Annotated in this window: 439 protein-coding genes, 3 tRNA genes and 3 pseudogenes (2 of these 445 only partly in view); 177 read left to right on the forward strand and 268 right to left on the reverse strand. The window is 68.0% G+C overall.

The genetic code is table 11. The features are described 5' to 3' along the window. A protein-coding gene (locus H0264_RS25855) for an NAD(P)-dependent oxidoreductase (RefSeq protein ID WP_231087355.1) crosses the window boundary here: on the forward strand, positions 1-515 show its 3' portion. Its footprint begins 379 nt before the window's first position; the window shows 515 of its 894 coding nt (coding positions 380-894); its start codon lies beyond the left edge, outside the window; its stop codon occupies positions 513-515. Between the two features lie 27 nt (positions 516-542). Here H0264_RS25855 and H0264_RS25860 read toward each other — a convergent pair whose 3' ends face one another. Further along, positions 543-1,229 (reverse strand): TetR/AcrR family transcriptional regulator, encoded by a 687-nt coding sequence (locus H0264_RS25860; RefSeq protein ID WP_181579946.1) that lies wholly within the window; start codon positions 1,227-1,229, stop codon positions 543-545. Positions 1,230-1,324: 95 nt separating this feature from the next. On the opposite strand from H0264_RS25860, the gene H0264_RS25865 reads away from it, so the two are divergent. From H0264_RS25865 to H0264_RS25875, 3 genes are all read left to right on the forward strand, one after another. After that, positions 1,325-3,157, forward strand: a complete 1,833-nt coding sequence (locus H0264_RS25865) for an ABC transporter ATP-binding protein (RefSeq protein ID WP_181579947.1) — start codon at positions 1,325-1,327, stop codon at positions 3,155-3,157. Beyond that, the gene (locus H0264_RS25870; protein ID WP_181579948.1) at positions 3,154-4,899 is read left to right on the forward strand and encodes an ABC transporter ATP-binding protein; all 1,746 of its coding nucleotides are present in this window, start codon (positions 3,154-3,156) and stop codon (positions 4,897-4,899) included. The genes H0264_RS25865 and H0264_RS25870 overlap by 4 nt, the downstream gene beginning before the upstream one ends. Positions 4,900-5,018: 119 nt before the next feature. Continuing rightward, positions 5,019-7,067: an AMP-binding protein gene (locus H0264_RS25875; protein ID WP_181579949.1), complete on the forward strand. Its 2,049-nt coding sequence runs from the start codon at positions 5,019-5,021 to the stop codon at positions 7,065-7,067. A gap of 63 nt (positions 7,068-7,130) precedes the next feature. Here the strand turns inward: H0264_RS25875 and H0264_RS25880 are convergent, their stop codons facing one another. After that, positions 7,131-8,138: a glycerophosphodiester phosphodiesterase gene (locus tag H0264_RS25880; protein ID WP_181579950.1), complete on the reverse strand. Its 1,008-nt coding sequence runs from the start codon at positions 8,136-8,138 to the stop codon at positions 7,131-7,133. Between the two features lie 151 nt (positions 8,139-8,289). On the opposite strand from H0264_RS25880, the gene H0264_RS25885 reads away from it, so the two are divergent. The 4 genes from H0264_RS25885 (at position 8,290) to H0264_RS25900 (ending at position 11,487) form a co-directional block, all read left to right on the forward strand. Then, positions 8,290-8,877 (forward strand): TetR/AcrR family transcriptional regulator, encoded by a 588-nt coding sequence (locus H0264_RS25885; RefSeq protein WP_181579951.1) that lies wholly within the window; start codon positions 8,290-8,292, stop codon positions 8,875-8,877. 22 nt (positions 8,878-8,899) lie between these two features. Then, entirely contained in the window at positions 8,900-9,718 is an 819-nt protein-coding gene (locus H0264_RS25890; RefSeq protein WP_181579952.1) for an alpha/beta fold hydrolase, read from the forward strand. Between the two features lie 50 nt (positions 9,719-9,768). Continuing rightward, entirely contained in the window at positions 9,769-10,869 is a 1,101-nt protein-coding gene (locus H0264_RS25895; protein WP_181579953.1) for an amidohydrolase family protein, read from the forward strand. A 261-nt stretch (positions 10,870-11,130) separates the two neighbouring features. Further along, positions 11,131-11,487 (forward strand): hypothetical protein, encoded by a 357-nt coding sequence (locus H0264_RS25900; protein ID WP_181579954.1) that lies wholly within the window; start codon positions 11,131-11,133, stop codon positions 11,485-11,487. Positions 11,488-11,490: 3 nt separating this feature from the next. Here H0264_RS25900 and H0264_RS25905 read toward each other — a convergent pair whose 3' ends face one another. Continuing rightward, entirely contained in the window at positions 11,491-12,084 is a 594-nt protein-coding gene (locus H0264_RS25905; protein ID WP_231085258.1) for a TetR/AcrR family transcriptional regulator, read from the reverse strand. A 123-nt stretch (positions 12,085-12,207) separates the two neighbouring features. Here H0264_RS25905 and H0264_RS25910 point away from each other — a divergent pair, with 123 nt between their 5' ends. From H0264_RS25910 to H0264_RS25935, 6 genes and pseudogenes are all read left to right on the forward strand, one after another. Next, the gene (locus H0264_RS25910) at positions 12,208-13,101 is read left to right on the forward strand and encodes a metal-dependent hydrolase (protein WP_181579956.1); all 894 of its coding nucleotides are present in this window, start codon (positions 12,208-12,210) and stop codon (positions 13,099-13,101) included. Further along, positions 13,101-14,141 (forward strand): PDR/VanB family oxidoreductase, encoded by a 1,041-nt coding sequence (locus tag H0264_RS25915; RefSeq protein ID WP_181579957.1) that lies wholly within the window; start codon positions 13,101-13,103, stop codon positions 14,139-14,141. The genes H0264_RS25910 and H0264_RS25915 overlap by 1 nt, the downstream gene beginning before the upstream one ends. Positions 14,142-14,158: 17 nt before the next feature. Then, positions 14,159-15,613: a flavin-containing monooxygenase gene (locus tag H0264_RS25920; protein WP_181579958.1), complete on the forward strand. Its 1,455-nt coding sequence runs from the start codon at positions 14,159-14,161 to the stop codon at positions 15,611-15,613. Next, positions 15,610-16,491, forward strand: a complete 882-nt coding sequence (locus H0264_RS25925; protein ID WP_181579959.1) for a short-chain dehydrogenase/reductase — start codon at positions 15,610-15,612, stop codon at positions 16,489-16,491. Before H0264_RS25920 ends, H0264_RS25925 begins: the two co-directional genes overlap by 4 nt. A gap of 206 nt (positions 16,492-16,697) precedes the next feature. Further along, positions 16,698-17,885: a glycosyltransferase family 4 protein gene (locus H0264_RS25930; RefSeq protein ID WP_420832110.1), complete on the forward strand. Its 1,188-nt coding sequence runs from the start codon at positions 16,698-16,700 to the stop codon at positions 17,883-17,885. Next, positions 17,882-19,981: pseudogene (locus H0264_RS25935) on the forward strand (amylo-alpha-1,6-glucosidase). The gene H0264_RS25930 and the pseudogene H0264_RS25935 overlap by 4 nt, the downstream one beginning before the upstream one ends. 3 nt (positions 19,982-19,984) lie before the next feature. Here H0264_RS25935 and H0264_RS25940 read toward each other — a convergent pair. From H0264_RS25940 to H0264_RS25955, 4 genes are all read right to left on the reverse strand, one after another. Beyond that, positions 19,985-20,788, reverse strand: a complete 804-nt coding sequence (locus H0264_RS25940; RefSeq protein WP_181579961.1) for an SGNH/GDSL hydrolase family protein — start codon at positions 20,786-20,788, stop codon at positions 19,985-19,987. Positions 20,789-20,912: 124 nt separating this feature from the next. Continuing rightward, the gene (locus tag H0264_RS25945; protein ID WP_181579962.1) at positions 20,913-21,722 is read right to left on the reverse strand and encodes an enoyl-CoA hydratase/isomerase family protein; all 810 of its coding nucleotides are present in this window, start codon (positions 21,720-21,722) and stop codon (positions 20,913-20,915) included. Beyond that, positions 21,719-22,735, reverse strand: a complete 1,017-nt coding sequence (locus tag H0264_RS25950) for a TIGR03617 family F420-dependent LLM class oxidoreductase (protein ID WP_181579963.1) — start codon at positions 22,733-22,735, stop codon at positions 21,719-21,721. The genes H0264_RS25945 and H0264_RS25950 overlap by 4 nt, the downstream gene beginning before the upstream one ends. Beyond that, positions 22,732-23,994: a cytochrome P450 gene (locus tag H0264_RS25955; protein WP_181579964.1), complete on the reverse strand. Its 1,263-nt coding sequence runs from the start codon at positions 23,992-23,994 to the stop codon at positions 22,732-22,734. The genes H0264_RS25950 and H0264_RS25955 overlap by 4 nt, the downstream gene beginning before the upstream one ends. Positions 23,995-24,176: 182 nt before the next feature. Between H0264_RS25955 and H0264_RS39070 the strand changes: the two genes are divergently transcribed. Further along, positions 24,177-24,767, forward strand: a complete 591-nt coding sequence (locus tag H0264_RS39070) for a TetR/AcrR family transcriptional regulator (RefSeq protein WP_231085251.1) — start codon at positions 24,177-24,179, stop codon at positions 24,765-24,767. Here H0264_RS39070 and H0264_RS25965 read toward each other — a convergent pair. The 3 genes from H0264_RS25965 to H0264_RS25975 all read right to left on the reverse strand — a co-directional run bounded on the left by H0264_RS25965 (position 24,712) and on the right by H0264_RS25975 (position 26,905). Beyond that, on the reverse strand, positions 24,712-25,608 hold the full coding sequence (locus H0264_RS25965; protein WP_220139842.1) for an ADP-ribosylglycohydrolase family protein: 897 nt from the start codon (positions 25,606-25,608) through the stop codon (positions 24,712-24,714). The two genes, H0264_RS39070 and H0264_RS25965, sit on opposite strands and share 56 nt — an antisense overlap. Before the next feature lie 106 nt (positions 25,609-25,714). Beyond that, on the reverse strand, positions 25,715-26,158 hold the full coding sequence (locus H0264_RS25970) for a PPOX class F420-dependent oxidoreductase (RefSeq protein ID WP_181579967.1): 444 nt from the start codon (positions 26,156-26,158) through the stop codon (positions 25,715-25,717). A 309-nt stretch (positions 26,159-26,467) separates the two neighbouring features. Continuing rightward, positions 26,468-26,905, reverse strand: a complete 438-nt coding sequence (locus tag H0264_RS25975) for an Hsp20/alpha crystallin family protein (protein ID WP_276314022.1) — start codon at positions 26,903-26,905, stop codon at positions 26,468-26,470. A gap of 129 nt (positions 26,906-27,034) precedes the next feature. Between H0264_RS25975 and H0264_RS25980 the strand changes: the two genes are divergently transcribed. Next, the gene (locus tag H0264_RS25980) at positions 27,035-27,385 is read left to right on the forward strand and encodes a MerR family transcriptional regulator (RefSeq protein ID WP_181579969.1); all 351 of its coding nucleotides are present in this window, start codon (positions 27,035-27,037) and stop codon (positions 27,383-27,385) included. 58 nt (positions 27,386-27,443) lie between these two features. Next, a complete protein-coding gene (locus H0264_RS25985) occupies positions 27,444-27,797 on the forward strand; it encodes a hypothetical protein (protein WP_181579970.1) in 354 nt (117 codons plus the stop codon). A 73-nt stretch (positions 27,798-27,870) separates the two neighbouring features. On the opposite strand, the gene H0264_RS39075 is transcribed toward H0264_RS25985, so the two are convergent. Further along, a complete protein-coding gene (locus tag H0264_RS39075; protein ID WP_276514513.1) occupies positions 27,871-27,999 on the reverse strand; it encodes a hypothetical protein in 129 nt (42 codons plus the stop codon). Here H0264_RS39075 and H0264_RS25990 point away from each other — a divergent pair. The 5 genes from H0264_RS25990 (at position 27,998) to H0264_RS26010 (ending at position 30,017) form a co-directional block, all read left to right on the forward strand. Beyond that, positions 27,998-28,207, forward strand: coding sequence for a class I SAM-dependent methyltransferase (locus H0264_RS25990; RefSeq protein ID WP_181579971.1), 210 nt, complete (start codon positions 27,998-28,000; stop codon positions 28,205-28,207). The genes H0264_RS39075 and H0264_RS25990 overlap by 2 nt on opposite strands. A gap of 10 nt (positions 28,208-28,217) precedes the next feature. Then, the gene (locus H0264_RS25995) at positions 28,218-28,340 is read left to right on the forward strand and encodes a CDGSH iron-sulfur domain-containing protein (RefSeq protein ID WP_420832111.1); all 123 of its coding nucleotides are present in this window, start codon (positions 28,218-28,220) and stop codon (positions 28,338-28,340) included. A 123-nt stretch (positions 28,341-28,463) separates the two neighbouring features. Beyond that, on the forward strand, positions 28,464-28,847 hold the full coding sequence (locus H0264_RS26000; protein WP_181579973.1) for an acyl-CoA thioesterase: 384 nt from the start codon (positions 28,464-28,466) through the stop codon (positions 28,845-28,847). Next, entirely contained in the window at positions 28,847-29,233 is a 387-nt protein-coding gene (locus tag H0264_RS26005; RefSeq protein ID WP_181579974.1) for an acyl-CoA thioesterase, read from the forward strand. Before H0264_RS26000 ends, H0264_RS26005 begins: the two co-directional genes overlap by 1 nt. A 91-nt stretch (positions 29,234-29,324) precedes the next feature. After that, entirely contained in the window at positions 29,325-30,017 is a 693-nt protein-coding gene (locus tag H0264_RS26010; protein WP_181579975.1) for a hypothetical protein, read from the forward strand. Between the two features lie 702 nt (positions 30,018-30,719). On the opposite strand, the gene H0264_RS26015 is transcribed toward H0264_RS26010, so the two are convergent. The 3 genes from H0264_RS26015 to H0264_RS26025 form a co-directional block, all read right to left on the reverse strand. After that, on the reverse strand, positions 30,720-31,544 hold the full coding sequence (locus H0264_RS26015) for an HpcH/HpaI aldolase/citrate lyase family protein (RefSeq protein ID WP_181579976.1): 825 nt from the start codon (positions 31,542-31,544) through the stop codon (positions 30,720-30,722). Positions 31,545-31,629: 85 nt separating this feature from the next. Continuing rightward, positions 31,630-32,373, reverse strand: a complete 744-nt coding sequence (locus H0264_RS26020; RefSeq protein WP_181579977.1) for a maleate cis-trans isomerase family protein — start codon at positions 32,371-32,373, stop codon at positions 31,630-31,632. 28 nt (positions 32,374-32,401) lie between these two features. After that, entirely contained in the window at positions 32,402-32,971 is a 570-nt protein-coding gene (locus H0264_RS26025) for a TetR/AcrR family transcriptional regulator (protein ID WP_181579978.1), read from the reverse strand. 79 nt (positions 32,972-33,050) lie between these two features. Between H0264_RS26025 and H0264_RS26030 the strand changes: the two genes are divergently transcribed. Further along, entirely contained in the window at positions 33,051-33,944 is an 894-nt protein-coding gene (locus tag H0264_RS26030; RefSeq protein ID WP_181579979.1) for a DUF4437 domain-containing protein, read from the forward strand. 42 nt (positions 33,945-33,986) lie between these two features. Here H0264_RS26030 and H0264_RS26035 read toward each other — a convergent pair whose 3' ends face one another. Then, entirely contained in the window at positions 33,987-34,652 is a 666-nt protein-coding gene (locus H0264_RS26035) for a hypothetical protein (protein WP_181579980.1), read from the reverse strand. A gap of 30 nt (positions 34,653-34,682) precedes the next feature. Continuing rightward, complete coding sequence (locus tag H0264_RS26040; protein ID WP_181579981.1) at positions 34,683-36,170, reverse strand: dihydroorotase; 1,488 nt, start codon at positions 36,168-36,170, stop codon at positions 34,683-34,685. A gap of 140 nt (positions 36,171-36,310) precedes the next feature. Here H0264_RS26040 and H0264_RS26045 point away from each other — a divergent pair, with 140 nt between their 5' ends. The 4 genes from H0264_RS26045 to H0264_RS26060 all read left to right on the forward strand — a co-directional run bounded on the left by H0264_RS26045 (position 36,311) and on the right by H0264_RS26060 (position 40,900). Continuing rightward, entirely contained in the window at positions 36,311-37,498 is a 1,188-nt protein-coding gene (locus H0264_RS26045) for a CaiB/BaiF CoA transferase family protein (RefSeq protein WP_181579982.1), read from the forward strand. Beyond that, positions 37,495-38,313, forward strand: a complete 819-nt coding sequence (locus tag H0264_RS26050) for a cyclase family protein (protein ID WP_181579983.1) — start codon at positions 37,495-37,497, stop codon at positions 38,311-38,313. The genes H0264_RS26045 and H0264_RS26050 overlap by 4 nt, the downstream gene beginning before the upstream one ends. Next, positions 38,310-39,737 carry an MmgE/PrpD family protein gene (locus tag H0264_RS26055; protein WP_181579984.1) on the forward strand — a complete coding sequence of 476 codons (1,428 nt, stop codon included), beginning with the start codon at positions 38,310-38,312 and terminating at the stop codon, positions 39,735-39,737. Before H0264_RS26050 ends, H0264_RS26055 begins: the two co-directional genes overlap by 4 nt. A gap of 149 nt (positions 39,738-39,886) precedes the next feature. After that, complete coding sequence (locus H0264_RS26060) at positions 39,887-40,900, forward strand: alpha/beta fold hydrolase (RefSeq protein ID WP_181579985.1); 1,014 nt, start codon at positions 39,887-39,889, stop codon at positions 40,898-40,900. Between the two features lie 96 nt (positions 40,901-40,996). Here H0264_RS26060 and H0264_RS26065 read toward each other — a convergent pair whose 3' ends face one another. Continuing rightward, on the reverse strand, positions 40,997-41,896 hold the full coding sequence (locus H0264_RS26065) for a hydroxymethylglutaryl-CoA lyase (protein WP_181579986.1): 900 nt from the start codon (positions 41,894-41,896) through the stop codon (positions 40,997-40,999). Between the two features lie 119 nt (positions 41,897-42,015). On the opposite strand from H0264_RS26065, the gene H0264_RS26070 reads away from it, so the two are divergent. Then, positions 42,016-43,230, forward strand: a complete 1,215-nt coding sequence (locus H0264_RS26070) for a CaiB/BaiF CoA transferase family protein (RefSeq protein WP_181579987.1) — start codon at positions 42,016-42,018, stop codon at positions 43,228-43,230. A gap of 10 nt (positions 43,231-43,240) precedes the next feature. After that, positions 43,241-43,858 (forward strand): isochorismatase family protein, encoded by a 618-nt coding sequence (locus H0264_RS26075; RefSeq protein ID WP_181579988.1) that lies wholly within the window; start codon positions 43,241-43,243, stop codon positions 43,856-43,858. A gap of 13 nt (positions 43,859-43,871) precedes the next feature. Here H0264_RS26075 and H0264_RS26080 read toward each other — a convergent pair whose 3' ends face one another. Continuing rightward, a complete protein-coding gene (locus H0264_RS26080) occupies positions 43,872-44,762 on the reverse strand; it encodes an alpha/beta hydrolase family protein (protein ID WP_181579989.1) in 891 nt (296 codons plus the stop codon). 100 nt (positions 44,763-44,862) lie between these two features. On the opposite strand from H0264_RS26080, the gene H0264_RS26085 reads away from it, so the two are divergent. Next, a complete protein-coding gene (locus H0264_RS26085) occupies positions 44,863-45,576 on the forward strand; it encodes a hypothetical protein (protein ID WP_181579990.1) in 714 nt (237 codons plus the stop codon). Here H0264_RS26085 and H0264_RS26090 read toward each other — a convergent pair. Continuing rightward, positions 45,573-46,358 (reverse strand): IclR family transcriptional regulator, encoded by a 786-nt coding sequence (locus tag H0264_RS26090; RefSeq protein ID WP_220139843.1) that lies wholly within the window; start codon positions 46,356-46,358, stop codon positions 45,573-45,575. The genes H0264_RS26085 and H0264_RS26090 overlap by 4 nt on opposite strands. A 166-nt stretch (positions 46,359-46,524) precedes the next feature. Here H0264_RS26090 and H0264_RS26095 point away from each other — a divergent pair, with 166 nt between their 5' ends. The 6 genes from H0264_RS26095 to H0264_RS26120 are packed head-to-tail and all read left to right on the forward strand — an operon-like array spanning position 46,525 to position 53,672. Then, complete coding sequence (locus tag H0264_RS26095) at positions 46,525-47,007, forward strand: flavin reductase family protein (protein WP_181579991.1); 483 nt, start codon at positions 46,525-46,527, stop codon at positions 47,005-47,007. Continuing rightward, on the forward strand, positions 47,004-48,320 hold the full coding sequence (locus tag H0264_RS26100; RefSeq protein WP_231085240.1) for an acyl-CoA dehydrogenase family protein: 1,317 nt from the start codon (positions 47,004-47,006) through the stop codon (positions 48,318-48,320). The genes H0264_RS26095 and H0264_RS26100 overlap by 4 nt, the downstream gene beginning before the upstream one ends. After that, positions 48,317-49,705: an aldehyde dehydrogenase family protein gene (locus H0264_RS26105; RefSeq protein ID WP_181579992.1), complete on the forward strand. Its 1,389-nt coding sequence runs from the start codon at positions 48,317-48,319 to the stop codon at positions 49,703-49,705. The genes H0264_RS26100 and H0264_RS26105 overlap by 4 nt, the downstream gene beginning before the upstream one ends. Next, complete coding sequence (locus H0264_RS26110) at positions 49,702-50,844, forward strand: FAD-dependent oxidoreductase (RefSeq protein ID WP_181579993.1); 1,143 nt, start codon at positions 49,702-49,704, stop codon at positions 50,842-50,844. The genes H0264_RS26105 and H0264_RS26110 overlap by 4 nt, the downstream gene beginning before the upstream one ends. After that, on the forward strand, positions 50,841-52,277 hold the full coding sequence (locus H0264_RS26115; RefSeq protein WP_231085239.1) for an aldehyde dehydrogenase family protein: 1,437 nt from the start codon (positions 50,841-50,843) through the stop codon (positions 52,275-52,277). The genes H0264_RS26110 and H0264_RS26115 overlap by 4 nt, the downstream gene beginning before the upstream one ends. A gap of 48 nt (positions 52,278-52,325) precedes the next feature. Continuing rightward, positions 52,326-53,672: a TIGR01777 family oxidoreductase gene (locus tag H0264_RS26120; RefSeq protein WP_181579994.1), complete on the forward strand. Its 1,347-nt coding sequence runs from the start codon at positions 52,326-52,328 to the stop codon at positions 53,670-53,672. Here the strand turns inward: H0264_RS26120 and H0264_RS26125 are convergent. The 3 genes from H0264_RS26125 to H0264_RS26135 are packed head-to-tail and all read right to left on the reverse strand — an operon-like array spanning position 53,669 to position 55,996. After that, a complete protein-coding gene (locus H0264_RS26125) occupies positions 53,669-54,253 on the reverse strand; it encodes a neocarzinostatin apoprotein domain-containing protein (protein ID WP_181579995.1) in 585 nt (194 codons plus the stop codon). The genes H0264_RS26120 and H0264_RS26125 overlap by 4 nt on opposite strands. Before the next feature lie 16 nt (positions 54,254-54,269). Continuing rightward, positions 54,270-54,854, reverse strand: coding sequence for a GPS-CTERM domain-containing protein (locus H0264_RS26130; protein ID WP_181579996.1), 585 nt, complete (start codon positions 54,852-54,854; stop codon positions 54,270-54,272). Then, the gene (locus tag H0264_RS26135; protein WP_181579997.1) at positions 54,851-55,996 is read right to left on the reverse strand and encodes a hypothetical protein; all 1,146 of its coding nucleotides are present in this window, start codon (positions 55,994-55,996) and stop codon (positions 54,851-54,853) included. The genes H0264_RS26130 and H0264_RS26135 overlap by 4 nt, the downstream gene beginning before the upstream one ends. 341 nt (positions 55,997-56,337) lie before the next feature. On the opposite strand from H0264_RS26135, the gene H0264_RS26140 reads away from it, so the two are divergent. The 12 genes from H0264_RS26140 to H0264_RS26195 all read left to right on the forward strand — a co-directional run bounded on the left by H0264_RS26140 (position 56,338) and on the right by H0264_RS26195 (position 67,112). Continuing rightward, positions 56,338-57,984: a carbon-nitrogen hydrolase family protein gene (locus H0264_RS26140; protein ID WP_181579998.1), complete on the forward strand. Its 1,647-nt coding sequence runs from the start codon at positions 56,338-56,340 to the stop codon at positions 57,982-57,984. Beyond that, complete coding sequence (locus H0264_RS26145) at positions 57,981-58,790, forward strand: oxidoreductase (protein ID WP_181579999.1); 810 nt, start codon at positions 57,981-57,983, stop codon at positions 58,788-58,790. The genes H0264_RS26140 and H0264_RS26145 overlap by 4 nt, the downstream gene beginning before the upstream one ends. Beyond that, entirely contained in the window at positions 58,787-59,731 is a 945-nt protein-coding gene (locus tag H0264_RS26150) for an alpha/beta hydrolase family protein (RefSeq protein ID WP_181580000.1), read from the forward strand. The genes H0264_RS26145 and H0264_RS26150 overlap by 4 nt, the downstream gene beginning before the upstream one ends. 10 nt (positions 59,732-59,741) lie before the next feature. Then, complete coding sequence (locus H0264_RS26155; RefSeq protein WP_181580001.1) at positions 59,742-60,863, forward strand: aromatic ring-hydroxylating dioxygenase subunit alpha; 1,122 nt, start codon at positions 59,742-59,744, stop codon at positions 60,861-60,863. Then, positions 60,860-61,549 (forward strand): hypothetical protein, encoded by a 690-nt coding sequence (locus tag H0264_RS26160; protein ID WP_181580002.1) that lies wholly within the window; start codon positions 60,860-60,862, stop codon positions 61,547-61,549. The genes H0264_RS26155 and H0264_RS26160 overlap by 4 nt, the downstream gene beginning before the upstream one ends. Beyond that, positions 61,546-62,454 (forward strand): hypothetical protein, encoded by a 909-nt coding sequence (locus H0264_RS26165; RefSeq protein WP_181580003.1) that lies wholly within the window; start codon positions 61,546-61,548, stop codon positions 62,452-62,454. The genes H0264_RS26160 and H0264_RS26165 overlap by 4 nt, the downstream gene beginning before the upstream one ends. After that, a complete protein-coding gene (locus tag H0264_RS26170) occupies positions 62,451-63,221 on the forward strand; it encodes an SDR family oxidoreductase (protein ID WP_181580004.1) in 771 nt (256 codons plus the stop codon). Before H0264_RS26165 ends, H0264_RS26170 begins: the two co-directional genes overlap by 4 nt. Beyond that, entirely contained in the window at positions 63,218-63,871 is a 654-nt protein-coding gene (locus tag H0264_RS26175) for a hypothetical protein (protein WP_181580005.1), read from the forward strand. Before H0264_RS26170 ends, H0264_RS26175 begins: the two co-directional genes overlap by 4 nt. Further along, positions 63,868-64,611, forward strand: coding sequence for a maleate cis-trans isomerase family protein (locus tag H0264_RS26180; protein WP_181580006.1), 744 nt, complete (start codon positions 63,868-63,870; stop codon positions 64,609-64,611). Before H0264_RS26175 ends, H0264_RS26180 begins: the two co-directional genes overlap by 4 nt. Positions 64,612-64,625: 14 nt before the next feature. Next, on the forward strand, positions 64,626-65,576 hold the full coding sequence (locus tag H0264_RS26185; protein ID WP_181580007.1) for an alpha/beta hydrolase: 951 nt from the start codon (positions 64,626-64,628) through the stop codon (positions 65,574-65,576). Between the two features lie 48 nt (positions 65,577-65,624). Further along, on the forward strand, positions 65,625-66,335 hold the full coding sequence (locus H0264_RS26190; RefSeq protein ID WP_181580008.1) for a hypothetical protein: 711 nt from the start codon (positions 65,625-65,627) through the stop codon (positions 66,333-66,335). A gap of 153 nt (positions 66,336-66,488) precedes the next feature. Continuing rightward, positions 66,489-67,112 (forward strand): carbonic anhydrase, encoded by a 624-nt coding sequence (locus H0264_RS26195; protein ID WP_181580009.1) that lies wholly within the window; start codon positions 66,489-66,491, stop codon positions 67,110-67,112. Between the two features lie 28 nt (positions 67,113-67,140). Here the strand turns inward: H0264_RS26195 and H0264_RS26200 are convergent, their stop codons facing one another. Next, complete coding sequence (locus H0264_RS26200) at positions 67,141-68,475, reverse strand: NsdA family TPR-like regulatory protein (RefSeq protein WP_181580010.1); 1,335 nt, start codon at positions 68,473-68,475, stop codon at positions 67,141-67,143. A 230-nt stretch (positions 68,476-68,705) separates the two neighbouring features. On the opposite strand from H0264_RS26200, the gene H0264_RS26205 reads away from it, so the two are divergent. Next, positions 68,706-69,155 carry a hypothetical protein gene (locus H0264_RS26205; protein WP_181580011.1) on the forward strand — a complete coding sequence of 150 codons (450 nt, stop codon included), beginning with the start codon at positions 68,706-68,708 and terminating at the stop codon, positions 69,153-69,155. A gap of 119 nt (positions 69,156-69,274) precedes the next feature. Further along, entirely contained in the window at positions 69,275-70,690 is a 1,416-nt protein-coding gene (locus H0264_RS26210; protein WP_181580012.1) for a DUF1254 domain-containing protein, read from the forward strand. A gap of 76 nt (positions 70,691-70,766) precedes the next feature. Here H0264_RS26210 and H0264_RS26215 read toward each other — a convergent pair whose 3' ends face one another. Then, a complete protein-coding gene (locus tag H0264_RS26215) occupies positions 70,767-71,327 on the reverse strand; it encodes a TetR/AcrR family transcriptional regulator (protein ID WP_181580013.1) in 561 nt (186 codons plus the stop codon). 112 nt (positions 71,328-71,439) lie between these two features. Here H0264_RS26215 and H0264_RS26220 point away from each other — a divergent pair, with 112 nt between their 5' ends. Together H0264_RS26220 and H0264_RS26225 are read left to right on the forward strand one after the other, a co-directional pair. Further along, positions 71,440-71,874, forward strand: a complete 435-nt coding sequence (locus H0264_RS26220) for a tautomerase family protein (protein WP_181580014.1) — start codon at positions 71,440-71,442, stop codon at positions 71,872-71,874. A gap of 157 nt (positions 71,875-72,031) precedes the next feature. Further along, positions 72,032-72,523: a DJ-1/PfpI family protein gene (locus tag H0264_RS26225; RefSeq protein ID WP_244975948.1), complete on the forward strand. Its 492-nt coding sequence runs from the start codon at positions 72,032-72,034 to the stop codon at positions 72,521-72,523. Here H0264_RS26225 and H0264_RS26230 read toward each other — a convergent pair. Then, on the reverse strand, positions 72,520-73,122 hold the full coding sequence (locus tag H0264_RS26230) for a TetR/AcrR family transcriptional regulator (RefSeq protein ID WP_181580015.1): 603 nt from the start codon (positions 73,120-73,122) through the stop codon (positions 72,520-72,522). The genes H0264_RS26225 and H0264_RS26230 overlap by 4 nt on opposite strands. Before the next feature lie 95 nt (positions 73,123-73,217). Here H0264_RS26230 and H0264_RS26235 point away from each other — a divergent pair, with 95 nt between their 5' ends. The 3 genes from H0264_RS26235 (at position 73,218) to H0264_RS26245 (ending at position 75,447) form a co-directional block, all read left to right on the forward strand. Continuing rightward, positions 73,218-73,703, forward strand: a complete 486-nt coding sequence (locus H0264_RS26235; RefSeq protein ID WP_181580016.1) for a nitroreductase family deazaflavin-dependent oxidoreductase — start codon at positions 73,218-73,220, stop codon at positions 73,701-73,703. A 299-nt stretch (positions 73,704-74,002) separates the two neighbouring features. Further along, positions 74,003-74,326: a hypothetical protein gene (locus H0264_RS26240; protein WP_181580017.1), complete on the forward strand. Its 324-nt coding sequence runs from the start codon at positions 74,003-74,005 to the stop codon at positions 74,324-74,326. Further along, positions 74,323-75,447, forward strand: coding sequence for a tyrosine-type recombinase/integrase (locus H0264_RS26245; protein ID WP_181580018.1), 1,125 nt, complete (start codon positions 74,323-74,325; stop codon positions 75,445-75,447). The genes H0264_RS26240 and H0264_RS26245 overlap by 4 nt, the downstream gene beginning before the upstream one ends. Positions 75,448-75,908: 461 nt before the next feature. On the opposite strand, the gene H0264_RS26250 is transcribed toward H0264_RS26245, so the two are convergent. The 10 genes from H0264_RS26250 to H0264_RS26295 form a co-directional block, all read right to left on the reverse strand. Continuing rightward, positions 75,909-76,526 carry a DUF1345 domain-containing protein gene (locus H0264_RS26250; RefSeq protein WP_181580019.1) on the reverse strand — a complete coding sequence of 206 codons (618 nt, stop codon included), beginning with the start codon at positions 76,524-76,526 and terminating at the stop codon, positions 75,909-75,911. Between the two features lie 85 nt (positions 76,527-76,611). Beyond that, the gene (locus tag H0264_RS26255; protein ID WP_181580020.1) at positions 76,612-77,967 is read right to left on the reverse strand and encodes a flavin monoamine oxidase family protein; all 1,356 of its coding nucleotides are present in this window, start codon (positions 77,965-77,967) and stop codon (positions 76,612-76,614) included. Between the two features lie 39 nt (positions 77,968-78,006). Further along, a complete protein-coding gene (locus H0264_RS26260) occupies positions 78,007-78,699 on the reverse strand; it encodes a transporter (RefSeq protein ID WP_181580021.1) in 693 nt (230 codons plus the stop codon). 75 nt (positions 78,700-78,774) lie between these two features. Beyond that, positions 78,775-80,073, reverse strand: coding sequence for an NAD(P)/FAD-dependent oxidoreductase (locus tag H0264_RS26265; RefSeq protein ID WP_181580022.1), 1,299 nt, complete (start codon positions 80,071-80,073; stop codon positions 78,775-78,777). After that, entirely contained in the window at positions 80,070-80,450 is a 381-nt protein-coding gene (locus tag H0264_RS26270; RefSeq protein ID WP_181580023.1) for a hotdog domain-containing protein, read from the reverse strand. Before H0264_RS26270 ends, H0264_RS26265 begins: the two co-directional genes overlap by 4 nt. Next, a complete protein-coding gene (locus H0264_RS26275) occupies positions 80,447-82,111 on the reverse strand; it encodes a flavin-containing monooxygenase (protein ID WP_181580024.1) in 1,665 nt (554 codons plus the stop codon). The genes H0264_RS26270 and H0264_RS26275 overlap by 4 nt, the downstream gene beginning before the upstream one ends. Positions 82,112-82,140: 29 nt before the next feature. Then, on the reverse strand, positions 82,141-83,598 hold the full coding sequence (locus H0264_RS26280) for an aldehyde dehydrogenase family protein (protein WP_181580025.1): 1,458 nt from the start codon (positions 83,596-83,598) through the stop codon (positions 82,141-82,143). Between the two features lie 38 nt (positions 83,599-83,636). Next, positions 83,637-84,731: a Zn-dependent alcohol dehydrogenase gene (locus H0264_RS26285; protein ID WP_181580026.1), complete on the reverse strand. Its 1,095-nt coding sequence runs from the start codon at positions 84,729-84,731 to the stop codon at positions 83,637-83,639. Then, complete coding sequence (locus H0264_RS26290) at positions 84,728-85,525, reverse strand: enoyl-CoA hydratase/isomerase family protein (RefSeq protein WP_181580027.1); 798 nt, start codon at positions 85,523-85,525, stop codon at positions 84,728-84,730. Before H0264_RS26290 ends, H0264_RS26285 begins: the two co-directional genes overlap by 4 nt. A 10-nt stretch (positions 85,526-85,535) precedes the next feature. Then, a complete protein-coding gene (locus tag H0264_RS26295) occupies positions 85,536-87,149 on the reverse strand; it encodes a class I adenylate-forming enzyme family protein (protein WP_244975949.1) in 1,614 nt (537 codons plus the stop codon). A gap of 216 nt (positions 87,150-87,365) precedes the next feature. Here H0264_RS26295 and H0264_RS26300 point away from each other — a divergent pair, with 216 nt between their 5' ends. Then, entirely contained in the window at positions 87,366-88,040 is a 675-nt protein-coding gene (locus H0264_RS26300) for a TetR/AcrR family transcriptional regulator (RefSeq protein WP_181580029.1), read from the forward strand. On the opposite strand, the gene H0264_RS26305 is transcribed toward H0264_RS26300, so the two are convergent. Genes H0264_RS26305 through H0264_RS26315 form a run of 3 tightly spaced genes read right to left on the reverse strand, consistent with a single transcriptional unit; the run spans position 88,015 to position 90,801 of the window. Further along, on the reverse strand, positions 88,015-88,794 hold the full coding sequence (locus H0264_RS26305) for a gamma-glutamyl-gamma-aminobutyrate hydrolase family protein (protein ID WP_244975950.1): 780 nt from the start codon (positions 88,792-88,794) through the stop codon (positions 88,015-88,017). The genes H0264_RS26300 and H0264_RS26305 overlap by 26 nt on opposite strands. Further along, positions 88,791-90,146: a glutamine synthetase family protein gene (locus H0264_RS26310; protein ID WP_181580031.1), complete on the reverse strand. Its 1,356-nt coding sequence runs from the start codon at positions 90,144-90,146 to the stop codon at positions 88,791-88,793. Before H0264_RS26310 ends, H0264_RS26305 begins: the two co-directional genes overlap by 4 nt. After that, complete coding sequence (locus H0264_RS26315) at positions 90,139-90,801, reverse strand: hypothetical protein (RefSeq protein WP_181580032.1); 663 nt, start codon at positions 90,799-90,801, stop codon at positions 90,139-90,141. The genes H0264_RS26310 and H0264_RS26315 overlap by 8 nt, the downstream gene beginning before the upstream one ends. 152 nt (positions 90,802-90,953) lie before the next feature. Between H0264_RS26315 and H0264_RS26320 the strand changes: the two genes are divergently transcribed. Continuing rightward, positions 90,954-91,919: an alpha/beta hydrolase gene (locus tag H0264_RS26320; protein ID WP_181580033.1), complete on the forward strand. Its 966-nt coding sequence runs from the start codon at positions 90,954-90,956 to the stop codon at positions 91,917-91,919. A 53-nt stretch (positions 91,920-91,972) separates the two neighbouring features. On the opposite strand, the gene H0264_RS26325 is transcribed toward H0264_RS26320, so the two are convergent. From H0264_RS26325 to H0264_RS26365, 9 genes are all read right to left on the reverse strand, one after another. Beyond that, the gene (locus tag H0264_RS26325) at positions 91,973-93,025 is read right to left on the reverse strand and encodes a hypothetical protein (RefSeq protein ID WP_181580034.1); all 1,053 of its coding nucleotides are present in this window, start codon (positions 93,023-93,025) and stop codon (positions 91,973-91,975) included. A gap of 98 nt (positions 93,026-93,123) precedes the next feature. Next, complete coding sequence (locus tag H0264_RS26330; protein ID WP_181580035.1) at positions 93,124-95,253, reverse strand: acetate--CoA ligase family protein; 2,130 nt, start codon at positions 95,251-95,253, stop codon at positions 93,124-93,126. A gap of 76 nt (positions 95,254-95,329) precedes the next feature. Continuing rightward, the gene (locus H0264_RS26335; RefSeq protein WP_181580036.1) at positions 95,330-96,472 is read right to left on the reverse strand and encodes an acyl-CoA dehydrogenase family protein; all 1,143 of its coding nucleotides are present in this window, start codon (positions 96,470-96,472) and stop codon (positions 95,330-95,332) included. Further along, positions 96,473-96,901 (reverse strand): Zn-ribbon domain-containing OB-fold protein, encoded by a 429-nt coding sequence (locus H0264_RS26340; protein WP_181580037.1) that lies wholly within the window; start codon positions 96,899-96,901, stop codon positions 96,473-96,475. Between the two features lie 5 nt (positions 96,902-96,906). Continuing rightward, complete coding sequence (locus tag H0264_RS26345; RefSeq protein WP_181580038.1) at positions 96,907-98,070, reverse strand: thiolase family protein; 1,164 nt, start codon at positions 98,068-98,070, stop codon at positions 96,907-96,909. An 11-nt stretch (positions 98,071-98,081) separates the two neighbouring features. After that, positions 98,082-99,341 carry a cytochrome P450 gene (locus H0264_RS26350; RefSeq protein ID WP_181580039.1) on the reverse strand — a complete coding sequence of 420 codons (1,260 nt, stop codon included), beginning with the start codon at positions 99,339-99,341 and terminating at the stop codon, positions 98,082-98,084. Further along, positions 99,338-100,795 carry an aldehyde dehydrogenase gene (locus H0264_RS26355; protein WP_181580040.1) on the reverse strand — a complete coding sequence of 486 codons (1,458 nt, stop codon included), beginning with the start codon at positions 100,793-100,795 and terminating at the stop codon, positions 99,338-99,340. The genes H0264_RS26350 and H0264_RS26355 overlap by 4 nt, the downstream gene beginning before the upstream one ends. 44 nt (positions 100,796-100,839) lie before the next feature. Further along, positions 100,840-101,934 carry an NAD(P)-dependent alcohol dehydrogenase gene (locus tag H0264_RS26360; RefSeq protein WP_181580041.1) on the reverse strand — a complete coding sequence of 365 codons (1,095 nt, stop codon included), beginning with the start codon at positions 101,932-101,934 and terminating at the stop codon, positions 100,840-100,842. A 26-nt stretch (positions 101,935-101,960) separates the two neighbouring features. Next, positions 101,961-103,490, reverse strand: a complete 1,530-nt coding sequence (locus H0264_RS26365; RefSeq protein WP_181580042.1) for an acyl-CoA synthetase — start codon at positions 103,488-103,490, stop codon at positions 101,961-101,963. Positions 103,491-103,739: 249 nt separating this feature from the next. Between H0264_RS26365 and H0264_RS26370 the strand changes: the two genes are divergently transcribed. Then, a complete protein-coding gene (locus tag H0264_RS26370) occupies positions 103,740-104,375 on the forward strand; it encodes a TetR/AcrR family transcriptional regulator (protein ID WP_181580043.1) in 636 nt (211 codons plus the stop codon). 47 nt (positions 104,376-104,422) lie between these two features. Here the strand turns inward: H0264_RS26370 and H0264_RS26375 are convergent, their stop codons facing one another. The 15 genes from H0264_RS26375 to H0264_RS26445 form a co-directional block, all read right to left on the reverse strand. Next, entirely contained in the window at positions 104,423-105,283 is an 861-nt protein-coding gene (locus H0264_RS26375; RefSeq protein WP_181580044.1) for an enoyl-CoA hydratase-related protein, read from the reverse strand. Between the two features lie 45 nt (positions 105,284-105,328). Next, the gene (locus tag H0264_RS26380; RefSeq protein ID WP_181580045.1) at positions 105,329-105,781 is read right to left on the reverse strand and encodes a MaoC family dehydratase; all 453 of its coding nucleotides are present in this window, start codon (positions 105,779-105,781) and stop codon (positions 105,329-105,331) included. A 19-nt stretch (positions 105,782-105,800) separates the two neighbouring features. Beyond that, entirely contained in the window at positions 105,801-106,562 is a 762-nt protein-coding gene (gene fabG / locus H0264_RS26385; protein WP_181580046.1) for a 3-oxoacyl-ACP reductase FabG, read from the reverse strand. Between the two features lie 63 nt (positions 106,563-106,625). Beyond that, positions 106,626-108,128, reverse strand: coding sequence for an AMP-binding protein (locus tag H0264_RS26390; RefSeq protein WP_181580047.1), 1,503 nt, complete (start codon positions 108,126-108,128; stop codon positions 106,626-106,628). Positions 108,129-108,161: 33 nt separating this feature from the next. Next, positions 108,162-108,578 (reverse strand): MaoC/PaaZ C-terminal domain-containing protein, encoded by a 417-nt coding sequence (locus H0264_RS26395; RefSeq protein ID WP_244975951.1) that lies wholly within the window; start codon positions 108,576-108,578, stop codon positions 108,162-108,164. Beyond that, positions 108,575-109,021: a hypothetical protein gene (locus H0264_RS26400; protein ID WP_181580048.1), complete on the reverse strand. Its 447-nt coding sequence runs from the start codon at positions 109,019-109,021 to the stop codon at positions 108,575-108,577. Before H0264_RS26400 ends, H0264_RS26395 begins: the two co-directional genes overlap by 4 nt. Before the next feature lie 13 nt (positions 109,022-109,034). Beyond that, positions 109,035-110,192 (reverse strand): acyl-CoA dehydrogenase family protein, encoded by a 1,158-nt coding sequence (locus H0264_RS26405; RefSeq protein WP_220140086.1) that lies wholly within the window; start codon positions 110,190-110,192, stop codon positions 109,035-109,037. A 53-nt stretch (positions 110,193-110,245) separates the two neighbouring features. Next, entirely contained in the window at positions 110,246-111,007 is a 762-nt protein-coding gene (locus H0264_RS26410; RefSeq protein ID WP_181580050.1) for an SDR family NAD(P)-dependent oxidoreductase, read from the reverse strand. Beyond that, a complete protein-coding gene (locus H0264_RS26415) occupies positions 111,007-112,134 on the reverse strand; it encodes an acyl-CoA dehydrogenase family protein (RefSeq protein WP_181580051.1) in 1,128 nt (375 codons plus the stop codon). The genes H0264_RS26410 and H0264_RS26415 overlap by 1 nt, the downstream gene beginning before the upstream one ends. Beyond that, a complete protein-coding gene (locus H0264_RS26420; protein ID WP_181580052.1) occupies positions 112,131-113,330 on the reverse strand; it encodes an acyl-CoA dehydrogenase family protein in 1,200 nt (399 codons plus the stop codon). The genes H0264_RS26415 and H0264_RS26420 overlap by 4 nt, the downstream gene beginning before the upstream one ends. Before the next feature lie 22 nt (positions 113,331-113,352). Continuing rightward, entirely contained in the window at positions 113,353-113,805 is a 453-nt protein-coding gene (locus tag H0264_RS26425) for a Zn-ribbon domain-containing OB-fold protein (RefSeq protein ID WP_181580053.1), read from the reverse strand. Further along, positions 113,802-114,980 (reverse strand): thiolase family protein, encoded by a 1,179-nt coding sequence (locus H0264_RS26430; protein WP_181580054.1) that lies wholly within the window; start codon positions 114,978-114,980, stop codon positions 113,802-113,804. The genes H0264_RS26425 and H0264_RS26430 overlap by 4 nt, the downstream gene beginning before the upstream one ends. Beyond that, positions 114,980-116,107, reverse strand: a complete 1,128-nt coding sequence (locus tag H0264_RS26435) for a beta-ketoacyl-[acyl-carrier-protein] synthase family protein (protein ID WP_181580055.1) — start codon at positions 116,105-116,107, stop codon at positions 114,980-114,982. The genes H0264_RS26430 and H0264_RS26435 overlap by 1 nt, the downstream gene beginning before the upstream one ends. Then, positions 116,104-118,266, reverse strand: a complete 2,163-nt coding sequence (locus tag H0264_RS26440; RefSeq protein WP_181580056.1) for a 3-hydroxyacyl-CoA dehydrogenase NAD-binding domain-containing protein — start codon at positions 118,264-118,266, stop codon at positions 116,104-116,106. The genes H0264_RS26435 and H0264_RS26440 overlap by 4 nt, the downstream gene beginning before the upstream one ends. 31 nt (positions 118,267-118,297) lie before the next feature. Continuing rightward, the gene (locus H0264_RS26445; RefSeq protein WP_181580057.1) at positions 118,298-119,509 is read right to left on the reverse strand and encodes an acetyl-CoA C-acetyltransferase; all 1,212 of its coding nucleotides are present in this window, start codon (positions 119,507-119,509) and stop codon (positions 118,298-118,300) included. Between the two features lie 128 nt (positions 119,510-119,637). Here H0264_RS26445 and H0264_RS26450 point away from each other — a divergent pair, with 128 nt between their 5' ends. Beyond that, positions 119,638-120,294, forward strand: a complete 657-nt coding sequence (locus H0264_RS26450) for a TetR/AcrR family transcriptional regulator (RefSeq protein WP_181580058.1) — start codon at positions 119,638-119,640, stop codon at positions 120,292-120,294. On the opposite strand, the gene H0264_RS26455 is transcribed toward H0264_RS26450, so the two are convergent. The 10 genes from H0264_RS26455 to H0264_RS26500 are packed head-to-tail and all read right to left on the reverse strand — an operon-like array spanning position 120,291 to position 130,721. Then, complete coding sequence (locus tag H0264_RS26455; RefSeq protein WP_181580059.1) at positions 120,291-122,219, reverse strand: sensor histidine kinase; 1,929 nt, start codon at positions 122,217-122,219, stop codon at positions 120,291-120,293. The two genes, H0264_RS26450 and H0264_RS26455, sit on opposite strands and share 4 nt — an antisense overlap. A 17-nt stretch (positions 122,220-122,236) precedes the next feature. Further along, positions 122,237-122,827, reverse strand: a complete 591-nt coding sequence (locus H0264_RS26460; protein WP_244975952.1) for a hypothetical protein — start codon at positions 122,825-122,827, stop codon at positions 122,237-122,239. 17 nt (positions 122,828-122,844) lie between these two features. Continuing rightward, positions 122,845-123,834 (reverse strand): MlaD family protein, encoded by a 990-nt coding sequence (locus tag H0264_RS26465; RefSeq protein ID WP_181580060.1) that lies wholly within the window; start codon positions 123,832-123,834, stop codon positions 122,845-122,847. After that, positions 123,831-124,889 carry an MlaD family protein gene (locus tag H0264_RS26470; protein WP_181580061.1) on the reverse strand — a complete coding sequence of 353 codons (1,059 nt, stop codon included), beginning with the start codon at positions 124,887-124,889 and terminating at the stop codon, positions 123,831-123,833. The genes H0264_RS26465 and H0264_RS26470 overlap by 4 nt, the downstream gene beginning before the upstream one ends. Further along, complete coding sequence (locus H0264_RS26475; protein WP_181580062.1) at positions 124,886-125,989, reverse strand: MlaD family protein; 1,104 nt, start codon at positions 125,987-125,989, stop codon at positions 124,886-124,888. The genes H0264_RS26470 and H0264_RS26475 overlap by 4 nt, the downstream gene beginning before the upstream one ends. Continuing rightward, the gene (locus H0264_RS26480; RefSeq protein ID WP_181580063.1) at positions 125,989-127,056 is read right to left on the reverse strand and encodes an MlaD family protein; all 1,068 of its coding nucleotides are present in this window, start codon (positions 127,054-127,056) and stop codon (positions 125,989-125,991) included. Before H0264_RS26480 ends, H0264_RS26475 begins: the two co-directional genes overlap by 1 nt. Next, positions 127,056-128,060, reverse strand: a complete 1,005-nt coding sequence (locus tag H0264_RS26485; RefSeq protein WP_181580064.1) for an MlaD family protein — start codon at positions 128,058-128,060, stop codon at positions 127,056-127,058. The genes H0264_RS26480 and H0264_RS26485 overlap by 1 nt, the downstream gene beginning before the upstream one ends. Next, on the reverse strand, positions 128,057-129,085 hold the full coding sequence (locus H0264_RS26490) for an MlaD family protein (protein ID WP_181580065.1): 1,029 nt from the start codon (positions 129,083-129,085) through the stop codon (positions 128,057-128,059). The genes H0264_RS26485 and H0264_RS26490 overlap by 4 nt, the downstream gene beginning before the upstream one ends. A gap of 5 nt (positions 129,086-129,090) precedes the next feature. Beyond that, a complete protein-coding gene (locus tag H0264_RS26495; RefSeq protein ID WP_181580066.1) occupies positions 129,091-129,954 on the reverse strand; it encodes an ABC transporter permease in 864 nt (287 codons plus the stop codon). Next, positions 129,951-130,721 carry an MlaE family ABC transporter permease gene (locus tag H0264_RS26500; RefSeq protein ID WP_231087351.1) on the reverse strand — a complete coding sequence of 257 codons (771 nt, stop codon included), beginning with the start codon at positions 130,719-130,721 and terminating at the stop codon, positions 129,951-129,953. The genes H0264_RS26495 and H0264_RS26500 overlap by 4 nt, the downstream gene beginning before the upstream one ends. A 491-nt stretch (positions 130,722-131,212) precedes the next feature. Between H0264_RS26500 and H0264_RS26505 the strand changes: the two genes are divergently transcribed. The 3 genes from H0264_RS26505 (at position 131,213) to H0264_RS26515 (ending at position 134,072) form a co-directional block, all read left to right on the forward strand. Further along, positions 131,213-132,088 carry an alpha/beta hydrolase gene (locus tag H0264_RS26505; RefSeq protein WP_181580068.1) on the forward strand — a complete coding sequence of 292 codons (876 nt, stop codon included), beginning with the start codon at positions 131,213-131,215 and terminating at the stop codon, positions 132,086-132,088. A 26-nt stretch (positions 132,089-132,114) separates the two neighbouring features. Next, complete coding sequence (locus tag H0264_RS26510) at positions 132,115-133,344, forward strand: DUF445 domain-containing protein (protein ID WP_181580069.1); 1,230 nt, start codon at positions 132,115-132,117, stop codon at positions 133,342-133,344. Positions 133,345-133,406: 62 nt separating this feature from the next. Next, the gene (locus H0264_RS26515; protein WP_181580070.1) at positions 133,407-134,072 is read left to right on the forward strand and encodes a TetR/AcrR family transcriptional regulator; all 666 of its coding nucleotides are present in this window, start codon (positions 133,407-133,409) and stop codon (positions 134,070-134,072) included. 73 nt (positions 134,073-134,145) lie between these two features. Here the strand turns inward: H0264_RS26515 and H0264_RS26520 are convergent, their stop codons facing one another. The 8 genes from H0264_RS26520 to H0264_RS26555 form a co-directional block, all read right to left on the reverse strand. Further along, the gene (locus H0264_RS26520; RefSeq protein WP_181580071.1) at positions 134,146-135,975 is read right to left on the reverse strand and encodes an acyl-CoA dehydrogenase; all 1,830 of its coding nucleotides are present in this window, start codon (positions 135,973-135,975) and stop codon (positions 134,146-134,148) included. A gap of 32 nt (positions 135,976-136,007) precedes the next feature. Beyond that, positions 136,008-137,156, reverse strand: a complete 1,149-nt coding sequence (locus H0264_RS26525) for an acyl-CoA dehydrogenase family protein (protein WP_181580072.1) — start codon at positions 137,154-137,156, stop codon at positions 136,008-136,010. Next, complete coding sequence (locus tag H0264_RS26530; protein WP_181580073.1) at positions 137,157-138,392, reverse strand: cytochrome P450; 1,236 nt, start codon at positions 138,390-138,392, stop codon at positions 137,157-137,159. After that, positions 138,389-139,996 (reverse strand): AMP-binding protein, encoded by a 1,608-nt coding sequence (locus H0264_RS26535; RefSeq protein ID WP_181580074.1) that lies wholly within the window; start codon positions 139,994-139,996, stop codon positions 138,389-138,391. Before H0264_RS26535 ends, H0264_RS26530 begins: the two co-directional genes overlap by 4 nt. 1 nt (position 139,997) lies before the next feature. After that, the gene (locus H0264_RS26540) at positions 139,998-140,432 is read right to left on the reverse strand and encodes a Zn-ribbon domain-containing OB-fold protein (RefSeq protein ID WP_181580075.1); all 435 of its coding nucleotides are present in this window, start codon (positions 140,430-140,432) and stop codon (positions 139,998-140,000) included. Continuing rightward, a complete protein-coding gene (locus tag H0264_RS26545; protein ID WP_181580076.1) occupies positions 140,429-141,598 on the reverse strand; it encodes a thiolase family protein in 1,170 nt (389 codons plus the stop codon). Before H0264_RS26545 ends, H0264_RS26540 begins: the two co-directional genes overlap by 4 nt. Continuing rightward, a complete protein-coding gene (locus H0264_RS26550) occupies positions 141,595-142,389 on the reverse strand; it encodes a crotonase/enoyl-CoA hydratase family protein (RefSeq protein WP_181580077.1) in 795 nt (264 codons plus the stop codon). Before H0264_RS26550 ends, H0264_RS26545 begins: the two co-directional genes overlap by 4 nt. 67 nt (positions 142,390-142,456) lie before the next feature. Then, positions 142,457-143,194, reverse strand: a complete 738-nt coding sequence (locus H0264_RS26555; RefSeq protein WP_181585842.1) for an SDR family NAD(P)-dependent oxidoreductase — start codon at positions 143,192-143,194, stop codon at positions 142,457-142,459. A gap of 115 nt (positions 143,195-143,309) precedes the next feature. Between H0264_RS26555 and H0264_RS26560 the strand changes: the two genes are divergently transcribed. Next, the gene (locus H0264_RS26560; protein WP_181580078.1) at positions 143,310-144,959 is read left to right on the forward strand and encodes an FAD-dependent oxidoreductase; all 1,650 of its coding nucleotides are present in this window, start codon (positions 143,310-143,312) and stop codon (positions 144,957-144,959) included. 56 nt (positions 144,960-145,015) lie between these two features. On the opposite strand, the gene H0264_RS26565 is transcribed toward H0264_RS26560, so the two are convergent. The 9 genes from H0264_RS26565 to H0264_RS26605 form a co-directional block, all read right to left on the reverse strand. Beyond that, a complete protein-coding gene (locus H0264_RS26565; protein WP_420831987.1) occupies positions 145,016-146,068 on the reverse strand; it encodes a phosphotransferase family protein in 1,053 nt (350 codons plus the stop codon). Positions 146,069-146,109: 41 nt separating this feature from the next. Next, positions 146,110-147,687, reverse strand: a complete 1,578-nt coding sequence (locus H0264_RS26570; protein WP_181580079.1) for an aldehyde dehydrogenase family protein — start codon at positions 147,685-147,687, stop codon at positions 146,110-146,112. 32 nt (positions 147,688-147,719) lie between these two features. Beyond that, a complete protein-coding gene (locus H0264_RS26575; RefSeq protein ID WP_181580080.1) occupies positions 147,720-149,165 on the reverse strand; it encodes an aldehyde dehydrogenase in 1,446 nt (481 codons plus the stop codon). After that, positions 149,162-150,271 carry an NAD(P)-dependent alcohol dehydrogenase gene (locus H0264_RS26580; RefSeq protein WP_181580081.1) on the reverse strand — a complete coding sequence of 370 codons (1,110 nt, stop codon included), beginning with the start codon at positions 150,269-150,271 and terminating at the stop codon, positions 149,162-149,164. Before H0264_RS26580 ends, H0264_RS26575 begins: the two co-directional genes overlap by 4 nt. A 115-nt stretch (positions 150,272-150,386) precedes the next feature. After that, positions 150,387-152,135 (reverse strand): GMC oxidoreductase, encoded by a 1,749-nt coding sequence (locus tag H0264_RS26585; protein ID WP_181580082.1) that lies wholly within the window; start codon positions 152,133-152,135, stop codon positions 150,387-150,389. 77 nt (positions 152,136-152,212) lie between these two features. Then, a complete protein-coding gene (locus H0264_RS26590; protein WP_181580083.1) occupies positions 152,213-153,133 on the reverse strand; it encodes an SCO6745 family protein in 921 nt (306 codons plus the stop codon). Continuing rightward, complete coding sequence (locus tag H0264_RS26595) at positions 153,130-154,053, reverse strand: SCO6745 family protein (RefSeq protein ID WP_181580084.1); 924 nt, start codon at positions 154,051-154,053, stop codon at positions 153,130-153,132. The genes H0264_RS26590 and H0264_RS26595 overlap by 4 nt, the downstream gene beginning before the upstream one ends. A 56-nt stretch (positions 154,054-154,109) precedes the next feature. Further along, positions 154,110-155,738: an AMP-binding protein gene (locus H0264_RS26600; protein WP_231087349.1), complete on the reverse strand. Its 1,629-nt coding sequence runs from the start codon at positions 155,736-155,738 to the stop codon at positions 154,110-154,112. Between the two features lie 114 nt (positions 155,739-155,852). Then, entirely contained in the window at positions 155,853-156,800 is a 948-nt protein-coding gene (locus tag H0264_RS26605; protein WP_181580086.1) for an alpha/beta fold hydrolase, read from the reverse strand. Between the two features lie 105 nt (positions 156,801-156,905). Between H0264_RS26605 and H0264_RS26610 the strand changes: the two genes are divergently transcribed. Next, a complete protein-coding gene (locus tag H0264_RS26610) occupies positions 156,906-157,694 on the forward strand; it encodes an enoyl-CoA hydratase/isomerase family protein (RefSeq protein WP_181580087.1) in 789 nt (262 codons plus the stop codon). 31 nt (positions 157,695-157,725) lie between these two features. Here the strand turns inward: H0264_RS26610 and H0264_RS26615 are convergent, their stop codons facing one another. Together H0264_RS26615 and H0264_RS26620 are read right to left on the reverse strand one after the other, a co-directional pair. Next, the gene (locus H0264_RS26615; protein ID WP_181580088.1) at positions 157,726-158,760 is read right to left on the reverse strand and encodes a TIGR03857 family LLM class F420-dependent oxidoreductase; all 1,035 of its coding nucleotides are present in this window, start codon (positions 158,758-158,760) and stop codon (positions 157,726-157,728) included. Further along, positions 158,757-159,806 (reverse strand): phosphotransferase, encoded by a 1,050-nt coding sequence (locus tag H0264_RS26620; protein WP_181580089.1) that lies wholly within the window; start codon positions 159,804-159,806, stop codon positions 158,757-158,759. Before H0264_RS26620 ends, H0264_RS26615 begins: the two co-directional genes overlap by 4 nt. An 87-nt stretch (positions 159,807-159,893) precedes the next feature. On the opposite strand from H0264_RS26620, the gene H0264_RS26625 reads away from it, so the two are divergent. The 6 genes from H0264_RS26625 to H0264_RS26645 all read left to right on the forward strand — a co-directional run bounded on the left by H0264_RS26625 (position 159,894) and on the right by H0264_RS26645 (position 166,237). After that, positions 159,894-161,105: an acetyl-CoA C-acetyltransferase gene (locus H0264_RS26625; protein WP_181580090.1), complete on the forward strand. Its 1,212-nt coding sequence runs from the start codon at positions 159,894-159,896 to the stop codon at positions 161,103-161,105. A 6-nt stretch (positions 161,106-161,111) separates the two neighbouring features. Beyond that, positions 161,112-163,259, forward strand: a complete 2,148-nt coding sequence (locus tag H0264_RS26630; protein WP_181580091.1) for a 3-hydroxyacyl-CoA dehydrogenase NAD-binding domain-containing protein — start codon at positions 161,112-161,114, stop codon at positions 163,257-163,259. Between the two features lie 125 nt (positions 163,260-163,384). After that, positions 163,385-163,534, forward strand: coding sequence for a hypothetical protein (locus H0264_RS38325; protein WP_220139845.1), 150 nt, complete (start codon positions 163,385-163,387; stop codon positions 163,532-163,534). A gap of 269 nt (positions 163,535-163,803) precedes the next feature. Continuing rightward, positions 163,804-164,292 (forward strand): AbrB/MazE/SpoVT family DNA-binding domain-containing protein, encoded by a 489-nt coding sequence (locus H0264_RS26635; RefSeq protein WP_181580092.1) that lies wholly within the window; start codon positions 163,804-163,806, stop codon positions 164,290-164,292. Then, positions 164,289-165,317, forward strand: a complete 1,029-nt coding sequence (locus H0264_RS26640) for a tyrosine-type recombinase/integrase (protein ID WP_220139846.1) — start codon at positions 164,289-164,291, stop codon at positions 165,315-165,317. The genes H0264_RS26635 and H0264_RS26640 overlap by 4 nt, the downstream gene beginning before the upstream one ends. Before the next feature lie 158 nt (positions 165,318-165,475). After that, positions 165,476-166,237, forward strand: coding sequence for an SDR family oxidoreductase (locus tag H0264_RS26645; protein ID WP_181580093.1), 762 nt, complete (start codon positions 165,476-165,478; stop codon positions 166,235-166,237). 20 nt (positions 166,238-166,257) lie between these two features. Here the strand turns inward: H0264_RS26645 and H0264_RS26650 are convergent, their stop codons facing one another. Continuing rightward, positions 166,258-168,744 carry a PucR family transcriptional regulator gene (locus tag H0264_RS26650; protein ID WP_181580094.1) on the reverse strand — a complete coding sequence of 829 codons (2,487 nt, stop codon included), beginning with the start codon at positions 168,742-168,744 and terminating at the stop codon, positions 166,258-166,260. A gap of 241 nt (positions 168,745-168,985) precedes the next feature. Here H0264_RS26650 and H0264_RS26655 point away from each other — a divergent pair, with 241 nt between their 5' ends. Next, the gene (locus H0264_RS26655) at positions 168,986-170,248 is read left to right on the forward strand and encodes a DUF445 domain-containing protein (RefSeq protein ID WP_244975953.1); all 1,263 of its coding nucleotides are present in this window, start codon (positions 168,986-168,988) and stop codon (positions 170,246-170,248) included. Positions 170,249-170,407: 159 nt separating this feature from the next. Here the strand turns inward: H0264_RS26655 and H0264_RS26660 are convergent, their stop codons facing one another. Next, positions 170,408-171,904: a carboxylesterase/lipase family protein gene (locus H0264_RS26660; protein ID WP_181580096.1), complete on the reverse strand. Its 1,497-nt coding sequence runs from the start codon at positions 171,902-171,904 to the stop codon at positions 170,408-170,410. Positions 171,905-172,000: 96 nt separating this feature from the next. Here H0264_RS26660 and H0264_RS26665 point away from each other — a divergent pair, with 96 nt between their 5' ends. Next, complete coding sequence (locus H0264_RS26665; RefSeq protein WP_181580097.1) at positions 172,001-172,915, forward strand: TIGR03564 family F420-dependent LLM class oxidoreductase; 915 nt, start codon at positions 172,001-172,003, stop codon at positions 172,913-172,915. Here H0264_RS26665 and H0264_RS26670 read toward each other — a convergent pair. Next, positions 172,912-173,868: a hypothetical protein gene (locus H0264_RS26670; RefSeq protein ID WP_181580098.1), complete on the reverse strand. Its 957-nt coding sequence runs from the start codon at positions 173,866-173,868 to the stop codon at positions 172,912-172,914. The genes H0264_RS26665 and H0264_RS26670 overlap by 4 nt on opposite strands. Positions 173,869-173,960: 92 nt before the next feature. On the opposite strand from H0264_RS26670, the gene H0264_RS26675 reads away from it, so the two are divergent. Further along, positions 173,961-175,055, forward strand: coding sequence for a lycopene cyclase family protein (locus H0264_RS26675; RefSeq protein ID WP_181580099.1), 1,095 nt, complete (start codon positions 173,961-173,963; stop codon positions 175,053-175,055). A gap of 119 nt (positions 175,056-175,174) precedes the next feature. Here H0264_RS26675 and alc read toward each other — a convergent pair whose 3' ends face one another. From alc to H0264_RS26740, 13 genes are all read right to left on the reverse strand, one after another. Continuing rightward, positions 175,175-176,200, reverse strand: a complete 1,026-nt coding sequence (alc, locus tag H0264_RS26680) for an allantoicase (RefSeq protein ID WP_181580100.1) — start codon at positions 176,198-176,200, stop codon at positions 175,175-175,177. An 8-nt stretch (positions 176,201-176,208) separates the two neighbouring features. After that, complete coding sequence (locus tag H0264_RS26685; RefSeq protein ID WP_244975954.1) at positions 176,209-177,387, reverse strand: glycerate kinase; 1,179 nt, start codon at positions 177,385-177,387, stop codon at positions 176,209-176,211. Next, positions 177,384-179,186, reverse strand: coding sequence for a glyoxylate carboligase (gene gcl / locus H0264_RS26690; RefSeq protein WP_181580101.1), 1,803 nt, complete (start codon positions 179,184-179,186; stop codon positions 177,384-177,386). Before gcl ends, H0264_RS26685 begins: the two co-directional genes overlap by 4 nt. A 1-nt stretch (position 179,187) precedes the next feature. Continuing rightward, positions 179,188-179,376 carry a hypothetical protein gene (locus tag H0264_RS26695; protein ID WP_181580102.1) on the reverse strand — a complete coding sequence of 63 codons (189 nt, stop codon included), beginning with the start codon at positions 179,374-179,376 and terminating at the stop codon, positions 179,188-179,190. Continuing rightward, positions 179,373-180,248 (reverse strand): NAD(P)-dependent oxidoreductase, encoded by an 876-nt coding sequence (locus H0264_RS26700; protein ID WP_181580103.1) that lies wholly within the window; start codon positions 180,246-180,248, stop codon positions 179,373-179,375. The genes H0264_RS26695 and H0264_RS26700 overlap by 4 nt, the downstream gene beginning before the upstream one ends. Further along, positions 180,245-181,042 carry a hydroxypyruvate isomerase family protein gene (locus H0264_RS26705; RefSeq protein ID WP_181580104.1) on the reverse strand — a complete coding sequence of 266 codons (798 nt, stop codon included), beginning with the start codon at positions 181,040-181,042 and terminating at the stop codon, positions 180,245-180,247. The genes H0264_RS26700 and H0264_RS26705 overlap by 4 nt, the downstream gene beginning before the upstream one ends. Further along, on the reverse strand, positions 181,039-181,419 hold the full coding sequence (locus H0264_RS26710; RefSeq protein WP_181580105.1) for an allophanate hydrolase-related protein: 381 nt from the start codon (positions 181,417-181,419) through the stop codon (positions 181,039-181,041). The genes H0264_RS26705 and H0264_RS26710 overlap by 4 nt, the downstream gene beginning before the upstream one ends. Before the next feature lie 124 nt (positions 181,420-181,543). Next, a complete protein-coding gene (locus H0264_RS26715; protein WP_181580106.1) occupies positions 181,544-182,941 on the reverse strand; it encodes a nucleobase:cation symporter-2 family protein in 1,398 nt (465 codons plus the stop codon). Positions 182,942-182,956: 15 nt separating this feature from the next. Next, positions 182,957-183,862: a factor-independent urate hydroxylase gene (gene pucL, locus H0264_RS26720; protein ID WP_181580107.1), complete on the reverse strand. Its 906-nt coding sequence runs from the start codon at positions 183,860-183,862 to the stop codon at positions 182,957-182,959. Between the two features lie 5 nt (positions 183,863-183,867). Continuing rightward, a complete protein-coding gene (uraH, locus tag H0264_RS26725; protein WP_181580108.1) occupies positions 183,868-184,200 on the reverse strand; it encodes a hydroxyisourate hydrolase in 333 nt (110 codons plus the stop codon). Further along, entirely contained in the window at positions 184,197-184,694 is a 498-nt protein-coding gene (gene uraD, locus H0264_RS26730) for a 2-oxo-4-hydroxy-4-carboxy-5-ureidoimidazoline decarboxylase (protein ID WP_181580109.1), read from the reverse strand. Before uraD (H0264_RS26730) ends, uraH (H0264_RS26725) begins: the two co-directional genes overlap by 4 nt. A 239-nt stretch (positions 184,695-184,933) precedes the next feature. After that, positions 184,934-185,323 carry a helix-turn-helix domain-containing protein gene (locus tag H0264_RS26735; RefSeq protein WP_181580110.1) on the reverse strand — a complete coding sequence of 130 codons (390 nt, stop codon included), beginning with the start codon at positions 185,321-185,323 and terminating at the stop codon, positions 184,934-184,936. Beyond that, positions 185,316-185,558: a thiamine-binding protein gene (locus tag H0264_RS26740; RefSeq protein ID WP_181580111.1), complete on the reverse strand. Its 243-nt coding sequence runs from the start codon at positions 185,556-185,558 to the stop codon at positions 185,316-185,318. Before H0264_RS26740 ends, H0264_RS26735 begins: the two co-directional genes overlap by 8 nt. A 79-nt stretch (positions 185,559-185,637) precedes the next feature. Between H0264_RS26740 and H0264_RS26745 the strand changes: the two genes are divergently transcribed. Further along, entirely contained in the window at positions 185,638-186,402 is a 765-nt protein-coding gene (locus H0264_RS26745) for an IclR family transcriptional regulator (protein WP_181580112.1), read from the forward strand. 48 nt (positions 186,403-186,450) lie between these two features. Here H0264_RS26745 and H0264_RS26750 read toward each other — a convergent pair whose 3' ends face one another. Continuing rightward, positions 186,451-186,912, reverse strand: a complete 462-nt coding sequence (locus H0264_RS26750; protein ID WP_181580113.1) for a hypothetical protein — start codon at positions 186,910-186,912, stop codon at positions 186,451-186,453. Between the two features lie 9 nt (positions 186,913-186,921). Beyond that, positions 186,922-187,299, reverse strand: a complete 378-nt coding sequence (locus tag H0264_RS26755; RefSeq protein ID WP_181580114.1) for a hypothetical protein — start codon at positions 187,297-187,299, stop codon at positions 186,922-186,924. A gap of 180 nt (positions 187,300-187,479) precedes the next feature. Here H0264_RS26755 and H0264_RS26760 point away from each other — a divergent pair, with 180 nt between their 5' ends. After that, the gene (locus H0264_RS26760; protein WP_181580115.1) at positions 187,480-187,653 is read left to right on the forward strand and encodes a hypothetical protein; all 174 of its coding nucleotides are present in this window, start codon (positions 187,480-187,482) and stop codon (positions 187,651-187,653) included. A gap of 55 nt (positions 187,654-187,708) precedes the next feature. After that, positions 187,709-188,041 (forward strand): hypothetical protein, encoded by a 333-nt coding sequence (locus tag H0264_RS26765; protein ID WP_181580116.1) that lies wholly within the window; start codon positions 187,709-187,711, stop codon positions 188,039-188,041. A gap of 28 nt (positions 188,042-188,069) precedes the next feature. Here H0264_RS26765 and H0264_RS26770 read toward each other — a convergent pair whose 3' ends face one another. Beyond that, a complete protein-coding gene (locus H0264_RS26770) occupies positions 188,070-189,080 on the reverse strand; it encodes a methyltransferase (protein ID WP_181580117.1) in 1,011 nt (336 codons plus the stop codon). Between the two features lie 99 nt (positions 189,081-189,179). Between H0264_RS26770 and H0264_RS26775 the strand changes: the two genes are divergently transcribed. Further along, a complete protein-coding gene (locus H0264_RS26775; RefSeq protein ID WP_181580118.1) occupies positions 189,180-189,935 on the forward strand; it encodes a DUF3658 domain-containing protein in 756 nt (251 codons plus the stop codon). Positions 189,936-190,075: 140 nt separating this feature from the next. Here H0264_RS26775 and H0264_RS26780 read toward each other — a convergent pair whose 3' ends face one another. The 9 genes from H0264_RS26780 to uraD (H0264_RS26820) form a co-directional block, all read right to left on the reverse strand. Further along, the gene (locus H0264_RS26780; protein WP_181580119.1) at positions 190,076-191,179 is read right to left on the reverse strand and encodes an XdhC family protein; all 1,104 of its coding nucleotides are present in this window, start codon (positions 191,177-191,179) and stop codon (positions 190,076-190,078) included. 1 nt (position 191,180) lies between these two features. Beyond that, positions 191,181-192,620: an NCS2 family permease gene (locus H0264_RS26785; RefSeq protein WP_181580120.1), complete on the reverse strand. Its 1,440-nt coding sequence runs from the start codon at positions 192,618-192,620 to the stop codon at positions 191,181-191,183. 133 nt (positions 192,621-192,753) lie between these two features. Next, positions 192,754-195,087, reverse strand: a complete 2,334-nt coding sequence (locus H0264_RS26790) for a molybdopterin cofactor-binding domain-containing protein (protein ID WP_181580121.1) — start codon at positions 195,085-195,087, stop codon at positions 192,754-192,756. Next, positions 195,087-196,436, reverse strand: coding sequence for an 8-oxoguanine deaminase (locus H0264_RS26795; RefSeq protein WP_181580122.1), 1,350 nt, complete (start codon positions 196,434-196,436; stop codon positions 195,087-195,089). Before H0264_RS26795 ends, H0264_RS26790 begins: the two co-directional genes overlap by 1 nt. Then, positions 196,433-196,906 carry a (2Fe-2S)-binding protein gene (locus tag H0264_RS26800; RefSeq protein WP_181580123.1) on the reverse strand — a complete coding sequence of 158 codons (474 nt, stop codon included), beginning with the start codon at positions 196,904-196,906 and terminating at the stop codon, positions 196,433-196,435. The genes H0264_RS26795 and H0264_RS26800 overlap by 4 nt, the downstream gene beginning before the upstream one ends. Further along, positions 196,906-197,775, reverse strand: a complete 870-nt coding sequence (locus tag H0264_RS26805) for an FAD binding domain-containing protein (protein WP_181580124.1) — start codon at positions 197,773-197,775, stop codon at positions 196,906-196,908. Before H0264_RS26805 ends, H0264_RS26800 begins: the two co-directional genes overlap by 1 nt. A 16-nt stretch (positions 197,776-197,791) precedes the next feature. Further along, a complete protein-coding gene (gene pucL / locus H0264_RS26810) occupies positions 197,792-198,664 on the reverse strand; it encodes a factor-independent urate hydroxylase (RefSeq protein ID WP_181580125.1) in 873 nt (290 codons plus the stop codon). A 3-nt stretch (positions 198,665-198,667) separates the two neighbouring features. Continuing rightward, the gene (uraH, locus tag H0264_RS26815; RefSeq protein ID WP_181580126.1) at positions 198,668-198,967 is read right to left on the reverse strand and encodes a hydroxyisourate hydrolase; all 300 of its coding nucleotides are present in this window, start codon (positions 198,965-198,967) and stop codon (positions 198,668-198,670) included. After that, a complete protein-coding gene (gene uraD, locus H0264_RS26820) occupies positions 198,964-199,488 on the reverse strand; it encodes a 2-oxo-4-hydroxy-4-carboxy-5-ureidoimidazoline decarboxylase (protein ID WP_181580127.1) in 525 nt (174 codons plus the stop codon). Before uraD (H0264_RS26820) ends, uraH (H0264_RS26815) begins: the two co-directional genes overlap by 4 nt. 163 nt (positions 199,489-199,651) lie before the next feature. On the opposite strand from uraD (H0264_RS26820), the gene H0264_RS26825 reads away from it, so the two are divergent. Beyond that, entirely contained in the window at positions 199,652-201,160 is a 1,509-nt protein-coding gene (locus tag H0264_RS26825; protein WP_181580128.1) for a PucR family transcriptional regulator, read from the forward strand. Positions 201,161-201,172: 12 nt separating this feature from the next. Here H0264_RS26825 and H0264_RS26830 read toward each other — a convergent pair whose 3' ends face one another. Continuing rightward, the gene (locus H0264_RS26830) at positions 201,173-202,048 is read right to left on the reverse strand and encodes an alpha/beta fold hydrolase (protein WP_181580129.1); all 876 of its coding nucleotides are present in this window, start codon (positions 202,046-202,048) and stop codon (positions 201,173-201,175) included. A gap of 160 nt (positions 202,049-202,208) precedes the next feature. Between H0264_RS26830 and H0264_RS26835 the strand changes: the two genes are divergently transcribed. Beyond that, positions 202,209-202,901, forward strand: coding sequence for an alpha/beta hydrolase (locus H0264_RS26835; RefSeq protein ID WP_181580130.1), 693 nt, complete (start codon positions 202,209-202,211; stop codon positions 202,899-202,901). Between the two features lie 59 nt (positions 202,902-202,960). On the opposite strand, the gene msrA is transcribed toward H0264_RS26835, so the two are convergent. After that, the gene (gene msrA / locus H0264_RS26840) at positions 202,961-203,476 is read right to left on the reverse strand and encodes a peptide-methionine (S)-S-oxide reductase MsrA (RefSeq protein ID WP_181580131.1); all 516 of its coding nucleotides are present in this window, start codon (positions 203,474-203,476) and stop codon (positions 202,961-202,963) included. Between the two features lie 93 nt (positions 203,477-203,569). Between msrA and H0264_RS26845 the strand changes: the two genes are divergently transcribed. Further along, positions 203,570-204,205, forward strand: coding sequence for a hypothetical protein (locus tag H0264_RS26845; protein ID WP_181580132.1), 636 nt, complete (start codon positions 203,570-203,572; stop codon positions 204,203-204,205). Positions 204,206-204,226: 21 nt separating this feature from the next. Further along, entirely contained in the window at positions 204,227-205,114 is an 888-nt protein-coding gene (locus tag H0264_RS26850; protein WP_181580133.1) for an LLM class flavin-dependent oxidoreductase, read from the forward strand. A 73-nt stretch (positions 205,115-205,187) separates the two neighbouring features. Here H0264_RS26850 and H0264_RS26855 read toward each other — a convergent pair. From H0264_RS26855 to H0264_RS26865, 3 genes are all read right to left on the reverse strand, one after another. Further along, positions 205,188-205,261 (reverse strand) — tRNA-Asp (locus tag H0264_RS26855). 27 nt (positions 205,262-205,288) lie between these two features. Beyond that, a tRNA-Asn gene (locus H0264_RS26860) sits at positions 205,289-205,363 on the reverse strand. Between the two features lie 34 nt (positions 205,364-205,397). Continuing rightward, positions 205,398-205,471, reverse strand: a tRNA-Lys gene (locus tag H0264_RS26865). Between the two features lie 280 nt (positions 205,472-205,751). On the opposite strand from H0264_RS26865, the gene H0264_RS26870 reads away from it, so the two are divergent. The 3 genes from H0264_RS26870 (at position 205,752) to H0264_RS26880 (ending at position 208,388) form a co-directional block, all read left to right on the forward strand. Continuing rightward, positions 205,752-206,618 (forward strand): hypothetical protein, encoded by an 867-nt coding sequence (locus tag H0264_RS26870; RefSeq protein ID WP_181580134.1) that lies wholly within the window; start codon positions 205,752-205,754, stop codon positions 206,616-206,618. A 200-nt stretch (positions 206,619-206,818) separates the two neighbouring features. Then, entirely contained in the window at positions 206,819-207,739 is a 921-nt protein-coding gene (gene ku, locus H0264_RS26875) for a non-homologous end joining protein Ku (RefSeq protein ID WP_181580135.1), read from the forward strand. A gap of 76 nt (positions 207,740-207,815) precedes the next feature. Beyond that, entirely contained in the window at positions 207,816-208,388 is a 573-nt protein-coding gene (locus H0264_RS26880) for a GNAT family N-acetyltransferase (protein ID WP_181580136.1), read from the forward strand. 25 nt (positions 208,389-208,413) lie between these two features. Here the strand turns inward: H0264_RS26880 and H0264_RS26885 are convergent, their stop codons facing one another. From H0264_RS26885 to H0264_RS26905, 5 genes are all read right to left on the reverse strand, one after another. Next, on the reverse strand, positions 208,414-209,037 hold the full coding sequence (locus H0264_RS26885) for a hypothetical protein (RefSeq protein WP_181580137.1): 624 nt from the start codon (positions 209,035-209,037) through the stop codon (positions 208,414-208,416). A 124-nt stretch (positions 209,038-209,161) separates the two neighbouring features. After that, positions 209,162-209,614, reverse strand: coding sequence for a DUF4189 domain-containing protein (locus H0264_RS26890; protein ID WP_181580138.1), 453 nt, complete (start codon positions 209,612-209,614; stop codon positions 209,162-209,164). Positions 209,615-209,733: 119 nt separating this feature from the next. Then, positions 209,734-210,393 (reverse strand): transcriptional repressor LexA, encoded by a 660-nt coding sequence (lexA, locus tag H0264_RS26895; RefSeq protein ID WP_181580139.1) that lies wholly within the window; start codon positions 210,391-210,393, stop codon positions 209,734-209,736. 90 nt (positions 210,394-210,483) lie between these two features. Continuing rightward, on the reverse strand, positions 210,484-212,652 hold the full coding sequence (locus tag H0264_RS26900; RefSeq protein ID WP_181580140.1) for an alpha/beta hydrolase family protein: 2,169 nt from the start codon (positions 212,650-212,652) through the stop codon (positions 210,484-210,486). Then, positions 212,649-212,930 carry a hypothetical protein gene (locus H0264_RS26905; RefSeq protein WP_181580141.1) on the reverse strand — a complete coding sequence of 94 codons (282 nt, stop codon included), beginning with the start codon at positions 212,928-212,930 and terminating at the stop codon, positions 212,649-212,651. Before H0264_RS26905 ends, H0264_RS26900 begins: the two co-directional genes overlap by 4 nt. Before the next feature lie 154 nt (positions 212,931-213,084). Here H0264_RS26905 and H0264_RS26910 point away from each other — a divergent pair, with 154 nt between their 5' ends. Further along, positions 213,085-213,873: a bestrophin-like domain gene (locus H0264_RS26910; RefSeq protein ID WP_181580142.1), complete on the forward strand. Its 789-nt coding sequence runs from the start codon at positions 213,085-213,087 to the stop codon at positions 213,871-213,873. A 143-nt stretch (positions 213,874-214,016) separates the two neighbouring features. Here H0264_RS26910 and H0264_RS26915 read toward each other — a convergent pair whose 3' ends face one another. From H0264_RS26915 to H0264_RS26970, 12 genes are all read right to left on the reverse strand, one after another. Continuing rightward, positions 214,017-214,379: a metal-sulfur cluster assembly factor gene (locus tag H0264_RS26915; protein WP_181580143.1), complete on the reverse strand. Its 363-nt coding sequence runs from the start codon at positions 214,377-214,379 to the stop codon at positions 214,017-214,019. Then, entirely contained in the window at positions 214,372-214,875 is a 504-nt protein-coding gene (gene sufU, locus H0264_RS26920) for a Fe-S cluster assembly sulfur transfer protein SufU (protein WP_181580144.1), read from the reverse strand. Before sufU ends, H0264_RS26915 begins: the two co-directional genes overlap by 8 nt. Before the next feature lie 3 nt (positions 214,876-214,878). Next, entirely contained in the window at positions 214,879-216,132 is a 1,254-nt protein-coding gene (locus tag H0264_RS26925) for a cysteine desulfurase (RefSeq protein ID WP_181580145.1), read from the reverse strand. A 5-nt stretch (positions 216,133-216,137) separates the two neighbouring features. Then, the gene (sufC, locus tag H0264_RS26930; protein WP_181580146.1) at positions 216,138-216,935 is read right to left on the reverse strand and encodes a Fe-S cluster assembly ATPase SufC; all 798 of its coding nucleotides are present in this window, start codon (positions 216,933-216,935) and stop codon (positions 216,138-216,140) included. A 38-nt stretch (positions 216,936-216,973) separates the two neighbouring features. Further along, complete coding sequence (gene sufD, locus H0264_RS26935) at positions 216,974-218,152, reverse strand: Fe-S cluster assembly protein SufD (protein WP_181580147.1); 1,179 nt, start codon at positions 218,150-218,152, stop codon at positions 216,974-216,976. Then, the gene (gene sufB / locus H0264_RS26940; RefSeq protein ID WP_181580148.1) at positions 218,152-219,588 is read right to left on the reverse strand and encodes a Fe-S cluster assembly protein SufB; all 1,437 of its coding nucleotides are present in this window, start codon (positions 219,586-219,588) and stop codon (positions 218,152-218,154) included. Before sufB ends, sufD begins: the two co-directional genes overlap by 1 nt. After that, positions 219,585-220,424 (reverse strand): helix-turn-helix transcriptional regulator, encoded by an 840-nt coding sequence (locus tag H0264_RS26945; protein ID WP_181580149.1) that lies wholly within the window; start codon positions 220,422-220,424, stop codon positions 219,585-219,587. The genes sufB and H0264_RS26945 overlap by 4 nt, the downstream gene beginning before the upstream one ends. A gap of 148 nt (positions 220,425-220,572) precedes the next feature. Continuing rightward, complete coding sequence (locus H0264_RS26950) at positions 220,573-221,142, reverse strand: peptide deformylase (protein ID WP_181580150.1); 570 nt, start codon at positions 221,140-221,142, stop codon at positions 220,573-220,575. 49 nt (positions 221,143-221,191) lie between these two features. Then, complete coding sequence (locus H0264_RS26955) at positions 221,192-222,118, reverse strand: alpha/beta fold hydrolase (RefSeq protein ID WP_220139847.1); 927 nt, start codon at positions 222,116-222,118, stop codon at positions 221,192-221,194. Positions 222,119-222,155: 37 nt separating this feature from the next. After that, positions 222,156-223,175, reverse strand: a complete 1,020-nt coding sequence (locus H0264_RS26960; protein WP_181580151.1) for a zinc-dependent alcohol dehydrogenase — start codon at positions 223,173-223,175, stop codon at positions 222,156-222,158. A 39-nt stretch (positions 223,176-223,214) separates the two neighbouring features. Next, positions 223,215-223,808: a TetR/AcrR family transcriptional regulator gene (locus H0264_RS26965; protein ID WP_181580152.1), complete on the reverse strand. Its 594-nt coding sequence runs from the start codon at positions 223,806-223,808 to the stop codon at positions 223,215-223,217. An 84-nt stretch (positions 223,809-223,892) separates the two neighbouring features. Continuing rightward, positions 223,893-224,864: a hypothetical protein gene (locus H0264_RS26970; RefSeq protein ID WP_181580153.1), complete on the reverse strand. Its 972-nt coding sequence runs from the start codon at positions 224,862-224,864 to the stop codon at positions 223,893-223,895. 194 nt (positions 224,865-225,058) lie between these two features. Between H0264_RS26970 and mptB the strand changes: the two genes are divergently transcribed. From mptB to H0264_RS26990, 4 genes are all read left to right on the forward strand, one after another. After that, positions 225,059-226,762 carry a polyprenol phosphomannose-dependent alpha 1,6 mannosyltransferase MptB gene (gene mptB, locus H0264_RS26975; RefSeq protein WP_181585847.1) on the forward strand — a complete coding sequence of 568 codons (1,704 nt, stop codon included), beginning with the start codon at positions 225,059-225,061 and terminating at the stop codon, positions 226,760-226,762. A 38-nt stretch (positions 226,763-226,800) separates the two neighbouring features. Continuing rightward, a complete protein-coding gene (locus tag H0264_RS26980) occupies positions 226,801-227,733 on the forward strand; it encodes an ABC transporter ATP-binding protein (protein ID WP_181580154.1) in 933 nt (310 codons plus the stop codon). Next, positions 227,730-228,512 carry an ABC transporter permease gene (locus H0264_RS26985; RefSeq protein ID WP_231085155.1) on the forward strand — a complete coding sequence of 261 codons (783 nt, stop codon included), beginning with the start codon at positions 227,730-227,732 and terminating at the stop codon, positions 228,510-228,512. The genes H0264_RS26980 and H0264_RS26985 overlap by 4 nt, the downstream gene beginning before the upstream one ends. An 80-nt stretch (positions 228,513-228,592) precedes the next feature. Next, positions 228,593-229,561, forward strand: coding sequence for a COX15/CtaA family protein (locus H0264_RS26990; RefSeq protein WP_231085154.1), 969 nt, complete (start codon positions 228,593-228,595; stop codon positions 229,559-229,561). A 21-nt stretch (positions 229,562-229,582) separates the two neighbouring features. On the opposite strand, the gene H0264_RS26995 is transcribed toward H0264_RS26990, so the two are convergent. Further along, entirely contained in the window at positions 229,583-230,458 is an 876-nt protein-coding gene (locus H0264_RS26995) for a class I SAM-dependent methyltransferase (RefSeq protein WP_181580155.1), read from the reverse strand. A gap of 37 nt (positions 230,459-230,495) precedes the next feature. Then, positions 230,496-230,861 carry a DUF4345 family protein gene (locus H0264_RS27000; RefSeq protein ID WP_181580156.1) on the reverse strand — a complete coding sequence of 122 codons (366 nt, stop codon included), beginning with the start codon at positions 230,859-230,861 and terminating at the stop codon, positions 230,496-230,498. 38 nt (positions 230,862-230,899) lie between these two features. Between H0264_RS27000 and H0264_RS27005 the strand changes: the two genes are divergently transcribed. Further along, positions 230,900-231,814, forward strand: coding sequence for a helix-turn-helix domain-containing protein (locus tag H0264_RS27005; RefSeq protein WP_181580157.1), 915 nt, complete (start codon positions 230,900-230,902; stop codon positions 231,812-231,814). A gap of 44 nt (positions 231,815-231,858) precedes the next feature. Here the strand turns inward: H0264_RS27005 and H0264_RS27010 are convergent, their stop codons facing one another. From H0264_RS27010 to H0264_RS27035, 6 genes are all read right to left on the reverse strand, one after another. Next, the gene (locus H0264_RS27010; RefSeq protein WP_220139848.1) at positions 231,859-232,584 is read right to left on the reverse strand and encodes a nitroreductase family protein; all 726 of its coding nucleotides are present in this window, start codon (positions 232,582-232,584) and stop codon (positions 231,859-231,861) included. Positions 232,585-232,705: 121 nt separating this feature from the next. Continuing rightward, positions 232,706-233,488, reverse strand: coding sequence for a glucosamine-6-phosphate deaminase (gene nagB / locus H0264_RS27015; RefSeq protein ID WP_181580158.1), 783 nt, complete (start codon positions 233,486-233,488; stop codon positions 232,706-232,708). Beyond that, complete coding sequence (locus H0264_RS27020) at positions 233,476-234,636, reverse strand: N-acetylglucosamine-6-phosphate deacetylase (RefSeq protein WP_181585851.1); 1,161 nt, start codon at positions 234,634-234,636, stop codon at positions 233,476-233,478. The genes nagB and H0264_RS27020 overlap by 13 nt, the downstream gene beginning before the upstream one ends. Positions 234,637-234,638: 2 nt before the next feature. Continuing rightward, positions 234,639-236,294, reverse strand: coding sequence for a phosphoenolpyruvate--protein phosphotransferase (ptsP, locus tag H0264_RS27025; RefSeq protein WP_181580159.1), 1,656 nt, complete (start codon positions 236,292-236,294; stop codon positions 234,639-234,641). Continuing rightward, entirely contained in the window at positions 236,284-236,547 is a 264-nt protein-coding gene (locus H0264_RS27030; protein WP_181580160.1) for an HPr family phosphocarrier protein, read from the reverse strand. Before H0264_RS27030 ends, ptsP begins: the two co-directional genes overlap by 11 nt. Continuing rightward, the gene (locus H0264_RS27035) at positions 236,544-237,785 is read right to left on the reverse strand and encodes a PTS transporter subunit EIIC (protein ID WP_181580161.1); all 1,242 of its coding nucleotides are present in this window, start codon (positions 237,783-237,785) and stop codon (positions 236,544-236,546) included. The genes H0264_RS27030 and H0264_RS27035 overlap by 4 nt, the downstream gene beginning before the upstream one ends. Before the next feature lie 112 nt (positions 237,786-237,897). Here H0264_RS27035 and H0264_RS27040 point away from each other — a divergent pair, with 112 nt between their 5' ends. Both H0264_RS27040 and H0264_RS27045 read left to right on the forward strand, forming a co-directional pair. Further along, complete coding sequence (locus tag H0264_RS27040; protein ID WP_181580162.1) at positions 237,898-238,128, forward strand: PTS sugar transporter subunit IIB; 231 nt, start codon at positions 237,898-237,900, stop codon at positions 238,126-238,128. Between the two features lie 8 nt (positions 238,129-238,136). Beyond that, the gene (locus H0264_RS27045; RefSeq protein WP_181580163.1) at positions 238,137-238,586 is read left to right on the forward strand and encodes a PTS sugar transporter subunit IIA; all 450 of its coding nucleotides are present in this window, start codon (positions 238,137-238,139) and stop codon (positions 238,584-238,586) included. On the opposite strand, the gene H0264_RS27050 is transcribed toward H0264_RS27045, so the two are convergent. Together H0264_RS27050 and H0264_RS27055 are read right to left on the reverse strand one after the other, a co-directional pair. Continuing rightward, positions 238,583-239,293: a GntR family transcriptional regulator gene (locus H0264_RS27050; RefSeq protein ID WP_231085147.1), complete on the reverse strand. Its 711-nt coding sequence runs from the start codon at positions 239,291-239,293 to the stop codon at positions 238,583-238,585. The two genes, H0264_RS27045 and H0264_RS27050, sit on opposite strands and share 4 nt — an antisense overlap. Positions 239,294-239,395: 102 nt before the next feature. After that, positions 239,396-239,746: a hypothetical protein gene (locus H0264_RS27055; protein WP_181580164.1), complete on the reverse strand. Its 351-nt coding sequence runs from the start codon at positions 239,744-239,746 to the stop codon at positions 239,396-239,398. 82 nt (positions 239,747-239,828) lie between these two features. Here H0264_RS27055 and H0264_RS27060 point away from each other — a divergent pair, with 82 nt between their 5' ends. From H0264_RS27060 to H0264_RS27085, 6 genes are all read left to right on the forward strand, one after another. Further along, positions 239,829-240,794 (forward strand): quinone oxidoreductase family protein, encoded by a 966-nt coding sequence (locus H0264_RS27060; RefSeq protein ID WP_181580165.1) that lies wholly within the window; start codon positions 239,829-239,831, stop codon positions 240,792-240,794. Between the two features lie 194 nt (positions 240,795-240,988). Next, positions 240,989-241,405 carry an aromatic-ring hydroxylase C-terminal domain-containing protein gene (locus H0264_RS27065; protein WP_181580166.1) on the forward strand — a complete coding sequence of 139 codons (417 nt, stop codon included), beginning with the start codon at positions 240,989-240,991 and terminating at the stop codon, positions 241,403-241,405. A 168-nt stretch (positions 241,406-241,573) separates the two neighbouring features. Next, the gene (locus tag H0264_RS27070; RefSeq protein WP_181580167.1) at positions 241,574-243,172 is read left to right on the forward strand and encodes a hypothetical protein; all 1,599 of its coding nucleotides are present in this window, start codon (positions 241,574-241,576) and stop codon (positions 243,170-243,172) included. 167 nt (positions 243,173-243,339) lie between these two features. Further along, on the forward strand, positions 243,340-245,526 hold the full coding sequence (locus H0264_RS38780) for an alpha/beta hydrolase fold domain-containing protein (protein ID WP_244975955.1): 2,187 nt from the start codon (positions 243,340-243,342) through the stop codon (positions 245,524-245,526). A gap of 83 nt (positions 245,527-245,609) precedes the next feature. Next, positions 245,610-246,686 (forward strand): hypothetical protein, encoded by a 1,077-nt coding sequence (locus H0264_RS27080; RefSeq protein ID WP_181580168.1) that lies wholly within the window; start codon positions 245,610-245,612, stop codon positions 246,684-246,686. Next, complete coding sequence (locus H0264_RS27085) at positions 246,683-247,747, forward strand: alpha/beta hydrolase (RefSeq protein ID WP_181580169.1); 1,065 nt, start codon at positions 246,683-246,685, stop codon at positions 247,745-247,747. The genes H0264_RS27080 and H0264_RS27085 overlap by 4 nt, the downstream gene beginning before the upstream one ends. Here H0264_RS27085 and H0264_RS27090 read toward each other — a convergent pair. Beyond that, positions 247,719-248,510, reverse strand: coding sequence for an SAM-dependent methyltransferase (locus H0264_RS27090; protein WP_181580170.1), 792 nt, complete (start codon positions 248,508-248,510; stop codon positions 247,719-247,721). The genes H0264_RS27085 and H0264_RS27090 overlap by 29 nt on opposite strands. A 64-nt stretch (positions 248,511-248,574) precedes the next feature. Next, positions 248,575-249,234 carry an RraA family protein gene (locus H0264_RS27095; RefSeq protein WP_181580171.1) on the reverse strand — a complete coding sequence of 220 codons (660 nt, stop codon included), beginning with the start codon at positions 249,232-249,234 and terminating at the stop codon, positions 248,575-248,577. A 109-nt stretch (positions 249,235-249,343) separates the two neighbouring features. Here H0264_RS27095 and H0264_RS27100 point away from each other — a divergent pair, with 109 nt between their 5' ends. Continuing rightward, entirely contained in the window at positions 249,344-249,775 is a 432-nt protein-coding gene (locus H0264_RS27100) for a group II truncated hemoglobin (RefSeq protein ID WP_181580172.1), read from the forward strand. A gap of 40 nt (positions 249,776-249,815) precedes the next feature. Here the strand turns inward: H0264_RS27100 and H0264_RS27105 are convergent, their stop codons facing one another. Continuing rightward, a complete protein-coding gene (locus H0264_RS27105) occupies positions 249,816-250,436 on the reverse strand; it encodes a TetR/AcrR family transcriptional regulator (protein ID WP_181580173.1) in 621 nt (206 codons plus the stop codon). 91 nt (positions 250,437-250,527) lie between these two features. Here H0264_RS27105 and H0264_RS27110 point away from each other — a divergent pair, with 91 nt between their 5' ends. From H0264_RS27110 to H0264_RS27125, 4 genes are read left to right on the forward strand one after another with little or no spacing between them, the layout of a single operon-like run. Continuing rightward, positions 250,528-251,058 (forward strand): ester cyclase, encoded by a 531-nt coding sequence (locus H0264_RS27110; protein ID WP_181580174.1) that lies wholly within the window; start codon positions 250,528-250,530, stop codon positions 251,056-251,058. 13 nt (positions 251,059-251,071) lie between these two features. After that, on the forward strand, positions 251,072-251,614 hold the full coding sequence (locus tag H0264_RS27115) for a GNAT family N-acetyltransferase (protein ID WP_181580175.1): 543 nt from the start codon (positions 251,072-251,074) through the stop codon (positions 251,612-251,614). Positions 251,615-251,617: 3 nt separating this feature from the next. Beyond that, positions 251,618-252,520 carry a bile acid:sodium symporter family protein gene (locus H0264_RS27120; protein ID WP_181580176.1) on the forward strand — a complete coding sequence of 301 codons (903 nt, stop codon included), beginning with the start codon at positions 251,618-251,620 and terminating at the stop codon, positions 252,518-252,520. Then, entirely contained in the window at positions 252,517-253,656 is a 1,140-nt protein-coding gene (locus H0264_RS27125; protein ID WP_181580177.1) for a glycosyltransferase, read from the forward strand. The genes H0264_RS27120 and H0264_RS27125 overlap by 4 nt, the downstream gene beginning before the upstream one ends. Before the next feature lie 397 nt (positions 253,657-254,053). On the opposite strand, the gene H0264_RS27130 is transcribed toward H0264_RS27125, so the two are convergent. Then, on the reverse strand, positions 254,054-254,524 hold the full coding sequence (locus H0264_RS27130) for an RDD family protein (protein ID WP_181580178.1): 471 nt from the start codon (positions 254,522-254,524) through the stop codon (positions 254,054-254,056). Positions 254,525-254,648: 124 nt separating this feature from the next. Continuing rightward, on the reverse strand, positions 254,649-255,641 hold the full coding sequence (locus H0264_RS27135; RefSeq protein ID WP_181580179.1) for a heme o synthase: 993 nt from the start codon (positions 255,639-255,641) through the stop codon (positions 254,649-254,651). 443 nt (positions 255,642-256,084) lie between these two features. Here H0264_RS27135 and tkt point away from each other — a divergent pair, with 443 nt between their 5' ends. The 5 genes from tkt to pgl are packed head-to-tail and all read left to right on the forward strand — an operon-like array spanning position 256,085 to position 262,565. Then, a complete protein-coding gene (gene tkt / locus H0264_RS27140) occupies positions 256,085-258,229 on the forward strand; it encodes a transketolase (RefSeq protein WP_181580180.1) in 2,145 nt (714 codons plus the stop codon). Positions 258,230-258,234: 5 nt separating this feature from the next. Further along, a complete protein-coding gene (gene tal, locus H0264_RS27145; RefSeq protein WP_181580181.1) occupies positions 258,235-259,365 on the forward strand; it encodes a transaldolase in 1,131 nt (376 codons plus the stop codon). Between the two features lie 2 nt (positions 259,366-259,367). Then, a complete protein-coding gene (zwf, locus tag H0264_RS27150; RefSeq protein ID WP_181580182.1) occupies positions 259,368-260,933 on the forward strand; it encodes a glucose-6-phosphate dehydrogenase in 1,566 nt (521 codons plus the stop codon). Beyond that, a complete protein-coding gene (gene opcA / locus H0264_RS27155) occupies positions 260,930-261,838 on the forward strand; it encodes a glucose-6-phosphate dehydrogenase assembly protein OpcA (protein ID WP_181580183.1) in 909 nt (302 codons plus the stop codon). Before zwf ends, opcA begins: the two co-directional genes overlap by 4 nt. Next, positions 261,831-262,565: a 6-phosphogluconolactonase gene (gene pgl / locus H0264_RS27160; RefSeq protein WP_181580184.1), complete on the forward strand. Its 735-nt coding sequence runs from the start codon at positions 261,831-261,833 to the stop codon at positions 262,563-262,565. Before opcA ends, pgl begins: the two co-directional genes overlap by 8 nt. Positions 262,566-262,568: 3 nt before the next feature. Here the strand turns inward: pgl and H0264_RS39080 are convergent, their stop codons facing one another. Then, positions 262,569-262,703, reverse strand: a complete 135-nt coding sequence (locus H0264_RS39080) for a hypothetical protein (RefSeq protein ID WP_276313979.1) — start codon at positions 262,701-262,703, stop codon at positions 262,569-262,571. A 26-nt stretch (positions 262,704-262,729) separates the two neighbouring features. Then, complete coding sequence (locus H0264_RS27165) at positions 262,730-262,939, reverse strand: CsbD family protein (protein ID WP_181580185.1); 210 nt, start codon at positions 262,937-262,939, stop codon at positions 262,730-262,732. Positions 262,940-263,187: 248 nt separating this feature from the next. Here H0264_RS27165 and H0264_RS27170 point away from each other — a divergent pair, with 248 nt between their 5' ends. Next, positions 263,188-263,982 (forward strand): hypothetical protein, encoded by a 795-nt coding sequence (locus H0264_RS27170; RefSeq protein WP_181580186.1) that lies wholly within the window; start codon positions 263,188-263,190, stop codon positions 263,980-263,982. Positions 263,983-264,133: 151 nt separating this feature from the next. Beyond that, positions 264,134-265,327 (forward strand): FG-GAP repeat domain-containing protein, encoded by a 1,194-nt coding sequence (locus H0264_RS27175; RefSeq protein ID WP_181580187.1) that lies wholly within the window; start codon positions 264,134-264,136, stop codon positions 265,325-265,327. Between the two features lie 58 nt (positions 265,328-265,385). Here the strand turns inward: H0264_RS27175 and H0264_RS27180 are convergent, their stop codons facing one another. Continuing rightward, positions 265,386-265,940, reverse strand: coding sequence for an HD domain-containing protein (locus H0264_RS27180; protein ID WP_181580188.1), 555 nt, complete (start codon positions 265,938-265,940; stop codon positions 265,386-265,388). A 157-nt stretch (positions 265,941-266,097) separates the two neighbouring features. Between H0264_RS27180 and H0264_RS27185 the strand changes: the two genes are divergently transcribed. Next, positions 266,098-266,778: a cutinase family protein gene (locus H0264_RS27185; RefSeq protein WP_181580189.1), complete on the forward strand. Its 681-nt coding sequence runs from the start codon at positions 266,098-266,100 to the stop codon at positions 266,776-266,778. Positions 266,779-266,838: 60 nt separating this feature from the next. On the opposite strand, the gene H0264_RS27190 is transcribed toward H0264_RS27185, so the two are convergent. Beyond that, the gene (locus H0264_RS27190) at positions 266,839-267,585 is read right to left on the reverse strand and encodes an alpha-ketoglutarate-dependent dioxygenase AlkB (protein WP_244975956.1); all 747 of its coding nucleotides are present in this window, start codon (positions 267,583-267,585) and stop codon (positions 266,839-266,841) included. A gap of 28 nt (positions 267,586-267,613) precedes the next feature. Next, positions 267,614-268,537: a hypothetical protein gene (locus H0264_RS27195; protein ID WP_220139850.1), complete on the reverse strand. Its 924-nt coding sequence runs from the start codon at positions 268,535-268,537 to the stop codon at positions 267,614-267,616. A 179-nt stretch (positions 268,538-268,716) separates the two neighbouring features. Between H0264_RS27195 and H0264_RS27200 the strand changes: the two genes are divergently transcribed. Continuing rightward, positions 268,717-269,100 carry a DUF5313 family protein gene (locus H0264_RS27200; RefSeq protein WP_181580191.1) on the forward strand — a complete coding sequence of 128 codons (384 nt, stop codon included), beginning with the start codon at positions 268,717-268,719 and terminating at the stop codon, positions 269,098-269,100. Here the strand turns inward: H0264_RS27200 and H0264_RS27205 are convergent. Further along, complete coding sequence (locus tag H0264_RS27205) at positions 269,084-269,758, reverse strand: YoaK family protein (RefSeq protein ID WP_181580192.1); 675 nt, start codon at positions 269,756-269,758, stop codon at positions 269,084-269,086. The genes H0264_RS27200 and H0264_RS27205 overlap by 17 nt on opposite strands. Before the next feature lie 208 nt (positions 269,759-269,966). Then, positions 269,967-270,473, reverse strand: a complete 507-nt coding sequence (locus H0264_RS27210; RefSeq protein WP_181580193.1) for a YybH family protein — start codon at positions 270,471-270,473, stop codon at positions 269,967-269,969. An 81-nt stretch (positions 270,474-270,554) separates the two neighbouring features. On the opposite strand from H0264_RS27210, the gene H0264_RS39375 reads away from it, so the two are divergent. Continuing rightward, a complete protein-coding gene (locus tag H0264_RS39375; protein ID WP_181585855.1) occupies positions 270,555-270,800 on the forward strand; it encodes a putative quinol monooxygenase in 246 nt (81 codons plus the stop codon). Positions 270,801-270,802: 2 nt separating this feature from the next. Here H0264_RS39375 and H0264_RS27220 read toward each other — a convergent pair whose 3' ends face one another. Then, positions 270,803-271,321: an SgcJ/EcaC family oxidoreductase gene (locus H0264_RS27220; protein WP_181580194.1), complete on the reverse strand. Its 519-nt coding sequence runs from the start codon at positions 271,319-271,321 to the stop codon at positions 270,803-270,805. 224 nt (positions 271,322-271,545) lie between these two features. Continuing rightward, positions 271,546-272,496 carry an alpha/beta fold hydrolase gene (locus tag H0264_RS27225; RefSeq protein ID WP_181585856.1) on the reverse strand — a complete coding sequence of 317 codons (951 nt, stop codon included), beginning with the start codon at positions 272,494-272,496 and terminating at the stop codon, positions 271,546-271,548. 72 nt (positions 272,497-272,568) lie between these two features. On the opposite strand from H0264_RS27225, the gene H0264_RS27230 reads away from it, so the two are divergent. From H0264_RS27230 to fadD8, 3 genes are read left to right on the forward strand one after another with little or no spacing between them, the layout of a single operon-like run. Next, a complete protein-coding gene (locus tag H0264_RS27230) occupies positions 272,569-273,417 on the forward strand; it encodes an SDR family NAD(P)-dependent oxidoreductase (protein WP_181580195.1) in 849 nt (282 codons plus the stop codon). A gap of 36 nt (positions 273,418-273,453) precedes the next feature. Next, entirely contained in the window at positions 273,454-274,647 is a 1,194-nt protein-coding gene (locus H0264_RS27235) for a thiolase C-terminal domain-containing protein (protein ID WP_181580196.1), read from the forward strand. 46 nt (positions 274,648-274,693) lie between these two features. Further along, the gene (gene fadD8, locus H0264_RS27240) at positions 274,694-276,301 is read left to right on the forward strand and encodes a fatty-acid--CoA ligase FadD8 (protein WP_181580197.1); all 1,608 of its coding nucleotides are present in this window, start codon (positions 274,694-274,696) and stop codon (positions 276,299-276,301) included. Between the two features lie 43 nt (positions 276,302-276,344). Here fadD8 and H0264_RS27245 read toward each other — a convergent pair whose 3' ends face one another. The 4 genes from H0264_RS27245 to H0264_RS27260 form a co-directional block, all read right to left on the reverse strand. Beyond that, positions 276,345-277,031 carry a DUF1361 domain-containing protein gene (locus H0264_RS27245; RefSeq protein WP_181580198.1) on the reverse strand — a complete coding sequence of 229 codons (687 nt, stop codon included), beginning with the start codon at positions 277,029-277,031 and terminating at the stop codon, positions 276,345-276,347. 116 nt (positions 277,032-277,147) lie between these two features. Continuing rightward, a complete protein-coding gene (secG, locus tag H0264_RS27250) occupies positions 277,148-277,381 on the reverse strand; it encodes a preprotein translocase subunit SecG (protein WP_181580199.1) in 234 nt (77 codons plus the stop codon). Between the two features lie 106 nt (positions 277,382-277,487). Then, entirely contained in the window at positions 277,488-279,107 is a 1,620-nt protein-coding gene (locus H0264_RS27255) for an MFS transporter (protein WP_181580200.1), read from the reverse strand. A gap of 16 nt (positions 279,108-279,123) precedes the next feature. Next, positions 279,124-279,765 (reverse strand): TetR/AcrR family transcriptional regulator, encoded by a 642-nt coding sequence (locus H0264_RS27260; RefSeq protein ID WP_181580201.1) that lies wholly within the window; start codon positions 279,763-279,765, stop codon positions 279,124-279,126. A gap of 170 nt (positions 279,766-279,935) precedes the next feature. Here H0264_RS27260 and H0264_RS27265 point away from each other — a divergent pair, with 170 nt between their 5' ends. From H0264_RS27265 to H0264_RS27285, 5 genes are all read left to right on the forward strand, one after another. Then, positions 279,936-281,345: a lipase family protein gene (locus H0264_RS27265; protein WP_181580202.1), complete on the forward strand. Its 1,410-nt coding sequence runs from the start codon at positions 279,936-279,938 to the stop codon at positions 281,343-281,345. A 19-nt stretch (positions 281,346-281,364) separates the two neighbouring features. Then, a complete protein-coding gene (locus tag H0264_RS27270; RefSeq protein WP_181580203.1) occupies positions 281,365-282,153 on the forward strand; it encodes an META domain-containing protein in 789 nt (262 codons plus the stop codon). Between the two features lie 46 nt (positions 282,154-282,199). Beyond that, positions 282,200-282,946, forward strand: a complete 747-nt coding sequence (locus H0264_RS27275) for an enoyl-CoA hydratase (protein ID WP_181580204.1) — start codon at positions 282,200-282,202, stop codon at positions 282,944-282,946. Positions 282,947-283,006: 60 nt separating this feature from the next. Further along, positions 283,007-283,564, forward strand: coding sequence for a 3'-5' exonuclease (locus tag H0264_RS27280; protein WP_181580205.1), 558 nt, complete (start codon positions 283,007-283,009; stop codon positions 283,562-283,564). Between the two features lie 137 nt (positions 283,565-283,701). Then, complete coding sequence (locus H0264_RS27285) at positions 283,702-285,966, forward strand: thiamine pyrophosphate-dependent enzyme (protein ID WP_420831988.1); 2,265 nt, start codon at positions 283,702-283,704, stop codon at positions 285,964-285,966. A gap of 198 nt (positions 285,967-286,164) precedes the next feature. Here H0264_RS27285 and H0264_RS27290 read toward each other — a convergent pair whose 3' ends face one another. Continuing rightward, the gene (locus tag H0264_RS27290; protein ID WP_181580206.1) at positions 286,165-288,435 is read right to left on the reverse strand and encodes an ATP-binding cassette domain-containing protein; all 2,271 of its coding nucleotides are present in this window, start codon (positions 288,433-288,435) and stop codon (positions 286,165-286,167) included. Positions 288,436-288,496: 61 nt separating this feature from the next. Here H0264_RS27290 and H0264_RS27295 point away from each other — a divergent pair, with 61 nt between their 5' ends. Together H0264_RS27295 and H0264_RS27300 are read left to right on the forward strand one after the other, a co-directional pair. Next, positions 288,497-289,465, forward strand: a complete 969-nt coding sequence (locus H0264_RS27295) for a helix-turn-helix transcriptional regulator (RefSeq protein WP_231085126.1) — start codon at positions 288,497-288,499, stop codon at positions 289,463-289,465. Positions 289,466-289,508: 43 nt separating this feature from the next. Continuing rightward, the gene (locus H0264_RS27300) at positions 289,509-290,465 is read left to right on the forward strand and encodes a M56 family metallopeptidase (protein WP_181580207.1); all 957 of its coding nucleotides are present in this window, start codon (positions 289,509-289,511) and stop codon (positions 290,463-290,465) included. 3 nt (positions 290,466-290,468) lie between these two features. Here the strand turns inward: H0264_RS27300 and H0264_RS27305 are convergent, their stop codons facing one another. The 4 genes from H0264_RS27305 to H0264_RS27320 all read right to left on the reverse strand — a co-directional run bounded on the left by H0264_RS27305 (position 290,469) and on the right by H0264_RS27320 (position 293,861). Further along, on the reverse strand, positions 290,469-291,662 hold the full coding sequence (locus H0264_RS27305) for an MFS transporter (RefSeq protein ID WP_181585859.1): 1,194 nt from the start codon (positions 291,660-291,662) through the stop codon (positions 290,469-290,471). A 47-nt stretch (positions 291,663-291,709) separates the two neighbouring features. Then, complete coding sequence (locus H0264_RS27310; protein WP_181580208.1) at positions 291,710-292,825, reverse strand: PLP-dependent cysteine synthase family protein; 1,116 nt, start codon at positions 292,823-292,825, stop codon at positions 291,710-291,712. A 102-nt stretch (positions 292,826-292,927) separates the two neighbouring features. Then, positions 292,928-293,341: a putative copper homeostasis (lipo)protein LpqS gene (lpqS, locus tag H0264_RS27315; protein ID WP_181580209.1), complete on the reverse strand. Its 414-nt coding sequence runs from the start codon at positions 293,339-293,341 to the stop codon at positions 292,928-292,930. Between the two features lie 145 nt (positions 293,342-293,486). Beyond that, complete coding sequence (locus H0264_RS27320; protein WP_181580210.1) at positions 293,487-293,861, reverse strand: BlaI/MecI/CopY family transcriptional regulator; 375 nt, start codon at positions 293,859-293,861, stop codon at positions 293,487-293,489. Between the two features lie 106 nt (positions 293,862-293,967). Here H0264_RS27320 and H0264_RS27325 point away from each other — a divergent pair, with 106 nt between their 5' ends. Next, positions 293,968-295,491, forward strand: a complete 1,524-nt coding sequence (locus H0264_RS27325; RefSeq protein ID WP_181580211.1) for a multicopper oxidase family protein — start codon at positions 293,968-293,970, stop codon at positions 295,489-295,491. Positions 295,492-295,503: 12 nt separating this feature from the next. Here H0264_RS27325 and H0264_RS27330 read toward each other — a convergent pair whose 3' ends face one another. Further along, positions 295,504-295,866: an ACT domain-containing protein gene (locus H0264_RS27330; protein WP_181580212.1), complete on the reverse strand. Its 363-nt coding sequence runs from the start codon at positions 295,864-295,866 to the stop codon at positions 295,504-295,506. A 135-nt stretch (positions 295,867-296,001) separates the two neighbouring features. On the opposite strand from H0264_RS27330, the gene H0264_RS27335 reads away from it, so the two are divergent. The 4 genes from H0264_RS27335 (at position 296,002) to H0264_RS27350 (ending at position 300,823) form a co-directional block, all read left to right on the forward strand. Then, a complete protein-coding gene (locus H0264_RS27335) occupies positions 296,002-296,823 on the forward strand; it encodes a TIGR02452 family protein (RefSeq protein ID WP_181580213.1) in 822 nt (273 codons plus the stop codon). 105 nt (positions 296,824-296,928) lie between these two features. After that, positions 296,929-298,587 (forward strand): alkaline phosphatase D family protein, encoded by a 1,659-nt coding sequence (locus H0264_RS27340; protein WP_181580214.1) that lies wholly within the window; start codon positions 296,929-296,931, stop codon positions 298,585-298,587. A 275-nt stretch (positions 298,588-298,862) separates the two neighbouring features. Continuing rightward, the gene (locus H0264_RS27345; RefSeq protein WP_181580215.1) at positions 298,863-299,141 is read left to right on the forward strand and encodes a YggT family protein; all 279 of its coding nucleotides are present in this window, start codon (positions 298,863-298,865) and stop codon (positions 299,139-299,141) included. Between the two features lie 35 nt (positions 299,142-299,176). Then, entirely contained in the window at positions 299,177-300,823 is a 1,647-nt protein-coding gene (locus H0264_RS27350) for an alkaline phosphatase D family protein (protein ID WP_181580216.1), read from the forward strand. 1 nt (position 300,824) lies between these two features. Here H0264_RS27350 and H0264_RS27355 read toward each other — a convergent pair whose 3' ends face one another. Further along, positions 300,825-302,981, reverse strand: a complete 2,157-nt coding sequence (locus tag H0264_RS27355; RefSeq protein WP_244975957.1) for a galactose oxidase-like domain-containing protein — start codon at positions 302,979-302,981, stop codon at positions 300,825-300,827. A gap of 359 nt (positions 302,982-303,340) precedes the next feature. Here H0264_RS27355 and rox point away from each other — a divergent pair, with 359 nt between their 5' ends. The 3 genes from rox to H0264_RS27370 all read left to right on the forward strand — a co-directional run bounded on the left by rox (position 303,341) and on the right by H0264_RS27370 (position 308,415). Then, positions 303,341-304,774, forward strand: coding sequence for a rifampin monooxygenase (rox, locus tag H0264_RS27360; RefSeq protein WP_181580218.1), 1,434 nt, complete (start codon positions 303,341-303,343; stop codon positions 304,772-304,774). A 117-nt stretch (positions 304,775-304,891) separates the two neighbouring features. Then, positions 304,892-307,630: a helix-turn-helix transcriptional regulator gene (locus H0264_RS27365; protein WP_181580219.1), complete on the forward strand. Its 2,739-nt coding sequence runs from the start codon at positions 304,892-304,894 to the stop codon at positions 307,628-307,630. 101 nt (positions 307,631-307,731) lie between these two features. Then, the gene (locus H0264_RS27370) at positions 307,732-308,415 is read left to right on the forward strand and encodes an alpha/beta fold hydrolase (RefSeq protein ID WP_181580220.1); all 684 of its coding nucleotides are present in this window, start codon (positions 307,732-307,734) and stop codon (positions 308,413-308,415) included. 53 nt (positions 308,416-308,468) lie between these two features. Here the strand turns inward: H0264_RS27370 and tpiA are convergent, their stop codons facing one another. The 7 genes from tpiA to uvrC form a co-directional block, all read right to left on the reverse strand. After that, on the reverse strand, positions 308,469-309,254 hold the full coding sequence (gene tpiA, locus H0264_RS38785; RefSeq protein WP_181580221.1) for a triose-phosphate isomerase: 786 nt from the start codon (positions 309,252-309,254) through the stop codon (positions 308,469-308,471). 3 nt (positions 309,255-309,257) lie between these two features. Beyond that, positions 309,258-310,469 carry a phosphoglycerate kinase gene (locus H0264_RS38790; protein ID WP_181580222.1) on the reverse strand — a complete coding sequence of 404 codons (1,212 nt, stop codon included), beginning with the start codon at positions 310,467-310,469 and terminating at the stop codon, positions 309,258-309,260. A 5-nt stretch (positions 310,470-310,474) separates the two neighbouring features. After that, entirely contained in the window at positions 310,475-311,491 is a 1,017-nt protein-coding gene (gene gap, locus H0264_RS27385; RefSeq protein WP_181580223.1) for a type I glyceraldehyde-3-phosphate dehydrogenase, read from the reverse strand. Between the two features lie 228 nt (positions 311,492-311,719). Beyond that, positions 311,720-312,703 (reverse strand): DNA-binding protein WhiA, encoded by a 984-nt coding sequence (gene whiA, locus H0264_RS27390; protein WP_181580224.1) that lies wholly within the window; start codon positions 312,701-312,703, stop codon positions 311,720-311,722. Next, complete coding sequence (locus H0264_RS27395) at positions 312,694-313,740, reverse strand: gluconeogenesis factor YvcK family protein (protein ID WP_181580225.1); 1,047 nt, start codon at positions 313,738-313,740, stop codon at positions 312,694-312,696. Before H0264_RS27395 ends, whiA begins: the two co-directional genes overlap by 10 nt. After that, on the reverse strand, positions 313,737-314,735 hold the full coding sequence (rapZ, locus tag H0264_RS27400) for an RNase adapter RapZ (protein ID WP_181580226.1): 999 nt from the start codon (positions 314,733-314,735) through the stop codon (positions 313,737-313,739). The genes H0264_RS27395 and rapZ overlap by 4 nt, the downstream gene beginning before the upstream one ends. Before the next feature lie 180 nt (positions 314,736-314,915). Further along, positions 314,916-316,913 carry an excinuclease ABC subunit UvrC gene (gene uvrC / locus H0264_RS27405; RefSeq protein WP_181580227.1) on the reverse strand — a complete coding sequence of 666 codons (1,998 nt, stop codon included), beginning with the start codon at positions 316,911-316,913 and terminating at the stop codon, positions 314,916-314,918. Between the two features lie 134 nt (positions 316,914-317,047). Here uvrC and H0264_RS27410 point away from each other — a divergent pair, with 134 nt between their 5' ends. Beyond that, positions 317,048-317,254, forward strand: coding sequence for a hypothetical protein (locus H0264_RS27410; RefSeq protein WP_181580228.1), 207 nt, complete (start codon positions 317,048-317,050; stop codon positions 317,252-317,254). Between the two features lie 116 nt (positions 317,255-317,370). After that, entirely contained in the window at positions 317,371-317,715 is a 345-nt protein-coding gene (locus tag H0264_RS27415; protein WP_181580229.1) for a hypothetical protein, read from the forward strand. 60 nt (positions 317,716-317,775) lie between these two features. Here the strand turns inward: H0264_RS27415 and H0264_RS27420 are convergent, their stop codons facing one another. Both H0264_RS27420 and H0264_RS27425 read right to left on the reverse strand, forming a co-directional pair. Then, positions 317,776-318,069, reverse strand: coding sequence for a hypothetical protein (locus H0264_RS27420; protein ID WP_181580230.1), 294 nt, complete (start codon positions 318,067-318,069; stop codon positions 317,776-317,778). A gap of 124 nt (positions 318,070-318,193) precedes the next feature. Continuing rightward, positions 318,194-319,432, reverse strand: a complete 1,239-nt coding sequence (locus H0264_RS27425; RefSeq protein WP_244975958.1) for a winged helix-turn-helix domain-containing protein — start codon at positions 319,430-319,432, stop codon at positions 318,194-318,196. A gap of 80 nt (positions 319,433-319,512) precedes the next feature. On the opposite strand from H0264_RS27425, the gene H0264_RS27430 reads away from it, so the two are divergent. Then, on the forward strand, positions 319,513-321,177 hold the full coding sequence (locus H0264_RS27430; RefSeq protein WP_181580231.1) for an FAD-binding dehydrogenase: 1,665 nt from the start codon (positions 319,513-319,515) through the stop codon (positions 321,175-321,177). 54 nt (positions 321,178-321,231) lie between these two features. On the opposite strand, the gene H0264_RS27435 is transcribed toward H0264_RS27430, so the two are convergent. Further along, positions 321,232-321,729, reverse strand: a complete 498-nt coding sequence (locus tag H0264_RS27435) for a hypothetical protein (protein ID WP_181580232.1) — start codon at positions 321,727-321,729, stop codon at positions 321,232-321,234. Between the two features lie 553 nt (positions 321,730-322,282). Between H0264_RS27435 and H0264_RS27440 the strand changes: the two genes are divergently transcribed. Genes H0264_RS27440 through H0264_RS27450 form a run of 3 tightly spaced genes read left to right on the forward strand, consistent with a single transcriptional unit; the run spans position 322,283 to position 324,743 of the window. After that, complete coding sequence (locus tag H0264_RS27440) at positions 322,283-322,954, forward strand: response regulator transcription factor (RefSeq protein WP_231085116.1); 672 nt, start codon at positions 322,283-322,285, stop codon at positions 322,952-322,954. A 50-nt stretch (positions 322,955-323,004) separates the two neighbouring features. Continuing rightward, complete coding sequence (locus H0264_RS27445) at positions 323,005-323,424, forward strand: response regulator (protein WP_181580234.1); 420 nt, start codon at positions 323,005-323,007, stop codon at positions 323,422-323,424. Further along, positions 323,367-324,743 carry a sensor histidine kinase gene (locus tag H0264_RS27450; protein WP_244975959.1) on the forward strand — a complete coding sequence of 459 codons (1,377 nt, stop codon included), beginning with the start codon at positions 323,367-323,369 and terminating at the stop codon, positions 324,741-324,743. Before H0264_RS27445 ends, H0264_RS27450 begins: the two co-directional genes overlap by 58 nt. Here the strand turns inward: H0264_RS27450 and H0264_RS27455 are convergent. Further along, positions 324,692-326,161, reverse strand: a complete 1,470-nt coding sequence (locus H0264_RS27455) for an amino acid permease (RefSeq protein ID WP_181580235.1) — start codon at positions 326,159-326,161, stop codon at positions 324,692-324,694. The two genes, H0264_RS27450 and H0264_RS27455, sit on opposite strands and share 52 nt — an antisense overlap. A gap of 263 nt (positions 326,162-326,424) precedes the next feature. Between H0264_RS27455 and H0264_RS27460 the strand changes: the two genes are divergently transcribed. Beyond that, the gene (locus H0264_RS27460; RefSeq protein ID WP_181580236.1) at positions 326,425-328,395 is read left to right on the forward strand and encodes a gamma-glutamyltransferase family protein; all 1,971 of its coding nucleotides are present in this window, start codon (positions 326,425-326,427) and stop codon (positions 328,393-328,395) included. Positions 328,396-328,398: 3 nt separating this feature from the next. Here H0264_RS27460 and H0264_RS27465 read toward each other — a convergent pair whose 3' ends face one another. Together H0264_RS27465 and H0264_RS27470 are read right to left on the reverse strand one after the other, a co-directional pair. Further along, the gene (locus H0264_RS27465) at positions 328,399-329,394 is read right to left on the reverse strand and encodes an AurF N-oxygenase family protein (protein WP_181580237.1); all 996 of its coding nucleotides are present in this window, start codon (positions 329,392-329,394) and stop codon (positions 328,399-328,401) included. Between the two features lie 32 nt (positions 329,395-329,426). Then, positions 329,427-330,572, reverse strand: coding sequence for an acyl-CoA dehydrogenase family protein (locus H0264_RS27470; protein ID WP_181580238.1), 1,146 nt, complete (start codon positions 330,570-330,572; stop codon positions 329,427-329,429). Positions 330,573-330,680: 108 nt separating this feature from the next. On the opposite strand from H0264_RS27470, the gene H0264_RS27475 reads away from it, so the two are divergent. After that, complete coding sequence (locus tag H0264_RS27475) at positions 330,681-331,361, forward strand: TetR/AcrR family transcriptional regulator (protein ID WP_231085112.1); 681 nt, start codon at positions 330,681-330,683, stop codon at positions 331,359-331,361. A 79-nt stretch (positions 331,362-331,440) separates the two neighbouring features. Here the strand turns inward: H0264_RS27475 and H0264_RS27480 are convergent, their stop codons facing one another. The 4 genes from H0264_RS27480 to H0264_RS27495 form a co-directional block, all read right to left on the reverse strand. Beyond that, a complete protein-coding gene (locus H0264_RS27480; RefSeq protein WP_181580240.1) occupies positions 331,441-331,902 on the reverse strand; it encodes a PH domain-containing protein in 462 nt (153 codons plus the stop codon). 74 nt (positions 331,903-331,976) lie between these two features. Further along, the gene (gene ribH / locus H0264_RS27485; protein WP_181580241.1) at positions 331,977-332,456 is read right to left on the reverse strand and encodes a 6,7-dimethyl-8-ribityllumazine synthase; all 480 of its coding nucleotides are present in this window, start codon (positions 332,454-332,456) and stop codon (positions 331,977-331,979) included. Between the two features lie 24 nt (positions 332,457-332,480). Next, positions 332,481-333,740 (reverse strand): bifunctional 3,4-dihydroxy-2-butanone-4-phosphate synthase/GTP cyclohydrolase II, encoded by a 1,260-nt coding sequence (locus H0264_RS27490; protein WP_181580242.1) that lies wholly within the window; start codon positions 333,738-333,740, stop codon positions 332,481-332,483. A gap of 79 nt (positions 333,741-333,819) precedes the next feature. Then, entirely contained in the window at positions 333,820-334,446 is a 627-nt protein-coding gene (locus tag H0264_RS27495; protein WP_181580243.1) for a riboflavin synthase, read from the reverse strand. A gap of 532 nt (positions 334,447-334,978) precedes the next feature. Between H0264_RS27495 and H0264_RS27500 the strand changes: the two genes are divergently transcribed. Beyond that, positions 334,979-335,425 (forward strand): hypothetical protein, encoded by a 447-nt coding sequence (locus H0264_RS27500; RefSeq protein WP_181580244.1) that lies wholly within the window; start codon positions 334,979-334,981, stop codon positions 335,423-335,425. 48 nt (positions 335,426-335,473) lie between these two features. On the opposite strand, the gene H0264_RS27505 is transcribed toward H0264_RS27500, so the two are convergent. The 3 genes from H0264_RS27505 to rpe all read right to left on the reverse strand — a co-directional run bounded on the left by H0264_RS27505 (position 335,474) and on the right by rpe (position 337,684). Further along, on the reverse strand, positions 335,474-335,926 hold the full coding sequence (locus tag H0264_RS27505; protein ID WP_181580245.1) for an ArsR/SmtB family transcription factor: 453 nt from the start codon (positions 335,924-335,926) through the stop codon (positions 335,474-335,476). After that, on the reverse strand, positions 335,923-336,951 hold the full coding sequence (locus H0264_RS27510) for a serine hydrolase (protein ID WP_181585862.1): 1,029 nt from the start codon (positions 336,949-336,951) through the stop codon (positions 335,923-335,925). Before H0264_RS27510 ends, H0264_RS27505 begins: the two co-directional genes overlap by 4 nt. A 70-nt stretch (positions 336,952-337,021) precedes the next feature. Further along, positions 337,022-337,684, reverse strand: coding sequence for a ribulose-phosphate 3-epimerase (gene rpe / locus H0264_RS27515; RefSeq protein ID WP_181585863.1), 663 nt, complete (start codon positions 337,682-337,684; stop codon positions 337,022-337,024). Positions 337,685-337,820: 136 nt separating this feature from the next. On the opposite strand from rpe, the gene H0264_RS27520 reads away from it, so the two are divergent. The 3 genes from H0264_RS27520 (at position 337,821) to H0264_RS27530 (ending at position 339,598) form a co-directional block, all read left to right on the forward strand. After that, positions 337,821-338,243, forward strand: a complete 423-nt coding sequence (locus tag H0264_RS27520) for an ATP-binding protein (protein ID WP_181580246.1) — start codon at positions 337,821-337,823, stop codon at positions 338,241-338,243. Between the two features lie 134 nt (positions 338,244-338,377). Next, positions 338,378-339,169, forward strand: a complete 792-nt coding sequence (locus H0264_RS27525; protein WP_181585864.1) for a SigB/SigF/SigG family RNA polymerase sigma factor — start codon at positions 338,378-338,380, stop codon at positions 339,167-339,169. 186 nt (positions 339,170-339,355) lie between these two features. Continuing rightward, positions 339,356-339,598 (forward strand): hypothetical protein, encoded by a 243-nt coding sequence (locus H0264_RS27530; protein WP_181580247.1) that lies wholly within the window; start codon positions 339,356-339,358, stop codon positions 339,596-339,598. On the opposite strand, the gene H0264_RS27535 is transcribed toward H0264_RS27530, so the two are convergent. The 6 genes from H0264_RS27535 to H0264_RS27560 all read right to left on the reverse strand — a co-directional run bounded on the left by H0264_RS27535 (position 339,595) and on the right by H0264_RS27560 (position 345,916). Then, positions 339,595-340,920 (reverse strand): RsmB/NOP family class I SAM-dependent RNA methyltransferase, encoded by a 1,326-nt coding sequence (locus tag H0264_RS27535; protein WP_420832113.1) that lies wholly within the window; start codon positions 340,918-340,920, stop codon positions 339,595-339,597. The two genes, H0264_RS27530 and H0264_RS27535, sit on opposite strands and share 4 nt — an antisense overlap. 623 nt (positions 340,921-341,543) lie before the next feature. After that, entirely contained in the window at positions 341,544-342,467 is a 924-nt protein-coding gene (gene fmt / locus H0264_RS27540; protein ID WP_181580248.1) for a methionyl-tRNA formyltransferase, read from the reverse strand. Between the two features lies 1 nt (position 342,468). Continuing rightward, positions 342,469-343,041, reverse strand: coding sequence for a peptide deformylase (gene def / locus H0264_RS27545; RefSeq protein WP_181580249.1), 573 nt, complete (start codon positions 343,039-343,041; stop codon positions 342,469-342,471). A 248-nt stretch (positions 343,042-343,289) separates the two neighbouring features. Beyond that, positions 343,290-344,276: a lipase family alpha/beta hydrolase gene (locus tag H0264_RS27550; protein ID WP_181585866.1), complete on the reverse strand. Its 987-nt coding sequence runs from the start codon at positions 344,274-344,276 to the stop codon at positions 343,290-343,292. 129 nt (positions 344,277-344,405) lie between these two features. Continuing rightward, entirely contained in the window at positions 344,406-345,098 is a 693-nt protein-coding gene (locus H0264_RS27555) for a PadR family transcriptional regulator (RefSeq protein ID WP_420832114.1), read from the reverse strand. Positions 345,099-345,235: 137 nt separating this feature from the next. Continuing rightward, a complete protein-coding gene (locus tag H0264_RS27560) occupies positions 345,236-345,916 on the reverse strand; it encodes an HAD family hydrolase (protein WP_181580251.1) in 681 nt (226 codons plus the stop codon). Positions 345,917-346,006: 90 nt separating this feature from the next. Between H0264_RS27560 and H0264_RS27565 the strand changes: the two genes are divergently transcribed. Continuing rightward, positions 346,007-346,807, forward strand: a complete 801-nt coding sequence (locus H0264_RS27565; protein ID WP_181580252.1) for an ABC transporter ATP-binding protein — start codon at positions 346,007-346,009, stop codon at positions 346,805-346,807. A 37-nt stretch (positions 346,808-346,844) separates the two neighbouring features. Here H0264_RS27565 and H0264_RS27570 read toward each other — a convergent pair whose 3' ends face one another. Further along, positions 346,845-347,429, reverse strand: coding sequence for a TetR/AcrR family transcriptional regulator (locus H0264_RS27570; protein WP_244975961.1), 585 nt, complete (start codon positions 347,427-347,429; stop codon positions 346,845-346,847). Between the two features lie 76 nt (positions 347,430-347,505). Between H0264_RS27570 and H0264_RS27575 the strand changes: the two genes are divergently transcribed. Continuing rightward, positions 347,506-348,348, forward strand: coding sequence for an SDR family oxidoreductase (locus H0264_RS27575; RefSeq protein ID WP_181580253.1), 843 nt, complete (start codon positions 347,506-347,508; stop codon positions 348,346-348,348). Between the two features lie 69 nt (positions 348,349-348,417). Here H0264_RS27575 and H0264_RS27580 read toward each other — a convergent pair whose 3' ends face one another. Next, positions 348,418-349,848 carry a carotenoid oxygenase family protein gene (locus H0264_RS27580; RefSeq protein ID WP_181580254.1) on the reverse strand — a complete coding sequence of 477 codons (1,431 nt, stop codon included), beginning with the start codon at positions 349,846-349,848 and terminating at the stop codon, positions 348,418-348,420. Positions 349,849-349,918: 70 nt separating this feature from the next. Between H0264_RS27580 and H0264_RS27585 the strand changes: the two genes are divergently transcribed. Further along, the gene (locus H0264_RS27585; RefSeq protein WP_181580255.1) at positions 349,919-350,614 is read left to right on the forward strand and encodes a TetR/AcrR family transcriptional regulator; all 696 of its coding nucleotides are present in this window, start codon (positions 349,919-349,921) and stop codon (positions 350,612-350,614) included. Positions 350,615-350,638: 24 nt separating this feature from the next. Here the strand turns inward: H0264_RS27585 and H0264_RS27590 are convergent, their stop codons facing one another. From H0264_RS27590 to pyrR, 14 genes are all read right to left on the reverse strand, one after another. After that, the gene (locus H0264_RS27590; RefSeq protein ID WP_181580256.1) at positions 350,639-351,334 is read right to left on the reverse strand and encodes an HAD family hydrolase; all 696 of its coding nucleotides are present in this window, start codon (positions 351,332-351,334) and stop codon (positions 350,639-350,641) included. Between the two features lie 118 nt (positions 351,335-351,452). Next, positions 351,453-353,510, reverse strand: coding sequence for a primosomal protein N' (locus H0264_RS27595; protein ID WP_220140098.1), 2,058 nt, complete (start codon positions 353,508-353,510; stop codon positions 351,453-351,455). 653 nt (positions 353,511-354,163) lie between these two features. Further along, on the reverse strand, positions 354,164-355,378 hold the full coding sequence (gene metK / locus H0264_RS27600) for a methionine adenosyltransferase (RefSeq protein WP_181580257.1): 1,215 nt from the start codon (positions 355,376-355,378) through the stop codon (positions 354,164-354,166). A 214-nt stretch (positions 355,379-355,592) separates the two neighbouring features. Then, positions 355,593-356,813, reverse strand: coding sequence for a bifunctional phosphopantothenoylcysteine decarboxylase/phosphopantothenate--cysteine ligase CoaBC (coaBC, locus tag H0264_RS27605; protein WP_181580258.1), 1,221 nt, complete (start codon positions 356,811-356,813; stop codon positions 355,593-355,595). 115 nt (positions 356,814-356,928) lie between these two features. Beyond that, positions 356,929-357,204, reverse strand: coding sequence for a DNA-directed RNA polymerase subunit omega (gene rpoZ / locus H0264_RS27610; RefSeq protein ID WP_181580259.1), 276 nt, complete (start codon positions 357,202-357,204; stop codon positions 356,929-356,931). Between the two features lie 110 nt (positions 357,205-357,314). After that, positions 357,315-357,896 (reverse strand): guanylate kinase, encoded by a 582-nt coding sequence (gene gmk / locus H0264_RS27615; RefSeq protein WP_181580260.1) that lies wholly within the window; start codon positions 357,894-357,896, stop codon positions 357,315-357,317. 7 nt (positions 357,897-357,903) lie between these two features. Further along, positions 357,904-358,227: an integration host factor, actinobacterial type gene (mihF, locus tag H0264_RS27620; protein ID WP_181580261.1), complete on the reverse strand. Its 324-nt coding sequence runs from the start codon at positions 358,225-358,227 to the stop codon at positions 357,904-357,906. 748 nt (positions 358,228-358,975) lie between these two features. Continuing rightward, positions 358,976-359,800 carry an orotidine-5'-phosphate decarboxylase gene (gene pyrF, locus H0264_RS27625; protein WP_181580262.1) on the reverse strand — a complete coding sequence of 275 codons (825 nt, stop codon included), beginning with the start codon at positions 359,798-359,800 and terminating at the stop codon, positions 358,976-358,978. A 3-nt stretch (positions 359,801-359,803) separates the two neighbouring features. Next, positions 359,804-363,145: a carbamoyl-phosphate synthase large subunit gene (gene carB / locus H0264_RS27630; RefSeq protein WP_181580263.1), complete on the reverse strand. Its 3,342-nt coding sequence runs from the start codon at positions 363,143-363,145 to the stop codon at positions 359,804-359,806. After that, the gene (carA, locus tag H0264_RS27635) at positions 363,145-364,263 is read right to left on the reverse strand and encodes a glutamine-hydrolyzing carbamoyl-phosphate synthase small subunit (RefSeq protein ID WP_181580264.1); all 1,119 of its coding nucleotides are present in this window, start codon (positions 364,261-364,263) and stop codon (positions 363,145-363,147) included. Before carA ends, carB begins: the two co-directional genes overlap by 1 nt. Then, entirely contained in the window at positions 364,260-364,760 is a 501-nt protein-coding gene (locus tag H0264_RS27640; RefSeq protein WP_231085101.1) for a PH-like domain-containing protein, read from the reverse strand. The genes carA and H0264_RS27640 overlap by 4 nt, the downstream gene beginning before the upstream one ends. A gap of 32 nt (positions 364,761-364,792) precedes the next feature. Then, positions 364,793-366,085 (reverse strand): dihydroorotase, encoded by a 1,293-nt coding sequence (locus H0264_RS27645; protein WP_181580265.1) that lies wholly within the window; start codon positions 366,083-366,085, stop codon positions 364,793-364,795. 43 nt (positions 366,086-366,128) lie between these two features. Further along, on the reverse strand, positions 366,129-367,094 hold the full coding sequence (locus H0264_RS27650) for an aspartate carbamoyltransferase catalytic subunit (RefSeq protein WP_181580266.1): 966 nt from the start codon (positions 367,092-367,094) through the stop codon (positions 366,129-366,131). Further along, positions 367,091-367,726 (reverse strand): bifunctional pyr operon transcriptional regulator/uracil phosphoribosyltransferase PyrR, encoded by a 636-nt coding sequence (gene pyrR / locus H0264_RS27655; RefSeq protein ID WP_181580267.1) that lies wholly within the window; start codon positions 367,724-367,726, stop codon positions 367,091-367,093. The genes H0264_RS27650 and pyrR overlap by 4 nt, the downstream gene beginning before the upstream one ends. 255 nt (positions 367,727-367,981) lie before the next feature. On the opposite strand from pyrR, the gene H0264_RS27660 reads away from it, so the two are divergent. Then, a complete protein-coding gene (locus tag H0264_RS27660) occupies positions 367,982-369,037 on the forward strand; it encodes a mechanosensitive ion channel family protein (protein WP_181580268.1) in 1,056 nt (351 codons plus the stop codon). 114 nt (positions 369,038-369,151) lie between these two features. Next, on the forward strand, positions 369,152-369,994 hold the full coding sequence (locus H0264_RS27665; RefSeq protein ID WP_231087340.1) for an alpha/beta fold hydrolase: 843 nt from the start codon (positions 369,152-369,154) through the stop codon (positions 369,992-369,994). A 1-nt stretch (position 369,995) separates the two neighbouring features. On the opposite strand, the gene H0264_RS27670 is transcribed toward H0264_RS27665, so the two are convergent. Continuing rightward, entirely contained in the window at positions 369,996-370,589 is a 594-nt protein-coding gene (locus H0264_RS27670) for a TetR/AcrR family transcriptional regulator (RefSeq protein WP_181580270.1), read from the reverse strand. 111 nt (positions 370,590-370,700) lie between these two features. On the opposite strand from H0264_RS27670, the gene H0264_RS27675 reads away from it, so the two are divergent. Continuing rightward, on the forward strand, positions 370,701-371,603 hold the full coding sequence (locus tag H0264_RS27675; RefSeq protein ID WP_181580271.1) for an alpha/beta fold hydrolase: 903 nt from the start codon (positions 370,701-370,703) through the stop codon (positions 371,601-371,603). A 42-nt stretch (positions 371,604-371,645) separates the two neighbouring features. Then, positions 371,646-372,272 (forward strand): alpha-ketoglutarate-dependent dioxygenase AlkB, encoded by a 627-nt coding sequence (locus H0264_RS27680; RefSeq protein WP_181580272.1) that lies wholly within the window; start codon positions 371,646-371,648, stop codon positions 372,270-372,272. On the opposite strand, the gene H0264_RS27685 is transcribed toward H0264_RS27680, so the two are convergent. Further along, entirely contained in the window at positions 372,245-373,525 is a 1,281-nt protein-coding gene (locus tag H0264_RS27685) for an FAD-dependent oxidoreductase (protein ID WP_181580273.1), read from the reverse strand. The two genes, H0264_RS27680 and H0264_RS27685, sit on opposite strands and share 28 nt — an antisense overlap. Before the next feature lie 181 nt (positions 373,526-373,706). On the opposite strand from H0264_RS27685, the gene H0264_RS27690 reads away from it, so the two are divergent. Next, positions 373,707-374,594, forward strand: coding sequence for an aldo/keto reductase (locus H0264_RS27690; protein WP_181580274.1), 888 nt, complete (start codon positions 373,707-373,709; stop codon positions 374,592-374,594). 76 nt (positions 374,595-374,670) lie between these two features. On the opposite strand, the gene H0264_RS27695 is transcribed toward H0264_RS27690, so the two are convergent. Both H0264_RS27695 and H0264_RS27700 read right to left on the reverse strand, forming a co-directional pair. Continuing rightward, a complete protein-coding gene (locus H0264_RS27695; protein WP_181580275.1) occupies positions 374,671-375,903 on the reverse strand; it encodes an FAD-dependent oxidoreductase in 1,233 nt (410 codons plus the stop codon). Positions 375,904-375,989: 86 nt separating this feature from the next. Beyond that, complete coding sequence (locus H0264_RS27700) at positions 375,990-376,553, reverse strand: DUF4334 domain-containing protein (protein WP_181580276.1); 564 nt, start codon at positions 376,551-376,553, stop codon at positions 375,990-375,992. A gap of 173 nt (positions 376,554-376,726) precedes the next feature. Between H0264_RS27700 and H0264_RS27705 the strand changes: the two genes are divergently transcribed. The 5 genes from H0264_RS27705 (at position 376,727) to H0264_RS27725 (ending at position 381,245) form a co-directional block, all read left to right on the forward strand. Beyond that, positions 376,727-377,176 carry an SgcJ/EcaC family oxidoreductase gene (locus H0264_RS27705; protein ID WP_181580277.1) on the forward strand — a complete coding sequence of 150 codons (450 nt, stop codon included), beginning with the start codon at positions 376,727-376,729 and terminating at the stop codon, positions 377,174-377,176. 130 nt (positions 377,177-377,306) lie between these two features. Further along, positions 377,307-378,326, forward strand: a complete 1,020-nt coding sequence (locus H0264_RS27710; protein ID WP_181580278.1) for a hypothetical protein — start codon at positions 377,307-377,309, stop codon at positions 378,324-378,326. A 5-nt stretch (positions 378,327-378,331) separates the two neighbouring features. After that, on the forward strand, positions 378,332-379,324 hold the full coding sequence (locus H0264_RS27715) for a hypothetical protein (protein WP_181585870.1): 993 nt from the start codon (positions 378,332-378,334) through the stop codon (positions 379,322-379,324). Positions 379,325-379,352: 28 nt separating this feature from the next. Further along, on the forward strand, positions 379,353-380,606 hold the full coding sequence (locus H0264_RS27720) for an adenylosuccinate synthetase (protein WP_181580279.1): 1,254 nt from the start codon (positions 379,353-379,355) through the stop codon (positions 380,604-380,606). 3 nt (positions 380,607-380,609) lie between these two features. Next, the gene (locus tag H0264_RS27725) at positions 380,610-381,245 is read left to right on the forward strand and encodes an NUDIX hydrolase (RefSeq protein WP_420831989.1); all 636 of its coding nucleotides are present in this window, start codon (positions 380,610-380,612) and stop codon (positions 381,243-381,245) included. Positions 381,246-381,340: 95 nt separating this feature from the next. Here H0264_RS27725 and H0264_RS27730 read toward each other — a convergent pair whose 3' ends face one another. Continuing rightward, a complete protein-coding gene (locus tag H0264_RS27730) occupies positions 381,341-381,940 on the reverse strand; it encodes a TetR/AcrR family transcriptional regulator (RefSeq protein ID WP_181580281.1) in 600 nt (199 codons plus the stop codon). Between the two features lie 100 nt (positions 381,941-382,040). Between H0264_RS27730 and H0264_RS27735 the strand changes: the two genes are divergently transcribed. Together H0264_RS27735 and H0264_RS39085 are read left to right on the forward strand one after the other, a co-directional pair. After that, positions 382,041-382,994 carry a quinone oxidoreductase family protein gene (locus H0264_RS27735; RefSeq protein WP_181580282.1) on the forward strand — a complete coding sequence of 318 codons (954 nt, stop codon included), beginning with the start codon at positions 382,041-382,043 and terminating at the stop codon, positions 382,992-382,994. Between the two features lie 43 nt (positions 382,995-383,037). Beyond that, entirely contained in the window at positions 383,038-383,859 is an 822-nt protein-coding gene (locus H0264_RS39085; protein ID WP_276514514.1) for a class I SAM-dependent methyltransferase, read from the forward strand. Here H0264_RS39085 and H0264_RS27745 read toward each other — a convergent pair. From H0264_RS27745 to H0264_RS27770, 6 genes are all read right to left on the reverse strand, one after another. After that, complete coding sequence (locus tag H0264_RS27745; protein WP_181580284.1) at positions 383,856-384,761, reverse strand: ADP-ribosylglycohydrolase family protein; 906 nt, start codon at positions 384,759-384,761, stop codon at positions 383,856-383,858. The genes H0264_RS39085 and H0264_RS27745 overlap by 4 nt on opposite strands. A gap of 233 nt (positions 384,762-384,994) precedes the next feature. Further along, a complete protein-coding gene (locus H0264_RS27750; RefSeq protein WP_181580285.1) occupies positions 384,995-385,840 on the reverse strand; it encodes an acyl-CoA thioesterase in 846 nt (281 codons plus the stop codon). Between the two features lie 79 nt (positions 385,841-385,919). After that, positions 385,920-386,177, reverse strand: coding sequence for a YciI family protein (locus H0264_RS27755; protein ID WP_220139851.1), 258 nt, complete (start codon positions 386,175-386,177; stop codon positions 385,920-385,922). Positions 386,178-386,196: 19 nt separating this feature from the next. Then, entirely contained in the window at positions 386,197-386,700 is a 504-nt protein-coding gene (nusB, locus tag H0264_RS27760; RefSeq protein WP_181580286.1) for a transcription antitermination factor NusB, read from the reverse strand. 20 nt (positions 386,701-386,720) lie between these two features. Beyond that, positions 386,721-387,284 carry an elongation factor P gene (efp, locus tag H0264_RS27765; RefSeq protein WP_040809576.1) on the reverse strand — a complete coding sequence of 188 codons (564 nt, stop codon included), beginning with the start codon at positions 387,282-387,284 and terminating at the stop codon, positions 386,721-386,723. A 35-nt stretch (positions 387,285-387,319) separates the two neighbouring features. Beyond that, positions 387,320-388,444 (reverse strand): M24 family metallopeptidase, encoded by a 1,125-nt coding sequence (locus tag H0264_RS27770; protein WP_181580287.1) that lies wholly within the window; start codon positions 388,442-388,444, stop codon positions 387,320-387,322. A 150-nt stretch (positions 388,445-388,594) separates the two neighbouring features. Here H0264_RS27770 and H0264_RS27775 point away from each other — a divergent pair, with 150 nt between their 5' ends. The 4 genes and pseudogenes from H0264_RS27775 (at position 388,595) to aroB (ending at position 392,782) form a co-directional block, all read left to right on the forward strand. Beyond that, a complete protein-coding gene (locus tag H0264_RS27775) occupies positions 388,595-389,170 on the forward strand; it encodes a prepilin peptidase (RefSeq protein ID WP_181580288.1) in 576 nt (191 codons plus the stop codon). Positions 389,171-389,230: 60 nt separating this feature from the next. Next, entirely contained in the window at positions 389,231-390,436 is a 1,206-nt protein-coding gene (gene aroC, locus H0264_RS27780; protein WP_181580289.1) for a chorismate synthase, read from the forward strand. Positions 390,437-390,525: 89 nt separating this feature from the next. Next, positions 390,526-391,011 (forward strand): annotated as a pseudogene (locus H0264_RS38800) (shikimate kinase); the annotation flags it as partial. 652 nt (positions 391,012-391,663) lie between these two features. Continuing rightward, the gene (aroB, locus tag H0264_RS27790) at positions 391,664-392,782 is read left to right on the forward strand and encodes a 3-dehydroquinate synthase (RefSeq protein WP_181580291.1); all 1,119 of its coding nucleotides are present in this window, start codon (positions 391,664-391,666) and stop codon (positions 392,780-392,782) included. Between the two features lie 73 nt (positions 392,783-392,855). Here aroB and H0264_RS27795 read toward each other — a convergent pair whose 3' ends face one another. The 5 genes from H0264_RS27795 to alaS form a co-directional block, all read right to left on the reverse strand. Continuing rightward, complete coding sequence (locus H0264_RS27795; RefSeq protein ID WP_244975962.1) at positions 392,856-393,464, reverse strand: B-4DMT family transporter; 609 nt, start codon at positions 393,462-393,464, stop codon at positions 392,856-392,858. A gap of 68 nt (positions 393,465-393,532) precedes the next feature. After that, a complete protein-coding gene (locus H0264_RS27800) occupies positions 393,533-394,345 on the reverse strand; it encodes a shikimate dehydrogenase (protein WP_181580292.1) in 813 nt (270 codons plus the stop codon). Then, on the reverse strand, positions 394,335-395,843 hold the full coding sequence (mltG, locus tag H0264_RS27805; RefSeq protein WP_181580293.1) for an endolytic transglycosylase MltG: 1,509 nt from the start codon (positions 395,841-395,843) through the stop codon (positions 394,335-394,337). The genes H0264_RS27800 and mltG overlap by 11 nt, the downstream gene beginning before the upstream one ends. Continuing rightward, entirely contained in the window at positions 395,840-396,367 is a 528-nt protein-coding gene (gene ruvX / locus H0264_RS27810) for a Holliday junction resolvase RuvX (protein ID WP_181585873.1), read from the reverse strand. Before ruvX ends, mltG begins: the two co-directional genes overlap by 4 nt. Further along, positions 396,367-399,036, reverse strand: a complete 2,670-nt coding sequence (gene alaS, locus H0264_RS27815; RefSeq protein ID WP_181580294.1) for an alanine--tRNA ligase — start codon at positions 399,034-399,036, stop codon at positions 396,367-396,369. The genes ruvX and alaS overlap by 1 nt, the downstream gene beginning before the upstream one ends. Before the next feature lie 71 nt (positions 399,037-399,107). Here alaS and H0264_RS27820 point away from each other — a divergent pair, with 71 nt between their 5' ends. Next, positions 399,108-399,761, forward strand: coding sequence for a CatB-related O-acetyltransferase (locus H0264_RS27820; RefSeq protein WP_244975963.1), 654 nt, complete (start codon positions 399,108-399,110; stop codon positions 399,759-399,761). A 45-nt stretch (positions 399,762-399,806) separates the two neighbouring features. Here H0264_RS27820 and H0264_RS27825 read toward each other — a convergent pair whose 3' ends face one another. Then, complete coding sequence (locus H0264_RS27825; RefSeq protein WP_181580296.1) at positions 399,807-401,057, reverse strand: Rieske 2Fe-2S domain-containing protein; 1,251 nt, start codon at positions 401,055-401,057, stop codon at positions 399,807-399,809. Between the two features lie 179 nt (positions 401,058-401,236). After that, complete coding sequence (locus H0264_RS27830; protein WP_231085086.1) at positions 401,237-402,586, reverse strand: replication-associated recombination protein A; 1,350 nt, start codon at positions 402,584-402,586, stop codon at positions 401,237-401,239. Between the two features lie 193 nt (positions 402,587-402,779). Between H0264_RS27830 and H0264_RS27835 the strand changes: the two genes are divergently transcribed. Next, entirely contained in the window at positions 402,780-404,420 is a 1,641-nt protein-coding gene (locus tag H0264_RS27835) for an alkaline phosphatase D family protein (protein ID WP_244975964.1), read from the forward strand. Between the two features lie 126 nt (positions 404,421-404,546). Then, positions 404,547-406,199 (forward strand): alkaline phosphatase D family protein, encoded by a 1,653-nt coding sequence (locus tag H0264_RS27840; protein ID WP_420832115.1) that lies wholly within the window; start codon positions 404,547-404,549, stop codon positions 406,197-406,199. A gap of 66 nt (positions 406,200-406,265) precedes the next feature. Here H0264_RS27840 and H0264_RS27845 read toward each other — a convergent pair whose 3' ends face one another. Further along, positions 406,266-407,435, reverse strand: a complete 1,170-nt coding sequence (locus H0264_RS27845; RefSeq protein WP_181580298.1) for a phosphotransferase family protein — start codon at positions 407,433-407,435, stop codon at positions 406,266-406,268. Between the two features lie 196 nt (positions 407,436-407,631). Here H0264_RS27845 and H0264_RS27850 point away from each other — a divergent pair, with 196 nt between their 5' ends. After that, positions 407,632-408,942, forward strand: coding sequence for a DUF2189 domain-containing protein (locus tag H0264_RS27850; protein ID WP_181580299.1), 1,311 nt, complete (start codon positions 407,632-407,634; stop codon positions 408,940-408,942). 11 nt (positions 408,943-408,953) lie between these two features. Here the strand turns inward: H0264_RS27850 and H0264_RS39380 are convergent. Beyond that, a pseudogene (locus H0264_RS39380) lies at positions 408,954-409,136 on the reverse strand (DUF389 domain-containing protein); the annotation flags it as partial. Positions 409,137-409,292: 156 nt separating this feature from the next. Further along, positions 409,293-411,086: an aspartate--tRNA ligase gene (aspS, locus tag H0264_RS27860; RefSeq protein WP_181585876.1), complete on the reverse strand. Its 1,794-nt coding sequence runs from the start codon at positions 411,084-411,086 to the stop codon at positions 409,293-409,295. Between the two features lie 200 nt (positions 411,087-411,286). Between aspS and ypfJ the strand changes: the two genes are divergently transcribed. Both ypfJ and H0264_RS27870 read left to right on the forward strand, forming a co-directional pair. Beyond that, positions 411,287-412,207 carry a KPN_02809 family neutral zinc metallopeptidase gene (ypfJ, locus tag H0264_RS27865; RefSeq protein ID WP_181580300.1) on the forward strand — a complete coding sequence of 307 codons (921 nt, stop codon included), beginning with the start codon at positions 411,287-411,289 and terminating at the stop codon, positions 412,205-412,207. A gap of 206 nt (positions 412,208-412,413) precedes the next feature. Further along, a complete protein-coding gene (locus H0264_RS27870; RefSeq protein ID WP_181580301.1) occupies positions 412,414-413,040 on the forward strand; it encodes a hypothetical protein in 627 nt (208 codons plus the stop codon). A gap of 129 nt (positions 413,041-413,169) precedes the next feature. Here H0264_RS27870 and H0264_RS27875 read toward each other — a convergent pair whose 3' ends face one another. The 4 genes from H0264_RS27875 to H0264_RS27890 form a co-directional block, all read right to left on the reverse strand. After that, positions 413,170-414,249: a 2-oxoacid:ferredoxin oxidoreductase subunit beta gene (locus tag H0264_RS27875; RefSeq protein WP_181580302.1), complete on the reverse strand. Its 1,080-nt coding sequence runs from the start codon at positions 414,247-414,249 to the stop codon at positions 413,170-413,172. Continuing rightward, positions 414,249-416,195, reverse strand: a complete 1,947-nt coding sequence (locus H0264_RS27880; RefSeq protein ID WP_181580303.1) for a 2-oxoacid:acceptor oxidoreductase subunit alpha — start codon at positions 416,193-416,195, stop codon at positions 414,249-414,251. The genes H0264_RS27875 and H0264_RS27880 overlap by 1 nt, the downstream gene beginning before the upstream one ends. A 107-nt stretch (positions 416,196-416,302) precedes the next feature. Beyond that, positions 416,303-417,334, reverse strand: a complete 1,032-nt coding sequence (locus tag H0264_RS27885; RefSeq protein WP_181580304.1) for an Rv2578c family radical SAM protein — start codon at positions 417,332-417,334, stop codon at positions 416,303-416,305. A gap of 60 nt (positions 417,335-417,394) precedes the next feature. Beyond that, positions 417,395-418,384 (reverse strand): NAD-dependent epimerase/dehydratase family protein, encoded by a 990-nt coding sequence (locus H0264_RS27890; protein WP_181580305.1) that lies wholly within the window; start codon positions 418,382-418,384, stop codon positions 417,395-417,397. Between the two features lie 139 nt (positions 418,385-418,523). On the opposite strand from H0264_RS27890, the gene H0264_RS27895 reads away from it, so the two are divergent. Both H0264_RS27895 and H0264_RS27900 read left to right on the forward strand, forming a co-directional pair. Continuing rightward, the gene (locus H0264_RS27895) at positions 418,524-418,835 is read left to right on the forward strand and encodes a type VII secretion target (RefSeq protein ID WP_181580306.1); all 312 of its coding nucleotides are present in this window, start codon (positions 418,524-418,526) and stop codon (positions 418,833-418,835) included. Next, a complete protein-coding gene (locus H0264_RS27900) occupies positions 418,832-420,424 on the forward strand; it encodes a hypothetical protein (RefSeq protein WP_181580307.1) in 1,593 nt (530 codons plus the stop codon). Before H0264_RS27895 ends, H0264_RS27900 begins: the two co-directional genes overlap by 4 nt. A 260-nt stretch (positions 420,425-420,684) precedes the next feature. On the opposite strand, the gene H0264_RS27905 is transcribed toward H0264_RS27900, so the two are convergent. Then, the gene (locus H0264_RS27905; RefSeq protein ID WP_181580308.1) at positions 420,685-421,434 is read right to left on the reverse strand and encodes an SDR family oxidoreductase; all 750 of its coding nucleotides are present in this window, start codon (positions 421,432-421,434) and stop codon (positions 420,685-420,687) included. A gap of 249 nt (positions 421,435-421,683) precedes the next feature. Here H0264_RS27905 and H0264_RS27910 point away from each other — a divergent pair, with 249 nt between their 5' ends. Continuing rightward, a complete protein-coding gene (locus tag H0264_RS27910) occupies positions 421,684-422,556 on the forward strand; it encodes a TIGR03619 family F420-dependent LLM class oxidoreductase (RefSeq protein WP_181580309.1) in 873 nt (290 codons plus the stop codon). Between the two features lie 10 nt (positions 422,557-422,566). Here H0264_RS27910 and H0264_RS27915 read toward each other — a convergent pair whose 3' ends face one another. The 3 genes from H0264_RS27915 to hisS form a co-directional block, all read right to left on the reverse strand. Continuing rightward, positions 422,567-423,574, reverse strand: coding sequence for a malate dehydrogenase (locus H0264_RS27915; protein WP_476703696.1), 1,008 nt, complete (start codon positions 423,572-423,574; stop codon positions 422,567-422,569). 148 nt (positions 423,575-423,722) lie between these two features. Further along, on the reverse strand, positions 423,723-424,370 hold the full coding sequence (locus H0264_RS27920) for a hypothetical protein (RefSeq protein ID WP_181580311.1): 648 nt from the start codon (positions 424,368-424,370) through the stop codon (positions 423,723-423,725). A gap of 221 nt (positions 424,371-424,591) precedes the next feature. Further along, the gene (hisS, locus tag H0264_RS27925; protein ID WP_181580312.1) at positions 424,592-425,866 is read right to left on the reverse strand and encodes a histidine--tRNA ligase; all 1,275 of its coding nucleotides are present in this window, start codon (positions 425,864-425,866) and stop codon (positions 424,592-424,594) included. Positions 425,867-425,995: 129 nt separating this feature from the next. Between hisS and H0264_RS27930 the strand changes: the two genes are divergently transcribed. Both H0264_RS27930 and H0264_RS27935 read left to right on the forward strand, forming a co-directional pair. Continuing rightward, complete coding sequence (locus H0264_RS27930) at positions 425,996-426,811, forward strand: peptidylprolyl isomerase (RefSeq protein WP_181580313.1); 816 nt, start codon at positions 425,996-425,998, stop codon at positions 426,809-426,811. Between the two features lie 430 nt (positions 426,812-427,241). After that, the gene (locus H0264_RS27935) at positions 427,242-427,823 is read left to right on the forward strand and encodes a hypothetical protein (protein ID WP_181580314.1); all 582 of its coding nucleotides are present in this window, start codon (positions 427,242-427,244) and stop codon (positions 427,821-427,823) included. Positions 427,824-427,928: 105 nt separating this feature from the next. Here the strand turns inward: H0264_RS27935 and H0264_RS27940 are convergent, their stop codons facing one another. The 13 genes from H0264_RS27940 to H0264_RS28000 all read right to left on the reverse strand — a co-directional run bounded on the left by H0264_RS27940 (position 427,929) and on the right by H0264_RS28000 (position 442,513). Then, positions 427,929-428,315 (reverse strand): DUF4913 domain-containing protein, encoded by a 387-nt coding sequence (locus H0264_RS27940; RefSeq protein ID WP_231085076.1) that lies wholly within the window; start codon positions 428,313-428,315, stop codon positions 427,929-427,931. Then, a complete protein-coding gene (locus H0264_RS38805) occupies positions 428,312-430,303 on the reverse strand; it encodes a type IV secretory system conjugative DNA transfer family protein (RefSeq protein ID WP_231085075.1) in 1,992 nt (663 codons plus the stop codon). Before H0264_RS38805 ends, H0264_RS27940 begins: the two co-directional genes overlap by 4 nt. Before the next feature lie 37 nt (positions 430,304-430,340). After that, a complete protein-coding gene (locus H0264_RS27950) occupies positions 430,341-430,940 on the reverse strand; it encodes a hypothetical protein (RefSeq protein ID WP_231085074.1) in 600 nt (199 codons plus the stop codon). Positions 430,941-431,032: 92 nt separating this feature from the next. After that, positions 431,033-431,341 (reverse strand): transposase, encoded by a 309-nt coding sequence (locus H0264_RS27955; RefSeq protein WP_181580315.1) that lies wholly within the window; start codon positions 431,339-431,341, stop codon positions 431,033-431,035. Continuing rightward, positions 431,338-435,630 (reverse strand): hypothetical protein, encoded by a 4,293-nt coding sequence (locus H0264_RS38810; RefSeq protein WP_244975966.1) that lies wholly within the window; start codon positions 435,628-435,630, stop codon positions 431,338-431,340. Before H0264_RS38810 ends, H0264_RS27955 begins: the two co-directional genes overlap by 4 nt. Positions 435,631-435,636: 6 nt before the next feature. Then, on the reverse strand, positions 435,637-437,127 hold the full coding sequence (locus H0264_RS27965; RefSeq protein ID WP_181580316.1) for an SCO6880 family protein: 1,491 nt from the start codon (positions 437,125-437,127) through the stop codon (positions 435,637-435,639). After that, positions 437,124-438,599 carry a hypothetical protein gene (locus tag H0264_RS27970; protein ID WP_181580317.1) on the reverse strand — a complete coding sequence of 492 codons (1,476 nt, stop codon included), beginning with the start codon at positions 438,597-438,599 and terminating at the stop codon, positions 437,124-437,126. Before H0264_RS27970 ends, H0264_RS27965 begins: the two co-directional genes overlap by 4 nt. 37 nt (positions 438,600-438,636) lie before the next feature. Beyond that, complete coding sequence (locus H0264_RS27975; protein WP_181580318.1) at positions 438,637-439,464, reverse strand: DUF8175 domain-containg protein; 828 nt, start codon at positions 439,462-439,464, stop codon at positions 438,637-438,639. Positions 439,465-439,516: 52 nt separating this feature from the next. After that, complete coding sequence (locus H0264_RS27980; RefSeq protein WP_181580319.1) at positions 439,517-439,780, reverse strand: hypothetical protein; 264 nt, start codon at positions 439,778-439,780, stop codon at positions 439,517-439,519. Between the two features lie 7 nt (positions 439,781-439,787). Then, the gene (locus tag H0264_RS27985) at positions 439,788-440,078 is read right to left on the reverse strand and encodes a hypothetical protein (protein ID WP_181580320.1); all 291 of its coding nucleotides are present in this window, start codon (positions 440,076-440,078) and stop codon (positions 439,788-439,790) included. Positions 440,079-440,232: 154 nt separating this feature from the next. Then, positions 440,233-440,901, reverse strand: coding sequence for a hypothetical protein (locus H0264_RS27990; protein WP_420831990.1), 669 nt, complete (start codon positions 440,899-440,901; stop codon positions 440,233-440,235). Continuing rightward, positions 440,898-441,773, reverse strand: coding sequence for a MinD/ParA family ATP-binding protein (locus tag H0264_RS27995; protein ID WP_181580321.1), 876 nt, complete (start codon positions 441,771-441,773; stop codon positions 440,898-440,900). Before H0264_RS27995 ends, H0264_RS27990 begins: the two co-directional genes overlap by 4 nt. Before the next feature lie 59 nt (positions 441,774-441,832). Continuing rightward, complete coding sequence (locus H0264_RS28000; protein ID WP_181580322.1) at positions 441,833-442,513, reverse strand: hypothetical protein; 681 nt, start codon at positions 442,511-442,513, stop codon at positions 441,833-441,835. Positions 442,514-442,804: 291 nt separating this feature from the next. Here H0264_RS28000 and H0264_RS28005 point away from each other — a divergent pair, with 291 nt between their 5' ends. After that, the gene (locus H0264_RS28005; RefSeq protein WP_181580323.1) at positions 442,805-443,566 is read left to right on the forward strand and encodes a 3-hydroxyacyl-CoA dehydrogenase; all 762 of its coding nucleotides are present in this window, start codon (positions 442,805-442,807) and stop codon (positions 443,564-443,566) included. A gap of 59 nt (positions 443,567-443,625) precedes the next feature. Here the strand turns inward: H0264_RS28005 and H0264_RS28010 are convergent, their stop codons facing one another. The 4 genes from H0264_RS28010 to ppnP all read right to left on the reverse strand — a co-directional run bounded on the left by H0264_RS28010 (position 443,626) and on the right by ppnP (position 446,350). Beyond that, positions 443,626-444,792, reverse strand: a complete 1,167-nt coding sequence (locus tag H0264_RS28010) for an alpha/beta hydrolase (RefSeq protein ID WP_181580324.1) — start codon at positions 444,790-444,792, stop codon at positions 443,626-443,628. Positions 444,793-444,850: 58 nt separating this feature from the next. Continuing rightward, complete coding sequence (locus H0264_RS28015; RefSeq protein WP_181580325.1) at positions 444,851-445,258, reverse strand: hypothetical protein; 408 nt, start codon at positions 445,256-445,258, stop codon at positions 444,851-444,853. Between the two features lie 70 nt (positions 445,259-445,328). Continuing rightward, positions 445,329-445,964, reverse strand: a complete 636-nt coding sequence (locus tag H0264_RS28020) for a hypothetical protein (RefSeq protein WP_181580326.1) — start codon at positions 445,962-445,964, stop codon at positions 445,329-445,331. A 74-nt stretch (positions 445,965-446,038) separates the two neighbouring features. Further along, entirely contained in the window at positions 446,039-446,350 is a 312-nt protein-coding gene (gene ppnP / locus H0264_RS28025) for a pyrimidine/purine nucleoside phosphorylase (protein WP_181580327.1), read from the reverse strand. A gap of 235 nt (positions 446,351-446,585) precedes the next feature. On the opposite strand from ppnP, the gene H0264_RS28030 reads away from it, so the two are divergent. From H0264_RS28030 to H0264_RS28040, 3 genes are all read left to right on the forward strand, one after another. Further along, positions 446,586-447,383: a DUF6585 family protein gene (locus H0264_RS28030; protein ID WP_181580328.1), complete on the forward strand. Its 798-nt coding sequence runs from the start codon at positions 446,586-446,588 to the stop codon at positions 447,381-447,383. Positions 447,384-447,546: 163 nt separating this feature from the next. Next, entirely contained in the window at positions 447,547-448,212 is a 666-nt protein-coding gene (locus H0264_RS28035; protein WP_181580329.1) for a molybdopterin-dependent oxidoreductase, read from the forward strand. A 199-nt stretch (positions 448,213-448,411) separates the two neighbouring features. Beyond that, on the forward strand, positions 448,412-448,732 hold the full coding sequence (locus H0264_RS28040; RefSeq protein ID WP_220139852.1) for an STAS domain-containing protein: 321 nt from the start codon (positions 448,412-448,414) through the stop codon (positions 448,730-448,732). Here the strand turns inward: H0264_RS28040 and H0264_RS28045 are convergent. The 4 genes from H0264_RS28045 to H0264_RS28060 form a co-directional block, all read right to left on the reverse strand. After that, positions 448,722-450,725 carry a SpoIIE family protein phosphatase gene (locus H0264_RS28045; RefSeq protein WP_181580331.1) on the reverse strand — a complete coding sequence of 668 codons (2,004 nt, stop codon included), beginning with the start codon at positions 450,723-450,725 and terminating at the stop codon, positions 448,722-448,724. The genes H0264_RS28040 and H0264_RS28045 overlap by 11 nt on opposite strands. A 124-nt stretch (positions 450,726-450,849) precedes the next feature. Further along, complete coding sequence (locus H0264_RS28050) at positions 450,850-453,216, reverse strand: RelA/SpoT family protein (protein WP_181580332.1); 2,367 nt, start codon at positions 453,214-453,216, stop codon at positions 450,850-450,852. 243 nt (positions 453,217-453,459) lie between these two features. After that, positions 453,460-455,052 (reverse strand): ABC-F family ATP-binding cassette domain-containing protein, encoded by a 1,593-nt coding sequence (locus H0264_RS28055; protein WP_181580333.1) that lies wholly within the window; start codon positions 455,050-455,052, stop codon positions 453,460-453,462. A gap of 165 nt (positions 455,053-455,217) precedes the next feature. Beyond that, positions 455,218-456,145, reverse strand: partial view of a peptidoglycan DD-metalloendopeptidase family protein gene (locus H0264_RS28060; protein ID WP_338040098.1) — the end only. Its footprint extends 1,037 nt past the window's final position; only the last 928 of its 1,965 coding nucleotides appear in the window; its start codon lies off the right edge, out of view; its stop codon occupies positions 455,218-455,220.

Here is a 456,145-nt window from a genome sequence, read left to right on the forward strand (position 1 = left end):
CGGCGGGTGAGCTGACCCTGTTCGTCGGTGCCGACGCCGCGCACCTGGAGGCGGCGGGGCCATTGCTGGAACCGTTGTGCGCCAGGATCGTTCACTTCGGCGGGGTCGGTGCGGGCACGGCCTACAAGCTGGTGCAGAACTTGTTCGGATCCATTCAGATCGCCGCCACCGCGGAAGCGCTGCGCACCGCCGAACTGGCCGGATTGGACCTGGCAACGGTCGTCGACACCTTGTCGCGCAGTGTCGCCGCCGGTCCCACCGTCGTCCGCGTCAGCCGCCTCATGCTCGAGCAGGCGCATGACCGCGGCATCACCTTCACCTCGGCGCTTCGCTTGAAGGACACCCGCATAGGCGCCGAGCAGGCCGACGCCCTGCAGGCCCCGAACGCACTCGGCAGCGCGGCGCGTGACATCTTCGAGCGGCTCGTGGCCTCGGGCCGCGGCGACCTCAACGAGACCAGTGTGCTGGAACTGCTTCGCGAGCAGAGCGGCCCGAACGCCCAGCCGTTGGCGTGAGCAGTGCGGGGCGCCCGTTCCCGCTGGTCACCGCACCGGTTTCCCGGATGTGGCCGGTAGCAATCCGTCGACGATGGCGGTGAGTCCGAGCCGATGCGTGTCACGGGTGGTGAGCGCGTCCCACCGCTGCGCGACCGCCTCGAGGTGCGGATAGATGCCCGTGCTGAATTCCACCATCGCTCGATCGCGATGGATCGGCGCGTCGGCCCGCGCCCGCCGGCGTCCCCCGTTCACGCGGATGATCAGGTTGCCGACGATGTAGTACCAGATCGTGCGGTACACATCCACGGCCTGTTCGTGCGTGCAGCCGCATTCCACCGCGGCGCCGATCATGGTCTCGACGAACCATAGTGCCGCGGGTGCGAAAAGGTCGTCGGCGGTGAGCACTTCGACGATCCAGGCGCGTTCACCGAGCAGCTCGTACAGCAGTACCGCGGTGGCGAGCAGGCGTTCGCGGGGATCGGCGGGCAGGTCCGGGCGCGGGATCTGGCGGGCGTGCGACTCCAGCACGCGCAGCAGCAATTCGTCCTTGTCGCGTACGTGGTAGTAGAGCGCCATGGGCGCGGCGCCCAGTTCGTTGGCCAGGCGCCGCATCGAAAGTTTTTCCGGCCCTTCGGCTTCCAGGATGCGATCGGCGGCGTCGATGATCGCCTCCAGGGACAGGCGCGGCGGCCGTCCGCTGCCTCGCTTTCCCGAGTGTTCCGCTGCGGTCATGGGTTCATCCTCCACGATGTCTCGCCCGACTCGTTGACGCCGGTCGCTTCCTGAGCAACTATATTCGTACGCGTACAGAAATGGATGGGAGCGCGATGAACGCCATCGAACTCGCCGAGGCGAGACCACAGCCGGCCCTGCCGCCACCGCCGATCGAATCCGCCGCCGCACCGCGTCCGGCCCGGCTGCTGCGCCCCCACCTGGGCGAATTCACCGCCGTCGCGGTCCTGCAGCTGATCGGTTCGATCGCGGGCCTGGTCCCGCTGCTGGCGGTCGTCGAACTGGGACGAACCCTGTTGTCGCCCGGCCCGATCGATCACGGCCAGGTCTGGCTCACCGTCGCGGCGGGCGCGATCGGCCTGCTGGTGCGGCTGCTGTGCACGGGCGCGTCCTCCGGTCTCGGGCATCTGCTCGACACCCGGGTGCAGCTGTCGTTCCGCAGGCTGCTCGCGGCCCAGCTCGGGCGGGTGCCGCTGGGCTGGTACGCCCGCCGCCGCACCGGCGAGCTGGCGAAAGTGGTCGGCGAGGACGTGAGCGCCGTGCACCCGTTCATCGCGCACGCGCCGAGCGAATTGACCTCGGCGTTCGCGGTGCCGCTGGTGTCGCTGATCTATCTGTTCACCGTGGACTGGCGGCTCACGCTCATCACGCTGATCCCGGTGGTGCTGGCGGTGGCGCTCGTGCCGCTCATGATGACCGCGGCCCGGCAGCGCGAGCAGCAGGAATTCGATACGGCCATGGGGCAGATCGCCGATGCCGCCATCGAATTCGTGCAGGGCATCGCGGTGGTCAAGACCTTCAGCGGATCCGAGCGCACACATCGCCGATTCCGGACGGCCACAGACGCTTTCGTGGCGACCTTCTACCGGTTCGTGCACGGCGTCTCGACCGTCGCCGCGGGCATGCAGCTGGCGCTGTCACCGCCGTTCGTGCTGCTGGTGATCCTGACCGGGGGCACGGTCTTCATCACGAACGGTTCCCTGGCCCCGGCCGACCTCCTGCCGTTCCTGCTGCTGGGCCTGGGTTTGACCGCACCGGTCGCAGCCCTCGGGCACGGGTTCGACGATCTGCAGGCGGCAGGCCGCGCCGTGGGCCGGATTCGGGAGGTGCTCGACGAGCCGGCGCTGCCAGAACCCGCGACACCCGTTGCGGCACAGGGGTATCGAATCGAGTTCGACGGCGTCCGGTTCGGCTACGACGCGCAGCACGAGGTGCTGCGCGGCATCGACCTGACCCTCGAACCCGGCACGGTCACCGCACTCGTCGGACCCTCGGGCAGCGGCAAATCCACACTGGTGCAGTTGCTGCCACGCTTCTTCGATCCCACGCACGGCGCGATCCGGCTGGGCGGGGCCGACCTGCGCGAGCTCGGCAGCCGTGCGATCTATCGCACCATCTCGTTCGTCTTCCAGGATGTGCGCCTGCTGCGGGCCTCGGTCGCGGAGAACATCGCGCTGGCGGTGCCGCACGCCGGCCTCGACGAAGTGATGAAAGCTGCTCGCCTGGCGGACATTCACGAGCGGATCCTGCAGCTCCCGCACGGTTACGACACGGTGCTCGGCGCCGAGGCCGAACTCTCCGGTGGTGAGGCACAACGGATTTCGCTGGCCCGCGCGCTGCTCTCGAACACCCCCGTCCTGGTGCTGGACGAGGCCACCGCCTTCGCCGACCCGCGCACCGAACGCGCGGTGCGCCAGGCCCTTTCGACGCTGGCCGGTAAGCGCACCATGCTGGTCATCGCGCATCGGCTGGAAACCATCGCCGACGCCGACACCGTGGTCGTACTCGACCAGGGCCGCATCGTCGAACAGGGCGCACCCGCCGAACTGCTGACCCGCGACGGCCGCTTCGCCGCGCTCTGGGAGGCACACCGCGACGCTGTCGCCGAAGACATCGACACCACCCCGCGAGGAGCTGACCCGCGATGATCCGACTGCTACTGCGCGTACTGGGCGACGAATACGCCCCGCCGGTGCGCCGCACCCTGGCCCTCATGACCGTGACGGCCGTGTTCGAAGGGCTGTCCTACGCCCTGCTGGTCCCGGTGTTGCGCGCGCTGTTCGGCCCCGAACCCGCGCAGGCCCGCCCGTGGCTGGTCGCCTTCGGCCTCGCGGTCGCCGGATACGCGATCCTGCGCTACCGCAGTGATCTGTCCGGCTTCCGCGTCGGCACCACACTGCTGCGCGGCATGTACTACCGCCTCGGCGAGCACATGGCCCGGCTCCCGCTCGGCTGGTATTCGACCGGCCGCGTCGGCGAGGTGTCGGTGCTGGCCAGTCGTGGTGTGCTGCAAGCGATGAGCGTGATCGCGCATCTGCTGGGCCCGTTCATCTCGGCCGCCGTCACGCCGCTGACGATCATCGCGGTGATGCTCGCGTTCAACTGGCAGCTGGGTCTGGCGGCGCTGCTGTCCGCTCCGATCGTCCTGGCCGTCCAGGTGTGGACGGGCCGTTCGACCGCTGCCGTCGATGCGGAGCGCCACGACCGCGAGCGCGACGCCACCGCCCGGGTGATCGAATACCTGCAGGCCCAGCCGGTGCTGCGGGCGGGTGGCCGGACCGCCGAACGCTTCGATCTGCTCGACGACTCGCTGGGCGAGTTGCAGCGCGCCTCGCGCCGCTCGGCGCTGGCCGCGCTTCCGGGCGTGGTGGGTTCGGCCCTCACCGTGCAGGCGATCTTCACCGCCCTGCTGGCGCTCGGCGCCTACCTGGCCCTCGGCGGAAGTATCGGCGCGGCAGAGGTGCTGGCGATTCTCGTGCTGGCGGCGCGCTGCGCCGAGCCGCTGCTGTCGCTGTCGGCCATGGCGGGCACGATCCGCGCCGCACGTGCGCAACTGGTGCGGCTGGACACGCTGCTGAGCACCGCACCGCTACCCGAAACTTCGCAGCCGATCCGCCCGGAACGCCATGACCTGGAGTTCGACGCCGCCACCTTCCGCCACGACGGCCGGACGGTGGTCGAAGACCTGTCGCTGTCGATTCCGCAGGGCAGCCGCCTGGCGATCGTCGGACCGTCGGGTGCGGGCAAGAGCACCCTGCTGCAGTTGCTCGCCCGGTTCCACGATGTGGATACCGGGGCGATCCGGCTGGGCGGCATCGATATTCGTGCCATGAGCACCGCGGATCTGATGTCCCGCATCGCCATCGTCTTCCAGCAGGTGTATCTCTTCGACGGCACCATCGAGGAGAACATCCGCCTGGGCCGGCCCGACGCCACCGCGGCCGAGGTGCGCGCGGCGGCGACCGCCGCCCGCCTGGACGAGGTCATCGCCCGCTTGCCCGGCGGCTGGTCGGCGAACGTGGGCGAGGGCGGCAACCTGTTGTCCGGCGGTGAGCGTCAACGTGTTTCGATTGCCCGAGCACTGCTCAAGGACGCCCCCATCGTGCTGCTGGACGAGGTGACCTCGGCCCTGGACCCGATCAACGAGGCGGCCGTGCACGAGGGCATCGAACGTCTGATGCGGGGCCGCACGGTCGTGCTGGTGGCGCACCGGCTGCGCACGGTTCGCGGCGCGGATCGGGTGGCCTTCCTCGACGCGGGCCGCATCGCCGAGCTCGGCACCCACGACGAGTTGCTGCGCGCGGGCGGCCGCTACGCCGAATTCTGGGACGCGGCAACACCTTCGATGCGCGCGCAGGCACAACCGGAGCGGACCGACGCCGTGCATTGACATTTCCGCCCTGATTGTCTGAGACAATCATTGCTTTTGATCGTGGTTCGTGGCAGTCTTCCCCGACACCCTCACGACCCCCGTCCGGCCCCGGACGCCACAGGAAGACACACGGCACCTTGACGTCCGAGATCATCGATGTGAGCACCCGTATCGCAGCCCCACGCGACGAGCTCTGGAAACTGCTCACCGATCCCCCGCGCTGGTCCCGATTCTTCACCGGGGTCGGGACCGCGACCCGGGTCACCGAGACCGGTGGCGGCCTGCGCTATGTCGTCACCGTGGGCGGGCACGGATTTCCGGTGCGGCACACCGGTTTCGGACTGCGGGTGATCCGCGTGGGCTCCGGCTTCCGGCTCGACGGCACCGACGGGCGCTGGTTCCTGTCGGTGCGCCTGCGTGCGGATCCGACCGACGGCGCCACCCATATCGGTGCGACGCTGTTCGGAATGGCGCATCCGGAGCTGGTGCGCTACCGCGACGCCGCGGTGAGCGCCTGGTTGCACGCTGGGCTCACCCGTATGGCGGACTATCTGAACAACGCACCGACCGGCATCGTCAGGAATTCCGGTGAGCTGCGGTCGGTTCCGCTGAGCGTGGCGCGCACCGTCACCGCCACCAAGGTGGTGAATCCGTTCGTGCGCCCGGACCGGGGACTGGCCCAGCTGGCCGCCCTGGCCCGATGGGGTTTCACCCTGCAGGGCGGGTACGCCGCGGCCCGCGCGCATTCACCGGACAGCGCCGCGATCATCGATGACAGCGGCAGTCACGACTTCCTGCGCATGCACCTGCGCTCGACCTGGATAGCCGAAGGCATGGCGCGCAAGGGAATCCACGCTGGCAGCGTGGTGGGCATCCTGACCCGCAATCACGCGGGCATGGTCGAGATCATGGCGGCGTGCGGCAAACTCGGCGTGGACGCGGTCCTGCTCAATACCGGGCTCGGCGCCCGGCAGATCGAGGAGCTGGCCTACCGGCACCGGCCCGCCGCGCTCTTTCTCGATGACGAGTTCGACAGTGTCGCACGGTATCTGCCTGTCGACACGCTGTGCATCGCCACCGGCTCGGAGTCCGTCGTCGCCGGCCGGATCAGCGTGGCGGACCTGCTGCGCGATATCGGCACCGGGTTCCCGCGCCCGCCCCGGCCGGGCAAGCAGATCGTGCTCACCGCGGGCACCACCGGCGCGCCCAAGGTCGCGGTTCGCCCGCACCCCAAGGGATTCGGCACCGTCGCGGCCATGCTCTCGCGGCTGCCGCTGCGCATGGGCGAGCGCATGCTCATCGCCTCGCCGCTGTTCCACAGCTGGGGTCTGGGACTGCTGCAGATCAGCACGCCGCTGCGGGCCACGGTCGTGCTGCAGTCGCGCTTCGATCCCGAATCCTGTTTGCGCGCAATCGCCGAACACCGCTGCACTTCGCTCATGGCGGTGCCGGTCATGCTGCAGCGGCTGCTCGAGGTACCGCCGCAGGTCCGCGCCCGCTACGACACCTCGTCGCTGCGGGTGATCGCCAGCAGTGGTTCGCCGCTCATCGGGTCGCTGGCCAATCAGATCATGGATGCCTTCGGCGACATCCTCTACAACTTCTACGGTTCCACCGAGGTGTCCTGGGCGACCGTGGCCGACCCCACCGACCTGCGTCTGACCCCGGGCACCGCGGGCCGCCCGGATCTCGGCACCGCCATCGCCATCGTCGACGACAATGACGCCGTGCTACCGGTCGGCGCCACCGGCCGGGTGTTCGTCGGCAATGGCATGCTGTTCGACGGCTACCTCAATGCCGCCGACCCGCGCCGCCGCCAGGGTCTCATGGACACCGGCGATCTCGGCTATCTCGATGCCGAGGGCCGCCTGTTCGTCCGCGGGCGCGGCGACGAAATGATCATCTCCGGCGGCGAGAAGGTTTTCCCCCTGGCCGTCGAGGACGCCCTGGCGCGCCTGCCCCACATCCGCGAGGTCGCCGTCGTCGGCGTCCCCGACACCGATTTCGGTCAGCGCCTGGCCGCCTTCGTCGTCCCCCGCACCGGCGTCGACCTGGACGCGGACCTGCTGCGCCGCTATATCCGCACCCGACTCAGTCGCTTCGCCGTCCCGCGCGATATCACTTTCCTGAACTCGTTGCCGCGCAATACAACCGGAAAGATCCTCAAACGCACGCTGATCTCCTGAGGGCCGCGTCCCAACCAGGCCGAAATGCCCGGGTGAGCGCTGATCACCAGGTGCCGGTATCGATCACGGGTAGGGCGTCGGCAGCGGCATGCCACGCTCACGCAGGACCTCGCGCAGCCGGTCGGGGTAGTCGGTGATGATGCCGTCCACGCCCTTGTCGAGGAGCGCGCGCATGGTGGCGGCGTCATTGGGCGTCCACGGCACGACCAGCATGCCATTGGCGTGGGCCTCGTCCACCATGCTCCGGGTGATCAGCGGAATCTGCACCGAGCCGTCCGGCGGGAGCGACTCCAGCGGGGAAATCGCCACGGCCCCGAAGGATTTCGCGGTCTTGACCAGGCTGCCGCCGTACCCGATCGGGTGCAGTCCGCCCAGCCACGGGGAGAACGGATAGACCTTCGTCGGGTCGGTGAGGGCGTAGAGCGGCAGGGCGGGATTCACCCGGTGCATGAGCTGCAGCGCACCCCAGTCGAAGCTCTGGATCTTGACATTGCGGTCGAATCCGGAGCGGGCGACCTCGGCGACCACGCGGTCCACGAAGTCCTGTGCCGGGCGGGTGTCACTGCCGGCCGGGTTGGTCTTCAGTTCGATGCTGAAGGTCGCCGTATTCGCGCCGCGGCTGCGGGCGAGTTCGAAAACCTCTGCCAGCGTGGGCATTTTCGCGCCGGGGGCGGTGCGCTGCCCGGGGAAGTCCGACTGCGCCTCGGAGCCGCAGTCCAGGGTGCGGACCTGGTCGAAGGTCAGCTCCTTGATGAGCTTGCCGACGTAGGGGTACTGGGCGTCGCCGGGAGTCACGGGGGCGGTGTCATTGCATTTCGCGCCGTCGACCTTGCTGTCGTGGGTGATGACCTCGCGGCCGTCCTTGGTGAGGGCGATATCCAATTCCAGTGTGGTGACGCCGATTTCGAGGGCGCGCGCGAAGGCGGGCAGCGTGTTCTCCACGGTGAGCCCGCGACCGCCACGGTGTGCCTGTAGGTCGAAGGCGGTAGCCGGGGCCGCGTGCGCCGGAGCCGGCAGCACGGCCGTGGTGACCGCGAGCAATGCGGCGGGGAGCAGGAGACGGGTCTTCAAGTCCGCGAAGCCTCTCGTCGGGAATGGAACGCGTTACATCGAAACATGGGGCGTCGTGGCCGTCCCGAAAACCGGCCTTTCGGTACGCGCTACTCGACTTGATCCTAATTGGATTAGGTTTTACCCTAATCTCCTTAGGAAGGAGCTGTTCATGTCACCGCGAGCGGGCCTGACCAGGGAGCGGATCGCCGAGAGCGCCGCCGGACTCGCCGATGAGATCGGATTCGACAACGTCACGCTGTCGGCGGTCGCCCGGCGGTTCGGGGTGAAGGATCCGAGCCTCTACACGCATGTGCGCAACCTGCACGACCTGCGGGTGCGGGTGGCGCTGCTGGCGGCGGCCGAACTCAACGATCGAATCGGGCTCGCGGTCGCGGGACGGTCGGGCAAGGACGCCCTGATCGCGTTCGCCGGGGCGTACCGGGCCTACGCGCTCGAACATCCGGGCCGCTACGCCGCCACCCAGATGCGCATGGATCCGGCCGAGGTGGCCGGGGAGCCCGCGCTGCTGCGCAGCATCGCCCTCACCACCTCGATCCTGCGCGGGTACGGACTCGACGGAGATGCGGGACTCGACGCAGGACGGTTGCTGCGCAGCACCTTCCACGGCTTCGCCACCCTCGAAGCGGCGGGCGGCTTCGCCCATTCCCGGCCCACCGACGCCAGCTGGCACCACATTCTCGAGGCGCTGCACCGCACGCTGTCGAGCTGGCCCGCCGATGCGGGCGAACACCACTGATCCGCACAGAACGGAATTCCCGATGAGGTCCCACACTTTCGCCGTGCCCGGAGCCACCCTCCACTACGAGATCCGCGGCGCCGGCCCCCTGCTGTTGCTGATCCCCGGCGGCGGCGGTGACGCCGGAACCTTCGACGGTATGGCCGAGGCGCTCGAAAAGCATTTCACCGTGGTCGCATTCGACCCGCGCGGCTATTCCCGCAGCACGCTCGACAGTGGTCAGCCCGAGGATCAGCACGTCGCGGTCCAGCGCGACGACGTGTACCGGCTGCTCACCCACCTGACCGACAAGCCTGCCTTGGTGTGCGGCACCAGCGACGGCGCGATCGTGGGTCTGGACCTGCTGGCCCGCCATCCGGAGACCATCCGCACGCTGATCGCCCACGAGCCACCGTGTTTCGCGATCCTGCCCGATGCCGCCGAGCATCGGGCCATGGTCGAGGAGGTGTACGCCCTGCACCGCACCGAGGGCCTCGCCGCGGCGGGCGCGCGCTTCTTCGCGGGTATCGGCGGCGCGATGAAGCCGTCCCCGCAGCCCGCCGAACTGTCGCCGCGCGAGGCCGAGCTGTGGGCCCGGCTGGCCGCCAACGCACCGATCATGATGGAACACGAACTGCGCGAATTCACCTCCTACACACCCGATTACCAGGCCCTGACCGCCGTGTCCGACCGGTTGCTGCTCGCGGTGGGCCGGGAGACGCTCGATCGTCTGCCCGCACGCCCGGCCCGCGTGATCGCGGAGCGACTCGATCTGAAGGTCACCGAATTCCCGGGCGCGCACAATGGATTGCGCACCGATGCGGTGGAATTCGCCCACCAGCTGATCGAGATTCTCACGTAGGCCGCCGGGCCGGCGTCAGGCCCTCCGGCCGCGAACCGGAAGGCGCCGACATGACCTCTCCCGCACCGCATTCCCGCCTCGCTCTGGACAATGTCCGGGTCTTCGACGGCCACGGCCTCACCGCTCCCGAGACCGTGGTGATCGACGGCCCGATCATCGGCGCCGACGCCACCGGCGCTCGGCATCTCGATGCGGACGGCGCGATTCTGCTGCCCGGATTCATCGACGCACACGTGCATCTGCACGACCTGCAGACCCCGCAGGTGCTGGCCGCCCACGGCGTGACCACTTCCCTCGATATGACCGCCGCGCCGGATCTGGTGGCGGCGCTGCGCAACGGCCCGTACGCCGACAGCCTTCGCAGCGCGGTGCTGCCGGTGGTCGGCCCGGGCAGCGCGCACGCCCGGGCACTGGGTGAGCAGGTGATCATCCATGCCCCCGAGCAGGCCGAAGACGCTGTCGCCCAGCGGATCAAGGACGGCTGCGACTACGTCAAGCTGGTGCTGGAGGAGCCGGGCCACGGCGGTCCCGGCACCGCCACCGCGAGTGCCGTGGTCGCCGCCGCGCACGCCCGCGCCTTCCTGGTGATCGCCCACGCCGCGACCCCCGGGGCCTACACGATCGCCCTGGACGCGGGTGCCGACATCATCACCCACATCCCCGTCGCCGGACCGCTGCCGCAGCACGATATCGACCGCATGGCGGCAGGACCCGCCGCTGCCGTCCCGACCCTGGGCATGATGCAGGGCTATGCGGAAATAGCGGGCGACGCCGCCGATTTCGAGCACGCACTGGCGAATGTGGCCGCCCTGCACGCGGCCGGTGTGCCCATTCTGGCGGGCACCGACGCCAATGCCATCCCCGTCTCACCCGTCCGGCCGCCATTCGGGGCGAGTCTGCACCGCGAACTGGAGCTGCTCGTGCGCGCGGGCTTGTCGACGGCCGACGCCCTGCGCGCGGCCACCACCGGACCGGCCCGCGCCTTCGGGCTCACCGATCGTGGCGCGATCACCCCCGGTCTGCGCGCGGACCTGGTGCTACTCGACGGCGACCCACTGGCCGACATCACCGCGACCCGATCCATCCAGCGGATCTGGCGCGCCGGGATCGACCAACCCGTGGAACCCCACGCGCCCAATACATTCGGATGAAAGCCGGGGGCGGGAGCGGGGACATCGAGCCCAGCTTCGGATCGGGTAGCTCGACTCTGGCAGCCCCACCGCCCGTCCCGCTCCGGCCGCCCAATACCTCTGCGCCGCACGCACTTCGATCTTCCTTCCCAGCACCCGACAGCAGCACGGCCGTCCGCACGCCGCGACGGCAAACGCACCGGGGACTGCCGGGGGCGATGTCCGCCGGCACACTCCCGGCGTGTCGATCCGCATTCCGCCCGACCGCCGTAAGCTGGTGGCGTGGGTCGCCTACTGTTGTTCATCCTGGTCGCGGGATTGCTCATGCTGGTCGCGTGGTGGATTTCCCGGGAGTGGTCCGGGGACGCGGAGCGGGTGGCCCGCGCCAAGGGCGAGGTGCGCGGGTATCTCGAGCGGGTGAGCAGCGATCTGGTGCTGCTCGATCCCGACAATGACGCTGCCCTGGATGCGCTCGGCGAGGCCGCGGATCGCATGAACACCGCGCGCGCCCAGCTGGCGTCCGCGACGACGCTCGGTCAGGTGCGCATCGCCCGCGAAACCGCGCGCGGCGGACTGTACTTCGTGCGCAAGGCCCGCGAGGCCATGGGCCTGGATCCGGGCCCGCCGCTCCCGAAGTAGCTCCTACGCCCCGCCGACCATCGGCACCAGATAGTCGTGCGCGAAGCGGGTGAGCTCGGCGTCGGAGCGCAGCGGCGTCGCACCGCTCTCCACGAGGATGATCGAATGCACCAGGCGGCAGACGATTTCGGAGCGGGTGACGATATCGCCGCGATCGGTGACCAGCCCGCGCGCGGCGGCGCGCTCGAACATCTCGGCGGTGGCGGCCACGCACATGGTGAACACACCGCTGCCCTCGGTGGTGAGTTTCATGATGACGCGTTCGGGTTCGAGCGCGAGCATGCGCTCGACCATCGGATGGGTTCGCCAGCGCGTGACGACGGTGACGAAGATGTCGGACACGAGGCCCTCGAGGGTCTCGTGCCGATCGGGCATTGCCGCGAGTTCGGTCATCAGCCGCGCGACTTCGCGCCGGATCACGGCCTGCACCAGATCGTCGCGTGAGCCCACCCGGCGGTAGACCGTCACCCGGTCCACACCGGCCTGCCGGGCGACATCCTCGATGGTGGTCTTCTTGACGCCCACCTTCGCGAACTGCGCCAGGGCCGCGTCGAGAATGCGGTCCTCCGGGTCGATCACCCCATCGTCGCGGGTCACAGGCACTTTCGACGCGGATTTCACCTGGCCGACGTTAGCAGATCGGACGCCCTTCGCAACAATCCGCGCATAAATGTTGCGTGCAACATTGCAATGCGATTTGTGGCGTTGTACGGTTTCGCCATGGCTGATCCGGCTGGCGCAACGAGGCGCATCTACGGTGACGAGGCGCATGCCATCAATGCGCGCGACGTCCACTTCGACTTCGATTCCGTTCCCCTGCACTACATCCCCGGCGAGGTGCTGGCCACGCACATCGTCAATGTCATGCACCTGGTCCTGCCCGAAGGGGAACGGGCCATGGCGCAGGCACTGTCCGAGGCGCTGCCCCTCATCGACGACGAGCGCCTGCGCGAGGAGGTGATCGGCTTCGTCGGGCAGGAAACCATGCACGCCCGTAGCCACGAGGCGGCGCGCGACCACCTGCAATCACTGGGACTCGATGTCGATTCCTACGTGCGCGCCGTGGCGTGGCTGGTGGACCGAATCCTCGGTGACCACGGGCTGACCGGCCGCGCGAAGCAGGAGTGGCTCAAGGAGCGGCTCGGATTGTTCGCGGGGATGGAGCATTACACCGCCGTGCTCGGCGAATGGCTGCTCGAGGCCGAGGTGCTGGAGGCCAAGGGCATGCATCCGGCCATGCTGGATCTGGTCCGCTGGCACGGCGCGGAGGAGGTGGAGCATCGCAGCGTCGTCTACGACGCGTACATGCACGTGGACGGCGGGTACGCCCGCAAGGCCCGGACAGCGCTGCTGGCGAGCCTGACCCTGCTGCCGCTGTTCATCGTGTCGACCGGGTATCTGTACCGGAAGGATCCGGAGGCGGACAAGGGCCGATTCTGGTTGCGGCAGTTCGTGAGTGCCACCCGGCGCGGGGTGATCCCGAAGTGGACGGTGTTCCTCACCGAGGTTCCGCGCTATCTGCGGCCGGGTTTCCATCCCTCGCAACTGGGGCCGATGGATACCGCGCTGCGCTATCTCGCGCACTCCCCCGCGGCTCGGGCGGCGGGTCACTGATGGGTACGCGAACCGAGGCCGCCCCGCGCGGCCTGCGACTGCTCGGCGGCGTCATGGACGCGTATCGGAGTGTCTTCGTGACGGGCACGGCCGCACCGCTGCTGTCACGGCCGAAGCCGGTGCGGCGCACGGGTTTCGATCTGGATATGCGGGTCGAGGACCTGGCGCCGCTGGCCGAGGACGTGGTCGGGGTGAGCTTGCGCGCGGCCACGGGCGGCGTGCTGCCCTCCTGGCGGCCGGGCTCGCACCTGGATGTGTTCCTGCCGTCGGGGCGGCAGCGGCAGTATTCGCTGTGCGGTGATCCGGCCGATCGGCTCCGCTATCGGATCGCGGTGCGGCTCATCCGGGAGGGCGACGGCGGGTCCCGGGAGGTGCACGAATCGCTGCGTGCCGGTGATCGGCTGCGAATTCGCGGTCCCCGCAATGCTTTCGCCTTCGTCGAGGCCCCGTCGTATCTGTTCCTGGCGGGCGGCATCGGCATCACCCCGATCCTGCCGATGGTGCGGGCAGCGGGTGCGCGCGGCCGGCTGGTGTATCTGGGCCGCTCACGCGCGACGATGCCGTTCCTCGACGAGCTCCCCGACGCCGATGTCCGGCCCGACGACGAGTTCGGGGTCCCCGATGTCGCGGAACTGCTCGGGAGCGCGAAACCCGGTGCGGCCGTGTATGTGTGCGGACCCCCGCCGATGCTCGAGGCCGCGCAGCGCTGCCTGTTCGCGCTGAATCCCACCGGATCGCTGCACACCGAACGCTTTTCGGCCCCGCCGGTCACCGACGGCCGCGCCTTCGAGATCACGCTGGCGCGCACCGGCGGCACCGTCCGGGTCGCCGCGGACGAATCCGCGCTGACGGCTCTGCGCCGCCGCCTTCCGGATATCGCCTATTCCTGCCGGCAGGGCTTCTGCGGCACCTGCAAGGCCGGTGTGCTCGCCGGACAGGTCGATCACCGCGATCGGCTACTTCCCGAATCCGAACGCGCACACCACATGCTGACCTGCGTCTCACGTGCCGCCGACGACGGCATCGTGCTCGACCTGTGAATACCGGAGATCAATCGATGAGCGAACACACCCACATCGCCGTGGTGGGCGCGGGATTCGGCGGGATCGGGCTCGCGGTGAAACTGCGCGCGGCCGGTTTCGAGGATTTCGTCATTCTGGAACGGGCGGACGATCTGGGCGGAACCTGGCGCGCCAATACCTATCCGGGTTGCGCCTGCGATGTGCCGTCCCAGCTGTACAGCTATTCCTTCGCCCCCAACCCGGAGTGGTCACGCACCTATGGGAAGCAGGCGGAGATCCTCGAATACATTCGCGCGGTGGCCGTCGAGCACGGCCTCGAGCGCTTCCTCCGGTACCGCACCGAGGTGCTCGACGCCCGCTGGGACGAGTCGGCGACGCTGTGGCGGCTCGAGACCACCCGGGGTCCGCGCACCGCGAACTTCCTGGTGTCGGCGACCGGCATCTTCGCCGAGGCGAAATACCCGGATCTACCGGGACTGAACACCTTCGCGGGCACCAGTTTTCACTCCCTGCACTGGGATCACGCGCACGACCTCACCGGCGAGCGGGTGGCGGTGATCGGCACCGGCGCCTCCGCCGTGCAGTTCGTTCCGGAGATCCAGCCGCGGGTCGCCGAGCTGCTGCTGTTCCAGCGCTCCGCACCGTGGATCGTGCCGCGCCTGGACCGGCCGACCCTGGCCGCCGAGCGCTACCTGCTGCGCACGGTCCCGTTGGCGCAGAAGGCCGTTCGCGGCCTGTGGTACTCGGCCATCGAGACCTTCGGGCTGATCTCGCTGGTGGATCAGCGCTTCCGACATCCCTACGAGGCACTGGGCCGATTGCAGCTCCTGCGCCAGGTGCGAGATCCACTGCTGCGCAAGACCTTGACACCCGACTACGTGATCGGCTGCAAGCGCGCCATCTTCTCCGACGCCTACCTGCCCGCGCTGGATCAGCCCAATGTGCAGGTCGTCACCGAGCCCATTGCCGAGGTGCGGCCGCACTCGATCGTCCTGCGCGACGGCGCCGAGCATGCGGTCGACACGATCATCTTCGGCACCGGTTTCACCTCCATCCCGACCGCCTACGAACGGTTCCACGGCACGGACGGCCGATCGCTGGCCGAGCTGTATCGGCAACGGCCGCAAAGCTATCTGGGCGCGGCGGTGGCGGGATTCCCCAACTTCTTCTGCACGCTCGGCCCGTTCGGGGCGGCGGGGAACCAATCGGCCATCTATATGATCGAATCGCAGATCGCCTACATCGTGGATGCGCTGAAATCGGTGCGCCACAGTGGTGCTCGCCGCGTCGAGGTGCGGCCGGAGGCACAGCGGGAGTTCCTGTCGGAGATGTCGCGGCGCAGCTCCTCCACCGTCTGGCTGACCGGCGGCTGCACCGGCTACTACACCACCTCCGATGGGCTCAATGCCGGGCTGTATCCGAACTGGAGTTTCGAATACCGCCGCCGCACTTCCACTTTCGATTCCGACGCCTACGAGGTGACCGCATGAACGGCCCAGCGCCGCACGAGCGCTACGACGTGGCCGGCAAGACCGTCCTGATCACCGGGGCCGCCCAGGGCATCGGCCGCGAACTGGCCGGCCTGCTGTACGAGCGCGGGGCCTCCATCGCACTGGCCGATATCGACCGGCACGGTGCGGCGGCGGCCGCAGCCGCACTCGGCCCGCGCGCACTGCCGCTGCCCGCCGACGTGTCCGACCGCGCCGCCATGCGAGGCGTAATCAACTCGGCCGTCGAGCATTTCGGACGTCTGGACGTGGTGGTCGCCAATGCCGGAGTGGTGCCGCGCCCGGCGACCCTGCGCACCCTCGACAGCGCGGATTTCGATCACGTCATCGACGTCAATCTCACCGGCGTGTTCAATACCGTGCGCCCGGCCCTCGATCACATCGTCGCGCACCGCGGTCACGTCGTGGTGGTGTCCTCGTGCGCGGCCTTCGCCCCCGGCATGGCCGGCGCCCCGTACATGATCAGCAAGGCGGGCGTGGAGCAACTCGGACGCGCTCTGCGCGTGGAACTTTCACCCTTCGGCGCGACGGCCGGGGTGGCCTACTTCGGCATCGTGGACACCGCCATGACCCACGCCACCCTTGACGGCGACGAGCTCGGACACGCCTTCGACGACCTGCTACCGTGGCCCCTGCGCCGGCGTATCACCGCGGAGCAGGCCGCGCGGAGCATTGCCGACGGCATTGCCCGGCGGGCCCCCCGCACCATCGCCCCTTCGGCCGGCTGGTCGCTCTACGCGCTGCTGCGCGGCGCGGTGAATGTGGTTCTGGATGCCCGCCTCACCCGGGATCCGCGGGTGCACGCCCTGCTCCTCGCGGTGGAGGCCCGATTCGCCGAATTGGCGACACAACGACTATGAGAAATAGAAATACCCGATTTGCGGAGGAATAAACATACCTATAACCATCGGATAACAACCCTTGAGAATGTCCGAATCAACGTTGCGGGCACGGCCGCCGCCTGGCAGCGTGGTGGGCAGTTTGACTCAATTCAACCTCAACGACGAGGAGCTTTGAAATGAGTAACAAGCTGTCCCGTAATTCCTCTATCCAGAGCGCCGTCGAGCTGCTGGGAAGCCCTTCGTCCCGCGCTGCGGAAACCCCGGAAAACAAATCCCTGCATATCGTGATGGTCGCTCCGCCGTATTTCGATATTCCTCCCGCGGGATACGGCGGCGTCGAAGCCGTGGTCGCGGCATTGGCCGATGAACTGGTCGAACGCGGGCACAGAGTCACGCTGCTGGGCGCCGGTCGCGCCGGCACGAAGGCGCGGTTCATCCAGGTCTGGGACGAATTGCTCACCCAGAGCCTGGGCGAGCCGTATCCGGAAATCGTGAACACCATGAAAGCCTGGCGCATCATCGAACAAATGCATGCCCAGGATCCGATCGACGTCGTGCACGATCACACCTTCGGCGGGCCGGCCAATGCCGCGGCGTATCGGATGATCGGCATCCCCACCATTGTCACCGTGCACGGTCCGGTGGATGCGCAGATGCACGAGTACTACCGTTCCTTCGACCGCAGCGTGCGCCTGGTGGCGATCAGCGACCGGCAGCGGGAATTGGCCCCGGATCTGAACTGGATCGGCCGGGTGCACAATGCGATTCGACCCGACGAATGGCCGTTCCGCACCGAGAAATTGGATTACGCACTGTTCCTCGGCCGGTACGCGCCCTACAAGGGCCCGCACCTCGCCCTGGAGGCCGCACACGCCGCGGGCCTGCGCCTGATCCTCGCGGGCAAGTGCAACGAGCCGCCCGAACGCGCCTTCTTCGACGAATTCGTCCGGCCACTCCTGACTTCCGACGACGACGTGTTCGGTGAAGCCGACGCGGTGGCCAAGCGGCACCTGCTCGCCGGCGCGCGCTGCCTGCTGTTCCCCATCCAGTGGGAGGAGCCGTTCGGCATCGTCATGATCGAGGCCATGGTGTGCGGCACCCCGGTGATCGCGCTGCGCGGCGGCGCGGTGGCGGAGGTGATCGAGCACGGTGTGACCGGCTGGATCTGCGAGAGCCCCGACGAACTGCCGCAGGCCATCGCCCGCGCGGACGAGATCGATCCGCGCGCCTGCCGCGAGCGGGTCGAAAAGCTGTTCGCCACCGAGCGATTCGCCTCGGGATACGAAGCCGCCTATCAGCGCGTGATCGATCGGGCGGCGCGGGCGGCACGGCCGGTCATCCGGACCGGCGTCGTGCACACCGCGCCCGCACGCGGACCCCGTGGCGTGCAACGGCCCAGCGCCCGCGCGTGAGCGTGTTCAATGCCGGCCCGCCGATTCCGGTCGACGGCGGGACCGGCCCCATCACGCTGGTCGAGGCGAGCACCTTCTGCCTGTCCGATCACCTGGGTGACATCCATCCGGGCACCGCGCACGGGTTGTTCTACCGCGATGCCCGGGTGCTCACCCGCTGGGAGCTGCGCCTGGACGGTCTTCCACCGGAACAGCTTTCGGTGGTCTCGCGGGACCCGTTCCGGGCGCGCTTCCTGGCCCGCAAGCCACCGCCGCACGGGATCGCCGACGCGACGGTGCTGGTGCAGCGCCGCCGCATGATCGGCGAGGGCATGCAGGAGGCCATCACCGTGCACAATCTGGGCGCCGAGGACACCGCCATCACGGTAACCCTCACCGTCGACGCGGATTTCGCGGATCTGTTCGCGGTCAAGGAGGGCCGGGTGCACGGCGGCGGGTGCGAGTTCGTCATCTCCGATCGGACGCTGCGGCTCATCGGGCGGGCGGGACCGGATCGGGAGCTGGCCATCACCGCCGACGCCGAGCCCGAGGTGCAGCCGGGGGCGCTGGTGTGGCACATCGTCGTTCCCGCACACGACATCTGGCATACGGTGGTGCGCTGTCAGCCGATCGTCGGGCATCGCGCCGCCCCCATGAATTTCGACGCCACCGACGGGGACAGTCCGGTCAACAAGATCCGGCAGTGGCGGGCCACCACGACCACACTCACCGCCAGCGGCGCGGGCTTGAACACCATTCTCCAGCGCACCGAAACCGATTTGGGCGCACTGCGTCTGGACGATCCGGAGGACGGCACGGCCTATGTGGCGGCCGGCGCACCCTGGTTCATGGCCCTGTTCGGCCGCGACAGCCTGCTCACCTCCTGGATGGCCCTGCTGCTGGACTCCGATCTGGCACTGGGGACCCTGCGGCAGCTGGCCAAACTGCAGGGCGTACAGGATGATCCGGTCACCGAGGAGGAGCCCGGCCGGATCATGCACGAGCGCCGGTGCGGGCCCGGCAGCGATCGGGTGCTCGGCGGAGCCGTCTACTACGGCAGCGCGGACGCGACGCCGCTGTTCGTCATGCTGCTGGCCGAATGCCTGCGCTGGGGTGTGGCTCCCGCCGCGATCGAGGAACTGCTTCCGGCCGCGGACCGGGCGCTGGGCTGGATCGACACCAGCGGCGACAGTGACGGCGACGGGTTCGTGGAGTACCGGCGCAAAACCGATCGCGGACTGGCGAATCAGGGCTGGAAGGACAGCTGGGACGCGGTCTGCTTCGCCGACGGACGGCTGGCCGAACCGCCTATCGCCCTGTGCGAGGTGCAGGGCTACGCGTACGCGGCCCGGCTCGGGCGCGCCGAGCTGGCCGAGACGTTCGGCGACCACGACCTGGCCGCACGGCTGCGCGCCGCGGCCGCCGACCTGAGAACCCGCTTCGACGAAGCCTTCTGGATGCCCGTACAGGGCTGCTACGCCCTCGCGCTGGATGGCGGCAAACAGCAGGTCGACGTGGTGTCGAGCAATGCCGGGCAGTGCCTGTGGACCGGCATAGTGCCCGACGAGCACGCCGCGCAGCTGATCGAACGGCTGGGCGCGGCCGATATCGACAGCGGATTCGGGTTGCGCACACTGTCTTCCGAGACGCGGCGATTCAATCCCATGGGCTACCACACCGGTTCGGTGTGGTAGCACGACACCGCACTCGTGATCGCGGGCCTGCTGCGCTACCGGCACATCGACGGGGCGCTGTCGCTGGCCGAGCGCCTGGCGACCGGGTTGCTGGAGGCGATCCTGGAATTCGGCGCGCGCCCGCCGGAGCTGTTCAGCGGTTTCGCGCGCACCGAATTCCGTTCGCCCGTACCGTATCCCACCTCCTGTTCACCGCAGGCATGGGCCAGCGCCGCGCCGCTGCTGCTCATGCGGTCCTTCCTCGGCCTGCGCCCCGATGTGCCCGCCCGCACCCTGACGATCGCGCCGCGACTGCCCGCCCGCGCGGGGACGGTCCGGCTCGCGGATCTGCGCCTGGGCGAAGCCTCGGTCACCATCGAGGCCACCGGGACATCCGCCACGGTCAGCGGCCTGCCCGGCGACTGGCGGCTGATCCAGGAGTAGCGGCTATTCGGCCGAGATCGGTTCCAGCGAAGGCCGTTTGGCTTCCAATCCATCGCCGGAGGAGCGCCCGGTGAGACGGCGGTGAATCCACGGCAGCAGGAATTCCCTGGCCCAGTGCAGGTCCTGCTGCCGGGCGGCCGGCCACGGCAGCGGTTCTTCGTCCGGCCACGGCGCCCGCCAATCCTCGTCCACCGCAATGCCGAGCGCCTCACAGGTGCGCAGCGCGAGACGGCGATGCCCCTCGGCGGACAGGTGCAGCCGATCCCAGCTCCAGGCGCGATGTTCCTGCAGAACCTTCATCCCCCACAGATCGACGACCGGGCAGCCGAATTCGTCGGCGATGGCCCGCAGGTGCATGTTGTAGGTGGCGATCTTGCCGCGCAGATGTCGCATGACGGGCTGGAATCCGGTGTCCATGCCGGTGAAGACCACCACCGTCGCGCCGGTGCCGCGCAGTTCGATCAGGGCGTCGCGGTAGATGCCGGCCAGCTCGTCCGGGTCACCGCCGGGCCGGATCAGATCGTTGCCGCCCGCGCAGAATGTGACCAGGTCCGGCCGCAATTCGACGGCCCGCCCCAGCTGATCGTCGATGATCTGGCGAATCAGCTTGCCGCGCACCGCCAGATTGGCGTACCGGACCTCGCCGACCTGCCCGGCCAGATGCTCCGCCACCCGGTCCGCCCAGCCGCGGTAGCGGCCGTTCGGCGTCTCATCGCTGTCCGGATAGGGATCGTCCATGCCTTCGGTGAAGCTGTCGCCGAGTGCGACGAAGGACAGAATCTCACGGGGCAATTCATGGTCCGGCATGACAATCGATCTTGCCAAGCAACCGTCCGGTTACGCGAGCGTCGGTAGGGGCCGGTGATCCCGGAATCACATTGTGCATGACCGACGCATCCCCGGCCCGGCTCGGGCGCGATCGCGAAACAGGTCAGCGCGGAATGGTTCTCCCGTTCTCGGGCAGGCGGGCGGACCAGCGGGGCGGGCGCCGCTCCAGGTGGGCGCGCACGCCTTCCTTCGCATCCGGGGTGCCCATGAGCCGACGGTGCAGATCGGTTTCGCGGGCGGCGACCTGCGCGGGGTTCAGGTTGTCGCGGGCGGTGTCCCACAGCAGGGTCTTGCACAGTGCCACCGACATCGGTGCGGTGTGGGTGGCAATGTCGTGTGCCAGCTCCAGAGCGGCGGGCAGCACCTCCTGCGCCGGCAGCACCTGGTTGGCGAGGCCCAGGCGGAGCAGGTCCGCACCGGTGTGGCGGCGGCCGGTCAGCAGGAGTTCAGCGGCGGCCGTGAGACCCGCGAGATGCGTGACGGTCCAATGCGATACCGCGTCGGGCAGGACACCGAAACGCACCTGCGGAATCGCGTACCAGGCATTGTCGGCGACGATCCGGATGTCGGCCTGCAGGGCGAGGGTCAGGCCGATGCCGATGGCGTGCCCGTTGATGGCCGCGATCACCGGCTTGCGGAGCTCGAATGCGGGCGGCTGGATCGGCGAGGCGGTGAAATCCGGGTCGGTGGGGGCGTCGAAGGTGTTGTCGCCGTTCGTGAAATCCGCGCCGGCGCAGAAGGCCGGGGGTGCGCCGGTGACCACGACCACCCGAATCGAGTCGTCGGTGTCCAGGGTCGCGTAGTGCTCGCCGAGGGCCCGTCCCATGTCGGCGGTGAAGGCATTGCGGCGCTCGGGACGGTTCAGCGTCAGCAGCGCGACGCCGCCATCGACGCTCACCTCGACCACGCTCATCGCACGTCCGCTTTCAGCAGTGAGATCAGTTCGGCGACATGCTGATTCGCGACCGGGTAGCCGGGGAAGTAGCAGCATATCCGGTCGGCGAGGTCGCCGAATCGATCGAGGATCGCGGCCGCGCACTGTTCGGGGGTGCCGTGCACGGCGAGTGTGGCGAGCATCGTGTCATCGATGTGGTCGGTCATCGCGGCGTACTCGCCGCGCAGCGACAGTTCGCGCAGTCGGGGTTGCAGGTCCGACCAGCCCTCGACCTCGAGGACGGGGCGGTAGGCCGGAGTCGACGCATAGAAGGCCAGCAGGCTCCGCACTCCTGTTGCCGCGGCGGCCAATTCGGCCTCCGTGCGGCCGACTCCGACAATGACCTGGGGGTAGAGCCGCAGATCCGCGGGGGTTCGCCCGGCCCGCTCCAGCCCCTCGGTCACGGCGGGCAGGGTCCGCTCGCGCACGTGCCGGGCGCTGTTGAACGGCATCAGCAACAAGCCGTCGGCGACCTCGGCGGCGGCGCGGGTCATTCGCGGGCCGAGCGCGCCCAGACACACCTGCGGCGGGCCATAGGGATTCGGGCCCGGATCGAACATCGGCGGCATGAGGGTGTGGGTGGTGAATCGGCCGCGGAAGCCGAGCGGGGCGTGGCCCTCCCAGGCGGCGAAGATCGCCTTGACCGCCGAGACGATCTCCCGCATGCGGGCGGCGGGCTCGGACCACGGTGTGCCGTAACGCTTCTCGATGTGGGCGCGGACCTGCGAGCCCAGCCCCAAGCGGAATCTGCCGTGGCTCAATGTCTGCAGGTCGTAGGCCATATGGGCCAGATGCAGCGGGCTGCGGGGCAGGGCCACCGCGATATTGGTCATCAGATCGGCCCGCACCGCCTCGGCGGCCAGTGCCAGGGGCAGGAATACGTCGTGCGGGCCCTCGAAGGTGAACAGGCCCTCCGCGCCGAGTTCCACCAGCTCCCGTGCGCGGGAAGCGGTTTCGGGGAGAGCGCCGTCCAACTGCACGTCCACCTTCATCGGCGATCCCGCGGGCAACCGTGGTAGTCCACCTGGAATTCCTTGACCCCGTTCAACCATCCGGAGTGCAGTCGCCGCGGATCGCCCAGCCTCGCGATATCGGGCAGGTGGTCGGCGATCGCCTCGAAGATCAACTCGATCTCCAGCCGGGCCAGATTCGCGCCGACGCAGAAGTGCGCGCCCGTGCCGCCGAACGCCAAGTGCGGGTTCGGATCTCGGCGGATATCGAAGACCTCCGGATTCTCGAAGACTTCCTCGTCGAAGTTCGCCGAGCGATACAGCATCACCACCCGCTGCCCCTTCCGGATCCGCACACCGCCCAGCTCGGTGTCGCGAAGTGCGGTGCGCTGGAACGAATTCACCGGCGTCGCCCATCGAATGATCTCATCCGCGGCGGTGGCGGGCCGCTGCTTCTTGAACAGCTCCCACTGCTCGGGATGCTCCAGGAACGCGATCATGCCGTGCGTGATGGCATTGCGGGTCGTCTCATTGCCCGCCACGGCCAGCAGCATGACGAAGAAGCCGAACTCCTCGGAGGTCAGCGCCTCGCCGTCGACGTCGGCGTGCACCAGCTCGCTCACGATATCGCCTGCGGGACAGCGCTTTCGCGCCTCCGCCAGCTGCCAGGCGTACCCGAGCACCTGGGTCGAGGCGGCCACCTGATCGATGTGCGCGAACTCCGGATCGTCGTAACCGGTCATCTCATTGGACCACTGGAAGACCTTCCCCCGATCCTGCTGCGGTATTCCGATCAACTCCGCGATGGCCTGCAATGGCAGCTCACACGCCACCTGCGTGACAAAGTCACCGGTTCCGAGCTCCCCCGCGGTTTCGACGATGGCCCGCGCCCGCGCCGACAGCTCGGCCCGCAGCCCGTTGATCGCACGCGGCGTGAACCCCTTCGAGATCAGCCGCCGCATCCGCGTGTGCTCCGGCGCATCCATATTGATGAGTGAAAGCCGCTGCACCTCAACCTGTTCCCGCGCGATCCCGTCATGGAAGCGCGGGATGGCCGTGTTCTCGAAGCTGGAGAACACCTCACTTCGCCGCGACACCTCCTTGACGTCCGCATGTCTGCTCACCACCCAGAAGCCGTCGTCCGCGAAGCCGCCCACCGCGGGATCCTGCGCGTTCCACCAGATCGGCGCGGCCCGCCGCAGGACCGCCAACTCCTCCCCCGGCACCCGCCGAGCCCACAGCTCCGGATCGGTGACATCGAAACCCTCGGGCAGTCCAGCAACCGCGTTCCGACCAAGCATGCGCACACTCCTCGAGACCGGGTGCCGTCATTGCCGCCGACCACACCCGCCGCTATAAGTTATGTAACGACATATAACGTAATTCCACCCAGTTAGGAAGGGGTCATCCCATCAACCGGCTCGACAGCGCACGCAAACCCACTCCGCCCGAACCGAATTCACCCCCCGCTACCATGACCCCGGTGACCCCCGAGCCCCGCCAGCGCCCCGGCCGCCCCCGCGACACCGACAAGGACCTCGCCGTCCTGGTGGCGGCCCGCAAACTCCTGGCCGAGGTCGGCTACGAGCAAACCACCATCACCGCCATCGCGCGCCGCGCCGGCGTCAACGCCCCCGCCATCTACCGCCGCTGGCCCACCCGCCACGCCCTGCTCGAGGAAGCGGTCCACGGCCCCGGCGCCCACCCCCTCCCCGAACCCACCGGCAACCTGCGAGCCGACCTGCACACCTGGACCCGAATCTTCCTCGCCCGCGCCGCCAGCCCCGCCGCCCGGGTAGGCGTCCCCGGCCTGCTGGCCGACTCCCACACCGAAGAAGCCCGCCGCCGCCTGCTGGCCATCGGCGCCCCCGTCCGCAAGGCCTTCACCGACCTCCTCACCCACGCCGTCGACACCGGCCAGATCCCCCCGGGCGCCGACCCCGAGGTCCTCTTCGAAATCCTCTCCGGCACAACAACCTTCCACGCCCTCGTCCGAGCCGGCACCCCCACCGACACCTTCACCGACGCCCTGGCCGACGCCCTCTACACCCTGGCCCGCCACCCGAATCCGTAACGTCCGCGAGCGCGCGCACCCAATCAGGCAGCGGCTCACAGCTTTCGAGCCAGTCGCGAGGTGCGCCCTCAGGAACCGAACGGGCACCGATGATCCCGCCGATGATCGCGCAGGTGGTGTCTTGGTCGCCACCGGCGGCGGCCGCCGTCCAGCACGCTTCGGCGAAGTCATGGCCGTGATGAGCCACCACCCACAGGGTGAACGGCACCGTATCCAAGGCCGAGGTGTCGTGTCCGACGCCCAATACCTGTGCCGCCGTATCGGAATCGGCGATGGTTCGCGCATGCTCGATACTGGTGCGAACCGGTCCGGCTGGGATGTGCGCGGCGACCATATCGAGAAATCGGCGCCCGTCCACCCGAGGTTCACGCGTGGAAATGGCCGTGGCGACGGCCACCGCGATCGCGCCGGACACGGCGTCCGGGTGCGTGTGGGTTACCAGCGCTGAGGCCGCGGCCTCGACGGCCACGCGGTCGAGGTCACCCGCGAACCAGGCACCCACCGGCGCTACCCGCATCGCGGCGCCATTGCCCCAGGAACCCCGGCCACCACGCGCCTGCTGGGCGAGTTCCCGCCAGTGGTAACCCTTCTGACGCATCAACCGCAGAATCCGGCTCGTCCCAGGACCATACCGACGGTAGACGTCGTAATGCTCGGCAAACGATCCCGCCAGCGCACCCTGATCGATCCGGCCGTACGCACCGAGGATCGCGAAAATCGAGCACGCCATCTGCGTGTCATCGGTCCACAGCCACGGGCCGGGCAGCAATTTCCGCTCCCGCAGCGCACCGTGATTCATCGCATCGTCGAAACACGCCCCGAACGCATCCCCCACCGCCAAACCGCGCAGCGAAGCCAGTGCACGCGAACGACTCTCGAAACTCATCCAGCCAGTCTGTCAGGAAACGCGATCGGCGCCCGACGCGTGGAAGCCGGGAGCTGATCGGTTATGTGGCGGAGTCGGGGAAGGGTTCTACTCCTACAGTGTGGTGGACGTAGTCGGGTTCGATGAGGACGATTACTCGGGTTTCGTCGGGGAGGAGCCAGGGGTAGGTTTCTACGCCGAGGTATTTCCGGGTCAGGCGGTCCATACCGTGGACGGCTTGCTCGCCCTCGATGAAGCCGACGGCGCGGCCGCGGATTTCCATGCGGGCGTAGGGGTTTTCGGGGTCGAAGGCGCACAGTGACAGGCGGGGGTCGCGGCGCAGGTTGCGGTCCTTGATGCGGCCCACCGAGGTGTTGACGACGATGTGTTCCACGCCGTCTATGGTTTCCAGGTCTGCCCACATGGGGGTGAGTTGTGGTTGGCCGCTGGGGTTGAGGGTGGCCAGGACCCAGAAGCGGGGTTCGGTCAGCCATTCCCGTGCTGTCGCATCGAGTTTCGTGGCCATGTGGTTCCTCCGGGGTACGTCGCGGCGGCGCCGGGTTCGGCGGCGCGCGGACACCATCTTGCCCGGATCGACGGGCGCACAACGCCTTCGCCGAGAGCGTGTCGGTCAGCCGGGCTAGCTGCCATGGCCCGCGGACAAGGCCGGGTGGGCCCGGAAGCATGCAACCGGGCCCACCCGTGGACAAAGGGACCGACAGAGAACGTTTCAGGTGTTCCGCTGCGGTGCGGAGACGGCCCGCACCGCGCGGGAAGTGTTGTGTGCGAACGAGATAGGGGCATCACCTCGCTTTCCCGATCGGGGCGCGGGCGGTCAGGCGTCGATGGCCTGGCGTTCGTGGTCGCGCCGGGTGATCTCGATCTTGCGGGGCTTGGCGCGTTCCGCGATGGGAACGGTCAATCGCAGGACGCCGTCGTGGTAGTCCGCGCGAATCGCGTCGGTGTCGAGATTCTCGCCCAGGAACAGCTGGCGGCTGAAGACACCGCGGGTGCGTTCCGCGGCGATCATCGACCGGCCCGGATCCAGTTCGGCGCGGGAGGCGCGCACGGTCACGACATTGCGTTCGATGTCCAGATCCAGGGAACTCGGGTCGATGCCCGGGAGATCGAACTCCACGTAGAACTCGTCACCCTCGCGCCAGGCGTCCATCGGCATGACCGCCGGGCGGGCGGGGGTGCCGAAGACCTGCTGCGTCAGACGATCCAGGTCGCGGAAGGGATCCGTGCGCATCAACATGGTCGCCACCTCCAGTTCACTCCATTCTCGATCGAGGCGTTCAGATAATCTCTGTCATCTGACAGAGATATTTTTAGCACTCGACATAGGAGAGTGCAAGACCGGGAGTGAGCTAATCTTCGATCGGGGACATCGAGGAGTGGGATGGATTCGAATCGGCACAACCATCTGCCCGGCTCGGCGCAGGCGGTCTACGCGATCTCGGTGGCGGCCGAGCTGAGCGGTCTCGCGGTGCAGACCCTGCGGCTCTACGAACAGCACGGGCTGATCACCCCGGCCCGCAGCCCGGGCGGCACCCGCCGCTACAGCGGCGACGATCTCGCCCGCCTGGCACGCATCACCGCCCTGTCCGGACAGGGCGTCAACCTCGCCGGAATCGGCCGCATCCTCGACCTCCAGGACGCCAATACCGCCCTGCGCGACACCAATGCCGGTCTCGACGCCGACAATCGGCGACTGCGCGACGACATCGAACGGCTGCGCGACGGCCGCTGATCATGGGCGGTGTGCGCGGACACGGTGTGGGTAGCCAGCAACCATGGACCAGCCGGGAATGACAGGCACTGCCGTGCGAACCACGGCACGACTGCCGCAACCGTGCGGCGAGATATCGGCGGAAATCACTGACGCGCTGCGCACAACGCCCGGGACGCGCATTCCGGCCCCGAGCCCCGGCGATCCCTGGGACCGCGACGCACAGCTGGCGCTGCACACGTGTTATGCCCTGCACTATCACGGATTCGACGAGGTCGATCCGGGCTGGGAATGGGATCCGGGGCTGCCGGGAGTGCGCGCGGGGCTGGAACGACAGTTCCTGGATGAACTGCGCGCCGCGACCGCGGGCGGTTCCGATCTCGATGCGGAACTCGAGCAGTTGCTCACCGTCCCGCCGAGGAATCCGGCCTGAGCTGTTCTATCGCGAGCACGTGGAGGCCGACGCGGTCCACGAGCAGCTCATGCGCCGGGGCGTGCTCGGCGACCTATTGGCTCAGGAACCGGAATTGCGGGAATCGGTGGTGCGTGGTCTGGAAGTCGAACTGATCCACGGCGATCGACGCACTGTGCCTGCGCGCCCCCGAATTGCTGTCCCGCACAGGGGTTCTGCTCATGGTGCATTCGGCGCTGTGCGGCACCGACCGCACCCTGCACCGGCTTCGGGACAGCGGGCTCGAGGCCGCGGTGGTCGCCCGCGCACTCATTCCGTTCGGCCCGGTGCTGCGCCGCCGCGCCGGCTGGCTCACCGCCCGCGGTCTCATCGACCCCGGCCAACGCGACGAGGAATTGGTGGTCATCCGTGCCGACCGACCCCGGAACTGACCGGCGCACAATCACTTACACCGCCGACGGCCGCATCGTGCGCAGTGATCGCTGTGTGGTCGCCCTGTGTCTGTGCCGCCGCTCCGCCCGCTATCCGCTGTGCGATACCAGCCACCGCAAACGCCGCCGCTGACCGGTCACACCCGGCCGCACGGATCGACGCCGCCCCGGAACGGAGACCGACGCGGTGCTCGCGGAGCTGTCTGCCTGATTGCCGGGTGCGAGGCGGCTTCCGGTCGGCTGATATGAATGCCGGGTGCCCCGACATCTCTACCTCTGCCCGCTGCGCTGGTCCGACATGGACGCGGAAGGACACGTGCACAATGCCGTGCACCTGCGCTACCTGGAGGAAACCCGCATCGACCTGTTCCGGTCGCACGGATTCCGCGGCTCGGCCGTCGTAGCCCAGATGGATATCGACTATGTCGCACCGCTGCGCTACCGCCCGGAGCCGGTCCGCGTCGAAACCTGGGTGACCAAGATCGGCGGATCCTCCTACACCTTCGCGCAGGAGATCCGCGACCAGGACATGCTCTACTCGACCGCGACCTGCACCATGGTCGCCTTCGACCGTACGACGCAGCGCTCGCGCCCGCTGGAGGACGCCGAACGCCGCATGCTCGAGGGGCTCGGCCTGTGATGCACAGCTACGACATTCAACTGCGGCGCACCGATATGGACGCCCTCGAACACCTCAACAATGTGGTGTTCGCCCAGTACCTGGACGAAGCCCGCGCCGACCTGCTGGCCCGGCACGATTCCGGCGGCGAACCGTGGCGCGTCGTCGTGGCCGGGCAACGCCTCGGCTACCGCACCCCGCTGACCTTCCGCGCCGAACCCGTCACCGTCACCTCGGCTGTCGAGCGCATCGGCACCACCTCGTTCACCCTGCGCCATGAGGTGCGCGACGCCGACAACGTGTACCTCTCCGCCATCTCGACCCTGGTCGCGGTGCACGACGGCGCACCCCGCCCGCTCACCGACGCCGAGCGAAAGTATCTGGCGGACCTGACCGTTCGCGAGTGATATCAGTAACGAACTGGCTAATCTCGGTGTCGCCGGGGTATCGAGATCGGGAGACCGCTTAGGGTCGGGCAGGTCAGGGAAGGGGTTCACGATGTTCGACAAGGCACTGCAGAAATCGGCCGAGCTGCTGCTGCGCGGCGGCACGGGCATCCAGTTGCCGCTGGCCGGCAAATACGTCGGCCGGTTGCGGCGCATTCACCCGGAATGGTCCCCGGCGCGCCTTTCGAGCAGCCTGGAGACGCGCTATGTCACCGTGGTGACCGTCAGCGGCGCGCTCGCCGGCCTGAGCGCCGCGGTTCCCGGCGTCGGCACCTTGATCGGCCTCGCGGTCAGCGGCGTCGAATCGGTGTTCTTCCTCGAAGCCTCGGCCCTGTACGCGGTGTCCGCGGGCGCCACCCACGGCATCGAGCACCTGTCCCCCAAACAGCGCCGCGCACTGGTGGTGGCCGTCGTCATGGGTGAGACGGGCGCGGAAATGCTCGGCAAGAACGCCAGCCAATCCGCCCGCGACTGGGCCTCGGTGGTGGCCGACAGACTCCCGGTCGTCCGCAATATCGACAATGCGATGGCCCGCCGCTTCGTCGCCTCCTTCATCATCAAGCGCGGCGTCCTGCTGTTCGGCAAAACCCTCCCCGCGGGCATCGGCGCGGTCATCGGCGCCGTCGGCAACCGGGCCCTCGCCAAGAGCGTGATCACCAACGCCCACAACACCTTCGGCCCCACCCCCACCCACTGGCCGGACACCGCCGAACCCGCCGTCGCCATCACAACCAGGGCTACCTGAAGCGCTGCGAAAGCGGCTAGCGTACAGCGAAAACATCGAGGAGCCGGAACAATTCGCGCGCCCGCAACAGCTTTCGCAACCACCCTGTGCACCATGGTCGCAGTGCTCGTCCTCAGCGGCTGTGCCGCAGATCGGTGATGTCGTCACTCGGGTCGACGAGCGCATGGGCGGGTTCGACGGTTTGCGGGAACGTGAGATCGAATTCGTCGTCGACAAGGCTCCGTCCACGCCGCCGCCTGCGATTAGGACGCTTCACAGGCCGAGCAGCGCACGGCACAGGTCGTACCCGGCACGGCACAGCGCGAGCACTAGAAACGGGCTGCCGCGGGGTGAGGGTACGGCGCGCCCGGGTGCGCAAGCGCGGGCTCAACAGGATGATGTGACTCGACTCCTCGAACGGACAGTCATCCGAGGTGATGAGGAGAAATCCAGCGTCACAACAGTATTGGGCCTCCAGCCGATACCCCGGAACCCAGGTGTCCGTCGGCTGTGACCGCCAGCGCAGCCGGCTCTGCGGCAGCCGCCGGTCACTGTTCTCCCCCACCCGCTCATCGAGTGCGAACTCCGAGATTGCCCGCATATGCCGACGCTAGCGGCGGATCTCCGAAACCTCGACGCTACCTGCGGGTATGCGATGACGTTCACAGGCAGCCGGGCGGGGCGCTCCGGAGTCGACGCGGTCAGGCCGGCCATTCGGCGCCTTCAGCCGTGCCGGTTCTCCAGGAGGCGGCGGGCCTGGCGGATGACGGCGAGGTCCACCATGCGGCCGTGGTCGTCGAGTACCACTTGGCCTGCGGCGGCCTCGAAGCGGGCGACCAGCGTTCGTGCTCGGGCGAGTTCGGTCGCGCTCGGGGTGAAAACCTGGTTCACGATGGGGATTTGGCTGGGGTGGATGCAGGCTCGGCCGCGGAAGCCCAGGCGTGCGAGACCTTCGGTGGAGGTGCGCAGGGTTTCGAGGTCGCGGAAGTCCGTGCGGACCGGGGCGAGTGGGGGTGCGAGACCGGCGGCGGCACTGGCCAGTACGACCGCGGTGCGCAGGGACAGTAGTTCTCGCTCGTCGGCGCCGGGTCGCATGCCGAGGTCGGCGCAGAGGTCGGCCTCGCCCAACTGCAGGCGCGTGACTCCCGGTGTGGCCGCGATCGCGCGGGCATCGGTCAGGGCGGCGGCGCTTTCGAGCAGTGGGCACAGGCCGATGGTTCCGGGAACGGGTTCGGCTTCGCGGATGGCCGCCGCGGCGGCCGAGACCTGTTCGGGCGATTCGGTTTTCGACAGGCAGATGACGGAGACCCCCGGCAGTGCGACGGCCCGCAGGTCGGCGAGCCCCAGCGGGCCCGGGTTCACGCGCACCCAGATCCGTCCGGGTGCGACCACCCGGCGCAACCATGCCGACACCGCGGCGCGCGCCGAGTCCTTGTCGCGCAGGGGCACCGAGTCCTCCAGATCGAGCAGGACGACATCGGCAGGCCCGGCCAGGGCCTTCGCGAACAGCTCCGGCCGATTTCCCGGCACGTAGAGCGCAGATCTCACAGGTTCACCTTTCTCGCACCGGTGCAGGCGATTTCACGACCGGCCGTGCGACCGAGCTACCGCGCCGGACACGGTGCGCGGCCGATCAGTGCTCGCGGAGCAGGCGGCCCATGTCCTCGCGGCGATCATCGAATCCGTGCTCGCGCAGGGCATGCCACAGGGTCGCGGCATTGATCGCGATCACCGGCTTGTCCAGTTCGCGCTCCAGCCGATCGGCGAGGGCGATGAAGGACAGGTTGGTGCCGACCTGCACGATGGCGTCCACGTCGGGCCCGTCGATCTCGGTGACCGTGCGGCGGATCCGATCGTCGTCCACGCGAGCGATGTCCATCGCGGTCGGGCAGCGCAAGCCGGTAATGGCGGCCACCTCGAAACCGGCCTCGGTGAAGAACCTGCCGACCTCCTTGTCCGCGATCGGCTGATACGGCGAGAACACCGCGATACGCCGACATCCCAACTCTCGCAAGGCCGCCCGGCACGAGCTCGCCCCGGTGGTGACGGGCAGCCCGGTGCGGTCTCGCAGGCGTTGCTCGAAGGCGGCATTGCCCGCGACGCCACCCCAGAAGGTCTCCGCCGACATGCCCATGACCATGCGGTCCGGCTCGGCGGTGAGGGCATCGCGCACGGCGGTGTCGATGGAGGCGCGGATCTGCACCAGCAGACCCTCGAAGTCCGCGTCGTCGCCCATCACCGGATTCGGGATGTACATCGAACCCGCGCGGTAGGCGATGCCGGGCAGGCCGGCGCGCCAATAGTCGTGCTCCACAACGGTATTCGTACTCGGCACCACGACGCCGAACACGGCGCGGGTACCCACTGCGTTGGTCATATGAATCCTCGGTAGTGCTCGGCGATGATCACCGTGCGCCGGACGTGGCGCGGTCGAGCAGGTCCGTCGCGAGGCGATGCGCGCGCTCGCGGTCGACGGGGCGATCCAGCAGCAGGGCGTCCACCAGTAGCGGCGAGACGATGACGGCCGCCGTCTCGGCCACCACCTCCGGGTCCGTCGGCCCGGTCGCCCGCAGCGCACGGCGCAGCGGCGCGATCAGATCCTCCACATAGCGGTGGCGCAGCTCGGCACAGCTCGGATCGGTGGACGACGCGGTCACCAGGGCGCGCAGGAAGGCCGCAACCGGCTTGTCGCGCAAGCGATCACACAGCAGGTCCACCTCGGTGTGCAGATCCGCCACCGGATCGCCGCTAGGCTCGGCCGCCGCGTGCGGTGCGACCGCGATGAGCGCGGCGAGCACATCACGAGGCATCGGCCAGTGCCGGTAGATGGTGGTCCGCGATACCCCGGTCACGGCGTGCAGGCGCTGCGGGGTGAGCGCGGTGGCGCCTTCGCGCAGCAGCAGCTCCAGAGCCGCTGTGAGAACGACGGTTTCGGTGTCGGAGGCGGGTCCGGCGGGACGTCCTGGTCGGGTCACGGAATTTACGATACATCTTGCACCGCTTTTTCATAAGCAGTACATTCCGTATCGGAAATTGCTCTCCTCAGGAGGACCGATGCGTCCACATGTCGAACTCATCGACGACCGCGATCTGATCACCCATCCCGCCGAGTTCGAGCACGCCACCGGCAGTGCCGTCCAGCGCAACCTCAGCTATGACGAAGAGGACGGATCCGCTTCGCTGCGAGTCACTTTCACCAGCGACTGGTCCCGCCCCGCCGGCGTCCATCACGCCGCGACCGAATGGTTCGTGCTGTCCGGACAGGTGACCATCGGCGATACCGTGCTCGGCCCGGAGGGTTTCTGGATGACCCCGCCCGGCGTCCGGACCCCCGCCCTGGCCGTCGCCGCCGGAACCGAGGTCCTGCTGTTCCGCGAATTCGGCGACTGGCGTTTCGATCTCGCCGACGCCGATCGTGATTTCGTCCGCCCCGACCAGAAACTCGTCGTCCTCGACACCGCGGCCATGCCCTGGATCGATGTGAAAGACGGCAGCCCCATGCGTTTCGACCTCGGCGGCACGCCGGTCCCGGGTCTCTACATCAAACTGCTGCACCGTGACGAGAAGACCGGCTTCTACACCCGCCTCATCAAGGCCAAGCCCGGCTGGCGCGAGGAACCCCTGGCCCACCACCCGTGCAGCGAGGAAGCCTATTGTCTCGCAGGCGGATTCGACTACAACTTCGGAAAGATGTGGCCCGGCACCTACTTCTGGCGTCCCGCCCTCATCCGCCACGGCGACTTCACCGCCGACGCCGAACAGGGCTGCACCTGGATCGTCCGCTCCGACGCCGACCTCGTGGACTGGTACACCGACAATGCCAAGGTCGTCATGACCGGCGACCCCACCAACTGGGGAGCGGACAATCCGCACAGCCTCACCCCGCGCCCGGTCGAACCCGTCCGTTCCCGCTCGATCGGCGCCTGGGCGGACCCCACCTATCAGTGAGCGCCCCGGGCTCCCGCCACCCGAACGGGAGCCCGGTGGTCCTCACCTCCGGGGCCGGGCGGGCTTCGTCACCGCGCGATGCGCAGCCCGCGGACCGGGCGCACCGGGGACGATGCGGCGCGTGGTCACCACCACCGCGGCGAACAGCAGCGCTTCTCCCACATTGCCCAGCGGCGGACAGGAGACGGCTGCCACCGCGGAGACGAGCAGGACGATCGCGCCGAGCAGCAGGCCGGTCCGGCGCGCGGTGAGCCACAGCCGGATGCCCGCGGCCAGCACGATCGCGGCCACGATCAGGGCCGGGATCGGGGGACCGTGTGGCGTCGCGGCGGCGTAGCGCAGCGTATCGGCGAAATCGCGGGCCTCGAGGTCGAGGCCGCGCAGGTCGGCCGCCGCACCCCACCCGATCAGTGCCACCGCCAGAGCCCAGGCGCGGATCGGTTGCACACCGAATACCGCACGCAGTGCCCACACCACCAGCAGGGGCGTCAGCGTGACATGCCCCAAGAATCGCCCGATGCTCAGTATCCACAGGGCCGATCCCTCGCCCAGCGCACTGCCGAGACCGAACACTGCTGCGTCATAAGTCGTTCCGAGGCCCACAGCGGCGAGCAGCGCCGACCATCTCGGCCGGTTCGCATCGAGATAGAGCCACACCAGGCAGCCGAGTTGGAACCCGGCGACGAGGATGAGGGTTCCGGAGATCATCGTGGTCCGCTCTCCGCCTGCCGGACAGGCTCATCGGGGCCGCGAGGCGGTGTGCGGGTCTGCGTCGCGGCGCAGGTAACGGCCGTGCGGGGAGCCCTGGACTCGCCCGTCGCCGTAGATGCGGTGACCCCGGAGGAAGACGTCGGTGACGCGGGCGTTCATCTCGAAACCCTCGAAAGGCGTGTATTCCTGGGCGGATTCGGAGTCGGCGGCGTGGACGGTCCAGCGGGCGTCGGGGTCGACCAGGACTATGTCGGCGTCGTAGCCGACGGCGATGGCGCCCTTGCCGGGCAAGCCGTAGCGGCGCGCCGGATTCCAGGACGTCAGTTCGGCGATGCGCGACAGGGCCAGACCCCGCTTGCGGCCCTCCCCCACCAATCCCGGCAGCAGGTATTCGGCGCCGCCGAAGCCGGACTTGGCGGCGAAGATGTCGGCGCGGTCGGGGCCGAATTTCTGTTCGTCCCGGCAGCAGGCGTGATCGCTGACCACCCAGTCGATTTCGCCGGCGAGCAGGTGCCGCCACAGGGCTTCGACATCGGCGCGTTCGCGCAGTGGCGGGTTGACCTTGCCGCCGAGGCCATGTGCGGTGTCCACGTCGGCGAGCAGGTGGCCGATGGTGACCTCGCGACGGAAGTCCACCTGCGGGAAGGCGGTGGCCATGGTCAGCGCCGCGGCGACCGCTTTGGCCGAGGACAGGTGCAGCAGATTGATGGGCGCCAAGCCGGTTTCGTGGGCGAGGTAGGACGCCATGGTGATGGCCAGGCCCTCCGAATGCGGTGGGCGCGAGGCGCTGTAGGCGCGCAGTCCGGTGAGCCGGCCCTCGCGTTCCACCAATTCGGTGTAGGCGGTCATGATCTCGGCGGTCTCGCAGTGCAGCGACAGCGACAGACCGGGACCGAAACGCTGCCGGGCTTCCTGGATGCCGCGCATGACGAATTCGAAGTGCGCCAGGTCGTACCGCTCCGACGGCGGGATCATCAGGAAGCCGGCCTGGTCGGCGGAGCGGCCGTGCAGGCCGTGGCCGCCGTAGAACATGAAGATCTTGAACGAGGTGACGCCGAAATCCCGGACCAGTGCCGGGATTTCGGCGATGTGCTCGGCGGTCATGGGGGCCAGGTGCAGGGCGTGGTCGACGAAGGATCGTCCCGCCATGCGGTCGAGCGCCTCGGGCACGAAGTCACGGTAGGCCCCGCCCCGGTTCAGGTAGTAGCGCCCGGTGCGCAGGTAGGTGAGCGAGGTGGTGACTCCGCCCTGGGCGCACGCCCGGCTCTCGGTGTCGGTGTCGGCGGACAGGTCCTGGTAGATGCCCCAGTGCTGGTGGGCGTCCACCACGCCGGGGAAGGCGAGCAGCCCGCCGGCGTCGACCACCCGATCCGCCTGTGCGGCAGGGAGATCGGGTTCGAGGCGGGTGACGATGCCGGCGGTGACCGCGATGTCGACCGGTTCGGGATCATCGGTGGCCGGGTCGCCCGGGCGCACCACACGGGCGTTGCGGATCAGCAGATCGGTCGCCGACACGGCTCCCTCCAGTTTCTCTCTGCGAAACAATGTTACCGATTTGGCGATCATCGCAGTAGCATGCGCTGACAGTCAATGCCGCGCAGACACTTTCGCGTTTCGCTGCGGGAAACACTCGGCGGCAGATGAGGAGTGGAACGATGGATGGCCCGCTCTCGGGAATCCGGGTGCTGGACGTGGCGACATTGTTCGCCGGACCGCTGGCGGCGACCCTGCTGGCGGACTTCGGTGCGGACGTCGTCAAGATCGAGCATCCGAACGGGGATCCGGTCCGCAGCCACGGCGCGCAGCGCGACGGGGTCGGACTGTGGTGGAAGATGCTGGGGCGCGGCAAGAAATCGGTCACGCTGTACCTGGGTGCGCCGCAGGGACAGGAGATCTTCCGGCGCCTGGTCACCGACGCGGACGTGGTGATCGAGAACTTCCGCCCCGGCACGCTGGAACGCTGGGGTCTCGGCTATTCCGAACTGCGCGCACTCAACCCGGGCCTGATCCTGGCCCGGGTCACCGGATTCGGCCAGATCGGCCCCTACGCGCGGCGGCCCGGATTCGGCACCCTCGCCGAGGCCATGAGCGGGTTCGCCGCCATCACCGGTGAGCCCGGCGGGCCGCCCACCCTGCCGCCGTTCGGCCTGGCCGACGGGATCGCCGCGCAGGCAACGGCTTTCGCCATCATGACGGCCCTGCGTGCCCGCGACGCGGACGGGCGCGGCCAGCAGATCGATCTGGCCATCATCGAGCCCATCCTCACCCTGCTCGGCCCGCAGCTCATTGCCTACGACCAGCTCGGGGAACTACAGCCGCGCATGGGAAATCGTTCCTCCAACAACGCGCCCCGCAATATCTACCGCACCGCCGACGACGGCTGGGTGGCGGTGTCCACCAGCGCGCAGTCGGTGGCCGAACGGGTGCTGCGGCTGGTCGGACGGCCCGATCTGGTGGAACAGTCCTGGTTCGGTTCCGGGGCCGAAAGAGCCGCGCACGCCGACGAACTCGATGCGGCGGTCGGCGCGTGGATCGCCGAACGCAAGACCGAGGATGTGGTGCGCGCGTTCGAGCAGGCGCAGGCCGCCATCGCCCCGGTCTACACCGCCGCCGAGATCATGACCGATCCGCAGTTCCAGGCGCTGGGCACCATCGCCGAACTGCCCGACGACGAATTGGGCCGAATCAAGATGCAGAACGTGCTGTTCCGGCTGTCCGAAACACCGGGCCGAATCCGCTGGACCGGACCGCCGCTGGGCGCGCACACCGCCGAGGTGCTGGGGCGCTACGGCGTGGACGCCGACCGGCTCGCCGAACTCCGCGCCGCGGGGGTGGTCCGATGACCGGGCGAGATCGACTGGTGCAGGTCGTCCTCGGCGGGGTCCGCTTGATCGAGCTGGGGCAGCCGCACTTCACGGGGATGCCGTGCTCGCCGAATCATCCGGGGTTCCGAATGACGCTGGCGCGCAGGCACGGTGACATGGTGCGCCCGGACGGCGGATCGGCGGCCAACGAGATCATCGTGACCGGCGGGCATGTGGGCACCCATATCGACGCGCTCAGCCACGTCAGCCAGAACGGAATGCTGCACGGCGGGGTCGACGCGCAGGCGGCGCAGCGCGGTGGCCGGTTCAGCGAGCACGGCGCCGAACAGCTGCCCGGCTTCGTGCGGCGCGGCGTCCTGCTGGATGTGGCGAGGGTGCACGATACCGACGTGCTGCCAGGCGGATACGAGGTCACCGCGCACGATCTGGAACAGGCGGCCGAGCGGGCCGGTGCGGATCCCGCACCTGGCGACGTGGCGCTCATCCGCACCGGGTGGGCGCGGCATTTCGGCGACGGACGGGTCTATCTCGGTGCGGAATCGGGGGTGCCGGGGGTGGGCGTCGGCGCGGCGCACTGGCTCGCGGGTCACGGCATCGCCGCCACGGGGGCCGACACCACCGCCTACGAGTGCATTGCGCCCGGCGCGGGCCACAGCGTGCTGCCCGTGCACCGCGTGCTGCTGGTCGAGTCCGGGATCTACATACTGGAACATCTCATGCTGGAAGATCTGGCCGCACAGCATATTTCGGAGTTCGTCTTCGTGCTCGCGCCGCTGCGCATCGTCGGCGGCACCGGATCGCCGGTCCGGCCGCTGGCGGCGGTGAGCGCATGAGCGACGCCACGGTGGTGCAGCGGCTGGCCGAATTCGCCGCCGGCGCACGCGATCTCGGCATCGACCCGGCCCTGCGCGCCGACGCGGCACGGCGGGTACTCGATGTGCTCGGCAACAGCCTGGCCGCACAGCGCACCCCGGCGGCCGGGGCCGTGCGGGCGCTGGTCGCCGAATGGGCGGGCAGGCCGCAGGCCACCGCGCTCGGGCTGCCCGTCCGCCTGCCCGCCGCCAGTGCCGCCCTGCTGCACGGAACCCTCGCGCACGCACTGGATTTCGACGACACCCACCTGCCCTCGGTGCTGCATCCCTCGGCCACGGTGGTGCCCGCCGCGCTCGCCGTCGCCGAGGCGACGGGCGCCTCCGGCGCGGCCCTGCTGGACGCGGTGGCCGTCGGGGTGGAGGTCACGGTGCGCCTGGGCATGGCCGGATTCGACGCGCAGCTCGGCAATTCGGTGTTCTTCGAACGCGGACTGCACGCCACCGCCATCTGCGGGGCGGTGGGCGGCGCGGCCGCGGCAGCGATGCTGTGCGGTCTCGACGCCGCCGGGATCGGGCATGCGCTGGGCATTGCCGCCAGCATGGGTTCGGGCCTGCTGGAAGCCAATCGCACCGGCGGGACGGTGAAGCGCGTGCACTGCGGCTGGGCCGCGCATGCGGCGGTGACGGCGGCGCGGCTGGCCCGCCACGGCCTGACCGGACCGCCGACCGTGGTCGAGGGCAGATTCGGGCTGCTGCAGGCGTTCTGCGGCGACCAGGCCGATCCGGGGGTGGTGACCGACCGCCTCGGCGAGCGCTGGGAGCTGCCGGGGGTGTTCTTCAAGCCCTACCCGTGCAATCACTTCACCCACGCCGGTATCGACGCGGCGCTGCGCCTGCGTGCCCGCGGCGTCAGCGCCGCCGAGATCACCGGGCTCACCCTCGGCGCGCCGACACCGGTGCTGCGCACCATCGGCGAGCCCGCCGCCGCCAAGCGACATCCCGAATCCGGGTACCACGCCGCATTTTCCGGACCGTACACCGTCGCGGCGGCGCTGCTCGGCGGTGGCGGGCTCGGGGTCTTCCACGAGGACTTCACCGACGCCGCGGCCGCCGATCCCCGGCGACTCGCGGTGGCCGCCAAGGTGTCCTGTGTGCCCGACGCACGATGTGACGAGATCTTCCCCTACCAGTTCCCGGCGGTCCTGACCGCGACCCTGCGCGACGGCCGCACCGTAACCGAGCGCGTGGATGTGAATCGCGGGGGCCCCGGCAACCCCCTGTCCGCCGCGGAGTTGGCAGCGAAGTTCCGCTGGAACACCGCCGCTGTGGTGACCGCCGAACTGGCCGACGACCTCAGCGCGAGCGTGTACGGATTGGCCGGCAGTGCGGATCTCGGCCCCTTGCCGACTTTGCTGCGCAGCGTGAAACCGGTTGCCATGGACTGATTTCGGGCCGCCTGCCTCGAGCCCGGTCGCCGCGGCGGCCGGGCCATCGGCGCGCGATCGGAACACCCGCGCCACCGCAATTCGGGAAAAATTCCTGCGCATCGCGTATTGACTCGGGCATGTTTCAGAACGCTAATGGGACGCGAGAAATGGAACAGCGTTTCTCGATAAGAGACAAGGACGTCCCGTTGAGCCTTCGAGGATTACTCACCGCCATAGCGACCCTGGTCGCCGCTTTCGCCGTAACCGCCACACCCGCAATCCCTTCCGCCACCGCCGACGCCGCGGTCACCAAGGTGTCGAACAAGGTGGAGATCCGCTGCGCCTTCACCACGCTGAGGCAGAGCAGTGACTGGTACTTCCCCTCCGGCGCGCCCAAGGCGCTGCTGTGGCTGCAGCACGGCTTCGCCGGCGCCAATGACGCCATGGACGACACCGCCCGCAAGTTCGCCGCCGAGGGCTTCCTGGTCTTCGCACCCACCCTGCCGACCGCCAACCTGCTCGGCTGCACCCTCGAAAACCTGGGCAACAACACCGATTTCCTGCACAATGTGGCCGACCTGTTCGGCAAGGCCACCGACGCCAAGGACAAGCTGGGCCGCAGTTTCGCCGAGGCCAAGGGCAAAGCCGGGCGACCGGAGCTCACGATGCCCACCGCCATGGTCTTCGCCGGCCATTCCGCGGGCGGCGAGGCGGTGCCGTACGTGACCCAGGAGCTGCGCGCCGACTACGCGGCGGCCTTCGCCACTCTGCGCGGCGTGATTCTCTACGACCCGGTCAAGAGCTTCATCGGCAACAACCTGAGCAGTTCGCTCAACCACCTGAGCAATACCTCGCTGCCGGTCTTGACGATCGCGGCACCGCCCTACAGCTGCAATCGGAACGGCTCGGGCACCGCAGAAGTGCTGGAACAGCTTTCGCGCACCTTCTACGGCGTCCGGCTCACCAGCGGCTCACACGTCGACGCCGAGGCGTCCAGCGCGCCCGTCACGGACAAGACCGCGTGCGGCGCCCCGCAGGCGAAGAATGTGGAAGCGCTGCAACGTCTTTCCGTCGCCTGGGCCGGTGACTTCGTGAGCGGAGCGACCACCGCGGACTACTACCCCGGTGGCGGCTACTACGAAAGCCTGCGCACCGCAGGCACTCTCACAACCCTGTCCTGAAACTCCCCGGCGCTGCACGGTCACGACCCTGCTGCGCACCACGTGGAGCCGTGGCGGTCGCCGAGTACCTCGGCGGCCGCCACGGCCGGTCCGGGATCAGGCCGCCGGAGCCGGGAACGGCCCCGCGCGACCCAGCAGGGCGGGCACCGGCTTTCCGAGCACACCGGCCAGCCAGCGGCCGGTGTCGGCCACGGCGTCCATGCGCACCCCGGTGGTCACGCCCATGCGATCGAGCGCGTAGAGCAGGTCCTCGGTGGCGATATTGCCCGTGGCGGCCGGGGCGAAGGGGCAGCCGCCGACACCACCGGTGCTGGCGTCGAGCACGCTCGCACCGGACTCGACAGCGGTAATCGCGTTGGCGTATCCGGTGTTCCGGGTGTTGTGGAAGTGCAGGCGCACCGGCGTGGCGGGCGCTGCCGCCAGCGTGCCGGCGACCAGGGTCCGCACGCGGTCGGGGGTACCGACGCCGATGGTGTCGGCCAGGGCGATCTCCTCGGGCTCCGCCTCGGCCACGCGGTGGACCAGATCGAGCACGGCCGAGGGCGAGACCTCCCCCTCGAAGGGACAGCCGAAGGCCGCGGCGATGGTGACGGTGCGGCGCAGACCCGACGCGGCGGCCCGCTTCGCCAGGGCCCGCCAGCGTTCCACGCCCTCGGCGGTGGTGCAGCCCTGATTGCGGCGGCTGAACGTATCCGTCGCCACCACAACGACATTGATCTCGTCCACGCCCGCGGCCAGCGCCCGGTCCAGGCCGCGCTCGTTGAAGACCAGTCCCGCGTAGGAGACGCCGGGCACGCGGGGCACGCCCGCCATGACCGCCTCGGCGTCGGCCATCTGCGGAACCCGTTGCGGATGCACGAAACTCACCGCTTCGATGCGCCGCAGCCCGGCGTCGATCGAACGCTCGATCAGCCGGATCTTGTCGGCGGTCGCGACGAGCTCGGGCTCGTTCTGCAAACCGTCGCGCGCCGACACCTCCACCAGTGCGATGTCCACTGTGCCTCCCTGTTCCGTCTTGCCGCCCTGTTTCTCTCAGGGATACAGTGTATCCACTTTGCCCCATCCTGCCCGTCTGCCGCCGACCTGCGCACGGGCGTCAGAGAACGGAGTGGCCCATGCCGGCCGACACCCCCACCACATCCGGACCGCTGGCGGATCTGCGCGTGATCGAGATGGGCCAGCTGCTGGCCGGACCGTTCTGCGGTCAGCTGCTCGGCGATTTCGGCGCGGAGGTGATCAAGCTGGAATCGCCCGGCAGCGGAGATCCCATGCGGCAGTGGGGGCGTGAACAATCCCAGGGCAAATCGCTGTGGTGGCCGGTGGTCGCGCGCAACAAGAAGTCGGTGACCTGCAATCTGCGCGAGCCCGACGGGCAGCGGCTGGCTCGGGATCTGATCGCGCAGGCCGACATCGTGATCGAGAACTTCCGCCCCGGCACCATGGAACGCTGGGGCCTGGGCTACGAAAGCCTGCGTGCGCAGAACCCGAGCCTGATCATGGTGCGGGTCAGCGGTTACGGCCAGACCGGGCCGTACGCGCCGCGCGCCGGGTACGGCTCCATCGGGGAGGCCATGGGCGGAATCCGGTACACCACAGGCGATCCCGGCCGAGCGCCGGCCCGCACCGGCATCTCGCTCGGCGATTCCCTGGCGGCCGTGTTCGCCACCATCGGCACCCTCGCCGCCGTACACCACCGCACCCGCACCGGCCAGGGGCAGCTGGTCGACTCCGCCATCTACGAGGCAGTGCTGGCCATGATGGAGTCACTGCTACCCGAATACGCGCTCACCGGATACCAGCGCGAACGCACCGGCTCGGTGCTGCCGAATGTCGCGCCCAGCAATGTGTATCCGACGACGGGCGGGGAGCTGATCCTCATCGCCGCCAATCAGGACACCGTGTTCGCGCGTCTGACCGAACTCATGGGCCGGCCCGAATTGGCCGCCGACGAACGGTATTCCACGCACACCGGCCGCGGAGCGCACATGGCCGAGCTCGACGACCTCATTGCCGAATGGACCGCCACGGCCGAGGCCGGCGAGCTGCTCGAGCGGCTGCACGCGGCGGGCGTGCCGGCCGGGCGCATCTACACCGCGCGGGACATGTTCGCCGATCCGCATTTCGCCGCGCGCGAGGCCATCGCCCGCATCGCGCACCCGGAATTCGGCGAGCTGCCCATGCCCAATGTGGTGCCCAAGCTCAGCGCCACCCCCGGCAGCATCCGGCACGCGGGACCAGATCTGGGACAGCACAATGCCGAGGTCTACGGTGAGCTGCTCGGCCTGGACGCCGAACAGCTCGCGAAACTCGCCGACGCCGGAATCCTGTAGGGGCCGGGCGATGAAGGACCTCTCCGCGGACGCGCGCTCGGCCGGCTACGGTTCCCCGCTGGGCGCCGGTGACCGCCCGGCGGTGCTGGTCATCGATATCTGCGCCGCCTACCTCGACGACGACTCGCCCCTGCGCGCCCCCGTGGAGGACGCGGTGCGCGCGGCCGCGCGCCTGGTGGATCGCGCACGCGCGCACGGGTACCCGGTGGTGTTCACCCGGGTCGCGTACCGTCCCGGCAGCACCGACGGCGGCCTGTTCCGCCGCAAGATACCCACCCTCGCGGTCTTCGAGGAGGGTAATCCGCTGGGCGAGTTCCTCGACGATCCCGCACCGCTGCCGGGCGAGGCGGTGATCACCAAGCAGTATCCGAGCGCCTTCCACGGCACCGCCCTGGCCGCCAATCTGACCGCCGATCGCATCGACACCCTGCTCATCGCCGGGCTGACCACCAGCGGCTGCGTCCGGGCCACCGCCACCGATGCCATGCAGCACGGTTTCCGCCCCCTGGTGGTGGCCGACGCGTGCGGCGACCGGGACCCGCGCCTGCACGAGGCGAATCTGTTCGATCTGAATGCAAAATACGCCGATGTGATCCGGCTCGAGCAGGCGTTGCGGGTGCTCGGCTGACTCGCCGGACCGGTCACCGCATGTCGACGACGACCGTGTCGTCCTGGCGTGGGCCGGTCCGGTAGACGTAGTCCTGGGCCGCCGCGTCACCGAGCTGCGCACGGAACCACTGGGCCGTCCAGCGCGCCGCCGTGGCGATGGTGCGCTCGCGCGGAGCCGTCGCCGCATGCGGGTCCGGCGCCGCACCGGGCGGGTTGTCGACATCGGCGATCCCGAAGTGGTTGGCGCCCAGCAGATTCACATACATCACCGAGGGCGATCCGCCGAGTTTCAGGAAACTTTCGCGGGATTCGCCGGGCTCGCTGACGCCGTCCTGCGAGCCATTGATGAACATGACCGGAATTCGGTCCACCGTGACCGGGTCGACCAGCGCGCCGATCGTGGTGTTGGTGCCGTGTCCCACAACGGCTTTCAGCTCCGGTGGGTGCCGGTAGCCCAGGCCGAGGCAGAACGGCGGCTGGCAGCGGTCGGCGGCGGCGTAGAGCGCGGTCGCGCCGCCGTAGGAGTGCCCGGCCACCACGAGCGTGTCCGGGTCGATGATCGCGCCCACCGGCGAGGACGGGTCGGCGGCCTGGGCACGAGCCCACGCCACCACCGCGGTCAGCTGGTGCGCGCTGGGCGCACGGTAGTCGAGCAAGGGCAGTGCGTAGCGTTCCGGCACGACCACGACGAACCCGTAATCGGCTACGGCCGAAGCGAATCGGGCGTAGTAGCCGCGTCCGACATTGGCGCCGGGCAGCAGCAGCGCCACCGGCAGGCGGCGCTCGGCGTGCGCCGGGTACCAGACGGCGGCCTCGTCGGTGGTGATGCGGGCCGCGGCGTGGCGGATGCCGTTGTCGGCGTGTGCGGCAGGCGCGGCGGAGAGCAGGAGCAGGGACAGGACAGCCGCCATCGAGGCGCGCATGGGACCCCCGTTTCGATTGTGGAAACGCCGTTTCGATGTGAAACTATCGGCGGAGCTTACTCCGAAACAGCGTTTCGCAGAAGAGAACGGAGACGAGGGTATGGGGCCGCACCCGCACGGCTGGTGGATCCTGCTGCACCTGGTGTTGTTCGTGTTCTGGCTGGGCGGCGACCTGGGCGTCTACTACTCGAGCCGGTTCGTGATCGACCCCGCGCTCACCCCGCCCGCGCGGGCGACCGCCCTCGCCGTCATGAGCGGTTTGGACCTCGGCCCCAAGATCTGCCTGGTGCTGTTCCTGCCCAGCGGTGTCACGCTCATGGCGCTGGAGCCGCACGGCGCGTCACTGTTCGGGATCGACTTCTTCCCCTGGTGGGTCGTCGTGGGCGTGTGGTTGTTCGCGGGAATCTGGTTGGCGCTCACCGTCATCGCGCACCGCACCCACGGCCGGATCGCACCGGTGTACCGCGCCGATCTCGTTCTCCGGTTCGCGGTCATCGCCGCCATGGCAGGCGCCGGCCTGTACGCCCTGTTCGCGACCGAACCGTTCGGGGTCACCACCAATCCGAAGTGGCTGGGCGGCAAGATCCTGCTGTACGCGACCGCCATCGCGGCCGGGCTCGGCATTCGAATGACCCTGCGGCCCTTCGGGCCCGCGTTCGGCACGCTCATGTCGACCGGCTCCACCACCGGGGTGGAACGCGCCCTGCGACGCAGTGTCGACGGCTGCCTGCCCTATGTCTGGGCGATCTGGGGCAGCGTACTCGCGGCGGCGGCCCTGGGTGTAGTCAAACCCGGTGCGCACCTGGGCAATTAGCCGGAATATCCCAACTGCGCGGACACCGCGCCTGCCGCCTTCTGCAGCAGCGGCACATACTCCTTGATGTGCGGCTCGAAACGCGAGAGCGGGCCGCACACACTGAGGGCGGCCACCACACCGCCGTCATGGTCGAGAATCGGCGCGGCAATCGAGGCCGCCCCGATCTGCCGCTCCCCCAGCGAGATCGCGTACCCGCGCTTGCGCACCTCGGCCAGTTCGGTGCGCAGTTTGCGCGGGGTGGTGATGGTGGCGTCGGTGAAGGGCGTGAGTTCGTGCCGGTCCAGGTACTCGTCGATCTCCTCGGTGCGCAGGAACGCCAGGATCGCCTTGGAAGAGCTGCCCGCGTGCAGTGGATAGGGCACGCCGAGCGCGACCTCCATGCGCAATTCCTGGTCCGGCACAACCTGATCCACGTACATGCGGGTGTCACCGCGGCGGATGGACAGGGTGGCGGTCTCGCCGGTGAGCGGGGCCAGCCGGCGCAGTTCGGGGGCGGCCATGACCCGCAGGTCGGTGCGGGCGAGATAGGCCCGGCCCAGCGCGATGGCGGCGTGGCCGAGCGCGTAGCGGCGGGTGGTGGGCTCCAGGGTGATGAGTTCGCGATTGCGTAGCGCCGTCAGAATGCGATGCACCGCGGCCTTGGTCAGGCCCAGTTCCGTGGCGATCTCGGTGACCCCGAGATCGGGTCGGCCGGTGCGGCCGAACAGCAACAACACGTCCATGGCGCGTTCGACGGCGGCGATGGAGCGACTCTGGTTCTCGGCCTCGGTGTCCGACACACCCTCAGCTTAGGGCACACGATTTCCCCATGGGAAACGGCTCGCCGAATCCCCCGGGTGCGGCACCGAAATCGCTGTCCCCCACGGCTCTTCCCACTTGCGTGATGTCCACCGCGTCGTTACCTTGTGCGTAACAGCGTTTCCCATATCGAAACGGAGGTGAAGGGTGCATCCGACGTATCTCCGTGCGGTGATGGCGCAGTGGGCCAGCGGTGTCGTGGTGGTCACCACCATGCGCGACGGCGGCGAACGACACGGCATGACCGCCAGTTCGTTCACCAGTGTGGCCCTGGATCCGCCGCTCGTCTCGGTATGCCTGGCCACCGACAGCACCACCTGCCGATCCGTCCGGCGCAGTGGGGTTTTCGCGGTGAACGTGCTCGGCCACGACCACGAGGACATCGGCCGCCGCTTCGCCGCCTCCGGCTCCGGCTCCAACCGTTTCGACGTGGGGAACTGGAGCACCGCGACCACCGGGGCGGCCGTGCTCGCCGACGCCGTGGCGTGGGTGGACTGCGTGGTCGCCGCCTGCCATCCGGCCGGCGACCACACCATCGTGCTCGGCCTGGTCCGCGACGCCGCCACACCCCGGCCCGCACCCCCGCTCATCTATCACGACCGCACCTACTACGAGGGGATTGCCCGATGATCGGCGAACGACTCGTCGAAGACATGACCGACGCGGAACGCGCACGCGCCCAACGGGTCGACGCCGTGCTGCCCGCCCTGCGCGCGGCGGCCGCCGCGGCCGACCGCACCGCCACCTTCCCCGACTCCCATGTGGGGCTGCTGCGCGAGGCGGGACTGCTCGGGCTGGTGGTGCCGGAGAAGTTCGGCGGCCTCGGCGGCGGCCTGCGCGATCTGGCCGCCGCCACCTACGCCATGGGCACCGCCTGCCCGTCCACCGCGCTGGCGTACTTCTTCCACAACACCAGCGCCTCCCGGGGTCTGCTGCCTCTGGAGGCCATCGACGCGGGATTGTTTGCCGCCGACGATGTTCCGGTCGTCCGCGCCTTCGCCGAGAAGGTCCTCACCCGGATGGCCGACGGGGTGTGGCTGGCCAATTTCGCCTCCGAGGCGGTGAAAACGGCCAAGGCCAACATCACCATCGCCACCACCGCCCGCAAGGTCGACGGCGGCTGGATCCTGCAGGGCGAGAAGTCCTTCGGCTGCGCGACCGGGGTCGCCGACTACTACCTGACCTCCGCCAAGCTCGAGGGCTACGACACCGCCGAGGGCCTGGCCACCTTCTTCGTGCCCCGGGACGCCGCCGGGGTGAGCGTGCGTGCGCCCTGGGACGGACTGGGCATGCGCGCCACCGCCAATAACGGCATCCGCCTCGACGAGGTCTTCATCCCCGCCGAGGAAGCCCTCGCGGTGCCGGGCGCGTTCACCAAGATGCTCACCATGAGCCGAGGCAGCTTCGTCGGCAATCAACTGGCCATCGCGGCGGTCTACACCGGATGCGCTCAGCGGGTGTACGACGAGACGCTGGCCGCCACCACGCGAAAGACCTTCGCCGACACCGGGGAACCCATCGCCTCCTCCCCCGTGCATCAGGTGCTCATCGGTGAGATGACCCGGCAGCTGCGCACCGCGTATCTGTGGCTGCGCTATCAGCTGGCCATCGAGACCGCCGAGCCGCCGATCAAACCCAAACAGGAAGTCTTCACCCAGTGGCGGCTCGGCAAGGGCGCGGTCACCGAGGCCTGCTTCCAGGTCGCGCTGGGCGCGCTCAAGGCGGGCGGCACCTCCGCCGCGTCGATGGACGGCGTGGCCGGGCGCGCACTGCGTGATCTGGCCATGGGACTGGTCATGACCTTCCCCGCCGAACGCGGCATGCTCGAGGTGGCGCGCATCGTCACCGACGCCACCGCCAACGAACTGTTCACCCCCGCACCGTCAGCGGCCGATCGTCCCGCGACCGTGGCGGACACACCGGCCGCGGAGGTGGCGCGATGAGTGCGCAACTACCCCGGATCCTGGATCTGGTCGACGGGGATTGGGGCACGCCGTCGACGGATCTCGGTGTGACGCTGGAGGATCCGGCCACCGGCAACGAGGTGGCACGTGCGGTGGCCACCGCGCCGGAGCGGGTCGAGCGGGCACTGGCCGTGGCCGCGCGCGTCACCGGTGCGATCGGTCCGGACATCCTCGACGCCATTGCCGACGGACTCGAACCCCGGCTGCCGCAGATCGCCGAATGGGATTCGCGCGCAACAGGTGTGCCGATCCGGCAGTCCGAACTGCTGGGTGCGATCGTGGCCGGATCGTTCCGGTTGGCCGCCGGGCAGCTGCGCGCGGGCGTGCTGCGCGCGGACCGCGACGGGGTGCGCGTGCACCGGCTGCCGCTGGGCCCGGCGCTGTGCCTGGTGCCATGGAACGCGCCCGCGCCCATGGCCGCGCACAAGGTGGCCAATGCGCTCGCCGCCGGCTGCCCGGCCATTCTGAAAGTCAGTGAGCTGACGCCCTACAGCGCGGTCGCGCTCGCCGAAGTGATCGCCGAGCACGTCCCGGCGGGCATGTTCCAGCTGGTCCAGGGCGGACCGGAGACCGGGGCGCAGTTGGTGGCCGACCCGCGCATCGCCGCGGTCTCGTTCACCGGCGGACTGGCGGGCGGTCGTTCGGTGGCTGCCGCGTCGGCCCCGCTGCTGCGGCCGTGCCAGCTGGAATTGGGTGGCAACAATCCGCTGGTGGTCCTGCCGGACGCGGATCTGGACACCGCCGCGCGCATGGCGGCCGAACTGCTCACCACCCTCAATGGCCAGTGGTGCCGGGCGCTGGGCCGGCTCATCCTGCCCGCCGACCGCGCGGAGGAGATTCGCGAGGCGATCGGAAAGCGACTGGGCGCATTGCGAATCGGGCCGCCGACGGATCCGGGGACCGAGTTCGGTCCACTCATTCATTCCCGGCATCTGCGCACCGTGCGAGAAGCGGTGTCGCACCGTGAGTTCCGTTCCTTCGGCACGCTGCCCGCCCAGGGCAACTATGCCGCTCCGACCCTGGTGGACGGCGACCTCCCCGACGAGGTGTTCGGTCCGGTGGCCGCGACCCTCACCTACCGCTCGATCGAGGAGGCGGTGGCGCTGGCCAATTCGGTTCCCTACGGCCTCGAGGGCTATGTCTGCGGCGCCGACGAAGACGTGGCCTTGGCTGTGGCGGAACGCATTCGGGCCGGGGAGGTGAAGGTGAACGGCTCCTCGATCATGAGCCTGCACCTGATGACCCCGCGTCCGGCCTGGGGCCGGTCCGGCCTGGGCGAGGAGGGCACGACCGAGACACTGCGGTTCTTCACCGGGGCGCGCGTGGTGGGCGTCGAGGGCCGCTTCGCCCTGCACACCTCATGACGGCCGTGGTGGTGGTCGGGGCGGGACCGGTCGGGCTGACCGCCGCGCTCACCCTGGCCCGGCGCGGCATCGAGGTCACCGTGCTGGAACAGGGTGATGCCCTGGCCGCCGAATCGCGCGCCTCCACCTTTCATCCGCCGACCCTGGAGATGCTGGCAGACCTCGGCGTGCTGAGATCGCTGCTGGCACAGGGGATCATCGCGACCACGTTCCAGTACCGGGAACGTGGTGGCGGCGAGATCGCCACCCTGGATCTCGGGGTGCTCGCCGACGACACCGCCTACCCGTTCCGGGTGCAGTGTGAGCAGAGCAAGCTCACCCCGATCCTGCACGCCGCGCTGCCCGACCACGCGAGGGTGCTGTTCGGACACCGCGTGCACGGGCTGTATGCGGGTCAGGACGGCGTCATCCTGCACACCGCACACGGCCCACTGCACGCGGACTGGGTGATCGGCGCGGACGGCGCGCATTCGGTGGTGCGGCGCGCGGTGGGGGCGAGCTTCGAGGGCAGCACCTATCCGGAACGATTCCTGGTCGCCTCCGTCGACGAGGATCTCACGGCTGTACTGCCGGGGATCGCGCCCATCAACTACGTCTTCGATCCGCACGAGTGGCTGGTGCTGCTGCGCACGCCCGAGCATTGGCGGGTCCTGCTGCCGACCCCCGCCCACACCCGCGACGAGGTCGAAATGTCCAGGCTCCCCGAGCGTTTGGCCGCGGTCGCCGATCTGGGCCGGCCGTGGCGGCTGCTGCACGCCTCGCTGTATCGCGTGCATCAGCGGGTCACCGAATCCTTCCGGATGAACCGGGTGCTGCTCATGGGCGATGCCGCGCATGTGAACAATCCGCTCGGCGGGATGGGCATGAACAGCGGCATCCACGACGCGGTGCGGATGTCCAGCGCCTTGGCCGAAACACTGTGCGGTGCAGTGGGATCGGATCTGGACGCGGTGGCCGCCCGGCGACGCACGGTCGCCATCGAGCATGTGCAGCGCGCCAGCCACGACAATTGGCGGCGCCTGCGCGGCCACGACGAGCGCTACCGGGCCGAATTGCGGGAGCTGGCAGCCGATCCGGTCGCCGCGCGTGCCCATCTGCGCCGGGCCTGCCTACTCGACTCGCTGGAGGCGACGCGGTGACCGGTCTGCGGATCGAGCGGGAGAATCCCGCCAGCCCGGCCGAGATCGTCGGATCGGTGCGGATGACGCCGCCCTACGGGGTGGATGCCGTTGTCCGCCAGGCGCATCGGGAGCACCGGCAGTGGTCGGCCCGGCCGCTGCCGGAACGGCTGGCGGCGCTCGGTGAGGCCGCCGACGCGCTCGACGCCCGCGCCGGTGAGCTGGCGGTGCTGCTGGCGCGTGAGAGCGGCAAGCCGGTGGCCGACTGCCGGGGTGAGATCGGTTTCGCCGCAACCTATCTGCGCTGGGTGCGCGACAATGCACCACGCGTGCTGGGCGAATCGGTGGTCGACGACGCGCAGGGCCGGATCGTCCGCTCCCCCGCACCATTCGGTGTGGTGGCCGCGGTCACGCCGTGGAACGCCCCGATCATCCTGTCGGTCCTCAAGCTGGGTCCGGCGCTGGCGGCGGGAAATACCGTGGTGCTCAAGCCGTCTCCGCTCGCCCCGCTGGCGGTGTCCGAGGTCGCCGCGCTGCTGCCCGGGACCCGGGTGGTGCACGGCGGGCCGGATACGGTGCGCGCGCTGGTCACTCATCCGCTGGTCGGCAAGGTGGCCTTCACCGGTGGGGAGCAGGCCGGGCGCAGTATCGCTGCCGCTGCCGGGCAGGCCCTCACACCGGTGGTTCTCGAGCTCGGCGGCAACGACCCGGCGGTGTTCCTCGACGACTTCGCGCTCACCGCAGGCGATTACGAACGCCTGGTGCTGGCCTCGTTCGCCACGGCGGGGCAGGTGTGCATGGCGGCCAAGCGGTTGTACGTGCCGCAGGCGCGGCTGGATGAGTTCCTGGAGGAGTATCTGGCCGCCGCGCGCCGGATTCTGGTGGTGGGTGATCCCCTGGACGAGCGCGTGACCATGGGTCCGGTGGTGAATGCCGCTGCGGCCGAACGCCTGACGACTCTCATCGGCGACGCCTGGGAACGCGGCGGCTGGGTGCTCCCGCTCGCCGAGACGCCCGTCGGCAGCGACGGATACTTCGTCACACCCGTACTGGCAATGGAACTGCCCGACGACGCCGCTCTGGTGTGCCAGGAGCAGTTCGGCCCCGCCGTCCCCCTGCTCACCTATACGAGCGAGGACGAGGTGGTCGCGCGCGCCAATGCGTCCGAACTCGGGCTGGGGGCGTCGGTGTGGTCGGCCGACGAGGCTCGCGCCTTCGCCGTGGCCGCCAGGCTCGAGGCGGGTTTCACCTTCATCAATACCCACAACCGCACCGGCATGTCGCTGCGCGCGCCCTTCGGCGGCACCAAGCGCAGCGGCTTCGGCCGCGAATACGCCGACGAGGGACTGCTCGAATACGTCCAGACGACCGTCCGGCACGCTCCCGCAGCCTTCCGCGCGGGCGGCCCCGGAATGCCCGCGCGCGCCTACCCCGACCAGCCGACGCAACTCTGAAACGATGCGTGATCGCTGCAAAACCGGTTTCGCGGTTACAGTCGATGAATGGGCATCGAGCGTTCGAGCGTAGTTGCCGCACCGCTGGACGAAGTCTTCGCCTGGTTCGCGCGCCCCGGCGCGCTCACCCGCCTGTCACCACCGTGGCAACCGGTCACACCGGTGCAGGAGGCAGATTCGCTGGCCGACGGCCGCGCGGTGCTCCGGCTGCCCGGCGGACTGCGCTGGGTGGCACAGCACGATCCCCGCGCCTACGATCCGCCGCACCGCTTCGTCGACGAAATTGCCAAGGACGGACCGGCATCGGTTCCGGCCGCACTGACGGTCCGCTGGCGGCACACCCACGAATTCGAGGCCGTCGACGACCGGCACACGCGCGTCGTGGACCGGGTGGATACTCCCGTCCCGGCCGCCCTGGCACGGTCCATCTTCGACTACCGCTATCGGCAACTCGCCGACGACCTCGCCGCCCATCAGCGCGCCGCACAGGCCGGACTGGCACCGCTGACGATCGCCGTCACCGGCGCATCCGGCCTGGTCGGCACCGCATTGACCGCGTTTCTCAGCACCGGCGGCCATACCGTGATCCGGCTCGTGCGGCGACCGCCGCGCACTTCGACCGAGCGCCAATGGGATCCGGACCGTCCCGCCGCCGATCTGCTCGACGGCGTCGACGCCGTCATCCACCTCGCCGGCGCCTCGATCGCGGGCCGATTCACCGAGCAGCATCGCCGCGACATCACCGACAGCCGCATCGGACCGACCCGCGCCCTGGCCGAAACCACGGCCCGCGCAGGAGTGCGAACCTTCGTCTGCGCCAGCGCCATCGGCTACTACGGCTACGACCGCGGCGACACCGTGCTCACCGAGGACAGCGACCGCGGCGACGGCTTCCTGGCCGATGTGGTCGCCGCCTGGGAGGACGCCACCGCCCCGGCCGCCGACGCAGGCGTGCGCGTCACGCGGGTTCGCACCGGCATCGTGCAATCCCCGCGCGGCGGCACCCTGCGCCTGCTCCGGCCACTGTTCACCGCGGGCCTGGGCGGACGGCTCGGCGACGGCCGCCAGTGGTTGTCCTGGATCGGCATCGACGACCTGATCGACGTGTATCACCGTGCGCTGTGGGATGATTCGCTGTCCGGCCCGGTCAATGCGGTCGCACCCAACCCGGTCCGCAATACCGAATACACCCGCGTCCTGGCCGCCACCGTGCACCGTCCCGCGCTGCTCCCCGTGCCCGGCTTCGGCCCGAAACTACTACTGGGCGACCAGGGCGCACGCGAACTCGCCACGGCCGGACAGCGCGTGGACCCGGCCCGGCTGCGCAAGGCCGGCCACCACTTCCGCACACCCGGCCTCGACACCGCCCTCGCACACCTGCTCGGCCGCGGCTAGCCCCGTCGGCGCACGAACAGGACCGCCACGACCGCGACCAGCACCACGACCGCGGCGGCGATGCCGATCAGCACGCCCGAATTGCTGTCGTCCGCATCGGAATCCGGGGATTCGGCAGCGACCGTGCTGGGGGCCGCCGGCTGCTTCGCGCCGAAATCCAGTGGCACCGAGGCCAGGATGTCCGACGGGTTGGTGAGGCTGGTGACGGCCACGGTGCAGGCGCCCGGCGCGGCCGCGCAGTCGACGCCGCCGATCGAGGCGACCAAGGTCAGGGTGCGGCTGCCGCCGTTGGGCTGCCACATGCCCTGCGCGTCGGACCTTCCCATGAGCGAGCCACCGAGATTGCAGTCGGCGGGCGTGGTGATCTGCGGCTTGCACTGTCCGACGGCGACCGTGGGCAGATCGGGCGGCAGGCCCTCCAGCTGCACGGTGACGGTTTGGCCGGCCGTGACGCCGGTGCTCACGCTGAGTGTGAGGGTGGGCTCGGCCATCGCGGCCGGGCTACCCGCGAGGGCGGCCGCACCCGCGACGGCGACGAGGGCGCTCGTGCGCGCAAGGCGCTGGGAGATCAGGGTTTTCATGATTCCTCTCCGGATTTCACAGCCGTCGCCGATCGGCGAGGGCGAGGATGGCGACGATGAGCAGCAGAGCAGCGGTGGCGGACCACAGCACGGTCGACGGACCGTTGGCGGAGGGGTCGGTGCGCGCCGCCGCCGTGGTGACGACTGCCGCAGCGGGTTGCCGGGCTCCGGCGAAGCCGACCGCCACCTCGGCCGAGTTCGCGTCGATCACGCTCTGCGGTTCCGAACCCGGCAGTGGCGCGGCCGCGATCACGCAGGGCTGGGTGGTGCAGTCGATATCGTTGAAGTGCGCGTGCGCGGTGAGCGTGACGGTCGGGAAGGTGCCGTCGTCGGCGATATTGACGAAGGTCGCGCCGCCGCCCAGATCGCAGTCACGCAGGCCGTTGGTGAAGCCCTGTTTGCAGATGCCCACCGCCACCGCGGCCAAACCGGCCCGGAATCCCGTGCCGTTCACAATGATTCGCTGTCCCTCGGTCAGGTCGGTGGCGGCGCTCACTTCGAGGACGGGCCGGGCAGCAGGCGCCGCGACCGCGGCAGCGGGCAGCAGCGGCAGCGCGGCCGCCGAGGCGACGACCGCCGCGCGGGCAACGGAACGGATCACGGGGTTCCTCCTTCGAGGGTCGGGTTGCCGGTCGGGGCCGGGGCCGCGGTCGCCCGTGGCAGGCGCCGGTAGGCCGCGGCGGCCAGGGCAGTCGGCACCGCGAGCAGGGTGAGAGCGGTCCCCGTGCCGAACCACACGTCGAGTACGGTGACCGCACCCAGCCCCGCCAATCCGGCGAGAACGGTGATCATCACGGTGGCGGTGGGCAGTGCCGGCGACCGAATCGTGTTGCCGGGAAACGCGGATGACCCGATCGCACCGCTGGACATCAGATCCAGCCCACGCGCGGCGCGGGCAGTCGCGGCCAGGGTGACCGCGAGGCCGATCGCGGCGCTCGCCCGGCCCGGCGCGGTGGCGACGAGCACCGGACCGCCCGCGGCCAGGAGCAACAGCGTCGCGGTCGCACCGGGTTCGGGTCCGGGCAGCGCCACCACGACCGTCGCGGGAATCGCCGCCAGCAGCAGCAGAATCGCTTGGTCGGCGGCGAAAGCCTCCCATCGGAACAGCAGTAGATGCAGAGTGGGCAGCACGGCGCCACCGGCGACCAGACCGACAGCGCTGTACCCCAGCACGGTGCGCGCGGCAGGCAGGGCAGTATCGACTCGGCCCGCAATATTCTGCGCGCCGGCATTTTTCGACGTCGTGAGACTTGCGGAAGCGATCGCGAGGATTCCCGCGATCAGCAGGCCCCGGTGCGGTGCTCGCGCCGCGAGGGCCGCGATTCCCGCGGCAGCGGGCACACCGGCCGCCATCGCACTGTGCCACGTCGTCAGCGCGGCAGGCGCGCCCCAGGACAGTCGGCGCGCAATCACGATCACGGGTCCGGTCGCGGCGCCGCCCGCGAGCACGGCAGCGCCGAACCAGACGATGTGTTCGGTGACGCCCGCCAGCGCGAATGCCGCGCCCGCCAGCAGTGCGGCGAGCCCGGCACCCCGTAGTGACAGCTCGAGCCGGGCCGCCAATCCGCCTGTGACACAGGCGAGTGCGAGCGCGGTGAACGCGATGTAGCCCACCACTTCACCGGGCACGCCCAGTACGCCGCCGAAGGGTTTGGCGAGCAGGACCAACTGTCCGCCGGCGACCGGTCCGGCCCAGGCCCCCGCGACGGTCAGCGCCCCGAGCGCACTCCCGCCGGAGCGCATCTCAGCAGCCCGCCGGGGACGGACCGGCACGGTGACCCGGCACGGCGATCGGTGGTGTGGGGGAAGACGATTCGCAGGTCGTCACGACTACCTCCTGCGCGCGTTTCTCTGATGGAAACGCAGTTTCGGAATTGCCATATTGAACCCGCGCCATCGATGGGTGTCAAGGCGTGCCGACCGGATCGGCGCGGACACCAACAGCACTGATGCGCTGCGCATTACGGCGTCGTGAAATCCGGGGCCACCCCTGGACAGATCGCCGACTCGGGTACAGAATCGGCCGTATCGGAAACGGCGTTTCGATGTACGAAACATCGTGTGTGACAGAAGGAGTGCGGCGCATGACACGAGTCGCGGCGGCACAGCTCGCGGCCGGAACCGACGTCGAGGCGAATCTGCAAGCCTGCCTGCGCATGATCGACGCCGCCGCCGGAGCGGAGGCCGAACTCGTGGTCCTGCCGGAGTTCTGTCACCACCTATCCTGGTACGACGACCGCGCTCATGCCCGGCGAATGGCATGCACGCCCGGAGATCCCTTTCTGACCGCCATCGCGGATCGCGCTGCCCGGCATCGGATGTACGTCAAGATCGGTGTCACCATGGCCCGGCCGGACGGCCGTACCACCGGCACCGGCCTGCTGTTCGGACCCGGCGGCACGGTGCTCGGCGAATCCGACAAGCAGATCCTCATGGGCGCCGAGAACGACCATCTCGACCCCGGAATCGACGACTCCCCCGTCATCGACACTCCGCTCGGGCGGATAGGCATGTACGCCTGCATGGAGGGCGTAGTCAACGAAGTGCCGCGTTCCCTCGCGCTGCGCGGAGCGCAACTGCTGCTCAACAGCCTCAACTCCTTCGCCACCGACGAAGCGGGCCTGCACATTCCGGTGCGCGCGGCGGAGAACAAGGTCTGGGTGGTGGCGGCCAACAAGGTCGGCCCGCTGCTGCCGGAGGCCGAATTGCCCGCCATCGCCGCGCGCTTGGGCGTGCCCCCGGATCGGCTGCGCGGAGCCGGGGAGAGCCAGATCGTCGCACCGGACGGCACCCGCCTCGCCATGGCCCCGGCTACCGGCGAGGCGCTCGTGGTCGCCGAGATCGACATTGCCCGCGCCGACGACAAGCGCCGACCCGATGGGACCGACCTGCTCGCCGCACGCCGCCCGGAGCTCTACGCGCCCCTGAGCGACAACCCCGGCGAGCGGATCGCCGCGCCCGGCGCGCCCACCGCCACGGCGGGGTTGGCCATGCCCACCGCCACGGCCGTGCGAGAACTGGCAACCAGCGGCGCAGATCTGATCGTGCTGCCCGAACTGGCGGATATCCCGATTCCCGAAGTCGTTCGCGCCCTGGCCGATACGGCCGCCTACGCGGTGCTCAGCGTGCGCGACGGCGACGCCCACCAGGGCGTGCTGGTACACGCCGAGGGCGTCGTCGGCACCCAGCCCCAGCTGCATCCCACCGCCCGGCACCCCTGGCTCACCGCTCCCGGCAAGGAGCTGACCGTCTTCGAACTGCCCTGGGGCCGACTCGCCCTCGTGATCGGTGACGACGCCCTCTTCCCGGAGACCTTCCGGCTGGCCGCGCTCGCCGAGGCCGATGTGGTCGCCGTACCGTTCACGCCCTCCGAACCGTGGGAGCTGCGGCTCGGACTGCCCGAGCGCGCCGCCGAGAACCGGCTCAATGTCGTGGCCGCCGGCGTCGGTCCGAACGGCCTCACCGGCGGAATCCATGCGCTGAGCCCCGATTTCACGCTGTGGACCGCCTGGAGCGGCCCGTTCACCGGCGTCATCAGCCATCCCGATGTGACGGTCGCCGCGCCGGGCGCGACCACCGCGCACGCCACCATCCGACCCGCCCAAGCCGTGAACCGCGCCGTCTCCAGGGGCACCGATCTGGTCGCGGGCCGCCCGCGCCGCCCGCTCGGCACCCTGACGGCGCGCACCGAGGAAAGCAGAGGCATGACAACACCTTCGGAGCAGCCATGAGCGAAACCGTGCAGCACGTCGAGCAGATGGTCGACGCCACCCCGCGCGTCGACGTCACCGAGACGTTCGAGGAATGGCGGGAGCTGACCGGCTCCCTGAAATCCCGTCTCGCGCAACGCTTCGCATTGACCCGCGATCCGTCCACCGAGACGCTGGCATCCTACGGCGATCCGGCCGCCGGCCCCTCCGGCAGTCTCGCGGCCTATGCCGGACCCGAGATCGACTGGCTGGTGCACTCCTGGATCGGCGATCCGCGAACGGGTTTCGTGAACCTGCACCTCACCGCCTGGCTGGGTCCGCAGGTGCGGGTACCGCACTTCGGATCCGCGCTGCTGCTGTGGCCGCAGGGCTGGTTCTATGCCGACGCCATCCCGCGCAGCGACCTCATCGGCGACGGCGACTACTTCGACCGCTACTACGCACCCGATGATGCGCCCTGGCTGGACTTCAAGGCCGAACATCCCGACTTCACCTGGTTCACCAGCCGCACCGGCTTCATTCGCGGCAGCCTGTCCCCCACCGCGTACTGTTACTCCTTCCCGCCGACCCGGCCGAATCTCGATGTGGTGCACGATCTGCTGCACGCCCGTCTCGAGCAGTGGCTGCGCTGGGTGGACGAGGCCGAGCCGGTGCCCGAAGAACAGCGGACCGCACTGGCCGCGCGCGATCTGACGGTGCGGCGCAATATCGCCGAGCGTGATCCCGCGAACATCATGGGAGAGCGCATGTTCGGGGCCGACACCACCCGGCGGCTGGTGCGCGCCCTGTGGGGCGGCGACCGGGAGCTGCCGAGGGCCGGCGCATGAGATCGATTCGCTCGCTGTGGTGGTCGGTCCGCACCGACGGCTCCGCTCCCTTCGATACCGCGCACCTGAAGGTGTACTACCCGGCGCTCGCCTCCGGCAGTGACGCCGAACGCCTCACCGGCGTCTTCGCCCCCGATCCGGCCGCAGCCCCGTATCCGGTGGTGCTGTTCCTGTCCGGCGTCAATGTGGGCCAGGAGTCCTATCGCCGGTTCGCGACGACCATCGCCGAGAGCGGTTTCGTGGTGGTCACCCTGGACCGGGTGGCCGAATTGTTCGGCGGGCAGCACGGTCTCACACCCGGCGTGGATCTCGCCGCCGCCCGCCCGGACGCCTACGGCACCCGCCCGACCTGTCCCACCATCGGCCTGGTGCTCGAGGCCCTCGCCGAGCTGAACACCGTGGCGCCGCTGCGCGGGACGCTGGATCTGGATCGTGTCGCCCTCGGCGGACATTCGGCAGGCGGCACCGTGGTCCTCCAGTCCGCTCGCTTCTTCCCTTCCGTCGCAGCGGTTTTCGCCTGGGGCGCGCACACGATGGTGGCGACCATGCTGGGCTGGGACCCGGGGACGGTGCTGCCCGCGCAGGTGCGCTGCCCGGTCCTGCTGGGGGTCGGCACCAATGACGGGGTCATTCAGGGCAGCGCCGACCGCTACGGCGAGGACGGTGCGGATCGCCCGGATCCGGTGCGGCGCACCTTCTTCGAAGCACTGCCCGCGGGCGATCATCTGCTCGCGGTGGTGCCGGGGGCCAATCATTTCGGCATCGCCGACGCCGACCCCACAGCTGCCCGCGCCTTCCTCGACGGTCCCGGCGACGCCGACGCCTTCACCCCGTTCACCCGATTGGCCTCGGCCTTCCTCCGCACACACCTGCGCGGCGAGGCGGCGGCGAAAACCGAACTGGCCGAACCCGGAACCGGCGTGCGGGTCATCCGGTCCTAGGAGCACAACCATGTTGAAGAACTTCTGGTACGCACTGGAATTCGCCGACCGCGTCACCCGGCAACCTCGCAAGGTCACCTGTCTCGGGCAGGATTTCGTGCTCTACCGCACCGAAGCCGGTGCGGCGGTGTGTCTTTCGGACCTCTGCGTGCATCGTGGCGGCGCGCTGTCGATGGGCAGGGTGACCGGCGACTGCATCGCCTGTCCCTATCACGGCTGGCAATACGACGCCACGGGCGCGTGCGTGAAGATTCCGGCCAACTCCGAGGAGCGCAAGATTCCACGCAAGGCGCGCGTGGACGCCTACCCGACGGTGGAACGCTACGGCATGGTGTGGGCCTTCCTGGGCGATCTGCCCGAGGCCGAACGCCCGCCGATCCCGGTCATCCCCGAACACGACGATCCGTCCTACCGGATGGTGCAGTTCGAGATGGAGATCGACGCCAACTACGAGCGCGCCTTCGAGAATGTGGTGGACGCAGCGCACACGCCGTTCGTGCACGGCACCGCCTTCGGCAATCCCGACAAGCCCGAGATCCCGGATTTCCGGGTGCGGCAGACGGATTGGTCGGCCGAGGCCGATATCCAGCTCAGCCCACCGCTGCCGAAGGGGCTGTGGGGCCTGCTGGCCCGGCGGCGGCCGCGCGCGGAGTACGTGACCGTCACCAACGCCTGGTACCTGCCCAACATCGTGAAGCTGCACGTGCGGCTGCCGATCGGGGATCTGCTGCTCTACGACTTCAATATCCCGCTGTCACAGGAGCGCACGCTCATCAAGATCCTCGGCTACCGCAACTTCTTCACCGGCGCCTGGGCGGACGCCAACGCGCGCAAACGCATCGAGAAGATCCTGCTCCAGGACAAACCCGTGGTGGAATCGCAGCGCCCGGAACTGCTGCCGTTCGATCTGTCCGACGAATTGCACGTGCGCAGCGACAGTTTGCAGGTCGCCTATCGGCGGCGTCGTCTGGAGCTGAAGAAGCAGGGCTGGTGGGTCGGCGGTGACGACATCATCACCGGGGACGGGCCGCGCCGCACCGCCACCGTCATCGCATCCCCCGCCCGCCGTGACAATCCCGAATTGGCCAGTGCCTGGGTGCACAAGGCCCGCACCGGAGGCACCGCCGAATGAGTCTGCCCACCGCGCTCAGCGCGCGCACCCTGTCCACGCTCACCTCCGCGCTCGGTCTCGAGACCACCGTGGATCGGCCGCTCACCAGCGCCATGTCGGCCGATCCGGTGGGGCGGCTGCGGGTGCTGCGCGGCACGGCCGTCGACAAGGTCGTGACCGTCGATCTCGTCGTGCCGCCCATCGGCCTGGACAGCCACATGATCTTCGCCTTCACCGGAGCCGATTCGGCCGTACCGCATTTCACGCTCGATGCGGTGGATTCGGGCGAGTACCACGCCATGCACCTGGATCTGATTCCGCGCGTGGACCTCGCGATCAACCTGGGATACCTCGATGCCGCCTTCGCACCGTTGACCCCGCTGCTGGAGGCGGCGTGGGAGATCGAGGGGCTCGAGGCCGCGGCCATCGGACCGCGACAGCGCGCCATGATGTCGCCCTGGATGGTGGTGTGCCGGGCCGGCGCGGACGCCTTCCGCGCCCTCGATGTCACCGTGAACGCCTACCTCGAACACTGGCTCACCCTGGCGCACAAGGGAGTTCCCGAGGTGGACGCCGATCTGGCCGGGCGGGACAGGCGCAATCGCGCCAATCTGTTCAGCCCGCAGGTCGATCCGGTGTGGTCGCAGGTGGAGCGGCTGCTCGGCGCCGAGCAGGCCGAACAGGTGCGCGGGGAGCTGATCGCATGAGCACGCCCAGCGCGTTCCAGCAGCGCATCACCGGCGAATGGGCCGGGCGGCCTTCACTGTTCGACGCCCACGGGACCTGGCGCGGATTCGAGGACATCCGCCGCTCCTCGGTGCACGAGGACGGAGTGACCACCTACTACATGGACGGCGGTCTCACCGGCGGCGGCGACCTGGCCGGACGGTTCGCGCTCGGCGCACCGTTCGCGTTCGGGGTGCTCGACTCCGATGGCGACCGGATCTACACCGGCCCCGATTTCTACGGTTCCGGACAGCCCTACGGCGGTTTCGTGGATGCCAACTACTACGGTCCCGGCTGGCAGGTGTCCTTGCAGACCTGGAATCAGACCATCGGCGACACCCAGGTGTATTCGTCGGTGCTGTACCAGGGTCCGGCCATGGTCGGAGTATTCAACGGCCTCTACACTCGCGATCCGGCATCGATCGATCAGCGGATCGAGACCGAAACCCGGTGCGGTGCGGTGCCGTTCACCGTGCCGACCAAACAGAACAGCTGTTACGCGGGCGACGTGGAGCTCTGGAGCGCCGATCAGAAGCCACTGGGCAGCCAGCGCATGGAGCTGGCGATCAGTCCGGTGAACCTGCTCGTCGCCGAGCACCGGTTGCGCATGTCCGGGGCGATCGACTCCGAATCCCGGGTCACCGTGCGGCGCGACGGCGTCCGCTCCTTCCACGAGGGGCCGGATGTGTGGGGCAATGGAAACTCCTACGGGCGAGCCAATTTCGTGCGACTGCACACCGTCGACGGGCGCCGGTTGCTCGGCCGGGAGTTCATGATGGACGCCGAACCCGGCATGGGTTCGGGCACGAAACTCGCTGTCGTGTATCAGATGTTCGAGCACAACGGCCTCGTCGCGGTCATGCACGGCGTGCTGGAGCGGTCATGAGCACCGTGGTGGTGACCGGGGGCACCCGGGGCCTCGGGCTGGGCATGGCGCGCGCGTTGCTCGCGCGCGGCCATCACGTCGCACTGTGCGGCCTGGATCGGGAGCGGGTGGAGCGAACCCGAGCCGAACTGTCCGACCACGCGCTGGTGGCGGTGACGGACATGACGGACCGCGCCCAGGTACGGCAGCTCTGGGACGCCGCCGTCGACCGCTTCGGCCGCGTCGACGTGTGGATCAATAACGCCGGGGTGTCCCACGCTCGGAAACCGTTGTGGGAGTTGCCCGCCGCGGCCGCCCGCACGGTCATCGAAACCAATCTGCTCGGTGCGCTGAACGGAGCGGCGGTGGCCATCCCCGCCATGGCCGACGCCGGCGGCGGACACGTCTGGAATATGGAGGGGCTCGGCAGCGACGGGCGCACCGTACCCGGCCTGGCGGCCTACGGCGCGAGCAAACGCGCGCTCACCTACCTGACCAGGGCACTCGCCAAGGAGGTACCCGCCGGTGTCTCGGTGGGACTGCTGAGTCCCGGCATGGTGGTGACCGATCTGCTCACCCACGGCTACACCGATCCCGCGGAACTGGCCAAGGCGCGCAAGGTATTCAACATCCTGGCCGATCGCGTCGACACCGTCGCGCCGTGGCTGGCCGAACGCGCGGTCTCGCACACCCGCAATGGCGCGCAGGTGCGCTGGCTGACCACGCCGAAGGTGATCGGGCGCTTCGCGCTCGCACCGGTGCGCCGGCGCGACCTCTTCGGCGAATGAGCGCCGCCGTGGACTATCCGGTTTCGCTGGCCGTGGAGGACTTCGCACCGGTGCTGCTCACCACGTGGGGGGTGCTGCTGCTGCGCCGGATCGCCGCCCGGCCCCCGGTCGTGCTGGGCGCGGCCGTGCTCATCGGCACGGGCGGCTTCACCAAGGCCACCGCCAAACTCGTCGCGGCGGCGGGCGGGCCGGATTCGGAATTGTTGCGCGGCTTGCTGTTTCCACTGCTGACCCTCGGATTCGCGGTGCTGTGCCTGGAGTTGGTGCGCACCAGCGTCGGACTGACGCCGCGCTGGCTGGCCATCCTGGCGCCGAGCCTGACCCTGGTTTGCGCGGTGGGTGCGATCGTGGCCGCCGACCCGCTGCCGATGCTGGTGAGCACGACCGTGTTCGCCACCCTCACCGGCATCCACCTCATCGGATTGTCCCGTGCCCGTGGCGATTCCCTCGCCGCCGGATTGTTCGGCGGGCAGTTGCTGGTGTTCTTCATCCTCGGCCCGCTCGCCGCGCGTCCCGATCAGACGGTCGCGCTGCAGTGGGCCGAGCAACTCTGCAATACCGCGGCCCAGGCCGCATTTCTGGTCGCCGCGTGGCGATTACCGGCCGCGACCGTCGCGGCGCGCCCGACCGATGAGGAGCTGATCCGATGACCGACGCACTGGGCTGGAGACGCAAATTCGGGGTGATCGCGCCCTCCACCAACACCATCGTCGAGCCGGACTTCTACCGGATGACGGTGCCCGGCGTGACCTCGCACTTCAGCCGTATCCACATCCGCGACCAGAACATGAGCGACGACGCGGGCATGGACCGGCTGCTGGAACAGATTCGCGCCGAGCTCGTTTCGGCCTGCGAACGGGTGCTGACCTGCGAGCCCGAGTACATGGTCATGGGGATGTCGGCCGAAACCTTCTGGGGCGGCGTCGAAGGCAATCGGCAGTTCGTGAAACAGATCCACGATGTCACCGGTCTCGAGGTCGCCACCGGAGCCGAAGCCTGCCGGCGCGCACTGGACCTGTTCGGGGCACAGCGGATCGGCGTGGTGACGCCGTATCAACCCATCGGTGACCAGAACGTGGTGCGGTTCTTCGGCGAACTCGGCTTCGAGGTCGCCGCGATCAAGGGCCTGCGCTGCCCGACCGCCGTGTCCATCGCACATGTCGAGGAGAGCGCGCTGCGCGCCGCACTGCTCGAAGTGGACGGCGACGACGTCGACGCGCTCGTGCAGTGCGGAACGAACCTGTCCATGGTGCGGCTCGCCGACGAGGCCGAACGCTGGCTGGGCAAGCCGGTGATCGCGATCAATGCCGCCACCTGGTGGATGGCCTTGCGCGACAACGGTATCGCCGACCGGGTCGAGGGCGCGGGCACGCTGCTGCGCGACCACTGACCGGAGATTCACCCATGAACATTCGACGCCCGGCATTGATCGCGCTCGCCGCTGCCCTGCTCGCCGCCGCCACCACCGCCACCGCCACCGCCACCACCCAACTGCCCGGCACCGTCGATATCCGTTGCGCGGCGGACACTTTGCATCAGGAAGCGGATTGGTATCTCCCATCCGGCACGCCTCTTGCCGCCGTGTGGATCCAGCACGGATTCGCTCGCAGCAACGCGCAGGTGGCGGCGCTGGCTCGCGCCTTCGCCGATGCCGGATACCTCGTCTTCGCGCCGAGCCTGCCGTTCATGCAGCTTGCGGGCTGCACCCTGCAGAACCTCGGCGACAACTCCGGATTCCTGTACCACGTCGCCGAATTGTTCGGCGCCGCAGACGATCCCGCCGGGCCACTGGCCACCAGTCTGGCCGCGGCCGCCCACTCGGCGGGGCTGCCCGACCCCGGGTTTCCACAACAGTGGATCTTCATCGGACACTCCGCGGGCGCGGAGGCCGTCACCTTCGTCGCCGACCGCCTGCGCACCACCCACGCCGGTGCCTGGGACCGATTGCGCGGGGTGATCCTGCTCGATCCGGTGCGCTCGTTCGTGGGCGACAATATCGCCCGCGCTCTCACCGGCCTGGACGGAACCGCGCTGCCAGTGCTCACCATCTCCGCACCACCGCTGCTGTGCAACAGTTTCGGCCTCGGCACCGCGGCCGTCCAAACCCAGCTGCATCGCCCCTTCGTCGGCATCCGGCTGCGCGACGGCGTGCACACCGACGCCGAAGGCGACAGCTCCGACCTGCTCGGCACCCTGCTGTGCGGCGCCCCCGCGACCGCCAACGCCACCGCACTGCGCACCCTGGCCCTCGGCTGGGCGGAAGACTTCCGCACCGGTGCAACGGATTTCAGCGTCGATCGCGCCCGCACGGCGGTGGCGAGCGGCCTCGCGGCAGACCTGCTGCCCGGCGCGTGACACCGGCCATGTCCAGCACACCCATTCCGACCGGAAGTACCGCACCCCATGAAATTCCGCGCATTGCGCTCCTCGCTCACCCTCACCGCGCTCGCGGCCCTCGCGTGCGCCGGGCTCACCGCACCCGCCGCCGCCGAACCCGATGACACGGAATCGACAGAGGCGGAAGGATTTCAGCAACTCTGTGTCCGCGCCCAGGTACAGACCGCGAAACTGCGCGTGGTCGAGTTCCGCCATCACGGCGGCGAATTGACCGAGGTCCCCTACACCGACCCCGCCGCGTTCGCCGCCTCCAAGCCCACCGTGCAGCCACTCACCGTCACCAGCTACACCACCTACGCGGCCACCGACCCCGGCCTCGCGAAACAGGTGCGTTGCAAAGGCAAATCGGCGGACCACCTCACCGAGGTCTACGGCGTGGGCATCGCCGGGCCCGAAAACGACTGCGCAGCAGTCAATCGCGTCACCCTCCGCCTGATCAACAGATCCCTCACCCCGGCCGAGCGCCGGGCTCTGGTCCACAAACCCGGCACCGTCGTCATCGACGCCGACACCCAGGCGGTGTCGGGACCGGACTGGCTCGCCGACTTCCCCGTGGCCACCGTCGACTCGACCGGCACCCTGCACCTGCCCTCGAAGGCCCTCAACGTTCCCCTCGACACACCCAACATCCCGGACGCCTTCAAAGGACAGCACTACTGCACCCTGATCGCACCCGACTACCTGAAACAACTCCTGCTGGGCAGGGTTGCCCCCTGACCGCAGCCATCCCGGCCGATTCCGCGCACGAACCCATCCAAAACGGCATCCGAAGCAGGTCACGCACCCTGTCCATCGGCCGGACCCAGCTCGCGGACCTGTTCCGTCACCCTGCCCACCCGCTATGTCCGGTTCACAGGCAAGATGGATGCCATGCCTCATTCGAATCCGATCACTGCCTGGAAGTCGTTGCGCGAGGGAAACGAGCGGTTCGTCAACGGTGAGCTGCTGCATCCCGGTCAGGGTGCGGCGGATCGCGCGAAACTGGCGAGCGGACAGAACCCCTCGGCGATCCTGTTCGGCTGCGGCGACTCCCGCGTCGCCGCCGAGATCATCTTCGATCGCGGGCTCGGCGACATGTTCGTGGTCCGCACGGCCGGCCACGTCGTGGACAGCTCGGTGCTCGGCTCCATCGAATACGGCGTGCAGGTGCTGAACGTGCCCCTGATCGTGGTGCTCGGCCACGACAGCTGCGGCGCGGTGCGGGCCACCATCGACGCCCTGGACACCGGCGCGGTCCCCGGCGGATTCATTCGCAGCGTGGTGGAGCGGGTGACCCCGTCGGTGCTGCTCGGCCGCCGCGAAGGACTCACCACCGTCGACGAACTCGAGGCCCGGCACGTCGAGGAGACAGCGCGTCAGCTCATGCAGCGCTCGACCACCATCTCCCAGCGGGTGATGACCGGCGAATGCGCCATCGCGTGCGTCACCTACAACCTCGCCGACGGACAGGCCAAGCTGAACAGCGTGTTCGGCAATATCGGCGAACTCGTCTGAGACGCCGAGCATTCGACGGAAGCGGACGTCAGGCGGCGCGGCTTTCCGCGAGACGTTGATCGAGCTTGCGGACCGGGGCCGAGCCGGGCGCCAGCCGCCGGATGTCTTTCCAGGTGGCTCGCAGCCGCGTGGTCACGCGGGGCGAATTCGGTCCGGCGCCCGCGTCGAGCCCGGCGATGATGGTCTCGACCGCGGCGTCGAGCCGGCCGGTGTCGAGGTAGAGTGCGCCGAGCAGGATGTGCGCCGAGGTCAGGTCCCTACGCGGTTGCAGGGCAACCGATTCCGACGCCGCATCGAGCGCCGCGTCGAGATCGCCGATGGAGCGCAACGCGCGTGCTCGCATTCGCGCGAGGTGCGCCGGGGTGCAGAAGTACGCGAGCGAATCGGCGGGATCCGCCACCTCGGCCACGTCGTACCGACCGGCCCGATTCAGCGCGGAACGAGTTTCGCTCGCGCACCCCAGCCGGGCCAGCGCAACGGCGAGGACCGCCGCGGTGTGCGCCCGCAAGCGCGGGTCGTCGGTGTCGCTGGCGCGCACCTCGGCGCCCGCCGCCAGGTCGGCGGCGGCCAGCGGCGAATCGGTGTCGACTGCCATGCACGACCATTCCGCCATGGCCAGCGCACCGGCGGCATGGTCGCCGCACTCGTCGGCCGCCGCCCGCGCGATCTGGAAATGGCCTGTCGCGGCCTCGGCATGCCCGAGATCGTAGGACTGCCAGCCGATCGAGCTGCCGATGCGGCTGCGCAGTGACAGCAATCGGGGGCGCTGCGCGGAACCGGCGTCGGCGAGCAGGGCTTCGGTCAGATGCGCCTGCGTCAGCACCGTTCCGATGGCCGCACGCGGTCCCAGCCGATCGTCTTGGAGCTTGGCTTGATCGACGATCGTTTCGATGGTGTCGAGCACGACCGCGTCCGCCCGCCGGGGCGCCGATACCGCACCCGCGATCCGTTCGAGCCCATCGGGCGCATTGACGTCGGTGATCATCGCCGGCGGCACCGTGGTCAGCAGGGTGATGGCTTTCATGACATCGCGACGATTCGTCTGCCCCGCCTCCGGTGGCCTGCCCGCGCCCCCGGGCCGCATTCGCGCCGCGGGCGGTTCGGCCCGAGTGCGCCGGCCGTTGAACAAGCCCAATTCCGTTGCCGCAACACCGAAGACGTGTTCGAGAGCCCGCCGGTAGTGCGGGTGCGGCCAGGTGATCTCCCCTCGCACGAGTCGCCGCACACGTTCCTCGCTGTATGCCCCGGCCCTGCCGGTGAGTAGCTCATGAGCCTGGTTGACCGCGTCGGCAACCTCCCGGCGGGTCCAGCCGCGCTGCCGTATCTGGCGTTCGAGCTGGTCGTTTCTACTGGATGCCCGCATCGAGATCCCCTTCCGCGCAACGTGTCTCGACAGTAGCCCGAAACCGGTCGGCCGGTTGCCCGCTTTGGAAATTGGGGGGTTTACCGGGGGGACCAATGGCCTGCCCCAGCCAGCAGCTCACCGGCAATCCTTGAGGGACCACCCGGCGCCGGGAAGAAATCGCTGTAACACAACGCAATTCGTGCAGAGAACCCTCGGCGCCGGGTGACCACCACGGTCAGGAGGAGCGAATGAAGCTTTCAAGCGAACTCTGGGCAGACCATCGCCGACGCCGCCTCGAACCACCCGCACCCACCGAATCGGCCTTTCCGACCGGCGAGGCGCTGCTCTCGGCCATCCGCAATCACCACATCGACGACCATCCGCTGACCCGATATGCCAACAAGCTCGGCACCGTGCACCGCCTGCTGCTGAAGATCCCCGGCACCCGAACAATGCTCGGCATCGAACGCGTCGAGCTCATTCACGCCATCGATTCCTGGGCCCGCACCGGCGACCCCACCCGGCAATCATGCGGCAGTCTCGGCGCCCGGATCGACCTCATCGCCGAAACACAGGTCCGCGCATATCACCTGCTCATGAGCGAGGATCCCGGCGACCCGCGCGTCCACGCCGCCTGGCACGATCTCGCCCAGCTCGTCGACGACTACACCTGCGCGACTGCAGAATCGGCATCCTGACACGCCGCCACCCCTTCCCGAGCACCGCCCCCAGGTCGCCGGGTTTAACCTCGAGAGTGCCTCAGTTACCTGATGGCAAATCTGATTGGTTCGATCCTGACGAGCCCTTAGGAGGGCCAGTGAGTTCGAGATCGTATCGAGGCAAGACCCTCGCCGTCGTGGTCGGTGCGGCGGTGGTCGCACTGGGCATGACCGCGTGCTCGAAGAGTTCAACGCCGGCTTCAGGGCTGAGCGAAGAGACGGCGATGAAGGCGTACGCGTATACCTATCCGCTGGTGTCGGTGGAGGTGACGCGGCGGCAGTCGACGAATGTGGCGCGCCCGGCGGCGAGCGGCGAAGCGCCAATGAATCAGTTCGGGAATCTGGCGTTCCTGCCCGACGCTTCGTTCACCAACGTGGTGCGCGCGAATGTCGACACCCTGTACTCGTCGATGTTCTACGACGTGTCCAAGGAGCCGCTGGTGATCAGCGTGCCGGACATGGGCGATCGGTACCATTTGTTCCCGATCCTGGACATGTGGACCAACGTGCAAGCCTCACCGGGCACCCGCACCCTCGGCGCAGGACACGCCTACCAGTTCGCCGTCACCGGCCCGAACTGGCGCGGCACGCTCCCCGACGGCGTGCACGAGTACAAGATGCCCACCGACGGCGGCTGGATCATCGGCCGCATCCAGGTCAATGGCCCGGAGGACCTTCCCGCCGTCGTCGCGATCCAGCAGCAGTTGACCGCCGCGCCGCTGAGCGCGTACGGCACCGCCTACACGCCGCCGGAAAACACCGACCTGCACCAGGATTGGCCGGTCGGGCAGGAAGTCGCGAAGTACATTCACGACCTGAGCCCCCAGCAGTACTGGGATCTCTACTATTCGAGCCTGTCGCACAACCAGCCCCGGCCCGAGGACAAGGACCTGCTCGATCAACTGGCCGCGGCCGGGTGGACCCCGGACAAGAAACTCGACCTGTCGACGCTGTCGGATTCCGACCGCAAGATCTGGCAGGACGCCTGGCCCGAAGCACTGTCGAAGATCGAGGTCGATCTCAGCGGCACGCCGGCCAACGGCTGGAACGTCGCCCGCACCGGCATGGGCACCTACGGCACCGACTACGACCAGCGCGCGCTGGTCGCCTACAGCGGCCTGGGGGCGAATCTGCCCGAGGACGCCATCTACCCGGCCACCCGCATCGACGCCACCGGCGCGAACCTGACCTCCGACCGGAACTACGTGCTGCACTTCGCAGCCGACGAGATCCCGCCAGTGCGCGCGTTCTGGTCGCTGACCATGTACAACGACAAGGGCTTCTTCGTCGCCAACCCGATCAACCGGTACGCGGTGCGTGGCGAGCAGATGCACAAGAATTCCGACGGCTCACTGGATGTCTACATCCAGCGCGAAAACCCCGGCCCGGAAAGGGAATCCAACTGGCTGCCCGCCCCGGAATCGGGTGAGTTCAACCTGCTGCTGCGACTCTACTGGCCCGACAGCAAGATCATCGACGGCGCCTGGAACCCGCCCGGAGTCGAAGCGGCCTGACCCTGTGATGTCCGGCAACCGCTCCTCGGATACTTCGAGGGCCGGGCCGGGGCACCGGGTTTCGCGGTGTGGATCGTCACGCGTCCGGAGCGGCCGCCAGGGCCGCCCGGGCGGCACGATCGAAGGGGCCGGTGCCGCCCTCGGCCCGGCACAGCACCTGCGCGCCTTCGAGCAGGCTGATCAACAGACAGGCGAGATCGGCCGCCGCATCCGGCGACATGCCCGCATCGGTGAGCGCGGCCGCGAGGCGATCGGTCCACGCGGCGAAAGTCGTTGCGGCGACCCGGCACAACTCGTCACCCTCCTTGCCCGCGCGGACCGTGACGGCCGCGATCGCACAGCCACTGCCGAGCGCCGCGTCTTCCATGACGGGCCGGGCGAAATCCAGGAAGGCCGCCACGACGGCACGCGGGTCCGGCCCGGCCAGCTCCGCCATCCGCAGCGTGACGTCCTGCCCGTGCAGCCGCGCGGCTTCGGCCACCAATTCGCTCTTCCCGCTGGGGAAATGGTGATAGATCGCCCCGCGCGCGGCACCGCTCTCGGCCAGCACCTCCGTGAACGACATGCCCGCCAAACCGTTACGGCGCAGGCTGTCCACGGCGGCATCGATCATGCGGGCCCGGGTCGGTTTGGTCATCGCTGAGAACTCCTCCACTTGACTAGTACGGCCATCCTAGTGCACGGTGTAGTCGCTAGTACGTACGTACTAGCGATGTCGATTCCTCCCCAAGAGACAAGGACAGCAATCCGTGCCTTTCACCGTCATCGCACCCCGCGGAGTTCTCACCGAAACCGGTGAGCGCCAACTGATCCCGCAACTCATCGAGGCCCTCATCGAGGCCAGCGGATTGACCGGCAACCCCTTCTTCACCCCGGTCGTCGGCGGCCACCTGCACCTACTCGACCCCGAACACGTCCATACCGGCGGCGTGAACCGTCCCGTCCTGCTCATCGAGCTCAAACTGCCCGGCATCGGCCTGCCCACCCCGCAGGACCGCGCCGCCTTCATCACCACGGCCACCGCGATCGCCACCAACCATGTCGTGTCCGGCCATGCCCCCGACGACATCTGGATCAACATCAGCTACGCCGCCGACGGCGGCTGGGGAATCGGCGGAGTCGCCTACAGCAACGACGCCCTGATCGCGGCCATCACCGACGCCGCACCCACACCCGCCGGCTGATCCACCCCGACTCCCCCGATCCGCTGCCGCCCGCACTCGCGGGCGGCACCCACATCCGACGAAAGACAGTTCATGACACCACTTCTCACCGGCAAGACGATCGCCTTCCTGACCGCCAACGAAGGCGTCGAACAGATCGAGCTACAGCACCCGTGGAATGCCCTGCGCGCCATGGGCGCGCACACCGTGCTGCTCGCCCCCGAACCGGGCTTCGTGCACGCGTTCCACCAATCTCGACCGCGCCGACCGCTTCCCGGTCGATCTGCGCACCACCGACGCGGCCGCAACGGACTACCACGCACTCGTCCTGCCCGGCGGCGTCGCGAATCCCGATATCCTGCGCCGAGATCCGGCCACACACCGCCTCCTGCGCGAAGCCCACCACGCACGCATCCCCATCGCCGCCATCTGCCACGGCCCATGGACACTCATCGACGCCGGACTCGTCACCGGCCGCACCATCGCCGCCTGGCCCAGCCTGGCCACCGACCTCACCAACGCCGGCGCGACGTGGACGACCGACGGCGTCCACACCGACGGCGACCTGATCACCGCACAGGGCATCGACGACGTCGAGGAATTCACGCAGGCACTGATATCCGCAGTGGCGCACCGTACAGCGCATGTGGTCGATCGACGATCGGCCTAGTCGCGGGCAGCCGTCAGGGCGGGGGCGACCCAGGTGGTGAGGTAGCCCCGTAGCGCAGCGCCGCGGCGCGGTGGGCGACCCGGATCGAGGGTGAAGGACTGCACGGTGCGCAGCATATGTTCGACGAGCTCGTCGAACCGGACATCGTCGAAGCCGGCGGCCGCCCAGTCGATGCTGAACCGCCGCAAGAGCGAGCGGCCGAATTCCAGTGCGGTGTCGGAAGTTACACCGGCCGAGAAGGCGCTCGCGCGGCCCGGGGCGAGGAGCAGGCCGAGATACTTCTCGTGCGGCAGGCGCTCGAGGGTGTAGGCGATTCCTTCGACCACGGCCGCGGCGGGATCGCGGATCTCACTCAGGTGCGCGGCCAGGACGTCGAGAAAATGCGCGGTCTGCGCGATGGCGGTCGCGGTCAGCAGTGCTTCAGTCCCGGGAAAGTACCGGTAGACGGTCTGACGGGTGACACCCAGCTCCCGCGCGACCTCCGCAATGGTGAAGTCGCCTCCGGACCGGTCGATCGCCACCCGCGCGGCAGCCAGTATCCGTTCGACGGCTTCGGTGTCATCGGCGGGTGTCGCCCCCGCCCATCCATGTGTGCGCACCCGCTCAGTTTCCCTCCTCGCCGATCGGAAGGGCTTGACCATACACCTACCGCCAGATGTATGGTCAGCGAAGCCCGCTGGACAGAAGGACCATCATGACGGCCACACCACCCCGCCCCACACAACTCGACTCCCCGCTGCTGCCGAAAATCTTCAAAGTCATGGGCAGAGCACAGGTTTGGACCTACCGGCGCACCGGTGGCCGCATCGGCGGGAAGTGGCGCATCGGCGCCGGATTCCGCAAGCCGGTACCGACCCTGCTCCTCGAACACCGTGGCCGCACCTCGGGAACGATCTACACCACACCGCTGCTCTACATCACCGACGGCCCCGACACGATCGTCGTCGCTTCACAGGGCGGGCTTCCCAAGCACCCGCAGTGGTATCGGAATCTGGTCGCCCACCCCGACATCCACATTCAGATCGGCCGCACCCGTCACCCCGTGCGGGCCGTCACCGCAGACCCACAGCAGCGCGCCCGCCTGTGGCCGATGCTCGTCGACGCCTACGCGGATTTCGACACCTACCAGGCCTGGACCGAACGGGAGATCCCCGTGGTCATCCTGCGCCCGCGCCCCTGACCTGATCGCGTTCCAGGACCGAGACCGCTCCGGTACCGGATCCGGGGCGAATCCGCGCAGATCCCATGACTGAAGTAACGTTCGGGAACGATTCTGCTCCGCCATCGCCCATCTACTGGTATACGAATCCCGCACATGCACCCGGTTTCCAGGATGCGACAAACCCGGCACAGGTCGAGGTTCCGCTCGCGGACATCGGGGCCTCCTCTCGAGTACGCATCGGATTGCCGATCGCGGCGATTCCCGAGCTCCCGGAATGGCAACGCACTTCGAATCGACAGCGCACATCCTTCCATGCGGTGAGCGCCGTAGACGAGGGCGGCCGGCTGAGCGTGAAGTGGTTGTTGCAGGCGCTGGGATGGGTGCCCGGCGACCGGCTCGAGGCTCATGTGCGCGGCCCGGTGATCGCAATGGGTCCGAGCGGATCGGCGCGCATTCGGCTTCCTCGTGATCACACGGTGCGGATTCCCGCGCTGTTGTGCCGCGCCGCGGGATTGCGGGGCGGCGACCGCGTCCTGGTGACCGCCGACACCGGCCACAACCGCCTGATCGTCTTTCCTCAGCATGTGCTCGACGCCATGGTCATTCGGCAACTCACCGACGAGAACGGAGCGACGAAATGAGCGATCCCGTCGTCAATTCCGATATCGCCGCTGCGATGATGCTCATCGATCGGCTGGGTGTGAGCATCGACGATCTGCACGACGCCGCCACACTGCAACGCACCGTCCCCACGTTCGCCGAATACATTCCCATCGTCTACAACGCGATGCCCGCCACCGCCACCAGAGACACCTACATGAGTTATTGGCAGAAGCTCTGGCCGAACAAGCGGCTCGACGAGCCGACCGTCACCGATTTCAAGGCCCTCATCGAAGCCACTCGCCAACAACGCCGGATCACCCGCAACGACCGCGGCGGCCGCGTAGCCGTCGAACACTTCTATCACGCCCTGCGCTGCCTGTACCGATTCGCTATCGACGACCGGTACATTGCCAGGACCAACGACCCCTCGGCGCGCTTGGACCGACCCCGTACATTGCCCTCGAACCGCCGAGCCCTTCCCAATGAGTTACTCGCGCAAATCAATTGCGCTGCCGCACAAGGGGGCAACGATCCACATCTCGATGCGCTGCTGCTGCGACTGCACACCGAGACCGCGTGCCGTCTCGGTGGAGCGCTCGCACTCAGGATTCAGGACCTCGATCCCGTCCAATCGGTGATCCTGTTGCGGGAGAAGGGACAAACCGAACGATGGCAACCCGTCACCCCCACCCTCATGGCCGCGCTGCAAGATCACTACACGGTCCGGATCCGCAGTGTCGATTCTGACCGGACCACGACCCGCAACGGCCGACCACTCAAGCCTGACTTTTCCGAATACCTGCTGCGCTATCGCAGCGGAATGCCGATCAGCAAGCGCCGATACGACCTCCTGTGGGAACGCATCGGGCGATCCGTCCCGCCGGTCGCCACCCACGGGGTCACCACCCACTGGCTGCGCCACACCACCTTGCGCTGGGTCGAACGAAACTTCGGCCATTCGGTCGCCAAAGCTTTCGCTGGACATTCGCTGCACAACACGCATGGTGCGACCACGATCTACACCCGCGCCGGCATCGAAGAAGTCGCGACGGCACTGGCCGCGATGACCGGCGAACCCCATCCCCTGGCCACCGGGCCCGGACTGCTCTGGCACCAAGCAGATCAGATCCCCTTCGATCCGATGGACATTCGCGTGTGACAATCGGTGCCACTGTTCCATTCGATTCCGGTCATTTTCCGGGCAGAATCGCCGCGGCCACACCGGAGCGCCAGGGCGGCCAAGTCGGCTGACCAGCCATCATGTCGATTCAGGCGGATTTGAACCTGCGCGCATCCGCATACGAGGTTCAAATCCGCCACCACAGGGCGGAAGCCCCATACGACTGGGTCATATGAGCCGACAGAGCGCAGCCAGACGATCTCCTACAAGCGCGACTTTCCCTTGCACGGCCAGAAAGCCAGGGCGCCCAAGGTTATTCATGCGCGTATGGGGCGATTGTCGCCTGGCGGATGAACACACGAGCAGGTGTGGCTATCGATCGGCTATCTGTTCATTGCTCGCACATCTCGGCGACGATCTGCTCGACGAACCCTGAGGCAGAATTGCTCGATGAGTGGGATTCCTCGCGCAGGTCCTGGCATGCGAGAACAGGGCGTCCATCACCCGACCAGACCCAAGACGAGGTTGATACTGCACGCGATGATCACCGTGCCGTAGATGTAGCTGAAGAGGCAGTGTTTGAGGACCTCGGAGCGGATGGCGGTTTCGGAGACGTTCGTATCCGAAACCTGGTAGGTCATACCGAGATTGAAGGAGAAGTAGCAGAAGTCGGTGTATCGCGGCGGGGTGTCCGAGTTGAAGTCGATGCCGCCTTCGGGCGCCTGGTAGTAGACCCGGGCATAGCGCGCGGTGTACAGCGTGTGCAGCAGGGCCCAGACCGTGAGTACGGCCGCCATGGCGAGGCCCGCGTACAGGGCCTTGTTCTCGTCGGTGCCCGAGCCCAGCAATATTCCGATGCTCGCGAGGCTGCCGACCAGGATGAGCAGGAGCGCGATATCGCCAACCCGGTCGTCGACGTCGGCGGCGGCGGCATGGGCGCGGGTTTCTTCGAAGTCCTTGGGCAGCAGTACTTTCAGGGTCCAGGCGATAGTGACTGCCGCAGCCGTGATGATGAGGATCAACAGGCCGAACGGCCACTGTCCCGAGGTGGTCCAGGCGATCACACCCGCGATCACGCCGACGACGAGCCCGACACCGAAACGCGCGACCCCGGTCATAGCCAGAGGATAACGCGCCCGGTGAGCGGTTCCCGGGTATCGGTCGCCGTGTGTCGGACAGAGCAGACCTGCGGGGCCTGGCCTGTCACGGCCGGCTCAGGCCCGCCAGTACGGCCTGCGCCGCTTGCTCGCCCGATGCGGCCGCGTCGGCGAGCGACGGCAAGTCGAGCTGATAGTCGCCGGCGAAGTGGAGGAGACCCAGCGGAGCCCGCAGCGTCGGAAGCGAGGTTCGTCGGCCGGGCGCCCAGAAGGGCACGACCCGATGGTGCCGCCGCACGATGCCTTCGCCCAATTTCCCTTCCAACTCGGGGAATACGGAGAGCAGGTCTTCGGTGAACCGTGCCACGATCTCCGCGTCGGACAGGTCGAACATGGCATCGGCCTGGGCGCCGCCGGCGAAACATGCCAGCGCGCCACCGGGTTTGCGGTCATCGCCCGTGCGCTTGGCCGCGGCGTGATTGAACATCGCTTGGAAGGACAGCTGTGGCGTCGAGACGGCGAAGTAGTCGTCCCAGCGCTGCACTCCGATCTCGTCGGTGAAGAATCCGGTGATCACGTAGCGGCCGTAGGCGATATCGCCGAAGGCACCCTCGTAGCGCGGTGCGAGATCCGGGATGATGCGTTCGGCGATGTCGGCGGGAACGGTCACGATCGCGCGCCGGGCTCGCAGTCGTGCCGGGCGATTCCCGTCGAGGTAGTCGACGATGACGTCTTCACCGTCCTGTCGCACCGATTGCACCGTCGCATTCAGCCGGATGCGGTCACCGAGGTCTTCCGCCAGGACGTCGGTCAGTGTCTGGTTGCCGCCCACCGGCAGTGAGAAGTTCGGGATCTTCGCCGGGTCTGCCAGGGCGAGGCCCACCGAGGTGACGAGCTGGGTGGCGGCGGTCTCCCCCACTTCGCATCCCATCCACTGTGCCGACCACGACCTGACGATGGCGGCTGCCAGCTCGGAGCGGACGCCCTTCAGTAGGTACGAGGCCGGTTTCGCGTCGAGCCGGGCTCGAATCCGCTGGGCGATACGAGACTGCGACTCCAGGAACGGCATGACCGCCAGGATGCGGGCGCCGACGATGGCCATACCGATGCGGTCCAGCATCGACATGCGCGTACGGAACATGAGCGCAAGGGGATTCGAGGTGTCGATCGTCCGGCCGTTCAGGTGCAGCGCGACGCTCTTGCCGGCGAGCGAGCCTCGTTCGATGCCGTGCCGGTCGAGGGCTTCGATCAATGTGCCTGTGCCCTCGGTGAATTGAGTGCCGACATTGATCCAGTAATCGCCCTGCCGGACGGTTTCGACGCGCCCGCCGGCGCGATCGGTGGACTCGAGGACAACCACGTCGGTTTCCGCGGACAGCGTGGTCGCGGCCGTCAAGCCCGCGATTCCGGCGCCGATGACGACTACCGTCGTTGTCTCGTCAGGTATTTCGTGCGTATTCATTCGAACTCCGTTGTTTCGATCGATGTGGACGCGCGGCGCTCAAGCCGTGACCGGTGTGCCGTTGACCGCTCTGGCGTCGGTGCGCTGGTTGTGCGCGTCGAACGCGCGGTAGGCACGGAAGTACGTGAACATCTGCAGGCCCCAGGTGGACAGCGCGCCGATGTAGAAGAGCGTGTGCTCGGCATCGTCGCCTGGGATGTGGACGAAGTCGTAGATGGAGGCGATGACGAATCCGCAGGCGGTGGCGACGGCGGTCCAGATGGCGTGCCCACGTTCGCCGATATCCCACAGCCGCTTGGCGAAGTACGCCAGGAAGAGCGTGGTGAGCACGTTGACGACGATGTAGAAGATCTTGCCGGGAGTGCCGATCTCGTCGGCGAATTGGCTGAGGACGAAGCCGGCCGCGCCCGCCACGGCAAACGCGGCGATGTCCACCGCCGCGGACGGTTTGTACCGGTGGGTCACGCTCATCAGTCCGAGGACCAGGATGAGTGTGATGCCGACTGAGCGGGAGAACGCGTCCAGGAAATACGCGAAGGCGTACATCGGGCTGTCGTGACCGGCTTTGATCAGGCCGTAGATCAGGAAGTTCGTACCCGAGGTGGCGACGATGATCCATTCGAGGCCGAGCAGGTAGTTCTTGTAGTTGCGAATGAACTTGATGCCGTAGGTGAATCCCACGATGATCATCCAGATGTCCGCGACCGCGAACAGCAGTTCTCGAATGGACATTGTTACTCCTTGAATTGGTGAATCAGACGACCTGCGCGGTGGCCGGAGCGCCGTGCGGTCGGGTCGAGCGGAGGGCTATTTCGTGAGGGCTGCCAGGCGGTCCGAGACACGGTCGGCGAGCCAGCCCGCGTAGAGCGCGGGTCCGCTGACGAAACTGGGGGCGAAGCGCTTTCGGCCGTGCCAGATCGCGGCAAGGTCGTCGTGCATTGCCTTACCGGCGGCGCTGTCGGCGAGCAGGTGACCGACGTACTGGGCCTGGGCGAAGCCGTGGCCATTGCAGGCGAGCGAGTAGAGCACGTTGTCGGAGGCCTCGCCGGCAACTGGAAGCCAGGTGGAGCTCATGCCGATCCAGCCGCCCCATGCGCTCTGCGCCTTGACATCTCGCAGGCCCGGGAAGCGGTCGTGGAATCCGCGGACCAGGTCGTCGGCGACCTTCGGGTCGGGTGTGCGGTCGGGCAGCGGGTTCCGTCCGGTCTGGAGCCGGCGGGTGCCGAACACGATGGTGCCCCGAGGTGTGACGCGGTAGCTCTCGAGGATCATGTGCAGCGTGACCATCGGTGCGCGACTGGTCCAGCCGATCTCGTCGAGCCGCTCGGCGGCGACCGGTTCGGTCTCGACCAGCGAAGTCCACACCGGAGTGGCGAGACGCTTCGGCGCGATGGACAGGCCCGCGCTGTAGGCATTGGTCGTCAGCAATGCCTTTCGCGCTCGCACCCTGCCGTCCGGGGTCGTGACGATGACCTGATCACCTGTGTCGGCGACATCGCGGGCCGGGCTGTGCTCGCAGACGCGCACACCGGACGCGATCGTCGCGGCCCGCAGACCGAGGACGAACTCACCCGGATTGAGCGTGCCGCCGACGCCCTCGCGCACGCCGCCCAGAAAGCCCTCCGGCAGCCCTGCTGCGCGGCCCTCGACGAACTCGGCCGACGATCCGGCCTCGGCCATCGCCTTCGCATTGCGACGCGCGTGCCGCAGCTGCCCCTTGGAGACCGCGGCCATCACGATGCCCTCGCGCTGGAAGCCGCAGTCGATCTCGTGGCGGGCGATGGCCTCTTCGGCGAAATGCACCGAATTCTCGGCATACCGGTACAAGTTGCGCAGGCGTTCGGGTTTGAGCAGCAGCCGGAGCAGCTCCGGATCGGCCGCGATGGAGTTCGTGATGTACCCGGCGTTGCGGGAACTGGCGCCCCAACCGAGGGTATGTGATTCGAGTAGCACCACATCGGCGCCGTTCTCGGCCGCGCGCAAGGCCGCCGACATACCGCCCACGCCACCGCCGATCACCACGACATCGCAGGTGATCTCCTTATCCAAGGACGCTTCCGAGTGGGCAGGTGTTGCCGCCCAACCGGTTTCGTGGAGTAGTTTCATGACGATCCCTTCTTTTCGTCGGGGATCACCGCGGTGCCACGGGCACGTACCGCGACCAGCGGTGATTCGAGAACTCGAGAGCGGCCGGAATCGCCGGCCGCGCGGCAGACCACACGGAGCTCGAAATCGACTGTGCGACTTCGGTTCCCCTTCTTCACCAGCCGGGCCTCGGCTTCGACGACATCGCCGCCGCGCACCGGGGCGAGGAATTCGACCAAGGAGTATCCGGCGAACAGGCCCTCATGGCCGTCGATCTCGATCGACAGGTCGGTGCCGACATCGCCGAACAGTTTCAAAGCGAACGCGCCGTCGACGAGGTTACCGGCGTAGTGGGCATCGGAGAAGGCGACGTACCGGCGATGGATTGCGGTGCTCATGAGATCTCCTCGTGGATCGGACCGAGAGTGCGGATCTGCGCCTGGCCGTCGATCTCGACGCCGGGGTAGCCGCGCTTGGCGATCTCGGTACACATGCGGCGGTACTTGCCGACACCGCCCACATATCCCATGAAGGTGCTGGGCTTACCTTCCACGTTCGAGCCTCGATACCAGGACTCGGTGGTTGCGTAAAGCGTTGCGGCGACGGTCTTTTCAGTGATGTCAACCCAGTCGCCCTGGCCTTCGGTGGTGGCCTCGACGACCGCGGCGCCGCGCTCGCGGGCGTGCTCCATCAGATCGGCGATCCAGTCGACGGCCTGCTCGATGGTCATCACCACATTGCTGGCGAGCGCGGGACTCTGCGGGCCCGCGACCATGAAGAAGTTGGGGAAGTCCGCGGTCATGATCCCGAGGTAGGTGCGGACACCGTCCTGCCAGGCGTCCTGCAGCTTCCGGCCGGACGCGCCGGTGAGTCCGAGCCCGTACAGCGGGCCGGTGAAGGCGTCGAACCCGATGGCGAGCACCAGGGCGTCGGCCTCGTACGCGTTCTTCGAGGTGACGATCGCGTTCGCGGTCATCGTCTCGATCGGCTCGTCACGCAGCGACACCACCGACACGTTGGGCCGGTTGAAGGTCTCGTAGTAGTCGGTTCCGAAGCAGCTGCGCTTGGCGCCGAAGGGGTGGTACCTGGGCACCAGCAGTTCGGCGGTGGCCGGGTCCCGGACGATTGCACGGATCTTGTCGTGCAGGAATTCCGCTGCGGTCCGGTTGGCTTCGGCGTCGACGAGCAGGTCGGCGAATTCGCCGCCGACGCCATTGAATCCGCTGAGCTCGTAGGCGAGTTCGTAGCGTCGCCGGCGTTCCTCGGCCGAGACGTCGAATGCCCTGTCAGCGGCGGGACGGTCGGGGATGCCGCCGGGCGAGTGCCGGCATTCCTCACGGATCGCCGGGTAGTCGTTCTTGATGGCTTCGATCTGCGCCGCGGACAGTTCTGTGTTGCGGGCCGGCATCACATAGTTCGGCGTGCGCTGGAAGACCGTGACGTGCTCGGCGACCTGCGCGATCAGCGGGATCGCCTGCACCCCGGACGATCCGGTGCCGATCACGGCGACCCGCTTGCCGGCGAGGTCGTCGAGAGTGATGTTCCAGCTGCTGGTGGAAACCTGGAGCCCGGTGAAGTTCCCGAGGCCGGGCACGTCGAAATCCTTCGGGGTGGAAAGTCCTCCGGCGCCCGAGATCAGGTAGCGGCCGCGCCGGGTTTCGCCGTTGTCCAGCCGCACCTCCCAGCACCGCTCGGCCGCATTCCAGGTGCCGCCGACCACGCGGGTGCCGAACGTGAAGTTCTTGCGCAGGTCGAAGCGGTCGGCGACATGGTTGATGTAGGCGAGGATCTCGGCTTGCGGCGCGAACCGCTGACTCCAGGTCCATTCCTGTTGGAGCGCTTCGTCGAAAGAGTACGAGTAGTAGATGCTCTCGACGTCACAGCGCGCACCCGGGTAGGTGTTCCAGAACCAGGTGCCGCCGACATCGGGTCCGGCTTCGAAGCCCGCGAAGGACCATCCGGCGGTGGTGAGCCGGTGTGCGAGGTAGAGGCCGGAGAATCCGGCGCCGACGCCGATGACGTCGACGATCCCGGTGTCTGCGGTGGAGGTGGAGTTCATGGAGAGTGCCGCTTTCGTCGAAGGGGTGATTACAGGGGAAGGTCGGGGGAATCGACGCCGACCACGCGGTCGCCGCAGAACACCCGGACGGATTCACCGGGAGCGTGACCACCGATTCCCGCAGTGCCCCAGAAGCTTTGGGCCGAGCCTTCGGCAAGATCGGCGATCTTCGCGCCGTTCACGCGCACCTCGCCGGACCGCACGCGCGCGCCGATGTCGATGGCGTGGTCGAGGTCGCGGCCGAAGACGTAGGCGTCCAGGCCCGAGGGGTTGGCGTTGGCCACGCGCAGGCCCTCCTCGTCGGATTCGACGCCATGCAGGGTGAGCAGCGGCCCGAACAGCTCGGCGGTCGCGACCGCCGCGTCGATACCCGAGGCGACCGTGGGCGACAGGAAGAAGCCGTCGAGCTCCGGCAGTTTCGCGGGCTGATCGATGACCGCGCCGTGGGCGCGCAGCGCGTCGATGCGGTTGTGCAGCGTGGCGAAGTGCGGGGCATTCGAGATGGGGCCGAGCTGGGTGTTCTCGTCCAGGGAGTGCCCGATCTCGAGGCGGGCCAGGCGATCCAGCAGTGCTTCGCGCAGGGGTTCGACAAGACTGGTGTGCGCCAGGACCTTTCCCGGTCCCTCGCACCACTGGCCGTTGAGTTTGGTCATTCCGTCGAGGAGTCCGTCGGCGGTGACGTCGATATCGGCGTCGGCCAGTACCAGTGCCGGGTTGTTGCCGCCGAGCTCGAGCTGGAGCACCTTGAAGTCCTCGGCCGCCGCGCGGGCGATGGCGCGACCGGCGTTCGGGCCGCCGGTGAAGGAGACGATCCGCACCCGGTGATCACCGGTGATCGCCGCACCCACATCGCCCGCACCGTGCACGAGTTGCAGTGCGCCCGATGGCAATCCGGCCGTGACGAAGCATTCGACGATGATCTGGGCGCTGCTGGGCGCGTGCTCCGACGGCTTGAGGATGACGGGGCATCCGGCGGCCAGCGCACTGGCCAGCTTCGCGGCGGGGATGAAACTCGGACCGTTCCAGGGGGTGAGGATGGCCGCGGGCCCCCACGGGACCTTGTACAACCGCACGTCGCGTCCGCCGGCCGCCAAGGCGGTACGCCGTGGGATGGCGCGCAGATCCGCTGCCGCGGAACGGATTCGATGCGGCAGGAACTGCGCGATCATGCGTGTCTTGGCGATCGGGACGCCGCTGGTGAGGGCATCGGTGTAGGCGATGTCCTCGATCCGGGACGCGACGAGGTCGGCTGCACGCTCGAGCACGGCGACGCGTTCCTCGCTCGCCGCGTCGTCCCAGCGTTCGAAGCCGTAGGACAGTTCGGCATGGCGCAGTGCGCGTTCCACGTCCTCGGGGCGGGTGGTGACGGCCCGGTGCACGGGATGGCCGGTATTGGGGTCCAGATTCCAGGCGTCCGGGATGGTCACGCACTCGGACCACGCGTCGGCGATGTAGTTGATCGGCTGGGGCAGTTGCGGATTCGACATCTGCGGTTCCTTCGGCGTTCGGGGCGGATTCGGCGGGGTCAGACGGTGAGGTCGGCGACGATGCGGGTCACCTCGCCGGACTTCATCGCCTCGAAGCCCTTGTCGAGCGCGCGGAATGGGATGATGTCGCTGACCATCTCGTCGAGCAGCAGGCTGCCCTGCAGGTACAGGCGGGCGAACTGGGTGATGTCCTCGTGCGCCTGGCCCGAGCCCATGTACGAGCCGATCAGGCGCTTTTCACCGAAGAAGAAATCTGCGGCCGGAACCGTCAATTGGGTTCCGTCGGGCGCGATTCCGACCAGGCACGCCGTCCCGGTGGCCCGCAGTACGGACAGGGCGGTGGCGGCGGTCCGCGCGGAGCCGACGGCCTCGAACGCGTAGTCCACGCCGTCACCGAGCAGGCGCGTGATCTCGGCGGGGACATCGGCCGCGCCGTTCACGGTGTGGGTGGCGCCGTAGGTGCGTGCCGCGGCGAGCCGGGCGTCGTCGAGATCCACGGCGACGATCGCCGACGCGCCGGCCAGCCGTGCGCCCTGGATGATCGCCGAACCCACACCGCCACAACCGATTACGGCGACAGTCGAGCCGGGTCGCACCTGCGCACCGCGGAATACCGCGCCGACACCGGTGATGACGCAGCACGAGAGCAGACAGCCCACCTCGAGGCCGACCTCATCGGGCATCTTCACCAGCGCGTTCTCCCGCATCAGCGTGTGGCGGGAGAACGCGCCCACATCACCGAGCCGCTCGACGACTCGGCCGTCGGGCAGCTGGAAGGCGGGGCGGGGACGCTGCCGGATCTGAGAAGCACGCTGACATTGGGTCGAATGCCCGACCTGACAGTTGCGGCACAGCCCGCACGAGGGCGTGAGCGCACCGACCACGCGATCACCCGGCCGCAGCGAAGACACTGCGGCCCCAACCGATTCCACGATGCCCCCCAGCTCGTGACCGACCACCACGGGCAGGTCGGCGTGCACGGTTCCGGTCATGTAGTGCAGATCGCTGTGGCACAGGCCGACATTCGTGACCGCGACACGGACCTCGTGGGGCTCCGGGTCGTCCACCTGGATCTCGGTGAACTCCAGAGGTTCGTTCAGCGCGGTGAGCAGCGCCGCTTCGGTGGTGATCATGATTGTCTCCGATCTCGATTGGTCGGTGCGGGCGCCGCCGACGCCGCGTTCTTGGCAGCCCAGAAGCCCGCGACGCCATCGCTGAAGGCGCCGGACTCCCAGGCCAGGCGGGCCGCTTCGTCCTCCCGCGCGAAGGCGGCCTCGATGTCTTCGGGACGCGGCCGCAGCAGCCCCAGATGCAGTGCGGTGATGCGGCGATCGGAGTTCCATTGCCGGGCAACCTCACTCGCGCGGTGCACGAGCAGTTCCGGGGCGACGATCTCGTCGAGCAGACCGATCCGCCGCGCCTCGTCCGCGCTGATCCGGTTCGAGCCCAGGATGATTCGCATCGCGTGGTTGCGGACCAGGCGGCGCATCAGAATGCTGGAGGCGTTGGAAATGATGATTCCGCGGTGGTTTTCGGGCTGGAAGTACTCGGCGGCAGGGCTGCCGATCCGGGCGTCGCAACACAGGGTGATCTCCGAGGCGCCGCCGACGGCGATCCCGTTCACGGCCGCGATCACGGGGACTTTCGTCTCGAGGATCGCGCGGGTGATGTCGTGGAAGGTGGCGAATGCCGCCTGCATCTCGGCATAGGTGGCCGGCGCCTGCCGCAGATCCTCACCGGCGGAGAAGGCCCGGCCCGCGCCCGTCAGCACGATCCCGCGTACGCACTCCCCCGCACCGAATCGGCGGATGGTTTGCGCGAGCAGCACTCGGGTGTCCCGGTCCAGGACGTTCAGCTTCGCGGGGCGGTTCAGTGTGAGTACCGCGATGTCCTCGTCGACGCGTACGTCCAGGTGGTTGTCGGTCATCTCCGGGTCCTCATCCGTCGTGCCGGGGAGGCTGCAGGTCGTAGGTGACGCCGGGGCGTTCGGCGGCCCGCGCGCGCAGCACCGGCTTCGACACCCGTTCGGACGGGGTACGCGGGAAGTCGTCGACGAACTCCACGTAGCGCGGAATTTTGAAGCGCGCCAACTGCTCTCGTGCGGCATCGACGATCCGGCGTGCGGTCGCCTCGCTCCTCTCGACGCCGGGAGCCAGTTGCACGAAGGCTTTGACCTCCTCGCCGAACAGGTCGTCCGGCACGCCGAGCACAGCGCTCGCGACGACGCTGCGGTCGCGTTCCAGCGCCCTTTCGACCTCGGCGGCGGCGATGTTCTCGCCGCCGCGCCGGATCATGTCCTTGGTCCGGCCCACCAGGCGGTAGCCGCCCGCTTCGCGGATCGCGATATCGCCGGTGTGCAGCCAGCCTCCGCGTAGCACCTGCGCGGTGTCACCGGGCCGGTTCCAGTAGCCGAGCATCATCGGCACGCCCGAGGTGATCAGTTCACCGGGCTGTCCCTCGGCGACGTCCATCCCCTGCGGGTCGACCACCCGGACCTTTTTCGTGGGCACCGGGCGGCCCAGCCGGCCAGTGCCGACGTCCGCGGTGTCCTCGGGCAGGCTGACCAGGTCGACGCCGCTCTCGGTCATCCCGAAGATCTCCCGCCACGGTGCGCCCCAGCGCTGTTCGAGCTGCGCGTGCAGTGCCACCGGGATGGCCGAGCACAGCACGATGCGCAGCTCGTTGTCGCGGTCCCGGATATCGGGTGGCTGCTTGAACAGCAGGGTCGGCATCGAGCCGAGCACGTAGCAGAACGTGGCCCGGTGTCTGCGCACAGCGGCCATGAATCCCGAGGCCGAGAACCGGGGCAGCACCACCAGCGGCGCGCCGATCGTCAGGCACAGCGCGGTGTTCCACTGCGGATCCATATAGGAGAACGGCTGCGACGTGAGCGCCACATCGCCTGGGCCGAGGCCCGCGGCATGGGCGCAGACCCACCCGAGTCTGGTCCAGTAGTCATGGGTCAGCATGCAGGCCTTCGGGAATCCGGTTGTCCCCGAGGTGTATTGGAGGTTGGCGAGCGTCGCGCCGGTGGTGCCGACCACGGGAGCCTGCGCGGGGAAGCGTGCGAGGTCCCCAGATTCGGCGACCTCGATAACCCGGACATCGGCCAGATCGCTGTTCGCGACGCGCACCTCGTCGGCGAGCGGTGCGTGTGCCGCGTCGGTGAACACCAGCCGCGCACCCGAATCCCGGAGTACGAATTCCAGATCCGCACGCCGATAGGCCGAGTTCACCGGCACGGCGACTCCGCCCGCGGCGAGGATCGACAACCAGGCGACCGGCCACCACACTTCGTTGGGCAACAGGATCGCGACCCGGTCGCCCGGACGGACGCCGTCCTCCTCGACCAGCCGCCGCGCCAGACGTGCAGTCCAGTCGGCGATCTCACCGAAGGTCCAGGAACCGTCCTCGAACCGGAGAAACTCGCGATCGCGGGAATGCAGGGCCCGATGCGCCAGCAGCCCGACAAGGGTGTCGATCGGCGGGTCCACGGCCAGGCGATCGAGTTCGCCGGCCTGTTCTGGATGGACTGAATCTTCGTGGATCACGGGGAGTCCTCTTCGGAGTTTTGCGATGGCGAGCGGCTCGTAGATCGGAGCCGGCTTGTGACGCCAGTCATAACGATAAACCGACACGATCATTTGATCAAGTCATATGATCCAGTCAATGAAAAATGCAGGCCAGCTGTACGCAACCCGCCTTTACGGCTGGTAATGTCAGAATTGACTTGATCAAACGATCGGAAATCTCGACAGGAGTAGCGCATGGCACGCATCCCCACCGCCGAACGGCGCGCTGATCTGGTGGCCGCCGCGGTCCGCATGATCGCCGCCCGTGGCGTGGACGGGGCGACCACCCGCTCCATCGCGCAGGAGGCCGGCGCCCCGCTGGCCACCCTGCACTACTGCTTCGCCACGAAGGAGCTGCTGTTCGCGGCCGTCTTCGAGCATGTCGCCGCGCAGTACCGGGATGTGTTGACGCGCAACGATGTTCACGGCGATGTGCCGACCAGCGCGCGGGCCCTGCTGCGCGGGGTGATGGAGTGGTACCTCGCGAATCCGGACCTCGGCGCGGCCATCATCGAATTGATCAGCTGGGCCCGACGCCAATCGGACAAGCAGGCCGAGATGGTCTACAGCGAGGCGTACACGACCATGCGCAGGATCATCGACTCCGCCGCGACCGCCTCGGGCGAGGTGATCGCGCCGGACACCGTCGAGGCGCTGATCTACATGGTGTCCGCCCTGTCGGACGGGTTCGCCCTCAACTGGCTGGTGTTCACCGATGACGCTGCGGCACGGCGTCAGATCGAGCTCACCCTGGGCGCACTGGACGCCTGGATGGCGGTCAATCTCGGGGCCGAGCCCGGCGCACAGCGTCCGCAGCCCGCACCCGAGGAAGCCCCGCGGCCACTCATGTCCTGGGTGAACATGCGCTGACCCGGTTCGCTTCGGCGACAAGCCAGTTCAGCGACGGATCGGTCCGTTCCATCCACTCCGGATGCCATTGGACGCCGAGCACCGGCCGGCCCGGCAGTTCGACCGCCTCCACGACGCCGTCGGCTGTGCGGCCGGTGACGATAAGACCGGTACCGCAGCGGTCGACCGCCTGGTGGTGCCAGGAATTCGTCACCGCGCTCGCACCGAAGATCCGTTCCGCGACCGATCCGGGCTCGAATCGCACCTTGTGATCGTCCGCGCCGTCGGTGATCGGTGGCGACATCGACAGGTGCTCAACCGAACCCGGCGGCAGATGCGGAATCAGGGTGCCGCCCAACGCGACATTGAGAATCTGCAGACCACGGCACACGCCCAGTACGGGGACGTCCCGGTCCAGAGCGGCGCGGACCAGCGCGATTTCGAACCGGTCGCGTTCGACATCGTGAACCATCGGATCATCGCGCGGATCCACGTCCCCGACCACCGCCGGATCGCCACCCCAGCACGCGGGGTGCACATCCTGGCCGCCGGTGATGATCACGCCGGAAAGCCAGTGGCACAACGCTTCCGGATCGGCGTCGTAGGGCAGGTTCACCGGAACTCCGCCCGCCCCGGCGATCCGCTCCGAGAAGTCGGACATGAAGGTGTCGGCGAAGAGATGGCCGTAGCGGGGGTCCAATCCCTGGACCAGCCCGAGCCGGACCCGCCGGCCGGTGGTGCCGATCAGCGGCCGGGTCGTCTCGCGCGCGGTCACGGGAACTCGAAGTATCGGGCCGATTCCCATTCCGACAGTTCGGCGAACGGGTCGCCGCCGGTGGTGTGGAACTGCATCCACTCCCAGCGGCGCGTGCCGACCCAGTAGTCGACGAATTCGTCGCCGAGCTGCTCGCGCAGGATCGGATCGGCCTCGAGCGCGGCGGCCGCCTTGGTGATCGTGTCGGGCAAACGCTCCAGATCCGGTACGCACCAGGCCAAATCGCTGACCGGCTCGGGTGGTTCGAGCGCGCCGTCGAGTCCGGCGACCACGCCCGCGAGAATGGTCGCGACCGCGAGATACAGATTCGCGTCCGCGCCGGGCAGCCGGTACTCGAGCCGGGCCTGGGCAGGATGGCCGCACACCGCGCGCACCGCAGTGCTCTTGTTGGCGATACCCCAGGTCACGGTGGTCGGCGGACCGCTCAGATCGACCAGGCGGCGATAGGAGGTGATCTGCGGCAGCATCACCGAGGTCGCGCCGCGCATGGTCACGAGCAGTCCGGCCACTGCGTGCCGCATGGTGGCCGATGGGCCGTCGGGCGCATAGAAGGCGTTGACCCCGTCGCGTTGCAGGGACAGATTCACATGCGACGCCTGCCCGTATCCGGCGGTCGGCTTGGCCATGAAGGTCACGGTGCGACCGAGTTCGAAGGCCACCTCCCGCATGACCTGCCGGGCGCGAGCCCAGTTGTCGCACACCGACAGTGGATCGCCGGGCACCAGATTCAATTCGACCTGACCGGCCGCGTCCTCATCGCTCCAGGCTTCCCACTCGATGCCGATCTCGTCCAGGCGACGCGCGACGGCCGACATGTACTCCACCCAATCCTTGGACTTGGCAAGGTGATACGCGGTCCCGGCGGAACCGCCGAGCGGGGTCAGGTCGCGGTATCCCTTGGCCCGCGCCTCGTGGATGGATTCCTGGAACAGGGTCGCCTCGATCTCCACCGCGACGGTCGCGGTGTACCCGCGGGTCGCCAACCGCTCGACCAGGGCACGGGCCAGATTGCGCGGACAGATCCCGATCGGGCTGCCGTCGGCCTGCCAGTAGTCGCCGATCACCGAACGCAGGCCGGGCTCCCATTCGATCAGCGTCGACAGATCGGGCCGGAACTGCACGTCGGAGACATGCCCACGCCATTCCGGGAAGGGAAATCCGAAGGTCGGCGCATTGCCCAGGTCGAGGCCGAACAGCAGATCGGCCATCGCGAACCCCGACCCCGCGCTCGCGGCGAACTTCTTGCGCGCCACGTTCTTTCCGAGGAAACAGCCCTCGTGATTGGTGGCCTCGAGCCGGACGGTGTGCACCGACTCATCGAGATCGATAGTGGCGGTGGCGATTTCAGACATCGTAACGAACCTTCCAGGAAGCGGCGACCAGCACCGACAGCTGCGAGAGCGTGCCGCGCACGCCGACCAGGCCGGTGGACAGCGCGGCGATCAGATCGTCGGCACCCGAGAAGATCCCGGCCAGCAACTCCGGCGGCCCCGCGATGACATAGTGCGTATCGCCCGCACCGACGACGTGCTGATCGATGCCGTCCGGGCCTTCGGTGATCGCCACGAGCATGTCGGGAATGCCCGGCACCGATCGCGCGGCGGCCCAGAACGACTCCGCGGCCTCCCGCCAGTCCGGCAGCGGCGGCGACAGCAGCGCCTGCACCGCCACAGCGAGATCAGTTGCGCCACTGGGCTCTCCGACCAGGGCGCACCGCCCGTTCAGGTCAACGGTCACCGACACGTCGGGCTCGACGAATACGCCGCTCGACACCGCGACGACATCGCCGGCGATGGTGACCGTGACGGCCTGCGGGGTGTCGTGGGAGCGAACCGCGATGGTGCCCTCGCATGCCGCGACGGAGTCCCTGCCGTTGGCGCGTACGGAATCGGCGATAGTGCGGCCGATCAACCGGACCATCGGACTGGCATCGTCCTCGATCCGAATGTCGACCCCGCCGACCGCGTCAGCCTCGCGTACCGCGAGACCGATCGTCGTTTCGGTCATCTGATTGTCCTTTCGATTCGACGAGATCGCGTGCGCGGCAGACCAGCGACAGGAGATCCCGGTGACACAACTTCATAGTCAAATGACTAAGTCATGTGACTATGATCGTGAGGCACAGATCACGTCCTGTCAACGACTTGCGAGGCTTTCCCATGAACGACAGCACCCCGGGCTGGTGGAATCTGCTCGACGACAACGCCGCCGCCATGGCCAGAATCTTCGGCCAGATCATCCCGAAACCCCTGCGCGAGCTGGGATCGGAGCAGGCCAGAACATTGGCGAACACCCAAGCGCCACCCGAGCCGATCACAGCACTGAATCAAGTTGATCAACTGACCATATCCACGCGCGCAGATACGATCACCGCTCGCCTGTACCGCGCGGACGGCATCACCGGCGGCGACTTCGCACCCGCGCTCGTCTACCTGCACGGCGGCGGTTTCGTCCTGGGCACCCTGGATGGCGCGGACGAGCTGTGCCGTGCGATCGCCGCGGGCTCCGGCTGGACCGTCGTATCCCTGGAATACCGCCTGGCCCCCGAAAACCCTTACCCCGCAGCACTACACGACGGCATCGACGCCTTCTCCTGGCTGATCGAGAACGCCCCCGAACTCGGCATCGACCCGAACCGTATCGCCATCGCAGGCGACTCCGCCGGCGGCAACCTCGCCGCCGCCCTCTGCCTGCACCGCCGCGACGCGGGCCTGCCCCTCCCCCTCACCCAGATACTCGCCTACCCCGCCGTCGACGACACCTTCTCCACCCCCTCCTGGACGGATTTCGCCGACGCTCCCCTGCTCAGCGCCGCCGACGCCCGCTGGTGCTGGGAACAGTACGTCGGCCCGAACCACCCCGGCGGCGACCAACTCGCCGCACCCCTGCGCGCCGCCTCACTCCGCGACCTCCCACCCGCCCTGATCCTCACCGCCGAAGTCGACCCCCTCCGCGACGACGCCGAGGCCTACGCCGCCCGCCTCTGGCGCGACGAAGTCCCGGTAACCCTGACCAGATACCCCGGCGTCTTCCACGGCTTCCTCTCCGAGGTCGCCCTGTTCCCCCAAGCCAAGCACGCCATCGACGAAATATGCCTGCACCTGGGCCAATTCGCGCACATGTAGGACACCTGCACATCAGGTGCCGTCCTTCCAGGTGACCTGCAGCAGCCGACGGATCAGTAGTTGAAGTCCGGTGCGTCGAGGGGAACGACCGGCGGCCACGGGTTGTGATGCATGTCGTTGTCGTGGATCGGCATCCCGTGGAACCAGCCGTGGGTGCGGTCGGCGGGGGTGGTGTGCCGGGCGTCGATGTAGTCCAGGTGCAGCCAGGACCATTGTTCGGAGGCAGGGCAGGGACCAGTGCGCAGGCTGGGGTCACTGACCACATCGGATTGGACGAGAACGTCGAGGTGATAGGCCGCGGAGAACCAACGGGCGGTGTCGCGTTCGGCAGTTCGGGCGTCGCGGTGCCAGGTGGTGCTGCGCGCACGGTCGTCGCCGAGACCGCCCGTGCCGATCGAGCGGGCGGCCAAGCGACGGACCACGGGCGCGGCTTCGGCCAGGTCCGCGTACAAGCCTTGGGTGACAAGGGAATTGGCGTAGTGACCGGGCCCGTTCACCGAGATCATCACGCCGCCGGGTATCCGGCGGTCATGATGGCGACGCAGGTGCGCACCGGTGTGGAACAGTTGCACACTGCCTTTGAACAAGCGCAGCACCCCGTCGCACCCGCGCAGCGGGATGGCCTCCGTGTAGATGATGTCGGGCTGAATGGGCGCCAGTTCGATGAGATACAGCGACGCCAACTCGCTGCACAGACGCACGAATTCGAGGCCCGGCCGGGCATACGCGAGCCGACGATCGTTGAAAATGACGAGGAAGGCACTGCTTTCGCCGCGGGCGGCCCGTTCCTTCCAGATGCGGCGGCCCTCGGCGATCCGCGCGGCGACCGCGTGCGGGCCGGCCGCCAGAATCTGCTCGCCGATCCAGCACAGGTCCATCGCCAATCCGCGCGCCGGCTTGCCCGTCTTGGTGGCCATTCTCCCGAAAACGCAAGGTTGATGCCGCGCGACCCAGTCGAGAAACGCCGCCCGTTTCACCTCCTCGCCGGTGTCGGACAGCAGGATCTCGTGGGCGCTGTCGATATCGGGGCCGAACGATGTGCCGGGCGGGTACTGCGGAAGTTCGCCAAGTGTGTTGAGCGACAATCCATCCGGAATCGGTGTCATCGTGACCTCGGTGTCGGGGGCGATGAAGCTCTCAACCCGAGGAGTGTGCCCCGCATCGATCGCGACCGCACGCCGCCACTCCGTCGCGCACCGTAACGTCAGGCGTCGTCCTTCCAGGTGACCAGGGCGTCCAGGGCTTCGACCACGGTGCCCGCCACTCGCAAGGGGTTGATTTCCAGTGATTCGAGGTTCTCCCCCAATGCCTCGGCGAGCGCTCCGACGCGGGAGATTACGGCCGCGAGGGCGTCGAGATCGGCGGGGTCCGTGCCACGGGCACCCTGCAGCAGCGGGAGGCCGCGCAATTCCTCGAGGAGACGACGGGCTTTGGCCGGGGTGACTGGGAGGGGCGTGAGGGCCGAGTCGCGCAGGACTTCGACGAACACTCCGCCGAGTGCGACCGCGAGCATCAGACCCCACTGTGGGTCACGCACGACGCCGACGAGTAGTTCCACACCGCCCGAACGCATCGGCGACACCAGCACGCCCTCGATCCGGGCGTCCGGAACCGCCTCGGCTGCCGCGACGACCTCCCGGTATGCGCGACGGACCTCCCCGTCACCGGTCACTCCGAGGCGCACGCCGCCGAGGTCGCTCTTGTGCAGGATGTCCGGCGACACGATCTTCACCGCGACGGCTCCGTCGAACTCGGCTGCTGCCGCGACGGCGTCGTCCGCGGAGTTGACCAGCCGGGCCGGGACCACCGGAATGCCTGCCTCGGTGAGCAATCGGCGGGCTGATTCTTCCGACCACGGACCCCGCCTGTCTCGGATCGTGGGCGCTACTTGCGGCGCGTCGAGTGTTCGCGGGCTGATCAGATCCCTGGTCGTCTCCGACCACCAGCCGATGTTGCGCAAGGCGACCACGGCCTGCTTCAGTCCGGGTACGGCATAGGGGATCTCCGCTTCGTCCATGACTCGACGGGTATAGGCGGTTATCGGCTGGACCACCTGGCTGACGTAGACCACGGGTCCGGCGGCCTTGCCGATACCGGCGCCGATGGCGTTGATGGCTGTCTGGGCCGCGTACGGTTTGCTGTCACTACCCTGCCAGGGCAGGGTGTTGATCACCGCGACCACACCGACGGAGGGGTCGGCCGACATCGCCTCGATGCAGCGGGTGAAGATGCCGGGGTCGATGATCGCCGCGCCGGTGACGTCCAGTGGGTTCTGCACGGTGCCGTACTCGGGCAGGATCGCGGTCAACTGAGCCACCGTGTCCTCGGCGATGGTGGGCAGCGGTGCGCCGATGTCATCGGCGCGGTCGGCCAGGATGTCGCATGCCCCACCGGAAATCGACACCACCCCGATCCCGGGCCGATCCAAGCGCCCGAGGTGCGCCGCGGCGCCGGCGGTGATCAGCATGTCCTCGACGGTGTCGACCCGGATGACCCCGAGGTCGCGGAATATCGCGTCGATCGTGGCGTCATCGCCGACCAGCGCGCCGGTGTGCGCCGCCGCGGTGCGCGCGGACAGTTCGCTGCTGCCGGCCTTGAGCACCACCACGGCCTTGCCGGCTTCGGCGGCCCGGCGGGCGGCGGCGCGGAACACCTCCGGATCACGGATGGCCTCCATGAAGATCGCCACCGCCCGGGTGTGCTCATCGTCCACGAGGTAGTCCAGCACATGTCCGGCCGTGATCATCGCCTCGTTGCCGAGGGTGACCAGGTAGGACAGTCCGATACCGGTCATGGCCGCGAAATCCACCATCGCGCCGCAGCTGGCCCCGCTCTGTGACAGCAGCGCCACCGGCCCGGACTCGCGCGGCAGGCCGGGGATCGACGCGACCGGCACCTGCTCGGCGAAATTGGCGAAACCGAGGTGGTTCGGTCCGAGCAGCACCATGCCCAGCGATTCGGCGTGGGCGACCAGTTCGGTCTGTGCGCGCCGACCGGCCGCACCCGCCTCCCCGTACCCGGACGACAGCACGACCGCGTTGCGGATCCCGGCCGCGGCCGCATCGGTGAGCGCATCGAGCATGCCGGCCTGCGGCACCATCATGAACGCGACATCGACCGGTTCGCCGATCGCGGCACACGAGGTGACCGTGGGCCGCCGGTGTGTTTCCACGCCGCGACGGTTGACCAGGAACACTCGGTCGCCGAACCCTGCCTTCAGCAGATTGCGGTACGTAGTGAGGGAGAACCCCGATTTGTCCGACGCACCGACGAGCGCGACGCTGCGCGGGCGGAACAACGACGCCAGCCGTTCGGGTGTGATCTGTGAGGTCATCTCGATTCCTTCATCGGGAGAACAGAAGCATGCGGGGATGCGTTATCGATCGGGATCCGTTGAGCCAGCAGCGATCTCAGAGCCCGTAGGATTTGGCGATGATGTCGCGCTGAACCTCGGAGACGCCGCCGCCGATCGTTATCGCGATCGCCTGCCGAACCTGGCGCTCCATTCCGAACTCGACGGCGTATCCGGCGCCGCCCATCAGCTGCATCGCCTCGAGGGTGGCGCGTTTGGCGAGCTCGGCGGCCTGCAGTTTGGCCATCGAAGCCTCACGCGGCAAGGGTGTTTCGGGGTTCTGGTCGACCAGGTGCGCGATGCCGTAGACCAGGTGCCGGGTCGATTCGATCGCGGTGGCGAGATCCGCGAGGCGGTGGCGCACGGCTTGGAAGCTGCCGATCGTGCGTCCGAACTGCTTGCGCTCCTTGACATATGCCACCGCATCGTCGAAGGCGCGCTGCGCGCGCCCCAGGCCCTGCGCGGCGCAGAGCAGCCGTTCGTGGTTGAGCCCCGCCATCAGCTGCCGCCAGCCGGCGCCGGGGGTGCCCAGGAGCCGGTCGGCCGGAACGCGGACATCGGTGAAGAAGACCTCGTTCACCTCGCTCCCGCCCATGGTTTCGATTGCCCGAATCGTCAGGCCGGGTGCCGAAGTCGGCACGCTGATCATGCTCAGGCCCTCGTGTCGCGTGCTCGCCGGCTCGGTCCGGCACACGACGAGCAGGTGATCCGCGACGTGCGCCGCGGTGGTCCACATCTTCTGTCCGTTGATCACGTAGTGGTCGCCGGACAACACGGCCCGGGTGGACAGGTTGGCGACGTCGGATCCGGCGTCCGGCTCGCTCATGGCGATCGCCTCGACCCGGCCCGCGCAGATGCCGCCGAGGATTTCCTGCTTCTGATCCTCGGTGCCGAACCGCTCGTAGGGACTCGCGACGATCATGCTGACTCCGAGCCCCGCGACCGGAAGCAAACCGCGGTTGACCTCCTCGATCAGCAGGCAGAGTTCCACAGCCCCGCCGCCCCCGCCGTCGTGCGCTTCCGAGATGCCGACGCCGACATATCCCAGCTTCGCGAGCTTCTCGTGCAGCTCGGGATTGTGCCCGCGGAAGCGCTCGTCGGAGAGCGTGGCGAGCTGCTCACGGGTGCCGGCCTCTCGATCGGAGAAGGCTCGAAGCGCTGCGGCGAACGCGCGCTGCTCCTCCGTCAGGATCACAGACAACTAGGCCTCCTTTGGACTCGAGCTCGCCGGGGCGAACACCGGATACGAGTCGCCCTCCGCGGGATGGACGAACGCGACGGTCAGGGACAACCCGGCATGCAACCGGTCCGGTTCGATGCCGACGATGCGCGCATTGAGCCAAGGTCCCTCGGCCAGTTCGATCAGTCCGACCGGGAAGGGCACCTGGTCCGCGAAGGCGGGATGCGGCGGATGGTGGACCACCGACCACGAAATCAGCTCACCTGAACCGGATGCGTTGTGCCACTCCAGGTTCGAGCTTCCGCATGCACAGGTGCGCGATTCCAGACCGAGCGGATGACCGCAATCGGAGCACTTCCGGATGAGCAGGCGGTCGGCCGCACTGGCATCGAAGAACTCGGCACTGCGTTCGTCGCGCACGACCGGGGGACCGGAGATCTGTGTGGTCACGGTTGTCACGCCCCCTTCAAGACGAGAGTCGAATGGTGATCGAGCACACCGCCGTTGCCACTGACCAAGATCACGTCACGTTTGCCCACCTGGCGCTCGCCCGCCTGACCACGGCCCTGGATGACAGCTTCGGTGAGAGGCGTCATACCCCACAGGTAGTACGACGACAGCTGCCCGCCACCGGTATTGAGCGGCAACGCGCCTCCCGGTCCGAGCCGCCCGTCGGCGACGAACGCGCCGCCCTCACCCTTCGCGCAGAATCCGTAGTCCTCCAAGGTGATCAGGACCGTGAAGGTGTAGCAGTCGTAGAGTTCGACGAGGTCGACGTCGCCGACGGAGACCCCGGCCATCTTCAGCGCGGTCGGGCCGGAAATAGCTGCGCCCGTGCGCAATCCGAACTCCGAGCCCCGTTCGGCGAGCTGACCGGGATGGCCCTGGCCCCAGCCGAGGATGTCGACCGGCGGCTGCGCGAGGTTTCGTGCCCGCTCCGCGGTGGTGACGATCACCGCGGCCCCGCCGTTGGAGACGAGACAGCAGTCGAGCAGATGCAGGGGGTCGGCGATCCAGCGGGAATTCTGGTGGTCCGCCAACGTGATCGGATCACGCAGCTGGGCAAGGGGATTCAACGCGGCCCAGGACCGCTGTGCGACCGCGATATGCCCGAGCTGCTCGCTGGTGGTTCCGTAGGTCTCCATGTGCCGACGGGTGGCGAGCGCGTATCTGGCATTCGCGTTGGTGATGCCGCTGGCGATGTTGTAGCTCGCGAAGCCGGTGGCCGGTTTGCGGCCGCGACCGGTATAAGCCGCGCCCGCGGACAGTTTGGGTTGCAATGGCGCGTCGGCGAAAACACATGCCACGGTCTCGGCCATACCGCTCGTCACCGCGGCGGCCGCGTACGTCAGCATCGATCCCGCGGTGGCACCGTAGGCGTTCATTTCGGTGAGCAGTCGCAGATCGCGCAGTCCGAGAACATTGGCCAGGGAGATGCCGAGATCGCGCCTCAGGCCACTGGAGACCAGCAGTCCGTCGATGTCTGTTGCCCGCAATCCAGCGTCGGCGGCGGCGCGGCGGACCGCGTCGGCGGCGAAGTCGGTGGCGCTGCGACCGTAGATTTTGCCGACCTCGGTGATGCCGAGGCCGGCGATGGACGCCCGGCTCGAATCCTTCACGTGTGACTCCTTCACGCGCCGAATTCGCACGGCATCGCGCGGACGCCGTGGATGAAGTCGCCGACGAGGTACTCGGGCGCGCTGGCCCGAATATCCGGAATATTGCGCAGCAGTTCGGAAAACAGCGCCCGCAACTGAGTTTTGGCGACATGATTGCCGAGGCAGAAGTGGGGGCCACCGCCGCCGAAACCCAAGTGCGGGTTCGGATCACGGCTCAGATCGAGCCGGTCGGGGTCGGCGAAGACCGAGGTGTCCCAATTGCCGGAGGGATAGACCATGACCACCCTCTCACCGGCCTTGATCACCTGGCCGCCCAGTTCGTAGTCGGCTACGGCGGTGCGGCGGAACGTCATCACCGGCGTGGACCAGCGCACGAATTCCTCGACGGCAGTGGGGATCCGGCCGTCGATGTCGGCCATCAGCCACTCCCGTTGTTCCGGGAAGTCGGTCAGGGCCCGCAGGGCGTGGCTCGTGGTCTGGCGGGTGGTGTCGTTACCGGCGACGCACAGCAGGACGAAGAACGCGGCGATCTCCTTGTCGGTGAGCCGCTCCCCATCGATCTCGGCCTGCACAAGGTTGGTCATGAGGTCGTCCGCCGGATCGGCCCGCCGCCGCTCGGCCATCTCGAGCGCCAGTTGGTGCAGGTACATGGTCTGGACCACGAGCAGCCCGAGCGGATCACGCCCGGCCAGGTGCACCTCATCGTTCAGTGACACGAGGTCGTTGGCGGCCTCGGCCGCTTCCACACGGCGATCCTCCGGGATACCGACCATATCCGCCAACGTGCGCAACGGAAGCAGGCTGGAACACTGGCGCACGAAATCCACCCCGCTGCCGGCGGCGGCGAGTTCGCGCACGATGTCCGCGGCATTGGTCTTGATCTGGTCCTCGATGCGCTTCACCTGCCTCGGGGTGAAGGCCGCGCTGACCAATTTGCGAATCTTGGTGTGCCGTGGCGGATCCATGGCGAGGAAAGACTGGGTGGCTTCGAGCGCTTCCTCGGGCATGTCGGCGAACAGCACGCCCTTACCGGAGATGAAGACATCGTGACGGCGACTGACTTCGACGATGTCGCGATGGCGCACGACCGCCCAGAAGCCCACGGCATCCGGGTTCTGCTGCAACGACTCCGGGGGGCGCTGCCAACTGACGGGCCGTTGCTCGCGCAGGACCGCGAAACTCCGCTCGCGATCGGCTGCGGTGGTGGACCAGAACGCACGCGTGGACAGGTCGATCGCATCGTACGGGCGAGTGGAAATGAGAGCATTCATCGTGCGGTCCCCCGCGGGGAAAGATAAATCGACTTCAGTTCGACATAGGCGTTCAGCCCCTCCGGGCCGAATTCCCGGCCGAGTCCACTGGCTTTCACCCCGCCGAAGGGCGCACCGATGTCCAGGTTGTAGAAATTGACGCCGATGGAGCCGGTCTCGACTCGCCGCGCCAACTCGACTCCCTTCTCGGGGTCGGAGGTCCAAATCGTGCCGCCGAGACCGTATTCGGAGTCGTTGGCGATCGCCACGGCCTCGTCGATATCGCCGTAGGGGATCACGGTCAGCACCGGGCCGAAGATCTCCTCACGGGCGATCACCGAGGTGTTGTCCGAGTCCGCGAAGACCGTGGGCTGCACGAACCACCCCTGTTCTCGGTCCGGTCGCCCGCCTCCCGCCGCGACCCGGGCACCCGATGCTTTCCCCGCGGCGATATAGGACTCCACCCGGTCGCGCTGTCGTCGGCTCACCAAGGGGCCGACGTGGGTGGCCGGATCCATGGGATCACCGACTGTCAATGCGTTGGCGAGACCGGCGACCGCATCGACGACTTCCCGATACCGGCTGTGCGGGGCGAGGATTCGGGTGGACAGGTAGCAGGTCTGGCCATTGTTGAGCAGCGAACCTGTTGCCAGGCCGGTGATGGTGTCGGCGAGATCGGCGTCGTCGAGGACGATCGCCGCGGACTTGCCGCCGAGCTCCAAGGTGACCGGCCGCAACAGGCGTCCGCATACTTCGCCGATGCGACGGCCCGCCGCGGTGGATCCGGTGAAGGCGACCTTGTCCACTCCCGGATGGGCGACGAGGTGCTCACCGGCGTCGACGCCGCCGGTGACCACGTTGAGTACGCCGGCGGGCAACCCCGCTCGCTCGGCGGCGGCCGCGAGTTCGAATGCGTCCAAGGACGTTTCGGGGGCGGGCTTGAGCACCACGGTGCACCCCGCGGCCAAGGCGGGCGCCACCTTGGCCATGGTCAGCGCCTGCGGGAAGTTCCAGGGCACGATCGCCGCGACCACGCCGACCGGCTGACGCCGGACCAGTGTGTCGCCCAGGCCGTCGGCGCGCGGCCGAAGTTCCTCGAAGGCGATGGTCCGGGCGAGGGCGGCGTAATACCGCAGCAGTCCGACCGGCCCCGAGCCCTCGGCGAAAGTCGCCACCGCGATCGGCATTCCGTTCTGCCGGGTGGTCAGCGCCGCACGATCGGCGAGATTCTTCTGCAACTCATCGGCCAGCCGCTCCAGCAGCGCGGCCCGGTGCTCGGCGGTGAGCCCGGCCCATTCCGGGGCGGTCAGCGCGCCGCGTGCCGCGGCGACCGCACGGTCCACGTCGGCGGGGCCGGCGGACGGAACGGTGCTGAAACTCTGCTCGTCGGTAGGGGAAATGACGGCGATCGGAGGGGTTTCGCCACTCGGCCGGACCCAGGTCCCGCCGATGTAGAAGGAGTCGTATTCACGCATGCTGCGCTTCCTTTGTGATCGAATCCGCTGTCCTGCAACAGATCTCAGGCAGGAATCAGTACCGGTTTGACAACTGCGCCGGACAGGGTCGCCTGTTCGGCGTCGTTGATGCGGTCGAGGGGGAAGGTCTGAATGAGCCGGTCGAACGGGAACAGGCCCTGCTCCCACAGCGCGATCAGCTGGGGGATGAACACCTGCGGGACGGCACTGCCCTCGATGATCCCGGTGACGGTACGGCCGACGGCCAGGTCCGACGGGTCGATCACCAGCTCACCTCGCTGGATGCCCACCAGCCCACAGGTTCCGGTGGACCGCAGTGCCCGGATCGCGGTGGAGATCACCGCCGGGAGGCCGGTGGTGTCGAGGCTGTAATGCGCGCCGCCGCCGGTTACCTCCCGCAGGGCCGCCGCCAGGTTCTCGTCGGCTCCGTCGAAGGTATGCGTGGCGCCCAGCTCCCGAGCCAGTTCGAGTCGAGCGGGGTTGAGGTCGACCGCGACGATGGTGGCCGCACCGGCCACCTTGGCCGCCATCACCGCGCTCAGGCCGACGCCACCCGCCCCGAATACCACGATGCTCGACGCTGCCCGGACATCGAGCGCCAGGAGAACCGAACCGGCGCCGGTCTGGACGCCGCAGCCCAGCGGGCCGAGCAGTTCCAGCGGCAGATCCTTCGAGACCCGCACGGCGTTGCGCGCCGATGCCAGCACATGGGTGGCGAAGGACGACTGGCCGAACCACCGGGCCGCGACCGGCTTGTCGTCCGCGTCGGTGACGGGGGTGGAACCGTCGACGCCGAATCCGACGAGGTTCCTGGCGAGGAAGGTGTCGCAGTAGGCGGACTGCGCGGACTGGCAATTGGTGCACGACCGGCAGGAATCGAAGGACAGTACGACGTGGTCGCCGAGTTCGAGGCCGGTGACGCCGGAGCCGACCGCCTCGATCACTCCGGAGCCTTCGTGCCCGGTGATGATCGGCGGTTTGGCGACGTAGTTCGGCACCCTCGGCAGCAGATCGCTGTGGCACATCCCGGCGCCGGCGATCCGCACGCGGATTTCCCCCGGCCCCGGCTCCGCCAGCTCGACGTCCTCGATCTGGTACGGCTTGTCGTGGGCGCGCAGCACCGCGGCTTTGATCAGCATTGTTGTCTCCTAAAGGCGATTAGGGTCTACCGGTAGAGGTCGCGGAGCTTGCCCTTGACAAGCTTTCCGGTGGGTGTGCGGGGTAGGTCGCGCGTGAATTCGACGCGACGGGGCACCTTGAAACCGGCGACTCGGTCGCGGAGGTAGTTCCGCAGCTCCTCCGCCAACTCCGGGCCCGCGTCGGAGTGTCTGACGGGTTGCACGATCGCCAGGGCGGCTTCGCCCATCTCCGGATCGGGCACACCGATCACGGCGACATCGAAAACCTTGGGGTGCAGGGCAAGACAGTTCTCTATCTCCTGCGGATAGATGTTCACGCCACCGGAGATGATCATGAAAGCCTGGCGGTCGGTGAGGAACAGGTAGCCCTCGTCGTCCACGTAGCCCAGGTCGCCGGTGGTGGTCCAGGTCGAATGGGCCGGATGCCTTGTGTGCGCGGACTTATCGGGATCGTTGTGGTAGACGAACGGCGGCGTGTCGCGCTCGAAGTAGATCGTTCCGGTCTCACCCGGGGGAAGCTCGGCGCCGTCGTCGCCACAGACCCGGATGATTCCGGCGCCGGCCCGGCCGACCGAGCCGCGCTTGCGCAGCCACTCCTCGGTGGAGATGAAGGTGATGCCGTTGCCCTCGGTCGACGAGTAGTACTCGTACAACACCGGCCCCCACCAGTCGATCATCGCCTGCTTCACCTCGATCGGGCAGGGCGCGGCGGCATGCACGGCGACTCGCAGGCTCGACAGGTCGTACCGGTCGCGGACGCCCTCGCCCAGCTTGAGCATGCGCACGAACATCGTTGGGACCCATTGGCTGTGGGTCACCCGATACCGCTCGATCGTCGCCAGCGCTTCCTCGGCGTCGAATCGCTCCATGAGCACCACGGTCCCGCCCAGCGCCTGGACGACTCCGCTGAATCGCAACGGGGCGGCGTGGTAGATCGGGGCCGGGGACAGATACACGCTGTCCTGATCGAAGCCGTACATGTGCCCGAACACCGCGACGTAGCTGTCACCCGGCTCGTCGACCTGACAGTCGGGCAGTGGCGGCTTGATGCCCTTGGGCCGGCCGGTCGTGCCCGAGGAATAGAGCATGTCCGATCCCCGCGGCTGGTCCGGCAACGGTTCCGGCGACGACTTGTCCAGCGCCGCTTCGTAGGAGTCGTAGCCGTCGACGGATCCGTGATAGGCGAGGCGGACACGGACGTTCGGCACCTCGCCGGCGACCTGCTCGGCCAGGTCGGCCAGTGACGCCGCCGCGATCAGGACACCGGCCCCGCAGTCGTCGATGATGTAGGCGGCTTCGGCGGGCGTGAGATGCCAGTTGACGACCGTGATGTACAGGCCGGAACGCATTGCGGCCCAATATATTTCGAAGACCCGAGGATGATTGTCGGCCAGCACCGCGATGTGATCGCCGCGGCGTAGCCCGACGTCGTGGAGGAATCGCGCCAACCGTGCCGAATTCCGATCGAGATCCCGGTACGTGAGCGTCTCGCCGGTAGACGCGAGAACCGCGGCCGGCTTGTCGGGAAATTGAGAAACATACGCGCCGGGATACATCTGACTCCCTTGTCGATGACAGTTGAATGTCGTCGCACTCCCGCTCGCCCCAAGCGACGCGGTGCCGACGAATCGAAGGCGTTGCGGATGCGGCCCTTGCGGCCACCATCGCTGAATGTGACGCTAGCCATAGTTAGACAGTGTGTCAAGACACAGTGTCTAAACCTCTGTCAAGGCAGCCTGTGACTAGGCTGGCCTGATACCTCGACCGAGAATCGACGATGCCGCACAGAGCGATTGGAGCCACCGATGCCACCGATGACTCGCAGTTCACAGCCACGGCGCAGAGAAAAACGAATCGCCCTCGAGGGCCGGCTGCTCGATGCGGCCGAGACGTTGATGAGCGAGCAGAACCTGACGTTCGCCGAACTGAGCGTCGATCGGCTGGCCGGCGCTGCCGGCATCTCCCGAGCCTCGTTTTATCTCTACTTCGAGGACAAGGGACAACTCCTGCGCCAATTGGCGCAGCAGGCACTCACCGAAATATCCGAAGCAGCCAAGACCTGGTGGCTGGCTGCCGAGCGGAACAATCCCGATGATCTACAGCAAGCGATGAAAAACGTCCTCGCGACCTATCGGCAACGCCGCCTGATCTTGTCCGCGGTCGTCGAGGAAGCCACCTACGATCAGGGCATCGCCGAAGTCTTCAACGAACTGATCGATGGCGTTCGCAACACCACTCGCGAGATCATCGAACGCGGACAGGCCGGCGGCCGCATCCGCCCCATGCCCGCCGAGGAGATCGCCGGCGCCCTGACCTGGATGGTCGAACGCGTCTGCTACCAGATGATCCGTAACACCGAACCGGAGAACGACGAGACGCTCGCCGCCGCCCTGACCCAAATCATCTGGAACACGCTGTATCTCACCGATCCGGCACAGTGAACCGACCTCCCTCCACCGTCGGATGACGACCGTGACGCCGTTATCGGTCAGCCCGATCGGCGAGGCCACACCGGGACCATCGCGGGGAGGTCGGCAGCGGGACCGAGTTGGAACGCGGGCTTCCGCCGTTCCAGGAACGCGGCCACGCCCTCGGCGAAATCCTTGGAGCCGATGAGCGCCCCGAGCACCTGAGATTCCAGCCGGTGCGCGACCCACGGGCCACCGTCCTCGGCCATCGCCCACATCATCTGTTTGGCCGCGGCGAAGGCCACCGGGGCAACGTTCTCGGCTATCTCGGCGGCCAGCGCGTAGGCCGTCTCGAGCAGAGCGTCATCCGGGCACACCCGCGAGACCAGGCCGCCCGCGAGTGCTTCCGCCGCTCCGAACGTCCGGCCCGTCGTGACCCACTCCATCGCCCGCGACATACCGACCAGCCGCGGTAGGAACCAGGTCGACGCGGCTTCGGGCACCAGACTGCGCCGAGTGAAGACGAACCCGAATCGCGCACTCTCGGAAGCGATTCGGATATCCATGGGCAGGGTCAGCGTCGAACCGATCCCGATCGCGGCGCCGTTGATCGCTCCGATCACCGGCTTCTGCATGGCGGCGATACGAAGGGACGCATAGCCTCCGCCGTCGCGCGCGGTGCCGTCGTCGAAGACCGGACCGGTGTACCGGGTCTGGTCGAACTCCCCCGCGCCTGGATCAAGGTCGGCGCCCGCGCAGAACGCACGCCCGCGCCCCGTCACGATCACGGCCCGGACCGAATCGTCGGCGTCGGCCAGATCACATGCGGCGACGATTTCACGCGCCATCCGGTAGGTGAATGCGTTGAGTCTGTCGGGCCGTTCCAAAGTGATCGTTGCCGTTCCGTCGGTGACGGCATAGTCGATTTCGGTGAAATGCATGGCTGATGGCTCCGTTTCGTGCTGTTCCGGAATTGGCCGCGTAGCTCAATCCACGAGTAGCAGCAGCCATTCGGCCACACAGGCCGGTTTGGCGCCGCCGTCGATCTCGACGGTCGCGGTGATCGTCATCCGCGTTCCCGCCGGAGTCGGTTCGACCGCACTGAGTTCGGCGCCGGCGCGGACCCTGTCCCCCACCTTCACCACAGCGGGGAATCGAACCTTGTTGCAGCCGTAGTTGATTCCCATCTGCAAGCCCTCGACACGCCAGATCTGCGCGGTGAGCACGGACATCAGGGAAAGGGTGAGGAATCCATGCGCGATGGGGGCACCGAACGGCCCCGCGGCCGCTGCCTCCGGGTCGACATGGATCCACTGGTGGTCGTCGGTCGCGTCGGCGAAGAGATCCACCCGCTGCTGGGTGACGGTCAACCAGTCGCCGTAGCCCAGATGCGTGCCGACTGCCGTCGGCAGCTCGGCGATTCCGTTGAAAATCATCATCTTTCGTCCTTCTGCCGGATCAGGCGGTCGGGCCGCCCGCGACGTACAGCACCTGGCCGGAGATGTACCCCGCCCGCTCCCCCGCGAGGAAGGAGACCGCGGCGGCGATGTCCTCGGGCTTGCCCGCCCGGCCGACGGGGATCTGTTTGACCACCGCGTCACGGAACTCCTCGAACGACAGTCCCATGCGTTCGGCAGTCGCCGCGGTCATCTCGGTTTCGATGAATCCCGGCGCGATCGCGTTGACGGTGACGCCGAACCTGCCCAGTTCGATCGCGAGTGTTTTGGTGAAGCCCTGCAGGCCGGCCTTCGCCGCGGAGTAATTGGCCTGGCCGCGATTGCCGAGCGCGGAAGTGCTGGACAGGTTGATGACCCGGCCCCACCCGGCGCTCGTCATGTAGGACTGCACCGCCCGGCTCATCAGGAACGAGCCCCGCAGGTGGACGTTCATCACCGCGTCCCAGTCGCCCGCGGTCATCTTGAAAAGCATGTTGTCGCGGATGATTCCGGCATTGTTCACCAGGACGGTGGGTGCGCCGAGGTCAGCGGCGACACGCTGCACGGCGGCGGTCACGCCGTCCTCATCGGAGACGTCGGCGGCCACCGCGAGAGCGCGGCCACCTGCCACCTCGATCTCCTCGACGACCGTCTTGCATGCGGCCTCGTCGAGGTCGAGAACCGCGACGGCGCATCCCTCGGCGGCCAGAGCCTTCGCGGTGGCCGCGCCGATGCCGCGTGCGGCTCCGGTGACGATGGCTGTCCGGGCACTGTCGGTACTCATCTTCTCTGCTCCTGAACTCACTTATTGCTCCTGAAATTGGCTGGATGGTCTGTATCCGTGCTCTCACGGCCGGTTCGGGAAGTACTGGCGCAGTTCGCCTTTGAGCACCTTGCCGCTCGGATTCCGCGGCAGGGAATCGATGAACACGACGCGGCGGGGGCGACGGAAACCGGCGATGCGCGGACGCGCCCAATTGATCAAGGCGGCCTCACCGAGCTGCGCGCCTCGGCGGGGCACGACGATCGCCGCGACGGCTTCACCCCAGGTACGGTCGGGGACGCCGATCACAGCGACCTCGGCGACCTGGGGATGCGTGACGAGCACCCGCTCCACTTCGGCCGGGTAGACGTTCTCGCCGCCGGTGATGATCATGTCCTTGAGCCGGTCGGTGACGAACAGGTAGCCCGAGTCGTCGAAATGGCCTACATCGCCGGTGCGCAGCCATCCATCCGGGGCTCGCAGCTGGGCCGTCGCGTCCGGTCGCTTCCAGTACCCCTCGCTGCATTGCCCGGCACGCACCCAGATCTCACCGTCGCTGCCGCTGGGCAGCCGCGATTCGGTGTGAGGGTCACGGATTTCGACCTCCACCCACGGGTAGGGCTTTCCGACCGAGGCCAGCAGATCACCGTGGTGATCCTCGGGGTCCAGTTGAACAATGGCGCCGCAGGTTTCGGTCAGCCCGAACACCTGGATCAACGGCGCGTCGATCCGCTCCTGGACACGGCGCAGGAGCGGCAACGATATCGGTGCGGCGCCGTAGACGATGGATCGCAGGGCCGGGAAGTCCGCCTTTCCGGTGTCGAGGACGTCGACCATCATCTGCAGCATCGACGGCGCGACAAGGACATTCGTGATCTTCAGCCGTCCGATATCCGAGACCAGCGCCGCGGCATCGAATTCAGGGGCGAGTACGCATTGCGCCCCGCGGAAAAGAGCGACGAACGCCCACGCCGAGCCACCCATATGGAACAGCGGCATCACAACGGACACAACAGATTCCGCGTCGACCCGCCAGCATCGAGCAGCCTGGAACAAATGGGCCAGGTTGCGATTGGTGATGATCACGGCCTTGGGAAGACCGGTGGTGCCCGATGTGTAGAACTGGATGAAGGCGTCGTCGGGTCTCGAAACGATGCTCGCGTCCCCCGGATTCTCGGCATCACGCCATGCCTCGTAGCCCGCACCGATGATCACCCTGGTCACCCGGGATGGCGCCGCATCGGCGAATTCCTCGTCGGTCACGACGATCCGCGCCTCGGCGTCGGAGATCAATTCGGCGAGATCAGCAGTGGTCAGCCGCCAGTTCAACGGGGCGAGCACCGCCCCGATCTTCGCGCATCCGAACAGCACTTCGAAGAACTCCGGCCAGTTGCGACCGAGGTAGGCGACGCGCTGTCCACGGGTGACGCCCGATCGCATCAGCGCCCGGCCCACCCGGTCGGCCCGAGCGTCCAGCTCGGCGAATGTCAGGACCGAGTCCTGGCATCGCAACGCGACATCGTGCGGACGGGTGCGGGCGAAGCCGTGGATGATCTGAACAGGGTCGAAGTCGCCAACTGTCGTCATGGCCGATTCCCTTCTGCGCCTTGCATTTTCGCCTCACTCCAGGGCGAGGGTGGCACTGCCGGCAATGACGCGACGGCCGTCCACCTCGGCCCACACATCGCAGTCGACCAACAGGCCGGACCCGTCCTCGGTCACCGCGGTCACCTCACCGCCGACGAGGACGTCGTCGCCGGCGAAGACATTGGCCCGGAAGGAGCAGTCGATCCGGCGCAGGGCGCTGCGTGTGCCGGCCCATTCCGCGAGCAGATCCAGCACGTAGGCCATGGTCGTGCCGCCCTGATTGACTTCACGGTCGCCCAAGCCGGCACGCGCCACCGCGCCGAGGTCGAAGTGGATCGGATTGGAATCCCGCAGAACGAGTGCGACGATCCTGATGTGGTCCGGGTTCACCGCGTCGATCCGGCGTTCGGGCAGCGGGGTTCCGGCCCGCACCTCGCGTGTGAGAGTCACTGTGCGCCTCCACGTTTGAACAGGTAGACGCTGGTGACAGCGCCCATGCAGGCCCCCGATCCGTCGAAGATCTCGAGGCGCACGTTCAGGTTGTCGAGCCGGGAACCGTCGCGCGAGGTGCGTGAGCCGGTCGCGGCGATACGGGCCTGCGCGCGGTAGCGCGCGCCGACGCTCAGCGGCGCCCGCTGCTCGATCTCGCAGCTGCCGAACAAGAGGGTGTCGTCCTCGGACTTGCCCGCCAGTTCGCACAGCTCGTCCACGCTGATGCCCGTGCACCGCAGGGAGATCACCACGAACCACATCGGATGGGCGATGCCGGGCTCGGCGCGCGGCGCGCGCACGGCGTGCTCGAGGATCGCGTTCTCGTGCGGTTCGATGACGAGGGCGTCGCCGGGCAGCTGTGTTCCCTCGAGTGTGCGCAACTCGTCGAGAGTCATTGTCATGTCCCGCAACTCCTCAGTACGACCTCGGCAGCCCGAGGCCGTGCTGCGCGATGTGGTTGAGCACCATTTGCGTCGACACCGGCGCGACCTGCTGCAGCCGCACGATGCCCCACAGATCCGCGAGACCGTACTCGTGGGACATGCCGTTGCCGCCGTGCATTTGGATCGCGGCGTCGAGCGCCCTGTAGCCCGCACGGGAGGCGAGGAATTTGGCCATATTCGCCGTCTCGCCCGCCGGCAGGCCGGCATCGATCTCGGCCGCGGCCCGCCAGACCATCGCCTCGGCTGCGGCCAGCTCGATGGCGGCCTCGGCAAGGGGGTGCTGGACGCCCTGATAGGTGCCGACCGGGACACCCCAGACATTGCGTTCCTTGACGTAGCGGACCGCCTTGTCGATCGCGTACCGCCCCACGCCGGTGCAGATGACGGCGCTGAGCACTCGCTCCGGATTCAGGCCGTCGAACAGTGCGGACAGACCGTTGTCGACCTCGCCGACAACGGCTTCGGCGGGCAGCCGGACATCGTCGAAGAACAGGGTGAACTGACGTTCGGGAGCACCGAGTGCGGTCGGGATGAGCTGGCGGCTCAGGCCACGGACGGCTGGATCATCGACGACGAACAGCGTGAGCCGGCCACGTCCGGTCCGTTCGTCGGTACCGGTGCGCGCCACCAGCAGGAAGTGGTCGCAGTGATCGATTCCCGAGATGTAGTACTTGGTGCCGCGCACGATCCAGTCATCGCCGTCGCGCTTGGCCCACGTAGCGACATTGTGCGAGTTGGAACCGGCGTCCGGTTCGGTCAGTGCGAAAACGAACTTCTCTGCGCCGCTGGCGATTCCGGGCAGGTAGCGACGCTTCTGCGCCTCGGTGCCGTGCCGTGCCAGCACGCTGCCCCCGATGCCCTGGGACAACACCAGGGCCAGTTCCGGGCAGCCGCCCGCGGACAATTCCTCCAGCACGATGGCGAGCTCGGTGAGCCCCGCGCCGCTGCCGCCGTATTCCTCGGGGATGCTGACCCCCAGATATCCGCCCTGCCCCAATCGCTCCCACAACTCGGTCATGGGTTCGCCGGTGGCCGCCTTGGACCGGTAGTACTCATGACCGAACCGGCCGGCAATTCCTGCGACGGCGGCTCGCAGCTCCTTTTCCTCACTGCTCGGCCATAGGGGCAGACAGAGGCTGTGGATGGACATCGTGTTTCCTGTTCTTTCCGGAATCCGCGTAATCAGAAGATCGTGTAGCCGCCATCGACAACGACTTCGTTGCCGGTGTGGAAGGTCAGTGACGGGTCCGCGAGAAAGGCTGCGACCTCATGGAATTCGCGCGGCTCGGCCCACCGGCGTGCCGGTGTGCGCGCCGTGGTCGCCTGCATGAACCGTTCGTCCGCCTGCAGATCGGTGTTCATCGCGGTGCGGGTCCAGCCCGGGATCAGGATGTTGCACCGGACCCGGTGGCGGGCCAGTTCCACCGCCATCGTGCGGGCGAGTCCGAGCAGACCGGTCTTGCTGGTCGCGTAGGCGGCCTGCCCCGCTCCCCCGTAGCGACTGATCGTCGAGGAGACGACGATGATTGAACCGCCGTCCCCCTGCGCGACGAACCGGCGCGCGGCGGCGCGGCCGCACAGGAAACCACCGTCGAGATTGGTGCGCAACACCCGATGCCAGGTGTCGAGCGACATCTCGGTGATCGGTGCGGCCTCGGCGATTCCCGCGTTCGCCACGAAACAGCCGAGCGGCCCCAGCTCGGCGACCGTGCGGTCCATCGCCGAGTCCACGGACCGTTCGTCCGCGATATCGCACTGCACCGCAATCGCTTTCACGCCGAGAGCGTGGATTTCCTCGACAACCGATGCGCTGCGGTCGACATTGCGCGTCCACACCGCGATATCGGCGCCCGCGCGGGCCAGGCCCACCGCCAGGGCGTGGCCGATACCGCTGTTGCCGCCGGTGACGACGGCCGTGCGCCCAGCCAGCCTGCCCCCGCTCATCAGCAGGCCTCGGCATGGGGTGCTGCGATGTCCACGAGTTCGGCGAGCGCCGCGCGATGCCGCTCGGGTGTGCCCAGCGCGATCGCACTGCTCTTCGCGCGTTTGAGATAGAGGTGGGCCGGATGCTCCCAGGTGAAACCGATTCCGCCGTGGAACTGCACGCATTCCTCGGCGATCTGCTGGGAGACGACCGAACAGTGCGCCTGGGCCAGTGCTGCCGCGACCGGTAGATCCGGGGACCGGGTCGCCGCGCATTCGGCCGCGTACCGTGCCACCGCCCGCGCTTGGGTGAGCAGCACCCACAGCTCCGCCAGCCGATGCTTGATCGCCTGGTAGGAGCCGATCACGCGGCCGAACTGCCGCCGGATCCGCACATATTCGAGCGCCATCTCGAAGCAGCGTTCGGCCAGTCCCAACTGTTCAGAGGCGAGCAGTACGGCGCCGATCCGCAGCGCCTCGCCTACTGCCGCGGGGATGTGCTCGCCCGCCGCGAGGAGTTCGGCCTCGACGCTGTCGAAGACGAGGTCCACCAGCGGGCGAGTCATATCGAGCGATACCACCTCGGTGCGACGCAGCCCGGCCGCGTCGGCCGCGACCCGGTAGACGGCGTCGCCCGCCGGGACGAGGAGGAAATCGGCCGCTGCCGCATCGGCGACCGAAGTCACTGTGCCGTAGAGCTTTCCGTCCCGAACCAGGACCGCGTCGACGGAGTCGCCCGGAGCGGTGCTGAACGGGAGTGCGACCGCCGCCATGGTCGCTCCGCCCGCCACCGCGCCCAGGAGATCGGTCCGGCCGAGCTCGAGCAGCAGGGCCACCGCTATGCCGGCGGATCCGAGAAAGGGAACGGCGGCGACTGCCCGCCCGAGTTCTTCGGCCACGATCGCCGCCTCCCGCCAACCGGCTCCGGCGCCACCGGCGGCCTCCGGCACAGCCAGTGCGGCACAACCGATGTCGACCGTCAGCGTGTGCCAGAGCGCCAGATCGGTGGTGGCGTCGCTTTCGGTTCGGGCGAGTACCACATCCCAGGGGCTGCGCTTGCCGAGCAGTGCCCGCACACTCGCCCGCAGGTCCTCCTCGATCTCCGAATAGAGCAGGTCACCGGTCGCCGGGGTCGTGATGTCGGTCATCGTGGCAGGTCCTTCCACGGAATGTCTTTGTCCGCCCTGGCCTCGGCAGGCAGTCCGAGCACTCGCTCGGCGATGATGTTGCGCATGATGTCGGAGGTGCCGCCCTCGATCGAGTTGCCCTTGGCGCGCAGGAATCGCCAGCCGGCCGACTCCTCGGCCCAGTCGGCGACGATGACGGGCCGCCGCGCGGTGTAGTCGGAGTACCGAAGACCCTCCGCACCAAGGAGTTCCAGCTCGAATGAGGAAATCTGCTGGTTCAACCGAGCGTGGCTGAGTTTCGCTCCGGACCCCTCGGGGCCCGGTAGCCCGGCCGCCTGCTGCTGACGCAGGCGCTCCGCGGTGAGCCGAGCGGCTTCGGCCTCGACCCAGAACCGCACGACCTGGTCGTGCAGACCCGCCCGCCGCAGGTCCGGCCGGGTCCGCCAGGTCTGCGCCAGCGTGCCGATCGTGCCGCTCTCGCGCGGAATCGTGCCCGCGCCGATCGCGACCCGCTCGTTCGCCAGGGTGTGACCGGCGACCGTCCAGCCCTGCCCGATCTCACCGAGCAGCTGATCGCCGGCGATGCGGACGTTGTCGAGATAGACCTCGTTGAACTCGCTTTCGCCGGTGATCTGCCGCAGCGGCCGGACGTCGACTCCGGGAGCGCGCATATCGCAGACGAAATACGACAGTCCCCGATGCTTCGGCTGCGCAATGTCGGTGCGCGCCAGCAGAATCGCCCAGTCCGCCTGATGTGCGAGCGAGGTCCAGACCTTCTGTCCGTTGACGATCCAGCCATCGCCGTCGCGGACCGCGCTCGTTCCCACATCAGCCAGGTCGGAACCGGCGCCGGGCTCGCTGAACAGCTGGCACCAGAGTTCTTCTCCGGTCCACAGCGGGCGAAGCCACCGTTGCCGCTGTTCCGGCGTCCCGAAGCGCAGGAGGGTCGGCGCGGCCATATGGAGACCGATGAAGTTCAACTCCGGCCGGTTGTCCGGCGCACCGGCGTTCGCGATCAGGTCGTCCACGTCGGATTGCAGCACGGGATCCAGCCCGAGTCCGCCGGCGCCTTCCGGGTAGTGCACCCAGGCGAGCCCGGCGTCGAAACGGGCGCGCAGGAATTCGAGCCGGTCGGTGGTGGCGGGGTCGTGTTCGCGAAGGAATTCACGCACATACGCTGCGAGTCTCTCCGCGTCGAGAGCGCTCTCGGTGGTCACGAGTCCTCTTTCCAGGAGTTGTTCAGATCGGAGCGAAATGCGAGATGTCGAGGATCTGGCCGGTGCGGTCCGCCGCCCAGACGGCCCGCACGCGCGTGCCGGGAAGTAGTTGTCCGCGAACTGTTTTCGGATCGGAGAGATCCACCCCGCGCACGTAGTGCATGAGCATCGTGCTCGCGCCGTCGAGGCGGATCGCCGCGATGGCATACGGCGGGGTGGGGCCGCCGCGAAAACTCTGCCAAGCCACAGTGAATGCTTCGACGATCCCCTCGGGTGGCAGCTCGAGCCACTCGCCGGTGCGAACGAAGCAGGACTCGCAGTAGGCCTGCGGTGGAACGAACACCCGGGTGCAGTCCGGACACCGGTTGGCCAGGATCTTCTGTTCGATGAGCCCCGCCATGAAACGGCCCCAGGTCGCACCCAGGTGAATGTCGTAGTTCAGGTCCCAGTGGACCCGCTGCGTCGTGATGCTCACGGGCGTTCCTGTCTTTCGAGGATGGCAAGGTTCTCGAACTGGAAGAAGGTGCCGCCGGTGCCGTGTGCGAGGCCGCGCCGGGCACCGGCCACCTGCATCTCCTCCGGCGCGTCGCCCATCAGTTGCAGGGCGACATACACGTACGGGGCCAGCTCACCGGCGACTCCGGCATTGGTGCACAGCGGTCCACCGGACAGGTTCGTCGGCAGGTCGCCGTCGAATCCCGTTGCACCGGAACGAATCAGGTCGATGCCCCCGCCCGGCGGGGCGAATCCGAGGGCCTCCAGCTGCATCGGCTGCATGGGTGCGTACGGCGCGAACAGTTCGACGACGTCGATGTCCTCGCGCGGGTTGCGGATGTCGGCGATCCGATAGACCTTGCGGGCCAGGATCGACAGGTTCTCCATGGCGGCGAAGTCGTTCTTCCCGCCGCCCAGATACGGATCGCTGGAGGTCGCCATCGCGCGGATCAGGACCGGCGTCGGACGCAACTCGACGGCGCTCTGCTCGGAGGTGACCAGCAGTGCGTTGGCCGAGGTGGACACCGGGCAGACCATCGCCATCGTCATGGGATGGGACAGCGGTTTGGACGCCACCACATCCGCGACGGTGAGGGTATCGCGCAAGTGCGCGTACGGATTCCGTGACGCGTGCTCGTGCGCCTGCACCACGCTCACCGCGAAATCCTCGACGGTCGCGCCGAAGCGCTGCTGGTACGCGCTCGGATAGAACGCTCCCATGTGGTAGGCGCCCATGCCCAGCGGCTGTTCGACGATCATCGGCGAATTCGTGTTGATGGCCGACTGCAGGTCCTCGGCGCCGTAGAAGGTCGGGCCGCCCACACAGAGCACGCGCCGGCGGTCGCCGGACCGCACCTGCCGTGCCGCGAGCTGCATCAGGTTGCCGCCCGTCGTGCCGCCGGTATTGACGATCGACACCGGAAGATCGGCCCCGAGACCGAGTCTGCGCACGAGATGCTTGGCGCCGAGCACGGTGCCCTCGAAGCCGTCGATATTGCCGATCACTATGCCGTCCAGCGAATTCGGTGCGGCGCCCGAGTGCGCGAGCGCGGCCCACACCGCTTCCTGTACCAGCTCGAGCGCCGAGCGCTCCTGCTTGCGTGGTGAGGTGGCAGGGGTGCTGCCCACCCCGGCGATCATTGCCCGCGTGGCCATCAAACCTCCTCCAGGACAAGGACTGTCGTGGTGTCGGCGACCGGTCCGGTGAGCAGGTCGGTGGAGTGCGAGACGACACGCCCGCCGTGTTCCTCCAGCCACGAGACCGCTTCCAGCACGCGGAGCGCGCCATTGGCGACGCCGGGATACGCGCTGAATGCCCCGCCCGAGGGCGACAATTCGACACCCGTCTTGCTCATGCCGAGCGCGTTGACGATCGGCGTGAGCAGGGCGGGGGTCGCCGCGGTGAGCTCCAGCGCCTGCACTTGATCACCGGGAGCGGTCAGACCGGCCCGTTCGTAGGCCTCGTGCGCGGCGCGGCGCGCGGCCGCCGCCGGATCCTCGAGCCACTGGCCGTCGGCTGTGGTGTCACCGGTCGACTGTCCCCAACCGGTGAGCACGGCACGCGGGTGCCGCGCCCGGCGCGATCTGCCCAGCGACCCCAGCACCACCGCGATGGCGCCGGTGCATTCGGCCGGCAACATGAGCTCGCGCAGTACGCCGTTGACCGGTGCGGAGGCCAGCACGTCGGCGGCGGCGACCGGCGACGTGCGGACCGACCGGGCGCGTGCGGCGCCTCGGGTGATCGCCGCCGCCGCGATCGCGGCCAGTTCCTGCTCGGTCATCCGGCCGGAGTCGACCAGGTAGCCGGCGTGCAGGCCGAACATCGTTTCCGCGGTCAGGCCGACCGGCCGGTCGAAGTGTGGCTCGAATCCGAGATTGGAAATCTGCTGGAGGAACCGCCGTCGATCCGGCGCCGATACCTCGGGGTTGTACACGCCGACGGCGAGAGCCAGGTCGGCGTCTCCCGCGGCGATGGTCTGCGCCGCGGCGACGATCGCCTGTCCGGAGTCACCCTCGATGCGGTACGACTCCGCCAGGTAGCCGCCACTCGCGGCATTGGTCAAACCGCTGGAAATGCTGCGACCGTCGTAGACGTCCAGCGAGGCGGTCACCGAGAGACCGAGCTCGTGTTTGCGAATTCCAGCGTCCCGCAACGCATTCGATACCGCGTCGAAGACCAGTTCATCGAGCACCGCGTCGCTTTCGGGCACGAGCGGCGTCGCCGCGATTCCCAGCACCGGGATCGGATCCCGCGCTGCGGCAGAAGGATTGAGGCCGCTCACTCCGGCCACCGCCCGGCCCCGGCCTGCGCGATCAGACTCGCTGGCGGCTGGAACCGCGGGCCGTACTCGGCGGCGAGTTCTTCGGCTCGGGCGACGAATCCGGCGACGCCGCCCTCGTATCCGTTGATGTACTGCACGACACCGCCGGTCCAGGAGGGGTATCCGATGCCCAGGATCGAGCCGATATTGGCGTCGGCGACCGAACGGAGCACCCCCTCGTCGAAGCACTTCACCGTTTCGAGCGCTTCGATGAAGAGCATGCGCTCCTTCATATCCTCGAAGGGAATCTCATAGCCGGGCTTGCGGAAGTGCTCGTACAGGCCGGGCCACAGTCCGGCGCGTTTGCCGTCTGTGTAGTCGTAGAAACCGGCTCCGCTCGAGCGCCCACCGCGGCCGAATTCATCGATCATGCGGTCCACGACGGATTCCGAGCCGTTCTCGGACCATGTCTCACCCGCGGCGAGCACGGCCGCTTTGGTCTCCTCCCTGGCCTTGCGGGCCAAGGTGAGGGTCAGCTCGTCCTGGAGTTGCAGCGGCGGGGCCGGATACCCGGCCTGGACCCCGGCCTGCTCGATGGACGCCGGCGCCAAACCCTCGCCGAGCATGGCGAGGGCCTCCGCGGCGAACTGCATGATCACCCTGCTGGTGAAGAACCCGCGCCGGTCGTTGACCACGATGGGGGTCTTGCCGATCGCGTACGCGAGGTCGATCGCCTTCGCCAGGGTCGCGTCGCTGGTCTTCGCACCGACGACGATCTCCAGCAGCGCCATCTTGTCGACCGGCGAGAAGAAGTGCATGCCGATGAAATCCTCGGGCCGCGAGACGCTTTCGGCCAATCCGGTGATCGGCAGGGTCGAGGTGTTCGAGCCCAGAACCGCGTCGCCCGCGACCACGGGTTCGATCTCGCCGAACACCGCGCCCTTGATCGCCGGGTCCTCGAAGACCGCCTCGATCACCAGATCCGCGCCGGTCGCGTCCGCGTACTCCGCGGTCGGATGGATCCGCTCCAGCAGCTCCTCGCCGTGCTCCCGGCTGAGCTGCCCACGGGAGACCGCCTTCTCGACCAGTTCGACCGAGTAGTTCTTGCCGCGTTCGGCCGCATCGAGGCTCGTGTCCTTCAGCACCACCTCGATGCCTGCCCGAGCGCAGACATAGGCGATGCCGGCGCCCATCATGCCCGCGCCGAGGACGGCGACCTTCGTGAAGGAATGCCGGGGATAGCCCTCGGGGCGGGAGCCACCGGATTTGATGTGCTGCATATCGAAGAAGAACGCCTGGATCATGTTCTTCGCGACCTGACCGGTCGCCAGCTCGGTGAGGTAGCGCGATTCGATGGTCGACGCGATATCGAATCCGACCTGACTGCCCTCGACCGCGGCGGCCAGGATGGCGCGCGGCGCAGGCAGATTCGCGCCCTTGAGTTGTTTACGTAGTCCGGCGGTCACCAGCGGGAGGTTCGCGACGAAGCTCCCGTCGGCGGGTGTGCCGCCCGGGATCCGGTAGCCCGGCACGTCCCAGGGCTGCACCGGGGCGGGGTTGTCGAGGATCCACTTGCGGGCGGCGGTGAGCAATTCTTGCGGGCTCTCGGCAACTTCGTCGATCAGGCCCAACTGCAACGCCCGCGCCGGGCTCATCCGGGGTCCCTGCAACAGCACATCGGTCAGCGCCTTGTGCACGCCCAGCATCCGCACGGTCCTCGCGATCCCGCCACCACCGGGCAGCAGCCCCAGTCCGACTTCCGGCAGGCCGATCTGAATGTGGTTGTCCGACAGCGCGATCCGGCGATGCGTGGCCAGCGCGATCTCGAGGCCGCCGCCGAGCGCGGCGCCGTTGATCGCCGCGACCACCGGCTTGCCGAGCGTCTCGAGACGACGCAGGTCGGCCTTGACGGCCTCGATGCCGGCGAAGAATTCCGCGGCATTCTCCTTGCGCGCCGTGATGAGGTCGTTGAGGTCGCCACCGGCGAAGAAGGTCTTCTTCGCCGAGGTCAGGATCACGCCGGTGATCGAGTCGCGTTCGGATACCAGCCGGTCGACCACCGCACGCAGGGAGGCGATGTGGCGGTCGTTCATGGTGTTGGCGGACTGAGCCGGATCGTCCATGGTCAGCAGGACGATGCCGTCGGATCCGGACTCCCAGCGAATTGTGTTGTCGCTCATGTCGGGTCGATCTTCCTTTTCTCGGTGAGAGTCACACTCGTTCGATGAGGGTCGCGATGCCCATACCGCCGCCGATGCACAGCGTGATGACAGCGCGGCGCGCCGCGCGGCGTTCCAGCTCGTCGACCATCGTTCCGAGGATCATCGCGCCGGTGGCGCCGAGCGGGTGGCCCATGGCGATGGCGCCGCCGTTGACGTTGAGCTTCTCGTCCGGAATGCCGAGGTCTTTCTGATATTTCAGCGCCACGGCCGCGAAAGCCTCGTTGATTTCGAACAAGTCGATGTCGTCCACGGTCAACCCGTTGTGCGCCAGCAACTTTCGCGTCGCCGGGGTGGGGCCGGTGAGCATGATCGTGTTGTCCGCGCCGGAGGCGGCAGCCGCCACGACACGTGCCCGCGGGACGAGCCCGAAGGTCTTGCCCGCCTGCTCGTTTCCGAGCAGGACCAGCGCCGCGCCGTCGACGATGCCCGAGGAATTGCCACCGTGGTGGACGTGGTCGATCTTCTCGACCCAGTGGTACTTCTGCAATGCGACGGCGTCGAATCCCATGTCCCCCATGGCCGCGAACGACGGGCGCAGACCGGCCAGGTTCTCGACCGTGGTGCCCGGACGCAGGTGCTCGTCGCGATCCAGCACGGTGACGCCGTTCTGATCCCGCACGGGGACCACCGAGTGGCCGAAGTAGCCGTCGGCCCAGGCGTTGGCCGCCAGCCGCTGCGAACGCACCGCGTAGGTATCGACCGTCTCGCGGGAGAAGCCCTCCATCGTGGCGATGAGGTCGGCGCCGATGCCCTGCGTGACGAAGTAGGTGTCGTAGACCGTGGCCGGGTCGTTCATCATGGCGCCACCGTCGGAGCCCATGGGCACCCGGGACATCGATTCGACACCGCCACCGATCACCAGCGTCTCGAAACCGGAGCGCACCTTCTGGGCCGCGACGTTGACCGCTTCCAGACCGGAACCACAGAACCGGTTCAGCTGAAATCCAGGGACGGTCTCCGGCAGCCCGGCAACCATCGCCGCTGTCCGCGCGATGCATCCGCCCTGGTCGCCGAGGGGGCTGACGACGCCGAGCACGACGTCCTCGATCGCTGCGGGGTCGAGGCCCGGGTGACGCTCGAGCAGTCCGTCGATCAGCCCGGCCATCAGTGAAACCGGTTTGATCCCGTGCAGCGAACCGTTCTGCTTGCCACGGCCGCGCGGCGTGCGGATGGCGTCGTAGATAAATGCCTCGACAGTCACACCAACAACTCTTTCTGTCGTGAAGTCAGTACGTTCTCTCAATCCCCAGCCAACTATTACTCCCGTACTGACATTGAGTCAATATCTCTCCGCGCCGGTAGGCAGAGAGGTCGACGTAAGGTGGACAGATGTCTGCGACTCCGACGACCGATGACTCCAAGTCCCGCCGTGTTCGAATGGCGAGCGACGAGCGCCGCCGACAGATCGTGGAGGTCGCCCAGCGCCTCTTCTCGCAACGTCCCTACTCCGAGGTATCGACCGCGGACATCGCCGAAGCCGCCGGCATCGGGCGCCCCAACCTGCACTACCACTTCGGCACGAAGCGAGAGCTGTATGTCGAGGTGGTCCGCAATTTCGCGCGGCTTCCACCCATCCCCCGGGTTCGACGGCAGCACGGAACCCTGGAGGAGAGGATCCACCACACGATCGACCGATGGCTCGACACCGTGTGGGAGAACCGCGGCACGTTCATGACGATCTTCGAGGGCGGCCCGATCAACAACGACCGAGAGATCGAAGACCTCCTCGAGGAGGGCCGTGAGGCCTGGGCCGCACGCCTGGCGGAACTGCTCGAACTGCCCGGAGGCGCCACCCGGCCCGCGCGTGCGCTGATTCGAAGCTTCCAGTCGATGGCCGAGACCACCGTCGACGAATGGTTGCGCAGGGACAGGCTGTCCCGCGACGAGGCCCTCCTCCTGCTCACCATGACATTGCGGGCGGTCGCAGTGGATGTGGCACCGAGCATTCTCGACCCGACGAGCCCGAAAGCCAAGCAGAACGGCTAGCGGTCGTCCGCACTGTGTTCACGTGCGCCGAAATCGGCGATCACGCTGGAAGGAATCAGCACCACGGCTCGAACGCCCCCGTAGACCGATTCGCTCAGGCGGACCGAAATACCGTGCTTGGCAACAAGCTTCGCGACCACGAACAATCCCAGCCGGATGTCATCGGTCAGAACGGCCACGCTGAAATCGGGGGGATGTGCCAGCAGGTCGTTGCGTTCAGCCAGCTGCGTGTCCGGCATGCCGAGCCCCTGGTCCTCGATTTCGACCACCACACCTCGGCCGACGACAGCCCCCGATACCGCGACCGGTGCGTGCGGCGGCGAGAACGCGGTGGCGTTGTCCATCAGTTCGGCCAAGGCGTGAATGAGATCGGCGACCGCCCTTCCGGCGATATGGACCTCGGGCAGCCGGCCCGCCCGAATCCTGGTGTAGTCCAAGCTCTCTGCTACCGCGCCCCGTACGACGTCGCCCAGTGGCACCGGGGTCCGCCAGCGTCGGCCCGGTTGCCCGCCACCGAGAATGATGAGGTTCTCCGCATTGCGGCGCGCGCGGGTAGCCAGATGGTCGAGTTTGAACAGCAGGTCGAGATGGGCCGGATTCTCTTCGGTCCGTTCGGCTTCGTCGAGCAGAGCCAGTTGGCGGTGCACCACGATCTGGCTGCGGTGGGCGATATCGAGAAAGACCGCGTTCACGCCTGCCCGGGTCTTGGCCTCGGCGACCGCGGCGGAGACGGCGACGAGTTGGGCACGGTGGAAAGCCGCTGCCACATGACCGATTTCGTCGTTCCCGAATTCGGGCCCGTCGACTTCCGCATCGGGATCGACCCGTTCGCCGTCGGTCAGGCGGCGCATGAGGTCCGGCAGTCGCCGGTCGGCCAGCTCGAGAGTGTGGTGGCGTAAGCGCTGCATCCGTGCGACGACCCGATTGGCCATCACGAGCGCGACGACGAAGGCCAGCGCGGATACCAGCAACACCGCGGTGCCCGCGTACAGCGAATTGGTGGCGATGCGCGCGCCGTGCGCACGGGCCAGCACATGTGCGTCGAGGCTCTTGTCCTGCCAGAGTTTCAGCAAAGCCGAACGGACCCGGGTCGCGGCATTCCGCCACTCCGCCGTCTCGGTGAAGGTGAGCGTTTCCGAGGATCGCGTGCGCTCCTCCAGGGCGGCGAGTAGCTGCCAGTCGGCACCCGTCGTGATGCTGTGGAGCTGGTCGAGCCGCTCGGCGCGAAACACCGACGCCGCGTACGCCGCTTCGCGGCGATACTCGCCGACGTAGTCACCGAATTCGGTGAGCTGCTGCACTTCCGGATGTTGCGAGGCGAAGACGACCGCACCCATTGCCACCGCATGTGAGAGTGCTTCGGCGGTGCGCAGCGGTGCGACGGCATAGGAAAGTTCCACGGCGATGGCGGAGTCCGGCGCGACCCTGGCCGCCAGCATCGCCGCGGAGAACGCACTGCCGATCACCTTGCCGAAGAGGTCGAATACCTGTCCCGAGGCCGTTCGGCGAGAATCGATCGAACCCCGGAACGACGGAAATCGTTCGTACAGTTCGCGGTAGCCGGAGATCTCATCGGCCGAACCATCCGGATCGATTTCCCGGCCTACCTCCAGCAGACCCCGCACCTGCGTGATGGCGGCATCGGTGCGCCCGCGCACGGCAGTCAGGTCGGCTGCGGCGTTCGGCTCGCCGCTCAGATATCGCAGCGAGTGGAGGCGTTCATCCTGGAATGCTTCGATCATCGCCAGCGCCGGATCTATCAGCCGGCTGGCCAAATCGGCCCAATTCTCGGCCTCGCGGCCGGTTTTCACCAGGTAGGTGGCGGCACCCACCCCGATGGTGAGCAGCGTGATGCTGGAAACGAGCACGATCGCCAGCAGCCGCGCGCGCACGCCCGGTCGCGCAAGCGATTTCCGGTTGGACATCCGGTGCGGTCGCGGTCTCATTTCACGGGCAGCGCGTTGTCCATGCCGCCGACTTCGGTGATCTTCCAGCCGGCGTTCTTGTCGATGGTGAGCGCGTAGGTGACGGTGGATTGGCCGCCCTGCGGGTTCTGGGCGCTGGTGGTGGTGACGTTGAGGAAGGCGCTCACCTTGTAGATGCCCGCGGACTCGGAGGTGACGGCGGCGGCGATCGGGCTGGCCTTGGAGGTCCACTGCAGCGGCAGGAGGATCTGATCGAGCTGGGCGGAGGTGGCGTCGAACTTGGCGGCCAGCTGGGTTGTGGTGTCGGCCTTGAGTTTTCCGTACCACGCCTGGGTGTCGCGGTAGTCGATGGTGGACGCGCCGACGGCGTAGTCCAGGGCGACTCGGCGGGCGTGCTGTTCGTCGTCGGCGGCGGCGTCGCGGGCGGAGAGGTCGCCGCGGGCGGAGATCAGCAGGGTGGTCAGCGTCGCGATGACAATGATCGTGAGGGTGGTCGCGAGGGCGGTGACGGCGGTGGTGAGACGGATCGCCAGTCGCCGGGGTTCGGTGGATTGCCCCGGCTCCGTGGGGGTGGTGCTGTCGGTCTTCTCGTCGGGGAGGGTGCTCATTGTCGTTCTCCTGCTGGTTATTTGAGGTTGATCCGGAGATGGACCGCGCCGTCGGAGCCGACGGTGGCGAGGGCCTGCGAGATGAGGGCGCCGATGTCGATTCGGCTTCCGGCCTGGGCGGTGGTGTCCATCAGGGGGCGTAGTGCGGGTGCGAGGCCGGTCAGCTGCGGGCCGATCTTCTGGAGCAGGGCGTCGAGCCGTTGCAGGAAGGGGACGATGCCGTCGCCGGTGTGGTAGTCGGCGGGTGAGTCGCCGACCGAGTACAGGCCGGAGGCGGCGACGATGAGCCGGTCCAGGGCGGTGCCGAAGCCTGTCCACTGCGGGCCGGAGGACGCCAAAGCCGTTCCGGTCCAATCCATGTCGGCACCGAGGGTCTGCATGTCGGTGAGCAGTTGGTGGATGAGGTCGGTGCGGCTGAGGATGGTGGCGGCCAGCAGGGTGGAGGCGTGTTCGATGGCGGGCAGGTCGCCGCGGGTTCCGGTGATGGCGGTGTCGATGGTGCCGACCAGGGAGGAGATGGCCTGTGGATCGAACTGCCGCATGAGCTCCACCGCGCGCACCGCCACCTGCGGGATGGACATGGGCAGTGCGGTGGTGCGGGCGTCGATGAGCTGGCCGTCGGCCAGGTAGGGGCCGTTCTGGTTGGGCGGATCGAATTCCACGTAGGGTTCGCCGAGCGCGGACAGCGCTTCGATGCGCAGCTCGCTGGCCGCCGGAATCCGGTAGCGCACTTGCAAATCGAGCCGCAGTTCCACTCCGGACGCGACGGTGGAGACGGCGGTGACCTTGCCGACGGGGACGCCGCTCAACAGCACAGGCGAGCCGGTGCCGACTCCACCGGAGTTGGTCAGCAGAATCCGCACCGTATGCCGGTCGCGGAACGGATCCAGGTGCAGCACACCGAAACTCAGGTAGCCGATGCCCAGAACGAGCACACCGGCTATGGCTGCCAGCGACAGTATCGATCCGGGTTTCACGGCGCGCGGCCGCCACCGCATCGGGCTCATCGGACGGCTCCGATCATGCGCAGGGTCTCGAGGATTCGCTGTACCTGGTCGTCCTCGGCGACAGCGGGTGCGTCCGTGTCGCCGATGGTCGCGCCGACGACGTTCACCTTCGGACCGCGCTCGGCGAAGGGAATGATCTTGTCGCGCAACAGCGCGACCATGGCGTTGAGGTTCGAAGGTGCGTTCAGGTCCAGGGGACGGTTGGTGAACAGCAACGGCACCAGGGCTTTCGCGGTGTCGTCGAGGCCGGCGACGGCCGGGGCCAGCCATGCCGCGTTGGTGGCCACCGGCGCCAGGGCCGACATGATGAGCAGCACGCCGAGCACCGAATTCACCACGGCCGAGACGTGTTCGACGCCGTAGTCGGCGAGCAGCTTGCTCAGCATGGGTTCGTCGTCGAGGATCTGGCGGGCATTGGCTTCCAGCCCCTCGAGGAAGGAGTCGACGTCGTCCAGGTGGGCGGCCACATCGGTGAAATCGGCGCCCAGGACGGCGAACATCCGCGCCGTCTGTTCGGGATGGTCGGGCAGTGCGGTGTTCAACTGGCGGACGATCTTCTGCAGGTCGAGGATCGCGCCACTGCCCATCGCCGTGGCCAGCCCCGCGAGCGTGTCCTCCACCTGTAAGGGGGTGACCGTCTGCCGCAGGGGGATGGTCGCCCCATCGCCGAGTGCCGGTCCCGTCGCATCCGGAGGGGAGGTGAGCGCGATGTGAACGTCGCCGAGCGGGGTGGCCTGGCGCAGTTCGGCAGTGACGTTCGCGGGCAAGCGCACCGATTCGGTGATGTCCACCGTAGCCACGACGAAACCCTTTCCCGCCGAGTCGCTTCCGGGCTCGACGACTTCGAGACCGTCCAGGTTCCCCGCGAGCACGCCGTTGGCGATCACCTTCGCGCCCGGCGGCAGGTTCAATGCGTTCGGGAATTCGATGCGCAGCATGTAGGTCGGCCCGCCGACCCGGGTGCCGGGGACGTCGACCTGCGCCGGATCGAAACCGCATGCCGCGGTGGTGAGTACGCCGGCCAGGACCGCGATCGCGGTCTTACGGATTCTCATCGCGCACCTACCGTTCCGAGCACGAGCTGGGTCACCTGCACCTGCGCGAGCCCGTCGGCGGCGGTGCAGCGACCAGCGGCGAGAGCGTTGACGGCGGCGCACACCTCCGCGGCGGCCGCGTCCGGCAACGCCACGGCCGGTGGCGCGTAGGTGATGACCGTCTGCCCGGTGGCGGGGTCGACCGCTGTCGAGAAGGCTTGTGTCAGCGGTGGAATCATGGCGATGAGCTCGCGCAGGGAGCCGATCCCGGCGAGCAGCATGGGCAGTCGGTCGGCGGCGGAGTCGAGGCGGCGCAGCAGCGGTCCGCCGAGCATGACGATGGCCTCGTTGGCGGCGGGCAGCACCTCGCGCAGTCCATCGACCACATCCACGATGGGCGGCACGACCTGATCGTTCGCGGCCTGCAGGGCGGCGGTGAGCCGGGTCAGCATGTCCTTCACATCCCCCCAGCCGTTGGCGGCGCTGTGGGCCAGGTCGGCGAGCGCGTCGATCAGCCCGCCCAGATGCCCGATGGCGGCATCGGGGGAATTCAAGGCCGCGCCGAGTGTGCGGACGATGTCGTTGATCTGGCGGCCGTGGCCCGCGGTGGCATTGTCGAGCGCCGCGATGCCGTCCTTGATCAGGTCGGGCCGGTCCGGCTGTTCGCCGCCGTTGAGCTCGTCCGCCAGTCCCGCGAGGGCGTTGAAGGTGGCGGTGAGGCTCTTGGGGGTCAGTGTCCGGGTGATGCAACGTTCGTGGTCCCAGGCCGGTGCGCCGTCGGCTGCGGTGCCGATGAGGGCCAGTTTGCGGTCGGCGACCAAGGTGTCGGACAGCGTGGTGGCGCCCACCTCCGCCGAAAGTCGTTCACCGGCGGGGATTTCGAAGTCGACCCGAGCGCCGTCGCCGCTGGGTTCGATGCGGGTCACGCGGCCCACACGGAGGCCGAGCACGGTGACATCGCTGCCTTCGAAGAGCCCGATACCGTCGGGCATGAGTGCGCAGTAACTGCGCATCTCAGGGGTCGGTTTCGCGAGGCGGTAGCCGGCCACGGCCACCGAAGCCAAGACGAGAATCGTTGCGACGGAAAGGAATCCGCGTGAAGCGAAGAGCTGTTTCAGCATCAGCACACCCGCCCGGGCACGGGGACGCAGATGGCCGCGCCGGTGAGGGTGGTCGCGGACTGATCGAGGGACAACCCCTGCGCCGAGGCCAGCGGCTGTAGTTGCGCGCCGATCCCGCGCAGCGAATCCAGCAGGGCCTGCAACTTGGCTCCGATCTCGTCGAGCTCGAGCAGCGAATCGGCCAGCGGCCCTGCCATCGGCTGCAGCGTGGTGTCCCAGGCCTGCGCGAGCGGCGCCGCCCGATCGAGGGTGCGTGCGAGCACGGTCATGGCCTGATTCACCTCGAATGCATGGTTCTCCACCAGGGTTTCGAGGATGCAGAAGCTCTGGATGAGGGTGATGAGCACCTGTTTTCCGCCGTCGAGAGCGTTGACGTATTCGTCGGCCAGCCGCAGCGACCGCGAGATGTCGGCGTTCTGCCGGTTCATGATGTCGACGATGGTGCCGACGGCGGTCAGCGTGGTGCCGATGGCCTGCGGGTTCCTGCTCACCGCGGATTCGAGGGCGGCCACGTTCTGCCGTAGGACGGTGCCGTCGATCTCGCCGACGGGCCGGATGGCCTCCTGGAACACCTTGGGCAGGCTGTAGGGCAGCACCACCCGGTCGGCCGGAATCGGTGTGCCGCCCAGGGGCTCCGTCCCCGCGGGGATGACCGCGAGGTAGTGGCCGCCGACGATGGTGAGCATGCGCACGGCGAGGGTGGTCTGCGCCCCCAGGAATACCTCCTCCGCGACGGTGAACCGCATCTCGACCCGATCCCCCTGGGCGGACAGCGATTTCACTTCGCCGACGGTGACGCCGGCGACTCGCACCGGATCGCCGGCCCGCACCGATCCCGCGTCGGTCAGATACGCCGTGTGCGTGCGCACATCGAAGTCGGATACGTAAACGAGGCCGAATCCGGCCGCCAGCACGACGACGCACACCAGACCGGCCAGTCCCCAGCGCTTATCCGCGCGAGCCCGGGCCGCGTCGCCGAGCGGTGCCCGATCCCGCGAGGTGAGGCGTCGCAGCGCCGAGGAGAGCCTTCCGACGGCCCGGGTCAGGTTGTGGACGGTGCGTGACATCAGTTGTTGCACAGTGAGATCCTCTGTCCCGCGATGAGCAGCTGAAGTGGTTGCGGTGCTTGCGCATTGCCGTTCGAGCAGGCCGTTTGCACGCCGGGCGCCGACGTCGGAATGGCCGCGCCCAGTTGTTGCAGCACCGCGGGCAGCCTGTTCAGGGTCGCGACCGTCTCGTTCGGGTCCGGGAAGGCCCCCCGGAGCAGGATTTCCAGATCGGGGTTGGTTCCCGGCGTGAGTCCCACTGTGGCGAGCAGGTTTTCGGCGGGCATGAGGATCGGCGGGATCTTCTGGGAGAACTCGATGAGCCCGCCGACCTTCTGAGTGAGGTTGACGAAGATGGCGGTCAGCTGGGTCAGCAGTTGCACCGCGTTACCGGATTTGCCGCCCAGGTGTTCGGAGACCGTGCCCAGATTGCGGACCAGTGTCGCGATGACGATCTGCCGGTCGGTGACATAGCCGCTCAGTTTTTCGATCGCTTCCAGTGCCGGTCCCATCCCGGTGCCGGATCCTTCGATCACGGCCAGCATGCTGGTGGCGAACTGATTGAGGTCCGCCGGTGTGAGTTGCGCCAGTACCGGTTCCAGGCCGTTGAACACCGTGGTGATGTCGAACGCCGGAACCGTGTGGTCGACGCCGATGATCTGTCCGGGTGCGCGCCGGTTACCCGGCTGGTCGGGTTGCTGAATGTCGAGATACCGCTGACCGCTCAGGTTCTGGTATCGGATGGCGAGGGTGCTGTTGTCGAACACCCGGTGCTCGCGTCCGACCGAGAACCGCACCGAGGCAAGGCTTCCAGCCAGGCGGACGTCACCGACCTTGCCGACGCGCACGCCGAAGACCCGCACGTCGTCACCGGCCTTGAGTCCGTTGGCATCGGTGAATTCGGCGGTGTAGCTGTCGGTCTCGCCCTCCATGGGGCGTTCGATCACGTGGAAGACCAGGATCAGCAGGACGATCATGGCCCCTGCGAACGCTCCCAGTCGCAGCAGCAGCGAGCGTGCCCTCATCGCGCACCTCCCAGCAGCGGGACCGCCAGGGCGGGCACGCCGCGCAGGTCGACGGCGAGGTTCAGGACCGGTCCGTTTCCGGTGTCGGGCATGGCCACGCCGAGGCGCCGCAGTAGTTCACCCAGCTCGGCGCTGGAGCGGGCGGGGTCGGGCACCGTGTGCGACAGCATCGACAGCACCGGCACGAGCGTGGTCACCGTCTCCGCGAAATGCGTTTCCGCTGTGGACAAGACGTTCGCCAGGGCGGGAATCAATTCGGTCACGATCATCTGGGTGCTGGCGTCGAATTTCGCCAGATTCTCCGGTGAGCGCAGATATTCGGCGTCGTACGCGCTGCTCAGTAGGCTGGCCAGGCCGTGTGTGGTGGCCGGCAGACCGGCCAGCGTCGCACCGTACTGCCTCAGCAGGAACGAGCTGGACAGCCGCTGGGTGTCCGCGATCGCGCGCACCGTAGCGACGATCGCCTCGATGAGTGGTGTGAAAGCACTTGTGCCACTGGATATCCGATCCAGTATCGAGATCAGATCCGGGCTGAGCACCTCATTGCTGAAGGTGCCGACCGAGCGCAGCAGCGTCGAGATGGTCGCGTCGCGGACCTGGCCGGCACGGGACCCGGTCAGGTCGATCACCGCACCGTCGGCGAGCGACGCCCCGCCCGCGCCGCGTTCGAGCGCGATCTCGGCGACGCCGAACAGGTTGCCGGGCACATAGTCCACACCGAACGCGTCGGTGAGCCCGAACAATTGGTCGCGGTGCAGGGTCAAGGTGATGCGCTGGCGCTGACCGTCCGGTTCGATGGCCTCCACCTGACCCACGGCCACACCGTCGAGTCGTACGTCGTTGCCGGTCTGCACACCGGTTCCGACCTTGTCGGTGAGCACCGCCACCGACAGGGTGCCGTCATTTCGCGACGGCAGCATGCGCCATCCGATGAGCACGAGAATTGTCAGGGCCACCACGACGATGCCGATGCGGCGCGACAGGCGGGCGTCGGTCGCGACGCCGGGGAGTCCGTACGCAGGCATGCCCCTCACCCCGCGAACCGGACAGGTGAGGTGAATCCCCACAGCGCCAGCGTCATGACCATATTGAGCGCGATGATCGCCACCAGGCTCGCCCGGATGGCCCGCCCGGAGGCGATACCCACGCCCTCCGGCCCGCCGGTGGCGAAAAAGCCCTGATAGCAATGGATCACGATCACCGCGACCGCGAAGACCGCGACCTTCACGACAGCGGCCAGCACGTCCCAGCTGACCACGAACATGGTGAAGTAGTGGTCATACACGCCCGCGGGCTGATCATGCAGCCGTACCACGATGACCGCGCACGCGAAATAGCTCAGGATCAGGGCGATCAGGAACGTGGGCACGATCGCGACCAAGCCCGCGATCACCCGGGTGGCGACCACGAAGGCCACCGACCGCACACCGAGTGATTCGATGGCGTCGATCTCCTCCGAGATGCGCATGGACCCGATTTCGGCGGTCATCCGGCAGCCCGCCTGGGCGGCGAAACCCACCCCGGCGGCGATCGGTGCGAGCTCACGCGTGTTGGCGAAGGCGGAGATGACGCCGGTGACCTGGCCCAGCGACACCAGATTCAGCGCGCTGTAGGCCTCGATGCCGGTCGACGCGCCGACCGCGGCACCCATGATTCCCATGACCGCGGCGGTCCCGCCGCCGACGATGATCGAGCCGCGGCCCCACGTCATATCGGTGATCAGCGCCATCGTCCGACCGCGGTAGTGCCTGAGCGCGAAGGGAATCGATGACAGCACCTGCCAGCAGAAGCCGAGCACGAATCCGAGATTGTCGAGCGGCCCCCACGGCCGCACCCGCGTTCGCAGCGTGCGTAACCACCGAAAACCCCTGGGCGTGTACGGAGTTGCGATCATGCCAGCTCCACCGGCAGGAACATGGCCACGACCTGTGTGATGGCGACGTTCACCACCGCGATCGACACCACCGACAGGATCACGGCCGCATTGACGCCGTCCGCGACACCGCGCGGGCCGCCCTTGGCTTCCAGTCCCCGGTGGCAGGCGATGACCACCACGAGGAAGCCGAAGACCATTGATTTGGCGAGTGACACCCACACATCGGCGCCGGAGGTGAAGGAACCGAACGACTCCCAGTAGCTGCCGGGCGTGACGCCGAGCGCGGCGATGGCCACGACATATCCGGCCAGCACACCCATCACGATGATGAGGATGTTGAGCAGCGGGGCGACCAGCAGCATGGCGACCAGGCGCGGGGCTACCAGGCGCTGCACCGGGTCGATGCCCATGACGCGCATGGCGTCGACCTCTTCCCGCACGGTGCGCGCCCCCAGGTCAGCGGCGATGGCCGAAGCCGCCGCGCCGCCGAGGAGCAATCCGGTGGCCAGCGGCGCTCCCTGTTTGATCACGCCGAGTCCGCCGGCCGCGCCGATCAGCGAATCCGCGCCGAGTTGATTCACCATGTTCCCCACCTGGGCGGACACGATGACGCCGAACGGAATGGCCATCAGCACACCGGGAATCGCGGTCACGGTGATGACGAACCACGCCTGCGCCAGGGTTTCCCGCCATTGGAACCGCCCCCGCACCAGATCCGTCACGACCACGCGAGTCGCCTCCACGCCCGAGCGCATGGCACGACCGAAGGTTCCGACGCTCGACATGGTCGTTGCGGAGAAGTTGTCGCGTAACGCGTGCAGCCCCAGGCGATCCGTCGGGATCGGCGGCCCCTCCTCCCCCGCGTATGTACCGGACTCCCGCATTCCATCCCCTAAATCATGCTCTAGCCGTACGTACGGTCAGTTCGCCGTATGGGCAGCTATTGTGCACGGGGTCACACTTTCCGTCAACGGCCATGGGCCTTACTGGGCAAATACCGAGAGAATGGTGAAACTTTCTCGCAACAGCCTTCGCCGCCCGCAGCAGGATCATTGAGAGATCCGACCTTTTGACTGTCCGTACGGTTGTGCTTACCATCCGCTGTATCGATGCGTCGAAGCATCGACGGGCAATGACGCCGAATGGAGCAACCATGTGGAGCGCGGACTCGACAGCGCGATCGTTCGTAGGACTACCCGGCTCCGGTGCCGAGACATCGCAGGCACCGACAGCTCGGCCGAGCAGCCGAAGTGTCGCGGCGCGAATACTTTTCAGAGTGGCGGTCCGCCCACTGTTCCGTTTCGGAGAGCCCTCGGGCAACACCCTGGCGGCCATCCGCTTCCTGACCGATCGCGCCTCCGGGTCGGCGCGCAAGATTTCGCACCGCACCTCTGCCGCCACGCTCAACGGCGTGCCGTGCACCTGGGTACAAGCCGAAAGCGCCGGAGCGGGCGAGACCACCGTGCTGCACCTGCACGGCGGCGGCTTCCTGGTGGGGTCACCGCGGTCGCACACCGCACTGGCGGTGCGACTGTCCGCGGCGTGCCATGCCCGAGTCTGCCTGCCGGACTATCGATTGTCGCCCGAGCATCCGCATCCCGCCGGCGCCGACGACGCACTGGCGACCTATCGGGGTCTGCTCGCCGCGGGCGTGGATCCGGCACGACTGATTGTCTCGGGTGATTCCGCGGGCGGACATCTGGCGGCCGCGCTGATCAATGATGTCATTCGAGAAGGGCTGCCCCGGCCCGCCGCGGTGGTGCTGCTCTCCCCCGTAATCGATCCGACCTCCGCCCGCGCCATAGCGCGCGACCGGCGACGCCGCGATCCGGTTCTCGCCGTGCCGTTCTGGGCACCCGCCGTCCGCGCGCACTTCGGCGGTGGCGGCATTCGCGATCAGCGCACCACACCGATCGACGGGGTGGACCGCCGCTGGCCGCCGACCTTCATTCAGGTCGGCACCCGAGAATGCCTGCTCGACGATGCGCGCGGTTTCGCGGCCGCGCTGAAACGCGTTGGCGTGCCGTGCGAATTGCAAATCTGGCCGGGTCAGATACACGTCTTCCAGATATTCGCGGGATTCGTGCCCGAGGCAGACGACGCCATCGCGGAGATCGGACGCTTTCTGCACCGCACGCAGCGCGCCGTGTAGTCGATCAGATCACCGAGGGGGGAATCATGGACTGGTCGAAGATGGCCGCCGACCTACAGGAGAACTGGCATCTGTACGCGCTGATGCCGTTCGTCGCCGCCGCGATCGGCTGGTTCACCAAGCTGGTCGCGGTCGAGATGCTGTTCCGCCCTTTGGAATTCAAGGGCATCCCGCCGTATCTCGGCTGGCAGGGCCTGGTTCCGCGATATTCGGCGCGGATGTCGACCGTCGCCGTGGATCTCATGCTGGCACGGCTGATCGATCCACAGGAGATCATCGACCGCATCGATCCGGAGGAACTGGCCAAGCACATTCAGGAGCCGATGCTCGACACGGTCGCCGAGGTCGTGCACAAGCTGATGATGCGCCACCAGCCCGGCATCTGGGAGCTGCTGCCGGAACAGGTGCGCCGCATGCTGATCCGCCGGATTCAAAGTGATTCGCCGCAGCTGATCGCGCAGATGATGGACGACCTCAAGGCCAATGTGGATCTGGTCTTCGATATGCGCGCCATGGCCATCGACGCGCTCATGCGCGACAAAGCGCTGACCGTCCGCATGATCCGCGAGATCGCCGCACCAGAAATGCGGTTCATCGTCCGCTCGGGACTGTTGTTCGGTTTCCTCCTGGGCATTGTGCAGGCGGTCATCTGGGCGTTCACCCACTCCGCACTGATCATGCCGTTGTTCGGCGCGTTCGTCGGCTATTCCACCGACTGGCTGGCGCTCCAGATGGTGTTCCGCCCGATCGAGCCGAAGCGCTACCTCGGCGTATTCCGTTGGCAGGGACTCTTTCACAAGCGCCGCGATGAGGTCGCCGTCGACTACGGCGGCCTCATCGCCAATGAGATCCTGACCCCCGCCAACATCATTCACGCGATGCTGACCGGCCCGCAGTCCGATCGTCTGTTCTCCCTCGTCGAGTACGAGGTCCAGCGGGTGCTCGATCAGCAACTCGGCCGCGCCAAGCCCCTCGTCGAATTCGCCTTCGCCTCGAGCCTCGAGGCCATGAAGCATGATGTCGTCGACACCATGCGCACTCGGCTGCCCGACAGCACCCGGCAGATCGAGGAGTACACCATGCGGGCCCTCGACGTACACGCCATGATCATCGAGAAGATGCGGCTCATGACCAACGACGAATACGAGAACATCCTGCGCCCGGCCTTCAAACAGGACGAATGGAAGATCGTCACCGTCGGCGCGATCCTCGGCTTCCTCGTCGGCGAGCTGCAGGTCCTCCTCCTGCTGCACTGACCTTCCAGATGATACGGTTGAAGTGACCGTCCGTGCGGTAAGTCTTACAAGGAGGTACCGAAGTGGCAGGCCGCCCCGGCCGCCGAGATCAGATTCTGGAGACGTTCATCCGTCACGTCGCCGAACGCGGCTACAACCAGACCAATCTCGGCGACATCGCCAACGAACTCGGCATGTCCAAGGGCACCATCGTGCACCACTTCGGCACCAAGGCCCAGATGCTGCGTGAGCTCGAGGACAACTACATGTCCCAGCGCAAACGCGAACTGAAGCTGGTCTTCGAACGCCTGGAATCCCCCGCCGAACGCGTAGCCGCCATGATCTACGCGGGCGTCTTCTACCAAATCGAGGATCGCGACGCGACCATCGCCAGCCAACGCGAATTCGTCCAGCTCACAGACGATCCCGAAATGCTCAAAATCCGCGAGCACCGCTCCGACGTCCAACGCATGATGCAACAGGAAATCCGCGCCGGCATGGACGCCGGCGTCTTCCGCGAACTGGACGAGGCCCTCGCCACCCTCCAAATCTTCGGTTCCATGCAATGGATGTGGACCTGGTTCAACCCCAAAGGCCGCCGCACCCCCGACGAGGTCGGCGCCGCCTTCGTCGACCTCGCCCTGGGCGGCCTGCTGATCGACCGCTTCATGCTGACCTCGCTCGCCGACCCGAAGGGCCGCCTCCCCAAGATCGTGCACGAGTGCATGCAGGAGGCCGCGGCGCACTGACGCCCCACTGCCGGGTCACATAGGCCGACTGCCATCGAGCTGCCTCGCTGGAGTCTGAAGTTCAGGGACCGCCTCAGAACGCGGAGATGTCGAGGACCATAGGGTCGTTGTCCAGGTCGGCGAGCACGGTGCGGACAGCGGACAGGGTCGGCAAGACCTGCTTCGCGAAGAAGGACGCAACGGCGACCTTGCCCGAGTAGTACGCCGCGTCCGCGGGCTCGATACCGCCGGCGGCCAATCCGGCCGCGGCGATCTCGGCCTGGCGGAGCAGCAACCAGCCCACCAGCAAGTCGCCGGTGGCGAGCAGGAATCGGACCGAACCGGTTCCGACCTTGTAGATTTCCTCGGGGTGCTGCGCAGAAGCGGCCAGGTAGCCGGTGAGTGCTGCGGCCATGCCGCGCACGTCCTCGACGGCCACCCCGAGCAGGCGGCGCTCGGTGGTGAATCCCGCTCCCCCGGTGACGGTTTCATCCATCTTGCCGAGCAGGAACTCCAGGGTTGCGCCGCCGTCGCGGGCGATCTTGCGGAAGAAGAAGTCCTGGGCCTGGATGGCGGTGGTGCCCTCGTATAGGGAGTCGATCTTGGCGTCGCGGATGTACTGCTCGATCGGGTAGTCCTGGAGGTAGCCGGAGCCGCCGAGGGTTTGGAGGGATTCGGTGAGCATGGCGTAGGCGCGTTCGCTGCCTACGCCCTTGGCGATCGGGAGGAGGAGGTCGTTGAGGCGGGCTGCCTGGGCGGGGTCCGCGCCCGAGACCTGTTGTGCTGCTTCGGGATCATGGTGGGCGGCGGTGAAGAGGTAGACCGCGCGGAGACCTTCGGCGTAGGCCTTCTGCATCATCAGGGAGCGGCGGACGTCGGGGTGTTGGATGATCGGGACGCGGGGGGCGTTCTTGTCGGCCATGTGGGTGAGGTCGGCGCCCTGGATGCGGTGGCGAGCGTAGTCGAGGGCGTTGAGGTAGCCGGTCGAGAGGGTGGCTATGGCTTTGGTGCCGACCATCATTCGGGCGGTTTCGATGATCTGGAACATTTGGGCGATGCCGTTGTGGGTGTCGCCGATCAGCCAGCCTTTGGCGGGGGTGCCGTGGGCGCCGAAGGTGATTTCGCAGGTTGCCGAGACCTTCAGGCCCATTTTGTGTTCGAGGCCGGTGACGAAGGCGCCGTTGCGGTCGCCGAGTTCGCCTGTGTGGGTGTCGAAGTGGAATTTGGGGACGTAGAAGAGGCTGAGGCCTTTGGTGCCCGGGCCTGCGCCGGAGGGGCGGGCGAGGACGAGGTGGGCGATGTTTTCGAAGAGGTCGTCGGAGTCGGCGGAGGTGATGAAACGCTTGACGCCTTCGATGTGCCAGGAACCGTCGGGCTGTGGGATGGCTCGGGTGCGGCCGGCGCCTACGTCGGAGCCCGCGTCCGGTTCGGTGAGCACCATGGTGGTGCCCCAATTGCGTTCTACTGCAAGGGTTGCCCAGCGTTGTTGTTCCTCGGTGCCGATGCCGTGGAGGATGCTCGAGAACACCGGGCCGGTCAGGTAGAAGTAGATGCCGGGCTGGGCGCCCAGCAGGAATTCGGTGATGGCCCAGGTGACCATGGCGGGGGCGGGTACGCCGCCGACTTCCTCGCGCAGGCCGACGCGGAACCAGTCGGCGGATTGCCAGGCGCGCAGGGCCTTCTTGAAGGATTCGGGGATGCGGACGGTGTGGGTAGCCGCGTCGAAGGTGGGCGGGTTGCGGTCGGCGTCCGAGAACCCTTCGGCCACTGGGCCTTCCGCCAGTTTCGCCGCTTCGGTGAGCATCTGGCGCACCGTGGGGCCGTCCAGGTCGCCGTAGGCGCCCGAGGCGAGGATCTTGTCGAGTCCGAACATCTCGAAGAGGGTGAATTCGAGGTCGCGGACATTGCTGCGATAGTGCCCCACTCGGGTTGCCTTCCGTAATCCGTTGACGCTGTTCAGTTGTCGAGGCCGAGGGATTTGGCGATGACCTCGTTCATGATTTCGGTGGAGCCGCCGCCGATGGTGAGGATGCGGCTGTCGCGGTAGAGGCGCTCGACCTCGTTCTCGCGGATGTAGCCCATGCCGCCGTAGATCTGCACGGCTTCGTTGACGACGTACTCGCAGGCCATGGCGGCGGTGTTCTTGGCCATGGCGACTTCGCTGCCCACCGGTTGGCCGGTGACGTAGCGGGTCAGCACATCTCGGACGTAGACGCGGGCCACCGTGACGCGGCGGGCCATCTCGGCGAGTTTGTGGCGGATGACCTGGCGTTGCGCGAGGGGTTGGCCGAAGGTGGTGCGTTCGCGCACCCAGGGCACGGTGAGGTCGTAGGCGCGCTGCGCGGTGGCGTAGGCCTGGACCGCGAGGTTCAGGCGCTCGCCGTCGAGGCGGGTCATGAGCTGGGCGAAGGCGCTGTTCTCCGGGCCGACCAGGTTCGAAACCGGTACGCGCACACCGTCATAGGACAGTTCGGCGGTATCCGAGCACAGGCAGCCCATCTTCTCGAGCTTGCGGCCCACGGTGAAGCCGGGAGTGTCGGTGTCCACGATCAGCAGCGACAGTCCCCGGTAGCCCGGGCCGCCGGTGCGGACGACGGTCGTGACGTAGTCGGCGCGGACACCGGAGGTGATGTAGGTCTTCGCGCCGTCGACGAGGTAGTGGTCGCCGTCGCGAACCGCCCGGGTGCCGACGGCCGCGACGTCGGAGCCGGTACCGGGTTCGGTGATCGCCAGCGAGCCGATCTTCGTGCCCGCCAAGGTCGGCCGCACATACTTCTCGACCTGCGCCGGGTTCCCGACCGCGGCGATATGCGGTGCGGCGATGGTGTGCGTGAGCAGCGACCCGCACAAGCCCGGGCTGCCCCCGTTGCCGATGAGCTCCTCGATCAGGATCGCCAGATCGATGTAATCACCCGCACCGCCGGCAGATTCGGGGAAGGAAAGCTCCAGCAGCCCCAACTCGCCCGCCTTGGCGTGCAGTTCACGCGGCAACTCGCCCGCTCGTTCCCAGTCGTCCATATGCGGAGCGATGTCACGACGGGTGAAGTCACGCACCAGCTTGCGCAGGTCTTGTCGCTCCGGGGTGGACCAGAGGTCGGAGGTCACCTACTGCCCCTTCGCGCGCGAAAGCCGCACGGGCAGTTCGGTGACGCCGTTGACGAAGTTGGATCGCAGCCGCGCCGGTTCGCCGATCACCTCGATAGTTGGGAATCGTTCGAACAGTTTGGTGAGCAGCAGTCGCCCCTCGAGCCGCGCCACGCCGCTGCCGAGGCAGAAGTGGGTGCCGAAGCCGAAGGAGACGTGCGGGTTCTGCTTGCGGGTGATGTCGAAGGTGTCCGGGTTCTCGAAGACCGTCTCGTCGCGATTGGCGGCGGCATAGGACAGCACCACCTTGTCGCCGGCCTTGATCTGCTGCCCGCCGAATTCGATGTCCTGCACGCAGGTTCGCCGGAACTGCAGGATGGGCGGAAACATGCGCAGGATTTCCTCGACCGCCTGCGGCATGAGGCTCGGATCCTCGCGCAGCAGACGCCACTGGTCCGGGTTCTCCGAGAGCAGCAGCACCGCGCCGTTGAGCATATTGCGGGTGGTCTCGTTGCCGGCGATGACCAACAGCTGGAAGAAGCGGTCGAGTTCGTCGTCGGTGAGGGTGCGGCCGTCGACCTCGGCGTTGACGACCAGACTCCACACATCGTCGGTGGGATTGGCGCGCTTGGCCGCGGTCTGGCTGCGGGCATAGGCGAACAGTTCGTAGAACGCCGAGACGTAGGACTTCTTGTCGACGGCTTCCGGGTCGTCGAAGCCCACCATGCGGTTGGTCCAGTCGAACAGCAGATGCCGTTCCTCGGACGGGATGCCGAGGATATCGGCGAGCACCAGCAGCGGCATCTCCGCGGAGACGCGCTCCACCCAGTCCAGCTCGCCGCCGTCGCCGAGTGATTCGACGATTCGATCCGCGTGCGCGGCAATGGATTCCATCATGCCGTTGACCACGCGCGGCGTGAACGCCTTGCTGATGATCTTGCGCATCTGGGTGTGCATGGGCGGGTCGATGTTCAGCATGGCCTGCCGCTGGATCTCCAGCTCGGCCGGGGACACCTCACGAACCCACGTGCCGCCCTCGTAGGAGCTGAACACGTCCGGGCGCTTACCGGCTGCCATGACGTCGGCGTGCCGGGTGACGTACCAGAAGCCGGGGCCGCCCGCGAAGTCGTCGGTGGCGGGTTCGGGCACCCAGAAGACCGGGGATTCGCGGCGCGGCCGAGCCACCGCGTCGTACGGGAAGCCGGACACATAGGTGGCCGGATTACCTAGGTCGGGGATGAGGGCGGTGTCGGTCATCGTGTCTCCTGTGCCGTACTTGTCGCCGCCGCGTTCGCCCACGCGTAATCGGTCTTGCCGTTCGCGTGCCGTCCGATGCGGTCGACGCGGATGAATGACTTGGGAATCTTGTAGCCCGCCAGCGCTTCTCGACAGCCGTCGCGCAACTGCCGGTCGGTGACGGTGAGGTCGGCGGCCTGGTACAGCGCCACCACTTCCTGGCCCCATTTCTCGCTGGGCCGGCCGACCACGACCGCGTCGGCGACACCGGGCAGTCCGCGCACGACGAGTTCGACCTCTTCGGCGAAGACCTTCTCGCCGCCGGTATTGATGGTGGTGGCTTCGCGGCCGAGGAATTCGAAGGTGCCGTCGGCGGTGACGCGCGCCTTGTCACCGGGCACCGAATAGCGGCGACCGTCGATGGTGACGAAGGTGGCGGCGGTCTTGGCGGGGTCGCCGAGATAGCCCACGGGAATGGCCCCGCCCTGTGCGAGCCAGCCGATCTCGTCGGATCCCGGTTCGACCACGCGAGTGCGGGTTTCGTCGATGAGGGCGGTGTTCCCGCGCGCGGCGAAGGTCTTGCCGTCCGCGCCGCGTTTGGCGTGCAGGCCCGTTTCGGAGGAGCCGAGCATATCGCTGACACGAATCTGCGGCAGCAGCTCCTGCAGCCGGTCCTTCAGCGAATCCCGCAGTGCAGCACCGCTGTTGACGATCAGGCGCAGCCCCCGCAGATCACGGGGACTGTGCTCCAGTTCCGTCACCAGCGGCACGCCGAAGGCGTCGCCGACGATGGCCATCGAGGTCACGCCGTGCTGGGCACAGGTATCGAGCAGGGTGGCGGCATCGAGGCGTTCCGGGTGCGGCTGAATGACCACTGTCGCGCCGGACAGCCAGCCGCCCAATGCGATTCCGGTGCCCGCGCCGTGCATGAGCGGTGGTGCGGGGAGCACCCGCCCGCGAATGCGCACGGCCCGCGCGACGGCGTCGGCGAGGGTCTCGACATTGCGTACGCCGAGCGGCCCGGCGACCAGGTCACCGGCCCGCCAGATCACGCCCTTGGGCATGCCGGTCGTCCCACCGGTGTAGAGCAGATGCCGGTCATCCGGTCCGGCGGCGGGAATGCCGTCGGCGGGATCGGCTGCCGCCAAAGCGGATTCGTAGTCCAGCGCGCCGTCGAGAAGGGCCGCCCCGCTGCCGTCGTCCACCTGGAGCAGTACCGGCGGGTGATCGAGCTCCTGCAACGCCTCGGCCAGTGTGGGCGCGAAGTGCCCGCCGAAGACAACGACCTTGGCGTCGGCATCACGCAGCAGATAGGCCAGCTCGGTCGGCGTATACCGATAGTTGATGTTGAACGGAGCCACCGACGCCTTGTGCGCGCCCAGCACCGCTTCCAGGTACTCGGGCCCGTTGTAGAGGTAGACCCCGAGATGGTCCTGCCCTGTCTCCCAACCGTTCTCGACATCACGTCGCCCGCCGAGCCCGTGTCCGCGCAGCACGGCGGCCAGGCGGCGGGTCCGGTCGGTGGTCTCACGCCAGGTGTAGGTCCGCTGCGCGATCACGCACGGTTCGTCGGCGAGTACCTCGGCAATGGCCTCGTGCAGCGTCGCCAGGTCGAATTCGGCCATATCAGTTGTCGCTCTCTGTGGCGGTGCCGATGTCGGTGGTCCAGATCGGGTAGCTCTCCCCCTCGGCGGGGTGCTCGAACGCGACCCGCACCGGCGCTCCCGCACCGGGTGTTCCGACGACACGCGCGTACATCCAAGGCCCCTCGGCCAATTCGACGACAGCCACCGTGTAGGGCACCAGTTCGGCATAGGCACGGTTGGGCGCACGGTGGATCACAGTCCAGGTGATCAGCGTGCCCGTCCCCGCCGCGGGCACCCAGGTGAGCTCGGTGCCGCCGCAGGTGGTGCACACCGCGGCCTCGGGTGCGAGCAGCTCCCCGCACCCACCGCATTTCTTGATCACCAGTTCGCCGCGCCGGGCGGCGTCGAAGAATTCGGCGCTCTTGCCGTCCCGCTGCATGGGCGGCCAGATCGCCGCTGTCGCTTGGTCGTTCATCGTCCGGCTCCGCTCAGCACGAGGGTGGCGTGATGTTCCAGGACACCGCCGCTGCCGCTGACCATCACCACATCGGTCTTGTCGACCTGTCGTGCGCCGGCGTGGCCGCGGGCCTGGGTGACGGCCTCCACGATGGGGGTGAATCCGGTCAGGTAATAGCTGGAGAGCTGGCCGCCACCGGTATTGCAGGGCAGGCTGCCGCCGGGAGCGAGCTTGCCGTCGGCGACGAACGCACCGCCCTCGCCCTTGGCGCAGAATCCGTAGTCCTCCAAGGTGACCAGCACGGTGAAGGTGTAACTGTCGTAGAGCTCGAGCAGATCCACATCCTCGACCGTGACACCGGCCATGCGCAGCGCAGCGGGTCCGGCCACGGCCGCCCCGGTGCGCAACCCGAACTGCGACTCCCGGTGCATGAGCTGACCGGGATGTGCTTGTCCCCAGCCCAGTACGTCCACCGGCGGCTGCGCGAGCTCGCGTGCCCGCTCGGCGGAGGTGACGATGACGGCCGCGCCGCCATTGGACACCAGGCAGCAGTCGAGCAGGTGCAGCGGATCGGCGATCAGCGGTGAGGACTGATGATCGTCCAGGGTGATCGGCGCGGTGAACTGGGCCACCGGATTGCCGGCCGCCCACGCCCGCTGCCCGACCGCGATGGCGCCCAGCTGTGCACTGGTGGTCCCGTAGGTCTCGAAATGCCGTCGAGCAGCAAGGGCGTAGAACAGATTCGGCGTGATCGCGCCGATTCCGATGTGGTACGAGGCGAATCCGCTCGGCAGTGCCCGCTGCTTGCCGAAAGCGTCACGCGCCGAACCCTTCTCCTTCAGCGGAGCGTCGGCGAACACACAGGCCACCGCAGTCGCCTCGCCGCTGACGACGGCCTGGGCCGCGAGGGCGATCATGGCGGCCGGGCTCGCGCCCAGCGCGGAGACCTCGGCGAGCAGCCGCAGATCCCGCAGCCCCAGCACCTTCTGCAGCGACAGCTTCGGCGAGCCCTGCGTACCCGGGCTGACGAGCAGCCCGTCGATCTGAGTGACCGCGAGACCGGCGTCGGCCGCCGCGAGGCGCACGGCGTCGGCGGCGAAATCCGTTGCGCTGCGGCCGTATACCTTGCCGACCTCGGTCAACCCCAGCCCCGCGATGGCGGCGCGGCCGGTTCCCGCGTTCACCTCGCCTCCCACTGCGGCGCCCGCTTCTGTGCGAAGGCACGCGGGCCTTCCTTCGCATCGGCGGTCTTCATGATCAGCCGCGCCTCGTTGTCGGACAGCCGCCAAGCCTCCTCGCCCCAATCCGACAGCGCCGCGGCCTGATACAGCACCCGCTTGCTCGCCTGCACCGCCAGCGGCGCATTGCGCGTGATCTTGTTCGCCAGCTCCAGTGCCGCCTCGAGCACCTGGTCCGCGGGCACCACCCGGTTGACCAGGCCCCACCGCAGCGCCTCCTCCGGGGCGATGGGCGATCCGGTGAGCAGGGCCTCCAGTGCGATCGCCGGCGGCACCTTGCGCGCCAATCGCAGCAGCCCACCGCCGGCGGCGATGATGCCGTGCCGCACCTCCGGCAAACCCAGCGTGGCGTCCGCGCTCATGACGGCCAGATCGCAGGCGAGCACGAATTCGGTGCCGCCGCCGAGCGCGTAACCGTTCACGGCCGCGATCAGCGGCTTGTCGATGACCTGCTTCACGATGCCGCCGAAGCCACGCTCACGCTGGCCCGGTCCGATCAGCGAACGCCCAGCCGCGACCTCTTTCAGGTCCGCGCCGGCGCAGAACGCCTTGCCCGCCCCGGTGAGGATGCCGACGCGCAGTTCCGGGTCGGCGAGGAATTCGTCCACCGCGCCTTGCAGCGCGATCGACATGGCGGCGTTGACCGCGTTCATGGCGTGCGGGCGGTTCATCGTGATGATCGCGACGTGACCGTCCTTGCGGAGGAACGCCGGCTGCTCTTCGTTGGGCTGGATCATCTGCCCATTATCGTGACCGTACGTCCGGTCAGTCAAGTTCTCCATGAAATATCATCGATTCACATGGTCAGCGGATGCCGCCGTCGAGCCGCAGGATCGACCCGGTACAGAAGGAGGAGGCATCGGAGGCGAAATACAGCGCTGCCCCGATGATCTCGTCGGGGCGACCCGGACGGCCCAGCGCGACGGTGGTGGCGAACTGGGCGCGGAATTCGTCGGGCCAGTGGGTGGCGATATCGGTCTCGAACGGGCCGCACTGAATCGCGTTGACCCGCACGGTGGGACCGAATGCCTGCGCGAATCCTTCGGTGAGATTGTTCAGCCCGGCCTTGGCCGCCGAATACGGCAGTGCGATGACATCGGAACGCGTGGCGGCCACCGAGGTGATGTTGACGATCGACCCGCCGCCGGCCGCGGCCATCCGGGTGCCGATCTCGGCGACGAGCCGGAACGGGCCCTTCAGGTTCACGCCGATCACCTTGTCGAACAACGACTCCCCCACCTCGGCCAGGCTCGGATACAGCGGCGAGATGCCCGCATTGTTGACCAGTACGTCGACCCGGCCGAATTCGGCGTAGGCGGCCTCGATCAGCGCATCGCACTCGGCCCAGTCGCCGACATTGGCGGCGACCGGAAGTGCGCGGCAGCCATATTTCTCACTCAGCCGCGCGGCCAGTTCCCGACAGCCGTCGATGCGGCGACTCGCGATCACCAGGTCCGCGCCCGCGGCGGCGAACGCCTGCGCCATCTCCTTGCCCAGACCCCGGCTGCCGCCGGTGATCAGGGCTACACGGCCCGCCAGCACGCCGTTGTTCTCACTCACCACAGGTCCCTCTTTTCTACCGAGTCGATGTGGCCCATTATTGTGACCGTACGGGCGGTCAGTCAATCGCTCGACTAGACGCCTACAGAGGAGCGCCATGGCCTACGTCATCACGCAGCGCTGCTGCAACGACGCCACCTGCATCGCAGAATGCCCGGTGGACTGCATTCGCCCGACACCGGAACAGCCGGAATTCGCCACGGCCGAGATGCTCTATATCGACCCGGACACCTGCATCGACTGCGGCGCCTGCGCCGACAGCTGCCCGGTACAGGCGATCTTCCCCGAGGACGACCTCACCGCGTCGCTGACGCGATACCGGGATATCAATGCCGCCTACTTCGAGCGGCATCCCCTCGAGGCGGATCTCGCACCGCTGCCGGTGGAGATTCGGCCGTCCAAGGAACTGGGCACGCTGCGCGTCGCCATCGTGGGCGCGGGACCGGCGGCCTGCTACGCGGCACAGGAGCTGCGCGGACGCGCCGATGTCGAGGTCGAGATGTTCGACAAGCTGCCCACGCCGTGGGGTCTGGTGCGCGCGGGGGTGGCCCCCGATCACACCGGCACCAAGACGGTGACCGACGCCTTCACCACCGGTTTCGGACGCGATGCCGTCCGCATGCACCTGAATGTGGAAGTGGGTGAGCACATCTCGCACGAGGAACTGCTCGAACACCACCACGCGGTGATCTACGCGGTGGGCGCGAGCACCGACCGCCGCCTCGGTATTCCCGGCGAGGAGCTGCCGGGCAGCCATTCGGCCACCGAATTCGTCGCCTGGTACAACGGCCATCCCGAGTACACGGACCGCCGGTTCGACCTGTCCGGCGAGCGCGCGGTGATCGTGGGCAACGGCAATGTGGCCCTCGATATCGCACGCATCCTCACCATGGATCCCGATCAGCTGGCAACCACGGATATCGCCGATCACGCGCTGGAAGCCCTGCGGCACAGCGCTGTTCGCGAGGTCGTCCTGCTGGGCCGACGCGGCCCGGCACAGGCCGCCTACACCACGCCGGAGTTCCTGGCCCTGGGTCATCTACCGAGGGTGGACGTCATCGTCGACGAGCAGGACCTTGTGCTCGATCCCATCACGCAGGCCCAGCTGGACGACCCCGACGCGGAACCGTCGCTGGTGTTGAAGGTCGACCTCGCACGCGAGTACGCCGACCGGTTCCCGGTCTCGGGAAACAAGCGAATCGTATTCCGCTACTTGGCTTCTCCCACCGCGATCAGCGGCGACGATCGGGCCGAAGCCGTGACCATCGTGCGCAACGCCTTGGCGGGCGACGCGAACGGGTTGCGCGCCGAACCGACCGAATCCACCGAATCGCTCGCAGCCGGGCTCGTACTACGGTCGATCGGCTATCGCGGTGAACCGATCGACGGGCTGCCATTCGACCATGCCCGCGGCGTGGTGCCGCACGAACTCGGCCGCGTCACCCCGGGCGTCTACGTGACCGGGTGGATCAAGCGCGGCCCGCGCGGAGTCATCGGCACCAACAAAGCCGACTCCAAAGAGACTGTCGACCAACTGATCTCCGATTTCATCGCCGGTGAGCTGAAGCCGCCCCGCGCCGACCGGGAAGCGTTGGCCGCCCTGGTGGTGCGGCGTCGGCCCGAGGTCGTGAATCGCGAAGGATGGGCCGCCATCGACGCGGCGGAACGGGCAGCGGGCGCGGCGGCGGGCAGGCCTCGGGTCAAACTCACCGAGACCGCGGCGCTGCTGCGGGCGGCGCGCGGCTGAACACGGCAGTGGGGCGGTGATCCCGAATCCAGGATCACCGCCCCACGATATCGACCTCACTCGAGGAGTTCGGCCGCCTCGGCGAACAACTGCACGGTGATCCCGTGCAGCTTGTCGCCGATCTCCCGGGGCGCTTTGCCCGCCGCGGCGCGGGCGTGCGTGCCCTCCAGGATGATTCCGAGCTTGAATCCCGCCAGCACGGTGTACCAGGTGATCGCACTCAGATCCCGATCAGAGAATCGCGCGTAGTGCTCGATCATCTCCGCGGCGGTCGGCACTCCCCCGGCGGCGGCCAGCGCCGGGGTCACCGCCGCGCCCGCCGCACCGGCCGGATTGGTCGCGATCTGCCAGCCCAGATCCAGCAGCGGATCACCGATGGTCGACATCTCCCAATCGACCATGGCCGCCAGTTCCGGTCCGTCCCAACGAAACATCATGTTCGCCAGATGGCAGTCGCCGTGCATGACGCCGGGCCGCCAACGCTGCGGACGGTTGCTCTCCAGCCACTGCGCGACCCTGTCCAGATGCGGGATATCCGGGCCGGCATAGCCGTCGTTCTTGCGGTAACCCTCCAGCTCGCGCAGCCAGCGCGAGACCTGGCGCTCCACGAAACCGTCGGGTTTGCCGAAATCGGCCAGCCCCAGGGCTTCGTAGCCGACATTGCCGAGCCTCGCGATGCCCTCGACCGCCGACAGCACCATCGCATGCCGTATCGACTCGTCACCGGCGTGCAGGCCGGGCAGTTCCGTACCCGGATTGAATCCGGCCACCGGTTCCATCAGATAGAACACCGAGCCGCCCAGCACGGATTCGTCCGTGCAGGCCGCGATCACTCGCGGTGCGATCACATCGGTGTCGCGCAGCGCGCCCAGCAGGCGCGCCTCCCGGCGCAATACCTCGTTGCTCACCGGCCGGGGGTGTTTCGGCGCGCGGCGCATGACGTAGTCACGGTCACCCCGTATGAACCGCAGCATGATGTTCTGCGTGCCGCCGCCCAGCGGGGCGAGGTCGGTGATCTCCCCCTCCGGCAGTCCCTGCGCATCCATCCACCGGCCGAGCGCGGGCAGGTCCACGATCTCGGCCCACTCGCTGATCATCCGAACGGTCATCTCTTCCTCACGTCGTCCATCACGTCACAGGTAGCCGGTGCTCAGTCGATTCGGCCGATCTTGCGCGCGGCCAGCCGCGCGCGGGGCCGCAGATTCGCGACCCTGCCCGCCGTGCCGTACAGCAACTGGACGGCTTTGAGCAGCGTGGGCGAGATTCGCGCATCGGTCGGGTAGAAGTGCACGTCCCGGTCGGGGAACGAGCGGGCGACCAGGACCGACTGCTTCTTGCAGAACTTCCGGATGCCGTCCGCGCCGTGGCGGGTCCCGATGCCGGAGGTCTTGACGCCGCCCATCGGAAGCCCGAGCGCGAAACAGTGCGTGAGCATGTCGTTGACCGAGACCGAGCCGGCCTCGATCCGCCGGGCCAGCTGTTCACCGCGTTTGCGGTCGCGGGTCATGATCGTCGCGGCGAGACCGTATTTCGAGTCGTTGGCCAGCCGCAGGGCTTCCTCCGCGTCGGCGACCCGCATGATGGGGATCAGCGGCCCGAAGGTCTCCTCGGTCATGCAGGTCATCGAATGATCCACGCCCACAAGCACAGTCGGCTGATAGAAGCGGCCCGGACCGTCGGTGACGGGCTTCCCGCCCACGAGCACTCGCGCGCCCTTGGCTTCGGCATCACGGACCTGCGCATCGATGATCCCGACCTGGGCTTCGGTGATGATCGCGCCGACATCGACGGCGCCCGGTGCGACGGGCACGCCCTGCCGCAGCGCTTCCACCTTGGCGACAACACGAGTCACGAACTCGTCGTACACCGGCGCTTCGACGTAGAACCGCTCGGTCGACAGGCACACCTGACCGCTGTTGACGTTCGCCCCGAACACCGCGAGATTCGCGGCGCGTTCGATATTGGCGTCCGCCAGCACGATCATCGGATCCTTGCCGCCGAGCTCCAGCGAGACCGGGATCAGTCGTTGCGCCGCCTGCGCGCCGATCTTGCGGCCGGTCGCCGTGGACCCGGTGAACATCACCATATCGGCCACATCGACCACGGCAGCACCGGTTTCACCGGCACCGGTCGCGACCTGGAAGACCGCACGCGGCATACCGCACTCGATGAGGCCACGCCGGACGATCTCGATGGACAGCGGGGTGATCTCCGAGGGCTTCAGGATCACCGCGTTGCCGGCGGCCAGCGCGGGAATGGAGTCACCGAATCCGATGGTGATCGGGAAGTTCCACGGCGCGATGATGCCCACCAGACCATGCGGCACGTAGTGGGCGCGCAACTTCTTGCCGAGTACGAACGGCGAGGTCTGCGCGATTCGCTTGCTGCGCAGATGCTTTGCGGCATTATCGGCCCAATAGCCCAGTGCTGTCAGTGGATACGCCAGCTCGAGCACGCTGTCCTCGAAGACCCGGCCGGTCTCGGCCTGCACCACCTCCAGGAGTTCGTCGGCATGGTCGGCCATCCACCGCTGCATGCGGCGGAACACCACCGCACGTCCCTCGAAACCCAGCGCCTGCCAGGCGGGTTGAGCCTCACGTCCGCGCTCGGCCAGGGCGGCGACCTCGGCGGCGTCCAGCACCGGCGCGGCGCCGATCCTGGTCCCGGTCGCCGGGTTGACGACCACGAGTTCGGCCGGACCCTGTGGTTCGGCGCTGGTTACGGTCATGACGGTTGGTCCTTCACGTGTCGCCGGACTCATCAGGGCAGATAGATCGACTTGTACTGCTGGTAGGCGGCCAGCCCCTCGGGACCGAGCTCACGGCCCAGGCCGCTGTCCTTGACACCGCCGAACGGCGCGCCGTGGTCCATGGTGTAGCCGTTGACGCCGATGCTGCCGGTCTGCACCCGGCGGGCAAGGGCCGCACCGCGTTCCACATCGGAGGTCCAGACCGTGCCACCGAGGCCGTAGGGCGAGTCGTTGGCCTGGCGCACGGCATCCGCGTCGTCGTCGAACGGGATGACCGCGAGCACGGGGCCGAAGATCTCCTCGCGCGCGACGGTGGAGTTGTTGTCCACGTCGGCGAAGACTGTCGGTTCGACAAACCAGCCGCGGTCGAACCCGGCGGGACGTCCGCCGCCGACGGTGATGCGCCCGCCTTCGGCCTTGCCCTTGGCGATGTAGCCCTCGATGATCTCCCGCTGCCCGGCGCTGGCCACCGGACCGATAACCGTCGAACGGTCCAGGGGGTCACCGATTCTCAGTGCGCGCACCATATCGCTGAGCGCGTCCACGACCTCGCCGTAGCGGCTGCGCGGCGCGAGGATGCGGGTACAGATGTAGCAGCTCTGGCCCTGGTTCATCAGGCTGGCCGCGAACAGGTTCGGGATCACGGCCGAGAGATCGGCATCGTCGAGGATCAGGGCCGCCGACTTGCCGCCGAGTTCGAGTGTGACCGGCTTCAGCAGTCGCCCACAGGTTTCCGCGATCGCGCGCCCGGCATCGGTGGAGCCGGTGAACGCGATCTTGTCCACGCCCGGATGGGCGACCAGGTGGGCGCCCGCAGTCCGTCCCGAGCCCGGGACGATATTCAGTACGCCCGCGGGCAGTTCCGCCGCGGCGGCGGCCTCGGCGATCAGCATGGCGTCGAGCACGGTCTCCGAGGACGGCTTCATGACGACGGTGCATCCGGCGGCCAGCGCGGGGGCGATCTTGAAGAAGGCCAGGGTCTGCGGGAAGTTCCACGGCACAATCGCGCCGACCACGCCGAGGGGTTCGCGGCGCACCTCGGTGTTGCCGACGACCAGCGAACGGCGCACCTCGCTGGTGGGCAACTGCTGAATCAGCTCGGCGTAGTAGCGGAGCATGGTCACCGGGACGGTGCCCTCGACCGGCTTGCCGAAGCGAATCGGCATACCGTTCTGCGCGCTGACCCGGCGCACCATTTCCGCACTGCGAGTGACCAATTCGGCCGCGAAGCGCTCCAGGACCGCCGCGCGCCGTGCCGGCTCCCAGGTGGCCCAGCCGTTCGGATCGTCGAAGGCCCGGCGCGCGGCGGCGACCGCGGCATCGATATCGGCCGGGCCGCCGGCGGGCACGCTGCCCAGCAGCTCCTCGGTGGCGGCCGAATACGCTTCGATGCGCTGCTCCGACGACGGCCGGGTCCACGCCCCTCCGATGTACAGCGAGCCGTAATCCACCGTCATGGGGTGTCCTTTCCTGGAACCAGCACGGGTTTGATCACCGCACCGGATTTCATGGCCTGCTCGGCGGCGTCGATACGCGCCAGCGGGAAGAGTTCGATCAGTTCGTGGAACGGGAAGCGGTCCTGCCGCCACAGCTCGATCAGCTTGGGAATCAACAGCTTCGGCACACTGTCGCCTTCGAGGATGCCCTTGATGGTGCGGCCGAAAGCCAGCTGGTCGGGGCGGACCATCAAGGGTTTCAGCTGCACACCGACACATCCGCACACACCGCGCAGCCGCAGTACGTCGATGGCGGTCGACACCACCTCCGGGACTCCCGTGGTGTCCAGGGAGAAGTCCAGGCCGCCGGGTGCCAGCGCCTTGATCGTCTCGGTCAACCTGTCCGTGTCGGCGACGAACGTATGTGTGGCCCCGAGTTTTTCGGCCAGCCTCAGCCGGTCCGGATTGCGATCGACCGCGACTATGGTGGCGGCCCCGGCTACCTTGGCCGCCATGACGGCCGACAGGCCCACCGTGCCGGTGCCGAACACCGCCAGCGAGTCTCCGGCGCCGAGACCGAGGGAGGTGAAAACCGAACCCGCGCCGGTCAATATGCCGCAGGACAGCGGCCCCAGCAGTTCGATCGGCAGCGTGGGATCGACCTTGATGGCGTTGCGCGCCGACACCACACTGAACTCGGCGAACGACGACTGCCCGAACCAGTTGCCCATGATCGGTTCCCCGGCGGCGTCCCGCACCGTCGTCGACCGGCCCGGACGGAAGCCGGACATATTGCGCGGCCAGAACGATTCGCAGTAGGCGGGCTGGGCGTCGAGACAGTTGCGGCAGGCACCGCAGGAGTCGAACGACAGCACCACATGGTCACCCACCGCGAGGTCGGTGACGCCGGGCCCGAGGGCGACGACCTCGCCCGCGCCCTCGTGTCCCGCGATGATCGGCGGCTTGCACATCGGGGTGCGCGGCAGGAAGTCACTGTGGCAGATGCCGGTTCCCGCGATGCGAACGAGCACCTGCCCGTACCCGGGTGCGTCGAGCTCGACATCCTCGATCCGGAAGGGACCGTCGGCGGCGCGCAATACCGCCGCCCGCGTGCGGACCGATGTCATGACGCGCCACGGAAACGAGCGGACGCGCTGGAGAGAGAGGCCACGTTGCCACACCTTTCGAGATTCGTGTGCACCGCACACATCATACGATGCTGACCGCCCGTACAGTCAATAACTAGTCGCGGGACTCATCCGAGGACACGGCCCGCTCCCGCGCCTGTTCGACCGGGAAGATCGGCAGGCGCAGCGCCGCCGGCGCTTCGACCGGCACCACCGGACTACGCGGCGCGACCGGGTGCACCAGCCGGTAGCCCGCACCCAGTGGCGGGCGCGGGTCCGCGTCGCCCTTGTTGGGCCACAGGGCGACGGCGCGTTCGGCTTGGGCGGTGATCGTCAGCGACGGATTCACGCCGAGATTGGCGGTGATCGCCGACCCGTCGATCACATGCGCGCCCGGATAGCCGTACAGCCGCTGATACGGATCGATCACACCGGCGTCCGGCGAATCGCCGATCGGGCAACCGCCGAGAAAGTGGCCGGTACTCGGGATATTGAACAGATCGAAAGTGGTGCCCTTGGGTACACCGTCGATCTTCTCGGCAATCCGGCGATCGACGTCGTGGGCCGCCGGAATCCACACCGGTGGCTTGGGGCCGGGGCCCGGACGGGTCGTCATGCGCCGACCGAACAGGCCGCGCCTGGTGTAGGTGATCAGCGAATTGCCGCTGGTCTGCATGACCAGCAGGCCGATCGTCTGCTGCGACCATCGGCGCGGGTTGTGCATCCTGCCCAGCGTGCGCCAACTGCGCAGCGCGACAACGAGTCCGGAGATGATCCGGGGCCGGCCGGGCTCCGGGTCCACCAGCACGGTGGTGGTGAGGCCGAGCAGGTTGCTGCCGGGGCCGCCCAGGCGACCGGCCTCGACGTGGGTTTCGTCGTCCGGATGGAACGACGAGGTGATGCAGACGCCCTTGCTGTAGTCCGCATCCTTGCGCAAGGACCGCGGATAGAGGACGGCCTCGGAGTTGGTGCGCGTCAAAGTGCCCAGGGCAGCGGAGATTTCCGGCATCATGCCGGTGTCTCTGAGCTTGTGCAGCAGTCGCTGGGTGCCGAGGGCGGCGGCCGAGAACACCACCTGCTCAGCGGTGAAGACTCGGCGTTCCTTGCGCAGCCAGCGGCCGGTCCGCACGGTTTCGATACGGAACCCGCCACCGGGCAAGGGGCGCACGCCGGTGACCGTCGTCAGCGGATGCACTGTGGCACCGGCTTTCTCGGCCAGGTACAGGTAGTTCTTGACAGTGGTGTTCTTGGCATTGTGCCGACACCCGACCACACATTCGCCGCAGTTCAAGCAGGTGTTGCGAGCGGGACCCACGCCACCGAAGAACGGGTCCGGCACCGAAGCCCCCGGGGCCGTACCGTTCTCACCGAAGTACACGCCGACGCGGGCACGGTGGTAGGTCTCGCCACGGCCCATATCCTGCGCGACCTCCCGCAGCAGCTCGTCCGACAGCGTCTCGCGGGGCACCTCGGCCACGCCCAGCATGCGTTCGGCCTGGTCGAAGTAGGGTGCCAACTCGGTTTTCCAGTCGGTGATGTGACCCCACTGCGGATCGCTGTAGAAGGCGTCCAGCGGCCGGTACAGGGTGTTGCCGTACACCAGCGAGCCACCGCCGACACCCGCGCCCGCGGTGAGGAAGGTGTCGCGCAGCAGTGTCATTCGCGTGATCCCGTAGCAGCCCAGATACGGGGCCCACAGGTACCGCCGCACCCGCCAGGAGGTCTCGGCGAACTCGTGGTCGGCGAAGCGCCGACCGGCCTCCAGAACCGCTACGCGGTAACCCTTTTCGGTGAGTCGCAGCGCGCTGACGCTGCCCCCGAAGCCGGACCCGACGATCATGACGTCGTAGTCGAATGCCTTCATCGCATCTCCTTCGGGCCATCCCAATGTGACCCGGGCAACACAATGCCACTGACCGCCCGTACAGTCAATAATAGGTTCTACGGCTTCCGGCGCTGGGCCGCTACCCGCGCCGCGATCTGCGACCCGTAGAGATCGGGGTAACCACTTGCGGCCTGGATCGCTGCGCTCCAGCGGCCGACCGTATCGACGAGCTCATCGACATCGCCGCGCAGCGCCTCGACAGCAGGTCGCAGCTGGCGGTCTGTTGCCAATTCGATCTGCTCGCGCGCCAGCCGTCCGGCCGGGGAAAGCCGATCGCCGTCGAACACGCCGCAGTCTTGCAGGCGGCGCGTCGCGGCATCGAGCTGCGCGTCGGTCCATGCCCTGGTGTGCACATAGGTGCGGGGCGGCAGGCCCCACCACTGCTCACTGACCAGCCCGATCTCGACGGCGTCGAAACCCGCCGCGATCCAGGCCGCGGTGTGCGAGTCGCCGCGGTACTCGCGAAGCCGGTCAGCCAACGCCCAGGCCCGGCCCAGCGGATCGTCGGGGAGAGCGAGTGCACACAGGCCCGCGAACAGCGGACGACCCGCCATCGGCAGGGGTTCGGTTGCGCGAGTGAGTAATTCGATCACGCGGTCGAGGCCGCCGGGCTTCTCACCGATCATCCGGCGCAACGAGTTCGTTGCCCCGCGCCGGCGAACGGCGGCGATCGAGGCGGGATCGGTGAGCGCGCGGCCACGCTCGATCGCCGCCGTGACCATGCCCGGTTCGAACACCGCGAACGCGGCGGCGACGACCGCGCCGGATGCGTGACCGAGGGCCGCGCCGCGGCTGGTGTTGTAGGCATCGCGATTCGAGGTCTGCGCACCGCCGGGAAGCGAGCCGCGACCGGCACCGAATCCGAGCGCCGCGTACTCGGCGTTCGCTTCGGCAGAGAAGTACACCTGCCCGGCGAAGGGCTCGATCGCGGCCCACAGGGCTCGCGCGCGGGCACTCACTTCGGCACCGGTGATCATCGACTCTCCCCCATCCCGTAGCTGACGATCCGAGCCGACTCGAGTCGATCCGCTCCGGTGAGATCGGGGTAGCTGTTCACCATCAAGGCCGCGCTCCACGCTCCGAGCAGACCGACGAGTTCGTCGAGGTCGTCGCCCAATGCGTCAGTCGCGCCGCGCAATTGCCGGTCCGTCGCGACCTCGACAGCTTCGCGGGCCTGCGCGCCCGTCGCGGTGAGTCCCTCGCTGTCGACGTGGCCGCGGGCCATCAGTCGCGCGTGCGCCGAGTCGAGCTGCTCCGTCGTCCATCCGCGGGACCGGACGTAGGTGCGCGGGGGCAACCCGCGCATCAGCTCACCGACCAGACCGATCTCGGCGGCGTCGTATCCGGCCGCGTTCCAGGCCGCCGTATGCGAGTCGCCACGGTACTCCCGCAGACAATCGGCCAGACGCCAGGCGCGACCGAGCGAACTGTCGGGCAGGTCGAGCGAATACACCCCGGCGAACAGCGGACGCCCTTCGGGCCGTAGCTCTTTCACCGCACGCGCCAGCAGGGCGGTCACCCGCTCGATCCCGGCCGGGCGCGGTCCGAGTACCCGTTCGAGTTGCGCGATCGCACCGGCGGTACGCGCCTCGGATATCGTCGCCGCATCGGTGAGCCGCCACCCGTGATCGACACCGGCCATGACGACATTCGGCTCGAATACGGCGAAGGCCGCAGCCACCACGGACCCGGCGACCTGGCCCATCGCCGCACCGCGACTCGTGAAATACGCTGCCGCATCAGGAGTTCGGACATTGCCCAGAGCGCCGCCCGGCGCGAAACCGAGACGTTCGTAGGCGGCATGACACTCCGGCGCGAAGTACACCTGCCCGGCGAGGGGCTCGATCGCCCCACGCAGCGCCCGCGCTCGGCGGCTCGACTCATCGGTCGCCGGCATGACTACCCAGCCCCTCACCTTCGACTGACGGATCAGAATCCAGTTCGCGGACAGTGCTATTCGGCGTACAGGGCTTCGATCTCGGTGGCGTACTTGGCGTTGATGGGCTTACGCCGCAACTTCCCGGTCGGGGTCAGCTCGTCACCGCCCTCGTTCCACAGCGTCGGGAGCACGGCGAACTTCTTGATCTGCTCCACCCGGGCGAGTTTGGCGTTGCCCTCGTCCACACCCTGCTGAACGACGGCGAGCACGCGAGCGTCTTTGGCCAGCACCGCCGGATCGGGCTCGATCCCGAACTTCTCCGCGAACGCGGGCACCGCGGCACCGTCGAGGGTGATGAGGGCGACGTTGTAGGGCCGCCCGTCACCGATCGCGATCACCTTGTCGATCAGCATGGAGGAGGTGGAGATGGCGCTCTCGATATTGCTGGGCGACATGTTCTTTCCGCCCGCGTTGATGATGAGCTCCTTCTTGCGGTCGACGATGGTGTAGTAGCCCTCGTCGTCCACCGTCACCACATCGCCGGTGTGCACCCACCCGTCGGCGTCCTTGGCCTCGGCGGTCTGCACCGGGTCGTTGCGGTAGCCCTTCATGGTGAAGGGCGCACGGATCAGCAGCTCACCATCCTCGAGCACCCGGGCTTCGTAGCCGGGCAGCAGGGTGCCGATGGTGCCGGGTTTGGCGAGTTCCGGCGGCGCGGCGGTGGCCAGGCCGATCTCGGACATGCCCCAGATGTCGGTGACCGGGATGCGCAGCTTGCGCAGGAAATTGAAGACGCCCAGCGGGCAGGCCGCCGCACCGGACATCGCCCATCGCACCTGGTCGAGTCCGAGCTTGGCGCGGATCGCGTCGATCACCTGCGGGACGTCGGCGTCGAATCCGGCACGCAGCTGATCGTTGCCCGCGAGCTGCAATTCCACACCGGCCTTGAGCTTCTCCCACACTCTCGGAACCGCCGAGAACACCGTCGGCCGCACGTCCGCCAGCGTCTGCGGCAGCTTGGAGAGATCGTTGAGAGTCGTCAACTGCGCACCGTAGACGACGCCGAAATAGTAGGTGACACAGCGGTCGGCGGCATGCGCCGACGGCAGGTACGAGATCACACGGTCGCCGCTTTCGATCGGGAACGCGCTCGTGACCGCGGCCGCCATCGCCAGCACACCGCTGTGGGTGTGCTCGACGCCCTTCGGCGGGCCGGTGGTGCCCGAGGTGTAGATCATGCACAGCACGTCGTCGGGCAGTACCGCGTTCCATGCGGCGTCGAAGTCGAAATCCGGTGCGGGCGCGAGACGATCGAGGTCACCTTCTTCCACGACGAGGAGGTGGTCGATGTCGGCGCCGGACTCGTGCAACGTGGCCAGGTACTGCCGCTCGGTGATGAGGATCCTCGCACCCGAATGGGCGAGCAGATAGTTGATCTGGTCGGGCGCGGAGGTGTTGTAGATCGAGAAGGTGGTCGCGCCGAGGTGGTTGGCGGCCATCTCGGCGAGGTTGAACTCCGGCCGGTTGGTGAGCAGGGAAGCGAACACGTCACCGCGGCGCAGGCCGAGGGCCGCCAGTCCGCCGGCGATGCGGCGTACTTCGGCATCGAACTCGGCCCACGTATAGCTCTGCGCGCCGTCGTAGCTGCGCAGTGCGACGGTGTCGGGGTGGTCGGCCACCTGGCGCTGGAATGCCTGGGGCATGGTCTGTGGATCGGGCACGGATACTCCTGGTGAATCACTATATTGACGAAGGGTGGTCACTTCGCGGGAGGGCCGCATCGGGCCGTCCGTACGGTCGCTCCTCGGAAGCGGCTGTCAGAAGCTGGTGAGGCCGACCGGCTGCGACGACAATCCGCGCAGGCGAACGATTTCGGCGTTGAACTCGTCGGCGTTCTGCATGTTGCTGGCATGTCCGCTGTCGGCGAGTACGACTTCACGGTCCAGATGCCCTGCCGCTCTGAACAATTGCGCGGTACGAGCCGATTCACTCGGGGGAAGCAGGCCGTCGCGAGCGCCGTACAGCACGGTCGTCGGCACCCGCAGTGCCTGCACACCGTCCGAAGCATCGATGTGCTGCATCACTTTGGCCCACCGCGACCGCACTCGGGGAGGGCAGGTCGCGCCCAACCGCTGCACGAAGTCGACCATGCACAGCGGCGCTTGCGGGGTCAGCGAAACCTTGCGGACCATCGATCTGGTTAACCGGCGCGGCGGCGAGGGCAACGGCGCGATCGCCATGGCGGTCAGCAATCGCGAGCGGCGATCCTGGTGCCTTTTCATGCTTTCCGGACCATCCGACAGCCCGGTCGCGGTGTTGGCGAGAAGTGCGGAATCCACGTAACGCAGGACATCGTCACGGAAATACTTCGCCCATGCGAGAACCGTCGCACCGCCCATGCTGTGACCCGCCACCGTGGCAGGCGCTTCGGGCACGACCGTCGCGGCCAGCACGGCCGACAGATCCTCCGCGAGCACCCGGTCGCTGAACGGGCGCGTACCGGCCTCGCTGCGACCGTGGCCGCGCTGGTCGTAAGCGATCACCCGGTTTCCGCTCGCCAGTGCGTTGATCTGCGGATTCCAGAACTCGATGGCGACCGACCACCCATGGACCAGCACGATCGGATCCAGTGCCGGGTGCCCGTACTCGCGAACATGCAGCGCGGTTCCGTCCGCGGAGTGCACCGTCCGAGTCTCCCGCGGTTCCGGGTGCGCCAATATTCCGCTCAGCCCGAGATCCGGTGGGGGTTTCTTGAATTTCGGCATGCCGCACTCCCTTGTACTCAGCATCAGCCCGGCCGCGCTTGACGTGAGCGCGGTCACGTGGCAAGACTAAAACTAACCGCACGTACAGTCAATAATGGAGGTTCGATGTCCGGGCAGATATCGAAACAGGAGAATGTCGTCCGAATCGAGCGGCCGACCGCGGGCGTCGCGGTGGTGGTATTGGATCGTCCGGCGCGGCTCAATGCCATGAATCCGTCGAGCATCCCCCTTGTGACACAGGCGGTCCGACCGCTCGCAGAGGATCCGGAGACACGGGTGGTGATTCTGACCGGCGCCGGGCGCGGCTTCTGCACCGGCATGGATCTGAGCAGCCTGGATGAGATGGCGCCGCGCGAGGTGGACGCGACCATCGCGTGGATGCGGGAGCTGCACAGCTTCTCGCTGGAACTCGCCCGTCTGCCTCAGCCCACTATCGCGGCGGTCAATGGGCCCGCCATCGGCGGTGGCCTCGGCATGGCGCTGGGCTGCGACCTGCGCATCGCGGGTCCTGACGCGAAGTTCGGAGCGACCTTCGCGAGGATGGCCATCGGCCCGGATGCGGGTGTCTCCCATACACTTCCGGCGGTCATCGGGCACGCCGCCACACTCGATCTATTGCTCAGCTGCGAACCCATCGGCCCGGAGGCGGCACTGCGCCTGTGCCTGGTCAGCCGAGTCGCCGATGACGCGCTCGCGGCCTCGATCGAGCTCGCCGAACGATGGGCGCGTATCCCCGCCCATGCGTCGCGCACGATCAAGAAGACACTGCGACTGGCAGCACGCGCTGATCTCGAGACCACGCTGCTCGATATCGAGCCCCGCGCCCAGGCCGACCTGATCTGCCATCCGGACTTCTTCGCCAACGCCAAGGCGTGGCTCGACGGTCACCACTGAATTGCGGTGGGGACGAACATACTTCAGGCCACTATCCGGCGGCGTCCGCCCGATAGGCAGCGACCACGGGTGCCAGTTCAGTCGGCGTAGCACCGTGCATGATCACAGCGTCCGCGCCCGCGCTCAATTGCGCTCGAACGCCCGCCGCACACTGGTGCGCACTCCCCTGGGCCGCGGCACTCAGCCATTCCCCGGGTAGCAACTCCGCGATGTGCGCGAGTTGGTCGTCGGTCGCGACCGCGTCGATCGCCCCGCGGATGCCGGCAACCACCGGGTCGGCGCGAAAACGGGTGAGGACAACAGGATCCCAGCGATTGGTGGAGACCAGCAGATCACCGTACATCTGGAGGTAGGTCGCCAACCGGCCGGCGGTCGCACGCAGGCGACGCGGCTCCGGAATGTGATCGCCGATGGTCGCGTAGCAGGACCACACTCGCACCGACGCCGGATCCCGGCCCGCGCGTTCGGCCGCCTCCTTCACAATGCGCACCGAACGCGCCACGGTCTCGTCGGTGAAGTACGTGTGCAGAACGACCTCGTCGAATACCCGGCCACCGAGCGCGAGAGTCTGTGGACCGAAGGCCACCAAACCGAGTGGAATCGTCTCGTTGAAGCGGGGATCGAGCCGCAGGCGGGTGTAGCGGCCGGCCGGGCCGTCATGATCGCGGACGGTCTCGCCACGCCACAACCGCCGCACGAGTCCGGCGAAGTCCTCCAGTTGCGCGGTGGTGACCGGGGGCAGGTTCCAGGCGGCGAAGGCATGTGCGCCACCGCGTCCGAGTCCGAGCATGAAGCGGCCCCGAGTCAGCCGGTGCATCGTGGTCGCGTAGGCGGCGGTCACCATCGGATGGCGCGTGTTGTGATTGGTTGCGGCCGTGGCGATTCGGATGCGCTCGGATGCGGCGCCCGCGGCTCCGGACAACGTGACGGCCTCCTTGACGTCGAACCGCTCGGACAGAAAGGCCGTGCCGAGGTTCAGCTCTTCCGCCGCGCGGACCTCGTCGATGATCTTGCGCGGATCGTCGCTCGCGCCGGCGAGCAGGTAACAGCCCAGTTCGCGATTCACGACAGCGCCCCTGCCGAATTCAGCTCTACCACCTGCCGCGCGTGCCGTTGCGCCATGGCGAGAAACATCCGGTCCCCACGGTCCGTGCGCCGAGCGAGCATGGCGGCATTGATCGACATCAGCATTCCGTGCCACGCGCCACGGCGGTAGTCCCGCCAGCACTCGGCCCAGGAGTAGCCGCGGACGCCCAGCTCGAGAATGCGGTCGTGGTAGCGCCTGACCAGATCCTCCTCCAGCTGGTGCCGCAGTTCCGCGGGTAAGCCGCTACCGAGGAAGTAGGCCACGTCTTCGGGACCGGACCCGATGGCGCAGGTCTGCCAGTCGACGACGGCCATCGAATCCTGCGGTCCGATCAGGACGTTGTCCAAGCGGAAGTCGCGGTGCACCACGGTTCGGTGGCCGGACTCCCAGGACAGCCAGGATTCGAGATGTTCGACGAACAGTTCTCCGGCACAAAGGATCTCATCACTGAGCAGCTCCGCGTACCGTTGTTGAAAGCTCGCCCACAATCGCGGGGTCACCTGCGTGATACCCGGTCGATCCCGGCGTAGCCACGACAGCTCTCGCCACCGGTCCTCGCCCCAGCACGGAGCGTGCAGACCGGCGATCTCGTCCATCGCCGTGGCAGCCACCTCGGCGGTGCAGCCGGCCAGCTGATCGCCCTGCCGCGCGGGTGTCAGATCTTCGAGCAACAACAGGAAATCACCTGTCTCGGAAGAGAACTCGGCCGCGTACACGTTCGGCGTGCGCACCCGAACCCGTGGCGCGAGCTCCCGGTAGAAGCGCACCTCGCGTTCATATGCCCCCTCCCGCCGGACCTGGCGCCGGCGCTCCGGATCCGGATCGGCGAACTTCGCGATCAGGTGCCGAGGCGCTGCGGTCGGCCGGTCGTACTCGATGGCGAGCCGCGCACTCACCGCCACCTGACCGGTACCGACCGCGACGCTCGACAATCCGACGACCCTGGCATCGCCCCGAACGCCCGTGAGCGCCTCGTCGAGCAGGTCCGCAGTCAGACCGGCCGTGGGATCAAGGTTCTTCAGCACGATCCCAGAGTGACATACTGACCGTCCGTACGGCCACCCTGCTAGCATCGCAGCGATTCATCCCTTGCGGCCGAAAGGAACTACGACGTGCCGACCGAGGCATACATATTCGAGGCGCTCCGTACGCCACGCGGCAAAGGCAGGAAGGGCTCGCTGCATTCGGTGAAGCCCGTCGATCTCGTCGTCGGGTTGATCGAGGAACTCCGCAGCAGATTCCCCGGCCTGGACGAGGATCGCATCTCCGACGTCCTGCTCGGCGTCGTCTCCCCGCTCGGGGACCAGGGCGGCGATATCGCGCGCACCGCAGTGCTCGCCGCGAAGATGCCGAACACGGTGGGCGGCGTGCAGCTGAACCGCTTCTGCGGATCAGGGCTCGAGACAGTCAATCTGGCCGCCCAAAAGGTCCGTTCGGGATTCGACGATCTCGTGCTCGCCGGCGGTGTCGAGTCCATGTCGCGGGTCCCGATGGGCTCGGACGGCGGGGCCATCGTGGCCGACCCGGCGACCAACTACGACATCGGTTTCGCGCCGCAGGGCATCGGCGCCGACTTGATCGCGACGATGGAAGGCTTCAGCCGCGAGGATGTCGATGCCTACGCGGTGCGCTCACAGGAGCTCGCCGCCGCTGCCTGGACCGGCGGCTACTTCGCCAAGAGCGTGGTTCCGGTCAAGGATCTCAACGGCCTGGTCGTACTCGACCACGATGAGCACATGCGTCCCGGCACGACCGTCGCGGATCTCGCGAAGCTGAAGCCGTCCTTCGCCGCCCTCGGCGAGACGGGTGGCTTCGACGCGGTGGCGCTGCAGAAGTATCACTGGGTCGAGCGGATCGAGCATGTGCACCACGGCGGCAACAGCTCGGGCATCGTGGACGGAGCCGCGCTGCTGCTGCTCGGTTCCGAGGAAGCCGGGCGGGCCTCGAGGCTGACACCGCGTGCGCGCGTCGTCGCGACCGCGATCAGCGGGGCCGACGCGACCATCATGCTGACCGGTCCGACGCCGGCCACCGAGAAGGTGCTCGCCCTCGCGGGGCTGACGGTCGACGACATCGACCTCTTCGAGATCAACGAGGCGTTCGCCGCCGTCGTCCTCAAATATCAGAAAGACCTGAACATCCCGGACGAGAAGCTCAACGTCAACGGCGGCGCGATCGCCATGGGTCATCCGCTTGGCGCCACCGGCGCGATGATCACCGGCACGATGATCGACGAGCTCGAGCGCCGCAACGGAAGATACGCGCTGCTCACGCTCTGCGTGGCGGGCGGTATGGGCGTTGCCACGATCATCGAGAGGGTGTGATTCAGCATGGCGGACAACATGATCGGTTGGGAACGCGACACCGACGGGATCGTCGTGCTGACCATGGACGACCCGAACCAGGGCGCCAACACCATGAACGCCCTGTACAAGGCGTCGATGACCGCGACGGTCGACCGGCTCGAAGCGGAGAAGGACGACATCACCGGTGTCGTACTCACCTCGGCGAAGAAGACCTTCTTCGTCGGCGGGGACATCAAGGACATGATCCGGACGACGCCGGAGCAGGCGCAGGCGGTCATGGATGAGCTCGATCAGATCAAAAGTGCGCTGCGCCGGCTCGAACTGCTCGGCAAACCGGTGGTCGCGGCCGTCAACGGCGCGGCACTCGGCGGCGGCCTCGAGATCGCACTCGCCTGCCACCATCGCATCGCGGCCGAGGTGAAGGGCAGCCAGATCGGTCTGCCGGAGGTGACCCTCGGACTGCTACCGGCAGGCGGTGGCATCACGCGCACCGTGCGGATGCTCGGCATCCAGAACGCCCTCATGGGTGTGCTGCTGCAGGGCCAGCGCAACAGCCCGGCGAAGGCCAAGGAAATCGGCCTCGTCGATGAGCTGGTCGGCTCGGTCGCCGAGCTCGTGCCCGCCGCCAAGGCGTGGATCGCGGCGAACTCGGACAAGTGCGTGCAGCCCTGGGATGCCAAGGGCTTCAAGATCCCGGGCGGCGGTCCGTCCTCGCCCGCGCTTGCGGCGAGCCTGCCCGCTTTCCCGGCCAACCTGCGCAAGCAGCTCAAGGGCGCGAACATGCCCGCACCGCGCGCCATCATGGCGGCCGCGGTCGAGGGCGCGCAGGTCGGCTTCGACGACGCGTCACTGATCGAGTCGCGCTATTTCGTCTCCCTCGTGACCGGACCGGTCGCGAAGAACATGATGCAGGCGTTCTTCCTCGACCTGCAGGCGATCAACAATGGTGGCTCACGCCCGAAGGACATCGCCGAGCGCGAGATCCGCAAGATCGGTGTGCTCGGTGCGGGCATGATGGGTGCGGGCATCGCCTATGTCTCCGCACAGTCCGGCTACCAGGTCGTCCTCAAAGATGTCACCCTCGAGGCTGCCGAACGGGGCAAGAACTACAGCGAGAAGCTCGAAGCCAACGCCCTGGCACGAGGAAAGACCACCGAGGCGAAGTCGAAGGCGTTGCTGGACCGGATCACGCCGACCGCATCAGTGGCCGACTTCGCCGGTGTCGACTTCGTTATCGAGGCGGTTTTCGAGAACACCGAGCTCAAGCACACCGTGTTCCAGGAGATCGAGGACATCGTCGAGCCCGATGCGCTGCTCGGCTCCAACACCTCCACCCTGCCGATCACCGGTCTCGCGTCCGGGGTGAAGCGCGAGCAGGACTTCATCGGCATCCACTTCTTCTCCCCCGTCGACAAGATGCCGCTGGTCGAGATCATCAAGGGCGAGAAGACGTCCGACGAAGCACTGGCGCGGGTGTTCGACTACACCCTGTCGATCCGAAAGACCCCGATCGTCGTCAACGACAGCCGCGGGTTCTTCACCTCGCGGGTCATCGGCACTTTCATCTACGAGGCGATCGCGATGCTGGGCGAGGGCATCGAGCCCGCGACCATCGAACAGGCGGGAGCGCAGGCCGGCTATCCGGCTGCCCCGCTGCAGCTCGCCGACGAGCTCAACCTGAAACTCATGAAGAAGGTCGCGGATGAGTCTCGTGAGGCGGCCGAGCGCGGCGACACGAAAATGCCGTCCGACCATCCCGGGTATCGCGTCACGGATTACATGCTGGAGCAGGGCCGTCCCGGCCGGCTCGAGAAGGCGGGCTTCTACGAGTACGACGACAGCGGCAACCGGTTGAGGTTGTGGCCGGGTCTACGCACACGGTTCAACACGACCGCGGGCGAGACGGTCCCGCTCCGCGATCTCATCGACCGGCTGCTGTTCGTCGAGGCCATCGAAACCCAGAAATGCTTCGACGAAGGCGTGCTCACCTCATCTGCCGACGCTAATATCGGCTCGATCTTCGGCATCGGCTACCCGGCCTGGACTGGCGGTGTGCACCAGTTCATCGCCGGCTACGCCGGCGAGGGAAGGGCTGCGTTCGTTCGGCGTGCCGACGAGCTCGCTGCGAAGTACGGCGACCGGTTCCAAGTGCCTGCGTCGCTCCGCGACTGACGACCGGACCCGAGCCGTGCCCTGAACTTTCAGGCAAGGGCACGGCTCGGCCTCACCTGCTCCGCCGTCACGCGCTCGTTCGGTACATCGACCATCACGGGGATATCGGTCGCAGGTGCGCATCCGTGGCAGCGACGCTGGCTCGGACATTCGATCACAGCGTCGGCAATCCAGCGATTGCAGTACCACACGTCTCGCTCGCTCAGCTGGAAGCACCTGGTAGCCAACATTTCACGATGGCTCAGGCGCTGACCGACCAGACCGTTTCGGTATGATGCCAACGCCGCTGTCGGCAACCTCGGCAAATTTAGAGCCATCCTGAAACCTGCTGGCCAGAACCGCCCTCGGGGACAGGATTTGAACCTGCGAACTCTGGGTTATGAGCCCATAAGATCCCATATGGCAAGTCATGGACGTTGCTGGTCAACCAACTCGCGATCTACATTTGGGGTGTCCTTTCAGGACTTCCCGGTAACCGCCGTGCGGAGCCGGATGACGTTGAAGCCCACCATCGACATCTGTGCATGTCGCGAGGAGGTTCAGCATGGAGCCTTCCGATTCTGACCATGCTCCTTCACTCTCGCCCGCCAGCTGGGGGTTTGATCATCTGTACACGCCGGCGAGACGCAATACCGGTTCGACAGGAATTCCTTTCGATTTCCCTGAACAGCTCGATCGCAGTCCTCTGGGTGAAATTCATTGCGCCGTCGCAACGGTCGACAAGCACGGACGTCTTTCTGACCGATCCGCGCTGCGCCTGCTCAGATGGCTGCCCGGTCAACCCATATCAGTCGACGTGGAGGAGAATAATATCGCCGTCATTCGACGCTCGCACGACAGCTGCATTTCCTTGCGCTCGAATGGGTATCTCGTGTTACCGGCCAGGATTCGACATAGTTGCAATCTCAGTCCCGGAGACCGTGTGTTGATCGCGGCCACCCTCACCTATTCCATGTTGGTCGTCTATTCGACGCCGGTTCTCGCATCGGCGCTGTGGGAATACCGGCCGATCTCGTGGCGAGAACTGTCGTGAAGTCCGACGATGTCAGTGCAGCGGCACAGCTGCTGGCACGACTCGGGGTTACCGTCGATGAGCTGGCCGATGGCGTAAAGCGTTCGGCACCAACGTTCGCTGAGTACATCGAGCACTTACGGGCCGCGCTTCCTGAGACCACCGTTCGGAATTACACGCCGTACTGGCGAGTCCTCGAACGCCGATGGCCTGATCGACAGCTCGATTCCCCGACGGCTACCGAAATCGATCGGCTTGTGAAGGAACATCGCTGCCGAGCCGTTGTTCGATCCAATTCCCGTGGCGGTCGCGGTGCCGCAGCGAACATGGTGTCGGCAATCCGATGCATTTACCGCCATGCTGAAGCCGACCGTTTGATTCATCCAGCCGATAACCCCGCAACCAGGGTTGCGAAGCCTCGGCGACTCCCCAGCACTCGGCATGCACTCACATTCGACCAGGTGCGCGAGATCGGCCACGTTGCTTCGACGACGGGAAACGATCGAGAGCTCGACGCGCTGATCGTACGGTTGCATGTCGAAACCGCTTGCCGCACAGGAGGTGCGCTCGCGCTTACTGTCGATGATCTCAATGTCGACGATTGCCTCGTCAAGTTCTGCGAGAAGGGGGAAACCGAACGCTGGCAGCCGGTATCGCCGTTGCTGATGAGCAGGCTGGTCGAGCATGTCGAGCGGCGGGGTGGTCGGCGGGCAACCCGGCAGGTGCTGAGGTATCGCAGTGGCAGGCCGGTAGGTCGACGACGCTACGACTACCTCATCAAGCGGATCCGGGAGCAGCTGCCGTGGGCGGCGAGTATGCAGATCAGCGCCCATTGGATCAGGCACACCACGCTCACCTTCGTCGAGCGGGAGTTTGGTTACGCCGTCGCTCGCGCCTACGCCGGGCACATCGAACCCACCCGTATGGACGGTGCCACCTACAGCTACGTTCGCGCCTCTCTGCCCGAAGTGGCCGAGGCCCTCGCTGCCGTGTCGGGTCAACCCCATCCGCTGGCACGCGCAAATCGGCGCGGCCTCGGCGCGTAGGGCGGATTCGCCGCGCTGATGTGACTGCACCTACCTCGTATGTGACTGCACCCAGGTCGATCTTCCATGTGCCTGAACAGCCGGGCTAATGTGAGTGCATGACCCCACAACAGGGGCGAATCCGCGCAGATCACGTGACTGAAGTAACGTGCCATCACATGAGTAATGATCTCGAGGGCAAGGGCGCGCTGGTCAGTGGCGCGAGTCGCGGTATCGGTTTCGCGGTGGCAGCCGAGCTGGTGGGGCGGGGGGCCGATGTGCTGATCACAGCACGGAAGCAGGATGCGCTGGAGGAGGCCGCCGAGCAGCTGCGGGCTGTCGGGGGCGGGAAAGTTGTTGCCGTGGCGGGGAATTCGGGGGATGCGGAGGCGCGCGCCGAACAAGTGCGGACCGCTGTGGCCGAGTTCGGGTCGCTGGACATCCTGATCAACAACACCGGGATCAATCCCGTGTACGGGTCGTTGATGGATGCCGACCTCGCGGCTGTGCGGAAGATTTTCGACGTCAATGTGGTCGCTGCGCTGGGGTATGTGCAGGAGGCGTACAAGGCGTGGATGCGGGATCACGGCGGGGCGATCGTGAATTTGGCCAGCGTGGCGGGGATTCGGTCGACGGGGGTGATCGGGGCCTACGGGGCGTCGAAGGCTGCTTTGATTCGGCTCACCGAGGAGCTGGCGTGGCAGTTGGGGCCCAGGATTCGGGTGAATGCGGTGGCGCCGGGGGTGGTGAAGACGAAGTTCGCGGATGCGTTGTATTCGGCGGATGAGGAGGCCGCGGCCGCGCAGTATCCGATGAAGCGGCTGGGGGCTCCGGAGGATGTGGCGGGGCTGGTCGGGTTCCTGGTGTCGGATCGGGCACAGTGGATCACGGGTGAGACCGTGCGGGTGGACGGCGGGTTCCTGTCCACCGGCGGTATCTGAGGGCGGTACCCGGCGCCTGCTCAGTGGTTGCCGCCCAGGATCTCGAGGCCGCGCAGGGCGAGTTCGACGTGGGCGCGGCGCTCGGTGATCGGATGGCCGAGCAGTTCCTCGGCGCGGGCGATGCGGTAGCGAACCGTGTTGGCGTGCAGGCCGAGACGGTCGGCGACGGCTTTGACGTCACCGCCGTGCCGCAGGAACAGCCGGGCGGTTTCACGGAGGCGTGTCGCCGCCTCCGTGGCGGCGGCGAGGGCGCCCAGTTCCCGGTCGATCAGGATGTCCAGGCCGGCGCGGTCACCGTCACCCGTGGTGAGACAGACCAGTTCGACGTCCCGGTAGCGCGTGATCCGGCGGCGGCGGGTGCCGGTGAGGGCGATGCGTTCGGCCGCGAGGGCTTCGCGGTGACTGCGCCGGAACCCGTCGGGGCCGGTGGCGCAGGAGCCGAACGCGAACCGGACGCGTGGACCGGACAGGTCGAGGTCGGGCCATGCGGTCACCGGCCGCGCGGTGGCCAGCCAGCCCCACAGACCTTCGGCGCCATTCGGAATGGTCAGCGCACGCCCGGCGCCGAAGGCCGTCGCCACGCGGCCGGCGAGCGCGTCGAGCACGGCGTCGGGTTGGTCGACCGGGGCGTCCAGCCACGCCACGAAGGCGGTGTGGTGCAGGTGCAGCGGGTGCGCGAGCCGCCCGGAAGCCTCGGAGAAGTCCTCCGTCTCCCCGCGCAGCACCGCCCGCACCAGGGCAGTGCGCCGGGCGAGCGCGCCTTCGCGCCAGCGACCGCGCTCGGCGTGGTAGGCGGCGACGACGGCATCGTGGGTGGTGTCGAGCCATTCCATGGCCAGATCCCAGAGGTGAACGAGCACAGCCGATCTCAGGCTGCTCGACGGTATCTCGCGGGTCAGCAGGTCGACGACGTGACCCCAGACCGCGCGCTGGCCGACCCGGTACACCTTGACCAGGGTGTCGGAGTCGAGATTGCGGCGCGCCAGGGTCCGGCCCCAGTCCAGCGCCGCCTCCGGCGGACGGACCTGGAAGGGTTCGCGCTCGACCGCGGTCGCGAAACCGATCCAGTTGGCGCGGGTGGAAGCGGCCAGGGCCGACAGCAAACCGGCGTCGTCGGGCAGCTGCGGCAGGCAGGCGCGGATGCGTTCGTCGACAGCGGCCACCACCCGCCGCGTTTCCTCCGAATCCCGATGGCGGGCAGCGAAACTCGCCAGCACGGCGCGCACCTCGCGGGAGGCGGGCAGCGGCGGGAGGCGGCGCACGGCACTGTCCGCGAGGCCGGGATCGGCGACCGGGTACGGCACCGCGCCCTCGGCGCTGTACTCGGACAGGAAACGCAGCGCCAGTTCCAATTCGAGCGTTCGTTCCGTCAACGGGTGCCCGATCAGCGCTTCCGCCTGCCGCAGCCGATATCGCACCGAATTCGGGTGGACACCGAGCAATCCAGCGGTCGTGGCTGTCTCGGCACCGGAAGTCACATGGGCAGTGAGGGTTTCGCGGATCCGAGTGGTCGCCTCGTCCGGATGGGTGAGCGCCCCGAGTTCGCGGCGGGCCAATTCCCGCATGGCCGAGACACTTCCGTCGCCGGTGGCCAGGCAGACGGCTTCGACGTCGGCGTAGTGGACGACGGCCGCACCGGGCTGGACGCGCCGCGCCGCGCGCGCCTGCCGGTGGCTGCGGCGCATTCCCGCAACACCCGCGGCGGTATTGCCCACGGCCAGCCGCAATCCCGGAACGTGCGGCAGGCAGGTGCCCGGCAGGCGCACGGGACCGTCGGTCACGACCCAGGCCCAGGCTTCACGCGGGCCGCGATCGACGAGGAGCGCAGGACTGCCGACGGCGGCCGCGAGCTTCGACAGCAGCTCCGAAAGGTCTTGCCCCGGTTCGGGTTCGGCCTCGGCCGAGAGAACGAGAGCGGTCTGCGGCAGCGCGAGCGGATGGCGCAGCTCCGTCTCGGCGGCCACCCCGTCCACGTCCTCGCCGCGCAGGATCGCGAAGACCGTGCGCGATGCGCGATCCCCGGAGCGGTCGCGATCCAGTTCGTCGGCGTGGTGCCGCAACCAGGCTTCGAGGCTCTCGTCCATCCACTCGGTGGCGCGATTCCAAATCAGGACCAGGGCGCGCCCGCGCAGCTCCGGGTCGGCGATCTCCGCTTCCAGTACGGCGACGAGGTAGTTCCACACCGTGCGCTTGCCGACCTGAACCACCGAGGTGACGACATCCAGGCCCAGTCCCCGCACGACCGTGGCCCGTGCCAGGGCGGCCAGTTCGGCGGGCGGGCACACCTCGAAGATCCGCAGCGCCAGCGCTGAGAGAAACCCTTGCCACTGCGCGCGCCACAGCGCCCGGGCCTCGGCGCGCAATTCGGTGTCGTCGGCCAGGTGCGAGGCGACCGCGGCAATCGTGGCCTCGTCGACGAGGGAGGTGAGCAGCTCGATCTGGTCCGGCGTGGCCGAACGCGCGCAGAATCCGGTGAGCCATTCGAGAACATCGGCGTCTGCGGTCATGGCCTCATTGTTGTGCACGTGCGCGGGCGGCATCCATCCGCATCGACACCGCGCGCGGGTTGTCGCCGCCCACAAATCACGCGCGCGAATTGGCGTGAATTCCAAGACACCGGACCGTCCGGTTCTGCACCATCCAGAAACGGCGTCGCGTTCCGGCACCGTGGAAGGAGCCGAATATGCCGCACCGGTTGCTGATCGAGCTGATCACGATCCCCTTGTTCAGCCGAATATGCCGCACCGGTTGCTGATCGAGCTGATCACGATCCCCTTGTTCACCGGTGTCATCGGCTACATCACGAACTGGACCGGAATCCTCATGCTGTTCGAGCCGATCCGGTTTCACGGCTTCCGGATGCCGGGGCTGCGGTTGCTGTATCCGTATCTGCCCCGGCGGATCCAGGTGCTGCCGTTGTTGTCGCAGGACGGCCGGCTGGGCTGGCAGGGCATCGTCCCCTCGCGCGCGGAGAAGATGGCCAGTATCGCCGTCGACAAAGGGCTTTCGAAGCTCGGCTCCATGTCGGATTTCTACCGGGAACTGGATCCGGACAGCATCGCCGAGCAATTGGTGGATCTGGTGCGCCCGCGCATTCCGGAGATCGTGGCACGGCTGGCGGTCCGGCGCAATCCGCAGCTGTGGCACAACCTGCCGGAGTCCGCGCGAAAGCTGGTGTACCGCAAGCTTTCCGACGAGTTGCCCGGGAATGCGCGGGCGATTACCGAGGCCATCGGCACGCATATCGCGGAGTTGATCGACCCGAAATGGATGACGATCCGGCATCTGACCGACCACCCGCAATTGATCAATCGCATCTTCCGGGAGATCGCCGCGAAGGAACTGCGCTTCATGCAGAACTTCGGATTCTATTTCGGTTTCCCGATGGGTTTCGTCCTGGTGCTGATCCTGCACTATCTGCCGTACTGGTGGGTCCTGCTGACCGGCGCCGTGGTGATCGGCTACGTGGTGAACTGGATCGGCATCACCATGATCTACGAGCCCGCGCGCCCCACCCGCTGGGTGCCGTGGCGGCAAGGTCTGATGATCAAGCGCCGCACCGAGATCGCCGACGGCTACGCCGAGATCATCGCCGGTGAGGTGCTGACTCCGGCCAATATCGCCCGGGAACTGCTCGACGGCCCGAATGCCGACCGCACCACCGCGATGCTCGACGCCATTCTGGGGCAGGCGGTCGACCGCGCGGTCGGCCAGGCCCGCACGGCGGTCCGGCTGTCGCTGGGCGGCCGCAACTATGAGCAGCTCAAGGCGGATGTCGCGCCGGAAATGCTGCGCCTGGCCGATGACGCGTTCCGGGATCCGGTGTTCCTGTCGGCGCAACGGGAGCGTATCCGCGGCTTCGTCGCGACCCAGATGCGCGCGCTCGACGTGCGGGACTTCGTGGACCTGCTGCGGTCGGCGACCGCGCAGGACGAGTGGCTGCTGTTCGTCCACGGCGCGGTGCTGGGCATCGCCGGCGGGCTGCTGCATCTGGTGGTCTTCGGTGTGTGAATACCTCCTCGGCATCACACGGGTCAGGGTCCCGGATCGGCCCCCTGCGCCGACCCGGGACCGATCGAACACGACCTTCGAACGATGACCGATCACGGGCAACCATTTCTTGGCCCCGGGATCAGTCCGGCCGGCAAAACTTGTGTAGCGCGACAAGCACTAGGCGGGCCGGAGCGCGGCGCGCAGGGCTGCCAGTTCGTCGCCGCGCGGATTGCTGACGTTCCGCGATTCGGGCGTATCGAAGGTGCGCACAATCGCGGTGTCCGGGTGGAAGCGCGGCCAGCCCGGGTCGCCGGTTTCGGCGAATGCCACCCAGGCGGAATGGATTTCGTCGGCGAGCAGCTGGGGCGGGTTGGGGCCGGTCAAGCGGTGGGCGCAGGCCAGGGCGTCGAAGACGAACGGGACCTCCATGACGTGGCAGGCGCCGAGGCCGTCGATGCCTGAGGGGCAGGCGAATTCGTAGGCGTAGGCGGGTGCGCCCGCAGCGGCGTTGATCTCGGCCAGGTCCAGGGTGTCGAGCCGGAAGGCGCGGTCGGTGATGAGATCGGCGAAGACATCGGCGGGTGTCCTGCCGGGGCGGTTGGCGGTGTAGACGTCGGCGACCTCCGGGGGGATGCCGTAGCGGGCGAGCAGCGCGGGCAGATTCTCGGCGGTGACACCGGCGGCGATCCCGGTCGGGACGGTGAAGAAGCGGAATTCCTCGGTGGTACAGCCGGTAATGAGCGGGACCGCGCGATCTGGATGCGTGGCAAGCACATTCAGTGGTACGCCCGGCACCACGTCGTCGTCGATGACCGGGAACAGACTCAGGACGCCGATGCCGTTGGCGATGATGGACGACCCCCAGCGGGCGGGATTCGGGTCGAGCATCAACTCCAGGCCGATCGCATCCTGTGCCGCGCGCAGCTCGTCCGGGCCGAGCTTGCCGAAATCGGCTGCGGTGGCGGCGATTCCGAGCTTCCGGGCCAGTTCGTCGGCAACCCGGCGCGCATCTTCGACCGTGGCGACCGCGGATCCGTTGCCGCTCTGCATGATTGCCCGCTGGAACAGTTCGGCGGACCGGGGTGAGGCGACCAGGGTCGCGACGCTCATACCCCCGGCGGATTCCCCGAAGATGGTGATATTGCCCGGGTCTCCGCCGAAGGCTTCGACATTCTCCTGCACCCACCGCAGCGCGAACAGTTGATCGTGCAGGCCACGATTCAGCGGCGCGTCCGCGACCGCCGCGAATCCGGAGATGCCGAGCCGATAGTTGATCGACACCAGGACTACCCCGTCGCGGGCGAATGCGGTGCCGTCGTAGATGACTCGCGCATTCGACCCTCGGGTGAATGCACCGCCGTGGATCCAGACCATGACCGGCAGCCCGGATCCGCCCGAATCCGGCGTCCAGACATTGACATTGAGGTATTCGTCGCCGGGAATGCCGTCGCTGCCCAGCAGCGCGTGGATCGGCGGCGGGTATGGCGACTGCGCGCAGGTGGCCCCGGGGGCGAGCGCGTCGCGCACTCCGGACCACTCGGGCGCCCGCTCCGGCAGCCGGAAACGCGCGGGCCCCACCGGCGCCGCCGCGTACGGCACCCCCAGAAAGCGCTGTACCCCACCGGATGTCGCGCCACGAATCTTGCCGCCGGTGACGGAAACGATCGGTTCCATACCCCTCCTTCATCCGAGTCGATTGTCCATCTCACCGATCGGCATGTCCTGGAAAGGGCTCGGAACAGGATGCATGAGCGCACTGTTGCCTCAGGCATGACACTAGGAGTTGCTCTCGCCCAGACGAATTCCCGCAACTACGTCGAGGATTCGGTGCGCCAGGCGCGCACCGCCGCGGAACTCGGGGTGCGCGCGGTGTGGTTCGGGCAGCGCATGGACTACGACTCGCCCATGCTGGCGGCGATAGTCGGGCGGGAGGTACCCGCGCTGCAGGTCGGCACGTCCGCGATTCCGGTGCTCGGACGGCATCCGATGCTGATCTCGTCGCAGGCGCAGACCGCGCAGGCCGCGACCGGCGGCCGCTACCACCTGGGGCTGGCGGTCGGATCCACCCTGGTATCCGATGCTTTCGGGGTGCCGTTCGACCGGCCGATCGCTCGGCTGCGCGAATTCCTCACCGCGCTGCGGACCCTCCTCGATACCGGAACCGCCGATTTCCATGGCGAATTCCTCACCGTGACGCCGACCATGGCGACGGCGGTGGCCGGGGCCGAACCTCGGGTTCCGGTGCTCGTGGCCGCCATGGGCCCGCAGGCCCTGCGCGTGAGCGGCGAACTCGCCGACGGTGTGCTGCCGTATCTGGCAGGGCCGAAAACCCTCGAGAACCACATCGTCTCGACGGTGACCGAGTATGCCGAAGCCGCCCCGCGTGTGGTCGCCTTCGTTCCGGCGGTCGTGACCGCCGATGTCCAGGGCGCCCGCGCCAAGGCCGTCGAGCAGCTGGCGTTCTACGAGCAGGTGCCCTCGTATCGTCGCGTCCTCGACCTCGAAGGTGTGCAGCGCGCCGCCGACCTGGCCGTGATCGGCGACGAGGAGACCGTTGCCGCCGAGATCCGGCGCTACTACGACGCCGGCGCCACCGAAATCGTGCTCGCCTCAACCGATCTGACGGGCGAGGCCGATCAGCTCCGCACCTGGAGGCTGATCGGCGAGCTCACCCCGCGAGGCTAACGGAAGATCAGTGCGCCGAGGGTGTCGCTGTGGCGGTAGCGCAGGTACTTCTCGACGGTTTCCACCGGCACCGCGGGCGTGGCGGTGGCGACGGTGACCACGAGGAACTGCTTCTCGCTGCCGTCCTTCCACTTGCCGGTCTCGAAGTCGGAGATGTAGCTGCCGGGGCGCAGTTTCAGGTCGCCGTCGTCGAACTGTCCTTCGGCCGCCGAGGCTTTCGCGGCGTCGGTCATGGTCAGCACGAACTGGGTGAGCATGAGGGCGCCGTTCTCGGCCTTCCACACCAGTTCGGAGCCGTACTGGCAGCCGAGGCCGGTCATCTTGCCGGCCTCTTCGAAGTTGGCGCAGTCGTTGTAGTCGTTGCCCTTGACCCAGTCGGCCTGCAACTCGACGTCACCGAGTTTGAAGTTCCAGAACTGCCCGTACTCGGTGTAGGTGAACTTCGCCCCCGCGACGGGAGCCTTGCTCGTGGTCGTGGACTTCGTGGTGGTGGGCGCGGTGGTGGTCGACGATGTAGTCGTGGTGGTCGTCGTCGAGCTCGCGACCGCCTGATCCTCCTCGTCGCCCCCCGAGACGAAGATGAACGCGCCGACCACGACCGCCAGCACCACGACCACGGCGGCCGCGATACCGACGATCAGCCCCGTGTTCGACTTCTGCGGCGGCTGCTGCGGGAACCCCGGCTGCTGGAAACCGGGCTGCTGATAGCCCGGTTGCTGCTGGTATCCGGGCTGCTGCGCGTATCCCTGCTGTCCGGTCCAGCCCGGCTGCTGCCAGCCACCCGACTGGTCGGCCGGCTGCTGCCCGGGCCAGGCGGGCTGCGCCGGATACTCGGCCGGCGGGGGCGTCGCGGGCTGATCCCACCACGTCGGATTGTCCTGCGGCTGCTGCCCGTAGGCATTGGGGTCGCCGCCGTAGCCGGGCCCCTGTGGCGGTCCGGGGGGATACGTCATGTAGTCAACCTTTCGCGCCGCGCCGGACCCTCCCGACCCGGTCAGTCGTTACCAAAGCGTAGGACGGTCGCCGTTCATGATCCAATCACGGGGTGACGACCTCCGATCTCGTCGTGTGCGGCATGGGCCCGGCCGGGCGGGCCCTGGCCCATCGCGCACTCGCCACAGGGTTATCGGTCACCATGATCGATCCGCAACCGGATCGGCGATGGAGTGCCACCTATGGCGCGTGGGCGGACGAACTGCCGGAGTGGGTGGATGCGCGAACACTCGCCGCCACCGTGGACCGGCCGGTCGCCTGGGCCGTGGACCGGGTCGAATTGGACCGGCGCTACGTCGTATTCGACACGGGGCGGCTGCAGGATTCGCTGGATGTGACCCGAGCGCGTGTCGTGCGCGGTCGCGTCGTGCAGATCGTGCCGCCGTCACGGTCGGGCCCCGCGCTGGATCTGCCGTCGGTGCGCTTGGCATCGGGGCAGGTGCTGCCCGGCGGACGGATCGTCGATGCGCGGGGCATCGCCCGCTCGCCCGCGCTCGCCGAGCAGACGGCGTACGGGGTCGTGGTGGAACGCGCGCACGACGCGGAAACCTTGTTCATGGACTGGCGGCTCGACAATGGCGCCGGAGCGGACGAGCCACGCTCGTTCCTCTACGCGATACCGCTCGATGCGAAGACCATGCTGTTCGAGGAGACCTGCCTCGCCGGTCGTCCCGCACTGGAGACCGGGGTGCTGCGGAAGCGCCTTGTGCATCGATTGCGTGCACGCGGAATCGATCTCACCGGGGACGAGCGGGTCGAACGGGTGCGGTTCCCGGTCCACGGCGGTAGGCCGAGCGCTGGAACATTCGGTGCGGCAGGCGCATTCACACATCCGGCCACCGGATACAGTGTGGCCACCGCACTTCGGCTCGCGGATGCGATGGTCGCGGGTGATTCGTTGTGGCCGCCGTCGGCGCGGGCCGTATACCGGTTGCGGCTGGCGGGATTGCGCGCGCTGCTCGCCCTCCCGCCGCAGGACCTGCCGGTGTTCTTCGATGCCTTCTTCGCACTGCCCGTGGATCGGCAGCGCGCGTATCTCTCGGGCCGCGACGACCTCCCCGGAACCGCGAAAGCCATGGCGGCCCTGTTCCGGGCCCTGCCATGGCGATTGCGCCGCACCCTGGCCACCGCGTCAATGGGCGTGTGACGGAACGTGGAAGCGGTAGCGGCGACCGGCCACCAGGCAGTCGCCGCTACCTACCGAATTCGTCAGTTGGCCTGCCGACGCCGTAGCCGGCCGACTACCGAAATCGGAGTCACGGTGCCCTACTGGGCATTCCAGCGGGCGGTCAGCGCCGCATCACCGGACGTGGTGAGCGAACCCAGGATTCGCAGGTGCGCGATGCCGCCGTCGGGGTAGATGTCGACCCGGACGTGGGTGATGGGGCGCCGCACGTCCGGGTCGACGCGGATGCGATGCGGAGTGTCGGGCTGCACGTCCCTGCGCGGCAGCAACTCGAACCACTCGGGGGCATCCGCGGGCGGCAGGTCTTGGTCACCGGCGTGGTCGATGCCGAGGATGCGCACCTCGCCCGGGGAGTTGAAGACCAGATTCGTGGTGTCGAATTCGATCAGGTCCGGAATGCCTTGGGCGGCAAGGCGAACAACGGTCCAGTCGTTGCCGTCGTCGCGTCGGCGGGCGGTCTCCCAGCCTTCGGCCTGATTGCGGGCCAGGCCGGGCGCGAGAATATTGTCCGGCGCGGAGTAGAACCAGTTGGAGCACGACACGGTGCGCGCGCCGTTCTCCAGTGCCGCCAGATCGATGGTGAGACCGGTGAGCAATGCCGGGTCCGGGGTCACCTCACCGTGCACGCGCAATCGAGCGACACCGCCATCGGGCAGGATGTTCAACCGCACATGGGTGAAGATCTGCTCGTCGGAGACGGGGAACTCGTGCCGGTTGTCACCGGAGAGCGCACTGCGCGGCACGATCTCCACCCACTCGGCCGAATCCAGTTCCGCCGCAGACGGATACCCGTCGACCCGGCAGGCGTCCACGGACGCGTAGGGCGGGTAGTTGCCCTTGAACCACGCGGTGTCGACGACCACGCCGCGGATCACGCCGGGCATGCCGAGCCGGATGACGGCCCAGTCGTGTCCGGGGCTGCGCCGGCGGCGGGTTTCCCAGCCGTCGTACTCCTGCCCCTTGGGTCCGAAGGTCTCGGCGGAGAACCGCGGTTCCCACGGCTGGATGAGGTTTTCGCGTTCCTCGAAGGATTCGTCGCTGGCGGCGACCACGGCGGCGCGATAGCTGCGCAGCGCCAGGTCCGGGAGGGTGGTGAAGTCCGACATATCTTCTCTCACTGGTGGTTTCGTACGGGCTGTGCTCCGAGTCGCGTCGCGGCGATGCGCGTGGCCAGTTGTTCCAGCAGCGGCCCGGCGTGGGTCATGCAGACCTGCGGATCGGGTTCGATATCGGTGAGCGCGTAGGCGTCCTCGATGCGGAAGCGCCGCAGGGCCTCCCGGGTGACGGTGCGCTGCCCGGAGACCGCGATCACCGGGACCTCGGCGCGGGCGGCGGCGCGGGCCACACCCATGGGGGCCTTGCCCTGCAGGGTTTGACGGTCGAGGGAGCCTTCGCCGGTGATGACCAATCGCGCTCCGGCGAGCCGCTGGTCGAAGTCGAGTTCCCGCAGCACCAGGTCGATTCCGGGTTCGATGCGCGCCCCGAGCACGGCGAGAGCGGCGAAGCCCACTCCCCCGGCCGCGCCCGCGCCGGGCCGATGAGCGGCATCCACGCCGAGGTCACGCCGCACCACGTCCGCCAAGCGGGCGAGCCCGCGTTCCAGCTCTTCGACGTCGTCCGGGCCCGCACCCTTCTGCGGACCGTAGACGTGCGCCGCGCCGCGGGTGCCCAGCAGCGGGTTGTCCACATCGGAGGCGACGATGACGGGCACGCGCACGAGCCCGTCGATCTCGATGCGTTCGAGCCGTTGCAGGGCCACCCCGCCCGGCGGCAGCGGTTCCCCGTCGCCGTCGAGCAGCCGCGCACCGAGGGCGGTCAGAATCCCCGCGCCGCCGTCGGTGCACGCACTTCCGCCGAGCCCCAGCACGATGCGCTGCGCACCCCGCAGCACAGCGGTGCGCATGAGCTCACCGGTGCCGACGCTGCTCGCGGTGCGCGCCGTGATGGGGGTGGGCCGGCCGGGCAGTCGCCGCAGCCCGGAGGCTTCGGCGAGCTCCACCACGGCCGTCTCGCCCCTCATCGCGAACGAGGCGGCCACGGGATTCCCGACCGGCCCGGTGACGCCGGTCTGCATTCCGGCGAAGCCCGCGGCCACCATGGCATCCACGGTGCCGTCCCCGCCGTCGGCAACGGGGATGCTCACGACGGGAACGTCGGGCCGGGAGCGGCGCAGGCCCGCGGCGAGGTGGCCGGCCACCTCGGGCGCGGTGAGCGAGCCCTTGAACTTGTCGGGGGCCACGATGACGTGGCCCTCCTGCCAGCCCCGGCCCGACCGGGCGCGACCGTGAATCACGGTGCGCTCCCAGCGGATTCGAGTTCGGCGAGTGCGGCGATGGACATGGGTGCGTCCTCGGCCGACTCGGCGAGCTCCTCGAATTCGTTGATGCTGTCGATCTCGAGCCCCATCGACACATTGGTGACGCGCTCGAGGATCACCTCGACCAGCACCGGCACCCGGAATTCGGCCATGAGCTGCTTGGCCTGCTCCAGCGCGGCCCCGATCCGATCCGGCTCGGTGACGCGAATGGCCTTGCAGCCCAGCCCTTCCGCGACGCGCAGGTGATCGACGCCGTAGCCGCCGACCTCGGGGCTGTTGATGTTGTCGAACGACAGCTGCACGTAGTAGTCCATGTCGAACTGCCGCTGCGCCTGCCGGATCAGGCCCAGGTACGAGTTGTTCACCACCACATGGATGTACGGGATGTTGAACTGCGCGCCGACCGCCAATTCCTCGATGAGGAACTGGAAGTCGTAGTCACCGGACAGCGCGACGACGGTCTCGTCGGGCACCGCGGTGGCCACGCCGAGCGCGGCCGGCAGGGTCCAGCCGAGCGGCCCAGCCTGTCCGGCATTGATCCAGTGCCGCGGCTGGTACACGTGCAGCAGCTGCGCCGCCTGGATCTGTGAGAGGCCGATGGTGGTGACGTAGCGGACATCCGCGCCGAAGGCCGCCGTCATCTCCTCGTACACCCGTTGCGGTTTGATCGGCACCGCGTCGAAGTGGGTCTTGCGCAACAGGGTTCGCTTGCGGTCCTGGCACTGCTGCGCCCACTCGGCACGCTCGGGCAGGAACCCGTCGCGCTTGAGATCGTAGGCGGCCTCGAGCAGCACGCTCAGCGCCGCACCCGCATCGGAGACGATGCCGTAGTCGGGTGCGAACACCCGCCCGATCTGCGTCGGCTCGATGTCGACGTGCACGAAAGTGCGGCCCTTGGTGTAGGTTTCGACGCCGCCGGTGTGCCGGTTGGCCCACCGGTTACCGATGCCCAGTACGAAATCCGAATCCAGCATGGTGGCATTGCCGTACCGGTGCGAGGTCTGCAGGCCGACCATGCCGGCATGCAGCGCGTGATCGTCGGGGATGGTGCCCCAGCCCATGAGCGTCGGCACCACGGGAATGCCTGTCACTTCGGCGAATTCGACGAGCAGATCGGCGGCGTCGGCGTTCACGATGCCGCCGCCCGCCACGATGAGCGGTCGTTCGGCGGACGCCAGCATGGCCAGCACCTTGTCCGCCTGCGCGCGGGTGGCGGCCGGACGGTGCACCTCGAGCGGCTCATAGGTGTCGATATCGAACTCGATCTCGGTGAGCTGCACATCGATCGGCAGGTCGATGAGCACCGGTCCGGGCCGCCCGGAGCGCATGAGATGGAACGCCTTCTGGAAGGTTCCCGGCACCTGCGCGGGTTCCATGACGGTCACCGCCCACTTACTCACCGGCGCGGCGATCGAGGCGATGTCGACAGCCTGGAAGTCCTCCTTGTGCAGCTTCGCCACCGGGGCCTGCCCGGTAATGCACAGGATCGGAATGGAATCCGCGCTCGCCGAGTACAACCCGGTGATCATGTCGGTGCCCGCGGGTCCGGAGGTGCCGATGCACACCCCGATGTTCCCGGCCTCGGCGCGGGTGTACCCCTCGGCCATGTGCGAGGCGGCCTCGACGTGCCGCGCGAGCACATGCCGGATGCCGCCGTGTGCGCGCATGGCGCTGTATAACGGGTTGATGGCGGCGCCGGGCAGGCCGAAAGCCTGTGTCGCGCCTTCTTTTTCGAGAATCAGGACCGCGGCGTCCACGGTGCGCATGCGTGCCATGTCAGGCTCCTTCCATCACGAACGGCGTGCTGCTCGGGCGGACGGGGTGGTGGAGCGGCGTTGCGACGCCGTGCGAATGGCCCGAACCTTCGCGCGGCTGCACCGTGCAGCGCTCCACCACCCATCCCTCGGGCACGGCGACAGCGCAGCCGGTGTGCCCGTACACCGGCCGGTTGCCCGCTGTCGTCATGCCCGTCCCTTCCCGGACAGCGCCTCCGCGACCAGCAGAAGTGCGGAGTGGTCCAGGGAGCCGTGACCCATGGCGCGGGCGGCGGCGATGAGTTGCGCCGTCAGTGCGCCCATGGGGATGGACACCTCGGCCTGCCGGGCGGCGGCCAGGATGATGCCCATGTCCTTGTGATGCAGGTCGATGCGGAAGCCGGGCTGGAAGCTGCGCTCCAGCATGGTCTTTCGCTTGAGTTCCAGGATCTTGCTGCCCGCCAGGCCACCGGCCAGGACGTCGAGGCCCTTGGCGGCGTCCGCGCCCAGGTTCTCCATGAGCAGGATCGCCTCGGCGACAAGGGCGTACGTGCCGCCGACGACGAGCTGGTTGGCGGCCTTCACGACCTGTCCGGCGCCGTTGGGGCCGACCAGGGCGATGGTCTTGCCGACGGCCTCGAAAATCGGTTCGGCGGCGTCGAAGTCGGCTTCCGCGCCGCCGACCATGATGGACAGGGTGCCGTTGATCGCGCCGGGCTCACCACCGCTCACCGGAGCGTCGAGGACCCGCAGGCCCTTCTTGATGCCTTCGCGCGCAGTCCATTCCGAGGTCTTCGGCGTGATGGTGGAGAAGTCGATGTACAGCGTGCCGGTCGCGGCGTGCTCGAGCACGTCGGCGAAGACGGACTCCACATGCTCGTCCTGCGGCAGCATGGTGATGACAATGTCCTTGTCGCGCACCGCTTCCGCCGCACTGCCCGCGCCCGCGCCGCCGGCGCTCTTCAATCGCTCGATCGCCGCTTCGGAGTGGTCGTACCCGGTGACCTCGTGGCCCGCCTTGACGAGGTGACCCGCCATGGGGCCGCCCATGATGCCGAGGCCGATGAAACCGATCTTGCTCACTTGATCCACTCCCAATCCAGTTCGGGGTCTTTGTATTCCAGTCCGATCCAGCCCTCATAGCCGGCGGCGTCGAGGGCGGCGAAGAGTTCCTCGAAGTCGAGGTCGCCGCTGCCGGGATGCCCGCGCCCGGGTGAATCGGCGATCTGCACATGGCCGAGGTAGCCGGCCCAGGTGTCGATGACCGAGGTGAGGTTCTCGCCCATGCGGGCCAGGTGGTAGAGGTCGCACAGGAACCGCACATTGGGTTCGCCGACCTGCTCGATGATCCGGATCGCGTGCTCGGACGAGTCGATCGGATACTGCGGGGACTCAATGGAATTGAGCGCCTCGAGCAGCACCGTCGCGCCGATGCGCTGGGCAGCGCGGGCGGCCAGGCCCAGGTTCTCCAGCGCCAGCGCGTCCTGCTTCTCCGGTTCGACGCCGTCGATCCGATTGCCGTACAGCGCGTTCAAGGCCCGGCAGCCGGTGCGTTCGGCAATTCCCACCGCGACGTCGATATTGTCGCGGAAGCGGTTCTCCTCGCCCGGAATCGATACCAGGCCGCGGCCCGCGGGAATGAGGTCGATGAAGTTCAAGCCGACCAGCTCGACGCCCGCGTCCTCGATCGATCGCACGAACGCGTCGATCTCCTTGTCGCCGGGTACCGGGTTATCGCCGAACGGCCACCAGAATTCCACGCCGTCGAATCCGGCCGCCTTGGCCGCGCCCGCTCGTTCCAGCAGCGGCAGATCGGTGAAGAGAATCGAACAATTGACATCGAATTTCCGAGGGGAACCCCCGGTGGTGTATTTCATCGTGTTCCTTCGCGATACGTCGTCCAGCTGCCGAATTCGGTGATGTCGATCAGCTGGGGATACGAGACGGGAGGCCGGCGCAGCACCATGGACAGCACTGAGCGGTGATCGTCGAGTTCGATCACGCCGAGCTCCAGTTCCGGCGGTTCGGCCGGCAGCAGGCTCGAGCGCAGCACCTCCATGGGCACGTCGAACAGCTCACCGCTGATGGGCGCGCCGCCGTCGGAGACGGGATGCAGGCCCGGGAATCGGTCGCCGACCGAATAGAACCGATACTGCGGCGCGGTTTTCACCTCGCCCGCGAACGGTGCTCCCGCGAGTAGATGGTTGAGCGGGCCGCCGCGCATGGCGCCACCGTTCAGAAAGATGAGAGGCATTCGTGTTTCCTTCCTCCCCTGTCGGCCGAAATTATGTCGGCGGTCACACCGCCGGGGATAGCGATGATCAGCACCAAAGGTCGGTGGGGATCGGGTGGGGATTTCGTAGGTTCATCCAGCCGGGTCAGTCGCGGATGTCGTCATCGAGACGCTCACCGAAACCGTCGCCCGCGTCCTCGGCGGCCGCGAACACCGAGGCGCCCGTGCGATTGCCGAGGGTGATCTCGTTGAACAGCAGGTTCAGCACGATCGCCACGAGGGCGGTGGCGCTGATGCCGGAATGCATGACAACCCGGATCCATTCGGGGAAGGCATCCCAGAATTGCGGTGCGGCAATCGGAACGACCCCGAAAGCCAGCGCTACGCCGACGATGACCATATTCAGGTTGTCGTGGTAGTTGACCCGGGCCAGCGTCCGAATGCCGCTTGCCGCAACGGATCCGAACAGCACCACGGCCGCGCCGCCGAGCACCGGGTACGGGATGGCGGCCACCACCGCGCCTATGACGGGCACGAGGCCCAGCAGCAGGAGCACCAGGCCGCCGGTGGCGACCACGAAGCGGCTCTTGATACCCGTGAGGGCGACCAGGCCGACGTTCTGCGCGAAGGCACTGCACGGAAAGGTTCCGAACAGCGGAGCCACCGTCGTCGCCGCCATATCCGCCCGCAGGCCGCCGGCCACGCGTGTGGAATCGACTTCGCTGCCGACGATTTCGCCGATGGCGAGGATGTCGGCGGTGGTCTCGGTCATGATCACGAGGATCACGATCGTCATGGCGACAATGGCCCCGATCTCGAAAGTCGGTGCGCCCACGGGCAGGATCGGCGGCAGCGCCACCAATTTCGCGTCACCCACCGCCGAGAAGTCGGTGCGACCGGCGAGTGCGGCCACGACGGTCCCTGCCACCAGGCCGATGAGGATCGACAATCGTGAGACCGCGCCTTGGAACACCCGGCTGATCACCAGGATCACCAGCAGCGTCAGGCCCGCGAAGCCGATATTGGCCATCGACCCGTAGTCGGGGTGTTTCGGATCGTTGCCCATGGCCCAGCGCAGCGCCACCGGCAGCAGCGACAAGCCGATCACCGTGATGATCGTGCCGGTGACCACCGCTGGGAACAGTCGCACCAGGTGCGCGAAGAACGACGAGAGGATCAGGCCGATCACACCGGCGACGATGATCGCGCCGTATACGGCCTGCAGGCCGCCGTTCTGCGAGATGGTCACCATGGTGGAGACGCTCGCGAACGAAACACCCTGCACGATGGGCAATCTGGAGCCGAAGCCGCCGATGCCCAGGGTCTGCAGCAGCGTCGCCAGCCCGGAGACGAACAGTCCCGCGGTGACCAGCAGCGCCATGTCACCGGCGCTCAATCCCGCTGCGCCGCCGACGATCAACGGTGGCGCGATGACACCGCCGTACATGGTCAGAATGTGCTGGGCCCCGTAGGCCACCAGCTGCGGTACCGGGTACCGCTCATCCTCCGGACCGGGTCGATGCCGGTAGGTGAAGAGCTTCATGGAACCGCCTCACGCTCAACAGAATCCCGGAACCGAGTACCAGGCCGAGCCGGGGTCGGAGGCGTCGTCGCGATGCAGGCTGGCCTCGATCAGGCCGTAGGGCCGGTCGGCGGCGATGAACACCTCGCCCTCGTTCTCCACGTGGAAGGGGCTCAGGTCCACCAGGAAGTGATGCTTGTTGGGCGCGGAGAAGCGGATCTCGGCGACTTCCGTGAACTGTTCCAGCACAGCGCGTCCCATGCTGTAGAGCGTCTGCTGCAGGGCCAGCGAGTGCACCGACGCGAACTGCCGCAGCAGCGTCGAGCGGATAGCGGTGAAGGACTTGTCCCACTCCACATCCGTGTGGTCGTAGCGCCAGCGCGCGACCAGCGAGGTGGCGAGAATGCGGTCCTTGGTCGGGGTGAGGGTCGTGTACTTGTCCTCGAAGAAGCCGTGGAACTCCGACCCGGTCGACTTGAACAGCACCAGATCCTTGAGTCCGGAGATGACGTGCGCCTCCCGGTTCGGACCGTAGCCGTCCATGTTCACGACCGTGGTGCGCACCTCGGAGCTGCCGCGCAGGAACGAATGATCGTGTCCCGCACCATCGACCGGTATCCGGTCCCAGCTGTACTCCTCGATCTCCACCCGGGCCCCGTCCGCGCCGGGCGTGCGCCCGATGAAGTGATCGGCGAGGGTGAGCGCGAAATCCTCGATGGCGTCCACGCCTTTCTCCTTGGCGAAGGCGAAGGCGGTGTTCTTCTGCGTATCGGTGGGCAGCACCTCGCTCTGATCACCGGTGATGTGGGCGTCGTCGAAGCGTCCGCGCAGGGCGCTGGAGACATTGAGATCGCGTATGCGGTGCCGGTCGGTGTCCCGGTACACCCGCACAATGCGGTTCTCGGCCTTTCCGTACTGATTCGGTCCCAGTTGGATGGCCATGGCGATCAACTCCCTCGATAGGCGGAACAGGCGAAAGGGCTCAGCAGCAGCGGGACGTGGTGGTGCCCGCCGTCGGTCGGCGTGAAGGTGAGGTCCACGGCCGAGAGGTAGTGGCGCTGCCCGGTGGCGGCGAAGTAGGACTCGACGTCGAAGGTGAGGCGGTAGCGGCCGGGCTCGAGCCGCTCCGGGCCGAGGTCGCGGACCCGGCCGTCGGCGTCGGTGACGGATTCGGCGAGGACGCGAGAGGTGTTGCCGCCCAGGTGTTCCAGCCGCACCGGTACGCCCGCGGCGGGCCGGCCGAGCACCGTGTCGAGCACGTGGGTGGTGATCGCGCTCATTCCACGATCACCTTCCGCAGCCGCAGCATGGCGATCTTGCGCAGTTCGACGGCCACCACCGCGGCTTCGGTCGCTTCGTCATTGGCCAGGCGCAGCAGCAGCGCGGCGAGGATCTCCGAGGTCGACAGGCCGGTCGCGCAGATGAGGAAGACGCGACCGAATCTGTTCTCGTACAACCGATTCGCCGAATGCAGGGCGGCGATGGTCTCCACGCCGGAGTCGACGCCGGACTGTTCCTCGCGGGACCAGGCCGCGCCGCGGCTGCCGCCCGGGGGCTGTTCGCCGATGCGCGGATGCGCGGCGAGCGCGCGGTCGACACCGGCGGGAGTGAGTGCTCGCACCGCCTCGTCGGCGGCGGCGAGCAGGCTCGGCAGATCCGGGTAGGGCCGCGAGTCCAGTAGCGCGTCAGCCCATTCCGGGGCGTCACAGCAGTCCAGGAGGGCGGGGCGGAGCCAGCCGGTGTCCATCCGATTGAACTCTTCGACAGTGACCATAGCCTGCACTTTCTCGCATTGCGGAAGCCATATTCCGAATGACGAAATCGTGTCACAGGTCACGAACCGGCGTCAACAGTTTGTTGAAATTCCGTGGACGCAGTGTGCGCCGCGCAGGCGGTCCCTTACCCGGGAAACAACGAATCCCGCTGCTCAGCAACGGGATTCGAGGTCTCGCAGCGCGGCGATCGCACCGGGCGCAGATTTCACACCGTCAGGAGCGAGTTGGCCGCACGCGTTCAGGAGCGAGTTCTATTGAGGTAGTTGTAGACCGTGAACCGCGTGACCCCCAGCGCCTCGGCCACCGTCTCGGCGGACTTGCGATAACTGAACGCCCCCCGCTCCTCCAGCAGCCGGACCGCACGCTGCTTCTCCGCACGCGGCAAATCAGCCAGCGCACAACCGAATTCGGCCGCGACATCGGCCAGCAGCCGGCCGATGCCGCTCTCGGATTCGGCGTCGGTCCCCGGCAACCGCACCGCGGCCAGCGTCGCCCCCTCCCACACCAGCGGGACATCTTCGGGCAAACACTCTTCCGCGGCGACGAGCCGCCCTCCGATGCGTTCCAGCAGCGGTGTCACCGTCACCAGCACCGGATGCGTGACATCCAGGGGCGTGCGCTCACTCATCGACACGCTCGACCTGCAACGTCACGCGCGTCGCCCCATGCGCCAGTGCGATCGCCAGCACCTGCTGCAGCGCCGGCAGCACCTCGGCCTCCGGCCCCGACACCTCGGTGCCCAGCGGCCCGAATTCACATGTGAGACCGGACTTCTCGAGCAAGGCCAGCGTCTCGGTGGCATGCGGCGGTGGATCGCCCTCGCCGTGGAAGGGTTCGGTGGTGAATTCCGCACGCAGCAGCATGGCCAACAGGCTACCTCCGACAGCACCGGCGACAGCCCGGTAAACTTCCGCAATCCGGAAACTTCGACAAGGCGGGTCAGTGACTGCAGCGAATCCACCCCGGGAACGATCGGGCAGCGTCCAGTCCCTCGAGCGCGCCTTCACCCTGCTCGAAACCATGGCGGACCACGGCGGCACCATGGGCGTCTCGCAACTGGCCACCGAATCCGGCCTCCCCCTCCCCACCATCCACCGCCTGGTCCGCACCCTCGTAGACCTGGGCTACCTCCACCAAACCCCCTCCCGCCAATACATGCTCGGCCCCAAACTGATCAAGCTCGGCGAGAGCTCCGCCCGCATGCTCAGCACGCAGGCTCTCCCCCATCTCACCCGCCTCGTCGACGAACTGGGCGAATCCGCCAATATGGCCATGCTCGACGGCGACCGCATCGTCTACGTGGCCCAGGTCCCCTCCCGCCACTCCATGCGCATGTTCACCGAGGTAGGCCGCCGCGTCCTCCCGCACTGCACCGCGGTAGGCAAAGCCATCCTCGCCGGCATGCCCCCCGACAAGGTCCGAGACCTGTTGCAGCGCACCGGAATGCCCGCCTACACCCCCCACACCCTCACCGACCCGAAGCAATTCGCCCACCAACTGGCCCACACCGCCGAAACCGGCTACGCCACCGACGAAGGCGAACAGGAACTCGGCGTACGCTGCATAGCCGTAGCCCTCCCCGAAGCCCCCGCCCGCCTGGCCATTTCGATATCCGGACCAGTAGGCCGCATGACCGAAGACCTCCTGACCCGAGCCGTCCCCCTCCTCACCCAGGTCAGCCGAGCCCTGTCTAACGACCTACGCTGACAGTGTGACGTCGGGTGATCGGCGGTCGCGTTCGCCGGTAGGGGAACTCTAGGACGGATAGGGCCTGGTGAATCGAGCGCCGTTGAACGTGTGAGTGCAGCACGCGCATCTGGGGTCCAGAGTCGACGCGTCGATGTCCGGATTCACGACTTGCAGCGTTCCCTCGGAGTCGACGTACAACCCGCTGTAATAGGTCGACTCACCGACCCGCACATAATCCCGGCGGTCGGATTCCCGCACCGCCACCAGCCAGAAGATCGGATCGGTGCGATCGAGCCGGGCCCTGGCCTCCGTCACTGTCGCGTCCCAGTCCGAGCCGATCCTCGACAGCAGAAATCGGAAAAGCGGAGTGTAATCACGCCCTCGGCCGGCCGTCCGCCCCATCCCCTCTTGCGCCACATCCGATGTGGCGACCCGCTTGCTGTTGCGCCGATGCCGGTACTCCCCACCGCGCGGACGCGAGCCCCGCGCGGTGGTGTTTTCCCTGCGGTACAGCGGCGGCTTGTCCATACGCCGAGCCTATTCCGCCGACCTACGCTGCAATCCCGCCGCCACCAGCGCGGCGACGCCCACTGGCAGGTAATAGCTCAGCACCCCGAACATCGAGCCCGTCATGGGAAGCGCCAGCACCGACAACAGCAGAATCGCCCCGGCGACCACCCACGAACACCGGCTCAACCCCGGCAGTGCGGGCAGCAGGCACAGCCCCACCGGCACTGCCAGCAAGACGCCCAGGCCAGCCCCGTAATAGGCCAGGACCGACCCGTTGCACGCGGCGTCCACATGCACGATCTCGCACGAGGAGACCTGATACATCGGCTCGGCGGCAACGAAAGCCGCGCCCCACACCGCAGTCCCCACCGCCAGCACCAACCACACCATCCGCGGCCACGCCATCAACCCGACACCCCCAGCTACCCGGAACATCCCCTGCTGCCGCCAAACATAGCACTGGCGTAATGGATTGGTAGCGGCCATGTTTCGCCCCGTCGCGGTGGATGGGTGGGGACTTGTCGCTCGGCTCGGCGGCGAGTGGCCCCGGGTATTATGGGATGACACGATCTCGGAGGGGACATCATGTCGACGAACGATCACGACGAGCAGGTCGACGATCCGCGGGCACGCTGGCGTCGGTTGCCCGCCGAACCCACCCGTTACGTCGAAGAAACCAGTATCGATGGAAGTTCGTCGGGCCACGCGGTTCCCGCTGTCGACCCGGCCCAGGACTTCACTCGCCTCTACGGCGGCTGAGGCCGTGCCGGTCGATCCGTGTTTCGAAAACCCTCCCTCGACGGCGCATGCGACGGTGATCGAGACATTGGAGCGGGCGCTGCGTGACCGCACAGCCGAGGAAGGCGCCGCGACCGCTCTGGTCGGAACCGCATTGAACTGCGAGAACCCCGAGTTCATCGAGTACTGGTGCATCCAGGTCGGTTCACGCGCCGCCTCCGGCAGCCCACTGCTCGGACTTGCCGGATTGTGCCTGGGCCACACCGCTCGCCGCTTCGGGAGACTCAGTGCCGATGCCCTGGCGCTGGCCGAATCCTTGTGGGCGCGCGCCGAAGCCGACCCGTCGGATGTCGACGGCCGGGCACTCGACGGTTACGACGACGTCCGCAGCTTCCTGCAGCTGTGGTGAGCTGCGGCCGAGCCGATCCGTAGCGCCGTCATGGCGTGTTCGGTTCCCCGCTGACTTCGAGCAGGGTGCGGTTCTCAGCGATCTCGGATACGGATTTCAGGTATAGACCGCAGGCGCCGACCAGGGTGGCGAACTCGTCGAGGGTGCGTTCGCGGCCACCGAAGAACACGAGCATGGTCAGGTCGATGGCGGTGTGCGAGCCGCGGCCGTGGATGGCCTCGACGATCAGAATGGTTCCGGTCCTGCCCGCCGCTTCGGCGCAGCGGGAGAGGATTCGGCGGGCGTGGGCGTCGTCCCAGTCGTGGAGTATGTCGCTGAGCAGGTAGGCATCGGCCCCGGCGGGCAGCGGATCGAAGAAGCTGCCCGCGACGACCGTGGCGCGGTCGGCGAGACCGGACGCGGCGAACTCCTCGACGGCTCGGGTCGCCGTGGCGGGCAGATCGACCAGCTGCCCGCGCACGGAGGGATGCTGCCGCAGGATCGCGCTCAATACCGTGCCTTGCCCGCCGCCGACGTCGACGACGGTCGTGAACCGGCTCCAGTCGTAGCGTCGCGCGATCTGCGGCGCGATGGCTCGGATTCGGCGAGTCATCTTGGCGTCGAACGATTCCCGCAGTGCGGGGGCCTCGGCGAGGTCGGACCAGAAGTCCCGCCCGTAGCGGCGCGGGTAGGCCGCTTCGCCGGTGCGCACCGCGTGCTCGAGTTCCACATAGGCCAGCTCGGCGCGTCCGACCGCGGAGTTGATGTCGAGTTCGAGCAGCAGTTCGTTGTCCGCGTCGGAGCGCAGCTGCCGGCCCAGCTCGGTGAGGTGGTAGGTGTCATCCCGAGCGGTGAGGACGCCCAGAGTCACCAGATGAGCGAGCACCCGGGTCAGGGCGGGCGCGGAGGTGGCAGTGCTTGTGGCCAGTTCCGTTGCGGTGGCTCCGAACTCGGGAATGTGATCGGCCAGCCGCAGCGTCGCCGCGACCCGCAAGGCCATCGGGGTCGCCAGCCATGCCATGTCCCGCAACGACTGAACCAGCGCCGGGTCGTCTCCCATCCGCCTCACTCTAGTGATCGCCCGGGGCGGTGCGAGCGTCCGGGAAAGAGCAGGGTTATCCCTGATGCACGCCCGGCTATCTTTGGGCACACTTGCCGGATGGGATCATTGCACCTGGTGGGCGGGCCGACGGCAGCCAAATCGCTGTACCGGGCGCTCGACGGCAGCCCTGGTCGCGCGGCTGATTCGGTCGTATGGTTCCCCGACGCACTCGGCATCGGCCCGCTGGCTCCGAACGGTCCCACCGTTCGTGCCGAGTGGTGGCAATGGTGGGACGAGATGACGACCGCCTACTTCGACGCGGATCCGGAGCCGCCCGAGACCTACTCGCGGCAGCTTGCGGCATTCTGGGACCGCGTCGACAGCGCCGACCGCCTGGTCGCCTGGTACGGCCGCGACAACGCCGACGAGTCGGCGTTCTTCCACGCGCTGTGCGATCGACTGGGCGATCGGCCTCTCGATGTCGTCGCGCTTCCCGGCGCGATCGGCGCCCGCGAACCGGGGGAACTCGCTCGACAGTTGGACGCTGCGCGGCCTGTCACCGCGACCGAACGGTCCGCGGTGCATCGCACGTGGAAGCGGCTGGAACAGGAGAACCTGACCTTCCGTATCGTGCGAGACGGCGCCCTCGTCTCGGCGCCCGCGGATCACTACGACCGTGCGCTGCTCGAGGCGGCCGGTGCGGACTGGACCGTCATAGTGCGAATCGTCGCGCCCGTCATGGCCGCCATGAGCGTCGCCGACGTACCGCTGATCTGGAGGGTGCAGACCTTGGTCGAGTCCGGGGCGATGGTCGCGGACGGCAATCCCTGGCTCGCGCGGCAGACGAAAGTCAAACTCGCCCAGCGCGATTGAACGCCTCCGCAGCCAAGGCCCGCTCGCCGTCCGTGGCAACTCTCAGCCGAGTGCGTTGTTCCGGACAACGAGAGGCTCCCGGCGGTGCGCGCACTGCCCGCACGCTCCGCCGGGAGCTTCCCTCATCCTGGATGGTGCTGTTACACAGTCACTTCCAGGTGGTCCGGTACCTCGAGGTCGGGCAGGGGGCTGCTGTCGCGGTGGATCGGGCCGCCGCTCAGGGTGAGCGGGAGGCCGGAACCGCCGCGGCGCAGGGCCACGATCTCGGCGGCGATGGAGACGGCTGTCTCCTCGGGTGTACGGCCGCCGAGATCGAGCCCGATGGGTGAGCGCAGCCGCGCCAGTTCGGCCGCGCTCACCCCGGCTTCGCGAAGCCGCCGGGTGCGGTCCTCGTGGGTGCGGCGCGAACCCATGGCTCCCACGAACGCCACCGGCAGGCGAAGGGCCACTTCGAGAAGGGGCACATCGAATTTGGCATCGTGGGTGAGGACGCACAGCACGGTGCGGGCGTCCACGCGGGTGCGGGCCAGGTAGCGGTCGGGCCATTCGACCACCACGTCGTCGGCTTCGGGGAAGCGGGCGCGGGTGGCGAAGACCGTCCGGGCATCACAGACGGTGACGTGATAGCCCAGGAATTTGCCGATGCGGGCTACCGCGCCGGCGAAATCGATGGCGCCGAAGACGATCATGCGCGGCGGAGGGACGTGGGATTCCACGAAGACCGTCACTTCGTCTTCGCCGCAGCCGAGGGTGCGCAGGCCGGTCGCTCCGGCGTCGAGCATGGCTCGCGCCTCGGCGACAACGGTTTCGGTGAACGCCGTGCCGACCGACCACCAGTCGCCCAGCGCCACGGCCTCGCCGCTGTGCACGTCCCGAACCAGGGCGGCGGAGCCCTCGGCCCGCAGCATCGCTTCCAGCGCGGCGCGATTCGCGTCGGTGACCGGCTGCACCAGCACCTCGATGGTGCCGCCGCAGGTGAGGCCGACCGCGAAGGCGTCGGAGTCGCTGTAGCCGAACGTTTCCCGGAGGGTTTCGCCGGTTTCCAGCGCATCGCGGCACAACTCGTACACCGCGCCCTCCACGCAGCCGCCGGAGATGCTGCCGACGACCTCACCGCCGGCGTTCACCGCCAGGGCCGCGCCGACGGGGCGGGGTGCGCTGCCGCCGATCGAGATGATCGAGGCGATGGCGTAGGGCTGGTGTGCCGCATGCCATTTCAGAAGTTGTGCCGCGATGTCGCGCATATCAGCCTCCCAGGACCTGTTCGATGGCGGAGATTCCGAAGTAGGCCGCGAACACGACGCTCACCACCCAGACCAGCCAATGGATTTCGCGGAACTTGCCCCGCGCCGCCTTGATCACCACGTAGGCGATGAGACCCGCGCCGACACCATTGGTGATCGAATAGGTGAACGGCATGAGCACGATGGTCACGAAGGCCGGCACCGCGACCTCCAGATCCGACCAGTCGATCTTGCGGGCCTGCGTCATCATGAGCGCGCCGACCAGCACCAGGGCGGGCGCGGCGGCTTGGATCGGCACCACGGCCGCCAGCGGCGTGAAGAAGATCGCCGCGCAGAACAATCCACCGGTCACCACACTCGTGAGTCCGGTACGGGCCCCCTCACCGACGCCCGTAGCGGATTCCACATACACCGTGCTGCCCGCGCCGCCGCTGGCGCCGCCGATGATCTGGGCGACACCGTCGGCGGTCAGGATCTTGCCGATACCCGGCACGGTGCCCTTCTCGTCGACCAGCCCGGCTTCGTCGCAGACGCCGAAAACCGTTCCCATGGCGTCGAAGAAGCCCGTCAGCACCAGGGTGAACAGCACCACTCCGGCCACCAGCGCACCCGCCCTGGCGAACCCGCCGAACAGGTCGATATCGAGCATCAGACCGAAATCCGGTGCGGCGAAGAAGGATTCGGGCGCCTTGGGCACCACGGTCCCCCACGCGGTGGGTTCGATGGTGGCGAGCTTGTTCACGATGATGGCCAGCACGGTCACCACGGCGATGCTGATCAGGATGGCGCCGGGCATCTTTCGGATGAACAGCCCGAGCATGAGCAGCAGGCCGACGGCGAAGATGAAGACCGGCCAGCCCTGCAGGTGACCGTCCGCACCCAGGGTGACGGGCGGGCCGCTGGGTGCGCCGTGCCCGACCACACCGGACGACACCAGGCCGATCATGGCGATGAACATGCCGATTCCGACGCCGATGGCATTCTTCAGTGCGACCGGAATGGCATTGATGATCATGGTGCGCAGGCCGGTGGCGGCCATGATCACGATGATGATGCCCATCAGGACGACCAGACCGAAGGCTTGCGGCCAGGTCATGTACGGCGCCGCCTGATAGGCGACCACGGGAACCACGCCGAGTCCGGCGGCCAGCGCCAGCGGCACATTGCCGACCAATCCCATGAGGACGGTGGACAATCCGGCGGAGAAGGCGGTGGCGGTGGTGAGCTGCGCGATGCTCAGTTTGTTGCCGTCGACGTCGGCGACGCCGCCGAGTATCAACGGGACGAGGAGAATGACGTACCCCATGGCCACGAAAGTCGTGATGCCGCCGCGAATTTCGCGGGACACCGTGGTTTTTCGCTCGCTGAGCCGGAAGAACCGGTCCAGCGCCGACCGGCTGCCGGTGGCGGGGGTTGTTGTTGGGGACTGGGTCTGGGTCATGGCTGCCCTCCTCGGGGCGTAGCCGACCTACGGTCCGGGCTCTTCATCGCCACATCGATGAACTCCCCGGACCGCGGATTCGGTGGACTGCTGTTGTGGGGTCCCTACCGCGGATTCGGTCTGCCCCTGTTGATCAACTGCTCCGGATGATGTCTTCCGGTCGCACGGGCACCCGGGTGATGTTCCCGGTGCCGCCATGTCTGCGGCAGGCGTCGCGAATGGCTGCGACGACGGCCGGCGTGGATGAGAGGGTGGGCGGTTCGCCCGCGCCGCGCAGGCCGTAGGGGGCGTGCGGATCGGCGTTCTCGAGAATCTCCAGCTTCTGCGTGGGGGTGTCGAGAATGGTGGGGATGAGATAGTCCGTGAAGGACGGGTTGCGTACCTTGCCGCCTGAGACCTGAATTTCCTCCATCACGGCCAGACCCAAGCCCTGCACCGAACCGCCGTGGATCTGGCCCTCGAGGGACAGGCGGTTCATGATCTTGCCGACATCCTGAACAGCGTCCAGGGCAACGACTTTCACCAATCCGAGCTCGGTGTCGACATCCACCACGGCCCGGTGCACGCAGAGCGCGAGCTGGGTGTGGCTGTCGCCCTGACCGGTGATCGGATCCATGCCGGTGGTCGGCCGGTGGTGGTATTCGCGGGTCTCCTCGATGACATCGTCACCGAGCACGTCCGCGATGGCGGCGATGACCTGGCCATTGTTGGCGACGATCTTGCCGCCGACGAGCTGCAGGTACTTGTGCGTGCCGGTGCGTTCCCGGGCCAGCACGAACAGCCTGTCCCGCACGGCTTCACAGGCGGTCTTCACCGCACCGCCGGTCATGTAGGTCTGCCGCGACGCCGAGGACGAACCCGCGCTGCCCACGCCATTGTCGGCGGGGTGGATGACCACGCGTTCGATGCCGAGTTCGGTGCGCGCGATCTGCGCCTCCACGGTGACCAGGCCCTGGCCGACCTCCGCGGCGGCGGTGTGCACCAGCGCGACGGGCTCGCCGTTCACGATCTCCAAACGCACTCGGGCGGTGGAGTAGTCGTCGAAACCCTCGGAGAAGCAGATGTTCTTGATGCCGACGCCGTAGCCGACGCCGCGCACCACGCCCTCGCCGTGGGTGGTCTGGGACGCGCCGCCGGGCAGATTGCGAATGTCGGAGGCGTCCAGGGCATCCGGCAGTTCCATGGCGCGCGACATCTCGAGCATCTCGGCCATGGGCATCGGGGCGTGCACGATCTGCCCGGTGGCCAGCTTCGACCCCTGGGAGACGGCATTGGCCTGGCGTACGGTGACCGAATCCATCCCGAGCGCGTCGGCGACCTTGTCCATCATCGATTCGTGCGCGAAACACGCTTGCACAGCGCCGAATCCGCGCATGGCACCGCAGGGCGGGTTGTTGGTGTACACACCGTAGACGTCGATTTCCAGGTGCGGAATCTCGTACGGCCCGACCGCCAGCGAGGACGCGTTGCCGACCACGTTCTGGGTGGCCGAGGTATACGCGCCACCATCGAGGACGATGAGAACCTTTGCGTAGGTGAGCTTTCCGGTCGCCGTGGCACCGTATTCGTAGCGCATGCGCGCCGGATGCCGGTGCACGTGCCCGAAGAAGGACTCCTCGCGGTTGTACATCATCTTGATCGGCTTGCCGGTGTGCATGGCGAGCAGGCCGGCGTGGATCTGCATGGAGATGTCCTCGCGGCCGCCGAACGCGCCGCCGACGCCGCCCATGGTCATCTTGATGCGATCCTCGGAAAGGCCGAGGCAGGGGGCGATCTGGGTGAGGTCCCAGTGCAGCCACTGGGTGGCGACATAGAACTCCAGGCCGCCGTCCTCGGTCGGGATCACCAGCCCGGATTCGGGTCCCAGGAAGGCCTGGTCCTGAATGCCGACCTCGTACTCCTCGGTGACGACCACGGCGGCCAGCTCACGGCCGACATTGATGTCGCCGACGCGCACGGGCTGATGGCGGGTGATGCCGCCGCGCTCCTGCACCCGGTTCGCTTCCGGATCCTCGATGACGGCCATCGGGTCGACGATGGGTTCGAGTACTTCCCATTCGATCTCGATGACGGCCAGTGCGCGCCGGGCGATTTCGGGATGATCGGCGGCGACCAGTGCGATGGGTTCACCATGATGGCGCACCTCGTCGAAGGCCAGCACCGGCTGATCCCAGGTGTGGTCGAGCCCGTACACCTTGCGGCCGGGCACGTCCTCGTGGGTGAGCACGGCGTGCACGCCGGTCATGGCCAGCGCGGGCGCGGTGTCGATGCTCAGGATCCGAGCGCGCGGGTGTGGGCTGCGCAGTGTTGCGCCCCACAGCATTCCGTCGATCCAAAGGTCCGAGGTGTAGGCGAAGTCGCCCTTGACCTTGAGGATGCCGTCGGGCCGCAGCGGGCTCTCGCCGATGCCGCCGTGGCCGGGTGCGACGACCTCGTGCGGGAAGTTGGTGGTACGTACTGCGGTCATCAGGACTCCTGACGCATGATTCGCTCGCGCGCGGCGACGCCATTGCGGCCGACCTGGTCGTGCGCGACGGTCTTGAGCTCGTCGTTCTCGACAACCGTCTTGCCGCCGACGAGCAGGCGGGCCAGCGGCGGCTGGGGGCCGAACACCAGCGAGCACACCGGATCGGTCACAGCGGCCCGGAAGCCGTCGACCTTCCAGATGGCGATGTCGGCGAGCTTGCCGGGTTCGAGGGAGCCGATCTCGTTCTGGCGGCCCAGGTTTCGCGCACCGCCGAGGGTGCCGATCTCGAGCGCCTGGCGGGCGGTCAAAGCCTTGGGGCCGTGCACGGCGCGCTGGAACAGCATGGCCTGCCGCATCTCCCCGGCCATGGAGGTGAGTTCACTCGAGGCCGCGCCGTCCACGCCGAGACCGACGGGAGCGCCGGCCGCGAGCAGATCCATGACCCGGGCGATGCCCGCGCCGAGGCGCGCGTTCGAGCTCGGGCAGTGCGCCGAACCGGTGCCGGTGTCGGCGAAGCGGCGAATATCCTTGTCGTGCAGGTGAACCGCGTGCGCGAACCACACGTCGTCGCCGAGCCAGCCCAGCTTCTCCATGTATTCGACCGGGGTGCAGCCCATCTGCTCGAGGCAGTGCTCCTCCTCGTCGAGGGTTTCGGCGAGATGGGTGTGCAGCCGAACGCCCTTGGCGCGGGCCAGTTCCGCCGAATCCCGCATGAGACCCTCGCTCACCGAGAACGGCGAGCAGGGCGCGACCGCCACGCGCAGCATGGAGTCGAAGGACGGGTCGTGGTACTTGTCGATGATCTCCGCGGTATTGATCAGGATCTCTTCGCGGTTCTCGACCACCTCGTCCGGCGGCAGCCCGCCCTGGGACTGGCCGCGGTCCATGGACCCGCGGCACGGGTGGAAGCGCACGCCGAGTTCGCGGGCGGCCCGCACCTCGGCCTCGAACAGATCGCCGCGGCCCTTGGGGAACACGTAGTGGTGATCGGTGGAGGTGGTGGTGCCGGTCAGGGTCAGCCAGCCCAGCCCCGCCGAGGCGGCGCCGTAGACGACGTCGGCGTCCATGCGCGCCCACAGGCGGTACAGGCCGGTCAGCCACTCGAACAGGGTGGCGTCCTGGTACAGGCCCTGGGTGGCCCACTGGTAGAGGTGGTGGTGGGTGTTCACCAGGCCCGGGGTCACCAGGCATCCGGCGCCGGAGAGGCGGTCGGCGCCCACCACCGTCGGCGCGGGTCCCGCGCCGAGGGCTTCGATCCGGCCGTCGTCACCGACGATCAGATAGCCGTCGGGGATCTCGTCACCGACAACCGGTGCGATGTAAGCGTTCTCGATAACGAGCTTCGTCATTGGGCTGCCGCCTTCCGCTGGGCTGCTAGACGTACGGCGTCCAGGATCTTCTCGTAACCGGTGCAGCGGCAGAGGTTTCCGGACAGCGCCTCCCGAATCTCCACATCCGAGGGATCCGGCACTCGCTCGATCAGGTCGTGCGCCTGGACCAGGAGACCCGGTGTGCAGAAACCGCACTGGACCGCGCCGGCGTCGACGAACGCCTGCTGCATGGGGTCGAGTCGATCCCCATCAGCGAGGCCTTCCACCGTGCGGACCGAGCGCTGCTCGACCTGGCCGGCCGCCACCAGACAAGAACAGACAGGAGCGCCGTCGAGATAGACAGTGCAAGAACCACATTCACCCTGCTCACACGCATTCTTGGAACCGGGCAGCCCGACCCGCTCACGCAGCAGGTACAGCAGGCTCTCCCCTTCCCACACGTCGTCGACGATTTCCTCGGAGCCGTTGACATCGAAGGTGATTCGCATCAGGCGGCCCTCCTTTCCGCGATGTAGTCGTTCCACGCCCAGCCGAGCGTGCGCCGGGCCATGACCGACACCGCGTGCTTGCGGTAGTCGGCGGTGCCGCGCACATCGTCGATGGGTTTGGCGGCGGCCGCGGCCAGCGTGCCGAACTCCCGCGCCACGTCCTCGGCGAGTGGAATCGGGTTGTCCCAGGGCAGATTCGCGGCCAGGAACTCCTGCGCCTCGACCGCCCGCAGCGGGGTCGGGCCCGCCGAGCCGATGCCGGTGCCGACCGTTCTGGTGTCGGTGTGCAGTGCGATGGCGAAGGAGCACACCGCGATCACCATGGCATTGCGGGTGCCGACCTTGGCGAAGTACTGGGGGCCGGTGGCCGGCTTCAGCCACACGGCGCGGATCAGTTCATCCGGCTCGAGGGCGTTCTTCTTGACCCAGACGTAGAAGTCGTCGATGGGGATCATGCGGCTGCCGCGGGCCGCGGATTCGGCCTCCACCACGGCATTCGCCGCCAGCAGGGCGGGGTGCGCGTCACCGGCGGGCGAGGCGCCGCCGAGGTTGCCGCCCACCGTGCCGCGATTGCGGATCTGCGGGGAGCCGACCGTGCGGGACGCCTGGGCCAGGCCCGGCAGTTCCCGCCCGTACCGGTTGATGATCTTCACGTACGGGACGCCGGAACCGATGCGCAGCTGCCCGTCGGTCCGATCGACGTGGAACACCTCCCGGCACGGGTTCAGATCCAGGATGTACTCCGGCCGATGCCGGTCGAAGTTGAGCTCCACCATGACATCGGTGCCGCCCTGAATCGGCACCGCGTCCGGGTGCTCCGCCTTGAGTTCCAGGGCGTGAGCCCAGGAGTTGGGTCGCAAGAATTCCATTGTGCCGCTCCCGATCTCAATCCCACGCCGGACCGGCGGCCGGAACCTCGCGCACCACCGTGCCCTCGATGAGTCCGTACGGACGGTCGGCGGCCCAGAACACCTCGTTGTCGTTGACCTGCCCGAAGTGCGACAGATCCACCTCGAAGTGATGCTTGTTCGGCAGGGCCAGCTTGACTTCCACGATGTCGGAGACGGTTTCGAGGACCCGCTCCCCCATCTCGTAGAGGGTCTGCTGCAGCGACAGCGAATGGGTGTCGGCGAAAGCCTGGAGCAGGCAACGCTTCACCACCTCGTAGGACTTGTCCCACTCGACGCTGTCGGAGGTGTGCCGCCACTGGGCATTGACCTCGGTGGCCAGCACGCGGTCGCGGGTCTCGCGCAGGGTGGTGTAGCGGTCCTTGATGAAGCCGTGGAACTCCGAGCCGGTGGAGTTCAGCACCGTCATGTCCTTGAGCCCGGACACGACCCACGCCTTGCGGCCGTCGTAATGCACCACGGCCGTGCGGGTTTCGCGGTTGGACTTCACGAACGAATGCGGATGGCTGTTGAGCCCCACCACATTCCGCTCCCAGGTGTACTCCTCCAGCTCCACCCGCGCGTGATGGATGGTGGGCTGCGAATCCACGAAGTGCCGGGCCAGCTTCAGGCCGAAGTCCTCCGGCGAGGAGATGCCGTACTGCTTGGCGAAGGAGAACACCGTGTTCTTCTGGGTGTCCGTCGGCAGCACCGTGCCGTTGTCGCCGGTGTAGTGCACGGCCTCCATGTCGCCGGACAGCGCCACACTCACGTTCAGGTCCCGCAGATCGTGCTTGGCGCCGTTCTTGGTCACCCGCACGACGCGAGTCTCGGCCTTGCCGTAGCGATTCGGACCTAGCTTGATCGACATGGTTCAGCTACCTCGATAGGTGGAGAAGGAATAGGGACTCAACAGCAGCGGCACGTGATAGTGCTGCGCCGGATCGGTGACGGTGAAAGCGATGGTCACCGAGGGGTAGAACGGGCTGAGATCACCGGTCTCGAAGATCAGGCGGTGTACGCCGGGCTCGGGAGCGGGCAGATCCTTGATGCGCCCGTCGGCATCGGTGCGGCCCTCGGCGAGAAGTGTGCCGTCGGCCGCTTCGAGTCGCACCGCCATATCCTCGGCGGGCTTCCCGGTCGCGGCGTTGAGCACATGCGTGGACAGACTCATATCAGCCCCAGCAGTTTTCGAATGCGCAACACGGTGATATCCGCGAGTTCGGCTCGGACAGCGAGACGTTCGTCCTCGACCGAGTTGTGCAGCCGGCGATGCAGTTCGGAGAGCATCTCCCCCGCGCTGCGGCCGGTGGCCCGAATCAGGAACACATGCCCGAAACGGTTCTCGTAGGCGATGTTTCGCGCCCTGAGCTCCTCCAGAACAGCGGCCTCGGCACTCGCGGTGCCCGACTGCTCTTCTTGTGACCACTGCGCCTCGCGCTGCGAAAGCTCCTGCGGCTTCGCGGCTTCGGCGCGATCACCGATCCTGGGGTGGGCGGAGAGGGCCTCTTCTATATCGGCCCAATCCAATTCCCGTATGCCGGCTCGCGCGGCCTCGTCCAGGCTCGCCTCGTCCATATAGGGACGATTCGCGACCATCTTCCGCGCCCAGCGCCGCGACGCGCAGCAGGTCAGCAGCTGCGCCTCGGCATCCTCCAGGGGCAGCGATCCGAGCCATTCCAGGCGACTCGACATCCGACCTCCATCCATTGGCGTGTTGCCCGGTAAGTACACCGGGCACTCGTCCAGGACGGCAGGGACGAGACCTCCGAATCTGTGGCCTGCTTCACACCGCGTTGTTCGTAGATACATCCAAGGCTCGTAACCCCGCAGTCATCGACTGTTAGCGTGAGCAATCATGCGCCTGCGCTCTTTGCTCGGTATGACCGACATCGGCCTGGAGCTCGTCACCGGAGAAGACGAGCTCGACCGGTTCGTACGCTGGGTGGTCACCACGGACATGCTCGACCCCAGCCGCTACCTCTCGGGCGGCGAACTCGTGCTCACGGGCATGCAGTGGCGCCGGGCCGACGGGGACAGCGAAACCTTCGTGGCGGCGCTCGCACGGGCCAAGGTGGCCGCGCTGGCCGCCGGGGACGCGCTATACGGCGAACCGCCCGCCGATATCGTCGAGGCCTGTCGGAAACACCGAATCCCGCTGTTCCGGGTGCCCGAGCAGATCGCCTTCGCGACGGTTACCGAGCAGGTCAACCGGCATTTGTCGACCGGGCGGGCGGCGGATCTGGCGGCCATTCTGGATCGGCATCGCAAACTGGTGTCCGGGGGCGGACTGGATTCGGTGCTCGAGCTGATCGACCGGGAGCTCGGCACCCGATGTTGGGTGGTGTCCTCGACCGGGCGGATCGTGGCCGGGCCCTCGGAGCTTCCGCCCAACGGGTTGCGGACGGCCTTCCTGGCCGCACGACGGCTGCCGCACGTGGTCACCCTCGAGGGTGCCCGGTATTCGCTGTTCGCGGTCGATCCCGACGGCACCTCGCGGGTCGCGGACTGGTTCCTGGTGTTCGAGAGCGACCACAAGGACTGGTCCGAGGAACGCCGGCTCATCACCGGCGAACTCGCGGCAGTCGTCTCACTCGAGCGGGCGCGACTGGATGATCGGCAGAGCGCCGAGGGGCGGCTGGCGCAGGAACTCATCGAGCTGATCGTGTCCGACGCCAAGCCCGCCGACATCATCGCGCGGCTCGAACTCACCGGACTCGGCCTGTCCGAGCGGTATCTCGCGGTGGCCGCGACCGCCGACGCGGGGGCGGTGCGGCCGCGCGAACTGCGGGCGCTGCTGCGCGAAATCCTTTACGGCGCAAGCCCGGCCGCGGGCGTCGTGGACGGTGAGGCCATCGCGCTGGTGCCGCTCGGCGACGATCCGCACATCGACGATCGCATTCACCGCGCCATCGAAGCGCTCACGCCCGGCTTGCAGGGCAGCCGGCTGTCCGTGGGCATCAGCGGCGGCGTCGACGGCGAGGGCCTGCGCGGCGCGGTCGAGGAAGCCCGCTACGCGCGGCGTATGGCCGCCGAACGCAATCAGCCCACCAGCGTGGTACGCCACGACGAACTGGCCACACACATGCTGCTGCTGGCCAGCGTCCCCGACGAGGTGCGGCGCATGTTCCGGGTGCGGCTGCTGGATCCGCTGATCAACTACGACAAGGACAATCGCTCCGATCTGGTCCACACCCTGGAGACCTTCCTCGAGGTCTCCGGGTCATGGACCAAATGCGCGGAAATGCTGCACCTGCACGTGAACACACTGCGCTACCGGATCCAGCGCATCGAGGAACTCACCGAACGCGACCTGTCCCGGCTCGAAGATCGCGTCGACTTCTTCCTGGCGCTGGCGCTGCGCTGAATCCCGCTCGGCTCACCGAGATTCGGCGGTGTCGAGAACTTCGCGCAGCTTCTTGCCGAAAGCCTCGGGCTGGCCGGGATAGCCGGTTTCCTCGCCCACGAAGCCGCCATGGTGGCTCGGGAACACCGTCACCTGCTGACCGAGCAGGTCCGCGAGACTCGCCGACGTGCGATCGCAGAAGGTGCCCGCGGACTCCTCACCGGCGGCGATCACGATGCGGGTCGGCGCGGCGCGCAGGGCGGCGATATCGGGGCGGTAGTCGGTGACCGGAGCGGAGCGCTCCGACAGCAGCGGATCATCCCGGGTGCCGTCGTCCTCCGTCGGCAGGCCGAACATGGCCGGGTCGGCGGCGGGCTGCGCGAACCACGCGTCGGTGAACTCGCCCTGCCACGAGGTGGTGGCGATGAACGTCGCCATGCCCGCGCCGAAACCCTTGGCCCGGTACGCCTCTCGGAATCCGGCCAGCGCACGGGCGGCGGCCTCGGCATCGGGCAGCACGGTGGCCAGCGGCGGCTCGTGCGCCACCAGCGTGGTGACATCGTCCGGATGGGCAGCCACCAACGCCAGCGAGGTGATCGCCCCGCCACTGCTGGCGAACATCTCCACCGGTCCCGCGCCGAGCGCCTCGATCACCGCGTGCACATCCTCGGCCTGCTCGGCCGGAACACTGTCCACCTGCCCATCCTTGCGAACGCTTCGACCGAGTCCGCGCGGGTCATAGGTGATCACGGTGCGATCCGGGAACTCGGCCACCAGGGCACGAAAACCACTGGCGTCCATGGGCTGTCCGATGAAGAACAGCGGAGCACGGCCATCGGCGGTGGGCAACGGGCCGTGCACGTCGTAGGTGATATCGGCGTCGGCGGTCGAGAGAACGTGAGTCGTCATACCCGTGTAGACGCCGCGCCGGACGCAGACTCATCGGTCGTGGCCGCACGCATGCTCGGAGGAACGGCCGGCGTACGGGTTCACCCCATTCGGGCGGGGCGTCCCGGCAGGTAGGCGGCCTAGCGTCGAGTGAAACCGAGCAGCGGAGAGGATGCACACCATGGCCGATACACCGGCAATCGTTCTGGTCCACGGGTTCTGGGGTGGGGCCGCCCACTGGGCGAAGGTCATCGTCGAATTGCGGCGGCGCGGCTACGGCTCGCTGCACGCGGTGGAGAATCCGCTCACCTCGCTCGCCGAGGATGCCGAGCGCACCCGGAAGATGGTGCGGCAGATCGACGGCCCGGTGCTGTTGGTCGGGCACGCCTACGGTGGCGCGGTCATCACCGAGGCCGGTGACCTGCCCAATGTGGTGGGGCTGGTCTATATCGCGGCCTTCGCGCCGGAGGCCGGGGAGAGCCCGGGGCAGCTCAGTCAGCGCACGCCACCGGCGGCGCTGCCCGATCTCGCACCCGACTCCGACGGGTACCTGTGGATCGCGCAGGACAGGTTCCGGGCGGATTTCTGTCAGGACCTGTCCGAGGACGAGGCGCTGGTCATGGCGGTCACCCAGAAGGCCCCGCTGGCGACCACGTTCGGTGACCCGGTCACCGCGCCCGCGTGGCGGGTGAAGCCCACCTGGTATCAGGTGTCGACGGCCGATCGCATGATCGATCCCGGCACCGAGCGCTGGATGGCCGAGCGGATGCGGCCGCGCGAGATCGTCGAGCTGGCGGCGAGCCATGCCTCCCTGGCCTCGCAGCCCGCGGCCGTCGCCGATCTCATCGATACCGCGGTGGCCGACCTGCGATGATCCCCGACAAAGCGAAAGCCCCTGCACAGCAGGGGCTTTCGTCGTTCACAGGGTGATTCTCACTCGGCGGCGGCAGGCCGCTTGGGCAGCTTCCAGCCCGGCCGCGGGAAGTGGCAGGTGTAGCCGTTCGGGTAGCGCAGCAGGTAGTCCTGATGCTCGGGCTCGGCCTCCCAGAAGGTGGCGGCCGGGGTCACCTCGGTGACGACCTTGCCCGGCCACAGTCCCGACGCGTCCACATCGGCGATGGTGTCGAGCGCCACCCGCTTCTGCTCGTCGTCGAGATAGAAGATGGCCGATCGATAGCTGCTGCCGATGTCATTGCCCTGCCGATCCACCGTGGACGGATCGTGGATCTGGAAGAAGAACTCCAGCAGCGCCCGGTAATCGGTCTCGCGCGGGTCGTAGACGATCTCGACGGCCTCCGCATGCCCCGGATGATTCCGGTAGTCGGGGTTGTCATTGGAGCCGCCGGTGTAGCCGACCCGGGTCGACAAAACACCCGGCTGCCTGCGAATCAGGTCCTGCATGCCCCAGAAACACCCACCGGCAAGAATCGCTGTACGCGTGTCGGTCACGCTTCCTCCTTCGTTCGGCCCTCCATACAACCCGCGCCACGGCTCGGAAGTTCCCTACCCGGACCACGAATCGGACACGGTTATATTCGGCGGATGCATTGGGACCAGATGACCGATACGACCGATGATCTCCGCCGCCGCGTCACCCGCCTCCGCTGCGGTGTGGGCCAGCTCGGCATCCTCGAGTCGATCATCGAAGCATCCTTCGGCCCCTGGCTCGGCGCCGTGGACGCCGACGGCCGCGGCGCGGCCGAACTCAGAATGCACCTCATCGGCCGGTTCCGCCTCACCGCAGTGGTCACCAGTGCCGGGAAGTTCAGCGTCATCCAGCTCAATGCGCCGAAGAAGATGGGCGGCGAACGCGTCCTGTCGCCCAAGGCCGCCCTCCGCAAAGGCTGGGAGGAAGCCGAGGAGGCGATGCCCAAGCAGCAGCAGTGGCTCGACTACGTCATGACCTGGGTCGAGGACGCCAGCGCCGCGGTGGACCGGCGAGCCATTCTCGAACACCAGCTCAAAGGCGCCGACCGCCGCCTGGTCGCCCTCGAGAACACCCTCGAGGGGCTCCGGGCCAACCTGCGCGAACGCGAACAGGTCCGCGACGAACTGGCCGCCGAGGTCGAGCAGATCCGCCGCGACCTGCGCACCGAACTGGAAGCCCGCGCCGCCAAACGCGGCGTCACCCTGCCCCCGCTGGACGAAACCGACTCGCCCGCACCGTCATCCCTGTGACGGGGCTGGCATGATCGCGGGGTGAATCTACGTTTCGGTATTCAGTGGGCGCCGACGGTGACCGAGCTGCCGCGGCTGCGCGCGATGGCCAAGGAGGCGGACCGGGAAGGGCTCGACCTGCTCGGCATTCAGGATCACCCGTACTCGGGCGGCCTCGCCGACACCTTCGCGGTGATCGCCACCATACTGGCGGAAACCGAACGGCTGCGGGTCTTTCCGGATGTGGCCAGCCTGCCGCTGCGCGGCCCCGCCATGCTCGGCAAGCAGGCCGCGACCCTGGATCTGCTCAGCGGCGGCCGATTCGAACTCGCCCTGGGCGCGGGCGCTTTCTGGCCCGCCATCGGCGCGATGGGCGGCCCCGTCCGCTCCAATCCCGAAGCGCTGCAAGCCCTCGAGGAAGCCACCGCCATCATCCGCGCCATGTGGCACCCCGGCACCAAGGCGAAAGTCGTAGGGGCCCACTACACCGTGAAGGGCGTCCAATCCGGCCCCGCCCCCGCCCACCCGGTCGGCATCTGGTTCGGCAGCGTCGGCCCCAGGGCCAACGCCCTCACCGGCCGCATAGCCGACGGCTGGGCCGCCCCCATCCCGCACTACCTGCCCTACGAGAAATGGCAAGCGACACAGGACATCATCTCCGCCGCCGCCCTCGACGCAGGCCGCAACCCCACCGACATCATGCGCATGGCCCAACTCGTCGGCACCATCACCGAAGCCCCCGGCCAGGTCACCCTCCAAGGTGAGAATCCCATCCGCACCGACGCCGCCGGCTGGGCCGCCGTCCTCGCCGACCTGGCCACCGAAACCGGCTTCGACACCTTCGTCTACTGGCCCGAATCCTCCGACGAAACCCAACTCCGTCGCTGGATCAACGACGTAATCCCCGCCACCCGAGCCCTCCTGGCCTGACAAGCAAGATCAGGGAGCTCGCACGGCGGCGGTTCGGACACATTCCCGCCACCAGAGCTCCCTGATCGTGAAGTCGACCCGACGGGATTCGAACCCGCATCCTCCGCCGTGACAGGGCGGCGCTCTCAGCCGTTGAGCTACGGATCGTTCGGCCCGACGCCGGGTGGCGTCGGGTGGCTGGCTCGGCAGGGATCGAACCTGCGATTCTCCGCTCAACAGGCGGACGCTCTGCCCCTGAGCTACGAGCCAATGCGGGGCGACGGGGGTCGGACCCCCGGCGCCGCGCCCCCGCCAGGGCTCGAACCTGGGACCCGCCGCTTAAAAGGCGGCTGCTGCTACCCGCTGAGCTACAGAGGCTTCCGGACGAGCCCCGAAGGGCTTGCGGTACAACTACGTTCGCAGGCGGCGGGGGCATCGCGCAATCGAATAAACCAACCGGAACGTATAGCAGGCTGAATTATGTTCCGCGCGAAGGGTTTTCGTACATTTCCCGCTTCGTGCGAGATAAGCTGAAGCCCTTCGTTCCCACAACTCGAGCCGCAGAAAGGCCGCGGTGAGTTCAGTGGCATTCCTTGGATCGCTACGCAATGCCGATACCCGACTGTGGATTTCGGGGGCAGGTCAGGGTGGGGGGTGGGTGGATCAGGCTCCGGTGCCGGGGGCCACCTCGCCGGAAGGGCCGGGGTTGGGGGTGTTTCAGCAGAATCTGCATATGGCCTGGCGGGCCGAGGATGAGACGGACAGCATTTGGCTGGCGTGTACGGGGGACGGGGAGGTGTGGACCTCGCCGTGGAATGTGGCGAATGTGGGGACGTCCGAGGCGCCTGCACTCGCCACCGTGAACGATCTGGGCGGGGAGACGCTGTACATGGCGTGGAAGGGGGCGGGTGGGGATCAGAGTATCTACTGGTCCGCGTCCGCCGATGGGCGCAAGTGGGAGGACCAGCAGATTCTCGGGGGTGCGGAGACATCCCGGTCGCCGAGCCTGGTGGTGTTTCGGGGTGCGCTGCAGGCGTTCTGGCGCGGGGGTGAGCATTTGATCACCTCCAATCAGGGGATCTACACATCGATTCGCGGGAGTGCGGGGTGGAGCGCGCCGGCTGTCGTGCCAGGGGTGGCGTCGGCGGAGAGTCCGGCACTCGCGGTGCTCGGGGATACGTTGTACCTCGCCCATCGGGGAACCAAGGCCACCCTCGACAATGACAAGTGGATCCGGTTGTGGAGCACCACCAATGGGGTGACCTGGGTGTCTCGGGCCACTCCGCCGGACGCGTACACCGATCTCGCGCCCGCGCTGGCCGCGCAGGACGGGCGGCTGCATCTGGCCTGGAAGTCGGCCAGTGGCAATGAGATCTGGTATTCGTCGTTCGACGGGGAGCAGAGCTGGCAGCCGCCAACGCGGGCCGCGGCCTTCGAAACCGGTTGCGCCCCAGCCCTGTGCGCGTTCCGCCAGGGACCGGGAGTCACCGAATTGCAGTTGGCCTGGCGCGGTTCGACGCTCTAGGTAATCGGGCTGCGGACAGACGTGGTGGCGATGCGCCGTGCGGTAGACGCGGGCCGATCGCCACCACACTGCCCGGATGGGGTCGCCGACGTTGGCGGGGCGAGGCCGCCGGGCAGGACGGGTAAGTGCCGGGACCGTAAGTCGCAGGTCAACGGCGATTCGGGCAGACGGGACGAATGGTCGAACGTACAGTGGGGGGCATGAGGTCCATCTGGAAGGGCTCCATCGCGTTCGGACTGGTGAACGTCCCCGTGAAGGTGTACACCGCCACGGAGGACCACGACATCAAGTTCCACCAGGTGCATGCCGCCGACGGCGGCCGGATCCGCTATGAGCGGGTGTGCACGGTCGACGGCCAGCCGGTGCAGTATTCCGACATCGACAGGGCCTACGAATCCCCCGAGGGCGATCGGGTGATTCTCACCGACGAGGACTTCTCGAAACTCCCCGCGGCCGAGAAACACGAGATCCCGGTCCTGCAATTCGTGCCCGCCGATCAGATCGACCCGATTCTCTACGACAAGAGCTACTACCTGGAACCGGATTCGAACACCCCGAAAGCGTATGTGCTGCTCGCCAAAACCCTCGAAGAGGTGGATCGGGTGGCACTCGTGCATTTCACGCTGCGGCAGAAGACCCGGCTGGGTGCGCTGCGGGTGCGCGACGGCGTGCTGGTGCTGCAGACCATGCTGTGGCCCGATGAAGTCCGGTCGGTGGCCTTCGACAAACTCGACGACGTCTCCGAGCCCAAGGCCCAGGAATTGAAGATGGCCGAGACCCTGGTCGAAACGCTGTCCGATGATTTCGATCCGAGCCTCTACGTGGACGAATATCAGATCGAATTGAAGAAACTGCTCGACGAGGCCATTGCCAGCGGCAGCAGCAAGGTGAAACGCGCCCCGGAAACCGCCGCCCCGGAAATGGATGCCGAGGTCGTGGACCTGGTCGCCGCCCTGCAGCGCAGCCTGGAAGCCTCCGGCCGCAAGGTCGGCAAGACCACCCCGAAAGCCGCCGCGAAACCGGCCGCGGACAAACCCGCCAAGGCCGCGGCCAAGAAAACCGCCGCCAAGAAGACCGCGAAGAAGGCCCCGGCCAAACAAGCCACCCGCAAGGGCGCGTGACCGGCGGCGTGGGCGCCACCACAGCACCGCTCGCGGATTCGACATGCCATAGCATCCGCCTGGCAAACTAGCGGGCATGGAATCCGACATAGCCGCCGATATCGCCATCGTCTCGATGGGTCTCGGTCACCTGCGCCAGGTCATCGACCTCGGCTACCAGGTGTTCGACACCCGTACCAAGCCCTACACCTCGTGGTCGCTGACCTCGGTGGCCGAGCACCTCGACAGTGCGGGACGCTCCTGCTGGGTGGCGGTGGATTCCGATCGCGTCGTCGGATTCGTGCTCGCGTCCATGGAATTCGAGCTGCGCGACGACTGGGCGTACCTGGAATGGATCGCGGTCGACCCGGAAATGCAGGGCCGAGGCATTGCCGGACGGCTCATGACGGTCTGCTGCGACACGCTTTTCAAGCACGGCGCCCGCCGCATCGTCACCGATGTGGAGAACCACAACACCGCCTCGGCCTCCATGATGCGCAAGAACGGCTTCACCGAGGGCACCACCGTCACGCTGTTCGTGCGACCGAACCCGGACGAGCCCGCCATCGAGGCCGATGAGCAGATCAGCCTCGGCCCCGGCACCAAACGCGACCTGATCCGGCGCGGCCGCATCACCGGCGACGGACGCCACGGCCGCCCGAAAGGCTAGCGGCCGCAGCGGGACTCACCGCGGTTCAATCGTCCTCGAGGGCGCGGGCCTGCCCCTCCCGGAAGAAGTCGACCAGCGCCGCCACCGTGGGCACGGCCGCACGGGTGCGCATGGCCCCGAACGGGGCGTTCCAGTACTCGCCGCGCCGCCGCGTCCACGGGCCCACATAGGCGTAGGGCTGCGGGTTCTCCCAATCTCCCGGGGAGACACCGAAGTTCACCTCACCCACCGAGACCGATAGATCGAAGTGCTCCGGCCACAGCACCGGCTGTTCGGCGGCGAAGCGGCGTAAGGCGGTGTCGCCCACCGCGAACCAGTCGTGCATGGTTTCGGCGGCGTCGCCGTCGAGGGAGAAGGGCTCGTCCGGGTCCATGTGCGTGCCGTCGTTGTAGAGGCCGCCGGGCGGCCCGTCGGCTTCGAAACCGGCGGTCATGGCCAGGTCGCGGTATGTGCCGTGCAATTTGGTGCGGCCCTGCGGCCACACCAGATCCGTTCCGGTCACCGACACCGGCCATTTGACACCGGTGAAGCCACCCAGCACGATGCGCATTCGAATGCTGCCGAAGCGCCGGTACTGCGGACCCGCGATCAGCAGCTCCGCCGCCGCGTGCAACGCGAACCGGGTGTCCTCGTAGGTAATGTCGTCCACACCGAAATCATGGCCGCCCGCATGGGCGTGTTGCTGGGAAATCGGGTTGGTGGGAAATGTGGTCCGGCAAAAACATGTGCGCCGCACCGGAGAATTCCGATGCGGCGCACAATCACTCGATAGCTCAGCGGGCGTTCGACGTGCAGGTCGACATGATGACCCGGCCCGTATTCCCCTGCGAGGAACCGAGGTCCAGCCCCTTGCCATTGCCCTTCAGATTGTCGATCGCGGCCTTCTCGGCCTCGACCTTGGTGCCCGCCCAGCCGGCGCCGAAGCGCCCGTCCGACGACTGCGACACCGCGCCGCAGGCATTGGCGAAATTGACGATGGCGTAGCAGTCGCCGCCACCACAGCTGTCGATGGCGGCCGCGTCGGCGCCACCGCTGTTGGTGTAGTCCACTGCGTAGGCCACATGGAAGGTGCTCCGCGAAACCGCGATCGCGCCGTACAGGTCGCCACCGGCGATCTCGAAGACCGGCCCTTCCTCCGCCGCCCCCGCGGGGCCGGCGGACACCGCGCCCATGGCGGCCATCGATGTGACTGCGAGGCCCATCCCGGCCTTGCGCAACAACGACATTCGACACTCCCGTGATGAATGGTGATATCGGCACGAATCATGGCCGAGCCCACCGACATTGTCCAATTCAGTCAGTGAAGCGCGCGGAGCTTCGATGCGGTCCCGGTGCGCCGGGCCGGTCACATCCGGCGCATGACCGAGACCACCTTGCCCAGCACGACCGCCTCGTCACCGTCGATGACGGAGTAGGCGGGGTTCCGCGGCTCCAAATATACGTGCCCATTGCTGCGGCGGTAGACCTTCACCGTGGCTTCGCCGTCGATCATGGCCGCCACGATCTCCCCGGTGTGCGCTTCGTGCTCTTTGCGGACAACCACGATGTCGCCGTCGCAGATGGCGGCGTCGACCATGGAGTCACCCCGGACGCGCAGGGCGAATACAGTGCCACGACCAACCAGTTCACGTGGCAGCGACAACATGTCGTCGGCATGCTCCTCGGCCAGGATCGGCGTGCCCGCGGCGATATCGCCCACCACCGGAACCGTCACCTGCTCCTCGGACTGCCGCTCCTGCGGACCGGTGCCCTGCAGGAACATGCGCACGTCGATCGGCCGCGTCATGGTGTCGCTGCGGCGCAGGAACCCGCGATCCTCCAGCGCGTTCAAATGCTTCGACACCGACGACGAGGATTTCAGGCCCACCTCGTCCCCGATCTGCCGGGTGTTCGGCGGATAGCCGTGCCGCACCACATGGTCCCGGATGACACCGAGAATGTGCTGCTGGCGCGGGGGTAGCGTCGAGGTGTCGAGGTGCTCGAAGTCGTAGTCGTAACCGGTCACCGAGGCATCCTAAGCGCGCGGGGCACACCTGCCCCACCGCCGACGCGCGGTCGCACGCGTGTTGCCGCACATCGGCTCGCCCCACGCGGATCAGGTCAGCACGGGGACCGACACCTCCACGCCCGCATCGAGTCTGGCCTGATAGTGCGGATTGGAGAAGGCGAGGAAGGGGCGGGCTCCGTCCAGACCGAGGCGGCGCACCCGGTCGGACATAGGGTGAGTTGTTCCGGCGCGCAGGCGGATTCGCGGGGCCGGGTGGACACGCTGGCCGCCGCGAGTGTCGATGAGTGCGCGCAGCGTGCGCGTGTGCAGGATGGAATAGGTGACCAGGTCCAGCTCCGGGCCCGGCAGCCACGGGCCGAGAGGGCCGTCGAGCGTGAGAGCCGTGTCGCCGTCGACCATGGCCGCGGCGTGCAGGCGGCCACGCGTCAATGACACGTCGACCGAGGCGGAAAAGGCGGGGTATCCCCAGATTTCGGTGGCGAGAGTGGCGGCGCGGGCAGCACCGGCGGCCACATCGGTGATATGGATGCCCGAGCCGCGACGGTCGCCCTTGGCCAGGAAGTCCGTCCAGACGCGCAGGCGGCGCTGCTGCCACGGATCGTGCACGGCGATGCCGATCGCGAGGTCGTCGAACGCGCCGATCGTGGTGCGGGTGAAGTGGCGGGCCGCGACCATCACGATGGCGTGGTTTCCGAGGAGAGCGGGTTGTAAGCCCGTCGCCCCCAGTTCTTTTCGCGCGATGTCGGCATCGGCGAGGAAGAAGGCGGTGACGGCGGCGCTGTCCGAGCAGCGCACCGGCAGTTCGATCATGCCGGAGGAGGTCGGGACGGTAGCGGTGGCGACGGTGAGAAACGGGAAGCCGTCGGGGGCGCGGACTTCGTCGTAGATGCGATAGGCCTGGTCGCGCTGCACCGGGCCACGGTATGGGAGCAGCGCCGCGTCGAGGTGCGCGCGGGCTTCGGGCAGGTCGTCGCGCATATTGTCGAGGTACTTCAGGACATGGTGACAGTCCGGGAACTGATGGGTGCCGTCGCTGTAATCGACCACGTACCAATGGGGTTGGTGATGGAACGGCGATCCGGGGCCTTGGCCGTCCAGGCTGGGGATCAGGTCGTGCTGATTGGTGATGGTGGCGACGAAGGCGTTCTCCGGCGGCTGTTTGAAGTCCACCGGTGCGCCGACCGCGATCACATGCGTGACGCGATACCGGCCGTGAAATGCCGGGTCCTGCGCCAGATTCATCACGGCCGCACCACCTTCGCTGTGACCGATGAGTGCGATCTCCGCGCCGTCGGGGACACCGAACGCGGCGATGCTCTTCCCCAGCGCCCGCGTATACGGTGACTCGTTCTTCAGCGTATTGCGCCACGCGCCGACGAGATCCTGCGGAGAATCGTTGCGCGGCATGCCACATTGCATGCCGGGCGCGAACACCGCATACCGCACGACACCGTCGCTCCCCCGCATCTCCTGCAGATAGACGCGGCCATTGTTCTCCAGCACCGCGAGGTTCCGCAGGAATCCGACCACGCTGCCCTCGGTGCTCATGAGCGCCTGCTCGTGTGGCTCCAAGGCGACCGGATGCGCGTCTCCCGTACCGACATCCCAGCGGCACACGGCGTCGACGGTCACGCCGAACAGCGGTATCTGCGTGACGGGCCGCCCGCACGCGATCTCCCAGCCGGCCGTGTCGTTCCACGGGTTGTCGTCGAGCAGCGCGTTGACAGCGAGCATTTCTGTGATGATGGGCGCGATGTGATGCAGGGTGTCGCCCAGTCCCCGCTCCCGCACCAGCCTGCGCAGCGCCCGCACGGCCTCGAGCGAACGATCGGATTCCACGGCCGCCACCAGATCCGCGACCAACTCGTCCTCGACGATCTCCGGATGCTGCCGCGCCACCGCCGCGATGCGCAGCCGCAGCGAGGTGACCGCGATCAACGCGTCCAGGCTCTCGTGCCCGGTGAGAATGCTCAACCGCCGCGCGGAACCACCGATCACGCCCTGCTGCAAGGGATATCCGAGCCCGCGCGGGTTCATCCCGGCGCGCAGCAGCGCCCGTTCGGCGGGCAGCCCGGTCCGGGGCGTGCGAACCGCGGTGCCGAGCAGTCCACTGCCGGTGAGCGTTTCGGTGATCCGTTCCCCCACCTCGCGAATGTCATTCGCCACGCGGGCGATTTCCACTGCGGCCCTGCGTATTTCCTCCAGTTCGCCGGTGTAGACACCGCTGTTCCCGGCGAGGTCGGCGGTAGCCGTCATAGTCGGCCCATCCCCGGCACGGCGACTCGCACGACAGGCCCGGCGGTTCGGACGGAAGAGATCGCCCGCGCGTGCTCGTCGAGCCGGTCCGCCGCCTCGGCCAGATCGCCCGCGGCGATCAGGCAGCGCTCGATGTGTTCACCGACGGTTCGCTCGAACCAGTCCGGCGCGGTCCCCGCTCCCCCGACCCGATCCGCGATATCCCGCAACGCCTGCGCCCGCTCCGCGAGCAATCGCGCATCGTCCCGTGTCCGCCGAGCCAACTCCGCACAGTCCATGCCGGTAACCTCCGCTGCCCGTTCGGCGCCGTCACGGCGCGATTCGGATGGTCGGGAACCCACACAACCACGGCAAATTTTCCGCTAATAATATGGGCATCCGGCCGTTTCCGCGGCCGAACGTGATTCCTTGCAGCGATACGCGGGAGTGCGCATGCTGAGCTGGATCCACGATTTACCCGCGTGGGCGGGCTACCTGACCGTCACCGGCGTTGCCGTGGCCCTGCAATGCGGGGGCGTCCTGCTGCTGCGCCCGGTGGTGACGAAGTCTTTCGGCGCGGAGCGGGCGAAGGACGAGATGATCACCGTGGTGCTCACCGTCGGCGGCATCTTCTACGGGTTGCTGCTGGGCTTGATCGCGGTGGCCGGGCTAGAGTCCTACGATGCGGCGAAGTCGGTTGTCGCCGACGAATCCGCCACTCTCAGTACGCTTTACCGCGAAGTGTCGGCCTACCCCGAACCGGAGCGCAGCCTGCTCCGGCAGGATCTGGCGGCCTACACCGACAATGTCATCACCGTCGCCTGGCCCGCGCTGCGACGCGGTGACGAACCCACCGGTGGCACCGCCCTGGTGACCCGATTCCAGGAACACCTGCTGGCCTTCCAGCCCCGGACCGAAGCCGAATCCATCGTGCACGCCGCCACCATCGACCAGTTCGCGGACTTCGATCAACAGCGCCGCCACCGCATCGGCGCGGCCGCCTCCAGCCTGCCCGATGTGCTCTGGTGGGCCATCGTCCTCGGCGGCGCCATCACCCTGGCCCTGCTCAGCTTCTACGACCTGACCAGCCGCACCGTCCACCTGCTCCTGGGCGGCCTGCTCGCCTTCTTCCTGGGCACGATTATCTTCCTCATAGCCGCCCTCGACCAGCCCTTCCGCGGCGACCTGGGCGTCACCTCCGAGCCCTACGAGCGCGTCTACCACCACGTCATGCACCGCTAGCCCGGCACTCGTGGAGCCGGCCGTGGGAACCAATGCCGCGCAGACCGTCCGGATCGATGGCCCTCCCATTGCGAAACACCTACTCCAGCAACGCAATGCGGGCCAACCCCAGAGGGATCGGCCCGCATCGGGGTGCTGTGCGACTAGACGGTGAAACCCAAGGCGCGCAACTGGTCCCGGCCGTCTTCGGTGATCTTGTCGGGACCCCACGGGGGCATCCAGACCCAGTTGATCTGGAGGTCTTCGACGAGGCCGCTGCGGACCAGGGCGTTGCGGGCCTGGTCTTCGATGACGTCGGTCAGCGGGCAGGCCGGGGAGGTGAGGGTCATGTCGATCTTGGCGATCTGATCCTCGACCTTGAGGCCGTAGACCAGGCCGAGGTCGACGACATTGATGCCGAGTTCGGGGTCGACGACATCGCGCATGGCCTCCTCGAGGTTCTCGAGGTGCTCGATCTCCTCCGGGGTCAGCTGGACCTCGGCCGGCTGTTCGGTGGTGTCACTCATCGGTTTTCGTCTCCCCGTTGACTGTTTCGGTAGAAAGCGCCGGCGACTTGGTTTCCTCGGCGGAGGCTATCCGCACCACGGCGTCCTTGAACGCCATCCAGCCCAGCAGGGCGCACTTCACGCGGGCCGGGTACTTGGCGACGCCGGCGAAGGCGATGCCGTCGCCGATCACGTCTTCGTCGCCCTCGACGGTGCCGCGGCTGGTGATCATCTCGTCGAAAGCCTCGACGACCTTCATGGCCTGCTGCAGCGGCAGGCCGATGACCTGATCGGTGAGCACCGACGTGGACGCCTGACTGATGGAGCAGCCCTGGCCGTCGTAGGAGACGTCGACCACGTCGCCCTTGTCGTCGAGCTGCACGCGCAGGGTCACCTCGTCACCGCAGGTCGGGTTGACGTGATGCACCTCGGCACCGAACGGCTCGCGTAGGCCGCGGTGGTGCGGGTGCTTGTAGTGGTCCAGGATGACTTCCTGGTACATCTGCTCCATGCGCATGACTTATGCAACTCCGAAGAAGCTCTGGGCCTTCCGCACGGCGGCGATCAGCGCGTCGACCTCGTCGAGGGTGTTGTAGACGGCGAAGGAGGCGCGGGCGGTCGCGGCCACACCGAACCTGCGGTGCAGCGGCCAGGCGCAATGATGACCGACACGGATGGCCACACCCTCGTCGTCGAGGATCTGGCCCACATCGTGGGCGTGGATGCCGTCGACCACGAAAGCCACTGCGCCACCGCGGTTCACGGTGTCGGCGGGGCCGATGATGCGGACACCGCTGATCTTGGACAGGCCCTCGAGCGCCGCGGTGACGAGCGAGTGCTCGTGCGCCGCAACAGCATCCATGCCGATCGCTTCCAAATACCGCACGGCCGCACCCAATCCGACGACCTGCGAGGTCATCGGCACTCCGGCCTCGAAACGCTGCGGCGGGGCGGCGAAGGTGGAGTGGTCCATGAACACGGTCTCGATCATGGAACCACCGGTGATGAACGGCGGGGTCTCCTCGAGCAGCGCGTAGCGGCCGTACAGCACGCCGACGCCGGAGGGGCCGAGCATCTTGTGGCCGGAGAAGGCGGCGAAGTCGACGCCCAGCTCACGGAAGTTCACCGGCATGTGCGGCACCGACTGGCAGGCGTCCAGCACCACCAGCGCGCCGACTTCCTTTGCGCGGCGCACCAATTCCTCCACCGGCGCGACCGCACCGGTGACATTGGACTGGTGGGTGAACGCGACAACCTTGGTGGCCGAAGACAATTCGAGCGAATCGAGATCGATGCGACCGTCGTCGGTGATGCCGTACCACTTCAGGGTGGCGCCGGTGCGGCGCGCGAGCTCCTGCCACGGAACGAGATTCGCGTGATGCTCGAGCTCGGTGATGACGATCTCGTCGCCGGGGCCGACGTGGTAGGGGAACCGGTCGTCGGCGAAGGCGTAGGTCACCAGGTTCAGCGACTCGGTCGCGTTCTTGGTGAACACGATCTCGTCGGCGCGCACGCCCACGAAGCGGGCGATGTCGGCGCGAGCGCCCTCGTAGGCATCGGTGGCCTCTTCGGCCAGCTGATGAGCACCACGATGCACCGCCGCATTGCGCTGGACGAGGAAATCGCGTTCAGCCTCCAGCACCTCCATCGGCCGCTGCGCGGTGGCTCCGGAATCCAAGTAGACCAAGGGTTTTCCGTCGCGCACCGTGCGGCTGAGGATCGGGAAGTCGGCGCGGATGCGGGCGACGTCCAAAGCGGGCACCGTGGTGGTCATAGTTCTTAAGCTCCTACTGCAGCAGCTGTATCGGATTCGCGGCCCGCCGCGGTAAAGCGCACGTAGCCATTCGCGTCGAGTTCCTCGGCCAGTTCCGGGCCACCCTCGGCGACGATGCGACCGCCCACGAACACGTGGACGAAGTCGGGCTGGATGTAGCGCAGGATGCGGGTGTAGTGGGTGATCAGCAGCACGCCGCCGGTCTCCCGCTCCTTGTAACGATTCACACCCTCGGAAACAATCCGCAGCGCGTCGACGTCGAGGCCCGAGTCGGTCTCGTCGAGGATGGCGATCTTCGGCTTGAGCAGGCTCAGCTGCAGGATCTCCTGGCGCTTCTTCTCACCACCGGAGAAGCCCTCGTTCACCGAGCGGTCGCCGAAGGCCGGATCGATCTCCAGCTCGGCCATGTTCTCCTTGACTTCCTTCACCCAGGTGCGCAGCTTGGGGGCCTCGCCGCGGATGGCGGTCGCGGCGGTGCGCAGGAAGTTGGAGACGGAGACGCCCGGAACCTCGACCGGGTACTGCATGGCCAGGAACAGGCCGGCGCGCGCCCGCTCGTCGACGGACATCTCGAGGACGTCCTCGCCGTCGAGGGTGATGGAGCCCTGGGTCACGGTGTACTTGGGGTGGCCCGCGATGGCGTACGACAGGGTCGACTTGCCGGAACCGTTGGGGCCCATGATCGCGTGGGTCTCGCCCGACTTCACGGTCAGGTTCACGCCCTTGAGGATCTTGATGGGCTCGCCGTTTTCATCGGGGTTGGCGACCTCGACGTGCAGGTCCTTGATTTCCAGGGTGGTCATCGAATTCGAATTCCTTTGCGGGAGTGGGAAGTATGTGATCAGACGCCGACAGCGGCGAGTTCGGCCTCGATGGCCGCCTCGAGCCGCTCCCGGACCTCGGGGACCGAAATCTTGAGGATGATCTCGTGGAAGAAGCCGCGCACGACCAGACGTCGCGCCGCCTCCTCCGGAATACCGCGCGAGCGCAGGTAGAACAGCTGCTCGTCGTCGAAACGCCCGGTGGCGGCAGCGTGTCCGGCCCCGACGATCTCGCCGGTCTCGATCTCCAGGTTCGGCACCGAGTCGGCGCGCGCGCCGTCGGTGAGCACCAGGTTGCGGTTCACCTCGTAGGTGTCGGTGCCCTCGGCGGCGGCGCGAATGAGCACATCGCCCACCCACACGGTGTGCGCGTCCGGCTTCGAGGAGTTCGGATCGCCCTGCAGCGCACCCTTGTACTGCACGTTCGACTTGCAGTTGGGCTGCGAGTGATCGACCAGCAGGCGCTGCTCGAAGAACTGGCCGTCATCGGCGAAGTAGAGGCCCAGCAGTTCGGCGTCGCCGCCCGGACCCGCGTAGCGGACATTGCCGGTCAGGCGCACCACATCGCCACCGAGGGTGACATTGGTGTGGCGCAGGGTGGCGTCGCGACCCAGTTTGGCGTGGTGCGCGGTGACGTGCACGGTGTCGTCGGCCCAGTCCTGGACGATGACGACATTCAGCGCGGCGGAGTCGCCGAGCACGAATTCCACGTTCTCCGCGTAGGTTCCGCTGCCGCGCTGGTCCACGACCACGGTGGCGCGGGCGAAGTTGCCCAGGCGGACCTGGAGGTGGCCGTAGGCGACCTTGCCCTCGCCCGGACCGGTGATGGTCACGGTGACCGGCTCGGCCACTTCGGTTTCCGCGCCGACCGACACGATGGTGGCCTGCTCGAAGCCCGAGTACGCCTGCGCGGCAACACGATCGGTGGGCACGCCGCCCTCGCCGAGGCGAGAGTCGTTGCGCTCCACAGTCTCCACGGTCACACCGGCGACCTCGGTCACCTCGACGGTGGCCCGGCCGTCACGCACGGCGGTGCCGTCGTGCAGGCCGTTGAGGCGGCGCATCGGGGTGAAGCGCCACGCCTCATCCCGACCCGACGGCACCTCGAAGGCGTTCACGTCGAACGACGCGAACACTTCGCCCTTGTTCACTGCGGGCGTACGAGCCTCTGCGGCTTCGGCAACGTTCTCGACGGCCATCAGCCGACGGCTCCTTCCATCTGCAGTTCGATCAGGCGGTTCAGCTCGAGCGCGTACTCCATGGGCAGTTCCTTGGCGATCGGCTCCACGAAGCCGCGCACCACCATCGCCATGGCCTCGTCCTCGGTGAGACCGCGCGACATCAGGTAGAACAGCTGATCCTCGGACACCTTCGAGACGGTCGCCTCGTGGCCCATGGTCACGTCGTCCTCGCGGATGTCGACGTAGGGGTAGGTGTCGGAGCGAGAGATGTTGTCCACCAGCAGCGCATCACACTTGACGGTCGACTTGGACGCGTACGCGCCCTTGTTCACCTGCACCAGACCGCGGTAGGAGGCACGGCCACCGCCGCGCGCCACCGACTTGGAGATGATGTTCGACGAGGTGTGCGGCGCCAGGTGCAGCATCTTCGCGCCGGTGTCCTGGTGCTGGCCCTCGCCGGCGAAGGCGATGGAGAGCACCTCGCCCTTGGCGTGCTCACCGGTCATCCACACGGCCGGGTACTTCATGGTGACCTTGGAGCCGATATTGCCGTCGACCCATTCCATGGTCGCGCCCGCCTCGGCCTTGGCCCGCTTGGTGACCAGGTTGTAGACGTTGTTCGACCAGTTCTGAATGGTGGTGTACCGGCAGCGGCCACCCTTCTTCACGATGATCTCCACGACCGCGGAGTGCAGCGAGTCCGAGCTGTAGATCGGCGCGGTGCAGCCCTCGACGTAGTGCACGTAGGCATCCTCGTCGACGATGATCAGCGTGCGCTCGAACTGACCCATGTTCTCGGTGTTGATGCGGAAGTACGCCTGCAGCGGGATGTCGACGTGCACGCCCGGCGGCACGTAGATGAACGAACCACCCGACCACACAGCCGAATTCAGCGCGGAGAACTTGTTGTCACCCGACGGGATGACCGAGCCGAAGTACTGCTGGAACAGCTCCGGGTGCTCCTTGAGACCGGTATCGGTGTCGAGGAAGATGACGCCCTGCTTCTCCAGATCCTCACGGATGGAGTGGTAGACGACCTCGGACTCGTACTGCGCGGCGACACCGGCGACCAGGCGCTGCTTCTCCGCCTCCGGGATGCCGAGCTTGTCGTAGGTGTTCTTGATGTCCTCGGGCAGCTCTTCCCACGACGCCGCCTGCTTCTCCGACGACCGCACGAAGTACTTGATGTTGTCGAAGTCGATGCCCTCGAGGTTGGAACCCCAGTTCGGCATGGGCTTCTTGTCGAAGATGCGCAGCGCCTTCAGCCGGAAGTCGAGCATCCATTCGGGCTCGCTCTTCTTGGCCGAGATGTCGCGGACGACGTCCTCGGACAGGCCGCGCTTGGCACTGGCACCGGCGACATCCTTGTCGGCCCAGCCGTACTCATAGTTCCCCAGCGACGCGATGGTCTCTTCCTGGGTCAGCGGCTGCGCCTGGTCGGCGGTCGTCGTCATTCGGCACTCCTTCCGGAGTCGTGTGTAGAGGTCGTTGCGGGCTGAGCAACGGCAGGTCGTGCGGTCTTCTTAGCGGTATTCGGTTTGACGGTCGGCATGAGCAACGGCACGTGCGTGGTGCACGCGCAGTCGCCATTGGCGATGGTGGCCAGCCGCTGCACGTGCGTGCCGAGAATCTCCCGGAACGCCTCCAGTTCGGCGGCGCACAGCTCCGGAAATTCCTCGGCCACATGCGACACCGGGCAGTGGTGCTGGCAGATCTGCACGCCCGCACCGACTTTCCGGGTCGACGCGGCGAACCCGGCCTCGGAGAACGCGTCCGCGATCTCTTCGGCCTTGGCCTCGGTCTCGGCGGCGGTGTGCCCCTTGAGCCGATCGATGCCCGTGACAATGGCCCCGACCCGCTTGCGCGCGAAATCGACAATGGCCTTGTCGCCACCGATCTCACGCAACTGTCGCATCGCGGCACCGGCGAGGTCATCGTAGGCATGGCCCAGCCGGCCCCTGCCGGTGGAGGTCAGCTGATACTGCTTGGCCGGTCGGCCCCGCCCGCTCTGCTGCCATTTGGCCGAGCGGGTGGCCCGTGCCTCGCCCGATTCGATGAGCGCCTCGAGGTGCCTGCGCACCCCGGCGGGCGTGAGCCCCAGCCGCTCGCCGATGGCGGTCGCGGTGATCGGCCCCTCTTCCAGCAGCAGCTGGATGACGGCCTCACGGGTGTGGCCTTCACCGGTGGGCTCGGGCACGACAACAGTCCGGGCGCCCTTTCGGCGCCCGGTGCCTGTTCCCGCATTCCGCAAACCCACGGTTTTCACAACACAAGTGTGACGGAAATACATTCCGCGATCCAGTAAGGTTTGCCTGACTTAACGAGGGCGACCTGCGGGAACGCCCTCGGGTGTGACCTGCTGCACTGACGAACCGTCCGAATCGGGCGTAATTACGCAAGCCGCACGCACCGAAAACCCGTCCGGTGAGGTCTGCGACCTAGCCGTGGAAGGGATCCACATCCTGGCCGGGCAGCCATGAGCGACCGGGCTCGGTCCAGCCATTGGCCTTGATCATCTTGCGGGCCGCGCGCTGATTGCGGCCGATGAGGCGATCCAGATACAGGTGGCCGATGAGGTGGTCGGTCTCGTGCTGCAGGCAGCGGGCGAGATAGCCGGTGCCCTCGACGGCGACCGGGTTGCCCTCGACATCCACGCCGGTGACCTTTGCCCAGTCGGCGCGGCCGGTGGGATACCACTCGCCGGGAACCGACAGGCAGCCCTCGATATCGTCGTCCGGATCGGGCATGGTCTCCGGAATCTCGGACGTCTCGAGCACCGGGTTCACCACGTAGCCGCGATGCCGCACACCGTCGGCCATCAGGTCGTATACGAAAACGGCCCGAGGATCACCGATCTGGTTGGCCGCCAGCCCGGCCCCGCGCGCGGCGGTATTGGTCTCGAAGAGGGTGTCCACGAAAGCCGCCAGCTCCGAATCGAATTCGGTGACGGCAACGGCCGGCGCGCTCAGGCGCGGATCACCGGCGATGAGGATCGGTCGAATTGCCACTCGATCGAGAATAGAGCCCTGCCCGACGCGCTCGGCCGACCGGCCGGGCTCAGGCGGACAGGAAGTCCAGCAGCTCGCGGGCCACCTCGTCCGGGTTCTCCTCGGGCAGGAAGTGGCCGCCGCGCAAGGGTTTTCCGCGCACGTCCGGGGCCCAGCGCTGCCAGACGCGCAGGGGGTCGAAGGACTGGCCGACGAAACCCTTCTCGTCCCACAGCACTAGCACCGGGCATTCGATCCGGCGGACGCCCAGGTCACGGTGATCGTCGGCATAGTCGATGGTGGCGGCGGCGCGATACTCCTCGCAGATGGCCCGAATACCCTGCGGGGTCGCGAAATTGGTGATGTAGGCGGTGCGCAGCGACGGCGGGAAGACCGACGGATCGCTGGACCAGCTGTCGAGCATGTGATTGACGAACGTCGACGGCGAGCGGGCGATCATGATCTCCGGGATGGGGCGCGGGGCGGCCAGGAAGGTCCACACCCAGTGCGACAGCCACAGGTCGTGATCGCTGTGGTCGAAGACGTCACCGGTGGGGATGATGTCGAGAACCGCCAGGGCGGTGACGACTTCGGGATGATCGAGGGCCATGCGGTAGGCGCACCGGGCCCCGCGATCGTGGCCGGCCACGGCGAAGCGCGGAAAGCCGAGTTCGGCCATGACGGCCACCTGATCCCTGGCGAGGGTGCTCATGGCGTAGGGACTGTGGTCCGGAGTGCTCTCGGGTTTGCCGCTGGCGCCGAAGCCACGCAGGTCGGTGGCGACGACCGTGTGGTGACGGGCGAGTTCCGGCGCGACCCGATGCCACATGAGGTGCGTTTCGGGTATCCCGTGCAGCAGCAGCACGGGCGGCCCGGAGCCACCGCAGCGCCCGTGAATCGTGGTGCCGGACACGTCGATATCGAATTCGGAGAACCCGTCGAACATCTGTGCCTTCCCGTGGACGACGCGTTTTCCTCCGGGTACCCGTCCGGGCATCCGTCATTCGATAGTGGAGGTTTGTTTCGGGGCCGGGTCAGTGCACGGCGACCAGTTTCATCGGGGCCTCCAGCAGCGCCTCGAGGGAATCGGTGCGCTCGACCACCGTCGTGGTGACCAGGGACGGATCGAACCGGCCCGCCGCGACGAGGCTGAGGACGGCGGGAATGGCCGGGCGGACGTGAGCGCGGCCGGTGTGGAATGTGCAGCAGCGCGAATACATTCCGAAGACCGGCATGGGGACGTCCTTGGTCTGGACGCTGACGCTGGTGCACCAGCCGTCATTGGCGGTGGCATTGATGGCGGCGATCAGCGCGCGGCGACCGCCCGCGGCTTCCACGGTGACCGGGAAGCGCCCCACACGGGAATCGGACGGGCCCTCCACGGCTTCGGCGCCGAGTTTCGCCGCGAGGGAGAGCCGTTCGGGGTCGGTGTCGAGATAGACGACGCGGGCCGAGTCCAGCGCGACGGCCAGACCGGCGGCGTAGAGACCGATCGAGGGGGCGGCGCCGCCACCGAGCACCAGCACTTCCGCACCGGGATCGGTGGCCAACTGCGGCGCGACGGCCCGGTAGGCGTCGGGAATATTGTCGCTGGCGCTGGCCACGGCCACCGGGTCCACGCCCTGCGGCATCGGGACCAGCATGGCGTCGGCGTGCGGGACGAGCGTGAGATCGGCCCAGAGCCCGCCCCATTCGAGACCGCCCATGGTGCCGAGGCCGTAGGTGGACATGAACGGGTGGGCGGTGCAGTTGCCGGTGTGCCCGCGCAGGCAGGCCGGGCAGGCGCCGCAGGAGATCTGGAAGGGCACCACCACGTGGTCGCCCACGGCGACGGTGCGCACCTCCTCCCCCACCGCGACCACTTCGGCGACGCCTTCGTGGCCGAACGGATAGGGCCCGGGATTGGGGAAACGACCTTGGAGCACAGCGGGATCCAGATCGCAGGTGGCCACCGCGACCGGGCGGACCAGCGCCTGGTCCGGGGAATCGAGGGTGGGTTCGGGACAGTCCTCCCAGCGCAGCGCGCCGGGGCCGTCGAGTAGCAGTCGCTTCATGGGCGGACCTTCACTAGAACGTTCTTTCCAATTCCCAGGCTACGGCGAATTGGCCTCCGCGGCATCGATTTCCGCGACGCTGAGCCGGATCAATCGCGCCACCGCCCGTGACACGGTGTGCAACGGCTCCTCCGAACGCCGCACCCGGGCCAGCAGGGTCGCGCCCTCGTAGGCGGCGACCACCGTGGTGGCCAGCTCGTACGCCTCGACCTCGGGCAGCCCCATCTCGGCGAGCATGTCGGTGAAGCCGCGCGCCATGGCCTCGAAAGCCGAGACACATGCCGCGCGAACCGCATCCACATCGCTGCCGCCATCGAGGGCGGGCGTGCCGACCGGGCAGCCGTCGGTCCAGCCCGACTCGGCCAGTTTCACGGCCATGAAGTCGAACAGTGTTGCCGCCGTGGCGAACACATCCGGAGGCGCCTGACAGATCATGCGCCCCACCAGGACTCCCGTGCCGGTGATGGCCGAGACGGCGATCTCCTCCTTGCCACCGGGAAAGTGGTGGTAGATGGAGCCGTACGGTAGGCCCGCCGCCTCGCTCAACTTCTTCAATCCGAATCCGTGATAGCCGTGCCGGGCCAGCAGACCCGCCGCTGCCATCTCGATCCGCCGTTTGGACTCCGAAACCATCAATTCAGAGTATGGGCGGGGTCCGACAGCGGCGGCGGGATTCGCGCTATCGATCGTGGTTCGTCCAGACCCGCAGACGCCGGATCATCCCTTCACCCAACCCTTCTCGACGAACAGCGGCACGAATTCCACCGGCACGAACAGCCGGTCCTCCGGCAGCGGCACCTCGTGATAGTGCGCCGGCGGGAGCAGTGTGTCGTCGGCCGCGCCGAGGTCGATGACCCAGCGGTCGGGGCCGGGCCGGAAACCCGCCGCGCCCTTGCCGACCGTGCGGGCGAGCATGCGCAGCTCGGATGGCATGAGCGCCAAGGGATCCTGCCGCGCGAACACGCCCAGCCTGGCAGCCCGTGCGGCGCCCACCGCCTGCCGGGCCCTGTTCAGGCTCGGATCCGAGATCGGTTGCCCCGGAACGGGTACCGCGTCGACAGTGCTGGACTGCTTGCGGAAGGGATTGATATTGGGCCAGATGAAGTACGGCAGCGCCCAGCCACCGGCGAGCATGCGCTCGTTGTAGGTCGGCGGGCGCGGCTCGTGCTGGGCCACCTCGATATTGATGTAGGTGAGGAAGCGGCCGTAGCGATCGAACACGTCCCCGGCGAAGGCCAGGAAGAACCGCATATCCGCAAGGTCGAGGCCGCGGTCGGTGCGGTCCTTCTCGATGAATCCCTCCAGCGCCCGGTGCGCGGCCTCGGCGTGCCGGGCGTGATTGGCCGCGCAGTCCGGGCCGGTGCGGGCGCGCAGATCCGCTTCCAGGCTGGGCGGCAGCGGTGGATCGAAGGGCGGCAATCCGGCAGCGAATGGATCGGTGAGGAATTGCGCCCACTGCGGGGAATCGATGTGCGGGAAGGCGTCGGGATTCGCGGGCAGCGAGAAACTCACCTCCGGCGTGTCCATTCCCAGGAATCGGGTGCTGATATTGCCGATCGGATCGACGGTGACGGTGTCGCCGTCGTGGACCGCCTGCTTCACGCTCATCGGCAATCCATTCGATCCCAGACCCAGCCCGGTGTGCGCGGCCAGAAATCCGGCGCGGCTCTTCTCTACTGCTTTCGCCATGACGAACTCCGAGGTGAAATTGTCGGCACGAGCCGATCGGCTCGCGGCCGCGGGCGAACCGCGTCACTGAGTAATCGCTGCCGGAGCGCCGCCCGCAACCGAACCGGGTGGTCCGCGCCCGATCGGCTACGCTGACCCGCATGACGGCGGGTGACAGCGATGAGAAGGCCAGCGGGAGTAGCCCATCCGGCGTAATGACCGCCCCGCGTGGCCCTCGTCGCACCGAAGCCGTGCACGGCGTCATCGAATTCGGCCGCCGGATCATCGGCCTGGACGTGTCGCCGCGCGACCATACGGTCGGTGACCTGCACCAGAACGAGGCCGTCTCGCAGCCGCTCAATGCGCGCGAGAAGACCCAGTTCGATCGCGTCCGCATGCTGGGCGCGACCGGCGCGGTCATGATGGCGCTCGGCGCGCTCGGGCTCGGCGCCCAGCCGACCCTGCAGAATCCCACCTCGGGCAAGGCGCTGCTGGGCCTGCTCGCGCGCACCTACAATGCGACGCTGGCCATCACCATGGTCGGCACCGCGGTGGTCATGCTGTCGTGGTTGCTGATGGGCCGGTTCGCCCTCGGCCTGCCGTCGCGCGGCATTCGCCGGGTGACGCGCTCGCAGCTGGATCGCACGCTGCTGCTGTGGATCATTCCGCTGTCCATCGCGCCGCCGATGTTCAGCAATGACGTCTATTCGTATCTGGCGCAGGGTGAAATCGCCGCGCGCGGACTCGATCCGTATTCGGTGGGGCCCGAACAGGGCTTGACGCTGGATAATCCGCTCACCAAACAGGTTTCCGGAATCTGGCAGAAAACACCCGCCCCCTACGGGCCGTTATCGCTGTGGATCGGGCGCGGGATCGCCGAAATATCCGGCGACAACATTATTGCCGGAGTTTTGCTGCATCGGCTGGTGGCGCTGATCGGTGTCGCGTGCATCGTGTGGGCGCTGCCCCGGCTCGCGCGCCGCTGCGGCGTGTCCAGCGTCGCCGCGCTGTGGCTGGGTGCGGCCAATCCGCTGGTGCTGTTCCATCTGGTGGCGGGCGCGCACAATGAGGCGCTCATGATCGGGCTCATGCTCGTCGGCATGGAATTCTGCCTGCGCGCACTGGAATTCGGCGGGCCACTGAGGGGTTCGACCCTGGCCCTGTTCCTGGCCGGGGTCACGGTCATCGCGCTCTCGTCGATGGTCAAGATTCCGTCCATGCTGGCCATGGCCTTCATCTGGATGGCTCTGACCCGATACTGGGGCGGAGGCTGGCGCGCGCTCGTCAGATCGGCCGCTTTACTCGGCGTGGTGACGGGCTTCGTGGCCGTCACCGTCTGCGTGATCAGCGGCCTCGGCTTCGGCTGGATAGCCACCCTCAATACCGCCAGCGCCGTGCGCAGCTGGATGTCGCTGCCCACCGCCATCGCCGTGGCCACCGCCTTCGGTGGCGTGCTGCTCGGAATCGGCGATCACACAACGGCTTTGCTCGCCCTGACGCGCCCGATCGGCAGTGTGGTGACAGCGATCATCGTGATCCGCATGCTCATCGCCACCTACTCCGGCCGCTTGAATCCGGTTGGCGCGCTGGGTGTGTCGTTCGGCTTCGTGGTCCTGCTGTTCCCGGTGGTCCAGCCCTGGTACCTGTTGTGGGGCATCATCCCGCTGGCAGCCTGGGCGAACCGACCGGCCTTCCGGATCCCCGCCACCGTGGCATCCGCCGTGGTCAGCGTCTTCCTCATGCCCACCGGCCGCGACATCACCCCCTTCGTCCTCATCTACGCCGCCATCATCACCGTGGTCACCTGCGTGGTCCTCATCCTGGCCACCCGCAACTCGCTGCCCTGGCAGCACCGCCGCGATCCGGGCGACGACCGGCCGGTCTCGAGCGCCCCGAAACACCACGTCGGCGGGGTGTAGTGCTCGTCACACCGGGTGACCACCTACGGTGTACATCCGTGACCGCAGCTTCCGGACCCGCCGTACGCGTAGACGGCGTCGTGAAACGCTACGGCGAGACCACCGCGGTCGACGGCATCAGCTTCGAACTCGAACGCGCGCACGTGCTGGCACTGCTCGGGCCCAATGGGGCGGGCAAGACCACCACAACCGAGATGTGCGAGGGGTTCGTGACCCCCGACGCCGGGAGCGTGCGGGTGCTGGGCCTGGACCCGATCGCCGACTCGGACCGACTACGCCCGCGCATCGGCGTGATGCTGCAGGGCGGCGGCGCGTATCCGGGGTCGCGCGCCGGGGAGATGCTCGATCTCGTCGCCTCGTATTCGGCCGATCCGCTGGATCCGGCTTGGCTGCTGGACATTCTGGGACTGTCGGAGGCGCGGCGGACGCCGTATCGGCGGCTGTCGGGAGGCCAGCAGCAGCGGCTGGCGCTGGCGTGCGCGCTGGTGGGGCGGCCCGAAATCGTGTTCCTGGACGAGCCGACGGCCGGATTGGACGCGCAGGCCCGGCATCTGGTGTGGGAGCTCATCGACGCGCTGCGGCGCGACGGGGTCAGCGTGCTCATGACCACGCACATGATGGACGAGGCCGAGCAGCTCGCCGATCAGCTGGTCATCATCGACCACGGACGCATCGTCGCGCAGGGCACGCCCAGTGAGGTGACCTCGCACGGGGCCGAGGGGCGGCTGGCGTTCACCGCGCCGCCGAAACTCGACCTGACGCTGCTGGAAGCCGCACTGCCGGAAGGGTTCTCGCCGCGCGAGACCTCGCCGGGTTCCTACCTGCTGCAGGGTGACATCACCCCGCAGGTGCTGGCCACCCTGACCGCCTGGTGTGCGCGCATCGACGTGCTGCCCACCGATATCCGCATCGACCAGCGCCGCCTGGAAGACGTGTTCCTCGAACTGACCGGACGGGAGCTGCGAGGGTGACCGAGACCGCCAACCGCTTCGCACCCGGCACCTTCCTCCCCGACCCGCGCCCCACCACGCGGGCGAAGATGCTCACCGCACAGACCCGGCTCGAGCTGATCCTGTTGCTGCGCAACGGGGAACAGCTGCTGCTGACCATGTTCATTCCGATCACGCTGCTGATCGGGTTGACGCTGCTGCCGTTCAGCGGGCTGGGCGAGCATCGCGTGGACAAGGTGGTGCCCGCGGTCATGATGGTGGCGATCATGTCCACCGCCTTCACCGGGCAGGCCATCGCCGTCGGTTTCGACCGCCGCTACGGGGCGCTGAAACGCCTGGGGGCGACACCACTTCCGCGCTGGGGCATTGTCGCGGGCAAGTGCGCCGCCGTGCTGATCGTGGTGGTACTGCAGTCGATTCTGCTGGGCGGCATCGGATTCGCGCTCGGCTGGCGGCCCGCACTCACCGGACTACTGCTCGGCGCCATCGTGATCGCCCTCGGCACAGCCACTTTCGCCGCCCTGGGCCTGCTGCTCGGCGGCACGCTCAAGGCCGAGATCGTGCTGGCGCTGGCGAACATCCTGTGGTTCGTCATGCTGGGCATCGGCAGCCTCGTGCTCATGTCCGACGACATCCCGAACGCGGTGAGCCTCATCGCGCGGGCCGTCCCCTCGGGTGCGCTGTCGGAATGCCTCGAACAGGCCATGCACAACAGCATCGACTGGTACGGCCTGGCCGTGCTGGCCGGCTGGGGTGGGATCGGCGGCTTCCTCGCCACTCGTTTCTTCCGCTTCGACTGACCCGCTTCCCAGCGTTGTCCCACGACACGTTGTAGTAGCCCCGGTGACCGGGCGACATACCGCCCGGCTACCATCGGTTCGTGCTATCTCGCGCCATTCAGCGACTCGCCGACCTGTTCCCGCTGCCATCGCTGCGGGCCCAGCGCCTCATCGCCTTCGCGGTGATCCTGACCCAGGCCGGAATCTCGGTGACCGGAGCCATCGTCCGCGTCACCGCCTCCGGACTCGGCTGCCCCACCTGGCCGCAGTGCTTCCCCGGCAGTTTCGTGCCGGTGACGGTGGCCGAGGTGCCGGTGCTGCATCAGGCGGTCGAATTCGGCAACCGCATGCTGACTTTCGTCGTGACACTGTTCGCGGCGGTGGTGGTGCTGGCGGTCACGCGGGCGCGGCGGCGGCGCGAGGTGCTCGTCTACGCGTGGATGATGCCGGGCGGCACCGTGGTGCAGGCGATCATCGGCGGCATCACCGTGCGCACCGGACTGCTGTGGTGGACGGTCGCTGTGCATCTGCTGGCCTCCATGGTCATGGTGTGGCTGGCGGTGCTGCTGTACGCCAAGATCAGCGAACCCGATGACGGCGTGCAAGTCGTGCAGGTGCCCAAACCTTTGCGCATGCTCACGGTGCTCAGCGCAGTGGCGCTGGCCGCGACTCTCGTTGCGGGAACGCTCGTTACGGGCGCGGGACCGCACGCCGGCGACAAGAGCCTGGAGCGTCCGGTGGAACGGCTCCAGGTGGAGATCGTCACCCTGGTGCATCTGCACGCGGAACTGCTCGTCGCCTATCTGGCACTGCTGGTGGGTCTCGGCTTCGGCCTCGCGGCGGTCGGAATGAACAAGGCGATTCGCGCGCGCTTCATCGTGCTCATCGCACTGGTGTGCAGTCAGGCGCTGGTGGGTCTGGTCCAATACTTCACCGATGTGCCGGCCGCCCTGGTGGCCGTGCATGTCGGCGGCGCGGCAGCGTGCACCGCCGCCACCGCCGCGCTGTGGGCGGCCATGCGCACGCGCGAACCGGTTCCCGCGACGGTGTCCGAGCCCGTCGCGGCCTGATACCCGCCGACGCCGATCCGGCTACCCGCGATCGGCGACGGCCACCTGACCGCGGCCGACCGCGGACTTGCGCCGGATCCCGAGGCCCAGCTCCTCCCCGATGGTCAGCTGGTCGACATCGCTGACCACATAGAAACCGTGCTCCACGAGCAGGTCTCGCATCTGCTCCGGCGTCCACGCCGAACGCCACGGTTCCCCGGCGAGCGGACTGCGCCGACCTGCCAGCCGGAACAGCACGCCCAGCATCCTGCGCCCGACGGTGGCCGACAGCGGTGACGGCGTCGGGTAGGAGACGAGCAGCCTGCTTCCGGGCGCGCTGCGTTTCGCCACCTCGATGACGGTGGCGGTGACCTCGTCGGGCGAGAGGTACGGCACCACGCCCTCCCAGATCCAGGTGGTCGGAACCGTCTCGTCGTGACCGTGCTCGGCCAGCGTCGTGCCGAGTTCGTCGTGCGCGAAATCCACTGGCACGAACCGCACTTCGGCGATGGGGGCACGCTCCCCCAGGCGCTCCCGCTTCTCGGCCTGCGAGGCGGGATGATCCACTTCGAACACGCGCACCCCGGCCAGTTCCGGCATGCGCCACGCGCGGGCGTCGAGGCCCGCGCCGAGGATCACCAGTTGCGGGTTCCCCTTCTCGCGCACCGCGTCATCGATGGCGACCGTGCGGGTGACGAGGATATCCGTTGTGGTGGTGAGCAATTCGAACTCGACGCGATCCCCGAACGAGCTGGGCGCCACCCCGGAACGGGCCAGCGTCACCGGCGGTATCTCCGGTTCGCGCAGCAGCTCGATCGCGAGGGGATCGGAGAACCGCCCCACACCCAACCGCCCATCCCCCACGGCGCGGGCCTGACAAACCAGCACCGCCGTCCGACTCGCTGCACGTTCGGCCATGGAGAGCATTATCGGCCCTCCGGTCCGGTGTGTCCGTTCAGGCGACCGCGAACAGCGCGCCCGCGGCCACGGCTTCGACCACAAAGTAGAACCAGACCGGGTAGAACCCGGTGCGTTCGTCCAGCGCAGCGGCGACGACACGCCCGGCCGCCATCCCCGCGAGCGCGGCGGCGACAGTGAGCAGAATACCGGTCCGCAGTGAACCGGATTGCGCGGCGGCGACACCCAGAATCGCGGCCATGGCGATTCCGAATCCGCCGTACACGGCCCGGACCTCATACCGCGCTCGCGGATCCTCGGCCCGCAACCCGAACATGGCGAGCACCGCGCCCGGCAGCGCGAGCGCGTAACCGCCCATACCGAGAAAGAAGACGGCGACGACAATGGCGATGAAGGTGGTCAACTGTTGCCTCCCAGACGAACCGAAGTGAGGAAGTCAGCGTGACCCAGGAGCAGATCAACGCGCTTCCGCAAACCTGCTACCCGACGGTGTGGCTGTGGCCGGGTCACGCACTCTACGCGGGACCGTCACTGAATCTCGGCCCACACTCCGGTTCGGTGTGGTGCTTCGCGGTCGGCGTGGATCGGCCGTACACCCTGCGTGTAGGCGACGCCGATCCACTGACGACCACGACCGCGCTCATCCCGCCGCGCACCACCCACCAGCTGATCAGCCACGACGGCCGAATGATCTTCGCCTACCTGGACCCCACCTCACGCCGGGCCGAGGCATGCCGTGCACGGATGTCGGAACGGGCCGGTGCGACAGGCATCCGGCATGCCGAGGCCGATGCGCTCCTCGCGCTCGGGACCGAGTTGATCGCGACCGGCGTCTCCCCAGGCTCCGATCCCACGTCGCTCGCCACCGGTGCGCCCGTTCTCGGTGACGGGACCGGGCCCGCCCGCGCCACAACCGATTCGACCCTTGCGGACGCTCTCGACCGCCGGGCGAGTACGTGGATCGAGCTGGCCGCACCCGCCCCACAGCACCGGATGGATGCACGGATCACCGAGGCCGCCAAGGCGATTCGCGCCGATCCCGCCGCGCCGGTCACGGCCGCCGAGTTGGCCGGGCGGGCCGGTCTCTCGGAATCCCGTTTCCTGCACCTGTTCCGACAGGAGACGGGCACGAGTCTGCGCCGCTACCGGCAGTGGTCCCGGCTCCTGCGCGCCGCCGCCCTGACCGGTGCGGGCCTCGACCTGACCACCGCTGCGGTCGAAGCCGGATTCGCCAGCCCTTCGCACTTCGCCGACCGCTTCCGCACCACCTTCGGTTTGTCGGCGACTCGCCTGCGCGCCAGCGGAGTTCGCACGCGCGTACTGGCGGATCGCCGGCCCGCCGACCCGGAACGCTGACCTGTCCGCACCCATCGCCCCGCGTCGGGCACGGTCCGAATCGTCTACCAACCCTGCCAGTGGATGGCGTCGGCCACCGGCTGGCGGGTGACAGGGCCGAAGCGCCCGGCGGGCTTGCCGACGGGAACGATCGCATAGATGCCGACCTGCGCCGGAATGCCCAGAATCGCCTTGAATTCCTGCTCGAAGAAGGTGTGCCAGGTGGTCATGGTGGCGGCCAGGCCGAGCGCGCGGGCGGTCAGCAGCAGGTTCTGGATGCCCGGGTAGACGGACGCACCCTCCGAGGCGATCTTCGCCCGGAACATATTGCGCGCCAGACTGAAACCGGCGCGCGGCCCGAGCGAACGCAGCGCGGAAAGCTGTTCGCGGCCGGTCCGCAGCATGCGTTCGACCATGCCGCGCGAGTCGTAGCAGGCAATGATCAAGGCAGGGGTGTCCTCGAAATGATCGCCCTGGTAGCGCAGGGCGGCCATGGTGCGCCCCCATGACTCGGCATCCACGTGCGGCGGCGGGGTCTGGGAGGCGACGTAGTAGTCCACGATGCGCCGCCACACCGGCGCCAGCCGCGCAATGGGCTCGCGATCGGTGACGATGACGAACGAATACGACTGATTGTTGCCGCCGCTGGGTCCGTAGGTGGCGGCCTGGACCAATTGCTCGAGCTGTTCGCGCGGTACCGGGTCGGGTTTGAGCCGGCGCATGGCGCGCGTCGTGGTCATGATCTCGTGCAGGGGCGCGTCCGTACCGAAGGACAGCGGCGGAGTCGTCATCTGGGCTCGATTCTGAATAGGCTTTCGCCGCAAGGATATTCGCACGAGTATCCCGGTGACGGCGGCATTGCCCAGTCCGAATCCTGGTCAGCGGACAGCCCCGGCGCGTTGCGCCGACCCGTCAGAAGCTCTGCCAGGAGGGCTTGTTCTCGACCGCGAAGCGGTAGTAGTCGACGGCCTTCAGGTTGGCTGCCGCGGCGGGGTCGACGATGACGGTGACGTGCGGGTGCATTTGCAGGATCGACGCCGGGCAGAAGGCGGAGACCGGGCCCTCGACGGCCGTCGCGACGGCGTCGGCCTTGCCGGAGCCGGTGGCGATCATGAGCAGATGCTGTGCGTCGCTGATGGTTCCGAGGCCCTGGGTGAGGACGTGGGTGGGGACCTGGGAGAGGTCGTCGTCGAAGAAACGGGCGTTGTCCTCGCGGGTCTTCGGGGTCAGCGTCTTGACGCGGGTGCGCGAGCGGAGGGAGGAACCGGGCTCGTTGAAGCCGATATGGCCATTGGCGCCGATGCCGAGGATCTGCACCGAGACGGGACCGTCGGCCGCGATCATCTGTTCGTATTCGGCTGCGGCAGCCGGGATGTCGGCGGCCTGGCCGTCGGGGCTGTGCACCAGGTTGTCGGCGAAGTCCACGTGCGAGGTGAATTCGTCGCGGATGAACTGGGCGTAGGACTGCGGGTGGCCGGGCGGCAGGCCGATGTACTCGTCGAGCAGAAACGCGTGCACACCACGGAAACTCAGGTTCTCCTCGCGATGCTGTCGAATGAGTTCCCGGTACGCGCCGAGCGGGGAGGAGCCGGTGGCCAGGCCGATGGCGCGGGCGCCGCGGCGCACATGGTCGGCCATGATGCGGCCCGCCAGCACACCGGCTTCGGCCGCGTTGTCGGTGATCACGAGTTCCATGGGATTCCGTCCTTGTACACGGTCAATGGGGTCAAATGATGGTCGGTGACGAGCACGTCGGCACGCATGCCGGGGCGCAGCGCGCCGATGCGGTCGGCCAGGCCCAGCAGCCGGGCCGGGGTGGCGGTGGCGGCGGTGACCGCGGCGGCGAGATCCACTCCGGCATCGAAGACGGTGCGGCGCAGCACATCCGACGCCGACGCCGTGCCACCGGCGATGGAGCCTGCACCGTCGGGCTGGTACAGGCGCGATACCCCGTCGGTGACCACTACATCCAGGCTGCCCAGGTGATAGCGGCCGTCGGGGCAGCCCGCCGCGGCCATGGCGTCGGTGATGAGGGCCAGGTTGTCCGCGCCGAGGGTGTCGAACACCATGCGGACGGTCCCGTCGGCGAGATGCACGCCGTCGGCGATGACCTCGGCCACCACATCGCCGCGCCCGGCGGCGGCCATGGCGGCGGTCAGGAAGTTCGCGTCGCGGTGTGCGAGCTCGGGCATGGCATTGAACAGGTGGGTGATGGACACCCGCCAGCCGCGGCGCATGGCGTGCACGGAACGCCGATAGTCGGCGACCGTATGGCCCAGGGACAGCACCACATTCGCGGCGGCGAGCACGTCGGCCAGGGCATCGAAGTTGGCGGTTTCCGGGGCGACGGTCACCGAGACGATGCGCCCGCCCGCGTAGTCGAGCAGCCGGTCCAGCATGGCCGGGTCGCCGGGCAGGATACGGTCCGGATCGTGTGCGCCCCGGCGGTGTTCGCTGATGAACGGGCCCTCGAGGTGGATGCCCGCGAGCAGGCCGGAATCGATGGCGGGGCCGAGAACGTCTATCCGCTCGCGCAATTCGGCTTCGGTCGCCGACACCAGCGAGGCCACCAGGGTCGTGGTGCCGCGCCCGCGATGGAAGCTCGCGGCCGCGTCGACACCCGCGAGATCGGTTTCGGGGAAACCGAATCCGCCGCCGCCGTGGCAGTGCACATCGATGAGGCCGGGCAGGATCACCACCGGTTCGCGGGGCGGCGGCGGCATCTCGCCGATGAATTCCTTGGCCGGGCCGACATAGTCGAGCAGCGGGCCGTCGAACGACACCACCCCGTCGGCGAGGTCGCCCGCCGCACCGAGGCTGACGACCCTGCCGCGCAGCGTGATTCTCAACTGGCTCGCCCCAGAGCGGTGCGAGCCGCCCGCGCGGCCTCCTCGGCGGTGCCGGCCGTCAGGACGGCGTCGGCGGCGGCACGGCATTGCGCGAGCGTCACGCCGGCCAGCGCGGCACGCACACCCGCCAGCGAGCGCGGGGCCATGGACAGTGTCTCGACGCCGAGACCGACCAGCACACAGGCGAATTCGGGATGCGAGGCGGATTCACCGCACACCCCGACCTTGACGCCGTTCGCGGTCGCCCCGTGCACGACCGCGGCAATCGTGGCCGCCAGTGCGGGCTGCCACGGATCGTGCAGCGCCGCCAGCGACGACGACATGCGGTCCGCGCCGAACAGATACTGCGACAGGTCATTGGTGCCGATGGAGAAGAAATCCACCTCCGCCCCCAGATACGCGGAACGGATTGCCGCGGCCGGGATTTCGACCATGATGCCGCGGGTGTCTAGTCCGGCCTCACGGGCCTTGGCGGCGAAGTAGCGCGCCTCCTCCACGGTCGCGACCATGGGGGCCATCACCTTCACCGTGGCCCCGGTCGACTGCTGGGCGAGCCGAATCGCGGTGAGCTGGTCGAGCAATGTCCCCTCATGAACATTGCGCAACCGCAGACCGCGCACACCCAGCGCGGGGTTCTCCTCGTCCGGCAGGTTCAGGAACGGCAGCGGCTTGTCGGATCCGGCATCCAGGGTCCGCACCGTGATCGGGCGGTCGCCCAGCGCCGCGAAGATCTCCGCGTACTGCTGCGTCTGATCCTCGATGCTGGGCGCCGAATTCCGGCCCAGGAAAAGGAATTCCGTGCGGAACAGGCCGACACCCTCGGCGCCGAGCTCCACCGCCAGCCGGGCGTCCGCCACACTGCCGACATTGGCGAGCAGCGGGACCGCGTGACCGTCTGCGGTGCGGCCCGGACCGGACGGGGCGTCTGCCTGCCGTGCGCGCAGGGCAAGCACTTCCTCGCGACGCTTCGCGTCCGGTGCGATTTCCACTGTGCCACTGGTGCCATCGAGCACCACCTCGGTGCCCTCGGCGATCTCCACCGCGCCCGGACAGGCCACGACGGCCGGAATACCCAGCGCCTTGGCCAGAATCGCGGTGTGCGAGGTGGGACCGCCCGCCACGGTGAGCAATCCGACCACCCGCGCCGGATCCAGCGTGACGGTGTCGGCGGGCGCCAGGTCCTGCGCCGCCAAGACGAAAGGCGTTGCGCTCTCCGGGATTCCGGGCGGATCCACGCCCAGCAGCTCGGCCACCACACGCTGGCCCACATCCCGCAGGTCCGAGGCGCGTTCGGCCATCATGCCGCCGAGCGCGGCCAGCTGTTCGGCGAAATGCGCCACGGCCTCGGTGACCGAATGCGCGGTGGGGCCGCCGGCCCGGATGCCCACACGCACCTGATCCAGCAGCGCCGGATCGGCGGCCAGCGCCGAAGTCATGAACAGAATGTCGGCCGCCGGTCCCGTCGCCTCGCTCGCCTGCGCGGCGTAGCGACCGGCGACGGTCTCGAATGCGGCTTCCGCACGGGCGATTTCGACGTCGACATCGCTGCCGGGGGTGTCGTCGGGGCTGGTGACCGGCGCTGCCGCCAGCCACTTCACCGCTGCGAGCGCCACTCCGGGAGCGGCGGCGACGCCGCGCACCTCACGCGTCAAGATCGGTCTCCAGCAGGGACACCAGCTTGTCGAGCACGGCCTCGGCGCCGTCCTCGGCGGACAGGGTGACGGTGTCGCCCTGCTGCACACCCAGGGTCATCACCTGCAGCAGGCTGCCGGCGGCCACACCCGGCTTGCCGTCGATCGAAATGGTCACGGGGACCGGCGATTCGGCGGCGGCCTTGGCGAACAGGGCGGCGGGACGGGCGTGCAGTCCGGTCCTGGAAGCCACGACGGCGGTGCGGGTGATCATTGTGCGGTGTTCTCCTTCTCGATTTCGTCGGCTTCCGGTTCCCGGCCGGGGGTCGGCAGGTTCCAGCGCTTGATGATGAAGCTGAAGGTCACGTAGTACAGGACCGCGTAGCCGAGCCCGATCGGGATCAGCAGCAGCGGATGGGTCGCCTTACCGAAGTTCAGTAGATAGTCGATGCCGCCGGCGGAGAAGGTGAATCCGTCGTGGATGCCGAGCCAATTGGTCAGTGCCAGTGCGGATCCGGTAAAGAGCGCGTGGATGAGCAGCAGCGGCCAGGCCACGAAGATGAAGGCGAATTCCAGGGGTTCGGTGATGCCGGTGACGAAGGCGGTCAGCGCGGTGGACAGCATGATGCCGCCGACCATCTTCTTGTTCTCCGGCTTGGCATTGCGCCAGATGGCCAGGGCCGCGGCGGGCAGGCCGAACATCATGATCGGGAAGAAGCCGGTCATGAAGGTGCCCGCGTTCGGATCGCCGTGCAGGAACATGCTGATGTCGCCGTGGTAGGTCTGGCCGTCGACGGTGTAGTCGCCGATCACGAACCACACCACGGAGTTCAGGATGTGGTGCAGGCCCAGGGGCAGCAGCATGCGGTTGGCGAAGCCGAAGACGCCGCCGCCCACCACCGAGTTGTCCGCCACCGCATTGCCGAGCGAGGTCAGGGCGGAGTTGAAGGCGGGATAGATGAGCGCCATGAGGACGCCGAGAACGACTGCGGCACAGGCGGTCAGAATCGGCACCAGGCGGCGGCCCGAGAAGAATCCCAGGTAGTCGGGCAGCTGTGTGCGGTGGAAGCGCTGCCAGAGCATTGCGGCGGTGAGGCCCATGACGATGCCGGCCAGCACGCCGTAGCTGATCATCAGCTGCCCGCCCTTGGCATCGACCTTGCCCTCCAGCACCACCGGGGACATGGCCTTGAAGACGCCGCCGATTGCGAGATAGCCGACGACGGCGGCCAGTGCGGTCGAGCCGTCGGCCTTCTTGGCCCAGCCGATCGCGATGCCGACGGCGAATAGCAGTCCGAGATTGTAGGGATCGAGCAGGGCGCCGCCGGCTCCGGCCAGAATGTCGGCCACCGTTTTGGTCGCCGACCAGCGGCCGAGCATGTCGTCCTGTCCGAGCCGTAGCAACAAGCCAGCAGCGGGTAGCGTGGCAATCGGCAGCATCAAGCTGCGGCCGAGCTTCTGCAGTCCGGACAGGTCGATCTTCTTGCGTACGCTCTGGGCTGCGTCGGCCATAGCGGTCGTCCTCAGTCTGTGAAAGGCGTCACCGACAGGTAAGGTGACTGGTTATAACCAGAGATATACTGGTTATAACCAGTTTTGTCCACTCGACTCGTACGGAGGAATCATGTCAAAAGTCGATCAGATAGTCGCGGGCCTGGGTGGCACGGACAACATTATCGAGGTCGAAGGCTGCATTACGCGCCTGCGTGTCGAGATCAAGGACTCCGCCAAGGTGGACGAGAAGGCACTCAAGGCCGCGGGCGCGCACGGTGTTGTCAAGGCGGGTAACGCCGTTCAGGTCGTGGTCGGCCCGACCGCCGACGCGCTGGCCGAAGACATCAACGATCTGCTCTGAGTCCATCGATGAGCACCGAGATCCTGGCGCCGCTGCCCGGCCGCGCCATGCCGCTGTCCGAGGTTCCCGACCCGGTCTTCTCCGCCGAAATGGTGGGTTCCGGGGTCGCGATCGAACCGCTGGACACCGATGAGCAAACAACAGTCGTAGCGCCCATTTCGGGCAGCATCGTGAAGTTGCATCCGCATGCCGCCGTCATCGTCTCCGAGGCGGGGGTGGGGGTGCTGCTGCACCTGGGCATCGACACGGTCGGCAAGCCGGACCTGTTCGAGGTCAAGGCCGCCGAGGGCGATCACGTGAACGCCGGCGAACCGCTGATCGTGTTCTCCCCCAATGCCGTTCGCCGCCTGGGCCTGTCGGCCGCGGTGCCGGTGGTGGTGATGGACACCGAACCCGGGGCCGCTCTGCAGCCGGCCACCGGGTCGGTCGAGACCGGCGCGGTCCTCTTCTCGATCTAGTCGTTCTGGCTGCCGTCGCCGGCCGATACCGTCATGTAGACCTGGTATCGGTCGGCGCGGTACCAGGACTGGCAGTGCTCCACGCAGGTGTCCTTCGAATAGGACATGCGGTCGAAAGCCAGTAGCGGAGAACCGGAATCGGTGCCGAGCCAGCCCGCGTGACGCTCATCGGCGGCCACGGCGCGCACGGTCTGATCGGCGCGATCGATGGCCACATCGAACTTCGCGGCCAGCAGCGAGTACAGCGACTGCGTCAGATCCAGATCCAGCAGGCCCGGCAGCAGATCGGCGCGATACCAGCCGTCGTCGATGGAGATCGGCAGGCCGTCGGCCAGCCGCAGCCGAACCAGGTGGTACGCCTTCTGATTCGCACTCAAGCCCAGGGCCGCGCTCGAAGCGGGCGGCGGCACAGTGTGATCGGTGTGCAGCACCACGGTGCTCGGCGTGCGCCCCAGCCGCCGCATATCCTCGCTGAACGAGGCCATGTGCAGTCGTGAGCGGGCCACGCGCTCGGCGACGAAGGTGCCCTTGCCCGGAATCCGGGTGATGACACCCTCGGATTCCAACTGCCCCAGCACTTCTCGCACCGTCATGCGACTGACGCGGTAGTCGTCGCACAGCTGCCGTTCACTGGGCAGCATCTCCCCCGGTCGCAATTGCGCGCACAGCGTGGTCAGCGCCGAGCGCAGCTGCGCCTGCTTCGTCACGCGCCCCGACACGGCGTCCTCTGGTTGTCGTCCACGCTGTCCAGTATCACCGCAGCGCCGCGACGGCGGTTCCAGGGGACCGTCGAGCCGGGGCGTCGGCGACTACTTCTCGTTGCGCGCCTTGGGGTATTTCTTCTGCCCGGCGACCCAGCCGGCCATCTTGGCCCAGTGGCCCTTGGCCGGGGTCACCTTCGAGATCAGCTCACGATCCCACTCGTCGGCCTCGGTCAGGCCATTGACGGTCTCGACCAGTGCCTTGGCGGATTCCATATCGTCCACGACGCGGTCGCCCAGGACGCCGTCGGCGCCGACCAGGGTGACACGGACGCCGATACGACCGATCTGCTGCAGCACCGCGGTGGCCGAACCACCGTGATCGGCGACGAAACCCTTCACGGAATCGACGACGGACGGCGACAGCTTCACGGATGCCGGGGCGGCGGTAGCGCTCATGCCCTGGAGTTTACTCACGGGTAAATCGGAGTCCACGATCCGCCGCACACCTCACAGTCCCGGCGGGTGTACAACAGAGACCATGCGCGCCATCCAGGTTTCCGAACACGGCGGTCCCGAAGTCCTCCACTACACGGAGGTTCCCGACCCGCAGGTCGGCCCCGGCCAGCTCCTCGTCGAAACCGAGGCCATCGGCGTCAACTTCATCGACACCTACATCCGCACCGGCCGCTACCCGCAGTCGGTCCCCTACGTTCCCGGTTCCGAGGGCACCGGCGTGATCACCGAAGTAGGTTCCGGGGTAACAGATTTCGCCGTAGGTGACCGCATCGCCTGGGCGGCGGCTCCCGGCAGCTACGCCGAAAAGGTCGTGGTCCCCGCCGCCGTGGCCATCCCCGTTCCCGCCGGTGTGGAAGCGCCCGTCGCGGCCTCGATCCTGTTGCAGGGCATGACCGCCCACTACCTGATCGAGTCGATCTACAAGCCCGAGCCCGGCGAGGCCGTCCTGGTTCACGCCGGCGCGGGCGGCGTGGGCCTGATCCTCACCCAGCTGCTCGCCGCCCGTGACGTCCGAGTGATCACCACCGTCTCCACCGACGACAAGGAAAAGCTCTCCCGCGACGCCGGCGCCTTCGAGGTCCTCCGCTACACCGACGACATCCCCGCCCGCGTCAAGGAACTCACCGGCGGCGCAGGTGCGGCCGCGGCCTACGACGGCGTGGGCGCCACCACCTTCGAATCCAGTCTCGCCGCCCTCCGCGTCCGCGGCATGCTCGCCCTCTTCGGCGGCGCCAGCGGCCCCGTCCCGCCCTTCGACCTGCAACGCCTGAGCACCGCGGGCTCGCTTTTCGTCACCCGCCCCACCCTGGTCCACTACACCCGTGACCGGGCCGAACTCCTCTGGCGCGCAACCGATATCCTCAACGCCATCGCCGCGGGCACCCTGCACATCCGCATCGGCGCCGCCTTCCCTCTCTCCGAGGCCGAGCAGGCCCACCGCGATCTCGAATCCCGCAAGACCACCGGCTCGATAGTCCTGCTCCCCTGAGGGCGCGGCGGTGCCGAATCCCTTGCACCGCTGGGTGATACAGGTCAGTCGAGGTCGCGGTAGACGAAACGGGCGAGGGTTTCCACGGCTTCGGCGTCGGTCAGTTCGACGCTGCCCCCGTCCACGGCCTGCAGGAGGCCGGTGGTGACCTCGATCATGATTTCGGCTACTGGTTCGCCGAACCGGATTCGCCCATGGACGGTTTCGCATGCCGCCACTGCCGCCATCAGCTCGATCTGAGCTACTGGAATCTGCCGGCGCAGCATCCGGCCGGCCCGGTGGACGCGCTGCACGCGGGCGACCGCGCGCCCGACGCGCCGCTGCGCGATGGCGCGGGGGGCACGGTGCGCCTGCACGAGCTGCTGCGCGGCGGACCGCACGCGACGATCCTCGCATTCGGGGGCGACCGCAGCGCCGCCGCGGAACTCGCCGGTCTCGCGGCCACCGGCGCCACACCTGCCCGAATCGTCACGATCACCGAGCCTGGGAGTGCCGTCCAGCTGGGTGAATTCGCCGACCCGGACGGGCATGCGCACCGTGCCTACGGGGCCGCCGAGGGCACCCGCGTGGTCATCCGTCCTGACGGATATGTCGGTTTCCTGCGACGATAACCCGCGAGTAGGCCCGCCCCGGATGCGATAGCTCCCGCACCATGGACAATGATCTTGCTGCCGCGCAAGACGATTCGCCGCGACCGATAATGGCAACACCGTAAGGTGGTCGCGGCGACCGTTCGGGCGGCCGGCAGGTAGAGGCTATCGGTCAGAGGGTGGTTCGGGATGTTGGTGAAGGTCCGCAACGACGACCCGTCGCGGCTGTCGAGCACCGAGCGCACCGTTGTCAACTGGCTCAAATCGTGGAGCGGGCCGCACGCCGTGCCCGGCATCGCGGTGGTGCAGTGCCAGGACGCCGACGTGGTGGTGTGGACGCCTCAGACCTGTGTGGTGGTGGGGGTGCACGGGTTCACCGAACGCGTCAACGGCACGCTCACCTGCGCACAGGACGAACCCTGGATGGTCGACGGCGAACCCGCGCCGATGGACGGGGACGCCAATCCACTCGAACGCGTGCGGCAGCAGACCGTCGATCTCGCGCATCAGTTGCGCGCCGCACCCGGACGGGAACAGGTGCCGGTGAGCGGCCTCGTCTTGCTGGTGCCGCAGCTCGGCAGCCGGGTACGGCTCGAAAAGGGTGCGCTGCCACCGGGAATCGATGTGCTCATTGGCGATGGCCCCTCGTCGCTGCGCGCGTATTTCAAGACCTTGTCCGAGGGCGCGGAGCCGTCGTGGGATGCGGCGCAGGTCGGGCAGTCGCTCGGCGCGCTCGGATTCGCGGCGGCGGCAAGCTATTCCGATCTGATTGCGGAGGGGTTCCCGCCGCCGGAGTCGGCGCGGAGCGCGCCGCCACCGATGTCGGTCGCGCCGACAGTGGTGGTGCCGTCGGTGCCCGTGCAGTCGCCCGGCCCGAGCGATACCACCGAGACGGCGGGCAGCAGCGCACCCACGGGTGAGCGGGACGCCGAGTCCGGGCGCGCGGCGTCCGGCCCCGGAGTCGCGGGGCAGGGCGGGGTCTCGGTGACCGGCGCACCGGAAGCCGACAGCGGTTCCCGCTCCGGCGCAGCGGGATCCGACCGCCCCACTCGTGATCAGCCCGCCGCGCGACAAGGTTCACCTGGCTCCGGGCGACCGTCCGCCGCCGGCGCGGCCGTGGCGGGGGCAGGCGCCGCGGCGGCGGCCGCAGCCGCCTATCGGGCGGTCACGGGAACCGCTGAGCCGCAGCAGGGTTCGGCGGCAGGCGCACCACCGGCCCCAGCTCCTGAAACCGGCCGTCGCTCCGGCCTATTCGGCGGCCGTACGCCCGAATCGTCCGATACCGAATCGAGCGGGCGCGGCGGCTGGCTCGGGGGACGTCCGTCCTCACCCGTCGCGGGCCCGGAATCCGGCGGGCGCACCGGCATGTTCGGCGGTCGCTCGTCGGCCCCTGCCCCTGGACCCGAATCCGGTGGTCGCACCGGCTTCTTCGGTGGCCGCCCGTCGAGTCCTGCCGCAGGTCCGCAGGCCGGTGCGTACGCGAACCCGGCCGCCGGACAGCCACAGCCCGGGGCCCCCGGCTTCCCGGTCTGGCCGGATCAGCGACCGGGGGTGCGTCCTGCGCGCAGGCGCCGGCCCGACCTGATGATTCTCGCCGGGCTGGTCTTGCTGGCTTTGGTTCTCGCGCTGGCTGTCACCTGTGTCGGCGGCGGCAGCAGTGTCGACGAGCGGCAGCCGGATCCGCGGCCCGGAACATCGGTCCGGCAGATCGCTCCGACCGCGACGACGGACCCGACCATTCCCAGGACCACCATTCCGCCCGCGTGCTTCCCCCTGCAACCGTGCTGACCATCGGACTCCGCGGCCGGACACCCGGTCCGCCAGGAGATTTTCAGATCTCGCCCGGCACATCATGATCGGCCTCCGAGCACCCCGCCGATGCGTAGACTGCTTGACACTCGGGCTGTCCGAGACAGCCTGAGCCGTCAGTTGTCTCGCTAGCTCGAGGGGCTCGGGTGGCCGGTAAGCAGGCTGGAATCGTGCTCGCGCTGCTCGCCGCGCTCATGCTCACGGCAGCGCCCGGCGCCGCGCAGCCGGAGCCGGCCGTCGAGGTGCGGTCCTTCGAAACCCTCTGCACGCCTGAAGAACTGGTTGGCATCACCGGTTTGGCGACTGTCGGCGGCACCGTGTACGCCACTGTCACCACGGCGGCCGGCGTGCGGATTGCCGAGGTGAATCTCCCCGATTGCGGCGTGCGCCGGTGGCTGGATCTACCCGACGCGACAGCCGATACCGAAGCCGTCGCCGGGCGCACCCCCGGCGGCAGCCCGCATCTGTGGCTGGCGGACGGCGGCGTCAATCGGCGCGCCGACGCGGTGACATTGACGCGACTGAATACGCGCACCGGGGTGAGCGCGGCGTACCGGCTGCCATTGGGTGCCGATCTCGCCGAACGGCATGTGAGCGCCGTACTCGTCGAATCCACCGGGCGGCCTGTCGTCGTGACCACCGAATCCAGCGGGCGCACTGTACTTTTCGCGCCGCGCGGGCACCCATCGCTGGATACGCTGACCGAGGATCTGACGCTGTGGCCGATCGGCGAGGTGGACCTGTCGACGCGCGGGGCGAGTCCGTTCGCGGAGGTCGTCCTCGGTGGCGCGGTCAATGCCGAGGGCACCGTGGCAGCCCTGCGGACCGCCGAATTCCTCTATCTGTTCCCCATGTCCGGCGCGAACGCGGCCGACGCGGTGACCGCCGCGCCGCCGATCCCGATACCCATCCCTGCCGAAATCAGCGGTGAGGCAGTGACATTCACCGCCGACGGCGATCTACTGCTCGGGTCGTTCGCGCTGGACGGCCGGGCCGCGCCCCTGCTCGTCTTTCGCGATGCCACCGAATTCGCCGCTCCCCTCCCCTATTTCGAACCCGGATGGTCGCAGCGCCTTTCGGAGCTGCTCGGAGTATGGGCGATCGAGCTGGCGCCGTTCTGGTTCATTCTCGGTTCCTTCGTCTTCGCCTTCTTCCTGGCCGGGATCACCGGCCTGGCCTTCCTGACCAGCCGTCCTGCACCCACCGGGTTCTCGAAATCGTTCCAGGACATGGGATTGCCGGTGCTGCCGGTCACCCGGCACCGGGGCGTGGCGCGCCTGTTCGCGCTGGCCACCGAAACGCGCGGGGAGGCGTCGACGGTGACGGTGCGCTGGTTCGGACCCGCGAGCCTGTCCATGCGGCTGACCCACGCGCTGTTCGCCGCGACCGTGCGGCCGAGCCTGAATGTGGCGGTGGCACTGGCCAATCTGCTGCATGTCCCGAAACCACTGCTGGCCATCGGCACTCGCCTGGAATGGGCGGCCCGGCTCATCCCGACGCCACTGGGCACTCACCGTCGCGGCGTGGAGTTCGAGCGGTTCCGCGCCGAATGGGTGTGGCACGCACTATGTCCCGATCCCGGGACGCACGACTCCGTGATCGTCTGGTTCCACGGCGGCGCGTTCGTCTCCTGCGGGCTGAACACCCATCGCCGGTTGGTGGCCAAGATCGCCCGCAGCGCCGAGGCGCCGGTGCTCAATGTGGCCTACCGGCAGCTGCCGAGGGCCCATCTCATCGATGCCGTCGAGGACGGGCTCACCGCCTACCGGCATCTGCTCGACCGCGGTTTCGCACCGGAACGCATTCTGCTGGCCGGAGATTCGACCGGGGCGGGGCTGGCGTTCGCGGTCGCGCTCACCTCCCGCGACGTGGGGTTGCCGGTACCGGGAGGCGGCATCATCGCCCTGTCGCCCTGGGCCGATTACGATTCCGGCGCGCGGCTGGCGCACCTCAACAACGGCCGCGATCCGGCGTTGTCGGCGCAGGCGCTCGCGGTCCCGGTGCGCTGGGGATTCGCACCCGATGGCGCGGTGGACCCGCGCTGGTCGCCGGTGAATCACGATTTCACCACTCTCCCACCGGTATTGATCCAGGTCGGCTCCACCGAGGTGCTGCTGGCCGATGTGGAACAGCTGGCGCGCCGCTGCGACGAAGCCCACGTGCAGTGCACCGTGCAGATCTGGGACCGCTGTGTGCACGTCTTCCCGGCCTGTTCGGACGTGCTGCCGGAGGCCCGGTACGCCATCGGCGCGATCGGCGCGTTCGCGCAGCGGGCCCTGCGGCCCGCGCCGCCCGAGGAGGCCGAACTCGGCGAACTCAGCGCCGCGCCATAGGGCAGGTCTGTTAACGTGATCTCGATCATAGGAACCGCACGTTCGTTCGGAAGGTTCGCTCGTGATGTCCAAGGTCCACCACTGTGACTGAGAAGCACTCCGCTCTCCCTGGCGTGCACCTCTGCGGCAGTCTTCCCTTCGAGCGAACCCGAGACGCGTTCCAGTGGATCGGAGCCGAGTTCGGGAACCACGTGCACCGGGTTCCGGATGAAACCGGGGTCCGCGCGGGATTCATCTTCACCCAGCGGCCGTGCTTCGCCGACAATCCGGCGTTCGAACCCGCGGAGCCCGTTCCCGGACAGATGATTCCACTGACCTGCGCGCGCCTGCGCGACGACACCGCACCCGCGGATGTGCGGTTCGAACGGTTCGGCTATGCGGACGCCGCCCGCGCCTCCTTCGACGCCTTCCGGCAGGCCAAACTCGACCAGGTGCTGCCGGGCGACGCGAAATTCCTCTTCCCCATTCCCAGTCCATTGACGCCGGTCGCCATCTTCGTGGCCCCTGAATCGCAGCTGGATGTGCTGCCCGCCTACACCGCGCGGCTGCGCGAGTCCGTGCACGAGATACTCGATGCGCTGCCGCACAGCGAGCTGGCGATCCAATGGGATGTGCCCGTCGAGGTCGTCAGCTGGGAGGGCATGATGCCCAACCCCCTGCACACCAAGGCGCGACTGCTGGAATCGATGGTGGCCCTGGGCGATTGGATCCCCAGCGATATCGAGCTGGGATACCACCTGTGCTACGGCAATTCGGAAACCTTCGCCCATCCCAGCGCCCCGGACACCTCCGGGCTGGCGGAAATCTGGTCCGGCCTGCACGCGCGGGTGTCGCGGCCGATCGATTTCGTGCACCTGTCGGTGCCCCTCGAATGGCGCACGCCCGAGCATTTCCGGTCCTTGGCCACAGTCGATTTCGACGCGGACACCGAACTTTTCCTGGGCCTGGTGCATCATCAGGACGGCGTGGCCGGAGCCCGGCAGCGCGCGCAGGCCGCGGCGCAGGTCATCGACCATCCCTTCGGCATCTCCACCGAATGCGGCATGGGGCGGTACGGGTCGGAGGAAAAGTTCCGCCTATCGGTGGCGGCGCTGAAAGCCTTGGCCGAGGAGAGATCTCACCACGACGGTTCGGGAAGCGGAAGGTGCTCGAGCATATGAAAACCACAGTGGGCGGGTTGTTCACCGGCGTCGCCGCCGCGGCGCTCGCACTCCTCACCAGTGTCCTGCTGATTCCCGCACCCGTCGCGGCGGCGTCGACGGTGGAATGCCGGGCCTACCCGTCGATCCCGGTGGCGCTGGAGGCCGGGGCGCCGAAGTCCTTCCAGGTATGGGGCGAATTATGTGCGCGGGCCGCTGATCTGGTGGACGGGCAGACCGTGCAGTTGCTGCTGCACGGGGCGTACTACAGCCATTCCTATTGGAACCCGGACTACGACAATGGCTCGTACTCCTACGCCCGCAGTATGGCGGCCAAGGGAATTCCCACCTTCGCCATCGATCGGATCGGGCAGGGACAGAGCTCGCGCCCGCCGAGTGTCGACCTCAGCGTGCAGGACGACGCACTGGTGGTGCATCAGATCGTGCGGGCGTTGAAGTCGGGCAGCATCGGGGAGACCGCGTTCGGCCCGGTCATCGGCGTCGGGCATTCGGTGGGGTCCATTGTCGCCTGGCAGGAGGCGGTGACCTACCGCGATCTGGCGGGGGTGATCATCACCGGCATGCTGCACGTGGTGCCGCTGCACACCGGAGTGCTCACCGCCGGAACCAACTTCCGGCCGGCCTTCCTCGATCCGCAGTTCCGCGACGCGAACCTCGACGCCGGATATCTGACCACCGCCGGAGGCAGCCGCGCACAGCTGTTCTACAACCCGGGCGACGCGGGCTCGGGCATCGTCGCCTGGGACGAAGCGCACAAGGACGCGACGCCGATGGCGGAGTTCGCGGGCGCGTTCACCTACGCCACCACCGATCTCACGCGCGCCATCGAGGTGCCGGTGTTGATCATCCAGGGGCAGAACGACTTTCTGCTGTGTGGCACCGGGGCCGCGGACTGTTCCTCGGCCGCCGCCGTGCACGCGCTCGAAGCGGCCTACTATTCGCCGCAGGCCGGGTTGCAGGCGGTGGTGGTGCCGGGCTCCGGCCACAATGTGGCGCTCTCGGAGAACCGCGGGATGGCCGAGGAGGCCAGCGCTAGCTGGAGCCGGGCTTCCGTCCGATGACGCCGTAGGTCACCAGACCGGTTTGCGGTAGGTCGGGGGCGAGCCAATCCTGAATGGTCGTCACCCCCGGCTCCAGCACCTCGAAGCCCGCCAGGAACTCGGAAACCTGCTCGGCCGACCGCCAGACGATCGGGTGGGCGGAGACGCTGGTGGCGGCGGTGACCTGCCGAATGAATTCGGGATCGCTGGTGAGGGAACTCTGGGTGATCGCGATATAGCTGCCCGGCGCCATGCGATCGCGCAGCCGGGACACGATCCAGGCGGGGTCGTCGGCGTCGGCGATGAAGGGCAGCACTCCAACCAGCAGCACTGCCACGGGCTCAGCGAAATTCACGAGGGCGCGTTCCTGTGCCTCGTCCAGGATGGCGTCGGGGTCGCAGAGGTCACCCAGGATCGCGGCGACGCCCGGAATGCCGGAATACAGTCCCTCCCAGTGGGTTACCACCACCGGATCGTGATCGACATAGGCGACGCGGCCATCGGGGTGGATGGCCTGCACCGTGTCGTGCACGGTCGGTTCGATCGGCATGCCCGCGCCCATGTCCAGGAACTGCCGCACCCCGTTCTGCGCCGCCAGGCGCGCCGAACCCGTCAGGAACTGGCGGCTGAACCACGCCATCGTCTTGGTGTCCGGGGCGAGCGACATCATGTCGTCCGCGAGTTTCTGGTCCACGCCGAAGGCGTCCTTACCGCCCAGCAAGTGGTTCAGCACCCGCGCCGAGGTGGATTTTCGTGGATCGAAACCCTTGGGCGACGTGCTCACAATGAATACGGTATCGCCCTGAGGCCCGAATCGAAGCCGAATCGGAGCGGGTGCACCGTCGCTGTCAATCCAGGAACCGCAGCCTGGAGGGCTCGCCCTTGCCCAGGGCCGCCGCGTGGGCGGCAACATTCAAGCCAGCACTCAGCGACTGCCCCGCGTTCAGTCGTGCCACGAGCGCGGCCTCCGCTGTCTTGACGGCCGCAGCCGCATCGAGCAGGCGGTCGGCCTGTTCGGGGTCGAGCACGATGATCCCCTCGTCGTCGGCCAGGATGAGATCACCCGGATCCACTCGAATACCGCCGCAGGTCACCGGAATTCGGAGCTCGCCCGGTGCGGCGGTGGCGCCCGCCATGGGAGTGACGAAGCGGCTGTAGATCGGCAGCGGGCAGTCCCGCACATAGCCGATATCCCGGTATCCGCCGTCGACGATGATGCCCGCGAGCCCGCGCACCAGGGCGCCGCGCGCGAAAAGCTCACCGGCATAAGCCAGTTCCGCACCGCCGCCGTCGACCACGATGACCGCTCCGGGTTCGGCTTCCTCGATGGCCCGCAGCACGCCGAAGAAGTCTCCGCGGCAGCGCACCGTGAATGCCGGTCCGAGGATGCGGGTTTGGGCCGAGCGCGGCCGAATCGCACTGTCCATCACCCGAATCGACTTGTCCGCATCACAGATGGCCGTGGTGTCCACCGCCTCGAACTTCGCAACCAACCGGTCGATCCCCATGCGTGACGCCCCTTCCCGAGCCTGACTCGACGGTTTCCGGACCCCCTGTGGCGGTCCGAGGTTAGCCTGAAACGGCACCGATCATCGCAACTCAGGAACGAGTCGAGCCATGGTGAGTCTGTTCGAGTTCGCCGGCGGCACCGAAGCCCTGCACCGCCTGGAGGAGATCTTCTACGACAAGGCCCTCGCCGACCCCGTCCTGCGCCCCCTCTTCCCCGCCCGCGTCCCCACCCACGTCGACCACCTCACCTGGTTCACCGCCGAATCCTTCGGCGGCCCAGCCCGTTTCACCCGAGAACTGGGCTTCGCCCACATCATCGACGTCCACCGCGGCCTGAAAATCACCGACGAACAACGCCGGCGCTTCGTCGACGTCTACCTCTCCGCCCTCGACGAGGCCGGCCTCCCCGAAGACGAGAAGTTCCGCTCCGCCATCCGCGAACACGTCGAATTCGGAGCCCAGGTAGCCCAGCAGAACTCCCACGCCGAATCCGACGAAGACCTCCACCCCCTCCGCGAGGTCCCGCACTGGACCTGGTGACTTCAGCTATCCCAGTTCCCGGCGCGAGCAGCCTCCCGCGTCACCGGAGCAGGGCGTGGCACAGGGTGTCGGCCAGCCATGCGGTGATCTCGTCGGCGGTCCAGCCTCGGTCCTGGAGGAACCAGCGGGGCTCGTTGGAGTTCAGTGCGCAGAGGATGTCGGCGGCCTTGTCCACCTCGAGGCCCTCGCGCAGCCAGCCCGCGTCGCGCCAGTGCCGAACCCACATGACGCTTCCGGCCCGGCGTTCCTCATCGATTGTGCGGGCGAAGGACGACAGCGCGGCGTCGGTGTCGCGCGAGGCCAGCAGCACCCGCAGCAGCGGATCGACCCGCGCTGAGATCATCTGGGCCAGTTCGGCATAGGCGGTCATGGCCTCGACGGGACCAGGGGCGGCGACCACCGCCTGCGCCTCCGGCCGCTGCGCGAGCGGCACCTGTTCGTCGTCGCCGACCAGCATGGTGTCGTACACCGCTTTCAGGAGTCCGGCTTTGCCGCCGAAGGCTTTGTAGATCGTCTCCTGCGATACCCCGGCCTCCTCGGCGATGTGCCTGATGGTGGTGCCGGTGAACCCGTGCTTCACGAATGACGTACGCCCTGCGGTGAGCACCCGTGCTCGCGTCGCTCGCGCCGATGCGGTGCGGGCGCTGTTGTCGTAGGCCACCTGATCTCCGGGTCGGTAGGGGGTTGCGCGGCATTTGGGTACAGCCTACTGTATTCATTAATTACAGTTCACTGCATCGAAAGGTTCGGCCATGTCCACCACTGTTTCGCGGATCGATATGGCCGATCTCGCCGAACGCGCGATTCACGCTGTCCTCGCGGGAACCGTTGCCGACCTCGCGACGCTCGTCCATACCGGCGCCGTCAATCGGGAGGCCAGCGCCGAGCCGCCTGCGACTCGCGGCGCCGGGCCGACGGCTTTCCACGCGACCGGGGAATGGCTGCGCGCGGCGTTCAGCGAGCTCGCCTGGACCACCGAGCGTGAGGTCGTCGAGGGCGAGCTCGTCGTCACCTATGGGACGCTCTCGGGTCGCCACACGGGTGACTTCGTCGTCTGGACCCCGGACGGCAGCGTCGAGCGGGCGTTCGCGCCGACCGGCAGGACCTTCACCATTCGACAGGTCCACTTCCAGCGGATCGCCGACGGACTGGTCCTCGAACACTGGGCGGTTCGCGACGACCAGGGCATGGCTGTGCAGCTCGGCTGGATTCCGCCCACCCCCGGCTTCCTGCTGCGCTGTCACCGGGCCACGAAGCGAGCACGCCGCGCCGCGCGGGTCTGACCGCGAGACCGGCATGACCGACTTCGACATTGTGGCGCTGACCGCTCCGGCCGCGCTCGTCCATCGGGTCATCGAACCGCTGCTGGACGAGTACGTGCGCTGGGTAGTGGATGAAATGGCCACGCGTGGTGTGGAATTCGACGACCACGCCGCCGTGGTGGAGCGTCACCAGCACGCCTTTCGCGCGAAGCTGCCCGACCTGCTCGGGCCACGCGGGCGGCTGCTGGTCGCGTACACCGGCGGCGACGCGGTCGGCCTCTGCGCGCTCGAACCGATCGACGCCACCGTCGCCGAGATCAAACGCACCTATGTACGCCCCGCCGCCCGGCGCGCCGGCATCGCCCGGACCATGCTCGAACAGCTGCTTACAGACGCGACCGCCCTCGGATACCGGACCGCGCGACTGGAAACCGCCAGGTTCATGACCGAAGCGAATAACCTCTATCTCACACTGGGATTCACCGATATCCCGATCTTCGACACCGCAGAGGCCCGCCTGTCCGGATTCGAGCCCCAGGTGAGATTCATGCAACGACACCTTCTCGATGATCGGTGATCCATGAATTCCTCCGTAGTCTCCACGGCACTGCCACCGGCACTGGCCGTGATCATGTTCGGGCTCGGGCTCTCGCTCACCGTGGCCGATTTCGCCCGCGTCACCCGCGCCCCGAAGGCCGTCGCCATCGCGTTGACCTGCCAGGTGCTGGTATTGCCCGCGGTGGCTTTCGTCCTGGTGGGACTGTTCGATCTGCCACCGTTGCTCGCGGTGGGCATGATGCTGCTCGCCGCCTCCCCCGGCGGCGCGACCGCGAATCTGTTCAGCCATCTGTTCCGGGGCGATGTGGCGCTCAATGTCACGCTGACCGCGGTCAATTCACTGCTGTGTGTGGTCACGGTGCCGCTGGTGACCAACCTGGCGATCGACCGCTTCGCCCACGACCAGGCCGCCGAACTGGGCTTGCAGTTCGGCAAGACCATGCAGGTGATCGCGATCGTGCTCGTGCCCGTGCTGATCGGGATGTGGGTGCGCCGACGCGCACCGGGTTTCGCGGCCACCATGGATCGTCCGGTCCGCATCGCCTCGATCGGGATCCTGGCGACTCTCGTGTTCGCGGCCATGCTCGCCGACCGCTCCGCGCTGGGCGGATACTTCCTCGACGTCGGCGCTGTCGCCGCGCTGTTCTGTGTGCTCAGCCTCGGCATCGGATACCTCGTGCCGCGCGGCTTCGGCATCGCCGCACCGCAGGCGATCGCCTCGTCGATGGAGATCGGCATCCACAACAGCGCCGTCGCGATCACGCTGGCCGTCAGCGTCCTCGACAGCCCTCGCATCGCGGTGCCGGCCGCGGTGTACGCGGTGCTCATGACACCGCTGGCGGCCCTCGCCGGGACCGTCATCACGCGCACCCGCCTTGGCGCACAACGCGAGCCGGCCCCGTCGTCGCCGGGTGGGCCGGCATGAGAATCCTGTTCAGCGGGCACCCCGCGCACGGCCACCTCACCCCGATGCTGCCCTTGGCCACCGCCGCGCTCGAAGCCGGACACGAGGTCGTGGTCGCCACGGGACCCGATCACGCGCGCCGACTGCGCGACCACGGCCTGGGCACGTGGGCGGTCGGCCCGACCTTCGCGCAGGCCAGGGCGCTGCGCCTGGCCGCGCATCCCGGCATCGACGGCATCGCACCCGCCGAGCAGATGGCCGCCGATATCCACGCGCTGTTCGGCGCCGCCTCGGCGCAGCGCGTCCAACAGCTCGGCCCGCTCATGCGACGGTGGCAGCCGCATCTGGTCGTCCACGGGCCCGTGGAGTTCGCGGCGCCGGTCGTCGCCGCAGCCCTCGGAATCCCTCGCGTCGTCCACGGCCTCGGGCTGACTCCCGTTGCGCCCCAGCGTGTTCTGCTCGAGGACGCCAGTCGGCCCAGCATCGATCGCTGGGGCGCAACGATATCCGCGACGGCCCTGTTCGACAGCACCTACCTCGACCTGTGTCCGGCGAGCCTGCGCATTCCGGGCGCCACCCCCGCATTCGCCGACAGTCTCGCGCTGCGACCGGCGGTCGTATCCGGTCCCGGGCCGGAGCTCGCGCTCCCCGATGGCGTCGTGCACCTGACGCTCGGCACCGTATTCCACGACGCACCGCACCTCCTGCGCGAATGCCTGCGCGGGTTGCGGGAATTGGATATCGATGTGGTGCTGACCCTCGGCCCCGGACTCGATCCGCGAATCCTCGGCGAGCAGCCACCTCGGGTGCACATCGCCGAATATGTTCCGCATGACGCGCTGCTCCCCCGATGCCGCGCCGTCATCCACCACGGCGGAGCCGGAACCATGTTCGCCGCCTTCGCGCACGCCCTGCCCCAGCTGATCCTGCCGCAGGGCGCCGACAACTTCCTCAACGCCGCGGCCGCGGTCCGTACCGGCGCAGCACTGAGTCTCGCGCCGGAGGCGGTCACCGCGTCCGCTATCGCCGACGCGACCGCTCGGCTACTCGACGACTCGCGGTTCCGCACCGCCGCCGTGGCCGTGGGCCGGGATATCGCCGAAATGCCGTCCGCCGCCGAACAACTGAGCACTCTCATCAGCCGGGTTCGCTGCTGACCGCCCCGGAATCTCGAGCCACCGAGCCGCCGCCTCGAACGTATCGCCCGGCGTGCGGTTGAATGCGATCGCGGCCCCCGGCGCACACCGCCGCACCACGTTCACGATCTCTTCGAACAACAACAGTTGCTCGTCGCCTCGCACCCCGCCGCCGATCACCACGCACTCCCACGCCCGGGCCCCCGCCGCAGCAGCCACAACCGCCCCCACGTCATCGCTGCCATCGAGCCCGAACAAACACGTCTCCACCCCCACCCCGTGCTCGGCGAACCGCGCGATCCCCGCCTCGATCGCCGCAACCACCGGCTCCGGATCCCAGGGCCCGGGAACCCGCCGCGGATCCAAGCCGATAACCAGCACCCGAGGCGACAACCCAGCCGTGTCCACGTTCGCGATCCTAATGCTCGTAGGCAGCCGTGTGCCCGCTCGAGCCGGAGGCGGTGGCGATGCGAAGGTCGCGGCGGCGGACGACGACGAGATGGGGTGCGAGGGCGTGGATGCCGCGGATGCGGAAGGCCCTTGTCGAGTTGCGCAATGTGGCGCGGGCGATGTCGCGAAGGGTGGGGCGGGAGGCGTCGGTGCAGCGGATGAGGGTCAGGCCGCACATCAGCTGGCCGAGGCTGGCGCCGAGAAGGCTCGGGAGCAGGAAGTACTGGACGAATGCCAGCAACAGCAGGAGTGCGTAGGCACTGAATATCGAGGGCGTCTGGTCGGGTCCGGATCTGTTGATCAGGCCCCAGAGGGCTGCGGCGACAATGCCGAAGATCAGGATCAGGTCGGTGATACCGGCCAGCAGGCTGCGTAGTCGGCGCGGCGAGGGGAACCGTGGATCGCCCTCGGCCCCAAGATAATCGACTGAATTCCGCATCGCGCCGCGTGGTGCGCCCCCACCGAAGATCACGGCGCCATCATGGCATATCCGGAGGTCGGTGAATGACGAACCGCCGCTGAGCCATTCGCGGCTCGGCGGCGGTTCATGGTCGGAAAAGGGGTCAGGCCCAGCCGAAGAGGGTGTGGCCGATGGTGTCCCAGCCGAGGACGGAGTCGACGGCCAGGCCGCAGAAGACCACGGCGAGGTAGTTGTTGGACTGCAGGAACAGGCGCAGGGGTTTCACCGATTCGCCGCGGCGCACACCGGAATACAGCTGGTGCGCCATCAGCAGGAACCAGGCGCCTGCCACCAGGGCGGTGGCGGCGTAGATGACACCGGAGGCGGGGACCAGGGCGAAGGTCGCCAGGACCGTGAGCCAGGTGTAGATGACGATCTGCTTGGTGACCGCCTGCTCGGTGGCGACCACGGGCAGCATGGGGACGCCCGCGGCGCGGTAGTCCTCCTTGTAGCGCATGGCCAGCGCCCAGGTGTGCGGCGGCGTCCAGAAGAAGATGACCAGGAACAGCACGATCGACGGCCAGCCGATGGTGCCGGTCACCGCGGACCAGCCGACCAGCACCGGCATGCAGCCCGCCGCGCCGCCCCACACCACGTTCTGGGAGGTGCGGCGCTTCAACCCGAGGGTGTAGACGAAGACATAGAAGAGGATGGTCGCCACGACCAGCGCGCCGCTGAGCAGATTCGCCTGCCACCACAGCCACGCGAAGGACGCCACGCCCAGCGCCACGCCGAAGACGAAGGCATTGCGGGTCGGCACCGCCTCGCGGGCCAAGGGCCGCTTGGAGGTTCGCTTCATCACCTTGTCGATGTCGGCGTCGGCGACACAGTTGAGTGTGTTCGCGCTCGCCGCGCCCATCCAGCCACCGAAGAGGGTGGCCAGGATGAGGCGGATGTCGACGTGGCCGCGGTCGGCCAGCAGCATGGTGGGGATGGTCGCGACGAGCAAGAGCTCGATGACGCGGGGTTTGGTGAGCGCGATGTAGGCGAGTACTCGCCGCGCCGCCGTCGACAGCACGCCGTTGCCCGTCACGCGGTCGGCCAGCACCGTTCCGGTGGAGCCGTGAGCCCCGCCGGGTTGTTGCCCAATCCGCACTGTTTCTCCTCGCACGCCGTGCAGTTCGTTCGGTCCCAGGATCTAGCAGCGCGCTCTTTCCGCTCGTAGAAGAGCTTTCAGCTCTGCTCGATTCGGAGACAGAACCCAGTGCGGCGCGGCCACTACTACAGAGAATGGTAGACCCCGTTCGACCGTGCTCTCGTCCAGGTCCGGGTTGGATACGCCGGTCGCGTCGCGACGGGCGCACCCGCGCATCGTGTTACGGGCTCGTGCCGGGGGCATCCGGACTGTCACGAACAGGTCCGTACACGGTCACGAGCAGCGACACGTGGGCCGGTGAACGCGGGTTCCGTTCCAGCCGCGATCGAGCGACCTTTAGGGTGGTCGGTACATCGGTGTGCCCGTCGCACCGGCGATCCATCGCAGCGAACACCCCGCCGCCTCACAACCGCATTGTCGACAAGGTCAGGAGAACCTCGGTCGTGTCAGTCACAGACGACATCCGCGCGCTCACTCAGCCGAACCACCCCGCCGACTGGACCGAATTGGACACCAGAGCCGTCGACACGGTCCGTGTCCTGGCCGCCGATGCCGTGCAGAACGCCGGCAACGGTCACCCGGGTACCGCAATGAGCTTGGCGCCCTTGGCCTACACCCTCTACCAGCGCGTCATGCGATTCGATCCGAGCGATCCGCACTGGGTCGGCCGCGACCGCTTCGTGCTGTCGTGCGGCCACTCCAGCCTCACCCAGTACATCCAGCTGTACCTGGCGGGTATCGGCCTGGAACTCGACGATCTGGTCAATCTGCGCAAGTGGGGTTCGCTGACCCCGGGTCACCCCGAGTACCGCCACACCGACGGCGTCGAGATCACCACCGGCCCGCTGGGTCAGGGTCTGGCGTCGGCGGTCGGCATGGCGATGGCGGCGCGGCGCGAGCGCGGCCTGTTCGATCCGGCTGCGGCACAGGGTGAGTCGCCGTTCGACCACTTCGTCTACGTGATCGCCTCCGACGGCGACCTGGAAGAGGGCGTCACCTCCGAGGCGTCCTCGCTCGCCGGCACCCAGCAGCTGGGCAACCTGATCGTCTTCTACGACGACAACCGCATCTCCATCGAGGACGACACCCGCATCGCCTTCACCGAGGATGTGGCGGCTCGCTACCGCGCCTACGACTGGCATGTCGTCACCGTCGAGGGCGGCGAGAACGTCACCGCCATCGAGGCCGCCGTCGCCGAGGCGCAGGCCGTCACCGACAAGCCGTCGATCGTCATCCTGCGCACCATCATCGGCTTCCCGGCCCCGAACAAGATGAACACCGGCGCGTCGCACGGCGCGGCCCTGGGCGCGGACGAGGTCGCGGCCACCAAGAAGATCCTGGGCTTCGACCCGGAGAAGAACTTCGAGGTCGCCGACGAGGTCATCGCGCACACCCGCCGTCAGGCCGCCGATCGTGGCCGCGACGCCCGCAAGGCGTGGCAGCAGCAGTACGACGCGTGGGCCGCGGCCAACCCGGAGAACAAGGCGCTGTTCGATCGCCTGCAGGAGCGCCGCCTGCCCGCCGGCTGGGCCGAGTCGCTGCCGACCTGGGATGCCGACCCGAAGGGCATGGCGACCCGCAAGGCGTCCGGCGCGGTGCTGGCCGCGCTCGCGCCGGTGCTGCCGGAACTGTGGGGCGGTTCGGCCGACCTCGCGGAATCCAACAACACCACCATGCCGAACCAGCCGTCCTTCGGCCCGGAGGAGATCTCCACCGCGCACTGGAAGGCCAACCCGTACGGCCGCACCCTGCACTTCGGTGTGCGTGAGCACGCCATGGGCTCGATCCTGAACGGCATTGCGCTGCACGGTCCCACGCGTCCGTACGGCGGCACCTTCCTGGTGTTCTCCGATTACATGCGCCCGGCCGTGCGCCTGGGCGCGCTCATGCGCACCCCGGTCACCTACGTGTGGACGCACGACTCCATCGGCCTCGGCGAGGACGGCCCGACCCATCAGCCGATCGAGCATCTGGCCGCGCTGCGCGCCATCCCGGGCCTGAACGTGGTCCGTCCGGGTGACGCCAACGAGACCTCCTACGCCTGGCGCACCATCCTCGAGCGCGACTCGGCCGAGCGCGAATCGCACTTCCTGGTCTCCGAGCCGCCGCACCAGGACGGCCCGTCCGCGCTGGCCCTGACCCGTCAGGATCTGCCGATCCAGGCGGGCACCTCCTACGAGGGCGTCCGCAAGGGCGGCTACATCCTGGCCGAATCCTCCACTGCCACACCGCAGGTGATCATTATCGCCACCGGTTCGGAATTGCAGCTGGCCGTGGACGCCCGCACTACGCTGGAGGCGCAAGGCATCGGCACCCGCGTGGTGTCCATGCCGTGTGTGGAGTGGTTCGACGCGCAGGATCAGGCCTACCGCGACCAGGTGCTGCCGCCTGCCGTGAAGGCGCGGGTCTCCGTCGAGGCCGGTATCGGCATGCCGTGGTACCGATTCGTCGGCGACGCCGGCGAGATCGTGTCCATCGAGCACTTCGGTGCCTCGGCCGATTTCAAGACCCTGTTCCGCGAGTTCGGCATCACCGCTGACGCCGTTGTCGCCGCCGCCACCCGTTCGCTCGACAAGGTGAAGGGATAAGCCTCATGACTCAGAACACCAACACCGCGGCCCTGAGCGCCGCCGGTGTCTCGGTGTGGCTCGACGATCTTTCGCGCGAGCGCATCAAGTCCGGAAACCTCCGGGGCCTGATCGATTCCCGCAATGTCGTCGGTGTCACCACCAACCCGACCATTTTCCAGGGTGCGCTGTCCAAGGGCCACGACTACGACGCGCAGGTGCGCGAGCTCGCCGCGCGCGGCGCGGACGTGGATTCGGCCATTCGCACCATCACCACCGATGACGTGCGCGCGGCCTGCGACATTCTGGCCGAGGTCTACCAGGAGTCCGGCGGCGTCGACGGCCGGGTGTCCATCGAGGTCGACCCGCGCCTGGCCTTCGACGAGGACGGCACGGTGGCCCAGGCCGTCGAGCTGTGGAAGATCGTGGACCGCCCGAATCTGTTCATCAAGATTCCGGCGACCGAGGCCGGGCTGCCCGCCATCACCCGCGTGATCGCCGAGGGCATCAGCGTGAACGTGACGCTGATCTTCTCGGTGGAGCGGCACCGCGCCGTCATGGGCGCGTACCTGGACGGTCTGCTGAACGCCAAGACCGCCGGGCATGATGTGGCCAAGATCCATTCCGTCGCTTCGTTCTTCGTCTCGCGCGTGGACACCGAGATCGACAAGCGGCTGGAGGCCATCGGCACGCCGGAGGCGCTCGCACTGCGCGGCAAGGCCGGAATCGCCAACGCGCGCTTGGCCTACGCCGCCTACCAGGATGTATTCGACGGTGGCGCACACACTTCCATCTACGCGCGGCTGTCGTCCTCGGGTGCGAACAAGCAGCGGCCGCTGTGGGCGTCGACCGGCGTGAAGAACCCGGATTACCCGGACACCATGTACGTCACCGAGCTGGTGGCGCCGAACACGGTGAACACGCTGCCGGAGAAGACCCTCGAAGCCGTCGCCGACCACGCCGAGATCACCGGTGACACCATCACCGGCACGGCCGCGGCCGCCCAGGAGGTCTTCGACGCGCTGACTGCCGTCGGTATCGACCTGACCAATGTGTTCCAGGTGCTGGAGGAAGAGGGCGTGCAGAAGTTCGTCCAGTCCTGGGAAGAGCTGCTCATAGCCACCACCGAGCAGCTGCAGGTGGCGGGAGGCAACTGACGGTGGCAACCGGCGCGGCGACGACGGTCACGACGGGGAACAATCCGCTTCGCGATGGACGCGACAGCCGAGTTCCCCGCATCGCTGGCCCGTGCAGCATGGTGATTTTCGGGGTGACCGGTGACCTGTCGCGGCGCAAGTTGCTGCCGGCCATCTATGACCTGGCGAACCGGGGGCTGCTGCCCCCGGGCTTCGCGCTGGTCGGGTTCGCCCGGCGCGATATGAGCGACGACGAGTTCGCTCAGCTCGTGCACGAGTCGATCAGCTCCTCGGCTCGTACTCCCTTCCGGGAGGAGGTGTGGCAGCAGCTGAAGGAGGGCTTGCGTTTCGTCCAGGGCACTTTCGAGGACGAGGACGGCTTCCACCGGCTGGCCACCACCCTCAAGGACCTGGACCGCGATCGCGGCACCGGCGGGAATATCGCCTTCTACCTGGCGATCCCGCCGACCGAGTTCCCGGTGGTGCTGGACCAGCTCTCCAGTAATGGTCTGGCACAGCCGAATCCGGAACCGGGCCAGCCCGCGCCGTGGCGGCGCGTGGTGATCGAGAAGCCCTTCGGGCACGACCTGAAGAGCGCGCAGGAGCTCAATGCTCTTGTCAATCGGGTGTTCCCGGAGCGCACGGTGTTCCGCATCGATCACTATCTCGGCAAAGAGACGGTGCAGAACATTCTGGCGCTGCGCTTCGCCAACCAGCTCTGGGATCCCATCTGGAACGCCAACTACGTCGACCATGTGCAGATCACCATGGCCGAGGACATCGGATTGGGCGGGCGCGCAGGCTATTACGACGGCATCGGCGCGGCGCGCGACGTCATCCAGAACCATCTGCTCCAGCTGCTGGCGCTGACGGCGATGGAGGAGCCGGTGAGCTTCCAGCCCAAGCAGCTGCAGATCGAGAAGATCAAGGTGCTCTCGGCGACCAAACTCGTTGCGCCACTGGACGAGACGACGGCGCGCGGGCAGTACACCGCGGGCTGGCAGGGCAGTGAGCCCGTGGTGGGGCTGCTGCAGGAGGAGGGCTTCGACCCGAATTCGAAGACCGAGACCTACGCAGCCATCACCCTCGCCGTGGAGACGCGGCGGTGGGCCGGGGTGCCGTTCTATCTGCGCACCGGGAAACGCTTGGGGCGCAGGGTCACCGAGATCGCGGTCGTGTTCAAACGCGCGCCGCACCTGCCGTTCGATCAGACCATGACCGAGGAGCTCGGGCAGAACGCGCTCGTCATTCGCGTGCAGCCGGATGAGGGCATCACCATGCGATTCGGGTCCAAGGTACCCGGGTCGTCCATGGAGGTCCGCGACGTGAACATGGACTTCAGCTACGGCGAAGCCTTCACCGAGGACTCCCCCGAGGCCTACGAGCGGCTCATCCTGGATGTGCTGCTCGGGGTGCCGTCGCTGTTCCCGGTCAACGAGGAGGTCGAATTGTCCTGGCGCATCCTCGATCCCGCGCTCGAGCACTGGGCCGCGAACGGGAAACCCGACCCGTACGAGGCCGGCACCTGGGGTCCGGAATCCGCCGACGAGATGCTCGCGCGCAGCGGGCGGGAATGGCGGCGGCCGTGATCATCGATATGCCCGATACGGATACCCGCGAGGTATCCAAGCGGCTGGTGCAGCTGCGCGAGGCCAATGGCGTGGTGACCATGGGGCGGGTGCTCACCCTGGTGGTGTGCACCCTGGACAGTTCCGAGGCCGAGGACGCCATCGACGCGGCCAATGACGCCAGCCGCGAACACCCCTGCCGCGTCATAGTTCTCGCGCGCGGCGACCGCAAAGCCGACACTCGGCTGGACGCCCAGATCCGGGTGGGCGGCGATGCCGGGGCGGCCGAGGTGATAGTGCTGCGCCTGCAGGGCGACCTGGTCGCGCACGAGGCGAGCGTGGTCATTCCGTTCCTGCTGCCCGATACGCCCGTGGTGGCGTGGTGGCCGCGGGGCGCGCCGGAGTTCCCGGCCAAGGATTCGGTCGGCAAGCTGGCCACGCGGCGCATCACCGACGCGACCTTCGCGCCGGATCCGCAGGCGACCATCAAGAAGCGGCGCAACTCGTACGCGCCCGGCGACACCGATCTGGCGTGGAGCCGGATCACGTACTGGCGGGCCCTGCTCGCGGCGGCGCTCGACGAAGCGCCGTTCGAAGGCGTCGAGTCCGTGACGGTTTCGGGTCTGCACGACGAGCCCGCGCTCGACATGCTGGCGGGCTGGCTGGCCGCGCGCCTGGACTGCCCCGTGGTGCGGCGCACCGGCGAGCTCAAGGTGGAGCTGGTTCGCTCGACGGTGTCCATTTCCATCGCGCGCCCGCAGCTCGGGCGCACGGCGACGCTGACCCGATCCGGCGAACCCGATCAGCGGTTTGCCTTGGCGCGCAGGGAAACCCGCGACTGCCTCGCCGAGGAGCTGCGGCATCTCGATGCCGACGACATCTACGCCGAGGCGCTCACCGGAATCGAAAGGGTGACCTATGAGTAAGCCGGCCGTCGAAACCTTCTCCGGCGCGGACGCATTGGTCGAAGCGGCGGCGGCGCGGTTCGTCGCCGAGATCGTGGAGGCGCAGCGGTTGCGCGGTTCCGCGTCGGTCGTGCTGACCGGCGGCGGAACCGGTATCAAGCTGCTCGAGCTGGTGCGGCAGGCACCGGGCGACATCGACTGGTCCAAGCTCGACGTCTTCTGGGGTGATGAGCGATTCGTGCCGACCGGGGATCCGGAACGCAATGAGCTGCAGGCCCGGCAGGCGCTGCTGGATCATGTTCCGGTCGACCCGTCGCGGGTGCATCCGACCGAAACCTCCAGTGGCGATTACCCGGATCCCCTGGAAGCGGCCGGCGAATACTCGGCGACCGTGCACGCGCATCTCGCCGAGCACGGCGCGTTCGATCTGCACCTGCTCGGCATGGGCGGTGAGGGGCACGTGAATTCGTTGTTCCCGCACACGGCGGCCACCCGCGAAGAGCACGAACTCGTGGTGGCGGAAACGAATTCGCCCAAGCCCCCGGCCGTGCGCATCACCCTGACACTGCCGGCCGTGCGCAAGTCCCGCCACGTCGTGCTGATCGTCTCGGGCGAGGCGAAGGCGGCGGCCGTGGCCGCAGCGCTCAACGGCGCGTCGCCGCTGGACATCCCCGCGGCGGGCGCCATCGGCAGCGAATCCACCACCTGGCTGCTCGACGAGGGCGCCGCCGCCGATCTGCCCCGCTGACTCCTATCGGGCGTTCTTCCGGTCCTGGCCGCCCCGTGCGGCCGGACCGGGCGCACCGTGCGTCATGACGCGTTCCCACCATGCGCTCAGCGGGCTCGGGTCCGGCCACACCGCGAAGACCGGCCCGGGCTCCCTCACGCGCTTGCTCCTGCGTTTCGACATGATCAGTAGTCCTGCCGCCGCGGGCGGTACTCCTGCCGCCGGGTGCGACCCTGCCGCAATGCCCGCTTGACCCGCTCCCCCGCCGTTTTCAGCTCCGAGGTGAACTGACGCCGTCGCCCGGCATTCGCCGTCCCGCGATTCCCGGTCGCCGCGCCGACCGCCTCTTGCGCGCGTCCGGCGATCTTCTCCGCTCTATGCCTGATCCTGTCCATGCTGCTCATCACGTGCCCTTCCCGGCCTGCCGGAACAGACCGCTCTCTTCGGGCAATAGCCGAAAAGCGGCATGCCAAACCAGTTTCGGTGCAACATAATTCACCGATCGCGACAGGGGCTCCGGGGACCCCCATGGGGAGGGTCGCGGGCACGCTGAACTCGGGTAGTGCACTACTCGCGTTCGGCGGGCCCGCCACTTCTACCGTGAGCTCACGCGCCGAAAGTGTCGGCGCGGAAGGGGCCGATCATGATCGACATCATTACCTTGCGCGGGACCGGGGAGCAGCGCAATTACGACGGAACACCGGCCGGAATGCTGCACGACGTCGCCAAATTGCTCGATACCGAGAAGTTCTCGTGTTTCGAACCGGAATGGCCGGCCTCGATCGGGCCGAATCCAGATGTGTGGGGGCCGTCCATGGCGACCTCGATCCGAGTGGGGGTCGCCGCCGGGGTGAAAGCGATTCAGGATTCGCCGAATGTGTGCGGATTGCTGACCTATTCGCTGGGTGGAATCGTCGGGTGCAAGATCCTCGAGGGGGCGCGGGCCGGAATCTACCGGAACACCAATGGCACGCCGCTGGAGATCGCTTTCGCGGTGAATATCGCCAACCCGATGCGCCGGGCCGGGCAGTCGGTCGGAAATCTCTGCCCGCCAACCACATTCGGTTTGCACGGGCAGCGCGGGCAGTGGCCGATCGGCATGGAGGTGCTCGAATACGCGAATCCGAAGGACATCATCACCTCGTCCCCCGCGAATTCGCCGCTCCGGCTCATCGATGCCGGAATCGAACCGTTCTCGTTCATCGAGGGGGCGCGGATCGGGAACCTCACACCGCTGGTCTTCCACGAGCTGCTGGAATTCCTGCGCCACGATCCGGTGGCGAATTTCGATCGGTACGCGGCGGCGGTGCAAGGGTTGCTCGGATATCTCACGCCGTGGCCGGATGGTGAGCACGTCCGATACTCGGGGCATCCGATGCCCGGCACGGATGTGCTGTGGACGACGCACGCGGCGGAATACCTGAACGCGAATTACTGACTGCTGCCCGGCGTTTTCACCGCACTCCGCCGATGTGCGTCGGGCTCGGTTCACATCCGGCAAAGTGCACGAGCCGGACGCTTGGATTTCCGACAATCGGCCGAATTGCGATGAACGTGAATCATTCCTGTTCAGCGGTGTCTTAGAGTCCGTGGCCACCACCGACTGGTGGGAGTACCGCGAACTCAGGAACACCCATATGCGCCTTCAGTTCTCTCGTCGACTGTTCACCCTCACCGCTGCCGTCTCGGCCGCCGTGCTCGCTCTGCCGGCGCTCGCGTCGGCCGCGGGGACCATCGATTTCGCCGCGAAAGTCGATTCGCCCTCCGGGGGTTCGTTCCCATCGTGGGGCCCAGGCCCCTCCCCGATCGGCATGGTCGGCGCGGATTTCACCGGTGACGGCATCACCGATCTGGTCGCCGCGGATTTCGGCGGCGATGGCCCGATTCTCATGGCGGGCAAGGGGGACGGCACCTTCGGCACCGGCAGCCGCGTCGGTTCCGTCGGCAACGGTTACGGGGCGGTCGGCGCGGGGGACCTCAACGGTGACGGCAAAACCGATGTGGTGGCCCAGGCCTGGCTGTCCATCGTGGTCTTCCTCAACAATGGCAATGGCACCTTCCAGGTGGGCGAGAAATACACCACCCTCGAAGGCGCGCAGCAGCAGGTGATCGTCACCGATGTGAACGGCGACGGGAAATCCGATGTGCTGAGCCTGGTTCCGACCGGCGTGAAATCGTGGCTGGGCAATGGCGACGGCACCCTGAAATCCGGTTCCACCGCCATTATCGCCGGCACCTCGGCCGCCTTCACCACCGGAAAGTTCAACTCCGACAATAAACTCGATATCGCCATCAACAATGACCTGCTGCAGCAGGTCGAGATCTTCACCGGCAACGGCGACGGCAGCTTCAGCCGCAAGGGCTCCAGCACCAGCGGCCTGATCACCGAGGATGTGCGCGCCGCCGACTTCGACGGCGACGGCATCGACGACGTGGTCACCGCCGACTCGTTCTCCTTCTCCACCACAGTGCTGATCTCCAACGGCCAGGGCGGTTTCAAGGCCACCAACCGGGTCAACCTGTCCGGCCTCGGCCCGACCTCCATCGCGGTCGGTGACTTCAACCGCGACGGCACCATCGACGCCGCCATGTCCGCCGTGCTGAGCTCGACCATGGTCGTGTTCTCCGGGACCGGTGACGGCAAGATCACCAAGGTCGGTGAATTCGGCGTCACCTCTCAGCCGCAGACACCGGTCATCGCCGATTTCGACCGGGACGGCAAGCTCGATGTCGCCGTGGCGGGCAGCGCCAATGCGGTGTCGTTCCTGAAGAACCTGTCCTGATCCATCCCTCGAAGCGAGCGCCTCGGCCTGCCGCTCACCGGGCCGGGACGTTCGCGCGTCACCACTTGATCATCGGCAGTGGTGAGAGTGGATGCGTGCGTAGCCTTTTCGCACCGAACTGGAGCAGGCGGAGGTGGAATCCCGCCTCCGGGAACTCCGCGACGAGCGCCCGATAGTCGCCGCGGCGCACACCGAATCGGCCGAGCACGGCCATTTCCACATCGATCGCATCGGCCCGCCGCAACAGCTCCACCGGGTCGGCCGGATCCGCCGCGGGCCGGAGTTTGTGGTGATCATCGATCATGGTGGTGACCAGCGGGATCAGATCCTCCCGCGCATGCTCCCGAAGCCAGTCGACCGCGAGCTGCTCCGACGGCGCCAAATAGTCGAAGGTATTCGCCGACCAGACCCCGAGATCATGAAAGGCCACCGCCGTACAGAATTCCTCCCGATCGCTCGGCACGAAATCGAGACCCGCCCGCTCCCCCAGCAGATCACACAGCCGAATCACCCGCAGCACATGGTTCGTATACGCCGTCCGATCACCACCGAGGTGACTGAACCACGGCGCCAACCGGCGATCGACCTCGAGGCGCAACACATCGGTCTCCATCGCCCGACCCTACGACAGGAGCCCCGCCGGCGCCGTGCAGCTGTCCGCGGTAGTTGATTGTGAGGGTGCCAAATGCATTCGAAGTGTCTGGCGGGGTGGCTGGTGGGCGCAATAGATTGGGCGCATGCTCGAACGATCTCGAATCCCGTTGTGTTCCATGGCGGTTGTCACTGCAGCGCTGACACTGCCGGGGGTATCGGTCGCGTCCGCCGAGTCCTCCACCGTCCCCGCCGACTGCGCGGAGGTCCACATCGTCACCGTTCGCGGCACGCTCGAACCGCAGAGCGGCAGCCTGCTGCTGACCCCGTTGGCCCGTCGAATCGCTCAGGAATCCGGTCGCACCGCCACTGTCGCCGAACTCGAGTATCCCGCCTCGATGGCCCTGGACAGCGCCGTCCGGGGGGTCGAGAACCTGACGGCGTTGATCAACAACACGGCCGCGGAATGCCCGAACCAGCGGGTGGTCCTGCTCGGCTACTCGCAGGGCGCCCGCGTCATCGGCAACACGCTGCGCACACCGACCGCTGTGACAGAGCAGGCGGGCGCACAGATCGAAGCGATCGCAGTGTTCGGCAGCCCACTGTTCAACGGCGCCGACGCCTTCAACCGCGGCAACTACGACCCCGCTTTGTCCGGCACCGGTGCGCTGCCCGTCGGCGCACTCGGCGAATTCACCGACCGCGTACGCTCCTACTGTGCTGCCGCCGACCGTGTCTGCCAAGGCGGCGATCCTGCCGCTGGATTCGCAAATGCCTTGAGCCCCGGCCATTTCGCCTACTTCGTCTACGGATATCGCGACGACGCGGCAGCATTCGTCCGCGACCAACTCCACTCGTGACCGAGCCGGCGCAACACCCGTCCCCGCCGGGGATACCCCGGGGGCGGTCGTGTTCGGGTGTCAGTCCTCGACGATGCGCTCCATCGGTGGCGGTGTCAGCAGATCGCTCTCGCTGATGGTGTAGGTCAGCGGCGGGTAGACGAAGTCCGTTTCGGTGTTCTCGCGCCGTCGGAGCTGGTAGAACTCGCGCCGCTGATCGTCATCGGCCATTGTGAGGGGTGCGCCGTGTGGGAGGTACGCGTGCCCCTCGCGGTAGCGGACGAAGGTTTTCGACGTCCGGAAGGTGACGCCCAGCCATTCGTTCTCCTCGGCTTTCGCGGACGCGTCCAGCACGATCCTGTGCTTGAGCCGCCGGTTCGACGCGATGGAGAACACGACAAAACTATTGTGGGACAGCGGAATCTCGAGTATCTCGCCGGAGATCTTCGATTCGACGATCAGCTTCCGTGGCGGGACGGCTACGGGACGCCGGTAGCAGGAGAAGACGGCGATGTGCGAGTCGTCGGCCAGGTCGAGGGCCTGGTCGGAATGGCTGCCCATAGTGGCGTAGGCGTTCGTGTAGTTCTCGATGAGCGCGTTGTTGAAGCCGACCGACAATCCCGCTCGCGCCTGAATCTGTTGCGCCAGACGGTCATGCACCGGCCGGAATCGCTGTGCAGGGCTGCTGTATCGCGTGGTTGTCCGGACGAGAGGCACGCGGCCCGCCTCATCGGCTTTGGTGAGCGTGGCGCCCGTCCGGCCTTTGCCCAGGCGCTCCAACACCGCCGACGCGGAGAGCTCAGCGAAGAGATCCTGTTCGAAAGGCACAGCGTACGAGACGATCTCGTCGGAGATCCTAGGGTCGGGGAGCAAGATAATCTCCCGTGTTCATGCTGAAGCGGAAGCGGTCGCCGTAGTCGACGAAGGATGAACTCCTGTTCTCCTCGGCGTACAGCCTGCGCAGCTCGTCCATTCCCTCCGGCGTGGGCAGCTCCAGTTTCACCAGGTCGCTGTTCATTTCGAGGAAAGTCTGGCCATTCTTGTGCACGGCTTCGGTTTTCGAGCAGCGCACCACGTATCCCAGCCGGGTCGGCAGTAATTCGGCGTCCAGCATCGACGGCCGGATCTCGTGGGTGTAGAGCCGGTTGGTGGACAACGGCATGAGGAAAACGGAACCGGGATAGAGAGTCAGACTGAACTGCGAAGGAAGTCCGTCACGCGGTTCGACCGAATCCTTCAGCCGGAAGCGGAGTCTGGTGAGCCCGCTGACCTTGCCCACCCCGTAATCGAAGGCGTCCCCGGCCAGCGGTCGTAGCTTGTCGAGCCCGTCGTAGAAGGTGCAGAAGGCCATGATCCCATTGACAGGCATATCCTTCGTCTTGTCGGCGTGAGCCGAAATCTTGGCCTTGGACTGCTTGCGCTCAGCGGTGGCGGGAGTGTTGTGATAGATCTGCGCAAGCACATGATTGAGCGGCGCGTGACCCCGAAAGATCTTGTCGGCCTCCCGATTCAGCGCCTCGACAATGCTCGTGTCGGTCGCCCGGAAGTTCTCGGTCGGCCCGGAGAGATTCGTCGAGCAGCGGAGCAGCCGGAAACGCAGTTCGTCACCGCATCGCGTGACGGGCGTCAGGTAGATCCCCCGCCGATGAGCTGCCCCGGGCTTGGTCGACTCGGTCAGCGCTTGAAACTCGTGCTCCGCGCAGATCCGCCCGAAATGGTCATCACGGAGATCGAAGAATTGCCGGTAGAACACGCCGACGCCATGCACGCGATCCATCAAGCGCTGCCCATCATCCGCACATCTCCACTTCCCCGGGCCACAACACTTCCCAGCCCTGACGACGCTAGCGCAGCCCGCGAACCAACCAGCGGCGGCCCGGTCCAGCCATAGGGCGGGTCTATGGATGCGCAGGGCGGAGCCTGCTACCCGGATGCGTTCGCGCGCGCGAGAGTCGAGGTATGACATCGAAGACTCCTCGGCGGCCCAATCCCCTGCAGTGGCTCGGTTACGCCTGTGGGCGGCGCCTGCCGGATTCGATGGTCGATTGGGTGCGTGAGGATCTCACCGGGAAGCACAATTACGCGCGGCATCTCGTACGGGGGATGGCGCCGTTCACGCCATTGTTCGCCGGGTTCATGAGCTTTCCGGGTGAGCTGTGGCTGCGGATGGCCATGACCTTGCTCGCGCTGATTCTGGCGCTGTTCTACTGCTCGGCCTATCGGGATCTGAATCGGGCGCATCGGCTTGTGCAGCACGGGCTTCCCGCGGATCTGGAGAGCCCGCAGCGGATGCGGGAGCATGCGCGGGAGCGGGCCGTGTACGCGGCTAATCACCCTCGCTGACCGGGCCTGCGGTCGTGCGCACGACGAAGACGCTCGCGGCCACGATGAGCAGTGCGGGGAGGGCGAAACCCCAGTTCGGAAGCGAAAGACCCACCGCCACACCGGCACCCGCGCCCGCCACCAGCGCGGCGATGCGGGCCGCCGCCCACGGGTCGACTGTGCCGCTGACGGCAGCATCGCTGAAGAATCGGGTGAACGTACTCGTCAGATATGTGGTGGGCGAATTCGAATCGGCGGCCATGACCGTGGCCGACTGGACGCCCATCGCCAGGGACGCCAGGGTGAGCACCAGCGTGCGCGTCACGTGGTCGCCCAGCGCACCGGCCAGCACGGCCAGCACCACCACCAAGGCCGCCTCCGCCAGGAGACATTGCGCGATGCGGCGGATTCGCCGGGTGTCCTCGGCGCGACATCGGCGTGCGGCGAGAAGCACGCCCAGCAGATAGCCGGCGATCACCGTCACCGGTCCCGAGAATTCCCGCCAGGGCAGTACGACCGACGCGCCCAGCAGGACGAAATTGCCGGTCAGGACGCTCGCGAAAACCTGCCCGTGGCAGGTGAACACGAGGGCGTCCATGGCGCCGGTCGCTGCGGTCAGCAGGATCAACGGCTTCGCACCGCCCGGAAACCGCACGATAGCTGCATGCTTCATCGGCATGCCTGCCACCGTATCGACGGCGGCAGGCGAAACCATCGAAGCGCGACCGTGCCGCGCACCACTCCGCTGTGGACCGGCCGGATCCGATGGTCAGGGCGCGGCGGCGTCGAGGTCCAGACTCTTCAGGCTGGTCAGTCGGGGGCCGTCGCCTCGTCCTGGAATCTCGTTTTCCGGGCCCGCATCACCCCAATCTCCCAGCCGCGCTACCTCATCGCAGGCCGAAGCGGGTGAGCAGGCTGGTGGTGACCAGGCCGAGGATTGTGCTGCCGCCGCCGCGAGCTGGTGAGTTCTTGTCGGAGGCGAACCAGACTTGGAAGTTGGCCGGGTTGATGGGAATCGAGACGTGCTCGTGGGTTATCGACCAGGTGTCGTCCGTGCGGCGCAGGCAGACTGTCTCCCGGACCCAGATCGGTAGGTCGATGCCGCCTCGGCGTTTTCCGGAATCCAGGTGGAGCATATTGGCGAAGGCCGCGTCCTCGGTGGTGACGATGGTCAGGTCGTGGGTTTCGAGGCTGATCTCGCCTGTGTAGCCGTCGAACCAGCGGATGAAATTGCGGCGCACCTCGTCGTAGCCGGTGAATCGCAGCGGGGCGACGGCGTCGTAGTAGACGATGTCGGGCGCGTAGCAGGACATCAGGCGGTCTATGTCTTTCGAGCGCTGTGCGTCGGTGCGGTCTTCCAGGAACGCCCTGATCCGGGATTCGGTCGAGGTCATCGTGTCTCCATTTCGCCGGTGCGGTGCTTGCAGTAGTTCGACGATGCGGACCAGTCGAATGTGAGGTGACGGTCGACGGCGATTCGCGGGGCGAGGGTCGAGCAGGCGCGGAAGGAGGCGGGGACGCTGCTCTACGTACTCAATCGGTCCACGGATGATCAGCATCTGTTCTGGGTGACGGAGCTTTACTCCGATGAGAAAGCCTTTGCGGCGCATCGGGATAGCGCCGCCATGGCCTCCGCGTCACCGGTGCTGAGTGAATTGATCGCGGAGGCCGAGGTACTCGTCGGGGAGCCGGTACGGTCGAAGGGCATGCCCGAAGGATGACGTCAAGGCCCGACCAGAACCGGCCGGGAAGGGCGTGGGTGGGGGCGGTGGACCGCTGCGCGGCGGGTGCGCCATTGGACGAAACGGCCGAGCGTTCTCACGAAACCGCTATTGGTGGGGACAGGGCGTACTCGATTGTTGTGGAAGGCGACCGCTTTCCAGTCGGAGCCGAAGCGCTGCAGGACCCAGGTGTTGCGGGAGAGCCGGCGTTTCGGGGTGCCCTGCTGCCAGGCGAAGATCACCGCACCGGTGGCGTGGACGAGGGCGATGTCGTCGGTGAGGAAGCGGATGGATTCGATGCCGCCTTCCAGGCGGGTGCCGTAGAGGAGGGTGTCGAAGAGCTGGGCGTGCAGGTCGCGGATGGCAGTGCGGCCGCGCAGGCGGGTGCCGTCGAAGACGACATAGTCGCTGTCCTCGGCGAATTCGGCGGCATAGGCGTCGGCGTCATTGCGGGTCCAGGCGTCGGTGGTGCGGTCGAACAGCTGACGGATGAGGGCCTCGTCGGCGCTGCGATCGGTCATTGCGGGTCCTTTCCGTGGAGACGATCCCGACTCCAGGGTCCGCCGAAATCGGCTCGCGGCCATCGGGATTCACCCCGAGTCAACCCTGATTCGAGCAGCAGCCATAGACCGAACCTATGGGCGCGGCCGATCACCCGAACTGACTCCGAGGGGCGCGAGGATGCCTGCCACCGTATCGACGGCGGCAGGCAAAACAGCCGTGGCACGACCGTGCCGGGTACCACTCAGTGCAGGTCGAGGCTTTTCAGGCTGGTGAGCAGGAAGTCGTTCACGGCTTCGGGACGCTCGAGCTGGACGAGATGCCCCGCGCCGGGGACCTCCACGACCGCGCGCAGGTCGGTGACATTGGCGCGCAGGGTGGCGAGCGGGTCGCGGCCACTGAAACCCTCCATGTCCGGGTCTTTTTCGCCGTAGAGGAAGAAGGTGGGGACCTCGACCTTGGCGTCGGCGTAGGCGGCGGTGAGTTCCCAGTTGCGGTCCAGGTTGCGGTACCAGTTGAGGCCGCCAGTGAAGCCGGTGCGTTCGAACTCGGTTGCGAGGGTGTCGAATTCGGCTTCGCTGAGCCACGGCCAGGGCAGCGCCGGGGCTTCGGGGAGGACGTCGAGGTAGCCCAGGCCCGGGGGGTTCTTCCAGGTGTCGAGGTAGTGGTAGTCGGCGCTGAGCGAGTAGTAGACGCGAGCGAGGAAGCCGCGCGGGTCGGCCGCCAGTTCGGCGTCGGCCACACCCGGCTGCTGGAAGTACGACAGGTGCAGGAAGTGGCGTTCGGCGGCCTTGGTCCAGTAGGCGGAGGGGGCCTTGGGCGGGCGCGGCGAGAACGGGTTGTTCAGGACGGCGATGCCGGCGATCCGCTCGGGCGCGCGCAGCGACAGCTCCCACACCAGTTGCGCGCCGAAGTCGAGGCCGACGAAGACCGCGCGCTCGGCGCCGATGTCGTCGAGCAGGGCCAGCAGGTCGCCGATGACGGCCTCGTTGGTGTGCGCCTCCACCTCGGCGGGCGCCTCGGTGCGGCCGTATCCGCGCAGGTCCGGGGCGATGGCGTGATAGCCGGCGGCGGCCAGGGCCGCGACCTGGCGATGCCACATGAACCCGGTGTGCGGGAACCCGTGGCAGAACACCACCGGATAGCCCGAACCATGTTCGGTGACATGCATCCGGATGCCGTTGAGCGCCACCATCCGCTGGGTCGATTCCACTACCGCCTCCAATTTCTAGAACACGTTCTTATTTCACGGTAATGTCCAGAGGTCGTGAGCGAAATACCCAAGATTCTGGCCGGACGGGTCGCGGTGGTGACCGGTGCGAGCCGTGGCATCGGCAAGGGCATCGCCCTGGAACTGGGCGCGGCCGGCGCCACCGTGTACGTCACCGGGCGCACCACCACGGCCGGGCAGCTGCCGGGCACCGTGGCCGGCACGGCCGCCGAGATCGACGCGCTCGGCGGCACCGGCGTGCCGGTGGTGTGCGATCACCGCGACGACGCGGCCGTGGAAAAGCTGTTCACGCAGGTGCGCGACGCGCACGGACGGCTCGATGTGCTGGTCAACAATGTGTACAACTCCCCCGCCGCGGCGCGCTGGCTCGGCCGCAAGTTCTGGGACGTGCCGCCGAAGGCGTGGGACGAGACCTTCGATATCGGGGTGCGATCACACTATGTGGCAACGGTTTTCGCCGCGCCGCTGCTGATCGACGCCGGCGGCCTGGTCGTCAATGTGTCCTCGCCCGGAGCCGAACGGTACATGCACAATGCCGTCTACGGCGTGGGCAAGACCGCTCTGGACCGGCTCACCGCCGACTTCGCGCACGACCTCGCCGACACCGGCGTCACGGCGGTGTCGCTGTGGCCCGGCATCGTGGATACCGAACTGCTGCAAATGGTTCCGGCCGACGCGCAGGGCCGCCGCCTGGTCACGCTGCCCGGCGAGGGCACCTTCGATCTGGCGACCGCGGAGTCCCCGCGCTTCCCCGGCCGCGCCGTGGTGGCCCTGGCCGCCGACCCGGATCGCCGCTCACGCACCGGAAAGCCTTGGAAGGTCGCCGATCTCGCCGAGGCGTACGGATTCACCGACCTCGACGGCCGCATCCCGCGCGCCGACTGACCCACCCTGTCCCTGAAATACGAAGGAGTACCACCTATGCGCCGCGCTTTCATCGTGGGCGTCAATATGACACCGTTCGTCAAGATCGGCTCCCGCGAGTGGACCTATCCGGAGATGGTCGGTGAGGCCGTCCGCGGTGCGCTGGGCGATGCCGGAATCGAGTACAGCCAGGTGCAGCGCGCCGCCGCCGGGTATGTGTTCCAGCCGTCCGCGGCCGGGCAGCGCGCCCTGTACGACGTCGGCCTGACCGGGATTCCGGTGGTCAATGTCAACAACAACTGTGCGACCGGGTCGACCGCGCTCATGCTGGCCCGCGAGTGGGTCGCGGCCGGACTGGTCGAGGTTGCCCTCGCGGTCGGCTTCGAGCAGATGACCAAGGAGGCCATGGCCGGGCCCGCCACCAAGCCCAAGGCCACCACCGTGGACGCGCACCTGGGCGTCATGCGCGGGCAGTACGACTTCGGCAATGCGCCCATCACCACACAGTTCTTCGGCAATGCGGCCATCGAGCACATGAAGCGCTACGGGACCACCGAAGCGCAGCTGGCGGCGGTGGCGGTCAAGAACCACGAGCACTCCACGCGAAACCCCTTGGCGCAGTTCCAGGATGCGTACACCCTGGAGCAGGTGCTCACCGACAAGCCGGTGCACGGGCCGCTCACCCGCTCGCAGTGCTCGCCCATGTCCGATGGCGCGGCCGCGGCCGTGGTGGTGAGCGAGGAGTTCGTGCGCGCGCACGGGCTCGAGGCGCAGGCCATCGAGATCCTGGCGCAGGAGCTGGCCACCGACGACGGCACCTCCTTCTCCACCGGCTCCATGATCGACGTGGTGGGCGCGCCCATGACTCGCGCGGCGGCCGGAAAGGTCTTCGCCACAGCGGGTTTGACCGTCGCCGACGTCGATGTGATCGAACTGCACGACTGCTTCACCATCAACGAGCTCATCACCTACGAGGCGCTGGGCCTGTGCGGTGCGGGCGAATCCGGTGCGCTGGTGGAGTCCGGCGCGACCACCTATGGCGGCACCTGGGTGGTGAATCCCTCGGGCGGCCTGATCTCCAAGGGCCACCCGCTGGGCGCCACCGGGCTGGCGCAGGCCACCGAATTGTCCTGGCAGCTGCGCGGACTCGCGGGCGAACGGCAGGTGCCGGGCGCGCGCACGGCGCTGGCGCACAACCTGGGCCTCGGCGGCGCGGTCGTCGTGAGCCTCTACGCGGCGAACACCCTGTGAGCCCGTCCCCCACAACCGAATTCAACCGCACGGAGTGGAAAGTGCCATGACTGCAATCGATCCCGACACCCGCCTGCGGCTGCCCGTGCACAACGGCCACGCCCTGCTCGCCGGACTGCGCCGGCACAAGAAGGCGCCGGTGCTCACCCTCGGTGATCACGTCCTCACCGGCGCCGAGGTGCTCGACGCCATCAGCCGCTACGACCAGGCGTTCGCGGCGCACGGTCTGACGACCGGATCGCCGATCGGCGTGCTGGCGCTCAACCGGCCGGAGGTGCTGTTCACCATTGCCGCCGGGCAGATCCGAGGACAGCGGCGGACCGCGCTGCATCCGATCGGCGGGCTGGACGATCACGCGTATGTGCTGTCGGACGCCGAGATCACCACGCTCATCCTGGATCCGGTGCCGGCGTTCGTGCAGCGGGCCCGCGAACTCGTGGACCGGGTGCCGACGCTGACCAAGGTGCTGACCCTCGGGCCGGTGCCGGACGAGTTGGCCGATGTGGGCGTCGACCTGATCGCGGCGGCCGAGGCGTTCACGCCGCAGCCGCTCGAGGCCACCGACCTGCTGCCCGACGATGTCATCTCGATCAGCTACACCGGCGGCACCACCGGAAAGCCCAAGGGCGTCATCGGCACCGCGCTGGCCATGTCCACCATGACGCAGATCCAGCTCTCGGAGTGGGAGTGGCCCAAGCGGCCCAAATTCCTGATCTGCACACCGCTCTCGCATGCGGGCGCGGCATTCTTCCTGCCGGTGGTGGTGCTCGGCGGACAGTGCGTGGTGGTGCCGCGCTTCGATGCCGGTGAGGTGCTGCGCGCCATCGAGGAGCACAAGATCACCGCCACCATGCTGGTGCCGTCCATGCTGTACGCGCTGCTCGACCATCCCGATTCGAAGACCCGCGATCTGTCGTCGCTGGAGACCGTGTACTACGGGGCATCGGCCATCGATCCGAATCGGTTGCAGGAGGCCATCGACCGGTTCGGGCCGATCTTCGCGCAGTACTTCGGGCAGTCCGAGGCGCCCATGGCGATCTCCTACCTCGGCAAGGACGAGCACGACAAGGAGCGGCTCACCTCCTGTGGGCGGCCGTCCACCGCCGTGCGCGTGGCATTGCTCGACGCCGAGGACAATGTGGTCGCCCCCGGTGAGGTCGGCGAAATCTGTGTCTCCGGAACGCTGCTCGCGGGTGGATACCTGAACCTGCCGGAGGTGACGGCCGAGACGTTCAAGAACGGCTGGCTGCGCACCGGCGACCTGGCGCGCCAGGACGAGGACGGCTTCCTGTTCATTGTCGGGCGCTCCAAGGACATGGTTGTGACCGGCGGGTTCAATGTCTTCCCGCGCGAGGTGGAAGACGTTGTCTCCGAACACCCGAAGGTGCTCGAGGTCGCCGTGGTCGGCGTGCCGGACGCCCACTGGGGTGAGGCCGTCACCGCCGTGCTCGTCCTCGACGCCGCCACCGCCGGCGATCCCGCGGCGGTCGAGGCGGTGACCGCGGAGATCCAGGCCGCCGTCAAGCAGCGCAAGGGTTCGGTGCAGGTGCCCAAGCATGTCCTGGTGATCGACAAGCTGCCGCTCACCGGCCTGGGCAAGCCCGACAAGAAGGCCGTGCGCCTGCTCGCGGCCGAACGCCTCGGCCTGGCCTGAACATTCGGCGCCGGATGAGCGAATTCGGTTGATCCGGTAGCGATTACGCCTGATCGGCGCTCGGCGGTGCGACACGTAGGTTGCGCACCAGCCGGGCGCCCCGGCGGGCGCTTTCCACTCCCGCCTCGACGACCGCGCGAGTCACGAAGTGCCCCAGGGCCGTTGCCAGGAAGACGGCGGCAATGAGGATCGGCGCCCACTCCCAGGTCAGCGCCAGCACCATGCGTTCGAGCGTGCCGCGCGGCTCGACCACCGGCTCCCAGCTGTTGAGCCGCACCCAGCGGCCCAGGAAAACCCCGATGGCGCACAGGAAATGGACCGTCACCGTGGCCACGGGACGCCACGCTCCCAGCCCGATCCGCTCCAGGAACCGCCCGAACTCGGCCAGCACCAGGTAGTACGCCACGAATCCGGAAATGATGAACCCCGCGTACACCGGCAGCACCGTCGTCACCACCGGACCGTCCCCATTGAGCCGGATGTCATCGCGCAGATGCACCAGGTCGGTGACCACATAGGGCGCGTTCGGCAGGAACAACAGCAGCAGCACCGCCCCGCCCCACCACATCGGCGAACCCGGCAACCGCCGCTCCCCCGCCTGCCCCGTCCGGAACACCAAAAGTGCGAGACCCACTGGGATCCAAGCCAATACGGTGTTCCAGACCATCCAGAACCCATTGCGCTGCAAGACCCCCGTCAGGCTGGGCCCCACCAACTCCATGACAGCCATGGACCGATGATGCCTGCCGTCGGCCGTGTTCGTCCACCGACCGCGCTTCTCGCGCACGCAGCACAAGTCGCCCGGGCGTCGTGACGACGCCCGGGCGAGGTAAGCGCGGTTTCAGATCAGGCGAACTTGATCTCGAGGCCGATGCCGATGATCGAGATGAACCAGATCGCACCCACGAAGATGGTCAGGCGGTCGAGGTTCTTCTCGACGACGGTGGAGCCCGACAGGCTCGACTGCACGCCACCACCGAAAAGGCTGGACAGACCCCCGCCCTTGGCGCGATGCAGCAGCACCAGCAGCACCAGCAGGACGCTGGTGATGATCAGGAGGATATCCAGGAACATGCGCATGCGGGCCAGTCTAATGCGGCTGCCACCAGGGCGATCACATCCCCCCTGCTTGCCGTCGTGCGCGCGTCGCACGACGGCGGCGGCGTGGTGGGCGCCGGTGGTGTGATCATCGTCCGGGCCCTTCGACGGCGATCAGGTGGGTGATCTCGTCGTCGCCGATCGTGTACTGGGTGGCTTGCTGTTCGTTGAGTTCGTCCTGGGCGGTGAGGCGGACCAGGTGCTGGCGCATGTGCTCGTCCCAGGAGCGGACCACGAAGGCTTCCACGTACTGGTCGGCCGTTCCCACATCGCGGTACAGGCGCCACTCCATGGCGCCGGTGCGCTGGCGCGAGCGGCCGACGCGGGCCATGGCGGTGAGGAATTTGTCCACCACCTCCTCGGGGACCCGGTAGCGGCGCAGGACCAGGACCGGGCCGTCGGCCGGCTCGGGTTCGGAGACCAGGACGGGTTCGGGCCAGAACGCGGCGGGGGTGAGATCGAATCCGGTGGCATCCTGACGGACCGGCCACCACAGCGTGCTGAGCGCGCACACGCCGAGCAGGGCCGCGGCGATCGTCAGCGCGTCGGAGACACCGAGCGCATTGGCCACCGCACCCCATACGAGGGCGCCGACGGCCTGCCCGCCCATGAACACCAGCGTGTACACCGACATGCCGCGTGCCCGCACCCAGGCCGGAAGCATGAGCAGCATGGTCGAATTCAGCGTCGACATGGCCAGTGGCCAGCCCACACCGGCGATCACCAGGGCGATGAGCACCAGTGGCACACTGCTCACCAGCGTCGAGACCAGCGTCGCGCCGCCGAAGAACAGCGCCGACAACAGCAGCATGCGGGTCGCGGTGAAGCGCGCGCGCAAGGCCGCGAACGACAGCCCGCCGGCCACCGCTCCCAGCCCCAGCGCCCCGAGCATCAGTCCGTAGCCGGAAGAGCCGAGCCCCAGCCGATCTCGCGCCACCACCGGCAGCAATGCCCACAGCGCGCTCGCCGGAACCATGAACAGCACCGCCCGCAGCAGGACCCGCCGGATCGCGGGACCCGAACGCACGAACCGGAATCCGGCCGCCAGCGCCGCCAACGGCCGTTCGTGCGGCAGCGCCTGTTCCTTGACCGGCCGCCGCCACCACAGCAGCACCGCGACGATGCCCGCGAAAGACACCGCGTTCAAGGCGAATACGAAGGTGGGCCCGGCCAGCGACACCAGCACACCGGCAATGGCGGGCCCCACCGCGCGAGCACCGTTGACGGACAGGCCGTTCAGCGCCGCAGCAGCCGGAATCTGCTCACGCGGAACAAGTTCCGGCTGAATGGCCTGCCAGTTCGGCATGGTCAGCGCCGACCCGCACCCCAGCACGAACAGCAACCCCAGCAGAATGCCCGGCGTGGTGTGCCCCAGCGCGGTGATCACCGCCAGCGCCGTGGCGGTCAGCGCCATCCCCGACTGCGCCACGAGCAACAGCCTGCGCCGATCCACCAGGTCGGCCAGCACCCCGGCCGGAATCACCAGCAGCATGACCGGCAATGTGGTCGCGACCTGCACCAGCGACACCAGCAGCGCCGCATTCGGCGCATCGACCAGCAGCCACTGCGCGCCCACCGTCTGCATCCAGGTGCCGAGATTGGACACCAGCTGCGCGATCCACAGGGCGCGATAGACCTTGGACGCGAAGGGCGCCCAGGCCGAGCCATTGACGGGTTCGGAACGTACTGCGGTCACCGCAGCAAGCATATGTGCAGGCCGGGGCTCACTCCGGTCGCGGCACCGCCGATGCGGCCGTGTGCGCGGCGTAGACGGCGAGCATGTCCTCGACCATGTCGAGCATGGCGACGTCGAGGTCGGGGCGTTTGTAGACGCCGCGGACCACGGCTTCGCCGGAGAACAGGTGCAGCATCATGAAGAAGACGGGCTCGCGGATGTGGGCGGGGAAGGCGTCGAGCAGGCCGGTGCGGTCGAGGGTGGCGACGATCTCGGCGTAGTAGTTCTCGGCGATGGGGGTCAGGCGGTCGCGCAGTTCGGCGTCGGAGCGGGCGGCGAGGAAGATTTCGCGCAGGGCGTGGGTGAGGTTGGACTGCTGGGCCTGACGCAGGAAGCGCAGCGCGGTGTCCATCGGATTGTCCTGGGCGCCAAGGTGTTCCATGGCGGCGCGGTAGGCGTCGAGCTGGCGGGCGAAGATGTCGGCGGCGGTGCGCACGATCAGGTCGAGCCGGGTGGCGAACTGGCGGAACATGGCGCCGGCGGACAGGCCGGCGCGGCCGCACACCTCCTGCACGGTGGTGCGCTGGTAGCCGACCTCGCTGATGGCGGCGATGGTCGCGTCGACCAGTTTGGTCACCGTGGCTGTCCGGCGCTGCTCCTGGGTGCGGCGTGGACGGGGCAGTTCGCTCACGACGCATCATCCTGCCGTGTGGTTTCGGGCATGTGCACAAGCATGCCCCAGTGACCGTTGACACTCTTCATACCCACCCCTATTGTCTGAGACGCAACTTAGAAAACGAGCGCTCTCTATCTTAGAGGGTGGGTGTGGGCCGCGCTCTCGCGGCACGGAGGTGTTTCGACATGACAGTGGGGACCCGCAGGGCAATCGCCCAGGCGTGCCTGGCCGTCGCGGCGGGCGTGGCGGTGGCCGCCTGCCCGGCAGTGACCAATACCGTGGCGGCACAAGAGGTTCCGGTCCAACCGGCACTCCCCTTCCCGGTGCCGCCCGCACCGCCGTACCTGGATACGGCCTTCTACCAACCGGATCCGGCTCGGGTCGCGGCGGCCGCACCGGGTGAGATCCTGACGGCCCGGCAGGTGAACCTCGCCAATTTCTGGCTGATTCCCCTGAACGTGAACGCCTGGCAGCTGTCCTACCGCAGCACCAATACGCGAGGCGAGCCGATCGCGGCGGTCGCGACCGTCATCGTGCCGCATCGCGCCGCCCCGACCGGGCAGCGCGGGCTGGTCTCGTTCCAGATGGCCGAGGATTCGCTGTCCATCAACTGCGCACCCTCCTACACCCTGCAGATGGGGTCGCTGCCGAATCCGCTCAACCCGGTCATCTCCGCGGAATTCGTGGAGGTGCAGGCCATGCTGCAGCTCGGGCACGCCGTGGTCATCCCCGACCACCAGGGCCCGAACGCGGCCTATGCGGCCGGGCCGCTGGGTGGCCGCATCACCCTCGACGGCATTCGCGCCGCGGAGAACTTCGAACCCGCGGCCCTGCCCGGCGCCGACACCCGGGTGACGCTGTGGGGGTATTCGGGCGGCGCGATCCCGACCGGGCACGCCGCCGAATTGCAGCCCACCTACGCGCCGGACATCAACCTGGTCGGAACGGCCGCAGGCGGGCTCATGGCCGATCTGCGGATGGCCATCGACTACAACAACAGCACCTCCAGCTTCGCGGGAGCCGTGCTGGGCGGGTTGTTCGGCGTCGCCCGCGAGTACCCGGAACTGAATCAGTTCATCGACCGGTATATGAACCCCCTCGGCAAGGGTTTGCGCCTGGTTCACGAGAACCAGTGTGTGGCACTGCAATTCGCAGGCTTCCCGTTCGTCAATCTCAAGGGGCTGTTCGACTACCCCGGCGGTGATCCGATGACGGCCCCCGAACTGCAACCGCTGCTGGACGAGCTCACCCTCGGCAAGCGCGGCGCCCCGTCGGCCCCGCTGTTCCTGTACGAGTCGCCGTTCGACGAGGCGATGCCGATCAATGCGGTGAACAATCTGTACGACACCTACTGCACCGACCCGAACTCGCAGGTCTTCTACACCCGGGATCTGTTGAGCGAGCACGGCATCGCCGCGGTGTCGGGTGCGGGCAGCGCCGCGCTGTGGCTCAACGACCGGCTCAACGGGGTGCCCGCGCGGGAGGGCTGCCACAATCGCGACGTGCTCAGCACGATTCTCGATCCGGGCGCGCTACCGGCCTTCATCAACGCGATCGGCCAGACACTCGCGTCGGCGCTGGGCATGCCGGTCTGATCTCCGTACGATCGGCGACATGTCAGCAACTCGCAGGTGGTGTGCGCTGCTCGCCCTGACCGTCGGCACGATCGCCGGATGCTCCTCGTCCACCGACGACACCGCGCAGCCGACGGAAACTCCCATGGGCAAGGCGTACATCTCCACCGAGGTCAAGGGGAAGCAGATCCCGGGCGGCGGCCCCTTGACCCTGACCTTCGCCGACGACCGGGTGACGGCCAATGCCGGGTGCAATACCGCCACCGGACCCGTCACCTTGGACGGCGGCGTCCTGACCGTCGGTCAGCTGGCCATGACGCTCATGGGTTGCCCGGGTGAGACCGACGGCGCCGACGGGTGGATGGACGGACTGCTGAAGTCCGCTCCCACGTGGAAACTCGACGGTTCGACGCTGACGCTCACCGGCAATGGCGACGGCATCACCGTCACGCTGCTCGATCGCAAGGTGGCCGCGCCGGACAAGCCGCTCACCGGGACCACCTGGGTGGTCAAGAGCCTGCTCGGCAAGGACGCACAGGTCTGGTCCCAGACCCTCGAGGATGTGAAGCCGACGCTCACCATCGCGCCCGACGGCGCGGTGTCGGGCAGCGCCGGATGCAACAGCATGATGGGCAGGGCCGAGATCGCCGGCAGCTACGTCACCTTCCAGATCGGCACCACCAGGATGGCGTGCGCGCCGGAGGTCATGGATGTCGAACGGCAGGTGCTCGAGGTGCTGAACGGCAAGACCATCACCACCATCGATTCCGATGCCCTCACCATCCGCAACGAGGCCAGCGGCACCGGACTGGAACTGCGCGCGGAGTAGCGGCGACTATCGTTGCGGCGCAGGCAGGTTGCGGGAGGATGGGTTGATGGCGGACATTCTGGTCGAACGCTCGGACAAGGTGGCGGTGCTGACGGTGCACCACCCGGAACGGCGCAATGCGCTGACGCCGGAGTTGTCCGGGCAGCTGGCCGCCGCGGTGACCGCGGCCGAGAACGATCCCGGAATCAGCGCCCTCGTGATCACCGGGACGCCGCCCGCCTTCTGCGCCGGGGCCGATCTGGCGGCGCTGACACAGGTTCGGGAACCCGAACTTCGCGCCATCTACTCCGGATTTCTCGCCGTGGCCCGGTGCGCGCTGCCGACGGTGGCGGCGGTGGGCGGTGCGGCCGTGGGCGCGGGTCTGAATCTCGCACTCGCCGCGGATGTGCGCATGGCCGGACCGGGCGCTCGATTCGACGCGCGGTTCCTGAAATTGGGCACGCACCCCGGCGGCGGCATGACCTGGATGTTGCAGCGAGCCGTCGGCCCGCAGCGGGCGGCGGCCATGACCTTGTTCGGCGAGGTGCTCGACGCCGACGCCGCGCTCGCCGCCGGGTTGGCGCACCGCGTGGTGGCGGGCGATTTCGACAAGCTGGTGGAACAGGCCGTCGGATTCGCGGCCGGAGCCGCCGAAGCCCCACGCGCCCTTGCCATTGCCACCAAGCGCACCATGCGCTTGACCGAGACGCTGACCGCGCACGCCGATGCCGTCGAGGTCGAGATCGCACAGCAGGTCGGGACCATGAACTCCGCGGACTTCGCCGCGCGGCTCGCCGAGGCCCGTCGGCGGTAGCCCGCTCACCCCGGAAAATCGTTGTCGCCGACCCGATTCGGGCCGGTAGCGTGCCGCCCCATGAACAATCGATTGGTGAATGTGGTGGATGTGGAGGCCACCTGCTGGGAGAAGGCCACGCCGCCGGGACAGTTCAGCGAGATCATCGAGATCGGCCTGTGCGTCCTGGACGCCCGGACTCTCGAGCGCGTGGAGAAGCACAGCATTCTGGTGCGTCCCGAACACTCCACCGTCAGTGAATTCTGTACCCGGCTGACCACTCTCACCGCCGAGCAGGTGGGTGCGGGCATCTCCTTTTCCGAGGCGTGCGCGCTGCTGCGCACCGAGTTCCAGGCCGATTCCCGTCCGTGGGCCAGCTGGGGTGATTACGACCGCAAGCAGTTCGAACGCCAGTGCGCGGCCACCGGTGTCGCGTATCCGTTCGGCGCGGTGCACACCAATGCCAAACTCGCCTTCTCGAGGGCCCGCGGGACCGAGAGGCGTTTCGGCATGGCCGGGGCGCTGCGCATGACCGGTTTGCCGCTGGAGGGAACCCATCATCGCGGCGGTGACGACGCCTGGAACATTGCCGCGCTCATCGCCGACATGATGAAGGAGAATGCCTGGCCCGGCGACTAGCCGAGAGATGTGAAGTTGCGGCGGAGAGGGCGCGCCCACCTCTACTCTGATAGCCCGGCGTACGCGACATATGGGACATATGGGAGGACGTCATCAACGACCGGGAAGCGGAGCTGGACCAGTGGTTTCGCGCGGAGGTGGCCGCGACGACGCCGGGGGCCGCACGACCGCAGCACGAAACCCTGACCGCCGACGGGACGCTGACCGGGGCCGACTGCCTCGAGCTGTTCGATTCCCAGGCCACCGCACGGCATCTGGATTTCGCGGCGCGCCGGCTCGGGCGGGAAGGGCACGGGTACTACAGCATCGGATCGTCGGGGCACGAGGGGAACGCCGCGGTGGCCGCCGCGCTGCGGGTGAACGATCCGGCGCTGCTGCACTATCGCTCGGCCGGATTCTTCGTACAGCGTGCGCGCAAGGTCGCGGGGTCCGATCCGGTGCGGGATGTCCTGCTGGGAGTGGTCGCGGCGGCGTCCGATCCGATCTCCGGGGGACGGCACAAGGTATTCGGAAGCAAAGCGGCGCATGTGATTCCGCAGACCTCCACCATTGCCTCGCAGCTGCCGCGGGCGGTCGGGCTGGCCTTCGCCCTCGAGCGGGCGGCGCAGCTGGGAGTGCCGTGCGAGTGGCCCGCCGATGCGGTGGTGGTGTGCAGTTTCGGGGATGCCTCGGCGAACCATTCGACGGCGGCGGGGGCGATCAATACGGCGGTGCACACCACCCATCTGGGTGTGCCGATGCCGATTCTGTTCGTGTGCGAGGACAATGGGCTCGGGATCAGCGTGCCGACACCGCGCACCTGGATCGAGCACGCCTATGGATCGCGGCCCGGGCTGCGGTACTTCGAGGCCGATGGCGCGGAAGTGGCAGACGCCCACAGCGCGGCGACCCGAGCCGCCGAATGGGTTCGCACACAAAGGAAACCGGCGTTCCTGCGACTGCGGACGGTACGCCTGCTCGGGCACGCGGGCTCGGATGTGGAATCGGCGTATCGACGGCCCGCCGAGATCGCGGCGGATCTGCGGCGGGATCCGGTGAGCAGAACCGCGCGGCTGCTCATCTCGGCCGGAATCGCGACGCCCGGCGACATGCTGCGCCGCTACGACGATATCGGCGCGCGGGTGGCGGCCACGGCCGAATCCGTGTGCGGGGAAAAGCAATTGACGAGCGCCGCGGAGGTCGTGCGCGCGCTGGCGGCGAACCGCCCGACCGTGGTGCGCACCGATGCGCTGCGCGCCGTGGAACGGCCCGGCGGTTCGTCCGGCGCCTCGAACCCCGTTGTTGCGGTGGGCCATTCCGCGACCGCCGGTCCGGTGGCCGCCGCCTTCCGCACCAAGGCTCCCCTGGCCGATCCTGCGGCGGCGAACGGTTCCGGCGGCGACAACTCCGAGCCAATGACATTGGCGCAGGCCGTCAATCGCACATTGGCCCAGCTGCTCACCCGCGATCCCGATGTGCTGGTCTTCGGCGAGGACGTGGGCCGCAAGGGTGGGGTGTACGGCGTCACGAAGGGCTTGCAGCAGACCTTCGGGGTGCGGCGGGTCTTCGACACGCTGCTCGATGAGCAGAGCGTGCTGGGCACCGCCCTCGGCGCGGCGCTCGCGGGTTTCGTTCCGATTCCGGAGATCCAGTACCTGGCCTATGTGCACAATGCCGAGGACCAGCTGCGGGGCGAGGCGGCGACGCTGTCGTTCTTCTCCGACGGGCAGTACCGCAATCCGCTGGTGGTGCGGATCGCGGGCCTCGCCTACCAGAAGGGCTTCGGCGGCCACTTCCACAATGACAATTCCATTGCCGCCCTGCGGGATATCCCCGGCGTGGTGATCGCGGCGCCCGCACGCGCCGATGATGCCGCCGCGTTGCTGCGCACGTGCGTGTCGGCCGCGCGGGTGGACGGCCGGGTGTGCGTCTTCCTCGAACCCATCGCGCTGTACCACACCCGGGATCTGCACCGGCCCGGCGACGGCGCGTGGCTGGCGCCGATTTCCGAGGTGCGCCATGCCGAGATCGGCCGGGCGCGCGTGCACGGGACGGGCACGCACCTGACCATTGTGAGTTTCGCCAATGGGGTGCCCATGAGCCTGCGGGTGGCCCGGCGGCTCGCCGCGCGCGGCGTGCACGCGCGGGTGCTGGATCTGCGCTGGCTGTCTCCGCTGCCGATCGAGGATCTGCTCGACAATGCCCGCGCCACCGGCCGGGTGCTGATCGCGGATGAAACCCGCCGCAGCGGCGGGGTTTCCGAGGCGGTGTTCGCCGCGCTGCTCGACGCCGGGTTCGAGGGCCGCATCGCGCGGGTCACCAGTGCGGACAGTTTCGTTCCGCTGGGTCCGGCCGCCTCGACCGTGCTGCTCGACGAGGACCGCATCGAAGCGGCGGCGGGAAAGCTGCTCACCGCACCCTGAACCGCACGCCACACTGCCGGAATGCTGACGGCGAGCGGGAACGGGACTCTGCTGATGAGGTGGTCTACCCGTTCCCGCTCGTCGTCGACGCCCGTCCGGTGGGCGCCCTCGTGCCGATGAGGGGGCGGCACAAGCTTTATCTACGTATTACGTACGTAGATAGTATTACCGGACGGACCCGGGTTCGCGCAACCCTCGTCAACCACGCAGCGCCACGGCGGTTTTCGAATCCGTTCGCGCCATCAGCTCCTCGGGTGTGCCCTCGAACAGGATGCGGCCACCGTGGCGGCCGGGTCCCGGGCCCAGGTCGACGATCCAGTCGGCGCGGCGGATGACGTCCACATTGTGCTCGATGACGACCACCGTATTGCCCGTATCCACCAGTGTGCCGAGCACCTCCAGCAGGGTGTCGATATCGGACAGGTGCAGCCCGGTGGTGGGTTCGTCGAGAATGTAGCGGGTGTGGCCGGTGTGCCCGGCGAGTTCACGCGCGATGCGCAGGCGCTGGCATTCGCCGCCGGACAGGGTGCTCAGCGGCTGGCCCAGGCGCAGGTAGCCCAGCCCGACCTCCGCGACCCGCAGCAGCGGGCGGGCGATACCCGGGATCCGAAGTCGCTGTGCGGCTTCGTCGATGGTGAGCTCGTCGATGTCGGCAATGGACAGGCCGTCGACCGTGTAGCCGAGCACCTCGGGCGTGAAACGGCGGCCGCCGCAGGTTTCGCACTCGATCTCCTGCCCCTCCATGAAGGCGAGATCGGTGTAGACCACGCCGAGGCCCTTGCACGCCGGGCAGGCGCCGACCGAGTTGGCGCTGAAAAGTGCCGGGCTGACGCCGTTTTCGGTGGCGAACAGTTTGCGGACGGCGGGCGCGATGCCGGTATAGGTGATCGGGGTCGAGCGGCGATTGGTGGCCATCGGACGCTGGTCGACGATCGTGGCCGGATGCTGGGCGGCCAATTCCGCTACCAGACTGGACTTTCCGGCGCCCGCGACGCCGGTGAGCACGGTCAGCACTCCGGCGGGAATGTCCACGCCGACGCCGGTGAGATTGTTGCGGGTGGCGTTCTCGACCCGAATCTTGCCGGTGGCCTGCCGGGGTGTGTGCGGGCGGCGGCGCTGCCGGAGGGCACGGCCGGTCGGGGTGTCGGCCCGGCGCAGCTCGTCGAAGCTCCCCTGGAACACCACGCGACCGCCCGCGGCGCCCGCGCCGGGACCTATTTCGACGACCTCGTCGGCGATCCGCAGGACATCGGGATCGTGTTCGACGACCAGGACGGTATTTCCCTTGTCCCGCAATTGCTTCAACAGGGCGGTCATGGAGCGTACGTCGTGCGGATGCAGGCCGACGGTCGGTTCGTCGAACACGTACAGCATCTCGGTGAGGCTGCTGCCCAGATGCCGGATCGTCTTGATGCGCTGGGATTCTCCCCCGGACACCGTGGTGGTGGGCCGGGCCAGGGACAGGTAACCCAGGCCGATATCGGTGAGCGCGGTGAGCCGCTCGCGCAGCGAGGCCACCACGGGGGCCACGCGCGGATCCCGCACGGCGGCAAGGAGTTCGCCGAGATCCTCGATCTCCATATGGCTCATCTCGACGATGGTGCGGTCGAGCACGCGGGCGGTCCGGGCCGCTTCGTTCAGGCGTTCACCCCCGCAGTCGGAGCAGCGTTGTGCGTGTGTGAACCGCTGGAGCACTTGCTGTTTGCGTTCCGACGGGGCATCGGAGGTGTGCAGGTAGATGCGTTCGAATCGCGGCACGACGCCCTCGTAGTCCCCGGGCGGTCGGGTGCCCAGGCGCGCTGCGGCCTCGCCGCCGTACAGCAGCGCGTGGCGCTCGTCGCGAGTCCATTCCCGCAGCGGCGTAGCCGGGTCGAACGATCCGATATCCGCGTACTGCCGATACCAGTACTGGCCGTTTCCGAAGCCGGGCAGCAGAATCGCGCCCTCGGCCAGGCTCTTGTCCAGGTCGAGCAGCTTGTCCACGTCGGTGGCGACCCGCTCGCCCAGCCCCGAGCAGGCCGGGCACATCCCCGCCGGATCGTTGAACGAGAAGTGGTTGGACTCACCGACATACGGCTCGCTGCTGCGCGAGAACAGCAGCCGCAGATAGCTGTAGGTGTCGGTGATGGTGCCGACCGTGGAGCGCGCATTGCCGCCCAGCCGTTTCTGGTCGATGACCACCACCGGTGACAGCCCGTCGATGGAGTCGACCGCGGGCCGGGTCCAGCGGGGCAGCCGATTGCGCACGAACGGCGGATAGGTCTCGTTGACCTGATACCCCGCCTCGGCGGCGATGGTGTCGAACACGAGCGAGGATTTCCCCGACCCGGAGACGCCGGCGAACACCACGAGGCTGTTGCGCGGCACGTCGATATCGAGGTCGCGCAGATTGTTGGTCCGGGCCGCCCGGATGCGGATACTGCGCGGGCGGTCCGCCACGGCGGGGCGAAGTGGCTGTGCTGTGGTCATGCTTCGACCGTAGGAACAGATGCGGCCGGATTCTGACCGCATTTCGGGTGAGAATGACTCCATGCCCGACGTGACGCGCCGCATGCTCGAACTGCTCACCCAATTGCAGACGGGCCGCCGATTCACCGGTCAGGAGCTGGCCGCCCGGCTCGCGATCAGTCCCCGCACGCTGCGGCGGGATGTGGAGCGACTGCGCGAGTACGGCTATCCGGTGACGACCCAGCCGGGGCCGAGCGGATTCTACGAGCTGGCCGCGGGCCGCACGCTGCCGCCGCTGGTGCTCGACGACGACGAGGCGATCGCGACCCTGGTAGGGCTGGCGCTGCTCGGTTCCACCACGCCGGCCGAACCGCAGGAGCCCTCCGGGATCGGTCCCGCCGCCGAGCGGGCCTTCGGCAAGATCGATCAGTTTCTGCCGAAACGCTTGCGGCCCAGGGCAACCGCCCTGCGGGCGACCGTGGAGGCCGCGCCGCAGACCGCGCCGGCCGTCGAGGCCGAGGCGCTCACCACGCTCGGCCTGGCGGCCTCGCGGCACGAACTCGTCACCTTCGACTACACCAGCGGCAGCGGCCGCCTGTCCCGTCGCCGGGTCGAACCGTATCGGCAGGTGCACCTGAACCTGCGCTGGTATCTGCTGGGCTGGGACACCGAACGCGAGGATTGGCGGACCTTCCGGCTCGACCGGGTCGGCGACGTGCACGCCACCGCGATCCCGTTCCCGCCGCGTCCGCTCCCGGCCCGTTCGGCCGCGGACTACCTGCGCGCCGGGATCACGGTCGGTCGCCACCACGCGGTGGTGACGGTCGAGGCCCCCGCCGCCGCGGTGGCCGACCGGCTCAAATTCCAGAACTGCACCATCGAGGCCCTCGACGCCGGGCGGACCCGGGTCACCCTCGAGGTGGATTCCTTCGAATGGCTGGTGCTCAATATCGCCTTCCTCGACGTCGATTTCCACATCGAGGAACCCGTCGAGTTCCGGACGCGCAGCCGCGAACTCGCGCGTCGCCTGCGGGCCGCGGGACACGCCTGAGGGACACATCTCCCGCTCAGGTTCCGCACATAGGGTGTCGGCCATGAGTGTCGCCATCTGCCTGCTGGTGTACGGCTTCGCGGTGTCCGTGCTCGCGCCGCGGCTGCTGGGCCGCATCGGATATCAGGGCGCTACTCCGAAATTCGCGCTGGTCAGCTGGCTCACCGCCATGGCGTCGACGGTGCTGGCGTGGATCACGGCGGTCGTGGTGCTGCTCATCGATCTGGCGACGCATCGGTTGTCGACCACGCCGCAGCGGTATCTGGACACCTGCATCACGCATTTCCACGATGCCGCTGTCGGACGGTACGGCGCTCCGGCGCAGGCCGGGTTGATGCTGCTGTCGGGGCTCACCACGGTCGCGGCGGTGGTGCTGGTGTTCCGGCTGGGCCGCTCGCTGGTGCGGGCCCGCAGCACCACCCACGAGCATGCGCGGCTGGCGCGGCTGGCGGGGCGGCACCATCACGAATTGGATGCCGTCGTACTGGATGTCGACGAGCCGGCCGCGTATTGCGTTGCGGGCAAGACACATACGGTGGTACTCAGCCGGAGTGTGCTGGCAGCGCTCGACGGGCGGCATCTGGAGGCGGTGCTCGCCCATGAGCGGGCGCATCTGGCGGGCCGTCATCATCTGCTGCTGGCGCTGACGCGCGGACTGGCGGCCGTGCTGCCGCGCATCACGCTGTTCACGTTCGGCGCACGGGAGGTCGCCATGCTGCTGGAGATGGTCGCCGATGATGCCGCGGCGCGAATCCACGGGCGGCGGAACGTCATCGAGGCGCTCGTCGCGCTCGGTGGTATGGCCACAGGTCCGGTGGGCACGCTCGGCGCCACCCAGGTCGGTCTGATCGCGCGTATCGAACGGCTCTCGGCGCCCGCGGCGACGGTCGCGCGCACCCGGGCGCAGGCGGCGCTCGCCGCGGCGGCCACCCTGGTGCCATTGACCTCGGTGGCCGCCGCGGCGGCCGGAATCGCGCTCTGCGCTTCGGTTTCCGCCTGATCGCTACCGGTTCGCGACCGCCGCGGGTTGCCGGCTGCCGGTGTCGAGCAGGTGCAGCGCCCAGGCCGCTGCCGCGCCGATCAGGGTGAGGCCGAGCCAGATCGCCCAGTCGGCATGCGCGGCGCGAGCCGCACCGACGACCGCTCCGGTGGCGAGGTTTCCGATCAGGATGCCGATGCCGACGATCGTGTTGTAGAACCCGTAGTGGGTTGCCACGAGCCGGTTTCCGGCGAGCTCGACGACGGTGTCCATCTCGAAGGGGAAGACCGCCGCGGTGCCGACAGCCAGCAGCGCGGCGCTCAGCAGCAGGGCGCCGATCGCCGCCTGGACACCGAAAACCGTGGATGTCGGGATGATGACGAGTGGCACGAAGGACCCGGCCAGCAGCGCCATGCCGGCCACCAGACTCCGGCCGGTGCCCCAACGCGCCCGCAGCCAGGCGGTGATGCGTAGCTGCCCGGCCACGGCGACCACGCCGGAGACCACGAAGATGGCCGAGGTGATGGTCCGGGAGTCCTGTCCCGCAAGGTATTCCGCTTGCAGGGGCAGCGCCAGATACACCTGGAAGGACAGCACGTACGAGCCGATCATGGCCGCTGCGAAGGCCACGAAACGGCGATTGGACACGATGGTGCGCCAGTCCTCCAGCACCGAGGTGGGCTCGGCGGGTGCAGCCGCGCGGCGGGCGGGCAACGCGAACAATTGCGCGATGGTCAGCACTGCGAACACCGCGGCCGCCGCACCCGCGGTGACCCGGAAATTCAAGGCCATCAGGGCGAGTCCGACCAGCGGTCCGGCGAGAATGCCCGCCTGGTAGAAGATATTGAAGACGGCGAACGCCTCCACCCGCCGCTCTCCGGCTTCGGCGGCCAGATAGGCGCGCACCGCCGGATTGAACAGCGCGCCCGCGAATCCGGTTGCGGCCGAGGCGATGAGCAGGCCGGGCAGGGATTCGGCGAATACCAGCAACGCGAAACCACCCGTGCGCAACAGACATCCGGCCACGATGAGCGGCTTGTAGCCGAGCCGGTCGGCGAGGGTGCCGCCGAGCAGGAACATGCCCTGCTGGGAGAAATTGCGCACGCCCAGCACCAGGCCGACCGCCCAGGCCGCCAAACCCAGTGGGCCCGAGAGGTATCCGGCCAGGTACGGCATCAGCATGTAGAAGCCGAGATTGATGCCGAACTGGTTGACCATGAGCAGCTGGGCGGCGGTGTCGAAGCCGCGGAACTTCGCCAGGACCGTCACGACGCCCGCCCCAGGGTGGCCGGGTCGACGACGGTGGTGCAGCGGGTCCAGGCGTGCACGTGCCGTTCGGCCGGATGCGCTATCCGGTCGGGTTCGGTGGGCGCAATGGCGTGCAGCAGACCGTGTTCCCGGCAGTAGTCGTCGTTGTAGACGGTGTCGAAGTAGCGGTGCGGGCCGTCGGGGAAGACCGCCGCGATCCGGGTGCCCGGCGCGTGGGTGCGAGCCGCCCAGCCCGCGACCAGGGCCACCGCGCCGACGCTCCAGCCGCCGCTGGCGTGATGGGTGGCGGCCAGGGTGCGGCAGGCCCACACGGCTTCCGCCGGTGCGACCCAGTGGATTTCGGCGAAGGCCGGGTAGTCCACATTACGCGGGTGGATGCTGGAGCCGAGGCCGCGCATGAGGCGGGCGGCGGCGGGCTGGCCGAAGATGGTGGAGGACACCGTATCCACGCCGATGAGCGTCAGGTCGGGATTGAATCGGCGCAGCACGCGCGCCACGCCGGCCGAGTGGCCGCCGGTGCCGACCGCGCACACCAGCACATCCACTCCCCCGAGCTGATCGATCAGCTCCAGGGCCAGCGATTCGTAGCCGGCCACATTGTCGGGGTTGCTGTACTGGTCCGGGCACCACGAATCGGGTTCGGCGGCAAGCAGTTCGGCGACGCGATCGCGGCGCGCCTGCTGCCAGCCGCCGATCGGATGCGGCTGGGCGACCAGCTCCACCCGCGCCCCGTAGGCGGCCAGCATGCGCGCCACAATGGGTTCCAGGCCCGGATCGGTCACCACCGTCACCGGGTGCCCGTACACCAGACCGGCCAGGGCGAGCCCCAATCCCAGGGTGCCGCTGGTGGATTCGACGATGCGCGCGCCCGGCGCGAGGTCGCCGCGTTCCTTCGCGCGCCGCACCATGCGCAGGGCGGGCCGGTCCTTCATGCCACCGGGGTTGAATCCTTCGAGTTTGGCCCAGAATCCGCGATCGGCCGGCGCGAAGGGTTCGCCGACCCACAGCACCGGCGTATTGCCGACCAGGGCGCGCGGCTCGCGGGCCGCGCCGGGCGCGGCCACCAGCAGTTCCCCGGAGAGGGCGAGTTTGTCCAGCACAACTTTGTCCATGACTGTTGCTTTCTGCATCGGAACCACCGCGACGGGTGGTGAGACGTGTGCGGGCAGCGGTCACCGGCCGACGGGCACAACCGCCGGCCTGGCGCTGACCGGTCAGCGTCGGGCGATACAGAGGTGTGTCAACAGCATTCGGCCGCTGACGACGGGCAACAGGGGTGGACCACGCCGTCGCCCGGTGGGTGCGCGCGCGGCCGCGACCAGCAGCAGGACGAGGATCGCGACGAGCAGCGGGGCGGGCGGAGGCGGCGGCGTGCCCACGACGTGCGAGGCGACCGAATGCAATGAATCAGGCATATCGGGCGCGCAGAACTGCAGGCAGTTGTCGGCGTCGCCGTGGAAGGGTTCATCGACGAGCATGCCGCTCGCATCGACGAAGGTGTGCACGGGATGCGGCGCATGCGCCTCGGACTCGTCGACCAGACACCCGAGCAGCGGCGTGAACAGCAATAGCAGCGCGCACAGCGCGGGCACCGGGCCCACTCGCCACAGCCGCTCCACCAGCTTCACCCCGAACCGACGCCTTCCGTTCCGATCCCCTTGGCGGAGCCACTATTTCACAGTGGATCAGGCCCGCCGCGGAGATGTGATCGACATCCCTCGCCGAACAATCTACTATCTCCGTACGTAAACAGTAGACAGGGGTGAGCGGGTGTCAGTCGCGTTTGGTGCGGGTGAACTTGCGCAGCGCCGCGCGCAGCCCCTCCGACTCCTCGGCGCTCATCTGCTCCACGAAATGCGCCAGCACCAGGTCGGATCGGCCGCCGCTGCCCAGCGCCTCGCGCATGAGCCGCGCACCGTATTCCTCCCGCGTGAGCGTCGGCCAGTAGCGGTACGCCTTGCCCGCGCGCTCACGCTCCAGCCACCCCTTGCGGTGCAGATTGTCCATGGTGGACATGACCGTCGTGTACGCGATCTCCCGCTCCGCGGCGAGTTCGTCGTACACCTCGCGGACCGTGGTCTTGTCGTCCCGGTCCCAAATCCGCTCGATGACGACCGCTTCCAGGTCGCCGAAGCCTCGCGCACCCACGCTTGTCGCCTCCTCAGCTCACGGCACAGCCGGTTCCATACGCTCTACGTACGTAGACAGTAATATTGCGCCGAGGGGGCGGCGCCCGCAACCGGACAGGAGAAGTATGGCGCACCAGCAACCACCATTGTCGGCGTCCCTCTCGCGACGCGGATTCCTCCTCGCCGGTTCCGGCGCGGCAGCCGCGCTCGCGCTCGCAGCCTGCACGAAGGACAGCGGGACCGCCCTGATCGAACCCGACTCCACCGAGGTTCGCGATGCCGAGCAGGCCCGGCGTGCGGCGAATGCGACAGTCCGGAATGTCTCGCTGCGGTCCACACCGGCGACCGTGGATCTGGGCGGTGTACGGGTCGACACCTGGACCTATGGGAGCGGATTGCCCGGACCCGAGATCCGGGTCCGCAAGGGCGAAGTGCTGCGGGCCGAGCTGACGAACGCACTGCCCGAACCGACGACCGTGCACTGGCACGGGATCGCGCTGCGCAACGATATGGACGGCGTCCCCGACCTCACCCAGCCGGCCGTCGCGGCGGGCAGCACCTTCGGTTACGAGTTCACCGTGCCCGATTCCGGGACCTACTTCTACCACTCACATGTGGGCGTGCAGCTCGATCGCGGACTGTACGGTCCGCTCATCGTCGAAGACCCTGACGACGGCTCCGACTACGACGTGGAAGCCGTTGTGGTACTCGACGACTGGCTCGACGGGACCGACGGCCGCACTCCGGACCGGCAGCTCCAGCAGCTGCGGGAACAGGGGATGGACGACATGGACATGGGCGGTATGGGTCACGGCGGCATGGCCATGTCAGCCGATCCGAACCAGCCGCTCGGGGCCGACGGCGGCGACGTCACCTACCCGCACTTCCTGATCAATGGCCGGCTCGGCAGCGATCCGGTGAGCTTCACCGCGCGGCCCGGCCAGCGGATGCGCTTGCGCATCATCAATGCGGCGGCCGACACCGCCTTCCGCGTGGCGGTCGGCGGGCATCGATTGCGGATCACCCACAGCGATGGCTTTCCGGTGCAACCAGTCACCGGCGCGAGCGTGCTCGTCGGCATGGGTGAACGCTACGACGCCGTCATCGAGCTCGGTGACGGGGTGTTCCCACTGGTGGCTTCCGCGGAGAGCAAGGACGGCCAAGCCCTCGCCGTCATCCGGACCGGAGCCGGAGCCCCGCCCGCGGCGAATGTGCGCCCGGCCGAGCTGGATTCGCCGCCCCTCACCGAAGAGCAGTTCACAGCAGCCGAGTCCGCGCGCCTGCCGCAGCGCGCACCGGACCGGACGCTCGAGGTGGCACTCGGCTCCGACGACCAGAAGTACCTCTGGACCATCAACGGAAGGGCCTACCCGGACCATGCCCCGCTGGAAATCGCCGCGGGCGAACGAATCCGGCTTCGCTTCACGAACCGAACGATGATGTACCACCCCATGCACGTCCACGGCCACACCTACCAGGTGGTCACCCCCACCGGTACCGGCCCCCGCAAGGACACCTCGATCGTGCTCCCCATGCACACCGTGGAAGCCGACTTCGACGCGAACAACCCCGGCCAGTGGATGCTGCACTGCCACAACATCTATCACGCCGAATCCGGAATGATGAGCGTCGTCTCCTACACCAGATGAGACCCGGTCGGCCTATTCCGCGAGCCGATGCCCCGCGTCCTTCAACACCGCCGCCGCCTCCTCCAGCCGATGATCCGGCACCAGCACCAGATCAGCGTGATAGGTCGAGGCCACGAACACCGGGATCCCGGAATCGGCCAGCGGCCCGATGAGCGCCGCCAGCATCCCCGGCGTGTCCAGCCCATGCGCACTGTCCCCGTAAAACCCCTTCCACCGCTCCCCATCTCCCCACGGCGGCGCCTCCCGAATCACGGTGAGCCCCTCAGGCGCCCGCACCAACGCGATCCACTCGTCGTCCTCCGGAAAGGTGGAGTTCGGCAGATGCTCGACCACGAACTGGGACGGGACAATGCGCAAACGCTGGCTGCCGGTCATCCCCACATGGTATTCGGCCCGCATGCCGCGTCGAGGGCGGTCGCTCGGCAGGTCGCGACGTGTCACACGGTCGATTTAGTGTCAAAGACTAAAAATAGGGTGCGCTCGACCGGAGCGCACCGTACCGTGCGTGAAATGACAAGTAGTCCAAAGCAGATCGCCGCCGAGAACGAGCGGATCGCGGACGAGGGCGGATATCAGAACCGGCACGGAACGTTCGTGGATCTACGTGCGGCGTTGGCCGCAGCGCGGGCCGGGACCGTGTCCTACGCCTCCGATTGCCCGCCGTTCACCGAGTCGCTCGGGCCGCTGGCCGGTGCGGCCGAAGTGACCGCGGAGGGCAGTATGGCCGCGGCGCGGCGGCTGTACGAGGACGGCGGGAAGTCCGTTGCCGTATTGAATTTCGCGTCGGCGCGGAATCCGGGCGGCGGGTATCTGCGGGGCGCCCGGGCGCAGGAGGAGGATCTCTGCCGGAGCGCGCTGTTGTATCGCTGCCTGTTGGAAGCACCGGATTACTATGCGGCGCACCGGGCTTCGAGCGATCTGCGATACAGCCATCGGGTGATCTTCTCGCCGCGGGTTCCGGTGGTGCGGGATGAGCGGTACGCGTTGCTGGATGAGCCGTTTCCGGTGTCGTTTCTGACTTCGCCTGCGCCCAATGCGGGTCAGCTGGCCTTGCACGCGGGCGGGCCGGTGCCGGTCCGGGAGCAGTTGGCGGTGCGCGCGGATCGCGTGCTGGCCGTCGCGGCTCATCACGGGGTGCGGCAGTTGGTGCTCGGAGCGTGGGGCTGCGGGGTCTTCCGCAATGATCCCGGCGAGGTGGCCGCGGCCTTCGAGCAGGCGCTGGGCCGACGTGGGGCCGCCTTCGAGCGGGTGGTGTTCGCGATCTGGGATCGTTCGCCTGTCTCGGCAAACCGGCAGGCATTCGCGGCCCGCTTCTCGGCGGCCGTTGGGTAAACGGGCGGGTACCAGGGGATTACGATCCAGAACGTCATCGAAAGTTTGCTCGGGGGCAGGGCCGGTGTTCACGGCGGCGCATGGTGAGCATTCCTACCGTTACGTATGAGCTTGTCTCGGCGGCAGTTGATGCGGGTCGGTCTCGCGGGCTCGGCGGCGGTCCTGGTGGGGACTTCGGCGGTGAGCAGCCGGCGGTTTCCGGCGCCGCGGTGGAACGGGGGGTATCCGTTCGCGCTGGGGGTGGCGTCGGGGGATCCGACACCCGACGGGGTGGTGCTGTGGACGCGACTGGCGCCCGATCCGCTCGCGCCGGACGGGCTGGGCGGGATGCCGATGCGGCCGGTCACCGTGGAGTACGAGGTTGCGCACGATGCCCAGTTCCGGCGGGTGGTGGCACGGGGTGAGGCGGTGGCGAGCCGGGAACTCGGGCACAGCGTGCATCCGGAGGTGCGCGGGCTCGACTCGGATCGGTGGTACTTCTACCGGTTCCGGGCGGGGACGGCGGTGTCGCCGACCGGGCGGACGCGGACCGCGCCGGCGGACGGATCACCCACGGCGCGTATGCGATTCGCGTTCGCTTCCTGTCAGTGCTGGACGTACGGGTATTACACCGCCTATGAACACATGAGCCGGGAAGACCTCGATCTCGTGGTGCATCTGGGGGATTACACGTACGAGACGCCGTGGGTGCGGGGGCGCGACGGGCAGGATGCCGATGAGATCACCGGCGAGGCAGTGGATCTCGCGGACTATCGGCTGCGGTATGCCCAGGTCAAGGCGGAGGCGCCACTGCAGGCCGCGCATGCCGCGTTCCCGTGGCTCACCACCATGGACGACCATGAGGTGCACAACAATTGGGGTGGGGATTCGCGCGGGCCCGCCTTCGACATCTATGGGATTGCGGCGCTGTTCCGGCGACGCAAGGCCGCTGCGTTCCAGGCGCTCTACGAGCATCAGCCGCTGCGCGTCGCACAGCTGCCGTCCGGGCCGAACATGCTGCTGCACAGACGGTATCGCTTCGGCGACCTGGCCGAGATCACCATGCTCGACACCCGGCAGTACCGCACCCCGCAGGCGTGCACCGACGGCAGCGCCACCGCCGACTGCCCACAGCGCTACGCCGCCGACCGCACGCTGCTCGGTGCGCGACAACGCGATTGGCTCGTCGACGGCCTGCGCGACTCGCCCAGCCGCTGGCAGGTGCTCGGCAACCAGGTGTCCATGAGCCGCAACGACTACGACCCGGGCCCGCCGGATCTGCTGGGCACCGACGCGTGGGACGGGTATGTCGCCGACCGCAATACGGTGCTGGGCGCCGCCGCCGCGCGCGGCGTGCCGAATCTGGTGGTGATCACCGGCGACCGGCACGAGAACTGGGCCGCCGACCTGCGCCGCGACCATAGCGATCACGAATCGCCGGTGGTGGCGGCCGAATTCATCGGAACCTCGATCAGCAGCGGCGGCAATGGCAGTGACATCACCACTACGGCGCGGAAACTGCTCGAGACCGATCAGGACCTGAAGTTCAGCAACAATCAGCGCGGCTATGTGCGGGTCGAACTCGATCATGCGCTGTGGCGCACCGACTTCCGGGTCGTGCCCTATGTGAACCGGCCCGGTGCGCCCATCAGTACCCGCGCCACCTACGTCGTCGAGAACGGCATCCCCGGAACCACCCAGGCGTGGCGCCCCGAACCCGAGGCCCCGGCCACCCCGGCGACCGATCTCGCGCTGCCCGCCCGGGAGGTCCCGGAACGACGCTGAATCACCGTGTACCGCACCGCGGGGCCGCCGCGAACCAGGTGAACACCGGCGACGGATCGGGCTGCTCCGGCCAGGGCGCCGATGGTGCACAGCGTGTCGTCGTCCGTGCCTCCCACTGTCACGTCTCCACCAGGGGGAGACTCGACCGGGCGGAGTGGCGCGCCTGACAGGGAGCGCTTCCGACCTGATAATCACCTGGCAAATGCGGCGAATCCGGCACTTCGGACGGGTCTGCCGCGTTGCTCTCGGTAGACGCCTTCGGAAGGAATGTGGCAATGGGCATCATCTGGACTCTGCTCAGCCTGGTCGTGTCGGTATTCATCCTCATCATGCTGGCTCGCCTGGTGGTGGACTGGATCACTGCGCTCAGCCGCGACCCCGCGCCCTGGGTGGGCAAGGTGCGGGAAGGCACCTACAAGCTGACCGAGCCGGTCATCGCACCCGTGCGCAAGGTGCTGCCGCCGATCAACTTCGGGTCGGTGGGCATCGATCTGGCGTTCACCGTCGTGTTCATCCTCGCGCTGGTGCTGCGCACGGTGCTGTTGAGCCTCTGACCGGCGCGCTGCCGACCGGGCGTCTACCGTGTCGTATGGGCATGTCGCGTCGGCAGTTGCTGAGATTCGGTGCCGCCGGGTCCGCCGCTGTACTGGTGGGGACCTCGGCGGCGAGCAGTAGCCGGTTGCGGACGGCGCGACTGGCCGGCGGTGATCCGTTCGCGCTCGGAGTCGCCTCGGGAGATCCCACGCCCGACGGGGTGGTGCTGTGGACACGGCTGGCACCGGATCCGCTCGCGCCCGACGGGCACGGCGGGATGACCAACGCGCCGGTGACCGTCGAATACGAGGTGGCGCACGACGAAGGCTTCCGGCAGGTGGCTGCGCGTGGATCCGCCGTCGCCACAAGGGAACTCGCGCACAGTGTGCATCCGGAGGTGAACGGGCTGGAGCCGGATCGCTGGTATTTCTACCGGTTTCGCGCGGGGTCGGCGATTTCCCCGGTCGGGCGGACACGGACCGCGCCGGCCGCCGGACAGGCGATGCGGAGACTGCGGTTCGCCTTCGCGTCCTGCCAATCCTGGAGTTCCGGGTATTTCACGGCCTACGAGCACATGAGCCGCGAAGACCTCGACCTGGTCGTGCATCTGGGTGACTACATCTACGAGCAGTCCTGGATTCACGCGCGGGTGGGCACCGCGCCCGATCCGGATGTCGCAGGTGAGGCCATGGATCTGCGGGGGTATCGGCTGCGTTATGCCCAGGCGAAGGCGGAGGCCCCGCTGCAGGCCGCGCACGCCGCGTTTCCGTGGCTGACCACGATGGACGATCATGAGGTCGACAACAACTGGGCGGGCGACACTCCGGGGCTGGGATTCGACATCTATGCGATTCCGGCCTTGTTCCGACGCCGGCGCGCGGCAGCCTTCCAGGCGATGTACGAGCATCAGCCGCTGCGGGTGGCGCAAATGCCGTCAGGGCCGAATATTTTGTTGCACAGGCGATTCCGGTTCGGTGATCTGGCGGAGATCACCATGATCGACACCCGGTCCTATCGCTCGCCACTGGCCTGCAATGACGGGAAGGCGGTGGCCGATTGCGAGGCGCGCTATGCCACCGGCAGAACGATTCTCGGATCGCGGCAAAGGGATTGGCTGGTGGACGGTTTCCGCTCGTCGCCCGCGCGGTGGCAGGTGATCGGCAATCAGGTGCCGATGGCGCGCAGTGATTACGATCCCGGGGCCGCGGTGGAACTGGGCACCGACTCCTGGGACGGGTATGTGGCCGACCGCAATACGGTGCTGGGCGCGGCGGCCGACCATGGGGTGCGGAATCTGGTGGTGATCACCGGCGACCGGCACGAGAATGTCGTGGCCGATCTGCGGCGTGATCACTCCGATCTCGAATCTGCCATTGTCGCTTCGGAATTCATCGGCACCTCGATTACCAGCCGGGGCGACGGCGTCGACCTCACCCCGGCCGCCCGGCAGGTGCTCGCCACCAATCCCGATCTGAAGTTCTCCAATTCCCAGCGCGGGTATGTGCGGGTGGAGCTGGATCATGGGCTGTGGCGCAGCGACTTCCGGGTGGTGCCCTATGTACGGCGGCCCGGCGCGCCGATCCACACGCGAGCCAGTTTCGTTGTGCGGGACGGGGTTCGCGGCGTGGTCGCGGCGTCCACGCCGGATCCGGCATCGGATACCGCCGCGCTGCCCGCACCGGACAGCCCCGGGCCGCGCTGACTCACGGCGGAGTCAGGCGGATCCAGCGTCCCGCGGAGGGCACACCGTCGGTGTCGACCACGACGACGAGATACCAGCCGGGTGGCGCGAGCGCGGGATTCGACGGCATCGTCAGGGTGATCGCGTCCGGCGCGGTGACGGTGAACGGCAGATCGATGAGCCGCTGATCATTGTCGCAGGAGTGGGTGGTCGAGCCCGGACGCAGCAGGCTCGCCTCACGCAGGGCAGCGCTCGTGGTGGCGGTGATCGTGTCGCCGTAGGTCGCGACCTCGGCACTCAGCTCCAACTCCGGCCGCGCACCGCGGAAAAGGTAGGGCGGCCAGAACATTTCGATGCGCAACTCCTCGGTCTTGCGCATCGGATTGGAGCCCGCGGTGATCACCTTGCCGTCGGGTGTCAGCACCGCCACCGAGTGGTACAGCCGCGGAATGCGTTGCGGCCCGGTGTGCATCCAGGTTTCGGTGGCCGGATCGAAGATCTCGGCGTGCGGCGGGGCGGCGTGCGCCATCTCCTCCATGCCAGAACCACCGGCCGCCAGCACCGTGCGATCGGGCAGCACGACCGCGCACACGTGCATGCGGGGATGCTCCATCGGCGGTCCGGGACGGTAGGCGGGGTTCGCAGCCTTCAGGTCCACGATCCGGGTATCGGACAGAGCCGGTGCGGGACTGTGCATGTCGTAACCGCCGCCGCCGAGCAGCATGACCCGCTGGTCCTGCGCCGGGGGCAGCAGCACGCTGGCGGACTGATTGCGCGAGCCCGGATCGACGAGCCCGGGCACCTCGGTGGCGGCCCCGGTCGCCGGATCCCAGACCGACGGGCGCATGCCGTTGTTCCCGCCGTATTGGCCGCCGGAGTAGAAGATTCGCCCGTCCTCGAGCAGCAGGAGATGCCCGTACATGGGAATGGGACCGGGAACCGGGAGCTGCGACCAGGTTTCGGTGGCCGGATCGAACAGTTCCGGAGTCACCGCCAGGTATCCGTCGGTCCCCAACCCCGACACTGCCACCACCCGGCCGTCCGGCAGTGTGACCAGGCTCGGATACCAGCGCCCGAATTCCATGTCCGCCACCGCATTCCACGCGCCCGCCGCGGGATCGAAGATGAGCGCGTCACGCAGGCCGTAGAACGGGTCGTACTGTCCGGTGCCGCCGACCGCGAGCAGCCGGCCATCGGCCAGGAACGCGTGCCCCGTGCAGAACATGTCGATGGGTGTGGCCGGTGCGTCGAGCCCGGGGTTCGGGTAATGCCAGACCCGCGTGCGGAATTCGTGCGCATGATGCCGATCCGGGTCATTGCCCGATCCGGCGAAGAACACCACATCCCCGGGGTGCAGCAGCGCCGCGTGCACCGGATTGATCTCGGTGCCGAAATCCAGGATCCGCCAGACACCCATGTGGGCCGCGTGCATCAAGCCGGTGTCGAGTTCGACCACGCGCACATATCCGGCATTGCCGTCCGGGGTGTGGTCGATCGTGCACACCACGAGCTCCGGATCCCCGGCCGCACCGGGCAGCACCGTGATCGCCGCGCCTTGGTTCTCGATGAACCCCCACCCGGGCACCGCTGACCAGCCGCTCCACCCGTCGACGCAGTGCCCCGACCCGTCGAGCCCCCACCCGATCGTGTAGACGCCCGCGTTCACCTGCTGCGGATTGTCGACCGCGAACACGATCAGCTCGGGCCGCCCGTCACCGTCGAGATCGGCCACGGTCATCCCCGCGCCCTGGTTCTCCCACCCGTACCACTCCGGAACGGCCACCCACGGCGTCCATTCCGCCACCTCACCGTCAGCGGTGAGCCCCTTGGCCAGCCGGAACTGCCCCGAATTCTGCCCACCCGGATTGTCGACGGTCAGCACCACCAGCACCGGCTGCCCGTCGATCCGCGTCAGGCAGATATCCGCCCCCTGGTTCTCCCACCCGTACCAGTCCGGAATCTGTTGCCACGCAGTCCATCCGCCGGTCACCGCGCCATCGGCGGCGAGGTCACGTCCGACCCGGAAGTAGCCCTGGTTCTGCCCCTCGGGATTGTCGACCAGGAACACCACGAGGTCCGGCCGCCCAGTGCCGCTCAGGTCCGCGACGGCGATCCCGGCACCCTGGTTCTCCCAGCCCCACCATTCGGGCACCGTCTGCCACGGGCCCCAATCAGCCACTCCCCCAGTGGTATTCAGACCCGTTCCGACCCGGTAGTATCCACCGTTCTGACCGGGTGGGCCATCGACCATGAAGACCAGCACATCCCGCCCGTCCCCACCGGTCAGGTCGGCGATCGCGATTCCGCAATCCTGATTCTGTGCCGAGAACCATCCCGGGACAGCCACGAATTCCCCAGCCACACTTCCATCATGATCGCTGCACGGCTTCGCGCCCGGCGATGTCCGATTATTCGCAGATGGTGGCGGATTCCCTCCCCTCTTCAACGTATATCGCACCCCGGGGCTTGCGGCAAGACCCCGGTCTTGCCGCAGAATCGCTGGCCGAGGTGCGGAAACGCGGGAATGGGAGTCGCTGAATGTCTGATTTCGACGTGATCGTCGCCGGTGGCGGACCGACCGGAGTGCTGCTCGCCAGTGAACTGCGCATGCGCGGGGTGCGGGCGGTCGTGCTGGAGAAGGAATCCGAGCCGACCAAGGTCGTACGGGCCATGGGATTGCATGCGCGGAGCATGGAGATCATGGATCAGCGGGGGCTGGTGGATCAGGTGCTCGCGCTCGGGACACAGCATCCGCTCGGGGGGTACTTCGCGGGCATCGTGAAGCCGCAACCGGAGGGGTTGGACACCACGTATCCGTTCGTGTTCTCGATTCCGCAGACCGTCACCGAGCGGCTGCTCCTGGAGCGGGGGGCCGAACTCGGTGTCGAAGTGCGCTGGGGGTCCGAACTGACCGGGGTGAGTCAGGACGCGGACGGGGTGGATGTCGAACTGGCCGAGGGCGATCGGCTGCGGGCGCGCTACCTGGTCGGATGCGATGGCGGCCGCAGTACGGTGCGCAAACTGGCCGGGATCGGCTTCCCCGGTGAGCCGAGCCGGATCGACACCCTGCTGGGCGAGGTGCGGCTCACCGCACCGTGGGAGGAGATCCTCCCGGTGATCACCGAGGTCCGTAAGACCCAGCTGCGATTCGGTGCGGGACCGATCGGCGACGGCGTGTACCGGATGGTCGCACCCGCCGCCGAGGTGGCCGAAGACCGCAGTGTCCCACCGACTTTCGAGGAACTCGTCCGGCAGTTCAGCGCCCTGGCGGGCACCGACTTCGGCGCGCACTCGCCACGGTGGGTATCTCGCTTCGGCGATGCCACCCGGCTGGCCGACCGCTACCGCGCAGGCCGCGTGCTGCTCGCGGGCGACGCCGCGCACATCCATCCGCCGCTCGGCGGCCAGGGCCTCAACCTCGGCCTCCAGGACGCCTTCAACCTCGGATGGAAACTCGCCGCTCAGATCCACGGCTGGGCACCGGCCGACCTGCTGGACAGCTACGAGATCGAACGCCGCCCCGTGGCCGCCGACGTCCTGGACAACACCCGCGCCCAAACCGCACTCATGTCACTCGACCCGAACGCCCAGGCCCTGCGCCGCCTCATGGGCAAGCTCATGGACTTCGCCGAAGTCAACAAGTACCTCATCGAACGCATCATCGCGATCGGCATCCGCTACGACTTCGGCGACGGACCCGACCCGCTGGGCCGCCGCCTCCGGGATGTGCAGCTCGGCCACACCCGCCTTTTCGAACTGCTGCGCACCGGCCGCGGCCTGCTACTCGACCAGACCGGCCGACTGTCCGTGGCAGGCTGGGCGGATCGTGTCGACCACATCGCCGACACCAGCGACGAACTGGACGCGCCCGCCGTCCTGCTGCGACCCGACGGCCACGTGGCGTGGGCGGGTGACGACCAGCACGACCTGAACACCTGCCTGCCCAGATGGTTCGGCGCTCCGGTCAGTTGATCACGCACCGTGCTCGCTGTGCTCCGGCTGCGGCGCCCCGGGCGCACGACGCCCGCTCCCATAAGCTCGTGGGGATATCTCGTGGTGGAAGTTGCTGGGAGTTCGGAGAGTACGTCGATGTTGTTCGGGCGCGAGGCCGAGATCGAGGTGATCTCGTCGTTCGTGGTGGACGGGTGCGGTGGCGAGACGGCGCTGGTGCTGTCCGGGGAGCCGGGGGTGGGGAAGACGGCGCTGTTGGATGCGGCGGCGGAGATCGCGGCCGCGCGCGGGGTGCGGGTGCTGCGGGCCGCGGCGCTCGAGTTCGAGGCCGAGTTGTCGTTCGGGGCGTTGAACCAGCTGCTGCAGCCGTTGAGCGGGCATATCGAGGTCCTCGAGGCGGCGCATCGGGAGGCGCTGCGGGTGGTGATGGGTTCGGAGACGGGGGCGATGCCGACGCAGTTGGTCGCGGGGGCAGCGACTTTGGCGCTGTTGCGGGCGGCGGCGCAGGCCGGGGCTCTGTTGCTGATCGTCGATGATGTGCAGTGGCTGGATCTGGCCAGCAGTATGGCGGTGATCTACGCGTTGCGGCGGCTCGGCCCGGCCGATGTTCGATTGCTGGCGGCGACACGAACCGAAGCCGGGGATGCGTTCACGCGCAGCGGGTTTCGGCTCCATGAGGTGGCGCCGCTGGATGCGGGAAGCGCGGAGAAGCTGCTGTCGGCGGCGTTTCCCGCGCTGTCGACGGCGGTGCGGGGGCGACTGCGGTCCGATGCGCGCGGGAATCCGCTTGCGCTGCTGGAACTTCCGGCGGCGCTGCGGACCCTGCACGGGACGGCGCAACTGCCCGGGGTGCTGCCGCTGACCCGCCGGTTGCAGGGTATGTTCGCCGATCGCCTCGACGCGCTGCCGGCGGCGACGCGGCGGACGCTGCTGTTCGTGGTGCTCGCGGGTGCGGAGAACAGCACGACCATCGAAGAGTGCGTGCGCACTCCGGAAGGACGCGACGCTCTGCTGCCCGCCGAACGGGCGGGGCTCATCCGGCCCAATCCGCGTACCGGCCGCCTCGAATTCCGGCATCCGCTGCTGCGCTCGGCCGTGGTGGAATCCTCGACCAGCGAGGAGCGGCGGGGTGCGCATCGGATTCTGGCCGACGCCTTCGCCGCGTCGCCGCAGCGGCGGGCCTGGCATCTCGGACAGGCCGCGACCGGACCCGACGAGGATGTGGCGGCACAGCTCGAGACGCTGTCGCAGCTCATGGTGCGCGACGGCGACGCCGGCCGGGCGGCGGCCGCCATGCTGCGGGCCGCCGAGCTCAGTCCCGCCGACGGTGACCGGGCGCGGCGCACCGCGCGGGCGGCCTATCTGGGCTCGCTGCTCACCGGCGATCTCGCCGACTCCGGCCGATTGCTGCGCGCCGCACCGAATCCCGCGCTCGGCGGCCGCTCGTTGCCGGTCGCTTTGGCCGCCTCCTTCCAACTGCTCAACAGCGAAGGCGATGTCACGACCGCGAGCCGGCTGCTGCTCGCCGGACTGCACGCCGCGGCCGAGGAAGAATCCCGCGATCAGGACACGGTGATCGAGGCGCTGCACACCCTGCTGTCCATCGGGTTCTACAGCGGGCCGGACGGGCCGTGGACCGAAATCGACGCCGCGCTCGAGCGGGTGGTGGTGGAGCCCGAGGATACGCTCGCCCTGCTGCGCGGGCCGTTCGTGGATCCGGTGCACAGCGGCCCGAAAGCCTTGGCGGACTTGGACAGTGCGCTGGACGGGCTGCGATTGTCGGCGGATCCGGTGCATATCGTGCGGGTCGCCACGGCGGGCACGTATGTCGATCGGGTCGGGCGCGCGCGGGAACCGCTGCGGCGGGTGATCGACGACGGGCAGGACGGCGGCGCGGTCGCGCGATCCATCGACGCGCTGTTCCTGCTCGCCATCGACGATTTCTTCTGCGGCGCATGGGATCACCTGCTCGAGATCACCGACGAGGGCTTGCGGCTGTGCGCGGAACTCGGGTACGTGGTCAGCTCCGGGACCGGGAAGTTCCTGCGTGGCCTGGTGGCCGCCGCGCGCGGGGACGGCGCCGCCGCGGATGGGCTGAGCGAGGAGGTGCTGATGTTCGCCGCACCGCGCCGGCTGCTCGTCCTCGCGCACTACGCTTCGCATATTCGATGCCTGCACGCACTCGGCACCTCGACGTTCGGCGACGCGTATCGGCATGCGGCACTGATCAATCCACCCGGAGACTTCCTGCCGCACAATCCTCACGCACTGTGGCTGGTGCTCGACCTCACCGAAGCCGCCGCTCGCAGCGGACGCTTCGAGGACGCACGGGCCCACGCGCGTGGCGCGAAAGCCGCTGCACTGGAGGAGCTTTCGCCACGCCTTGCCATGCTCGTCGCGGCCGCCCAGGCGGTGGCGCACCCGGATAAGGCCCGCGAGCACTTCGAGGAGGCCCTCGCCGTTCCCGGCACCGAGCGTTATCTGTTCGATCGCGCCCGCATCGAACTCCTCTACGGTGAGCAGCTGCGTCGCGACCGCGCGACGACCGAGGCCCGCACCCATCTCAGCACGGCCGCAACGCTTTTCGCCGAACTGGGGGCCGAGCCGTGGGTGCGCAGGACGCAATCCGAACTTCGCGCCACCGGCGAGAACTCCCCGTCGCCCGGTCCGGCCGCCCTGACCGCCCGTGAGCAGGCCGTCGCCGAGCTGGCGGCGACCGGACTGACGAACAAGCAGATCGGCGAACAGCTCTACCTCTCCGACCGGACGGTCTCGACCCATCTCTACCGGATCTTCCACAAACTCGGTGTCACCCGCCGCAGCGCCCTGCGCGACGCACTCGAACGCCATCCCGGCAGCGACCCGGCGGCGCACTGACCTACGCAAGTCCGGCCGCCTACGTCATTCGACGGATTGGCCACGCCCGCAACACCCCTACCTTCGAGCATGCCCACATTCCTTCGATCCGAGGAACCGACATGCCATCAACCGACAATACCGTCGTCCTCGTCCACGGCGCCTTCGTGGACGGCTCCGGCTGGCGCGCTGTCCACGACGAGCTCACCCGCGACGGCTACCGTGTCCGCATCGTCCAGAACCCCACCAACTCCCTGGCCGAGGACGCCGCCGCCACCCGCGCCGTTCTCGACGAGCTCGACGGTCCCGCGGTCCTGGTCGGCCACTCCTACGGCGGCGCGGTCATCACCGAAGCCGGTGTGCACGAGGCGGTTTCGGCCCTCGTCTACATCACCGCCTTCGCCCCCGACAAGGGCGAATCCGTGAACAGCCTGCTCGGCACCTTCCCCCAGGACGGCCCCCAGCCGCCCATCCTCCCCTCCCCCGACGGCCACCTGCTGCTGGACCGCGCCAAGTTCCACGCGGCCTTCGCCGCCGACCTCTCCCCCGAAGACGCTGCCTTCCTGGCCCATTCGCAGACCCCCTGGGGTCTGGAGGCAATCGGCGGCACCATCAGCGAAGCCGCCTGGCGGCTCAAGCCGAGCTGGTACCTGCACGTCACCGAGGACCGCATGATTCCCCCGGCGGCCCAGCGCTCCATGGCCGAACGCCTCGGCGCCACCGTCCGCGAAACCGCCGGCAGCCACGCCATCTACGTCTCACGCCCCACCGTCGTCGCCGACCTCATCCGCGCCGCAGCACAATAGCGACAAGGGCCGGACGCCACGAAGACGCCCGGCCCTTTCGGCAGTGAAAACCCTTACGGCAGTGGGCCGCCCGCGGCGATCGCGGACAGGGTGGCGAACTCGTCACCCTTCAGGGACGCGCCGCCGACGAGAGCGCCGTCGATGTCGGTCTGGCCGACCAGTTCGCCGACGTTCTTGGCGTTGACCGAGCCGCCGTAGAGCACCCGGACGCCTGCTGCCACTTCGGGATTCGCCAGTTCGGCGAGTTCCTTGCGGATGGCGCCGCAGACTTCCTGGGCGTCGGCGGGGGTGGCGACCTTGCCGGTGCCGATGGCCCACACCGGCTCGTAGGCGATGACGACCTTCGAGATCTCTTCGGCGGTCAGGCCCTTGAGCGAGCCGCGCAGTTGCTCGAGGTTGTACTCGACGTGGGTCTTGGCCTCGCGGATGCCCAGGCCCTCACCGATGCAGACGATCGGGGTGATGCCGTATTCGAGGGCGCGCTTGGCCTTGGCGAGCACGATGTCGTCGGTCTCGTTGTGGTACTGCCGACGCTCGGAGTGGCCGACCACCACGAAGGAACAGCCCAGCTTGGCCAGCATCGAACCGCTGATCTCGCCGGTGTAGGCGCCTTCGGCGTGCTGGGACAGGTCCTGCGCGCCGTAGGTGATCAGCAGCTTGTCGCCCTCGACCAGGGTCTGCACACTGCGCAGGTCCACGAACGGGGGGATGACCGTGACGTCGACCTTGGCGAAGTACTTCTCCGGCAGGGCGAACGCGATCTTCTGCACCAGAGCGATGGCCTCGAGGTGATTGAGGTTCATCTTCCAGTTGCCGGCGATCAAAGGCTTACGTGCCATGGGTCAGTCCTCCAGAACCGCTAGACCGGGGAGTTCCTTGCCCTCCAGGTATTCCAGCGACGCGCCGCCGCCGGTGGAGATGTGCGAGAAACCGTCCTCGGGCAGGCCGAGGGTGCGCACGGCGGCGGCGGAGTCGCCGCCGCCGACCACGGTGAACGCGCCCTTCGAGGTGGCCGTGGCGATGGCCTCGGCCACACCGCGGGTGCCCGCCGAGAACTTCTCGAACTCGAACACGCCCATCGGGCCGTTCCAGAACACCGTCTTGGCCTCGGTCAGCAGCGCCGAGAACCGCGCCACCGAATCGGGGCCGATGTCCAGGCCCATCCAGCCGTCCGGAATCTCGTTGGCGGCGACCACCTTCGAGTCGGCGTCGGCCGAGAACTTGTCCGCGGCAACGATATCCACCGGCAGGTGGATGACGTCGCCGAAGGTCTCCAGCAGCTTCTTGCAGGTGTCGATCATCTCCTCCTGCAGCAGCGAGGTGCCCACCGAAAGGCCCTGTGCCGCAAGGAAGGTGAAGCACATGCCGCCACCGATGACGAGCGTGTCGACCTTCGGGGCGAGCGCCTCGATGACCGCCAGCTTGTCGGAGACCTTGGACCCGCCGAGCACGACCGCGTACGGACGCTCCGAATCCTCGGTGAGCTTCTTCAGCACCTCGGTCTCGGCCGCCACCAGGGTGCCCGCGTAATGCGGCAGCACCTTGGCAATGTCGTACACCGACGCCTGCTTGCGGTGCACCACACCGAAGCCGTCGGACACGAAAGCGCCGTCGTCACCGACCAATTCGACCAGCGCATTGGCCAGCTTGGCGCGCTCGGCGTCGTCCTTGCTGGTCTCACGGGGATCGAAACGGATGTTCTCGAGCAGCATCACATCGCCGTCGGTGAGGCCCTCCGAACGCGAGAGCGCGTCGTAACCGACCACGTCACCGGCGAGCTGAACATTGCGGCCCAGCTCCTCGGCCAGTCGCGCGGCGACCGGGGCGAGGGAGAACTTCGGGTCCGGCTCACCCTTCGGCCGGCCCAGGTGCGCCATGACGACAACCTTGGCGCCGGCATCCGAGAGCGCCTTGATGGTCGGCACGGACGCGAGGATGCGGCCCGGGTCGGTGATGGTGCCGTTGTCGAGGGGCACGTTCAGGTCGGAGCGCACGAGCACGCCCCGGCCTTCCACGCCCTCGGTCAGCAGGTCCTGGAGAGTTTTGATGGTCATCGAGTTCAGAGAGACTTTCCGACGAGGCCGATCAGATCGGCGAGGCGGTTGGAGTAACCCCACTCGTTGTCGTACCACGACGCCACCTTGACCTGGTTGTCGATGACCTGGGTCAGCGGCGCGTCGTAGATGGACGAGTGGGGGTCGGTCACGATGTCGCTGGAGACGATCGGGTCCACGTTGTACTTCAGAATGCCCTTCAGCGCGCCCTCCGAGGCGGCCTTCATGGCAGCGTTGATCTCCTCGACCGTCGCGGCCTTCTTCAGGTCCACGGTGAGGTCGGTGAGCGAACCGGTCGGGACCGGCACACGCAGCGCGTAACCGTTCAGCTTGCCCTGCAACTCGGGCAGCACCAGGCCGATGGCCTTGGCGGCGCCGGTGCCGGTGGGCACGATGTTCAGCGCGGCGGCGCGGGCGCGACGCAGATCCTTGTGCGGCGCGTCCTGCAGGTTCTGGTCCTGGGTGTAGGCGTGCACGGTGGTCATGAGACCGCGCTCGATGCCGAAGGAGTCGTTGAGCACCTTGGCAATCGGGCCCAGGCAGTTGGTGGTGCACGAGGCGTTGGAGATGATGTTCTGCGAGCCGTCGTACTTGTCGTCATTGACGCCCATGACGATGGTGATGTCCTCACCCGAGGCGGGCGCGGAGATGATGACCTTCTTGGCGCCGGCCGCCAGGTGGCCCTTGGCCTTGGCGGCATCGGTGAAGATGCCCGTGGATTCGACGACCACATCGACGTTCAGGTCGGCCCACGGCAGGGCGGACGGGCCCTCCTTGATGGCCAGCGCCTTGACGCGCTGGTCGCCGACCACGATGTAGTCCCCGTCGACGGAGACGTCCTGCGGCAGCCGACCGAGGATGGAGTCGTACTTCAGCAGGGTGGCGAGGGTCTTGATGTCGGTGAGGTCGTTCACCGCGACAATCTCGATCTCGGTGGTGCCGAGGGCTTTGAGCGCCTCGACGGCCCGGAAGAAGTTGCGTCCAATGCGGCCGAAGCCATTGATACCTACCCGGACAGTCACGTTATAGCTCCTCATTTGTGTCGCGGAACATATTGTCGTGCACCCTCACCCTAGTCCGTCATGGATTCATGGCGGACTCGCCCCTCTCACGTCTGAGCTGCGCGATGTGCCCATCCGCCACAGCTCATACAGAGCGGTTTGCGAGTGTGTTCGCAAATACCGATGGCACCGCACTTGTATTCGAGTGCGGTGCCATCGGTTTCGATCATAAAGGAGACGCGCCGCGCGTCAGGCCTCTTCGAGCAGTTCTGCGGTGACTGCGGATTCGGTGTCCGGCACACCGAGTTCCTTGGCGCGCCGGTCCGCCATCGACAGCAGGCGTCGAATGCGGCCCGCCACAGCGTCTTTGGTCATCGGCGGATCGGCGAGCTGACCGAGTTCCTCGAGTGAGGCCTGCCGGTGCAGCACGCGCAGTTTGCCGGCCGCCGCCAAGTGGTCCGGCACATCCTCGGAGAGGATCTCCAGAGCGCGCTCGACCCGCGCGGCCGCGGCCACGGCGGCACGGGCGGAGCGACGCAGGTTCGCGTCGTCGAAGTTGGCGAGACGGTTGGCCGTCGCGCGCACCTCGCGGCGCATGCGCCGTTCCTCCCAGGTGAGGCGGGTGTCCTGCGCACCCATGCGGGTGAGCAGGGCGCCGATGGCCTCGCCGTCGCGCACGACCACGCGGTCGGTGCCGCGGACCTCGCGTGCCTTGGCCGAGATGCCCATGCGGCGGGCGGCGCCCACCAGTGCGAGGGCGGCCTCCGGCCCGGGGCAGCTCACCTCGAGGGCCGAGGAGCGGCCCGGTTCGGTGAGCGATCCGTGGGCGAGAAACGCTCCGCGCCAAGCGGCTTCGGCATCGCCGATGCTGCCGCCGACCACCTGTGCCGGGAGCCCGCGGACCGGCCGTCCGCGGACATCCAGCAAGCCGGTCTGGCGCGCGAGCGCCTCGCCCTCCTTGGAAACTCGTACGACATACCGGGAGGTTTTCCGGAGCCCACCCGCGCCGAGGACATGCACGTCCGAGCCGTAGCCGTAGAGCTCGAAGATTTCCCGGCGCAGCCGGCGCGCGATGGAACCCATGTCCACCTCGGCCTCGACGATCACGCGACCGCCGACGATGTGCAATCCACCGGCGAACCGCAGTAGCGCGGACAGTTCGGCCTTGCGCGAACTCACCTGAGATACGGTGAGCCGGCTCAGCTCGTCCTTCACTTCCGCTGTCATCGCCACGAGACGCGCTCCTTTCCACCCAATCCGGACCGCACGCGTTGGCCCATATGCCGTCCTTCGATTCGAAGCTCTGCTAATTCCGGCCGAGGTTGCCGGATCACCTGATCCAGTGCTGCGGCAAGCTTTCCGGGGTGGTGCCGGTCCGTCCCCGCCTCGGCGACATCAGCGAAGGTTACTCGCGCACGCAGCTGTTCGGCGGCTCTTGCCACATGTTCGCGTTCCCTACCCTCCGGTACGGAACCTGAATCGACCAAAACCTGGTCGACTGTGAAATCCGGTGCGTGCTGGGACAATACATGCAGGTGCCGCTCCGCGGAGAATCCGGCCGTTTCGCCCGGTTCCGCAGCGAGGTTGAGCACCAGTACTTTCCGCGCCCGAGTATGCAGCAGAGCTTCGTGCAATTCGGGCACCAGCACGTGCGGGATGACGCTGGTGAACCAGCTCCCGGGGCCGAGCACCACCACATCGGCATGTTCGATGGCCGAGGTCGCCTCGGTGCAGGCGGGCGGATCCGAGGGGATCAGGCGCACCCGGCGCACCTTGCCGGGGGTCGTCGCGACCGCGACTTGCCCACGGATGCAACGGCTTACGCGCGGGTCGCCCTCGAGCCCGGAGACGTCGGCCTCGATGGTGAGCGCGATCGGGGACATGGGTAGCACCCGGCCCGTAATGCGCAGAATTTTGCCCGCTTCGTCCAGAGCCGCGACGGGATCACCCAATTCCTCGGTGAGCCCGGCCAGGATCAGGTTGCCGACCGAGTGCCCGGCCAGCGCGCCCGTGCCGCCGAAGCGGTGCTGCAGGGTGCGGGCCCAGATGCCGTCGGACTCCTCGGCCAGCGCGGCCAGGGCCATCCGTAGGTCGCCGGGCGGCAGCATGCCCAGTTCGGATCTCAATCGTCCCGACGAGCCACCGTCGTCGGCGACCGTCACCACCGCGGTGATCTTGCGGGTGAGCCGGCGGGCCGCGGTCAGCGTGGCGTACAGGCCGTGCCCGCCGCCCAGCGCCACGATCGCCGGATTCGATTCTCGCGCAGTCATTCTCGCCCCAAGTCCCGATGGACCACGCGCACCACGTCACCCGATCCGCTGTTCATGCCGGCGCCGAGTAGCTCGCCGAGCCCCTCGGCCATCGCCACACTGCGGTGTTTGCCGCCCGTGCAGCCCACTGCCACGGTCATGTATCGCTTCCCCTCTTGGCGGTAGCCCTCGGTCGTGAGATCCACCAGGTGCCGCGCGGTGCCCAGATAGTCCTGGGCGCCTGGGCGCGACATCACGTACTCACTGACCGCGGCATCCTGTCCGGTCTGTTCGCGGAGTTCGGGCACCCAATGCGGATTGGGCAGGAAACGCAAATCCAACACCATATCCGCGTCCAGTGGTACTCCGTACTTGAAACCGAACGATTGGATTGTTAGTTGCAGGGCGCGGGTCGCACTCCCGCCGTACGCCTCCTCGAGCTTGCGATGCAATTGGTGGATCGACAGCGCGGTGGTGTCGATGACCAGATCGGCGGCGGTCTTCACCGACGCCAGGCGTTCCCGTTCCGCGGCGATGCCCGCGGTGAGCGTGCCGTCGGCGCTCTCGGATTGCAGCGGATGCCTTCGGCGCGCGAATCCGAATCGACGGATGAGCACGTCATCGGAGGCTTCCAGGAACAGGATTCGCGTGCGCACACCGGCGGCGCGTAGTTGTTCGGTCACCGCCGAGAGATTCCCGGTGAAGAACCGACTACGCACATCCATGACGAGCGCCAGCTTGTGGATGGGCGGATCGGCGTTCTCCCCGAGTTCGACCATGCGGCCGATCAGCTCGGGCGGCAGATTGTCGGCGACGTAGTAGCCCAGGTCCTCGAGCACGCGGGCGGCGGTGCCGCGCCCCGCGCCGGACAGACCCGTGACGATGACGACCTCCACCGGGGAGGCGGACTCGTCCGGCTGCGAGGCGTCGCGCCGGGCGTGGGACTGTGGATCATTTTCACCGGTCGGCTTACTTGAATTCTCGACCGCATTGTTGGTGGCTTCGACGCGCGTCATGTCCTACCGGGTTCGTTATGGGCTTTCCGACGATCATCCTGCACCGATGCCGAAAAACACGGTACAAACACGCGCGAGTGGAGATACAGATGTGATTGTCCGTCCCCACCTGCATACTCGGCGTGTCGCGCGACACTGCTTTCGGCGTGTCGCACCCTACCCGGGGCCGCCCGAGACCGGCTACTCGGTGTGCAGGGCGGCTAGCACCGCCTTGGCCGTGGCCACCCCGATGCCGGGGATCTCGGTGATCTGCTCGACCGTGGCCTGCTTGAGTTTGGCCACCGAACCGAAGTGCGTGACCAGCGCGGTCTTGCGGGCCTGCCCCAGGCCGGGCACCGAGTCCAGAGCGGATTCGGTCATGCGGCGCGAGCGCTTGCTGCGGTGGAAGGTGATGGCGAAGCGGTGCGCCTCGTCACGGACCCGCTGCAGCAGATACAGCGACTCACTGGTGCGCGGCATGATCACCGGGTCGGGTTCGTTGGGAACCCACACCTCTTCCAGGCGTTTGGCCAGGCCGACGACCGCGACATCGGTGATGCCGAGTTCGTCGAGGACCTCCGCGGCGGCATTGACCTGCGGTGCGCCGCCGTCGACCACGTACAGGTTGGGCGGGTAGGCGAAACGGCGCGGCTTGCCGGTCTTGGGATCGATGCCGGGTAGCTCCGGACCCGTTGCGTCCGAATCGGTTTCGAGGTCGGCGGCCACGGCGGCGTCCAGATCGCGCCGGAGTTTGGCGAAGCGGCGGCGGGTCACCTCGGCAATGCTGGCGACGTCGTCGGAGCGGCCCTCGCCCGCCGCCTCCTTGATGGCGTAGTGCCGGTACTCGGACTTGCGGGGCAGGCCGTCCTCGAAGACGACCAGCGAGGCCACCACATCGGTGCCCTGTACGTGCGAGATATCCACACATTCGATGCGCAGCGGGGCGCTGTCCAGATCCAGGGCGTCCTGAATGCCCTGCAGCGCGGCCGAGCGGGCGGTGAGATCGCCGGCGCGCTTCAGCTTGTGTTGCGCCAGGGCCTCTTTCGCATTGCGCTCGACCGTTTCGGCGAGTGCCTTCTTGTCACCGCGCTGCGGGACGCGCAGCTGCACCGCCGAACCACGCAGGCCCGACAGCCAATCCTGCACCTGCTCGGCATCATTCGGCAGCGCGGGCACGAGCACCTCGCGCGGCACCACCGCGCCGGGCGTCTCGTCACCGGTCTGCGCGGCGACCGCGGTCTGCTCGCCGTAGAACTGGGTGAGGAACTGCTCGACGAGGGCGGGCACCTCTCCCCCGGCCTCTATGTCGTCGATGGCGTCGCCGGACTTGTCGACCACCCAGCCGCGCTGACCGCGCACCCGGCCGTCGCGCACGTGGAAGATCTGGACCGCGACCTCCAATTCGTCCACGGCGAAGGCGATTACGTCGGCATCGGTGCCGGTGCCCAGCACCACGGCCTGCTTCTCGAGGGCGCGCTTGAGCGCCTGCACGTCGTCGCGCAGGCGGGCGGCGAGTTCGAAATCGAGTTCGTCGGACGCCTCGAGCATGCGCTTCTCGAGCTGCTTGACCAGGCGATCGGTCTTGCCGGAGAGGAAATCGCAGAAGTCGTCCACGATCTGCCGGTGCTCGGCCGCGCTGACCCGGCCGATGCACGGCGCGGAACACTTGTCGATGTAGCCGAGCAGGCAGGGGCGACCGATCTGGTTGTGCCGCTTGAAGACTCCCGCCGAACAGGTGCGCACCGGGAACACCCGCAGCAGCAGATCCAGGGTTTCGCGAATGGCCCACGCGTGCGCGTACGGGCCGAAATACCGCACGCCCTTCTTGCGCGCGCCACGGTAGACGAAGACGCGCGGGTACTCCTCGTTCAAACTCACCGCGAGCACCGGATACGACTTGTCGTCGCGGTAGCGCACATTGAAGCGCGGATCGAATTCCTTGATCCAGTTGTATTCCAGCTGAAGCGCTTCCACCTCGGTGGACACCACGGTCCACTCCACCGAGGCCGCGGTGGTGACCATCTGCCGGGTGCGCGGATGCAGCTGCGTCACATCGGCGAAGTACGAGTTCAACCGGCTGCGCAGGCTTTTCGCCTTGCCGACGTAGATGACCCGCTTGTGCGCGTCCCGGAACTTGTACACGCCGGGTTCGACGGGGATGGTGCCGGGCGCGGGCCGGTACGTCGCGGGATCTGCCACGCCACCAGGTTAACGAGCCGGTCCGACAGCTCTCGAGGTCGGCTCGCCGAACGAGCGCGCCGCGCCGGGCGACGCATCCGCGGGCCGTCCGGCTTCGAAGTACCGGCAAGATCAGCGAACCAGATGGGAGCACCATGATCCGCCTTCGCCGTCAGCGCCGGTCCCTCGCGATCGCGTCCGCCCTCATGATGGCCGCCGCCGCGCTGGTGGCCGTGTCCATGCCGGCCGCCGCCGAGTCCGAGGACATCTTCGTCTACGGCGATTATCTGCGGCACGACTCGACTCACCTGGTGTGCGCGGGCGGGCAGGGCAGCGCCGCGCCGCTCACCACCGTCGCCTGAATCCGCCACGCCGGAGCGGTGAATGGCGGCATTTGCCGTGTCCGAGCGCCGCGCGCGGTCAAGATGGACGAACCGTCATCTGTCGATCTCCGCACACGAGGGGAGCAGTACTGCTTATGTCCCGTCTCCACCCGCGTCACCGATTCCTCACCCTGAGTTCGGCCCTGTGCCTGGGTGCCGCACCGCTGGTGGCCGTGGCCGCGCCGGCCGCGTCCGCCTCGCCCGTCGGCTGCCGCATCGACCGCACCCTCGACACCGCCACCTACACCTGCCCCGAGGGCGAGTGGTACGCCGCCGTGGTCCAGTGCCTGGGCACCCGCAAGCTCGGCATCAATGGCGTGCAGTCCCCCACCTATATCGTCGGCGACTCCCCGCGCCCGCTCATCCCGATGACCATCGAATGCACCGGTGACGGCAAGACGGGTGTCGTGCTCAACGCGTGGACCGAAGGCCCGTTCTGAGATCCGGGTCGTGTCTCCCGAGGCAGGTCGCCGGGAGACACGACCCGACCCGTGCGCGGATCAGCAGTGCGGCAGGCCCAGACCGCCGTAGCCCGAGGTCGAGGAACCATTGTTCAGGCACCGCAGCAGCAGGCCGGGCAGCGCCGCCGAACCCGACTTCGGATCCGCGGAGGCCGTGAACGGGGCAGCCGAACCCGTATCGAGCGCGACCGGTTCCACGCCTGCCGCCGTATCGGTCACCTCGACCGGTTGCGGCGGCACACCCGGAGCAGCCAGCGCCTCGCCCGCGCCGATCACTCCGGCCGACAGCGAAATCGCTGCCACCGCAATAATTTTCACATTCCGAAGACGCACTCTGCACACCTTTCGAGCCAGCGTTTGGGATACCGCTGAACGGTAGCTCCGCCGGGCAAGAGTGAAACGACCTCACTTCCATGGACCTGATTTCCAGGGGCACATGGTTCCGGGAGCGAATCGATCAGCGGCACACCGCGGCTCGCAGTGCGGCGGCGAGATCACCGCGCTCACCCACCTCGATGGTGTCGAGTTCGAGCCAGTCCGCCATCTCCCGCAGTGCCGCGGCGAGTTCGGTTGCCAGGCGCGAGGTTTCGTGTCCGGGCTCGGCGAAGGCGCCGGGCACCAGCAGGCGGCCCGTGGCCCGGTCGGCGCGCAGGTCCACCCGGGCGACGAGTTCGCCGTCGAGCAGGAACGGAAAGACGTAATATCCGTGCACCCGTTTGTGTTCCGGCGTGTAGATCTCGATGCGGTAGTGGAAGTCGAAGAGCCGCTCGGTGCGATCGCGGAAGAAGATCAGCGGATCGAACGGGCACAGCAGCGCCGACCCGGTGATGCGGCGCGGCGTGCGGGCGGAGGCGTGCAGGTAGGCGGGCTTGGCCCAGCCCTGCACGGTCACCTGTTCCAGCTCGCCCGCCTCGATGAGTTCCGCGATGGCGGGCTCGGTTTGACGGCGATTGAGCCGGTAGTAGTCGCGCAGATCGGTTTCGGTGCCGATGCCGTGTGCGGCCGCGGCGCGGCGCACCAGTTCCCGCACCGCCTCGGCCTCGTCGATCTCGCGCGCCAGCACCTCGGCGGGAACGACATTCTCGGTGAGGTCGTAATGGCGTTGGAAGTTCACGCGTTTGGGCACCGTGACCTCGCCGGCGGCGAACAGCGCCTCGCACACCACCTTGGTATCGCTGTAGTTCCAGCCCCAATGATCTTTGGCGCGTGGGCGATCCAGCTCGAGGTGGCGTTCGACCTCCCCGGCGGTGCTGGGCCCGAACTCCTTCAGCACGCCCTTCACCTCGTCGGCCAGATGCGGATTGCGTTCCAGCACCTGCCGCATCCCGTTCCAGCGTCCGTGCCGGTACTGCTCCATCCGCCACCGCAGCAACGGCCAATCCCGCACCGGCAGCAGCGCGGCCTCGTGCGCCCAGTACTCGATGAGCTGCCGCGGCCGGCGAGCGCTGTGACTCCAGGCGAACTCGTCCAGCAGGGCGCGATCGTAGGCGCCGATGCGCGCGAAGACCGGTGCGTAGTGCGCGCGCACCACCGCCGACACCGAGTCCAGCTGCAGCAGGCGCGTGTTGTCGAGCACTTTCGCGAGCGTGCGGCGGGTGGCCGGGCCACTGGACCTGGGGGTGGCGAAACCCTGGGCGGCGAGAGCCGTGCGACGCGCCGAGGCGAGGCTCACGGCAGGGGAAGCGGAATTCGGCACACTCGCACCATGCCATGTCCCACCGACAGCCAAGTTCGATACATTGATGTATCGAGTTTCTACGACCCTAGGAAATGGGCATGATCGAGAACCCGGATGTCATCGTCATCGGAGCCGGTTTGGCCGGGCTGGTCGCCACTTACGAACTGGTCCAGGCCGGTCGCAAGGTACTGGTGCTGGATCAGGAGAACCGCGCGAACCTGGGCGGGCAGGCCTTCTGGTCGCTGGGCGGGCTGTTCTTCGTGGACAGTCCCGAGCAGCGCAGGCTGGGGGTGAAGGATTCGCTCGAGCTGGCCATGCAGGACTGGCTGGGGTCGGCCGGATTCGACCGCGAGGACGAGGACCACTGGGCGCGGCAGTGGGCCGAGGCGTACGTGAAATTCGCGGCCACCGAGAAGCGGCAGTACCTGTTCGACCTCGGGCTGCGGGTCACGCCGCTGGTCGGCTGGGCCGAGCGCGGCGGCGCGACCGCCGACGGACACGGCAACTCGGTGCCGCGATTCCATCTGACCTGGGGCACCGGGCCGGAAGTGGTGCGGGTGTTCCTGGAGCCGGTGCTCGCGGCCGAGCAGCGCGGGCAGGTCGGCTTCGCCTTCCGGCATCGGGTGGACGAACTGATCACCGAGGGTGACGCGGTGACCGGGGTGCGCGGCAGCGTGCTCGAGGACAGCAGCACCGAGCGCGGCGTGGCCTCGTCACGGAATACGGTGGGCGAGTTCGAATTCCAGGCCAAGGCGGTGCTGGTGTCCTCCGGCGGCATCGGCCACAACCATGAGCTGATCCGCCGCAACTGGCCGACCGATCGGCTCGGCCCCTGCCCGGAGCACATGATCTCGGGCGTGCCCGCGCATGTGGACGGGCGCATGCTGGCCATCACCGAGGCGGCCGGTGGGCGCATCGTGAACCGGGATCGCATGTGGCACTACACCGAAGGCATCCACAACTGGGATCCGGTGTGGCCCGATCACGCCATCCGCATCATTCCCGGGCCGTCGTCGCTGTGGTTCGACGCCAATGGAAAGCGCCTGCCCGCACCGTGTTTCCCGGGTTACGACACCAACGCCACCATGAAGGCGATCCTGTCGACCGGCTACGACTACTCGTGGTTCGTGCTCACCCAGTCGATCATCGAGAAGGAGTTCGCCCTCTCGGGGTCCGAGCAGAATCCCGATATCACCGGCAAGGATCTGAAACTCACGCTCAAGAGCCGCGTGGCCAAGGGCGCGCCGGGTCCGGTCGAGGCGTTCAAGCAGCACGGCGTGGATTTCGTTGTCGCCGAGAATCTCCCGGATCTGGTCGCCGGAATGAACAAGATCGCCCGCGGGCCGCTGCTGGATGCCGCCGAGCTCGAGCGCCAGATCGTCGCCCGCGACCGGGAACTCGACAATAAATACGGCAAGGACGCGCAGCTCGCGGCCATCGGCAATGCGCGCCGCTATCTCGGCGACAAGCTGGGCCGGGTCGCCACCCCGCACAAGATCCTCGATCCCGCGCACGGCCCGCTCATCGCCGTCCGGCTCAATGTCCTGACGCGAAAGACCCTGGGCGGCTTGCAAACCAACCTGGATTCCCAGGTCATGCGGCCCGACGGCGCGGCCTACCCGGGCCTGTACGCCGCGGGTGAGGTGGCCGGATTCGGCGGCGGCGGCGTGCACGGCTACAACGCGCTGGAAGGCACCTTCCTCGGCGGCTGCATCTTCTCCGGCCGCGCCGCGGGCCGGGCCATGGCGCGCGCCACCCGCTGAGCCGACCGGCCTGGAATCCGGCCACACCCCTTGCGTGTGGCCGGATTTCGGCGCTCAGGCCGGTGCGAACCAGCTGTAGCAGTCACGGCGCAGCAGCAGCGCCAGCACGATGCCCGACGCCATCACCCCGAACAGCACGGTGAACGGGCCCACGCCCGTGGGCATTTCGGCCGACACCAGGGTGAGGATGCCCAGAAACGTCTGCACGCTGGCCAATCCCAGCGCCGCCAGCCACACCCACCGCGAGCGCATCCCGAAAACCAGTGCCGCGGCGCCACTCACCCACGCGGCGAAGAAGTGCGCGATGCTGCCGAAGGCCGCATCCAGACCACCGGCCAGCGCCAGCAGGCAGTGCACGAACGCGAATCCCGTTGTCGCCAGCACGGCGTACTGCGTTTCGCGCACTTTCGCCGGTAGCGTTATCTCGGAACCATTACGCCGAATCGCCGCGACCCCCGCCGCGATTCGCTCGAAAAACCCAGTAGGAACACCGTTCCCCGCATCTGCCGGCGAGATCTCCACCTCGTCGACCACAGCCGAATGCGTACTCACAGCACTCCTCATCGAGCATTGTCCGCCACGCGCCCCCTGCGAACGCGTTGCCCTGACGCTAACCAGGTGAATGGATTTCGAACAATCTCGGCGGGAAAGTTATGGCCAGGGCCACAATTGGAAACCAGAGCAGCGGTCTGTGATCACGGGCACATCACAGCCGACCGGTCGACGGCCAAAGCGCGTCGTGAGGAATACCGGCCACGGTAGCCGGCCCGCATGGCCGCGCCGCGGAGAACAGGTCGCCATTGAACCGCGAACGTCATTGTCCGCGCCTGATCTCGATCGCGGTATGGCCGATGCTGCCCCCTCCGACAGCACCGACCACACCACGCCCCGGCATCGCGTACCGCAGCCCCCGCCCCTCGCCGGTCCGCGGCCGGTGACCACCGGTCCACACCATGGTCGCCGCCCGGCCCCACCGGAAACACCCTGCGCGAACCACTTCCGCCGGGATGCCTGCATCCCCCGTCCGCGCTGCCTCGGGCCAACCCGGATGAGGTAGTGCGCTACTCGTCCGCCACAGCGAATACCTGTGGGATCCTTGGAAACTGTGAACGCTTCCGGCGTCAAGGTCGTGGTCGCCGAGGATTCGGTGCTCATCCGGGACAGCGTGGTGCGGGCCCTGGCCACCGATCCGGCGATCGAGGTCGCCGGCGCGGCCGCCGATTTCGACTCGACCCTGGACCTGGTGCGCCGGCACCGGCCCGATGTGCTCATCACCGATGTGCGCATGCCGCCCACCGGCACCGACGAAGGGGTGCGGCTGGCCCGGGAACTGCGCGCCACCCACCCCGGCATCGGGGTGATCGTGCTGACCCACTACGCCGAACCCGCCTATGCCACAGCGCTGCTCGACGGCGGCTCCGCGGGCCGCGGCTATCTGCTCAAGGAGCGCATCGCCCGCTTCGATCAACTGCTCAACGCGGTGCACGTGGTGGCGGGCGGCGGCTCGGTGCTGGATCCGATCATCATGGAGGCGCTGCTGCCGCGGCACCGCGGCGCCGATCCCATGCATCGGCTCACGGCCCGGGAACTGCAGGTGCTCGGTGAGATCGCGCTCGGGGGCAGCAATCAGGTGGTGGCGCAACGGCTCGCGCTGTCGCAGCGGGCGGTGCAGAAACACATCAACTCGATCTTCGCCAAACTCGGCATCACCCTGGATCCGGCGCTGGATCAGCGGGTGACCGCCGTCCTGATGTTCCTGGCCGCGCAGCCCAGGTAGGGATGTACGCACCCTTTCGCCCCGGCGGGCACACGGTGACCATGTCCTGTATGACTGCAGACGTGCAGGTTTGGATCGTCGACGATCGCCCTGCCTTCCGGCGCGTGGCCGCCGCCATGATCTCGGTGAGCGCCGGATTCACCGTCGCCGGCGAGGCGGCCAGCGGGGAGGACGCGGTAGAGCTCATCCGCACGCGTTTCGGCGACGAGACCGGCCTGATCCTGATGGATATCAATATGCCCGGCATCGGCGGCATCGAGGCGACCCGCCGCATCCGCGACCGGCATCCGGAGCTGGCGGTGGTGCTCATGTCCACCTATGACACATCCGACCTACCCGAAGAGGTGTCCCAGTGCGGCGCAGCAGGTTACGTGCACAAAGAGGCGCTGACACCGCAGCTGCTGACCCGGCTGTGGCGGGATCTGTCGCCACCGACCGCACCGTTCCGATTCCGGACCCCGCCGCTCTAGTCACCCGGAAACGGTTGCGGCAGTTCGTCCTCGCGGCACAGGCCAATACCGTGTTCCTGCTGGGGCTGGCGTTCATCATGCTGTGGCTGCGCCCCGGCAACTACTGGACCGTCGCGGTGATCGTGCTGCTGCTGCTCGACGGCCTCATCCTGGCGGCCATGCTGCGGCTGGTGCGGCAGGGCCGGTTCGCCACCGTCGTCACCACTATCGCTGTGCTGGTGTGGGTTTCGTCCATCGCCGGGTCGTATCTGACGCCCGCCACCCTGTCGCTGCATCTGGTGATCGCGCTGCTGCCGGCCATTTTCGTGGTGCCCTATGTGGCGCGGCGACGCCTGCCGCTGTTCGCCGGGGCGACCGTCGGCAGTGTCGTGGCCTCGGCGGTGGTGGCCATTCCGGTGATGGAGTATCCGCCGCTGCCCGCCCGCTATGCGACGGTGGCCGGGCTCGCGGCGGTGTCGGTGCTGATCATGCTGGTGCTCTGGCACACCGCCGACACGCTGGGCACGGTCGCGCGGGCGGCGCGGTTGAATGCGCAGGCGCTCACCAAGTCTCAGCGGTTGCTGGCCGAACGCGCCGAGCAGCTGGCGGCCTCGCGGGCCCGGCTGGTGGAGGCGACCGACGCCGAGCGGCGGCGGCTGGAACGGGATCTGCACGATGGCGCGCAACAGCATCTGGTGGCGGTCGCGGTGACCTTGCAGCTGGCGCGGCAACTGGCGAGCCCGGAGTGCGAGCGGCTGCTCGCCGAGGCGGGCGAACTGCTGCAGACCGCCATCGCCGAGATCCGACGGCTCGCGCACGGCATCTATCCGGTGCTGTTGGCGCAGGGCGGATTACGCGCGGCACTGCCCGCCGCGGCGGTGCGCTGCCCGATCCCGGTGAACGTGCACGTGGAGGAGCTGGGGCGCTATCGCGCCGAGGTCGAGACCGCGCTCTACTACTGCTGCCTCGAGGCCCTGCAGAATGCCGCCAAACACGGGGGGCCGCGGGCGCGGGTGTCGGTGTCGGCGTGGCAGAGCCCGCGGACGCTGACCGTCACTGTCTCCGACGACGGCGTAGGATTCGATCCCGCCACAACGGGTTCCGGGGCGGGACTGACGAATATGACCGACCGGCTCGCGGTCATCGGCGGCACCCTGAGCGTGCGCTCGGCGCCGGGCGTGGGCACCCGGGTCACCGCGACCGTGCCCACCGAGCCGATCAGCGGCGCGGCAGCGGCGCAGACGACGGCGGGCGGACCGGCAACCGGCCCGCTCGCCACGCATGCGCGCTACTTGTCGTCGGAGGAGATGGGCCGGATCACCGGGAACTCACCGGTGTAACCCTCCCGCATCTTGGCGATGGCCAGCACCCGCTTCTTGGCCACCATCCAGCCGATGGCCAGCGCCGGGATGATGATCACGAGGCTGCCGACGGTCCAGGTGCCGACCGGCCTGTCGAAGGCCATGAGCACCAGCACCGCGAACAGGAACACCAGCGTGGCGATGCCGGTGTAGGGCGCGCCCGCCATGCGGAACGCCGGGCGCTCCATGCGGCCCTGCTTCCACCAATACCAGAGCTTGAGCTGGCACAGCACGATCGTCGCCCAGGAAGCGAGGATGCCCAGCGAGGCCACGTTCAGCACGATCTCGAAAGCCTGCTCGGGCACGATGTAGTTGAGCCAGATGCCGAACAGGGCGATGGCGCTGGTCAGCAGGATGCCGCCGTAGGGCACACCGGCTTTCGACATGCGCGCGGTGAAACTCGGCGCGGAACCGTTCATGGCCATCGAGCGCAGGATGCGGCCGGTCGAGTACAGGCCGGCATTGAGGCTGGACAGCGCGGCGGTGAGCACCACGAAGTTCATGATCGAACCCATGTGCGCCACACCGAGTTTGGCGAAGAAGGTGACGAACGGGCTTTCCCCGGCCTGGTATTCGGTGTAGGGCAGCAGCAGGGCCAGCAGAATCACCGAGCCGCAGTAGAACACGGCGATACGCATGATGACCGAGTTGATGGCGCGCGGCATGATCTTGGCCGGGTTCTCGGTCTCACCAGCGGCGATGCCGACCATTTCGACTGCGGCATAGGCGAACACGACACCGGAGGTGACGGTGATCAGCGGCAGGATCCCGGTGGGGAACCAGCCGCCGGCGTCGGAGACCATGCCGAAACCGGTTGCCTGGCCGTCGATCTCGAAGCGGCCCGCGAAGAAGATGGTGCCCACGATCAGGAAGGTCACCAGGGCGACCACCTTGATCATGGCGGCCCAGAATTCCATCTCGCCGAACCATTTCACCGAGGCCAGGTTGATGCCGAGCACGATGATCAGCGCGCCCAGCGCCAGCACCCACTGCGCCACCGGCTGGAACGGTCCCCAGTAGTGCAGGTAGGTGGCGATGGCGGTGGTGTCGACGATGCCGGTCATGGACCAGTTCAGGAAGTACATCCAGCCGGCCACGAAAGCGGCCTTCTCGCCGAAGAATTCGCGGGCGTAGGAGACGAACGAGCCCGAGGACGGGCGGTGCAGCACCAGTTCGCCCAGGGCGCGCAGGATGAAGAAGACGAAGACGCCGCAGACCAGGTACACCAGGAACAGCGACGGCCCGGCGCTGTGCAGGCGGCCGCCCGCGCCGAGGAACAGGCCGGTGCCGATGGCGCCGCCGATGGCGATCATCTGCAATTGGCGAGGTTTGAGCGCCTTGTGATAGCCGCTGTCCTCGGCCGTGAGGTTTGTGGCCTGTGTCCGGATCTCGGTCATACGCCGGTTAACCCTCCGCAATCGTGTAGTGAGGCGACCTGAGGTTACCTTGCGATGTGCCATAAGCCACATCGCCTCTCCGACCTGGGTCTCGATGCGGAATTATGCACTGCGGCGGGGTGCTGGTCATAACCTGTCTGACAGATTGCCGAAAGAGCGCTGGTAAGGCAGTTGTTCCGGTGCACTGGCGGTATCCGGACAAACGTGATCGAGGAACCGGTCAAAGCCCCGCTCGCCTGCCGGTCCGGCGTTAGAGTCCCAGAATGAGGCGCACGCGACGGCACATCTGGAGCGGCGCGGCCGCCACCCTGCTGCTCCTGACGGGACTGGCCACGGCCTGCTCATCCGACGGCGGCGACGCGCAGGCGGTGTGCACGGCCGCCGACAACGGCACGCTGGTCACCCCGCGCGCGAGCGGCACCGGCACGACCACTCCGGCCGATATTCGGCTGCGTCCCGAGATCACCAGTGGTTATCGCACCGGCATGACACCCGTGCGCACCAACAGCTTCGCCGTCTCCACCGCCAATCCGCACGCCACCGAGGCCGCCTGCCGGGTGCTGCGCGACGGCGGCACCGCGGCCGACGCGCTCATCGTGGCGCAGACCGTGCTCGGCCTGGTGGAACCACAGTCCTCGGGGATCGGCGGCGGGGCGTTCCTGCTCTATTACAACGCGTCCACCGGCACCGTCGACGCCTACGACGGCCGCGAGACCGCGCCGCAGGCCGCCACACAGGACTATCTGCGCTGGGTCAGCGACACCGATCGCACTGTGCCGCAACCCAATGCGCGCGCCAGCGGCCGGGCCATCGGCGTGCCGGGCGTGCTGCGCCTGCTCGAATCCGTGCACCGCGAGCACGGCAAGCAGCCGTGGGCCGACATGTTCGGGCCCGCTATCACGCTGGCCGATCAGGGTTTCGAGATCAGTCCGCGGCTGGCGGCCCAAATCGCCGAATCCGCCAATGATCTCGCGCGTGACGAGAACGCCCGCACCTACTTCCTGCAGGCCGACGGGACGCCGAAGACCTCGGGCAGCACGCTGCTCAATCCCGCCTACGCCAAGACCCTCGGCGCGCTGGCCACCGACGGCGCGAACGCCTTCTACACCGGCGCCATCGCCGCCGATATCGTCGACGCGACCGCCGACACCTCCGGCGGGCGCACCCCCGGGCTGCTCTCGCTGGCCGACCTGTCGAGCTACGAGACCAAGAAGCGCACCGTGCTGTGCACGCCGTATCGCACCCATCAGGTGTGCGGCATGCCCAATCCGTCCTCGGGCGGCATCACCGTCGCCGCCACCCTCGGCATTCTCGCCAACTTCGACCTGGCCGCGCTGCGCCCCGACGACAGTTCCGGCGACTCCACCACCGCCCGCAATGGCGGCGAGCCCAAACCCGAAGCGGTACACCTGATTTCGGAGGCCGAACGGCTGGCCTACGCCGACCGCGACAAGTACATCGCCGACGCCGATTTCATCCCCATGCCCGGCAACTCGCCCCAAACCCTGATCAACCCCGACTATCTGAAGCAGCGCGCGTCGCTGATCAACCCGGATCGCAGCATGGGCACCGCCCAGCCCGGCGACTTCGGCCCCGTCCCCCTCGGCACCGGCCCGCAGCCGCCCGAGCACGGCACCAGCCACATCTCCATCATCGACAGCTACGGCAATGCCGCCACCATGACCACCACGGTCGAAGCCGCCTTCGGCTCCTTCCATCTCGTCGACGGGTTCATCCTCAACAACCAGCTCACCGACTTCGCCGCCGACCCGGTCGGCAAGGACGGCAATCTGGTCGCCAACCGCCTCGAGCCCGGCAAACGCCCCCGCAGCTCCATGGCCCCCACCCTGGTCTTCGACCTCAACGCCGACGGCAGCCGCGGCCCCCTCACCCACGTCACCGGCTCCCCCGGCGGCTCGGTCATCATTCAGTTCGTGCTGAAATCCCTTGTCGGCATGCTCGATTGGGGCCTGAACCCACAGCAGGCCGTATCGCTCGTCTCCTTCGGCGCAGGCAACTCCCCCACCACCAATGTCGGCGGCGAGAACCCGAACATCGATCCCACCGACAGCGGCAAGAACGATCCCCTGGTCACAGCCCTGCTGGCGAAGGGCCATCAGGTCTCGGTGGCCCCGCAATCCAGCGGCCTGTCCGTCCTGGCCCGCGACGGCGACGGGCTCATCGGCGGTGCCGACCCACGCCGCGAAGGCGCGGTCATGGGCGACACCCGCTGAGACCTACGCGGAACGCGGGACCTCGGTGAAGGCGGTGCGGTCCGGTTCGCTGCGGTAGCGCGAGGGTGCTCCGTCGATGTTCAGCAGCTGCCACAGGCGGCGGGTGACCGGGTTCATGAGGCCGAGATCTGTTGCCAGGCGGCGCATGTCGCCGAAGTAGCCGGACAGGATGCGGCGGGAATTCGGGGAGCGCCAGTAGGCGTCGGCGAAAACCTCGTCGGGGATGCCGAATTCGCGGGCGAAGGACTTCGGTGGGACGGTGATCTCCCCGGCCAGCCAGCGCATGGCGATGGGGAAGGCGACGCCGCAGATCTGCTTGAAGACCGGGTTGGTCTGCGCGAGATGGGATTTCAGGAATTCACCGGCGAAGGAGATGTGGCGGGCTTCCTCAGCGATGTGAATCTGCATGCAGCGCAGCACCGCCGGGGGGATGTTCGCGCCGTTGCGGATGATCTCCTTCTGCAGGTGGTCGATCGGTTCCTCGCCGCCGAGGATGCCGATGAACAGGATCAGGTGCGCGTAGCCGCCGGCCACGCCGATCAGCGGGGACAGGGCCCGGAAATGGCGTCTGCCCGCGGGGACGTCCTCGCCGATGCGGTTCACCAGCTCCTGGAACATCTGGATGTGATTGCACTCCTCGGTCATCTCGTGCATGCAGTACCGGAATTCCGGGGAGCCGTTGGGCAGCTTCATGACGTACTGCATCATGCCGCGGATCAGGATGGACTCGAACATGAGACCGACCTTGATGGCATAGGCCATACGCCAGCGGCCGATCTCGATCTGGCGTTCCAGCGGCAGGTTCTGATACCAGCGGGTGCCGCCGAGCGGATCGTATTCCGGCAGCACCCAGCGCGGATCATCGCGGTCGATGGCGAATTCCGGGGAATCCCAATCGATATCGAGGTACGGATCGAAGTTCACATCGACCGAACCCTGCGACAGGGTGGCCAGTACGTCGTGATAAGAGTTGCCGATTCCGTTCGCCGCCAACGTCATTGTTGCCTCCTCGGTAGTACTGCGCAGCGCCCTCAGAGTGAGCGGGCGATGATTTCCTTCATGATTTCGTTGGTGCCGGCGTAGATCTTCTGCACGCGGGCGTCGGTCCACATGCGCGAGATCGGGTATTCGGTCATGTAGCCGTAGCCGCCGAACAGCTGCAGGCATTCGTCGGCCACCGCCATGGCCCGGTCGGAGACCCACCACTTGGCCATGGCCACGGTCGGAATATCCAACTCGCCCTTCAGGTGTCGCGCCACGCAGTCGTCGACGAAGACGCGGGCGACCCGGGTTTCGGTGGCGACCTCGGCCAGGGTGAACTTGGTGTTCTGGAAGGCGAAGATCGGCTTGCCGAACGCCTCCCGGTCCTTGGTGTACGCGATCGTCTGCGCCAGTGCGGATTCCATGCCCGCGACACCGCCGACCGCGATGATGAGCCGCTCCTGCGGCAGCTGCTGCATGAGCTGGATGAAGCCCAGGCCCTCCTGCTCTCCGAGCAGATTGGCGACCGGGACACGGACGTCGTCGAAGAACAGTTCCGAAGTGTCCTGGCCCTTTTGGCCGATCTTGTTCAGCACGCGGCCGCGCCGGAAGCCCGCCCGATCGGCCTCGACCAGCACCAGGGAGATGCCCGCGGCGCGATCTTCCGGATTGGTCTTGGCGACCACGATGATCAGATCGGCCTGCTGGCCATTGGTGATGAAGGTCTTCGCGCCATTGACGACGTACTCGTCACCCTCGCGAATGGCCTTGGTCTTGACGTTCTGCAGATCCGATCCGGTGCCCGGTTCGGTCATGGCTATCGCGCCGACCACCTCGCCGCCGGCCATCTTCGGCAGCCAGCGCCGCTTCTGCTCCTCGGTGCCGTAGGCGAGCAGATAGTGCGCGACGATGCCGCTGTGCAGGCTCGCACCCCAGGCCGTATCCCCCACCCGCGCCTGCTCTTCGATGAGCACCGCCTCGTGCGCGAAGCTGCCGCCCCCGCCGCCGTAGCTCTCCGGAATCGACATGCACAGCAGCCCGAGTTCGCCGGCCTTGTTCCACAGTTCGCGATCGACCTGATGCTGCTCGGCGAAGCGTTCGGCGTGCGGCTGCAATTCCTTCTCGCAGAAGGTGCGTGCCAGCTCGCGCAGCGCGTCGAGTTCGTCGGTGTGCCAGCTGGAGCGATATGCGGACATGGTTCTCCTGAGCGCATGCCTCGGGTACACCATGTACCCGAATGGATGGGTACATGGTGTACCCGAAGCGATGTCCAGCGCAAGACCCCGGACCGATACGCTGAGTCGGTGGTGCACACAGAGGGCAAGGTCGACAGCTTGCACGCCCGCCGCGCGGCCAGCCGCGGCGACCGTGGCGAGGAACGCCGCCGCGAGATCATCACCGCCGCCATCGAGGCCATCGAGGAGCGCGGCCCCAACGCCAGCACCGGCGACTTCGCCTCCCGCGCCGGCCTCAACCGCGCCCACATCTACCGCCACTTCGCCAGCAAGGAAGAACTCGACCGCGAAGTGACCCTGCGCCTGTACCGCGAACACAAACAGCGCATCCGCGAAGGCATCCGCACCCACGAAACCCCCATGGACGCCATTCGCGGCCCCATCACCCGCCACGTCACCTGGGCGCACGAGCACCCCAACCTGTTCCATTTCCTGGTCAGCCGCCGCTACGCCCGCACCGACGACCACCCGCCGCGCACCGAGAGCGCCTTCGCCTTCGAAATCGCCTCCGCCGGAGAGCAATACATTCCCGGCTTCGCCGACCACCGCGACGCCGCGGACGGCTTCATCATCGCCGTCCACGGCCTCATCGACGCCTCCATCCAGTGGTGGCTGGACCATCCCCGCGAAACCCGCGAGCAGCTGATCGACCGTCTCTCCACCCAGTCCTGGCTGCTGCTGCGCCAGCGCCTGGACGAGATCGGCGTGGAACTGGACCCGCGCGTCCCCTCCCCCGAAACACCCAGCTGAACAACGAGATCAGGGAGCCCGCCGGGCGAAAATCCGTCCGGATTCCCGCTCCGAGAGCTCCCTGATCGTGGTTCTGCGGTCAGTTGTCGGCGGAGTACTTCGCGCCCAGTTCGCGGAAGCGGTCCATGGCGGTGGCGGCGCGCAGTTTGTCGTTGCGCCGGATGGCCATGATGGGGACGTACTCGTCATGGACCAGTTCGAGGCGGGCCCAGGACTTCTTGTCAGGGAAGGAGATGCCCCGAATGTCCTGCCAGCGGAATTCGTTGTCGTTGCCGAGGTTTCGGATCTGGACGCCGCGTTCGCCGACGCGGACCCGGGGGCGGGCCAGCAGGAGGATGCCGCCGGCCAGCAGCAGGCCGATCAGGCCCATGCCGATCTGGTCCGCCAGGCGGAAATTCACGCCGGTGGAGCCGTGCCGCAGGACTACGCCGCCGAAGATGAACAGGGCGGCCACCACGACGGCGACGATGCGCACGGTGCGGATCGCGTGCTGCGGGCGCACTTCCAGGTCCCAGGCGTCATTCGTTGGTGCGGCAGGCAATTCGGTGTCTCCAGGCTTCGAGCCGGTGCCAGGGCGGTCGCGGGGAACCGCCCGGCCGGACTACGGGTGATCCGTCAGACGGTCTGGGCGAGTTCGCGCAGGGTGAGCGCGGCGTCGAGGGCCGCCGCGGCGGCCTGCTCGCCCTTGTTCTCCACCGAGCCGGGCAGGCCGGCGCGATCCAGTGCCTGCTGTTCGGTGTTGACGGTGAGCACGCCATTGGTGACCGGGGTGCTCTCGTCCAGCGACACCCGGGTCAGGCCGGCCGTCACCGAATCGCAGACGTACTCGAAATGCGGTGTGCCGCCGCGCACCACGACACCCAGGGCCACGACCGCGTCATGGGTGCGGGCCAGCGCCTGCGCGACCACCGGCAGTTCCATGGCACCGGCGACACGGACCACGGTGATGTCGGCGACGCCGGCCTCCCGCGCGGTCTTCTCGGCATTGGCGACCAGTGCGTCGCAGATCTCGGTGTGCCAGCGCGAGGCCACGATCCCCAGCTTGAGATCCTTGGCATCGGCGAGCTCGAAAGCCGGTACGCCGGTACCGCTCATCAGTTTTCCGCCCTTCCGGGGTTGTCAGTTGGCAGTTTCGCCGAGATCGAGATCGTCCAGGCCGACCAGGTCGTGGCCCATGCGATCCCGCTTGGTGCGCAGGTAGTGCAGATTGTGCGAGTTCGCGCGCAGCGGCATGGCCACGCGGTCGGTGATGCTCAGACCGTAGCCCTCGAGGCCCGCGCGCTTGTCGGGATTGTTGGTCAGCAGCCGCATGGAGGAGATGCCCAGATCCACCAGAATCTGTGCGCCCGTGCCGTAGTCGCGCGCGTCGGCGGGCAGGCCCTGCTCGAGGTTGGCGTCGACGGTGTCGAGCTTGCGCTCGTCCTGGATCTGGTAAGCCTGCAGCTTGTGCATGAGGCCGATGCCGCGGCCCTCGTGCCCGCGCATGTACAGCACCACGCCGCGGCCTTCCTTGGCCACCATCTCCAGGGCCGCGTCCAGCTGCGGGCCGCAGTCGCAGCGCAGCGAACCGAACACGTCGCCGGTGAGGCATTCGGAGTGCACGCGCACCAGCACGTCCTCGCCCTTGCCGTTCACGCCGGGGATATCGCCCAGCACCAGCGCCACATGCTCGGAGTCGTCGTAGGCGCTGCGGTAGCCCAGCGCGCGGAACTCGCCGTGCGCGGTGGGGATGCGCGCCTCGGCGACCCGCTCCACATGCTTCTCGTTCTTGCGCCGCCAGGCGATCATGTCGGCGATGGAGATGAGCGCCAGATCGTGTTCGTCGGCGAAGATGCGCAGCTCCTCGGTGCGCGCCATATCGCCTTCGTTCTTCTGGCTGACGATCTCGCAGATCACGCCGGCCGGGCTCAGGCCCGCCATGCGCGCCAGGTCCACGGCGGCCTCGGTGTGACCGGGGCGGCGCAGCACACCACCGTCCTTGGCGCGCAAGGGAACCACGTGACCCGGGCGGGTCAGGTCCTCGGCCTTGGCGGTGCGGTCGGCGAGCACACGCATGGTGGTGGCGCGATCCGCGGCCGAGATACCGGTGGTGATGCCCTCGCGCGCGTCCACGGCCACGGTGTACGCGGTGCCGTGCTTGTCCTGATTGACGGCATACATGGGCGGCAGGCCCAACCGGTCGCAGTCGTCGCCGGTGAGCGGCACACAGATGTAACCGGAGGTGTAGCGGATCATGAAGGCCACGAGTTCGGGGGTCGCCTTCTCCGCCGCGAAGATGAGGTCGCCCTCGTTCTCACGGCCCTCGTCGTCGACGACGACAACCGCCTTACCGGCGGCGATGTCGGCGACTGCGCGCTCGATGGTGTCGAACCTGGTCACGTCTGTTGTGCTCCATCTCGAATTAGGTGCCTACCTACAGTAAGGCAGCGGCTGTGTCCGATTTGCGACGCCTCCGGCGTCAGCCGCGCTGGACGAGCCGTTCGACGTACTTGGCGATGACATCCGCCTCGAGGTTCACGACCGTCCCGACCGGCGCGGTGCCCAGCGTGGTGAGCGCGCGCGTGGTCGGAATCAGCGAGACCTCGAACCAGTCCTTGCTGCCGTCGGCGGCCGCCTCGTCGGCCACGCCCACGGCGGAGACGGTCAGCGAGATGCCGTCGACAGTGATCGAGCCCTTTTCGATGACATAGCGAGCCAGCTTGTCGGGCAACGAGATTCGCACCACCTCCCAGTTCTCGTAGGGGGTGCGGGAGACGATGGCGCCGGTGCCGTCGACGTGCCCCTGCACGATGTGCCCGCCGAGGCGGCTGTTGACGGCCGCGGCGCGTTCCAGGTTCACGCGGGAGCCGACGCCGAGCGCGCCGATGCTGGAACGGTTGAGGGTCTCGCCCATGACATCCACGGTGAAGGTGTCGCCGTCGACCTGCTCGTCGACGACGGTCAGGCAGACGCCGTTGACCGCGATCGAATCACCGTGCCCGGCATCGGAGGTCACCTTGGGGCCGCGAATCGTGAGCCGGGCCGCGTCGTCGAGCTGTTCGGTGCCGACGATCTCGCCCAGCTCCTCCACGATGCCTGTGAACATGCCCTGCCTCTCCCTCTCCGATCGGGCCGCGTGCCGGGCCCTCCGCTTGCGCCAACAGCCGCGGCGGCCGGGAGATTCCCCCGGCACGGCGGCTACTGCCACCAGCCTAACGACGCCGGGTCGTAGGCGACATGCGGCCTTGTTCTCTGGAGAGTTCGATACCGGTCATCGGCCGGACATGTCGATAGCCGACCATGCATACGCAACATTGTCCGAATTAGACGGAATTGCCAATTGAAATGACCGAATTTCCCGACTTCCTGAATTGCCGGGCCTGCCGGAAACGCACCGTAGTACCCACATCGCGACTCGCTTACACCAAAATCTTGCGGAATGACGAAAATGGTCGCAAGATTGTTATGCAGCTGATTCCTACAGTTCAACTTCTCGGCAAGCAGTTCAGTGCAGAACCGTCTTCACGCACCGCGGGCGCACCCGCCCCGGGCGTGCATCGCAGCAAGTCAAACCGAAGGAAGGTTGGACCCCGCGCGGGTCGGATCCAGTTGGATATCAACACATTTGGGAGTGCAGCGTGACCACGCTTCTCGATTCGACACTCGAAGTTCGCTGCGTCCAGTATCGACGCGAATTTCACCTGCCGGCATCGATCGACCCGACGTCACGACACATCCTGCTCGAGATCGGCAGCCGTTACGGCGCCATCACCATGCCGGCCGAACTAGGCGAACGCGTCCAGCAGCGACTCGCGCAAGCCGAACTCGCCGGACCGGTCGTTCATCATCCCCGTGCGCGGCGCTGGACCTTCATCACCGGGCCCGCCCGAGCCGAAGGATTGAGCAAAGCCGAATCCGCCGCGCTGTTCCGGCTCTATGCGACGGTCGCGTGCACGGGCGCACAGGTCGTGCTGCCCTCCGCCGACGACGAGCGGACGGGCTACCGCACCTGGATCCAGCCGCCGGAATCCGTGAGCGCGGTGCCGCCGCTGGAGTCCGTCGTCGAGGCACTGCTACTCCGCTGAGACCGAACACTCAATCCACGACCGAGGTCGGCTCGCGGACTTCATGATTCAGCGCAGCAGCTCCGCGATGTCGGCCGCGGCGGTCAGCAACACCAGCACCGGAACGACTTTCGGCGCCGGGATCCGGTAGGCGCCGCGGCCATGCTGTTCGACGATCTTGGCCGCGGTGAGCGCGCGGATGTGGTGGTAGAGCTGGCCGGTGGAACCCAGACCCACACCGTCGGCCAGCTCGGTGCCGGTGCGCGGGCCGTCGAGCAGCATCCGCACCAGCGCCTGCCGCACCGGATGCCCCAGCGCGGCAAGCACTTCCACCCGCGCCTCGGCGGGCAGGCCCAGCACCGCCGCCGCGCTGTAGCGAATGTTCCAGGTGATCTCGCCGCCGAAATCGACCTCGCCGCCGTAGTGGACGAACCCGCGCGCGGGATCCTCGGGAGCGCGAGCACCCTCGAGCGCCTCGATGCGCGCTTCGAGTTCGGCGAGCTTGGCCTGGACGTCGGTCATAGCGCACACGTTAACCGGCGCAACATGTCCGGCTCACTCATGGCTCGAATGAGCAGGTCCTGCTCCGTGAAACCGGATGAGAGGGCAGAGGCCCACAGTTCACCGGGCATGCGGCGATTGAGCAGCACCGCGGTCGCCACAGTCCCGTCCGCGCGGCGCAGATAGAAGGTATCGGTCAGGACGCCGGGGTAGGAGCCGCCCTTGAAGCCCATCGCCACGAACCCATCGGGCGGCGTTGTCCACTCCAGTTGGGCGCGTGCGATATCCGCACCGGGGCCGAAGCTGCCCGACGCAATGGACCGATGCATGGAGGCCAACTGCCGCGCCGAACCCGTCGGTGTGGTGTCGGCCCACGCGGCCTGAGCGTCGTAGGAGGGCATGCTCTTGGACTGCATCGCGGCGCGATAGTCCGGATCATCGACATAGCGCCGTGCCGCCGCCCAGGTATCGGTCACGCTGGGATCGACCGCGCGAATCACATCGCCCAGTTTCGAGGACGGGATGTAGTCCTGCCATCCGCCTATCGCGGCGGCCTCGACCAGGGCGCGGTCGCCGAGGCGCGCACGCAGATAGTCGGGGACCGAATTGTCGCTTTCCCGGATCATCGCGCTCACCAGCTCGTCGAGGGTGACCGTGTCGCCGGTCAGGCGGGTCCGGGCGGAATCGTGTGCACCGCCGTCCGTGCCCGGGAAGACCCAGCGCTCCCACTCGGAGACCGAGATTCGCTCGCGCGGGTCGAGCGTGCCCGCCGCGACCGCGCGGGCGTAGGCCGCGAGCGGGACGATCTTCACCGCCGAGGCGAGCGGCTGCTGATCATCCGCGCGCCGCTCGGCGGTATTCCCCCGGCCGTCGTCGACAACGAGGGAAATATTGTCAGGATCGTGGTTGATCCGGCCCAGCCACTCCTCGGCCGAGGTCACGCCCGCGGCCGGAACCGGCGCGCAGCGTTCTTCCGCGCTCTCTTCCTGCGCACACCCCGCGAGTATGGGCAACACTGCCGCCGCGGCAATGAGGAACTTGCGCATCACGATCACTCCCCCGGTTTTCCGTAATTACGGAATAACGTAGCAACCGGGGGAGGATGATCGCAAGGAACTACTGCACGGCCGACTCGACCTCGATCACCTTCTGCCGCAAGGCTTCCACGGTCGCGGCCGGGTCCGGGGTGCCGTAGACGGCGGAGCCCGCGACGAAGCAGTCCACACCGGCTTCGGCGGCCTGCTCGATGGTGTCCATATTGATGCCGCCGTCGATCTCGATCACCAGGCGCAGCTCGCCGGAGTCGACCAGGCGGCGCACCTGCTTCGCCTTGTCCAGCACGCTCGCGATGAAAGACTGTCCACCGAAACCGGGTTCGACGCTCATCACCAGCAGCGTGTCGAACTCGCGCAGGATCTCGAGGTAGGGCTCGATCGGGGTGTTCGGCTTCACCGACAGGCCCGCCTTGGCGCCCGCGGCGCGAATATCGCGGGCCACGGCGATCGGGTTGTCGGTGGTCTCGGCGTGGAAGGTGACGTTGTAGGCGCCCGCCTCCGCGTACCCCGGAGCCCAGCGCTCCGGATTCTCGATCATGAGGTGGCAGTCCACCGGAATGTCGGTGACCTTCAGAATGCTCTGCACCACCGGCAGACCCAGCGTCAGGTTCGGCACGAAGTGGTTGTCCATCACATCCACGTGCACCCAGTCCGACCCCTCGATGGCCTTCAGTTCACTGGCCAGATTCGCGAAGTCTGCGGACAGGATGGACGGGGCGATCATCGGCGCGGGCCGGGAGAAAGGCGACGAAGAGGTGCACACCCACCGCAGTGTATCGGCCCGGGGGTCGCGGATCGGTAGCGGTCGAACACGCCGATTGAGCTGATTGCGGCACGCCGGAATGGGTAGCCTCTTCAGGGTGATCAATATTTCGGCGGAACAAGGGTTGCGCGCCACACCGGTCGAGATCGGTGTCGCGGCATCCGTCTCCCAGTTGCCCATCGTGCGCGGACTCGCCGAAACACTGGTGCTGCTCAGTGATTTCACCCTCGACGAAGTCGCCGACATCCGGCTCGCCGTCGACGAGGCCGCCTCCACCGTCATCGCCATCGCCGCGCCGGGCACCACCCTGCAATGCCGGTTCATCGTCGGCGACACCGATCTCGTGGTGCGGGTCAGCGGTATCGCCGCCACCGAGGGCATGCCCGACCAACGCAGCTTCGGCTGGCATGTGCTGCGCACACTCACCGACGACATCACCGCCACCCAGGGCGCCTACGATCCGGCGATCTCCGGATACCCCACCGCGGTCGAGTTCCGGCGGGTCCGGGGGAAGGCGTAGTGACGGGCGAGGAAACCGTGTTCGAATCTCCTGAAAACCCTGCCGCACCGGCAGATCCGCAACCCGATCCGCCCGAGGAGCGGGACCTCCCCGAAGCAGAGAACGACACCGGCGAATCCGACACCGACGACAGCGTGGATGCCGAAGAGGCCGAAGAGGTCGCGCGCAGCGTCTCCGGATACGACGATGTGACAGCCCTGTTCGAGGAACTCGCCGGCACCGGACCGCAATCGCCGCGCCGGGCCGTGCTGCGCGCCGAACTCATCAATCGCTGTATTCCGCTGGCGGACCACATCGCTCGCAAATTCAGCGGGCGCGGGGAACCGTTCGACGACCTCACCCAGGTCGCGCGGGTCGGACTGGTGCACGCGGTGGACCGGTTCGACATATCGCGCGGGTCCAACTTCCTGTCCTTCGCGGTGCCGACCATCATGGGCGAGGTGCGGCGGTACTTCCGCGACAACACCTGGGCCATGCGAGTTCCCCGGCGGGTCAAGGAAACTCACCTGCGCATCGGGTCCGCGATCGACGCACTCTCACAGCAGTTGGGGCGCTCCCCCACCGCCAAGGAGATCGCCGCGGAACTCGGCATCGATCCGGACGAGGTGACGCAGGCCGTCATTGCGGGAAATGCGTACCAGCCCAGTTCGATCGACGCCGTGTCGGTCGGGCGCGATACCGAGGCGTCGCTGCTGGACACGCTCGGCGAGGAAGAGTCGCAGTTCGATCGGGTCGAGGAGTACGTGGCGATCCGGCCGCTGCTGGCCGGGCTGCCGGAGCGCGAGCGGCGGATTCTCACCATGCGGTTCTTCGAGTCCATGACGCAGACGCAGATCGCCCAGCAGATGGGGATCTCGCAGATGCATGTGTCCCGGATTCTCTCGAAAACCCTTGCGCGACTGCGGGAGCAGACGGCGCGCGAATAGGCTTGCCCGCCGGGCCGCCTCCCCGTCCAGGCCGGAGGCGGTCCGGCGTGACCCGCCGGGCACAAATGCTTAGCTGCGCATATTTCCATGACGATATGAAGATCGTCGCCGTGTCCCCGAATCCCCGAGTTTCGGGGGCAGGGTAACGCCATCTGAAATCCATACATTTCAGTAAGGTGCGTGCTCATGAGCACTCCCCTGCGTACCGGCCTCGCGGCCATCGCGATCGCCACTGCCCTGACCGCGATGGCCGGTCACGCCACAGCCGAAACCGAAAGCGGCGGTACCGGATCCATCGCGTCGGCGACCGGCAGCGCCGACACCGCGAGTTCCAGCTTGGCGGCCCTGCCGACCACTCTGCTGTGCGCGCTGTTGACGAGCTCCGCCGAATCCCCGTGGCTGTGCGGGAACTGGCCTACGTCCAACTAGGCGGACGCGGGCTTGCGGAGCGCCGCGAGGAACATGGCATCCGTGCCGTGGCGGTGCGGCCACAGCTGCGCGCCCGGCCCATCGCCGAGTTCCGGTACGCCCGGCAGCAATTCGCGGGTGTCGAGCTGCTCGGCCCCGGTCCGCCGCGCTACATCGGCGACGACGGAGACGGTCTCCGGCAGGTGCGGGGAACAGGTCGAGTAGACCACCACTCCCCCGGGTCGCAGCAGATCCCATGCGGCGGTGAGCAATTCCCGCTGCAGGGTGACCAGCTCGCGCACATCGGACGGCTGCCGCCGCCACCGTGCCTCGGGCCGGCGGCGCAGCGCACCCAGGCCCGTGCAGGGCGCGTCCACGAGAATCCGGTCGTAGCCGGGCTCGAGCCCGCTGTCGCGGCCGTCGGCCACATGCACGTCCACCGGCATGCCGCGAGTTGCCTTGCGCACCAGGTCGGCTCGATGCTCGGCGGGTTCCACCGCGTCGACGTGGAAGCCGTCGATATCGGCGAGCGCACCCAGCAGCGCCGTCTTGCCGCCCGGCCCCGCACACAGGTCCAGCCAGCGCCCGCCGTCCGGGCCCGACAGCGGCGCACGCGATACCGCCAGCGCCACCAGCTGACTGCCTTCGTCCTGCACGGCGGCCATGCCCTCGCGCACGGGTTCCAGCTTCGCCGGATCCCCGCCGTCCAGGTACACCGCGTACGGCGACCAGCGGCCCTCCTCGCCTCCGGTCACCAAAGCCAGTTCCTCGGCGGAGATTTCGCCGGGCCGGGCGACAAGATGCACCGCGGGCCGGGCGTCGTCGGCCTCGAGCACGTCTTTCAGCTCACCGGCCCGCGCGCCCAGCGCATCCGCGAACGCCTGTGCGATCCACACCGGATGCGCGTATTCGAAGGCCAAGCGCCCCAGCGGATCCCGAGGCGCGAGCTGCTCCACCCACTCCTCGGTGGTCTTCTCCGCGACCCGTCGCAGCACCGCGTTCACGAACCCGGCCCGCCCCTGCCCGAACTCATTGCGCACCAGCGCCACCGACGTGTCCACCGCCGCGTGCGCCCCGATCCGAGTCCGCAGCAACTGATAGGTCCCCAACCGCAAAGCATCCAGCAGCGTCCCGTCGATCTCCTCGACGGGACGCCCGGCTCCCGCCGCGATCACCGCATCCAGCAACCCCTGCGACCGGCAGGCCCCGTACGTCAGCTCGGTGGCCAGTGCGGCATCCCGCCCACTGATCTTCCGTTCCCGCAACATGGTCGGCAGCACGAGATTCGCGTACGCATCCCGCTCCCGCACCGCCCGCAGCACATCCCGCGCCACCAGCCGCACCGGATCGCCCCCGTGCCCGGCCGAATCACCGCGCTTGGCACCCCCGCCCCGCGCTCCGCCGTTCCCGCCCTTGCGCGGCGACCCCGCCGAACCCGAGCCCTCCGCGCGGCCCCGATTACGCTGCGGCGCACCGTATTCACGGTCATCGCCGGGGCGGCCGGACCGGGCGGCCGCGCGCCCTGCCGGATGATCGGAACCCGCTGTCTCACTCCGGCGTTTGAAGCCGCCGCCGTTCCCGGCCGCGCGCGCGTCGGAGCGGCCCGACCAGCTACCGCCGGTGCGGCCGCCACGGGAATCGCCGCGGCTGCCGCCGCGCTGCTCGTCGTCGCGGCCGCGGTTGCCTGCTGCGCGGCGGTCGCTCGAACCGGTCGCACGCTCATCGGAGCGGCGACCCGCTTGGCCGCCGCTGTTGCGGGTGGACCGGGGATTGTCGCCGTCGGCCGCCGCGTCGCGCCGGAAGCCTTGTCGCGCGGCTTGATTACTGCGGCCGCCGCCACGCTGTTCGTCGTCGCGGCCGCGGTAGCCACCCGTGCGGCTGCCGGGGTTGCGTGCGCTGGTGCGGTCGCCGGTGCGCGGGTTTGCGTCGTCTCGGCGTGCGCGGCCGTTGTCCCGATCGGGGCGGGTCATCCGATCACCGTGCCGGGCTGCAGGCGCGCGCCGCGGGCCCAGTCGAGGGCGGGCATCATGCGCTTGCCTTGCGGCTGGACTTCGGTGAGGCGGACGGCCGTGGTGGCGGTGCCGAGGAAGACGCCGGATTTGCGGATGTCGATGGTGCTCACCGGAAGAGACTCCTCCACGAGTTCCACGGGGCCGAGTTTGAGGCGTTTGCCGTCGATTTCGGTCCAGGCGCCCGGGGCCGGGGTGACCGCGCGAATGCGGCGGGAGATGGCCAGGGCGGGCTGGTCCCAGCGGATGTGGGCGGTGTCGGCGTCGATCTTGGGGGCGTAGGAGATTCCCTCGGTGGACTGCGGAATCGCTTGCAGGGCACCGGCTTCTATGCCGTCCATGGTGGATTCCAGGAGGTGGGCGCCACTTTCGGCGAGACGGTCCAGGAGGATGCCCGCGGTGTCGGTGACACGGACCTTCTCGGTCATGGTGCCGAAGACCGGGCCGGTGTCGAGGCCCTTCTCGATCTGGAACGTGGCCGCGCCGGTGATTTCGTCACCGGCGAGGATGGCCGCCTGCACGGGGGCCGCGCCACGCCAGGCGGGCAAGAGCGAGAAGTGCAGGTTGACCCAGCCGTGGCGGGGAATGCTCAGCACCTTCTCCGGCAGCAGGGCGCCGTAGGCCACCACCGGACAGCAGTCGGGCGCCAATTCGGTGAGCTGCTCGACGAATTCGGGTTCCGAGGGCCGGTTCGGCGTGAACACGGGAATGCCGTGCTCGTCGGCCAGCCGCCCGATGGGCGAACGCGTGATCTTGCGACCGCGACCGGCCACCGCGTCGGGCCGGGTCACCACCGCGACCACCTCGTGCCGTTCGGATTCGATGAGCCGCCGCAGCGACGGCACGGCCGGCTCCGGCGTGCCCGCGAAGACCAGGCGCATATCAGCGGCTTCCTTCCTGCTTGCCGGCCGTGGCCCGGCGACGTCCGCCCAGCTCCGAGGCGGCGAGCACAGTGATTCCCCGAGTGAACCACGACGATTCGCGCAGGGTGCGCATCGCCTCCTTGCGAGTGGCGGGCTCCAGCCGTTGCAAGAACAGCACCCCGTCCAGATGATCGGTCTCGTGCTGCACGCAGCGCGCCAGCAGCCCCTCGGCCTGGAATTCCACCGGATTGCCGTCCACATCCACACCGCGCGCCCGCACCGTCATGGCCCGCGTAACGTCTTCGCGCACACCGGGAATGGACAGGCATCCCTCCGGCCCGGTCTGCGTGTCCTCGCCGATCACCTCGAACTCCGGATTGATCAGATGCCCCTGCGCGTCGCCGGTGTCGTACACGAACACGCGCAACCCGACCCCGATCTGCGGTGCGGCCATACCCACGCCGCCGCTCTCGTACATGGTGTCGGTCAGGTCGGTCACCAGCTGGCGCACCTCCTTGTCGAAGGACTCGACCTCCGCCGCGCGAGCGCGCAGGATCGGATCGCCGAACAGGCGGACAGGCTGGATGGTCACGGGCAACTCCCGGTCGCGGATGAATACGGTCGTCCTATTTTACGGATCCCGCGCGGTCGTCCGATCCCGAATGCCCGGCGAGCAGCGTTTCGCCCCCGCCCGCGGCCCGCTCGGAGCACACCTGAACCGTCGATCGGCGCACGCCCGCTCACCGAGAACCGCCGGTCGATCCGCGCGCCGCGGGCGTTCAGACCATCGAACGCCGGTATAGGCGGGAGCGCGGATCGTGGCGTAACGCACACCGAGGGTCAGTTGGCGTGCGCGGCCAGCACCACCTCGGCGATGCCGGTGCCCAGCGCCACCGGCGCGCAGGTCGGCTGCACCGCGTGCGCCGGATCGAGCGTATTGAGCACCAGCTGTTGCACATACGCGTCGTAGACCATATGGAAGTGCCCGGTGAGATTGCCCGGGCACAGGTCCTGCAGCACGATGTTCGTCGCACCGTCGCCGTGCAGGGCGATATTGGCGAAGGGCTGGATCATCTCGTCGACGCGGCTGCCGATGGTGGTGTAGCGGACGCCCGCGACGGTGTCGCCGCCGGAATTGAGGGCGGTGATGAACGGGGAGCCCTGGGCCTGCTGGATGGCGGCCTCGGAGGAGGCCAGTTCAGCGATGTCGAACAGAATCGGCACCACATTGGCCACGGGCACCAGGCCGTACATGACGCCGCCGTAGCTGGGCGAGGCGATGCCGATCCACTGGCCGACCTTGGCCGCGCCGCCGAGCTTGTTGATGAAATAGCGAGACACGCTCGCGCCCTGCGAGAATCCGACCATGTCCACCTGGGTGGCGCCGGTCGCTGCGAGGACCTGATCGACGAATCCGGCTATTTGCGCGGAACTTTCGAACACGTCCTCGGTGCCGTAGCTGTCGCCGCCGGGCTTACCGCCGTAGTTCGGGGCGAAGACGCAGAATCCGGCGTTCACCAATTGTGCTCCGAGCACCGAGAAGTCGGAGTACGCCGACGAGTCGGTGCCGTGCGCGAGCACCACCGGGCGCGGATGCGCGGCCGTGGGCTTGCAGTCGAAGTCGTTGCTGCCCTGAGGCGCGGCGTTCGGATGCGCCTTGATATAACGAGCCGCCGTCAGGTGATCCTGTTGCGGCGGACCGGATTCGGTGGGCACCAGCGGCGCCGGATAGCCGATCGGCTCGGCGGTCACCGAACCGATCGGCAGCACGGTCGTCGCGAGGACGACCGCCGCGGCCACCACCCCCGCCGAAGCGAAGCCCCTCATCACGGAGCGGCGCTTGTTGCTCCCCTGTTGTCCCAAGCCACAGTCGATCACGTGGCGCGTTTGTGCCATTCCATAATGATCGCTGGTGCGGGTGCGAATTTCCCAGCGGGACGGGGTGTTTCGCGGCCATTACTTTTCGGGTGTGTCGTCTTCGGCGAGGATCCGGTAGAGCGCCCGGCGCGCCTCGGTGAGCACCTCGGCGGCCTTGGCGGCCTGATCCTTGTCGCCGACCGCGGCCACCTGGGCGGCAGCGCCCATGAGCTGGCCGATCAGGCCGCGCAGATCCAGCGCCTGGTCGCCGACGCCGTCCTTGACGTCCTGCCAGGGATCGCCCAGCTCGTCGCGATTGGCCTCGATGTACTCGGTGCCGGACTCGGTGAGCTTGGCGGTCTTGCGACCGGACACCTTCTCGATGAGCACCAGGCCCTCGTCCTCGAGCTGCGAGAGCGCGGGGTAGATGGAGCCGGGGCTGGGACGCCACACGTCCTGGCTGCGCTCGCGGATCTGCTGGATCAGCTCGTAGCCGTGCATGGGCCGCTCCTGCAGCAGCAGCAGGATGGCGGCGCGGACATCACCGCGCCGGCCCCGGCCGCCGCGGCCTCGACCGCGACCGAAGTGCGGGCCGGGCCCGAATCCGGGTCCGAAACCGCCGGGTCCGAAACCACCCTGTCCGAAATCGGGGCCGAAGCCGCCGCGACCGTGGCGGTGGCGTTCACCCCGTTCCGGGCGCGGGCCGCGCCGGAAGCGCGGGTGCTCGGGACCCTGGGATTCCTCGGGCCGCTGGCGACGCCACGGTCCGCGGCCTCTTTCGTTCATGTCCATGTGTTCCATGGTTCCGCCTCCTTCAAGGCTTGTCGTTACTCTTGCTGATATCGACGATATATCGGCAATCTATCCATGACAAGTGTGAAACGCGACACGAACCGGCCGGTCGCATCGCTGCGACCGGCCCGGAAAGATCAGGAACCCAGGTTGCGCACGATCTCGAGCAGCGAATCCGGGCGATCGGCGGTCGGCAGGGGTTCGACCAGCTCGAAACCGCAGCCCAGCGCCTTGGCCCCGCCATCCGCCTCGAGACTGTCACCGACCATGAGGGCCCGCTCGGGCGCGCAGCCGAGCCGATCCAGGGCCGTGCGGAAGATCAGGGGGTCGGGCTTCATGGCGCCGATCTCGAACGACAGCGCGAATTCGCCGATATATCGATCCCATCCACGCGACTCGAAGGCCGGACGGATGTCGAAGGCGATATTGCTGACGATGCCCACCGCGATGCCGTTCGCGTGCAGGGCCTCGAAGACCTCGCCGGTATCCGGGTACGGCGTCCACGCATACGGGTCGAGCAGCTGCTCGTAGAGCGGCCCGGCCACGGAATCCGGAACACCGGACTTCCGCAGCACCTGCACATACGCCCTACGGTGCAGCGCCGGGTCGAGATCCCTGCGGTCCCAAGCGAATTGACCCTCCTCGTCGAATTCCACGAGTTGCTCCACCGGCGCTGTCATGCGCCGCATGATCTCGGCCACCTCGTGGGTGTCGAACGCGCGGCCGTCCGCGTCGATGAGATCCACCGAGCGGAACGCGGATTCCTCGAGCCGGAACACGGTGCCGGAAAAATCGAACAGAACTGCCTCGATCGCCATACCGCCACCCTACCGACCGCCACCGCCCGGACCGCCTGAGCGCGGCCATGATTCATCAGCTTGTCTGAGGAGTTCTGCTACCGTGAGGGCATGTCCGATACCGCATTGCTCCGGGTCAACAAGGTCGATTTCATTCGCGACGGCAATGCGATCCTCGACTCGGTATCGCTCACCGTGCACGAAGGTGAACATTGGGCGCTGCTCGGGCCCAATGGCGCGGGCAAAACCACACTGCTGCGCATGCTCGGCGCGTTCGACCATCCCACGCACGGCACGGTCGAGGTGCTCGGCCATCGGCTCGGGCGGGTCGATATGCGCACGCTGCGCATGGGCATCGGCCATGTCGATCCCCGGCGCACGCCGCGCTCACCGCTCACCGTGCACGAGACGGTCCTGACCGGGCTCACCAATACCGCCGAACTGGTGCCGCGCTGGGCAGCGACCGACGCCCAGCACGCCGAGGCCGACCGCCTCATCGACCTGATGGGCCTGGCGCATCGCCGAAATGCCGAGTGGCCCATCCTGTCCCAGGGCGAGCGCGGCCGCATGCTCATCGCCCGCGCGCTCATGCCCAGTCCCCGGCTGCTGCTGCTCGACGAACCCGCCACCGGGCTCGACCTGGCCGGCCGTGAACACCTCCTCGATCGCATCGACCGTCTCCGGCGCACCCACCCGGGACTGGCCTCCGTCCTGGTGACCCACCATCTGGAGGAGCTGCCACCGGGCACCACCCACGCCATGCTGCTGCGCGGCGGGCGCGTCGTGGCCGCCGGTCCCGTGCACGACGTGCTCACCACCGAGCACGTGAGCGCCTGCTTCGACTATCCGGTGCGCATCGCCCGCGCGGGTGGCCGCTGGAGCGTGCACACCGCCCAGCACGCGGACGCCTGAGGGGCCGCCACTCCCCTACCGCACCACAGGAATCGGCTCACGAAGCCAGGGAATCGATCCAGCGTTCGAGCCGGTTGCCCTCGGCCTCCATCATCGCGGGATCGCGGAAGGTATTGGTGAGCAGGGAGATTCCCTGATAGGCGGCGAAGAGGGCCACCGCGAGTTCGCGGGCGTCGGCGCGGCCCATGGCCGCGAACTGGATCTGCATCCAGTCCAGCAGGCCGCGCATGGCCGCGGCCATCTCCTGTTCGAGACCGTCCGAGCGCTTGTCGAGTTCGGTGGCCAAAGTGCCGGAGGGGCAACCGAACTGGGCCGCCTGCTCACGCTGGTCGACCCAGCCGCGCACCAGTCCCTTGAGCCGTTCGGCCGGGGCGTCCAGCTGATCCAGGGCCGCGATGATGTCCTGCAGCGTCCGGGCGTGCGCGCCGATGGCGGCCTGGACCAGTTGGTCCTTGGTCTTGAAGTAGTAGTAGACGTTGCCGACCGGGACGTCGGCCGCGCGGGCGATATCGGCGATGGTCGTCTTCTCGATGCCCTGCTTGTAGAAGACGTCGGCGGCCGCGGCGGCCAGGCGTTCCCGCTTGCCCGGTGTCATGCGGCCGGTCCCGACTGAGTTAGTCATGCAACTAACTATAGACAAGCCCGCCGAAGATGCTCTACGGTTCTTGTTAGTCAGCCAACTAACTCAAGGAGTTCTCATGATCGTGGTGACCGGAGCGACCGGCAATATCGGACGCACCCTGGTGCAGATCCTCGCCGATGCGGACGAGAAGGTGGTGGCCGTGTCGCGTGGCACCGATGTCCAACTGCCCGAAGGGGTTTCGCATCGGCAGGCCGATCTCGCCGATCCGGATCAGCTGGCCGCGGCGGCGGCCGGAGCCGATGCGGTGTTCCTCATGTTCACCGGGGAGCAACTGGTGCACGGGCCCGCACCGCAGCGGTACTTCGAGGCGCTGAAGCAGGCCGGGGTCACACGCGTGGTGCTGCTGTCGTCGCAGGTCGCCGGAACGCGCCCGGAATCCGGATCGCACGCTCGCAGCCGCGCCTTCGAGACCGCGGCCGCGCAGTCCGGGTTGGAGTGGACGGCCCTGCGGCCGAGCGGGTTCTTCAGCAATACCTACGGGTGGGCCGAACCCGTCCGGACGATGCGCACCGTCTTCTCCCCGTTCGCCGATGTGGCGCTGCCGGGCATCGACCCCGCGGATATCGCCGCCGTCGCGGCCGTGGCGCTGCGGGAGGACGGGCACCACGGGCAGACGTACGTCCTGACCGGCCCGGAGGCGATCACCCCGCGCGAACAGGCGCGCGTGCTGGGCGACATCCTCGCCGGCCCTGTGCAATTCGTGGAACTGACCCGCGAGCAGGCCCGCGAGAAGCTGCTCGAGGTCATGCCGCCCGCCGTGGCCGACGGCACGCTCGATGTGATCGGTATGCCACTGCCCGCCGAAACGGTGGTGAGCCCGGCGGTCGCGCAGATCACCGGACGGCCCGCCACCTCCTACGCCCAGTGGGCCGAGCGCGCCATCGCCGCCTTCCGGTGACGACCCGCGCCGGGGGTGGGCCGCCGCCGCGCGGCACGCCCACTCCCCCACCGCGGCAGGCGAATTCGATCAGGCGGCCGGAACCCAGTTTCCGTGGAAGCCCTGGGGCACGCGATGCGGCAGGTGCACGCTCGCGACCGTGTCCAGGGTTTCGGCATCCAGAATGGCCAGCTCGCTGCGGTCGGTGGCGGCGTCGTAGACGAAGCCCATGAGGACGCCGTCGTCCTCGGCGGCGTCGGGGCCGGAGGGTTCGAAGACGAACTCGCCCAGTCCCTTTCCGGTGCCGAAGGACCGTGCGCGTGTGGCGCCGGTGACGAGATCGTGTTTGTACAGCGTGGATTCGCCGGTCAAGCCCTGACCCACGGCGGGGACATAGCCGTAGCGGTGCCGTCTGCCGGTCAGGCGTTCGTCGATGCGCGGGAATTCCTGGGCGCGGTCGTCGATGCGGGTCTGGCGGACCTTGCCCGCCGACAGGTCCACCTCCCAGCGGTCCAAGGTGGGCGCGCCGTCATCTGGCCCGGTCTTGTTGGTATCGAACATCTTCGGGTAGCGCACCACGTCGAGCACGATGGAATCACCGTCCTCGTAGGCGTTCATGGGGTGGAAGACGTAGCAGGGCTCGATGTCGAACCAGCGCACGGAATCGGCGGCCGCGTCCCGAGGCAGCACCCCGATTCTGGCCGGATACTTGGGATTCCAGCTGTAGGGCAGGCGGCGATCCCGCGACAGTGACGGCTTGCGGTTCGGGGCCGGGATGGGGACACGACCGATCAGCGCCGACAACAGCAGGCGGGCCGGGAGTCGCAGGGCGCGTGGGACGGTCATCGAGGCGGCCTGGCGGGCGTCGAAGGTGACCGGCAGGTCGTAGAGGATCACGTAGTTCTCGGTGAGCGAGAAGTCGTGCATCATGGGCGCGCCGCCCACCTCGATATCCACTGTGCGGCGGGCGCGGCCGTCGGTGCCGATCACCGTGTACCGCACCTTGTTGCCGTTCATGAACGAGTACGAGACCGCGTGCAGCTCACCGGTTTCCGGATCGCGTTTGGGGTGTGCGGTGTAGCCGCCGCTCACGGTGCCGTCGAAGTCACAGGGGCCGGCGGTGTCGAGTTCCTCTGTCAGTTCGTAGTTCGTCAGGCCGCCCTCGACGAGGGCCAGGGTCTTTCCGGCATGGCCGATGACATTGGTGTTCGCGCCGGTGCCGAAAGCCTGTGCGGGCGTGAAGCGTTGCGGCTCGCCCAGGGCCAGCGAGGTAACCGGCCCGCGCACCCAGCGATTGCGATACCACTCGGCGCGGCCGTCGCGCAGGCGGATGCCGTGCACCATGCCGTCACCACCGAACCAGTGGTAGAGCTGTGGGTCGATCTCGCCGATGGGATTGGGGCCATTGCGCAGGTAGCGGCCGTCCAGGTGCCCGGGAATCGTGCCGGTGACCTGCAGTTCGGTGAGTGTGTGCTCGTTGTCGAGCGGCGCGAAGGCGCCTTCCAGATAGCGATTGCCCACGGCGGGCCTCCAAACGGCTATAACGTTGTTATGCCGTTTATAATAACGCTGTTATGGAGGTGTATCAACAGTGAATTCCCGCTCCCGGCAGACGAATCGGCGTGGCAGCTCGACCACCCGGGCCGATCTCATCGAGGCCGCCATCCGGCTGCTCGAACAGGACGGACCCGAGGCCCTGCAAGCCCGGCGGGTGGCGGCAGCGATCGGCGCGTCGACCATGGCCGTCTACACCCACTTCGGAGGTATGACCGGACTACTGGAAGCTGTTGCGGTCCAAGCCTTCGCGCGATTCGGCGCGGCGCTGGGCGGAATCGAGCAAACCGACGATCCGGTGGCGGACTTCCTGGCAATGGGGGCGGCATACAGGGCGTATGCGCTGGCCGATCCGCAGCGCTATCGGCTGATGTTCGGGCTCACGGCACCGGATCCGAAATGCCCGCCACATACGGGCGACTTCACGACCGGTCCCTCGAACGAGGCCATCGGCACCGAAACCTTCGAACACGCGGTGGCGGCGGCCGAGCGAATGATCGATGCGGGGCATCTTCGCCCCGATCCGCCCCGGGAGGTGGCCGCACGACTCTGGGCGCTCATGCACGGCGCTGTGCTGCTGGAGATGGCCGGCTTCCTGGGGAGCGAGCAGCGCAGTGCCGCAACCGTTCTCGGACCCGCGACCGCCGACCTGCTGGTCGGGATGGGAGCCGCGCGGGAACAGGTGGAGCGGGCGACACAGCGGGCCAACCGCCGGATCGAGCGCGACCGATAGCCTGCCCGGCGACGGGAACGCGATTCAGGCCGCGGCGTCGAACCAGACATGCTGATGCACGGCCTTGCTCAGCGCGGCCGCGCGGGAATGGGTCGGCAGCGCCTCGACATGGGCGAAGTCGCAGCCGATAGCGATCGCCCCACCGTCGGCTTCGACGCTGTCGCCGACCATGAGCGCCCGGTCCGGGGCGACACCCAGACGTTCGAGAGCCGAACGGAAGATGCGCGGATCGGGTTTGGTCGCGCCCACCTCGAACGACAGCGTGAAGTGCGTGACGTACCGGTCCCAGCCACGGGAGATGAAGGCGTGGCGCGGATCGAATCCGGTATTGCTGACGATCGCCACCCGCACGCCGCGTTCGGCCAGTGCGCGCAGCACATTGCCGGTATCCGGGTAGGGCGTCCACGACAGCGGATCGACAACCCGCTCGTACATGTGCCGCGCGGCTTGCTCCGGGACGCCCGAACGCTCCAGGACCTGCACGTACGCGGCGCGGTGGCAGGTGGGATCGAGATCGCGGCGGTCCCAGGCGTACTTGCCGGCCTCGTCGAACTCGACCAGCTGGCCGACGGGATGGGTCATGCGGCGCGTGATCTCGGCGATCTCGCCCGCGTCGAAGGCACGGCCCGAACTGTCGGTCAGGCCGGCGGTGTGGAATACGGATTCCTCCAGACGGAAGAGCGTTCCGGAGAAATCGAAGAGGACTGCATCTATTACCATGCTCGCCCACGCTATTCAGCAAACAGACCGCAGGACAGGCTCTTTCCACTTTCTTGACACCGCTGACCTCGTAACATACGTCACGCGATCCGGATCACAGTCCCTGATCGGCTACCGATCAGCCGATGTCGATGGGATCGATCTGCACGCGCAGCGGGCCATCGGAGCGGTGACTGCTGCGCACCGCCAAGGCGGCGGTGAGCGCGCGTGACAGCGCCGAGCCGTGCGCGCGATCGGTACGCAGAATCATGCGCTCCACCTCGGCGGGAGTATCGCCCGCGGAGAACGGCTTTCGCGCGCCGAATGGCAGCGGCACCGGGCCGAGCACCTCGACATCGGCGGGAAGCTTTGCCTCACCGAGCAATTCGGCGATGGTGTCGGTGGTGCCGTCGATGGCGGCGAAACGCACCGACGGCGGGAAGCGCACCTCGGTCCGGCCTTCCAGCTCGAAGTGCGCGTGCCCCACCGGATCCCAGCGCACCAGCGCCTGCACCGTCGGCAGGGACGGTTCGGCCATCACCAGCACCTGCCCGTGCGGGCGCACCAGCGCGGCCGCGGACATCCAGCGCCGCAACGCATCCTCGGCGGCGCGCAGATCCGCGCGGCTCAGCAGCGCCCAGCCGTCGAGCAGCAGCGCCACCCCGTAGCCGCCGGGCACACTCGGTTCCGCACCGATGGTCGACACCACCACCTGCGGGCCCGCCGGCACCTCGCTCAGCACCGTCTTGCCGCCCGAGCCCCGAATGGGCACACCGGGAAACGCGCGGCCCAGCTCCTCGGCCGTGCGCACCGCGCCGATGACCACGGCCCGCAGCGCCCGCGACCCACAATTGCCGCAGCGGAACGCCGCCTCGGTGATACCGCACCACCGGCAGCTCGGACTGTGCGCGGCCTCGCCGTCGCCGGTGCGCACCGCGGCGATGCCCAGTTCCCGCGAGGTCGTGCGCGGACCGGGACCGCCCTGCGCCGCGGAACCGCTCTCCGGCAGGGCGAGCGGGCCGTTGCAGTGGCGGCAACGCGCCGGGGTCCGGCATTTGGCGCAGGACAGCGCCGGAATGTAGCCGCGCCGGGGCACCTGCACCAGCACCGGCGCGCCCTCGGCGAGAGCCTTGCGCGCGGTCAGGAACGCCTTGCCCGGAATGCGCACGGCCCGCGCGATGGGATCGCGCTCCATGGCCAGATCCGTGTCACCGGGTGCGCTGATCCGCGGCGTCACCTTCCGCAGAACAGCCCGGTCGGCGAGAAGGTCGTGGGCCCAACCGGATTCGACAATGGCCTGAACCTCCGCCGTACGCGCGAAGCCACCGGCGACGAACGCCGCACCCGTCTCGTGCGCGCGCAACATGGCCACTTCCCGGGCATGCGAATACGGCGCGCGCGGCTCGGCATAGGTGTCGTCGCCGTCGTCCCAGATGGCGATCAGCCCGAGATCCCGCACGGGCGCGAAGACCGTGCTGCGCGTGCCGACCACAATGCGCGCGGTCCCCCGCAGGGCCGCCAGCCACCGCCGGTACCGCACCGTCGGCCCCAGCCCGGCCGCCAGCCCCACGGCCGAATCACCTACCAGCGCGGTACATTCGGTCATCAACCGTTCGAGATCCCGCTGATCCGGCACCAGCAGCACGGCACTGCGCCCACCCGCCACCGTGACGGCGGCGAGCTCGGCCAGCCGACGCGCCCAGTCCTCCCCGGGCAGCGCCTGCCAAGCCGCGCGCGGCCCCTTCCCCTCCCGCAGCGCCGCGAGCAGCGAGGAGGCGTGCGTGTACCGCTCCCACGCCGGAAACTGCTCCGGAATCTCCGGCAGCTCAACCGGTTTCGGCTCCTCGGCCTCGGTCTTGGCGTGCCGCGGCGGGATCGCCAGCCGCAACACATCCGCGCGAGTTCCGGCATACCGCGCGGCAACCGCCTCGACCAATCGCAGAATCTCCGGCGTCAGCACCCGCTCCCCGGACACGACACGCTCCAGCCGCACGAGTTTCCCCGCGTGCGAAGACTTTTCGAGCCGCTCCAGTACGAACCCGTCCACCAGCCGCCCCGAGAACCGCACCCGCACCCGCACACCGGGCTGCGCCGTCTCATCCATCTCCGGCGGCACCACATAATCGAAATCCCGATCGAGATGCGCGGGCTCCAGCAGCGGCAGCACCCGCGCGACGGGCAGCGCCACAGCGACCATCGGCTTCGAATCGCGCGCGCCCCCGGCCTTCCCCGGGCCGCGTGGCTTCCCGGACCGCCCGGCCCCTCCGCCGGATTCGGCGTCTACCGCGGTCGGGCCGCACACACCGGCGGCAGACCCGGAATCCGGCTCATCACCGCGCACGGCGACGGGCTCCACAGTGAAGAGCCCATCTGCCGCCTCGGTATCGGAACCCTCGCCGCGCACATCGGTGTTGAGGAGCGAAATCGACAGCGCCCCATCATCTTCCGCCGACTCGGTCGGATCCGACGCGGGCATCGCAGCACTTGTCCCGGTCGCGACGCGTGCCGTATGAGCCGGGCTCACCGACACCGGGCTCGCAGCCCCGGCGGGGTGCTGCGGGGCCACCGGGGCATCGGAGTGCTGCGGGGCCGGGGCCGCGGGCTGGAGTGTGCCCGATACGGATTCGGCCGCTTCGCCGGACATCGCCTCAACCTCCTGCCGCGCGGTCGATGAGGTGTTCCCGGTGGCGGAGGGGCCGCCGAGTGCGCCTCGGGGGTTTCGTTTTCTGCCCTAGCAACAGCGAAATCCTGTGCCGGGGCACAGGATTCCGCTGTGTGGTGACGGGGTCGCCCCGCCGGTCCGGCCGGGGCGAGAGCCGGGGCTCCCGCCGGATGGCCGGTGTCGTGCGATTACAGACCGGCGGCCGCGCGCAGTTTGTCGGCGCGGTCGGTGCGCTCCCAGGGCAGGTCCACGTCGGTGCGGCCGAAGTGGCCGTACGCGGCGGTGGGGGCGTAGATGGGGCGCAGCAGGTCCAGGTCGCGAATGATCGCGCCCGGACGCAGGTCGAAGACTTCGCTGATGGCGGCGGAGATCTTCGAGGGGTCGATCTTCTCGGTGCCGAAGGTCTCGACGAACAGGCCGACCGGGGCCGCCTTGCCGATGGCGTAGGCGACCTGGACCTCGGTGCGCTCGGCCAGACCGGCGGCGACGACGTTCTTGGCGACCCAGCGCATGGCGTACGCGGCCGAGCGGTCGACCTTCGACGGGTCCTTGCCGGAGAAGGCGCCGCCGCCGTGGCGGGCCATACCGCCGTAGGTGTCGACGATGATCTTGCGACCGGTCAGGCCGGCGTCACCCATGGGACCGCCGAGGACGAACTTGCCGGTGGGGTTGACCAGCAGGCGCACGTTCGAGGTGTCCAGGGGGTTGGGGAGCTCGAGCTCGCCCAGTACCGAATCGACGACCTTCTCGCGGATGTCCGGAGTCAGCAGGTTGTCCAGGTCGATGTCGGCGGCGTGCTGGGTCGAGATGACCACCGTGTCCAGGCGGACCGGGATCGAACCGTCGTATTCGATGGTGACCTGGGTCTTGCCGTCGGGGCGCAGGTACGGCAGCACGCCGGACTTGCGGACCTCGGTGAGGCGGCGAGACAGCTTGTGCGCCAGCGAGATCGGCAGCGGCATGAGCTCGGGGGTCTCGACGGTGGCGTAGCCGAACATGAGGCCCTGGTCGCCGGCGCCCTGGCGGGCGATGTCGTCGTCCTCGCCGCCGACGCGGGCCTCGTGCGAATGATCAACGCCCTGGGCGATATCCGGCGACTGCGCGCCGATGGCGACGTTCACGCCGCAGGACGCGCCGTCGAAACCCTTTGCGGAGGAGTCGTATCCGATCTCCAGGACCTTCTCGCGGACGATGGTCGGGATGTCGGCGTAGGCCGAGGTGGTGACCTCACCGGCCACGTGCACCTGACCGGTGGTCACCAGGGTCTCCACCGCGACCCGGCTGCGCGGATCGGCCGCGAGCAACGCGTCGAGGATGGAATCGCTGATGGCATCACAGATTTTGTCCGGGTGACCCTCGGTCACGGACTCACTGGTGAATAGGCGGCTGCCAGACGTGCGCACAGTTGTTCCCTCTCCCTCAACGGGTTTCTCGTATCGGGTTGCGACAGTAGCGGCTCCGTCTCACCGACAAAACCAGCCACCGCACAACCCTTTGTCTCAGGTTATGCCAACAGGTCCGTCACCCGGCGGGGGTCGCCGCGATGACGAACATATTGTGACTCAGACAGTTGCCGTGCCTAATACGGGACTGTCCGAACCCTGCGGTGCCGAGGCTTCAGCGGAGCAAGGGGCCGAGTGCGTCGAGCACCCGGCTGGCCAGCAGGGCCTTGGATCCGTGATCCAAGGCGATCTCGGTGCCGTCGGCACCGAGCAGCCAACCATCATTATGGTCTACCTCGAAGGCTTTGCCTTCACCAACGGCGTTGACCACCAACAAATCGCAGCCCTTACGGGCCAGCTTGGCTCTGGCATGGGTGAGCACATCGGCGTGTTCGTCACCGGTCTCGGCGGCGAAACCCACGATGGCGGTACCCGGGAGCTGCCCTTCGCGACGCGCCTGCACCAGTCCGGCGAGGATGTCGGGGGTCTTGGACAACTCGATCGAATTTGGTTCGCCCGCACCCTTTTTGATCTTCGCCGCGGCCACGTTCACCGGCCGGAAGTCGGCCACGGCCGCAGCCATGATCACCGCGTCCGCGCCCAGCGCGTGCTTGTCCACGGCGACCTTGAGCTGTTCGGCGGTGGTCACGTGCACGACCTCGACCGCGGCCGGGGGTTCCAGGCCGATGGTGTTGCCCGCGATGAGCGTGACCTGCGCGCCGCGCTGCGCGGCGACCCGCGCCAGGGCGTAGCCCTGCTTGCCCGAACTCCGGTTGCCGAGGAAGCGCACCGGGTCGAGGGGTTCGCGAGTTCCGCCCGCGGACACCACGACCCGCTTGCCCTCGAGGTCGCGCGGAATCGCGTCGGCCCGTTCCAGCAGCAGTGTGGCCAGCCCGAAGATCTCCTCGGGCTCGGGCAGCCGCCCGGCGCCGGTGTCGGCTCCGGTCAGACGCCCGTGCGCGGGTTCCATCACGATGGCCCCGTGCCGGCGCAGCGTCTCGACGTTCTCCCGCGTGGCCGGATGCTCCCACATCTCGGTGTGCATGGCCGGGGCGAACAGCACGGGACATCGCGCCGTGAGAAGTGTGGCGGTGAGCAGGTCGTCGGCGCGGCCCTGCGCGGCGCGGGCCATGAGGTCCGCGGTGGCGGGCGCGATGACGACCAGATCGGCTTCCTGCCCGAGGCGCACGTGCGGCACCTCCGGCACATCGGCGAACACGCCGGTGTGCACCGGATTGCCGGACAGCGCTTCGAAAGTCGCCTTGCCGACGAATTGCAGCGCCGCTTCGGTGGGAATGACGCGAACCTCGTGCCCGGTTTCGGTGAACCGGCGCACGAGGTTGCATGCCTTGTATGCGGCGATGCCGCCGCCTACTCCGACGACGACCCGGGTCACCGCTCGCTCCGGGTGTGTGTCGCGCTCCAGTGCGCGATGGGAGTCTTCACTACGCCTCCAGCGCCGTCGTTACGTTGTACCGCTCCGAAATCCGAGTAGACCCGGACTACGGGTCTTACTCGCCTTCGGAGTGCTCGAGCAGATCGGCGTGGATCTCGCGCATGGCGACCGACAGCGGCTTCTCCTGCAGACCCGGCTCGACCAGCGGGCCGACGTACTCGAGAATGCCGTCGCCGAGCTGGTTGTAGTAGTCGTTGATCTGCCGGGCCCGCTTGGCCGCATAGATGACCAGCGCGTACTTGGACGACGTGCGCTCGAGCAGCTCGTCGATCGGCGGGTTGGTGAGGCCGACCGGAGTGTCGTATGCGGGCACGGTCTTGAGATCACTCACTAGGAGGGCTCCTGCGGGTTGTTCGGAAGGGGATGCGGTACCGGCTCACAGCTCCGTCTGATGCATCAAGCAGGAGAAAGAGCCGGTGTCCGAGATCAGCCTCGGAAGGCTCATCTCGAATTTGTGCTAACGAACAACGATACCAATCGCTCGCAGGCGCTGGTCACCTCGTCGTTCACGATGACGATGTCGAACTCGTCACATGCCGCCATTTCGATCTCGGCGGTCTGCAGCCGACGCTCGATCACCTCGGGCGATTCGGTGCCGCGCGAGGTGAGGCGGGACACCAGTTCTTCCCAGGAGGGCGGGGCCAGGAAGACCTGCTTGGCCTCCGGCATGGTCTTGCGGATCGAGCGCGCGCCTTCGAGGTCGACCTCGATCAGCACGTGATGCCCGGCCTCGAGGGCCTCCCGCACAGGTGCGGCCGGGGTGCCCGACCGCTGCAGTCCACCGTGGATGTCGGCCCACTCGAGGAGGTCGCCCGCCTCGATCATGGCGTCGAACTTCTCGCGGGTGACGAAGTGGTAGTCACGTCCGTCCACCTCGCCGGGCCGGGGAGCCCGGGTGGTGGCCGACACACTGAAAACCAATTCGGGCAGTCGTTCGCGCACGCAGCGCACGACGGTGGACTTGCCTACGGCCGAGGGGCCGACCAGTACAACCAGCCGACCCTTCCGAGTGTGTGCGACCACCCTCGGATTAATCGACGCTGAAGTCGAAGCGCTGCAGCAGCGCCTTGCGCTGCCGGTCGCCCAGACCACGCAGGCGGCGGGTGGGAGCGATCTCCAGTTCGCTCATGATCTCGGCCGCCTTGACCTTGCCCACCTTCGGCAGAGCCTCGAGCAGAGCCGAAACCTTCATCTTGCCGAGAACTTCGTCCTTCTCGGCATCGGCAAGGACCGTCTTCAGGTCAGTACCGCCACGCTTCAAGCGCTCCTTGAGCTCCGCCCGAGCGCGGCGAGCGGCAGCCGCCTTCTCCAAAGCAGCGGCGCGCTGCTCGTCAGTCAGCTGGGGAAGGGCCACGGTTCCTCCGTCTCATCGTTCATTGCTTGATCTACCGCCGGTAACCCGGTGGTCTCAGCGACCGTACCCACGACGCCTCGCGATTGCGAACCCGCCCCCCAGGTCAGCGCGTGATTCCGGGCACGACCAGGTCGGACGGTCGCCGGGGTGGGTTGTCCCGGAGCGGCCGCGGCCATCGTAACCCCGAATTCACGAATGTCCTTGTAGCCAGGGGTTTTTCAGGCACGGAGCGGTGGGCTGGAACGCACGTTCGAGCCCCGGATCCGGCCGTGACCGACCCGTGATCGCGCGACCTGGAACTTTCTCGGATTCCTCGGCGTGTCGCGCATTTTGCGCACCGCGTGTCGCGCTTCACAGCGAGTTCGCGACGGAGGGCGTCCGAGGTCCGGGCGCAGCGCCGGAACCCGCGAAAACGCACCCTGAACGGCCGCAGGGGCACGAAAGCACACGGGTGCAGTTCCCAGTGCGGGCCGCGAGCTCACGCGCCGGAGAAGAGCACTGAGCGCTTGTTAGGGCGGAACGGCCTTTTCGGCCGGGCGTCAAGGGGGCTGTGGCCGATCCCGCCCCAGCGGCGAATCGGTATGCGGCCGAGGCGAGTTGGAGATTGATCACGTTCGATTTCGCCATGGGCGAACAGCCGGACGGCCATCCGTGTCCGTTTTGCCCTATTTATCACGCGCGGGGAAAACGACAGCGGGCCCGGATCGCATCACGGTGATGCGATCCGGGCCCGCTGGTGCCGATCAGGTCAGCTCTGCAGGAAGGCGAAGTCGGCGGTGAGTTCGGCGACCTTGTCCTGGAGCGCGGCGACCGACGGACCCGCCTTGAGCACCTCGCGGGACACGTTCGGCACGACCGCGCCGAGATCGCTCTCGGGCACCAGCTTGCGAATGGACTCCGCTCCCCCGCCCTGCGCGCCCACACCCGGCATGAGGATGGGGCCGTTGAGCGCGCTCAGATCCGGCGCTTCGGTGAGCGTCGCGCCGACAACCACACCGACGGAACCGAATTCGGCCCCGGCATTGGCGGCCGCCGCGTCGTCGACCATGCGCTGGGCGATGGTGCGCCCGTCGGAACCGGTGATGGTCTGCAGTTCCGCCGCTTCGGGATTCGAGGTGGCGGCCAGCACGAACACACCCCGGTCGTTCGCCCGCGCCAGCTCCAGAGCCGGTGCCAGAGAACCGAATCCGAGATACGGCGAGACCGTGACCGCGTCGCTGGCCAGCGGGCCGTCGGCGAGCCAGGCGTGCGCGTAGGCGTCCATGGTGGAGCCGATATCGCCGCGCTTGGCATCGGCCAGCACCAGGGTGCCGGCCTCGCGCAGTTCGCCGATCGCCTCCTCCAGCACCAGGATTCCGCCGGAACCGTAGGTCTCGAAGAACGCCACCTGCGGCTTGACCAGCGCGACCCGGCCGGCGAAAGCCTCGACGCAGGCGTCGGTGAAAGCCTTCAGCCCGGCCACGTCCTCCGACAGTCCCCAGGCCCGCAACAGCGGCGGATGCGGGTCGATACCCACGCACAGCGGACCGTGCTCACGCATCGCATCCCGCAGCCGCACACCGAATGTCGCCATGTCTCAGCCTCGCAGGGTCGCGTGGAGTTCCTGCAGGGACCGTACCCCGATGCCGCCGTTGATGGTGGCCTCGATGCCCTGCACGGCCGCCGCTGCGCCCTGCACGGTTGTGATGCACGGGATGTTCGCACCGACTGCGGCGGTGCGAATCTCGTAGCCGTCCACGCGGGGGCCGTTGTTGCCGTACGGGGTGTTGAACACGATGTCGACGTCGCCGTCCTTGATCATGTCCACAATGCTCGGCGAGGTAGTCGAACCCTCAGCTGTGCCCGACTGACCCTCCGCAAGCTCCGGGTCCGAGTGCTTGCGCACCCGCTCGCAGGGGATTCCATTGCGGCGCAGCATTTCCGCGGTGCCCTCGGTGGCGAGGATGCGGAAGCCCAGGTCGTGCAGGCGCTTCACCGGGAAGACCATGGCGCGCTTGTCGCGGTTGGCGATCGAGACGAAGGCGGAGCCCTCGGTCGGCAGTGAACCGTAGGCGGCCGCCTGCGACTTGGCGAAGGCGGTGCCGAAGTCGGCGTCGATGCCCATGACCTCACCGGTGGACTTCATCTCCGGGGAGAGCAGCGAGTCGATGCCGGACCCGTCCGGGCGGCGGAAGCGGTGGAACGGAAGCACGGCTTCCTTCACCGCGACCGGGGCGTCGAACGGCGCGTAGCCGCCGTCGCCCTCGGCGGGCAGCAGGCCCTCCTTGCGCAGGTCGGAAATCGTTGCGCCCAGAGCGATCCGGGCCGCCGCCTTGGCGAGCGAGACCGCGGTGGCCTTGGACACGAACGGCACGGTGCGGCTGGCGCGCGGGTTGGCCTCGAGGACGTAGAGCACATCGTCCTTGAGCGCGTACTGCACGTTCAGCAGGCCCTTCACGCCGATGCCCTTGGCCAGGGCGGCGGTGGAGCGGCGCACGGCCTCGATATCGCTGCGGCCCAGCGTGATCGGGGGCAGGGCGCACGCGGAGTCACCGGAGTGGATGCCGGCCTCCTCGATGTGCTCCATGACGCCGCCCAGGTAGACCTCGTCGCCGTCGCACAGGGCGTCGACGTCGATCTCGATGGCATCCTCCAGGAACCGGTCGATGAGCACCGGGCGGTTCGGGGAGATGTCGGTGGCGCGGGAGATGTAGCCCTCGAGGGTCTGCTCGTCGTAGACGATCTCCATGCCGCGCCCGCCCAGCACGTAGGACGGGCGCACCAGCACCGGGTAGCCGATCTCGGCGGCGATCTTCTTGGCCTGCTCGAAGGTGGTGGCGGTGCCGTACTTCGGAGCCGGAAGACCCGCAGCCACCAGGACTTCACCGAATTCGGCGCGGTCCTCGGCCAGGTCGATGGCGGCGGCGGAGGTGCCGACCACCGGCACGCCGGCGTCGGTCAGGCGCTGCGCCAGGCCCAGCGGGGTCTGGCCGCCGAGCTGGCAGATGACGCCCGCGACGGTGCCCGACTCGGTTTCGGCGTGGTACACCTCGAGCACGTCCTCGAAGGTGAGCGGCTCGAAGTAGAGGCGGTCGGCGGTGTCGTAGTCGGTGGAGACGGTCTCCGGGTTGCAGTTGACCATGATGGTCTCGTAGCCGGCATCCGAAAGCGTCTGCGCCGCATGGACACACGAGTAGTCGAACTCGATGCCCTGGCCGATGCGGTTCGGGCCGGAACCCAGGATGATGACCTTCTCGCGCTCCCGCTGCGGCGCCACTTCGGATTCCGCGGCCGGATCGAGCTCGTAGGCCGAGTAGTGGTACGGGGTCTTGGCCTCGAATTCGGCGGCGCAGGTGTCGACGGTCTTGAACACCGGGCGGATGCCGAGCCGGTGGCGCAGCTCGCGCACACCGTTCTCACCCGCGAGTTCCGGTCGCAGCGCGGCGATCTGGCGGTCGGACAGGCCGTAGTGCTTGGCGCGGCGCAGCAGGTCGCCGTCCAGCACGGGGGCGTCGATGACCTCCTGGCGCAGCTCCACCAGGCCGGCGACCTCCTCGACGAACCAGGGGTCGATGCCGGAGGCCGCGGCCACGTCCTCGACGCTCGCGCCCAGGCGCAGCGCGCGCTCCACCTGGTAGATGCGCCCCTCGACCGGCGTGCGCAGGTCCTCGAGGATGGCCTCGACATCGGTCCACTCGCCGTCGGGCAGCGTCCAGAAGCCGGTGGCCTTGGTCTCGAGCGAGCGCAGCACCTTGCCGAGGGCCTCGGAGAAGTTGCGGCCCAGCGACATTGCCTCGCCGACCGACTTCATGGTGGTGGTCAGGGTCGGGTCGGCGCCCACGAACTTCTCGAAGGCGAAGCGCGGAGCCTTGACGACCACATAGTCGAGCGTGGGCTCGAAACAGGCCGGGGTCTCCTTGGTGATGTCGTTGACGATCTCGTCGAGGGTGTAGCCGATGGCCAGCTTGGCGGCGATCTTGGCGATCGGGAAACCCGTGGCCTTGGAGGCCAAGGCGGACGAGCGCGACACACGCGGGTTCATCTCGATGACGATGAGACGGCCGTCGGCGGGGTTCACGGCGAACTGGATGTTGCAGCCGCCGGTGTCGACGCCGACCTCGCGCAGAATCGCGATGCCGAGATCGCGCATCTTCTGGTATTCGCGGTCGGTGAGGGTCATGGCCGGGGCGACGGTGACCGAGTCACCGGTGTGCACGCCCATCGGGTCCACGTTCTCGATCGAGCAGACGATGACCACATTGTCATTGCGGTCGCGCATGAGCTCGAGCTCGAATTCCTTCCAGCCCAGGATGGATTCCTCGATGAGCACGTTCGCGGTAGGCGAGGCCGCGAGGCCGCCGCCGGCGATGCGATCGAGATCCTCGTGGTTGTAGGCCATGCCCGAGCCCAGGCCACCCATGGTGAACGACGGGCGCACGACCACCGGGAAGCCGAGTTCGGCAACGGTTTCGCGGACCTCGGCCATGGTGTAGCAGACCTTGGAGCGAGCGGATTCGCCGCCGACCTTGGCGACGATGTCCTTGAACTTCTGCCGGTCCTCACCGCGCTGGATGGCGTCGAAGTCCGCGCCGATGAGTTCGACGTTGTACTTCTCCAGGATGCCGTTTTCGTGCAGTGCGACAGCGCAATTGAGCGCGGTCTGGCCACCGAGGGTCGCGAGGATCGCGTCCGGGCGTTCCTTGGCGATGACCTTCTCGACGAACTCCCAGGTAATGGGTTCCACGTAGGTGGAGTCGGCGAATTCCGGGTCGGTCATGATGGTCGCCGGGTTGGAGTTCACCAGCGACACCCGCAGGCCCTCGGACCGCAGCACGCGGCAGGCCTGGGTGCCGGAGTAGTCGAACTCGCACGCCTGGCCGATGACGATCGGGCCGGAGCCGATCACCAGGATGTGGTTCAGATCGGTGCGGCGTGGCATCAGCGTCCCTCCATCAGCATTGCGAAGCGGTCGAACAGGTACGCGGCGTCATGGGGACCGGCGGCCGCCTCCGGGTGGTACTGGACCGAGAAAGCCTTGCCATCAAGCAGATTCAGGCCCTCGACGGTGCCGTCGTTGGCGCACACGTGGCTGACCTCGGCCTTGCCGAACGGGGTGTCGAACACCTCGCCGCGCTCGCCCTCGAGGGCGAAGCCGTGATTCTGCGCGGTGATCGAGATGCGGCCCGAATGATGTTCCACGACCGGGATATTGATGCCGCGGTGGCCGAACTTCATCTTGTAGGTGTTGCGGCCCAGCGCCCGGCCCAGGATCTGGTTGCCGAAGCAGATGCCGAACAGCGGCAGGCCCTCGCCGAGGATGCCCTGGGTCAGCGCGACCGCGCCGTCCTGGGTGGCCGGGTCGCCCGGACCGTTGGACAGGAACACACCGTTGGGGTTGAGTTCCTTGATCTGGTCGAGGGTGACGTTCGAGGGCACCACGTGCACCCGCATGCCGCGCTCGGCGAACATGCGCGGGGTGTTGGACTTGATGCCCAGGTCGACCGCGACCACGGTGAAGCGGTGCTCGCCGATCGGCTCGACGGTGTACATCTCCTTGGTGGAGACCTCGCCGGCCAGGTCCGCGCCCAGCATGGACTGCTGGCCGTTGACGCGCTCGAGGAGCTCCTCGTATTCGGCGAGGGATTCGCCGGAGAAGATGCCCGCCTTCATGGAACCGCGGGTGCGCAGGTGCCGCACCAGGGCGCGGGTGTCGATGCCCGCGATGCCGACGATGCTCTGACGCTCGAGCTCCTCCTGGAGCGTCCGGTTGGAGCGCCAGTTCGAGGCGCGGCGCGACGGATCGCGGACCGCGTAGCCCGCGACCCAGATCTGCTGCGACTCGTCGTCCTCGTCGTTCCAGCCGGTGTTGCCGATCTGCGGCGCGGTGGCCACCACGATCTGGCGGTCGTAGCTGGGGTCGGTCAGGGTCTCCTGGTAACCGGTCATCGCGGTGCAGAACACCGCCTCGCCCAGGGTCTGTCCGGTGGCTCCGAAGGTCGTCCCGCGGAACACGCGGCCGTCCTCGAGCACCATCACTGCGGTATTGCCGCTGCTCATGCCTCGTCTCCCGTCTTCACACCAGTCCATGCCGGATATACCGCCTTGTCGTCGCCCCGGAATCCGGTATCCACCTCGGTTCCGGTCGGCAGCGTCCAGCGAATCACCAGCACACCGTCTTCTGTCATTACTTTGCCCGCGTGCCCGCGCTCGGTGCGCACCGCGGTGATGGATTCCTGCGGAATCCAGATCGGGGCCGATCCGTCGCGCTGCAGCAGGATGCCGCGCTCGAAGCGGGTCATCTCCGCCGTGGCGCGAAAACCCAGGTCGCCCACCGTGATTCGCTGAATCCAGCTGGGGGCCAGGGTGCTGCCGAGGTACAGGCCCGTGGTGGGTTCCAGCAGTTGTGCGCCGCAGTCGGCGGGCACCACCGGGAGTGCACCGATCGAGTCCGCCTGTCGTCGGGCCCGCCCGGTCCAGGCGCGGTACATGCCCCACAGGCTCAGCAGGAACAGTGCGAACAGTCCGGCTATCCACAGCCAGCGTTCCAGTTCCATCTAGATCCTCCTCGGTTTCCCCACCCGCCGGTTCACCCGGCGACGACCTTGCCGTCTCGGGCGGTGACCTTGCCGCGCAGGAAGGTGGTGGTCACCTTCGCGGGCAGGGTCATCGACTGGTACGGCGTGTTGTGGGCGATCGACGCGAGTTCCTTCGCCTCGACCGTCCATTCGGTGTCCGGATCGATCAGCACCAGGTTCGCCGGTTCGCCGACCGCGATGGGGCGGCCCTGATCGTCCAGTCCCACAATGCGCGCCGGGTTCTCGCTCATCACCTGGGCGACGCCGCGCCAGTCCAGCAGACCGGTCTTGACCATGGTCTCGACGATGATCGAGAGCGCGGTCTCCAGGCCGAGCATGCCGGGGCGGGCCGCGGCGAACTCACAGCACTTGTCCTGTTCGGCGTGCGGGGCGTGGTCGGTGGCGACGCAGTCGATGACGCCCTCGGCCAGGGCCTGCCGCAGCGCGGCCACGTCCGAGGATTCACGCAGCGGCGGGTTGACCCGGTTCACCGCGTCGTAGGTCTCCAGGCGCGAATCATCGAGCAGCAGGTGGTGCGGGGTGACCTCGGCGGTGATCGAAATGCCCTGCGCCTTCGCCCATTTCAGCAACTCGACGGTACCGGCGGTGGAGGCGTGGCAGATGTGCACGCGCGCACCGGCATCGCGGGCCAGCAGCGCGTCGCGGGCCACGATGGACTCCTCGGCGGCACGCGGCCAGCCGGCCAGTCCCAGCCGGGCGGCGTTCGGACCCTCGTGCGCCACCGCGCCCTTGGTCAGGCGCGGCTCCTCCGCGTGCTGGGCGATGAGCACGCCGAGCGAGTTCGAGTACTCGAGCGCGCGGCGCATGATCAGCGGGTCGTAGACGCACATGCCGTCGTCGGAGAACATGCGCACCGCACCGACTCCGGCTGCCATGGTGCCCATTTCGGCGAGCTGCTTGCCCTCCAGGCCGACGGTGACCGCACCCACCGGGTACACGTCCACCAGGCCGACCTCCTGGCCGCGCCGCCACACGTGGTCGGTGATGACCACCGAGTCGGCGACCGGGCTGGTGTTGGCCATGGCGAACACGGCCGTGTAGCCGCCGAGAGCGGCTGCGGCGGAACCGGTTTCGATGGTTTCGGTGTCCTCGCGGCCCGGTTCGCGCAGATGTGTGTGCAGGTCGATGAAGCCCGGCAGCAGGATCTGGCCGGAGGCGTCGATCACCTCGGCGTCGCCGGCCTGCAGTCCCGCGCCGATCGCACGGATCTCACCGTCGGCGAGCAGCACGTCGACCGGGTCGCCCTCGCCGTAGACCTTGGCGTTCTTGATCAGGATGCTCATGCCGTCTCCTCTCGGTACTGGTCGGTGGTCGTCGCGGGGGTGCTCACGCGACCACCTCGTCGGTGCCGACCAGCAGGCGGAACAGCACCGCCATGCGCATGTGGACGCCGTTGTTGACCTGTTGCAGCACAGCCGCTTTCGGGGAATCCGCGACGGCGGCGGCGATTTCCATGCCGCGCAGCATCGGGCCCGGGTGCAGCACCACCGCGTCGTCGCCGAGCATGCCCAGGCGGCGTTCGCTCAGTCCGTAGTTGATCGAGTACTCACGCGCCGACGGGAAGAAGCCGCCGTTCATGCGCTCGGCCTGCACGCGCAGCATCATGACCGCGTCCGCGCCGGGCAGTTCGGCATCGAGCGAATGCGAGACCCGCACCGGCCAGGACTCCACCCCCACCGGCAGCAGCGTGCGCGGCGCGACCAGGACCACTTCCGCGCCAAGTGTGCTGAGCAGGAAGGCATTCGAGCGCGCGACCCGGCTGTGGATGATGTCGCCGACGATCAGGACCCGCTTGCCCTCCAGATCGCCGAGGCGCTGACGCAGGGTCAACGCGTCCAGCAGCGCCTGGGTCGGGTGCTCGTGGGTGCCGTCACCGGCATTGATGATGGCAGGACCCGGCCCGGCGTATCCGCCTGCGGCATCGTCCATTTCGCTGAACCAGCGCGCGATCTGGTGTGCCGCACCGGAAGCCGGATGCCGCACGATGAGTGCGTCCGCACCCGCCGCGTGCAGGGTCAGGGCGGTGTCGCGCAGCGACTCACCCTTGGAGACAGAGGAACTCGACGCGCTCACATTGATGACGTCGGCGCTCATCCACTTGCCGGCGACCTCGAAGGAAACCCGGGTGCGGGTGGAGTTCTCGAAGAACACCGTCATGACCGTGCGCCCGCGCAGCGTCGGCAGCTTCTTGACCTCGCGGCCCAGCAGCGCCTGCTCGAAGCGTTCGGCCTCGTCCAGCAGCCCGGTGGCCGCGGCGCGGTCCAGGTCGGTGACCGACAGCAGATGCTTCACTTGTCCCCCTCCTGACGCAGGTACACACCGTCACGACCGTCGTGCTCGCGCAGCAGCACCGAGATGTCCTCGGTGCGCGCGGTGGGCACGTTCTTGCCGACGTAGTCGGCGCGGATGGGCAGTTCGCGATGGCCGCGGTCGATGAGCACCGCCAGCTGCACCGCGCGCGGGCGGCCCAGGTCGCGCAGGCCGTCGAGGGCCGAGCGCACGGTGCGACCGGAGAACAGCACATCGTCGACCAGCACCACCAGTGCGTCCTCGATGCCGCCCTCGGGCACCGAGGTGCGTTCGAGCGGGCGGTGCGGGCGGCTGCGCAGATCGTCGCGGTAGAGGGTGATGTCCAGCGAGCCCACCGCGGGGCGGACGCCGGAGAACTCTTCGATGCGTCCGGCCAGACGGGTGGCGAGAGTGGTTCCGCGCGTGGGGATTCCGACGAGCACGACGCGCGCGTGGGCGGGGTCGGCGGAATCGAGGGCGGTCTTCTCGATGATCTGGTGCGCCATGCGCGCGATGGTCCGGCCGACATCCGAATCGGAAAGCAGCTCGCGTCCGGCCTCGACCTGTTCGGGATCGTGCCGCTGCGAGTATTCGCCAGCGCTCGACTTGGCGGCCCGGTCTTCGGGCACAGCCATGCCGACCTCCTTCCCCGCCTCACCGGACGGTCCGTTAAAGGATGTCTTTTCGAGTGGCAACCCTAGCAGCGCGCGGGAATGCCGCCATCACCGCACCCCTGCCGCAATCGGGCCCGTCACCTGCACACCTGCGTATTCAGGCGGATTTGCCAGACCGGGGTTCGGCGGAATGTCAGCTATCTCACAGCTATGATCCAAACCGATTGGTTTGCATCTGTTCCACCGCCATCACCCCGAGGCTGGGAGGAATCGTCGATGAACAAACCGCTGATCTGGGCCATTGCCGGCGTTCTCGTCGTCCTGGGCCCGATCGCCGGACTCGCGATCCGACGGCTCGTCGATCGCATCTCCGCCAAGATGTCGACCAGAGCCCGCGCGGTCCATCGCATGACCTTCGGACTGATCCGCGATCTCGCGGTGCCCGTCACCTCGCTGGCCGGTATCGCCCTGGCGATCGCGCTGCCCACCGGACTGCCGTTCTCCACCGACATCGTCCGGCGCATGCTCGAGGCGGCGCTGCTGCTGGCCATCACCTACTCCGTGGCCCGGCTCGCGGCCGAAGTGGTGACGACGCTGGCCAAGCGGCTGACCGGTGTCACCGGATCGGTGAGTCTGTTCGGCACCATCACGCGGGTCATCGTGTTCGTGCTCGGCGTGCTCATCACCCTCGACAGCGTCGGCGTGAAGATCACCCCGCTGCTGGGCGCGCTGGGCATCGGCGCGCTGGCCATCGCCCTCGCGCTGGAGGGCACCCTCGCCAATCTCTTTGCGGGCGTGCACATTCTGGCTTCCAAAACGGTGCATCCCGGCGATTTCGTGAAGCTGGACACCGGCGAGACCGGCTGGATCTCCGATGTGAACTGGCGAACCACCACCATTCAGGACATCCCCGGCAACTTCATCATCGTGCCGAACCGCAAATTCGCCGAGGCCATTCTCACCAACTTCCATCGGCCCGAACAGGATATGGCCGTCACCGTCGAGGTGAGCACCGCCTACGACAGCGACCTCGACCATGTGGAGGCCGTGACCATGGATGTCGCGCGCCGGGTCATGAAGGAGCTCGATGTGGGCTTCGCGGGCGCCGATCCGCGGGTGCGCTTCCACACCTTCGGCGACTCCGGCATCGGTTTCCGGGTCATCCTGCGCACCCGCCAGTACGAGGATCAATACCTGCTGGTCAGCGAATTCATCAAGGCGCTGCACCGGCGCTACGACGAGGAGGGCATCGTGTTCCCGTTCCCGATGCGGATTCTCGAATTCGCGCCGGAGAGCACCGCCCGGCTGATGGCGGGACTGCCCACGCCCTGACGCACTCGCAGTCGAGGACACGGACCGATGATCGATCGGGTCTTCATACACCGTAAACCGATGTGCGATGCTCGGGGAGTGAGCAACGACGCCGAATTCACCGAACCCGCCCGGATGACCTTCCGCGGCCACGGCGGTATCCAGATCGCGGGCGACAGCTGGGGACCCCAGGACGGGCCGCTGGTCGTCTTCCTGCACGGAGGCGGGCAGACCCGGCACTCCTGGAAGGACTCCGGGCTGGCGCTGGCCAAGGCCGGAATGCACGCGGTACTCCTCGACGCCCGCGGGCACGGCGACAGCGACTGGTCGCCCGACGGCGACTACCGGCGCGACGCCATGGTCGGCGACCTTCTGGCAGTCCTGGAGCAACTCGGCCGGCCGGCTTTCGTGGTGGGCGCGAGCATGGGCGGCATCACCGGACTGCTCGCCACCGCCACCCCGGAAGCCGCGCGGATCACCGGACTCGTGCTCGTCGACGTGGTGCCGCGGCCCGAACGCGCGGGCGTGGAGCGGGTGCTGAACTTCCTCAGCGGCCACCCCGAGGGCTTCGCCACCCTGGAGGAGGCCGCCGACGCGGTCGCCGAGTATCTGCCGCACCGCCGCCGCCCGCGCAATGCCGAAGGGCTGCAACGGAATCTGCGGCAGCGCTCGGACGGGCGCTGGTACTGGCACTGGGATCCGGCCATGATGGCCAAGCGCGGGGACGGCGAGGAAATCGATTTCAATACCGAGACCCTCGAAACCGCCGCACGCAATCTGACCATTCCGGTGCTGCTGGTGCGCGGCGCGCTGTCGGACGTGGTGAGCGACGAGGGCGTGGCGGCGTTCCGGGCGCTGGTGCCCACTGCCGAGTACGCCGAGATCGGCACGGCCGCGCACACCGCGGCCAGTGACGCCAATGACGAATTCACCGATGCTGTGGTCGATTTCGTCCGCACGCACGTGCACGAGGGCTGAGCTAGGCCCCCATCGTCCTGTCGAGCAGGCGGTCCAGCAGTTGCTCCGCCTGCTCGCGGGTGGCCGCGCCGCCCAGCACGCCCTGCGTGATGCCGGTGACCGACACGACGATCAGCTGCGCATCGAGTTCGGCGGTGTCGCTTGCCTTTCCGTCGCGATAGCGCCGGATCTGCGCGGCGAAGGCGTCGATCAGCCAGCGCACCGGGCCGACCCGTTCCTCGACACTGAGACCCGAGCCCTCCAGCGCGGCGGCATGGAAGGCCGCCAGGACCAGGCAGTCCTCGTGCCCCTCATCGTCGAGCGGCATGACCACCGTGGCGACGGCGCGCACGAAATCGCGCGGGTCCGGGTTCTCCCCTAATGCGCCGAGCCGCTGCGCCATTCGCACGCCGCCGTTCTCGATAACGGCGCGGAAGGTGGCGTCCAGCAGATCGGCCTTGGTGCCGAAGTAGTACTGGATCAACCGGACCGAGATGCCCGCCGCGGCGGCGATGGACTGAAAGGTCGCCGCGTCCAGGCCGCCCTGGGCGATGACCCGGCGGGCCACGGTGGTGATCTCGCGTCGCCTCTGGTCGTGATCCACCAAGCGGGGCATGGCCGGGTTCTCCTGTCTCATCGAGGCCGTCGAAAGGCTCGATGGTACGCGCATACCATTTTCATGGTACGGTCATATCATCAACGGTGATGCGGAATCGGAGGGGCGACTGTGGCCACGATCGGGAAGTGGAAGAACGAGGCGGCGCGCGAGGCGTATCTCGAGGGGTATGCCGCACTGGCTGAACGATGGCCGGCCGGAGTGGAGTCCAGCACGGCGGACGTGGTGACATCGCACGGGAAAACGCATGTGCGACAGGCGGGTTCGGGGGCAGGCACGCCACTGGTGCTGATTCATCCGCTGGGCGGGAACGGGTTGTGCTGGTACCCGATCATCGAGCAGCTGAGCCGGGATCGGACGGTGTACGCGCTCGACACCATCGGCGCGCCCGGGCTGAGTGAGCAGACCGCGCCGATCACCTCGGCCGCCGACTACGCGGTCTGGATCGAAGAGGTGCTGGCCGCGCTGACAATCGATCGCGCACATGTGTTCGGCTATTCCGACGGGGCGTGGCGGGCGAGCATGGCGGGGGTCCACGGGTCGACGCGACTCGCGAGCCTCACACTGATCGAGCCCGGCGCGGGGATCATCCGGCCGCCATGGGGGTTGCTGCTCAAGATGATTCGGTTCGGCATGAACCCGTCGCCGGAGAAACTGCGCCGGTTCAGCGCGTACCTCACGCCAGGGTTGGAGCCATCGCCCGAAGAGATCGCGCTGTCGATGGCCGCGCTCGACTACAAGGCACCCGCACTGTGGCCGAAGCCGTTGAAAGACGCCGAGCTGCGGGCGATTACAACGCCCACGCTGGTGATCTACGGCGCGGAGTCGGTACTGCTGCCCGATCCCGGCGCGGCCGAGAAGCGGATTCTCGGGAACATTCCGGATGTCGAGTTCCAGCTCGTTCCCAGCGTTGGACACGGTCTGTTGTTCCAGGACTCGCACAGGGAGGCCGTCGTGCGTCGCGTGCTCGATTTCCTCGCGCGGCACGACACGGCCGCGGTGGTGCGAGACTGATTCCCGCGAACATATGTTCGAACAGCGTGATAGATTCGCGGCATGTCGACACCGCTGCAGGGATCGCTCCTCGATGGTTTCGGGGAGATCGGGCTCGGTGCGCTGGACGGGATTCAGCGCACCGAACTGAGTGCGGGCGCGTGGGTGGATGTGCTGCCCGGGTGGTTGACCGGGGCCGACGAGTTGTTCGATCGGCTCGCCGCGAACGTACCGTGGCGGGTGGATCGGCGGGCCATGTACGACCGGATGGTGGATGTGCCACGGCTTCTCTGTTCGTACAAAGAGGGGCAGGAGCTACCCGATCCTGTACTGGACGAGGCGCGCTCGGCCTTGAGCGGGCACTACCGCGAGGAGCTCGGCGAGCCGTTCGCCACGGCCGGGCTCTGCTACTACCGGGACGGGAACGACAGTGTCGCCTGGCACGGGGACACATTCGGGCGCGGGGCCACCGAGGACACCATGGTCGCGATCGTGTCGGTGGGTGCGGCGCGGGCGTTGCTACTGCGGCCGCGCGGCGGCGGGGCGAGTATCCGCTACGCCCTCGGTCACGGGGATCTGATCGTGATGGGTGGGTCGTGCCAGCGCACCTGGGAGCACGCGGTGCCCAAGACCCGGCGCGCGGCCGGGCCGCGCATCAGTGTTCAGTTCCGGCCGCGCGGCGTCTGGTAGCTCCGCGCACACGCGGCGCCCGGGGGTGGGCGGCGCGCGAAATCCGGTGCGTGCTCGGGCAATACGCCTCGGGTCATGAGGAACAGCGGGATGGATCGCACGATGGGAATGTGGCGCAGGACGCGCAATAGCGGTGGGGCATCGGCGGATTCGGGGCGCAGTTCGGCATCGCGCAGGGCCCGCTTCACCACGGCGGCGTGCATGGTGCGCTGCATGCGCTGACTCACTCGCGTGGGAAAACCACGGCGGCGCTGCACCCGCGCCAGGTCGGATACCTCGACAGTGTGGGAAAGCAGTTTCGGCGCAAGGATTCTCGCGGCGGCGACCGCGTCCTGCACCGCCAGGTTGATGCCGACGCCACCCAGTGGCGACATGGCGTGGGCGGCATCGCCGAGGCACAATAGGCCCTCGGTGTACCAGCGGTGCAGCCGATCCAGTTGCACTGTCAGCAGTTTCACCTCGTCCCAGTGCCGCAGCACGTGCGTGCGGTCGGCCAGCCACGGGGCGGCCTCGGCCATGCGGCGCGTGATATCGGTGACGGGTGCGCGGCGCAGTTCGGCGTCGCGGCCTTCCGGGATGATGACCGCGCACTGCCAGTAGTCGCCACGATCGGCCAGCACCACCATCTGGCCCGCGGTGACCTGCACGTCCCCGCTGGGATCGGTGCGGTCAGTGCGCGGCAGGCGAAACCACCAGACATCGAAGGGGACGGGCCAGGCGCGGGTGCGCAGGCCGGCGGCGGCGCGCACGGCGGAGGTGCGGCCGTCGCAGGCCACGGTGAGGTCGGCGCGCAGTTCGGCGCAGCGGCCGTGCCGGTCCCGGTAGCGGACGCCGGTGACGCGGCCGCCCTCCCGAATGAGCCCTGTCACTTCGGTTTTCATGCGCAGGTGAAAGGCCGGTTCGGTGTCGGCGGCACGGGCCAGCAGATCGAGCAGATCCCACTGCGGCACCATGGCGATATAGCGGTGCCGCAGCGGCAGGCGCCGCATGGTGGCGAAGGTGCGCATGCGGCCGTCGATGGGCACCTGCACCTCGCTGACATGGCGCTGCGGGAGTTTGGCGAACTCCTCGCCCAGGCCGAGCTCGTCGAGCAGGTCCATGGTCGTGGGGTGCACCGTGTCGCCGCGGAAATCGCGGAGGAAGTCGGCGTGCTTCTCCAATACGGTGACCTCGACTCCGGCACGGGCGAGCAACAGGCCCAGGAACATTCCGGCCGGTCCCCCTCCGACAATGACACAGGTCGTGCAGTCCATCGAAGCCCCTCCCCTGGCTGATCCGGACGCCCGGTTCGACCTCGATGATAGGACGTCAAGGCGTATTTCGAGCCAGCGAATCCACGCCCCGATTTCTGGGGTGGGCCGAGGTGGGAATGAAAAGATCCACCCTGCAGGTTCATCCGCTCCGAACAGCGCGATCTGCGAAGGAGTGGCAACCATGTCAGCAACATTCGAGCTCGGCGGGGACCTGCGGGTGAACCGGATCGGTTTCGGCACAATGCGTCTGGCGGCAGCGCCGGAACCCGGCTTCGAGGCCGGAATGGGACACATCTGGCGAGCGCCGGAGGATCGGGCGGCCGCCGTGGCGGTACTGCGGCGGGCGGTGGAGCTCGGCGCGAACCTCATCGACACCGCCGACTCGTACGCCCTGGGCGAGAACGAGGAGCTCGTCGCCGAGGCGCTGCACCCCTATCGCGACGACGTGGTGGTGGCCACCAAGGTGGGCGTCCTGCGACCGTCGCCGGTGGAGTGGGTGCCGCTGGGACATCCGGCCTATCTGAAGCAGCAGACCGAATTGAGTTTGCGGCGACTGCAACTCGACCGCATCGACCTGCTGCAACTGCATCGAATCGACCCGGCCTACCCCCTCGAGGATCAGATCGGGGCGCTGAAGGAGCTGGTGGACGCGGGCAAGGCGCGGCACATCGGCCTGTCGGAGGCCAGTGTGGAGCAGTTGCGCGCTGCCGCCGAGATCACGCCGATCGCGAGCGTGCAGAACATGTACAACCTCGCCGAGCGCGGACATGAGGAGGCCGTGGATTACGCTGCGGCCCAAGGGATCGCGTTCATTCCCTTCTTCCCCATCGCGGGCGGAGCACACGCCGGCGCCGACGGTCCCGTCGCCGAGGTCGCGGCCGAGGTCGGCGCGACGCCCGCACAGGTGGCGCTGGCGTGGCTGCTGCGCCGCTCCCCCACCGTGCTGCCGATCCCGGGCACCACGTCGATCGCCCATCTCGAAGAGAACGTGGCGGCCGGCGCGGTGCAGCTGTCCGACGAGCAGTTCGAGCGACTGTCCGGCGTGGGCGCGGTCACCGCGAACGCGTAGCCGGACAGCCGCGGCGCTGCGGCCGAAGTGCGTGTGCCGCAACGCTTCTCATGGGGCCGCCGAGCACCGGAACTGCTCAGGGCCGGCGGGCGAAGAGCGGGGCGTGCTCGGGCAGGATGCCGCGCGCGATCAGAGTCGGCGGGATGCTGCGCATCACCGGCAGGCGGCGGAAGACGCGCAATGGCCAGGGCGTCGCCTGCGCATTCGATATGTCCAGCTTGCCCGATACGGCCGGACGGATGGCGCGGGCGTGCGCCACCCGCTGGAAGCCCTGCACGGCGACCGTCGGCAGGATCCGGCGGCGCTGCACCCGCGCCAGGTCCCGGGTGGTCACGGTGCGGGAAACCAGTTTCGGCGCAAGGATTCTCGCCGCCGCCACGGCATCCTGAATGGCCAGGTTGATGCCGACGCCGCCGACCGGGGACATGGCGTGGGCGGCATCGCCGAGGCACAGCAGCCCGTCGGTGTACCAGCGGTCGAGCCGGTCGAGCTTCACGTCGAGGAGCTTGACCTCGTTCCAGCTGTGCAGGGCCTCGGCGCGATCGGCCAGCCACGGGACGGCTTCGGCCATGGGCCGGGTGATTTCGGCGACCGGCCGCCGACCGCGCAGTTGCGGGTCGCTGCCCTTGGCGATGAGGGTGGCGACCTGCCAGTAGTCGCCCCGATCCAACATGATGGCGACCCGGTTCGCCGTGAGCACCGGCACTGCACCGGACGGGTCGATGTCGTGGCGCGGCAGCCGGAACCACCAGACGTCGAACGGCGTGGCCCAACGGTGCGAACCGAGCCCCGCCGCCAGCCGCAGGACGGAGGTGCGCCCATCGCAGGCCACCGTCAGATCGGCGCGAATCTCCCCTGCCGCACCGTCTTTCGTCTCGTATCGCACGCCGACAACCTGGTCGCCCTCCCGCAGCAGATCGGCGGCCTCGGTGTTCATCCGCAACCGGAAGCTCGATTCGGTATCGGCCGCCCGCGCCAGCAGATCGAGCAGATCCCACTGCGGCACCATGGCGATGTACTTGTGCCGCCCCGGAATGTGTTCGAGCGTGGCAATGGTCTCCATGCGTCCGCCGATCGGTATCTGCACCGAATTCAGCCGCCGCTGCGGCAGTTTCGCGAACTCCTCCCGCAAACCCAGCTCGTCGAGCAGTTCGAGGGTGGTCGGATGCACGGTGTCCCCGCGGAAATCCCGCAGGAAATCCCCGTGCTTCTCCAGCACCGTCACCTCGACGCCGCCGCGAGCCAGCAACAGCCCCAGCATCATTCCCGCCGGACCGCCCCCGGCGACTAGACAGGTCGTACGTTCCATCGGACCCAACTCCCCAGGTCGACAACCATCGGTACCTTCGATGGTAGGCCCGGGAAGCGGGGCGGCAGTGCGCTTCCGGAGTCCGGCTAACTGTCCCGGAACAGCACGAAGAAGTACGGATCCCGCATTCCCCGCAGATCCATCACACCCAGCAGCGTGTCCTCGTCGACCCGCCGGAAGATGTCGATGATCGGCAGATGGTCGTAGATCATTGCGGCACTGGTCTTTCCACGGAACTCCAGATTCCGCAGCCGCGCCCGCGGGGTGCGCGTGCTCAACAGCGGCCGCAACGCCCTCAGGGATTTCCGCAGTGGCCGAATGGCCGATACCGGCACCTTCCCCGCCAGGAACAGCGGCACCCGCCGCGGATCCACCGCGAAGATCGCGCTGGCCGGCTCGGCGAACAGCAGCGGCTGCACACTGTCGGCGTCGTCGAACTGTTTTCCGTACCAACCGGATTCGACCAGCGCACCCTTCCACGGATGCCCGGTGTCGATCTCGTCGCCACGCCAGCGCCCGGTGGTGATCTCGTCGACGGCCACCACCGGCAGACTGTCGAACAGTTCCCACGCCTGCGCGGGCGTGCATCCACTGTCGCGCAGCGCCTTCAACCGCACCGCACCGTCCGCTGCCGCACCGCCTGCGACCATCCCGAGCCTCCTCACGCGAGTGAATGACACATTCAAGCTCAACCTATCTCACACGGCGCCCGATCGCACCGGCCGGACCGGCGCGAGCTCGGCCGCCCCGGCCACCGGGTGTGACCATCGCCGCAGGCGGATGTCGTTGACCTCGAGTGCGGTTGAGGTCGCAAGATCACATCATGAGCACAGTGCAGGTCGAGGCGCCGGTTATCGCGGACAACAGCGTGGACCACACGGCGGATCGGGTAGCCATCGAGCAGATCATCCGGAATGTGGAGACCGCGTACAACACCAATGACGCGGAGTTGATGGTGGCCGATCTCGCGGCGAACGCGGTGGTAGGCAATGCGGTCGGGATGTTGCAGCAGGGACGGGAGGCCGTACTGGAGGCGAGCCGGGCCGGATTGGCCGGATTCTTGAAGGACGAGTATGTGCGGTACGACGTGCTCGGTATTTCCTTCCTGACCGCGGAGGTGGCGATCGCGCACAAGGGCGCGCGGGCCACCACCGCCGAAGGGGAGCTCATCGACCGAGACGATGCGATGCGCGCGTTGTATGTCCTGGTGAAGCAGGATGGACGCTGGTGGGTGGCAGCGCGGCAGAACACCCTGGTCCCGCAGGCCGGATAGCGGCCTCGGTCGGCCCCGGCCGGGATTCGTACACCCACCGGCCGGGGCCACAACACTACTTTTGGTCGACTTGACAAGAAACTGTCGGAAATCACTGGCGACTTCCGTTTTAGTCGAATAGTCTAAAACCATGACGACAGTGCGAGACGCGGCCGACGCGATCCGCGCGGCGCGCTCGCCCGAAGATCTTTTCGGCAGTGCCGCACGGGATTCCACCGATCGGCAGGCCGCGCGCCGACGCTATCTGCGGCTGGCGCATCTGGTGCACCCCGATCACGGCGCCGACAATGGCGGGGACGGAACGCTTTTCGCGCGATTGGACGAGCTGTACCGGGAGTGGCTGACGCTCGATGCCGAGGGCACAGCGTTCTCGGTGACCGGCACGCACGGCCGCTATCCCGTCGGCGCGGTACACGCGCGCGGATCGGTGGCCGATCTGCATCTGAGCGGGGCCGGGCACGTGGTGAAGATCCCGCGCCGGGCCGCCGCCAACGGACTGCTCGCGACCGAGCGAAACGCCTTGCGCGACATTGCCACCGTCACCGCCGAGCATCGCTGGCTGCGACCCTACTTCGCCGAACTCGCCGATACGGCCGATCACTTCGATCCACGCACGGGCGAGCATCGCAGCGTGAATGTGCTCGCGGCGCTGACCGGTGAGTTCGTCTCCCTCGCGGAGGTGCGCGCCGCCTACCCCGATGGGCTGGATCCACTGGATTACGCGTGGATGCATCGCCGGCTGCTGCGCTGCATTGCCGGTGCGGCACTGGCGGATTGGGTGCACACGGCCATCGCGCCGGCGAATGTGCTGATCCATCCGCGCCTGCACGGGGTGGTGCTCGTCGGCTGGTCGTTCGCGACGCGGCCGGGCACGCCCGCCGCCGCCACGCTCGGCTCGATCGACTATCCGCCCGAGATCCGGGCGGCGGTGCGGCCCGAGACCGATGTGTATCTGGCACATCGATTGATGCTCACCATGCTCGGCGATCGGGCTCCGGATCCCTTGCGCACCTTTGCTTCCGGATGCCTGCAGGACGATCCGCGGCGGCGGCCCGAGGCCGCCGCACTGCTCGGTGAATTCGACGATCTGCTCGATCGGCTCTACGGGAAGCGTCGCTTCCGGCCGTTCGCGCTCACGAAAGGACAGTGATCACCATGGGTTACGGCCACTGGGACGACAGCGCCTACGATGCCGCGCGCACCTTCCGCGCGGCCCGCGGGCTCGACGACTTCGGATACACCGCGGACATGCGGTCCACGCCGTACGACAAGTGGACCGCGCATCCGTCCCTGGATCCCAAGGGAGTGACGGCGCGGGAATGCCGGGACTCCGACGATCATGGTGAATCATTGCCCATCGCCGTGCTTTTCGATGTGACCGGCTCCATGGGCATGGTGCCGCGCATCATGCAGGAGAAGCTGGGCAAGCTGCACGGGCTGTTGCAGCGCAAGGGATACGCCGACGACCCGCAGATCCTGTTCGGCGCCATCGGCGATGCCGACAGCGACCGGGTTCCGTTGCAGGTCGGGCAGTTCGAATCCGACAATCGCATGGACGAGCAGCTGCGGCTCATCCTGCTCGAAGGCGGGGGCGGCGGGCAGAAGTCCGAAAGCTATGAACTGGCCGCGTATTTCATGGCACGGCACATTGTCACCGACGCGTGGGACAAGCGCGGGCGCAAGGGGTACCTGTTCCTGGTGGGCGACGAGCTGAACAAGCCCCGGCTGGCGGCGCGGCATGTGCGCAATATCATCGGAGACGATGTGTCCCAGGATATTTCGGTCGATTCCATCTACCGGGAGCTGAGCGACCGGTGGCATGTGCACTACATCCTGCCCAACCAGTCCAGCTACTACAACGACCCCGAAATCGCGACGCACTGGCAGGGACTGCTCGGGGAACGGTTTCTGCGGCTGGATGATCCGGCTGCCGTGTGCGAGCTCATCGCATTGACCATCGGCATCAATGAGGACCGGGTGGATCTCGGTGCGGGACTGGCGGATCTGCGCGATATCGGCTCCGGCAGCGAGGCCGACGCCGTCGGCAAGGCGCTCGCACCGCTGGGCGGGGCGGCGGCCCGCACCCGCAGCGTCGGCGCTCTGCCCGCCCCCACCGCCGGGGACGACGACGTCGACTTCGGACGCTGAACGCTCGGAAACAGGAAGGGACACAGACATGTTCGGCGATCGGCATCTCATCGTGGTGGATCTCGGATTCGGCGATGCCGGGAAGGGCGCGACGGTGGACTGGCTGTGCTCGCCCGAGGCCGGGCTCGACGTGGCCGCGGTGGTGCGGTTCAACGGGGGCGCACAGGCCGCGCACACCGTGGTCGCGGGCGGACGCCAGCACACCTTCCGGCAGTTCGGGTCCGGGACGCTGTCGGGGGTGCCGACGCTGCTGTCGCGACATGTGCTGGTGGAGCCGATCGCGCTCGCGGCCGAGGCGCGGGCGCTGGCGGCGCTGGGGGTGCGGGATCCGCTGTCGCTGCTGTACGTGGACGAGCGGGCCCTGCTCACCACCCCGATTCACGGGGCCGCGAACCGGTGCCGGGAGGACGCGAGGGGTTCCTCCCGGCACGGGTCGTGCGGCATCGGAATCGGCGAGACCGCCGCCTACGCGCTCGACCACGATGCGCCCCGGGTCGCGGACTGTCTGCGGCCGGAGGTGTTGCGGCGCAAGCTGATCGCACTCGAAGAGCACTACCGTCCGCTGCTGGCGCGGGGGATGCACGGCCACGATCCGATCGACGATCTGGTGCGGGCCTACACGGAATTCGCGCGGGCCGTGGCGATTCTGCCGGGTGATCAGCTCGCCGGATTCGCCGAAACCGGGCGGCTGGTGTTCGAGGGCGCGCAAGGGGTGCTCCTGGACGAATGGCGCGGATTTCACCCGTACACCACCTGGTCGACCGTCGAACCGCGGCACGCGCGAGCCATGCTCGGGCGCATCGGGGCTCGCGGATATGTGCTCGGGGTGACGCGGTCGTACATGACACGGCACGGCGCGGGACCATTCCCCACCGAGGACACGACCCTCTCGATTCCAGAGCCGCACAATGGAATCGGTGTCTACCAGGGCGCGTTCCGGCAGGGGCACCTCGATCCCATTCTGCTGCGGTACGCGATCGACGCCTGCGGCGGTATCGATGGTCTGGCCGTCAACCATCTCGACGCGGCGGCCGGTATCCGCACGGCCACCGGCTATCTCGCCGCCGACGGCATCTACCATCGCCTCGCCTGTGGGGACTGGCAGGATCTCGCGCATCAGCGACGTCTCACCGAGCTGCTGGAAACCGCCATCCCGGTACTGGACGAACTCCCCACCGACACGCCCACCTACCTGGAACGTGCACTCGGCGTGCCGGTTGTGCTCACCGCTGACGGCCCCGACCGGTCCGCTCGCACCACCCGGGTGCCGGCTGCGGCATGATGGTTGCCCGTGGAGCAGCAATCCGCGGTATCACTGGACGTCGTCACCCTGCGCTACGGACCCGACGAGCCGACCGTCACCCTCGGTGTGGCGCCCCGGCAATGGGATCCGTTCGCCGGGGAACTCGCGCTACCCGGCGTCCTCCTGCATCGCGGGGAACGCCTCGTGACGGCGGCACGGCGGGCCGTGCACACCAAACTCGGAGTGCCCGAGGCATCCATCAGCGCCGTCGGACAGCTGGCCACCTTCGACGAACCCAATCGCGACCCGCGCGGGCCGACGCTGTCCATCGCCATGTGGGCGGTCGTCACCGACCACCCCTCCGACGCGGTGTGGGTGCCGTTCGACAAGGTGCCGCAGCTGGCCTTCGACCACAACGGCATCGTCTCGGCCGCACGAGCCCTGCTGGCCGGAATGCTGTGGAAGGACCTGACTTTCACGCGCGCACTGGTCGGCGAGCAGTTCCCGGCCACCCGCGCGGTAGAACTCACCACCGCCTTGGACGGCACCCGCCCCGACCCAGGCAACCTGAACCGCACCCTCGCCGCAATCCCCGGACTCACCCGCACCGGCGACCGCGTACGAGTGAAAGCCACCGGCCGCCCAGCCGCGGTCTGGGCCTTCGACCACGCGGGCTGAGGACCAACGGTCGGCGCCCCCGGCCGTACGCGACCCGGCGGCGAAACCCGCTGTCCTCCAAATGTTTCCGGCGGCCCCACGCGACCGGTTGCCGGTCAGCGGCGCGTCCCCGCGGGCTCAGCGGACAGCAGCGAGCGCGTAATCTCCAGAATCCCCGCGCGCACGCGCTCGACTTCGCCGGCTCGAGCCAGGGTGGCCGCGTAGTCCGTGCTGATCATGCTGAGCAGCAGCGGGCCGACCATGTCGGCGTCGAGGTCTGGGCGGACCTCGTTGAGCAGCGCGGCGATATGACGAAACCAGACGGCGTGGATTTCGGCGGTGCGCGGGTGCGGCGGGATGACCGCGGTGCGCGAGGCCGCCATGAGTTCGACGTGATCGCCGGCCATGGTGATCATGGCGTCGACGAAGGCGAGCAGGCGGTCGGACGCGGGTGCGCCGGGACCCAGCGGGGGCGGACCTTCGGCGATGGCGGCCATGAGGTTCTCGGCCGGCTCGGACAGCAGCGCATGCAGCAGGCCCGCGCGGTTGCCGAAGCGGTGGAACACGGTGCCCTTGCCGACGCCGGCCGCGGCGGCCACGCGGTCCATGGTGACGCCGTCCGCGCCGTGTTCGGCGAGCAGCGTGCGGGTGGCATCGAGGATCGCGCGCCGGTTACGCGCCGCGTCGGCGCGCTCTTTTCGCTGCTCGGATGCCATTGCCTCGACTTTCATTGACAAGTTGACCGGCGGTCCATATCGTTTCGCACACAACTGGACCATCAGTCAATTTATGAGGTTTTCTGTGCAGGCAATCGTAATGACCGCAGTCGGCGGACCCGAAGTCCTGGTGTCGCAGCAGGTGCCCGCGCCGCGTCCGCGAGCCGGTGAGGTGCTCATCCGGACCGAGGCGATACCGGTGCTCTTCCCCGAGACGCTGCTGCGCTCGGGCGCATTCCCCTTCCCCGCACCGACGCCGCTGATCTTCGGCATGCAGGCCGCCGGGGTGGTGGTCGAGATCGGCGCTGGCGTCGACGCCGCGCTGATCGGGCAGCGAGTCATGGTGGCGAGCAACAGTTTCGGGACCTATGCCGAACAGGTCTGCGCCCCAGTCGAATCCGTGACCGCGATCCCGGACGGGCTGTCGCCGGTGGAGGCCGCCGCGGTCACCATGAGCGCCTCGGTCGCCATCCCCCTGCTCGAAACCGCGGCCCTGACCGGCACCGAAACCGTCCTGATCGAAGTCGCCGCAACAGGAGTCGGCGGCTATCTCACCCAGCTGGCCAAGGAATACGGTGCGGCCCGCGTCATAGCCACAGCAGGCGGGCCGGTCAAGGCCGACCGCGCCCGCGAACTCGGCGCCGACGAAGTCATCGACCACACCGACCCCGACTGGCCGCAGGGCCTGCCCGAAATCCTCGGCGGCACAACGATAGACGTCGTTTTCGACGCCCTGGGCGGCGACAGCGCCCGCACCCTCCTCGACCTCATGACCCCGGTGCGCGGCCGAATGCTCAGCTACGGCTGGCTTTCCGGCGCACCCGCGCAGGTCACCGCCATGGATCTGATCATGCGCGGACTCACTCTCACCGGCTGTTCGGGCCCCGCCTGGCTGGCCGGCGTCGATCGATCCCGCGCAACGGCCCTCACCCGCGCCGCGACCGGATCGATCACACCCTTGCTCGACCGCGTCCTCCCCCTCGACCAGGCCGCAGCGGCCCACCAGCTGATCGCCGACCGCGTCCCCGTCGGCACCATCGTGCTGCAACCCTGACAGTTCCCGGACCACAGGGGTTTCCGGCCGTAGGATGACGCCTGTGGACGCCGTCGACCGGATCGATCCCCTGCGCGCCAATCGCGATAACTGGGACGCGCGAGCGCCCATCCATGCGGCCTCGCAGTTCTACCGTGGTCGCGATTCGGCGTTCTGGTTCGCTCCGTTCGAATGGGATGTGCTCGGCGATGTCCGCGACCGCGACGTCCTGCACCTGCAATGCCATCTCGGCACGGAGACAATCGAATTCGCCAAGCGCGGCGCTCGCGCCACCGGGCTCGACTTCTCCCCCGAATCCCTCCGCTACGCCCGCGAACTGGCCGGTGACACAGTCGAATACGTTTGCGCCGACGTTCACGACGCCGTCACCGCCCTGTCCAATAGGCAATTCGACATCGTCTACACCGGGAAAGGCGCCCTGTGCTACCTCCCCGACCTCCCCCGCTGGGCCGCCGTGACAGCCGACCTCCTCCGCCCCGGAGCCCTCCTCTACATAGTCGAATTCCACCCGCTCCTCCACGCCCTGGACCTCACACCCCCGCCCGGCGCGGACCCGGAAGCCCTCCTCCTCACCGACGACTACCTCGGCACCCACGGCACCAAAGCCCGCAACAGCCCCCGCACCTACACCGACGGCCCCCACCTCCCCACCGCCACAGCAGCTTTCGAATGGCGCCACGGCCTGGGCGACGTCATCACCGCCCTGCTCAGCGCCGGCCTCCGAATCACCGCCCTCCACGAATCCGACACCCTCCCCTGGCCCCGCTGGCCCCACATGCGCCCCACCCCCACCGGCTGGTACCGCCTCCCACCCGAATCCCCCGCCCTCCCCCTCCTCTACGGCCTCGCCGCCACGAAACCCTAAAGCGCGCGGCCGGATTCCTCGATACCGCACCAATAGGGCAGCGGCTCCAGGTTTTTCAGCCAATCGGAGGGCAGGGCGTCATAGCCGACAGCGGTGCCCACGATGCCGCAGGTAATAGCGCAGGTGGTGTCCATGTCGCCGCCGGCGATGACTGTGGACCAGAATGCCGCGGGAAAGTCGGCGATGTTCTTGGCCGCAGTCCAGAGTGCGAAGGGGACGGTGTCCTGTGCGCTGATCTCGATGCCGTTGCCGAGGACGGCGGCGGCCGAGCGCGGGTCCTCCAGATGAAGGAGCGAGCGCGCGGTGTCTATGCCGTCGCGAACCAGGCTGGGCTGCACATGTTCTCGGATAGCTGCGAGGTATTCGTCCGGGCTGCCGGGGTTCGCGACCGGCGCGAGCGCGGCCGCAACTGCCACGGCGACAGCACCGGCCACACCTTCGGGGTGGGTATGGGTGACGACTGCCGACAGCGCCGCTCGAGCGGCCGCACGTTCCGGATCGCCTGCGAAATAGGCGCCCAGCGGCGGCACCCGCATGGCCGCGCCATTGCCCCACGATCCACGACCGTCGAATTGTTCCGCCGCCAGCGTCCTCCAGTCGGCTCCCTCGCCGACCAGACGAAGCAGTCTGCCCGCCGAGGGGCCGTACCCGCGATAGAAGTCGTAGTGCTCAGCGAAGCTGCGCGCCAGCGCATCCTGCTCGATCTCACCGTGCCGACCGAGCACGGCGATCACCGAAGCCGCCATCTCGGTGTCGTCGGTCCAGGTCCATTCACCATCGGGAACCGTGATGGACTCGAAGTGCGGCCGGTTTGCGGGAACGAAGAATTGGGAGCCCAGGGCATCGCCGAGAGCCAGACCGTACAGGGATCCGAGGACGCGAGAAGAGAAGGTTTTAGTCATTACTACCGATTCTGTACCAGCCGGTAGCGGGTTGCCAAGCCGCCCAGGAACGTAGAACAAAGCGTGCCGGGGACAATCGACCGGAGCGCTGGTCAGTCGTCGGCCACTACGACGGTGCCGGTCACGATGTCTGCCACGGTTTGGCGGCGCTCGTGCCAGGCGAGCGCGCTCAGTGCTGCGGCGCGATGAGCTCGTTCGAGCCACTCGGCGTAGCGGGGATCGCTGACGCCCGGTCAGGGGTTCGCGCTGCGCATCAGGCCGTGGGCGGCCACCGAGGCCACCAATTCGCCTGTGCGCGTGAAGACCTGGATGCGCTCGAACATGCGGCCGGCGCCGGCGAACGGGCTCTCGCAGCGCAGCAGTAGCCAGTCGTGCAGGGTGAACGGGCGGTGGAAGGTGATGGTCTGGGCGAGCATGGCCGACGGTCCGCGGCCGCCGCGGCGGTCGATCTCGGCCTGCGGGTAGGGGCGCATGGCGGTCGGGCCGAGGAAGCCCTCGCTGCCGTGGGCGAGCAGGGCACGGGCGAGGCCGGGAAGGTCGGGGGACTTGGTGCAGCGCATCCAGATGTCCAGGGACGGCGGGGCGGCGAGGTCCAGCGCCACCGCGTCGGCGCCGCCGAAGGTTCGGACCTCCCATGGCAGCAGCGCGCACGGCAACTCCGCGCACTCCTCCGGGCCGGGGACGTCGGCGGGCAAAGTCGTGCTGTGCGTGAGGAAGTCGGGTTCGTCGAGGCTGAGCATGGCCAGCACCCGCGCGTGCTCGCGCTCCTCCTGCCGGAACGACACCTGCACGGTGGCCAGCGCCCGCCCGGACTGCACCACCTCGACCTGCACGTCGACCTCACGATCGGCGTATCCGCCGCGCGGGAAGACACCGTGCAGCGACTGCACCGCCATATGCGGCACCGTCCGCTCGGCGGCGATCACAGCCTGCGCGAGCGTCTGACTCCCCAGCGTGGTGGGCAGGGTCGAGGTCACATTCCGCGCCCGGAATCGCCCCGGTCCGACCTCGTCGAGATCCAGTACCGAGAGCAGATCGGCCAGGTCGACGACCGGCCACAGATGCGTTCCACCAGCCACGGCGACATGCTCGCACACACAACCGATTCCGGAGAAACCGGCGAGCGGTGAGTGGGATGCGCCCGGCGTGGTGAACCGGTCAGCCGGTGATTTCCCACTCGTAGACGGTGAGCTCCGATGCACCCGTGGTGTGAATGGGATCGGTCTCGACCAAAGCCTGTGCGGCGGCGAGAGATTCGGCCAGCAGCACGTATGCGCCACCGGTACCGTCGGTGAATTTGCCCGTCTCCACGAGGTTTCCCTCGGCGCGGACGGCGTCGAGCCACTGCTTGTGGGGCTCGATCACGCTGGAGTCGAAGCGCGGGGTGCGCATGGCCATGACCAGATATTTGCGCACCCTGCGCTACTCCTCGGAATTACTCGGCGTCGGCGGGGGTGGACCGGGTCGCGGCCGCGGCGGCACGCACCTGCGGAGCCACCTCGACCACGCGGCCGAGCACACCGTTGATGAAGGACGGAGAGTCGTCGGTGGACAGCGCCTTGGCCAGCTCCACCGCCTCGTCGACCGCCACCACGGGCGGAACATCGTTGGCGTGGAACAACTCCCACACCGCCACCCGCAGAATGGCGCGGTCCACGGCGGGCAGCCGGGACAGCGTCCAATCCTGCAGATAGGACTCGATGGTGCCGTCCACCCGATCCAGGTCGTCGGCGACGCCTTCGACCAGGACACGGGTGTAGGGGTTCACCGGGGCCACCGACTCGTCACGCACGGAGAGCGAGACGCGTTCGGCGAGGAGTTCCGCGGGGTCGATATCGCGGGCCTCGGCCTCGAAGAGCAGGTCCACGGCGCGGCGGCGAGCCTTGTGCCGGGCACCCAGCTTCTTGTAGGACGACTTCTTGTCGGGCTGATCGGCCACGGTCACCATTATCCGTCGCGTCAGGAGTTGACGCGGCTGATGTAGCTGCCGTCGCGGGTGTCGATGCGCAGCTTGTCACCCTGGTTGATGAACAGCGGCACCTGCACCTCGGCGCCGGTCTCCACGGTGGCGGGCTTGGTGCCGGCCGAGGAGCGGTCGCCCTGCAGGCCCGGCTCGGTGTGGGTGACGATGACGTCGATGGCGACGGGCAGCTCGACGAACAGCGCCTCACCCTCGTGCATGGCGATCTGCACGGCCATGTTCTCCAGCAGGAAGCCGGCATTGCGGCCCAGCAGCTGCTCGCCCAGGTGCACCTGGTCGTAGGTCTCGCCGTCCATGAAGATGTAGTCCTCACCGTCGTGGTAGAGGTAGGTCATGTCGCGGCGATCGACGGTGGCGGTCTCGACCTTCACACCGGCGTTGAAGGTCTTGTCGACGACCTTGCCCGAGACCACGTTCTTCAGCTTGGTGCGCACGAAGGCGGGACCCTTACCCGGCTTCACGTGCTGGAACTCGACGATCTGCTGCAGCTGATTGTCGATCTTCAGCACGAGGCCGTTCTTGAAGTCGCTGGTGTCCGCCACTGTCCTCGGATCTCCTACTAGTCGGTAAAACGCCGTCAGTCGACGACGATCAGGTCTTTGCTGGTGCGGGTGAGCAGTTCCGGGCCCCCCTTGCGAACCACGAGCGTGTCCTCGATCCGGACACCGCCGCGGCCGGGGAGGTACACACCTGGCTCGACGGTCACCGCCACGCCATCCAGCAGTGTACCTGTGCCCGTTTTGGCGATTCCGGGCGCTTCATGGATCTGCAGGCCCACGCCGTGTCCGAGACCGTGCACGAAGTACTCGCCGTAGCCCGCCGCCTCGATGACCTTGCGGGACGCGGCGTCGACGGCCTTGGTGGCGATGCCGGGGGCGAGGGCTTCCCGGCCCGCCTGCTGTGAGGCGTGGACCAGGTCGTAGATCTCGCGCTGCCAGTCCGCGACCTGGCCGAGGACGAAGGTGCGGGTCATGTCGGAGTGGTAGCCGTCGACCGTCGCACCGAAGTCGAGCTTCACGAAATCACCGGTGGCCAGCACCGATTCGGTCGGGCGATGGTGCGGGACAGCCGAATTCGGGCCGGCGGCCACGATCGTCTCGAAGGAGATCGCGTCCGCACCGTGGTCGAACATGAGCCATTCCAGTTCGCGCGCCACCTGGCGTTCGGTGCGGCCGGGACGGATGCCGCCGCGTTCCAGCAGGGTGGCGAGGGCGGCGTCGGCGGCCTCGCAGGCGGCGCGCAGGCGGCCGACTTCGTAGGCGTCCTTGACCATGCGCAGCTGCTCCACCAGGCCCGCGATCGGCACCAGATCCAAGCCGGTGTTCAGCGCCTGAAAGCCGTGCTGCTGGTCGACGGTGACGATGTGGCTCTCGAAACCGACACGGCCGGTTTGCCATTCGCCGGCGATCTCGATGACACGCCGCGCGCTGGCGCGATTGATCTCCGCGCGCAGATCGGGCACCTGCTCGCCCACCTGGGTGATGTAGCGGCCGTCGGTGCAGATGACGGTGCGGTCCTCGCTGCTGTCCCAGGCGTAGACCAGCAGCGCGGCATTGGATCCGGTGAATCCGGTGAGATAGCGGATATTGATCAGATCCGTCACCAGCAGTGCGTCGACGCGGTTTTCGACCAGCAGGTCGCGCAGCGATGCCCGGCGGAGTGCGTAATTCGGCCGCGAGCCTGGATCGTGATCAGCAGACATGCGTCCAAGCTACCGCCGACACGCCGCGAAGCCGACGGCAACACGGGAATGCGCGGGTCACTGGAACCCTGCTTGTTCACATGCCAAGTGGTTCTCCACATTTCGTGAACGCACGGCCCACGAGAGCGTTCGGCGCGCGATGCTCGACACATGGAAATCATCGCCCTGCTCGCCTTCACCGTCTGGTGCATGGCGCTCAGCGGGATCGACGTGCGCGACCGCCGGCTTCCGAACGCACTCACCCTCCCCGGTGCGGCCGCGATCCTGGGCTACGGATTTCTAGGGGGCAGGTGGTCGACGGCGGTGCTCGGCGCGCTGTTGCTGGCCGTTCCTTATCTACTCGTGCACCTGCTGGCACCGGACGCCCTCGGCGCCGGAGATGTGAAGCTCGCCCTCGGGCTCGGGGCCGCCACCGCGCTCGGCGGGGCGCAGACCTGGGTGTGGGCAGCCATGGCCGCGCCGGCCCTCACCGCCTGCGCGGGCGTGGCACTGCGCGTGCTGAACCGGCAGCACCGTGCATCCGGTACCTCCCTGCCGAGTGTGGCGTTGGTGACGTCGGCCGATCCGGATCGACGGTCCGGCACCCGGCCGCCGCCCCGCTCACCGTCGTCGATTCGGGCGGTGCGACCTTGGGATTCACCACTGTCGCGGCTACCGGAAACGGCTGTCCCGCATGGTCCGGCCATGTGTGCGGCGAGCCTGGTCGCGCTCGTCGTGGGCCCGTGACACCCGGGTCTGCCGGACCATGTGTCCGATCGAGCCAAATGACATGGAAGGATGTAACCCGTGTTGCGCTGGATAACTGCCGGAGAATCCCATGGCCCTGCTCTCGTCACGATCGTCGAGGGGATGGTGGCCGGTGTCGAGGTGACGTCCTCCGATATCGCCGAGCAGTTGGCGCGGCGTCGGCTCGGGTACGGACGCGGCGCGCGCATGAAGTTCGAAGCCGATGTGGTGACCATGATCGGCGGTGTGCGCCACGGCCGCACCATGGGTGGTCCGGTGGCTATCGAGGTCGCCAACTCGGAGTGGCCGAAGTGGACCCAGGTCATGTCGGCGGATCCGGTGGATCAGTCCGAACTGGCCGAGATGGCCCGCAATGCGCCGCTCACCCGGCCCCGCCCCGGCCATGCCGATTACTCGGGCATGCTCAAGTACGGCTTCGACGATGCCCGGAATGTGCTGGAGCGCGCCAGCGCTCGCGAAACCGCGGCGCGTGTGGCCGCGGGCACCGTGGCCAAGAACTTCCTGCGCCAGGCCCTCGGCGCCGAGGTGATCTCGCATGTGGTGTCCATCGGCACCGCGGCCAACACCACCGGTGTGGTGCCGACCGCCGCCGATCTGGCCGCCATCGACGAGAGCCAGGTGCGTTGCTTCGACAAGGCCGCCGAGGCCGCCATGATCGCCGAGATCGAGGCCGCCAAGAAGGACGGCGACACCCTGGGCGGTGTGGTCGAGGTGGTCATCGAGGGGCTGCCGGTCGGGCTGGGCTCGTTCACCAGCGGTGAGGCGCGCCTGGATTCGCGACTAGCGGCCGCGCTCATGGGCATTCAGGCCATCAAGGGTGTCGAGGTGGGCGATGGTTTCGAGACCGCGCGCCGCCGCGGCAGCCAGGCCCACGACGAGATGAAGCCGGGCCCGGATGGCGTGCTGCGCTCGACCAACCGCGCGGGCGGTCTCGAAGGCGGCATGACCAATGGCGAGGCGCTGCGCGTGCGCGCGGCCATGAAGCCGATCTCCACCGTGCCGCGGGCGCTGTCCACGGTCGACATGTCGACCGGCGGCGAGGCCGTGGCCATCCACCAGCGCTCGGATGTGTGCGCGGTGCCGGCGGCCGGTGTGGTGGCCGAGGCCATGGTGGCGCTGGTTGTCGCGCAGGCCGTGCTGGAGAAGTTCGGTGGCGACTCGCTGCCGGAGACGGTGGACAACATCAATGCCTACCTCAAGCGCATCAATGCTCGCCCGCACGTTCCGGGCAACGCACCGCAGTGACCGATGAGACCCATTCGGCAGGCCACTCGGAAGCAGAGGCCACGCCGAATGCGGAGGTGACGACCGAGGACGACCCGCAGCCGCTATCCGTGGTGCTGGTCGGTCCTCCCGGCGCGGGCAAGTCGACCATCGGCCGCAAGCTCGCCCGGGAACTCGGCGTGGATCTCTACGACACCGATGCCGGTATCGAGGAGCAGACCGGCCGAACCATCCCGGAGATCTTCGCCGAGGACGGGGAGCCCGAGTTCCGCCGCATCGAGGAACAGGTCGTGCGGGATGCCGTTCTGGCCGGGCACGGCATCATCTCCCTCGGCGGCGGTTCCGTGCTGTCCGCCGCCACCCGGGAGATCCTGCGCGGCCGCACCGTTGTCTACCTGGAAATCAGTGTGGGCGAAGGACTTCGCCGCACCGGCGCGTCCAGCAACCGTCCTCTCCTCAATGGCGACGACCCCGCCAAGAAGTACCGCGAGCTGATGAAGATCCGCCGCCCGCTCTACCGCGAGGTGGCGTCGGTCCGCGTCCGCACCGACGGCCGCTCCCCCGGTCGCGTGGTCCGCATGATCCTGACCAAGCTCGGCCTGGAATCGACTCTGCCCCAGGAACTTCCGGCCGCCGAGCCGGTGTCCGCCGCAGCTCCCGAGGCTGCGGGCAAGTCCCGCTCCCGCCGCCGACGCCGGCGCGGCCGAGGACGCGGCGAGACCGCCACCACCGCGACAACCACGGCCCCCGAGAACGATTCGGCAGCCGGCGCGGAAACCACCGGCGCGGCGACCGAGGACTCGGACGCCTCGCCGAAACGCCGACGCAGCAGGCGATCTCGCCGCCGCGGCCGCGGGACCGAGCCGAACGGCACCCACCCCGCCGCAGCCGCGCCGACGGCGGGAGCCGCGCCTGTGGGTGATTCGGATTCCACTGCGCTCCAGTCGAATTCGGCCACGCCGCAGCCTTCCGCCGCAGCTCCCGCGGAGGCCGCCGCGACAGGCGTGCCCGCCGCGCCCGGAGCAGGCCGTTCGCGCCGCGCCCGCGCCCGCCGAGCCCGAGCCCGCGCCCGGCAGCACGCGCAGGACAATGTCGCGTCCGCAGCCGAGGACATCGCCCCGGCGGGAGGCGATTCATGACGCCGTCATCGCGCGCATCCCGCGCGAACTCGATCGCAACCCGCCTCTTTCCGGGGCGACCACATCTTCCCCGCCGCGTGGCGGGATCAGTTACGGAGGAGAGCTGCTGATGAGCGAGCCGACCCGCATCGAGGTCCGCACCGCCGACCCGTACCCGGTGATCATCGGGCGGGGGTTGCTGGGGGACCTGGTGGAGCAGGTGACCGGGCGGTCCGGGGTGCGGACGGTGGCGATCTTCCATCAGCCGCCGCTGGAGGCGACCGCCGAAGTGGTGCGGCAGGCATTGGCGGACAAGGGGATCGACGCGCATCGGGTGGAGATTCCGGATGCCGAAGACGGTAAGGATCTGCAGGTTGCCGGGTTCTGCTGGGAGGTGCTCGGGCGGATCGGGCTCACCCGCAAGGATGTGGTGATCAGCCTGGGTGGTGGCGCGGCCACCGATCTGGCCGGGTTCGTCGCGGCCACCTGGATGCGCGGTGTGAGCATCGTGCATGTGCCGACCACGCTGCTGGCCATGGTGGATGCGGCCGTGGGCGGCAAGACCGGGATCAATACCGAGGCGGGCAAGAATCTGGTCGGCAGTTTCCATGAGCCGTCGGCGGTCATGGTGGATCTGGCGACGCTGGAGACCGTGCCGCGCAATGAGATCGTGGCCGGGATGGCCGAGATCATCAAGGCCGGGTTCATCGCCGATCCGGTGATTCTGGATCTGGTCGAGGCCGATCCGGAGGCCGCGCTCGACCCGACCGGCGATGTGCTGTCGGAGCTGATCCGCCGGGCCATTCAGGTGAAGGCGGATGTGGTCGCGCAGGATCTCAAGGAGTCGAGCCTGCGCGAGATCCTCAACTACGGTCACACCCTCGCCCATGCCATCGAGCGCCGCGAGCGGTACCGGTGGCGGCACGGTGCGGCCGTGTCGGTCGGCCTGGTGTTCGCGGCCGAGCTGGGCCGGCTCGCCGGACGCCTCGACGATGCCACCGCCGAACGCCATCGCACGATTCTGGCGAGCGTCGGCCTGCCCACCAGCTACGACGCCGACGCGCTGCCGCAGCTGCTGGACGCCATGCAGACCGACAAGAAGACCCAGTCCGGTGTGCTGCGCTTCGTGGTGCTGGATGGTCTGGCCAAGCCGGGTCGGCTCGAGGGCCCGGATCCGTCGCTGCTGGCGGCCGCCTACTCGGCCATCGCGCGCGAGGATCGCCCGAGTGGCGGCGCCATCCTGCTCTGACGGCAGACCCTGAAAGCAGAAGGGCCGCATCCACTTCCGAAGTGGATGCGGCCCCTGCCGTTGCAGCGGAGGATCAGACGCCCGCCGGTTCCTTGTTCAGGACGACGGTATCGGCCTCCGGACCGCCGGCTTTCTTGGCGTCGCGGCCCACCAGGTAGCGGCCCAGCGCCACACCGGCCACCGCGGGCACGAAGATCAGCAGGACGATGAACGACGCCGCCGAGGTGATCTCGAAGAGCAGGCCGTTGTCGCCCAGATCGAACTTGGGCAGGAAGTCCAGCAGCCACGACACCAGGCTGCTGCCCAGGCCACCGGCGAGGGCGGCCTTGAGCCAGCGCATGGTCAGATCGGTGCCGTGTTCCGGATCCGGATGCGCCTTGCGATCGGCCCGCCCATCCAGCACACCCCAGGTGACGACCGCGCCGAGCAGCACGATCAGGCACAGGATCCGCAGCCACGAACCACTGGTCGGCCAGTACACCATCGCGAAGCCGAGCACGGTGCGCAGACCAACGGTCAGCGCTCCCAGAACCACAGCGCGAAAAACCCACGCATTCATGGTGATCACCTTAGCCGGTTCCCAGCGGTCAGAGAATTGGAACCGGTTACAGAACTTCACCCAGCCGTCGCTGATCCGCAAGCCCAGCGGCCGGAGTTCCCTGAGCAGGGCAAACTCGGTCATAGCGTGATGCTGTCAGTCCGGCATCCGAATGGCACGCAGGCGCGCTGCGCCACGCGGATCGGTCTCGCTCAGACCTCGAGGGCGGCGATCATGGCCTCGCGCGGGGCGGGCTTGCCGGTGAACTGTTCGACCTGGCCGTAGGCCTGGTTGAGCAGCATTTCCAGGCCGCTGATCACCTTGTTGCCCGCGCGGGTGACGGCTTCGGCGAGCGGGGTGGGCCAGGGGTTGTAGATGGCGTCGAGGACGATCGGGGCCACGGCGACCGAATCCGCCACGGGCGCAGCGCCATTGGCGGGGACGGTGCTGACGACGGCGTCGACGTCACTGCACACGAAAAGCAGTGACTCGGCGTCGAAGTCGATGATTTCGGCCGAAAGACCAAGGCGCTCGGCCAGATCCAGGGTGTCGGCGGCGCGGGACCTGTCGCGGGCGACGATGGTCAAGGTGTGCGCGCCCAGTTCGGCCAGGGCGAGGATCGCGGGGCGGGCGGTGCCGCCGGCGCCGAGCACGACGGCACGCTCGATCTCCTCGACTCCCCCGCCCTGCAATGCGCCGCGCACGCCGTCCACGTCGGTGCAGTCGGCGCGCCAGCCGTTCTCGGTGCGCAGCAGGGTGTTCGCCGAGCCCACGAGTTCGGCGCGGTCGGTGCGCTCATCGGCGTAGTCCAGGGCCGCGACCTTGCCGGGCATGGTCACCGACAGACCGACCCACTCCGGGCCGAGCCCGTCGACCAGCCCGGGTAGCTGTTCGCCGGTGCACTCGATGCGCTCGTAGGTCCAGTCCAGTCCGAGCGCACGGTACGCCGCGAGATGCAGTTGCGGTGAGCGCGAATGCGATATGGGGCTGCCCAGCACCGCCGCCTTGCGAACCTCACCGTCCACTGTCGAGAATCCCACTGTCCTGTGCCTTCTTGATGTTTCGCAGATGCTCGTTGTAGTCCTCGGTGAACAGCGTGGTGCCCTGCTTGTCCACGGTGACGAAGTACAGCCACGGCCCCGCGGCCGGATTCTCCATGGCCTTCATGGCCTCCAGCGACGGCGAGGAGATGGGTGTCGCGGGCAGCCCGGCCATGGCGTAGGTGTTCCACGGGTTCTTGCGCGCCCGGTCGGCGTCGGTGGTGGCGACCTCGGTCTTGTCGAGGGTGTAGTTGACCGTCGAGTCGAACTGCAGCGGCTGGTCCACCGCGAGCCGGTTCACGATGACCCGCGCGACCTTGGACATGTCGTTCGGCTTGGCCTCGCGTTCCACCAGGGACGCGGCGATCAGCGTGTCGTAGGGCTGCAGGCCGTTGGCCTTGCCCGATTGCAGCAGCCCGGTGGCCTCGTAGCGCGCGGCGCTCTCGGTGATGAGCTGGCGCAGAATCTGTTCCGGCGAGCCGGTCGGATCGAAGTCGAGGGTGCCCGCGGTGATCAGGCCCTCGAGCCGCCGCGATGGGTCGGGCACGTTCTTGACCCGGTCCATGGCCCAGGTGGGCACGCCGAGCGCGGTCAGGTCCGCGGTGGTGCCGGCCTGGTTGAGCTGTTCGTAGGTCACGCATTTCGCGGTGGCGCCGGTGCCGACACAGCTGGCCTCGGCGATCTTGCGGTAGATGCCGTGCTTGGGGGCGTCGGTCTGCACGTCCGCGGAGTCGTGCAGCTGGCGGCCCGCCGAGATCACCACATTGCCGACCCGCGAATCCTTGCCGACCAGTGCGGTGACCGCTTCGGCGGCCGGGCTGTGGGTGGCGATGGAGTAGTAGCCCGGCTGCACCGAGTTCATGCCCGAATTCTTCACGGCCGCTTCGTAGAACGCACCGCTGGAGGCGACCACGCCCTTGTCGTACATGCTCTTGGCGATCTGGGTGGCGGTGTCGCCGTCCTTCACCTGCACGATGGCGAGCGGTCCGAGCTCTCCGGCGGCGAAATCCTCCGGCGGGGTGAACCGGTTCATGAGCTTCATGGCCGCGAAACCCGCTGCGCCGACGAACAATACGACGAAGACACCGGCGATGACGAACATGTTGCGACGGCGGCGCTTGCGTTCGGCCGCCTTGCGGGAGGCCACGCGCGACTTGGCGCGCGAGCCGCGCCCGGAGCCGCGCCCGCCGGAACGCGATCGGCCCACGCGTTCGCGGCCGGTGGGTTCGGCCGCCGGGCGAGCCGCGCGCCGGCGGGGCGCGGGCTCCTCCTCGTACTCGTCGTCGTAGTCGACGTAGGTGCCGTGACCGGCGTAGCGTCCGTCGTCCTCGGCGAACTGCTCGTCGTCATCGGTGTAGCGCGGGATGACGGTGGTGTCGTCCTCGTGGTCGTCCGCGTCGGCCCAGTCCAGATCGTCCCGGCGGTAGCGGCGTTCCGCGTTCTGCCGGTAGCGTTCCTCGGCTCGCGTCCAACGGTCGGTCATGCATCATCCTCGCGCGGCTTCACTTGCGAACTCCGTTCGTCCAACCATCCCTGCAGGATCGATACGGCGGCCGCTTGATCGATGACCTGCCGCTGCCCGCGAGCGCGAACTCCGCTGTCCCGCAACGCGCGTGCAGCAGACACCGTAGTCAAACGTTCGTCGGAAAGTCGCACCGGCACCGGTGCGATCAGGCTCCGCAAACGGCCCGCGAAGGTGGCCGCCAGCTTAGCCGAAGACCCGCTTTCGCCGCGTAAGGTGCGCGGCAAGCCCACGATCACTTCCACGGCCTCGTACTCCCGCACAATCTCGGCAATTCGCCCGAGGTCGGGTGCGAGCTCACCGGGCCGCACTTTTTTCGCGCGCGGCACGGTCTCCACCGGCGTGGCGAGGACACCGTCGGGATCGCTGGAGGCGACACCGATGCGGACGGAGCCCACATCGATGCCGATCCGCCGTCCACGCCCCGGATCATCCTCGCAATTGGGACGATCCGCAGTGAATTGCTGTCCAGAGTCGGCAGACATCACCCGGCGAGCTCGGCCACCCGCGCACGTACCGCGGCCAGACCGGCCTCGATTCCCGACGGATCCGAACCCGCGCCCTGCGCCATCTCCGGCTTGCCGCCACCGCGACCGGAAATGCTCGGACCGAAGGCCGACACCAGGTCACCGGCCTTGAAACCGAGCTCCTGCGCGGCCTTGGACACGGCCACCACGAACGGCACCTTGCCGTCGGCATTGCCCAGCAGCACCACCACGGCGGGCTCGGAACCCAAGCGGCCCTTGATATCCGAGACCAGCGTGCGCAGGTCGCCCGCACCGACGCCCGCGGGCGCGGCGGCGGCGACCAGCAGCACCTTGCCGACGCGCTGGGCGTTCTCGACGAAGGTGCCCGCGCTGGACAGCACGGCCGCCATCTTGGTGCGCTCGAGCTCCTTCTCGGCCACGCGCAGGCGCTCGACGAGCTGCTCGACGCGTCCCGGCACCTCTTCCGAGGGCACCTTCAGCGAGGAGGCGATACCGGCCAGCAGCGCACGCTCCTTGGCCAGGTACTTGTAGGAATCCAGGCCCACGAAGGCTTCCACGCGGCGCACACCCGAACCGACCGAGGACTCACCCAGCAGGGTGATCGGGCCGATCTGCGAGGAGTGCTGCACGTGCGTGCCGCCGCAGAGCTCCATGGAGAACGGTCCGCCGATCTCCACGACACGCACCTCGTCGCCGTAGTTCTCGCCGAACAGCGCCATGGCGCCCATCTTCTTGGCCGACGGCAGGTCGGTGATGAAGGTGTTCACACTGAAGTTTTCGGCGACGGCGTCGTTGGAGATGGCTTCGATATCGGCCTTCTGCTGTTCGGTCAGCTGACCCTGCCAGTTGAAGTCGAAGCGCAGATAGCCCGGCTTGTTCATGGAGCCGGCCTGAACGGCGTTGGGGCCCAAGACCTGTCGCAGCGCGGCATGCACCATGTGGGTGCCCGAGTGGCCCTGAGTCGCACCCCGGCGCCAGGACGGATCGACCTGCGCGAGCACGGTGTCGCCCTCGACGATCTGCCCGGCCTCGACCGTGGACTTGTGCACCCACAGCTTCTTGGCGATCTTCTGCACATCGTTGACGTGCACCTTCAGCCCGCTCGAGGACACGATCGAACCGCGGTCGGCGATCTGGCCGCCGGACTCGGCGTACAGCGGCGACCGGTCCAGGATGACCTCGACCTCGCTGCCCTCCTCGGCGACCGGCACCCGCACGCCATCCTTGATGAGCGCGAGAACCGTTGCCTCGGTGGCCAGTTCGTCGAAACCGGTGAACTCGGTCGGACCGCGGTCGACGAACTCCTTGTAGATGGTCAGATCCGCGTGCGCGTGCTTGCGGGCCTGCGCGTCGGCCTTGGCGCGGGCGCGCTGCTCGGCCATGAGCGAGCGGAAGCCCTCCTCGTCGACCGAAAGCCCGGCCTCGGAAGCCATTTCGAGGGTCAGGTCGATGGGGAAGCCGTAGGTGTCGTGCAGCGTGAACGCCTCGGAACCGGCCAAAGTCTTTCCGCCGGAAGCCTTCACCTCGGACACTGCATCGTCGAACAGCTTCGATCCGGTGTTCAGCGTCTTGAGGAACGCCGTCTCCTCGCCCACCGCCACGGTCTGGATGCGCTTGAAGTCGGTGGCCAGCTCCGGGTAGGACGGCGACATGAGTTCGCTGACGACCTGCATGAACTCGGCCATCACCGGCTTGTCGGCGCCCAGCAGGCGCGCCGAGCGGACGATGCGGCGCAGCAGGCGGCGCAGCACGTAGCCGCGGCCGTCGTTGCCCGGGTTCACGCCGTCGGCAATCAGCATGGCCGAGCTGCGCACATGGTCGGCGATGACGCGGAAGCGCACATCGTCGGCGTGCTCGACACCGTAGGAGCGGCCGGTCAGTTCCTCGGCCTTGTCGATGATCGGGCGCAGCAGATCGGTCTCGTAGACGTTCTCCACACCCTGCAGCAGCATGGCGACGCGCTCGACGCCCATGCCGGTGTCGATGTTCTTCTTGGGCAGCGACCCGATCGGCGGGAAGCCCAGCTTGGGGCTGTCCTCACCACGGATGTCCTGCATGAACACCAGGTTCCAGATCTCGAGGTAGCGATCCTCGTCGGCGACCGGGCCGCCTTCCTTGCCGTAGGCCGGGCCGCGATCGAAGTAGATCTCCGAGCAGGGGCCGCCGGGACCGGGCACGCCCATATCCCAGTAGTTGTCCTTGCCGTCGCGGAACTGGATGCGCTCCTTGGGAATTCCGGCCACCCGATGCCAGATCTCGGCCGCTTCCGGATCGGATTCGTAGGCGGTGACCCAGATGCGCTCCGGATCGAAACCGAAGCCGCCGTCCTCCTGCGACTTGGTGATCAGCTCCCAGGCGAGGGTGATGGCCCCCTCCTTGAAGTAGTCACCGAAGGAGAAGTTGCCGGCCATCTGGAAGAACGTATTGTGCCGGGTGGTGACGCCCACCTCTTCGATATCGCCGGTGCGCACGCACTTCTGCACGCTGGTCGCCCGGGCGTAGGGCGCTGCCTCCTGCCCCAGGAAGTACGGCTTGAACTGGACCATGCCTGCGTTCACGAACAGCAGGTTGGGGTCGGGCAGGACCAGCGAGGCACTGGGTACCTCGGTGTGTCCGTTCCGAACGAAATGCTCCAGGAAGCGCCGTCGAATCTCGTGGGTCTGCACGACTATCCAGCCTACCGTTCCCGGTCCAGCGGGTTTTAACCCACCACCGGGCAATGGCTACCGTGGTCGGGGTGACTGTGATCCCGGACCCATCCCAGCGCTTCCCACTGCCGCACGCGCACCGGACCGTGTTCCTGAAACCGCACGTCGAATCGGAGAACATCCAGGTCGGCGACTACACCTACTTCGACGATCCGGTCGCCGCGACCGAGTTCGAGACCACCAATGTGCTCTATGCCTTCGGGCCGGAGAAGTTGATCATCGGCAAATACTGCGCGATCGCCACCGGGACCCGGTTCATCATGGCCGGGGCGAACCACGCCACGCAGGGCGTGTCGACGTTTCCGTTCACGATTTTCGGCGGCACCTGGGCCGAGGAAACCATGGACATCATCACCTCGATTCCGAGCAAGGGTGACACCGTGGTCGGCAATGACGTGTGGTTCGGCTACAACACGCTGATCATGCCGGGCGTGACCATCGGCGACGGGGCGATCATCGCGACCGGTGCGGTGGTGACCGCCGATGTGCCGCCGTACACGATCGTGGGCGGCAATCCGGCACAGGTGGTGAAGCAGCGCTACTCCGATGCGGATGTGGCGCGGCTGCTGCGGGCCGCATGGTGGGACTGGCCGGTGGAGCTCGTGACCGAGCATGTGCGCGCGATCATGGCGGGCACCCCGGCCGATATCGAGAAGATCGCCGGCGACAGCGGCCTGATCTGAGTGAACGGGTGGTGGGGCTGCGTGCGGTAGCCCCACCATCCGCGATCAGCTCGCCGCGCCCTCGAGCTCGGCCCCGGGCGACGCGTTCGCCACGCCTTCCGCCTCGGCCACCAGCGCCTCGTTCTCCGCACGCTGCCGCAGGTTCTCGGCGACCTCCGCCTCCCACGCCTCATTGGCCTTGGTGGTGTCGACCTCGAATTCGAAGCGCGCCACCGACTTCGGGTCGATATCGGCGACGTCCACATAGAACTGCTCGTACCAGCGGCGCAGCTGGTAGACCGGGCCGTCCTCTTCGCACAGCAGCGGATTGTCGATCTTGGTCTTGTGCTTCCAGATCTCGACATCCTGCTGGAAGCCGACGCTCACGCCCTCCGCCAGCTGCTCGGAGAACGCCTGCACGTGCTCCTCGGGCAGATCCTTCGGCTTCTCCAGGCTGACACCCCACATGAGCACGAACGAATCCTGCGTCACCGGGTAGTGGCAGTTGATCAGAACCGTCTTGATCTTGAAGCCGCCGTAGTTGTTCAGCATCGGATTGATCATGTACGAGGGCCCGAAATACGAAGCCTCGGAATCGATCATCACGTCCAGGCCGCTCTCGGCGGCCATGCCGATATCGGGGCGGCCCTTGGTGATCAGGTACTGGGTGGCGACATGACCTTCGAAGACGTTCTTGAAGAAGGTCGGGAAGGCGTAGTGCACATAGAAGAAGTGCGCCATGTCCACGACATTGTCGATGATCTCGCGGCAGTTCGAGCCCTCGATCAGCACCGAGTTCCACTGCCACTCGGTCCAGCCCTCGGCGACCTCCTCGACGCCGGTGCCGTCGGCCGCGGTGTACGCGCCCGGCACGTACGGGATGGTCACCTCCGCCGGCGGCGGGTTGCCCTCGTGGTCGTGCCACACGAACAACTGACCATTGCGTTCCAGGGTGGTCCAGGTGCGGGTGCGGGCCAGCGGCGGCACCCGGCGGGCGTACGGGATCTGCTTGCACTTGCCGTCGCCGCCCCAGCGCCAGTCGTGGAACGGGCAGGCGACCTCGTCACCCTTGATCGTGCCCATCGACAGGTCGCCGCCGAGGTGGCGGCAGTAGGCGTCGAGCACCTTCAGATCGCCGCTGCTGTCGGCGAATACGACCAGCTTGGTGCCGAACGCCTTGACCGAGTGTGGTTTTCCGTCCCGGAAATCCTTGCTCAGGCCCAGGCAGTGCCAGCCCCGGGCGTACCGGGTGGGCGCGCCGCCCACATCGATCTCACGAACCTTGCCGCGGGGTCCCGGTGGGGTCGGTGCAGTCATGTGTATTCCCTGATTCCCTCGCCCCGACGTACCAACCTCGGGGTGCTCCAACGGAATCAGTTGATCATGACCGGTTGCACCTTTCCTGCTTCATGTCGCGAACCCCACACCGCGAGACCCCCGATGCAAGCTTGCATCGGCTGCATTTCCGCACGATTTGCCTTGCGGTCCACGGTGATTCACCGGCCGCGCACAATGCGGCGCAGCTTCACCACCCGGGGACCCACCTCGCGCTCGTAACCGTGGTCGGTGGGGTGGTAGTAATCGGTGCCCACCAGCTCGTCCGGCGGATACTGCTGCGCGAGAACACCATCGGGGTGATCGTGCGGATACTTGTAGCCCTGGGCGTGGCCGAGCGCGGCGGCGCCCGCGTAATGCCCGTCGCGCAGATGTGGCGGGACCGCACCGGCCTTACCGGCCGAGATGTCGGCCATGGCCGCGCCGATGCCCTTCACCACCGCACCGGATTTCGGCGCGGTGGCGATGTGGATGGTGGCCTGGGTCAGGGCCAGCTGCGCCTCGGGCATGCCGACCAGCTGCACCACCTGGGCGGCGGCGACCGCGGTCTGCAGGGCGGTGGGGTCGGCCATGCCGACCTCCTCGCTGGCTTGAATCATCAAGCGGCGGGCGATGAATCGCGGGTCCTCCCCCGCGCTGATCATGCGGGCCAGATAGTGCAGGGCGGCATCGACGTCGGAACCGCGCAGGGATTTGATGAACGCGCTGATCACGTCGTAGTGCTGATCACCGGCGCGGTCGTAGCGCACGGCGGCCTTGTCGACGCTGGCCTCCACCAGTTCGACCCCGACCTTGCCGTCGAGAGAGGACTCGGCGGACGCCTCCAGCGCCGTGAGCGCCCGGCGGGCGTCGCCGCCCGCGATGCGCACGATGTGGTCGTAGGCCGCGTCGGTGATGTCGTACTCGCCCGCCAGTCCGCGCGGGTCGGCGGCCGCGCGGGTGAGCACCGCGCGAATCTCGTCCTCGGACAACGATTGCAGTTGCAAGACGAGCGACCGTGACAGCAGCGCGGACACCACGGAGAACGAGGGGTTCTCCGTCGTCGCGCCGACCAGCAGCACAATGCGATTCTCGACGGCGGCGAGCAGAGCATCCTGCTGCGTCTTGGAGAAGCGGTGCACCTCGTCGATGAAGAGCACGGTCTGCTCGCCGTGGGCCAAGCGGCGGCGGGCCAGATCGATGACCGCCCGCACCTCCTTCACCCCGGCCGACAGCGCGGACAGCGCCTCGAAGCGGCGGCCGGTGGCCTGCGACAGCAGCGAGGCGAGCGTGGTCTTGCCCGTTCCGGGCGGGCCGAACAGCAGCACCGAGGCCGCACCGGATCCTTCCACCAGTCGGCGTAGCGGCGACCCCGGTCCGAGCAGATGTTGCTGCCCCACCACCTCGTCGAGGGTGCGCGGGCGCATGCGCACGGCCAGCGGTGCGAACTTCTCATCACCGACCGGTCGGCTCGGTACGAACTCCTCGGATACGGGCTCCGCCTCCGGCGCCGCGAACAGGCCATCACTCACGCGCCCGACCCTACCGACCGGGCCCGACAAGACCGCGTACTCGGGTCGCGCCGCCCCACCGAGCCCAGCATCCCGGGTGTGCCGCCGCGGTGCTCTACTCTCACCTTCCGTGGCAAACCGTCAGCATCCCGGTAACGAACAATTCATCTTGTCCGCTTGCATTCTGGTCGGTTGATCAGTTGTGATCTCAGCCATGGTTTTCGGTGAGATGGTCTCGGCCCGCTTCGACCGGCGCTCCGCCCTCAAGGGCGGGACGGCCGCGGTGGCGGTGAGCCTGATCGGCTCGGCGGTCGCGCGAGCCGAGGCGACGGTGTTCCGGCATGGCGTCGCCTCCGGTGATCCGCTGCCCGGCGGGGTGATCATCTGGACCCGCGTCACACCGTCCGAGGATGCGCTGCCCGGTTCCGGAAAGGGCGCGAATGTCGCGGTGCGATGGGAGGTCGCGGGCGACGAGTCGTTCGGGACCATCGCCGCCTCCGGAACCCATTCGGCGACTTCGGATTCCGACCACACCGTGAAGGTCGATGTCTCCGGTCTGGCTCCGGGGCGCGAATACTTCTACCGGTTCACTGCGCTCGGCCAGACCTCTCCGGTCGGCCGAACACTCACCGCCCCAGCCGATTCCGCCACTCCGGACCGGCTGCGCCTGGGCGTGGTGTCGTGCGCGAACTGGGAGGCCGGATACTTCTCCGCCTACCGGCATCTCGCGGCACGCGGCGATCTGGATGCCATCGTGCATCTGGGCGACTACCTCTACGAGTACCCGCGCGGCGAGTACGGCGGCCGCACCGGTTCGGTGCGCTGGCACGAGCCCGCGCACGAGATCGTCACCCTGGCCGACTATCGAATCCGGCACGCGCAGTACAAGACCGACGCCGATCTCATGGCACTGCATGCCCGGCTGCCGTTCATCTGCACCTGGGACGACCACGAGACCGCCGACAACACCTGGTCCGACGGCGCGGAGAACCATCAGCCCGCCACCGAGGGCGACTTCCAGACGCGCCGGGCCGCGGCACTGCAGGCCTACCTGGAGTGGATGCCGGTGCGCACCGGCGCGGACCGGAAGCTGTACCGCCGCCTGCGTTTCGGCACCCTCGCCGAACTGTCCATGCTCGACCTGCGCAGCTACCGCAGCGAGGAGGCCAAGACCGGCGCGGGCTGGCGCGAGATCGACAGCCCGGAGCGCACCATCACCGGCAAGGACCAAATGGATTGGGTGCAGGCCGGTTTGGTGTCCGCCCCGGTCACCTGGAAGCTCATCGGCAACCCGGTCATGATCGCGCCGCTGGTCTTCCCGCCCCTGGAACCGGCCACCTCCGCCGCCTTCACCACCGCACTCGGCCTGCCGCAGAACGGAATTCCCGCCAACCCGGACCAGTGGGACGGCTACACCGCCGATCGCTCCCGCCTGCTGCGCACCATCACCGAGCACAATGTCTCCGACGTCGTTTTCCTGACCGGCGACATCCACAGCTCCTGGGGCGCGGACCTCCCCCTCGACGCCGCCACCTACCCCGCCGGCCCCACCGCGGGCGTGGAATTCGTTGTCCCGTCGATCACTTCGCAGAGCATCGGCGATGCCACCGGCGCACCGCCGCGCACCGCCTCGGTGGCGATCGAGGGCACCATCAAGGGCATCAACCGCCACCTGCACTACACCGAACTCGACTCGCACGGCTACGGCGTCCTGCACGTCGATGCCGACCAGACGCAGATGGACTGGTTCTACGTCACCGACGTGGCCGACCCGAACTCCGGTGTGCGCCACGGCGCGTCATACGCGGTCCGGCGCGGCGGCCGCATCGAACCCCGGCCCGGCCCCATGGTCTGAGTCCGAACGCCACCCAGGCACAGATGGTCATGCTTGGTGAGGTCGATTCGCTATTCGCGGGTTACCGGCTGTTCAACCGTCCGGTATTGCTCGAAGATCTGATATCGGGTGTGATCGAATACCGTGCTGCCTCATACGATCGCGCGCGCCCCGCTGGCACGCCGCACCCTGCTGAAATCCGGAGCCGCCGCTGTGGTCGCGGGCGGCGCCGCGCTGACCACGGGCACCGCGGCCGCCGATGCGCCGGTGTTCCAGCACGGCGTCGCCTCGGGTGATCCGCTGCCCACCGGGGTGATCCTGTGGACTCGGGTGACCCCGATCGCGGACGCGACGCCCGGCTCCGGGCGCGGCGAGCCCGTCGAGGTGCGGTGGGAGGTGGCTCGTGACGGCGAGTTCGGAAACGTGGTCGCCTCCGGAAGTCATACGGCGACAGCCGAAACCGATCACACCGTCAAGATCGACGCGACCGGTCTGACTCCGGCGGCCGACTACTTCTTCCGATTCACCGCGCTGGGGCAGACCTCGCGCATCGGACGCACTCGCACCGCGCCCGGCGCGCAGGACACTCCCGATCGCCTGCGATTCGGGGTGGTCTCGTGCGCGAATTACGAGGAGGGATGGTTCGCGGCCTACCGGCATCTGGCCGCGCGCGACGACCTCGACGCGGTCATCCATCTGGGCGACTATCTTTACGAGTACGCACGCGGCGCGCACGCGGTCGTGTTGCCGAACGTGCGGGCGCACGATCCGGCGAACGAGATCGTCACCCTCGCGGACTATCGAATCCGGCACGGGCAGTACAAGACCGACGCGGATCTGGCGACGCTGCATGCGCGGGTGCCGTTCATCTGCACCTGGGACGACCACGAGAGCGCCAATGACGCCTGGGTGGACGGGGCCGAAAACCATACGCCGGCAAAGGAAGGCGAGTGGCAGGCGCGGCGGGCCGCCGCACTGCGGGCCTATCTGGAATGGATGCCGGTGCGGGCGGTCGGCACCGGCGCGGGGGCGCAGCTGTATCGGCGGTTGCGGTTCGGCACCCTCGCAGAGCTGTCCATGCTGGATCTGCGCAGCTATCGGGATCAGCAGCTGAAGGCGGTCACCGGATGGCGCGACGTGGAGAATCCGGCGCGCACACTCACCGGGGCGGCCCAGATGCAATGGCTCACCGCGGGTTTGACCACCTCGACGGCGCAGTGGAAGCTCATCGGCAATCCGGTGATGATCGCGCCGCTGACCTTGCCTACCCTGGACGGCACCATGGCGGGGGCGTTCGCGGCGACACTCGGCACGCCGTCCTCGGGGCTGCCGATCAATCTGGACCAGTGGGACGGGTACGCCGCCGATCGGCAGCGCCTGTTCACCGCCCTCCGCGAGAACTCGGTCCGCGATGTGGTCTTCCTGACCGGTGACATTCACAGTTCGTGGGCGGCGGATCTGCCGATCGATCCCAACGACTATCCCGCCGGCCCCACGGTCGGAGCCGAATTCGTGGTTCCATCGGTCTCCATGGCCAGTATCGGCGATGCGGCGCATCTGCCCTTGCGCACGGCATCGGTGGTGCTGGAGAACACGATTCGCGGATTGAATCGGCATCTGCACTATTCGGAACTGGATTCGCACGGTTACGGCGTCCTGCATCTGGACTCCACGCAATCGCAGATGGACTGGTTCTATGTTGGTTCGGTGACCGACCCCAATGCCGGTGTGCGGCACGGCGCTTCCCTGGCCGTCCCGACTGGCGGGCGTATCGAGCCGCGCACCGCCCCCATGGCCTGAAACAGCACGAAGGCCGGAATTCGATGGTCACCCATGCGAATTCCGGCCTTCCGGTCTGTCCGGGAGCTATTCCTCCCAGCGCTCCTCCAGGGTCGCCGACACGTGTTCGGCGAAATCGCCGAGCGTGTCGTCACCGGTGCAGCGGGCATCCTCGGCGAGCGCGGCCCAGCGATTGATGAGCGCCGCGGACCGCGGAATCGACAGCCCGTGCTCGCGCGCGGCGGCGATGCGGGTGTGGTCGGCGGGCAGGAACCAGTAGGTCGACAGCCACACCCAGATGAGCCGGGCCTCCAGAATGCGCTCGGCCAGCACCGCGTCGTCGGCCAGCGACGGCCACACCGCGACCACTTCGGAGCGCCACGCCTCGACCATCTGCCGGGCGCGTTCACGGGAGAGTTCGAAATCGCACAGGCAGCCCGGGAAGGACACCAGGGCATAGGCGATATCGAGAGTGGCGTCGCGGAAGCCGCCCCACTCGTAGTCGAGGAACCGCGCGCCCTCGTCATTGAGGATGACATTGTCGGGGCACAGGTCGGACGGGCTGAACGCGCGGTAGCGGCCGGCGGAGAACAGCCGGTTGCCGCGCACGATGCGTTCGGCGATCTCGCCGGGCACCTCGATGCCGAGTTCGCGGCCCAGCATGGCCGGCACTTCGGCCACGGCCGATTCGGCCTGCTGCGCGATGCCGTCCACACGATGCACCACGTCGACGCGGCGTAGCAGGGCGACGAAGTCGGCTTCGCGGCCGACGGTGGCGGCGTGCATGCGACCGAGCGCCTGCGCGAACGCCATGAGCGCATTGCGCCCGGCCGGTTCGACATTCGCCTGCAACACCTGGGTGAGGGACGTGTTCTCGCCCAGATCGCTGAGTATGAGCAGGCGCTCGGGGAGGCTGTACCCGAGTAGGTAGGCACCGGGCCGGTGGTCGCGGCCGAGCGCGGTGGTGAACTGGTACGACACGGCTTCGCGTAGGAAGGCGGAGTCGATACTCGCCACTCCGGGTGCCATACCTCCGGTGCGTCGCTCCTTCGCTGCGCCGCGCACCTGTTTCACTATGAGGGTGCGTGGAAGTGAAAAAGCGTTCTCCGCAACACGGACGCGTAGGACCGTCGTCCTACCACTGCCGCTGAGTTCCATCGGATCGCTCAGCTTTACCGCAGCACCCATTCGCTTTGTGAGCAACTGTTGTGCCGCGTACACGACTTCGGCGGCGCGTTCGGCCAATAGTGCGGTCATCGGGCTCCAAGTTACTCGCTCCAGGTCACTTTCAGCGAGCGGTTACGCAACCTTTCGCGCGTCTTCCGGCGTGTCTTGGTGAAGGGTTTGCCCACGCGGCGCTGGTTGCTTGACACAACCAGGGTCGTCGAGTTGTCTTCATGTTCAACTGCTATGCGTCCCACCGCAAACCGGGAAATGTGAAAGGCTTATGCCTATGACCGGCACGCCGTCTTCCGCACCGAACGAGCCCACCGGCGACACACCTGCCGGAGCGGGCGGACCGCAGCATCCACCGCGTGCGGGACAGCACCAAAACCCGGAATCCGCACCGCATTCCACCGAGCAGGGCGGTGCGAGCGCGCACGGCCGGCACGAGATGCCGGGGCTCGCGGGGTACCCGCAGTTCGACGGGCCGGGCGCGGCGCACTACGGCAGCGAACCCGTCGAACCGCCACCGCCGTTGAGTTCGCCCTCCGGCGTGCCGGTTTCGTCCGGTTACTCCCAATCGTCCGGTGTGCCGGCACAGCAACCGCAGGGCATCCCCCCGCAGGGCGGCGACCTATCCCAGCCAGGCGGCGGCCAGTCAGGCGGTTACGCACCGCAGGGCCAAAGCCGGCCTGGCGCACACGCACCACACGGCGGATACGGACAGCAAGGCGGACAGGTGCAGCAAGGCGGGTACGGGCAGCCCGGATCAGGGCCCCAGCAAGGCGGATACGGACAATCGGGGCCACAGCCGGGCGGCTACGGACAGCAGGGCGGCTATGGGCCCGCCGGATCCGGGCCCCAGCAGGGCGGATTCCCGCCACCGGGATCCGGGCCACAGGGACCGCCGCCCGGAAACGCCCCGCAGCAAGGCAATCCGGCCGAACCACCGGCCACTGCGGGCCACTACTACGAACCCGAGCGCCTCGATGTCGGGCGCGCACTCGGCTATGGCTGGGATCGCTTCCGGCTCAACGCCATTCCCTGGATGGGCATGGTGCTCATCGGCCTGATCGCCTGGCTCATGGTGATCCTGCTGGTGAACCTCCTCGACATCACCTCCGCGTCCGGCCTGCTGCTACTGTTCGGCGTGGCCGCGCTGGTGGTGTGGCTGCTGCAGGCCGCCATGATTCGCGGCGCCCTCGCCGAGACCGACGGCACCCCACCGGATTTCCCGACCTTCTTCGCGTTCGTGAATGCCGGCAATGTGCTGATCACCGCGCTCATCGTCTTCCTGGCCGCGCTGGTCGCCTCGCTGGTGCTGGTGTTCCCGGCCATCATCGTCGGCGTGCTGTGCATGTTCTCGCTGCACTTCGTCATCGACCAGGACCAAACCCCGCTCACCGCAATCAAATCCAGCGCCCAGCTGGTGATCGCGAATGCGGTGCCGGTGGTCATCCTGGCGCTGGCCGTGCTGGTCGCCACCTTCCTCGGCGCGCTGCTGTGCGGACTCGGTCTGCTCATCGCCGGACCGGTGACGGCCATCGCCACCACCTACGCCTACCGCTTCCTCACCGGCGGCACGGTCGCGCACGCCTGATTCCCGTGCGGCTCACCTGTCGTCGCCGCCACCGCGAATCCGACCGCCGGAATCGTCGTCACCGAGATGAAAACGCCTACCAGCGCGGTCGCCGAACGCCGCACCAGCCGGAAATCCTTGCGCACCAAGGCAACCGCCGCCGCCGCGAGGGGTCCGAACTCCGGCCCGACCACCATGGCCCCGACGATGGTCATTGCCGGCCTCGCGCGCCAGCGCGCATTCGATGCGATCCCCGTCCGGTTCGACCGCCGCGCCGCGCCGCGCCGTGACCAGGTGGCACCCGGTTCGGCGCGCAGCAGCGCGAGCGCGTGATCGGTCGATTCGGCGGGGCAGGCCAACCGGGTGAGCGGCTACTTCTTGTCTTCGACGATCGGGTTTCCGTCGGCGTCGACCTTGGCGTTGAGCCCGGCCTCCTGCCGCTGCTGCGGCGTGATCGGGGTGGGCGCGTCGGTGAGCGGGTCCACGCCACCGCCGGACTTCGGGAACGCGATGACCTCACGGATGGAGTCCACCCCCGCGAGCAGCGCGGTGATGCGGTCCCAGCCGAAGGCGATGCCGCCCATGGGCGGAGCGCCGAAGGAGAAGGCGTCGAGGAGGAAGCCGAACTTGTCCTGCGCCTCGGCCTCGCCGATGCCCATCACCTTGAACACGCGTTCCTGCACGTCGCGGCGGTGGATACGGATGGAGCCGCCACCGATCTCATTGCCGTTGCAGACGATGTCGTAGGCGTAGGCCAGCGCCGAACCCGGATCGGTGTCGAAAGTGTCCAGGTGCTCGGGCTTGGGCGAGGTGAACGCGTGGTGCACCGCGGTCCAGGCCGAATGACCAAGGGCCACATCTCCGCTGGCGGTGGCGTCGGCGGCCGGCTCGAACATCGGCGCGTCCACGATCCACACGAACGCCCAGGCGTTCTCGTCGATGAGACCGCACTTGCGGGCGATCTCGCCGCGGGCCGCGCCCAGCAGCGCCCGGCTGGACTTGGCGTCACCGGCGGCGAAGAACACACAGTCGCCCGGCTCTGCGCCAACCTGCTTGGCCAGGCCCTCACGTTCGGTGTCGGTGAGGTTCTTGGCGACCGGGCCGCCGAGGGTGCCGTCCTCGTTGAAGGTGATGTAGGCCAGGCCCTTGGCGCCGCGCTGCTTGGCCCACTCCTGCCAGGCGTCGAACTGACGCCGCGGCTGGGACGCACCGCCCGGCATGACGACCGCACCGACGTAGGGAGACTGGAACACGCGGAACTGGGTGTCCGCGAAGTACTCCTTCATCTCGGTGATCTCGACACCGAAGCGCAGGTCCGGCTTGTCGGAACCGTAGCGGCGCATGGCCTCGGCGTAGGTCATGTGCGGAATCGGGGTCGGGATCTCGTAGCCGACCAGCTTCCACAGCGCGGCCAGGATGTCCTCGGCCAGCAGAATGACGTCTTCCTGCTCGACGAAGCTCATCTCGATGTCGAGCTGGGTGAACTCGGGCTGCCGGTCGGCGCGGAAGTCCTCGTCGCGGTAGCAACGCGCGATCTGGTAGTAGCGCTCGATGCCGCCGACCATGAGCAGCTGCTTGAACAGCTGCGGCGACTGCGGCAGCGCGTAGAACTTGCCGGGCTGCAGACGCGCCGGCACCAGGAAGTCACGCGCACCCTCGGGGGTGGACCGGGTCATGGTCGGGGTCTCGACCTCGACGAACGCGTGCTTGCCGAGCACCTCGCGCGCGGCGGCGTTCACCTTCGACCGCAGCCGGATGGCATGCCCCGGGCCCTCGCGGCGCAGATCCAGGTACCGGTACTTCAGGCGGGCCTCTTCACCGGGCTCGTCGTCGAGCTGGAACGGCAGCGGCGCGGCCTCGTTGAGCACCTCGAGCGCGGTCACATTGACCTCGATCGCGCCGGTCGGCAGATTCGGGTTCTCGCTGCCCGCCGGTCGGTTCTCCACCACACCGGTGACCTTCACACAGAACTCGTTGCGCAGCTTGTGGGCCTGTTCAGCAGGCACGCCCTCACGGAACACGGCCTGCGACACACCCGACGCATCGCGCAGATCGATGAAGATCACGCCACCGTGGTCTCGCCGCCGGGCCACCCAACCGGTGAGGGTGACGGTCTGACCGGCGTGCTCGCTTCGCAGCGAACCAGCCAAGTGGGTGCGCAGCACGGGATTCCTTTCGACGAATTCGAGCACCGGAATATGAACGGGTGCGCGTACATCGTAGTTAGACACGTTCACAGAGTGGAAACCGATATCCGTTCCTCCATGCCAAGCTGTTAGCGGCACGACGCTCGGGCCACCTCGAACCACCAGGATCCGGACGCATCAGAGGCCCCGAAGGGCGACCGCAGACGGGAGTTAGCGCAATGACTTTCAACGAGGGCCTGCAGATCGATCAGGATCGGGTGTCCTCCGGTGGTGGGCCGGGGATGGGTGGTGGGATCGCGCTCGGCGGCGGGGCGCTGGGGATTATCGCGTTGATCGCCACACTGCTGCTCGGGGGTGATCCGGGCAGCATTCTCGGGCAGTTCACCGGCGCCGACTCGCAGCAGCAGGGGACGGCGCAGACGCCCGATCACTGCAAGACCGGCGCGGACGCCAACAAGTATGTGGACTGCCGGGTGGTGCTGACGGTGCAGAGCCTGGACGCGGTGTGGGGTACCGAGCTGCCCAAGCAGACGCGCACGGCGTACGTCGAGCCGAAGGTGCGGTTGTTCTCGGGGGTGATCAATACCGGGTGCGGGCGGGCGTCGTCGGCGGTGGGGCCCTTCTACTGTCCGGCCGATCAGACGGCCTACTTCGATGTGAGCTTCTTCCAGGAGTTGAAGGATCGCTTCGGTTCCACCGGCGGGCCGCTGGCGCAGGAGTATGTGGTGGCGCACGAGTTCGGGCACCACATCCAGAATCTGCTCGGCGATCTCAATCGCGCGCAGCGGGATCCGCAGGGGCCGGAATCCGGGGCGGTGCGCACCGAACTGCAGGCCGACTGCTACGCGGGCGTGTGGGCGTACTGGGCGGACAAGCTGCCGGCGCCCGGCTCGAACACGCCGTTCCTGGAGAAGCTGACCCGCGACAATATTCGCGATGCGCTGTCGGCGGCGTCGGCCGTGGGTGACGACCACATCCAGAAGTCGTCGGGTGCGCGGGTGAACCCGGAGGCGTGGACGCACGGCTCGTCCGAGCAGCGCCAGAAGTGGTTCCTCGCCGGATACCAGACCGGTCAGGTCTCCTCCTGCGACACGTATTCGGCTCGGGATCTGGACAATCCGCCGACCCTGAAGCTGTAGGCCCAGCGTCGCAGTACCTTTCACCCGTCCGGCCAGTCCGAACAGCTGAATTGACTCCAGAACAACGGCTTTCACCTCACGCCGGACCGCTGTGCGATGCCTCCCATCCACACCGCGTCCGGCGTGCCGTCTGTGACGGCCCGGTGCGCGCGAGGCAGAATCACCGGCGGCGGGCACGTGCCCGCGAGGGAACTCGGAGGCGATTCATGCGAAGGCTCGGCGGGACAATAGAACTCGGCACGGCTCGCGGTGAGCGGGCACGCCGCACCGCACGCGGCACCATGTCGCGCAGGGTGACGCGTGGCTCGGCGGCCGCGCTGCTGGCGGCCGCAATGCTCACGGGCGCAACCGGATTCGCAGCGGCGCAGGAGCCTGCCGCGCCGGCCACCCCCGCGCCCGTCTCGCCCGTGTCGCCCGCCGCACCGGCCCCCGCACCCGTGGCCGCCACCACCCAGGTCATCCTGACCACGCTGCCGAATGCCTGGCAGTCCCGCCTGGATCTCAAGCCGGTCCTCGAGGTGCTCTCCGACGGCACCGCGGTGAAGCGCGCCGACGGCGGCCCCCAGGAGGTCACCGGTACCGTCCCGAGCGCCGTACTCGCCACTGCCGCAGCCGATATCCGCGCCCTCGCAGCAGCGGACATGGGCACGCCCTCGGTCACTGACCAAGGCGCGATGATCCTCGACTTCATGCCCGCGCCCCCGGACCAGGAGGTGCACCTGATCGTCTACGCACCGGAATTCACCGAGGGCCTGACCGACGAGCAGCTGGCGGCGCGCGCGAAATTCGCCGAGCTCTACAACCGACTCCTGACCGCGTTCATCCCCGCCTAGGCGCCGCGCCGCGGCGCCTAGGACACGTGAACGCGGGAACCTCTGCGGGACATCGAGCAGGCCCCATGACGAGCAGGTGCCGGTTCCCCGCGCGGTTGTGTGTACCGCACGGGGAACGGAAGCGAAAGGTCAGCCGACGGTCCAGGTTTCGCGGCCGGTGAGTAGCTCCTGAAGGGAGTCCCCGCTCACCGGTTTGCGTTCGGCGGCGGTGTCGAGCTGGGCGCGGACGCCGTCGTCGTAGGTGGGGCGGGTGACGCTGCGGAAAATGCCGGTCACGACGTGGGACAGGTCCTGATCGGAGAGGCGGGAGAGGGCGTAGGCGTATTCGGGGTCGTCGGCGTAGGCGTCGTGGACCATGATGTCGGAGTCGGCGACGGTGTCGGCGCGGACCACGCGGAGGCCGAAACCCGAACGGACGACAGCGAATTCGCGGTCGGCGCCGAAGCGGATGGGTTCGCCGTGGCGCAGGCGGATGAGGTGGGATTCGGCGTTCTCGCGGCGGAGGGCGTCGAAGGAGCCGTCGTTGAAGATGGGGCAGTCCTGCAGGATCTCCACGAAGGAGGTGCCGCGGTGCTCGGCGGCGGCACGCAGCACCTCGGTGAGGCCGGCGCGGTCGGAGTCCAAAGCCCGTGCGGCGAAGGTGGCTTCGGCGCCCAGGGCCACCGACAGGGTGTTGAACGGGTGGTCGATCGAGCCCATGGGGGTGGACTTGGTGATCTTGCCGGTTTCCGAGGTGGGTGAGTACTGGCCCTTGGTCAGACCGTAGATCCGGTTGTTGAACAACAGGATTGTCATGTTCACATTGCGGCGCAGTGCGTGGATGAGGTGGTTGCCGCCGATGGACAGGGCATCACCGTCACCGGTCACCACCCAGACCGACAGGTCCGGACGCGTGACGGCCAGGCCGGTGGCAATGGCCGGGGCGCGGCCGTGGATGGAGTGGATTCCGTACGCCTCCAGGTAATACGGGAACCGGCTCGAGCAGCCGATGCCGGAGACGAACATGAGGTTCTCGCGCCGCAGGCCCAGATCGGCGAGGAAGCCGCGCACGGTGGCGAGGATGACGTAGTCGCCGCAGCCGGGGCACCAGCGCACCTCCTGATCGGAGGTGTAATCCTTGGCCTTCTGCGGGCCGTCGGCGTGCGGCACGCCGGACAGCCCGGTGAGCCCCAGATCCGTTCCGACGAGCGGGTTTTCCATGATGGTCATCACTTACCCCCAGTGGTGCGGTAGGTCGCCCGCGCCCGCGCGGCGAAGGCCTTGCTCTGTTCCATCTCGGCGATGGAGCCGTCCAGGGCCGCGTCGATCACGCCGACCAGCTCCTGCGCGGAGAAGGCGGTTCCGGCGATCTTGGTCCAGGGTTGGACGTCCACCAGGTATTCGGCGCGCAGCAGCATGGCGAGCTGTCCATTGTTCATTTCGGGCGCGACGACCGTGCGATACCGGCGCAGCACCTCGCCGAGGTTGGCGGGGAACGGATTCAGATGCCGCAGATGCGCCTGCGCGACCGGGACGCCCCGGCGGCGGGCGCGCCGGCAGGCCTCGCCGATCGGGCCGTAGGAGCTGCCCCAGCCGATGAGCAGCAGTTCGGCCCGGCCGTCGGGATCGTCGACCTCGAGATCGGGCACGGTGATGCCGTCGATCTTGGCCTGCCGCAAGCGAACCATGAGCTCGTGGTTGGCCGGTTCGTAGGAGATATTGCCGCTGCCGTCGGCCTTCTCCAGCCCGCCGATGCGGTGTGCGCGCCCCTTGGTGCCGGGCACGGCGAGCGGCCGCGCGAGCGTTTCGGGATCGCGGGCGTAGGGCTGGAATTCGTCGCCCTCTCCCCCATCGGCCTCGAATCCCGGCTCGATCCGCGGCATTTCGCTGACCTGTGGAATCGCCCACGGCTCGGAACCATTGGCGATGGCCCCGTCGGAGAGCAGCAGCACCGGCGTGCGATAGGTGAGCGCGATGCGCGCCGCTTCCACCGCGATGTCGAAACAGTCGGCGGGCGAACGCGGGGCGACCACCGCCACCGGCGATTCGCCATTGCGCCCGTAGAGCGCCTGGAGCAGATCGGCCTGTTCGGTCTTGGTGGGCAGACCCGTCGACGGCCCGCCACGCTGCACGTCGACAATCACCATGGGCAGCTCGGTCATGACGGCCAGGCCGATGGCCTCGCTCTTGAGCGCCAGCCCCGGCCCGGAGGTGGAGGTGACACCGAGCGCGCCGCCCAGCGCCGCGCCCAATGCCGCACCGACACCGGCGATCTCGTCCTCGGCCTGGAAGGTCGTGACGCCGAAGTTCTTGTGCTTGCTCAGCTCGTGCAGGATGTCGGAGGCCGGGGTGATCGGATACGTCCCCAGGAACACCGGCAGCCCCGACAGCTGCCCGGCGGTGACGAGCCCGTAGGCGAGCGCGGTATTGCCGGTGATCTGCCGATAGGTTCCGGCCGGGAGTGTCGCGGGAGCGATCTCGTAGGTGGTGGCGAAGGATTCGGTCGTTTCGCCGTAATTCCAGCCCGCCCGGAATGCGAGGATATTTGCTTCGGCCACATCCGGTTTGGACGCGAACTTCTCCCGCATGAACTGTTCGGTGCCACCGATGGGCCGCCCGTACATGAAGGACAGCAATCCCAGCGCGAACATATTCTTGGCGCGCTGCCCGTCCTTTTTGCCCACACCGGTCGGTTCGGTCGCGGTGAGCGTCAGCGATGTCATGGGCACCCGGTGCACCACGAAATCGGACAGCGTGTCATCGGTGAGCGGATCACCGGTGTACCCGACCTTGGCCAGATTGCGCTTGCTGAATTCGTCGGTATTGACGATGACCATGGCCCCGCGCGCCAGATCCTCCAGATTCGCCTTGAGCGCCGCGGGATTCATGGCCACCAGCACATCCGGCTGGTCGCCCGCGGTGAGGATGTCGTAGTCGGCGATCTGGATCTGGAAGGACGAGACGCCGGGCAGCGTGCCCTGGGGTGCGCGGATCTCGGCGGGGAAGTTGGGCTGCGTCGCAAGGTCGTTGCCGAAGGCCGCCGCCTCGTGGGTGAATCGATCACCGGTGAGCTGCATACCGTCACCGGAGTCGCCCGCGAAGCGAATTACGACTCTTTCCAATTTCTCTGCGGCAGGACTCTTTCCGGCCACAGAGTCGTCATGCTGCGAAACCATGCGCCTGCATCACTTCCTCGTCGCTGTGAGGTACCAACGCCAAACTACTCCGCCATATTCGCGACACACCGCGAAGTTAGCGGTTGCACAAGAAATCTCGGCCGGTTTCAGGCGAAGAGAGCCAACTGCCGGTCGGTGGTGGTCGAGTCGGTGGCGCGTAGCTCCGGATTCTCTGGAACCCCGGCTTCGTCCGTCCGTTCTCGGTTCAAGCGGTATTTCTCCAGCAGCGGCTCGATGCGGCCGCGTAGCCACGCAGAATACTCCGGTGTAACCGAAGCTCCGCGACCATACAACTGTCGGTAGCGTCGCAGCAGCGCGGGGTGCTCTTCGGCGAGCCAGTTGAGGAACCAGCCGCGGGTGCTGCCGCGCAGATGCATGGGAAAGGCGGTGACGCTCGCGGCGCCGGCCTCGGCGATGGCGGCGAACAGCTCGTCCAGATGCGCCTTGCTGTCGGTGAGATACGGAATGACCGGAGCCACCATGACATTCACGGCAAATCCGGCATCGGCGAGGGCGCGCACCAGGTCCAGCCGGGCGCGCGGCGACGGCGTGCCGGACTCCAGGCTCTTGTGCAACTCCTCGTCGAGGATGGCGATGGACACCGCCACGTGCACATCCACCTGCCGCGCGGCCTGCGTCAGCAGCGGCAGATCCCGGCGCAGCAGGGTGCCCTTGGTGAGAATCGAGAAGGGCGTACCGGATTCGGTGAGCGCGCCGATGATGCCGGGCATGAGCCGGTAGCGACCCTCGGCGCGCTGATAGGGATCCGTATTCGTGCCCAGCGCAACGGGTTCGCGGCGCCAGGAGCGCTTGTGCACCTCCCGGCGCAGCACCGCGGCGACATTGGTCTTGACGACGATCTGCGAGTCGAAATCGTCACCGGCGTCCAGGTCGAGGTACTCGTGCGTGCCGCGCGCGAAGCAGTAGCGGCACGCGTGCGAGCACCCGCGCATGGGATTGACGGTCCAGCCGAACGGCAGGCTCTCGCTCTCGACCTTGTTCAGCGCGGACTTGCACAACACCTCGTGAAAGGTGATGCCCTCGAACTCGGGTGTCTGTACGCTCCGTACGAAACCGGCACGTTCGAGCCCGGGCAGCGCGCCGTCATCGGCGTCCAGGGTCTGGCTTTGCCACCGCACCACCCAAGTCGAACATGTGTTCTACCCGAAGTCAAGCGGACACGGGCGAGTTCGCGCGTGTCAGGCGATCTTGAGTACTTCCGGCTTGGTGGTCAGCCCGTTGTAGAAGGCCACCAGATCCCGCACGGTCTCCGCGGCCGGACGCGGCTGGTAGCCGAGTTCCGTTGCGGCCTTGGCGTGTTCGACGACCGGCGCGGACAGCAGCGCGCCCATGGACGCCTTGGACAGCTTGTCGGTGCCGAAGGCGCGCCCGGCGGGCTCGAGCACCGGCAGCAGCGCCGAGATCACCTTGGGCGGAATCGCGAAGGCGGGCTTGAGTTTTCCGTTCACCTCGGCCGCGAGGCGGGTGGCCTCGAACAGGTTCACGTATTCGCCGCCGAGCAGGTAGTTCTCGCCGGTCTTGCCGCGTTCGCCGGCCAGGATCAGGCCCTTGGCCACATCGCGCACGTCGACCAGGTCGAAGCTGCCGCCGATCATGACGGGCACGCGGCCGCGCGCGGCATCCCAGAGCACCTTGTTGATGCGCGAGTCGCTGTAGTCGATCGGGCCGTACACACCGGTCGGATTACAGATGACGGCGTCGAGGCCCTCGTCGATCACCTTGCGCAGCTCGACCTCGCCCTGGAACTTGGAGCGGTCGTAGACCGGCAGCTCCGGGTCGATGGAGCGGACCGTGCGCTCGTTGATCCGCCCGCCGCAGGTGTACTGGTTGAACGCGTGGATCGAGCTGGTGTGCACCATGCGCCGCACGCCCACCTCGCGCGCCGCCTCGGCCACGGTCCGCACACCCTGGGTGTTGACCCGCCAGGCCAGATCGTTCTTGTGCGCGAGGGTGATCAGCGCGACCAGGTGGTAGACCACCTCGGCGCCGTCGAGCACCTTGCGCATGGACTCGGGATCCAGCACGTCGCCGCTGACCCAGGTGACACCTGGCTGATTGGTGGTGGGCCGGACGCGATCGATGGCGGTAACCTCGTGACCGCGATCCGTGAGCTGGCGAAGCAGATTGGTGCCAAGGAACCCGGCAGCGCCGGTGACTGCGACCTTCATGAGTTGAAGAATATAGAACTTGTTCTAATTTGCAACACGTTCCAGTTTAGGGGTGCGAGAGCAAGCCGACATGGGGTGCTGGACGTCCAGTGGGATATATTCGGCACCGCATGTCCACGACGATTTTGGGGGGCACCTGATGGCGAACGAACTGTCGCTCGAGGGCGATGAGATCCGGGCCGGGGCGACGACCATCAATACACTGGCCGGCGACATCGCCGGCGCGGCCAATGGCAACACCTTGGCCAGCATCACCAGCATGACGCCCGTGTTCGGGATCATCGGCGCCGACTTCCTGGCCAGCTTCGCGGTGGCGGAACTGTTGCACGACAAGGACATCAACGCCTTGGCCGCCAAGTTCACCAAACTCAGCGAGGCCGCCAACACCACCGTGACGGCCGTCGAAACCCAGGACACCTCGCTGGCGACACAGATCGGAGCCAAGGGATGAAACCGCTCGACTCCGGTGTGATCGGCGTATCCACCCCCTCCACCCCCGCCTCCGGCCCGCTGACCACCGGCCCCGATCTGCGCGCCGGCGGTTCCAATGCCTTCGTCGACCTGCAGGTGGGCCAGCTGCCCGAGGATATGGAGCCCGTCGAGGCTCCCGCCTTCGTGCTGTCCCGCAAGGAGTTCGAGCAGAACGGCTCGGCCATCGGCGGCGGTATGCCGACCGGGCTCGGCGGCGGCAACTCCGACAACACCTATGCGGCCTCGGTGCTCGACGGTGCGGTCACGCCGGTCGTCTCCGGCGCGAACACCGTGTTCGCCGGGGCGACGACGGCACTCACCAATGCCCAGACCGCCGTCACCAACGCGCAGACCGCGGTGAACAATATTCCGGCCTCCCTCGATGCCGCACAGACCGCGCTGCTGCAGGCCGCCTCGAACGGAATCACCATCCCGACGGTGTCGACCGAATCGCTCGATACCGCGCTGCAGAGCCTGGGCCTGTCCTCGGTCACCGATCTGACCAGCCTGTTCACGCCGTTCCAGGAGATGCTGAGCAGCTTCGGCTCCGGCATTCTGAGCAGTATCAATCCGGCGACACTGCTGAGCCAGGGCTCCACCATCATTCAGACCGCGCTGTCCACCGGCAGCAGTGTGCTGTCGAATTTCTCGTCGGTCTGGAGCGGTGATTCCTCCACCTCGGCACAGACCACCGGGCAGCAGGCGGTGACCACCGGCGAGACCACCGCGCAGAACGGTTTGGATCTCTCGTCCATCACCGAGCAGGCGGCCGCGGCGGTCCAGACCGGCAATATTCAGCTCACCGGCATCGTGCAGGCGTTCCTCGCGGAGGCGGCGACGCTGGTTCCGCTCGCGGTGACCCCGGTCGGCCAGACCGCGCTCATCGCCTCGGCCACCACGCATCTCACTGAGGCGGCCACCGTGGTCAACACCACCCGCGGCACCCTCGCCGGGTACACCGGCCAGGTGAACACGATCATCAGTCAGCTGCTGGGCACCAACAACATCAGCGCCTCCGAGGTCAGCCAGGCACTGGTGTCCAGCGGTGAGGATCTGCTGACGGGTGCGCAGTCGCTGCTGTCGAACACCACCGACGACACGACCACGAACACCAACAATACGAACACCGGAACCAACCCGGTCGACACCACCACGACCACCGACGACGACACCACTGCGGCCGGCGCGGGCGGTGGCGGAGGCGGCGGGGGTGGCGGCGGCTACGGCGGTGGCGGCCTGACCTCCACGCCGGGCGGCCCGGGTTCCTCGGTGCCGGGTGGCACGCTCTCCGGAGCCACCTCCCCGTTCGGTGCGGGTACCACGGCCGCGAGCTCCGGCATGGGCACGACCGGTTCGGGCTTCATGGGTTCCCCCGCCGCGGGCGCCCGTGGCGGTGCGGGCGGCACCGACTCCGAGTTCGCCCGCAATGTCGAGCTGGTCAATGAGGAGAACACGCGCGAGCTGCTCGGCGATGTGCCGAAGACGGTGCCGGACGGCGTGATCGGCGGCCGCTTCGCCAGTGCCGGAGCCCCCGCGGAGGGCACGCCGGAGAACCCGCCGCGCACCTGATCGCCCGAGCTCCACGGCGGCAGTCGGATCTTCCGGCTGCCGCCGTTCGCATTGTCCGGCAACGGGATTCCGGGTGCGCTGTGCTGCCGAGGGTGTCATCGATACCGGGGACCTTCGAAGCAGTGATGCCGCGGTGACCGGGCGGGTATCCCGGTCACCGCGGCATCGTGGAGGCCGAGAGCGGCTGTACACCCCGCGGGCTCGACCACCGTTCGTGGCGCCGGTCGTGCCGGGCGCGCTGAAACGGAAGACGGTGTGGATCAGACGGCGGCCGGGCGCACCTTGGCGTCGATGCCGCCGTCGATGACGAACTGCGCGCCGTGAATGAATCCGGCCTGCGGTCCGAGCAGATACGCGATGAGCGAAGCGATTTCCTCCGGCGTGCCATTGCGGCCGATGGGGGCGGTGAAGTTGCGGATGGCGTCGCCGTAGCGCGCATCGGCCATACCGGCTTGCAGCAGCGGGGTGTCGACGCTGCCCGGGGCGACGGTATTGAGCCGCACGCCCGCCGCGCCCCACTCCTCGGCGCGCTGCCGCACCGCGACGGTGACGGCGTTCTTGGAGGCCGCGTAGGCGTAGGAACCCGCGAAATCGCCTGCGGCGGCGAAGGCTTCGGCCTCGGTGCCGGTATTGATCGGGTTCTGGTCCCAGGCGATATGGGTGGAGGCGACCGACGAAACCACCACAGCCGCAGGCGATTCGCCCTTCTGCAGGGCGGGCAGTAGTGCGTCGAGCAGGGCTACGGTGGCGCGATAGTTGATCTCCACCACGAAGTTCGGGTCGGGCACGTGCGGGCCGACGCCCGCGCACAGCACCAAGCCCTCGAGGACTCCCCCGGTGCGCTCGAGCACGGTGGCCACGGCGGCGTCGCGGGCGGCGGGATCGGTCAGATCGGCGGTGACGTCGGCATTGCGCAGATCGATGCCGAGGATGTCGTGGCCCGCGGCGGACAGGGCAGCGGCGGTGGCCGCACCGATCCCGGATCCGGACCCGGTGATGACGATGGTCATGACAATGATTAGAACAAGCTCCAGATTTTTGGACAACCCGTAGGCGGATCCGGTCTCAGCTATCGAGACGCCGGGCCGCGCCGGGCTCTCCGTTGCGATACGACTGATACTGCTGTTCAGCGAGATCGGCGTGCCACCCACCGGAGTAGCCGTTTCGCGTGACCTCGGGCCGGTCCCCCGGCTAGCATCACGGGCACAACTAGAATCTGTTCTAGTTTTTCACTTGCTCACTGTCGAGAGGACGACCCGATGCGCTTCACGTACGCGGAGGCCATGACGAATCCGGACTACTACATTCCGCTGGCGCAGGCCGCGGAGGCCGCCGGATTCCACTCCATGACCATTGCCGACAGCATCGCCTACCCGGCCGAGTCCGACTCGAAGTACCCGTACACCAAGGACGGCAATCGCGAATTCCTGGACGGCAAGCCGTTCATCGAGACCTTCGTGCTCTCGGCCGCCATCGCCGCGGCCACCACCACCCTGCGCCTGACCCCGTTCGTCCTCAAGCTGCCCATCCGCCCGCCGGTCCTGGTCGCCAAGCAGGCGAGTTCCCTTGCGCGCCTGAGCAACAACCGTTTCGCCCTGGGCGTGGGCATCAGCCCCTGGCCGGAGGACTTCCAGATCATGGGCGTGCCGTTCGAGCGCCGCGGCAAGCGCCTGGACGAGTGCATCGAGATCGTGCGCGGCCTGTCCACCGGCGAGTACTTCGAATACCACGGCGAGTTCTACGACATCCCCAAGATCAAACTCACCCCCGCGCCCACCGAGCCGCTGCCCATCCTCATCGGCGGCCACAGCGACGCCGCCCTCAAACGGGCCGTGCGGCTGTGCGACGGCTGGATGCACGCCGGCGGCAATGCCGAGGAGCTCGACAAGTACCTGGCCCGCATCGACGAATTGCGCAGTGAGCGGGATCATTCCGGCGATTTCGAGATCCACGCCGTCTCCCGCGACGGGTACACCCCCGACGGTGTCGAGCGCCTCGAGGAGAAGGGGATCACCGACCTGATCATCGGCTTCCGCAACTCCTACGCCATGGAGCACGACACCGAGAGCCTCGAGGACAAGATCACGAAGATCAAGTGGTACGGCGACAATGTGATCAGCAAGCTGAGCTGATCACCGCGCATCAGGAGCGTTTGGCGAAGCCGAGCTCGATCACCGCATCGCGCTCGGCCGCCAGCTCGGCCACGCTGAGATCGATTCGGGCGCGGGAGAATTCGTCGATCTCCAGGCCGGGGACGATGGTGTACTCGCCGTCCGCGCAGGTGACGGGGAACGAGCTGATGAGACCCTCCGGGACGCCATAGGAGCCGTCCGACGGCACGGCCATGGAGGTCCAGTCGCCGGGGGCGGTGCCCAGGACCCAGTCGTGGATGTGGTCGATGGCGGCGCTGGCCGCACTGGCGGCCGACGACGCGCCGCGCGCCTTGATGATGGCGGTGCCGCGCTGCTGCACGGTCGGGATGAAGTCGTCGGTCACCCAGGTGCGGTCGGCACCGATCGCCTCGAAGGCGGGGCGGCCCGCCACGGTGGCGTAGGAGAGGTCCGGGTACTGGGTGGCGGAGTGGTTGCCCCAGATGGCGATTCGCTCGATCTCGGCGGCGGGCGCGCCGGTCCGCTCGGCCAGTTGCGCGATGGCGCGATTGTGGTCGAGGCGGGTCAGCGCGGTGAAACGTGTGACGGGCACGTCGGGCGCGTTGCTCGCGGCGATGAAGGCATTGGTATTGGCCGGGTTCCCGACCGCCAGCACCTTGATGTCCTGCGCCGCATTGGCGTTGATGGCCGCGCCCTGATCGGTGAAGATGGGCCCGTTGGCGGCCAGCAGGTCCGCGCGCTCCATGCCGGCCGTGCGCGGGCGCGCACCCACCAGCAGCGCGATATTCGCGCCGTCGAACCCGACCCACGGGTCGTCGGCGATGTCGATGGACGACAGCAGCGGGAACGCCCCGTCCTCCAATTCCATTGCCACGCCCTCGAGGGAGGCCACCGCGGCGGGAATCTCCAACAGCCGCAGTCGAACCGGGGTGTCCGGGCCGAGCAGCGCACCGGAGGCGATGCGGAACAGCAGTCCGTAGGCGATCTGTCCGGCGGCGCCGGTCACGGTCACTGTCACGGGTCGGGCGGCACTGCTCACGACGGTCTCCTCACGCTGGACGGACATCCGTTTCCACCCTAACGAGAGCTCACCGCCCCACCCCACCTGTCGTGAGCAACCAGACAGTCAGTCACACGATCGACGACATGGCGGCGGCCGCGCTGCCGCCGTATCGCCCCGCTCCGCGCTATTTCGCGAGTTCGGCGATGTCCTGGTCGCTGAGTACGACCGGTTGCACGGCGTCCTTGCCGCGCACCATGCGTGCGGCGCGGTAGAGCGGGCGCTCTTCGGCATTGGCGTCGCGTGCTTCGGCACGCAGCTGGTGCACGAGCATGGACGACACCGCCAGCGCGGCCGCGAGCGGGCAGGAGGCCAGGGCGTCGGCGAGCCGGCGCAGGCCGAGGATGTGCATCTCGCGGCCGCTGCCGCTGTCGGTGTACATGGCCAGCGGGATGATCCGGCTCTCGGGTCCGGTGGTGACGCGCAGGACCACCCGGCTCAGCCGCCCGGGGTACACCGCGACTTCCACCCCGGTGGCGGCGGCCAGATCGAGGGTGTGCTCGCCCGACCAGTTGCGGGCGTGAATCACGGTGCCGGACAGCCACATTCGCCGCCGTTGCGCGGCGGCCGCGTACAGCGCGGTCGGCGCGCCGAGCACGATTCCGGCGCAGGCCGCGATGGGCCAGCTCACGAACAGAGCCAGCAGCAACCCGACGCCGATCCCGACGCCGAGGGCCGCCAGGGTGAGCCGCCGCAGGGCGGGTGCGTACATCTCGGGTGCGATGAGGTCGAGGCCGACCGTGGTGGCGGGCTCGGTATTCGGCTGTTCAGTCACAGGTGCATTCGTCCGAATTCGTCCGGGGTGCGCGGATACTCGGTCGTCGCGTCGCGCACCGACGGGACGGTACCAGGATGTTCGCTCCCCCACCGGGGTTCGGCGACACGATGTCCCGTCCGGTCAGGGGTTCGGCGACACGCGTCGGGCGCGGCGCGACCGGGCGCGGGCCGGGCCTTCCCGCCGGAGCGTGGAAGGCCCTGCCCGCCTTGGTTGTTCGGTTACTCCGCCGCCAGCGCCGCGGCGACCTGCGCCACGGTCTCGGTCAGCGGGATCGAGCGCTGTTCGCCGGTGCGCAGGTCCTTCAGGCCGATCTGGCCCTCGGTGACCTCGCGGTCGCCGAGCACCAGGGCGAAGCGCGCGCCCGACCGGTCGGCACCCTTCATGGCGCCCTTGAGGCCACGCCCGCCGTAGGCGAGGTCGGTGCGGATTCCGGCCGCCCGCAGCTGCGCGGCCAAGGCGACCAGGTGCTGCTTGGCCACCTCGCCGAGCGGCACACCGTAGACGTCCACACTCGACCCGTCGGTGACGGTCTTGCCCTCGGCCTTGAGGGCGAGCACGGTGCGGTCGACGCCGATGCCGAATCCGATGCCCGACAGCGCCTGCCCGCCGAGCTTCTCCATCAGCCCGTCGTAGCGCCCGCCACCACCGATCCCCGACTGCGCGCCGAGCCCGTCGTGCACGAATTCGAAGGTGGTCTTGGTGTAGTAGTCCAGCCCGCGCACCATGCGCGGGTTCACCACATACGGCACGCCCATCCCGTCCAGGAATCCGAGCACCTGATCGAAGTGCGCCTTGGCCGACTCCGACAGGTGATCGATCATGAGCGGCGCGTCCGCGGTCATCTCCTTGACCTCGGGCCGCTTGTCGTCGAGCACCCGCAGCGGATTGATCTGCGCCCGCCGCCGCGTCTCCTCGTCGAGGGGAAGCTTGAACAGGAACTCCTGCAACAGTTCCCGATACTGCGGCCGGCAGGTGTCGTCGCCGAGCGAGGTGAGTTCGAGCCGGTAGTCGGTCAGCCCCAGCGCCCGGAACCCGGTGTCGGCCACGGCGATCACCTCGGCGTCCAGCGCCGGATCATCGACCCCGATGGCCTCCACACCGACCTGCTGCAACTGCCGATACCGCCCGGCCTGCACGTTCTCGTACCGGAAGAACGGCCCCGCGTAGCACAGCTTCACCGGCAACTGCCCGCGATCGAGGCTGTTCTCGATGACCGCCCGCATGACACCGGCGGTGCCTTCCGGCCGCAGCGTGTAGCTCTTGCCCTTGCGATCGTCGAAGGTCCACATCTCCTTCGACACGACATCGGTGGACTCGCCGACACCCCGCGCGAACAGCGCGGTGTCCTCGAAGATCGGCAGCTCGATATGCCCGTACCCGGCCAATCGCGCGGCACGAATCAGTCCGTCACGAACGGCGACGAACTCCGCGGAGTTGGGCGGGAAGTAATCGGGGACCCCCTTCGGGGCCTGAAAGCTGCTGGTCTTGGTCACGATGTGCAATTTTCCACCACCGGTCCCCAGCAAGTCCAACCGGTATCGACCCGCTGGTCACGCGGGAAGTTCTAAGGAATAGATGGCAGACTCCTGTGCCGGAAGCAACCGATACGGAGGGAACAGCTAGTGCCGACGAATGAACAGCGACGCGCTGCGGCCAAGAGGAAGCTGGAGCGTCAACTGGCCAATCGAGCCGAGCGGGCGCGCAAGCGCAAGCAGATCACCATCGCGGCCTCGGTCGCGGGCGTTGTGGTCGCCGTCGCGGCCGGCACAATTGTCTGGTTCGCCACCCGGCCGGAGCCGACTCCGCCGCCGCCGTTCTATCGCAACAGCACCGACCAGGCCGCACGCCCGGTGGAGAAGCCGAGCGAGGACAAGGACAAGCTGCCCAAGGGCACGGTCAAGGCCACCATCGAGACCAATCAGGGTCCGATCACCGTGAATCTGGATGCCGACAAGGCGCCGTACACGGTCAACAGCTTCGAGAGCCTGGCCAAGCAGAAGTACTTCGACGGCACCAACTGCCATCGCATGACCGACAGTGAAGGCTTGAAGGTGCTGCAGTGCGGTGACCCGACCGCCTCCGGCATGGGCGGGCCGGGTTACGAGTTCGACAACGAGTACCCGACCACCGACTACCCGGCCGACGATCCGAAGGCCGAGCAGCCCATCGATTACAAGCGCGGCTTCCTGGCCATGGCGAACGCCAATGGGAACGCGGGCTCGAACGGCATCGACCACAAGGGCACCAACGGCAGCCAGTTCTTCATCGTCTACGCCGATTCCAAGCTGCCGCCGCAGTACACCATCTTCGGCACGGTCGACGAGGCCGGCATGGCGACCGTCGACAAGATCGCGGCACTCGGCGTGGTCCCGGACCCGACCGGGCAGACCACGCAGCCGAAGGAACCGGTAACGATTCAGTCCGTCCGAATCGACTGACCGGCACGGTTTTTCGGGCCCGACGCCCGCTGTGTCTCCCCCGCGGGACACAGTGGACGCCGGGCCCGTTCCTTTTCCGGCGGAACCCGACCGATCAGGCCACGGAACCTCCGGAATTAGGCTTCCCTAACCAAAGAAAATCCTGAGTTTCCCACGACCTGCCGGAAATGTGCGATATATGCTGGATCGCGACCCGCGCGTACGGCGGGTTCGGAGTTTTCGCTGGTAATCTCGTAGAACGGAGTACGAAAGGGCGTAGTAAAGGCCCACCGGGGTAACCCTCCACCGGGCACGTCCGACGCCTCCAAGTGCTCCCGGTGTCCACGTTTGCAGGCGGGACACCGTCCACGAACCACCGTTCGTGTGGCGATGTCCATGACGAAGCACCACAATCATCCATAGTGATCACTGCAGCATCGGGGAGCAGGCAATGGCCGAGGAACTCGACGACATCGGCCGCGAAACAGCGGCGATGATGAGGCAAATGTTGCAGCTGGCGACACTTGTCGCGCTGCGCACCCGGGAACGTGGCCAGAAGGAAGCCGAAGCCCGCGTCAAGATGACGGAGGCTCGGCAGAAGGAGGCTCGCGAGCGCCAGCTCCGCGAGGCCGCCAATGCCAAGGCCAAGGACCCACGCAATGTGGAGCTGAGCCGCATTCTGGAAAAGCCGCCGTTGGACAAGGGCGTATCGCTGGAGAAGGACCGGTTCGCCGCGCAGGCCGAAGCCACTCGTATGGCGGCCACGCAGGCGGCTGTGAACAAATCCCTCGTGCGATACGACTCGGTGGAACGCAGAACCGCTCTCGCCCAACACCTTTCACGTATGGGTATCGCGCCGGAACTGGCCGCGGTGCGCATGCTGATGGAGGTCGGGCAGGCGCAGTCGGCGGGCGAAGCAGTCCGGGCCCGGGAGCAGGAAGCCACTGTCGCACAGCGGCGTAGCCGGGAGATGGAAGCCCGGGCCCGCGAGCGGGAACGCCAGCGCGAGCTCGAGCGGGTACGTACGCTCTGAGTCCCACCGCGCTCTGAAATCTCACACTGCGAGTCTCACCGCTGTACAGACCGGGCGGACCGTAAAAATACGGTCCGCCCAATGGTTTTCAACGGATCCTCCGGTTCAGCTCGGGAACTCACCCATGGCCGGATTGCTGAACAGCCCGTGCGTGGGCGACTTCAGCGGCAGCGGGGTCAGCATGTCCTTGTGGCCGTTGCGGACACTGCAGTACTTGAACGGGCCCTTGGGGTCGAACAGGCGCGCCATGTGCGGGTCGGCGTGGTCCAGAAACCATACGGACAGACCGGTTTTGCCATCGAGCCGGTAGTGCTCCCAGGCACGCCACATGGCCTCCAGTCGCACCACCGCCTCCGCGTGCTTCCACCACTCCGGGCACCACACCGTGTCGCTGATATCGGTGACCTGCCGCCGATAGACCAGACTCAGGTAGTTCTCGACGAACTCGACCACCGTCGAATAGACCATGGGTGTTTCCTGCTGGTCGCTCACAGCGGCCGCGCCTCCTCGATTGTGCCCGCGTCGACTACCGGCTTCTTCGTCATGGATAGCCGGTCATTGACCAGATCGATCATCTCTGTCTTCTTCTTCATGCCCGGCTCGTGCTTCTCCAGCGACTGCAGCACGGCGGTGGAGTACTCGCCCTCCCACCACGGCACCGTCTTGATCAGCACCGCCGGTGTGGCGGAGGAGAATACGATGGCGCGGCCGGTCGGCAGAGTCGCCAGGGAGTTCACATTGAACGTCTTGGACGACCCCAGCGAGCGCGAATAACTCTTGCCGCCCTTGGATTCCGACACCGACTGCGAGATGCTCTCGTACTCGCCGATGGTTTCGGCCCGCTGCTGCAGGAACTGCACATCGTCGACGCCGCTGCCGAGCACCCGCACATTGGCGGCCGCCCACAGCGCTTCCATGCCGTCCACGCCCCAGCAGCGCGCGCCCTGCGCCCAGGACTGCAGCACCGTCATGACCACGATCCCGCGAGATCCGAAGTGGCTGTAGTGCTTCGGCAGATCCTTCCAGCGCACCACGTTCGCCGCCTCGTCCAGGACAGCGAGCAGCGGGATGGGCAGCCGGCCGCGTGGGGAACGCGACGCCTTGTGCACGGCCACGTCGATGACCGCCTCGATGAAGGCGCTCACCAGCGGGCCGGCCGAACTGCGGCCCTCCAGGGACAGACAGTAGAGCGTGCCGTTGCCCTCGATGAACTCGAGTTCGTCGAATTGCCTACGGCCGTCCGGCTTCTGGCTGCCCAGCCATACCTCGAGCTTCTCTCGCTTGGCCTTGATGGCCCCCTGCTCGTTCTCCAGCGAGCCGGCCTTGATCAGCCTGGCGAGCTCGGCCTCGACGTCCTCCTGGGTGTACCGCTTGGACGACTGGATCCAGCGCTGCACCGAGGACAGCTTCAGCGAGCGGATCATCTTCTTGGCAGTGCCGAAAATGCCGCTGACCGTGCGCGGGTCGGCGTTGTACTGCTGCGCCAGGCCCGAGGCCACGAAGTGGTAGCTGTCGCGGAACTCGGAGGGAATGTCGTATTTCATGGAGTTGCGCAGGATTTCGATCGGTTCGGTGTCGAGCGGGTTGGTCACCCATTCCCACACCTGGGTGATCGGTTTCCGCGAGACGGCCGCGGCCAGCAGCAAGGCCGAGAGCAGCTCCTCGGCCTCCTGCGTGAAGTAGGTGTCGGAATCGCTGCCGCCCGTACCGCCATCGGAGCCGTCGGCGAAATGCCCGGCCAGGCTGGCGGCCCGGCCGTCGTAGCCGGGACGGCCCGGATTGACCCAGGCCAGCGGATCCCAGTACCACGTGGGCTCTTCGTCCGCGACGCCCTGCGGATCGAAAACCCAAGTGTTGCTGCCTCTTTGCTCTCGCACCAGGCGGGTGGCGTCGACGACGTCGCGCTTGTTGGAGGTCACCATGGCCGGGCCGATGGCCGACAGGATGGCCGGAATCACGCGCGAGGTGGTCTTGCCCTGGCGCGGGCCCCAAATGTCGACGTGCAGGTCCTCGTAGGAGCCGTAGAGCATTTCGCCGTCGGCCACGGACATGCCGATCGGGACGCCGGGCAGATCATCCTTGCCCAGGCGCATGCCGATGCGTTCGGCCTTCTCCCGCGCACCGGCGGCGGTGAGCGACTTGATCGCGCCACCGCTGCCCATGTAGTCGGCCTTGTCGTCGACCGGTAGTCGCCCCACGCTCGCGCGCGCGGCCGACTTGCGGCGCAGGATGACCCACGCCAGCGCGGCGATGATCACCAGGATCACGATGACGGTGGCCGCGGTGGGCCATACGATCTTGCCTTTGGCCAGGTCCAGGCCGATGGCGATCGGGTTGATCGGGATCTTCTGGCCGGACAACAGGCTGCCCAGTTGCATGGCGAGCCACAGGGTTCCGAAGATCGCGAACCCCGCGTAGATCAGATAGAGGGTGGTGTCCGGGCCCGGGTCGGCCGGATCCTTCACCGGTTTCTTCGCCATCTCTAGCCTCCTGGGATGACCTGTAAGTCGATGCCGCTCAACGGAATTCGTCCAGCAGCCAGCCGCCGGGGGTGCGTACGACGGTGGCGACGACCGTGGCCGGGGGCAGTGGGGTGCGCCGCCCGTCGGGGTAAACGACCGTCTGCTCGATGCCGATCTTGTATTGCTGCCGGTCCGGGTCGGCACCCTGGGGCGCCTGCTCACCGGACGCGAACGCGAACGCCTCGACGTGTGCGCCGGCCTTTCCCCAGTCGGCCCACTGCAGCGACGCCTTCGGCGTTTCCGCTCCGCTGGGTGGCGTATCCAGTGTACGGATCAGGGTGGGACCCAGCCATTTCCGCGCCCGTCGCAACGCCGCGTCCTGGGATTCGGTGGCCGGATACCAGGTGTAGATCTCACGCAGCGCACTCACGGCAACACCGTCGGCCGTGGCGGGATCGGGGGCCGGGGCCTTGTCCAGCAGGCGGGTGGTGGAAGTGGGCGGGGACAGCGTGGTGAAGCCCGAACCCTCCGAACTGCCGCTGTCGCCGCCGCATGCGGTGGCCAGCGTTGCGACGCTCAGCACCAGCATCACCACCCCGATCGCGGGTTGCACCGCCGGTTGCACACCGTCCGGCCCGCGCCGGCGGCGCAGCACCGGACCATTCCTCCAGGCTAGTCGCTGGGACCGACATGTGGGCGATACCAGCGGTTTTGCCGGATCGGCGTGTTCGCGAACACGGTCGCCGGTCATACGCCCCGCTTGGCGTCATTGAGGGTTTCCACCAGGGTGCGGTTCATCTCCGCGGCCGCGGCCAGCTGCTGCTGGAGCAGAGCGACCTTGCGGCGCAAGGCGATTGCGTCCATGCGCTCCAGGCCCGGGGTTTCCGCGGCGCGCACCCAGTTGCGCACCGAATTGGTGTGCACACCGATCTGGTCGGCGACCACCCGGCACGCCTCGGATTCGGATCTGAGTTTGCCGGTCAGCGCGATGACCTGTTCGACCGCGGCCTGCCGCACCTCCGGCGACACTCTGCGGTAGGACCGATGCGGCATCATGCGGCACTCCCCTCGTCCCCACCGGTGTCCGTGCCGTGCCCGCGGCGCGCCGTGGTTTCGGTGAATTCGCTGAAACGCTGGTTGGTGTCGTGGATTCCGCTCTCCTTCTCCGAGAGCGTGAACTCCATGTGGAACGGGATGCCGGGGCGGCGGTCCTCACCGATCTTGAGCAGGAATTTGCCGGTGCCGGGCGCGGACGGGCGCGTCTGGCCGGGCTTGAGGGCCTCGCCGGTGAGCGCCTGCGGCGCAGACCAACTGGTCACCATTTCCTCCTCGGCGGACGTGAAGGGGACCGTGGAATCCAACCGCTGGATCTCCTCGGCGGGCAGGGCGCCGAATATCTTGGCGCGGGCGCGTTCCAGGAAGCCGAGCGCCTTGGCGATGGCGGCCTCCGAGCCGAGCGCCTGCAGGTCCTTGATGGTGTGCGAGATCATGATCAGCGCGGTGGCGATGCTGCGCTGCAGACGGGTGAGCTCGTCCACGCGGTCGACCATGAAGTCGCCCAGGCCCAGCACCTGCCACAGCTCGTCCATCACGACCTGGAAGTAGCGCTGCGGGCCCAGACCGGCGTCGGCGAGCACGTGCGCGGCCTCCACCGAGGCGAAACCGTCCGCCCAGCAGGCCAGCATGACGGCGGCCTTGAGCTTCTTGTCGCCGTTGGGGATGTGCGAGACGTCGATGCAGACGGCCGTGGACGCGGTGTCGATGGGAGTTGTGGTGTGGCCGTTGAAGATCGCGCCGAACGGGCCCTGGGTGAGCGCGCGCAGGGAACGGCGCAGGCCCTTGATGGCGTTCTGGTATTCGTCGGGATTGTCGGCGCCGGCGTCGAGCTGCAGTTCGTCGCCGCCGGCCACGATCACGGCCAGCAGATCGTCGAGGATGGGCGGCTTGTCCGGGGTGAACTCGCTGCCGTCCCGGTAGAGGATGCGCAGGCCCGTGGAGATGAGCGTCTCCTCGTAATCGCGTACGCGCGCACCGCGAACCAGCTCCACCAGGCCCGCCACCAGGGTGACCTGGCGGGCGCGCAGCTCCTGCATGACCTGGGTCTGCAACACCGGCATATCGTCCAGCCGCGGTACGACCGAGCCGAGCACGCCGGCGGCGAGGGGGTTGAGTTTCCCGTGCCCGTAACCCAAATCGATGACCTGCCCGCCGACCAGCTCCACGAGCTTGCGGTAGTCGGGCTTCACGTCGGCCAGGATGAGCGGCGTAATCCCCTGCGCCACACCACCCAGCACGATCCGTCGCACCAGCGACGATTTACCGAAACCGTTGAGCCCCAGCACGAAAAGGCTCGGCGCGGTGATGAAGCTGCCGCGCATGAACCAGTTCATCGGGTCGAAGCACACCGGCGCGCCGGTATGCAGGTGCGATCCCAGCGGCGTCCCGATCAGCGGCGCACCCGCACCCACCGACCACGGCCACAGCCCGGCGACCTGCGCTGTGGTGGCACGGTATTCGACGGGGCGGCCGATCACGTTCATTCGCCCGCCGCCCTCGCCTACATACCCGCGATCGGTGAGCTGCTGTGTGCTGCGGTCGAATTCGTCGAAGCTCCCGTACTCCATCCGCTCCGCGCGCGCCGCGAAATTCCGCCGCCGCAGATCATCGGTGTGCAGCCGGAACGTGGCCAGCGCGGCCCGAATCCCATTGCCTTCGCGCGCGGTGACTTCCAACCGCGCCCGCGTGGCATCGTCGAGCAGCTTCGGCCCCGACTGCTTCTTCTTCCCGGACTGCTTCCGCACCGGCGTGGCTTCGATGTCCTTGCTGCGCCTGCCGCGTCGCGCACCCTTGCGCATATCGACATCCGCGGCAGCGACTTCCGGCCGCGGATTCCGCGCAGGGCGTTTCCGCACCGGCCGCTCCCCCGCGTCCCCGTCCGGCCGCACCCGCCGTTCCCGCTCGGGTCCCCCGGTGCGCCCACCGAGATGCACCCGATCGGCATCGGTGCGACGCGTCTCGCTCCCCTGGGGCCGGCCGCGCCGCACCTCTCGATCCTCGCCACGCCGTTCCTGGCCGCCCCGTGCGGGCCGTCCCTCCAGCTCGGGCGTCTCCGCATCATGCGCGCGTTCCCGCGTGCCTCGCCTGTTCCGCATCGCCTCCCCCTCTCCCCGGTCGGCCCCACGGTCGGCCCCCGGGGCGCGGCGCATCCGCTCACGCTCCGGCCCACCCGGGCGCTTCCCGCCCGAGCTCTCCGAACCCTGTTCTCGCCCACGCCCCCTGGCCTCCGAACCCGGCTCACGGGTACGACCACCGGCCGACCGCGGATCAGCATCGCGCGACCGCGCCGATCCGGAACCCGCAGCCGCCGAACGGGTTTCGCCCGCACCGGCGTCCAGCCGCGCGAGCGCCTTTCCGGGCGCGGATCCAGCAGCTCCCGAATCACCCTGTCCCGCAGCGGCACCGGCTTCGCCGCGCGCACGGTCGGCATTGCCGCCGACCCGTCCGGCGGCCTCGGCCGATCCCGTGTGACCCGCGCCGGCATCATCGGATCCGTCGCCGACGCCGGCAGCGGTTCGGCGCAGCGCGTCGAGCGGTCCTGCCGCGCGGTCATCGCCGCGGTCCGCGTGTCCGGGAGCATCCGAATCCGCAGCAACTGCGCCGGATTCACGGGGCGGTCGCGCCTTGTCGGGGCGGTTCGGCCCTGTCGCGCTGTCGGTGGTGGCCGCCGCGGATGCCTTCTGCACTGCGCCCGACCCGGTTTCGCCCATTCCGGCGGTGCGGTCGGACCTCCGGGGCGCATCCGATGCCGCCGAGGGCGCGTCACCGCCGGCCGTCGGCTCGGGTGCCGTACTCGACTCGCGGGATCGCACCGAGGCTGCTGCCGGTTCGTGTGCTTCGGCCCCCGAGGACCTCTGCCGTGCTGCGCCGGAGCCGCTGTGCTCCGGCCCGCGCACCGCGCTGTCGGAGTCGAGCGTCTCCGCGCGTGCGGCAGGCTGCCCGGAGGATTCCTGAAGTGTGTGCGGCCGTTCGTCTTCCGGACCGGAAGCGGGCGATGTCGCGCGATCGCCGTCCGTGGCCCGCGATGCGGACGACCGCATCGGGTCGGCGACATCCGCATCGGCCGCGCGGCGCGCATGGCCGGGACTGTCCGCGCCATCGGCGGCGCGCCGCACCGATGCCGTTGTGGCGCTGTCGTGCTCGACCCGCGCATCGACTTCGGAGGCGCCGGGCCGGACCGATGCGGCCGCGTCGCGGGCATCCCCGTCCCGCGTTTCCGGCGTGGCGGACGTGCGGCGCAGAACGGGCGCTGCCTCGTCGGCGGTGTGGGAATCGGCCGATGTGTCGACTCCCGGTGTGACGGCACCGGTCGTCGCGTGACGGTCTGCGGCGGAGTCCGGAGTGGATGTGGTGGTCGCCGTGGTGGCCTGGCGAGCGGCGGGCGACAGCTCAGCGGGGCGTCCCTCCGCCGCAGCGGTGGGCGCGCGGCCCGGGGTGCGGGTGCGTTCCAGTTCGGCCATTTCGGCGGCGGCGCGGCGGGCTGTCGGGGACGCCTCCGACGGTTGGTCGGGGATGCCCGAGGTGCGGGCTGCGGCGCGGGCGTCGGAGCGGGCCGCGATCTCGGCGGCGGCGCGACCGGGGGCGTTCAGGGATTCGGCGGCGCGTTCGCGGCCGGAGGTGGTGCGGGAGGGCTCGCGGGCGCCGGCGGATGCGGATACGCCAGGGGTGGTGCGGGATTCATCGCGCACGCGGGCGGCGCCGGAGGTGGCGGGGGCCGAGCCGCGCGCGCCGGTGGGGCCGGATTTCTCTGCGGCGCGGGCGCTTTCGCGGGCCGCGATTTCAGCGGCGGCGCGGGCGGGTGCGCTGAGGTTCTCGGGCGGACGGCGGCGGGCGGAGAAGGTTCGGGCGGGTTGCGGCTCCGGGGTTTCCGGGGCTTCAGGGGCGGCAGTGTTCGGGTCCTGGGTGGTCCAGGAACCATCCTTGTGATTGCGGGGAACGTCGGGGTCGGTGGAGCGGCGGTCGGTGCCGCGGACCCGGGCGCTGGTGGTGCGGGCGGCGATGCGGGCGCGTTCGAGTTCGGCCATTTCGGCGGCTCGACGTTCGGCGCTCGTCATGGGGGGTGGGGTGGGCTCGGGTTCGAACGGGGTGTCGCGGCGCAGCAGGCGACGATCCGGGAGGGTGCCGCGGCGGGGGCGGTGTTCGTCGCGCACGACTCGGGGGGACGCCGCGGCTTCGGCATCCCGAGGAGGCTGGGCGGGGGCATCGGGGGTGGACCCGTCGCGGCGGGTGCCGCGGCGGGTCGAGGCCGAATCCCGTTCCCGGACCGGTGGTTCGAAGTCACGAGCCATGGAGGATCACCCCGCAAGTGCTTTCGGAATGGTGGCGTGCTCGGGCAGGATGACGCCGCAACCCAGGGAGGCGGCGAAGGCGGCGCCCTGGTAGCGGTAGCAGCGCCGGATCTTGAGCCGCGCCTGGGTGGACAGGTCCCGGGTGATCGCCTCGATGCGCGGCAGGTCACCGCGCAGCGGCTCGGTGATGGTCACCAGCGCGCCGAAGCGGGTGACGCCGTGGCCGCGGGCCTGCTCCTCGCGGGCCTGCTGGGTGGCGCCCACCCGGATGGTGGCCGAGGCCGACACGACACCGCGTTCGCTCTGCTGGGCGACGAGCGCGTTCTTGTAGTCGTCGTCGACGATCTGCGCGGCGTCACCGGCCGAGTGCGGGCGGTACACGATGGCGATGCGTTTACGCGGCACTTCGGGATTCGGCGCGAGCAAGCGCTGCAGCACCCGCTCGTCGACCGCACCTTCGGGCGCGGTGTCCATCTCCCAGGTGACCGAGCGGCCGCCATCGTGGATGAAGTGATCCCAGCGCTCCTCGTGCGAAACCGGCCCGGCGTCAGCCCAATCCAGGCCGTGACCGCCGGGCTCGCCCGCCGCCACTTCCAGATCCGCCTGCGAGGCGGGGTCGTAGCTGCGCCGGATGAAGGAGATGACCTCGTCGGCCGACATGGGCTGCGCGCGCACGCCCGCCTCGGCCAGCGCCGCGCAGATGCCCGGCAGTCGCCGGCCGATCTCGACCGCTTCCTCGGCCGGGTTCTTGCGCCGCTCGGCGGTGGTGGCCTTGAACGTGATTGCCACCCGCGGCAACAGCTGCACGCGTTCCTGCGGCAGCTCGGTCGCCAGCTCGTACATGACCTGCTGCGCCAGATCCGGCGACTCCGGCCGTGTGATGGCGGAAACCTCGGTGAGCAAACGGTTTCCGGTCTCGGGCACGGTGTCGATCACCGGCACGACGGCCACGATGTCGGAGGTCTGCCCCAGCGAGGCCAGGAAGGTGCCCCACGCCGCCACCCACCGGTCGATGACCGGCTGGTCCACGGCCTCGTGCCCCTGCGGCCAGGCCCGCAGAACCACTGTGTACTGCCCGAATTGGGGTAGGTGGATCATGCCGAAGCTGTAGCCGCCCGCGTCGATGCCCTCGTAGAGCCGCGACGGCGCCATGAGCCCGGGCAGCCGCGTGACACCGCCGGGGATCCGGGAGAACCGGCCACCGCGGTACACGTGCTCGCCCTTGGAGCGGCCCCGCAACCAATGGAACATCATCAATCCCGTCTCGTAGCCGGAGCGACCCCCGGTCCGCCACACCAGTGGAACCATCACGATCACGCCGACGCCGGCCACCACCGCCGCCGGTTTGGGTCCGGCCACCAGCGCCACCAGCAGGGCGGTGATCACGACCGCGAAACCGACCACGGTCTCACCCCAGCGCAGGCCGAAAAGTCCTGCGCTGCGGGGCTTCTGCCACAGTCCGTACGAGCGGCGCTCGTAGGTGTCGGTCATCGTCATCGCGGAATGGTGCTCCTGCCGAGGTCGGGTGAACGGTTGGCCCAGGTGTCACCGGCGAGGTCGCCCATCTTCTCGTCGGCCCGGTTCAGGCTCGACGTGGCGGCCCGCACCTGGGCCGCCCGGTTGGCCGCGCGCGCCGCGCCTGACGGTACTGCGCCGGAACCGCCTCCGCCGGAAGGACTCGCGGCCGCCGCGCCGCCGCCTCCGCCACCGCCGCCCGGGCGTGGCGGGGGCACGGGCCGTCCGCCGGTGCCGGGCAGGCCGCGACCGGAGCCGCCGGGCGGGCGCGGGCCGCGGCCCGGACCCACATGTCCCGCAGCGCCTGTCGTGGCGCGCGGCGCGACGGCACGCGTACCGACCGCACCGAGGGCCGCGACACCGACGAGGGTGCCGGTGGTGGCGGTCAAACCGGAACCACCGCTGCCGACGATGGCGACGGCCGGGGTGGCCAGACGCATGAGTGCGGGCAGCACGAACGCGACCGAGCACAGCAGCACGATGGCGACCAGCATGCGCTGCGCCTGATCGGCATCCGGCAGCGTGCCCGCCTGACTGAGTTCGTCGACGTGCCCGGCGGTGGCGAAGGCGATCATGTACACGATGGCCGCCACCGGCTTGTAGAGCATGAAGGCGATGATCCAGCCGAGCAGTTTCGGATACGACTGCTTACCGGTATTGGTGCCGGAAGCCGCTGCGGCCAAGGGCAATACACCGGCGGCCACGATCAGCAAACCCTGCCGGACGATGGCCAGCACGATCTGCGCGAGCGCCCCCAGCAGGCCCACGATGGCGATGATCAGCACCAGACCCGGCGAGAAGGCTTGCAGGGCGGCGGTTTTCACCATCAGCTCGGCCAGGTTCTGGGCTTCGCCATTGGTGGAGTCGTTGATCACCCACTCGGAGAACTTGTCCGAAGCCTGGGTGCCCGCCACGATGACCGCGCCCAGCATCCAGGAGCTGAAGATCACCCGCGCGAACATCCGGAACGATTCGGTGGCCTCGCTGACCGCGGCTCCGCGCCTGGCTTCGGCGAGCTTCGCACCGGTGAGGATCACCGACACCATGAGTAGCAGGATCTGCGCCTGATACGTGTAGTCGTTGATCTTCGTGAACAGCGTGCCGGTGTCGCTGACTCTTTCGTTGGGCACCTTCATCCAGAAGGTGAGCGCCAGGATCAGCGCCTCGCCCAGACCGCTCATGAGCGAGTCCACCACCTTGCCGAAGGTGGAGTCCCAGGCCTTGTCCCGCACGGCTTCGGCCGCGTCGGTGGGGTGCGTGGCCACATTGCCGGCCTTGCACGCCGCCGAGGCCGCGTCACCGAGGGTGATGCCCGGGATGCCGAGTCCGTCGAGCGAGTCGTGGATCTCGTTGCAGGTCTCGTCGAAGCCGTAGGTCTGACCGTACGCCACGGTGGGCGTCGCGATCATGACGGTGAACACGACCGCCAGGATCGTGAGGAGCTTCCTCAGCATGGGGTCCACCTCTCGATGGGTCGCAATGCCATCTCATTCACCATTTCGTCCACCCCACCAGGGAATCGACCTTCTCGGTCTGTGAGGTCTTGGAGGTCGCCGGTTTGAGCCGCCAGTCCCCGGCGTCCCACACCATGATCAAACGCACCGCCGACCACTGCTGCTGGTTGCCGAGCACCGGGCCGCGCACGGCCAGTCGCACGATCGCCATGTCGTCGGCGTAGTTCTCGATCTGGAAGGCGTCGGGCGCCACCAGATAGCGGGTCACCTTCTCCGGCTGCTGTTTCGGCAGCCGGTCGTCGGCCAGGGCCTGGTCGTAGGCGGCGATCTGCTGGGTGCTCACGCGCACCTGCCGCACATACAGTTCCCGGTCGGCCGGACGGGCATTGAGCCGGTAGGTGATCTGCGCGGCCGCCACCGCCGCACCCTGCGGGGTGTGCGAATAGCCCACGGCCAGACCGTTTTCCAGCTTGGTCGGACCGTCGGAGGTGGTGAACGGCACCGACGCCCCGTAGACCCGCTGCCAGCCGTGCGGGTCGGTGAGACCCGCGGGGGCGGCGGTCAGCCAGTCCGAGTCGCTCGCGCTGCGCTGCTTGGACGAGTCCTGCGGAAGCGGTTGTCCCGCAGGGTTGTTCGGGACGTCGACGCGCCGCCCGAACAGGTCGATATCCGGGGAGGCGAAGCCGGTCAACCCGGAATCACCCGAAGTCACTTGCCCGCCTTCGACTTTCACCGGCGACGAGGCCGCGTCGTCACGACTGAAGTAGACCACCGCGCCGACGATGAGGATCAGCACCACCACGGCTGCGGAGGCGATGACGCCGAACGAGACGCGGTCGCGCTCGGGCGACTCCTTCTCGCTCATGATGGCGCCTCCAAGTTTCGTATCCCACTGGACAATTCAGCTGCACACGCCTTTACGTCGGCAGCAGGGCGAGGGCGATGCCGCTGGCCGAACTCGCCATGATGGCGCCCAGCAGGCTCATCACCACCCCGTGCGTCGCGTCGTTCTCGGCCAGGTCATCACGGAACGCGTACCAGAGTCTGCCCGCGGACAGGATCATCCAAGCCATACAGAACAGCAGCACGACCCACAGCAGCCAGTCGATCAGCTGCATGATGGGCCGGATCACGTCCGCCGGCATCTGCTTGTATGCCAGCACGGCCAGGGTGGCGTTCATGAGCCGATCAGCCGATCGCTGCGTTCATGATCGTGCCCGCACTGGTGGCGATGATTCCACCAATCATGGCTCCGGCCACCATCTTCGGCGACTCCAAACCGCCTCCTGTCCACTTCTCCCACGCGAAGCGGCCGCCCGCGTAGGTGATGCCCATGATTCCCGACAACAGCACGAACCAAGTGAAGTAGCGAACCAGTTTCAGCAACTTGTCCGACGCGGGCGGCGCCTCCGGGGTCGGGTTCCCGACCTGAGCGAGGAGGGAGCCGTACGCGTCGTGTACGGCGAGAAGCATGCTCATTGTCTGTCCTTCTCCAAAAGCGAACTGCTAGTAACAATCTCGCCGATGAGCGGTTTGCCCGCAGCACCGGAGGAAACTTCCAGAGCTATCGGTCCATCGGTCAACGGACGCGCGGAAGACGTTCGCACGCAGAGCATTCCACGCATCTTCATGATCATTCCCCTCGGTCCGGCGCGTCGTCGCGTGGCGTGTCCAGCGCGTGCTGGACGGCCGCCAGCAGTCCGGCGCCGAGCTCCCGGACTTCGGGCGTGATCTCGTGCAGCGCATCGACTTTGCGCTTGCCCTTGGCGGGCGGCGCGTCACCGGGCGACCACACCGGCAGCTGATCGGGCTCGACGAGGGTCCACTCCTCGTGCCAGGGCAGCTGCCACACCTGTCCGGCCAGCGAACCGACCACGTCGCGGTAGCGCCGGATCTCCGCGGGGATCCGGCCCGGCCGCGCGGCCACCGTCACCAGGCCCAGCACCTCGCACGGCCCGGCCAGGCCGGCGTGATGCTGGCGCAGCAGGTCGTGGGCGCGGGTCAGGCCGGAGATGGTCTCGCGGGCCACCAGCACGACGAACGGGGATTCGCGGTCGAAGACTCCGGGCCAGCGGCGGTGCGAATCCGCCGCCGGCGCAAGGACATGCGAGAGCGTGGTCGCGCCCGCGCCCCCGTGCACGCCGAGCAGCCACACCAGTGGTGCGCGGCCGGCGCCGGGTACGGGACGGTCCCAGATCGGTGCGCGGCGGGCTTCCGGCGGCGGCACCACACCGGCCGCGAGAGCGGCCCCCGAAGCAATGTTCTGGGCGGAGGATCGGCGTTCCTTCATGGCTGCGGTCATGATGCCACTCCAGCAAGCAGGCGGCGATACGCGCGGCGTGTCTCAGCGGCAAGATTGCTGTGGCGCACCAGTTCTCCGCGGGCGAGGTGCGGGTCGTAGGGAATCTCCCGGATGTCGCGGACCCAGCCGTCGAGGTGCTCCCGCAAATGATCAGCGATCCGGGAGTCGGTGCCGGGCAACTGATGTGACACGACAATCGTGGTGTCGCCGACAATCCCGCCGCCCTGCCCCTCGCCCGGCGCGCCGAACTGGTCGTCGAGCCACTCCAGGGTGACGCGCAGCCGGTTGGCGGCGTCGACGCGAGCCGGAATCGACAGCACCAGAGCGATATCCGCGTCCTCGAGCAGCGGCCGCAGGTGCCGGGAGGCGATCGGATTGCCGCCGTCGTATACCGGGGTATACCCCGCGTCGTCGATGGCGCGGGTGACGGTCAGATAGGTCGCACGGCGGCGCAGCGGGTCCGGATCGCGCCACAGCAGGCCGATCCCGGAGGTTGCCCGGGACAGGCATTCCTTGAGCGGAGCCGGTTCGTTGTCGCCGCGGCCGTAGAGCCAGGACTGTAGCGAGATCGGGCTCAGGTGCTCATCCGCGCCGCGGAGAGCAAGATCACTGCCGGCCGAGGTCGCGTCGACTGCGACCACCTGCGCGCCGACCGCGCCGATCTCACCCGCGATTCCCAGTGCGGTAGTGGTGGTTCCGGCGCCGCCGCAGCCGCCGACCACGAGGATCGGGCGCTGGGCCGGACCGGATTCGCCGGAATCCCCACGGCGCTTGCGCAATCGAACCACCGGAGCCTTGGAACGCGCGGCACGACTCGACGATTCGCCCTCCTCGGGCATTTCGTCGAGCCAGCGGCTCCAGTCCTGATCCATTGGTCTCAGCTCTCCCTCTCAGCCCGCCGGGCTGCCTGCGACAGATTCATGGTCGCCGATCATCGCGGGGCCGTCATTTCGTTGTACGCCGCCAGACCGTCGCTCGGACCGAAACGGGTTGCCCCGTAGAGGGTGCCCAGCGATTGCGCGGTGCCGCTGTGCGAGTTCAGCACATACAGGGCAATTCCGCCCGCGACGGCCAGCAACAACACGGCAACAATGAGGAAGGCAATTGCGAAAAGTCGTCGGCCCGTGGACCGCTCGGCGGCGCCCGCCGCCGAGTCGTTGCGATCCAGGGCATCCAGCAGCGCGGAGGCGCGGTCGACCGGCTGGTCGGCATCGCCGTCGAACTCGCGGGCGCGCTCGTACGGCGCGGCGCCGGGTTCGTCGGCCTCGCTGGGGAATTCCAGGACGGTCGAGGCGCGGTAGCGCAGTCTCGGTGTGTACGAGTCGGACTCGCGATCGGTCATCCAGTCCGACCACGCCCCGCTGAAATGGCTGCGCCGCAGCACCGATTCCGGCAGTGGCGGAATGTCCAACTCCGGTTCGTCGTCGGTGATGTAGTGCGGGTAGCGCGCGAGGCCGTCCGCCGGATCGAGATCCTCGACACCGAAACCGGTGTCGCCGTTGGCATCCGGGGCATCGGCGGCCGGATCCAGGGCCGGATACCAGCGCGAGACTTTTTTGTACGACTTCAACATTGCGCGGGGAGCCGCGGCGCCAGGCTCGTCCTGCTGCATCGTCGGACCCTCTCGGCGGTCGGTTGCTGTCGTCTGCGTGTCGAACAGTGGTCCCACCGCCGCGCAGCCCTTGGCCTCCAGGAGCATGGCGCGCGAGACGGTCCCGATCGGAAATTCTCTCGCATGGACAGGAATCCAACGACTCGACGCGCCGGAAAGGTAGTCCTAATAATCCGCGCGCGTGCGCGATAGCAGTGTCTCGAGCGGGGCGTGCACACCACGCCGGACCCCACCTCTTCCGCCCGAACGAAGGAGAATCTACATTAACTAGAACTTGTTACAGGAGGTTTTGTGAAAACAGCAGACATCGTCGCGGTCGTTACCGGCGGCGCCTCGGGTCTCGGTGAAGCCACCGTGCGCGAACTGCACGCCGCGGGCGCGAAGGTCGTCATCCTGGATCTTCCCTCGTCCAACGGGAAGACTCTGGTCGAGGAACTCGGTGAGCGCGTGGTGTTTTCGCCCGGCGACGTCACCAGCGAAGAGGACGTGACGGCCGCGCTGGACGCCGCCCAGGCGCTGGGCACCCTGAGAATCGCGGTGAACTGCGCGGGCATCGGCAATGCCGTGAAGACGGTCGGCAAGCAGGGCGCGTTCCCGCTCGACGCGTTCAAGAAGATCATCAACGTGAATCTGATCGGCACGTTCAATGTGATCCGGCTGGCGGCCGAGCGCATCGCGCAGGTCGAGGAGGCCGACGGCGAGCGCGGCGTCATCGTGAACACCGCGTCCGTGGCCGCCTATGACGGGCAGATCGGGCAGGCCGCCTATTCGGCGTCCAAGGGCGGCATCGTCGGCCTGACCCTGCCGGTCGCGCGCGACCTGGCCTCGTTCAAGATTCGCGTCATGACCATCGCGCCCGGGCTGTTCCACACGCCGCTGTTCGCGACCCTGCCGGATTCGGCCATTGCCGCGCTCGGCGCGCAGGTGCCGCACCCGGCGCGGCTCGGGCAACCCGCCGAGTACGCGGCGCTGGTCCGCCACATCGTGGAGAACCCGATGCTGAACGGCGAGACCATCCGCCTCGACGGCGCCATCCGGATGGCGCCGCGCTAGGTCGGGCGCGGATCCGGCTGGGCGGCAAGGTCTCCCGGCCGGATCCGGTCGAATCCCGGTCAGGGAGCCGGGAATTTCAGGTCCAGGAACTGGCCCAGTACGTGGCGGGAGATCTGGGTTCCCCAGTCGCCCCAACCGGCGTCGAAACCGTGCTCCCCGTACGGGATGGGCTGTAGCTGGTATTGCACGCCCGCCTGCGCCAGCTTGTCCGCGAGCTCGACCGACTGCGTGTAGGGCACCACGTGGTCGCGGGTGCCGTGGATGAGCAGGGTGGGCGGCAGGCCCGGGCGCACATAGGTGACCGGGGAGGCCGCGGCGTAGTGGTCGGGCACCTGTCCGGGGGTGCCGCCGGTGTAATCCTTTGCCAGCGTGCGCACCTTGCTCACCATGTCCGGATCCGCGTAGGCCGTCGCGATATCGGTGGCCGGGTAGAAGGCCGCGACGGCCTGCACCGCGGTGTCGGTGACCGCGCAGCTGGGCTGCACCCGCTCATCCGAATAGGCGGCCATGAGCGCCAGATTGCCGCCGGCGGAACCGCCGACCACCATCAGCCGCGCCGGGTCCACGAGATAGTCGGCAGCATGCTGTTTCACCCATCCCACAGCGCATTTCACGTCATTGGGAGCCTGATTCCAGCGGGGCGGCGGGGACAGGCGGTAGTCGACGGCGAAGACGGCGTAGCCCCGGTCATTGAGCCACTCATGCCATTTCGGGCCCTCGCCGCGATCACCTTCGGCCCAGCCGCCGCCGTGCACCCACACCACCGCCGGGCGCGGGCCGTCCGGAGTTCCGGGCGGCAGCTTCACATCCAGCAGCAGCTCCTGCCCGTCGACCGTGTTGTAGGCGACGCTGCGCCGCTCGTCCGGGCGGCCGTTATTGGACCCGCCCTTCAGATAGTCCTTGATCGACAGCGACGCACCGACCTTGTCGGCGTCCTGCCACGAGGCCACCAATGGGAAACCTGCAGCAACCACCCCGACGGCGCAGACGAGCGCGATCAGCGCACCGCCCCAACGCATTACGCGACCGCCCCGCACCCGCACCAGCAGGGCCAGTCCCGCCCCCGCAATCCCCAGCGGGATCAGATACAACCCGTAGTTGCTCACGATCACCGAAAACGCCAGGAACTGCTCGGGTATTCGGAACCGAGCAATGGCGAACGTGCACAATCCCATCAGCGCCGCAATCAGGAATGCCGCTGCGGCGAACACCGAGCGAACGATCATGCGCGCTATTAGCGCACGCGCGAGCGCCGGTGGCCCGGCGGCACGCCGAACACCGCGCTCAGAGTGCGGCGAACACACCGACCGCGAGAATCACCAGACCCGCGAACAGCGTCACCGCACCCGCCAAGCCGAGCGGCGCGGTCTTCGCCTTCTCGGTGAACTCGTCATTGATCCCGGTGAGCCAGTTGATGGTGTCCTTCGCGGCGATGAACACCCCGGAGGCGACGAGCAGCCACGCGGCGGTGGTCTCCCACCCGCTCGACAGCTCCGACATGCGGGCCGCCCACACCAGACTCAACAGGATGACGCCCTGGATGACCGCCCCGATATGGGCGACATTCAGATATCGCGGCGTCGGCGGATGCGGTTCCCGCATCCGCAGTGCGGTCATCGGAATGCCCAGCAGCGACCCGTATCCGAGCGTCAGCACTCCGCCGATAATAAGGACCTGCTCCGCAGTGGTCATGACGGCCCCTTTCGCCACTATTCACGATATGCCTGTTCTGACCAGCACATATAGCGAATCGACAGCGAGATCACTCCCAGAGGGTGCCGTCGCGGTCCACCGCCGAGTTCCGCCAACCGCCCCACAGCACGAGCAGGCCGCTGTCGTAGGCGTGCAGTTCCGGCAACTGTCCGTCGTCCACCGAGGATTCGATGTCCACCCAGTCACCCGGCCCGATATCGAACATCATGCCGGTGGGTTCCAGTCCCAGGGTGAGCGGCTCGGTGCGGTCGTTGGTCAGCCGGAACCGCGCCGCAGGCAGTTCCTCTCGCTCCGTGCCGGATTTCCGCGCCACCGCGCGCAACGGCGTCTCCAACGCGTACACCGCGTTGATCTCCACCCTCGACATCCGTTCCCGCAGCTGCACGGCCATTCTGGGTTGCGCGGCCGGATCCCCGAACTCGAACTGCACCCCGACCGCACGCCCGGCGTCATCGGTCAACCAGCCCGAACGCGCGGGCTCCCCGATCACCCGAGGCCACGGAAAACAATCCGACACAGGGGAATTCGCCGCCTCGGCTACACCCTGCCGGAACGAAACCACCCCGTACTCCCCGAGCCGCAGCCCCCATGTCCCGGTATCGAACTCGAAATCGACACTCAGCACCCGCTGCGGCGCCCCGTCGTCGAACCGATACGCGACCGCGAGCAGTGTGCCGAGCAACATGACCGCAGGCTACTCCCCCGCACATGCGAACGCCCGAGCCGTTCGACGGCCCGGGCGCGGTATCAGCCTGCGACTCAGCCGAAGTGGCACACGTAGTGCACCGGCTCGAGCACCTCGATCTCGAAGCTGCTGTCACCGGGAACCGAGAACGACTCGCCGCCGCGGTAGGTCTTGGCCTCGGCCTCCCCGGCGAGGGTGACCTTGGCCTCGCCCTCGATGAGCTCCATGATCTCGGGCGCGCCCGTGTTGAACGTCAGCGTGGCCGGCAGGATCACACCCACCGACTTGGTGGTGCCGTCGGCCAGCACCAGGCTGTGCGACACACACTTGCCGTCGAAGTAGACATTCGCCTTCTTCGTGACGGTGACATTCTCGAACGCAGTCATCGACTCTCCTGATAGTGGATCCGGAGAGGCCAGCCTAACTTGCCGGGTGGTGACCAGCGGCGGGTGGGTTGGCGGCTGGAGGAAGCACTTTCCCACCCCAGCCCGAGCTCCCGCCGATCCCGCTCACGGACCCCGGCACGTTTATCCATCGCTTATCGCATCACCGATCGGGCAGCGGACGCGCGACCTAGAATCGGCTGCGCCGCCGACTGCTCGACCTCGCTCAGGAAATCCCATGTGCGCCAAGCCCGTACCGCCCGCCTACGATTCCGAGCTGTGGCGGCGGATCTCCGCCGCAGCCACCGATGCCGATCTCGGGCGACATGTGCGCACCTACTGGCCTTCGCTGCCGCAGTGGCGCAGGTTCATTCCGTTCCTCGTCATACTCGGAATTCTCGACGCGGTGGCCGTGGCCGCTCTGCGCGCGGGCGAGACCGGCATCGCCGTGCTGATCGGCGGATTCCTTTCCGGGGGGCCGACATTGGTGCTGCTCATCACCATGATCAAAGTCGCGATCCGGCGGCGGCGGTACGGGGGCGCCCGGCTCGACCTGTACGAGCTCGGCCTGGTGCGGGTCCGGCGCGCAGATCTGCGGGTGGCGCGCTACGACTCGACAGCGGCCCTGCCCCGGGTATCGGTCACCCGCCCGGCCCGGGAGGGCGGCACCCCGACCTACCACCTCGATCTGACCGATATCACCGGGCGGCGTTTCGAGGTGAGTGACGCGTTCTCCGGCCCCTGGGCGACCGAAGTGCAGCAGGCCATCACCACGCTTCGGTTCCCACGGGATCTGGCCGCGGTGCACGCGGGGCATCGCATCGATTTCGGTGAGATCTGGGTGACGGAGACAGCGATCGGCGACAAGAAGCGATCCATCCCGTGGGCGGAAGTGGAACCGATCGCGACGCTGCCGCACGAACTGATCGAGATCAGAGGTGGGCGAAAGTCTTTGGTCGCCAGCAAGCTGAATCTCCCCAATTTCGAGCTCTTCCGAATGCTCTTCGAGCACCTGCGGCGATCACACTCGGCCTGACCGGAACACGATGCCGCGTGCGGGCGGCAGCTCCGGAGGCACCCGGGGTGACGTGCGGAACCTTGCGCTGCGTCCAGCGAACTAGTACGTTCACTCTATATAGAGCGTTTGCCCTATTTGGTCAGCGTTGTTCACAGATCGCACCGCACGACAGAGGATCGACATGACACTGCCTCCAGGCCAGCGGGCCGTCCAAGGATTTCCGCGCTTCGGCACCCATCTCCATCACCCGCCGCCGGAAGTGCCCGCCGAGCCGGTGCTCGAGGTCGGGGGTGCGCTGAGCGAAGGGTTCACGCTGACTGTTGCCGAGGTCGCGAAGTTGCCGCGGCGGGTGGTCGAGGCCGACTTCCACTGTGTGGCGGGGTGGACGGCCACCGGGTTGCGGTGGGAGGGGACCGGGTTCGCGGAGTTCTATCGGACGCGGGTTGTGCCGCTGGTCGATTCGGGGGTCGAGATCAGTCATGTCATCTTCGAGGGGCTGGACGGGTTTCAGGCGGTGGCGGTGCTCGAGGATGCGCTGGGCGAGGATGTGCTGATCGCGGATCGGCTCGACGGGGAGCCGCTCAATGGGGACCACGGGGCGCCGTTGCGGCTGGTCAGTCCCAGCCAGTACGGGTTCATGAATACCAAGCATCTGTGCCGCATCGAATTCCGGACCAGCGCGCCGCCGGCGCCGGATCGGTTCTCGCCGATCTCCGGACATCAGCGGGCGCGGGTGTGGCATGAGGAGCGGCATCGGTATCTGCCCGGGCGGGTCGTGCGGCCGGTGTATCACTGGCTGATCGAGCCGATTCGCAAGCTCAGTGCGCGCGGGAGTGTCGCGAACTGAAGCACAGCACCGCAACCGACCGGTTCGACGCTTCGGGGCGAGTGATCGACCGTGCCCAAGTTGGCCACCCGGCGCGCAGGAAAGCGTAGGCTGAGTGCGAATTCCGGGTTGAATGTCCAGCCTGAGGCCGGAGGCCGATCACCCGTTCCATCGTGCGGATGACCTCAGTCGCCTATGCGTTGATCCGAACGAGGTTGCTGTGCACCACTATTCCTATCGCGCGTTCACGATCGTCCCGTCGGCCGAAGCCGACCCCGCATCCCGATGCGTCATCGACGGGGAGATCGACATGACTGTCGTGCAGGCCTTCCGCACCGCCCTGTTCGACGAGGTGCGAGCGGGCGCGACCACGACCATCGACCTCAGCAATGTCACCTTCCTCGGGGTGGGCGGCCTGCGCGCGCTGGTCGAAGCCCGCGAGTGGGCGGCCCAGCACGACTGCCGACTACATCTGGTGGCCTCGCCGGTGGTGTGGCGCATGCTCGAAATCATCGGCAAGGCGGGCGATTTCAACCGCTGACGGATTCGGCGGTCCCATCCGGATCGTGGGTGTGGTGGTCGAGTCGCACCAGCGACAGCACCACATCGGAGGGCGAACCGGTCGGCGCGAACCAGCGCACCCGCGTCCCATTGTCGTGATGCAGCCGCGACAACCGGTGCAACGCGGCGATTCCCGCACTGGCGAGATGGGTGACACCGGTGAGGTCCACCGTCAAGGAGCGCTGACCCGTCGATCCGGCGGTGCGCACCGTGCGTTCGAACTCCGCGACGGTATTCGCGTCGATCGGCCCATCGGCCTGCACCCGGGGCCGGGGTGCGCCGACCTGTTCGAAGACGAGCAGCATGTCACTGGACGACTCCTGCCGGGCGGTCGATCCCCAGATCGCGGTGGTGCTGGTCAACAACCGGGCCGGGCGGGCCAGGCGATGCGTGAGAAGGGCGCTCGTGCCGGTCTCGTCATGGGCGATATGCAAGGAGTCGACCAGACTGTCGGCAAGTTGCAGTCCCAAACCGCGATCTGGTGCGGGTGTCGGCGGTCGCCACCGCCCCTCGTCCATCACCCGCACCTCCGCGATGCCGTTCTCGGTGACGGTGGCGGTGAGCGTGAAAGTGTGGTGGCCGGCGATGCCGGTATAGGCGTGCTCGATGCAATTGGTGATCAGCTCCATGGCCGCGTGCCGCAGCGCCTCCGCATCGGGATCGACGATGTGCGCATCGGACAGCCACGCGCTCAACCGCTTTCGGACCGGCCCAAGCGAGGCGGGCAGCGCCGGTGCGCGCAGGGTGAGATCCTCCGGCGGCACGGACCGCTGGGCGGCCAGCAGGGTGATGTCGTCGCGGTATCCGGAGATCCGCGTCAGCATTTCCAGGGTCTGCGAACAGATCCGCTCGACCGGCGAACCGGTGTCCTGCGGAAACGCCCGTCCCGCAGCGCTATCCGCGGCGGCGTGCGCCAATTCGACCGTGCTCTGCGCCAATTCGCGCCCGGGACGTTCCAGGATGCCGTCGGTGTAGAGCAGGATCAGCTCCGCGTCCGCCAACCGCGCGGACCCGATCGTGTCCCGGGTGAACCGGCCACCGACACCGATCGGCCCGGCCCCGGTGGCCGGCAGAAATCGAGCGTCACCCGCGATGGTCGCGACCAGCGGCGGCGGATGACCGGCGGTGCAGTACTCCAGCGCCCCGGTCTCGGGATCGAGCAGCACCACGCCGACGGTGGCCGCGTAGGCTCCCGGAATCCGTTGCGCCGCAGCGTCCAAGGCGGTGAGCGCGGCGGCGATGTCACCGGTGAGCAGCAGGTGCTCATGCAGCAGGATCCGCAGCTGCCCCATGGTCGCCGCCGCCGCGACCCCGTGGCCGACCACATCCCCGACTACCAGCGCGGTGCGGCCGCCGGGCAGGGTCACCGCGTCGAACCAGTCACCACCCGCGGCCATATCGGTATCGGCGAGCAGATAGCTGGCGGCGATGCGCAGACGCGGCAGCACCGGCAGCCCGGCGGGCAGCAGAATACGCTGCAATGCGTCGATCGTATCCTGGGCGTGCGCGAAGCGCCGCTCGGCCTCGACCGCCCGGCGTTGCGCGGACTGCCGCGCGTGCACCTGATCGGTCACGTCGGTGAGCGAACAGGTGACCCCGACGACCGTGCCGTCCGGACTACGCCGCGGATGCACGTCGAAGTCGGCGAAGACCTCCCGCCGGCCGCCGGTATCGGGCAGGTCGACCTGTACCCGCCAATCCCGCAGCCTCATCGATTCCCCGGACGCGTACACCTGGTCGAGAATCGGTTTGATCCCCTGCTGCATGATTTCGGGAAAGACGTCCTCGACGCACATGCCGATCACGTGCTCGCGGCCGACATAGGCGCGCTCGAGCGCCGTGGCCGCCACGAACCGATATTCCGGACCATCCATCGCCGCGATGATCATCGGTAGCTGATCGAAGACCTGCTGCACGGCAGCCGCGTCCCCGACACGGCGGGACAGCTCGTCGTCTACTCCCTCATCAACCATGCCTACGAGCACTCCTCGTGCAGCCGACACTGTTGCCCCAGGTTTATCACGATCCACCCGAGCCGAACCGGCGATCGGCAAACCCGCTGCGGCACCGCCGGACAGGGTCGGCGGTGCGTGTCCGTCAGGCCGCGGAGGTCACGCGGTAGACGTCGTAGACGCCTTCCACATTGCGCACCACATTGAGCAGGTGACCGAGATGCTTGGGATCGCCCATTTCGAAGGTGAACTTCGAAATGGCAACGCGGTCACCGGAAGTCGTGACCGCCGCCGAGAGGATATTGACCTTCTCGTCGGCGAGGACCTTGGTGACATCCGACAGCAGACGCGTGCGGTCGAGGGCCTCGATCTGGATGGCGACCAGGAACACCGACGACGGCGACGGCGCCCACTTGACCTCGATGATGCGTTCGGGCTCCGCGCGCAGCGAATCGGCGTTGGTGCAGTCGGTGCGGTGCACCGACACCGCGCCGCCGCGGGTCACGAAGCCCATGATCTCGTCACCGGGGACGGGGGTGCAGCATTTGGCCAGCTTCGACACCGTGCCCGGCGCGCCCGGAATCTCGACGCCGGCGTCACCGGTCGAGCGCTGCCGCGAGGGCAGCGTGGACGGTGTACTGCGTTCGGCCAGTTCGTTTTCCACGTCGCTGACGCCGCCGAGCTGCGCCATGAGGCGCTGCACGACGTGATGCGCCGAGACCTGGTTCTCGCCGACGGCCGCGTACAGCGCGGAGATGTCGGTGTAGTGCAGCTCGTGCGCCAGCGCGGACATGGCGTCCACGCTCATCAGGCGCTGCAGCGGCAGCCCGGAGCGGCGAACCTCCTTGGAGATGGCGTCCTTGCCCGCCTCGAGGGCCTCTTCGCGGCGTTCCTTGGCGAACCACTGCCGGATCTTGGCCTTGGCGCGCGGGGAGATGACGAAGTTCTGCCAGTCCCGCGAGGGCCCGGCGTTCTGCGCCTTCGAGGTGAAGATCTCGACGACCTCACCGTTCTCCAGCTGCCGTTCCAGCGCGACGAGCCGCCCGTTGACGCGCGCGCCGATGCAGCGATGCCCGACCTCGGTGTGCACGGCATAGGCGAAGTCCACCGGGGTGGACTTCTGCGGGAGCGTGATCACGTCACCCTTGGGGGTGAACACGAATATCTCCGGCGATTTCAGGTCGAAGCGCAGCGATTCCAGGAACTCGGCCGGGTCCGCGGCTTCGCGCTGCCAGTCGAGCAGCTGCCGCATCCAGGCCATATCGTCGACTTCGGTGGAATCCTGGGAGTGCTTGCCCTTGGTTTCCTTGTAGCGCCAGTGCGCGGCGATGCCGAATTCGGCGGTGCGGTGCATGTCCTGGGTGCGGATCTGCACTTCCAGGGGCTTGCCGTCGGGGCCGACGACCGTGGTGTGCAGGGACTGGTAGACGCCGTAGCGCGGCTGGGCGATGTAGTCCTTGAAGCGTCCGGCCATGGGCTGCCACAGCGAATGCACCACGCCCACAGCGGCATAGCAGTCGCGCACCTCGTCGCAGAGGATGCGGATGCCGACCAGGTCGTGGATGTCGTCGAAGTCCTTACCCTTGACGATCATCTTCTGGTAGATGGACCAGTAGTGCTTGGGGCGGCCTTCGACGATGGCGTTGATGCGGCTCGCGGCCAAGGTGTTGACGATCTCGGCGCGCACCTTCGCCAGGTAGGTGTCGCGCGAGGGCGCGCGATCGGCGACCAGGCGCACGATCTCGTCGTACTTCTTGGGGTGCAGGATCGCGAACGCGAGGTCTTCCAGCTCCCATTTGACGGTGGCCATACCGAGCCGGTGCGCCAGGGGTGCGATGACCTCGAGGGTTTCGCGTGCCTTCTTGGCCTGCTTCTCCGGCGGCAGGAAGCGCATGGTGCGCATATTGTGCAGCCGGTCGGCGACCTTGATCACCAGCACGCGCGGATCACGCGCCATGGCGATGATCATCTTGCGGATGGTCTCGGCCTCGGCGGCCGCGCCGAGGTTGACCTTGTCGAGTTTGGTCACGCCGTCGACCAGATGGGCGACCTCGGTGCCGAATTCGTTGGTCAGTTCCTCGAGCGAGTAGCCGGTGTCCTCGACGGTGTCGTGCAGCAGCGCGGCCACCAGCGTGGTGGTGTCCATGCCGAGCTCGGCGAGAATGTTCGCCACGGCCAGCGGATGCGTGATGTACGGGTCGCCGGACTTGCGGAACTGGTGCGCGTGCTTCTCGTCGGCGACATCGAAAGCCCGTTGCAGCAGAGCAAGATTCGCCTTCGGATACAGCTCACGATGCACGGTGGCCAGCGGCTCGAGCACCGGCTTCACCGCGGCGATGCCGCGCTGCCCGGTCATGCGCCGCGCCAGGCGGGCGCGCACGCGCCGGGACGCGGAAGTGGGTACGGCCGTGGAGTTGTTACGTGGCGTGCCGGGTTGCGGAGTCGGCTGCGACGCACCGGAGGCGCCATTGCCCGATTGCTCGGCGTTCGCCTTCTCCAAATGCTGAGTCATGCCACCACCTCTCCCGGTCTCGACCTGGCTCACCCTATCGGACCGTTCAACCACCCGGACCACCCACTTTAGTCCTGGAAACGTACATGGACCGGGACGCCGAACGCGGCCGACCCGGACAGGTCCCGAACGGGGAAGATTACCCGCTCGGAGACCGGTCCGGATGACGTTGCGTCCCGCTTGCCCGGCCGCGCCGACGTGCCCGGCGGCGCGCCCTGCTCAGACCGCGAAACCACCCGTTGCTCATGACGCCGGCGCATCGGTGATTCCCGCCGCGGTGAGCTCGAGCCGCCGTGTGACCCCGATGTCGTCGAGGAAGCGCGGGTCGTGCGAGACCACCACCAGCGCGCCCTGGAAACTCGCCAGCGCCTCGGTGAGATGCCGGAGGCTGGGCAGGTCCAGGTTGTTGGTGGGCTCGTCGAGCAGCAGCAGCTTCGGGGCGGGCTCGGCCAGCAGCAGCATGGCCAGGGCCGCCCGCAGCCGTTCCCCGCCCGACAGCGCCGACGCGAGCACGTCGGCGTCGCTGCCGCGAAACAGGAAGCGCGCCAACTGGGCTCGGATCTGTTCGGGCACCGCGTGCGGCGCGGTCGCGGCGACATTCTCGAAGACGGTGAGCTCTTCGTCGAAGATGTCGAGCCGCTGCGGCAGCATGCGCCAGGCCACCTTCGGCTGCTCCGCGCAGATGCGGTGCAGCAGTGTGGTTTTCCCGGCCCCATTGCGTCCGGTGAGGGCGATGCGCTCGGGGCCGCTGATCTTCAGCGTGACCGTCGGCCCGTTCGCCAGCACCACCCGATCCAGGTCGATCACGTCCTGTCCCGGATACAGCCGGGTGCCGGGCAGGTCGACACGGATCTCCCGGTCGTCACGCAGGTGCTCCTCCGCCTTGGTGAGCGTGTCCTTCGCGTCGTCGAGTTTGCCGATGTGATTGTTGCGCAGCTTGCCCGCCGATACCTGGGCCTGGCGTTTGCGCTCCCCCATGACGATCTTGGGTTCGCGCTTCTGATCCCACATCTTCTGCCCGTACCGCTGGCGGCGGTCGAGTTTGATGCGGGCTTCGACGAGTTCACGCGCCTGCTTCTTGACGTCGCTGCGGGCATCCCGGACCGCCGCGCGGGCGGCCTCCTGTTCGGCCTCGACGATCCGCTCGTAGTCGGTGAAATTACCGCCGAACAAACGGATCTCGCCCTGCCGCAGTTCGGCGATGGTGTCGACGCGCTCCAGCAGTTCCCGATCGTGGCTGACGGTGACCACGGTGCCGTCGAACTGCCCGACGACCTCGTAAAGGCGTTCGCGCGCAACAGCATCGAGATTATTGGTCGGTTCGTCGAGCAGCAGTACATCGGGTTCCCGCAATAGTTCGGCCACCAGCCCGAGCAGCACCGTCTCGCCACCGGAGAGAGTGTCGAGCCGCCGATCGAGCTGCGCGACATCACCTGCCAGGTAATGCAATCCGAGCTTGCCCAGCAGCGCCACCGCCTGCCCTTCGACATCCCAGCGCACACCCACGGCATCGAAGTCGGCCTCGGTGCCGGCGCCGGATTCGATGCGGTGCAGGGCCTTCCGGATATCGGCGATGCCGAGCACCTCGTCGACCCGCTGCCCGGCGGTCAGACCGAGGTCCTGCCGCAGGTAACCGAGCCGCCCGGGAACGGTGATCGAACCGCGCTGCGGGGACAGTTGACCGGTGATCAGCCGCAGCAGCGTGGATTTCCCCGCGCCATTGCTGCCGACCAGGCCGATATGACCGCGTCCGAGCACAGCATCGAGACCGTCGAAAACAGGGGTGCCGTCCGGCCACACGAAGGTGAGATCGGAAATAGACAGAGAACTGGACATATGCCCTCCCGAGGTGTTCGCAGAAGATGCGGCGCGCAGATTGCGGGCCACGCAGCGGTTACCTCAGAAGATCAATGTCGGGACTCCGATCGGACGGGGAAGGGAACGCACCCAAGTTATCCAAGACCAACCGGAGGCGGCAAGGGATTATTTCCGTGACCCCACTCACTGGCCGATGCGGCGGGCCTTCATGCCGTTGAGCAACGGCACTTCGGCCACGCCCCTGTCGCTTTCGGCGTGCAGCATGCGGCCGTTGCCGAGGTAGATGCCGACGGTGGCGGGTCCGCGCGGGCCGAAGGTGCCGAACACCAGATCGCCCGCTTTGGCCTTGATCAGCTCCACTTCGGTGCCGCGCTCCCACTGCTGTTCGGCGGTGCCGGGCAGGGTGATGGTGCCGCCGCTGGCGGAAAACACTGCGGCCGTGGTGAATCCGGCCGCGTCGAAGCCGCCGTTGGACGGGCCGGAGGTGCCGCCGCCGCCGAAAGCGTATGGGGTGCCGATCCATTCGCGTCCGGCCTCGACGATCTGGGGGCCCAGGTCGGCGGCGGCGTCGGGGATGAACCGGCCGCCGCTGGTGACGCTGCGGAAACTCGCCTCGGCCGCCATGATGCGCGCCACGTACGGACGGGTTTCGCTGAAGTGGGCGGCGTACTGGCTGGGCATGCCGCCGGAGGCCAGTACCGCGCCCTCACCGGCGTTGTAGGCGGCGATGGTCAGTTCGGTGAGATCGCCGCTGACCTTGCCCTCCTGCATCCAGCCCTTGATCGTGGCCGCGATGGTGCACATGTAGCGGCCCTGGCCGATGATGGCGTCCCCGTCGTCCCACACGCTCGCCGTGCCATTGCCGTCGGCGTCGATGACATAGGGCTGCCCGTCGGGTGCGCTGGCGGTCGCGGTGGTGGGCAGGAACTGGGCCAGGCCCTGCGCACCGGCCGGGGAGGTGAGGCCGCGCCGGAAGCCGGATTCGGCCTGCCCCTGCGCCGCCAGCAGCGAGGCGCTGATCTCGGGGCACAGCGAGCCGGCGCGCCGGTACCAGATCTCGAGTTCGGCGGGCACCTTGCCGGAGGCGAGATTGCCGCCGGCGGTGCCGAAT

The sequence above is a fragment of the Nocardia huaxiensis genome, from assembly GCF_013744875.1.
In the GTDB taxonomy this organism is placed as follows: Bacteria; Actinomycetota; Actinomycetes; order Mycobacteriales; family Mycobacteriaceae; genus Nocardia; species Nocardia huaxiensis.

What these genes read in the sequence shown, in the direction of transcription:
- H0264_RS27895 (WP_181580306.1), top strand. Translation starts at nt 418,524, where the DNA reads ATGGCGAACGAACTGTCGCTCGAGGGCGATGAGATCCGGGCCGGGGCG.
- H0264_RS26465 (WP_181580060.1), bottom strand. Translation starts at nt 123,834, where the DNA reads ATGAGCCCGATGCGGTGGCGGCCGCGCGCCGTGAAACCCGGATCGATA.
- ppnP (WP_181580327.1), bottom strand. Translation starts at nt 446,350, where the DNA reads ATGACTGCGTTCGAGAATGTCACCGTCACGAAGAAGGCGAATGTCTAC.
- rox (WP_181580218.1), top strand. Translation starts at nt 303,341, where the DNA reads ATGTCTGATTTCGACGTGATCGTCGCCGGTGGCGGACCGACCGGAGTG.
- H0264_RS26125 (WP_181579995.1), bottom strand. Translation starts at nt 54,253, where the DNA reads ATGAAAACCCTGATCTCCCAGCGCCTTGCGCGCACGAGCGCCCTCGTC.
- H0264_RS27275 (WP_181580204.1), top strand. Translation starts at nt 282,200, where the DNA reads ATGGCGGACATTCTGGTCGAACGCTCGGACAAGGTGGCGGTGCTGACG.
- H0264_RS27130 (WP_181580178.1), bottom strand. Translation starts at nt 254,524, where the DNA reads ATGCGGAATTCAGTCGATTATCTTGGGGCCGAGGGCGATCCACGGTTC.
- rapZ (WP_181580226.1), bottom strand. Translation starts at nt 314,735, where the DNA reads ATGACGCGCGTCGAAGCCACCAACAATGCGGTCGAGAATTCAAGTAAG.
- nagB (WP_181580158.1), bottom strand. Translation starts at nt 233,488, where the DNA reads ATGGAACTCGTGATCACCGACAACGCGGCCGAAGCCGGTGTGCTGGCG.
- H0264_RS27975 (WP_181580318.1), bottom strand. Translation starts at nt 439,464, where the DNA reads ATGAGCGAGAAGGAGTCGCCCGAGCGCGACCGCGTCTCGTTCGGCGTC.
- H0264_RS26080 (WP_181579989.1), bottom strand. Translation starts at nt 44,762, where the DNA reads ATGCGCGCCTCGATGGCGGCTGTCCTGTCCCTGCTCCTGCTCTCCGCC.
- uraH (WP_181580126.1), bottom strand. Translation starts at nt 198,967, where the DNA reads ATGAGTCTGTCCACGCATGTGCTCAACGCCGCGACCGGGAAGCCCGCC.
- H0264_RS26390 (WP_181580047.1), bottom strand. Translation starts at nt 108,128, where the DNA reads ATGACGACAGTTGGCGACTTCGACCCTGTTCAGATCATCCACGGCTTC.
- H0264_RS26635 (WP_181580092.1), top strand. Translation starts at nt 163,804, where the DNA reads ATGGAGCCTTCCGATTCTGACCATGCTCCTTCACTCTCGCCCGCCAGC.
- H0264_RS26965 (WP_181580152.1), bottom strand. Translation starts at nt 223,808, where the DNA reads ATGGTTTCGGAGTCCAAACGGCGGATCGAGATGGCAGCGGCGGGTCTG.
- H0264_RS26380 (WP_181580045.1), bottom strand. Translation starts at nt 105,781, where the DNA reads ATGATGATTTTCAACGGAATCGCCGAGCTGCCGACGGCAGTCGGCACG.
- H0264_RS27890 (WP_181580305.1), bottom strand. Translation starts at nt 418,384, where the DNA reads ATGAAGGTCGCAGTCACCGGCGCTGCCGGGTTCCTTGGCACCAATCTG.
- H0264_RS26600 (WP_231087349.1), bottom strand. Translation starts at nt 155,738, where the DNA reads ATGCCCCAGGCATTCCAGCGCCAGGTGGCCGACCACCCCGACACCGTC.
- H0264_RS26170 (WP_181580004.1), top strand. Translation starts at nt 62,451, where the DNA reads ATGAGCACCGTGGTGGTGACCGGGGGCACCCGGGGCCTCGGGCTGGGC.
- H0264_RS25980 (WP_181579969.1), top strand. Translation starts at nt 27,035, where the DNA reads ATGGATTCGAATCGGCACAACCATCTGCCCGGCTCGGCGCAGGCGGTC.
- H0264_RS26795 (WP_181580122.1), bottom strand. Translation starts at nt 196,436, where the DNA reads ATGACGAAGCTCGTTATCGAGAACGCTTACATCGCACCGGTTGTCGGT.
- H0264_RS26010 (WP_181579975.1), top strand. Translation starts at nt 29,325, where the DNA reads ATGTTCGACAAGGCACTGCAGAAATCGGCCGAGCTGCTGCTGCGCGGC.
- H0264_RS26020 (WP_181579977.1), bottom strand. Translation starts at nt 32,373, where the DNA reads ATGACCAACGCAGTGGGTACCCGCGCCGTGTTCGGCGTCGTGGTGCCG.
- H0264_RS27880 (WP_181580303.1), bottom strand. Translation starts at nt 416,195, where the DNA reads ATGGTTTCGCAGCATGACGACTCTGTGGCCGGAAAGAGTCCTGCCGCA.
- fadD8 (WP_181580197.1), top strand. Translation starts at nt 274,694, where the DNA reads ATGACTGCAATCGATCCCGACACCCGCCTGCGGCTGCCCGTGCACAAC.
- carB (WP_181580263.1), bottom strand. Translation starts at nt 363,145, where the DNA reads ATGCCACGCCGCACCGATCTGAACCACATCCTGGTGATCGGCTCCGGC.
- H0264_RS26805 (WP_181580124.1), bottom strand. Translation starts at nt 197,775, where the DNA reads ATGGAATTCTTGCGACCCAACTCCTGGGCTCACGCCCTGGAACTCAAG.
- H0264_RS26960 (WP_181580151.1), bottom strand. Translation starts at nt 223,175, where the DNA reads ATGAAGCGACTGCTACTCGACGGCCCCGGCGCGCTGCGCTGGGAGGAC.
- H0264_RS27850 (WP_181580299.1), top strand. Translation starts at nt 407,632, where the DNA reads ATGACCGGCACGCCGTCTTCCGCACCGAACGAGCCCACCGGCGACACA.
- H0264_RS26535 (WP_181580074.1), bottom strand. Translation starts at nt 139,996, where the DNA reads ATGGCCGAATTCGACCTGGCGACGCTGCACGAGGCCATTGCCGAGGTA.
- H0264_RS26670 (WP_181580098.1), bottom strand. Translation starts at nt 173,868, where the DNA reads ATGACGTATCCCCCCGGACCGCCACAGGGGCCCGGCTACGGCGGCGAC.
- H0264_RS27085 (WP_181580169.1), top strand. Translation starts at nt 246,683, where the DNA reads ATGAAAACCACAGTGGGCGGGTTGTTCACCGGCGTCGCCGCCGCGGCG.
- H0264_RS26955 (WP_220139847.1), bottom strand. Translation starts at nt 222,118, where the DNA reads ATGCCCGGACGGGTACCCGGAGGAAAACGCGTCGTCCACGGGAAGGCA.
- H0264_RS27455 (WP_181580235.1), bottom strand. Translation starts at nt 326,161, where the DNA reads ATGACCGAGATCCGGACACAGGCCACAAACCTCACGGCCGAGGACAGC.
- H0264_RS25985 (WP_181579970.1), top strand. Translation starts at nt 27,444, where the DNA reads ATGACAGGCACTGCCGTGCGAACCACGGCACGACTGCCGCAACCGTGC.
- H0264_RS25885 (WP_181579951.1), top strand. Translation starts at nt 8,290, where the DNA reads ATGTCACCGCGAGCGGGCCTGACCAGGGAGCGGATCGCCGAGAGCGCC.
- H0264_RS26225 (WP_244975948.1), top strand. Translation starts at nt 72,032, where the DNA reads ATGCCCTGCGCGCCATGGGCGCGCACACCGTGCTGCTCGCCCCCGAAC.
- H0264_RS27305 (WP_181585859.1), bottom strand. Translation starts at nt 291,662, where the DNA reads ATGGTCAACCAGTTCGGCATCAATCTCGGCTTCTACATGCTGATGCCG.
- uraD (WP_181580127.1), bottom strand. Translation starts at nt 199,488, where the DNA reads ATGTCGAGTCGCCTGGAATGGCTCGGATCGCTGCCCCTGGAGGATGCC.
- H0264_RS27345 (WP_181580215.1), top strand. Translation starts at nt 298,863, where the DNA reads ATGGGCATCATCTGGACTCTGCTCAGCCTGGTCGTGTCGGTATTCATC.
- H0264_RS26645 (WP_181580093.1), top strand. Translation starts at nt 165,476, where the DNA reads ATGAGTAATGATCTCGAGGGCAAGGGCGCGCTGGTCAGTGGCGCGAGT.
- carA (WP_181580264.1), bottom strand. Translation starts at nt 364,263, where the DNA reads ATGAGCAGCGGCAATACCGCAGTGATGGTGCTCGAGGACGGCCGCGTG.
- H0264_RS26360 (WP_181580041.1), bottom strand. Translation starts at nt 101,934, where the DNA reads ATGCTGATCAAAGCCGCGGTGCTGCGCGCCCACGACAAGCCGTACCAG.
- H0264_RS27040 (WP_181580162.1), top strand. Translation starts at nt 237,898, where the DNA reads ATGTCAAAAGTCGATCAGATAGTCGCGGGCCTGGGTGGCACGGACAAC.
- H0264_RS26500 (WP_231087351.1), bottom strand. Translation starts at nt 130,721, where the DNA reads ATGTCGAGCGTCGGAACCTTCGGTCGTGCCATGCGCTCGGGCGTGGAG.
- H0264_RS26455 (WP_181580059.1), bottom strand. Translation starts at nt 122,219, where the DNA reads ATGTCCAACCGGAAATCGCTTGCGCGACCGGGCGTGCGCGCGCGGCTG.
- H0264_RS26205 (WP_181580011.1), top strand. Translation starts at nt 68,706, where the DNA reads ATGAAGCTTTCAAGCGAACTCTGGGCAGACCATCGCCGACGCCGCCTC.
- H0264_RS27970 (WP_181580317.1), bottom strand. Translation starts at nt 438,599, where the DNA reads ATGCTGAGGAAGCTCCTCACGATCCTGGCGGTCGTGTTCACCGTCATG.
- H0264_RS25955 (WP_181579964.1), bottom strand. Translation starts at nt 23,994, where the DNA reads ATGCTTGGTCGGAACGCGGTTGCTGGACTGCCCGAGGGTTTCGATGTC.
- H0264_RS27905 (WP_181580308.1), bottom strand. Translation starts at nt 421,434, where the DNA reads ATGACCATCGTCATCACCGGGTCCGGATCCGGGATCGGTGCGGCCACC.
- H0264_RS26255 (WP_181580020.1), bottom strand. Translation starts at nt 77,967, where the DNA reads ATGAATACGCACGAAATACCTGACGAGACAACGACGGTAGTCGTCATC.
- H0264_RS27700 (WP_181580276.1), bottom strand. Translation starts at nt 376,553, where the DNA reads ATGGTCGCAGGCGGTGCGGCAGCGGACGGTGCGGTGCGGTTGAAGGCG.
- H0264_RS27410 (WP_181580228.1), top strand. Translation starts at nt 317,048, where the DNA reads ATGATCCGCCTTCGCCGTCAGCGCCGGTCCCTCGCGATCGCGTCCGCC.
- alc (WP_181580100.1), bottom strand. Translation starts at nt 176,200, where the DNA reads ATGTCGGACTTCACCACCCTCCCGGACCTGGCGCTGCGCAGCTATCGC.
- H0264_RS26440 (WP_181580056.1), bottom strand. Translation starts at nt 118,266, where the DNA reads ATGAGCGACAACACAATTCGCTGGGAGTCCGGATCCGACGGCATCGTC.
- H0264_RS26945 (WP_181580149.1), bottom strand. Translation starts at nt 220,424, where the DNA reads ATGTATTTCCGTCACACTTGTGTTGTGAAAACCGTGGGTTTGCGGAAT.
- H0264_RS25945 (WP_181579962.1), bottom strand. Translation starts at nt 21,722, where the DNA reads ATGAGCGTGGTCGAGGTGAGCGTCGATGGCGGCGTCGCGCTGCTGACG.
- H0264_RS27980 (WP_181580319.1), bottom strand. Translation starts at nt 439,780, where the DNA reads ATGAACGCCACCCTGGCCGTGCTGGCATACAAGCAGATGCCGGCGGAC.
- H0264_RS26660 (WP_181580096.1), bottom strand. Translation starts at nt 171,904, where the DNA reads ATGGAACCGATCGTTTCCGTCACCGGCGGCAAGATTCGTGGCGCGACA.
- H0264_RS27205 (WP_181580192.1), bottom strand. Translation starts at nt 269,758, where the DNA reads ATGCCGATGAAGCATGCAGCTATCGTGCGGTTTCCGGGCGGTGCGAAG.
- H0264_RS27935 (WP_181580314.1), top strand. Translation starts at nt 427,242, where the DNA reads ATGGCCGAGGAACTCGACGACATCGGCCGCGAAACAGCGGCGATGATG.
- H0264_RS27835 (WP_244975964.1), top strand. Translation starts at nt 402,780, where the DNA reads ATGGTTTTCGGTGAGATGGTCTCGGCCCGCTTCGACCGGCGCTCCGCC.
- H0264_RS26100 (WP_231085240.1), top strand. Translation starts at nt 47,004, where the DNA reads ATGATCGGCGAACGACTCGTCGAAGACATGACCGACGCGGAACGCGCA.
- H0264_RS27100 (WP_181580172.1), top strand. Translation starts at nt 249,344, where the DNA reads ATGGTGAGTCTGTTCGAGTTCGCCGGCGGCACCGAAGCCCTGCACCGC.
- H0264_RS38790 (WP_181580222.1), bottom strand. Translation starts at nt 310,469, where the DNA reads ATGACCATCAAAACTCTCCAGGACCTGCTGACCGAGGGCGTGGAAGGC.
- H0264_RS27985 (WP_181580320.1), bottom strand. Translation starts at nt 440,078, where the DNA reads ATGAGCATGCTTCTCGCCGTACACGACGCGTACGGCTCCCTCCTCGCT.
- H0264_RS27460 (WP_181580236.1), top strand. Translation starts at nt 326,425, where the DNA reads ATGAGGCGCACGCGACGGCACATCTGGAGCGGCGCGGCCGCCACCCTG.
- H0264_RS26825 (WP_181580128.1), top strand. Translation starts at nt 199,652, where the DNA reads ATGCGCCTGCGCTCTTTGCTCGGTATGACCGACATCGGCCTGGAGCTC.
- H0264_RS27530 (WP_181580247.1), top strand. Translation starts at nt 339,356, where the DNA reads ATGAGCACTCCCCTGCGTACCGGCCTCGCGGCCATCGCGATCGCCACT.
- H0264_RS26715 (WP_181580106.1), bottom strand. Translation starts at nt 182,941, where the DNA reads ATGAAGCTCTTCACCTACCGGCATCGACCCGGTCCGGAGGATGAGCGG.
- H0264_RS28050 (WP_181580332.1), bottom strand. Translation starts at nt 453,216, where the DNA reads ATGACTCAGCATTTGGAGAAGGCGAACGCCGAGCAATCGGGCAATGGC.
- H0264_RS25990 (WP_181579971.1), top strand. Translation starts at nt 27,998, where the DNA reads ATGGTGCATTCGGCGCTGTGCGGCACCGACCGCACCCTGCACCGGCTT.
- H0264_RS27470 (WP_181580238.1), bottom strand. Translation starts at nt 330,572, where the DNA reads ATGTCCGCATATCGCTCCAGCTGGCACACCGACGAACTCGACGCGCTG.
- H0264_RS27055 (WP_181580164.1), bottom strand. Translation starts at nt 239,746, where the DNA reads ATGAGCGCTACCGCCGCCCCGGCATCCGTGAAGCTGTCGCCGTCCGTC.
- H0264_RS27070 (WP_181580167.1), top strand. Translation starts at nt 241,574, where the DNA reads ATGTTGGTGAAGGTCCGCAACGACGACCCGTCGCGGCTGTCGAGCACC.
- H0264_RS26585 (WP_181580082.1), bottom strand. Translation starts at nt 152,135, where the DNA reads ATGAAGGCATTCGACTACGACGTCATGATCGTCGGGTCCGGCTTCGGG.
- H0264_RS27350 (WP_181580216.1), top strand. Translation starts at nt 299,177, where the DNA reads ATGGGCATGTCGCGTCGGCAGTTGCTGAGATTCGGTGCCGCCGGGTCC.
- H0264_RS26085 (WP_181579990.1), top strand. Translation starts at nt 44,863, where the DNA reads ATGGGGCCGCACCCGCACGGCTGGTGGATCCTGCTGCACCTGGTGTTG.
- H0264_RS26835 (WP_181580130.1), top strand. Translation starts at nt 202,209, where the DNA reads ATGGCCGATACACCGGCAATCGTTCTGGTCCACGGGTTCTGGGGTGGG.
- H0264_RS27295 (WP_231085126.1), top strand. Translation starts at nt 288,497, where the DNA reads ATGCCCGACGTGACGCGCCGCATGCTCGAACTGCTCACCCAATTGCAG.
- H0264_RS26320 (WP_181580033.1), top strand. Translation starts at nt 90,954, where the DNA reads ATGAACGACAGCACCCCGGGCTGGTGGAATCTGCTCGACGACAACGCC.
- H0264_RS26290 (WP_181580027.1), bottom strand. Translation starts at nt 85,525, where the DNA reads ATGACCGACAACCACCTGGACGTACGCGTCGACGAGGACATCGCGGTA.
- H0264_RS27110 (WP_181580174.1), top strand. Translation starts at nt 250,528, where the DNA reads ATGTCCACCACTGTTTCGCGGATCGATATGGCCGATCTCGCCGAACGC.
- H0264_RS27565 (WP_181580252.1), top strand. Translation starts at nt 346,007, where the DNA reads ATGTCCGATACCGCATTGCTCCGGGTCAACAAGGTCGATTTCATTCGC.
- H0264_RS27845 (WP_181580298.1), bottom strand. Translation starts at nt 407,435, where the DNA reads ATGACCGCACTATTGGCCGAACGCGCCGCCGAAGTCGTGTACGCGGCA.
- H0264_RS26200 (WP_181580010.1), bottom strand. Translation starts at nt 68,475, where the DNA reads ATGCGGGCATCCAGTAGAAACGACCAGCTCGAACGCCAGATACGGCAG.
- H0264_RS27235 (WP_181580196.1), top strand. Translation starts at nt 273,454, where the DNA reads ATGCGCCGCGCTTTCATCGTGGGCGTCAATATGACACCGTTCGTCAAG.
- H0264_RS28015 (WP_181580325.1), bottom strand. Translation starts at nt 445,258, where the DNA reads ATGACCACTGCGGAGCAGGTCCTTATTATCGGCGGAGTGCTGACGCTC.
- gcl (WP_181580101.1), bottom strand. Translation starts at nt 179,186, where the DNA reads ATGGCACGCATGCGCACCGTGGACGCCGCGGTCCTGATTCTCGAAAAA.
- H0264_RS26480 (WP_181580063.1), bottom strand. Translation starts at nt 127,056, where the DNA reads ATGTCACGCACCGTCCACAACCTGACCCGGGCCGTCGGAAGGCTCTCC.
- H0264_RS26180 (WP_181580006.1), top strand. Translation starts at nt 63,868, where the DNA reads ATGACCGACGCACTGGGCTGGAGACGCAAATTCGGGGTGATCGCGCCC.
- H0264_RS26900 (WP_181580140.1), bottom strand. Translation starts at nt 212,652, where the DNA reads ATGACGGCTACCGCCGACCTCGCCGGGAACAGCGGTGTCTACACCGGC.
- ruvX (WP_181585873.1), bottom strand. Translation starts at nt 396,367, where the DNA reads ATGTCTGCCGACTCTGGACAGCAATTCACTGCGGATCGTCCCAATTGC.
- H0264_RS26785 (WP_181580120.1), bottom strand. Translation starts at nt 192,620, where the DNA reads ATGACCCAGACCCAGTCCCCAACAACAACCCCCGCCACCGGCAGCCGG.
- H0264_RS27870 (WP_181580301.1), top strand. Translation starts at nt 412,414, where the DNA reads ATGCGAAGGCTCGGCGGGACAATAGAACTCGGCACGGCTCGCGGTGAG.
- H0264_RS26510 (WP_181580069.1), top strand. Translation starts at nt 132,115, where the DNA reads ATGGACTGGTCGAAGATGGCCGCCGACCTACAGGAGAACTGGCATCTG.
- ribH (WP_181580241.1), bottom strand. Translation starts at nt 332,456, where the DNA reads ATGAGCGGTACCGGCGTACCGGCTTTCGAGCTCGCCGATGCCAAGGAT.
- H0264_RS28045 (WP_181580331.1), bottom strand. Translation starts at nt 450,725, where the DNA reads ATGGTTGATGAGGGAGTAGACGACGAGCTGTCCCGCCGTGTCGGGGAC.
- H0264_RS26740 (WP_181580111.1), bottom strand. Translation starts at nt 185,558, where the DNA reads ATGCTGCTGCGTGCGGAATTCACCACCGAACCCTTCCACGGCGAGGGC.
- H0264_RS27180 (WP_181580188.1), bottom strand. Translation starts at nt 265,940, where the DNA reads ATGGAGACCGATGTGTTGCGCCTCGAGGTCGATCGCCGGTTGGCGCCG.
- H0264_RS27120 (WP_181580176.1), top strand. Translation starts at nt 251,618, where the DNA reads ATGAATTCCTCCGTAGTCTCCACGGCACTGCCACCGGCACTGGCCGTG.
- ypfJ (WP_181580300.1), top strand. Translation starts at nt 411,287, where the DNA reads ATGACTTTCAACGAGGGCCTGCAGATCGATCAGGATCGGGTGTCCTCC.
- H0264_RS27775 (WP_181580288.1), top strand. Translation starts at nt 388,595, where the DNA reads ATGGAAATCATCGCCCTGCTCGCCTTCACCGTCTGGTGCATGGCGCTC.
- H0264_RS27680 (WP_181580272.1), top strand. Translation starts at nt 371,646, where the DNA reads ATGTCGACACCGCTGCAGGGATCGCTCCTCGATGGTTTCGGGGAGATC.
- aroB (WP_181580291.1), top strand. Translation starts at nt 391,664, where the DNA reads ATGAGCGAGCCGACCCGCATCGAGGTCCGCACCGCCGACCCGTACCCG.
- H0264_RS26260 (WP_181580021.1), bottom strand. Translation starts at nt 78,699, where the DNA reads ATGTCCATTCGAGAACTGCTGTTCGCGGTCGCGGACATCTGGATGATC.
- H0264_RS27550 (WP_181585866.1), bottom strand. Translation starts at nt 344,276, where the DNA reads ATGAGGGGCTTCGCTTCGGCGGGGGTGGTGGCCGCGGCGGTCGTCCTC.
- H0264_RS27245 (WP_181580198.1), bottom strand. Translation starts at nt 277,031, where the DNA reads ATGGCTGTCATGGAGTTGGTGGGGCCCAGCCTGACGGGGGTCTTGCAG.
- H0264_RS26035 (WP_181579980.1), bottom strand. Translation starts at nt 34,652, where the DNA reads ATGATCTCCGGAACCCTCATCCTCGTCGCCGGGTTCCAACTCGGCTGC.
- H0264_RS27330 (WP_181580212.1), bottom strand. Translation starts at nt 295,866, where the DNA reads ATGACCGGCAGCCAGCGTTTGCGCATTGTCCCGTCCCAGTTCGTGGTC.
- pyrF (WP_181580262.1), bottom strand. Translation starts at nt 359,800, where the DNA reads ATGGCGACATTCGGTGTGCGGCTGCGGGATGCGATGCGTGAGCACGGT.
- H0264_RS27910 (WP_181580309.1), top strand. Translation starts at nt 421,684, where the DNA reads ATGCGCTTCACGTACGCGGAGGCCATGACGAATCCGGACTACTACATT.
- H0264_RS26175 (WP_181580005.1), top strand. Translation starts at nt 63,218, where the DNA reads ATGAGCGCCGCCGTGGACTATCCGGTTTCGCTGGCCGTGGAGGACTTC.
- H0264_RS26160 (WP_181580002.1), top strand. Translation starts at nt 60,860, where the DNA reads ATGAGTCTGCCCACCGCGCTCAGCGCGCGCACCCTGTCCACGCTCACC.
- H0264_RS26045 (WP_181579982.1), top strand. Translation starts at nt 36,311, where the DNA reads ATGGATGGCCCGCTCTCGGGAATCCGGGTGCTGGACGTGGCGACATTG.
- H0264_RS26375 (WP_181580044.1), bottom strand. Translation starts at nt 105,283, where the DNA reads ATGCATTTCACCGAAATCGACTATGCCGTCACCGACGGAACGGCAACG.
- H0264_RS27640 (WP_231085101.1), bottom strand. Translation starts at nt 364,760, where the DNA reads ATGGAACTGGAACGCTGGCTGTGGATAGCCGGACTGTTCGCACTGTTC.
- H0264_RS27035 (WP_181580161.1), bottom strand. Translation starts at nt 237,785, where the DNA reads ATGGCCGACGCAGCCCAGAGCGTACGCAAGAAGATCGACCTGTCCGGA.
- H0264_RS27045 (WP_181580163.1), top strand. Translation starts at nt 238,137, where the DNA reads ATGAGCACCGAGATCCTGGCGCCGCTGCCCGGCCGCGCCATGCCGCTG.
- mltG (WP_181580293.1), bottom strand. Translation starts at nt 395,843, where the DNA reads ATGACCGACCGTTGGACGCGAGCCGAGGAACGCTACCGGCAGAACGCG.
- H0264_RS26300 (WP_181580029.1), top strand. Translation starts at nt 87,366, where the DNA reads ATGGCACGCATCCCCACCGCCGAACGGCGCGCTGATCTGGTGGCCGCC.
- H0264_RS26565 (WP_420831987.1), bottom strand. Translation starts at nt 146,068, where the DNA reads ATGACCGTTCGGATGATCAGCGAGTGGGCCGAGATCGTGGACCTGCCC.
- H0264_RS26315 (WP_181580032.1), bottom strand. Translation starts at nt 90,801, where the DNA reads ATGACCGAAACGACGATCGGTCTCGCGGTACGCGAGGCTGACGCGGTC.
- H0264_RS27430 (WP_181580231.1), top strand. Translation starts at nt 319,513, where the DNA reads ATGATCGAGAACCCGGATGTCATCGTCATCGGAGCCGGTTTGGCCGGG.
- H0264_RS26350 (WP_181580039.1), bottom strand. Translation starts at nt 99,341, where the DNA reads ATGAATGCTCTCATTTCCACTCGCCCGTACGATGCGATCGACCTGTCC.
- H0264_RS27730 (WP_181580281.1), bottom strand. Translation starts at nt 381,940, where the DNA reads ATGGCATCCGAGCAGCGAAAAGAGCGCGCCGACGCGGCGCGTAACCGG.
- H0264_RS26280 (WP_181580025.1), bottom strand. Translation starts at nt 83,598, where the DNA reads ATGTCGAATCCGCAACTGCCCCAGCCGATCAACTACATCGCCGACGCG.
- H0264_RS26750 (WP_181580113.1), bottom strand. Translation starts at nt 186,912, where the DNA reads ATGGACAAGCCGCCGCTGTACCGCAGGGAAAACACCACCGCGCGGGGC.
- H0264_RS26140 (WP_181579998.1), top strand. Translation starts at nt 56,338, where the DNA reads ATGACACGAGTCGCGGCGGCACAGCTCGCGGCCGGAACCGACGTCGAG.
- H0264_RS26780 (WP_181580119.1), bottom strand. Translation starts at nt 191,179, where the DNA reads ATGCGCGACATCGCGGCACAACTTCTGAAATGGCATGCGGCACACCAG.
- H0264_RS26050 (WP_181579983.1), top strand. Translation starts at nt 37,495, where the DNA reads ATGACCGGGCGAGATCGACTGGTGCAGGTCGTCCTCGGCGGGGTCCGC.
- H0264_RS27690 (WP_181580274.1), top strand. Translation starts at nt 373,707, where the DNA reads ATGTCAGCAACATTCGAGCTCGGCGGGGACCTGCGGGTGAACCGGATC.
- H0264_RS26075 (WP_181579988.1), top strand. Translation starts at nt 43,241, where the DNA reads ATGAAGGACCTCTCCGCGGACGCGCGCTCGGCCGGCTACGGTTCCCCG.
- H0264_RS26310 (WP_181580031.1), bottom strand. Translation starts at nt 90,146, where the DNA reads ATGTCTGAAATCGCCACCGCCACTATCGATCTCGATGAGTCGGTGCAC.
- H0264_RS26195 (WP_181580009.1), top strand. Translation starts at nt 66,489, where the DNA reads ATGCCTCATTCGAATCCGATCACTGCCTGGAAGTCGTTGCGCGAGGGA.
- H0264_RS27010 (WP_220139848.1), bottom strand. Translation starts at nt 232,584, where the DNA reads ATGACGACTCCGCCGCTGTCCTTCGGTACGGACGCGCCCCTGCACGAG.
- H0264_RS26705 (WP_181580104.1), bottom strand. Translation starts at nt 181,042, where the DNA reads ATGAAATACACCACCGGGGGTTCCCCTCGGAAATTCGATGTCAATTGT.
- H0264_RS25890 (WP_181579952.1), top strand. Translation starts at nt 8,900, where the DNA reads ATGAGGTCCCACACTTTCGCCGTGCCCGGAGCCACCCTCCACTACGAG.
- H0264_RS25865 (WP_181579947.1), top strand. Translation starts at nt 1,325, where the DNA reads ATGAACGCCATCGAACTCGCCGAGGCGAGACCACAGCCGGCCCTGCCG.
- H0264_RS38805 (WP_231085075.1), bottom strand. Translation starts at nt 430,303, where the DNA reads ATGGCGAAGAAACCGGTGAAGGATCCGGCCGACCCGGGCCCGGACACC.
- H0264_RS26710 (WP_181580105.1), bottom strand. Translation starts at nt 181,419, where the DNA reads ATGCCTCTCATCTTTCTGAACGGTGGCGCCATGCGCGGCGGCCCGCTC.
- H0264_RS26185 (WP_181580007.1), top strand. Translation starts at nt 64,626, where the DNA reads ATGAACATTCGACGCCCGGCATTGATCGCGCTCGCCGCTGCCCTGCTC.
- H0264_RS27335 (WP_181580213.1), top strand. Translation starts at nt 296,002, where the DNA reads ATGACAAGTAGTCCAAAGCAGATCGCCGCCGAGAACGAGCGGATCGCG.
- H0264_RS26285 (WP_181580026.1), bottom strand. Translation starts at nt 84,731, where the DNA reads ATGATCACCACCGAAGCGGCGCTGCTCACCGCGCTGAACGAACCTCTG.
- H0264_RS26055 (WP_181579984.1), top strand. Translation starts at nt 38,310, where the DNA reads ATGAGCGACGCCACGGTGGTGCAGCGGCTGGCCGAATTCGCCGCCGGC.
- H0264_RS26005 (WP_181579974.1), top strand. Translation starts at nt 28,847, where the DNA reads ATGCACAGCTACGACATTCAACTGCGGCGCACCGATATGGACGCCCTC.
- H0264_RS27710 (WP_181580278.1), top strand. Translation starts at nt 377,307, where the DNA reads ATGACGACAGTGCGAGACGCGGCCGACGCGATCCGCGCGGCGCGCTCG.
- H0264_RS26450 (WP_181580058.1), top strand. Translation starts at nt 119,638, where the DNA reads ATGTCTGCGACTCCGACGACCGATGACTCCAAGTCCCGCCGTGTTCGA.
- H0264_RS26470 (WP_181580061.1), bottom strand. Translation starts at nt 124,889, where the DNA reads ATGAGAATCCGTAAGACCGCGATCGCGGTCCTGGCCGGCGTACTCACC.
- H0264_RS39075 (WP_276514513.1), bottom strand. Translation starts at nt 27,999, where the DNA reads ATGAGCAGAACCCCTGTGCGGGACAGCAATTCGGGGGCGCGCAGGCAC.
- H0264_RS26970 (WP_181580153.1), bottom strand. Translation starts at nt 224,864, where the DNA reads ATGGCGAAAGCAGTAGAGAAGAGCCGCGCCGGATTTCTGGCCGCGCAC.
- H0264_RS27270 (WP_181580203.1), top strand. Translation starts at nt 281,365, where the DNA reads ATGTCAGCAACTCGCAGGTGGTGTGCGCTGCTCGCCCTGACCGTCGGC.
- H0264_RS26430 (WP_181580054.1), bottom strand. Translation starts at nt 114,980, where the DNA reads ATGGCCACGCGGGCAATGATCGCCGGGGTGGGCAGCACCCCTGCCACC.
- H0264_RS27065 (WP_181580166.1), top strand. Translation starts at nt 240,989, where the DNA reads ATGGACGGTTTCGCATGCCGCCACTGCCGCCATCAGCTCGATCTGAGC.
- H0264_RS27030 (WP_181580160.1), bottom strand. Translation starts at nt 236,547, where the DNA reads ATGATCACCCGCACCGCCGTCGTGGCTTCCAGGACCGGACTGCACGCC.
- H0264_RS27495 (WP_181580243.1), bottom strand. Translation starts at nt 334,446, where the DNA reads ATGTTCACAGGCATCGTGGAGGAGCTGGGCGAGATCGTCGGCACCGAA.
- sufD (WP_181580147.1), bottom strand. Translation starts at nt 218,152, where the DNA reads ATGGCCGTCGAGAACGTTGCCGAAGCCGCAGAGGCTCGTACGCCCGCA.
- H0264_RS25925 (WP_181579959.1), top strand. Translation starts at nt 15,610, where the DNA reads ATGAACGGCCCAGCGCCGCACGAGCGCTACGACGTGGCCGGCAAGACC.
- H0264_RS27575 (WP_181580253.1), top strand. Translation starts at nt 347,506, where the DNA reads ATGATCGTGGTGACCGGAGCGACCGGCAATATCGGACGCACCCTGGTG.
- H0264_RS26915 (WP_181580143.1), bottom strand. Translation starts at nt 214,379, where the DNA reads ATGAGTGACACCACCGAACAGCCGGCCGAGGTCCAGCTGACCCCGGAG.
- H0264_RS27200 (WP_181580191.1), top strand. Translation starts at nt 268,717, where the DNA reads ATGACATCGAAGACTCCTCGGCGGCCCAATCCCCTGCAGTGGCTCGGT.
- H0264_RS26475 (WP_181580062.1), bottom strand. Translation starts at nt 125,989, where the DNA reads ATGCTGAAACAGCTCTTCGCTTCACGCGGATTCCTTTCCGTCGCAACG.
- H0264_RS25970 (WP_181579967.1), bottom strand. Translation starts at nt 26,158, where the DNA reads ATGGCCACGAAACTCGATGCGACAGCACGGGAATGGCTGACCGAACCC.
- H0264_RS26355 (WP_181580040.1), bottom strand. Translation starts at nt 100,795, where the DNA reads ATGCGTGAATACGACTCCTTCTACATCGGCGGGACCTGGGTCCGGCCG.
- H0264_RS26215 (WP_181580013.1), bottom strand. Translation starts at nt 71,327, where the DNA reads ATGACCAAACCGACCCGGGCCCGCATGATCGATGCCGCCGTGGACAGC.
- H0264_RS26760 (WP_181580115.1), top strand. Translation starts at nt 187,480, where the DNA reads ATGTCGACGAACGATCACGACGAGCAGGTCGACGATCCGCGGGCACGC.
- pyrR (WP_181580267.1), bottom strand. Translation starts at nt 367,726, where the DNA reads ATGGCTGTGCCCGAAGACCGGGCCGCCAAGTCGAGCGCTGGCGAATAC.
- H0264_RS27325 (WP_181580211.1), top strand. Translation starts at nt 293,968, where the DNA reads ATGGCGCACCAGCAACCACCATTGTCGGCGTCCCTCTCGCGACGCGGA.
- H0264_RS26145 (WP_181579999.1), top strand. Translation starts at nt 57,981, where the DNA reads ATGAGCGAAACCGTGCAGCACGTCGAGCAGATGGTCGACGCCACCCCG.
- H0264_RS26415 (WP_181580051.1), bottom strand. Translation starts at nt 112,134, where the DNA reads ATGACCGACATCACGACCCCGGCGACCGGTGACCTGCTCTATTCGGAG.
- H0264_RS27165 (WP_181580185.1), bottom strand. Translation starts at nt 262,939, where the DNA reads ATGGACAGGATCAGGCATAGAGCGGAGAAGATCGCCGGACGCGCGCAA.
- tpiA (WP_181580221.1), bottom strand. Translation starts at nt 309,254, where the DNA reads ATGGCACGTAAGCCTTTGATCGCCGGCAACTGGAAGATGAACCTCAAT.
- H0264_RS26830 (WP_181580129.1), bottom strand. Translation starts at nt 202,048, where the DNA reads ATGACGACTCACGTTCTCTCGACCGCCGACGCCGATATCACCTACGAC.
- H0264_RS26735 (WP_181580110.1), bottom strand. Translation starts at nt 185,323, where the DNA reads ATGAGTGAGCGCACGCCCCTGGATGTCACGCATCCGGTGCTGGTGACG.
- H0264_RS26995 (WP_181580155.1), bottom strand. Translation starts at nt 230,458, where the DNA reads ATGGCCGAACGTGCAGCGAGTCGGACGGCGGTGCTGGTTTGTCAGGCC.
- H0264_RS27370 (WP_181580220.1), top strand. Translation starts at nt 307,732, where the DNA reads ATGCCATCAACCGACAATACCGTCGTCCTCGTCCACGGCGCCTTCGTG.
- sufC (WP_181580146.1), bottom strand. Translation starts at nt 216,935, where the DNA reads ATGACCACCCTGGAAATCAAGGACCTGCACGTCGAGGTCGCCAACCCC.
- H0264_RS26560 (WP_181580078.1), top strand. Translation starts at nt 143,310, where the DNA reads ATGGCCTACGTCATCACGCAGCGCTGCTGCAACGACGCCACCTGCATC.
- H0264_RS27825 (WP_181580296.1), bottom strand. Translation starts at nt 401,057, where the DNA reads ATGACTGCACCGACCCCACCGGGACCCCGCGGCAAGGTTCGTGAGATC.
- H0264_RS27225 (WP_181585856.1), bottom strand. Translation starts at nt 272,496, where the DNA reads ATGGTGGCGCTCAACGGCATCCGGATGCATGTCACCGAACATGGTTCG.
- H0264_RS27555 (WP_420832114.1), bottom strand. Translation starts at nt 345,098, where the DNA reads ATGGACATGAACGAAAGAGGCCGCGGACCGTGGCGTCGCCAGCGGCCC.
- H0264_RS26370 (WP_181580043.1), top strand. Translation starts at nt 103,740, where the DNA reads ATGCCACCGATGACTCGCAGTTCACAGCCACGGCGCAGAGAAAAACGA.
- ku (WP_181580135.1), top strand. Translation starts at nt 206,819, where the DNA reads ATGAGGTCCATCTGGAAGGGCTCCATCGCGTTCGGACTGGTGAACGTC.
- H0264_RS26325 (WP_181580034.1), bottom strand. Translation starts at nt 93,025, where the DNA reads ATGACACCGATTCCGGATGGATTGTCGCTCAACACACTTGGCGAACTT.
- H0264_RS27590 (WP_181580256.1), bottom strand. Translation starts at nt 351,334, where the DNA reads ATGGTAATAGATGCAGTCCTCTTCGATTTCTCCGGAACGCTCTTCCGT.
- pucL (WP_181580125.1), bottom strand. Translation starts at nt 198,664, where the DNA reads ATGTCGATCAAGCTAGGTCCGAATCGCTACGGCAAGGCCGAGACTCGC.
- H0264_RS26120 (WP_181579994.1), top strand. Translation starts at nt 52,326, where the DNA reads ATGGGCATCGAGCGTTCGAGCGTAGTTGCCGCACCGCTGGACGAAGTC.
- H0264_RS27510 (WP_181585862.1), bottom strand. Translation starts at nt 336,951, where the DNA reads ATGCGCAAGTTCCTCATTGCCGCGGCGGCAGTGTTGCCCATACTCGCG.
- H0264_RS27705 (WP_181580277.1), top strand. Translation starts at nt 376,727, where the DNA reads ATGAGCACAGTGCAGGTCGAGGCGCCGGTTATCGCGGACAACAGCGTG.
- H0264_RS27570 (WP_244975961.1), bottom strand. Translation starts at nt 347,429, where the DNA reads ATGACTAACTCAGTCGGGACCGGCCGCATGACACCGGGCAAGCGGGAA.
- H0264_RS27290 (WP_181580206.1), bottom strand. Translation starts at nt 288,435, where the DNA reads ATGACCACAGCACAGCCACTTCGCCCCGCCGTGGCGGACCGCCCGCGC.
- H0264_RS27365 (WP_181580219.1), top strand. Translation starts at nt 304,892, where the DNA reads ATGTTGTTCGGGCGCGAGGCCGAGATCGAGGTGATCTCGTCGTTCGTG.
- H0264_RS27210 (WP_181580193.1), bottom strand. Translation starts at nt 270,473, where the DNA reads ATGACCTCGACCGAATCCCGGATCAGGGCGTTCCTGGAAGACCGCACC.
- H0264_RS26925 (WP_181580145.1), bottom strand. Translation starts at nt 216,132, where the DNA reads ATGACCACCACGGTGCCCGCTTTGGACGTCGCCCGCATCCGCGCCGAC.
- H0264_RS27645 (WP_181580265.1), bottom strand. Translation starts at nt 366,085, where the DNA reads ATGAGCATCCTGATCAAGAACGCCAAGGTCTACGGCGAGGGCGACCCG.
- H0264_RS26235 (WP_181580016.1), top strand. Translation starts at nt 73,218, where the DNA reads ATGACGGCCACACCACCCCGCCCCACACAACTCGACTCCCCGCTGCTG.
- H0264_RS27170 (WP_181580186.1), top strand. Translation starts at nt 263,188, where the DNA reads ATGATCGACATCATTACCTTGCGCGGGACCGGGGAGCAGCGCAATTAC.
- H0264_RS26590 (WP_181580083.1), bottom strand. Translation starts at nt 153,133, where the DNA reads ATGATCACCGGTGCCGAAGTGAGTGCCCGCGCGCGAGCCCTGTGGGCC.
- H0264_RS38810 (WP_244975966.1), bottom strand. Translation starts at nt 435,630, where the DNA reads ATGGCTCGTGACTTCGAACCACCGGTCCGGGAACGGGATTCGGCCTCG.
- H0264_RS26630 (WP_181580091.1), top strand. Translation starts at nt 161,112, where the DNA reads ATGGCGGACAACATGATCGGTTGGGAACGCGACACCGACGGGATCGTC.
- H0264_RS27685 (WP_181580273.1), bottom strand. Translation starts at nt 373,525, where the DNA reads ATGGACTGCACGACCTGTGTCATTGTCGGAGGGGGACCGGCCGGAATG.
- H0264_RS25940 (WP_181579961.1), bottom strand. Translation starts at nt 20,788, where the DNA reads ATGCCGGACCATGAATTGCCCCGTGAGATTCTGTCCTTCGTCGCACTC.
- H0264_RS27695 (WP_181580275.1), bottom strand. Translation starts at nt 375,903, where the DNA reads ATGGAACGTACGACCTGTCTAGTCGCCGGGGGCGGTCCGGCGGGAATG.
- H0264_RS26905 (WP_181580141.1), bottom strand. Translation starts at nt 212,930, where the DNA reads ATGGACTGTGCGGAGTTGGCTCGGCGGACACGGGACGATGCGCGATTG.
- H0264_RS26400 (WP_181580048.1), bottom strand. Translation starts at nt 109,021, where the DNA reads ATGACAATGACTCTCGACGAGTTGCGCACACTCGAGGGAACACAGCTG.
- H0264_RS26365 (WP_181580042.1), bottom strand. Translation starts at nt 103,490, where the DNA reads ATGTATCCCGGCGCGTATGTTTCTCAATTTCCCGACAAGCCGGCCGCG.
- H0264_RS27955 (WP_181580315.1), bottom strand. Translation starts at nt 431,341, where the DNA reads ATGATGCCGCATCGGTCCTACCGCAGAGTGTCGCCGGAGGTGCGGCAG.
- H0264_RS27995 (WP_181580321.1), bottom strand. Translation starts at nt 441,773, where the DNA reads ATGGATCAGGACTGGAGCCGCTGGCTCGACGAAATGCCCGAGGAGGGC.
- H0264_RS25920 (WP_181579958.1), top strand. Translation starts at nt 14,159, where the DNA reads ATGAGCGAACACACCCACATCGCCGTGGTGGGCGCGGGATTCGGCGGG.
- H0264_RS27505 (WP_181580245.1), bottom strand. Translation starts at nt 335,926, where the DNA reads ATGACCGACGTCCAGGCCAAGCTCGCCGAACTCGAAGCGCGCATCGAG.
- H0264_RS27660 (WP_181580268.1), top strand. Translation starts at nt 367,982, where the DNA reads ATGAACAAACCGCTGATCTGGGCCATTGCCGGCGTTCTCGTCGTCCTG.
- pucL (WP_181580107.1), bottom strand. Translation starts at nt 183,862, where the DNA reads ATGGCCATCCAACTGGGACCGAATCAGTACGGAAAGGCCGAGAACCGC.
- H0264_RS26270 (WP_181580023.1), bottom strand. Translation starts at nt 80,450, where the DNA reads ATGAGCACCGCAATCCATCGCCGGTACGTCGCCTTCTCCGATGCCCAC.
- tal (WP_181580181.1), top strand. Translation starts at nt 258,235, where the DNA reads ATGACTCAGAACACCAACACCGCGGCCCTGAGCGCCGCCGGTGTCTCG.
- H0264_RS27395 (WP_181580225.1), bottom strand. Translation starts at nt 313,740, where the DNA reads ATGACTGCGCGAGAATCGAATCCGGCGATCGTGGCGCTGGGCGGCGGG.
- H0264_RS25860 (WP_181579946.1), bottom strand. Translation starts at nt 1,229, where the DNA reads ATGACCGCAGCGGAACACTCGGGAAAGCGAGGCAGCGGACGGCCGCCG.
- H0264_RS26890 (WP_181580138.1), bottom strand. Translation starts at nt 209,614, where the DNA reads ATGTCGTTGTTGCGCAAGGCCGGGATGGGCCTCGCAGTCACATCGATG.
- H0264_RS26650 (WP_181580094.1), bottom strand. Translation starts at nt 168,744, where the DNA reads ATGACCGCAGACGCCGATGTTCTCGAATGGCTCACCGGATTCTGCGCG.
- H0264_RS26135 (WP_181579997.1), bottom strand. Translation starts at nt 55,996, where the DNA reads ATGCGCTCCGGCGGGAGTGCGCTCGGGGCGCTGACCGTCGCGGGGGCC.
- H0264_RS27115 (WP_181580175.1), top strand. Translation starts at nt 251,072, where the DNA reads ATGACCGACTTCGACATTGTGGCGCTGACCGCTCCGGCCGCGCTCGTC.
- H0264_RS26495 (WP_181580066.1), bottom strand. Translation starts at nt 129,954, where the DNA reads ATGATCGCAACTCCGTACACGCCCAGGGGTTTTCGGTGGTTACGCACG.
- H0264_RS27125 (WP_181580177.1), top strand. Translation starts at nt 252,517, where the DNA reads ATGAGAATCCTGTTCAGCGGGCACCCCGCGCACGGCCACCTCACCCCG.
- sufU (WP_181580144.1), bottom strand. Translation starts at nt 214,875, where the DNA reads ATGCGCATGGAGCAGATGTACCAGGAAGTCATCCTGGACCACTACAAG.
- H0264_RS26250 (WP_181580019.1), bottom strand. Translation starts at nt 76,526, where the DNA reads ATGACCGGGGTCGCGCGTTTCGGTGTCGGGCTCGTCGTCGGCGTGATC.
- H0264_RS26155 (WP_181580001.1), top strand. Translation starts at nt 59,742, where the DNA reads ATGTTGAAGAACTTCTGGTACGCACTGGAATTCGCCGACCGCGTCACC.
- H0264_RS26060 (WP_181579985.1), top strand. Translation starts at nt 39,887, where the DNA reads ATGGAACAGCGTTTCTCGATAAGAGACAAGGACGTCCCGTTGAGCCTT.
- H0264_RS25895 (WP_181579953.1), top strand. Translation starts at nt 9,769, where the DNA reads ATGACCTCTCCCGCACCGCATTCCCGCCTCGCTCTGGACAATGTCCGG.
- H0264_RS27560 (WP_181580251.1), bottom strand. Translation starts at nt 345,916, where the DNA reads ATGGCGATCGAGGCAGTTCTGTTCGATTTTTCCGGCACCGTGTTCCGG.
- H0264_RS26410 (WP_181580050.1), bottom strand. Translation starts at nt 111,007, where the DNA reads ATGAGCGGGGGCAGGCTGGCTGGGCGCACGGCCGTCGTCACCGGCGGC.
- H0264_RS28010 (WP_181580324.1), bottom strand. Translation starts at nt 444,792, where the DNA reads ATGATCGTTCGCTCGGTGTTCGCCGCAGCGGCATTCCTGATTGCGGCG.
- H0264_RS27465 (WP_181580237.1), bottom strand. Translation starts at nt 329,394, where the DNA reads ATGACGTTGGCGGCGAACGGAATCGGCAACTCTTATCACGACGTACTG.
- fabG (WP_181580046.1), bottom strand. Translation starts at nt 106,562, where the DNA reads ATGAGTACCGACAGTGCCCGGACAGCCATCGTCACCGGAGCCGCACGC.
- H0264_RS27340 (WP_181580214.1), top strand. Translation starts at nt 296,929, where the DNA reads ATGAGCTTGTCTCGGCGGCAGTTGATGCGGGTCGGTCTCGCGGGCTCG.
- H0264_RS26490 (WP_181580065.1), bottom strand. Translation starts at nt 129,085, where the DNA reads ATGCCTGCGTACGGACTCCCCGGCGTCGCGACCGACGCCCGCCTGTCG.
- H0264_RS26575 (WP_181580080.1), bottom strand. Translation starts at nt 149,165, where the DNA reads ATGACGGTGGATTACGGCTCGCTGTACATCGGAGGGGCGTGGACCCGG.
- H0264_RS25950 (WP_181579963.1), bottom strand. Translation starts at nt 22,735, where the DNA reads ATGAAGGTGGACGTGCAGTTGGACGGCGCTCTCCCCGAAACCGCTTCC.
- H0264_RS28000 (WP_181580322.1), bottom strand. Translation starts at nt 442,513, where the DNA reads ATGCAGCAGGACGAGCCTGGCGCCGCGGCTCCCCGCGCAATGTTGAAG.
- H0264_RS26105 (WP_181579992.1), top strand. Translation starts at nt 48,317, where the DNA reads ATGAGTGCGCAACTACCCCGGATCCTGGATCTGGTCGACGGGGATTGG.
- pgl (WP_181580184.1), top strand. Translation starts at nt 261,831, where the DNA reads ATGAGTAAGCCGGCCGTCGAAACCTTCTCCGGCGCGGACGCATTGGTC.
- H0264_RS26665 (WP_181580097.1), top strand. Translation starts at nt 172,001, where the DNA reads ATGACACTAGGAGTTGCTCTCGCCCAGACGAATTCCCGCAACTACGTC.
- H0264_RS27255 (WP_181580200.1), bottom strand. Translation starts at nt 279,107, where the DNA reads ATGCTTGCTGCGGTGACCGCAGTACGTTCCGAACCCGTCAATGGCTCG.
- H0264_RS27735 (WP_181580282.1), top strand. Translation starts at nt 382,041, where the DNA reads ATGACCGCAGTCGGCGGACCCGAAGTCCTGGTGTCGCAGCAGGTGCCC.
- H0264_RS27185 (WP_181580189.1), top strand. Translation starts at nt 266,098, where the DNA reads ATGGCGGTTGTCACTGCAGCGCTGACACTGCCGGGGGTATCGGTCGCG.
- H0264_RS26755 (WP_181580114.1), bottom strand. Translation starts at nt 187,299, where the DNA reads ATGGCGTGGCCGCGGATGGTGTGGTTGGTGCTGGCGGTGGGGACTGCG.
- H0264_RS26540 (WP_181580075.1), bottom strand. Translation starts at nt 140,432, where the DNA reads ATGAACGACCAAGCGACAGCGGCGATCTGGCCGCCCATGCAGCGGGAC.
- H0264_RS27415 (WP_181580229.1), top strand. Translation starts at nt 317,371, where the DNA reads ATGTCCCGTCTCCACCCGCGTCACCGATTCCTCACCCTGAGTTCGGCC.
- H0264_RS28020 (WP_181580326.1), bottom strand. Translation starts at nt 445,964, where the DNA reads ATGTTGCTCGGCACACTGCTCGCGGTCGCGTATCGGTTCGACGACGGG.
- H0264_RS26580 (WP_181580081.1), bottom strand. Translation starts at nt 150,271, where the DNA reads ATGACATCGGTCCGCACGCGGGCGGCGGTATTGCGCGCCGCCGACGGT.
- H0264_RS27665 (WP_231087340.1), top strand. Translation starts at nt 369,152, where the DNA reads ATGACCTTCCGCGGCCACGGCGGTATCCAGATCGCGGGCGACAGCTGG.
- H0264_RS26030 (WP_181579979.1), top strand. Translation starts at nt 33,051, where the DNA reads ATGCGTCCACATGTCGAACTCATCGACGACCGCGATCTGATCACCCAT.
- H0264_RS27875 (WP_181580302.1), bottom strand. Translation starts at nt 414,249, where the DNA reads ATGACCATCATGGAAAACCCGCTCGTCGGAACGGATCTGGGGCTCACC.
- H0264_RS27265 (WP_181580202.1), top strand. Translation starts at nt 279,936, where the DNA reads ATGACAGTGGGGACCCGCAGGGCAATCGCCCAGGCGTGCCTGGCCGTC.
- rpe (WP_181585863.1), bottom strand. Translation starts at nt 337,684, where the DNA reads ATGATCGCCCCGTCCATCCTGTCCGCAGACTTCGCGAATCTGGCCAGT.
- uraH (WP_181580108.1), bottom strand. Translation starts at nt 184,200, where the DNA reads ATGAGCGCGATCACCACCCACGTGCTCGACACGGTGCTCGGCCGGCCC.
- H0264_RS28035 (WP_181580329.1), top strand. Translation starts at nt 447,547, where the DNA reads ATGACACTGCCTCCAGGCCAGCGGGCCGTCCAAGGATTTCCGCGCTTC.
- H0264_RS27220 (WP_181580194.1), bottom strand. Translation starts at nt 271,321, where the DNA reads ATGACCGATCGCAGCGCCGACGAGGCCCTCATCCGTCAGCTGTTCGAC.
- mptB (WP_181585847.1), top strand. Translation starts at nt 225,059, where the DNA reads ATGACCGCCCCGCGTGGCCCTCGTCGCACCGAAGCCGTGCACGGCGTC.
- H0264_RS27745 (WP_181580284.1), bottom strand. Translation starts at nt 384,761, where the DNA reads ATGACTAAAACCTTCTCTTCTCGCGTCCTCGGATCCCTGTACGGTCTG.
- H0264_RS26550 (WP_181580077.1), bottom strand. Translation starts at nt 142,389, where the DNA reads ATGATCCAGCCCAACGAAGAGCAGCCGGCGTTCCTCCGCAAGGACGGT.
- H0264_RS25910 (WP_181579956.1), top strand. Translation starts at nt 12,208, where the DNA reads ATGGCTGATCCGGCTGGCGCAACGAGGCGCATCTACGGTGACGAGGCG.
- H0264_RS26460 (WP_244975952.1), bottom strand. Translation starts at nt 122,827, where the DNA reads ATGAGCACCCTCCCCGACGAGAAGACCGACAGCACCACCCCCACGGAG.
- H0264_RS27280 (WP_181580205.1), top strand. Translation starts at nt 283,007, where the DNA reads ATGAACAATCGATTGGTGAATGTGGTGGATGTGGAGGCCACCTGCTGG.
- fmt (WP_181580248.1), bottom strand. Translation starts at nt 342,467, where the DNA reads ATGCGCCTGGTCTTCGCGGGCACGCCGGAGCCGGCCGTGCCGTCGCTG.
- H0264_RS27060 (WP_181580165.1), top strand. Translation starts at nt 239,829, where the DNA reads ATGCGCGCCATCCAGGTTTCCGAACACGGCGGTCCCGAAGTCCTCCAC.
- H0264_RS27965 (WP_181580316.1), bottom strand. Translation starts at nt 437,127, where the DNA reads ATGACGATGACCGACACCTACGAGCGCCGCTCGTACGGACTGTGGCAG.
- H0264_RS27770 (WP_181580287.1), bottom strand. Translation starts at nt 388,444, where the DNA reads ATGTCTGCTGATCACGATCCAGGCTCGCGGCCGAATTACGCACTCCGC.
- uraD (WP_181580109.1), bottom strand. Translation starts at nt 184,694, where the DNA reads ATGGTCACTGTCGAAGAGTTCAATCGGATGGACACCGGCTGGCTCCGC.
- H0264_RS26190 (WP_181580008.1), top strand. Translation starts at nt 65,625, where the DNA reads ATGAAATTCCGCGCATTGCGCTCCTCGCTCACCCTCACCGCGCTCGCG.
- H0264_RS26610 (WP_181580087.1), top strand. Translation starts at nt 156,906, where the DNA reads ATGTCCGGGCAGATATCGAAACAGGAGAATGTCGTCCGAATCGAGCGG.
- H0264_RS26800 (WP_181580123.1), bottom strand. Translation starts at nt 196,906, where the DNA reads ATGCGAATCACCTTCGATGTCAACGGCTCCGAGGAAATCGTCGACGAC.
- H0264_RS26530 (WP_181580073.1), bottom strand. Translation starts at nt 138,392, where the DNA reads ATGACCGACACCGCCCTCATCCCCGACCTAGGTAATCCGGCCACCTAT.
- H0264_RS26110 (WP_181579993.1), top strand. Translation starts at nt 49,702, where the DNA reads ATGACGGCCGTGGTGGTGGTCGGGGCGGGACCGGTCGGGCTGACCGCC.
- H0264_RS26845 (WP_181580132.1), top strand. Translation starts at nt 203,570, where the DNA reads ATGCATTGGGACCAGATGACCGATACGACCGATGATCTCCGCCGCCGC.
- H0264_RS27445 (WP_181580234.1), top strand. Translation starts at nt 323,005, where the DNA reads ATGACTGCAGACGTGCAGGTTTGGATCGTCGACGATCGCCCTGCCTTC.
- H0264_RS25915 (WP_181579957.1), top strand. Translation starts at nt 13,101, where the DNA reads ATGGGTACGCGAACCGAGGCCGCCCCGCGCGGCCTGCGACTGCTCGGC.
- H0264_RS26165 (WP_181580003.1), top strand. Translation starts at nt 61,546, where the DNA reads ATGAGCACGCCCAGCGCGTTCCAGCAGCGCATCACCGGCGAATGGGCC.
- H0264_RS27300 (WP_181580207.1), top strand. Translation starts at nt 289,509, where the DNA reads ATGAGTGTCGCCATCTGCCTGCTGGTGTACGGCTTCGCGGTGTCCGTG.
- H0264_RS26605 (WP_181580086.1), bottom strand. Translation starts at nt 156,800, where the DNA reads ATGCCGAAATTCAAGAAACCCCCACCGGATCTCGGGCTGAGCGGAATA.
- H0264_RS27310 (WP_181580208.1), bottom strand. Translation starts at nt 292,825, where the DNA reads ATGGACAAAGTTGTGCTGGACAAACTCGCCCTCTCCGGGGAACTGCTG.
- H0264_RS26150 (WP_181580000.1), top strand. Translation starts at nt 58,787, where the DNA reads ATGAGATCGATTCGCTCGCTGTGGTGGTCGGTCCGCACCGACGGCTCC.
- H0264_RS25870 (WP_181579948.1), top strand. Translation starts at nt 3,154, where the DNA reads ATGATCCGACTGCTACTGCGCGTACTGGGCGACGAATACGCCCCGCCG.
- H0264_RS27900 (WP_181580307.1), top strand. Translation starts at nt 418,832, where the DNA reads ATGAAACCGCTCGACTCCGGTGTGATCGGCGTATCCACCCCCTCCACC.
- H0264_RS27720 (WP_181580279.1), top strand. Translation starts at nt 379,353, where the DNA reads ATGTTCGGCGATCGGCATCTCATCGTGGTGGATCTCGGATTCGGCGAT.
- H0264_RS26275 (WP_181580024.1), bottom strand. Translation starts at nt 82,111, where the DNA reads ATGAACTCCACCTCCACCGCAGACACCGGGATCGTCGACGTCATCGGC.
- H0264_RS27715 (WP_181585870.1), top strand. Translation starts at nt 378,332, where the DNA reads ATGGGTTACGGCCACTGGGACGACAGCGCCTACGATGCCGCGCGCACC.
- H0264_RS26775 (WP_181580118.1), top strand. Translation starts at nt 189,180, where the DNA reads ATGGGATCATTGCACCTGGTGGGCGGGCCGACGGCAGCCAAATCGCTG.
- H0264_RS26570 (WP_181580079.1), bottom strand. Translation starts at nt 147,687, where the DNA reads ATGACCGTAACCAGCGCCGAACCACAGGGTCCGGCCGAACTCGTGGTC.
- H0264_RS26790 (WP_181580121.1), bottom strand. Translation starts at nt 195,087, where the DNA reads ATGACCGCAGTACGTACCACCAACTTCCCGCACGAGGTCGTCGCACCC.
- H0264_RS26770 (WP_181580117.1), bottom strand. Translation starts at nt 189,080, where the DNA reads ATGGGAGACGACCCGGCGCTGGTTCAGTCGTTGCGGGACATGGCATGG.
- H0264_RS27670 (WP_181580270.1), bottom strand. Translation starts at nt 370,589, where the DNA reads ATGCCCCGCTTGGTGGATCACGACCAGAGGCGACGCGAGATCACCACC.
- H0264_RS26070 (WP_181579987.1), top strand. Translation starts at nt 42,016, where the DNA reads ATGCCGGCCGACACCCCCACCACATCCGGACCGCTGGCGGATCTGCGC.
- sufB (WP_181580148.1), bottom strand. Translation starts at nt 219,588, where the DNA reads ATGACGACGACCGCCGACCAGGCGCAGCCGCTGACCCAGGAAGAGACC.
- H0264_RS26910 (WP_181580142.1), top strand. Translation starts at nt 213,085, where the DNA reads ATGCTGAGCTGGATCCACGATTTACCCGCGTGGGCGGGCTACCTGACC.
- H0264_RS27795 (WP_244975962.1), bottom strand. Translation starts at nt 393,464, where the DNA reads ATGACCGAGTTTGCCCTGCTCAGGGAACTCCGGCCGCTGGGCTTGCGG.
- H0264_RS26330 (WP_181580035.1), bottom strand. Translation starts at nt 95,253, where the DNA reads ATGACCTCACAGATCACACCCGAACGGCTGGCGTCGTTGTTCCGCCCG.
- H0264_RS26265 (WP_181580022.1), bottom strand. Translation starts at nt 80,073, where the DNA reads ATGAAACTACTCCACGAAACCGGTTGGGCGGCAACACCTGCCCACTCG.
- H0264_RS28055 (WP_181580333.1), bottom strand. Translation starts at nt 455,052, where the DNA reads ATGTCCAGTTCTCTGTCTATTTCCGATCTCACCTTCGTGTGGCCGGAC.
- H0264_RS26245 (WP_181580018.1), top strand. Translation starts at nt 74,323, where the DNA reads ATGAGCGATCCCGTCGTCAATTCCGATATCGCCGCTGCGATGATGCTC.
- H0264_RS28030 (WP_181580328.1), top strand. Translation starts at nt 446,586, where the DNA reads ATGTGCGCCAAGCCCGTACCGCCCGCCTACGATTCCGAGCTGTGGCGG.
- H0264_RS27595 (WP_220140098.1), bottom strand. Translation starts at nt 353,510, where the DNA reads ATGGTCGCTGTGGCGCTGCCCGTCGCGCGGGTGCTGCCGCTGCTGGAG.
- H0264_RS27095 (WP_181580171.1), bottom strand. Translation starts at nt 249,234, where the DNA reads ATGGGGATCGACCGGTTGGTTGCGAAGTTCGAGGCGGTGGACACCACG.
- secG (WP_181580199.1), bottom strand. Translation starts at nt 277,381, where the DNA reads ATGCGCATGTTCCTGGATATCCTCCTGATCATCACCAGCGTCCTGCTG.
- H0264_RS27990 (WP_420831990.1), bottom strand. Translation starts at nt 440,901, where the DNA reads ATGACCGCAGCCATGAAGGAACGCCGATCCTCCGCCCAGAACATTGCT.
- H0264_RS26485 (WP_181580064.1), bottom strand. Translation starts at nt 128,060, where the DNA reads ATGAGGGCACGCTCGCTGCTGCTGCGACTGGGAGCGTTCGCAGGGGCC.
- H0264_RS26880 (WP_181580136.1), top strand. Translation starts at nt 207,816, where the DNA reads ATGGAATCCGACATAGCCGCCGATATCGCCATCGTCTCGATGGGTCTC.
- H0264_RS26595 (WP_181580084.1), bottom strand. Translation starts at nt 154,053, where the DNA reads ATGCCGGCGACCGATGAGTCGAGCCGCCGAGCGCGGGCGCTGCGTGGG.
- H0264_RS26695 (WP_181580102.1), bottom strand. Translation starts at nt 179,376, where the DNA reads ATGACGACAGCGGGCAACCGGCCGGTGTACGGGCACACCGGCTGCGCT.